Raw genomic sequence first — 461373 nt, 5'->3', positions numbered from 1 at the left:
AAACCGGAATATGCAAAATGTGTTGACATTTCCACAAAAGCAGCCTTACGAGAAATGATGTTGCCGGGAATTTTAACAATTGGTTTTCCAATTGCGATTGTTCTTTTGGGTAAATTGGTTTACGGAGAAAACAATCAATTAATAGCCGAAATGTTAGGTGGATATATGGCAGGTGTTACTGTTTCGGGAGTGCTTTGGGCGGTGTTTCAAAACAATGCGGGAGGAGCTTGGGATAATGCCAAAAAATCATTTGAAGCAGGTGTAATGATCAACGGCGAAATGACTTATAAAGGATCAGATGCGCATAAGGCTGCCGTAACAGGAGATACTGTTGGTGATCCATTCAAGGATACTTCGGGGCCGTCGATGAATATTTTGATTAAACTGACCTGTTTGATTGGATTGGTTATGGCACCTATCTTAGGAAACGGAAGCCATACTATTTCTGATAAAGCTTCTTGTTGCGTTTCTTCAGGGACATGTCATTCGATGTCTAAAGAAGAATGTATAGCTAATGGATGTAACAGTAAATCGTGCAAATATATGAATTCAGGTAATATGATGACTGAGACTGTTTCTAAAGAAGTTTCTATCGAAAAAATAAATACTGATGGAAAGGTGAAGGCGACAGTCAAAACAACTACCAATGGAAAATCTGAGGTTCAAGTTTTTGAAGGAACGGAAGCTGAGGTTCGGGCCAAAATTGATGGCTTGAAGAATTGATTTAACTTGATTGTAAAGAAAATGCCTCACTTTCGTGGGGCATTTTTATTTTTTAAAGAGTTTTTGCTTCTTTTTTAGGAATGGATATAAGGATTAAAATAATCCGTTTATCTCTGCGTCTATTCTGCTGATGATGTTTCCTAAGTCTTCGGGTTTATCAACAAAATTGATGTTGTCTACATCAATAATAAGCAATTTTCCTCTGTCGTAAGTATGGATCCATGCTTCGTAGCGCTCATTTAAACGGCTTAGATAATCAATGGAAATAGTAGATTCGTATTCTCGACCACGCTTGTGAATTTGTCCCACAAGATTTGGGATAGAGCTTCTTAAATAGATTAACAAATCGGGCGCTTTAACCGTAGATTCCATCAATTCAAAAAGAGAAGAATAATTCTGGAAATCCCGATTGGTCATCAGTCCCATCGAATAAAGATTGGGCGCAAAAATATGAGCATCTTCATAAATCGTTCTGTCCTGAATGATTTTTTTACCGCTTTCGCGAATTTGCATCACTTGGCGAAAGCGACTGTTCAAGAAGTAGATTTGTAAATTAAAAGACCAACGCTCCATTTGGTGATAGAAATCATCCAAATAAGGATTGTCTACCACGTCTTCAAAATGAGGCTCCCATTTGAAATGTTTTGCTAATAAACGCGTTAAAGTTGTTTTACCTGAACCTATATTCCCTGCTACTGCTATGTGCATTACGCTGTTATGATTTTATAATTTGTAATTTCTTCAATTGTAAAAATAGATAAAATTTAGGCTTTGTAGTGGAATTTTTTAAAATTAACATTTCAATTATTAGGTGTTGAATATGAACTTCAAAAACCAAAATAGAATCTATAATGATGCTGTTTTTTGTGCTGACAATGAAAAAAGTTCTTTGGAATCAGAGAACTTTACTTTTTATTGTGCTTTCAGTTTTTTATTCGGACTAATACATCGATTAGGAACTGGTCTATTTTTTTAGTTTTACCTTCTCTTTTCCCGCTCATATTGCGATAACTAAGTAGAATGGAATAGTTGTTGGATTCTATTTTTTGTATGATTTTTTCACTTGAATGGTTTTTTTCAAAAGCGGGATTGTTATTAACAAAATCTACAATTCTAAACGGAATAGTGTCTTGGTTGATTTGTAAATCCAGTCCGTATTCTCTCTTGGTAGATTGTATTGTGTAAGTTGTTTGGTCAATTTTTATACAATCAAAACATTCTAAATTTGAATTATCAGAAATGGAGAATGAAAAATCATAGCCATGAATGTTTTTTATAGTGAAGTCATTATCGTTATAAAAGGTGTAATAAAAAGCAGTTTTATTGTCGGACTGATTTTCATATTTAGAACGGTATTCTAAGCCTAATGCTTTCATAATCTGTGTAGAATTAGGTGATTTGTCTTTTTTAAGCAAGGCGCTTAATTTGTCTTTTGTATAAGGAATCAATATTTCTGTTGAATAATTATCTTCTAAAAAATCGACGATACTGCTTAAATCTTGCTCTTCTTTATAAGTAAGTTTTTGCTTTTCGGTCTTTTGCATGTAGGACTCAAACCTCGAGAGTTGGCTGTTTTTCGAAATCGTGTCGGCGCTTTGCGGGCCTATTATCGAGAATAATGCCGCTAAGCACATACTAATAGGAATGAATTTTATTTTAGGTTGGTTTTGAATTATAAAATAACCCACAACTACGGTCAGCCAGATGGATAGTAGCAATACATAATAACGTTCATGGGTAAATCCATAGAGGTGTATGCGGTACAATATTGCCCAGAAAAGGAGCCCTAATAATGGAACCAGCAGATAATAAAACCATCTGTTGAAGTTTCGTATCCAAAGATTTTCGGTGTTTTTTGCAATAGGAAGAACTAATAGAAAAGAGAGAATGCCAAAGATGGCAAAAACTAACACTAAGTTAGAGACCCAGCCTATAGGCAAGGAAAAGGTGATTAATATTTTGGCTTCGTAAGAAATTAAAATGACTAAATAGATGCTTATTAGTGGCAGTAAAACATATTGGGTGAAGTTCTTAAGGCCTTTTGGATAATTAAGAACTAGTGGTGTTTTTTCATTGTTAGTGTCAGGAACTCCAGACAAAAAGAAGATTGTATTAAAAGTACCGCCAATGATAAAAAACAAATGGATGTAGATGTTATTGTAAAAATTAACATTAAAAAGATTGGCAACAGCCAAGATGGCTAGCGCTAAGCCGCCAAAAAGTACAGCGCTATATAAGCCAGAGGTCAAAATGCGTAAAAAAAGCTGTTTGTTGAATTCCCAAAATGCGTCTTGATTGTAAGCTCTTGGAAGAAAACCGGAAAAGGAAACCAGTAAATGGATTGCGATATTGAGAACAAAATAGTTCAAAAACTCAATTGTTGTTATTTTCTCAGAAAAGCTAAAGATAAAAACACTGACTAAGCCAGCAAGGATCAAACTGATCAAGAATCGCATCCAGATTTCTATTTTTCTTGCTGAAGAATACAAACTAACCGAGAGGAAAAGTACTAGACCTAAAGTGCAACACATGATTGCTTTTACATAGAAATTTTCTTGGATGTCGTTTTTCTCTTCTGAGAGTAAAATGGCAAAAACGGTTCCAAAAATCGCTGTTAATGATTCTAAAGGAAATCGAGAGAGTGTTTCTTTTGCTTTATTTAAAATACTTCGCAATGTTGGAAATTCAGCCATAATTTTAAGTAGGTTAATTTGTACTAAGTAAGTGATATTATAGCATATTACCAAACAAAAACCCCGAAGTCTGTAATTGCAGACTTCGGGGTTTAAAATTTGAAATTGAAAAGCTAAGATTATAAATTACAATCCAAAAGCGGTTTTAACTTGGTCAACAAAATCTAATTTTTCCCAAGTGAATAACTCAACATCAACTGTTTTTGTTAATCCTCCGGGAGCAGAGAATGTTTTTGTAACGGTTTCTGGCGTGCGTCCCATGTGTCCGTAAGCAGCCGTTTCGCTGTAAATAGGGTTTCTTAATTTCAAACGTTGCTCGATAAAGTAAGGGCGCATATCGAAGATAGCTTCTACTTTTTTGGCAATTTCACCATTGGTTAAGTTTACTTTTGATGTTCCGTAAGTATCAATGAAGATTCCCATTGGTTTTGCAACACCAATAGCATAAGAAACCTGAACCAAAATTTCATCAGCAATTCCAGCAGCGACTAAGTTTTTAGCGATATGACGTGTAGCATAAGCTGCGCTTCTGTCCACTTTAGATGGGTCTTTTCCAGAGAAAGCACCACCGCCGTGAGCGCCTTTTCCACCGTAAGTATCCACAATGATTTTTCTTCCTGTTAATCCCGTATCTCCGTGAGGACCTCCAATTACAAATTTCCCCGTTGGGTTGATGTGGTATTGGATTTTATCATTAAATAAGTGGGCTTGTTTAGGATTTTTTGCAATGATTCTTGGAATCAATATTTCGATGATGTCTTTTTTGATTTTTGCAAGCATAGTAGCTTCTTCGTCAAAATCATCGTGTTGTGTCGAAATTACAATCGCGTCAATACGAGTTGGTTTATTATCGTCACTGTATTCTAAAGTTACCTGAGATTTAGCGTCTGGACGTAAATAAGTAATCTCCTTATTCTCACGTCTTAAAATGGCTAATTCCTGTAATAATTTATGAGATAAATCAAGTGCCAAGGGCATATAACTATCCGTTTCGTTTGTTGCATAGCCAAACATCATTCCTTGGTCACCAGCTCCTTGTTCTTCAGGATTAGGTCTGTCAACTCCTTGGTTTATGTCAGCAGATTGCTCGTGAATTGCAGAAAGAATTCCACAAGAATTAGCTTCAAACATATATTCACTTTTTGTATAACCAATTTTTTTGATTACTTCACGAGCGATTTGTTGTACGTCTAGGTAAGTATTTGATTTTACTTCTCCGGCCAAAATTACCTGTCCAGTTGTAACCAGAGTCTCACAAGCCACTTTTGATTCCGGGTCAAATGCTAAAAAGTTATCAATTAATGCGTCCGAAATTTGATCTGCAATTTTGTCTGGATGTCCTTCGCTTACAGATTCTGACGTAAATAAATAGGCCATAATAATTATAGTTTAAAATTAAGCGAGGAAAAAAAGTTGCTAAAAAATGCTAAAGAAGAGTTTCTGCTTTAGCATTTTTTCTACTGAAAAATGTTCAGTATTCATAACGAATTTGTTTCATTATGAAGAGGTTGCAATCAGTTCAAATTTTTCCTCTTGTATTCGGGTGCAAATGTATGAAACCATTTTGAATTGCAAATTAAACTTCACTATTTTTTAAATTAAAATATTCAGATTGTAAATTCAATCGGTGTAAAGTTAAAAACAACAAATAAGTTAAAAAATGTTAATTGGCCTATAATTGTTTGTTTATTTAAAATTTAGTTTGCAATTTTGGATTTCAAATATAAAAGATGAAGTTTACAAAGTGCATGATGGTCAATATGTTTCAGGAAAATTCCTGCGGGTACCCTATTGCTTAAACTAAAATAATTAAGATTCAGCAAAGCCTCCCGATTTATTGGGAGGTTTTTTTTTAGTCCAAATTCAAAATTCACATTTTACAGAATGAACTATTAACTAAATAACACTATAAAACAATGAGCACACAAAATTTTGCAACCAAAGCTTTACATGCAGGGCATGATGTTACACAACACGCAGGAACTAGGGCAGTACCTATATATCAGACATCTTCTTATGTATTTAATAATTCAGAGCACGCAGCTAATTTATTTGGCCTAGCTGAGGCAGGTTATATTTATACCAGATTAAATAATCCAACCAATGATATTCTGGAGCAGCGACTGGCAGCTTTAGAAGGAGGAATTGGAGCCGTGGTTACTGCATCAGGAACAGCGGCTATCACAACGGCTTTGCTTGTTTTGCTTAAGACGGGAGACCATATTGTAGCCTCTAATAGCTTGTATGGTGGAACGTACAATTTGCTAAGCGTTACTTTACCTCGACTTGGGATCACAACCACTTTTGTAGATCCTTCAGACCCTGCAAATTTTACTAAGGCAGCCCAAGAAAACACAAAGGTGTTTTTTGCGGAATCTTTAGGAAATCCTAAGTTAGATGTTTTGGATTTGAAAGCGATTTCTAAAGAGGCGAAAGCATCGAAAGTACCTTTTATTGTAGATAACACTGTTGCATCGCCTTATTTATTAAATCCGATTGAACATGGTGCTAATATTGTGATTCACTCTTTGACAAAATATATCGCCGGAAACGGAACTTCATTAGGAGGAGCTATTATAGATGCAGGAACTTTTGATTGGAGCAGTGGTCGTTTTCCTGAATTTACCGAGCCTAATGCGGGTTATCATGGTTTGGTTTATCATGAAGCTTTAGGAGCTGCAGCCTTTATCGCCAGAGTGAGAATCGAAGGTTTACGCGATTATGGAGCGGCTTTGAGTCCTTTTAATGCATTTCAAATTATCCAAGGTTTAGAGACTTTGCCGCTTCGTGTTCATAAACACAGCGAAAACGGCTTGGCTTTGGCACAATGGTTAGAAAATCAAGAAGCGGTGGCTTGGGTAAATTATCCGGGATTAAAGTCAAGTAAATATCATGATTTGGCAAAAGCGTATTTACCAAAAGGACAAAATGGCTTATTAACATTTGGTTTAAAAGGCGGTTTTGAAGCTGCTAAGAAAGTGGCCGATGAAACCAAGTTGTTTTCTCTGTTAGCTAATATTGGAGATACAAAGTCTTTAATCATCCACCCTGCCAGTACAACCCACCAACAATTATCAGCAGAGCAGCAAGTTGCTTCTGGCGTTAGTCATGATTTGATTCGCCTTTCAGTAGGTTTGGAAGATATCGAGGATTTAAAAGCAGATTTGAAAGCTGTTTTTGAGAGTTTGTAGTAAAAGCCGAATCGATTCTGTATAATTGAAGAAAGGATCTATTTCTTGAGAAATAAGACTTGAAGTTAAACGGTCAATTTGGTATTTATTGGTCTAGATGTTAAGCATTTGTTATGGGTCTGTTAATTAGATGAGTAAAAAGTATTTTTTCTAATAAAAGAACGTTAAAATGCCTTAAATCATTTGGAAAATAAAGAAAAAATAACCATATTTGTTACATCAAGAAAAACAAAAAATGAATTTTAAGATTTGCAAAAAGGTTAAAAATATTTCGGAGGAATCTGCCGGGTTGTAACTACATTTAATTTACACACCATATAGCAAAAGCCTCCCAATAGTAAATAAATTGGGAGGCTTTTTAATTTGAATAAATTTTGATAAAATACAAGATGAATAATTACGTCATTAAAAATAGTAAATCGCTGTCTGCAAAGTTTTTTGCAAAAGGATGCTGATTTCCAAAAGTTAGGAGTAGATATTACTTTAACCCTTTTGGTATTTTGTCCAAAAGGGTTTTTTTATAATCGTTAACTAGTCATCAGGAATAAAGAAAAACAACAAACACTAAAATAAAATAAGAATCTAAAATAACAAACAAAATGAGCACAACAAACACATTTAGAAAAAGATTTAATTTCTTCAGGAATTTATGGCCAAATAGAAATAAAATTAATTTATCAAATAACGACTTAGTTAATTCAAGAGTTGGAATGGACCCAACGGATGAAAATGGCTTTAAAAAACAGTCTAATTTATTACAAGTCTTAATGTATTCAAAAGAGAATGATACCCTTTTCATATAACGGGCTTTCCCTTTTTTTGATAGGAACTTAACCGCAAGTAATTTCTGGATAGCAATGTTCAGTATTGTCTTGCGTTTTTGTGTTTGTACTATTTTAAGAATAAAATCTAAAGCATTAATGTTTGCATATTAACAAAAAATGTAGTTAATTTGCGCCAATAAGTTCACAAACGTACTGAAATGTTATAAAGAAAGGCAGAGGGATTAGACCCAATGAAGCCTTAGCAACCCTTCGAGAAATCGAAGAAGGTGCTGCATTCTACCACACTCAAGTGGAAAGATAACAACAAGAATTCTTCTAGTTTATTTCTAGCTTTTTCTTTCTAATATTTCCAGACAAATCAAAATTTTAAAAGATTTGAAATTGGAAAATAAACTCAATCCTGTTACCATAAAAAATTTCACCACCGAAAGTGGCGTTCTTTATCCTGCCATAAACTTAACTTTTGAGGTTTTTGGACCAACGTTAAATACTGCCCCAATCGTTTTGGTCAACCACGCCTTAACCGGAAATTCCAGCGTTGTAGGAATAGATGGCTGGTGGAATGATTTAATTGGGGACAATAAAACCATAGACACCAATAAATACACCATAATTGCTTTTAACATACCGGGCAATGGTTATGATGAAACTATTATAGATAATTATTTGGATTTTAAGGCCAGAGACATCGCTAGATTGTTTATTCAAGGGCTTCAGTTTTTAAAAATTGATCAATTGTATGCTTTAATTGGCGGTTCAGTTGGTGGCGGAATTGCTTGGGAAATGGTCGCTTTGGAACCAAAAATCACCAAGCATTTGATTCCTATTGCGACCGATTGGAAATCGACTGACTGGTTGATTGCCAATTGTTTTTTACAAGAACAAATATTAAATAATTCCAGTAAACCTATCGAGGACGCCAGAACACACGCCATGTTGTGTTACCGCACGCCTGAATCTTTCAAAGAAAAATTTCAAAGAACCAAAAACGAAGAATTAGCCATTTTTAATGTCGAAAGCTGGCTGCTTCATCATGGAGAAAAACTACAAAAAAGATTTCAGCTGTCATCTTATAAAATGATGAACCAATTGCTTAAAACAATTGATGTTAGCAGAGGAACAGCTTCATTTGAGATTTTGGCTTCCAGAATCGAAGCTTCCGTTCACATTATAGGGATTGATTCAGATTTGTTTTTTACAGCAAAAGAAAATAAAGAAACCTATCAGCAATTAAAGAAACTTAATCTAGAAGTTTCTTATCAGGAAATTAAATCAGTACACGGGCACGACGCCTTTTTGATTGAATACGAACAATTAAATAATTTACTTGCCGATATTTTTTAATGGCAATAATAAAATAGAATAAAATGAAAATATTAAAATTTGGAGGAAAATCACTATCGAACGGTGAAGGAATAAGTAAAGTTGTTTCAATTATTGTTGACAAAGTAAATCAAGGAGAACAAATTGCTGTGGTTGTATCAGCTCGCGGAAATGCAACTGACGAATTAGAAGAGATTCTAAAATTGGCTTCTAAAAATGGAGATTATAAAGCATTATTTGAAGATTTTAAAAAATACCAAAACGGAGATTATCCAGAAGTTGATTTGTCAGAAGAATTTCAAGTATTGGAAAAACTTTTTGAGGGAATTAGCCTGATTGGAGATTATAGCACTAAAATAAAAGATCAGGTTCTTTCTAAGGGCGAATTGATTTCGGCAAAATTATTGACCGCAATCTTAGTTTCACAGGGTGTAAAGGCTCATTTTACAGATTCTAGAGTTTTACTGAAAACAGATTCTAAATTTGGTGATGCGCAACCTTTAGAACAACTTTCGAAGAAAAATGTGATCCAACACTTTAAGGAAAACAATGGGACAACAGTAAATATTGTTACCGGTTTTATTGGTTCAAATAACAACAATGATACGACGACTTTAGGGAGAAATGGCAGTAATTACACCGCTTCGTTGCTGGCTAATTATTTGGATGCCGAAGAACTTCAGAATTATACCCATGTGGATGGAATTTACACTGCTAATCCGGATTTGGTTTTGGATGCCAAGAAAATTGATCATCTGACTTTTAACGAAGCCAATGAGTTGGCTAATTTTGGTGCGACAATATTACATGCCAAAACGATTATTCCTTTATTGGAAAAGAACATTCCACTTCGTATTTTGAACACTTTCAATCACGAAAATAAAGGAACGCTAATCACCTCTAATTCTAATAAAGAAGGAATCAAAACACTTTCGGTACTAGAGAATGTGGCTTTGGTAAATCTAGAAGGACGCGGATTGTTAGGGAAAACAGGAGTCGATGCCCGAATTTTCAGAGTCATGGGAGATAATGATATTAGCGTAAGTATCATATCACAAGGATCATCTGAAAGAGGAATTGGGTTAGTGGTTGCCGCTGATAAAGCAACAAAGGCGATGATTGAGCTCGAAAAAGAATTTGAAAATGATTTTTATTCGAAGGATGTCAATAAAATTACGGTAACTGATAATGTTTCGGTAATTTCAATTATTGGACAAGATTTGAGTACGTTTCACAAGCCTTACACCGCCTTGATAAAAAATAAAATTGTTCCAATACTTTTCAATAATACGGTAACGGGCAAGAATGTGAGTTTGGTGGTTTACAAACACCAATTGAACAAAGCGTTGAACGTTATTCACGGGGAAATTTTTGGGGTTTCAAAGAAAATCAATATTGCTGTTTTTGGTCATGGTTTAGTGGGAGGAACCCTAATTAATCAAATATTAGAGTCTGCCGAAACGATTGAGAAAAGAAAAGGAATTAAATTGAATGTTTTTGCAATTGCCAATTCTAAGAATATCCTTTTGAATAAAAATGGAGTGTCTCCAAATTGGAAAAATGAAATACAAACTAACGGCTTTTCGTATTCAATTGATGATGTGATCGCTTATGCAAATGAGCACCATTTAGAGAATTTAATTGCAATAGATAATACGGCCAGTGCCGCATTTGTCGAAAATTATATTCCATTGGTAGAAAGTAGTTTTGACTTGATTTCTTCGAATAAAGTGGCCAATACCTTGAGTTACGGTTTTTATAAAGAACTAAGAAAAGCCTTGGCTGACAATCAGAAAAATTATTTGTATGAAACCAATGTGGGCGCCGGATTACCATTAATTGATACGATAAAATTATTGCATCTTTCGGGCGAAAACATCACTAAAATCAAAGGCGTGTTTTCAGGAACTTTGAGTTATTTATTCAATAATTTTTCTGCCAAGGATGTTCCATTCAGCGAAATATTGAAAGAGGCAATTGATAACGGATACACCGAACCAGATCCAAGAGAAGATTTATGTGGGAATGATGTGGGTAGAAAATTATTGATTTTGGCAAGAGAATTGGATTTGCAAAATGAATTTGAAGAAATTGAAATTCAGAATTTGATTCCAGAACATTTACGCGAAGGAAATGTTTCTGATTTTTTAAATAAATTGAAAGAATTTGATCCTATTTATGATAAAATAAAGAGCGAGCAAGAACCCAACCATGTTTTGAGATACATTGGCGAGTTGTCAGGAGATTTACAACATGATAAGGGAATACTCGAAGTAAAATTAGTTTCCGTACCTTCGGATACCGCTTTGGGAGGATTGAAAGGATCGGATTCTTTCTTCGAAATTTATACGGAATCATACGGTGATCGACCAATTGTGATTCAAGGTGCCGGAGCCGGATCAGCAGTAACGGCCAGAGGAGTTTTTGGAGATATTTTGAGATTGTCAGATAAGGGATAAATCCCCCTTGCCCCCGAAGGGGGAATAATATAGGACTTTTATTAAAATTAATTAAAAAAGGGACTTACCTCCAGTCTTGGCTCCCTTCCCTTCGGGGAGGGGGGGGGAGGGGATAAATATGAAAATAACATTAAACAGAGTAAATGACAACTTCCATTTCGAATTAAAAAACGAACGTGGACATTTAGTAAATGTTGATAGCCGACCGGAATTTGGAGGCAATGATCAAGGACCAAGCCCAATGGAATTGGTATTGATGGGAGTTGCGGGATGCAGCGCGATTGATATGATTTCGATTCTAAAAAAACAACGTCAGGAAATTACTTCTTTTAAAGCTGAGGTCGAAGGCGAAAGAGTGCAAGTAGGAGAGGCTAAGCCATTCAAAGATATTAACGTGGTTTTCTTCTTAGAAGGTGAAATTAATCCTGAAAAAGCGGCGCGCGCGGCCCAACTTTCTTTTGAGAAATACTGTTCCGTTTCTAAAACATTAGAACCAACAGCCACAATACATTATAAAGTAGTTTTGAATAATATAGCACTTGGTTAATAGCCATCTGTAAAAGAAAAGAAAAAATGAACGAACAAGAATTTGGGTTTGAAACCCACGCTATACGCAGCCAATTAGAAAGAACCCAATATTTAGAGCATTCCGTGCCTTTGTTTTTGTCTTCAAGCTTTGTGTTTGAAGATGCCGAAGACATGCGTGCCTCTTTTGCGGAAGAGAAAGATAGAAATATTTATAGCCGATACAGCAATCCAAATAACAACGAATTTGTAGATAAAGTTTGTAAAATGGAAGGTGCTGAGGCTGGTTTTGCATTTGCATCTGGAATGGCAGCGGTGTATTCTACTTTTGCTGCCTTGCTGAAATCTGGTGATCATATTGTTTCTGCCAGTAGTGTTTTTGGAGCAACTCATTCCTTGTTTGTAAACTATTTTCCGAAGTGGAATATCGAAACATCGTATTTTGATCTTACTAAACCAGAAACCATCGAGAGTTTTATCAAGCCAAATACGAAGATTCTTTTTGCCGAATCGCCTACGAACCCAGCGGTTGATATTATAGATTTAGAACTGTTAGGAGCTATTGCGAAAAAGCATAATTTGATTTTGATTATCGACAATTGTTTTGCAACACCATATATTCAACAGCCGATAAAATGGGGAGCGCATTTGGTGGTACATTCCGCGACTAAATTAATGGATGGGCAAGGAAGAGTTTTAGGAGGGGTAACTGTTGGAAAAGCGGATTTGATAAAAGATATTTATCTTTTTTCTCGACTTACAGGTCCTTCTTTGTCGCCTTTTAATGCTTGGGTATTGTCTAAAAGTTTAGAGACTTTAGCTATTCGAGTAGACAGACATTGTGAAAATGCGATGAAAGTAGCTGAATTTTTGGAAAGTCATCCTAATGTAAATACCGTTAAGTATCCTTTCTTGAAATCACATCCCCAATATGAAATTGCAAAAAAGCAAATGAAATTGGGTGGTAACATCGTTGCATTTGAAATCAAAGGAGGAATTGAAGCAGGGAGAGCCTTTCTGGATAAAATAAAATTATGTTCATTGTCACCAAATTTAGGAGATACCCGTACAATAGTTACACATCCGGCATCAACAACACACAGTAAATTATCTGTCGAAGAGCGTTTGGCGGTAAGTATCACCGATGGTTTGGTACGAGTTTCTGTAGGTTTGGAAACGGTAAAAGATGTAATTGCCGATTTAGAGCAGGCATTAAGATCGTAGATTTGTGATTAACGATTTTAGATTGTAGATTTGGTGTTGGTACTAAAATTTATGAAATTTAAAAATAAACTAATGATTTTTTAAAGATCTAAAATGTTAATACTCATTCAACAATCAAAAATCTCCATAAATGCTTTCTAAAAAAACGAAATACGGAATAAAAGCTTTGACTTTTTTGGCACGCCAGAAAGATCAAACGCCAGTTCAAATTGCTGAAATTGCAAAAAGTGAAAACATTTCGATTAAATTTTTAGAAAGCATTTTGTTGTTATTGCGCCATTCGGGTTTTTTGGGTGCCAAAAAAGGAAAGGGGGGCGGTTATTACCTGATCAAAGAACCCAAAGACATTAATATGGCTCATGTCTACCGAATTCTGGAAGGCCCTATAGCGCTATTGCCTTGTGCTAGTCATAATTTTTACGAAAAATGTGAAGATTGTACCGATGAAGCTACTTGTGCTGTTAGAAGGCTAATGACCGAAGTAAGAGACAATACCCTGATGATATTAGAAAATAATACCCTGGCTGATATCGCTTTTTAATCCATAATTTTTTTTAAAAAAAAGTTTGTAATTTAATAAAAAACAGTACTTTTGCTTTTTAATCTACAAACCCGATAGGGTAATAGATTTTATTTAAAAAATACTTTAGGATGAATTCAGAATTAAATGGAGATAGTATAACGGTAAAACAAGAAGTTACTTTCGCGCAGCGTTTGTGGGTTATAATTCCAATTGTTTTGTTGGTTGGATTATTTTCGACATTAGTATACAACCATTATGCTGAGTTTTCTTGGGATGGTTTTGTAGGAGGTTTTAATCAGGAGTTTTTAATATTTTTCTGTATAGGAGTTTTTGCTCAACTAGTTGATGGGACTTTAGGAATGGGTTACGGCGCTACTTCTACCTCTTTTTTATTGGCTTATGGAGTCCCTCCGGTTGTTAGTAGCACCGGAGTACACGTCGCAGAAATGTTTACTACAGGGGTGTCTGCTATTTCACATCATAAATTTGGAAACATCAATAAAAAATTAGTTAGACACTTGCTTATACCGGGTGTTTTAGGGTCAATAACAGGAGCTTATTTGTTATCTAATGTGATTGATGGCGAGGTTGTTAAGCCGTTTATTGCAGTATATATGATTGCGTTAGCTTGTATTATCATTAGAAAAGCCATGAAGAAGAACATCATCAAAAAGAAAACCAAGAAATTAGGTGTTTTGGCTTCTTTTGGTGGTTTTATGGATTCGGTTGGCGGTGGCGGCTGGGGTCCAATTGTAACTTCTACTCTTCTAGGGCGTGGCAGAAATCCGAGGTATACAATCGGTTCTGTCAATGCTGCGGAGTTTGCAGTTTCTTTTGCCAGCGGAATCACTTTCATGCTTTTTGGAGGAATCCAAGGTTGGCAGGTAATTATCGGATTGATTTTGGGTGGCGTGATTGCCGCTCCAATTGCCGCTATATTAGTGAATAAAATCAAAAGACAGCCGATGATGATTTTGGTGGGCGTTTTAATTATTATTTTGAGTTTAAAAACATTGTCTAAATTATTATAATGAGTACAGCAATAACAAATACCTTATTAAAGAAAACAAAAGGATTTTCGATCGAGGAAACTTTAGAATTTTTAGCTAATGAGTACAAGGATAAAGTGGTTTTTTCAACTTCTTTCGGGCAAGAAGACCAAGTGATTACGGCGCTTATCGCGAAAAATGAGTTGCCAATCACCATTTTTACTTTAGATACGGGACGAATGTTTCAAGAGACTTATGATGTTTTTCATAAGACATTGAAAAAGTATAAAATAGATATTAAAACCTATTTTCCGGAAGCTACAGCGGTCGAAGAATTGCTAAACAAGAAAGGACCAAACAGTTTTTACGAATCGGTGGAGAATAGAAAAGAATGTTGTTTTATCAGGAAAGTGGCGCCATTGACCAAAGCCTTAAAAGGAAATTCGATTTGGATTACAGGTTTAAGAGCCGAACAATCGGAAAACAGAAACAATTTGGATTTGTTTGAATATGATGTTCACTTTGATATCATAAAATTCAACCCCTTGTTGAAATGGACATTAGAAGAAGTTCAAAAATATATTGATGATAACAATGTGCCTCAAAATGCATTGCACAAACAAGGATTTGTGAGTATAGGATGTGCACCTTGTACCAGAGTAATTGCTCCGGGAGAAGATATCAGAGCGGGAAGATGGTCATGGGAGTCGAGTCATAAAGAGTGCGGTTTGCACCAAAAATAAAAAGTTTAATCGTTTATCTGTTTGGTCGTTTAACCGAATAGACAAATAAACAAATTACCAAATAATAATGAGTACGATATTAAAAACAAATGCTTTAGAAAGCGAAGCGATATACATATTTAGAGAAGTGATTTCTCAGTTTGACAAGCCGGTTTTGCTTTTCTCGGGAGGAAAAGATTCTATCACATTGGTTCGATTAGCACAAAAAGCTTTTTTTCCTGCCAAGATTCCTTTCCCGCTTTTGCATGTTGACACTGGGCATAACTTTCCTGAAACAATAGAATTTAGAGATAAATTGGTAGCCGAATTAGGATTGGAATTAATCGTTCGTAATGTGCAAGATGCTATTGATGAAGGTAAGGTAGTAGAAGAATCAGGGAAATATTCGAGCAGAAACAGCTTGCAAACAACGACACTTTTGGATGCAATCGAAGAATTCAAATTTGATGCTTGTATTGGTGGAGCGCGTCGTGACGAAGAAAAAGCAAGAGCCAAAGAACGTATTTTTTCGGTACGTGATGATTTTGGTCAATGGGACGAGAAAAACCAACGTCCGGAATTGTTTGATTTATTAAACGGAAAAATTGAAAATGGTCAAAATGTTCGTGTTTTCCCGATTTCGAACTGGACCGAATTGGATGTTTGGAGTTATATCGAACAAGAGCAAATCGAGATTCCATCTATTTATTTTTCACACAAACGCAAAGTTTTTTTGAGAGACGGTTTGATCTGGTCACACTCTCCTTATGTGTACCAAGAAGAAGACGAACAAATCGAAGAACGAATTGTTCGCTTCAGAACCGTCGGGGATATGAGTTGTACTGCAGCAGTAGAGTCGTATGCGGCAACTATTCAGGAAGTAGTTGGCGAAATCAGATCGTCTACCATTTCCGAAAGAGGAGCCAGAATTGATGACAAACGTTCGGAAGCCGCGATGGAGAAAAGAAAGCAACAAGGGTACTTTTAAAATTATTTTAAATGTTGAATTTTAAATGTTGAATGAAACACCAATAATTTAAAATTCAAATAACGATTACCATTTAAAATTCAAAATTTATAATTTAAAATAATAGAAACTGATGGAAGTTTTAAAAATAGCAACAGCAGGAAGCGTAGATGACGGAAAAAGTACTTTAATCGGGAGATTATTGTACGATACAAAATCATTGACAACAGATAAAATAGAAGCGATAGAAAAAAGCAGCAAACAAAAAGGATATGATTATCTAGATTTTTCATTAGCAACGGATGGTTTGGTTGCAGAAAGAGAACAAGGAATTACGATTGATGTGGCGCATATTTATTTTTCGACAGCCAAGAAAAGTTACATTATTGCCGATACGCCGGGTCATGTAGAATATACCAGAAACATGGTTACGGGAGCTTCAACTTCACAGGTTTCAATTATTTTGATCGATGCTCGAAAAGGAGTGATTGAGCAAACCTATCGTCACTTTTTTATCAATAATTTATTGCGCGTAAAAGAAGTGATTGTAGCTATCAATAAAATGGATTTGGTTGATTATTCGGAAGAAGTATTCAATAAAATCAAAGCCGATTTCCAAGAATTAAACAGTAAAAGTGCATTCAAAGAACAAACGGTAAGTTACATTCCTTTAAGCGCCATTAATGGAGGAAATGTAGCTGACAGGTCAGAAAATATGCCTTGGTACACAGGGCAAACGGTTTTGGAGCATTTAGAAGCTTTAGAGCCAGAAGATGTTTTTGAAACAGGAAAAGCACGTTTCCCGGTTCAAACGGTTATCAGACCAAAAACCGAGGAATACCACGATTTTAGAGGATATGCCGGAAAATTATACGGAAACAATATTAAAGTTGGAGATGCAGTAACGGTTCTTCCATCTTTGACGGAATCAAAAGTTAGCAACATTCATTTTTTTGATGGACAATTTGACGAAGCTGCTGCCGGTTCTTCAATCACGATCGAATTAGAGAATGACATCAATGTGACTCGTGGGGATATGATTGTAAAATCGGATGAACTTCCAAGAATCGAAAAAGACATCACGACAACGATTTGTTGGATGGACAGCAAAAAATTGGTTCCGGGAACAAAATATTTGATCCAGCACAACACCAACAGAGTTTTGGCCAAAATTGACAGTGTGAAAAACGTAATCGCAACCGATTATTCCGGTTCAACGCCAGCCACTCAATTAGCTATTAACGAAATTGGAGAAGTAAGTATTAAATTAAGCAAGCCATTATATTTTGATGCCTACAATGACAACAAATCTAACGGAGTTTTCATTTTGATCGATGCCGCAACCAATACAACCGCAGGAGTTGGTTTTATAAAATAAAACTAATTTTTGCCAAAAACCTAACTACAGATGCAAAGTTTTAGAACCGAAATAGAAAATCCGATTGTCGAAAAAGACATCATCGATTTAGAGAAAAAAATTCGTTTATTCAAAGAAGGAAAAATCGATGACGAACGTTTTCGTAGCCTTCGTTTAGCAAGAGGAGTGTACGGTCAACGTCAAGAAGGCGTGCAAATGATACGTATCAAATTGCCTTTCGGGAAAGTGACCAGCGAGCAATTAAATCGTATCACTAAAGTTTCGGATGAATATTCTACAGGGCGTTTGCACATTACCACGCGTCAGGATATCCAGATTCACTATGTAAGTTTGGACAGAACTCCGGAATTATGGGCTAATTTAGAGAAAGACGATGTTACCTTGAGAGAAGCTTGCGGTAACACCGTACGAAATATTACAGCAAGTGAAACGGCGGGAATTGATGTTGATGAACCTTTTGATGTTTCGCCTTATGCCCATGCCATGTTCCAGTTTTTCTTGAGAAACCCGGTTTGTCAGGAAATGGGAAGAAAATTCAAAATCTCATTTTCTTCTTCGGATAAAGATACGGCACTGAGTTATTTACACGATTTAGGTTTTATTCCAAAAATTGTTGATGGTCAAAGAGGGTTTAAAGTGATGTTAGGTGGAGGATTAGGTTCGCAGCCGAGTCATGCCGAATTGTTGTCGGAATTTATTCCTGTAAATCAAATTATCCCGACAGCCGAAGGAGTTTTAAGAATATTTGATCGTTTTGGAGAAAGAGCCAAAAGATTGAAAGCGCGTATGAAATTCTTGATTAAAGATATTGGTCGTGACGAATTTTTAAAATTGGTCGAAGAAGAAAAATTAGCCTTGTCACATCAAGTGGTTGAAATCGATACGACTGCTTTTGAAGTGGCGATTCCAGAACCTTTATTGACGGCGCCAAAAGTTACAATCGAAGATACAGTAGCTTTCGAAGCTTGGAAAAAATCAAATGTAATTCCACAGAAGCAAGTGGGTTATGTAGCGATTGGAATCAAAGTTTTATTGGGTGATTTTTATACTGATAAAGCCAGAGCATTGGCTGATTTGATAAAAAATTATGCGGCGAATGAATTGCGTTTTACGCTAAGACAAGATATTTTAATACGAAATGTAAAAGAGGAAAATCTGGAGTTTTTCTATCAAGAATTGGCCAAATTGGATTTTGTAGCTTTAGGATACAACAGCACAGCAGATATCACGGCTTGTCCGGGAACCGATACCTGTAATCTTGGTATTGCAAGCAGCACCGGAATTGCTGAGGAATTGGAAAGAGTATTACAAACGGAATATCCGCAATACAGCAATAATAAAGAAATTACGATTAAAATTAGTGGTTGTATGAATGCTTGTGGGCAGCACAATATGGCCGAAATTGGTTTTCAGGGAATGTCTATCAATGCCGGAAAATTGGTTGCGCCGGCACTTCAGGTGTTATTGGGCGGAGGAAATTTAGGAAACGGAGTAGGGAGATTTTCCGATAAAGTGATCAAAATCCCAAGCCGTAGAGGGCCAGATGCTTTGCGTTTTATCTTAAATGATTTTGAAGAAAATGGAAACGGACAATCCTTTTTGGATTATTACGATGCCAAAGGAGAGAAATATTTCTATGAATTTTTGAAACCTTTAGCCGATGTAACCAACCTTACCGAAGCTGATTTTGTAGATTGGGGAAATGCCGATAATTACGTAAAAGCGGTTGGAGTGGGAGAATGTGCCGGTGTTGTAATTGATTTGGTGGCTACTTTATTGTTAGAAGCCAAAGATAAATTGACTTTTGCACAGGAAGCTTTCGAAGACAAAAAATGGTCAGATGCAATTTATCATGCTTATGCAGGTTTTGTAAACGGCGCGAAAGCTTTATTGCTTTCGGAAAACCAAAAAACAAACCATCAAGCAGGAATAATAAGTTTGTTTGATACTGTTTTTGTAGAAACCAATAAAATTCCATTGCAATCCACCTTAAAAGATTTAGTGTTTCAAATTAATCAGAATGAACCATCTGAGGAATTCGCCAAAAAGTATATTCAAGAAGCAATCACTTTTTTTGATACGATAGAAGCATTCAGAGCCAAAGACCTAAAAGATGAAAAATAAAATAGAACCTCAAGTTACTTTAGTAGGTGCCGGTCCGGGAGATTCGGATTTGCTTACCATCAAAGGAGCAAAAGCATTGGCGGAAGCCAAGGTGGTTTTGTATGATGCTTTGGCAAATGACGAACTATTGTCTTATGCTCCTAAAAAAGCATTGAAAATATTTGTCGGAAAAAGAAAAGGCTGTCATGCTTATACCCAAGACGAAATCAACCAATTGATTGTAGATAATGCGCTTACTTACGGTCATGTAGTTCGCTTGAAAGGTGGAGATCCTTTCATTTTTGGAAGAGGAAGTGAAGAAATAGAATTCGTAGAAAGTTTTGGAATCCCTACATTTGTAGTGCCGGGAATTTCATCATCGATTGCGGTTCCGGCTTCTCAGGGAATTTCGTTGACCAAAAGAGGAATTTCGGAGAGTTTTTGGGTAATCACGGGAACAACTTCTGCCAGAAAATTGTCAACAGATGTAGCTTTAGCGGCTCAATCTACCGCAACAGTGGTGATTTTGATGGGGATGAGTAAACTAGCGGAAATTGTCGCTTTATTCCAAAAAGAATCGAAAGGAGAAATTCCTGTTGCGATTATTCAAAACGGAACCACTCCGGAGGAAAAAGTCGGAATTGGAACTATAAATACGATCCAAAGAGTGGTGGCAGAGAACAATTTAAGTTCTCCGGCAATTATCGTAATTGGGGAAGTAGTTGGAGATAATAAGAAAAGAGTAGGTTTTTATAAGGAATTAAAATCGAATCATAAGGTGTTGGCATATGGAAAGGAATGAATTGTATCCAATATTTTTAAAACTACACAACCTTAATGTACTGATTGTAGGCGGAGGAAATGTAGGATTGGAAAAATTATCTTTCCTGCTAAAATCCAGCCCGAATGCCAATGTTGAGGTGGTCGCACCAAAGTTTTTACCGGAATTAGAAGAATTGGTGGCAAAACATCCTTCGGTGATATTGACTGAGGCGAAGTTCAAGAAAAAAATGTTGAAAAAACGGCATCTGGTAATTGCCTGTACCGACGATTTAAAAGTGAATAAAAGGATTTATGATTTGTCCCGAAAAAGACATTTGATTTGCAATATTGCCGACACGCCTGATTTATGCGATTATTATTTGGGTGGAATTGTAACCAAAGGGAATGTGAAAATTGCCATTTCGACCAACGGAAAATCACCTACAACAGCCAAAAGATTACGAGAGTTTTTTGAAGAAATAATACCGGAAGATATCAATCAAATGGTATTGAATCTGAACGAATACCGCAAAACATTGAAAGGGAATTTTGAAGATAAAGTCAATAAAATGAATGAGATTACTCAATCATTAAAAAATAAAGAATAATACAGCCAAAACTAACGAATGATAATTGTCATTTTATGAAGTAAAAATCAGTCGTTAATTTGTAATCAGATAATTTAGAATAATTACATAAAGAATAAAAAAATGATTAAAACAGATATCCTTATAATAGGAGCCGGTCCAACTGGTTTATTTGCCGTTTTTGAAGCAGGATTATTAAAATTAAAATGCCATATATTAGACGCCTTACCACAAGCAGGCGGACAACTTTCGGAATTATATCCAAAGAAACCTATCTACGATATCCCTGGTTTTCCAGAAGTATTGGCGGGAGATTTAGTCGATAATTTAATGGAACAAATTAAGCAGTTCGAACCAGGATTTACGCTTGGAGAACGTGCTGAAACTATAGAGAAGCAAGAAGACGGAAGTTTTATTGTGACTTCAAATAAAGGTAAAAGATTTCACGCTCCGGTTATTGCCATTGCCGGAGGTTTGGGAAGTTTCGAGCCAAGAAAGCCACTTATTGAAGACATTGAGTTTTATGAGGATAAAGGGATAAAATACTTTATCAAAAACCCGGAAAAATTCAGAGACAAGAGAGTAGTAATCGCCGGTGGTGGAGATTCTGCGCTGGATTGGAGTATTTTCTTGTCGAATGTGGCATCCGAGGTGACTTTAATCCACCGCAGAAATGAATTCCGCGGCGCCTTGGATTCAGTCGAAAAAGTGCAGGAGCTAAAAAATTCAGGTAAAATAAAAATGATTACTCCAGGGGAAGTGGTTGGCTTAAATGGTGATGAGCATTTGGAATCTGTAGTTGTCGAAGAAAACGGAGCCCAAAGAACTATCGCTACGGATTATTTCATTCCTCTTTTTGGATTAACACCAAAGTTAGGCCCTATTGGAGACTGGGGATTGGAAATCGAGAAAAATGCGATTAAAGTAAATAATGCTTTGGATTACCAAACTAATATTCCCGGAATTTTTGCCATTGGTGACGTAAATACCTATCCGGGAAAACTAAAATTGATTCTTTGTGGTTTTCATGAAGCTACGTTAATGTGTCAGGCGGCCTATCAAATCATCAATCCGGGCAAAAAATATGTATTGAAATATACCACCGTAAGTGGTATTGATGGATTTGACGGAACTCGTAAAGAAGCTCCAAAAGCAGTCGTTAAAGCCATAGTTTAACAACTTAGGACAAACTAGTTAAAAAATATAGCGTTATTACTTGCAAGTAGTAACGCTATTTCTTAGTTTTGCACCGTTCCTATATTTATTGATCGTTATCACGAAAGGCGGAGGGAAAGACCCAATGAAACCTTAGCAACCCTTTATCTTTAAAGAAGGTGCTACATTCTACTTTATTCTGATTTTATTTCAGAACTATAAGATAGATAACATAAGAATACTTTCACAGTATTTCTCAAAAACTTTTCTTGACAACTTTATCGATATACCAGCTTACTGATTTTTTTCAGTAATTAGAGCAATTGTTTGGCCTTTTTTCGGCCGGCATCCTTCCTGCTGTGCGCTATATCTTTTATTCTGAATACCAGAATAAAAGGGAATTGTGAAAACAATTCGAGCATCAGGGCTAAAGATTGGGTATAGTGAGCATTTAAATTTATAAAAAATAAATAAATGGCATCAATTCAAGAAGCAATTAAAAAAAACATACTCGTGCTCGACGGAGCTATGGGAACCATGTTGCAACGATATAATTTTTCCGAAGAAGATTTTCGTGGAGAACGTTTCAAAGATTTTCCTCATTCTCTAAAAGGGAACAATGATTTGTTGTCACTTACCCAACCGCAAGCTATCAAAGCGGTTCATGCCGCCTATTTTGAAGCAGGAGCAGATATTGTAGAAACCAATACGTTTTCTGGAACCACTATCGGTATGGCCGATTATCATCTGGAAGATTTCGTTTACGAACTCAACTTCGAATCGGCAAAAATTGCTCGTGAAGTAGCAGACGAATTTACAGCCAAAAATCCTGATAAACCTCGTTTTGTGGCTGGTTCAGTAGGGCCAACGAACAGAACTGCAAGCATGTCGCCCGATGTAAATGATCCGGGATACAGAGCAGTAACCTTTGATGATTTACGAATTGCTTACAAACAACAGGTCGAAGCTTTAATGGACGGCGGTTGCGATTTGTTATTAGTAGAAACTATTTTCGATACCTTGAATGCCAAAGCGGCACTTTTTGCCATCGAGGAAGTCAAAGACGAGCGCAATATTGATATTCCAATCATGGTTTCAGGAACCATTACGGATGCTTCGGGAAGAACACTATCAGGACAAACAGTAGAGGCTTTCCTGATTTCAGTTTCGCATATCCCTTTGTTGAGCGTGGGATTTAATTGTGCCCTAGGTGCCGATTTATTGAAACCCTATCTGCAAACCCTATCACAAAACACCTCTTTTAATGTGTCAGCGCATCCTAATGCAGGATTGCCAAACGCCTTTGGTGAATATGATGAAACCCCGGAGCAAATGCAGGCTTTTATCAAAGAATATTTAGACGATAATTTAGTGAATATCATAGGCGGTTGTTGCGGAACAACCCCGGAACACATAAAGTTGATTGCAGAAATCGCAAAAGATTATAAGCCGCGTGTGTCAACAGCGACAATGTAAAATTTTGATATTAGTTAGATGATAGAAGAAAGTAAGCCGGAAAAAAGCAAAACTAATCCTTGGGCTATTATTATATTTTGTGCAGCGGTACTTTTTTTATTACTTCTTAGATATTGGGACGATCATAAATACGATGATTATAGAAAAACATTTAAAGGAGAAACGATTGGTTTTGCAACAAGGTATAAGCATATTTCTAAGTCTACTTATATAAAATATTATTTTTATAAGGATGGAAAAATTTTATCATCTATGAAAGTAACGGGGAACAATAATTTAATTCTAAAAAAATATTACAAAGTTAAATATGATTTAAAGAACCCAAGAGCCAACTATATTATTTTAAATGAAGAATTAAAACCAGATTCAATTACTCTTGTTAAAGCCGGTTTTACTAAAACTAAATATTATATATATGATAGTGGCGTGTCAAACAAGTATTTTGAAAAGTCAAAATGGAAGTAATCTTCTTCCGCTAGCGCAAGCGTCTCGCTTGTGCCGACAATGAGAAAAAGCTTTTTAAAAAAAGGAAACGGAAATTCATTAGCAAAAAGTTGCAATAAAAATAAAGATTAAACCTATGTCGTTTTGAAAACGATTTAGGATTAAAAGTAAATAAAATGGCAGAAAAAGAAACTAGAAGAAACTTAGTTTTATCAGGATTAGAACCTTTAATCATTGCACCTGAAAGTGTATTTGTGAACGTTGGAGAGCGAACCAATGTAACTGGTTCTAGAAAATTCCTTCGATTAATTAAGGAGGAAAAATACGAAGAAGCATTAAGTATTGCGAAAGAGCAAGTAGAAGGTGGCGCGCAAATCATCGATATTAATATGGATGAAGGAATGCTTGATGGCGAATATGCTATGACAAAATTCCTGAATTTAATAGCTGCCGAACCGGATATTTCTCGTGTGCCCATTATGATTGACAGCTCTAAATGGCATATCATCGAAGCGGGTTTAAAAGTTGTGCAAGGGAAATGCGTCGTAAATTCGATTTCTTTGAAAGAAGGCGAAGAGCAATTTATTCACCACGCTAAACTTATCAAACGCTACGGAGCCGCTGCCATTATCATGGCTTTTGATGAGGTAGGTCAGGCCGATAATTATGAACGCCGAGTGGAAATTTGCCAGCGTTCTTATGATATTTTGGTCAATAAGGTTGGTTTTCCACCACAAGACATCATCTTTGATTTGAATATATTTCCGGTAGCAACAGGAATGGAAGAACACCGCCTGAACGCCTTGGATTTCTTTAGAGGGACAAAATGGGTTCGAGAAAATCTACCGCATGCACACATTAGCGGTGGAGTAAGTAATGTTTCCTTTTCTTTTAGAGGGAATGATGTGGTGAGGGAAGCGATGCATTCGGTGTTCTTGTATCATGCTATTCAAAATGGTATGACGATGGGAATCGTGAATCCGGAAATGCTTACTATTTACGATGAAATTCCAAAAGATTTATTGGAACATGTAGAAGATGTAATTCTGAACCGACGTGATGATGCGACCGAAAGATTGTTGGATTTTGCCGAAAATGTAAAAGGAGATAGCAAAAACAATGAAAAAGCAATCCAAGAATGGCGTTCAGGAACAGTCCAAGAACGTATTACCCATTCCTTGGTCAAAGGAATTGATGCGTTTATAGAAATTGATGTCGAAGAAGCCCGATTGGCGGCAACAAAACCAATTGAAGTTATCGAGATCAACTTGATGGCCGGAATGAATGTCGTGGGAGATCTGTTCGGAAGCGGAAAAATGTTTTTGCCTCAAGTGGTAAAATCGGCTCGTGTGATGAAAAAAGCAGTGGCTTATTTATTACCGTTTATAGAAGCAAGCAAGCAAGCGGGAGACAAACAAGGGAATGGAAAAATCTTGATGGCAACGGTAAAAGGCGATGTACATGATATTGGAAAAAACATTGTATCTGTCGTTTTGGCTTGTAATAATTATGAAATTGTAGATTTGGGTGTCATGGTTGCTCCCGAGAAAATTATTGCGGCTGCCATAGAACACAATGTAGATATTATCGGATTAAGTGGATTGATTACTCCTTCGCTTGATGAAATGGTTTATTTAGCCAAAGAGTTGGATAAACGAAATATTAAAATTCCAGTGATGATTGGTGGTGCCACCACTTCGCGCGCGCATACTGCCGTGAAAATTGCTCCACAATACAGAGAAACAGTAATTCACGTAAATGATGCTTCTAGAGCCGTAACGGTCGCCGGAAGTTTATTAAACAGCGATAAAAAAATATATGCAGCATCGATTCGTGAAGAATATGATGCTTTTAGAGAGACGTTTTTGAATCGTTCGCGCGACAAAAATTTCTTAACGATTGAGCAGGCTCGAAAAAACAAATTACTGTTAGACTGGGAAAATTACACTCCAATGAAACCTAATTTTATTGGAGCAAAAACAATCGAAGTCGATTTGGATGTTTTGGTTCCTTATATTGACTGGACGCCATTTTTCAGGACTTGGGAATTGTTCGGGAAATATCCGGCTATTCTTACCGATGAAGTGGTAGGAGAACAAGCAACTTCTGTTTTTGCAGATGCACAGGAAATGTTGCAAGTGATTTTGAAAGAAAAGAAATTGACAGCCAAAGGGATTTATGGAATTTTTCCGGCGAATCAAGTCAACGATGATGATATTGAATTGACAGATGAAAACGGAAAAGTTTTGGAGAAATTTTTGACCTTACGCCAGCAATCTCAAAAAACAAAAGGAGCGCCAAACATTGCCTTATCAGATTTTATTGCTCCAAAAGATTCCGGTAAAACCGATTATATGGGTGCATTTTGTGTAACGACCGGTTTTGGCGTTGACGAATGGGCAGCTGAATTCGAAAAGGATTTAGATGATTATAATTCAATCATGGTGAAAGCAATGGCCGATCGTTTTGCGGAAGCTTTTGCTGAATACTTGCACGAAAGAGTAAGAAAAGAAATTTGGGGCTATTCTCCGGATGAAGCTTTAAGTACCGAGGATATGATTGCGGAAACCTATAAAGGAATTCGTCCGGCACCGGGTTATCCTGCTTGTCCTGACCATTTAGAGAAGCCAACAATTTGGAAACTGTTAAATGTGGAAGAAGAAATTGGAGTAACATTGACCGAAAGTATGGCGATGTGGCCCGCTTCTTCGGTTTCTGGATATTATTTTGGGAATTCAGAAAGTAAGTATTTCGGACTTGGAAAAATAAAAGAAGATCAAGTGATTGATTACGCAAAACGTAGAAGTATTTCAACTGATTTAGCTATGAAATGGTTGAACCCGAATATTGCAGATTAAAAAAATGTTTAAAGTTGTTCGAAAGAAACCTTAAACTTTAAACTTTAAACAAAAAAAAGAATGAAAGTAACACAACATATAGAAGCAGCAAAAGGGGAAACATTATTCTCTTTCGAAATTATTCCGCCTCAAAAAGGAAAGAATATTCAGGAATTATACGATAATATTGATCCGTTGATGGAGTTCAAACCGCCATTTATTGATGTTACGACTTCGCGTGAGGAGTATATTTATGTTGATAAAGGCAATGGATTATTAGATAAAAAATTAACCAGAATGCGTCCTGGAACTTTGGGTATTTGTGCTTCAATCAAGCATAAATACAATGTTGATACAGTTCCTCATGTACTTTGCGGTGGTTTTACCAAGGAAGAAACCGAATATTTATTAGTAGATTGTCATTATTTAGGCATTAATAATGTGATGGCATTGCGTGGTGATGCTATGAAAGAAGAGCAATCTTTTGTCCCAAAAGCTGGTGGGAATAACTTCGCGGTCGATTTGGTGCAACAGATTAACCAATTGAATGAAGGGAAATATTTGCACGATGTGATGCATATTGATAACAAGGCCGATTTTTGTATTGGTGTGGCTGGTTATCCGGAGAAACACTTGGAATCGCCATCATTGCTTTCAGACTTAAAACGCCTGAAAGAAAAAGTAGATGCGGGCGCTGATTATGTGGTTACCCAAATGTTTTTTGACAATGCCAAATACTTTGAGTTTGTTGCCAAAGCCAGAGAAATGGGAATCACAGTGCCTATTATACCGGGAATCAAACCTCTTGCGGTACAAAAGCATTTACAAATATTGCCTCAAATTTTCAGGATTGACTTACCCGAAGATTTGATTCATGCTGTAGATCAGTGTAAAAACAACGCAGAGATTAGACAGGTTGGAGTAGAATGGGCTATTCAGCAATCATTAGAGCTCAAGGCAGCCGGTGTTCCTGTACTGCATTATTATTCTATGGGAAAATCAGAGAATATTCGTCAAATTGCCTCTCGGGTTTTTTAGGAAGTTGATTTTGTGAAATTTAATTTTGGAAGGACATTTATAAAGACTTATATTTGATTCAAATAAAAAATAAATAATCGGTTATGAGATCTAAATTTTACTTCATTTTTGCTTCTTTTATTGCATTGACTTCTTGTAAAGAGGAAAGCAAAAAAGAGGTCAATAATAGTTCAACTAATGTGGTGCCTTTTTATCAAAATGTTACACCGGTAGACAATCAGGTTGCAACAACACCGGCTAATCAGCAAGGTGTAAATACTACGACTGCAACAGCTCCAGTTTCTGTTGCTAAAGGAATGAATCCTGCACATGGACAGCCTGGACATCGCTGTGATATTCCGGTTGGAGCCCCTTTGAATTCAAAAGCTGCAGCACCAACGACTTCAAATACTGCCGCAACAACAACTGGTCAGGTTTCGCAACAAATAAATGTGCAACAGCCCGTTCCTGCTTTATTGTCGACAAGCACAGCCGATGCCGAAACTCCAGAGGGAATGAATCCTCCACATGGAAAAGATGGGCATAGATGTGATATTGCAGTAGGAGCTCCTTTGCCAAAAAGCTAATAAGATATTAAACTAAAATTTAAAAAGCTCGTTTACTCCAATTGTTTGGGATGTAAACGAGCTTTCTTTTAATATGAAATTTCCTTTCTGGGAACTATTTTTTGGTAATTTCCCTAAAAACGGCTTCCAGATTTTTATTTTTTTGGTTGAGTTGCAAGGTTTTTAAACCATTGGCAGTGGCAAAATCAAATACTACAGGGCGCATATCCTTGTCAGCCAGGAAAGTTAATTCCCAAATCATGTCGTGGGTATTTTTATAGGAAGTAAGATTTTCTATTTTGGCAATGGCCTGTTCTTCGATTTTATAATCAAATTCTACTTCAATTACTTGTTCTTTGTCGGCAGAGATTAATTTGTCCAGTTTTTTGTCAGCGACTATTAGGCCGTTATTGATGATGATTACGCGGTCGCAAATGGCTTCAACTTCTTGCATAATGTGTGTAGAAAGAAAAACAGTTTTGTCTTTGCCCACATTTTTTATGACATTTCGTATTTCAATCAATTGATTTGGGTCTAAACCGGTTGTTGGTTCATCCAAGATCAAAACATCGGGATTGTGCAACAAAGCGTTAGCAAGTCCTACACGTTGGCGATATCCTTTGGATAGCTGTCCTATTTTTTTATGGCTTTCGGCAGTTAAACCGGTAAGTTGAATTACTTCCTCGATTCTGGATTTGGCCACTTTATAAACATCGGCATTAAAAGCCAGATATTCCCTGACATATAAATCCAAATACAACGGATTGTGTTCGGGCAAATAGCCAATGGAAAGTTGAACCGCTTTTTGGTTTGAGTTTACATCATGTCCATTAACGATGGCAGTGCCTTCATCGGCATGGAGATAGGTTGTCAATATTTTCATCAAAGTAGATTTTCCGGCTCCATTTGGACCCAAGAAACCAACAATTTCTCCTTTTTTGACAGAAAATGTAATGTTATCAAGCGCTTTTTGGGCACCATAACTTTTTGAAATGTTATTTACTTCTATTGACATTGGCGAATTATTTGTTGCAAAAGTAAACAGAAAAAGGATTGATTTGTTGTTTCTTTGTTTGCCAATTAAGGAATTTTAAAAATAAATAGTCAAAATAGAAAGTAATTATGAATGATTGCTTTGATTTATATGTTTTGAAACTTAAAACCAATAAACTAAACCATATATATTATGAAAAACAAAAGCATCTTATTGTTTCTTTTTCTTGGGCTTTTTGTTCAGGCTCAGGAGAAATTAGTAATTGATAAAGAGGAAGTTGTGAGAATTGAAACAGAACTCGCTTCGGATGAAATGGAAGGAAGAGCTATTTTTTCGCCCGGAATTGATTTGGCTTCCGCTTTTATCGAGGGCGAATTCAAGAAAATTGAGCTTTCTTATTTTAAAGATTTAAAAAACTATCGTCAGGAATTTGATGTAAAAGGAAAAGCGGCAAACAATGTGATTGGGATATTGCCCGGAAAATCAAAACCGGATGAATATGTTATTTTTTCGGCACATTACGATCATTTGGAAATGGCAAAAGAAGGAATTGATAAAATTTATAATGGAGCTAATGATGACGCTTCGGGCACAACGGCAGTAATTGCATTGGCAAAATATTTCAAGGAATTGGGACAAAATGAAAGAACCATTATTTTCGTGGCCTTTACCGGAGAAGAAGTAGGCGGTTTTGGAGCTAAGTTTTTCTCCGAAAAAATGGATCCAAGCAAGGTTGTAGCCATGTTCAATATCGAAATGATTGGAACCGAAAGCAAATGGGGCAAAAATTCGGCCTATATAACCGGTTTCGAGAAAACGGATTTTGGAACTATTTTGCAGAAAAATTTAAAAGGCACAAATTTCAATTTCTATCAAGATCCGTATCCAAAAGAGCAACTTTTTTATCGATCCGATAATGCGAGATTGGCAGCTCAAGGAGTTCCTGCACATACTATTTCAACTTCCAAAATGGATGTAGAGGCTAATTATCATAAATTGAGCGATGAGGTATCGACTCTGGATTTAGATAATATGACCGAAATTATAAAGGCAATTGCCATTAGTTCGCAAACTATCATTAGCGGTGAAGATACGCCTTCAAGAGTAAAAAAATAGAAAAAAATGTCGTTGTAAAAGAAGAAGAATTATTTTTTAGTTCTGAAAGTCCTTATTAAGCCCCTGATTATATGATATTTTATCAGTAAATTTTTAATGATTGTATAATTTAAAACTAGTTTTATCGAGAATTCTTTTTTTGTTTCACAAAATGCAATTTTTTTTTTGGTGAGCTGGAAATAATTTATACATTCGCATAGAATTTAATGCAAAAAACACAAAACAAAATGTTAGATAACCGATTTTATTTTAGCAATTCTTATTATTTCTTCTGGGAACAGGGTAGGGATTGTCGTATGGTTATTTAATTCAAAAATTAAATTGATAATTATAAATATACAATCCCGATGCAAATCGGGATTTTTTTTTGCCTAATTTTTTACAAAATGAATAATAAAGTTGCAATACAAGGAATAAAAGGATCTTTTCATCATCAGGTGGCACAAGAATATTACGAGCAAAATGTAATAGTTGACGAATGTTTGTCTTTTGAGGAGTTGGTAGATAGCTTACTTTCAGGCAAATCAGATCAGGCGGTTATGGCGATAGAAAATTCTATTGCGGGACCAATTATTCCAAATTATGCTTTGATTGACAAAAATAATTTGCACATAATAGGAGAACATTATTTGAGAATTCACCAAAATTTGATGGCATTAAAAGGTCAGAAAATGGAAGATATTCAGGAAGTACATTCGCATCCTATGGCTATTTTGCAATGTATGGATTTCTTGAAACAGTATCCAAATATAAAATTAGTTGAAGATAAAGATACAGCTGAAACGGCTCGAAGAATTCAGGAAAAACAACTAAAAGGAATTGCTGCAATTGCCAGCAAAACGGCTGCTGAAATGTATGATTTAGAGATTTTGGCTCCGGAAATCCAAACCATTAAAAATAACATGACGCGTTTTGTTATTATAAAAAAGGAAAATTCGTTTGTGCCGGAAAATGAAATTAGAAGAGCTTCTATCAAATTTGAATTGGATCACAAACGTGGAAGTTTAGCGGCTGTTTTGAATGTAATGAGTGATTGTAAAATGAATTTGACTAAAATACAATCGCTTCCCAAAATTGAAACCCCTTGGAAATATTCCTTTTTTGTGGATGTGACTTTCGAAAAATACGAAGATTATGCCAAGGCAAAATCCTTATTGCAAATCATGGCCGAGTATTTCAAAGTGTTGGGAGAATATAAAAACACAAAGCCCTAATTAGACATAAAGTTGAAAGCCCAGAGCTGATAAATATAAAATAGAATAATGATCACAACAGCGAAACGTTTAGATATAATTGAAGAATATTATTTTTCATCGAAGTTAAGAGAAGTAAGGCAATTGGCTGCAGAGGGAAAGCCAATCATCAATATGGGAATTGGTAGCCCAGATTTACAGCCTTCGAAAGCGGTTATTGACGCTGTGGTTTTGGCAATGCAAGATGCGAATGCGCACCAATACCAGAGTTATCAAGGCTTGCCGGAGTTGCGTCAGGGGATGGTTGATTTTTATAAGAATAATTTCAACGTGGAATTGAATTCCAATACAGAGATTTTGCCATTGATGGGTTCCAAAGAAGGAATTATGCATATTTCGCTGGCTTTTTTGAATGAAGGTGACCATGTTTTGATTCCAAATCCTGGATATCCGACTTATACTTCGGTGACGAATTTGGTGGGAGCGGTTCCAGTTTATTATGATTTAAAGGAAAATAATAACTGGGAACCAGATTTTGAAGCTTTGGAAAAACTGGATTTATCGAAAGTGAAAATCATGTGGATTGGTTATCCGCACATGCCAACAGGAGCGAGAGGAAGTTTGGAATTGTTCGCAAAGTTGGTGGCTTTCGCCAAAAAACATCAGATACTATTGGTCAATGACAATCCGTACAGTTTTGTTTTGAACGACAAACCAATGAGTTTGTTGCAGGTGGAAGGAGCAAAAGAAGTGGCTTTGGAATTGAATTCGTTGAGTAAAACTTTCAACATGGCGGGTTGGAGAGTTGGAATGGTTTTGGGGAATGCCGCTTGTATTGATGCTGTTTTGAAAGTAAAAAGTAATATGGACAGCGGAATGTTTTTTGGAATCCAAAAAGGGGCAATCGAAGCTTTGAAAAGCGACGCTTCTTGGTTTGATGAAATGAATGCCATTTACAGTAAACGCAGAATTCTTACGGAACAATTAGCCGAAAAATTGGGTTGTAAAGTGTATAAAGAAGGCGTTGGATTATTTGTTTGGGCAAAATTGCCGGACGGAATCACATCGGCAGAAAAGTTCATTGACCAGATTTTATACGAGAAATCTATTTTTATTACGCCGGGAACAATTTTCGGCAGCAATGGAGAAGGTTATATTCGATTTGCGTTGTGTGTAAAAGAGGAGAAAATACAGGAAGCAATTGATAGATTTTAATTAAAATGAAAATTTACGTAATAGGAATAGGATTGATAGGTGGTTCGATGGCTTTGGACATTAAATCGTTAAACCCAGATGCAACGATTTTTGGGATTGACAATAACGAAAATCATTTGCAGGAAGCCATTACTTTAGGAGTGGTTGATGTTGCCGGAAATATGGAGGATTTAGTTTCGGCTGATTTTGTGATTGTATCGGTTCCGGTAGATGTTGCGATGGAGGTTTTACCGACTGTATTAGATGCAATTGGCGATAATACAATTGTTTTTGAAGTAGGTTCCACCAAAATGCCAATTTGCGAAGCGGTTGCGAATCATCCGAAAAGAAGAAATTTTATTGCCACACATCCCATTGCGGGAACGGAGTTTTCTGGACCTTCGGCGGCAATACGAGGATTGTTTCAAGGAAAGACGAATATTATTTGCGAGGTCGAGAAAACCGCTTTCAAATTGCAGGAGAAAGCCTTGCAATTGTTTGCAGCTATGGGGATGAGAATCCGTTACATGGATCCCAAATCGCACGACAAGCATATTGCTTATGTGTCGCATTTGTCTCACATTTCTTCTTTCATGCTTGGGAAAACGGTGATCGACAAAGAAAAACACGAACAGGATATTTTTGATATGGCAGGTTCAGGTTTTGAAAGCACGGTTCGTCTGGCCAAAAGTTCTCCGGCGATGTGGACGCCAATTTTTAAACAAAACAGGAAGCAGGTGATGAAAACATTGGAGGAGTACATTTCGAATTTGTCTAAGTTCAAAGAACTTTTAGAAAAGGAAGATTACGATGCAATTTACAACGAAATGCAGAGCGTGAATAAAATAAAAGAGATATTAAACGGAATGAACGTTAAGAAATAGTCAATCCGTTGTTCAACAATAAAACTAAAAACTAAATAAGCTAAAAATTAAAAAAAGATGGAAAACAAGAAAGAAATGAGAAATTGGTTGAATGAATTCAATTTATCTCATCCATTAGTGATAGCAGGACCTTGTAGTGCTGAAACAGAAGAACAAGTGTTGAAAATTGCGCATGAATTGAAAGATTCGGATGTAAGTATCTTTAGAGCTGGAATCTGGAAACCAAGAACGCGTCCAGGAGGATTTGAAGGTGTAGGGGAAATTGGTTTGAAATGGTTGAAAAAAGCCAAAGAAGAAACAGGATTGCTAATGGGAACCGAAGTGGCTACCGCTGCACATTGTAAATTGGCTTTGGAATATGATATTGATGTTTTATGGGTTGGTGCTCGTACAACTGCAAATCCGTTTGCTGTTCAAGAAATTGCAGATACATTGGCAGGAACCGATAAAATTGTTTTGATTAAAAATCCGGTAAACCCAGATATGGCCTTATGGTTGGGTGGTGTTGAACGTTTGCATGCTGCCGGAATTGAAAAATTAGGAGTAATTCACAGAGGGTTTTCTACTTATGAAAAAACAAAGTACAGAAACATTCCAGAGTGGCAAATTGCTATCGATTTGCAAAATAAATTCCCTGATTTACCATTAATCATTGATCCATCTCACATTACAGGGAACAGAGACATGATTCTTGAAGTGACACAGGAAGCCTTGAATTTAAATTATGACGGTATGATTATCGAAACGCATACTGATCCAGATAATGCGTGGAGTGATGCCGCACAACAAGTGACTCCAGATGCCTTGAAACAAATTTTCAAAGACTTGAGAGTAAGAAAACAAGACGATGTATCGGATGAGTACACTCAAAAAATGAAAAAATTGAGAGCGAATATCGATGTTTTGGATACGAATTTATTAGACTTATTAGGAAAGCGTATGAAAGTAGCGGACGAAATTGGTCAAGTGAAAAAAGACGCTAACGTTGCCGTTCTACAAAACACACGTTGGAATGAAATTTTAGGAAAAATGATTCTTGAAGGAGAAAAAAGAGGTTTGACCGAAGAATTTGTTCTTAGAATGTTCAAAGCAATCCACCAAGAAAGTATTGGACACCAAGAAAAAATAGTAAACGCTTAATTCGCTTGTTTTAAATAGATAGATCCCCACTTTTTTAAATTGTGGGGATTTTTTATTTATGGTTAGGGATGGGTTTTTGTCATGCTGTTGGATTGATAAAGAGAATAGTAGTTGTATTTTTCTTGTTATAAAAAATAATTTTTTTATAAGTTTTTTCGTAATATTGTTTTCTCTTAAAATATGATATAAAATTTAAAAAAAATTAAAAGATGAAGAAAATTATTTTATTAGTAACACTTGCTTTTGGTTTTGCTACCGCAAATGCGCAAGTCGATGTAATTACAAAACACAATGGTGAAACCGTAAAAGGTAAAGTTGTAAAATTAGAAGAGTACACTATCGTTTATAAGTACGATGGTGAGGATGCTGAAAACACAATGAGCAAATATGCAATTGAAAAAATTGTTTATGGCAAAAGTGGAAGAGTCGAGGAAGTTACCGAGAAAGTAACCGTTAATAATGAAGATGATTGGGAGAAAGTTGTAGTCCTTGAGGATAAGGCTTACATATCAGGCCTTAAAAAAGGTGACGAGGTTAGAGGAAAAACAGGACTTATAAATTTTCAAACAGGAAATACTGGTGACAAGAAAGCGGATAAAAAATTGAAAATGGCTGCAGCTGCCCTTGGTTGTCCTTTTATATTGTTGACTTCTGATAAAACTACTGTTGGAGCAAATTCAAATCAACTAGGGGGGGCACAAGCAATAAAAAAAGGGATTACTTATAAATACTAAACCGTTTTTTATTTAAAACAATTTTAAGACTGCTTATCAATTTAGGCAGTCTTTTTTTTGTTATGCAAAAATTAAAAAGCTAAAATCAAAAATCGTAAATTTGCCGAATGACAGGACTCGTATACAAATCTACAGGAAGTTGGTACACCGTAAAATCAGAACAAGGTGATTTTATTGAATGCCGTATGAAGGGGAAATTTAGAATAAAGGGAATCAAAAGTACCAATCCTATTGCCGTGGGCGATATTGTGGACTATGAACTTGAAGAATCTTCTGATACAGTAACGGGAACTATCAATAATATTCACGACAGGAAGAATTATATCGTTCGAAAATCAGTGAATTTATCCCATCAAATGCATATTATCGCTTCGAATATTGATCGGGTTTTTTTGCTTGTAACGATAAACAATCCGCCTACGACATTCAATTTTATAGACCGTTTTTTGGTAACTGCCGAAGCCTATGGGATTGAAACGGTTTTGGTTTTCAATAAAATAGACACTTTTGACGAAGCTACGCTTGACGAACAGCTGTATATGCAGCATGTCTATCAGGAAATAGGTTATAAATGTTTGCGTGTTTCTTCAACAGAAATGAAAGGAATTGAGGCGTTGAAAGAAATGATGATAGGTAAAGTGAGCATGTTTTCGGGACATTCTGGTGTAGGAAAATCGACTTTGGTGAATGCGATGGAACCTTCTTTACATCTTAAAACAAAAACCATTTCTGAAGCCAGCAAGCAAGGACAACACACGACGACTTTTGCCGAAATGTATGATTTGTCTTTTGATGCTAAAATTATCGATACTCCCGGAATAAAAGGTTTTGGAATTGTAGATATGGAAAAAGAGGAAATAAGTGGTTATTTTCCCGAATTTTTCAAGTTGAAAGACCAGTGTAAATTCAATAATTGCCTGCATAAAGATGAACCGCATTGCGCAGTCAAAAAAGCTTTAGAGAAAGACGAGATCGCTTGGTCGCGATACAATAGCTATCTTAAGATATTGGAAGGAGATGATGAGAATTATCGTACTGATGTATATGATGATGATCGAAAAGAGAGTGATAAAACGAGAGGGCTATGAGAGTAGTTCTCCAAAGGGTTTCTCAAGCTTCGGTAACCATTGATTCTAAAATCGTTGCCGATATCCAAAAAGGATTGTTGGTTTTGGTTGGTGTTGAAGATGCCGATACTCAAGAAGACATTAATTGGCTCGTTGGTAAAATTGTGAATCTTCGCATATTTGATGACGAAAACCACGTCATGAATCTCTCCGTTAAAGATATTGATAGTGAAATAATTGTCGTGAGTCAATTTACGCTTCATGCCAGTACTAAGAAAGGAAATCGTCCGTCGTATATAAAGGCTGCAAAGCCGGATGTTGCGATTCCATTGTATGAAAATTTTGTAAAATCACTTGAAAAGGAATTCGGAAAAAAAGTGCAAACCGGAGTTTTTGGCGCCGACATGAAAGTACTTTTGTTGAACGACGGTCCGGTAACGATTCTAATTGATAGTAAAAACAGGGAGTAAGTAGTCTATTTTAATACGACTATTCTTATTGTATTTTTTTATTTAAAAAGATTCTCGATTTAGCTTTTACTCAGCTTCTTAAATTGTGTTTTATTATTTACTTTTGAGGTCAGATTCCCAAATCTATTAACTTAATAACCTCGAATTTTGGCAAAAATCAAACACACTAGTGCTTATGATGTAATTGATCATGTGGCTACAACTGCAAAAAAAAAGAATGTAATGCATCTTTCTTCTCAGGAAGAAGAATTTAATGGAGAGTTTTTAAAAATAAATAATGAAGAGTTAATCAATTTTGGTACTTGTGGTTATTTAGGATTAGAAAAGCATCCGCATGTTTTAGAGAAAAGTCGTAATTTGTTAGATCGATATGGCTCTCATTTCTCCATTTCAAGAACCTATGTTAAGGCATCATATCAAGATGAATTAGAAAATTTAATTAGTAAAATTTTTGACAATCATCCTGTTATAACATTTACTTCGACCTCGGTTGCCCATCAATCGGTAATAGGAACTATTATACAGCCTAGTGATTTAATTATTCTGGATCAACAAGTACATTATAGTGTGCAATATCCTTGTCAATTCGCAAAATTACAGGGTACCATGGTAAAAATGATTCGTCATAACAACATGGAAATGCTGGAAGAATTTATCAAAAGAGGCTACAACCAATACGATAAGATTTGGTATATGGCCGATGGCGTTTATTCTATGTATGGTGATTTGCCTCATAAAACAGAACTCCTTTATTTGCTGGAAAAATATCCAAAACTTCATTTGTATTTTGATGATGCCCACGGTGTGGGATGGACTGGCGTAAATGGATGCGGAAGTGTCTTTGAGCACTTCAAGCATAGTGAAAGAGTTATTTTAATGAGTACTTTGGCCAAAGGTTTTGGATGTATCGGAGGAATAGCTGTTTTTAATGATGCTGAAATGCATAGAAAAGTTAATATTTATGGTGGGATTCTTGCCTATACACACCCTTTGTCTCCATCTAATGTTGGCGCAGCAATTGGATCGGCAGAACTATTACTTTCAGATCAAATTCATATCTTTCAAAAAGAGTTAAAGGATTCGATGGAGTATTTGAATGTGAAATTAGAAGAACTTAATTTGACCAACACCTCTTCAAGCGAAACACCAATTTATTTTATAGGTACGGGTTCTGTGAAGGTCGCTCAAAATCTGGTTCAGCGTGTTTTGGCTGACGGATTGTATGTTAATACGGCGACGTTCCCAGTGGTGCCAAACGATAAAACAGGATTGCGATTTACGCTCACAAGACACAATACAAAAGAGCATATTGACCAATTAGTGAGTTCAATAGGCAGGAACTTTCATATCGCAGTTGATGAAGAAAATGAAGATTTAGAAAAAATATATAAGACATTTAATGTCCCTTTTAAAGGGAGAAACACTGTAAAAACAGTTGGGTCAGAGAAAATTTTTATAGAAGTCTATAATACTATTAATGAAATAGACGTTACAACATGGGATAATCTGTTTAAGGATAATGGGAGTTATTCACATAACGGCTTGCAATGCATTGAAGAGATTTTTTCGAATAATGAAAAAGTAGAAGAAAATTGGGGATTTCATTATATCATCATAAAAGATGAAAAGAATGAAATACTATTGGCGACATTTTTTACAAGTGCGCTTTATAAAGACGATATGTTGTCTTTAGAAAATATTTCGAAGCAAATTGAAAAACAAAGAGAGCAGGATCCTTATTATTTATGTTCAAAAACATTAGCTATGGGTTCGCTGTTTACCGAAGGGAATCATTTGTTTGTCAATGAAAAACATCCTTTGCTGAAGGAAGCTTTGAGCGGATTTTTCATTGAAGTCGAAAAACTAAAAAAAGCTACTGATTCAACAGTTGTTCTTTTAAGAGATTTTCAGTCCGATTTTAAATATATGGAATGTTTTGAAAACGAAGGCTTTGTTAAAATAAATATGCCAAATGTTAATGTGATTCCAATTCAAAGCTGGAAAACAAACGAAGAGTTCCTCAGTCAGATTCCGTCAAAAAATAATAAAAGAAATGTTGAAAGATATGTTTTTAAATTTGAAGATCAATTTGATATTACGTTTAAAAACACAATAACTAGTCAAGAAGCGGAACATTATTACAATTTATTTCAAAATGTTAAAAAAGACAATCATGCCGTTAATTATTTTAAATATCCGGCCAAGATAACCCAAATACTGTCTAAATATGAAGATTGGGAGTTTATGGACATTAAGTTAAAAGGTGGTGACGAGACAATCTGCTGCGTTTGGTCATTCAGGGGAGACAAGCATTATTCTCCATTAATTATGGGATTAAATTATGAATATGTTGAGTCAATGAATCTGTATAAACAAGCCATTTTTCAATTGGTAAAAAGAGCCAATTATTTAGGTAAAGAAAAAGTATTTTTAGGATATTCTGCTGATTATGAAAAACAAAAATATGGCGCAAATACCATTTCTTTATATGCCTTTATTAAATTAGATGATACTTTTAATATGGAATTAATAGAGTCAATGTCAAATATAAAAAAAGGATAATAGATGACAGAATTAGAGAATGAATTTATCCGTTTTTGGATTGACGATGGGATTTTGTATAGTAAATTCAAATGTGAAGTGAATTTTGATTTGGATAAAATAAAACAATTGATAGAAACGCGACATGCTATTTCGAATAATGTCAATCAGTATTGGTGTTATGATGTTAAAGAAGGAATTGGTTTTTCAAAAGAATGTAGAGATTATGCGGATGTTTATGGTCAAGATTTCTTATTTGCATGTGCATTAGTTATCAATTCACATATTCAAAAATTTTTATTTAATACATTTTTAAAATTAAAAAAATCGAAAATTCCGTTTCAGACATTCACAAACAAAGAAAAAGCAACGGAATGGCTCATGGAAATAAAAGCAAAGAATGAAATTAATGGTATTAAATAATGACAATAATTGAAAATCAGGATTATAAACTTTGGATTGATAACGGACTACTATTTAGTGTTTTTAAAAATCCTACTGATATGACCTTAGAGATTGCCAAAAGTGCAATAGAATTAAGGCACAATATCTCAAATAATCAACATCAATATTGGTGCATGGATCTCAGAAATCTAAAAAACACATCTGATGAAGCCAAGAAGTACATCGATGAATATGGAGAGGAATTTTTGTATGCTTGCGCGATGATTGTTAATTCCCATTTAATGAAATTTATGGTTAACGTTTTCAATCGAATGAAAAAACGAAAAATTCCTGTTAAAGTATTTTCCTCAGAAACCGATGCTGTAAAATGGCTCAATGAGATGAAAAAACGGAAAGACTAAGATTATAAAATCAGTATAAGATGTCTAAATTAGAAGAAATATTAGCTTTGGTTCGTTCCATCAATGAAGATGAGTTTCAAGAGCAACTAACCTATGGAGACAGTTTAGATGATGTGCATAAAGAATTGCTTTTTTTGGCAGAAAAAATAAAGTCCAAAAAGAATAGAACCAATGCTATTATTGAACATATTTCCGATTGTTATTCAGGAGATTTTTTTAATTATTTGCCCATCTCAGATTCACAGGATGAATTAGATGTTTTCTGTATGGGATTTAATACCTATATCGAAGAATTAAAAGCCGTTATGGTTTCCAAAAAATCATTGGAAACGATTAATAAAAAATTAGTTGAAGAAAAGGAACGTTCTGAGCGATTAGCAACGGCAAAAGATGAATTTTTGTCAAGCATGAGTCATGAAATTCGCACGCCTCTTAACGGTATTTTGGGATTTACGGATTTATTGTTGAAAAACCCTGCTTTGAATCCTGAAAGCAAAAAACAGTTAGATTACATCAAGATGTCCGGCGATATTCTTCTGGTGATTATCAACGATATTTTGGATTTAGCAAAAATTGAATCGGGGCAAATTACACTTTATGAAAAACCTTTCAATTTATCAAAACTTACTCAGCTGATTCACGATACTTTTTCTAGTAAGATAGAAGGAAAAGAAATTGATTTTAAAATTTCAATCGATAAAAAAGTTCCGGCAATACTTAATGGCGATTCCATTCGAATCTCTCAAATATTATTTAATTTAATTAGTAATGCCGTTAAATTTACTCATGTAAAAGGTAAAATTAGATTGAAAATTAAGTTTAATGGAGAAGAGACAGGCTTCCATCACATAAAAGTGATAGTGAAAGATTCTGGAATAGGAATTCCTTCAGATAAGATTAAAACTATTTTTGAACCATTTATTCAAGTCAGTAATGATGCGACTAGGAAGTATGATGGAACAGGATTAGGACTGACTATCATTAAGAAAATTATCAGTATCATGGATGGTGATATTCAGGTGAAAAGTAAGCTAAACGTAGGAACTAAATTTATAGTAAACTTGCCTTTTGTTAAAGAAATTCCTAATGGAGTTCTTCTAAAGACATTTGAAAATAACAGTAAGTCAGTTCTTCCTAGAGATACTGGCGAAAGAATCAAAGTTCTTTTAGCCGAGGATAATCGTATTAATCAAATTTTGGCAGAAAAAGTGCTTTCAAAATTTAATTTTGAATGTGTCACTGTAGGCAATGGGAGCCTAGCTGTAGAGGCAGTTATTAATGGTGATTTTGATGTTATTTTGATGGATATTATGATGCCAATAATGAATGGCTATGAAGCGACTTCGATTATTCGTAATTTGGAAGATCAGACTAAAAAAAACATTCCTATTATTGCATTAAGCGCAGTAGTGACTGGCTCAGTTGTAGAAACTTGTTCTTCTACAGGAATAGATAGGTATTTATCCAAACCTTTCGAATCAGAAGAATTGTATAATCTCATAATTGAACTGGTTTATAAAGGAGATAAGATTTGAAAGCTTTATTTTCAATGTGTTAAAATTAATTTTGGTGTTATTTCAAAGATTGTATTGATTTGGAAATGACCATTTACAGCTAGAATAATTGCCCAAATGTAGAAGTTGAATTTTTGAAAAGATTTAAAAGGAATCTTTCTGCTACCTTTGCAATTCTTCCTAAAATAACAAATAAAAGTATGAACTTAAAAAATTCCCAACTAGAAGTTGATAACTGGATAAAAGAACATGGTGTTCGTTATTTCAACGAATTGACCAATATGGCTCAATTGACTGAAGAAGTTGGCGAAGTTGCCCGTATCATTGCGCGCCGTTATGGAGAACAATCCGAGAAAGAAAGCGATAAAAACAAAGATCTTGGCGAGGAATTAGCCGATGTGGTTTTTGTGGTATTGTGCTTGGCCAATCAAACCGGAATCGATTTGCAAGCCGCTTTCGATAAAAAGATGGATTTAAAATCAGTTAGAGATAAAGATCGTCACAAAAACAACGATAAACTGAAATAATTTGTGGATTTTAAATTATGAATTATAAAGGAGGAGTGGTAAATTGCGGGCTTGAATTATGCGGATCATAATTCATAATTCATAACTCATAACTACAACATGAATTTACTGTTACAAACCACCCATTCTGATTTAAAAACCCAGATTGCCGTTACCGGCTCAAAAAGCGAAACCAACCGATTATTATTGTTACAGGCTCTATTTCCTAACGTTAGCCTAGCTAATACTTCCAATTCTGATGATAGTGAGGTAATGCAAAAAGCATTAAAAGGGAAAGAGGAAATAATAGATATTCATCATGCAGGAACTGCAATGCGTTTTCTTACCGCTTATTTTGCGGTGCAAGAAGGACGTGAAGTAGTGTTGACCGGTTCCGCCAGAATGCACGAACGCCCTATCAAAATTTTGGTGGAAGCTTTAGAGCAGTTGGGAGCGAAGATCTCCTATGAAAAAGAAGTGGGCTATCCGCCAATTCGAATTAAAGGACAAGAAATCAGGGCTTCCAAAGTTACCATGGCGGCTAATGTGAGCAGTCAGTATATTTCGGCGCTTTTATTAATCGCTCCGAAATTAAAAAACGGATTAGAACTCACCTTAGAAGGCGAAATTACTTCTGTTCCTTATATCAAAATGACATTAGGTTTATTGAATGATTTAGACATCCAAACCAGTTTTGAAGGAAATGTAATCAAAGTGTTTCCAAAACAAGAAGTGCAAACGAAAGAAATGGTTGTAGAATCCGATTGGAGTTCGGCCTCTTATTTTTTCAGTTTAGCCGCTTTGGCAGATGAAGCTACTATTTCATTGACAAGCTACAAAGAAAACAGCCTGCAAGGCGATTCAGAATTGGTTTCTATTTATAAAAAAATGGGAGTAGAGACGCAATTCGAAGGGAATAAAATAACTTTGACCAAACAAAAGGATTTTAAATTCGAAGACGTAAATTTCGAACTTAATAACACTCCTGATATTGCCCAAACCATTGTTGTGACTTGCCTTGGACTTGGAATTGGTTGTCATTTGACGGGTTTACATACTTTAAAAATCAAAGAAACAGATCGTTTAGAAGCCTTGCGTGTCGAATTGACAAAATTGGGAGCCAATATTTCGGTAACCAATGATAGCTTGACACTAGTAGGATCAAATAATATCAATCACAACGTGAAAATTGTCACCTATAATGACCATCGAATGGCAATGGCATTTGCACCTTTGGCTTTAAAAGTGCCTATAATAATCGAAGATGCCGAAGTAGTTTCGAAATCTTACCCTGATTTTTGGGAAGATATGAAGAAATTAGGATTTATAATTTCAGAAACAGAGCTATAAATCTTAATGTTTATGGGGCTAAATTGCTGAAAACATGTCGCTTTTTGTTTTGAGGGTTAAATTAAACATCAAAACACTTGACAACGCCTATCTCACAGTCGTATATTTGCACCAGCTTAGTTATTTGATTTTCAATTAACTTTTGTCGGCCTATGTATAGTCGAAGGCTTAACTTTTAATAAAAAATAAATAAATGAAATTATCACATTTTCAATTTGATTTACCTAAAGAACTTTTAGCAGAATTTCCTGCTGAGAATAGAGATGAAGCTCGTCTGATGGTTATTGATCGTAAAAAACAAACTATCGAACATAAAATGTTCAAAGATGTTATTGATTATTTTGATGATGGTGATGTTTTAATTTTAAATAACACCAAAGTTTTTCCTGCACGTTTGTACGGAAATAAAGAAAAAACGGGAGCCAGAATTGAAGTTTTCTTACTTAGAGAATTAAATGCAGAACAGCGTCTTTGGGACGTTTTGGTTGATCCGGCTCGTAAAATTAGAATCGGTAATAAATTGTATTTCGGTGACGATGATTCATTAGTAGCTGAGGTTATTGATAACACCACTTCTCGTGGAAGAACATTGCGTTTCCTTTATGATGGTTCTTATGAAGAATTCAGAAATAAATTAACAGAACTTGGAGAAACTCCAATCCCAAAATACATAAGCAGAGACGTAACTCCAGAAGACGCGGAACGTTACCAAACTATTTATGCTAAAGAAGAAGGAGCTGTTGCAGCACCAACTGCTGGTTTGCACTTTTCTAAGCATTTGATGAAAAAACTGGAAATTAAAGGAGTTAAGTTTGCTGAGGTGACGCTTCACGTAGGTTTAGGAACTTTTAACCCAGTTGAGGTTGAGGATTTGTCTAAACACAAAATGGATTCTGAGGAATTAAAAATCACTCAAGAAGCCTGTGATATTGTCAATGAAGCTAAAGCCAAAAAGAAACGTATTTGTACCGTAGGAACTACATCAATGCGTGCCGTTGAAAGTTCTGTTTCTTCACAAAACACTTTAAATCCTTTTGATGGTTGGACAAATAAATTCGTTTTTCCTCCTCATGATTTTACAATACCAACTTGTATGATTACTAATTTTCATACTCCAAAATCTACTTTATTAATGATGGTTTCTGCATTTTGTGGTCACGATTTAATGAAGAAAGCATATGAGGAAGCAATCAAAGAAAAATACAAATTCTACTCTTACGGTGACGCGATGTTAATCATCTAATGCACTTATAAAGGTTAATTCATAAATCTCGTCAGCAATGGCGAGATTTTTTTATGTCTTGATAGTTGCAATATTCTATATTTCTAAGTTTTTTAGTCTAATATTTCCACAGATTTCGCTGTTAGATATTTTAAATCAAAAATTGCAATCAGTCTACTTGGTAAACTAATTTTACTGTAATGGTAGCCGTTTTGTTTTTGGAACTGGTATTGAATGAACCGCCATAAGAATAATCTTCGGAAGAGTTTTGTCCTATAATTTGAAAAACCCCCATATCTGATTTCTTTAAATTCCCTAAATCAGCATTGGCATTTTCGGCAATACTTTGCGCTCTTGTACTGGCGTCTTTTGTGGCTTCGGCAATCATTTTTATTTTTAATTCGGCAAGCTTGGTATAATAATACTCAGGCGCATTCGAATAAAACTCGACTCCAGCATTGATTAGTTCACTGGATTGTCTGGATATATCTTCAATTTTATTTACTTCTTTGGACTGAATGCTTACGTTTTGAGTTAGCGTAAATCCGGTAAATAAATTTTGTCTGATGCTTCCGTTTTCATTATAAGTGGTCTCATAATCTTTGTTGAAATTAATGGCCGAAAATATGATATCAGCAGACGGGATTCCTTTGTTTAGTAAGTAAGTTTTAATTTTTTCGCGGTCAGCATCCAATGAGGTATAGGCTTCTTTCAAGGTACTGCTTTTTTTAGAGAAAGAACCTTTCCAAACAATTAAATCAGATATGAAATCTGTTTTTCCCAGGCCGGTAACGCTAATGGTATCATTGCTTCTATTCCTGTTCTGGAAAGCATTGGCAAACAAGAAAGCTGATATTACGACAGCTATCGATAGGATAATTGCGTTTAGATTATTTTTAAGCATAAAAACAGGAGTTAAGTTACAATCAAATATAGTTAAAATTCAGAGTCAAATAACTTGTGTTTTTAGGAAATTCTTAATTTTCACAATAGTACATTGTTGAAGTTACAAAATAAAGTGGTTACGCTTTGTGTCAAAATAAATATTGGTTATTTTTACAAAACAAAAAAAGAATGATGATTTTCGAAAATACCAAAGAATTTGCACAAGGACTTGATTTGCAAGATAAATTAAGTAAATATAGAGATGAATTTATTTTTCCAAAAGTGAATGGAGAAAAGGTGATTTATTTCACAGGAAATTCATTGGGTTTGCAACCCAAACGCACCAAAGCCTATATTGATGAAGTCATGAATGACTGGGCTGAGCTCGCAGTAGAAGGGCATTTTTATGCCGATAAACCTTGGTGGGATTATCAAGAACGTTTTGCTGAACCATTGAGTAAGATAGTGGGCGCATTGCCATCTGAGGTAACGGTGATGAATACTTTGACGGTAAATCTTCACTTGTTGATGGTTTCTTTTTATAGACCAACAAAATCAAGATACAAGATTATTTGCGAAGAAAAAGCTTTTCCTTCAGATCAATATATGTTTCAAAGCCAAGTTCATTTTCATGGTTTTAAACCTGAGGAGGCGATTGTTGAAATTAAACGTCGAGATGGGGAACACAACATCCGCTTGGAAGATATTTTGGTTAAAATTGAAGAAGTGGGAGAGGAGTTGGCTTTAATTTTAATAGGCGGAGTTAATTATTATACAGGTCAGGTTTTTGATATGAAAACGATAACTGCTGCCGGACATCAGGTTGGAGCAAAAGTGGGATGGGATTTGGCACACGCAGCGGGAAATATAAAACTAGAACTTCATGATTGGAATGTAGATTTTGCGGCTTGGTGCAGTTATAAGTATATGAATTCAGGACCTGGAAATGCTTCGGGTTGCTTTGTACATGAGAGACATCATAACGATTCTGAATTGCCAAGATTTGCCGGTTGGTGGGGACATAACAAGGAACGTCGTTTTAAGATGGAACCGGTTTTTGACCCTGTTCATGGTGCTGACGGTTGGCAAATCAGTAATTTGCCGGTACTTTCGTTAGCTCCTTATTTAGCCTCTGTAGAAATGTTTGATGAGATAGGAATGGACGCTTTAATCGAAAAAAGAGATAAAATCACGTCTTATCTGGAGTTTATTCTTCACGAAATTGATAAGGAAGTCGATAGCAGTTTTGAAATTATTACACCAACAAATCAATCTGAAAGAGGATGCCAATTATCGGTTTTACTTCATGGGGAAGGACGCAGTTTGTTTGATTATTTAATGAAAAGTGGCGTAATTACAGATTGGAGAGAACCAAACGTTATCCGTTTAGCGCCTGTTCCTTTGTATTGTTCTTTTGAGGATATGTACAATTTTGGGCAGATTTTGAAAAAAGGAATACTGAAATAGTCTAAGATTTTAGTAATTATATAAGTTTTGCGTATAATTATATAACTTAAAATAGTATGCTATGAGTTTACTTTGTAAAATAAAATATAAAAAACTATGAAAGCATTATACTTGTTGTTATTAGCTGTTGTTGTAATTTCTTGTAAAGATCAAAGGAAAATGGATAGTCAAGCCGTAAAGGAAAAAACTATTGATTCTATGAAAGTAGAAATTGAAAAACAAAAAGTCATTGATTCAATGCAAGTTGAAATGGCAAAAGTTGAATCTCAAAAAGAGGTTGTTATTGTTCAGCAACCTTCGACTTCAGCTCCTGCCGCCACTGCAAAGAAGAAAGCTTGGAGTAATACTGCAAAAGGAGCTGTAATTGGAGCAGGAGTAGGAGCTGCAACTGGTGCTATTATTAGCAAGAAAAAAGGGCAGGGTGCTATAATTGGAGGTTTAGCTGGTGCTGGTGTAGGTGCAGGGACTGGAGCAATTATTGACGGAAGTAAGAAATAATATAATTTTACATCAAAAAAAGGGCTTTTGAATCATGTGTTCAAAAGGCCTTTTTTTGATGGGTTATTTTCCTGATTTTAGTCTATTTTAAGAATGATTTTGTTGGGGTATCTTTTCTTGCATACTGAAAGCGATCAATTAATTTGGGTAAGCAGTATCCGTCTAGCCCATTTAGAGCAACTACATTTCCTTTATCAATTTGCAACCATCCATCATCATGTCTTAAGTTTTCTTCAAAAAAAATATTTTCTATGGAGGCGATAACATGGATAGTATCATTTTCTGCAATATAGTATTCGTTTACATATTTGCAATAGAGTTGTATTGGACTTCCTTTTGCAAAAGGAATGTTTATGTGTTCTTTATATTCTTCTTCTAAATTCGTTTTTTCAAATTCAGAAATGCCAGGTGCGTAGTTTGCTGAAGTATGATGCGCATCAGCAATCATCGATTCTGTTACATGATTGACAGTGAAATATCCCGTTTCTTTGATGTTCTTATAGGTGTCTCTTGGCACTGTTGTTGGTCGGACGATGAATCCAATTAAAGCGGGATCACTTCCTAGGTGAGTTACACTGCTAAAAATTGCAATATTGGATTTGCCATCGATTGATTGAGTTGCGATTAAATTTGCCGATTTATATCCAGTACAAGAGTTAATTAAATTCAATCTTTCTATTCTTTCCATCTTGGAAAAATCTTCTGTTGATAGTTGTTTCATTTTTTTGTTTATTCTTTTTGGCTATAGATTAAACAAAGGTACTGATTTTTTATATTGTGGTTTTGAGCTGATGAAATTTAATTTCGTTCAGTTTAATTTTTAAAACCTTTATATTTGTGAATGAAATTTCTTCGAATATGAAAAAAATTAAAAAAGTAGTTGTTGTTGTTTTATCGATTTTAGGTATAGTTGCTATTGCTTTGGTAATTTATGGTTTTTATCTAAAACCCAAATATGAAGGTAAAGTAGAGTTGAAAAATATTCAGAAAGAAACCACGGTTTATTTTGATGATTTTGGAGTTCCTCATATATATGCTAATAATGCTAAAGATGCTATGACTGCCTTGGGTTATGTTCATGCTCAAGATCGTTTGTGGCAAATGGAGTTAATGCGACGCATCGCTCCGGGACGTTTGTCCGAAATTTTTGGGAAAGTGACTTTAAAGAACGATCAATTTTTTGCTGGACTCGGTATCGAAGAAGCTTCGGAAAAAGCCATTGCGGCTTTGGATAAAAATAGTCCAAGCTATCAATTAGCAATGGCTTATTTGGACGGAATTAATCAATATATGGATGAGGGAGTTGGTCCGATAGAATTTCAGTTGGTTGGGGTAAAAAAAGAGAAATTCACGATCAAAGATGTTTATAATATTTTTGGATACATGTCCTTCAGTTTTGCTATGGCACAAAAAACAGATCCGTTATTGACAGATATTCGCAATAAATATGGAATGGATTATCTCAAAGATTTTGGACTAGATGGATCGTTGGATAAAACAATTATAAAAACGGCAAAAGAAAAGCCACAGGAATTTGCCGCTATTTCAAAATCGATTGCAGCCTTGTTAGAAAAAGCTCCAATTCCGCCTTTTATAGGAAGTAATAGTTGGGTAATTGGGCCAAAGAAAACCAAAAACGGGAAAGTGATTTTTGCCAATGATCCACATATTGGTTTTTCTCAACCGGGAACTTGGTATGAAGCGCATTTGGTCACACCGGAATTTGAATTGTATGGTTGTTATCTGGCGGGAACTCCTTATCCTTTGCTGGGACATAACAGAGATTATGCTTATGGTTTGACGATGTTCGAGAACGATGATATCGATTTGTATCAGGAAGAAAATGATCCTAAGGATGCGAATAAATACAAAACAGCAAATGGGGTCAGCGATTATGAGCTGAAAAAAAAAGTAATAAAAGTAAAAGACAGTTCCGATGTTTTATTGAATGTAAAAATCAGCCGTCACGGACCTATTATGAATGATATGATTGAAGGTTTGGATAAAAATAAACCAGTTGCCTTGTCGTGGATTTATACTCAGCAGCCGATTCAGATTTTAGAAGCAGTTTACATACTTTCCCATTCAAAGAGTAAAGCTGATTTTCAAAAAGGGGTTGGTCTTATTGCTGCGCCAGGTCTGAATGTAATGTATGGTGATGCCAAAGGAAATGTGGGCTGGTGGGCAACGGGAAAATTATACAAGCACAATAAAGACGTTGACACTCATTTTATTTTGGATGGCGCTTCCGGCAAAGATGATATAGTTGAGTATTTGGATTTCTCCAAAAATCCTTCGGCTGTAAATCCGGATTGGAACTATGTTTATTCAGCTAATAACCAACCCGAAGCCATTGATGGGTTTTTATATCCAGGGTATTATTTGCCTGAGGACAGAGCAAAAAGAATTACCCAATTATTGGATCCAAAATCAAATTGGGATAAGGAGGCGGTGAGTAGAATGATTACTGATGATGTTTCATCTGTAGCTCCAGACATAGTTAAGAATTTAATTTCGGCTCTAAATGGAAATACGCTTTCGAGAAATGAAAAAGAAGCAATTACTGTTTTGAAATCTTGGAAAGGAGGAAATCAGAAAGAAGAAGTTGCACCTACGATTTACAATAAATGGATTTATTTGTATCTAAAGAATACTTTTGAAGACGAACTTGGAAAGCAAAGTTTCAAACAGTTTTTGGGGACACATATAATGAAGCAAATAATTGCAGAACAAGTGGCTAATGATAATTCGCTTTGGTGGGATAATATTACAACTAAAAACAGAAAAGAAAGCAGAAAAGATATTCTTTCCCAATCATTTAAAGAAGCGATTCTTGCTTTGGAGAAACAGTTGGGGAACTCAGTTTCAGCATGGACTTGGAATAAAGTACATGTGGTAGAATACCAGCATCCACTGGGGAAAGTGGCTGCTTTAAGGAGGATATTTAACGTAGGTCCGTTTGAAGTTTCGGGCTCTAATGAAGTGATTAATAATCAAATGTTTGATTTTACCGATGAAGCAAAGTATACAGTGACCGGAGGACCTTCAACAAGACGAATCGTTGATTTTTCGGATGTAGAGAACAGCTGGAGTATTTTACCAACGGGACAATCTGGAAATCCTTTGAGTGCTCATTATCGTGATCAAGCCGAAATGTATAATGCTGGGAAATTCAGGAAAATGAAAATGAATAAGGAGGAGATTGTTAAAACTTCCACAAAATTAGTTTTTATTCCAGCTGAAAACTAGGGTTTTTAGACTCCTTGAAATAATAAATCAGTAATTTTGCTTAACTTTTATAGAAAATAATGCAAACTCAAAAAAGAATAGCTGTCGTAGGTTCCGGTTTAGTCGGTTCGCTATTGGCTATTTACCTACGCAAAGCGGGACATATCGTTCATATATACGACAGAAGCCCGGATATTAGACAGATTCAATTTTCGGGGCGCTCCATAAATTTAGCGATGTCAAATAGAGGCTGGAAAGCTTTAGACAACGTAAATGTAGGTGATGCGGTAAGAGAAATAGCAATTCCGATGGATAAGCGCGCTATTCACTTAGTAGATAGGCTTAATTTTCAGAATTACGGACAGGAAGGAGAATGTATTTATTCAATTTCTAGAGGAAGTTTAAATAGAAAAATGATCGATTTGGCCGAAGCTGCCGGTGCTGAATTTTTCTTTGAACAAAAAATTTGGGATGTGACTTTGAATGAAGCCACTTTACATATTGGAGAAACGGAAAGAGGAGAATGGGAAGAAAAAAAATACGATATGGTATTTGGTGCTGATGGTGCTTTTTCTAGAATTCGTCATCGTATGCAACGCCAAAGTATGTTTAACTATTCGCAGGAGTTTTTAAATATTGGATATAAAGAGTTAAATATTCCTTCAAATCCAGATGGCTCCCATAAACTGGATAAAAATTCATTTCATATATGGCCTAGAGGAGAGTATATGTTAATTGCTTTGCCTAACTTAGAAGGTAGTTTTACTTGTACTTTATTTATGCCTTTTGAGGGAAAAAATTCTTTTGAATCACTCAAAGACAGAAAAGATGTTGAAGCTTTTTTTGAAAAAAACTTCCCTGATTCAATTGACGTTATTCCTAAACTAGCCGAAGATTTCTTTAAAAATCCTACCAGTACATTGGTTACGATGAAATGTTTTCCTTGGACTTATAAAGATAAAATTGCTTTAATAGGTGATGCTTGTCATGCAATTGTTCCTTTTTACGGTCAAGGAATGAATGCCGGTTTTGAAGACATATCAGTTCTCTATGAAATGATCGAGAAATTTGGTGATGATTGGGAAACTATTTTTGCTGAATATCAAAAATCGCGTAAACCAAATGCCGATGCTATTGCGGAACTTTCGTATCGCAATTTTTTGGAAATGAGTTCAAAAACGGCTGATGATAAATTTCTTTTGCAAAAGAAAATAGAGAAATGGTTCTCAGATAAACATCCGGAAAAATGGATTCCTTTATATAGTAGGGTGACTTTTAGTGATCGGCCTTATGCAGAGGCTTTGGCTATTGGAGATTATCAAAATGCCATTATGGAGGAGGTTTTAAAGATGGAGAATGTAGAAGCAATTTGGGATAGTGAAGAGGTGGAATCTAAAATCTTAGATTTGCTAAATAAAGAAGCAACAATCCAGAATTAAGTTTTTAATTCCGGACTGTTGCTCGTGGGGATTTTAAAATATTATTTTTTCAACATTTTTGTTAATATTCCAAATGCTCCTCTGATAAAAGTAGCGCTTGTCAATACTTTTAAAACTGATTTTCCAACTGCCTCAGTTGTACTAGATCCTTGGGTTGAGCTTCTTTTTGCTGCTTTTTGTTCTTCTATTTCTTGTTCTTTTTGGGCGGTTTCTTCATCAATTACAGCAATTTTTTTATTGAGCATTTCATAAGCACTTTCGCGATCAATAAGTTCACTGTACTTTTTTACTAATTTCGATTTATTGTTGATTTCCTGAATTTCACTTTCGGTTAAAACATCCATTCTGCTCATTGGGGCACGCATCATTGTGGCGACAAGCGGGGTAGGAATTCCTTTTTCGTTTAGAGCTGTAACGAGAGCTTCACCAATTCCGAGACTAGTCAATACTTCATCGGTTTTGTAATAAATAGAAGTAGGGTAATTGTCAGCTGTTTGTTTTATAGCTTGACGGTCTTTGGCGGTAAACGCTCTTAAAGCATGTTGGATTTTCAAACCTAATTGAGCCAATATGCCACTGGGAACGTCCATTGGATTTTGTGTAATAAAGTAAATCCCTATTCCTTTTGAGCGTATTAGTTTTACAATTGTTTCTATTTGATCTAATAAAGCCTTGCTGGCCTCTTTAAAAATCAAATGCGCCTCATCAATGAAAACAACGAGTTCAGGTTGGTCTGAATCTCCTTTTTCGGGCATCTGCTGATAAATTTCGGCAAGTAAACTTAGCATGAAGGTGGAGAATAATTTTGGTTTATCCTGAATGTCGGTCAATCGGATAATGTTGATGTATCCTTGTCCGTTTTCGTCAATTCGCATTAAATCGTCTACGTCAAAGGACATTTCTCCAAAAAACAAATCAGCTCCTTGTTGCTCAAGTTCGATAATTTTTCTCAGAATGATACCCGTTGTCGAAGTCGAAATTTTACCGTAGCTCGCAGTGATTTCATCTTTTCCTTCTTCGGTAATATAGTTGATGATTTTTTTAATGTCTTTTAAATCTAATAGAGGCATTTTGTTGTCATCACAATATTTAAATATTATTGACATGACGCCAGCTTGAGTGTCATTCAGGTCTAATATTCTTGAAAATAGAATAGGTCCAAATTCAGAAATGGTTGCCCGAAGACGTACTCCGCTTTGTTCGGATAAGCTTAATAACTCGACAGGGAATTTAGCTGTTTTATAAGGAATGTTTATTTTTGCGTGGCGCTCAGTTATAAACGGTTTTTCCTCGCCTTCTTTGGCAATACCGCTAAAATCACCTTTGATGTCCATCATTAAAACAGGGATTCCAACTGCGGATAATTGCTCAGATAAGACTTGAATGGTTTTAGTTTTTCCGGTTCCGGTTGCACCGGCAATTAAACCATGTCTATTTAGGGTTTTTAGAGGGATTTTAACATAAACATCAGCTAAAGCTTCTTCATCAAGGATGGCTCCGCCTAAAAGTATACTTTCTCCTTTTGAACTATATCCTTCAATAATTTTTTCTACGAAATCGTTTTTTCTGATCATAATGTTTTAATTGAACTAGAACTTTGCGGGATTTAACCTTTTAAAAGTAAGTAATTTTAGTATTTAGTGCAATTTTATTCCAATTTTGTTGTTAATAGTTAAAAAAAATATTTTTAACACTCGGCTTAGTTGTAATGCTTATTTGTGATGATTAATCATAAAACGATTATATATTTTTTTAAAAACAATTAATTTTATTGTGAATGCTGATGATTATTCAAATTGATTAAAAATCACTAAGCTCAAATAGTTTAAATTTAATATGAATAAAATTAAAAAAAGTTTTTTTATTTGAACTAAACATATAAATTTGCTCCTAACAAGTTTATTATAACATAAAAATAAATTATTTAAAACTATTAAAATTTAAAAAAAAATGGCAAACGTTAAAAAAGAAAACACTTCAAATGGTGGAGGAATGGTTTCAGGTATGATTATTTTAGCATGTATTGGTGTTGGTCTGTTAATTTGGAAATTTATCATGGGTAACCCTGCGAATTTTGAAGGTGGGAATGCAGAAACTGGACATCCATTGAATACTTTAGGCCAAGTTTATCATGGAGGTATTGTTGTACCAGTATTATTAGGGATGTTATTAATGGTTCTTGTGTTTTCTATCGAAAGATATTTTGTTATCTCTAAAGCAGCTGGTAAAACGAAACTAGATACTTTTATGACAAAGATACAAACAAGTATCAAAGCAGGAGAAATTGATGAAGCTATCGTTTCTTGCGATAAACAACAAGGATCTGTTGCAAATGCAATTAAATCAGCCTTAGTGAAATACCAAGCAGTTAAAAAAGAAGGATTTAATAGTGAAGAAGCTTCTGAGACTATTCACAAAGAAATAGAAGAGGCAACTTCTCTTGAAATGCCAATGTTACAAAAAAACATGACAATTATTTCATCTTTAGTTTCATTAGGAACTCTTATTGGATTGTTAGGAACAGTTTCTGGTATGATTAAAGCGTTTGGTGCACTTGCTGCTGCCGGAACTCCTGATCAAGCAGCTCTTGCAGCCGGTATTTCTGAAGCACTTATTAATACTGCTACAGGTATTGGAACTTCTGCTGTTGCAATTATCTCTTACAACTTCTTTACTTCTAAAATTGATGATTTGACTTACTCTATTGATGAGGCAGCGGTATCAATTGTAAATACTTACAGAAGATTCAGAGGAAGTTTGAAGCAATAATTAGGTTGATATTTATATCAAATAAAAAACAAAAAGAATGGCTAAAATAAATATAAAAAAGAATGCGGGGTCTACTGATATGACCGCAATGTGTGATGTCGCATTTCTATTGCTTACCTTCTTTGTAATGACTTCGACAGCTAAGATTCCGGAAGCATTGCCTGTAGATACGCCTACTTCAACAGTTCAGACAAAATTACCTGAGACTGATTTGGCTACTTTAACTGTAGGAAAAGGAAAAGTTTTTTTTGATTTGAAAGGAAAAGAAGTTCGAATCAGAACCTTAGAGTTGATGGGCGAAAAATATGGTGTGGCTTTTTCTGAGGAAGATAAAAACACATTCTCAAGGATGGATGATTTTGGTGTGCCACTTCTCAATCTTAAACAAATCATTGACATGAAAGCGGCTGATAGAAGTAAAGCAGGGCAACCTGGTATTCCAGCAGACTCGCTTGATAATCAGTTGAAAGACTGGATCTATAATGCACGTATTGCAAATATAGAGGTGAATGATAAAGAATTGCAAGTCGCTATTAAAGGTGATGCAAAAGAAGAATATCCAGCCATTAGAAAAGTGATGGATATGTTGCAAGATCAAAAAATCAATAGCTTTAGTTTAGTTACTGGTTTAAGAGGAAAAGATTTTTAATAAAAAAAATACACTAAAATGGCTGAATTAAATACCGACGACGGTGGAGGCAAAAAAGGTGGTAAAGTAAGAGCTAAAAAAGCAAACGCAAAGGTAGATTTAACTGCTATGGTGGATTTAGCTTTCTTATTAATCACATTCTTTATGCTTACTACGACGTTGTCTAAACCTCAATCGATGAACTTGGGGTTGCCAGATAAAGATCCGAGCAAAGATAACGTAGATATGAAGGTTGACGAAAATCGTACTATGACAATTATGTTGGGTGCTGACAATAAGTTAGTTTACTACGTTGGTTTGTTGGCTACTCCTATTGCAGGTCCAAAGGAATTGCCATATGGTAAAGACGGTATACGTAAGGAGATTTTAACTAGAAAGAAGTCAGTATTAGAGTATACTGGAAACAAGGATAAAGGTATGATTGTAATTATCAAGCCTAGTAAGAAAGCAAATTATAGAAATGTAATTGATATACTAGATGAAATGGCAATTTCTGATGTTCCGACCTATACTATTGTTAATGATTTTTCTCCTGAAGAACAAAAATTGTTAGAAGGAAAATAAGAGCAATCTTGTTTTCTTAATAACCTAATAATTAAGAAAAATGAAATTAGACATATTAAAAAATCAATGGCTTGAGATCGTATTCGAAGGACGTAATAAAGTTTACGGAGCTTATGAGTTAAGAAGAACCAATAGAAAAACTACTATTAAAGCGCTTATTATTGGGGCTATATTTTTTAGTATTGCTGTTGCTGCTCCTCTAATCATGGACTTAATTCCTAAAGGAGAAGACCAGGATATTGACAGAGATATTAAAATCACTGCAGTAAAACTACCTCCAAAGAAGAAAGAAGAGCCTAAATTAAATGTTCCACCACCACCACCACCACCACCAAAAGTGGATCAGGTTAAGTTTGTGAAGCCAGTAGTGGCTAAGGCAGAAGAAGTGACTGAAGAGCCACCGAAAATTGTTGAGATCAAAGAAAAAAAGATAGGTGCTGAAACAATTAAGGGAGATCCAGATGCAGTATTAACTGTAGCACCAGTAGGTACAGGGCCAAGTAAGGTTGTGGAAGAAGATAATCAAATTTACAACACGGCTGGTATCGAGGTGAAACCTGAATTTCCTGGTGGAATTGAGAAATTTTACTCTTTTGTAGCGAAAAATTACCGAGCACCTGAAGAAGAAGGTCTTAAAGGAAAAGTATATGTGACTTTTGTTGTAGAAAAAGATGGTTCGTTAACTGATATTAAAGTATTAAGAGATATCGGTTACGGTACTGGAAAAGAAGCTATGAGAGTGTTACAAAAATGTCCAAAATGGAATCCTGGGGTGCAAAATGGAAAACCGGTAAGGGTGCTTTATTCTCTTCCGATAACTATTCAAACTGCAGAGTAATGTTGGATAAAATTAGTAGAAATATTCAGAAGAAATCGCTTAAAGAGCGATTTCTTCTCGTTATAGGAATTTTGTTTTTTCTGACCTACCTTGTTTTAGGTTTATTTATTATCTTTATGAAGAATTTTCCCTTAGATATGAGTGCGGGTTACAGACTTGTTTTTGGGGTTCTTTTGGTAGGATATGCCGCTATCAGGTTTGTCCGTATTATTAACGATAATAAAGATTAGATTATGAAAAATTTTGTAAAACTTCAGTATGTGTCAATTCTTTTTATAACTGTATTGTTCATTGGCTGTAAGCAGTCAGATGGCACTACAAAAGAAAAAGAAACGATTTTAAAAGGTTCTGCTACAATTCTGGTAGATGAAAGTATAAAGCCCTTAATCGAGGAGCAAATTGCTGTTTTTCAAAGTGATTATAAAGCTAAAATTAGTTTAGATGCCAAGTCTGAAAAAGAAGTGTTAAGATCTTTCCTTAATGATACTTCGCAAATCGCGATATTGCCTAGAACTTTAAATGCAGAAGAATTAAAGCATTTTGAAATACTTAAGATTAAACCAAAAACAACAAAGATTGCTACTGATGCCATTGCATTTATTTCTAATAAAAAATCGAACGATACTTTAATAGCCTTGGAAGATGTGATTCATTTTATGCAAGGAAAGGATCAAAAAGCAATTAAAGGGTTGGTTTTTGATAATTTAAATTCGAGTAGTGTTCGTTATATGACTGAATTATCGGGGATTAAAGAACTTCCTAAAAAAGGAATTTATTCTTTTAAAGTGAATGAGGATGTCGTTAAGTTTGTTTCGGAAAATGATGGAATGATAGGTGTTGTAGGTTTAAATTGGCTTTATCAACCATCTGCGGAAATTAAGAATTTAATAAAGGACGTACATGTGCTGAATGTGAAAGCGGTAGGTAAGAATGGTTTTTTTGCTCCAACACAAAATAACTTGGCAGAAGGTTCTTATCCTTTGGCACGTGATTTGTTTATAATAAATTGTCAGGGTTATAATGGGTTAGGGATGGGCTTTGCTTCATTCGTTGCTGGAGAGGTTGGTCAACGTATCGTTTTGAAATCAGGATTATTGCCAGTAAGAGTACCTGGAAGAAAAGTTATTTTTAAGACCAATCAAACCGAAAAAATTAAATAAGAATAAATCAAATAAAGTTAAAATGAACAAATTTAAAATTTTAAGTGTTGCCTTTTTGGCTTCCGTATCCGTTACACAAGCTCAGGATATAAATCAAGCTAAGAAAGCTATTGACGCCGAACAATTTGAAAATGCTAAATCGACTTTAAAATCGATAATTAAAACTAATCCAGCCGAAGGGACAGCGTTCTTTCTTTTAGGAAACGTTTATCTTATTCAAAATGTCGCTGATTCTGCTAAAATGTCTTATCAAAATGGTTTGACCGCTAAGGATCATGCGCATTTAAATCAAATAGGTCTAGGGCAAATCGATTTGGACAATGGCGATGTTATGGCTGCAAAGGCTAAATTCGAATTGGCTAAAAAAGAAATGAGAAAAAAGGATTTTGAAGAGTATGTGTATATAGCTCGTGCTTATATGAATGCTTCTAAGCCTGATTATAAAGCGGCTATTGAAACTTTGAATCTTGCTAAAGAGCGCAGTGGACAAGAAGCACAAGTACAATTGGCTTTAGGTGATGCTTTTTATGGTGAGAAGAATCAAAATGAAGCTTATGCTGCTTATAGAAATGCTTTTCAAGCAGATAATTCAATGATAAGAGCTAAAATGCAATTGGGAGTTTTGCTAAAAGGAGCAAAAGCATATACTGAAGCAGTAACGGCCTATAATGATGTAATCGCTATTAGTCCTAATTATGGGCCAGTTTATAGAGAATTAGCGGAGACTTATTACTATTGGGCTGCTAATGTACCAGGTAGATACGATCAATATATCAAAGAAGCTTTGTCTTATTATGAGAAATATATGACTCTTACTGATTATTCTTTGGCTTCTCGTATGCGTCATGCCGATTTCCTTATCTTGGCAAAAGATTATAAAGCTTTAGAAATTGAAGCTAATAAAATGAAAGAAATTGATGCTGTAAATCCAAGAATTTACCGTTATTTAGGGTATTCAGCTTATGAAAATGGTAATGTTGATTTAGCTATCAAATCATTGAATGATTTTATTGGAAACCCATCTAATAAAGTAATTGCTCAAGATTATTTATATTTAGGTTTAGCAAAAATTAAAAAAGGGACAAGTGCAGATGGAGCGTCTATCGATCCGGCTCTTTTTAACGAAGGTGTATCTTTTATTAAGAAAGCGGTAGAGATGGAAGAGTATATTGCTAACGATCTGAACGAAGTGGCTACAAAATTATACGGACAAAAAATGTATAAAGAAGCAGCTGCACTTTTAGAAATTGCAGTAACAAATGTGGAGTCTAAGAATTATCTAATTGATAATTTCTACTTAGGAACATCAATTTATTTTGCTAACGCAAATGTTACTGCGGATCAAAAACCGGACTTTGTTGCTTTGCAAAAAGCGGATACTGCTCTAGGGAACTTAATTACCGGTTCACCTACTACCCAAGATGCTTACATCTACAGAGCAAGAGTTAATGGTTTAGCTGAAAAGCCAGCGATGATGATTCAGTATTATGAAGAATTTATCAAAGTTGTAACGGCAAATGGAGCTGAAGAACTGGCTAAGTCTTCAACTAAGGCAAAACTTATTGAGGCTTATAACACTATCGCTGCTAATTCTAGTGATACAGTGAAAGCTAAAGAGTATTTTTCTAAAACACTTGCAATTGATCCAGCGAATAAATTTGCAACAGAATCTTTGAAAGGACTAAAATAGTATTTCATTCGATTTTACATAAAAAAACCGATAGTTTAAGGACTATCGGTTTTTTTATACAGCTATTTTACCAAGATTATTGATGAATATTAAAACTCATCTTTAATGATTTTAATATTATTAAATTGACTCCTTTTCAAATTAACTATCTTTGCACTTTAAATTACAATAATGTTATCAAAAGAAATACAATTAGAAGTTAATAAAGGGGCTATGCTTCCGTTGATGGAAGAGTTTTACACCATTCAAGGTGAAGGTTTTCATACAGGAACGGCTGCTTACTTTATTAGAATTGGTGGGTGTGATGTAGGTTGTCATTGGTGTGACGTTAAGGAAAGTTGGAATTCAGAATTGCATCCTCCTACTGCTGTTGGCAGAATTGTCGAAAATGCAAGTAAATATTCTGAAACGGTAGTGGTAACTGGAGGAGAACCTTTAATGTGGGATATGAATCTTTTGACTCAAAAACTAAAAGAGAATAATCGAAAAGTACATATAGAGACTTCTGGGGCATATCCTTTATCTGGAACTTGGGATTGGATTTGTCTTTCTCCAAAGAAAAATAAATTGCCTACTCAAACAGTTTATGATAGTGCTCAGGAATTGAAAGTGATTATTCATAATAAACATGATTTTATTTTTGCAGAAGAACAGGCAGATTTAGTCAATGATAATGCTATTTTGTTTCTTCAACCAGAATGGAGTAAGAAAGAGGAGATGACTCCGCTGATAGTGGATTATGTAATGAACAATCCAAAATGGAGAGTTTCATTACAAACACATAAATATTTGAATATTCCTTAAATTATAAAGAGGATGAAAAAAGCCAAACAATATTTTGTTTGGCTTTTTTTGTTTAATGTTGAAGATTGTCTAGATGGAAAGCTTGGCTAAATAGTCATAATGCTCACCTTCAAGAATTAATTCGCAATTTAATCCATTGTCAATTGCTGCATTTTGTAAAGTGTTATAGTCAAGGTAGAGCCAAGGGAATGATTCTTCCTTTTCATTTTTATAAGTAAGGGAGAATTCTAATTCGCCGTAATAATTATTGCTAGGTATCCATTTACCTCCGTCTTCATCTTCGTCAAACATGTAAATGATATCAGATGAATCGATCAGTATTTGACCGTTTGTATTTAAAAGGGTTTTTAATTTTTGAAGATACTTGGGAAGATTGTTTACTTTTCCAAATATTCCGGTACCATTCATTAGCAATAAAATGGTATCGAATTTTTCTTTTGAATCTAAATCCAGCATGTCTATCGTTTGGGCATTCGAAACACCTCTTAATTTGCAGGCTTGAATAGCATTTTTAGAAATATCAATGGCGGTAACAGCTAAGTTTAGTTCGTTTTGCAGGTATAAACTGTGGCTTCCTGCTCCGCATCCTATGTCAAGAATTTTTCCTTTGGCTATTTGTAGCGCTTTTTGCTCTAGCGGAGGCATATCAACATATGATCGAAATAAATAGGCAACGCTCATTTCGTCAGCTTCAGATATGGTGGTTTCGGTAATTAAATCCTCTGGGGAATTGTTAGTTTGATAGTCTAGTATGGCTTGGCCAAAAAGGTCTTTCATCTTTTTTGTTTAAAGTTTCAGGTTTCAGCTTTCAAGTTTGTTACTTTTGTGGATCCAACTTTAAATTGTAAACTTGAAACAAATTTTGAATAATCTTCCTAAAGATGCCAAAGATAAGCATATTGAAAATAAAAAGTATTTCGATAAGCTGAAAAAGAAAACGCCTAAAAATTTAGATTATGTAATGCAAGATTTACATGATGCTGAATTCAAAAAAATAGATTGTTTAAAATGTGCCAATTGTTGTAAGACAACGGGACCATTATTTACTTTAGCAGATATTGAGCGTGTTTCAAAATATTTAAGACAAAAACCACAGCAGTTTATTGAGCAGTATTTGCAGATTGATGAAGATAAAGATTATGTTTTGCAAAGTGTGCCTTGCACCTTTCTTGATAATGAAAATGCTTGTATGATTTATGATGTGCGTCCAAAAGCGTGTAGAGAGTTTCCTCATACGGATAGAAAGAAGTTTCAGCAAATTTCTGATCTTACTTTAAAAAATGTTGCCATTTGTCCTGCTGCTTATAATATCGTAGAGGAAATGAAAAAGAAATTGCCTCTTTAAATAATTTGAAAACATAATGGCTTTTATTGCAGAGCGTTCATGCAATTCAACGCTGGAAACTTTAATGTATATTTGCATTTAAACTAATACTTAGATCTTGAATTTAGAATACTTTATCGCTAAAAGACTTATAACTGCTAAGGATTATAAAAGTAGTATATCGGCACCAATTATTAAAATTGCCATATCGGCAATCGCTATAGGTATGGTTATGATGATAGTTTCAGTAGCAACTGGAATTGGTCTGCAACAAAAAATACGAGAAAAAATTTCTGCTTTTAATGGCCATATCATTATATCAAATTTTGATAGTAATCAGTCAGAAACAACCTTGGCGCCAATTTCTAAAAATCAAGATTTTTATCCGAAGTTTAACTCGGTTAATGGAGTAGATCATATTCAGGCAATTGCTAGTAAGGCAGGGATTATAAGGACAGAAACGGCTTTTGAAGGGATAATTTTTAAAGGAGTTGGTTCAGATTACAAATGGGATAATATAAAGGAATATCTTGTTGCGGGGAAATTGCCTGATTATTCTAATAAAGTGAATCAAGAGGTTTTGTTGTCTCAGTTTTTGGCTAATAGATTAAATTTAAAAGTTGGAGACGTTTTTAATACTTTCTTTATGAAGGAAGGGCAAAACAAGTTACCCAATATTCGTAGGTTTAAAATCACAGGTGTTTTTAATTCCGGATTTCAAGAATTTGATGCTTCTTATGTATTAGGCGATATTCGGCACATACAACGAATTAATAAATGGAAGCCGGATCAAGTAGGAGCTTTTGAGGTTTTTGTTTCAGATTTTGATAATATTAAAACGGTAGGAGATCAGGTTTATGAGTACACAGGGTCTACACTTGATACAAAAACTATAATAGAAAAATACAGTTATATATTCGAGTGGTTGCAATTATTCGATTTCAATATTATTGTTATTTTAATTGTAATGATTGTTGTTGCTACCATAAATATGGTTGTGGCGCTTTTGGTGCTTATTTTGGAGCGTACTCAAATGATAGGGATTTTAAAGGCGTTGGGAGCTAGTAATTGGAGTATTAGAAAAATATTTTTATACAATGCATCTTACCTTATCCTTCGTGGATTGTTCTGGGGGAATTTAATAGGGATTACTATTTTGATGATTCAGCAGTATTTTGGGTTAATAAAGCTTAATCCTGAGAATTATTATGTAGATCAGGCTCCTGTTTACCTGAACTTTGGGTATATAGCATTGCTAAATCTACTTACAATTAGTGTTTGTTTCTTGGTTTTATTGATTCCTTCCTATATAATAACAAAAATTTCTCCAGTCAAAGCCATTCGTTTTGATTAAATAGATAATATAATCAAATTAATTAGGAGCATCTACCTGTTGTTCACTACAATCTTCGCGGTCCGCAAGCCGGACTGGAAGGATTTCCGCTTCTATCAGGGCTAGGTTAGGGGTTTGATATCTATTTTTAGAGGCATAAAGAAGAATTTTGATTGTTTTTTATGGTCAAAGTGCTTCTTTTCTATAAAAAGAGTTTTAAAGTTTAAGATGCTACAATTTCAAGACACACGTTTTCAGATGGTTAAAAACAAAGTTTTAAAAAGGGTAAAAATACTTGTTCAAAAGTATTGTTTAAGCGAATAAAGGTGGTACTTTTGCACCCGCAACAGCGACAAAGTTCATTAAGATATTGCCAGTTATTATTTGATTTAGGGATTAAGGTTTCTAAAATAAAAATCAAAAAAAACTTGTGAGATTTGAATTGGCTTATTACATTTGCACCCCGCAAAATATGCAAAGTTCCTTGAGAGATTGGTAAGAAAGATTAAAGAAAAGAGGTTTAAAACTTCGAAAAAAAACTTTAAATTTTTCTTGCGAGATTAAAAAGAAGTTATACTTTTGCACCCGCTTCGAGAAACACACTAAGTGAGTTATACGAGACGAAAAAAAAGATAAGACACGTTCCTAGACATATTGAATTGACAGCCGTTTTAAGAGAGATCTTAAAACAAAAGAATAAGAGTAATAGAATCGATAGATTATAATAAAACCACTAGATCTTCAGTCAAACATAAATAGAATCAAAGCAATTTGATTCGCATAATATACGATGAAGAGTTTGATCCTGGCTCAGGATGAACGCTAGCGGCAGGCTTAACACATGCAAGTCGAGGGGTATTGGTTTTCGAACCAAGAGACCGGCGCACGGGTGCGTAACGCGTATGCAATCTACCTTTCACAGAGGGATAGCCCAGAGAAATTTGGATTAATACCTCATAGTATACTGAGTTGGCATCAACTTAGTATTAAAGTCACAACGGTGAAAGATGAGCATGCGTCCCATTAGCTAGTTGGTAAGGTAATGGCTTACCAAGGCTACGATGGGTAGGGGTCCTGAGAGGGAGATCCCCCACACTGGTACTGAGACACGGACCAGACTCCTACGGGAGGCAGCAGTGAGGAATATTGGACAATGGGCGCAAGCCTGATCCAGCCATGCCGCGTGCAGGATGACGGTCCTATGGATTGTAAACTGCTTTTATACGAGAAGAAACACTGGTTCGTGAACCAGCTTGACGGTATCGTAAGAATAAGGATCGGCTAACTCCGTGCCAGCAGCCGCGGTAATACGGAGGATCCAAGCGTTATCCGGAATCATTGGGTTTAAAGGGTCCGTAGGCGGTTTAGTAAGTCAGTGGTGAAAGCCCATCGCTCAACGGTGGAACGGCCATTGATACTGCTAAACTTGAATTATTAGGAAGTAACTAGAATATGTAGTGTAGCGGTGAAATGCTTAGAGATTACATGGAATACCAATTGCGAAGGCAGGTTACTACTAATTGATTGACGCTGATGGACGAAAGCGTGGGTAGCGAACAGGATTAGATACCCTGGTAGTCCACGCCGTAAACGATGGATACTAGCTGTTGGGGGCAACTTCAGTGGCTAAGCGAAAGTGATAAGTATCCCACCTGGGGAGTACGTTCGCAAGAATGAAACTCAAAGGAATTGACGGGGGCCCGCACAAGCGGTGGAGCATGTGGTTTAATTCGATGATACGCGAGGAACCTTACCAAGGCTTAAATGTAGATTGACCGGTTTGGAAACAGACTTTTCGCAAGACAATTTACAAGGTGCTGCATGGTTGTCGTCAGCTCGTGCCGTGAGGTGTCAGGTTAAGTCCTATAACGAGCGCAACCCCTGTTGTTAGTTGCCAGCGAGTCATGTCGGGAACTCTAACAAGACTGCCAGTGTAAACTGTGAGGAAGGTGGGGATGACGTCAAATCATCACGGCCCTTACGCCTTGGGCTACACACGTGCTACAATGGCCGGTACAGAGAGCAGCCACTGGGCGACCAGGAGCGAATCTATAAAACCGGTCACAGTTCGGATCGGAGTCTGCAACTCGACTCCGTGAAGCTGGAATCGCTAGTAATCGGATATCAGCCATGATCCGGTGAATACGTTCCCGGGCCTTGTACACACCGCCCGTCAAGCCATGGAAGCTGGGGGTGCCTGAAGTCGGTGACCGCAAGGAGCTGCCTAGGGTAAAACTGGTAACTAGGGCTAAGTCGTAACAAGGTAGCCGTACCGGAAGGTGCGGCTGGAACACCTCCTTTCTAGAGCCTTATTGTTAGTTGATTTATCAACACGTTAAGGAAAGAGACGAAAAGAGAATTTGGAAAATATTTAAAGAATTTATTGCTCTTGCTGTTAATTTAAAAAATAATGAAAATTAAGTAAAAACAGAGTCTCGTAGCTCAGCTGGTTAGAGTACTACACTGATAATGTAGGGGTCGGCAGTTCGAGTCTGCCCGGGACTACTTTTTAAGTTGTTAATTATGAATTGTAAATTATAAAAAACAAAATAAAAAACTGAAAAGCTTAGTAAAAAAGGAAATTTTAGAGGTTGAGTAACCGTTTTAAGTGCTGTTAACTGAAAACTGTTAACTGACAACTAAAAAATGGGGGATTAGCTCAGCTGGCTAGAGCGCCTGCCTTGCACGCAGGAGGTCAACGGTTCGACTCCGTTATTCTCCACAAAAGAAGTGGTCAGAAAAAAAGTGATCAGTGTTCGGGTAAAACTGAATACTAAAAACTGTAGACTGAACACTGAATCAAAGTTCATTGACATATTGAGATAAGAAAAATATTAAAAGTAGAAAGCGTTTTTTACTATTAGTAGTAAAAGACAAACAAAAACGGTCTTAATTAATTTTAAGATTGGTACAATAAGCAAAATAAGGGCGTATGGGGGATGCCTTGGCTCTCAGAGGCGATGAAAGGCGTGATAAGCTGCGAAAAGCTACGGGGATGGGCACACACCAATTGATCCGTAGATACCTGAATGGGGCAACCCACTATGTTGAAGACATAGTACACCGATAGGTGGGCAAACCCGCTGAACTGAAACATCTAAGTAGGCGGAGGAGAAGAAAACAAAAGTGATTCCGTAAGTAGTGGCGAGCGAACGCGGATTAGCCCAAACCAATGTTGTTACGGCAATGTTGGGGTTGTAGGACCACGACATTTCTTGCACGAGGAACTAGAATCTACTGGAAAGTAGAACCATAGAGGGTGATAGTCCTGTATAGGTAACAAGTGTAAAGGATAGTGGTATCCTGAGTAGGGCGGGGCACGTGAAACCCTGTCTGAATTTGGCGGGACCATCCGCTAAGGCTAAATACTCCTGAGAGACCGATAGTGAACCAGTACCGTGAGGGAAAGGTGAAAAGAACCGTGAATAACGGAGTGAAATAGATCCTGAAACCATACGCTTACAAGCGGTCGGAGCCCTTTCGTGGGGTGACGGCGTGCCTTTTGCATAATGAGCCTACGAGTTAACGTTGCTGGCAAGGATAAGTGGTTAAGCCACGGATCCGTAGCGAAAGCGAGTCTGAATAGGGCGCTTTAGTCAGTAGTGTTAGACGCGAAACCGTGTGATCTACCCATGGACAGGTTGAAGCTGTGGTAACACACAGTGGAGGACCGAACCCGTTGACGTTGAAAAGTCTTGGGATGATCTGTGGGTAGGGGTGAAAGGCCAATCAAACTCGGAAATAGCTCGTACTCCCCGAAATGCATTTAGGTGCAGCGTTAGTTATAAAGTTATATAGAGGTAGAGCTACTGATTGGATGCGGGGGCTTCACCGCCTACCAATTCCTGACAAACTCCGAATGCTATATAATGTTCACTAACAGTGAGGGCTTGGGTGCTAAGGTCCAAGTCCGAGAGGGAAAGAACCCAGACCATCAGCTAAGGTCCCCAAATATATACTAAGTTGAAAGAACGCGGTTTGTCTGCATAGACAGCTAGGATGTTGGCTTGGAAGCAGCCATTCATTTAAAGAGTGCGTAACAGCTCACTAGTCGAGCGGACGAGCATGGATAATAATCGGGCATAAGTATATTACCGAAGCTATGGATTTACAATTTATTGTAAGTGGTAGGGGAGCATTCTAACAGGGTAGAAGGTGTGTTGTAAAGCATGCTGGACTGGTTAGAAAAGAAAATGTAGGCATAAGTAACGATAATGCGGGCGAGAAACCCGCACACCGAAAGACTAAGGTTTCCACAGCTATGCTAATCAGCTGTGGGTTAGTCGGGACCTAAGGCGAACCCGAAAGGGACAGTCGATGGCCAACGGGTTAATATTCCCGTACTACTGTTAACTGTGATGGGGTGACGGAGTGATGAAAGTGCCGCGAACTGACGGAATAGTTCGTTGAAGTACCTACCTATAAGACCCGCAGGCAAATCCACGGGTTTTGGGGAAATACGATAGTACTCGGCGTCTTCGGACAAAGAGATAGTGCACCTAAGGGCTTCCAAGAAAAACCTCTAAACTTCAGGTTAATAGTACCCGTACCGCAAACCGACACAGGTAGTCGAGATGAGAATTCTAAGGTGCTCGAGAGATTCATGGCTAAGGAATTAGGCAAAATAGACCCGTAACTTCGGGAGAAGGGTCGCCAGCAGCAATGCTGGCCGCAGTGAAGAGGTCCAGGCGACTGTTTATCAAAAACACAGGGCTCTGCAAAATCGTAAGATGAAGTATAGGGCCTGACACCTGCCCGGTGCTGGAAGGTTAAGAGGAGATGTTATCTTCGGAGAAGCATTGAATTGAAGCCCCAGTAAACGGCGGCCGTAACTATAACGGTCCTAAGGTAGCGAAATTCCTTGTCGGGTAAGTTCCGACCTGCACGAATGGTGTAACGATCTGGACACTGTCTCAGCCATGAGCTCGGTGAAATTGTAGTAACGGTGAAGATGCCGTTTACCCGCAGTGGGACGAAAAGACCCTGTGCACCTTTACTATAGCTTAGTATTGACCTTGGATAAATGATGTGTAGGATAGGTTGGAGACTGTGAAGTGGCGTCGCTAGGCGTTGTGGAGTCATTGTTGAAATACAACCCTTTGTTTATCTGAGGCCTAACCCCGCGATTGCGGGGGACATTGCTTGGTGGGTAGTTTGACTGGGGTGGTCGCCTCCAAAAGAGTAACGGAGGCTTCTAAAGGTTCCCTCAGTACGCTTGGTAACCGTGCGTAGAGTGCAATGGCATAAGGGAGCTTGACTGAGAGACATACAGGTCGATCAGGTACGAAAGTAGAGCATAGTGATCCGGTGGTTCCGCATGGAAGGGCCATCGCTCAAAGGATAAAAGGTACGCCGGGGATAACAGGCTGATCTCCCCCAAGAGCTCATATCGACGGGGGGGTTTGGCACCTCGATGTCGGCTCGTCACATCCTGGGGCTGGAGAAGGTCCCAAGGGTTGGGCTGTTCGCCCATTAAAGTGGCACGCGAGCTGGGTTCAGAACGTCGTGAGACAGTTCGGTCTCTATCTACTGTGGGCGCAAGAAATTTGAGTGGATCTGATTCTAGTACGAGAGGACCGAATTGGACAAACCTCTAGTGTATCTGTTGTCACGCCAGTGGCACTGCAGAGTAGCTACGTTTGGAAGGGATAAGCGCTGAAAGCATATAAGCGCGAAACCCACCACAAGATGAGATTTCTTTTAAGGATCGTGGGAGATGACCACGTTGATAGGCTATAGATGTAAAGGCAGTAATGTCATAGTCGAGTAGTACTAATAATCCGTAAGCTTATGTACACCCTTTTCCTCCCGAGCAATCGGGAGGGAGAAACTTTCTAAAAATAAATTTACTTTTCTTTATCTCAGTATGTTAAGATATTGCAGCAAAGCTGCGTTTAAAGTTTGAAGTTTAATGTTACAAGTTGTTAACTTGAAACTATAAAAACTTGAAACTCCTTAAACAATAATCTTAAGGTGGTTATTGCGGCGGGGCTCACCTCTTCCCATCCCGAACAGAGTAGTTAAGCCCGCCAGCGCAGATGGTACTGCAATTATGTGGGAGAGTATGTCGTCGCCTTTCTTTATCCTGAAATTGTTTCAGGATCTATGGAGCCCCAACCTGAAAAGGTTGGGGTTCTTTTTTTTACAACTACCCTCTCTCGCCTAACAGCTCGGTTTGGGGTCAATTGCAAAAGTTGGGGATTAGGCAAAAAGATTAGATAATCTGAACAAGAAGAAATCTATTTTCCTTACTCCTCTAAACTGACTTCTAAAGGCTTTTATTTTTGCATTGAAAGATTCAGCAGAAGCATTGGTACTTCTATTATCAAAGTAGTTTAAGATTGACCGGTAATTGAAAGTTATAGTATTGAGTAGAATATTGAAGTTTTTAAAACCAGATTCCTCTACATTCCTATACCAATGTGCTAGTTTAGTCATCGCAATGTGCTTGTCATTGTTGCTATTGTAGATACCTCGAAGTTGTTGGCTTAGATAATAGGCTGTTTTTATATCTGGATATAGTCCAAATAATAATTGAGCTCTTTCATTTTGATTCTCAGTCCATTTTTCGCGAGATTTATAAAGTGCATATCGACTCCTGGCTAATAGCTGTTTTACAGAGTCACCGTTAGCTAAGAGCTCCGGAATATAGGTTTGATTCTCTCTTTTGGCTTGCAATATCAATTGATTCTCAAAATCCATAGCCTCCCATCGATGTTTAATCCTAATCTCTTGTAAGGCTTCCAGTGCCAGTTTTTGGACATGAAATCTATCTGTTACCTGTGTGGCTTTAGGGAAACATCTTTTAGAGATCAATTTCATAGAATTAGCCATGTCAAGTGTTATTTCTTTGACACAGCTTCTCTTCTTGTAATCAATCTTTCTGATATGTTCTATGACTTTATCTGCCTTTGTTCCAGCAACAATGGCAACTAAGGAACCTTTTTTACCTTTGAACTTCTTGTTGGTTACAATAGTGTAAAGTTCACCCTGAGACAAAGCTACTTCGTCAATTGATAAATGGGTGCCCATATTTTCAGGGTAAACAATCCATTGATGTGCATGTTCTCGTGGAGCCCAAGCATTAAAGGAACTCAGGTGTTTTTTATATTGTCGTTGGAGTTTCTTTCCGTTGACTCCGAAGAAACCACCAATGGTGTGACAATCAGTAGCACTCTTATCTATTAATTTCTTTTAAAAAAGCCGCAAACTCTTGAGTCATGCGGGTTCCTTTAGCAACTAAATTCCAATCTCTTTTAAGAATTTCGCCTGTTGTCTTATTTGTCCAGCGACGTCTTTTTATATGTAGATATACATATTTACCTCTGAGAGGGAAATCCTGAATGGTTATCTCATCCTGAAAGCCCTTTGATACTAGTTCCAGTGTATCAAATTCTTTTGGAGGCTTGGCATTCTCTTCAAAATATAGGTGTACTATTTCTTCTGTGTTAGTAGAAGAAACCACTTCAAAGTGATCTACTAAAAAGTCAGGTAACATGAATTTTAAAAGGTCTATTGGGGGCATCTCTCATTCTTAAGATTGCAAATCTCTCAATTTATTTTGACATTTCCCCCCAGGTTTTGGGATTGATCCGAAATCTATTTTCCTTACTCCTCCACTGAAGACACAACACATAAAAAGAAAACACAAAGCTATTCGTACACCGAAATTATATTGATTCAATTGAGCGTTTTTTCTACTTTCTAATTTCATAACAGATACATTAACATTTAGTACCATAATGCTAGTTTTTTGAGCAGCGAAAACAGCTTACAGTTTGATTCACTTAAATAAAAATCATCATTTTAAATAATCGACAATTTTTAAGGTTTCATATTCTCTAATTTGTATTTCTCTTCTTTGGTAATTGTTTTCCAATCATCTGTTCTAAAAGGAATTGCCGGAAGTCCAGCCGAATTAAATAAATTATTATCTGATGCATCACCAACCCAACCAAAACGGACTGCCACAGGATTGGACACCTTTTCAGTACTAAGCACGACAGTATTGTTATCGATATACGCTTTTGCATTATAAAAAACACCATCAATAGCAGCTATTTCAAATCCTTTAACATCACCATCATTTGTTGCAATCAATCCATCAGCAATATCATTAAAAGAAACTACTACTTTGTCCTCTTTTATCTCAATTGTTTTATAACTTGGACTATTACAAACATTTTTTTTACCGTACAAATTATTCAAAGCTAATCCCGATAATCTATAACCTACATCTTGTTTATTCCTTGGATGTATATCATTAGGATTTCCAATATCTGTAGTAACCACCATAGCGGTATTTCTTAACTTCAAGGTGTTAAACTGCGCCTCCCTAAGCTCAGCCCATGGGCATCCTTCGTTACTATTACCCATTGTACCAAAAGTAGCTAATTGTACATAATAAAACGGAAAATCTCCTTGATTCCATTTAGATCTCCAATCATTTATCAATAAAGGGAATGCCTCATTATATTGAAATGCCCGACTCTCATTAGACTCTCCTTGATACCATAAAACTCCTTTTACAGCATAAGGGATTAATGGATTAATCATTGCATTAAAAGTTAAAGAAGGAAAATCATTTTCATTAACCCTAGCTTTAACCGATTCTATTTGATACTTCCAATTGCCATCTAAAGGAAAAGCAACATTTCCTAAAACCAGTTTTAAATCTTTAGAATCACCATAAATTCCACCATTAGATCCATTATCAACAACTCTAACGGCAATACTATTTTCTCCTTCTTTTAAAATTCCTTTGGGTATTTTATAATTTCGCACAACATCCCAACCTTCAGAATTCCCTATTTGAATCCCATTTACAAAGGCTATATCCTCATCATCGATTTTAGACAGATGCAAACTCGCATTTTCATGCAAATTATCTGCTGTTAAAAATACTTTTTTTCGCAACCAAACTACCCCATCGAAGCCTGGTAAGGTTTTACTTTCCCATGGTTCTGGTTGATAAAGCTCTGACCAAGAAGCATCGTTAAAAGCAGCATTCTTATACACATTCGCATCTAAATTCTCATCAAAGGCAAAACCCTGTAATTTTTCAATCTTCTCATATTCTTTTCTTATCTTCAATTTCAAAAGCGAATCCAAAGCTATTTTTGGCATTAAAGAAATCATTTCCTTAAACTCTTTGCTCCCTTCAAAACCATCTCTACCTATCCATGTTTCAATGTTTGTTCCTCCCCAAGAAGCATTAATCAGCCCTATTGGAACTTTTAATTCTTGATACATTTTTTTAGCAAAAAAATAACCAACTCCAGTAAAATCACCTACTGTAGTGGAATCACATATTTGCCAACCACTTGTTTTTAAATTACTTTGAGGAATAGCCTGAATTTCCTTATCAATTTTCATATGTCTAATAAAAAAATTATCTGCTGCTTCCATTACCTCCTTTGCCCCATCCGACTGCCTTACTGTCCATTCCATATTCGATTGACCCGAACAAATCCAAACCTCACCAACCATAACATTCTTAATACGAACCGTTTTTTTGGCCTTTACTGATAACGAATAAGGACCTCCAGCTTTTTCGGGTTCCAAATACAGAGTCCATTTTCCAGTTTTATCTGCTTTTACTTTTTTCTTTTGGTTATGAAAATGTACTTCAATATTATCATAAGGTCCAGCATTTCCCCATATAGGAATAGAAATGTCCCGTTGTAAAACCATGTTATCGGCAAAGAAATTTGGCATTGAAATCTGCGATCTAATGGGATAAAACACCAATAACATCACTACCAAAGACCAACTATTGACTTTATTTTTTAGCATTTTTTATTTTTTTTCAAAATTAATACACTAAAGTTTGGATTGCATGAGGCAAAATCGAAACTTCGGTTGCTTTTGTCCCAATACATAAATTATACTTCAAACTCTTATCTGTTTTATTCATAACAACGGTCACTACTTTACCATTTTCATTTAAAAAAGAAGTTGTTAATAAAAAACTTTGACTAGACACACTACTGATTCTTTTTGCGTTTTTCCCAATAAACTTAGAAAAATGTCCAATGAAATAATAGGAAGGCGTATAGATTAGCTCACCCGTTTTTGTGTTTCCATGTATTGGAGCGAAACAAAAATTCCCCACATGATTTGGACCTCCATTTTCATCCAACAGGACATTCCAGTCTGTCCAAGCTACAGTACCGTTATTAAAATCATGGATCATGGATTCTCCGTAACGCTCCCCATTTGCCCAAAGTTGCAGTTTTTTATCATCAAATTTCTCTACACAACCTTCGGTAAAAATGAGATTCTTATCCGGATACATTTCATGTACTTTTCCAACATTATCAAACATTGAATCTCCACCACTCCAGCTTTCATACCAGTGAAAGCCAATTCCCCAAACATACTTACTAGCTTCAGGATCATCCAAAATCACATTTGCTCTTTGAGCTATTAGGTCTCTATTATGGTCCCAAACCGTAATTTTTTTATCTCCAAATCCAGCTTTCTTTAGTGTTGGTCCAAGATGATTTTTTAGAAAATCACGTTCTTCTTCTGCTGTATAAATACATGACTCCCAAGTTTGCTTAGCCATTGGCTCATTTTGAATTGTTAACCCCCAAACCGGAATGCCTTCTTTCTGATAGCTGTCAATAAATTTCACATAATAATTTGCCCAAGATTGATAAAATTCCGGCAATAATCTTCCTCCTCTGAGCATATTTTTAGTGTCTTTCATAAAAGCTGGTGGACTCCATGGACTTACATAAAATATAGCTTTACCGCCAGCAGTTGCCATTGCTTTTTTTATCAATGGAATTCTAAATTCTCTATCATGATCGATATTGAACGTTTTTAATGCCGCATCACCTTCATCTATATAAGTATAACTTCCTGAACTAAAATCACAACTATGAATGTTAGTCCTGATCACAGAATACCCAATTCCTTTTTCTTTATCATAATAAGCATTCAAAAATTCTTGTTGACTTTCTTTAGATAATTTTGCAAATACCTCAGCACTTGCATCAGTGATAGCACCACCGATCCCTAGGAATGTTTGAAACATCTTCTTCGGATTTACAAACACACACAATTGGGTTTCTAACGGTTGATTTAAATCTGTAAATTGTAAATTATCTGTTTCTGATAATCTTAAACTGCTATTGTCTGCAGAGGTAAAAACGGTAACTTTTCTATCCTTTGTAGAAAAAGATGCCGATTTTGTTTTATTTTTTTGTTGAGCTAAGGCTAAAAAAGACACCGCCAAAAGTGCTGTTGTGATTATTTTTTTCATGATTGTATTTTATCTTTTTACCAAACGTATGTTGCTACCGATCCTCCATCTAATGAAGTAGTAATCCATTTTCCATTGTATTTAATATTAAACAACTCTGTTCTATCTCTATCGTTTTCCACAACTAACACTTTTTTACCATCAGGAGTTTTAAAAGCCACATTATATAAATTACTATTTAGATTAGTTGCTATTCTAACAGAGCCTGCTGGCACAAACTTAGAAACATGCGCAATGATATAATAGGCTACATTTCGAGTGAAACTGTTGCTCCCATTTATCGTTAAAGCTCCTTTACACGTCGTACATCCACCGGGAGTATTCGGACCAAAGGAAACATCACTAGCTAAATTCCATTCTAATGCTGTTTTACTCCAATTGCGCATGGAACCAATAATTACATTTTTTAAATGCCACTTTAAATCGCCATTGAAAGTTCCGGTTGAAGCGGTATATTGCTCAGTGAAATAGACATTTTTATCTGGAAAAGCATTATGAACTGTAGATAGTGCACTAATGTCGCCTTCGTACAAATGAAAAGCAGAGCCATCAACAAAAGAGCGGGCAGCGGGATCCTTCAAGATAGCAATAGGGTATTCGGGTTTGTTGCAATTATGGTCATAAATTACAATTTTAGTTTTCAGATTTGCTGTTTGAAAAGCAGGGCCTAAGTGATTTTTTATAAACTCAGCCTGTTGTAACGCTTCCATCAACAAACTAGGATTATTTCCGGGATGCAAAGGTTCGTTTTGTGGTGTAATGGCATCTATAGTGATTCCTTCTGCTTTCATTTCTTGGATGTATTTCACAAAGTACTGAGCATAAACGCGATAATACTTTGACAATAAACTCCCACCTATAAAACTATTGTTATCCTTCATCCAAACAGGCGGAGACCAAGGAACCGCCATGATTTTTATATCAGGATTGATTTTCAATATTTCTTTTAACATGGGTATAACATCATCCCTATTTGGAGCTAAACTAAAACTTTCCAGATTAACGTCTGTTTGTCCATTTGGCAAATCATTATAGGTAAAAGGAATCGCATCCAAATCAGAGGCCCCGATACTAATCCTCAAATAACTAACAGAGATTGAGCTATCATTTTTACCAAACAACTCCTGCAGTAATTCGGTTCTCTTTTGGGAATTCAATTGGTTTATAACCTGGGCACTTCCTCCGGTTAAAGTATAACCAAAACCATCGATAGTCTGAAAAGTTTTGGATTCATCAACTTCAATGTTGGGATATGTATTAGACCTTGTACCAAATGCCAAAGCTGTCGATTGTTTTTGCAGAGTTACACTCTGATCCCCTTTAGTCAACCAAAAGTCTACCTGATTTGCAATTGTAGGTAAATCCGGTGTGGAACGAGCAATCTCATTTGATGAAGAACAATTCAAAAACAAGAAGGGCAGAGTTAATAAATAGAGAAATTTCATAGTGTGTTTTTTATATTATTGCTGTTTTTATTTAAAGTCTATTTCCATATCAACAGGCAAATGATCCGAAGGCATCTCAAATCTTTTGAGTTGCTCAAGATGGTTTGTTTTTTTACTTTTAAAATGATTTTTTATTCCTTCGCCTTTTTTAGAAAAAAAAACAACTGTGCATCAGTATAAAATTTAATGTGATTTAAAAATAAAAACATCTATTTAAAATCCTAACCTAATTTCACACATAAACACAAACGAAAAATAAGGTACAAAATCAATGCATTAAGTGTAAAAAAACAAAAGCCTGTAAAACAAAAACAGGCTTTTAAAAACATTAATATCCCGGATTTTGCGTTAACAATGCATTCGCATCTAATTTATCTTGAGGAATAGGCCATAAAAGTCTATTTTGATTAATATTTGTTGCAGTAGGTAATATATTTCCATTACCATCTTTTTGTTTCGATAATACTTCAACTGCTTTACCCATTCGCTTAAGATCAAACCAACGATCGCCTTCAAACGCTAGTTCCATTAATCTTTCTTCAAGAATAACATCAATAGCCTCAGATTGGCTTGAAGCATCAACTGTAGCAATTCCCGCTCTGGATCTCACTTGATTTACCAAAGCGATGGCCTGACTAATATTTCCTAAACTAGCCTGAGCTTCAGCTTTTAGCAATAAAACATCTGCTAATCGGGCAAGATAGAAATTTTGATTCCCATTAGTTTCCCTCATCTTATAAGCAAAAGGATAGTCTACTGATGGCCAATAGCTGTCAGACCAACCTACATTTGCTCTTGTAATAGTTGAAGCTAATCTTTGAGCGTCTCCATTATTTGCAAAAGCCTCTACTAAAGTATGTGATGGAGCATTAAATTTTTTCCAGTCTGTTCCTAAAAACATGAAAGTATTCCAAGCTCCAATTGGACTACTCCATCCGTTTCCATTAACTTCCCAAATTGATTCAGCATTCCCTTCATGAGCACTATCAAAGAGATGATCAAAAGTTGGTAAAAGTGTATATCCTCCACCAATAACCACATCAGAATATTGAATCACTTTTGCCCAATCAGGATTTGGCATCGTAGCATATACCTTTGCAAGGAGCGCATTGGCGGCCATTTTGTTGGCTTTAAATTTATTAGAAGCATCCGGTGCTTTTTCAATAGCGACTTGACAATCGGCAATGATTTGTGCATATACTTCGGAAACCGGTTTTCTTGTTGGAAATAGCGCATTAAATGCGGCGTCAAAATTAGCACTGGAAATTGAGAAAATTGCTTCTTTGGCAATAGGGCAATCCCCCCATAATTGAACAGCTTGAAAATGATTCAGGGCTCTAATCAATGAAGCTTCACCAATCATTTCGTTTTTACGGGTTGCACTTAAATCTGATGCTTGGTCAACAAAATTAATTACTATGTTACAAGTATTAATACTGTTATAAATATCATTCCAATCGCCTTTCATTTGAGAATTGGTAGATAGCATCTGGTACGCTTCATATTGAAAAACAGCCGGATTATCAGCTCCAATATAAGCATTATCAGATTGCCCGTCCCCAATCAAGAAATAATCTAATTGCCAATAACCCGATCCAAAAGTTCCATATACTGCATTCATCCTAGATTCAGCATTTGCTGCATCTTTTATTACAATACCACTATTTAAAGAAGTTGCTTCTTCTGTTATTGGTTCTGTATCTAAGTAATTTGAACAGGATGTCAAAAACAACATCATCACTGCCGCGAATATTTTTAAATAATTTTCAAATAATTTCATAACTATATCGTATTTATATTTTAGAATTAAAAATTGGCTTTTAGTCCAATAATAAAAGTTTTAACTTGAGGATATGTTCCTAAATCAATCCCTTGACCAATTCCTGTAGCATTATTAAATGCTCCTACTTCTGGGTCAAAACCTTTATAGTTAGTTATTGTATATAGATTTTGCCCAGTTAGATATAATTTTATTGAATTTAATTTCCAATTTTCCAATTTAAATTGATATCCAAGCGTAACGGCTTTCAATCGGATGTATGAACCATCTTCCACAAATCGGTCAGAAACGTGCAAAGCACTTGCATCGTTGGCTTTTGGAACATCCGTAATTTGACCCGAAGCAGTCCATCTATTCAAAACTTCGGTTGATTGATTGTTATAATTACTCATCAACGTCAAATCCATTCTTGAGGCATTAAAGACATCTCCGCCTTGTGAACCTGTGATTAAAGCGTCTAAGCTGAATCCTTTATAACTAAAATTATTACTCAAACCAAAGGTGAAATCCGGATTAGGATTCCCTATATTAGTTCTGTCATCTGGTGTTATACTTCCGTCCCCATTCATATCCTTGTATAATAATTCCCCTGTCGCAGGACTTACTTTGTCTACTTTGTAGCCGTAAAAACTTCCTAAAGAACTTCCTTCAGTTAATAGAATTACACTTTCTCCAACAGAAGTTAAATTTTGAAATGGCATTTTTTTAAGTAAGCCTAATTTAACCACTTTATTATCGTTGAAAGAAATATTAAAATTAGAATTCCATTTAAAATCGCCTGTGAAGTTTACCGTATTTAAACCTAATTCTAATCCTTTGTTTTCAATTTCACCGGCATTGTAATAATATGGTTTTGAAAAACCTGGAAAATAGATAATTTGGAGCAAATCTTTTGTGTTCTTTTTGTACACATCTGCCGTAAATTTGATTCTATTATTGAATAACCCCAGATCCAATCCCAGGTTAATATCAGTAGCTGTTTCCCATTTCAAATCAGGGTTACCTATTTGATCTAATGTTGTAGCATTGGTCGAAGGATTTGTATAATTCAGATCAAAGCTTGAATAAGCTGGTAATCCGGATAAATTACCCGTTTTTCCCCAACCACCTCTAAGCTTTAATTCACTAATCGTACTTGCGTCTTTCAAGAAATCTTCATTGGAAACAATCCAAGCGGCAGAAACTGCTGGAAAAAAACCCCATTTATTATCTTTTGCTAATTGAGAAGCACCACTTTGTCTGAATACTCCATTCAGAATGTATTTATTTTTAATGTTATAAGTAGCTCTTCCAAAATAAGAAAGACTTCTTACCTCGTTTTCCCTATTTTCAAAAAATTGATTTTTAGCAGCATCAAAATCATAGCTAGTTTGATCAATAGAAAACCCAGTTCCAGAATTTGCAGCTTTCGTATAGCTATTTTTCTGCATTGACATCCCCGCTAATAAGTTTAGTTCAGAATCATCAAATTTCAATATATAGCTTAAAGTGTTTTCAAAATTCAGATTATTATTGTTCACTATCGTATTACTACCTCTTCCCTTATCAGAATTAGGGTTATTGTCTCCATTTCTTCCCCACACATTACTATATGGATCAACAAACTGAACATTATAAGATCTAGTATAATCTAACGACAGCATTGGCTTCCAAAGCAAATTGTGTAAAATATTAACATCAAAACTAATACTGCTTAAATATCTATTGACAGCTGTAGTGTTTTGTCTTGACAATAATGAAACTGGATTTTCCCAGCCTGATTGATACGGATTTTCGGCATACTGACCATCTTTATAACCATCTTTATAAGATCCGTCAGTATTTGTTTCTCTAACTTTCAATTGAGAGCCAAAAATAGGTAAAAATGAAGGCGTAACTAAAGCACTCATCACAGCACCACCTTGTCCTACACTATTATTATCACTAATATATGAGCCATCCGATTGAATAACATTCATGCTAACATCGGTTTTCAACCAAGAATAAAGATTGGCATTCACATTTATTTTTCCTGAAAATCTGTTATATTTTGATGGATTTATTATCCCTTCTATCATCTGATATCCTAAAGCCCCATAGAATTTTATTTTATCAGTACCTCCAGCATAAGAAAAATTATAATTCTGATCAATTCCGGTTCTCAAAATTTCGTCTTGCCAATTGGTATTTATACCTACGTATCTTGCATCATTTGCAGTTGTTAAGTAACTTGGATTAATTTCATTTAGCAATGTTTTATAATCTGTCAAATTTAAAACATCTACATTGCTAACTGCTTTTGACAAACCCAAATAAGAACTAAACTGAAAATCATTCTTATTTGATTTTCCTCTTTTAGTTGTAATAATCACAACACCAGCTGAACCATTAACCCCGTAAATGGCGGTTGCGGTGGCATCCTTTAAAATGGATAAATCCACAATATCTTCTGTGTTTAAACCAGAAATATCTTTTGTCTGAATTCCATCTACAACATATAAAGGTGAGTTTTCAGAATTGATCGAGCTCAGTCCTCTAATCCTTACATCAAAACTTGCTCCTGGTTTTCCTGAAGTTTGAATAACATTTACCCCTGCTGCATTACCTTGCATTGCTTGAGCAACAGATGAAATAGGGCGATCTTCAAATGCATCTGACTTAACCGTAGAAACTGCATTTGTCGAATTCTTCTTCTTCTGAGTTCCATAACCTACATTGATCACAACCTCTTGTAAGGATTGTGACTCGGCTTGAAGCCTTGCATTGATGACAGTTCTCCCGTTAATGCTTTCCATAATGGAAGTATACCCCATGTAACTAAATACCAAAGAACTGCCAGAAGCAGCCTTTATTTTATAATTCCCTTCTCTATCCGAAGTTGTTCCCTTAGAGCTTCCTTTGATTAGAATGACTACTCCTTCAATGGGTAATCCGCTCTCGTCATATACTTTTCCGCTTACAGTGAGCTCTTGTGCTTGTGAGTAAACTGAAAATAGAATAGATAAAAGACAAAAAATAAATGATTTTGTAAATTTCATATTTCTAAGAATTTTGGTTAATTAATTAGTAATTCAAAGCAATATTATTACATTTATTTTTAATTCCATTTTTTATTTTTATTACAAAAACACATCAAAACAAATTTCAACACTAAACAAAAACACATCAATTAAAAATTAAATAACTATAAATCAATTATTTACAAATTAAAAAAACATGTTATTAAAATGTTAATAAAAAAACAAACACTACATTTATAAAAAAAACATACTTTAGTGTTAATTCCCAGACACTTTAAAAAAATAAAGCCATCATTAAACGATAAAAACTAATTTAAGTACTAATCCGTATCTCATTTTTCAATTCAGCTATGACATTAAAAAAACTTATTCTTTATTTTTCTTTTCTTTTAATTCCGTTGCCAACATTGGTCTGCCAAGTAAAAAATATTGGCTTACCTGAAGTAAGAAATTATAAAAGAACTGATTATAAAGGCGAGCCACAAAATTGGAATATTGACCAAGACAAAAATGGCAACTTGTATTTTGCCAATGGAAAAGGCTTACTACAATTTGACGGTTCTACATGGCGCAAATACACATTACCAAATTCAGGTTTGATAAGAAGTTTTAAAATTGATAAAACCGGTAAAATTTTCGTTGGAAGTTACAGTGAATTTGGGTATTTCAAACCCGACTCAAAGGGAAAGCTAAACTATTATTCTTTGTCCAAATTAATAAAAAAGACCCCTACTAAAATAATAGATATCATCTGGAAAATACACATCCATAAGGAATCCGTGATTTTCCAGTCCTTTGCCAGAGCCTATATCCTCAGGAATAACAAACTAGAGATACTAGATGCCCCTAACCGATTCCAATTTTCATTTCATGTAGACGACAGAATCTATTTTCAAGATATTGAAAAAGGCATTCTTGAATATAAAAATGGAAATCTCTATCCATTACCGGGAACAACTCTTCTAAATAATAGTGAAATTTGGGGAATCCTTCCTCTTCCAGACAACAAACTATTAATTACAACACTAGAGAAAGGCCTCTTCCTGTATGACTTCAAAAAAATTATTCCATGGAATACTGATGCCAACACTTTTATTAAAAAAAACAGCTCTTTAGGAGGCACTGTGATCAAAGACAAATTCATTGTTCTCAATTCTGTCCTAAATGGAGTCATCATCTGTGATACTAAAGGTAAAATAGTACAACATATCAATCATAAAAAAGGACTTCAAAACAATACTGTGCTCTCTTCTTTTGTAGACAGCAAAAACAATTTATGGTTAGGTCTTGATAACGGCATAGCGTTTTTAAATGAGAATTCTCCTTTTACCTATTTCGGATTCAGCTACGACATCAGTACCGTTTACGCATCAGTGATACACAAGGGCAATCTTTATGTTGCCACTAACAGAGGTCTTTTTTATCATTCTTGGCATACTCCGTTCATGGAAAAAAATTTCGAGCTTGTAGAAGGCACAATAGGACAAACATGGGGTATACGAGTTATTGACAATGAATTATTATGCGCCAATAATAGAGGAGCATTAGTCATTGAAGGGGGAAAAGCAGTTAAAACACTAGACAACAAAGGATATTTGGATTTCAAAAAAATCCCGAATCTCTCTAATTATATGATTGCCTCAAATTATAATGGCTATGCCGTATTTAAAAAAACATCAAACGGCTGGCAATATCAAAACCAAATAAAAGGGTTTGATAAATCATCTAACAATTTTGAACTAGACAGCTCCACTTTATGGTTCAAAAAAGATGAATTAGTTTATCAAATGATCTTATCATCAGATTTAAAAAAATTTGAATCTATCAAAACCCATCAAAACATATCAAATGACGTCAAAGGCATTGGAAGTATTCAACGTATAAAAAATACTGTCTATTTTCAAACTGACAATCATTTTTACAAATATTCAAAAGAACAAGAGTCATTTTTTTTAGACAAAAAAATGTCATTACTTTTCAAAAATATTCCTCGAATCAATTCCTTAACTGAAGACACTTATGGCAACTACTGGTATATCTTTAATGAATCTCTGGGGGCATTAATGAAGCATGAAAATGGAAGTTACAGAAACGTTGTTGCACCATTTTTTAATCTTACCGGAAACTTGGTCCACAACTATACTTCGATCAACGCCATAGATCCCAAAAACATTTTTATAGGTTTAACAGACGGTCTAGCACATTATGACTCTACACTGCCAAATAATTTTGTTACTAAGCCTAACGCTTTTATAAGAAGTTTTCACTTCACAGGCGAGGAACTAATTTTAGAAAATGGACAAAGTAAAATTGAAAAATATAAAATTCCGTACGCTTCTAATCATGTAAAATTTACTTTTTCATCACCTACTTATGAAAATCTTGAAAATGTGGAATTCTCGTATAAACTAGAAGGATTCGATGAGGCGTGGAGCAATTGGTCTACCGTTTCGATGAAAGAATACACTTATCTAAAAGAAGGAGACTACAAAATGAAAGTAAAAGTCAGAAATAGCTACGGGATTCAATCTGAAGAAACCACGGTCGCATTTACCATTTCGCCACCATGGTACAGGCATTTCTTAGCTTATATTCTATACTTCTTCATTGTTGTAGCAAGCATCTATTTTATACGTGAAAGAATTAAAATTAAAATTCGAAAAAACAAATACTACGAAACCCTCGAACAACGAAGATTGTATTTAGAAAAAGAATCAAAAATCAGACAGGAACAATATGACTTAGAAAAAGAAATTGAAAAATTGAAGAATGACAAACTTCAAATTAAAATCCTGGCAAAAGACAAAGAATTAGTGAGCAGCTCTTTGCAAGTAGCTAAAAAGAATAAAATTTTCAATGGTATCATCAATAACCTGAAAGAAATTAATACTGACTCTTTTGATGAAAACACAAAATTTAAGTTCACTAAATTAAATAAAAGCATTGTCAAAGAAGTAAATACGGATAAAAGCTGGAAAGATTTAGAAAAACACATCAAAAATGTACATTTTGACTTTCTCAAAAGATTAAAAGAAAAATATCCTACAATATCTCCACGAGAAATGGATCTGTCGACCTATTTATTAATGAACATGTCTACAAAGGAGATTGCTGAGATTATGAATATTTCAAGCGGAGGTGTAGAACTAGCCCGATACAGATTGAGAAAAAAACTAGAACTTAATAAAAAAGAGAATCTCGTGGGCTTTTTGATGAGTATTTAAAAAAACAAAAAAGCCATCAAGCTAATGCATGATGGCTTTATATATATTATCTATCCTAGAAAATCTAGCGTTCGTTCCAAAGCCATTCCTCTCGAACCTTTTATTAAAATAGTACTTTCTTTATATTTTGTCTTAGCTAAATCAGCAGAAAAATCTTCAAATGTATTATAAAATTTAAAGTTGAGTTTTTCAATTTTACTTGCATAAAATTCAGAACCTATAAAACAACACTCTGCTTTTTCTTCATCTAAAAGCATTTGAACTATAGCTCGATGTTCCTGTTGACTTTCTTTTCCTAACTCAAACATATCTCCTAAAATCATAACTTTATTTGGATTCTTGAGTTGCAGAAAATTTACAATTGCCACTTCCATACTGCTGGGATTTGCATTGTAAGCATCTAAGATTATTTCATTTGAACCCTTAGTCAACAGTTGAGACCTATTATTTTCTGGTATATAATTTTCCAAAGCCTCCTTAATAGACAAATCCTCTACCCCAAAGTATTTCCCTATAGCAAGTGCCGCATTCAGATTATTAGCATTATAAAGCCCAATTAAATGCGAAGAAATAACAGTCTCATTATAACAAACTTCTACAAAAGGATCTGCCTTTATTGAACCTATACTTACAGCCACGTTATCCCTTTTTACACCAAAAGAATAAGTCCTCAATTTTATTGATCTCTCAACTTGAATAGGATCTTCCATATTAATGAAAGCTAATTTATCATTCTTGGAAAGATAGTCATACATCTCACTTTTGCCCTCAATAACTCCCTGCACACCACCAAATCCTTCTAAATGTGCCTTACCAAAATTAGTAATATAACCATAATCTGGCTGGGCTAGTTCGCACAAAAATTGAATTTCTTTTTTATGATTAGCTCCCATTTCTACAATCCCAATTTCAGTATTTGAATTAAAAGACAGTAAAGTCAAAGGAACACCAATATGATTGTTAAGGTTTCCAACAGTAGCTTTGGTCTTATACTTTTTAGAAAGTACAACTTGAATTAATTCCTTTGTAGTTGTTTTACCATTACTCCCTGTAAGTGCAATAATAGGCAGTTTAAGATATTGTCTATGAAACTTAGCCAATTCCTGAAGAGTAATTAAGCTATCTTCAACTAAAATAGTTCTCTGATCAATATAGTAATCTTTATTATCAATTATGACAAATGACGCTCCCTTATCTAAAGCTTCTTTTGCAAAAGTGTTAGCATCAAAACGTTCGCCTTTTATAGCAACGAATAATGAATTCACTTCAATTTTACGCGTATCGATTGAGACCGACTGGCATTTTAAAAATAAACTATGAATGTAACTGATATCCATTTCAAAACGATTCAAAAAAATAAAAGCCCTAATCAAAGGGCTTTATTTTATAATTTAATTAATTTCTAGGTGATTTTCTTTTTTCAGCTTTTGGACCTACTCTTGACATTGCACATCTAAATCCGATATAATCTGTAGCCATATCTTGAGGGAAATACCTTCTTTGAGCTGGATCCAACCAATAAGCTCTGTCTCTCCAAGATCCCCCTTTATAAACTCTTACCTTATCATTTATTAAAGTAGTTCTCTTACTTGACTTATCATATTTTCTAACCATTAACCCTAAACTGTCAGTTGTAACATTATGTTTAGGCGAGTTATACATATTTTTATCAGTCGTTGCTTTGTCATTTTCAGACTCAGAAGATCCGAAATTATAAAACTTAGACGATTGTTTGTCACCGTCTCTGTAACCAATATTATCACTCTTATCAAAATTCTGTCTCAAATAAGTTTCTTGCTCATCAACTGGAACTTGTGCAATTTGACCAGGAAAGTTTCTCGCAATTATTTTTCCATTACTTAATGTGTCATACTTGATATTATCTTTGGTAACAATCTCTACTTTACCGTCTTTTCCTATTTTATTTTTGGTATAAAGATTCCCTCTAAAGTAATTGAAATCATTTGCTTCATTATCGATTACAGGTCTGTATACATCGGCAACCCATTCTGCAACATTTCCTGCCATATCATACAAACCAAAATCATTAGCAGGGTATTTTTTAACCGCATTAGTTATATCAGCTCCATCATCAGACCAACCTGCTATACCTCCGTAATCACCATTTCCTTGCTTAAAGTTAGCCAATTGATCTCCCTTATTCTGTCTTTTTCCAGAACGAGTGTAACCACCAGACCAAGGGTATTTCTTTTGCCCTTTATAAATATTGTATTCTCTTTGCCCTACATCTGCTGCAGCTGCATATTCCCACTCAGCTTCTGTTGGAAGTCTATATTCAGGTAAAATAATTCCTGAAGAACGTTGCGCATATACATTTTTTTGTTCAATTACAGCACCATCTTTTCCTGTTTTAGGTTTCTTTCCAACTCCTTTTTTCAGAACAACTTCTTCATTCCCTCCGTAAGTCATCGTTGGGGCATTCAAATAAGTTTCTGTACTAAAAGAACTTTCAGCAGAAACATCATTTGTTTTTGCATTCTTTTTAAGATAACCGTTCTTTTCTAATATCGCCTCGTTAACACGATCTGTTCTCCATTTACTGAATTCAACTGCTTGAAGCCAATTAACACCTACAACAGGATAATCAGCATAAGAAGGATGTCTTAAATAATTATTAGTCATCGTCTCATTATATCCCAATCTATCTCTCCAAACAAGTGTATCTGGAGATGCGCCTTCATAAATATGCTTATAGTTATCTTCGGTTGGAGGGAAAACATTTTTCAACCAGTCCAAATATTCCAAATACATAAAATTAGTCACTTCAGTCTCATCCATATAAAAGGACTGGACATGCTGCTGTGTTGCAGTATTGTTCCAATCATGCATTACATCATCCTCTACTTTACCCATAGTAAAAGTTCCGCCTTCGACGAAAACTAAACCTGGACCCGCAACTTGTTTTTTATTAGCTGAAGCTTTTTTACTGTCAACATTCCAACCAGTAGCCCTAGAAGCACTTTTTGAGCTGGATTTCTTACTACAACTGGCTAAACCAACCATCAGTAACATTGATAACATCAATCGTAAAGCCATAATTTTGTTTACTTTCATACTCTTTTGGGGTGATATTTTAAGTGGCGCAATATAATAATTAACCATTAATTTGCAACACCATTCTAGATTATTTTAATCTGATAACTTGTATACTCTACAGCATACAAAACAAACGCAAATTTATACTTTTTATTATTTATTTACATATCAAATGGTAATTTTTTACATATTATCAAATTTCTTTTAACAAGTAAGCTTCAGAAAATTTCTTCAATTAAATCAAACCTCTACTTCTTGATATTTTAAAACCAAATAGAAAAACAAAACAACTATTGGATATCAGCTTAATTAAACAAAAATACACCTCTCGAATAACAATATTAATCCAAAAAAGAAGTTATCAATTGATATCCTTTAAATGTATTTAACCATACTAAAAAAAGCTATTATTTCATTTTATTTCCTTTAAAACAACAAAACCTAAGAACTATATAACAGTTAAATAACTATATTTGTTCAATGAACACCTAATCATAATGAGAAAACTAATACTCTATACAATTTGTTTGTTTTCATTTTCTTTTATCAAAGGACAAGAAAGAACAATCAATCCCGCAGTACCTTTCTTAATGGTAGCTGCCGATGCCAGAGCCGCGGGTATGGCCGATATTGGCGTTGCAACTTCTGCAGATGCTTTTTCTCAGCAATGGAATCCAGCAAAATATGCGTTTTCGACTGAAAAACAAGGCCTTTCCATAAGCTACACTCCCTATCTTACAGATTTAGCAAACGACATCTCTCTAGGGCAATTAACCTATTACAATAAAATTAGTGAACGAAGCGCCTTTGCAGGAAGTCTACGTTTTTTTGGCTTTGGCGACATTGAGCTAAGGGAAAACGCATTTGACGACCCCAGAACCGTTTCTCCAAATGAATTTGCCTTAGACGGATCTTATTCCTTAAAATTAAGCGAAAAATTCTCCATGGCCGTTGCGGGTAGATACATTCGTTCCAACCTAAAAGTGATATCAAATGATGGTGACGCATCAGCTGCAAATTCATTTGCAATAGATGTAGCCGGTTTTTACCAATCAGAAGAAATCGTTTATAACAGTTTCAATGGAAGATGGAGAGCCGGATTTAACATCCAAAATCTTGGTCCAAAAATTAGCTATGACAATGACGAAATAAGTTCTAATTTCTTACCAGCTAATTTAAAGATTGGAACCGGATTTGATTTCATACTAGATGACGCAAATAAAATTGCCTTGAATCTTGAATTTAACAAACTACTCGTCCCAACCCCCCAGAATTCAGACATAAATGGAGACGGAACAATTAGCGGACCCGATGAACTTGCCTTACTAAACAAAAACAAGGCCGATTACAAAAAAATAGGATGGGCTTCCGGAATCTTTAAATCATTCGGAGACGCACCAGACGGATTCAAAGAAGAATTACAAGAAATTACATACGCCGCAGGAGCCGAATATCTTTACCAAGATTCATTTGCCATTCGCGCAGGCTATTTTCATGAAAACCCCTCAAAAGGAGCGCGAAAATATTTTTCACTTGGCGCTGGATTTAAATACACTACAATTAAGGTAGACGTTTCTTATTTATTCTCGGCATCCAAAATCCCAAATCCATTAGAAAATACTTTGCGTTTCTCTCTTACTTTTAACTTTGGAGACAAATACGATCAATATTAACACCTTACAAAACAACATTAAAAATCCAAATTTCAACATTATGAAATTTGGATTTTTTTACTAAAAAAAGCACCTTTAAATGAAAGAAATATCCATTGTTAGCAAATTCTCAGTTTATGAGTCAACATCAGAATTACCAAATGACATCCAAAACCTCATGGAAAAAGCAGTCAGCATTAGAAAAAAAGCATACGCTCCTTATTCAAAATTTAGAGTAGGAGCTGCCCTTCTTTTAGACAATGGAGAAATTGTTTTAGGTTCAAACCAAGAAAACGCAGCCTATCCTTCGGGACTTTGCGCAGAACGTGTGGCTATATTTCAAGCGGGCGCAATTTTTCCTGAGGCAAAAATCATAAAAATGGCTATAACAGCAGCCTCCGACACCAACAAAACAATTGCTCCTATCCCTCCTTGTGGAGCCTGTAGACAATCTGTCGCCGAATACGAAACTAGGCAAGAATCTCCAATTGAAATTTATTTTATGGGGGAATCAGGCGAAATACATAAATCAGCATCGTTAAAAAACTTACTTCCACTTATGTTTGACAAAAAGTTCTTGTAAAAAGTCCAAAAATTAGCTTTTAAATTTTAGTTCTAAGTTGGAATGTCTTATTTTTGCGGTTCGCAAATTTGTGGGAGGAAACTATTTTGCGTCATAGGTACTAGTTGATAACACAATAAAACTTTAGCAAAAGAACAATTGAGATGAAAGAAGTTACAAAAGAGGTTTATTTAAAGTGGTATGAAGATATGCTACTTTGGAGAAAGTTTGAAGACAAACTTGCTGCACTATACATACAACAAAAAGTTAGAGGTTTTCTACACTTATACAACGGTCAAGAGGCTGTACTTGCAGGTGCGCTACATGCCATGGACTTGACAAAAGACAAAATGATTACTGCTTATAGAAATCACGTTCAACCAATAGGAATGGGTGTAGACCCAAGACGTGTGATGGCTGAACTTTTAGGAAAAGTTACCGGTACATCTAAAGGTATGGGTGGATCTATGCATATCTTCTCTAAAGAGCACCGTTTTTACGGAGGTCATGGAATCGTAGGAGGTCAAATCCCTGTAGGAGCTGGATTAGCTTTTGCAGATAAATATTTCGAAACTGGCGGAGTAACAATGACCTATTTTGGTGATGGAGCTGCACGTCAAGGTTCGTTACACGAAGCTTTCAACATGGCTATGCTATGGAAACTTCCTGTTGTTTTTATTGTTGAAAACAATGGTTATGCAATGGGAACTTCTGTAGAAAGAACTGCCAATCATACTGATATTTGGAAACTTGGATTGGGCTATGAAATGCCTTGCGGTCCAGTTGACGGAATGAACCCTGTGAAAGTAGCTGAAGCAATGACTGAAGCTATCGACAGAGCACGTCGTGGTGACGGACCTACTTTCCTTGAAATGAAAACATATCGCTACAGAGGACACTCTATGTCTGATGCTCAATTATACCGAACAAAAGAGGAGGTTGAAGAATACAAAAAAATCGACCCTATCACTCAAGTGTTGGATGTAATCAAAGATCAAAAATACGCTACTGAAGAAGAAATTGAAGCGATTGACCAAAGAGTAAAAGACTTAGTCGAAGAATGTGCAACTTTTGCAGAAGAATCTGATTACCCACCAATTCAACAACTTTACGACGTAGTATACGAACAAGAAAACTATCCTTTTATACCTCATAAACTATAATCAATATGGCAATTAAAATAACAATGCCTCGTTTGAGCGATACTATGACGGAAGGAACAGTAGCAACTTGGCTAAAAAAAGTGGGAGATAAAGTTTCAGAAGGAGATATCCTAGCTGAAATTGAAACTGACAAAGCAACAATGGAATTTGAATCCTTCAACGAAGGGACCTTATTACATATAGGTATTCCAGAAGGAGAAACTGCTCCAGTAGACTCTTTGCTGGCAATCATAGGAAAAGAAGGAGAGGACATCTCTTCTTTAATAAGTGGAGATTCGGCTGCTGCTCCTGTTACAACTGAAGTAAAAAAAGAAGAAGTTGCAGTAACTGCAGCTCCTACAAGCACAACACTTCCTAAAGGAGTCGTAGTAGTAACTATGCCTCGTTTAAGCGACACAATGACCGAAGGGACTGTAGCCACTTGGTTGAAAAAAGTAGGGGATAAAGTTTCAGAAGGAGATATTTTAGCTGAAATTGAAACCGACAAAGCAACAATGGAATTCGAATCCTTCAATGAAGGAACATTATTATACGTAGGAATCGAAGAAGGAAATACAGCTCCAGTTGATAGTCTTTTAGCTATCATTGGACCTGCAGGAACAGATGTAAGCGGAATCGCTAGCAATTATTTAGCTGGAGGAACTCCTCAAGCCGCTCCAGTTGCCGAAGAAGCTAAAGCTGCTCCAGCTACAACTTCGGCTCCAGTGACTCAAGAAGCTCCTGCAGACGGAGGAAGAATCTTAGCTTCTCCATTAGCAAAGAAAATTGCTTCTGACAAAGGAATCCAATTAACTCAAGTTAAAGGTTCTGGAGAAAACGGACGTATCGTAAAAAGCGATATCGAAAACTTCTCTCCCGCCGCCGCTCCACAAGCTGTTGCTGCTGCTGCCAAAACTGAAACTGTTGTTGCAGCTGCACCACAAGTTTTTGTTCCAGCAGGAGAAGTTTATACTGAAGAAATCAAAAATTCACAAATGCGTAAAATCATTGCGAAACGTTTGGCAGAATCTTTATTCACTGCACCACATTACAACTTAGTTATAGAAGTAACTATGGATGAAGCAATGAAATCTAGAACAACTATCAATAGCGTTCCAGATACCAAAGTATCTTTCAACGATATGGTAATCAAAGCTTGTGCTTTAGCATTGAAAAAACACCCAAAAATCAACTCGCAATGGAAAGAAGATGCTATCATCATCAATCACCATGTAAACATTGGAGTTGCCGTAGCTGTTGAAGACGGATTAGTTGTTCCTGTATTGAAATTCACTGACGCTATGAGTTTATCTCAAATTGGCGCTAGTGTAAGAGATCTTGCCGGAAGAGCTAAAAACAAAAAACTAGGACCACAGGAAATGGAAGGAAGTACTTTCACTGTTTCTAACCTAGGAATGTTTGGAATCACTGAATTCAACTCTATCATTAACCAACCTAACTCTGCTATCCTTTCAGTAGGAGCTATCGTAGAGAAACCAGTGGTTAAAAACGGACAAATTGTTGTAGGAAACACAATGATGTTATCTCTTGCTTGTGACCACCGTACTATCGATGGAGCAACTGGAGCACAGTTCTTGCAAACATTAAAACAATACATTGAAAACCCAGTGACTATGCTTGCATAAGTACTGATTCAATATAAATCTAAAACCCGTCTCGTATAAAACTTGACGGGTTTTTTGTTAATTTTTATTCTTCTCCTCAATCCACTTTGACATGTATTTAGTACTTCTTAAAGTATGATGTTGCAGCAATTCACCCATAAAATTATTTAGGCGATGCTGCTTTATATTCGAAACTAAAAACTCCATTTGCTTAGCAAAATCATCTTCAAACAATGTTCTCAAATAACGTTGCTTAATTATTATTGAACCATTTTTTTGAGCTTGAAGCCAAATCTCTTTATCATGATACAATCCTACAGCTTTGTTAGCAAAAACTTCCGGCATATCTTCCACAAAACCATTCCAAGGTAAATTGGCCTGCATCGATTCGGCTCCAATAGAAGTCGTGACAGATGGCGTTCCACACTGCATTGCTTCTAATAATTTTCCTTTAATTCCGGCGCCAAAACGCAAAGGCGCTAAAACAACTCGGGATTTTGAGACCACGGTATTGGCATCATCAGCGCGACCTTGAATCAAAAAACCTTCTTTAACATTATTTAATTGCAATACTTTTTGAGATGGATAAGCACCATAAATATTTAAAACTGCTTCTGGCAATTGTTTTATAATTAAAGGCCAAATGGCTTCTTTTAAATATTGAACCGCATTCCAATTGGGTTCGTGATAAAAATTACCAATAAAAACAAAATCCTTTCGTTCTTCAAATGAGGCTAATTCACTCAAATTTGGCATTTCATAAGAATTTAACAAAAGAGGCAAATAATACAACAGACTATTATCTATTTTAAAAACAGTCGCCAACAACTCCATTTCATATTCCGAAATTATCAAAGATAAATCGCAACGTAAAATACTAGCGATTTCTCTTTTGGCAACTTCTTCAACTAACAAATCTTGAGTTTGAAAACTTCTCTTTTCTTTAAAAGTTTTTTGTCTTGCTAATCGCAAACAATGCAAATCTTCGGTATCTAAAATTCGCAACGCATCGGGACAATTTTCCGCAACCCGCCATCCAAATTGTTCTTCCATCATAAATCGATCAAATAGTACAACGGAAGGATTTAATTTTTTTATAAAGTCGTCAAAACTGGAATTATTTAAAGCTATAGCAACTTTTTCAATTCCAAAATTATTGAAATCAATCATATACTCGCTGTCCTGAGCCGGGCTAGTAAAAGTGACTTTATAACCTTGTTCTTGAAACAAAGAAATCAACTGCATCATCCTGCTACCTGCCGCCGAAGAATTGGGCTCAGGCCAAACAAAACCAATTATTAAAAGCGATCGCATCTGATATATACCATTAAAAAGTTATTCCTGCAAAATAATGGTATTTCAACGGCAATTCCTTCATTTATAATAAAAATCAACAAGAAAACACTAATTTTGCTGCAATTAAATTTAAGGATTATGTTAGGATTAAAATTAGCAACAGACCCAAGATGGGTGAATATAGTAGAATCGAATATCGAGGAAATTTTGACCGATCACGCTTGGTGCGAACAAAAAGCCGCTTCTAATGCAATTAGTCTTATTACGCAAAATTCTGAAAAAGAAGAATTAGTTACTGAGCTAATGATTATTGCTCAGGAAGAAATAGATCATTTCAAAATGGTTCATGATCTTATCAAAGAAAGAGGACTTATTTTTGGACGAGAACGTAAAGACAGTTATGTAAACGAACTTTTTAAATTCATGAAAAAAGACGGAAGTCGCAACGATGCTTTATGCGAACGTTTACTATTCTCGGCTATGATTGAAGCCAGAAGTTGCGAGCGTTTTAAAGTCCTGTCAGAAAACATCAATGATCCTGAATTAGCTAAATTTTACCGCGATTTAATGATTAGTGAGGCGGGACATTACACGACCTTCTTAGGGTTTGCTAAAAAATACGCTGATAATGTTGACGTTGACAAACGTTGGAAAGAATGGATTGACTATGAAACTTCCATCATTGTAAATTACGGTAAAAACGAAACCGTTCACGGTTAAATTCTTTTTTATCAAAACCCATTTTATATATCTTCTAAACAACAACAGCCTTTATGTCATCGAAAAAAAATATTTTCTTTAAAACCCTGAAATACATAGGTTTCTTTCTTGCAGCAATACTGGTTTTAATGATTGCAACTCCATATCTTTTTTCGGATAAAATTAATACGGAAATCAAAAAAATTGCCAATGAAAAACTAAACGCAAAACTAGATTATTCCACTTCTAATGTGTCTTTTTTTCATCATTTTCCATCATTAACAGTAACATTAAATGACTTTAATCTTAACGGTTCAGCGCCCTACGAGAATGAAAAATTAATTACTGCAAAAGAAGTCTCATTTGGGATAAATATTTCAAGTCTTATATTTAGCAAAACCGTAAAGATTGATGAAATTTTCTTGTCCAAATCTTTTATTAATGTAAAAGTAAACAAAGATGGATTTGCTAATTACAACGTTTATAAAGCGGAAACAAAAACAACAGAAAAAAAACAAGAAGACAGCGCTTTAAAATTAGAAAAAATTGTAATCGAAAACAGCCAAATCGTTTATGATGATTTATCAACTAAGCTGCATTTAGACATTTTTGGATTTAATTACTTAGGAAAAGGAGATTTGAGTAAAGCGGTTTTTGATTTATACTCCAAAGCAAAAATTGACAAACTGAATCTTCTGTACGAAAATGAACCTTATTTGATGAACAAAAAGGTAAATGCTGATTTAATTACTAAAATAAATACTAACTCACTTTCGTTACTTTTTGAGCAAAACGATTTAAAAATAAATGATCTTCTGGTAGATTTCAAAGGTAAATTTGATTTCCTCAAAGAGGGTTACAACATGGATTTTATTCTGAAAGCGGTCAACAGCAATCTGAATGATCTTTTCACCGCCTTTCCACCAAAGTACATCACCTGGCTTAACAAAACGGACTTAAGAGGAAAGACTGACTTTCTTTTAACGTTAAAAGGAAATTACATTGCTTCAGCACAAATTGCTCCTGAACTTAATCTCGATTTAAAAATAAAAGAAGGTTTTGTAAACTACAATAAGAGCACAACACCGGTAACGAATCTAAATTTAGATTTTTCGACCAAATTACCTTCTCTAAATCCAGAACTTCTGATTGTGGATCTGAAGAATCTATCCTTGAATATTGACAAAGACTATTTAAAAACTAAAATCTTTAGCAAAGGAACCAGCGTTCCTGAAATCGATGCTATTCTAGATACTAAGATCGATTTAGAAAAACTAAACAAGGCAATTGGAATTCCTGATTTAGAACTAAAAGGAATGCTAATTGCCAATGTAAAAGCCAAAGGAAAATTCGATCAAAAAAACGGCCTTTTTCCTGTAACAGATTTTGAACTTAACTTAAAAAACGGATATCTAAAAACAAAATACTATCCAAACCCAATTACAAATATTGAAGTTGTTTCAACTATTTCCAACCCAAAAGGAACCTTTGATGATTTAAAAGTAACTACAAAACCGGCACAATTCACTTTTGAAGGTAATCCCGTTTTTGTAGAGGCTGATTTAAGTAACTTCAACGATCTCAAATACGATATTGCAGCCAAAGGAACCTTAGATATTGGTAAAATCTACCAAGTTTTTTCTCAAAAAGGTCTCGATGTTAAGGGTTTTATTAAAGCCGACTTAACTTTGAAAGGAAAACAAAGTGATGCCAAAAAAGGGAATTATTCAAAACTTAAAAATAGTGGAACGTTAGAAATACGCAACATAGAATTAGCTTCTGAATATTTGCCAAAAACATTTCTTATCAAGGAAGGAATTTTTAAATTCAATAATGACAAGATGCGTTTCAATACTTTCTTAGCTTCTTATGGTCAATCTGATTTTAAAATGAATGGCTATTTACAAAATGTATTCAATTTTATTGCTTCAAAAAACGGCGTTTTAAAAGGTTTTTTTACCCTGAATTCTAAATACATTAATGCCGATGAATTCATGTCGAGCACTGTAACAAATACAACCGAAGTCAACCAAACAACCGCAGAAAAAGGTGTTATCGTAATCCCTACTAATCTTGATTTACAATTTCAAGCCAATGCGCAAAAAATAGCCTTTAACGAACTTAAGATCAAAGACGCTAAAGGAACATTGAAAATGAAAAACGGCTCACTAAGTATGCAAAATACCGGCTTTAACTTGATAGGTTGCAATGTTGCTATGGATGCCAATTATAAAAGTAACACTACTAAAAAAGCGGAATTTGATTACCATATTAAGGCAACTGATTTTGATATCAAAAGAGCCTATAACGAAGTAAAACTTTTTAGAGAAATGGCAAGTGCCGCTGAAAAAGCGCAAGGAATTGTATCTTTAGACTATAATCTAAAAGGCAGACTGGATGCAAATATGGAACCGATACTTCCCTCTTTGGCTGGAAGCGGAGTGATTTCTGTAAAAAACATCAAACTATATGGGATGAAAATGTTTAGTACCGTGGCTAAAAAAACAGAAGTTGACGAAATAAAAAATCCAGAAATAAACAAAGTTGACATCAAGAGCTCCATCAAAAATAATATAATAACATTAGAAAGATTCAAGTTTAAGTTTGCCGGATTTAGGCCAAGAATAGAAGGAACAACCAGCTTAGACGGAAAACTAAACTTAAAAATGAGATTGGGACTACCTCCTTTAGGAATCATTGGCGTACCATTGCTTATCACCGGAAACAAAGACAATCCCAAAGTAAAAATAGGTCGGAAATCAGAGGATTTGGAAGAAACAGAAGATAGCTCAGATTAATTTTTACTCTAAATCAGGAATATAAACAATCCCTTTTACTGTTGTAAAATAGAAATTAATACACTTATAAAAAATGGATGCTTTTTGAGCATCCATTTTTTTATATTAAATAACCGTTACAGACTTTTAATCACAAACTCACTGCGTCTATTAAGCTCGTGTTGTTCCTCTGTACAAGATTCGCTTGGTTCACATTTTATAATCTGAACGCTTTCTCCATATCCTTTTGCAAAAATTCTCGATTTAGGAATTCCTTGGCTTATGAAATATTCTCTTGTTGATTGTGCTCTATTGGAAGAAAGATTCATATTATACTTCGAATTTCCTCTATTATCCGTATGTGAACCTATTTCGACAACCATTTCGGGATATTTCTTCATCAGCTCAATAACACGATTTAAAATTGGTTTTGACTCTTTTCTAATGTACCATAAATCATAATCAAAATAGATTGGGTCAGTTTTGATAACGAGGCGATCTTTGACTTTTACTACGTCTTTTTCGGCAGCAACTATTTGCTCAACTTTTTCTTTTTTCTTTATTTCCGTTACCTCAATTTCTTTCTTTGCGGCAATTTCTTTTTCTTTTTTAGCTTTTAGAGCCAAGGCTAATGCTTCTTTTTTCTTTTGTTCGGCTTCCGTCAATTCCTCATTTTTCTTTTTCTCTTGCGCTAGTTGTTCTTCCTTTTTTATAGCCGTCATCGATCGTAAAGCTAGTGCAACTACATTACTTTTATTTCTTTCTTTAGCAATTCTAACCGTTTTAGAATCTTTTGTATAATTTTCTTTGGATGCAAAAACAGAATAAGCAGTTTCACAATCAGCATTGAAACTAAATTTCCCGTCATTTGAAGTTAAAACTCTCTGAATTTCGACTTTATCCGAATTTTGCAAAACTACCAAGGCATTAACCAAAGGAAGCTTTGTATCCACGTCTGTGACAACTCCTGCAATAAATTGCTTGCAATCTTCAATAAGCAATGGTTTGGTTTCTTTGAGTTCATAAATATCATCATTCCCTTTTCCTCCTAGTCTATTAGAAGCAAAGAATCCCAGTTTAGAATCAGAATCAATATTAAAAGAAAAATCATCATAACCGGAATTTATCGGAAGTCCAATGTTTAACGGGGCCGAAAAGGAATTATCCTGTATTTCCGAAACAAAAACATCCAATGATCCATATCCTGAATGACCGTCAGATGAAAAATATAATTTATTGTCTTTTGAGACAAAAGGAAACTGTTCTCTTCTATTGGTATTTATTTTACCTCCTAAATTTATTGGATCTCTATAGGACGATCCTACTATTTTAACGCTAAAAATATCAAATGAGCCTAAGGTTCCAGGCATGTCTGAAGAGAAATACAATGTTTTTTCATCGCTGCTCAACGCAGGATGCTCAACAGAATAATCGTCACTGTTAAAAGGAAGCGACACAATATTAGTCCATTTTCCATCTACAAATTCGGCCTTAAAAATACCTAAGTTAGAAATCTTGTCTCCATTCTTAGCTCTTTTTCCGCTTTTATAATTATTTCTGGTAAAGTAGATTGTTTTACCATCTTTAGTAAAAACGGAATTCGCCTCATGCATTGAAGTATTTAATTCATCCGATAAATAATTCACAATAGAATCTCCTGATTTTACATTTTCAAATGGAATTACAAGTAAATCCAGATAAGGTTCGTTATTCCATTTATACATTTTATCAAATAAACCAACCTTCTTTTTTACTCCTGAAAAAACCAAGTTCTGATCCACTCTCACTACCCCAAACTCAGAATTTTCGGTATTTAACGCAAGATTCTTTATTTCGAATCGGTTTCCTATTGCTGATATATTTTCAAGTACTTTAATTTCTTTTTCAAAAACGGCTAGGGCTTGTTGATTATTTGATTTTAGCAATAAATCGCGGCTAACTTTATTTGCTTCTTCATAATTTCCTGTTGCTTTCAAAGTATTTGAATACCTAAAGTAATATTCCTCTCCCAAATCATTACTAAACCTCGAAATTAGTCGACTGTAGAATCTTTGTGCATTTACATAATCATTGGTGAAATAATAGCAATCTGCCAGATTTTTCAATGCTTCAAAAGAACTATTTCTCTGAATATATTTTTCATATAAGGGAATGGCCTCACTATAATAAGTTTTGTCAAAAAAGCGTTTGGCCCTTTGCAGATCTTGTCCTTGGGCTGATATAAGTTGTATCGAAAATACGACGATGAGGAGAAATATTCTTTTCATATTTACTTTTTTAGAAAAACCTCGGTGATTTATCATACCCTTTACCTAATAAATCTAAATTAAATAGCACAAAAATTTCGTGTGTCCCCGAATTAAATTGGCCCAGATTAGAAATAGTATAATCATAAGCGTAACCCACTCTGACACCTGGAGTAACTTTTATGTTCATCAAAGCACTTACGGCATCGTCAAATCTATAAGATGCGCCAAATTCAAATTTTTCATTATACAAAACATTGGCAGAAAGATCTAAAGTTACCGGAGCTCCTTTGACAAACTTCGACATAAAAGCAGGTTTTAACTTGAATGAATCCGACAAGGTAAATACATAACCTCCGGTAAAAAAAGCATGTATGTTTTCTGAACCATAATCACTAATGCCTGAACGCTTTTCGATGTGTTTTGAATTAAGTAAATTGGGAGCAGATAGTCCAACATAATAGTCGTCTGTAAAATAATAAGCCCCAACACCAATATTAGGTTTTAAGAAATCAATATCCTCAAATGCAAAATCAGGTGATGTACTCTCAAACTTAAAACCGTTAAAATTAGTTTGCATGGAAGTAAGCCCTGCTTTTAGTCCTAAAGAAAGTCTGTGATTGTTATTAAATTGAAGTACGTATGCAAAATCTGCTGAAAAATTATTCTCTTTTTTGGCTCCATCTCCAATATCATCAGAAATCAATGAAAACCCTAATTCAACTTTATTATTTACTGGCATGTGTCCAAAAAGAGTCATCTTTTTTGGGGCTCCAACTGCTCCAACCCATTGCGTTCTATATAAAATACCTACATCTAACATAGACTGTGCTCCGGTGGCATAAGCCGGATTTACTACACTCATGTTGTACATGTATTGTGTATATTGTGGATCCTGTTGGGCGGAAGCGTTTATCATAAAAAATAAAAAACTTACAAACAGTATTTTTTCTCTCATTTGAAGATTATTTTAAAGTAATAAAATCGATTATCGACTTAAATAAAGCTTACCTTGTTTAGGAGCTTTATTCCCTTTGTTATAATTGATAATATAAAAATAGACTCCATTTGGAGCAAATCCATCGATCCCAATTTTATAATCAGAATTTTTTCCATCCCATTCTGGCTTATTTTTATTGCCTTTGAACATTAAATTTCCATATCTGTTATAAATTTCCAATGCATAATTTGGATATATAAACTCAATTCCAGTAATTTTAAAAGTATCATTTATCGCATCACCATTTGGAGAAAAACCATCAGGAATAAAAAAATCAGGGGTTTCGTCACAGTTTGAAAGAGATACGGTTACAATCAAAGCATCCGAATAACAACTTGTATCATTTGAATAATCGAATCCATAATACGTAAAACCATCTATAAGTAGTTCTGTTGATGCTATCAAATTACCATTTTCAGCTGCATCATACCAAGTCAAATTACCATTTGTAGCAGTCTTATCTGTCAAATTTTGAATAGTCGGATTATCTAATCCACAGAAACTTTCTCCACCTTGGTTTAACACTGGTGCTTGCGTTTCATTAATTTCAACAATCGCAGCAGCTCTTGATGATTCGCATCCCGTGGACAAATTTACCCCCTTAACATAATAGGTTCTAGACACTAGAAGAGTCCCAGCATTTAAAACCGTCGTACTTGATACTGAATCGAACCATTGGTATTGAGTACCATTTGGGACCAAATCAGCAATTGTTTTTTTGTCGTTTTTACAAAATTCAAAATTATTCGTAATTGGAAGACTCGGAAGAATATTAATTGCAAAACTCTTGTTTCCATTAGCAACTGAGGTTCCACAGCCGTTAGTATTATCTATTAAATAGGTTATTTCAAGACTTGTTACTCCTATATTGAGGGAAGTTGAAGGAATTGTAAAACTGGCTTTACCTGAAGTAACAGCTAATGGCATTATCTGATTAAGCACTGTGTTACTCTCACTTAAAGTGTAATTGATAGTAACATCAGTCAAATTACCTAAGCCTGAAAGTGACACCAAAATAGGCTCACCTTGACAAACATCTTTGATCTCAAAAGTAAGATTTGCAACATTAGGTAACGCTTTAACAATAAAAGTTTTAACCAAATTAGATGTGTTAGTACAACCCGTATTTATATTCCTGATTTTCAAAATCGAGATTGTTGTGTTACCAATAGCTGGAATTAAAGCGGATGGAATACTAAAACTTCCCATTCCATTTGTGACATTAAAAGTTAGTTGCTGTAAAGTTGCTGAATTGCTACCCGATAAATTATAATCAATAGAATAATTCCCATCAGTTAAATTAGTATTTCCGGAAATTTCGACTGCAGCATCTGAACCCTTACAAACATCTACAATGTTAAGTGTTGCTCCATTAATTTTGGGCAACGGGTTTACATTCAAAATATCCGAAAGATCATCTATAATATTAGTACAAGCCCCCAGACTTGTAACACTAGTAATCTCCTTTATACTTACAGTGTAAGCACCCACTTCCGGAAAAAAAACTCGATTAACATTTGTTGGATCTTTGAAATCAAATACTAAAAGCCCGTTATTAAAATCAGCTACTACTGAATTAGTAAAAATCAATCCCATTCCAGCAATTTCATACTTCACCAAATAGCTTCCATTTGGAATATTCTGGCTTAGCTGATTCACTTGTGTTATTACAGCGTTATACTTTGCCGTGGAAATTTCATTTTCACATATGTCTGAATTCACTACAAGTGTTGCTCCGGTAAAATCAAGCTGTTCTTCAATAATAATACTTACATTAGATTTCTTTTCGTTACAAATTGGATTTGTTGGCAAAACAGTATAAGTAAAACTATATACTCCTGCTCCCAGAGTATTGTATATGTTCTTAATATCAACTGATGAATCACTAGGATCTGATAATTCATTACTATTTATTTCTGTCCAAATACCATTTGCATCTTCACCACTCAATAAATCATTCAAATCATAATTTGTGTCAAATGTAGCCTTGTCAGAACTACATAATAAAAGTGTTGAGGGTATACCAGGCTCAGGGACTCTAAAAACTGTTACATTAACAGTAGAAGATTGTGCAGGACAAGTTCCTATTGCCGGAACTGTATAAGTAAAAGAATGCGTGCCTAAACCCGCTTTCTTAGCATCAAGCAAATTATTATTAAGTGCTCCAGTCCCATCATTATCTGTCCACACTCCATTAGATTGTGGGCTCAAAAAATTCCCATTAAACCCTTGAAAAAGATTAAAACTAAGATCATCACTGCAAGCTGAAACGTTAGGGCTGGATATACCGGAGTAAGCTCCAATTGTGACTGTTATAACTGAAGAGTCTTTACATCCTAAACCATTGTCAACAGTATAAGTATAAGTATAAACGCCACTTTTTTTGACTTTTTGAGCATCTAATATTCCTGTACTAACATTTAATCCACCAGAAAACAAATTATCTTTCCAGATTCCTCCAGACTCATAAACACCTAAAAGAATATTAAGATCAATATTTTTATTAGCAGGATCCGGTATATTACATACTATTAAAGTATTATCATTACCAGCGCATTGTGCATTTAAAACCCTTGAAGAAAGAAATAATATAATAAAAATAACATATGAATAACGAACCTTTAATCTGAAAAGTATTTTTAGATCCATAGACTTATCTTTAGTTTAGTTCAAAAATAAACTAAAAAAAACAGATTAAATCCTTTATTTTCACAAAAAAACAGAAAATATCATAAAAATACAACCTCATTAATCTTAATACAAATATTAATACGGAAGAATACTTACATAAATTCGGGATCAAGTGTAAAAGTTGGGGAGGAAATAAATAATTCTGAGCTTTGTAAAAAAAAAAACACTCTTCGGAAAATTACATAGAACTCTTAAAACTTATACTTCCTGAATTAATTCTAGAACACTTTGATTTAGTAAACACCAAAATAGAACAAGAGAAAATGCATTTGTTTTTTGAAGAAAAAAATACACCTCTAAAAGAGCATAATAACCAGCAACTTATATCTAAAGGATTCTTAAATGAAGTTACTATCCAAGATTTTCCTCTCAGAGATAAATTCATTTATCTTCACATAAAAAGAAGACGTTGGACTGACAAACAATCTCAAGAAATCATTCAGCGCAATTGGAACATCGTAGCACAAGGAACCCGCATGACTCAAGAGTTTGCGGCTTTTTTAAAGGAAATTAATAGATACTAAGGCAAACGATTGTCGTACTATTAGCTTTTTCTTTGGTGTCATTGAAAAAAAACTACAACGACAATATAAAAGACATCTCAGTAATTTTTCTACCTAGGGACAGCGTGAACACGCCGAAGATTGGTTACTGTTTCCTTAAAACATGGGACATCATTTGTTTATAGACGAAGTGAACTTATCGATGGATGAACTCTATACGATAGTTACCAACAAAGCAGCTAAAGGCAAGAAAGGATCTATTCTCGCTATTATTGCAGGCACTAAATCAGAAATTGTCATTAAGCATTTGCAAAAAATAGATCTAAAAAAACACAATCAAGTTACTGAAATCACCCTTGATATGGCTAATAGCATGAAATTGATAGCTAAAAAATCCTTTCTAAAGGCAATACAACTAATAGATCGTTTCCATGTTCAAAAACTGGCATTAGAAGCCATACAAGAAGTTCGAATTAGACTAAAATTGGAGGCTCTGGATCAAGAAAATACAGCCATAGTAGAGGCTAAATCAAATAAAACGCCATTTTTTTTCAAAAGAATTTTCTAATGGTAATACGGTCAAGCAATTACTCACTAGAAGCCGGTTTCTGCTATACAAAAGTCCAAATAAATGGAGTGAGAGTCAAAAAGAAAGAGCGGCAATAGTATTTGCTGAATATCCAGAAATTAAAATAGTTTATTCCTTAAGCCAAAAATTACGTAAGATATACAATAGTAGTATAGATAAAGCAGTTGCTATCAAAAAATTAGCACACTGGTATAATGATATGCAGAACTTAGGAATTAGAAGCTTCAATACCATTATGAACACTATAAAATCAATTACAAGGGATCAATCCCAAAACCTGGGGGGAAATGTCAAAATAAATTGAGAGATTTGCAATCTTAAGAATGAGAGATGCCCCCAATAGACCTTTTAAAATTCATGTTACCTGACTTTTTAGTAGATCACTTTGAAGTGGTTTCTTCTACTAACACAGAAGAAATAGTACACCTATATTTTGAAGAGAATGCCAAGCCTCCAAAAGAATTTGATACACTGGAACTAGTATCAAAGGGCTTTCAGGATGAGATAACCATTCAGGATTTCCCTCTCAGAGGTAAATATGTATATCTACATATAAAAAGACGTCGCTGGACAAATAAGACAACAGGCGAAATTCTTAAAAGAGATTGGAATTTAGTTGCTAAAGGAACCCGCATGACTCAAGAGTTTGCGGCTTTTTTAAAAGAAATTAATAGATAAGAGTGCTACTGATTGTCACACCATTGGTGGTTTCTTCGGAGTCAACGGAAAGAAACTCCAACGACAATATAAAAAACACCTGAGTTCCTTTAATGCTTGGGCTCCACGAGAACATGCACATCAATGGATTGTTTACCCTGAAAATATGGGCACCCATTTATCAATTGACGAAGTAGCTTTGTCTCAGGGTGAACTTTACACTATTGTAACCAACAAGAAGTTCAAAGGTAAAAAAGGTTCCTTAGTTGCCATTGTTGCTGGAACAAAGGCAGATAAAGTCATAGAACATATCAGAAAGATTGATTACAAGAAGAGAAGCTGTGTCAAAGAAATAACACTTGACATGGCTAATTCTATGAAATTGATCTCTAAAAGATGTTTCCCTAAAGCCACACAGGTAACAGATAGATTTCATGTCCAAAAACTGGCACTGGAAGCCTTACAAGAGATTAGGATTAAACATCGATGGGAGGCTATGGATTTTGAGAATCAATTGATATTGCAAACCAAAAGAGAGAATCAAACCTATATTCCGGAGCTCTTAGCTAACGGTGACTCTGTAAAACAGCTATTAGCCAGGAGTCGATATGCACTTTATAAATCTCGCGAAAAATGGACTGAGAATCAAAATGAAAGAGCTCAATTATTATTTGGACTATATCCAGATATAAAAACAGCCTATTATCTAAGCCAACAACTTCGAGGTATCTACAATAGCAACAATGACAAGCACATTGCGATGACTAAACTAGCACATTGGTATAGGAATGTAGAGGAATCTGGTTTTAAAAACTTCAATATTCTACTCAATACTATAACTTTCAATTACCGGTCAATCTTAAACTACTTTGATAATAGAAGTACCAATGCTTCTGCTGAATCTTTCAATGCAAAAATAAAAGCCTTTAGAAGTCAGTTTAGAGGAGTAAGGAAAATAGATTTCTTCTTGTTCAGATTATCTAATCTTTTTGCCTAATCCCCAACTTTTGCGCATGATCCCCAACAACTTCGAGGTATCTACAATAGCAACAATGACAAGCACATTGCGATGACTAAACTAGCACATTGGTATAGGAATGTAGAGGAATCTGGTTTTAAAAACTTCAATATTCTACTCAATACTATAACTTTCAATTACCGGTCAATCTTAAACTACTTTGATAATAGAAGGACCAATGCTTCTGCTGAATCTTTCAATGCAAAAATAAAAGCCTTTAGAAGTCAGTTTAGAGGAGTAAGGAAAATAGATTTCTTCTTGTTCAGATTATCTAATCTTTTTGCCTAATCCCCCAACTTTTGCGCATGATCCATTACAAGTCCATTTTGAACTATTTTGAAAGAAGAAGCGCAAACGCAGCTTCAGAATCTTTTAATGGAAAAATAAAAGCATTTAGAAATCAATTTAGAGGCGTGAAGAATATTGAATTTTTCCTTTTTAGGCTAACTAATATTTTTGCTGCTCCACAGGTTTTTGTATTGATTCTAGAAAACGGATAAAAGTATAATCCTGAAACAAAAAAAAAACTCCTTAATTTCTTAAGGAGTTTTTTGTGGGCGATGAGGGGTTCGAACCCCCGACCCCCTCGGTGTAAACGAGGTGCTCTGAACCAGCTGAGCTAATCGCCCTAAAGCAATTTAGTAACTTTCGTTGCCGTTATTGCGTGTGCAAATATACGCTAGTTTTTCGCTTTTGCAAAACATTTTTGAAATATTTGATTGTTTTTTTTAATCAAATTTATATCTCGTTGAATTTTAGTTTATTGTGATTAGGGGAGTGTCTAAAAAATAAATGACTTCATTGTTTTTTGGGTACACTTTTCTTTATTTAACGACTTCTTTTGATAATGTAGGTTCGTTATAATAGATGTAATCCCCATGAATCCCTGTAAAAGCCATGTTCATTTGAGTCATAAATGCTTTTCGGTCTTTTTCTTTTGGCCAGGCGGTATTTATTAATTCAGTGTGTTTATCATTTGATTTTTCTAAGTCAGCAAGTGAATCATAAAAAGAGGCTTCCATGAAATCCCTGCTATCTGAGTCCCATAAGTGACGATGCGGATAATAGGCTTTTATATACGGGTTTTACTTCTTCTTGGGCTCTCATTTCAGTACCCAATAGGAAAGTTGCAATTAACATTCCTAATACTAAAAATTTGTTCTTTTTCATGATAAATCTTGTATTTAATGATTAATTAATTAAAATCAGTATTAACTTTAAAATGCTGACAATTAATTGTAATAAATAAAAGTTTTTTTATTAGGAAAAAGACAAGGATAAGTTAGATGCCTTTGTTTATAGGTAATTCAGCGACTACAAAGGTACTTCCGCCAATATAGATAAAATCACTTTCTGTGGCAGTATTCTTAGCGTGGTTGTAAGCTTCAGTGACTGAAGAATAGCAGCTGCCATTAAGTCCGTGTTTTTTTGCTTTCTCTGATAAAATGGAAGTATCTAATCCTCTAGGGATGTTGGGTTTGCAAAAATAATAAATTGCTTTCTTTGGAAATAAAGGTAGGATTTCGTCCAAGTCTTTGTCATTAACGACGCCTAAAACGATATGTAAAGTGTCAAAAATTTCGTTTTGTACTTGATTCAATACTATTTCTAGGCCGTCTTTGTTGTGGGCGGTGTCGCAAATGATTTTTGGTGAGTTACCTAATTGTTGCCATCTTCCTTGGAGTCCGGTGTTTTTTACGACTTGCAAGAGTCCGGATGTGATGTTTTTGTGAGCTATTTTAAACTCTTTTTGATTGTTTAAAACAGCAATAGTTTGAAGTACCGTTTTTTTATTGTGTACTTGATAATCACCAACTAAATCAGAAGGGTATATTTCGTTAATCAAGTCTGAAGCAAAATAGATTTCCGAATTTGTTTCTTTGGCTTTCGCCAAAAAAACGGCTTTAGTTTCGGGTGTATATTGGCCTATAACGACAGGAATAGCTGGCTTTATAATTCCCGCTTTTTCGAAAGCCACCGCTTCTAGTGTGTTTCCTAAAAATTGGGTATGGTCTAATCCGATGTTAGTGATAACCGAAACTAAGGGTGTGATTATATTTGTGGCATCGAGTCTTCCGCCCATTCCGACTTCGATAATAGCGATATCGACTTTCTCTTTTGCAAAATAGGCAAATGCTAATCCAACGCTCATTTCGAAGAAACTAATGTCATTGGATTCGAAAAAAACTTTGTTTTGATTAATAAAATCACAAACAAAATCTTCTGAAATTTCTATTCCATTTATTTTGATACGTTCTCTAAAATCTTTTAAATGAGGGGAAGTGTATAAACCCACTTTGTATCCTGCTTCTTGAAGTATAGAGGCTAGCATGTGAGAGGTAGATCCTTTGCCGTTTGTGCCGGCTACATGAATGCATTTTAGGTCTTTCTGTGGGTTACCAAGATGATTGATCAGTAAATGAGTGTTTGTTAAGTCTTTTTTATAAGCAGATGCGCCCTGAAGTTGGTACATAGGGAGTTGCTTAAACATCCATGCTGTTGTTTCTTGGTAATTCATGATGTGTGTTGAAATTTTGAAAATGGATAAGAATTTTCAAATGTATGCTATTCTCCTAATTTAAAATTAACTGTTATAAAACCAATTTGGGTCTCGGGAGCTTTAGGATCCGGTTGCCATTTGTATTTTCGGGCTGTTGCCAATGCGGGTTCAATCAAACAAGGGTTAGTGTTTGTTGTTCCTTTGGTGTATTTGGCGGCGATGACATTGCCATTTCTATTTACGGTAATTTGTACGACAACAGTTCCAAATTCATTGCATTTTTGTACTTCTTTCCCTCGACTGCTTATTTGTCTTCCGTTTAATCCCCAGCCGCTTCCGTTCCCGCTTCCGCCTCCTGAGCCGTAATAGCTGTTAGCATAAGGGTTACCGTTTAAGCTCCCTTTGTCGCCAGCCACATTATCATTGCCTTCACCGCCTTGAGCTTTTCCGTCAGATTTTGGGCCGTTTATTAAGCTCGATAAAGCGTCAGATGTGCTTTTGGAGGGTTTTGGGTTTTCTTTTGGCTTGGGTTTGATTTCCTCTTTTGTGGTTTCTTTTTTGGGCTGCGTTTTTTCTGTTTTTTTCATCACCACAGCCTCTTCAATATCTTGGGAGAGTACGTTGTCGTCTGCAGCTGTAGCCTGTTTCGCAGCAGCAGCTTTAGGGGCTGATTGAATGGCTTCTGTAGGTTGAATGTTTCCTGATCCTTGCTCAGTGGTTCCGAAGTTAATGGCAATACCATTTTCAGGTGGTGGATCTAAAGAAGTTAATCCTAAATAAAAGAACAAAACCAATAGAATCACAAAAATAATTGATGTGATTGCAAACGATTTTTTTTCTTCTTCTGTTTCTAAATATTTCATGTAGAATAAATCTTTTAAGGGAGTTGCAATTATTTAGGTCTTACTGCTAAAACAACCTTGATTTGATTTCTGTTTGCAATGTCTAAAACATTTACCGCTTTTTCGATTGGCACTCCTTCTTCGGCTCTTAAAATGATAGCTTTGGTTTTGTCAGCTGAGAATAAGGACAATAATTTAGATTCCAATTCAGTTTCTGAAACGGGTTCTTTGTCAATGAAAAACTCCAGTTTTTTATTGATGCTAACGGCTATGTTTTTATTGCTGTCTGTTTTTCCTTTGGCTTTTGGTAAGACTAAATCTAAGGCATTTGTTGTTACCATTGTTGATGTTAGCATAAAGAATATCAGTAATAGAAATACGATATCTGTCATGGATGACATGTTGAATTCGGGGCTAACTTTATTTCTTCCTCTTAAATTCATAATTAGGCTGGGTCATTTAATAAATCTAAAAAGTCAACTGCATTGGCTTCCATTTGGTGCACAATCTTATCCGTTTTTACAACTAAATGGTTGTAGCCTACATAAGCAATAATTCCTACAACAAGACCAACTACTGTTGTAGTCATGGCGGTATAAATTCCTTCGGAAAGTGCTCCCACTTCTATTTGTCCACCAGAGCTGGCCATTTTATGGAAAGCCTGAATCATTCCAACTACTGTTCCAAGGAAGCCTGTCATGGGTCCGGCTCCAGAAATGGTAGCGAGCATGCTTACGTTTTTCTCCAGTTTGTAAATCTCTAGTTTTCCTGCATTCTCTATCGCAGTATTGATATCATCTAGGGGTTTACCAATTCTTGAAATTCCTTTCTCAATCAAGCGGGCAACAGGTGAATTAGAATGGGCGCAGGCAATTTTAGCGTTGTCAATGCGTCCGTTTCGAATATTTTCTCTGATTTGTCCCATGAAATTCACATCAATTTTTGAAGCCGAATTAATAGCCATAAGTCTTTCGAAATAAAGGTATAATGCAACAAATAACATCAGGGCTAAGGAAATCATGATCAGCTGACCGGCTAATCCTCCGCTAGTTAATAATTCAATAATGGATAAAGTTTTTTCAACTGGGACAGCATCAACTAAACTTTCTTGTGCAACAGCTAGGCTGTCTGCCTGTAACAATAGACTCATAGAAATTTTCTTTATTATGGAAACGCTAATATATTATAAAAATTGCTATTTCTCTAAGATTAATATAGTCAAGAAAAACTAATAATTTTTGAGGTTGATTGTAGCTATAAAAAAAAGTCAGTTTGATGCCTTCGTTACAAAACGACTGCGTCAAACTGACTCCTAATTAATGAAACTATAAACGAAATGAATGTTTATAATTAAGGATTGATTATACTAGCTGTTTCAAAGCAATTTCAAAAGCAGTAGCGCTAATGTTTGTTTTTGAGCTGTTCAAATCGTGAGCTTTTTGAATGGCGTTTTTAATGATTTCCGAGGTGTCTTGGAAGATAGCCTCATCGGTCATTTGTACTTTCTTTTCCATAAAATAAGCAAAAACTCTAGCCATTCCGCAATTAGAAATGAAATCCGGAATCAAACTTACTTTGCTGTCTACATTTTCCATAATCGGGCCAAAGAAGATTTCTTTGTCGGCAAAAGGAACATTGGCACCACAGGAAATTACTTCCAGCCCATTTGCGATTAGGCTGTCAATTTGAGACTGGGTCACTAATCGTGAAGCGGCGCAAGGGGTGAATATTTCGGCACCTATTGTCCAGATTTTTTCATTGATTTCTTCAAAAGGAATCATGTTTTCGGCAACAAGTTTGTTTCCGTCTTTGGCTAGGAAAAGGGCTTTTATTTCTTCAAAAGTATAGCCGTTTTCGTTTATTAATCCTCCGTCGCGGTCGATAATACCGATTACTTTTGCTCCCATTTCGGCAAGATAGAAAGCGGCAGCTGAACCTACATTACCAAAACCTTGAACGATTGCTTTTTTACCTTTTACATCACCTCCATAAATGTTGTAGAAATTACGCACTGCTTCAGCTACACCAAAACCCGTGATCATGTCAGCAACAGTATATTTGCGATATACATCAGGAGAATATTTTGGGTTTTCAATTACCTTAACCACACCTTGACGTAATTGACCAATTCTATTGATTTTATCAGCTTCGGTAGGCTTAAAGTGTCCGTTGAATACCCCTTCCTGCGGATGCCAAACCCCACATTCTTCCGTCATCGGAATCACTTCGTGGATTTCATCTACATTCAAATCGCCACCTGTACCGTAATAACTTTTCAATAATGGAGAAACAGCTTTATACCAACGTTGCAATACGCCTTTTTTTCTAGGATCGTTTGGGTCGAAATTAATACCAGATTTAGCACCGCCAATTGCTGGTCCAGAAACGGTGAATTTTACTTCCATCGTTTTTGCCAAAGATAAAACTTCATTCATATCTAATCCTTTTCTCATTCTTGTTCCGCCACCGGCAGCACCACCACGAAGCGAGTTGATGACAGTCCATCCTTCGGCTTCTGTTTCGGCATCTTTCCAGTTAAAAATGATTTCAGGTTCTTTATTTTCGAATTTCTTTAATAAATCTTTCATTTTTTGCGATATGTTTAATTTTGACAAATATAAAAAATAGTATAATGCGAAATGTGTATTTAAGATGTTATTTCACTTGACAGGGTTTTCGGGCTTTGATTACTCGATTTAGCAGCTTCAATGGCAGCAGAAATTCAACTAGAAAATTTACTTTTTTTGAACAGACAGATTAATAAATACCTAATAAATTATTTTTGAGGGTTTCATCTACTGGCTTGTCTGAAAGCCAAATGCCAAATAAGGCTTTTTTGAAATCAATTCCGGGAATTTTCCCTTTAAGCACGTCATTTTTATATACCCAAACCGAGGTGTCTATAGGGTTGTAAAAAAGATTAAAAACATCATTTTTCACTATTTCATCACTAAGCATATTCTTGAAAGCTTCGATTTTAGGTCTTAAAGAGTTCAGATTAGGGCCTGTAGATTTTTCAAATCCTGCATTGAAATTTCTTGTCAGTTTCCCTGATGAAACTAATGACGAGGTAACGTGTATTCTTATAGACATTTCGGTGTCGCTTTCAATTATATAATTGGCATCTTGCGAAAGTTTTGATAAGTAGAGGGCTTGTACATAAACTTCGACCCACATTTTAGATCTGCCTCCAACTCCGTTTAGTGTCAGGTTTTTATTTTGTATTGTAAGTGTTCGAGGAACAATGACTCCGTCAATTTCTACTTGAGTTTGTGCAAATGCAGAATAAAATGGGACAAATAAAAGTAAAGTAAGCAGTAATAAAATTTTCTTCATGATATTTTGTATTGAATTATTTTGGGTAAAATTAGCTTTAATTACTATATTTCATAGTCAAAGAAGATTAGTTTTCATGTTAAATACTGTTAACAGCGAGTTTTTTATATAGGAACTGTTTTTATTTGAAAAAATAGTTTACTTGTGAAATTACTTTATAAGGTGCTTGTTATATTTCAAAATAGAATTTTTAGGATTAGATTGTGGGATGAAACTATAATAAATTTATTTTTTTAATGGGCTTAAAAACATGTAGGTATAGTTTTACTTTCTGTAATTAGATCTTTTTGTTTTAACTGGTCAAAAGGCTGTTGGATTAATGAGATTAAGCGAAGATCCTTACATGTTAACGATAACGATATAGTATAATGATTTTGTTGTATTAAATTCATAAACTGAAATTGGTAATATCATAAAAAAAAAGTATTTTTGGAGACATTTTTTGAATAAAAACAGAGTTAACTTGAGTATTGCAAGACAATATTTAATTTTAAAGTAAAAACTAAGCTAGTAATTTGAGCTCCCATGCCATGGGTTTAACCAATTGTTTTTGATGAATTTTGTTTTTGTTTGAAGAGTTGTAGTTTTAATAGTATAAAATATAGATACAAATATGGATTTTAATCTAACTGAGGAGCAGTTGATGATACAACAGGCTGCTAGAGATTTTGCTCAAAATGAATTGTTGCCGGGAGTGATAGAAAGGGATGAGCATTCTAAATTTCCAACGGAGCAAATAAAAAAAATGGCTGAACTTGGATTTTTAGGAATGATGGTTGATCCTAAATATGGCGGTTCAGGATTGGACAGCGTTTCTTATGTTTTGGCGATGACCGAAATTGCTAAAATAGATGCTTCGGCTGCCGTGGTAATGTCGGTAAACAATTCATTAGTTTGTGCCGGTCTGGAAAAATATTGTAATGAAGAGCAAAAAATGAAGTATTTAGTTCCTTTAGCTCAAGGAGATGTTATTGGTGCTTTTTGTTTGTCAGAGCCGGAAGCCGGTTCTGATGCCACTTCTCAAAAAACGACTGCAATTGACAAAGGAGATCATTATTTATTGAATGGTACCAAAAACTGGATTACAAACGGAGCTAGTGCATCTACTTATATTGTTATTGCACAAACGGATATCGAGAAAGGGCATAAGGGAATTAATGCGTTTATCGTTGAAAAAGGATGGGCAGGTTTTGATATTGGTCCAAAAGAAAAGAAAATGGGAATTCGCGGATCAGATACGCATTCTCTAATGTTTACTGATGTAAAAGTGCCAAAAGAAAATAGAATCGGAGCCGATGGTTTCGGATTTAATTTTGCAATGGCAGTGCTAAACGGCGGAAGAATCGGAATTGCTTCTCAAGCTCTAGGGATTGCTACTGGTGCTTATGAGTTGGCTTTGAAATATTCCCAAGAGCGAAAAGCTTTTGGAAAGGAAATTTTCAAACATCAGGCAATTGCTTTCAAACTGGCTGATATGGCAACTCAAATTACAGCTGCCAAAATGTTGTGTTTTAAAGCGGCTTTTGAAAAAGATGCCGGAATGGATATCTCTCAATCTGGAGCAATGGCAAAATTGTTTGCCTCGCAAACAGCTATGGATACGACGATTGAAGCGGTGCAAATTCACGGAGGTAACGGCTATGTAGCCGAATATCATGTAGAGCGTATGATGCGTGATGCGAAAATTACCCAGATTTATGAAGGAACATCCGAAATACAGCGTATCGTAATTTCAAGAACGTTGATCTCATAACGGATATAAAATATAGTTTTACCGAAAGTCCAATCTCAAAATTTGAGTTTGGGCTTTTTTTTGCGATGGATTGCCGATTTGTTTTTCAAATGAAAACAATCCTTGAGTTTTGATTGTAGTTTTTTAAGGCTTTTGTTTATTTTTGCTTTATGAAAAATATCATTGTAACAGGAACGAGTAGAGGAATTGGTTTTGAATTGGCATTGCAATTTGCAAACGCAGGACATCAGGTTTTGGCAATTTCAAGAAAAACGCCTCAAGCCTTAATAGATCATGAGAATATCAGCTGTTTGTCAGTAGATTTATCTGACGAATCGGATTTGGAAAAAGTTCAAAACTTCCTTTCCACTTCATGGAAGAGCGTCGATGCGATTGTGCATAATGCAGGGAGTTTAATTTGCCAACCCTTTGAAACCTTGACCCAAACTGATTTTGAAAATGTTTACAAAGTGAATGTTTTTGGAGTGGCTAATTTGACCCGTCTTTGTATTCCTTATTTGCAAAAAGGAAGTCATGTGGTGACAATCAGTTCGATGGGAGGAATTCAAGGAAGCCTTAAATTTGCAGGATTGGCGGCCTATAGTTCCAGTAAAGGAGCTGTGATTACACTTTCGGAATTATTGGCAGAAGAATACAAAGTACGCGGCATTGCTTTCAATGTTTTGGCTTTGGGAGCGGTTCAAACAGAAATGCTTCAAGAAGCTTTCCCGGGCTATCAAGCGTCAATTTCGGCCGAAGGTATGGCGAATTATATTTTTGATTTTACACTGAATGGGAATAAATATTTCAACGGAAAAGTATTGCAGGTTTCAACTACGAATCCATAAATAATTATGACTGAAAGTATCTTCAAATAGGAAACTCATTACTCATTACTCATAATTTACAACTCTTGAGCGAAACCTTAGCTAAATATATTCCGGATCATGCAGTCAAGCCCGCCTTTGAGCTGATTGTCACTCATAGGGTGCATTTAAAAATAGTTAACGAACGCGCTACTCGTCATGGTGATTATCGAAAAGCCATGAACGGAAAACATGAAATTACCGTAAACGGGAGTTTGAATAAGTACCGCTTCTTGATTACGCTCATTCATGAAATAGCCCATTTAGTAGCTTTCGAAAAGTTTGGACGAAACATCAAACCGCATGGTAACGAATGGAAATATACCTTTCAGCAATTGATGGTTCCTTATATTCGTCCGGAGATTTTCCCCGGTCATTTATTGCCTTTACTGGCAAGACATTTCAGGAATCCTAGTGCTAGCAGTGATACCGATACTACTTTGTCTTTAGCTTTGAAGCAATTTGATGCCCAAAATGACAAAAACTACATCTTTGAGATTCCTTATGATAGCGTTTTTAGAATACAAAACGGTAAAATTTTCAAAAAAGGAGCTCTTCGAATAAAAAGATACGAATGTGTCGAAATCAATTCGGGACGCATGTATCTTTTTAATCCCAATGCTGAGGTGGAGTTGTTGCCAAGCTAATTTTTTTAAAAGCTAGGAAAATTTATTACTCCTTTAAATAAGCTTCTCTTACTTTTTTGAACAAATTAGAAGAATAAACAAAGTCAACAACGGCTTCGTTATCCGTTCTGAAAATTTCTTCTTTGGTTCCTTCCCAAGCTTTTAGACCGTTTTTTAGAAATAAAATCTTATCTCCAATTTCCATAACCGAGTTCATGTCGTGAGTGTTTATCACGGTGGTGATATTGTACTCTTCGGTGATTTCTTTGATCAAATTATCGATCAATATGGCCGTATTAGGGTCTAATCCGGAATTAGGTTCGTCACAAAATAAATATTTCGGATTGTTTACAATGGCGCGGGCAATCGCCACACGTTTTTGCATTCCTCCAGAAATCTCCGAAGGTAATTTTTTATGCGCGTCGATAAGATTCACTCTTTTGAGCACAAAATCTACTCGATCTTGAACCTTGGCTTTGTCGTCATTGGTAAACATTTTCAACGGGAAAGCTACATTTTCGGCCACCGTCATAGAGTCGAATAGGGCACTTCCTTGAAAAACCATTCCTATTTCGGTTCGGAGTTCTCTCTTTTCGTCAGGATCTAATTCAGAATAGATTCTGCCGTCAAAAGAGATGGTACCGGATTCTGGCGTATGAATGCCTAAGAGACTTTTGAGCATCACTGTTTTACCCGAACCACTTTGTCCAATAATTAAATTGGTTTTCCCAGTTTCAAAAATGGTCGAAACACCTTTAAGGATTTTGCTGTCTCCAAATGATTTTTCTACGTTTTTTACTTCTATCATGATCCTAGTAACAACTGAGTTAATATATAATTGAAAAGAATGATGGAAACCGATGTCCAAACAAAGGAAACGGTACTGGCTTTACCTACTTCGAGTGCGCCGCCTTTCATGTAATAGCCATGAAAAGAAGGAATTGTCGCCAAAAGCATGGCAAATATTAAAGTTTTGATAAAGGCATAAACAATATGAAACGGAATAAATTCCATTTGGGCACCATTGATAAATTCGGCACTGGAAGTAAATCCGCCATATACGCCAGCCATCCAACCTCCTAAAACACCTAGAAACATACTTATTCCTATGACAAAAGGATAAAGCAATAAGGCGATAATTTTAGGGAATACTAGATAATTCAATGAGTTAACTCCCATAACTTCTAAGGCATCAATTTGCTCTGTAACACGCATGGTTCCTATACTTGATGTGATGAAGGAGCCCATTTTTCCAGCCATAATTACTGAAATAAATGTTGGGGCAAATTCTAATATTACTGATTGACGTGTAGCAAAACCAATAAGGTATTTTGGAATCAAAGGATTAGTGAGATTTAATGCTGTTTGAATGGCAACAACTCCTCCAACAAAGAAGGAAATGAAACAAACAATACCAAGAGAATCAATAATTAAATCATCGATTTCCTTGAAGATAAGTTTTTTCATCACCGACCATTTGGTCTGTTTGTTGAAAATTTCTTTGAGCATCAGGAAATATCTTCCTATCTGCGTTATATATCGAATGAGCATCATAGTTTTGCGAATATGGGCTAAATTACAAAAATAGTTATCAGTTATGAATTATGAGTTGTGAGTTTTCCTTAGAAAAGCTTCTCTTTCATTTTTTTTAGACGGTAGTTTCGGATAAATTTAGCTTGGTCTTTGGTCACTAAAAGAGGTGTTTTAGCTGATTTGGCTTTCCAGAATCCTTTTATGTAATCAAAAAAAAGCAGCGGTTTCTTTTTCATCATTGCCAGTTTTGCCGAGGCGATTGCAGTGATTAAAAATCCGTAACCCAAGGTGTAAAAAGCCTCGCCTTGTTTATAGCGTGCCGTTTTGTTGTAATTGGCTCCGGTAGGTTTTAAATGTTTTACTTTTAAAGAAGCATCGGTAACTACTTTCCAATTGTAGAATTTACAAAGCAATTCGTCAACCGTGTCCCAACCCATTTGAGGTTTTAAACCTCCAATTTGTTTGAAAGTTTCTTTTCGGTAGGCTTTCAAAGCTCCGCGAATATGATCTTTATCGGTTAGATTTTCTAAAATCCATTCGCCGTTTTTCTCGATATAACAAAATCCGCCAACCATACCAATTGAATCGTCTGACTTAAAGTGCTTGATAATGGTTTCAAAATAATTATTCGGAAAAATCAAGTCGGCATCAATTTTTACAATTAGGTCATAATTGTCATCCAAGGTTTCAAAACCTTTTTGGAAAGCTTGAATCACTTTGCTTCCTGGTAAATGGATCGCTTCAGAAGTTTTATTCACTAAGGTAATAAACGGATTCTCTTTGGCGAAAGCCTGAACAATTTCGGCAGTTTTGTCGGTGGAATTATCATTAACAACCACAACTTTACTTGGTAAAACAGTTTGTTCTATCAGCGATTGTAAAGTGAGCGAAATGAGCTTTTCTTCGTTGTGAGAAGGAATAACGATATAATAATTCATTATTTTATTTTTTCGGCATAAACAATGTAATACCTATTGGTGAAATAACGCAATAAAGGGCGAAAACCGATTTTCTTGACTGGGTGAGTAAATTTTTCTTTGGCGACAATTTTCCATCCTGTTTTTTCGAGCAGCCAGTCCAGTTGCCAGTCTTCAAATTCATGGTAGTGTCTGTCCCACATATCCGTTTTGCTTCTATAGGCAGAGGAAAACCACAATCGCAACGGAATGGAAATAAAAAGTTTGTCCGATTTTATTTCGTTCAAAATAGTGTACGGATTCAGTAAATGTTCGAAGATTTCAAAAGCGGTAACAACATCTGACTTTTCGGTTGAAAATACAGATTGGTCAATGTCTAAATCTTCTCCGCTGGTATTTTTAACAGAGAAACCTTCGGCTTTCATGATTTTAGAAAAAGGGTTTTCTACGCCTAAGTCTAAAATAGTATTCTCTGTTGAAATGTGTTTGTTTAAAAATTCTAAAGTGTGTTTGAATCTTTTATTGGGAAACGTTTTTTCGTACATTTTTTTACTGATATAATAAGGATGCAAAGGTACAAAGATATATTTCTTCTTTTGCAGTTTTTTATTGTAGATAGAAATGAAAAGTCCACAGTAAAAAAATAATTTTGACTGTGGACTTTTTGACTGTGAATTTTCAGAATTATGTTTGAATTAATATCTGTAAATAAAGGCATTAATGTTCATTCCTGCGCCAACAGAAGCAAATAACAGAATGTCTCCTTTATTGATTTTTTGATCTTTTATTTCGCCTCTAACTAATAAATCAAATAGGGTAGGTACCGTAGCCACACTGCTGTTTCCTAGCTCGTGAATACACATGGGCATAATATCTTGCGGAACCGGTTTGTCGTGCAATTTGTAAAAGCGTTGAATGATTGCTTCATCCATTTTTTCATTGGCTTGGTGAATCAGAATTTTTTTAACATCATCAATGGCAATGCCGCTTTTCTCCAGACAACTTTTCATTGCCGTAGGAACGTTACTTAAAGCAAATTCATAAATTTTTCGACCATGCATTTTTATATAACGTGTATCTGGGTCTAAGTCCGTATTGTATGATTTTCCAAAAAATAAATAATTCGCTTCGTCCATGGCATAAGTTGCACTTTCATAGGAAAGTAAACCAGCTTCATCATCCGATGCTTCTACAATGGCAGCACCAGCACCATCAGAATAAATCATGGAATCTCTATCATGATCGTCAACGACTCTGGATAAGGTTTCGGAGCCAATAACCAAACAACGCTTGGCCATTCCGGATTTGATAAAAGCATTTGCTTGTAAAACGCCTTCAATCCAGCCGGGACATCCAAAAAGGATATCGTAGGCAACGCATTTTGGGTTTTTTATCTGTAATTTATTTTTTACACGTGTCGCTAAACTTGGTAGCATGTCAGATTGGGTTGTTCCGCATTTGACATCACCAAAATTGTGTGCAAAAATAATATAGTCTATAGTTTCAGGGTCAATAGCCGCATTTTCTATTGCTTTTTTTGACGCCAAATAGGCCAGGTCAGAGGAGTTTAAGTCGTCTTCGGCATAACGTCTGCGTTCAATTCCGGTTATACTTTTAAATTTTTTGATGACCACTTCATTCGGATAGCCAAAAGGAGTGCCATCTTCATTCAAAAAAACGTGATCTCCAAAATCTGTATTGCTTACTTTTTTCTCAGGAATATAACTTCCTATTCCAGTTATTTTTATTTTCATCGGTTTGTTTTCCAAAAAATTTAGGCTAATGTAAAGATAAAAAAATAATTACAGCCATCTTATTTACTATGCATGCATATAATTATGAGATAGTGCATTTTTAGCTAAATTACTGATAATTTTTTAATGGATTAGCCCGATCTGTTTAATTTATTTTCAACATCATTCGAATTGTCAATGAGGACAATTTAGATAAAAAATGTAGTGTAGCTAGGGCTAGGATTAATTTTTTAGAAACAAGTAGAGGTGATTCAGTATATAGATAATAGAAAAAGCCTCGTCATTATACAACGACGAGGCTTTTCTGTATTTATTTGAAAAGATTTAACTTTCCATGTAAGCTTCAATTGGAGCGCAAGAGCAGATAAGATTTCTGTCTCCGTAAGCATCGTCTACACGACGTACAGATGGCCAGAATTTATTGTCTGAGATATAGTCCAATGGGAAAGCTGCAGTTTCTCTAGAGTAAGGGAAGTTCCAAACATCAGCAGTAAGCATCGCTTGTGTGTGAGGAGCATTTTTCAATGGGTTGTTTTTGTCGTCTGCACTAGCTGTCTCAATTTCTTTTCTGATAGAGATCATAGCATCACAGAAACGGTCTAATTCAGCTAAATCTTCAGATTCAGTTGGCTCAACCATCAAAGTTCCGGCAACCGGGAACGATACTGTTGGAGCGTGGAAACCGTAATCCATCAAACGCTTAGCGATATCACCAACTTCAATTCCGTTTTCTTTGAATGAGCGACAATCCAAGATCATTTCGTGAGCAGCTCTTCCGCACTCTCCAGAATACAATACCGGATAGTGTTTTTCTAAACGTGCTTTCATGTAGTTTGCATTCAAGATCGCATGTTCAGTAGCTGATTTTAATCCTTCGGCACCCAACATAGTGATGTAGCCGTAAGAAATCAAACATACCAAAGCAGATCCGTAAGGAGCAGAAGAAATAGCAGTGATTGCATGTTCTCCACCTACATTCAATACAGGATTAGTTGGCAAGAAAGGAGCTAATTTTTCGTTCACACAGATTGGTCCAACACCAGGTCCACCACCACCGTGCGGGATAGCGAAAGTTTTGTGAAGGTTCAAGTGGCAAACGTCAGCACCAATAGTTGCCGGGTTAGTCAAACCTACCTGAGCATTCATGTTGGCTCCGTCCATGTAAACTAATCCTCCGTTATCGTGGATCAACTGCGTGATTTCGATGATAGAAGACTCGTAAACTCCGTGAGTAGAAGGGTAAGTTACCATCAAACAAGACAAATCGTCTTTGTGCTCGATCGCTCTGGCTCTTAAATCCTCAACGTCAATGTTTCCTTCAGGAGTTGTTTTTGTAACAACGATTTTCATTCCCGCCATAGCAGCAGAAGCAGGGTTTGTTCCGTGTGCCGATGAAGGAATTAAACATACGTTTCTGTGGTTGTCACCGCGAGATAAGTGGTAAGCACGGATAGCCATCAAACCAGCATATTCACCTTGAGCACCAGAGTTTGGTTGCAATGTAGTTGCTGCAAAACCAGTAACAACGTTTAATTGTTGCTCTAATTTTTTAAGCATCGTGATGTAACCTTCAGCCTGTTCAATTGGAGCAAACGGGTGAATGCTGTTCCAGTTTGGCATAGACAAAGGTAACATTTCAGAAGCTGCGTTCAGTTTCATTGTACAAGAACCCAATGAAATCATAGAGTGGTTCAATGATAAATCTTTACGCTCTAATTTTTTGATATAACGCATCAATTGGCTTTCAGAACGGTGAGTGTTGAAAACGTCGTAAGTCAAGAAAGAAGATTTTCTTTCTAATGATGCAGGGATATTTGTAGTTGAAGTCAGTTCAGAAACTGTGAAAGCTTCTTTAGCTGTAGCTTCAGCGAAAATTGCGATGATTTGGTTGATGTCAGAAACAGAAGTAGTTTCGTTTAACGAAATTGAAATTGTATCCGCATCAACATAGAAGAAGTTTACTTCATTTCTCTCAGCGATAGCTTTTACTTTAGCAGCATCAGCTTTTACACAGATAGTATCGAAGAAAGCAGTGTTAGTTTGGAAAACTCCCAATTTGTTCAAAGCCTCGGCAGTAGTTACTGCACTTGCGTGAACTTTATTTGCTATGTATTTCAAACCGTCCGGTCCGTGGTAAACTGCGTACATACCGGCCATAACTGCCAATAAAACTTGAGCAGTACAGATGTTTGAAGTCGCTTTTTCACGTTTGATGTGTTGCTCACGAGTTCCCAAAGCCATACGTAAGGCGCGGTTACCGTTAACATCGATAGATACCCCGATAATTCTTCCCGGCATAGAACGTTTGTATTCTTCTTTAGTAGCAAAGAAAGCAGCGTGAGGACCACCGTAACCCATTGGTACACCAAAACGTTGAGTTGTTCCTACTACTACAGCAGCACCCATTTCTCCCGGAGAAGTCAAAGTAGCCAAAGATAAAATGTCGGCAGCAACAGCCACTTTAATTTCGTTTTCTTTTGCTTTAGCGATAAAACCAGCGTAGTCGTTTACCTGACCGTATTTCCCTGGATACTGAAGAATTGCTCCAAAGAATTCAGTAGAAAAATCAAAAGTTTCGTGATTTCCAACAACCAATTCAATTCCTACCGGAGTAGAACGAGTTTGTAATACCGATAAAGTTTGAGGTAAAATTTCTTCAGAAACGAAGAATTTGTTGATGTTGTTTTTCTTTTGGTCACGAGTACGAACGTCAAACAATAAAGCCATCGCTTCGGCAGCTGCAGTTCCTTCGTCAAGAAGAGACGCATTAGCAATTTCCATTCCTGTCAGTTCAATAACAGTAGTTTGAAAATTCAATATCGCTTCCAGACGCCCTTGAGCAATCTCCGCCTGATAAGGTGTGTAAGCCGTGTACCATCCCGGATTTTCAAAAACATTTCTTTGAATTACTGCAGGAACAATCGTTGGGTGATACCCTAAACCGATATATGATTTGAAAACTTTATTTTTTTTACCCAATTCCTGAATATGATTCGCATATTCATATTCCGTCATTGCTGGATCTAAATTCAGAGGTGCTTTTAATCGAATGTCATCTGGAAGTGTTTCGTAGATGAGCTGTTCAATTGATTCAACTCCAATAGTTTGTAACATATTTTGAAGGTCGTTCTCTCTTGGACCAATATGTCTTAAAGCAAAAGCATCTGTTTTCATGTAAGTATAGTAAAGTTGTGTTTTTTTAGTGGTGCAAAATTAAGTATTATTAATAATTTAAACGGTTTTTTGACCCTGATTTTTCATCAATTTTCAAACTAAATGATGAGTTTGTCCACAATTGATTAATTTTGTTTAATGATTCGTTTTAAGCAAGTGTTTGATTTTTATATCAGGAGCAGCATTCATGTGGCTTTGTCAGTTTATGCCTTAGTACGAATGACTCATTTTATGTTTCGTCTTCCTGCCGACGAACCCATGGCTAACTTTGCTTTTCTAGGAACAATTGTCGGTTATAATTTTGTAAAGTATGATGCTTTGGTTAGGGTCAAAAAAAAGCAAATGAGGAATGAACTTAAATTAATTGCATTGTTGAGCTTCTTTTCATTGGTAGGAGTAAGTTATTATTTTTTTCAATTGCAATTTGTAACCCAAATGGTTTCTGTTGCTTTTTTAGTCTTAACCTTGTTGTATACCTTGCCTTTTTTCCCCAATAGAAAGAATGCCAGAAATTGGGCCGGCGTAAAAATCTATATCGTGTCTTTATGCTGGGTTGGAGTTACGCTGGCGTTGCCTTTGGTTAATGCACATGCTGATCTTGGGGCTGATTTTTATCTCAAGTGCATTCAACGTTTTATATTGATTTTTGTTTTGATCCTCATTTTTGAAATTCTAGATTTGGCCAATGATGATCCGCATTTGAAAACCGTTCCTCAACAAATTGGAGCAAAGCGAACTAAAGCTTTAGGTTTGTTATTGTTGCTTCCTTTTTATTTTTTAGAGTTTTTAAAAACTAATTTTATCGAAAAGCAGCTAATCGTGAACTTGGTTCTTGTGGTTGCCATTTCTTCTTTTTTGCTTTTTGCCAATGAAAAAAGATCCAAATATTATACTTCTTTTTGGGTAGAAAGTATTCCCATTTTTTGGTGGCTGATGGTGGTTTTCTTTTGATAAAAAAAAAACCGAAGCATTGCTACCTCGGTTTCTAAATGTCTAACATTCTATGAATTCTAAAGATCTTAAACCAATCCTGCTCTTTTTAATAAAGCATCTGGACTTGGTTCATGACCTCTGAATCGTTTGTAGAGTACCATCGGATGTTCCGTTCCTCCTTTAGAAAGGATGTTGTCTTTGAATTTATCGGCAACTTCTCTGTCAAAAATTCCTTTTTCTTTAAAAAATTCAAAGGCATCAGCATCGAGGACTTCGGCCCATTTGTAGCTGTAATAACCGGAGGAATAACCACCTTGAAAAATGTGTGAAAAGCTAGTGCTCATAGCATTTTCTGCCACCTCAGGATACAATTGCGTTTGGGCGAATTGTTCCGTTTCAAAAGATTTAATGTCTTTTATGTTTGAAGGATCTTGTGCGTGCCATCCCATGTCCAGTAATCCAAAACTCAACTGGCGCATCGTTGCCATTCCTTCCTGAAAATTAGCACTTTCCTTGATTTTTTGTACCAGTTCAATCGGAATCATTTCGTCAGTTTGGTAATGGTAAGCGAATAAAGCCAAAGCTTCCGGCTCGTAACACCAGTTTTCCATAATTTGGCTTGGCAATTCGACAAAATCCCAATAAACCGAAGTTCCGGATAAACTTGGGTAAGTGGTATTGGCCAACATGCCATGTAAAGCGTGGCCAAATTCATGAAACAAAGTAGTCACTTCATTAAATGTCAAAAGCGATGGTTTGGTTTCGGTAGGTTTTGTGAAATTACACACGATAGAAATATGTGGTCTTTCGTTAATTCCGCCTTTTACAAATTGCGATTTGTACGAAGTCATCCAAGCACCATTTCGTTTTCCTTTTCTTGGAAAAAAATCGGCATAAAAAACAGCAACCAGATTATTATCAATGTCTTTTACTTCATAAGTGGTAACTTCTTCGTGGTATTTGTCAATTTCAAAACTTTCTTCAAAACTGAGTCCGTATAATTTTTGAGCGGTGGTAAAAGCGCCATCCAAAACTTTTTCGAGTTGGAAATATGGTTTTAGTTTTTCATCGTCCAAATTGAATAATTCCTGTTTCAATTTCTCCGAATAATAAGCGCCGTCCCATTTTTCTAATTGGTCTATTCCATCTAGTTTTTTGGCGAAAGCCGTCAACTCGGCAAATTCTTTAAGAGCTGCCGGTTTTGCTTTGGCTAATAAATCATTTTCGAAAGTCAGTACTTTTTCAGGATTTTCGGCCATGCGTTCTTCGAGAACAAAATCAGCGTGGGTTTTATAACCCAAAAGTTGGGCGCGGTCAAAACGAAGTTGGGCAATTTTGAGCACGTTTTCCTGGTTGTCGAATTCGTTATTTTGAAAACCTTTGGCGCCAAAAGCAATAGCCATTTTTTTGCGCAACTCGCGATTATCCGCATAAGTGACAAAGGGAACGTAGCTAGGGTAATCCAGAGTGAAAATCCAACCGTTTTTTTCTTGGCTTTTAGCCAAAGAACGAGCCGCCTCTATGGTTCCTTCCGGCAAACCTGATAAGTCTTTTTCATCCGTAAGATGCAATTGAAAAGCTTGGGTTTCGGCCAATACATTTTCGCCAAACTTCAAACTTGTTTTGGATAATTCTTTGTCTATTTCGCGAAGTTTTGCCTTTTTGTCTTCGGCTAAGTTGGCACCGTTTCGGGAAAAACTTTTGTATTTTTCCTCTAATAAGGTAGTTTGTTCCGGGTTGAGGTTTAAAGTTGCTTTTTGCTCGTAAACGGCTTTCACTTTTGCAAACAATTCAGCGTTAAGTCGCACATCATTGCCAAATTCAGACAACAAAGGTGAAACTTCCTGTGCTATTTTCTGAATTTCGTCATTGGTTTCTGCCGAATTCAGATTAAAAAAAATACTTGAAATTCGATCCAAGGTATAACCGCTGAAATCCAAAGCTTCAATGGTGTTTTCGAATGTAGGTGCTTCCGGATTGTTTGCAATGGCATCAATTTCGGCTTTAGCCAATGCGATTGCTTCTATAAATGCAGGAAGGTAATCTTCGTTTTTTATTTTCGAAAAAGGAGCCGTATTGTATTTTGTAACGAATGCTGTTGTTAAGATATTCATTGTCTGATGTGATTTTAAATCATTAAGGAGTTTAGAGAATTAAGTGATGCTAATTTTCTAAACTCCTTAATGGGTTTTAATTTCTAAATGTTTAATACTTTATTTTTTAAGCAAACTTTCAGAAGCAATTATTACTGCGTCTTTGAGTCCTAATTTATATTGTATCATTTTGTCTAAAATAACCTTGTCGTGACTTCCAATGATTTGGGCAGCTAAGATTCCGGCATTTTTGGCTCCGTTTAACGCAACTGTTGCAACGGGAACGCCACCGGGCATTTGTAAAATTGACAAGACACTGTCCCAGCCATCGATGGAATTACTTGATTTTACCGGTACTCCAATTACAGGAAGTGGCGACATGGAGGCGACCATTCCCGGTAAATGTGCTGCTCCGCCGGCTCCGGCAATAATTACCGAAATACCGCGAGTGTGGGCGTTTTGACTGAAATCGAACAATTTTTCGGGCGTTCTGTGTGCCGATACAATGTCGACTTCGGTTTCTATATCAAATCCTTTTAGGATGTCTATGGCTTCTTGCATTACGGGCATATCAGATATGCTTCCCATGATTACGGCTACTTTCATTTTGTTTAAAGTTTAAGTTTAAGGTTTAAAAGTTTAAAGTTATCCAATGACAACTGAAAACTGCAACTGACCACTGCTTACTGACCACTGATTACTCTTATCGTGTTTTTTACGTCTTCTGCAATTCGTCTTGCTTCTGCAATATCAGAATTTACGATGGTTACATGTCCCATTTTTCTGAAAGGGCGCGTTTGCTTTTTGCCATAAATATGTGGCGTAACACCATTCCAACCTAATATTTTTTCGATATTTTCATAAACTACGTCGCCGGAAAAACCTTCTTCACCGACTAAATTTACCATAATTCCGGCCACCTTACTTTCAGTATTTCCTAAAGGTAAATCAAGGATGGCGCGCAAATGATTTTCGAATTGGGAAGTGTAACTGGCTTCAATGGAATAATGTCCGGAATTGTGCGGACGCGGTGCAACTTCGTTGATCAGGATTTCGTCGCCTTCTGTTTGGAACATTTCAACAGCAAGAAGTCCAACATGATTGAATTTTTCGGAAACTTTTAAGGCGATGGCTCTTGCTTTTTCGGCTACGTGATCATCAATACGAGCAGGACAAATCACATATTCGACTTGGTTTGCTTCGGGATGAAACTCCATTTCTACAACTGGGTAGGTTTTCATATCGCCAGAAGGATTGCGGCAAACGATAACTGCCAATTCATTTTTGAACGGAACCATTTCTTCGGCAATGCATTCTACATTGGCTAAATTGTCTAAATCAGAGACCTGTCTGATGACTTTTACGCCATTTCCATCGTACCCAAATTCGGTGCATTTCCATACAAAAGGCAATTCGATCTTAGATTCAAGAATGGCCAAGACTAAGCTTTTGATGTCTTTGAATCGTTTGTAGTTTGCTGTTGGAATAGCGTGTTCTGTATAAAAATCCTTTTGGGTGCCTTTATTTTGAATTAATTTCAACGTTTTAGGCGAAGGATAGACCTTCAAACCTTCGTTTTCTAATTTTTCTAAGGCTTCAAGATTCACCAGTTCAATTTCGAAAGTCAAAACGTCGACCAGTTTTCCAAAATTGTAAACGGTTTCAAAGTCCATCAAATCTCCTTTGAAGAATTGATTGCAGGCAATTTTGCAAGGCGCTTCATCGCTCGGGTCCAAAACATAGGTTTGTATGTCAAATTTTCTGGTGTCAAACAAAAGCATTTTACCCAATTGTCCACCGCCTAGAATTCCTAATTTAAAATCAGAAGAAAAATAATTCATGTGTTGAAAGTTTATGAAAAGCAAAGATACTTTATAATGCTTTAATAGGGAAATGCTATTTTATTTTCTTTAAAATTTCCCGCGTAACCGCCTTGTAAGCTGCCGAATATTTGGTGTAATCATCTTCTACTATTCTCTTTAATTCGGGGTAAATCCAGTCTTGGTTCTTGCCTAATTCAAATAAGGTACGAATGGAATATGCTTTTGTAGCCACTTTTACATTTTCTAGGATTAGCCAGTCCAAACAAGATTCGGTGATTTTATTCTCTTGGTTTGGAGACAAAGAAATGCTTTTGGTTAGAAAAAGACAGATTTTTGAAAGAGATCTAAGAGCTCCAAGATTAGTTATCGCAGGAAGGTTGTCGCAGAAAATGCTTAGAAATGGGACTAATAAGTGAGGTTTTTTTTCTAAGACCAATTCAAGAATCCAACAGGCTTTATAGTGATCTTTTTTCTTTGAATTTAAAGCATAGTAAACTAGTTCTGGAAATAATTGAGGATTGTCAAATATGTATTGTGAATTCTCTTCTCTACTTTTCCTATAAGCACTGCTGTTCGCTATTTTTTGATCTAGGTTTTGAGCCATTCCTTTTGTCATTACGATTTAAAAATACAAATTAATGACTAATTGACAATTGTAAAAAGTGAATTCTGTATCTTTGGCAATTATTTTAAAATAAGAAAATAATGATTCAACTTCACGATAAACAATTTGTTCCGTTTATCTCTGCCAAAGAGATAGAGTTTGCTATAACAAAAATGGTAAAGCAGGTCGAAGATGATTTTGCCGATGAGGTGCCAGTATTTGTGGGAGTTTTAAATGGCTCTTTTATGGTGGTTTCTGATTTTTTGAAGAACTATAAAAAGCCTTGCGAAGTAAGTTTTATAAAAATGACTTCTTACCAGGGTACGTCTTCAACAAATGAAGTGAAACAATTGATTGGTTTAAATCAGGATTTAACTGGTAGATCTGTAATTGTCATTGAGGATATTGTGGATACAGGAAATACTTTGGTAGAACTAAAAGAGTTGTTTAAAAAACAAAATGTAAAACATTTTAAAATAGCTACACTGTTTTTTAAACCGGAAGCTTATAAAAAAGATATAAAAATAGATTATATCGGAATCAGGATTCCGAATAAATTTATTGTAGGTTTTGGACTGGACTATGATGGTTTGGGCAGAAATTTACCAGAAGTATATAAACTAAAAGAATAACTAGGCAACACAGATTATGATTAACATTGTTTTATTTGGAAAACCAGGAGCAGGAAAAGGAACTCAAGCAGAGTTTTTAAAAGAAAAATATAAATTAACACACCTTTCAACAGGGGATATTTTTAGATTCAATATCAAAAATGAAACTGAATTGGGCAAACTAGCACAGACTTTTATTGATAAAGGGGATCTGGTTCCGGATGAAGTAACCATTAAAATGTTGCAAAGCGAGGTTGATAAAAACCCTGATTCAGCAGGTTTTTTATTTGATGGATTTCCTAGAACAATTGCACAGGCGCAAGCTTTAGACGCTTTTTTAGCAACAAAAAAGGAAGTGATTACGGCAACGATTGCCTTAGAGGCTGATGATGAGATTCTTGTGGCGAGACTGCTGGAAAGAGGAAAAACTTCTGGTAGAGCTGATGATCAGGACGAAGATAAAATTCGCAACAGATACCAAGAATACAACGAGAAAACCGCTCCATTAATGGGCTATTATAAAGAGCAAGGGAAGTTTTATGCTGTCAATGGTATAGGGTCTATTCAAGAAATTACTGAGCGATTGAGTTCAGTTATTGATAATTTATAAGTTAAAAAAAATTGTTTGATGTTTAAAGTTTAGAGCTGCCTTCGGTAGCATTAAGCTTTAAACTTTAGACCTTAAACAAGAAAATGGAAATACTAATAATACTTTTTCTAATTCTATTGAATGGGGTTTTCTCCATGTCAGAAATCGCTTTGATTTCGGCAAGAAAAAACCGATTAGAAAATGCTGCCAAAAAAGGGAATAAGAACGCTGAAATAGCTTTGGATTTAGCGAATTCTCCTAATAAGTTTTTATCCACAGTTCAAATTGGAATAACTTTAATTGGGATTCTGACAGGGATTTACAGTGGCGATAAAATAACCACCAATGTAGAGACATTTATAGCGACATTTGGAATTTTAAAACCTTTTGCTAATACTATTGCTGTAGGAATAGTTGTGGTTGTATTGACATTTTTTTCATTGGTTTTAGGAGAATTGTTACCCAAGAGAATTGGTCTAAATTATCCTGAAGCTATTGCTAAAGCAGTCGCCATGCCAATGAAAATAGTTTCGATTGTAACCGCTCCTTTTATATGGATGCTAACACATTCTACGGAGTTCTTGTTGAATATCATGCAAATCAAGCCTACTGCTGATGGAAAGGTAACCGAAGAGGAAATAAAAGCCATAATCAGAGAAGGTACCGAAGTAGGAGAAGTTCAGGAAATTGAGCAAGATATTGTAGAACGCGTTTTTCATATTGGCGACAGGAAAATAAATTCATTGATGACTCATAGAAAATCAGTGGTTTTTTTACCTTTGCATTCTGGTAAAGAAGAGGTTAGGGATACGATGCTTAAAGAATTGCATTCAATTTATCCAGTGTACAGGGATAATTTTGATGACATCGTTGGGGTGGTCAATCTGAAGCATATTTTTGCCAATTTTGAAAATAAGGAATTTAATTTGGCCGATATGATGACCGAAGCTCCTTTTATGATGGAATATACTACCGCATATAAGGCTTTGGAAAGATTTAAAGAAACAGGGATTCATTATGCTTTTGTATCGGATGAATACGGGGTTTTCCAGGGGGTAATTACTTTGAATGATATCCTTGAAGCCTTAGTCGGTAATGCATCTGATTTTTACAAGGAAGATTTTAAGTTGGTCGAAAGAGAAGATGGTACCTGGCTGGTTGACGGGCATTATTCTCTACACGATTTCTTGACTTATTTTGAATTGGACGAATTAATAAATGATTACGAAGTCACTACAGTTAGTGGTTTGATAATGACAGAGCTATCTCATATTCCAAAACAAGGAGAAAAATTGATTTGGCATAAATTTGAGTTAGAAGTCATTGATATGGATGGCGTGAAGATTGATAAAGTAATGGTAAAATCATTGCGAAAATAGAATTTGGTTTATGATTTAAAGTTTAAAGCTGGTTTTGCCAAAGCTTTAAATTAGTAAATTTTTAAGCTTTTAAACAAAAGAAAATGACTGAAGGGAATTTTGTAGATTATGTAAAAATATTTGTTTCATCTGGAAAAGGTGGAAAAGGATCTACGCATTTGCATAGAGAAAAATTTATTGAAAAAGGGGGGCCTGATGGTGGAGATGGTGGACGTGGAGGACATGTGTACCTTGTAGGGAACAAAGGACTTTGGACATTATTTCATCTTAAATTCGCGCGACATATCAAAGCTGGTCACGGTGGTGACGGTGGTGGTGACAGAAGTACAGGAGCTGATGGTGAAGATAAATACATCGAAGTGCCGCTAGGTACTGTTGTAAAAGATAAGGAAACGGGAGAAATCTTGTTTGAAATTACGGAACATGGCGAAAAAAGAATCCTTTCTAAAGGAGGAAAAGGAGGCTTAGGAAACTGGCATTTTAGAAGTTCAACCAATCAAACGCCACGTTATTCCCAGCCAGGATTGCCAGGAACGGAGATGGATGTGATTTTAGAATTGAAAGTACTTGCCGACGTAGGTTTGGTCGGTTTTCCAAATGCGGGTAAATCAACACTTCTATCTGTGTTGACCTCTGCCAAACCAAAGATTGCCGATTATCCGTTTACGACTTTAAAACCAAATCTTGGTATTGTAGCTTATAGAGATTTTCAATCTTTTGTAATTGCTGATATTCCCGGAATTATTGAAGGAGCCGCTGAAGGAAAAGGTTTAGGACATTATTTCTTGCGCCACATTGAACGCAACTCGACTTTGTTATTTTTGGTTCCTGTTGATACACCAGATATAAAAGCAGAGTACGATATTTTGGTAAACGAACTGACCAAATACAATCCGGAAATGCTGGACAAAGAACGTTTGTTGGTAATATCAAAATGCGATATGCTGGATGATGAACTAAAAGCGGAATTAAAAGCAGAGCTAGATGTTGCTTTCAAAGATGTTCCTTATATGTTTATTTCATCTGTCTCTCAACAAGGTTTGACAGAATTGAAAGATAAATTATGGAAAATGTTGAATGATTAGAAAATAAAATTTTTCACACAAAAGGTGTTCTAGAGATAGAGCACCTTTTTTTTAGGGTTGAATTTGTTAAATCCCTAAAATTAAGTTAAAAACGACAAGTTTGCTGGTGCTTTTTAAAGAGAATAGATTATAAAATTGAGAAAATGATTTATATTCGCACCACAAAAAAAATATTTGAATTATGAAAAAAATAATTTTATTCTTAACAATGTGCTTGATGACTTTCCCTGTGAAAGCAGACGAGGGGATGTGGTTTTTGATGTTTATCGAAAGATTAAACCATAGAGATATGGAAAAAATGGGCTTGCAACTGACAGCCGAAGAAATTTACAGTATCAATAACCATAGTTTGAAAGACGCCGTGGTTCAATTCAACGGTGGTTGTACAGCCGAAATTGTTTCCAAAGAAGGATTAGTCTTAACGAACCATCACTGTGGTTACGACGCGATAGCTGAGCTTTCGTCTGAGGAACAAAATTATTTAAAAAATGGTTTTTGGGCTAAAGATAAAAGTGCCGAAATGAAACCTAAATCTCTATTTGTTCGTTTTTTCGTTCGCATGGACGATGTTTCCAAAAGAATTTTATCTAAAGTAAATGATAAAATGACGGAGGCAGAAAGAAACAAAGCGATTCAACAAGAAATGGCTTTGATTGAAAAAGAGAATAGTGAAGGTGGAAAATATACGGTTTCTGTTCGTCCTTTCTTTCAAGGAAATGAATATTACTATTTTGTTTACCAAGATTACAAAGACGTTCGTTTAGTAGGGACTCCTCCGGAAAGTCTAGGGAAATTTGGTGGAGATACGGATAACTGGGAATGGCCACGTCATACAGCCGATTTCTCCATGTTCAGAGTTTATGCTGATGCCAATGGAAATCCGGCCGAATACTCTAAAGACAATGTGCCTTTGCAACCAAAGCATTATTTGCCTGTAAGTTTAAAAGGAGTTGAGGAAAATGATTTTGCAATGATTTTGGGTTATCCAGGGCGTACAAACCGTTGGATGCCAGCAGGCGGAATAGAACAAAACGTAAAATTTGCTTATCCTGCCTGGGTTGAAGGGGCAAAAACAGGAATGGACAGAATGAAAGCATACATGGATAAAGACGAAACCGTTAATCTGGAATATGCTTCTAAATATGCTTCAACGGCTAATTATTGGAAAAACCGTCAAGGAATGATTGATGCTTTGACCAAAGCCGGAACAGCAAAAACCAAAGCAAAACAAGAAGCTAAATTCAATACTTGGGCTAATAAAAAAGCCAACAAAGAGAAATTTGGGAATGTTATTGCAACAATAAATAATTATTATGCGGCAACGAATTTAAAATCGAGCCATGACAGCTATTTAACTCAATTAATGAGAACGGCAACTTATGGTGCTACTCCTGCTAATTTAGGGAATGCAATGTTAGCATATTTTAAAGAAAATGAAGCCAAAAGAACAGAAATGTTACCTAGATTGAATCAATTTATTGATGCGGCCTATGGGAAATTCTATGCTCCTCTAGAGAAAGATGTTTTTACGGCTCAATTAAATTTATATGCTTCAAAAGCGGCAGCTTACGGACTACCTGAAAGTGTTGCGAAATTAAAAGAAGCGAATAATGGTGATTTTACGGCTTTTGTAAATGAGGCTGTTGCCAAAAGTATTTTTGCTACAAAAGAAAGCGTTTTAGCTTTCATGAAAAATCCAAAACCAGAAAACATTGCAAATGATCCTTTGTATGTGGTTTCGAATGATTTGAGTGTAAAAATGAGAGCTAAATCTGCAGAACAACTGAAATCAGATGATGATTTTGCCAAAGCATTCCGTAATTTAGTAGAAGGTTTACGTGAATCTAAAATGAATTTGATAAAGTATCCAGACGCTAACTCAACTTTGAGATTGACTTACGGAAAAGTACGTGCTTTGCCTGCAGACAAACGCAATGATGCTGAGGTAAATAATTATACAACAATGACCGGATTGGTTAAAAAGTATAAAGCAGGAGACCAAGAATTTGATTTACCGGCTCGATTGTTAGAATTGAACAAAGCCAAAGATTTTGGACAATATGCGGATAAAGATGGTTATATGCCGGTAAATTTCTTGACTGACAATGATATCACGGGTGGAAATTCAGGTTCACCGGTATTGAATGGAAAAGGAGAATTAATCGGTATTGCATTTGACGGAAACATCGAAGCAATGGCTGGTGATGTTATTTTTGACGCAAAATTGCAAAGAACAATTAGTGTGGATATTCGTTATGTACTTTGGATTATTGATAAATATGCTGGTGCTAAACACATCATTGATGAAATGACCATTGTGAAATAAGCGATTGGTTTAAACTTTAAAAGCCTCTTATCTTGTGTGAAAACAAGTTAAGAGGCTTTTTTATTGTTAAACCTTTTGGAACGAAAGTGGATTACAATTATAAATTTCCTTATTTTTGAACCATGAAGCATTTTGTATATTTAATGGTATTTCTTCCAATAATCGCCTGGTCTCAATCTAATTTTGATAAAGGGCTAAAGCTTTTTAAAGAAGAAAAATGGGCTCAGGCAGAAGCTGTTTTTGAGCTTTTTTTAAATGAAAATCCAAATCATTTAAAAACGATGGAATATTTGGGAGATATTGCCGGAAAAAACAAATCTTGGGACAAGGCAATTGGGTATTATAAAAGACTCAAACAATTGAAAACCAAAGAGGCTGATTATTATTACAAATATGGAGGCGCCTTAGGAATGAAAGCCAAAGAATCGAATAAGTTTAAGGCTCTTGGTATGGTTGGAGAGGTTAAAGATTCTTTTGAAAAAGCCATTAGTCTCGATCCAAAACATATTGAATCGCGCTGGGCTTTGATAGAACTTTATATTCAGTTGCCTGGAATTGTAGGGGGTAGCGAAGCCAAAGCCATACAATATTCTAACGAATTATTGCGATTGTCTCCCGTTGATGGTTATTTGTCAAGGGGACATATCGAGGAATATTTTAAAAGATATACTCTAGCTGAGCAGCAATACAATAAAGCAATAATTGAAGGAGGTTCGAAGAAAAGTTATCAAAAACTAGTTAATTTGTATAAAAACAAAATGAAAGAGCCTGAAAAAGCCAATAAAGTATTAGAGTCTTATAATAATAAATTCAAGATAGAGTAGTAATCTTGAATGCAACAACCATAAACCAATAAATTAGAATGCGTACACATTTTATCGCTATCGGAGGAAGCGCCATGCACAATCTAGCGCTAGCATTACACAATAAAGGATATCAGGTCACGGGAAGTGACGACGCTATTTTTGAGCCGTCTAAATCAAGATTGGACAAAAAAGGAATTCTTCCTGTGGAATTAGGCTGGTTTCCTGAAAAAATAAACTCAGATATTGAAGCAGTAATCTTAGGAATGCATGCCAAAGCCGATAATCCGGAATTATTGAAAGCTCAGGAATTAGGGTTGAAAATATATTCTTATCCAGAATTTCTATACGAACAATCCAAAAATAAAACCAGAGTAGTCATTGGCGGTTCCCACGGGAAAACAACCATTACTTCGATGATTCTTCATGTGATGCATTATCACGATATTGCTGTAGATTATATGGTTGGAGCGCAATTAGAAGGTTTTGATACCATGGTTCATCTTACCGAAGAAAATGATTTTATCGTTTTGGAAGGAGATGAATATTTGTCTTCACCAATAGATAGAAGACCAAAATTCCATTTATATCAGCCCAATATTGCTTTAATTTCGGGCATTGCTTGGGATCATATCAATGTTTTTCCCACCTATGATAACTATGTAGAACAGTTTGAGATTTTTATTGGTAAGATTACTAATGGCGGAATTTTAGTCTATAATGAAGAAGATTCGGAGGTGAAACGAGTTGCTGAAGCAGCCGTAAACCCGATTCGTAAATTAGGATATAAAACACCAAATTATAAAGTAGAAGACGGGACAACCTTATTAGAAACTCCGGAAGGGGACATGCCTATCGAAGTTTTTGGGGCGCATAATCTTAATAATTTGGCTGGAGCCAAATGGATTTGCCAAAACATGGGAGTTGATGAGGCCGATTTTTATGAGGCAATTGCCAGTTTTAAAGGAGCTTCTAAACGTTTGGAGAAAATTGCCGAAAGCAAAACAAAAGTTGCTTATAAAGATTTTGCACATTCACCATCTAAAGTTTCCGCTACGACCAAAGCCGTAAAAGAACAATATCCAAATAGAACTTTGGTGGCTTGTTTAGAATTACATACGTATAGCAGTCTAAATGCGGAGTTTTTAAAAGAATATGAAGGAGCTTTGGAATACGCTGATAAAGCGGTTGTTTTTTATTCGCCTGACGCAGTAAAAATAAAACAATTGGAAGAAGTGAGTTATGAACAAATTGCTACTGCTTTCAATAGAAAAGATTTGATTATTTATACTAACCCAAAAGAATTCAAGGATTATTTATTTAATCAAAATCTAGAAAATTCAGCTTTATTACTGATGAGTTCTGGGAATTATGGCGGCTTGGATTTTGATGAGGTGAAAGGATTGATTTCGAATTAAATGAGCTGAGATGAACTAATCTAAAATTTATTGTTATGGCTGAAAATTCCTTTTTTTCAATCGCGAATTGGTCCGAAGACGATAAGCCACGAGAAAAACTAATGCTGAAAGGCAAAAGTGCTTTGAGTGATGCTGAATTAATCGCAATTTTGATTGGTTCAGGAAGTCGTAACGAATCGGCAGTTGATTTAAGCAAAAGGATTTTGGCCAGCGTTGATAATAATTTGAATAGTTTAGGGAAATTATCAGTTTCTCAGCTGATGCATTTCAAAGGAATAGGCGAGGCAAAAGCCATTTCGATTATAGCTGCTTTAGAATTAGGAAGGAGAAGAAGGGCTGAAGAAGCTGTTAAATTGATTAAGATTACTTCAAGCAAGATGATTTTCGAGATTATGCAACCGCTGATTGGGGAATTGCCACATGAAGAATTTTGGATTGTATATTTGAATAATTCGAATAAAATACTTTCAAAATCACAACTAAGTAAAGGCGGAATAACCGGAACTTTGGTTGATGTAAGGCTCGTATTTAAAACTGCTCTTGAAATGGGAGCTACCGCTTTGATTTTGTGTCATAATCATCCTTCCGGGACTTTGGTTCCTAGTGATGCCGACAAGCAAATTACTAAAAAGTTAAAATCAGCCGGGGATAGTTTAGAGATAAAAGTATTGGACCATTTGATTGTTACTGAAAATAATTACTTTAGCTTTGTTGATGAAGGAATATTCTAAAAAAATAAAATGAAAATTGGTAATATAAAAGATGTGTTCTTTGATTTAGATCATACACTTTGGGATTTTGATAAAAATTCCGAATTAACATTTGAGAAAATATTCAGACAGAAGCATCCTGAAATTGAAATTGATGAATTTATTGAAAAATATGTACCCATCAATCAGGCCTGTTGGGCATTGTATCAATACGATAAAATTACCCATCAGGAGTTGCGTTACAAGCGGTTGAAAGAATCCTTTGATGCCTTAAATTATGATATTTCTGATGAGGAAATTGAAGCGATTTCTAAGGAATATATTGAGTTGTTACCAGATAATAATCATCTTTTTGATGGTGCTTTTGAGATTTTGGACTATCTCAATGGGAAGTATAAACTTCATATTATTACTAATGGTTTTGCGGACGTTCAATTTAGAAAAATGAAAAATTCTAGGTTGGAGATTTATTTTGATTCGGTAACTAATTCTGAGATGGCGGGAGTAAAAAAGCCAAATCCTATTATTTTTGAACATGCATTAAACATTGCCAATGCTAAAAAAGAGCATAGTATTATGATAGGTGATTCATTTGATGCAGATGTTCAAGGAGCCCTTGACGCGGGTTTAGACGCCATTTTTTTTAACGAAAGTAATGTTCAAGTTGAACAAAATATTAAACAAGTCAATCATTTATTAGAACTAAAAAAATATTTATAATTATGAAGCTAAGATTTTTATTTGTGTTATTGTTTGTTGGTAGTTTCGGTTTTGCACAATCGGTTAATGACTACAAGGCCGTTGTTTTGCCATTGAAGTTTGATTTTATGAAAACGGATAATCAATATCGCCTCGCGACTTTATCTAAATTTAATTTAGACAAAGCAGGTTTTAAAGCTTTTTATGCTAATGAGTCCATTTCAAGTGAATATAATGATAGATGTGGCTTGCTTTATTATGATGTAGTAAAAGATAATGGGTTTTTAGTCACTAAACTTTTCATTACTCTTAAAGATTGTTACGGAAAAATAGTTTTTCAATCAGAAATTGGAAAAAGTAAGGAGAAAGATTATCAATTGTCCTATACAGAGGCTTTGAATGAAGCTTTTAAATCAGTTTATGCTTTGCAATATAAATACAGTGGTCAAGCGATAAATAAGGTTAGTCAAGAAATGATTGCGGTTTCAACACCTGTCTCTCCATCAAATGTAATGATTCAGTCCCAAAGTACGGCTGCTGTAAATTTGCTTTATGCTCAGCCTATGAACAATGGTTTTCAACTGGTCGACAGTACACCTAAAGTGGTTATGAAAGTTTATAAGACTTCTAATCCAAGTTTTTTTATTGCAGTGAAAGGATCGATTCATGGCGTTTTAATAGGGAAAGAAAATCACTGGTCTTTTGAATATTACGAAAACGACAAATTAATCTCCGAAAAAGTGGATGTTAAATTCTAATGTTCAGATTTCAGATTAAGGATGTTAAATATCTAATCTGAAATCTGTTTTTTTTTGTTATTTATCACTTGTTATCTGCTAACTTTGACTGAACACTAATATCCATATTTGTCTTTCCATCTGTTTTTAAGGAATTCACGAGTTGTGTTTTCGCGAGAATTATTTCCGGGAACATAGATGGCTTTGTTACTTAATTCATTTGGTAAGAATTCTTGTTCGGCAAAATTATTGGCGAAATCATGGGAGTATTTGTATTCTTCGCCATAACCCAATTCTTTCATTAATTTAGTGGGAGCATTTCGCAAATGAATGGGCACAGACAAATCGCCAGTTTGTTTTACTAATTGCTGAGCAGTACCAATTGCCAAATAAGAAGCATTGCTTTTTGGAGAGGTCGCTAGGTAAATAGCGCATTGACTCAGTATAATTCGGCTTTCCGGATAACCAATGGTGGAAACCGCCTGAAAAGTATTGTTGGCCATAATGAAAGCCGTAGGATTGGCGTTACCAATATCTTCGCTGGAAAGAATCAACATTCTACGGGCAATAAACTTTACATCTTCGCCTCCTTCAATCATTCTTGCCAACCAATATACCGCTCCGTTTGGATCGCTTCCTCGGATCGATTTTATAAAAGCCGATACTATATCATAATGTTGTTCACCACTTTTGTCATACAAAACGGTGTTTTGTTGTACTAATTCAAAAACACGGTCGTTAGTGATGATAATTTCGTTTTCAGCGGAAGCGTTTACGACAAGTTCAAAAATATTTAATAGTTTGCGCCCATCGCCACCCGAAAGTCGCAATAGCGCCTCTGATTCTCTTAATTCAATATTTTTAGTTGCTAAAATCACATCCGTTTTCATTGCGCGCTGCAATAAAGATCCTAAATCTTCTTTCGTGAACGCATTTAGAATATAGACTTGACAACGAGATAAAAGAGCGGGTATTACCTCAAAACTTGGGTTTTCTGTTGTGGCGCCTATCAAGGTAATCCATCCTTTCTCTACAGCCGCCAAAAGTGAATCTTGTTGTGATTTACTAAAACGGTGAATCTCATCTATAAAAAGAATAGGGTTTTTGGATGTAAATAATCCGCCACTTTGCTTTGCTTTTTCAATAACATCACGAATGTCTTTTACACCTGAATTTATGGCGCTCAAAATATAAAAAGGACGTTTGGATTCCTGGGCAATAATTTGTGCCAAGGTTGTTTTTCCAGTTCCAGGAGGTCCCCATAAAATCAAGGAAGGAATGATTCCTTTTGCAATTTGTTGGGTTAAAGAACCGCTTGGTCCTACCAAATGGGATTGACTGATGTAATCTTGTAGTTTTTGTGGTCGTATGCGTTCTGCTAAGGGTGCTTCCATTTTTTTAATCGCAAATTTGATTATTCGGGAATTCGAAAAATTTCCGATTACAAATTTAGTCATAATCTAGCGGTCGAACTGACAAATCAACAAATTATCTTGTATGACAAAGTAGCACTAAATTATTTTTGGTTGAATTTTTGACTTAAATTAGTAATAGTAAATAAAAAGCTAAAGATGAGCAATAAACATTTTAAATTCACGACGGCAGTTGTGGGAATGCCACTTTTTTTTGTGCTGTTCTTATGGTTTGTCTATTGGCTCGAAATTCGATTTGATTACGATTTTGTTGAAAACGGTATTTTTCCAAGAACAGTATCGGGTTTACAAGGAATTGTTTTTGCTCCATTTATTCATTCAGATTTGAAACATCTTTATAGTAATTCATTGCCTTTATTAGTGTTGTTAGCTGCTTTACAGTTTTTTTATCGAAAACAGTCTTTGAGGGTAATTGGATATGGAATTTTATTTACGGGTATCTTTACTTGGGTAATTGGTCGGTCCAGTTATCACATCGGGGCGAGCGGTTTGGTTTATGTTCTGGTCAGTTTTATTTTTTTTAAAGGAATTTTGACCAAATATTATCGATTAATCGCTTTGTCTTTGATGATAATTGTAGTGTATGGAGGGATGGTTTGGTTTGCGTTCCCTAAAGTAGATGAAACTATTTCTTGGGAAGGACATTTAGCTGGTTTAATTACAGGCTTTGTTCTGTCTGTTTTATATCAAACACCGGAGTTTAAAAAAGCTCCAAAATACGATTGGGAAAAACCGGATTATAACCCTTTAGAAGATAAATTCATGCAACGTTTCGATGAAAATGGGAATTTTGTGAATCTCCCAAAAATAGAAGAAGTAGCGGAATTAGGTGGTTTCCAGAGTTACTATATTTCCAGTCAAGAAGTGAAATACGTGATTATCTCAGAACAAAAAAACGAACCAGAACAAGAGCTCTAATTCGTTTTATTATGTATGATTTTTGAAATCTAGAATCAAAAATTCTTAACTTCTTTGTCTTACTGCTTCGTATAAAAAAGCGCCACAAGCAACCGAAACATTCAAAGATCCAATAGTTCCGAACATGGGTAGTTTTGCTTTTTCATCAATAATTTTTAATACAGAAGGATTTACTCCTCTGTCTTCCGATCCCATAATTATTGCCACAGGTTCATTTAATGAAATATCATATATGTTTTGATCTGTTTTTTCAGTTGCGGCCACTGTTTTTATTCCGCTGGCCTGCAAAAGAAAAATAGCATCTTTGATGTGTTCTACTTTACAAATAGGAATATTAAATACGGCTCCAGCCGATGTTTTCACGGTATCACCGTTTACCGGTGCCGATCCTGCTTTTTGAACAATGATTCCGTTCACTCCAGTACACTCCGCAGTTCGGATGATAGCGCCAAAATTACGCGCATCAGAAATTTGATCCAATATTAAAAACAAAGGTTTTTTCCCATTTTCGACTACAGTATTTATTAAAGTTTCTAAGTCGAAAAATGAAATAGGAGAGATAGTCGCCACAGCACCTTGATGGTTATTGGGAGTCAATCGGTTCAGTTTTTCAACAGGAACATAGGAGAAGTTGATATTACCGCGCTTCATCACTTTCATTAAGTCCTTCATCAGTTCGCTGCTCGCTTCCTTTTGAATATAAACTTTGTCTACTGTTGCACCTGCTTGTATCGCTTCGATAATTGCTCTAATCCCAAATATTTGATGTTCTTTTTCCATGGTGCAAATATATAAAAAAACCACCACTTTTTAGGGTGGTGGTTTTTTTGATTTTTTGTTAAACCGAATCAGATGTGTAATCAAAATAAAATTAAAGCTTATAAAACAAAAAAAAACAGTAGTAAACCTGAACTTACTACTGTCTAAAATTGTACTTTTATTTTTGATTAATCCTGTATTACTTTTTCAGGACTAGACAATGAGTAATAATTTATTTTTTTAAAATAGATTTTAGTCTTGAATTTTTCTTAATACCGGACAATTTTCCAGAGGCTAACTGTGCTCCATTGTAATCTGAAACAGTAAATTTACCGTTAGAAATAGCTACTTTAGCAATAAAACCATTATGGAACTCACCTGTATTTGCATTATTATCATCTACAGTCCCATTTGTAGTATTCGCATTTACTGATTGCGAAGGGTCTTGCGTAACTACAGTTGAAAAAGAGCCTGCTCTAACAAAAGTTGCAACTATAGGAACAGTAACGTTTGCTGCAGCTCCATATCCATAAAAACCATTTTGATACAAATCGTGAAATAAAATATACTCACCATCTGGCCAATCTGCTAAATTCATTGATAATACCTCTGGATGGTCTCCTGTTGCTGCATAATCGGTATCATTATATGTAGCCCAAGGATCATTATTGTCATAACCTGCTGCATCTGCAACAAATATATCAAAATCAATATTTGATCCAGTATCGTAACCATCAATGTCTTTATTCCATGCAAATGAAATATCTAATGTGTTACTAACATAATTATTAATGGTAATGTTATAGGATGGTAAAACCGTTGTTGGGTTTAAAAAATACCTATTTGCCAAAGAAGGCGTTGTAATTTGTATTTGCAGCGTTTTAGCTACTTCCGGGATTATGTCTCCATAAAATTTTACTAATAATTTAGCTTCCTTTGAATAGGGAGCTATTGTTGCTTCTACAATATCATAATCTTCATGTAATACAGCTGTACCACCCGTTTGTTCAGCAGAAAAGGTAATCCCTCTGGTTAACATTTTATCTGTAGTAATTGTTACAGTGACTAAACCATCTTTTTCGTTAACGGTAGTGTTGCTTACTGAGAAAGTAGCTGTTGGATAATCTTCCGTACTAATAATAGGTTCAGGATCGTTTTTATCATCACACGATACAGCAATTAAAGCTAAAAAAGCTAGTGAAATAAATAATTTAAATTTTATATATTTTTTCATTTTTTTTGAATTATAAGTTAATTAGCTGGAGTATAGGTTACCCAATATTCTCTCAAATTACCTCCTGTAACGGTATATTGCATAGTAATAACCCCTGTTTCAGGATCTACAGAACTTGTTCCTGAAACTCCTTCAACTAAATTAGAGTATGTGTCTACTAAGTTTTGTTGTGGAATTGTTATTACATTACAAACGTCTAAAAAGGTAAATCCTGGTGTGCCACCTAAGTCTGCTGCTGCCCAATGACCAATCAAACCTGTTCTGTATTCGCCGCTTCCGGTTTCTGTAATTACATCGGTATAATTTAGAATTTCATCAATACCAGAAGCTGCTCGTACATAATGTACATTTACATTGTAAGTCCCAGCTAAATTTGAGAAACAAAGATAATTTAATGTAATTTTCAATAATTTACCATTATTGACTACATTATTGTTGCCACTTGCTTCAGAAACTCTCAATATTAATACAGGAGCAACATCTAAAGGTGCCACAATGCCATCTGTTAACATGGTGATTGGCAATAGTCCTAAATAATTATTGCTAGCGGAAAGGGTTATTTTTTTTGAAGTAAATTTAAAATGTGTGCCTTCAATTGCCGTTGATGCTGGATCTACTGCAATAGTAACTTCAATATCAGAAGTCATTTCCTTATAAGTAGGCCCTTTAACTTCCATTTTTAAATTAAAGTCATAGGCTTGACCATCGGCTACACTTCCTAAATTCAAACTGGAATCATTAAATCCGGCTAAATTAGGCCCTTCTCCATTTGCTGCTGATGGTTCTGTGTCCTCTACTATACAAGATGTAAAAGAAGCAAAACAGAACACAAAAATTAATATATATTTAATTGTTTTCATAAATTCTATTTTTTTAATTAATTAGCCCAGAATATTTTAGCTGTAAATGCATTTGGCTGTGCTGGAAGATTTAAACCATTTGAAGTAACCTCACTTGCTGGATATGCCAATCTAACAGGTCTGTTAGCTGATGTCGCCAGAGCAGAAATTGGTAGATTTGCAGGATAACCGGTTCTATTATAATCAAACCAAGATTGAATAGCATCTATACCGTTAACTGCAATCCATTTTTGAGTAATGATAGCTTGGAGTTTATTGGTTGAAGTGTTCCAATTTACCAAATTTTTAGCTTGTGAGAAATATGTTGTTGCATTTCCAGCTCCTAAATAGGTAAATGAGGCTTGGATTCCTGATTCATATAATGTTTTGGCATTTGCTCCTCCATTAAATTTTAAATCAATTTCAGCTTGGTTAAAATAAGACTCTGCAGCTGTGTATAAAACAGCTCCTTGTGAGGCTGATTTTAAAATTCCAGGGCCTATATTAGAGACAAATTCAGGTGTTAATCCATCGACACCATTTACGGTTTCATCATAATTTTGTAAACCCTGCATTACACCTAAATGACCTGTGGCGGGTTTTTCATAAATATAATCAATTCTTGGATCATTGGTGTTTGTTAGATAATCCAAAATATAGTCAGTAGCGCAAGTAGCATTATTGTTATTTGTGATTGTTCCAGAAACATCATAGCCAAATGCATCCCATTTAGGATTTTGTTGATTTGTAGATGCTTTATATCCAATGTTTACTTCAACGTCATTTGTTATGTATCCTGATCCTTCGGTTGTTATAGCAGCAAGTTGAGTTTGAATATAAGCTGCGCGTCCTGTCATACTTGATTGGCGAACCAACATTCTTAATTTTATGGAATTAGCGAATTTTTTCCACATCAACATATCTCCTCCGAAAATACCGTCATCTGCACCTGGAATTAATGCTTTGATATTAGTATTTGACTCTGTTGCGTCAATTAAGGCAATTGCAGCAGATAATTGAACAACCAAATCATCGTAAATTGTTTGTGCATTGTCGTAAGCAGGAGTAGGGTCACCACCTCTGGCTAAGGCTTCAGAGTATGGGATATCGCCATAAGTATCAACTAAAATATTGAAGTGATAAGCTTTCATAATATTGCCGATTGCCTTATAATAACCATTTTCATCACCTTGAAGCGTGCTTAAAGAGTTATACTGTTTTAAAACATTAGTATACACATAGTCAAAGTTCTGTTGGTAAAATGAAGAAGTAACAAGATATAAAAATTCATCAGTATACCAAGAAAAACCGTCACTTTGACTCCAGTTATACATCATCATATTTCCCAAAGTATTGTTACCTCGGTTGCGTTCTTGAGCAAACGCTGAGTAGTTTTGTGCAACTGGTAAAAGTAAATTGGGACTAACTTTCGATGGATTATTTGGGTCGGTATTAATGTCCCCAAAATTATCGCTACACGATGTCAGTACTAAAACTACTGCCATCATTTTGATTGATGTTAAAATATTTTTCATAATTAGATTATTTTTTAAAATTCTGCATTAATACTGACACCGAATGATCTTGTAGGTGGTGACTGAAAATATCCTCCAACACCAATAGCATTAGAATTAGTGTTGTTAAACTCAGGATCCGAGAAACGATTTTCTTTTGGTAACAGCGTTAATATGTTTCTGCCAACAAAACCAATTCTTAAAGATTTAAGAGCTGTTTTGGCTAAATAGTTTTTTGGTAAATCATAATTTAAAGCCACCTCTCTGATTTTAAATGCAGTTGCATCTTTTACGTAGTTTTCTTTAATCTCATTATAGGTATTTGTCCAAAAATCTTGACGACCATCAGTGACAGGAATATTAGTGTTTGGTACAAATACTCCAGGACTGGTTTCTATTACAGAATTAGGGAATACAAAATCTTGTCTATTTGATGAAACAGATTCAATGGATCTACCTGTAAACTCCATTACATCTGAACCTTGTTCGTAGTAAACATGGCCAGTTCTATAGTCCATAGTAGTTGATAAATTCCAATTTTTATAATTGATAGAAGAAGTTAAGCCAACAATATAATCTGGGGTAGTTTTCCCCAAGTTTTTTAAACTTCCAACTAAAGGATTTCCACTTGCAGCATCAATTACCACGTTACCTTGTGGATCTCTGACATAAGAACTCGCTTTAATTTGCGGGAATGCTTCCCCAACAACAGCAAAAACTCCATATGTTCCATTACTAGTGACTGTAATTTCATCTACGCCTTCTGTAATTGATTTTACAACGGCTTCATTTTTTGAATAATTCACATTTAAATCCCAGCTAAAATCATTAGATTTTAAAACAGTTCCTCCTATAGTCAATTCAATACCTTTACCTTCAATTTCTCCAATATTGGTTAAGTAATTGGTAGCGCCTGAAGATACAGATGGTGTGGTAAATGTAATTAAATTGGTAGATTTAGTTATAAAGTAAGAGGCATCAATTCTTAATCTGTTTTTGAAGAAGGCTAGATTTGCCCCAATTTCTGAGGTGTTAATTTTTTCTTTAGAAATATTGGAATCTACAGCTGTTCCACTTTGTGAAAATCCATTCAAACTTCCAAAAGGAAAGCCATTTGATTGTGAGAAAGTTTCGTTTATTTGATAAGCTCCTAAGTCATTATAAACTGTAGAGTTGCTGAATGTCAATTTACCAAAAGATAAGCTGCTGTCTTTCAATGAAGGAAAAGCTTCAGTTATAACAAATGATAAACCTGCCGCTGGGTAAAAATAACTATTGTCTGCTTCGGGTAATGTAGATGTATAGTCATAGCGGCCTTGAAGATTTAAATAGATAAACTTTTTAAATCCAAACGTTAAATCAGCAAAATAACCAAAAGTCTTTTTGTTTGATTCAGCAACATTAATTTCTGGTTGTCCAGTTCCGTTAGAAACATCATAAAAATCAGGAATACTTAAATTATTTGCTCTAATAAAACTATCTCTATTGCTAATACTAGAAGTCGAAGCCCCTAGAAGTCCAATGAAATCTATGTCACTTGTAATATCCAATTTGGCGCTTAACAGCGCATCTGTTGTATATGATAATGATTGAAACTCCCTGTCTTCAACAAAAGAAGAGATGTCATTAGCTGCCGGTTGTAGCGTTTTGTCATAAACTTGTCTTGATCTCCAATTTTTTCCGATTCCAGATGTTGTATTGACACCAGCTCTAGCGGTGAAATTTAACCATTTATTAAAATCATATGCTGCGGAGATGTTTGCTGTTAACCTAGATGTTTGGTTATCATTTCTGTTATTGTCAATTGCCCACCAAGGATTTTCGTAATAACCATTAAAATAGCCGTCAGGTGAAGAATATAAATCATTTCTCCAATCTTTATATGACGCTAAAGGTATATTGGAAGCTGTATTAAGTATAAACCAGTACAAGGGTCTGTCTTGGTTACCTATGGTATTCCCAACTACGCTTGTTTTATCTTTTAAAAAGTTAGAAGTTAATCCTAATTTTAAATTACCTATTTTTTTTGTGGCATTCACACGGAAAGTATTTCTTTTGTATTCATCCCTATGCACAATACCCTTGGTTCTTTGGTCTCCAATAGACATAAAGAAGGTACTTGATTCATCACCACCACTAAAAGATATTGTGTTTTGGACAGTAGTTCCAGTTTGAAAAAAATCTTTCAAGTTGTTTTTTACTGGAGCATAAGGCACCGCTTGAAAAGTGCCATCAGCAAATATAGGTCCAATTTGGCGAACTTGTCCGTCAAAACGTGGTCCCCAGTTTGTGTTTTCAATATTGTCATAAGCGCCTTGCCAACCAGTTCCATATTCACTTTGGAATTCAGGCATATAGGCAACATTTTCAATTGTAGTGGTTGAGTTTAATCCAACTGTGAAGGATTCTCCTATTTTTCCTTTTTTGGTTTCCACAATAATGGCACCATTACCTGCTAACGAGCCATAAAGCGCAGCTGCAGTAGCACCCTTTAAAACGTTTAAACTTTCTATGTCTCGAGGGTTTAAATCATCAAAAGCCCCTTGTGTAGAAATAGAACCATCAATTACTATTAAGGCGGAGTTGCTTTGGCTGATAGACCTTAGGCCTCTTAAAATAATTTGCGAAGAAGGGTCAACGCCGTTATCCTGAACGTTAATTTGCAAACCTGCAACTTTACCGGCCAATGCACTAGCCGATCTTGTTGGGTCGGCTTTAAGCAATTCCTTTGACTCAATTTTTTCTGCCTGATAGGTAAGTGTTTTCTTTTGTCTTTGAACTCCTAGAGCTGTTACTACAACTTCTTCAAGAACTTGTGAGTCATCTTTTAGTTTTATGTTAAGGCTTGTTGAAGCTGCTGCTACTTCTTGGGTTTTCATTCCAATGTAGCTAAAAATTAATACTTGACTCGGTGACGCCTTGATGGTGTACTTTCCGTCAAAATCAGTTTGCGTTCCCGTTTTTGTTCCTTTAACGAGTACGCTAACGCCAGGTAATGGCATTCCTGCATTGTCGGAAACAACACCTGTCACGGTTCTCTCTTGCGCAAAGGTTAGTTGCGCTATTAGTACTAAAAGCAGTACTAAGATTCCATTGAACTTTAGTTTCATTTTTAATTATTTTGAATTAGTTTAACAAACTTCTTAATAATTTGTTAATATTCCTAATGTTTGGAATGTTTTTTATGTGTGCATTTAAAATTTAACATTATAACAATAGTAATGACTAATGTTGTAATTTAATGTTATTTCTTGTTTAAGTGTTTTTTTTATGTTAAAATAGTATGCTTTTACTGGTGTTGTTTTTTTTTAGATTTTTGTTTCGTGTGTTTTGTTTTGATTTTTTTATTAACTTTTTTTTAACCTTTTAATTAGTTGTTGGTTTTGTTTTTAATTTTTGAATGAACTACTGTTGTTTGGTATGTTTAATTTTAGGCAATTGGTTTTTGGAATTGTTGTTTAGGTTGTGTTGTTGTGGGGGTTAAAAATGAAAAAATAAACAACCTTGTTGAAAATTAATAGATTAACGTTTGTGGGGTAAAAAATAATTTATACATTTGCAACCCCGTAAAAAGCGGGAATTAAATATACATAATAAATTTTTAGTATTAATTATGCCAACAATTCAACAATTAGTAAGAACAGGAAGAACTCAGATGACTAAGAAGAGTAAATCGGTTGCTTTAGATTCTTGTCCTCAAAGAAGAGGGGTTTGTACGCGTGTTTACACTACAACACCAAAAAAACCAAACTCTGCAATGCGTAAAGTAGCGCGTGTACGTTTGACAAATGGTAATGAAGTGAATGCTTACATCCCTGGAGAAGGACACAATTTACAAGAGCACTCGATAGTATTAGTTAGGGGTGGAAGGGTAAAAGATTTACCAGGAGTTAGGTATCACATCGTTCGTGGTGCGCTTGATACGTCAGGAGTAGCAGGAAGAACGCAAAGGAGATCTAAGTATGGTGCTAAGCGCCCAAAAGAAGCAAAAAAGTAATTTAAAAATGTTAACAGTTAGAGGTTAGGAGTTAGTAGTTGGATTCGAAAGTTGAAAACGTATAACATTTAACGGATGACCTGTAACTTTTTATTAAAAAAAAGACATGAGAAAAAGAGCGGCAAAGAAAAGACCACTTTTACCAGATCCAAGGTTTAATGACCAGTTGGTAACGCGTTTTGTGAATAACTTAATGTGGGACGGTAAGAAATCAACAGCTTTTAAAGTTTTTTATGATGCAATTGACATTATAGAGGCTAAAAAGCAAGATGCAGAAAAACCATCATTAGAAATATGGAAAGATGCTTTAACTAATGTTATGCCTCACGTAGAAGTACGTAGTCGTAGAGTAGGTGGAGCTACATTTCAAATTCCGATGCAAATTAGACCAGACCGTAAGATTTCTATGGCAATGAAGTGGTTGATACTTTATTCTAGAAGAAGAAATGAAAAATCTATGGCTCAAAGGTTGGCTTCAGAGTGTTTAGCTGCGGCTAAAGAAGAAGGAGCGGCTGTTAAGAAAAGAATGGATACTCACAAAATGGCAGAGGCTAATAAAGCGTTCTCTCACTTTAGATTTTAATTCATAAAGAAATGGCTAGAGATTTAAAATATACAAGAAATATAGGAATTGCTGCTCATATTGATGCTGGTAAAACAACAACAACAGAGCGTATTCTTTTTTATACTGGTAAGACACATAAGCTTGGGGAAGTACATAATGGTGCTTCTACAATGGACTGGATGGAACAAGAAGCGGAAAGAGGTATTACTATTACATCTGCTGCTACTACTTGTGAGTGGAATTTTCCAACTGAGCAAGGTAAAGTGTTGCCGGAATCAAAACCGTACCACTTTAATATTATTGATACCCCAGGTCACGTTGATTTTACTGTAGAGGTAAATCGTTCATTACGTGTACTTGATGGGTTGGTTTTCTTGTTTAGTGCTGTTGATGGTGTTGAGCCTCAATCTGAAACTAACTGGAGACTTGCAGATCAGTATAGAGTGCCTCGTATGGGGTTTGTGAATAAAATGGACCGTCAAGGTTCTAACTTTTTGAATGTATGTCAACAAGTTAGAGATATGTTGAAGTCTAATGCTGTTGCGATCACTTTGCCGATTGGTGAGGAGAATGATTTCAAAGGTGTGGTTGATTTGGTAAAAAATCAGGCTATTATTTGGCATGATGAAACTCAAGGAGCTACTTTTGATATTGTGCCTATCCCTGAGGATATGCTTGCTGATGTAAAAGAGTATCGTTCAACGCTTATTGAGGCGGTTGCTGATTACGATGAGAATCTTTTAGATAAGTACATGGAGGATGAAAGCTCTATTACTGAAGAGGAGATTAATAAAGCGTTGAGAGCGGCTACTATTGATATGGCTATTATTCCTATGCTTTGTGGTTCTTCTTTTAAAAATAAAGGAGTTCAATTCATGTTAGATGCAGTATGTAAGTACTTGCCGTCTCCAATGGATAAAGAAGGTATTGAAGGGATTCACCCTGATGATGCTGAGTTATTAGAGGAAGATCAAAGAAAGATTTTGCGTAAGCCAGATGTTAAGGAGCCGTTTGCTGCTTTGGCATTTAAGATTGCTACTGATCCATTTGTTGGTCGTTTAGCTTTCTTCCGTGCTTATTCAGGTCGTTTAGATGCGGGTTCTTATATATTGAATACGCGTTCAGGTAATAAAGAAAGAATTTCTCGTATTTATCAGATGCACGCTAACAAGCAAAATCCAATCGAATATATCGAGGCTGGAGATATTGCTGCGGCAGTAGGATTTAAGGATATCAAGACTGGGGATACTATGTGTGATGAAAAACACCCAATTATCTTAGAAAGTATGAAATTCCCTGCGCCAGTAATTGGTATTGCGATTGAGCCTAAAACTAAAGCTGACGTAGATAAAATGGGTATGGCTTTGGCTAAATTAGCTGAAGAAGATCCTACATTTACTGTTAGAACAGATGAGGCTTCGGGTCAAACGATTATCTCAGGTATGGGTGAGCTTCACTTAGATATATTAGTTGACCGTATGAAACGTGAATTTAGAGTGGAAGTAAACCAAGGTGAGCCTCAAGTTGAATACAAAGAAGCTTTTACAAGATCTGCTACGCATAGAGAAACATACAAAAAACAATCAGGAGGTCGTGGTAAATTCGGTGATATCGTATTTACACTTGAGCCAGCTGACGAGGTTGATGGTAAAGTTCCTGTAGGATTGCAGTTTGTTAATGCTGTTAAAGGTGGTAACGTTCCTAAGGAATATATTCCATCTGTAGAAAAAGGTTTCCGTGAAGCTATGAAAACGGGTCCTTTGGCAGGATACCAAGTGGATAGTTTGAAAGTAACTTTGACTGACGGATCTTTCCACCCTGTGGATTCTGATGCTCTTTCTTTTGAATTAGCAGCAAGAATGGGGTATAGAGAAGTCGCTAAAGCTGCAGGAGCTGTTATCCTTGAGCCAATCATGAAAATGGAAGTTATTACACCAGAAGAAAACATGGGAGATATCGTAGGTGATATTAACCGTCGTAGAGGTCAGGTGAATGATATGGGTGATAGAAATGGTGCGAAAACTATTAAAGCAGATGTGCCTTTATCGGAAATGTTTGGTTATGTTACCACATTAAGAACACTTTCGTCTGGTAGAGCAACTTCTACAATGGAATTTTCACACTATGCGGAAACTCCTTCTAATATTTCAGAAGCAGTAATCAAAAAAGCAAAAGGAAACGCTTAATCTTTAAGAAAATGAGTCAAAAAATCAGAATAAAATTAAAATCTTACGATCACATGTTGGTAGATAAGTCTGCTGAAAAGATCGTGAAAACAGTAAAAACTACTGGTGCGGTTGTAACAGGTCCAATTCCATTACCAACTCACAAAAAACTTTTTACAGTACTACGTTCTCCTCACGTTAACAAAAAAGCGAGAGAGCAATTTGAAGTAATGTCATACAAGAGATTGATTGATATTTATTCATCTTCATCTAAAACTATTGATGCTTTAATGAAATTAGAATTGCCTAGTGGAGTTGAAGTAGAGATCAAAGTTTAAGGATTTACTTAAGAGTAAAAAGGGCACTTTGTTTAAGTGGAAACTTTTTTTGGATTGTGTGTAAATAAGTTATACTTTTGCACCACTTTAAAAATGGGGTTCACTTAAATGATGTGTTCTATTTTTATATTTAATAATTAATAATTAATATTTATGTCTGGGTTAATTGGTAGAAAAATCGGCATGACTAGTATTTTCGACGAGAACGGGAAGAATATTCCTTGTACAGTAATCGAAGCTGGACCATGCGTTGTTACCCAAGTCAGAACCAAAGGTGTTGACGGGTATGAAGCGTTGCAACTTGGTTTCGATGACAAAAACGAGAAACATTCCACAAAAGCGGCTTTAGGTCACTTTGAAAAAGCGGGAACTGTTGCTAAGAAAAAAGTCGTTGAATTCCAAGATTTTGCAACTGAACAAAAATTAGGAGATCTTATTGATGTTTCTATTTTTGCTGAAGGAGAATTTGTAGATGTACAAGGTGTATCTAAAGGTAAAGGTTTTCAAGGGGTTGTTAAACGTCACGGTTTTGGTGGTGTTGGACAAGCAACTCATGGTCAGCACAACCGTTTGAGAGCGCCGGGTTCTGTAGGAGCTTCTTCTTATCCATCTAGAGTATTCAAAGGAATGCGTATGGCTGGACGTATGGGAGGAGATAATGTAAAAGTTCAAAACCTTAGAGTTTTAAAAGTAGTTGCTGAAAAGAATCTACTTGTTATAAAAGGATGTGTTCCTGGTCATAACAACTCTTATGTAATCATTCAGAAGTAATGGAAGTAAAAGTATTAGATTTCAACGGAAAAGATACTGGAAGAAAAGTACAACTTTCTGATTCAGTATTCGCAATTGAACCAAACAATCACGCTGTATATCTTGATGTTAAGCAATATCTTGCTAATCAAAGACAAGGAACGCACAAGGCTAAAGAAAGAGCTGAAGTAGCGGGAAGTACACGTAAGATTAAAAAACAAAAAGGAACAGGTACTGCTCGTGCGGGGTCTGCAAAAAACCCTTTGTTTAAAGGTGGTGGAACAGTTTTTGGACCAAGACCAAGAAGTTATTCATTTAAATTGAATAAAAACTTGAAACGTTTGGCTAGAAAATCTGCTTTCTCTATAAAAGCAAAAGAATCAAACATTATCGTTCTTGAAGACTTTAATTTTGAAACTCCAAACACTAAAAATTTCATTAACGTTTTGAAAGCTTTAGAGTTAGAAAATAAAAAATCACTATTTGTGTTGGGCGATGTTAATAAAAATGTATATTTGTCGTCACGCAATTTAAAGGCATCTAATGTTGTAAGTAGCTTAGAATTAAGCACTTATGCTATATTAAATGCTAATAATTTAGTGCTTTTGGAGAGTTCTTTGGAAGTAATTGAAGAAAATTTAAGTAAATAATAGGATATGAGCATCATAATTAAACCTATAGTAACGGAAAAAGTAACCAAAGAAAGTGAAGTTTTAAACCGCTTCGGATTCGTAGTTAACAAAAAAGCAAATAAAGTTGAGATTAAGAAAGCTGTTGAAGCTGCTTATGGAGTAACTATTTTGAGTGTTAACACGATGAACGTAAGACCGGATAGAACTACAAAATACACTAAAAGTGGTTTGATCAGTGGAAAGACGAATGCAATCAAAAAAGCAATTGTTCAAGTACAAGAAGGAGAAACAATTGATTTTTACAACAAAATCTAAGATAGAAAGATGTCAGTAAGAAAATTAAAACCTATTACCCCAGGTCAGCGATTTAGAGTTGTGAATGGTTATGACGCCATTACAACTGATAAGCCGGAACGCTCTTTGATAGCGCCGATAAAAAACTCTGGAGGTAGAAATAGTCAAGGAAAGATGACCATGCGTTATACGGGTGGTGGTCACAAGCAGAGATATCGTATTATTGATTTCAAACGTACAAAGGATGGAATTCCTGCTACTGTGAAATCTATTGAATACGATCCAAATCGTACTGCGTTTATCGCTCTATTGGCTTATGCTGATGGTGAGAAAACTTATATTATTGCTCAAAACGGATTGAAAGTTGGTCAGAAATTAGTTTCTGGTCCAGAATCTCAACCTGAAATTGGTAATACATTGCCTTTAAGCAGAATTCCTTTGGGAACTGTTATTTCTTGTATTGAGTTGCGTCCAGGTCAAGGTGCGGTAATCGCTCGTTCTGCTGGAACATTTGCTCAATTAATGGCAAGAGATGGAAAATATGCTACAATTAAAATGCCTTCTGGTGAAACAAGATTGATCTTGTTAACTTGTTCTGCTACTATTGGAGCTGTATCTAATTCTGACCACCAATTAGTTGTATCTGGAAAAGCAGGTAGAACAAGATGGTTAGGTAGAAGACCTAGAACAAGACCTGTTGCAATGAACCCTGTCGATCATCCAATGGGTGGTGGTGAAGGACGTTCTTCTGGTGGACATCCACGTTCAAGAAATGGAATACCAGCTAAAGGTTATAGAACTCGTTCTAAGAAAAACCCGAGTAATAAGTATATCGTAGAACGTAGAAAGAAATAATAAGATATGGCACGTTCATTAAAAAAAGGACCTTTCGTTCATTATAAGTTAGAAAAGAAAGTTGAAGAAAACATCGCAGGTGGAAATAAAGGAGTGGTTAAGACTTGGTCTAGAGCTTCTATGATTACTCCAGACTTTGTTGGACAAACTATCGCAGTTCATAACGGTCGTCAATTTGTACCAGTTTACGTAACAGAAAACATGGTGGGTCACAAATTAGGAGAATTTTCACCAACTAGATCTTTTAGAGGTCATGCTGGAGCAAAAAATAAAGGTAAAAAATAAGAAGCAATGGGAGTTCGTAAAAGAGAAACAGCAGATGCGAGAAAAGAGGCTAATAAGTCTATTGCTTTCGCAAAATTGAATAACTGCCCTACTTCACCTAGAAAAATGCGCTTAGTAGCGGACTTGGTAAGAGGTCAGAAGGTAGAAAGAGCACTTAACATCTTGAGATTTAGTTCTAAAGAAGCTTCAAGAAAATTAGAAAAACTATTATTATCTGCAATCAACAACTGGGAGCAAAAAAATAGTGAAGCTAGTTTAGAAGAAGCTGGTTTATTTGTTAAGGAGATCAGAGTAGATGGTGGAATGATGTTGAAAAGACTTCGTCCAGCTCCACAAGGTCGTGCACACAGAATTAGAAAACGTTCTAATCACGTAACAATCGTGTTGGGATCTATTAATAACACACAAGCAATTTAATACAAGATGGGACAAAAGACAAATCCAATTGGAAATAGACTTGGTATCATCAGAGGATGGGACTCAAACTGGTATGGTGGAAATGATTATGGTGATAAACTTGCCGAAGATCACAAAATCAGAAAGTATATCCATGCTCGTTTATCAAAAGCTAGTGTATCTAAAGTAATCATCGAGAGAACTTTGAAACTTGTAACCGTTACTATCACTACTGCTAGACCTGGTATCATTATCGGAAAAGGTGGACAAGAGGTAGACAAGTTAAAAGAAGAACTTAAGAAAATTACTGACAAAGAGGTTCAAATCAACATCTTTGAAATCAAAAGACCTGAACTTGATGCTTATTTAGTTGCAACAAGTATCTGTCGTCAAATTGAAAGCAGAATTTCTTACAGACGTGCAATTAAAATGGCTATTGCTGCTTCTATGCGTATGAACGCTGAAGGTATCAAAGTTTTAATTTCTGGTCGTTTGAATGGAGCTGAGATGGCACGTTCAGAAGGTTTCAAAGAAGGAAGGATTCCTCTATCAACTTTCAGAGCCGATATTGATTATGCATTAGCTGAGGCGCATACTACTTATGGTAGAATGGGTATCAAAGTGTGGATCATGAAAGGTGAAGTTTACGGAAAGAGAGATCTTTCTCCGCTTGCTGGAATGGATAAGAAACAATCTGGCGGAAAAGGTGGAGATGCTCCTCGTGGCAAATCTAACTTTAATAAAGGTGGAAAACCAGACGCTCGTAAAAGAAAGTAATTTTTAAATTAAAGAAAAATGTTACAGCCTAAAAGAACAAAATACCGTAAGGTACAAAAAGGTAAAATGAAAGGGAACTCTAATAGAGGGCATGAACTTTCTAATGGAATGTTTGGTATTAAATCTGTACATGAAGATGGAATGTTTTTAACTTCTCGTCAAATAGAGGCAGCGCGTATCGCTGCAACTCGTTTCATGAAAAGAGAGGGACAATTATGGATCAAAATATTTCCAGACAAACCAATTACTAAGAAACCTCTTGAGGTACGTATGGGTAAAGGTAAAGGAGCAGTTGAGTATTGGGCTGCCGTTGTTAAACCCGGAAGAATTATGTTTGAAGTTGGAGGAGTTCCTTTGTCAGTTGCTAAAGAGGCGTTACGTCTTGCAGCTCAAAAGCTTCCAGTAAAAACTAAATTCGTTGTTGCTAGAGATTTCGAAGCATAATCTATATTATATTATGAAACAATCAGAAATAAAAGATCTTTCTGCAGCGGAGTTGCAAGAAAAGCTTAGCCAGACTAAGAAAACATATGCTGACCTAAAAATGGCTCATGCAATATCTCCAATTGAGAATCCACTTCAAATTAGAAGTGTAAGAAGAACAGTTGCAAGATTGGCTACAGAGCTAACTAAAAGAGAATTGCAATAATTGTAATCTGCTGAAAGATGGAAGAAAAAAGAAATTTAAGAAAAGAGAGAATTGGTGTTGTAACGTCAAACAAAATGGATAAGTCCATTGTTGTTGCACAAGTTACTAAAGTAAAACACCCATTATACGGTAAGTTCGTGTTGAAAACAAAGAAATTTGTTGCACATGACGAAACAAACGACTGTAACATTGGAGATACTGTAAGAATTAGCGAAACGCGTCCTTTAAGTAAATCAAAATGTTGGAGATTAGTTGAAATCCTAGAAAGAGCTAAATAATTATGGTACAACAAGAATCAAGACTAAAAGTAGCAGATAACACAGGAGCTAAAGAAGTTTTAACTATCCGTGTTTTAGGAGGTACCAAAAGAAGGTATGCCTCTGTTGGTGACAAGATTGTAGTATCTATAAAAGATACAACTCCTAACGGAAGCGTTAAAAAAGGAGCTGTTTCAACTGCAGTTGTTGTGCGTACCAAAAAAGAAGTGAGAAGAGCTGATGGTTCTTATATCCGTTTCGATGATAATGCATGTGTTCTTTTGAATGCTGCAGGAGAAATGAGAGGAACTCGTGTTTTTGGTCCGGTAGCAAGAGAACTTCGTGAAAAACAATTCATGAAAATTGTATCATTAGCACCAGAAGTGCTTTAATTCGTTATAAGATGATAAAGCTAAAAATAAAAACAGGAGATATCGTAAGAGTTATTGCAGGAGACCATAAAGGTGCCGAAGGTAAAGTTTTACGTGTTGACCGTGAGAAAAACAAAGCGATTGTTGAAGGTGTAAACATGGTTTCTAAACATACGAAACCTAGTGCGAAAAGCCCTCAAGGTGGTATCGTAAAAAAAGAAGCTTCTATACAAATTTCTAACATATCTTTAATTGATCCTAAAACTAAGGAAGCAACTAGAGTTGGAATTAGAGTTGAAGGAGATAAGAAAGTAAGATTTTCAAAAAAATCTAATCAAGTACTATAGTAATGGCGTATATACCTAGACTAAAAGAGGAATATAAGAGTAGAGTTATCTCTGCTCTTAAAGAGGAGTACGGATACATAAACGTAATGGAAGTTCCAAAATTGGAAAAAATCGTTTTGAGCCGTGGAGTTGGAGCAGCAGTTTCTGATAAAAAATTGATTGACTATGCAGTTGATGAATTGACAAAAATTACTGGTCAAAAAGCAGTTTCTACAATCTCTAAGAAAGACGTTGCGTCTTTCAAATTGAGAAAAGGAATGCCTATTGGAGCAAAAGTTACTTTGCGTGGAGAAAGAATGTATGAGTTTTTAGATAGGCTTATCACTTCTGCTTTACCACGCGTAAGAGATTTCAGCGGAATCAAAGCTACTGGTTTTGATGGAAGAGGAAACTATAACCTTGGTGTTTTGGAGCAAATCATTTTCCCAGAAATTGATATTGATAAAGTAAACAAAATATCAGGTATGGATATAACTTTTGTTACTACTGCTAAGACAGATAAAGAAGCAAAATCACTATTGGCTGAATTAGGTTTACCTTTTAAAAAGAATTAAGATATGGCTAAAGAATCAATGAAAGCCCGTGAGGTTAAGAGAGAAAAAACGGTAGCTAAGTATGCTGAGAAAAGAAAAGCTTTGTTAGAAGCTGGAGATTTCGTAGGTTTGCAAAAATTACCGAAAAACGCTTCTCCTGTTCGTTTGCACAATCGTTGTAAATTGACGGGTAGACCTAGAGGTTATATGCGTCAATTTGGTATTTCACGTGTAACATTTCGTGAAATGGCAAATAACGGATTAATCCCAGGTGTTAAAAAAGCATCTTGGTAGACAGTAACTTAGTTACGTCAATACAAACACATTTATAAATTGGTTAAAGGTTCATAGGATGAGTATCCTATGAAAACCATAACCGCAAATTAATACATATGTATACAGATCCTATTGCAGATTATTTAACAAGAGTTAGAAACGCTGTGGCAGCAAACCACAAAGTTGTCGAAATTCCTGCATCTAATCTAAAAAAAGAAATAACTAAGATCTTATTTGATCAAGGTTATATCTTAAGTTACAAATTTGAAGACAACGCTGTTCAGGGTTCAATCAAAATTGCTTTGAAGTATGATAAAGATACTAAAGAGTCAGTAATTAAAGATATCCAAAGAATTAGTAAACCAGGTTTGCGTAAATATTCAAGTTCTGCTTCTATTCCAAGAATCCTTAACGGATTAGGAATTGCTATTGTTTCTACATCAAAAGGTTTGATGACTGGAAAGAAAGCCAAACAACTTAACGTTGGTGGAGAAGTAATTTGTTACGTATACTAATAAAAAGACTATAAGATGTCAAGAATAGGTAAAAATCCAATTGTAATCCCTGCTGGTGTAACTGTAGAAGTTAAAGACGGTATTATTACAGTAAAAGGAAAAAATGGTCAACTTACACAGGAGTTTTCGGACGTTACTGTAACAGTTGAAGACGGTCAGGTTCAAGTAGACAGATCGTCTGATCACAAAGACCAAAGAGCAAAACACGGTTTGTACAGATCTTTAATCAATAATATGATTGTTGGTGTAACTGATGGCTTTACAAAATCTTTAGAATTGGTAGGAGTAGGTTATAGAGCTTCTAATCAAGGACAAAAATTAGATTTAGCGCTTGGATTTTCTCATAATATTGTTTTAGAAATTGCTCCAGAAGTAACTTTAGAAACGATATCTGAAAAAGGTAAAAACCCAATTGTTAAGTTAACATCGTTTGATAAACAACTTTTAGGTCAGGTTGCGGCAAAAATTAGAGGTTTCCGTAAGCCAGAACCTTACAAAGGAAAAGGTGTTAAATTTGTAGGTGAAGTATTAAGAAGAAAAGCAGGTAAATCAGCTTAAAAAATAAGATTATGTCATTAACAAAACCTGAAAGAAGACAGAGAATTAGATTCAGAATCAGAAAAACAATTAGCGGTACTGCTGCTAATCCAAGACTGTCTGTATTTAGAAGTAACAAAGAAATTTACGCTCAACTTATTGATGATGTAAATGGAGTTACTATATTAGCTGCTTCTTCAAGAGAAAAAGAGATAGGTAAAGGTACGAACGTGGAAATCGCTGCAGCTGTTGGAAAACTTGTTGCAGAGAAAGCGTTAAAAGCTGGGATAGATGTGGTAACTTTCGATAGAGGAGGTTATTTGTATCACGGTCGTATTAAATCATTAGCGGAAGGCGCAAGAGCGGCTGGACTTAAATTCTAATATATTATGTCTAATAAATACAAGAATGTAGAGTTAGTAAAACCAAGTGGTCTTGAATTAAAAGATCGTTTGGTGAGTGTGAATCGTGTTACTAAAGTTACAAAAGGGGGTAGAGCTTTCGGTTTTTCTGCTATTGTAGTTGTAGGTGATGAAAATGGTGTTGTTGGTCATGGATTAGGAAAATCTAAAGACGTTTCTGAAGCAATTGCGAAAGCAGTAGAAGATGCAAAGAAAAATTTAGTAAAAATTCCTTTGAACGGACAATCAGTTCCTCACGAACAAAAAGGAAAATTTGGTGGTGCACGTGTGTTTTTAATTCCTGCGTCTCATGGTACAGGAGTTATTGCTGGTGGAGCTGTTCGTTCAGTTCTTGAGTCAGTAGGTATTCACGATGTATTATCTAAATCTCAAGGATCATCAAATCCTCACAACGTAGTGAAAGCAACTTTTGATGCTTTATTACAAATGAGAAGTGCTCACACTGTTGCAAAACAAAGAGGAGTATCTTTAGAGAAAGTTTTTAAAGGTTAATTCAAGGAAATTATGGCTAAATTATTAGTAAAACAAGTTAGAAGTAAAATCAACTGTCCACTTGATCAAAAAAGAGGATTAGAGGCTTTAGGTCTACGTAAAATGGGTCAGGTTGTAGAGCATGACTCAAACCCTGCAATCCTTGGGATGATAAACAAAGTTAAACACTTAGTTTCTGTTGAAGAAGCTAAATAACACATACTGTTATGAATTTAAGTAACTTACAACCAGCTGAAGGGTCAACGCACAATCAAAATAAAAGATTAGGTAGAGGAGAAGGTTCTGGAAAAGGTGGTACCGCTGCACGTGGACACAAAGGAGCAAAATCTCGTTCTGGTTATTCTAAAAAGATTGGTTTTGAAGGTGGACAAATGCCACTTCAAAGACGTGTACCTAAGTTTGGTTTTACAAACATCAATCGTAAAGAATACGAAGGTGTTAATCTTGATACACTTCAATTATTAGTGGATAATGGTCAGATTACAGATACTGTTGATATGACAGTTTTTGTTGCTAACCGTTTGGCTACTAAAAATGAAATCGTTAAGATTTTAGGAAGAGGAGAATTGACTGCGAAATTAAAAGTAACTGCTCACAAATTTACTGCTACTGCAAAAGCTGCTATTGAAGCTGCTGGTGGAGAGGCTGTAACAATATAATTTTTCAATTTATGAAGAAATTTATTGAATCAATAAGTAATGTTTGGAAAATCGAGGAACTAAAAAACAGAATCCTAATCACATTAGGTCTGCTTTTAGTTTATCGATTTGGAGCACATGTTACGCTTCCGGGTATCGATGCAACACAATTAGCTAATCTAGCTGGCCAAACCCAAAGTGGTATCGGATCCATCTTAGATATGTTTACTGGTGGAGCATTTTCTCAAGCGTCAGTTTTTGCCTTAGGAATTATGCCTTACATTTCGGCATCTATTGTGGTTCAGCTTATGGGAATTGCTATTCCTTATTTGCAAAAACTTCAAAATGATGGAGAAAGCGGTAGAAAAAAGATTAATCAGATTACACGTTGGTTAACTATTGTAATTACTTTAGTTCAAGGTCCAACTTATATCTATAATCTATATAGAACTTTACCTGGTAGTGCATTTTTATTAGGGTTTAATTCTTTTGAATTCTTATTTTCTTCAGTAATTATCTTAGTTACAGGTACTATTTTTGCCATGTGGTTGGGAGAAAAGATAACTGATAAAGGAATTGGAAATGGTATATCGCTTTTGATTATGGTAGGTATACTTGCAAGATTTCCTCAAGCATTTATACAAGAATTTACAACAAGAGTTACAAATAACAACGGTGGACCAATGTTATTGGTTATCGAGATTATTATATGGCTTTTGGTTATTATTGCCTGTGTTTTATTGACTATGGCAATACGAAAAATACCAGTTCAGTACGCTCGTCGTACAACATCAGGTGATTTTGAACAAGATATGATGGGGGGGAATAGACAATGGATTCCGTTGAAGCTTAATGCTTCTGGTGTTATGCCTATTATTTTTGCTCAGGCAATTATGTTTATTCCTGCTGCATTAGCTGGTTTATCAAAGTCAGATGCTTCACAATCTATTGTTGGTGCTTTTAGTAATATGTTCGGGTTTTGGTATAATCTTGTTTTTGCAACTTTAATAGTTGTATTTACTTACTTTTATACTGCGATTACCGTTCCTACTAATAAGATGTCTGATGATTTGAAAAGAAGCGGAGGATTTATTCCAGGTGTTAGACCAGGAGTAGAAACTTCTGATTTTCTTGATAAAGTGATGTCTTTGATTACTTTCCCAGGATCTTTATTTCTAGCTTTAATAGCTGTGTTCCCAGCGATTATTGTAAGTCTTATGGATGTTCAACAATCTTGGGCAATGTTTTTTGGAGGTACCTCATTAATAATTATGGTTGGTGTCGCTATAGATACAATTCAGCAAATTAATTCATATTTGTTAAACAAACATTATGATGGTTTAATGAAAAGTGGTAAAAATAGAAAAGCAGTAGCTTAATTTTATGGCAAAACAATCAGCAATAGAACAAGACGGATCCATAATTGAAGCATTATCAAATGCTATGTTCCGTGTGGAGTTAGAAAACGGACATATTGTAATTGCTCATATTTCTGGTAAAATGCGTATGCATTACATCAAATTATTACCTGGTGATAAAGTGAAACTAGAGATGAGTCCTTATGATTTGTCAAAAGCAAGAATTACTTATAGATATTAAAGGATATTCACAATGAAAGTTAGAGCATCAGTAAAAAAGAGAAGTCCCGAGTGCATTATTGTGCGTAGAAAAGGGAGATTGTACGTTATAAACAAAAAGAATCCTAGATTTAAACAAAGACAAGGATAATTATGGCAAGAATAGCAGGGGTTGATATCCCGAAAAATAAGAGAGGTGTTATAGCACTTACCTATATCTTTGGATTAGGAAAAAGTAGAGCTATTGAGATTTTAGATAAAGCTCAAGTTAGCCAAGACAAAAAAGTTCAAGACTGGAATGATGACGAGATCGGAGCAATTCGTGAAGCTGTTGGAGTTTTTAAAATTGAAGGAGAATTGCGTTCTGAAGTTTCTTTAAACATCAAACGTTTAATGGATATTGGATGTTACAGAGGTATTCGTCATAGAACTGGTCTTCCTTTAAGAGGACAAAGAACTAAGAATAACTCTAGAACTAGAAAAGGTAAAAGAAAAACTGTTGCTAACAAGAAAAAAGCAACTAAATAATAAGTAATATGGCTAAAGCAACTGCAAAAAAACGTAAAGTTATCGTTGAATCAACGGGAGAAGCTCATATTTCTGCTACCTTCAATAACATCATCATTTCTTTGACAAACAAAAAAGGTGAAGTTATTTCTTGGTCTTCAGCTGGTAAGATGGGTTTTAGAGGTTCTAAAAAGAATACTCCATACGCAGCTCAAATGGCAGCAGAAGATTGTAGTAAAGTAGCTCTTGAAGCTGGATTGAAAAAAGTTAAGGTTTATGTAAAAGGACCAGGAAACGGACGTGAGTCTGCGATTCGTTCTTTGCATAATGGTGGAATTGAAGTGACTGAAATTATCGACGTTACTCCAATGCCTCACAACGGATGTCGTCCTCCAAAAAGACGTAGAGTTTAATAATTTAATTTAAGTATAACTAGGTAGAATAACGATTATCGAAGGATTTGACCTGAATTCATAATCTCTACCTTAATTAATTCATAGAAATGGCAAGATATACTGGTCCAAAAACTAGAATTGCTCGTAAATTTGGCGAGGCAATTTTCGGAGATGACAAAGCTTTCGAAAAAAGAAATTATCCACCTGGACAACACGGGATGGCTAAAAAAAGAGGTAAAAAATCTGAATATGCAATCCAGTTAATGGAAAAGCAAAAAGCTAAATATTCTTATGGAATTTTAGAAAAACAATTCAGAGGTTTATTTAAAAAAGCATCAGCTACTAAAGGTGTTACTGGTGAGGTTCTTTTACAATTATGTGAAGCAAGATTAGATAACGTTGTTTTTAGAATGGGTATTGCTCCTTCTAGAAGAGGTGCTAGACAGCTTGTTTCTCACAGACATATTACCGTAAATGGCGATGTTGTAAATATTGCTTCTTACCACCTTAAACCTGGTGATAAAGTTGCAGTTCGTGAAAAATCTAAGTCATTAGAAGCTATCGAACGTTCTTTATCTAATTCAAGTCATGTTTATGAATGGATTACTTGGAATAATGACGTTAAAGAGGGTACTTTTGTTACTGTACCAGCTAGACTTCAAATTCCAGAAAACATTAAAGAACAATTAATCGTAGAGTTGTACAACAAATAATAATTGACTTAGTCGAAATTTATGGCAATATTTAATTTTCAGAAGCCCGATAAAGTTATCATGATCGATTCAACCGATTTTGAAGGTAAATTTGAATTTAGACCTTTAGAACCGGGTTATGGATTGACTGTTGGTAATGCACTTAGAAGAGTTTTGCTTTCAGCATTAGAAGGTTATGCAATTACATCTGTTCGCATAGAAGGTGTAGATCATGAGTTTTCTACTATTTCAGGAGTTGTTGAAGATGTTACCGAAATCATTCTTAATCTTAAACAAGTACGTTTCAAACGTCAAATTGAAGATATAGATAGCGAAGCAGTTACTGTTTCTATTTCTGGAAAAGATCAATTAACAGCTGGTGATTTTCAAAAATTCCTTTCAGGTTTCCAAGTTTTGAATCCAGAACTTGTGATCTGTAATTTAGACAGTAAAATCAAACTGAATATCGATTTAACAATCGAAAAAGGTAGAGGATATGTTCCTGCTGAGGAGAACAAAAAACAAAATGCTGCAATTGGAACTATTTTTACGGATTCTATTTTTACTCCGGTAAAGAACGTAAAATACGCCATTGAAAACTTCCGTGTAGAGCAAAAAACAGATTATGAAAAATTAGTTTTTGAAATAAAAACTGATGGATCCATCAATCCTAAAGACGCTCTTACTGAAGCTGCTAAAGTTTTAATTCACCATTTCATGTTATTCTCTGACGAAAGGATTACACTCGAGGCTGATGAAATCGCACAAACAGAATCGTATGATGAGGAATCATTACACATGAGACAATTGCTTAAAACTAAGCTTGTTGATATGGATTTGTCTGTAAGAGCATTAAATTGTTTGAAAGCGGCTGAAGTTGATACACTTGGTGATTTAGTATCGTTCAATAAAAATGACCTAATGAAATTCCGTAATTTCGGTAAAAAATCTTTAACTGAGCTAGATGAACTTGTAGCTATTAAAAATTTGAACTTCGGTATGGATTTAGCAAAATACAAACTAGATAAAGAATAAATTACTTCATATTTTGATCTCCAAAATGGATAGTATCAAGATGAAAGTATAAAAAAACACGTCATGAGACACGGAAAAAAATTCAATCACTTAAGCAGACAGACTGCACATAGAAAATCTATGTTGGCTAATATGGCTTGTTCTCTTATCGAGCACAAACGTATTAACACTACTGTTGCTAAAGCAAAAGCACTTAAACAATTTGTTGAGCCGCTTATAACAAAATCTAAAAATGATACGACTCACAATCGTCGTATCGTTTTTGCTTACTTACGTAGTAAATATGCTGTAACTGACTTGTTCAGAGATGTAGCTGCTAAAGTAGGAGATCGTCCAGGTGGATACACTCGTATTATTAAAGTTGGAAATCGTTTAGGAGATAATGCTGATATGGCAATGATCGAATTGGTAGATTTCAATGAACTTTACAATGGCGGTAAAAAAGAAGTTAAAAAAGCAAAAAGCCGTCGTGGTGGAAAAGCTAAGAAAGCTGATGAAGCTACTGAGGCTCCAGTTGCTGAAACTGAAACTACTACAGACGCTGCTGAATAGTTATGAGAATAATCATTCAATAAGAATTAAGGATAAACTATTAATAGTTTATCCTTTTTTTTTGATTTTTTTGGAGCAAAATATCAAAAAGGAATGGTATGTAGCTCCTGCTGATTAATACTTTTATTTATAATAAAAATTAAAAGTTTGCATCCATTATATTAATGAATTAAATTTGCACAATATTTAACTATACATGAAATATACAACACGACAAAGTGCCATACTTTTACTAAGTGATGGAACAATTTTTCACGGAAAATCGATAGGAATCAGCGGAACTACTTTTGGTGAAGTTTGTTTCAATACCGGTATGACGGGATATCAGGAGATTTTTACCGATCCTTCTTATTTTGGTCAAATTATGGTGGCAACAAATACGCACATTGGTAATTATGGAGTAAATGAAAAGGAAGTAGAATCTGATGGGATTAAAATCTCAGGCTTGGTTTGTAAAAACTTCAGTTTCAATTATTCAAGAGAAGATGCTTCTGGAAGTTTAGAGGATTATTTTATAAAGCATAATCTGATTTGCATATCCGATGTTGATACTAGAGCATTAGTGAGTTATATTCGCGATAACGGAGCTATGAATGCGGTTATTTGTACCGATGGAACATCAGTAGAAGATTTAAAAGCGGCATTAGCAAATGTTCCGGATATGAAAGGATTGGAACTAGCTTCAAAAGTTTCAACTAAAGAACCTTACTTCTTCGGGAATGAGGATGCAACATATAAAATATCAGCTTTAGATTTAGGTATTAAAACTAATATACTTCGTAATCTAGCCAAAAGAGATTGTTATATTAAAGTTTTTCCTTTTGATGCCACTTATCAAGAAATGGACTCTTTTAATCCGGATGGTTTTTTCTTGTCTAATGGACCTGGAGATCCAGAACCGCTTTCAAGCGCAATTGAAGTGGCAAAAGAAATCTTAGCAAACAATAAACCCTTATTTGGTATCTGTTTAGGGCATCAAGTAATTGGTTTGGCAAATGGAGTATCTACTTATAAAATGTTCAACGGGCATAGAGGGATTAACCATCCGGTGAAAAATATAATTTCTGGAAAAGGGGAAATCACATCGCAGAATCATGGTTTTGCAGTAAATAAAGAAGAACTAGACAATCATCCTGATTTAGAGATCACACATCTTCATCTTAATGACGGTACTGTTGCGGGTATGAGAATGAAAAACAAAAATTGTTTCTCTGTTCAATACCATCCGGAAGCAAGTCCTGGACCACATGACTCCTCTTACTTATTTGATCAATTTATTGAGAATATAAAAGGGTAATAGTTATTTAGGTAATGATCCTAAACATAACTGGAAAGTTTATGATATTTAGGGATTGACTTTGTAAAAGTCAATCCTTTTTTTATTGATAAATATTAATTTACATTCCAAAAGGGTAGGTTTCTGGAATTTGATTTCCTTGGGGTTGGATGTGTATTGGGTGTAATGCATTGGTCGTATCAAGAAAAATAAAAGCATCGTATCTTTTGGGTATAATTGTGGGTACATAATTACCGAATCTTTCGTGTTCCGGATTGTAAACTACACCTATTGCACGATGCCCTATGCTCGATGAAAGACTTTTTTCTTCTCTAAGCTTGTTCATTAATAATAATTTATTCGAACCTTTACTTGCAATATGGAAAAGCTGCTCCCAACTTCCTTGTTCAGCTTCCGGAACCTTTATTTTTCGGATAGAATCTCTCCATTCACGGCCGGCAATCACGCTTCCTTTATACGAACCAAATCCTACGGCAATTACGCCTTCGCTAGAATACTGTTCTCTCAGTAATTGTCCTACATTTACCATTCCTTCAGCAGCCATGTCGGTTGCACGCGCATCGCCAATATGGGTATTATGCTCCCAAATGATTGTTTTTGCTTCTTTTCCATGAAATTTCATCAACCGCTCGGTTGTGGAAACCATATGCTCGTCCCGAATATTCCAGGAGGCAGCACCTCTTTTTATCATGGCACGGTAATATTTTTCGGCATTTCTTGCAACGAATGCATTTTGTTTCGTGCTCATTGCGTTTTCAGCATCCGAATTGTAATTTGGTATATTTTTTATTATTTCCATAAGTAGATTCAAAATCTCCTTTTCGCATAATTCAGGTACAAGAGCAGAAGCTCTTGCGTAGGATTGTCCTTCGTCTTCACCGTAAGGTTCAAAGCATTTTATTGCTTTTAGAGCTGTTTTTAGGGTTTTTGGGTCGTTTTTTTCTAAGTATTGAATTATAGAATTCATTGAATCTCTAAAACTATATACATCTAAGCCGTAAAATCCAATTTTTTTCTCTACTTGAAGATTTTCGTTATGGTTTTTTAGCCAATCAATGAAGGCGGCGGTTTCCCAATTGGCCCACATCCATGTTGGCCATCGTTTAAATTCGTCCATAACGCTAAAGATGTCTTTACCAGAATCTAAATATCCTTTTGCGTAGCGATTTAATCGATAACAATCCGGCCAATCTCCTTCGACTGCAACAAACGAAAACCCTTTTTCTTTAATGAGGCGTTGCGTTATTTTAGCTCTCCATGTATAATATTCATGGGTTCCGTGAGAGGCTTCGCCAAGCAATACATATTTGGCATCGCCTATGTAATCCATTAAAGGATCTAGGTCGTTTGGGTTTTCTAATGAGAAAGATGTTTTGCTTAATAATGCTATAATTTCATCAAAATCAATAGGATTGTTTGAGTTGTCAATTGTTCTCATGTTATTTTGTTTTTTAAAATTCTAAAAAAAACCTTTCTGAAAATAGTGTAAGCTTGTTTTGGCGTTTGGCAATAGTAAATTTACGTTAAATAGCTTAAAATGAGTGGTTAATAATAAAAATGAATAAGTAAAAAATAATTAGGTAGTCCGCATTCTATTTTCTGAATAACGGCTATAAAAGCGAATTTTTTTTAATTGACTGTGGGATCTAAATAGTAAGATTTGGAGAATGTTTAAGTAAAATAGTGCTAATCAAATATTTTATAAATAATTATATCGTTTTCGTTAATAACATTCATTATTTTCATAATATCATTTCAAAAGATAGAATATATTTGTATTTTAAAATTTAAAATCAAGTAGTATGAGTATTATTATCAAAATTCACGCAAGACAAATTTTCGATTCAAGAGGAAATCCTACAATAGAAGTAGATGTAGTTACGGATAACGGTGTTTTAGGAAGAGCGGCAGTTCCTTCTGGAGCCTCAACAGGAGAACATGAAGCGGTTGAATTACGTGACGGAGGAAAAGCCTTTTTAGGAAAAGGAGTTTTGAATGCAGTGAATAATGTTAATACCATTATTGCCGAAGAACTTTTGGGTACATCTGTTTTCGAACAAAATTTAATTGATCAAATGATGATCGATTTAGATGGTACTCCAAACAAATCTAAATTAGGTGCAAATGCTATACTTGGAGTTTCGCTTGCTGTTGCCAAAGCGGCTGCAAATGAATTAGGATTGCCATTATACAGATACATTGGAGGAGTTTCGGCAAATACTTTGCCTGTTCCTATGATGAATATCATCAACGGAGGTTCACATTCTGATGCGCCTATCGCTTTCCAGGAATTCATGATTTTCCCTGTAAAAGCAACTTCTTTTTCTCATTCTATGCAAATGGGAACGGAAATTTTCCATAGTCTTAAAAAAGTATTACACGATAGAGGACTTTCGACAGCTGTTGGTGACGAAGGAGGTTTTGCTCCAAACTTAGCCGGAGGAACTGAAGATGCCTTAGATACAATCAAAAAAGCAGTTGAAAATGCCGGATATACATTTGGTGATGAGATTATGATTGCTTTAGACTGTGCTGCTGCTGAGTTTTATGTAAACGGAAAATACGATTACACTAAATTTGAAGGTGAAACAGGAAAAGTAAGATCTTCTGCTGAGCAAGTGGAGTATTTAGCGGAATTAGTGGCTAAATATCCAATCATTTCTATCGAAGACGGTATGGATGAAAATGACTGGGATGGATGGAAATTGCTTACAGAGAAAATCGGTGATAAAGTGCAATTAGTTGGTGATGATTTATTTGTGACTAATGTAGAGCGTTTATCTACAGGTATTGATAAAGGAATCGCTAATTCAATTCTTATCAAAGTAAACCAAATTGGTACTTTGACCGAAACGATTGCTGCGGTAAATATGGCTAAAAATGCAGGATATACTTCAGTAATGTCACACCGTTCAGGTGAAACAGAAGATAATACAATTGCTGATTTAGCAGTTGCTTTGAACTGTGGACAAATAAAAACAGGTTCGGCTTCTCGTTCAGATCGTATGGCAAAATACAATCAGTTGTTAAGAATTGAAGAAGAATTAGGAAATACAGCTTATTTTCCTGGAAAAAATGCTTTCAAAATAAAATAATTTTTTATATCATTTTTTATGAAAAGCCATTCGTTTTAAGCGAATGGCTTTTTTTGTTAAATTTAACAGTATCGATGAAGTTTTCTCTTTTTAATTAATGTATTAATCCTTAGATTTGGTAAATTATTAAAAATGAAGATTTACTAAAAATATTATGTCAAAAACAGCTATATTAGAAATTGATGGTAAGAAATATGAGTTTCCAGTAATCAAAGGAAGCGAAAATGAAGAAGCTATCGATATAAACAAATTAAGAGATCTAACAGGAGTAATCACGCTTGATCCAGGTTATAAAAATTCAGGTTCTTGTACTAGCGAAATAACTTTCTTAGATGGAGAACTTGGTATTTTGCGCTACAGAGGCTATGCAATTGAGGATTTGGCTGAGAAAGCGGACTTTTTAGAAGTTTCTTATCTTTTGATTTTTGGAGAATTGCCAAATGCAGCTCAATTAGAGCAATTTGAAACGGATATCAGAAAGTATACCTTGGTTAACGAGGAAATGAAAAACATCATTGATGGTTTTCCAAGAACGGCACACCCAATGGGAGTGTTGGCAGCTTTGACTAGTGCTCTGACAGCATTTAATCCTAAGTCGGTAAATGTTGAAAACGAAAAGGAAATGTATGAGGCTGTTTGTAAAACTATGGGTAAATTCCTGGTTATTGCAACTTGGACTTATAGAAAGAGCATGGGTTATCCTTTAAATTATTATGATAATACAAAAGGTTACGTAGAAAACTTCATGAATTTAATGTTTGCATTACCAACGGAGCCTTATAAAGCCAATCCGATAGTAATTGATGCATTGGATAAATTGTTTATTCTTCACGGTGATCATGAGCAAAACTGTTCGACATCAACTGTAAGAATGGTTGGTTCTTCTCATGCTGGATTATTCGCTTCTATTTCTGCCGGGGTTTCTGCACTTTGGGGGCCATTGCACGGAGGAGCAAATCAAGCTGTTCTTGAAATGTTAGAAGAGATCCATAAGAACGGTGGAGATACCGAGAAATACATGGCTAAAGCCAAAGATAAAAATGATCCTTTCCGATTAATGGGATTTGGTCATAGAGTATATAAGAATTTCGATCCTCGTGCCAAAATCATCAAGAAGGCGGCAAATGAAGTTTTGGAAACTTTAGGGGTGAACGATCCAATTCTTGCAATTGCAAAAAAATTAGAAGCAGCCGCTTTAGAAGATGAGTATTTCAAATCTAGAAATTTATATCCAAATGTAGATTTCTATTCTGGAATTATTTATAGAGCTTTAGGTATTCCTACTGATATGTTTACCGTTATGTTTGCAATAGGACGATTACCGGGCTGGATTGCACAATGGAAAGAAATGCGTGAAAATAAAGAACCTATTGGTAGACCAAGGCAAGTATATACAGGTGCTCCTTTAAGGGACTTTACACCAAAAGAGAAAAGATAATCTATTTGAAAAAGCTTCACTTCTAGTGAGGCTTTTTTTATCTTTGTCTCATTCTGAATTAATCGAGTCTTGGAGTTGTTAATCAGATTCTAAAAAGATAGTATTAACCATAAATAAATTTTCCTTTGAAGGATTGTAAATTATGAAACAAACAACAAATTCCATATTGATGATTCGCCCGACGGCGTTTCGAATGAATGAGCAAACTGCTGTAAATAATTATTACCAAAAAGCAGTAGAAGGACTTTTGCCAGCAACTGTGAATGCTAAAGCGCAGCAGGAATTTGATGCTCTTGTCGAAAAATTGAAAGCTGTAGGTATAGATGTGACTGTTGTTGATGATGTCTTAGGTTCAGATAGTCCGGATAGTATTTTTCCAAATAATTGGGTTTCATTTCACGAAAATGGTGACGTGGCTTTGTATCCTATGTTTGCCGAAAATCGTCGTGAAGAACGTCGCGAAGAAATTTTTGACCTTCTTGAAGATAAAGGATTTCAAATAGATAATATTATAGATTATACTTCTGCCGAAGAGGATGGCTTTTATTTAGAAGGAACAGGAAGCTTGCTTTTAGATAGAGCCAATGAAAAGGCTTATTGTGCCTTATCACCCAGAGCCGATGAGGAGTTGTTCATCGAGTTTTGTGAAGATTTTGATTATGCGCCAGTAATTTTTGAGGCTTTTCAAACTATAGATGGAGAGCGAAAATTAATTTATCATACTAATGTGATGATGTGTTTAGGAGAAACTTTTGCTGTTATTTGTGCTGATTGTATCGACGATAAAAAAGAGCGCAAGATGGTTTTGGATAATCTTAAAAAAGACGATAAAGAAGTTATTTTAATTACCGAAGATCAAGTCAACAGTTTTGCAGGAAACATGCTCGAAGTTCGTGGGGGTGATGATAAAAGATATTTAGTAATGAGTACCGCTGCACATCAGAGTTTGACACCGAAGCAAATAGAACAACTAGAAAAACATGCTGCCATTCTCAGCTCCAGTTTAGATACTATTGAAGCCTGTGGTGGTGGAAGTGCCAGATGTATGATGGCAGAGATTTTCTTGCCAAGAGAATAAAAAAAGACTTTCAGGAATGAGAGGCACTGAAAAAGTCCCTTCAAGACAAAAAATGGAAAAAACCAAAAAAGAGCATAAACACTACCGTTTATGCTTTTTTTTTTCTTGTTCTAAAGCCTTGTGCTATCAGAAAATAAAATTTGAGTAAAAAATAGAGATTAAATTAAATCAAACCCTTATTTGATCGATTTTTTAATGACTTTTTAAAAAGAGAGACTTTTTCAATGCTCTCAGGAATGAAGGTCTTTTTGTTTATTGTTAAGTCAAATTGCTCTTGACTATTGTGATTATTGAGCTAATAATATACTGTACTCCAATTGCAATTACGATGAATCCTACGATTCTTGATATGGCTACAATTCCGGAGGCTCCAAGAATTTTGGCTAAATAATGAGCGCTTCTTAAAGTAACGAAAATAGAAGCAGCTACCGCTAAAATGGCTAGAACAGAAATGATGATTTCAGGTGTATTTTGGTGTTCATGGTAAAAAGCTATTAATAAAGAAATCGATCCCGGTCCGGCAAGCATAGGAATTGCTAATGGGGTAAGCGCAATGTCGTTTCTGGTTTGTGCGTCATTTTCTACTTTTTTGTTCACTCCCCTTTTTTTATTGAATTTGCCTGTAAGTAGTGAGAATCCAGATGTGGCAATAACAATTCCTCCGGCAATACGCAAGGCTTCAATGCTAATTCCAAAAAAGGACAGCACATATTCACCTAGAAAAAAGGAAACCACTAAGATGATAAAGACATTAATGGCAGTCCATAAGGAAATTCGGGAGCGTTCTTTTGCGCTGTCATGTTGGGTAAGTCCCACAAAAATTGGGATTGTTCCAATTGGGTTTAAAACTGAAAAAAGGGCAGCAAATAAATAAATAAAAAGATCCATTTTTTTTCGCGAAATTAGTTGGTTTTACGGAAGAATAAAGTATTTCTATAATTAAGAAAAAGTTACAATAAGATGAATTTAACTTCAGATTAGAAGTAATACAAAAATCGAAAGATATTAATTTTAATTGAAAACGGACTATAGTATTTTAGTACTTTTACAAAAAAAATAACAATTCAATGAAAAGTAAAAAAACTTTAGTTCTTGGAGCCTCTGCAAAACCGGACAGATATGCCTATAAAGCCATTAAAATGCTTGTCGAAAAAGGGCATCCCGTGCTTGCGATAGGTCAAAATGCAGGTGAAGTTGAGGGAATTAAAATCCAAACAAAAGCCATTCCGTTAAAAAACGTAGATACAATTACTTTATATTTAAACCCAGCTCGTCAACGTGATTATTACAATTATATCGTGGAAGCTAAACCCAAACGTGTGGTTTTTAATCCAGGAACTGAAAATCCGGAGCTGTATCAGCTTTTAGAACTAAATGATATCAAGGTTGAAGTGGCTTGTACACTGGTTTTATTGACTATAAATCGATATTAGAAATTAAATCGGGGAGTAGGACTCTTTAATTATTTATTCTTCATGGAATTTTCTTCAAAATTAATAGAAAAAGCGGTAAATGAGATTGCACAGTTGCCAGGAATTGGTAAACGAACTGCTTTGCGATTAGTCTTGCATTTGTTGAAACAACCCAAAGAGCAGACCGGTTTTTTAGCACAGGCATTAACAAGTATGCGGGAGGATATTAAGTATTGCGAAAATTGTCATAATATTTCGGATAGCGACATCTGTGAAATTTGTTCTAATGCGAACAGAAATCATCAAATAGTGTGTGTGGTTGAAGACATTCGGGATGTAATGGCTATAGAAAATACCGGTCAGTTTAGAGGTGTTTATCATGTTTTGGGTGGTAAGATTTCGCCTATAGACGGTGTTGGTCCAAGTCAGCTCAAAATAGCTACACTTGTGGAAAAAGTAAAAGAGGGCAAAATCAGCGAAGTTATTTTTGCGCTAAGCTCAACAATGGAGGGCGATACCACTAATTTTTATATTTATAAGCAAATTGCAGCTTCGGCAATTATTATTTCTACAATTGCCAGAGGAATAGCTGTGGGTGATGAGTTAGAATATGCCGATGAAGTTACCTTAGGAAGAAGTATATTGCAACGAGTGCCATTTGAGAAGTCCTTCAAAAACAATTAAGTGGCTTAAAAAGAAAGGAGAAGCTTTTAATATAGTAAAGGAAAAGCTATATTTGTTATCTAAACTGTAAAGATGAACAAACCGATATTCTATTTGTTTTTAAGTATTAGTGTGTTGTTTACGTCCTGTATCCCAACTCAGGATTTGATTTATTTACAAAAAAAGAATAGTGTTCAAACAGAAACTGCAATCTCAGCAGTAGTTACTAAACCATACCGATTGCAAACTAATGATGTGTTGAGTATCAACATAAAGGCAATTGACCCTAAGTTAGTTGCCATTTTCAGTACAACAAACCAAGCAGAATTAGGAAGTAAATCAGAATCAGGATTGTATTTTGACGGTTTCACCGTGGATGATCATGGTAATATCAGAATGCCAATTTTGGGAGAGATTAATGTCATGGGTTTTACTTTGGATGAAGTAAGGACTAGAATTGAAAAACAATTACTTGCAGAATATTTTAATAAAGAAGCCAATATTTTTGTGACGGTTAAATTAGCCGGATTCAGATATACCATTAATGGTGAAGTGGGGAGTACAGGAACCAAAACTTTATTTCAAGAGCATGTAACTATTTTAGAAGCTATAGCCAATGCGGGAGATATTACTCTAACAGGAAATAGAAAAGCAGTAACAATTATTCGACAAACCCCTACCGGGAGTCAGATGCATGAGCTTGATCTTACAGACATCAATGTAATGCAATCACCTTATTTTTATTTACAACCCAATGATTATATATATGTAAAACCCCTTAGGCAGAAAACTTGGGGAACAGGAAAAACAGGAATTGAATCTTTAGGAACCATTATAACGTTGTTATCACTGGCTACCACTACTTTTTTACTATTAAAAAATTAAAAATACATTTTAAAAAATGTTAGATATAAAAGATTTTTCAATTTTTGAGAACCAAGTCAGTTTTGACTTCAAAGGGTTTTTAATTAAAATAGGAAGCTATTGGCGGTGGTTCTTACTAAGTCTTTTGATCACCTTTACAATTGCTTACCAGGTAAATGTCAGGATTGAAAAGATTTATGGCATGGAAACGCTGATTTCTGTAAAAGAAGAAAGCAATCCTCTTTTTACTTCTAATACCAGTCTGGTGTTCAACTGGGGAGGGACTTCTGATCAGGTCCAGACTATTTCTACGACTTTGCAGTCCAGATCCCATAACGAACTGGTCGTTGATAAATTACAATATTATATTGATTATTTGGTTCAAGGAAAATACAATCTTGTAGATGCTTATGGGGCTGTACCTTTTTATGTTGCTATTGATAAATCAAAGGGGCAGCTTGCCGGGAGTCTCATAGGAATTAAGTTCTTGAACGAAAATGAATATGAAATCCGAATTCCATTTGAAAATAATACAGTTTCATTAATTAGTTATACCACTAATTCTAGGGATAATACTGCTGTTGTGCCAGGTGATTTTGTAAAAAAATACAGGGTGGGAGAGCAAGTTTTATTGCCTTTTTTGAACTGGAAATTGCTCCTAAAAGACAATCCTGGATTTTACAAAGGCAATGAGTATTTCGTTCGATTTAATGATTTTGATGCTACAGTATCCCGTTATAAAGGTATCAATGTGCGATCGGATGATAAAGGAGGTTCTATCATTACACTTGCAATGCAGGGAAATAATAAAGCCAGAATGGTCGAATATTTGAATTCGACCGTAAAGATGCTCATGAAAAGGCAATTGGACAGTAAGAACCAATTTGCCACCAATACCATCAGTTTTATTGATAGTACCCTTGTAGCGATGGAGTCTCAGCTGAAAGAAACCGGAGAAGAGTTGAAATCATTCCGAAAAGGAAAAAACATATATGATATAGAAGAAGGCGGCGGTAAATTCTCGAATCAGGTTTTAGAATATGATGTTAAGAAAGATGAAGTGAGCCGTAAACTGGCCTATTACAATTCCTTGAAGGCGTATTTAAAAAGCAGTGTCGATTACTCGAAGCTTCCTGCGCCATCAGTGGCTGGTATCGAAGATCCAAATATAGTGGTCAATATTTCTAAGTTGATTGCACTTTCCACTCAAAGATCTGAAATGGCTTATGCGGTAAAAAGCGATAAGATTTTTAAGGATTTTGATAGCCAAATGGAAGCGGTGAAAAAAGTATTATTAGAGAATATCGCTTCTGCAAAATCCTCTTTGCAATTTGATTTGGCTACGATAAACGCAAAAATTAATCAAACAGAAAGCTCCATAAAGAGGCTTCCGGATGATCAGCAAGAACTGATCAAAATTAAACGGAAATATGATCTAAGCAATAATATTTACAGTACTTTTTTGCAAAAAAGAAGTGAAGCCGACATCGTTAAAGCCGCTAATTTATCCGATATTCGTTTTATAGATCCGGCCAAAGATGTAGGCGGAGGTTTGATTGGTCCAAGGACGTCGGTTAATTATGTATTGGCCTTATTTTTAGGGATACTTTTTCCGCTAGTTCTTGTTTTTATTATCTTTTTTATTAACGACTCCATTCAGAATACGGAAGATATTAGTAAGCTAACACAGATCCCTTTGATAGGTGTCGTGGGGCTCAATAAGGAGATTACTAATTTGGCTGTTTTTGATAGGCCAAAATCGTCTTTGTCGGAATCTTTCCGAGCGATTCGATCCTCTCTTCAGTTTTTGTATAAAAGTCAACATGTAGATGGAGCCAAAACGCTGATGATTACTTCTTCTGTTAGTGGGGAAGGGAAGACCTTTTGTTCCATTAACATTGCGACCGTATTTGCTTTAAGCGAAAAAAAGACGGTTATTGTTGGTTTGGATTTAAGAAAACCCAGATTATTTGATGAATTTAATTTAACGAATAAGGTGGGTATCGTAAATTATTTGATCAAGCAAAAAAGTATTGATGAAATCATTAATCCCACGCAGATTCCTTTCCTTGATGTGATTGTTTCGGGGCCTATTCCTCCTAATCCGGCTGAGATGATTCTAAGTGAGGGTATGGGGGAGCTAATTTCAGAATTAAAGAAAAGGTATGATTATATTATTTTGGACACCCCTCCGGTTGGTTTAGTGTCGGATTCCTTGGAGTTGGCACAATATTGTGATGTTACCTTATATATTGTAAGGCAGAATTTTTCTAAAAAAGAAATGATTACCTTATTGAATAATAGGGTTAAGCGTGGCGAGCTGAAAAATGCCAGTATTGTTTTGAACGGCTTTGAAAATAAAGCAAAGTATGGGGCAACCTATGGTTATAGCTATGGTACTTATTCAAATGGTTATTATGAAGAGGATAAACCGAAGTCCATTTTTAGCAGAATAGTTGAAAAATTTAAGAAAGTATAAATTAGAGCATTGAATACTAAAAAGATGAAGGAAGAAACAAAAAGTACGATATTGATTACCGGTGGAGCTGGGTTTATTGGTTCTAATCTGTGTGCGTATTTTTTAGAAAAGGGACATAAGGTGGTTTGTTTGGATAATTTTGCCACAGGACACCGACACAATTTGAAGGATTTTATAAACAATCCCAATTTTAAGTTGATAGAAGGGGATATACGTAAGGCAACTGATTGTTTTAATGCGGTTAAAGGAGTGGATTATGTTTTGCATCAGGCGGCATTGGGTTCGGTTCCTCGTTCCATCAATGATCCCGTTACCACCAATGATGTTAATGTTTCCGGTTTTTTGAATGTATTGGTGGCTAGCCGTGATGCCAAGGTAAAACGCTTTGTCTATGCGGCAAGTTCTTCTACTTATGGAGATTCGGAGGGATTGCCAAAAGTAGAGGATGTTATAGGGAAACCTTTGTCACCTTATGCGATAACGAAGTACGTGAACGAGTTGTACGCGGAGATTTTCAGCAGAACTTATGGTATTGAAACCATAGGCTTGCGTTATTTTAATGTTTTTGGAAGAAAGCAGGATCCCAATGGGGCTTATGCGGCGGTAATTCCTAAATTTGTCACGCAATTGATGCAGTTGGAAAGTCCGAAGATTAATGGTGACGGAAATTATTCTCGTGATTTCACTTATATCGATAATGTGATTCAGATGAATGAGTTGGCTATGACCACAACCAATCCAGAGGCGGTAAATACGGTTTACAATACGGCTTATGGCGATCGGAATACGTTGAATGATTTGGTGGGCTACTTGAAAAAATATTTGGCGGAGTACGATCCTAGGATTGCCGATGTTGTAATTGAGCACGGTCCGAACAGGATGGGGGATATTCCGCACTCTTTGGCGAGTATTGATAAGGCGAAGCGATTGTTGGGTTATGATCCGAAATATTCTTTGCAAGAAGGGTTGAAAGAAGCAGTGGATTGGTATTGGGGGAATTTGAGGTAGAGAGTTGTGGGTTGTCAGTTGTCGGTTGTCAGTTGTCGGTTGTCAGTTGTCGGTTGTGGGTTGTCGGTTGTGGGTTGTCGGTTGTGGGTTGTCTGTTGTCAGTTATCGGTTGTGGGTTGTGGGTTGTGGGTTGTCAGTCCCGATAGCTATCGGGATCGGTTGTGGGTTGTCTGTTGTGAGTTGAAAAAGCGAGTAGGATCATTTAAATCAAAAGCAAATGAAGAGCTATAAAGATTTGGATATTTATACAATCGGATTGGAATTGTTTTATAAAACACATGCTTTATCACTGCAATTGCCGAAATATGAGCTATATGAATTAGGGAGTCAGATTAGAAGATCTTCCGATTCTGTTGTAACAAATATTGTAGAAGGCTACGGACGCAAAAGATATAAAAATGATTTTATTAAGTTTTTAGTTTATTCGCATGCGAGTAATTTAGAAACGCTTAATCATATTGAAAAAATAGTCAATTTGTATCCTAATTTGGCTGACGACATGAGAATACTCCATGAAAAGTATGATGCTTTGGGAGCTAAAATTTTTTCCTTTATAAAATATGTAGAGGAACATTGGAAAGTTTGAGAAAGTTGTGGGTTGTGGGTTGTCGGTTGTGAGTTGTGAGTTGTCGGTTATCAGTCCCGATAGCTATCGGGATCAGTTATCGGTTGTGGGTTGTCAGTTATCGGTTGTGAGTTATCGGTTGTCTGTTATCGGTTGTGGGTTGTGAGTTGTGAGTTGTGAGTTGTGGGTTGTCAGTTTTTTAGAAAACAGATAACCGACTTCTCGATACCATTTTATAAAAAGGCTATCGCTATTTTATAAAATCACTCGAAGTGACGGAATCAACCGAAAACCGACTTCTCGATACCATTTTATAAAAAGGCTATCGCTATTTTATAAAATCACTCGAAGTGACGGAATCAACCGAGAACCGATCCCGATAGCTATCGGGACTGATAACCGAAAAACTGAATAAAGTATATTAAGAAATTGAAAATTAGATAAATGAAGATTAGAAAGATTTGTTGTATTGGGGCTGGATATGTTGGAGGGCCTACTATGGCAATTATTGCACAGAAATGCCCGCAGATTGAAGTGACTGTGGTGGATTTGAATGCCGAACGAATTGCGGCCTGGAATGATGCGGATGTAGCCAATATTCCTATTTATGAACCAGGGTTATCTGCTATTGTTGCAGAAGCGAGAGGGAGAAATCTGTTTTTTTCTACCGATGTAGAAAAAGCAATTGATGAGGCGCAGATTATTTTTATATCGGTTAATACGCCTACCAAAACCTATGGTAAAGGAAAAGGTATGGCTGCCGATTTGAAATTTATCGAATTGTGTGCCCGACAAATTGCTAAGGTGGCTAAGGATAATAAGATCGTAGTGGAAAAATCGACTTTGCCGGTACGAACGGCGGAGGCTATTAAGAGTATTTTGGATAATACCGGAAACGGAGTGCAGTTTCAAATTCTTTCCAATCCGGAGTTTTTGGCAGAGGGAACGGCTGTTCAGGATTTATTGCATCCGGATCGAATCCTGATAGGAGGGGATGCTTCTGCTGAAGGGCAGCAAGCGATACAGGCTCTAGTAGGGGTGTATTCGAATTGGGTGGCTGCCGATAAAATTTTAACGACTAATGTGTGGTCGTCTGAATTGTCAAAGTTGACGGCCAATGCTTTTTTGGCACAAAGAATTTCGTCAATCAATGCGATGTCGGAACTTTGTGAAAAGACCGGTGCCGATGTCAACGAGGTGGCTAAAGCTATTGGGATGGACAGCCGCATTGGCCCCAAATTCCTGAAAGCCTCTGTTGGTTTTGGTGGCAGCTGTTTTCAAAAGGATATTTTGAATTTGGTTTACATCGCTAAATCCTACGGTTTGCATGAGGTGGCTGATTATTGGGAGCAGGTCATTATCATGAACGACCATCAAAAAAGACGTTTTTCTAATACGATCGTTCGAACGCTTTACAATACGGTGGCCGATAAGAAAATTACTTTTCTGGGTTGGGCTTTCAAGAAAGATACTAATGATACGCGAGAATCGGCGGCTATTTATGTGGCTGATGACTTGATTCATGAGCAGGCTCAAATTGCCGTTTATGATCCTAAGGTGTCGCGAAAGAAAGTTTTGGCGGATTTGGATTATCTGGAGAGCCGAACTGCTGCAGCTAATGCCGAGAGTATTGTGTCTTTTGAGAATCCCTATGAGGCCTGTGAGAAGGCGCATGCTATTGCTGTGCTTACGGAGTGGGATGAGTTTATAACTTATGACTGGCAACGCATATACGATTCGATGCAAAAGCCTGCTTTTGTTTTTGATGGTAGGAATATACTAGATCGTGCTGAAATGGAAGCGATTGGTTTTGTGTATCAGGGGATAGGGTCGTAGTTGTGGGTTGTCTGTTGTCGGTTGTCTGTTGTGAGTTGTCTGTTGTGAGTTGTCTGTTGTCTGTTGTGGGTTGTGAGTTGTCGGTTGTCTGTTGTGGTGGACATGCTAACTTGGCCTACACAGAAAGTTAAGAAATAATCTATCGGGATCAGTTGTCTGTTGTCTGTTGTGGGTTGTGTCCTTCGGCAAGCTCAGGATGACGGTGAGTTGTGGGTTGTGAGTTGTGTCCTTCGACTTCGCTCAGGATGACAGTGAGTCGTGAGTTGTCGGTTGTCTGTTGTGGGTTGTGTCCTTCGGCAAGCTCAGGATGACGGTGGGTTGTGAGTTGTGAGAAGTGAGTTGTGTCCTTCGACTTCGCTCAGGATGACTGTGAGTTGTGGGTTGTGGGTTTTGTTTTTTGGAAGTGGCAGATTGAACATTGTAAGTGCGACTTGTTAACACATAAGATTATTATTATTATTTAGTAAAGAAACTATTTTTTACATCAATATAAAAGTAGGGTATGAATTGGTATGTAATCTATACAAAACCGAAGTGGGAGAAAAAAGTGGCGGAGCAATTGGCGGAAGTCGGGATAGAATCTTATTGTCCGTTGATTACACAGGTTCGTCAATGGTCTGATCGAAAAAAAAAGGTGGAGGTTCCGCTTTTTAATTCCTATGTTTTTGTTCGGCTGGAGGAGGCTGACAGGAATCAGGTTTTTCAATCCCCGGGTGCTGTGCGCTATTTGTTTTGGTTGGGGAAGCCGGCTATTGTTAGGGATGAGGAGATTGCCATTATCAAAAAGGGGCTTGATGGCTCGGGTAGTTGTGATGTTTCTTTGCATCCCTTTCAGGTGGGTGATACTATAGCGTTGCAGTCGGGACCATTTTCGAATCAGGCGGCAATCGTGCAGGAGGTGAATAAGACACATTATGTTGTTGTTTTGGAGTCGATGGGTTGTGTGTTGAAGATGAGGAAGTGAGTTGTGGGTTGTCTGTTGTGGGTTGTGAGTTGTGGGTTGTGTCCTTCGACTTCGCTCAGGATGACAGTGAGTTGTCGGTTTTGGGTTGTGTCCTTCGGCAAGCTCAGGATGACAGTGGGTTGTGAGTTGTGGGTTGTGTCCTTCGGCAAGCTCAGGATGACAGTGGGTTGTGAGTTGTGGGTTGTGTCCTTCGACTTCGCTCAGGATGACGGTGAGTTGTCGGTTTTGGGTTGTGTCCTTCGACCCTTCGACAAAAGCTCAGGACAGGCTCTGCTCAGGATGACAGTGGGTTTTGGGTTGTGAGTTGTCTGTTGTTTACTTACTGATGATAACTGAATACTGTTGTCGGTTTTGGGTTGAGGTAGGGGATGGATGAATTAAATTGCTATTTCTTTTTAAAATGAATTGTTTTTTTATACATAGATTTGCATAAGAAGAAGAAGAATGAATACTATGGAAAATATAAAATCGATTACGCATGTCATCCTTACTGGAGGCGTGGGGAGTCGTTTGTGGCCTTTGTCACGTAAGAGTCGGCCGAAACAGTATTTGGATCTGTTTGACGGCAAATCCTTGTTTGAAATGACCTTTGATCGCAACCGCAATATTGCCGATAGGGTGATGGTCGTTGGGAATATTGATAATTGCCATCTGAGTCGAGCGGTATTGGAGAAAACGAATACTGCTTATATCGATATTATCGAGACGACTCCAAGAAATACGGCTGCGGCGATTGCTTTTGCTGCCTTTGCCAGCAAGTCGGATGACATCCTTATAGTGACGCCTTCGGATCATATTATTGATGGGATGGAGCAGTATGAGGCTGCTATGCAGGAAGCGATCGAGAAGGCTTCTAAAGGTTTTATTGTTACTTTTGGGATTGTTCCGACCAAACCGGAAACGGGTTATGGCTATATTGAGCGCAAAGGCGATGATGTAGTTTCCTTTCGGGAAAAGCCCAATCAGGTTTCGGCACGGGATTTTATAGCCAAAGGGAATTTCCTTTGGAACAGCGGCATGTTTTGTTTTAAAGCTGGGGTATTGCTGGAAGAGTTGAAAGCCTTTCAGCCCGAAGTTTATGAGAAATCGAAAATTGCTTGGGAAAATAGCAGTAAAGGAAACCTGGATCTGGATTTGTCTCTTGCTATTCCTTCGATCAGCATCGATTATGCGGTGATGGAACGTTCTAAAAAGATTAAGGTGGTTTCTTCTCAATTCACTTGGTCTGATTTGGGTTCTTTTGAGTCGGTATACGATTATTTAATTTCGATTGGTCATCCTGTGGATGAAAACGGAAATATGGTCATTGGTACCTCTAATTATACTGCTTTTATAGGGATGAAGGATACTATTTTTGTTTGTACGGATACGGCTAATCTAATTCTGAAAAAGGAATTTTCGCAGGATGTTAAGAGTTTGTTTAGTGAGTTGGAGCGGGAGAATTCGAGTTTATTGGATTGAGGTTTTCGGTTGTCTGTTGTCGGTTGTCTGTTGTCGGTTGTCGGTTATCGGTTGTGGGTTGTGAGTTGTGAGTTGTGAGTTGACAGTTCTCGGTTATCAGTTGTGTCCTTCGGCAAGCTCAGGATGACAGTGGGTTGTCGGTTGTCTGTTGTCGGTTGTCGGTTGTCAGTTGTCGGTTGTCTGTTGTCGGTTGTGGGTTTTCTGTTGTCGGTTGTCTGTTGTCGGTTGTCTGTTGTCGGTTTTCTGTCGACTGCCGACTCGTGCTGTATTGTGCTCTGTGAGCGCTGCGCTCTTCCTAAATCGTATCACTAAATTTGGTGATTTTTTTTAAATTAAACAAAATCAGATTACTTTGTTAGTAGTGCTGTCTAGTAGTTAGTTAGACTGCTTTTTTTTGTTTTTTTTAGATGCTGTTCTAGCTGTAAATTGTGTTCTAACTTCCTAAGCCCATATTTTAAAACTATATTTGCGCTCAAAATAAGGCATTTTTCAACTATCAGAAAGGGAGTTGGAAGGGCGAAGCCGTAGGTTATAGTGAATCAATTACAGAAGAAATGAAAATAGTAATAACGGGAGGAGCAGGGTTTATAGGGTCTAATCTGTGTGAATATTTTTTATCAAAAAATTATCAGGTCAGCTGTTTAGATAATTTTGCAACAGGACATCGTCATAATCTTAGAGCATTTGAGGGTCATAAAAATTTCTCTTTAATTGAAGGCGATATTCGGAATTTGGAAGATTGTCATAAAGCAGTTGAAGGGGCCGATTATGTTTTGCATCAAGCTGCTTTAGGTTCAGTGCCTCGTTCATTGGTTGATCCCATCACTACAAATGAGGTGAATGTTTCTGGTTTTTTGAACATGTTGGTTGCTGCTCGCGATGCTAAAATAAAACGATTTGTATACGCTGCCAGTTCTTCTACCTATGGGGACTCAGTGGGATTGCCAAAGGTAGAAGAAGTCATTGGAAAGCCGCTTTCGCCTTATGCTATTACTAAATATGTAAATGAATTGTATGCGGAGATTTTTAGCAGAACTTACGGATTAGAAACTATTGGCTTGCGTTATTTTAATGTCTTTGGGCGTAAACAGGATCCTAATGGTGCTTATGCAGCTGTAATTCCTAAGTTTGTTATGCAACTTATGAAACATGAAAGTCCTGTTATTAACGGGGATGGTCATTATTCTAGGGATTTTACCTATATAGACAATGTGATTCAAATGAATGAATTGGCTATGACGACCCAGAATCCCGAGGCTATAAATACGGTTTATAATACGGCTTATGGGGATCGTACTACGCTGAATGACCTAATGGTTTCCTTAAAAAAATATCTGTCTAATTTTGATCCTGCAATTGCCGATGTGCAAACAATCTACGGCGCCAATCGGGCCGGAGATATCCCTCATTCTTTGGCCAGTATTGATAAGGCTCAAAGACTACTTGGGTATCAGCCTGCATTTTCTATGCAAGAAGGCTTAGAACAGGCTGTTGCATGGTATTGGGAAAATTTAAAATAAAATGACTTTAATGCTGATTTATATTGGATTGGCATCTTGAAAATAGTACAAATAAAATAGGAATAATTATGAGTATAAAAATTGCGGTTATTGGTTTAGGGTATGTTGGTCTTCCTTTGGCACGATTGTTCGCCACGAAATACCCGGTTGTCGGCTTTGATATTAATCAAAGTCGGATTGAAGGCCTGCGTTCGGGAACTGACAGTACGCTGGAGGTTTCGGATGCGGTTTTGCAAAAGGTGTTGGTGGATGATTTTAGTGGGAATACTAACGGTTTGTTGTGTTCTTCGACTCTGAGCGATATTGCTGATTGTACTTATTATATTGTTACTGTTCCTACACCAGTAGATAAAAACAACCGTCCTGATTTGACTCCGCTTTATAAGTCGAGTGAGACTGTTGGTCAGGTGTTGAAGAAAGGGGATATCGTCATTTACGAATCGACCGTATATCCAGGAGTCACCGAAGAGGAATGTGTACCGGTTTTAGAACGGGTTTCAGGATTACAATTTAACGTTGATTTCTTTGCCGGTTATTCGCCTGAGCGTATTAATCCCGGAGATAAGGAGCATACGGTAGAAAAGATATTGAAGGTAACGGCGGGTTCCACGCCTGAAATAGGGCAAAAAGTAAACGATTTATATAAAAGTGTGATTGTTGCCGGAACGCATTTGGCACCCACCATCAAAGTAGCTGAAGCGGCTAAGGTGATTGAGAACAGCCAAAGGGATATTAATATTGCTTTTGTCAACGAATTGGCTAAGATATTTAATTTGATGGCTATTGATACCCATGCCGTATTGGAAGCGGCGGGAACCAAATGGAATTTTTTACCATTCAAGCCCGGATTGGTTGGCGGGCATTGCATCGGGGTAGATCCTTATTATTTGGCGCAAAGAGCGCAGGAATTTGGCTATCATCCCGAAATTATTTTGGCCGGACGCCGATTGAATGACAGCATGGGGGAGTATGTGGCGTCTCAGGTGGTGAAGTTGATGATTAAGAAAGGAATCAGCATTAATGGGGCTTCGTTATTGATGCTGGGGATCACTTTTAAGGAAAATTGCCCTGATGTACGCAATACCAAGATTGTGGATGTGGTCGCCGCTTTGGCCGATTATGGAATTAAGGTGAATATTTATGATCCTTGGGCTAATCCCGCAGAAGTAATGCACGAGTATGGTTTGGCTTGTCATCCTGAGCTTGTCGAAGGACAACAATTTGATGCGGTAGTTTTAGGGGTGGCGCATAAAGAATTTTTGGATTTGGATTTGGCTTCTTTGCAAAACACTACTAGTGTGCTGTATGATGTGAAGGGGATATTGGAAGTTTGTGATTCGAGATTATAAATAAGTAAATGATAAATCTACTATTTAATATTCGAAGGGGGAGGAATTTTATTAAGTCCATAATATACAATGTTTTGTTTTTCAAGGGAAAAGCGAAAATGTTGTATTGCGGAAGAAATGTTTCTTTTAGAGGTAAAAATATAACTCTTGGTAAAAATATACGAATTTATGATAACTCAAAAATTTTTGGAAATATTAAGATTGGAGATAATACTTCATTAAGTGAAAATGTTGAAGTTAGAACAAATTTTTCAAAAATCGTAATTGGTAGTAACTGTACAATAAATAGAAATTCCCTAGTAATTGGAAAAGTAACTATAGGGGATTTTGTATTAATTGCACCGAATTCTGTGATTGTTGGTTCAAATCATAATTTTCAGAAATTAGATTTACCAATAAAAAAACAGGGGGTATCTAGTAAAGGAATTATTATTGAAGATGATGTTTGGATAGGAGCTAATGTAACAATATTAGATGGTGTAATAATAGGGAAAGGATCTATTGTTGCAGCGGGATCTGTCGTGACAAAAGATATTGGACCTTATTCAATTGTTGGAGGCATACCTGCAAAAGTGATAAAAAAAAGGAATAATGAGTCAGAATGATATTGGGAAATTAACATTAATTGGGGTTGGCTGGAGTTTTGTAGAAAAGTTTATCGGTTACTTCATACAATTTTTGTTTACAATACTTCTTGCTCGACTGCTAGTTCCTGAAGATTTTGGATTAGTAGGATTGTTAGTTGTTTTTACTGCTGTTTCTCAAGTTTTTATTGATAGTGGATTTACACAAACTTTGATTCAAAACAAAAGTTTAGATAATAAAGATTATAGTTCAGTATTTTATTTTAATGTTGTAATAGCTGTTTTTATTTATTTGGTTCTTTTTTTTTTAGCTCCATATATAGCAGATTATTATAAAGATGAAAGACTGATAGATATAGCAAGAGTATCTTTTATAACGTTAATTGTAAATTCATTTTCAATTGTTCCTAATGCAATAATACAAAAGGAAATGGATTTTAAAATATTAGCTAAAAGGACACTTATAGCTAATATTTTAGCTGGGATTGTTGCCGTATTTTTTGCTTTTTATGGAGCCGGAGTTTGGTCTTTAGCATTACAAATTTTATTATCAAGTATTTTTAAAACGCTATTATTGTGGTTTAGTATTAAATGGAGACCTTTGAGGTACTTTAGCTTGGAGCCTATTAAAATTCTGTATAAGTTTAGTTTAAACATAATGTTTTCGTCGCTTTTAGATACCTTAGTTTCTAATGCTCCTGTTTTAATAATTGGAAAGTATTATAATAAAACAACATTAGGGTATTTTAGTCAATCTTATAATTTACAAAGTATACCATCTAATGCTTTGGTCGCCGTAATTAGGAATGTTACTTTTTCCGCAATGTCGAAGATACAAGATGACGATAATAGACTAAATGGATATTTTTTAGAAACACAAAATATTGCTTTTTATATAATTTTTAACTCATTTGTTTTTTTGTCAATTTCATCAAATGAATTCGTTAGGTTGTTGTTAGGGAGTAATTGGATACAAACAATTGAATATTTTAAATATTTATGTTTTGTGGGAGCTTTTCTACCAGTTTATAATCTAGGAATGAACATACTTTTGGTAAAGAAAAAAGGAAGAGATTATCTTGTAACAAATATCTATAAAAGAATTGTTACAATAGTTTTAGTCTTAAGTACAATCACATTTAGTATTAGAATTTTAATTTTTGGGCAAATAGCCGCTGTTATAATAAATTCATTTATAACAATGTATATGACACAGAAAACGATTAGTTTATCTATGTTAAATCAATTAAAAGGATTGTATAAATCTTTTTTAATAGGTGTTCTAATTTATATGTTTTTCTTTTTTATTGAAAAATATATAAGTTTTGGGTTAATAGTTAACTTAATTTTAAAAGTTTTTTTATTTCTGATTTTATTTTTACTATTATCTCATTTAACTAAGCATACAGTATTTACAACGTTTTTAAAAAAAGTAAAAAGATGAAAGTGATTATTAGGAAAGCGAATAGTTTGATAAAAACATTTTTACTGTATAAAATTTTTAGGTATTGGGTAATACTGAATTTTATTTCTCCCAAACTTAGAAGTGTAATTTTAAGATTTTGTGGAGCAAAAGTAGGTAAAGGAGTTTATTTTTCTAATGGTATTTATATCGATAATAATGCAGAGCATTTAGAAGTTGGGAATGACGTATTGTTTTCACCAAATATAACGATACTTTTTCACAAAAGAAATATGAAAGAATATGAAAAAGGAAAATTAATAAAAACGGTTTCTCATCAGAAAAGTAAAGTAATAATAGGAGATGGTGCCTCAATTGGTACTAATGTTTTAATATTGCCAGGAGTAAAAATTGGAGAAGGAGCTGTTATTGGTGCAGGTACAGTTGTGAGCAAAGATGTGCCGGCCTGGCATTTAGCAGTAGGCAATCCAATGAAAGTTATCAAAGAGTATTAAATATCATTAAAATGAGTGTTAAAAAGAAATTGGCATCAATAGTAGGGGCAACATTTATACCCGAGATGATAAACAAAATGTACAAAGGGACTAAGATTGTTTTTTATCACGGGGTTATAGACAAGCCTATAAAAAACACTATTATTCAAGCTAACCAAATGTCTTTTACAGATTTTAAAAAGCAGATTGAATATCTTGATAAGAATTTTGAGATTATTAGTATTGATGAATTTAAATATAGATTTGAAAATAGAGTTTTAAAAGGGAGAGAGGTAGTAATTACGTTTGATGATGGATATAAAAACAACTTAACAGTTGTAGCTCCTTATTTAAACAAAAAGAACATACCCTATACTATTTATATTTGTCCTTTGTTGACGGAACGTAATTTAAGGGTGCCAACTTATTATGCAAGATCGTCTATTTATTCAGGTAGATTGAAGGAAATTAATATACCTATATTAAGGAAAGTTTATAATGTTGAGACAGAAGAATCAAAAAACATTGCTAATAAAGAATTGATTGATATTATAAAAACTTCTAGAAGAGAATTGGTTAATGAAATAATAGAAGATATAAAATCAAATTTTAGTTATGAGGGATTGATTGAAATGAATAATGATTTTGAATCAGAGGAAATGTTAACAGTCGATGAAATTAAGCAATTAGCTGCTTTTCCAAATTGTACTATCGCTTCCCATTGTGATGATCATTCAATATTGCATCAACAACAATCAGAAGAAACAATAAAAAATCAACTTATTGCCAGTAGAGATAAAATTATAAACTGGGTTGGGAAATGTGATTATTTTGCTTTTCCAAATGGTAATAAAGATTCGGTATGTGATTATTCTATAGAACAAGTAGCTAAGGTATATAAAATGGGATTTGCTGTAAATGGTAAAAATGTCAGCTATAATGACAATTTTGGGTATATATCAAGATTTAGTTTAGCCCCTAATTTTTATGCTTTTAAAGTTCAAGTTTTAATTCTTAGTAATTTATAGAATGGGGAATAATTTTTATATATTTAAAAAGGATGTCTACAAATACAGTGTTTTTTCTGTAATTGTTCTTTTTGTTTTAGCTTTTGTTTTTAATAAAGGTTTTGAAGATTTTTCATTTTCTTTTTTTTTACCAATATTTTTTATTGGATTTGCATTATCATTTTATCAAAGTCAATCTAAACTAGGGGAGAAAACTTATATTTTTAAATTAATAATTGTAACTTTTTGTATAAAATTAGTTGCCATTGTAGTTTTTACAGAAATATTAAAATTTTATAACAGCATTCCTTTTTTATCTTATAAAGACGATTATAATTATTATCATAGTGCAGTAAGTATAGCTCGTGTCTGGGAAACGAAAGGTATATCGATTGTAGAAGATATTCAATTTTCGACAGGTTTCTACTCCGGTTATCCTAATATTTGTGCTTTGGGGATTTATTATTTTGGTGAAAGTGAACATGTGCTTAGAATAATGAATGCGGTAGCATCAAGTTTTATTGTATATTATGCGTATAAAACAATGCGTTTGCTTTTTAACGAGAAATCCAGTAAAATAACAATTTCTATAATTGCTTTTTCGCCTTTAATAATTTATTTTTCAAGTTTTATATTAAAGGATATTCTATTATTATTATTTACAATTGTAACAATATATGGGTTTATTAAAATATTAAAAGGTACGGTTACTGTTTGGACAATCTCTTTAATATTAGTTAATTTGACTGCTATGATATTCTTTCGGGCAGCTACTATTATTCCTCTATTCCTAGCGTTTATAGTAACATATTTGGTTTCATTCTTTAAAGGGAAAAAGAATTTTTCCTATTTATCTATTGTAATAATTGGATTCTTAGCTTTTGCTTTTTTTAAAATTTGGGATTATATTTCTGGCCTTAATATTATAAACGATTCTGCTTTTTACTATGAAACCAGATTTAATGGTTTAATGAATAAAGATGTAACTTCTTCAGGGTCAAATCTCGGTAAGTTGAGCTTTTTAGCGGTAGTAGGACTTCCTTTTTTTTTAATTGCGAGTGTGTTTTTACCAACTTTCATGTTTCTAAATTTAGGAGATGCAGAAACAATTAATTATTCGGCTTCTGCCTTGCTATATCATTTAGCTGTTTTACCTTTTATAATACTAGCTTTTTTTTATTGTCTTAAAAATATAAAGAAAATTGAACCAGGATTATTGTTAATCATCTTGATTTTAGTTTTTTTTAAAATTGGTTTGGCTACTTCTATAAACAGTCTTTTTAGTGCAAGACAATCTTTAGGAGCAACTTATGTCATGTATTTAATTTTACCTATATGTTTTCAATATGAAATAAGATTAAAAAAGAGTCTGCGATACTTTGTAATAGCATTTGTTGTAATGTTATTGTTTAATTTGTTAAGATTAATAATTAGATTATGAGATCAATACTTATTCATGCCTGGACAGTAAATAAATCAGGAAATAATTACTACCTACCTTATACCCATTGGGTTTACTTGAATGAGATTGTTAAATATTATGATGAGGTTTGTTTGTTATCTCCAGTTTTGATTAATCAAGCAGCTAAAGAAAAGGGTTTAGTTTCAATAAGTTGTTTTGAGAATGTTTCAGTGATTGAGTTGCCCAATGCAAGTTCTTATGTTCATACGATACCTCATTTTTTTAAGTACATAAAAGCATATAAAAATATTGCCAAGTATGATGTAGCTTATGCAAGATATCCTGTGCCATTTGGATGGTTGCAAAAAGTGTTCATGAAGGGAAGTAAAAGAACAATACATTTTGTGGGGGATCCGATTGATACCATCAGATCAAATCCCAATATTAATAAGTTAAAGAAATTTTTGTTAATTACTTTTTTTATGCCTGAACACTTGATGTACATGTGGGCGTGTCGAGGAGCCAGTGTTTACACTAATGGTTTTCATATCGCGAAGAGATTGCACAAATATAGCATTGATTGTAAAGCCATGATTTCGTCTACTTTGAATGAAATGGATTTTTATTTTGATGAAAATAAAACCCGAATTGGAGACGCGCCAAAAGTACTTAGTGTTGGATATCTGAGAAAAGCTAAGGGGGTTGAAACAATTATCAACGGGTTTGCAATTTTTCAGGAGTTGTATCCTAAAGCCTGTTTGACAATTGTTGGTTCTGGTGAGTCGGAGACCGAGTTAAAACAATTGGTTTTTGATTTAAATGTAGTTAATGTTGTATTTGCTGGACATGTAGATGACAGAAATCAATTGAACAGCTTATTTAGGTCACACGATATCTTTGCATTTGGCAGCTTATCTGAAGGTTCTCCGCGCGTTATTTTAGAAGCCATGGCAAATGGTCTAAATGTGGTTAGTACCCCTGTGGGGTCGTTACCTTATACATTTGAAAATAGTAAAGATGTATTGTTTGCGGATTTTAACAACGCTGCGGATTTTAGTGAGAAAATGAATTATTGTGTTAGTGAGGATTCGCAAGTTTATACTATTCGAAAAAATGCCTTTGACAAAGTCACTGATTATACAATACAAAAATTTTTAAAAACAATTTTTTATGATAAGTAAATTACTTTTAATCTATTCCTGGTTCGTTAGAGCATTATTGTATTTCTTGCCCGATGTCCCTTTATGTATGAGATTTAGAGGTTTTCTGTATTCTTTCGGTATGCTTAAATGTGGTAAAGATTTCCAGGTTACCCATAATGCAATAATTAAGGATTTGCAAAACATAAGTGTTGGATGTAATGTTTTTGTGGGAAATTCGTCTGTGATTATGGGGAGTGGGGATTTAAGTATTGAAAATGAAGTGCTTATTGGTCCGCATGTTGTAATTATTAGTGGCAATCACACTAAATATAGAAACTCATATAGATATGGTCAAGCTAAAGTGGGTGATATTTTTATAGGAAGAGGATCTTGGATAACTTCAAACTGTACAATTGGAATGAATAGTTCTTTGCCAGAAGGTAGCGTTTTATCAGCCAACAGTTTTTTGAATAAAAAATTTGAAACCCCTAATGCAATATATGGGGGAGTACCAGCTAATTTTATAAAGAATGATTAGAATCGTAGGGGATGTTAATTTTACAGACGGTTTTTTTGATACTGGTTTTGGTATTGGAAGCGAAATTGAAAAAGGTCAAGATCCATTTAAACATATAGATAGGCGTGCTGAAGATGTGTGGTTTGGTAATTTCGAATGTGTAATTTCTCGTGTTTCCAATAAGGATGGTATATATAATAAGCAATTTATACTTTCACCAGATAAGATGTCGCACATAAAACATCTAGATTATTATAATGTTGCAAATAATCATGTCATGCAACATGGTAAAGAAGCATTTGAAAAGACTTTGCAGTATATCGAATCAACCAATAGTGAATACGTTGGTTCTAAAGATTCGAAATCTATTGTTTTTACCCATCAGAGAAAAAAAGTAGGAATAGTTTCGTTTTCTCAACGTGAAGAAAAGTACACTACAGATCCTATGTATTGGTATGATCCGGAATATTCTGATATTAAATCGGAATATAATAGAATTTCTTCATCAGATTTTAAAATTGTATATATCCATTGGGGAATTGAATATATAAATAGACCATATGTTGACCAGAAGAAATTTGCACATTGGTTAATTGATTTAGGTTTTGACTTAATTGTTGGATTGCATCCACATGTTTTACAGGGATATGAAGTTTACAAAGGCAAGTATATTTTCTATTCGATGGGGAATTTTGTATTTAATATGCCTTTAGAGTCTACAAGATATTCGATTGTGCTAAATCTAAATCTTGATTCTGAAGTTGCTGAAATTACTTATGATTATGTAAATATTGGAAAAGACAACTTTCCGCAAATTGTAGATGCATCCATTGTTCCTGATAAATTTAAATTTGAATATTTAAATACTAGGTTAAATTTGGAGCAAGAAAACGAATTATATTTTAAAGAAGTATTTAACCATATTAAAAAGAACAGAAAAGCGAATCATCTAACTTTGCTTAAATCTTTGCATAAATTTAAGATGGGTGATGTTATGTCAGTTTTTTTTGATTTTATTAAAAGAAGGCTATGATTTTTGTGCATAAATTATTGTATAAATTAGGAGTTAAATTACGAAATCCATCATTGAATGAGCAGTTAAGTTATTTAAAAGAAACAGATAAGTTATCCCTTAAAGATTTAGAACTAATTCAATTAGAAAAATGTAAAGCATTAATATTGTTTGCCTATAACAACACTAGTTATTATAAAGTATTATTTGATGAAGCCAACTATAATCCTGAGAATTTCAAAAATCTAGAGGACTTATATAAAATACCTGTTACTTCGAAGAAGACTTTAATTAAAGAAAATAAGAATATCATTCCGGATTATAAATTTAGATCCGTTAAAGTTGTAGAAACATCTGGAACTACTGGAGAGTCTCTCAAATATACTAAAGATGAGAGGTGGGATTCTGGAAATAGAGCTGCATTATTCAGGTATTATGACTGGTATAATGTTAAACCTTGGGACAGGAACGGGTATTTTTGGGGATATAACATCCATCCTTCTAAAATATTAAAAACCAAACTACAAGATTTTTTACAGAATAGGTTTAGATTGTTTTCATATAAAGATGAAAATATTGCAAAATTTAACAAAAAACTTGTTCACGCAAAATACTTACATGGCTATTCGTCAATGATATATGAAGTTGCTAAAACCGTCAATCAGTTAAATTTCAAAAGAAAATATAATTTAAAATTGGTTAAAGGTACTTCGGAAAAAATTTATGAAAAATATCAAGAAGAAGTAAAAAAAGCATTTGGTTCTAAAATAGTTAGTGAATATGGGGCCGGGGAATCAGGCTTAATTGCATTCGAATGTCCAGAATATGGAAAAATGCATGTTAATATGCAGAATGTGATTCTGGAAGAAATTGAAGGTCAAGCTGTTGTTACCAATTTACTTTCTTTTTCATTTCCTATTATAAGATATAATTTAGGAGATTATATTACACTGGCTTCAAAGGAATTTAAATGTCAGTGCGGTAGAAATCATATTGTTCTTGATGATGTTTTAGGTAGAGTTGGAAAACTTATTCATGGTGTAGCTAATAAATATCCGAGCTTAACATTATATTATGTTTTTAAAAACCTATACTTTCAGGAGAAAATATTGTTGAATTATCAGGCCATTCAAAACGAAGCGGGTATGTTATTGTTGAAAATTGAGCAAGATGATATTAAATATCTAAAACAAATAAAAATAGAATTAAAAAAATATTTTAAGAATGATTTGGAGGTAGAAATTTTGTTCAATCAGAAGTTACATACTATGGAAGGTAAGTTAAGAGACTTTATTTCAAGTTTAGACGATTAATATGAATCTAAGCCGTCCCGTCCAAATATTTCACATTCCTTACAACTACGGTGTTCTGCATTGGTCTTCTAGACTAAAGGATTTATCAAGACATATATTGATTAGTAAAAACCTTGGATACTTTGTTCTAATTTAGGGTATAGGAGGTTCCGTTTTACCAGAAGAATCTATTTTAGCAGCTGGTGCAGTATTGTCTAGGGAATATACAGAAGAGAAAGTTGTTTATGGAGGTATTCCGGCAGCTTTTATCAAAAAAATTAATTAAATTTTAGATTTTGAGTATACAAGTATCCATAATTTGTCCAACATATAATGAGGAAAAATACATTGCAAAATGTATTGAGTCAATTATAGCACAAGACTTTCCAATAATGCAATTAGAAGTGTTATTTGTGGATGGTAGAAGTACAGATGCCACAAGATCCATTATCGCGAATTATCAGCAGCAACACAGTTGCATCAAGTTATTGGATAATCCAGAGAAAATAGTTCCTTTTGCGATGAACAAAGGTATAGCGAATGCTCAAGGGGAGATTATTATTAGAATTGATGCCCATTCTTTTTATCCTACCAATTATGTCAGTGTTTTGGTTTCTCAACTTGTCTCATTAGAGGTTGACAATGTTGGAGTGGTTTGTAAAACCGATGTTTTAAACAAGAATAAAAAAACTTTGGCAATTCGCGAAGTGTTGAGTAACCCTTTTGGCGTTGGTAATTCTTTATTTAGGACCGGTGTTGATGAAATCACTGAAGTGGATACGGTTCCTTTTGGTTGTTATAGAAAAGATGTTTTTCAGAAACACGGACTTTATGATACCAGATTAATAAGAAATCAAGATATTGAGTTAAATAAAAGAATTAAAAGGGGTGGAGGGAGAATTTTCCTTATTCCGGAAACATTTTGCACTTATTATGCTCGTGAGACATTTAGGGGTATTATGAAGAATAACTTTCAAAACGGGAAGTGGAATATTCTAACCGTCTATCATACAAAAATGTTTGATTCTTTATCTCTAAGGCATTTCATCCCAATGTTTTTTGTTTTGTCTCTATTTTTTCCTTTGGGAGCTTCATTGTTTTATTTTCCTTTTATCCTATTAGGTGCTTTTTCTTTTAGTATGTATGTAATGTTGGTTGGTATATTAAGTTTGAAGCTGTCATTGTCTAAAGAAATCAATTTCTTTTATCTTTTTTCGAGTTTTATTTCATTACATGTTTCTTATGGTATAGGGTCTTTGGCAGGAATTTTCAATGTGTTGTTTAAAAAATAAGATATGATATTTAAAATTGTTTTTGATAAGATTGCTGCTTTTTTTGGATTAATCGTTTTGTTACCATTTATTTTATTTGTATCAATGCTAATTAAAATAAAAATGCCTGAAGGCCCCGTTTTTTTCATCCAAAGACGTGTTGGGCAAAAAGGAGAGTTATTCAATATGTATAAGTTTCGTTCAATGTCCATTTCTCATGGTGGTTCTTCAATTTCAGTAAAAGGGGAAAGTAGAATAACTCCATTGGGTGCTGTTCTAAGAAAATACAAAATAGATGAATTGCCTGAGCTTCTGAATGTTTTAATTGGAAATATGAGTTTAGTAGGCCCCAGACCGGATGTGCCAGGATATGCAGATAAATTAGTAGGGGAAGATCGAAAAGTTTTGTTACTAAAACCCGGAATTACTGGGCCTGCAAGTTTGAAATATGCCAATGAAGAAGAGTTATTAGCATTGCAAGATAATCCAGAGAAATACAATGATGAAGTTATTTTTCCGGATAAGGTGAGGATGAATTTGGAGTATTATTACAACAGGAGTTTTTGGGGTGATTTGGAGATCATTTGGAAAACAGTTTTGCGTTGAAAAATCAAATAGATGCTTCTTGCTAATTTTTGTAGTTTTGAGGCATCTGAAATTCAATTATCAAATAATCGGAGCTATTCGAGGAATAGTTAAATCATATATAAATGTAAAGTTATGGAAGAACCGGATATTAGATGGGAGCAACGACTGGATAATTTTAACAAGGCGCTATCAAAACTCAATCAAATTGTGTTGTCCATAAAAAAGCGGGATGCTGAAGGTGAAATCTCGGACGATAGTTTGTTGTTTGGTTTTGAAATTGTCAAGGAAGGGTTGATACAGCGATTTGAATATACCCATGAGCTGGCTTGGAAGGTGATGAAAGATTATGCTTTTTTTCAGGGAAATCCGGATATTGGAGGTTCGCGCGATGCTGTGCGAGAGGCTTTACAACTTCATATTATAGAAAACGGCAAGATATGGATGGAAATGATTGCCAGTCGGAACAAAACTTCACACACCTATAATGAGGATACAGCAGATGAGATTTTCAGAAAAATTATTGGCGAATACCATCCTGCATTTATGGAATTTCAGAAAAAAATGGAGTCGAAAAGAAATAATCAGCAAGATAAAGACTAATGAAGTACGGACTTTTGAATGAAGATATTGCAAAAATAAAGGAAGTGTTTGAAAACTTTCCGGAAATAAAAAGTGCAATATTGTATGGTTCCCGAGCTAAAGGGAATTATCGTTCGGATTCGGATATTGACTTAACTTTGGAGGGAAGCGGTCTTTCGCTTTCCAAAATTTTTGAGATAGAAATGAGCCTTGATGATTTGCTCTTGCCTTACAAAATAGATCTTTCTGTTAAGAGTAAAATTGAAAATCAGTCGCTACTGAATCATATCGATAGGGTAGGGGTTGTTTTTTGGGAAAGAACAGTATAGGGAATATCGCTGTTTTTAAAATCACTCGAACTGACGGTTCTAGGGACGATCAAAAAATAGCTCGCGCTAGCGGCCGATCAAACAATTCTGGAAATAGATTTGAGTTGCTGTTGTCTGTTGGCACGAGCTAAAAGCTTGCGCTAGCGGGGGTTCTCGATACAAATTTTCTGAAAAAGCTATCCGCATTTTCTGAAAATTCACTCGAACTGACGGGTTCTCGATACAAATTTTCTGAAAAAGCTATCCGCATTTTCTGAAAATTCACTCGAACTGACGGGTTCTCGATACGATTTTTAAAATAGCTGACGCTGTTTTTAAAATCACTCGAACTGACGGGTTTTTGATGCGATTTAAAAATAGCTCGCGCTAGCGGGGGTTATTGGGAGTGTTTTTGAAGGTTTTGCTGGAAATAGATTTGAATTGCTGTTGTTTGTGAGCACGAGCTAGAAGCTCGCGCTAGCGGAGATTCAATTTCATTCAGGGTGAAAAAACTTTGTTTTTAATTTCTTAAGGGTTTGAAAACTAAATTTTTTTTTGTCTGCCTAGCGGACTGTTATATATAAATTAGAAATAGCCTAAGGCTTAAAGCATAAATAGAAATGAACAATTCAAAAATATGGCTTTCTTCGCCGCATATGGGAGGAAGTGAACAATGATTTATTAAAGGAGTTTTTGCTGGCAATTGGGTTGTGCCATGTTGTTAAGTTAAGAAAAAGACTGATTTTACTAGGGTTGTCGCGTTAGTTGCGTAGATCTTTGCTTCGTCGAGATAACAAGCTTAGGTGATATTGCGTTTCTGGACCATACTGTTTCGTCATTGTTTCGTGTGTTCGAGGCGATAGTGACTTCGCTAGCGCTAGCGGGTATTTTACTTTTTTTCTTGATAAAAAAAGTAACAAAAAAATCAAGCCTGATCCCGATAGCCATCGGGATTGAAAACTTAAAAAGGATTATAGTTTTTACCTGACTGCCACTGGCAGTCCTCCTTTTAATTTCAAATATCGTTGTTTTTTGACGTTTTTAATTTAAGGGCGGGGGAGAAGTGGTTGCGATAGCGATCAGATAATTCTGGAAATAGATTTGAATTGCTGTTGTTTGTGAGCACGAGCTAATAGCTTGCGCTAGCGGAGATTCAATTTCATTCAGGGTGAAAAAACTTTGTTTTTAATTTCTTAAGGGTTTGAAAACTAAATTTTTTTTGTCTGCCTAGCGGACTGTTATATATAAATTAGAAATAGCCTAAGGCTTAAAGCATAAATAGAAATGAATAACACAAAAATATGGTTGTCGTCTCCGCATATGGGAGGAAGTGAACAAGGATTTATTAAAGGAGTTTTTGCTGGCAATTGGGTTGTGCCATGTTGTTAAGTTAAGAAAAAGACTGATTTTACTAGGGTTGTCGCGTTAGTTGCGTAGATCTTTGCTTCGTCGAGATAACAAGCTTAGGTGATATTGCGTTTCTGGACCATACTGTTTCGTCATTGTTTCGTGTGTTCGAGGCGATAGTGACTTCGCTAGCGCTAGCGGGTATTTTACTTTTTTTCTTGATAAAAAAAGTAACAAAAAAATCAAGCCTGATCCCGATAGCTATCGGGATTGAAAACTTAAAAAGGATTATAGTTTTTACCTGACTGCCACTGGCAGTCCTCCTTTTAATTTCAAATATCGTTGTTTTTTGACGTTTTTAATTTAAGGGCGGGGGAGAAGTGGTTGCGATAGCGATCAGATAATTCTGGAAATAGATTTGAATTGCTATTGTTTGTGGGCACGAGCTAATAGCTTGCGCTAGCGGGGGAGTTGTGAGTTGTGAGTGGTGTCCTTCGACAGGCTCAGGATGACGGTGAGTGGTGAATAGGTTTTGCCACGAATTCACGAATTAAAAGATGGTGTCGATTGTCATTGCTATGCCTGTTCGAATAAAGCTCTCGAGTTCGATAAAAGAGGAAACAGATTTTGTGTTTTGTTTTGGTGATTAATTTAGAGGTGTTAGTTGAATTTTTCCCTTTTTAGCTCACTTCCCTTTTATTATGAGGGTAAAACATTAAGGGATTCAATTTCATTGAGGGTGAAAAACTAAATTTTCTTAATTTCTGAATGGTTTGACATTAAAATATTTTTTGGTCTGCCTAGCGGACTGTTATATATAAATTAGAAATAGCCTAAGGCTTAAAGCATAAATAGAAATGAACAATTCAAAAATATGGCTTTCTTCGCCGCATATGGGAGGAAGTGAACAACAGTTTGTACAGGAGGCTTTTGATAGCAACTGGGTAGCGCCATTGGGGCCTAATGTGAATGGTTTGGAACAAGACTTAGAAGAGTATTTGGGAAGTGAAGTCCATGTTGGGGCTTTGAGTTCGGGTACGGCTGCTATTCATTTGGGACTCATTTTATTGGGGGTTCAGGCTGGTGATACCGTGCTTTGTCAGAGTATGACTTTTTCGGCTTCGGCTAACCCGATCCTTTATTTGGGTGCTACTCCTGTTTTTATTGACAGTGAAGAAGAAACCTGGAATATTTGTCCGACTGCTTTAGAAGCAGCGATCGTGGATTGTATTGCCAAAGGACGCAAACCTAAGGCGATTATAGCGGTGCATTTGTATGGGGTTCCTTATCAAATTGATGAAGTTAGAACTATAGCAGATAAATATGGGATTCCAATTCTAGAAGACAGTGCGGAGGCTTTAGGAAGTTCCTATAAAGGACAACAATGCGGCACTTTTGGTGACATTGGTGTTTTATCCTTTAATGGAAACAAAATCATTACCACTTCGGGAGGAGGAGCCATTGTTACGAAATCAAAAGAGCTAAAAGACCGAGCGGTGTTTTTTGCGACCCAATCCAGAGATGCTGCTCCGCATTATCAGCACAGTGAAATAGGGTATAATTATAGAATGAGTAATATCTGTGCCGGAATCGGTCGCGGACAGATGCAGGTTCTTGATGCCCATGTGGCTTTGCGTCGAAAAATGCACGATTTTTATGTGGATTTGTTCCAAGATATTGATGCGGTCAAAGTTTTTAGCACTCCCAATGATGATTATTATGCTAACTATTGGTTGAGTGCGATCTTGGTTACTCCTAATTCAGAAAAAGGAATTGATCGTGAGGCTTTGCGACTGGCTTTTGAAGCGGCGAATATTGAATCGCGTCCTTTGTGGAAACCGATGCATCTGCAGCCTGTTTTTGAAAACTACCCATATTATGGGGCGAATGTAGCTGAAAGGCTGTTTGAGAACGGTTTGTGTTTGCCTTCGGGATCTAATTTGACTGATGAAGAGAGAGTGCGAATTGCTGAGGTGGTGAGAGGTTTCTTTTGTGAGAAGTGAGTTGTGAGTTGTGAGTTGTGAGTTGTCGGTTGTCGGTTGTCGGTTGTGGGTTGTCGGTTATCGGTTGTCGGTTGACGGTTATCGGTTATCGGTTGTCGGTTATCGGTTATCGGTTGTGTCCTTCGACCCTTCGACCCTTCGACCCTTCGACCCTTCGACCCTTCGACAAAAGCTCAGGGCAGGCTCAGCTCAGGGCAGGCTCAGCTCAGGACAGGCTCTGCTCAGGATGACAGTGAGTTGTCGGTTGTCGGTTGTGGGTTATCGGTTGTGGGTTATCGGTTGTGGGTTATCGGTTGTCGGTTATCGGTTGTGTCCTTCGACCCTTCGACCCTTCGACAAAAGCTCAGGGCAGGCTCAGCTCAGGGCAGGCTCAGCTCAGGGCAGGCTCTGCTCAGGATGACAGGGAGTTGTGGGTTGTCGGTTGACGGTTGTCGGTTATCGGTTGTCGGTTGTGTCCTTCGACCCTTCGACCCTTCGACCCTTCGACAAAAGCTCAGGGCAGGCTCAGCTCAGGGCAGGCTCAGCTCAGGACAGGCTCTGCTCAGGATGACAGTGAATCGTGAGTCGTGAATCGTGAGAAGTGAATGTCTAAGCAGGGTTCTCGATACATTTTTGGTTTCAACTTGATTGCCCTTTAATTCCTGATTTTCAAAACCAAAAACACTCGAACTGACGACTGTAAAAATCGAAATAACTTCCGTCGCTTCGAGACATAATTTTTTACCAAAAAAAGCAATATGATATTATATCCACAGTGTCACCTCGAGCGGAGTCGAGAGGCTGTAATGTAAAAAACGTCAATGGTAGTGATTTTATAAAGTTGGTTGTCGGTTATCGGTTATCGGTTATCGGTTATCGGTTGTGTCCTTCGACTTCCCTCAGGATGACAGTGAGTCGTGAGTTATTGGTTATCGGTTGTGATTTTACGAGAGAATTCAGAATATAGAGAATATGTAGTGGGTCAAAGGGGATTTTTTCTTCTTTGACCTTTTTTTTTTGGTGAGAAGTGAGTTGCAAGACTGGAAAAACCGGTCAAATTGACCACCACTTTCCAGTGTAAATTGACCACCAGTTCCGGAGCAAACTGACCACCACTTTCCAGTTCAAATTGACCACCTAATTTTGGGGTAAATTGATTATTAAAAACTACTGACTTTTTCATGTTGTTAGCACCATACATTCGTTAAAAAAATACGGATTATGGCAAACAAAATAACAGACATGAGTAAAATTAGAAAAGTAATTAAATTCTATTGTGAAGGAAAGAGTAAGTTGTTTATAAGTAGCTACTTATCCCTTTCCAGGAATACGGTAAAGAAGTATATTTCTTTATTTGAAGTTCTCGGATTAAACTTTGAATTAATTGATAGAAAAACAGATGCAGAACTAGAACTTTTGTTTTCACAGACTACTGTGGAATCCATTAGTCCCAAATTGCAGATCCTATACGATTTTTTCCCTAAAATGGAACGTGAACTAAAAAAAGTTGGCGTTACCGTACAACATATGTGGGAGCAATATATTGCCGTAAACCCCGATGGTTACAGGAGTTCGCAATTTGCTCATCATTACAAAGTATGGGGTAAACGAGTCAATCCTGTAATGCATATGAATCACAAAACCGGTGATAAAATGTATGTGGATTATGCCGGAAAAACACTCTCCATCATTGATAAAGATACCGGAGAAATCAAAGAAGTACAGTTTTTTGTAGCCATATTGGGAGCCAGCCAATATACCTATGCAGAAGCTTCCATGAGCCAACAAAAGGAAGATTTTGTTACTTCGGTAGAAAATGCCATGCGTTTTTTTGAAGGTACTCCTGCGGCAATTGTTCCCGATAATTTAAAATCTGCAGTGATAAAAAGCAGTCGTTTTGAGCCAACAATCAATGAAACCCTGGCTGATTTAGCGGAATATTATCAAACCACAATCTTACCTGCCAGGGCTTATAAACCAAGGGATAAATCATTGGTTGAAGGTGCGGTAAAGATATTGTACAGAAGGATTTACGTAACTCTAAAAGAAACCAAATTCTTTTCTCTAGAAGAATTAAACCAGCAGATATGGGATTTATTAGATGCTCATAATAGTCGAAAACTCACAGGACGTCCTTACTCCCGTAAAGAATTGTTTTTAGAAGATGAGAAACAAAAACTACGCCCACTACCACAAGAACGCTTTGAAATCAAATACCAATCCTTTGCAACGGTGATGCAAAACGGACATGTCCAATTAAGTGTATCCTTCCCACCAATGCCATATTTGATACCTAAACCCGCTAATTTAAATTTGCTGATTCAATATTATGGGATATGAATCAACAAGAACAGATGTATTTTTTGGTTGAAGAATGGAAACAATCCGACTTAACCAAAGCAGAATTTTCAGCTTTAAAATCGCTGAGTTATCATCAATTCAATTATTGGCTAAAAAAGTACAATAAGGAGATGGATTTCGGACAGTCCAAACCGGAAGTTTCCTTTTTCTCGGTTTCGGATAGCCCGAGAAAAGATAAAAAACAGTCAGCCTCAAAAGAGATAGATCAGAAAACCATGCGAATCGATCTTCCTGGAGGAATCACCATTACGATTTACTGATGCTGGGCTTGAGTGCAGGTGTTCGCTATCACATGTGCTGTACTTTGGTGGATATGCGAAAGGGTTTTGACGGACTTTCGGGCTTGGTTCGGAATTATCTGAACCAAAACCCTCAAACGGGCGATGTTTTTGTTTTTTTGAACAAATCCAAAACCCATATCAAACTGCTGTATTGGGACGGCGACGGATTTGCGATTTTCTACAAACGACTAGAACAAGGAAGGTTTGATTTTTTGACAAGCGATTCGGTTTCAAGGGAATTAAAAAGAGAGGAATTGCTACTGGTTTTGGGTGGTCTTAAATTGAGAGATTTCAAGCAAAAAAAGAGATACAAAACAGCCGAAAAATAATCGTAAATACCTTTGAAATTTTGCATTTTTACTGTTGTTTTCTTATTTTTGAAGCATGGAAAACGCACCAGATTTGTTTGATAATTACTCTAAAGACGAACTTTTGAAATTACTCAAAAGTCAAATAAAAGCGAATTCCAAATTAGAATCCAAATCTAATAAATTAGAATCCAAAACCGAAAAATTAGAGATTGTAGCCACGAAACTTGAACAAGAGGTTAGTTATCTAAAATTCCAGATTGAACAGTTCAAAAGAGCAATGTACGGTTCTAAGAAAGAACGTTTCATCGCCAGTGAAAATCCGGAGCAATTAGCCATTCCTTTTGAAATCGATGAGCAAGAAGTAGCACAAGCCGTTGAATCGGTAAAAGAGCAAATCACTTACGAACGCGAAAAAGCAAGCAAAAAGCATCAAGGCCGTATGGCTTTACCATCGCACCTTGCGGTAAACGAAATCATTTTGGAACCGACTGAAAATGTAGAAGGATTGAAATGCATTGGTCAGGAAATTACTGATGAATTGGAATATACTCCCGCAAAATTGTTCATCAACCGTTACATCCGAAATAAATATGTTGCCCCGGTGGATGAAAAAGGAAACCAGCAAGTCAAAATTGCCTCTCTCGATTTTCGTCCGATTCCAAAATGTATTGCTGGAACCCATCTTTTGACTCAAATCATCACCGATAAGTTTGTGGATCACCTTCCGCTTTACCGACAGATACAGCGATTTTCAAGAGAAGGAGTCGATATACCTTCTTCTACGGTCGATTCATGGGTAAGATTAGTATCCCAATTACTTCGACCCTTGTACGAATGTCACCGACAGCATACGCTGAAAAACGGTTATCTTCAGGCGGATGAATCCCCAATAAAAGTACAGGACACAGATAAAAAAGGCGCAACACATACTGGATTTATGTGGGTGTATCACGCGCCTATACCCAAAAGTGTGTATTTTGATTATCGAAAAGGACGCGGCAGCGAAGGCCCTTTGGAAATGTTAAACGATTTTGTAGGTTATCTTCAAACCGATGGTTATGGAGTATATCCGCAATTTGCACTCAAAGAAAACGTCACACAGATAGCTTGTTGGGCACATGCGCGCCGTTATTTTGAAAAAGCATTGGATTATAACAAAGCAAATGCTTCGCACGTGATGTTGCTTATCCAAAAGCTATATGAAATTGAACGAAAAGCCACTTCTGAAAACTTTTCAATCCAGGAAAAATATGCTTTAAGATTAAAAGAATCACATCCCTTACTTAACGAAATAGGGAACTACATTGCAGTGCAGTCAAAATTAGAATTACCCAAAAGTCCGCTGGGCAAGGCCTACAATTATTGCTTGAAACGTTGGGACAGTTTGATGGCTTATCTAAAAGACGGAAATCTGCATATTGACAACAATCAGGTTGAAAATACCATTCGACCCTTGGCCTTGGGAAGAAAAAATTATCTTTTTGCAGGTTCACACCAAGCTGCAAAGGATATTGCCATGTATTATTCGTTTTTTGCCAGCTGCAAGAAAAATAATATCAATCCATCCAAATGGCTACATCATGTCCTTGAAAATATCAACGACACCAAATCTTCAGAACTTCACAATCTTCTTCCTCAATACTTCAATCAGAATTTATTGGATTGATGTAGTTGCTGGGGTGGATACAATTAAGTCAAGACAAAAATTACTATAGTGTTCCGTATCAATATGTAAAGAAAAAAGCGAAACTCTTGTATACCAAATCAACGGTAGAGATCTATTACAAATACAATCGAATAGCCATTCATCCGAGGAATTACAAACCTTATGTCTATACCACAACCCCAGAACATTTAGCCAGTACCCACCAATTTGTAGCCCAATGGAGCGCTGCCCGCTTCATTGATTGGGCCAGTAGTATTGATGAATCCGTAGGAGAATATATTTTGCAAATAATCGAAAGCAGAAACCACCCCGAACAAGCCTATAAAAGTTGTCTGGGAATACTAAACTTCGAGAAAAAGGTAGGCAAGCGGCGATTAATAAATGCCTGTAAACGGGCACTTGATTTTAAAATTTACAATTTTAAGACCATACAAAATATTTTAGAAAACAACCTAGACCACATTGATTTTGAACAAGAACCCGAGCAGGAACTCCCTGTTCACGGCAACATCAGAGGAAAACAGTATTATAATTAAATTAAAACCCAATAATCATGAATGAATCTACAGTAACAAAAATGAAACAAATGAAGCTTTATGGTATGCATAATGCTTTTAAAACCGCCATTGAAAGCGGGAAAACTGACCATTACACACTTGATCAGTTTGTATCGATGCTTATTGATGCCGAATGGGATGAAAGGCATAATCGTCGCATTGAACGCAGTATCAAAAATGCCCGATTCCATTACAAATCAAATATTGAAAGTATCAATTTTGACCAAACCCGTAATCTGGATCGAAACATGGTGCTACGTCTGGCAGAATGCGAATTTGTAGAGAAAAACGAAAACATTTTAATCACAGGAAGTACTGGTGTAGGTAAGAGTTATTTAGGTACAGCATTAGGTTATCAAGCCTGTATACAGGGTTTTAAGGTAAGTTATTTTAATACTTCAAAGTTGTTTGCTAAATTAAAAATGGCCAAAGCAGATGGTTCTTATCTTCGAGAACTGGCAAGAATAGAACGGCAAGATGTTATTATACTGGACGATTTTGGACTCCAAGCACTAGACAGTCATAACCGAATTACCCTTTTAGAGATCATTGAAGACAGACATAATAATGGTTCTATAATTGTAACATCACAAATCCCAGTGCAAGGCTGGTATGACATCATTGGAGAAAAAACAATAGCTGATGCAATTTTGGATAGGCTGATACATCAATCTCACCGAATCGAATTGCACGGAGAATCTATGAGAAAAAAAAGGGGCATAAACAAAAGCTAATATTTAAGTATATTTGAATACTAATTAACAGATGAAAAAAAGTTGTTTTTAATGAAAAATGGAGGTGGTCATTTTGCTCCGGAATTAGGTGGTCATTTTGAATTGGAATCAGGTGCTCACTTTAAATTGGAATTGGGTGGTCAATATCACTGGAATTTGCATTACACTGAACAAAACAGAGTTAATCAAGCGAATTTAACAAAAGGTTTAAGTTATTTAAAATATGCTTTGAGTAATAACATACCTGTTATCGTTGGAGTTGATGACAATCCTGGACACCCTGGTAATCCTGATAATTCAACGGATCATTTTATAGTAATAGTAGGAATGGGTAGTAATAGCAATGGTAATTACTTTCAGTTTTATGATAACGCTTCAGGTAATACAAGTCAAGGAACTAGTCCCTTGAATCTATTATATTACAATTCGTCAACGGGTAAAATTAGTGGTAAATCGCAATGCAGTGGCTACTTTAATTCTGTAGCTCACGATTATATAATAACACAAATTAGGAAAAGTAAAACTAAATTATAATGAAAAAAATATCTTTAATTTTAATGATGCTACTCTTTAATCATTGTTCTTCTCAAAGTAAAAAAATAATGGAGAGAAGAATAATTGAGGTTGTCTTAAACAGTGTGGGAAAAACAAATGTAGACAAAAAATTAACTGCGAACTTGACAGGAATTAATGAAAGTAATTTAACAACTAGTTTATATTACTATGAAAATTCTAAAAAAATTATTGGATTGCCAATAAATGATGAAACTTTCAATTATGAGTATTTTAACTCAAAAATTTATAATAATCTAGAAAACAAAAGAGTTAAACTTTTTTTAGATGTTTATAAAAATAAATCAAAAGAAATTTTGATTGTCAATAAAATCGAATGATATTGTAAAAAAGCAAATAGGTTCTTCAGTCAACCTATTTGCTTTCAACACTTCACCATTGCCTTCAAAGATAAAAGCATTGAATCTATTGTTAATATATTTTCATAAACCTGTAGATTGTGGAAATAAGACAACCAAATTTGTTAAACAAAATTGCAATTAAATAGAAATATCAGTACCAAAAAAGTAAAGGCTTCCTGTAACCGCCGTTTGGCTATATGGCGGGATTAGGCTTAGTTTAAAGATGATTTTGTACTGGGAAAATCAGTGTTTAACCGAAAGTTTAGGATTCTTTAATCCGCCACATCGCCAAGCGGCCAAACGTGTGTGACTTGAACAATCAGCCTTGTCTGATTGGTGCTTTAAGACAGATGAGAGTAGGTCTCTCAGTGACGATTTTCAGGAATAGTTACTAAACCACCTTATGCTGCGAGTATTGGAAACATGCTGGTGGTGAGCGATAAGGAAAAACGGAAGCTATGACTTCTGTAGGTACGAATACATTGAGCTGAACGCAAGTGAACCAATGACGAAGCCTCGTAAGCGCAACAGATGATGTCAAAAATAGGTAGTTACGTTTGTACCTATGATAAAAGTGTATCGGAAACCTGACTACTGGGTACACGGCATCCGGGGTTAAGTTGGCAGGACAGGTATTCAGGCTGTTTTAAGGAACAAGTGAACTCTACATCGTTCTGTAAAATCATTTAGAGGAAGCAGACAAGAGAGGATGTGCTTGAGATGTAGGGGGCAGACTTAGTCGTAGTAGTGCAGAAGTTTTTGTAATGAAAATGGAGCGAAGGGCTAAGCATGTTAAGTTTCAAAACAATTTACAACCGTAAAAGGAATGATTGATTACTATGAGACAAAATCACAGCCAATAACCAAAGTAATGGTTTGGCAGGCATACAAGGAGGTAAAATCCAATGCTGGAAGTGGTGGAATAGACAAAATGAGTTGGGAATATTTGCAACAAAATGCAAGTACCGAACTCTATTTACTATGGAATCGCTTAAGTTCTGGGAGTTACTTTCCAAAACCCGTCAAGCAAGTTGCAATACCTAAGAAAGGAGGTAGAGAGCGCCTACTTGGCATTCCTACAATTCTAGACCGTATTGCTCAACAAGTAGCAAGAAGACATTTAGAACGAATTTTAGAACCTAAATTCCATCCGAGTTCGTTCGGGTATCGCCCAAAGCGCAATTGTCATCAGGCAGTAGAACAAGCTCTTGCCCATTCGTACAACCACGATTTTGCTGTAGATTTGGACATCAAAGGATTCTTTGACAACATCGACCACGATCTTATGCTTAAAGCATTGGGTCATTATTGTTCGGATAAGTGGATTTTGATGTATGCAGAAAGATGGCTCAAGGCTGGCATTGTACAGCAAGACGGAAACTTTAGTCCGTCGCTCTCAGGCACACCGCAGGGCGGAGTAATTAGTCCACTTTTAGCCAATTTATTTCTACATGTAGTATTTGATAAATGGATGGACAAAGTTCACCCTCAAAAGCCCTTTGAGCGGTATGCAGATGACATTGTTGTGCATTGCAAAACCGAAAAGCAAGCGAAATTTATGTTGCGACAAATACAAGAGCGCATGAAATCGTGTAAACTTCAGTTGCATGAGCAGAAAAGTAAAATCGTAAATTTGCGGGGATTCTCATTGGAGAAGTATCCAAAAGGATTTGACTTTTTAGGCTTCACAATCAAATCACGACCTTATAAAGTCAAAGGAACAGGAGTTATAAAATCCATCCCTTGTATTTGTGTTAGTCAAAAGTCCAAGTCCAGTATTATGGAGAAATTCAGGGAAATGAATCTTCACAAACGCAGAAAACCTTTGGAGCAAATTGCCAACGAAATCAATCCAGTACTGCGTGGTATCATTAATTACTACCACCATTTTTGGAAAGATGATATGCGTATGGTGTGGTTTCAGCTCAATGCACGGTTGCTGAAATGGGTAAAATGGGAAAAGGATTTGTATAAAAAGGCTTCAGTTCGATACTTAAAAACAAGGTATGATGAAAAACCTTGGTTATTTGCACATTGGTTGTTGGTATATCCATAAATTGAATTTAGTGTGATTTATTAACATGAAGAGCCGTATGAAGGGAGACTTTCACGTACGGTTCCGTGAGAACGTAGGGGTGAAATTCCCTTGCGTGACTCGATTAGCGATAACCATACCTCAGAACAAAAAAAATAATAATAAACAAAATTATGTCCACAAAGAAAATTATACAAATAATTGCAGTTACATTTTTAATCATTGCAGTAATACTTTTAGTACCAAACACAAACTGGCAAAAAAGCTCGTCTGTTTTAGGATTTATCAGTTTAGTATGTGGAACTTTAGGCTCTATTATATCAATTTTCGTTCCAACAACTTATACTTATAATTTTAAAGAAGATAATTGGGCAAATGATTCTAATGGATTCACTTTGTATATCAAAGCAAAAAAACACGGACTTGGTAATTCCCCTCAAGTTCAAACTTTTTTAAAAGATGGATTGATGTATCAAGAAGTTGGAGTATCATCAAATCACGATGAAAAAGGTAACGTAACTATTGGAGCGAATAGTTTATTTAGCGGTAAAGTAGTAATATCATAATTATAGATTTGAACATCGTGAACTTAAATAAAAGTTACAAACTAAAAATGGCAACCGCTAACAGATAAGGCTTCGTTGGGCTTGAAAAGCCAAGAATGATACTCCTGTTGAACGGAACCGGAATATAACTATATAGAAAAAGAGACTGGGTGTTTTTTTTTGTTTTATAGCGGTCTTGTATCTGAAGAAAGCTTTCTAATTCTAGTCAAATATCACCAAAAGGGGGTATTGTAGCAATAGTTAAAAAAGACTTTATTTACGAGCTAGGATATATTACTTAATTTATTGTAAAACTTTAAAAAAGCGTTACTTGTTGATGTTATATACAAGTTAGCACACATTTTAAGAAATGACATTAGTAATCGGAAAAATAGTTCAAGGTTCATTAAGAATTGACAGTGATTCAAAAATCACTGACCCAAATATAGCCTCTAATCGGAATAGTATTTTTTCCGGTTTACTAAAAACAATCATTTTAAATCCAAGGCTTTGCTTTTCTTATGCTGGCGGAATCGATAATGCTCAAGAAGCAATTGAAGAAGTTTATAAACTAAATGAACTAACAATAGACAAAGTTAAAAAGTTGCTTCTCGAAATAAATAAAACTTCAAATTATAACACTGACTTTTTAATTGGCGCATTAGAAAATCAACCTTTGCTTTATAAAATCTCAAATGGTGAAATAGTACCCTCAAATCAGAATCATTGGATTGGCGATATTTCTGGATTAAATTTATTTCAACGAAACTTCTTGTCAAATTTAAAGAGTACCGATATGAAACATATTATTGGCGTACATTCTAAAGCATTTGAAGAAGTTATTTCAAGCGGAAGCATAGAAAGTATTGGAGGATTTCATATAACTGTGCATACAACTCAAAGAGGATTGGAATATTTAATGAAAATGTCCATTTCGATGGGACAACCAACTTCAATGACAATTTATGGCAACCAATCAATTCCAATACCGTTTGGTGATGCTAAAACTGGGGCTTATTCATATAGCTATTTAATATCCAATAACCCTTATCAGCCAGCAATTGGAATACATTTTCCGATGGGTAATTTTGGAACATTATATTATCCTCGTTTAACAAGACAAATTTTAATATTAAAAGATGTTAATCCATTTCAATTTGCAAAGAAAGTTAAAGAAGATTTTAAAATAGACTTGACTGGAATGGTTAAAAATGGAGACAAGATGACAATGATTTAGAAAAAAAACGTGTGGTAACAGTTAAGTTTTCGTTGCGTGCGCAGGACGAACACCCGAGCGACAGCGAACGGACGAAGTAATGAAACTCCGGTTGAACGGAACCGGTCACTGGCAGGTACTATGGAGTTATCGTAAAGTTTTGAGAGAGAATGTCAAGAGGATTTAGTGTCCTCTTTTTTTATGGCCTTACAATAAGGTATTGCAAGTGGTGAAACTACTGAAATATGCACTCGCGTTAGTACGAAAAGCCTGCGGCAAATAAAAAGTGCTTTTGATTATTTGTAAGAAAAATTGAATATATTTGATTTTGAATAAAAAATGATAGCTGTTAGGTCTGTATATAAGTTGGCAGTAATTGTTAGGTCGAATCAAGAATCTAACTAAAGTGAAGAATTATAATACTTTAAGAAAGTTAATTTTTGTTGTATATTTCTCTATCTATTGTATATTTGATCAATTAACGTACTTTTGCAAAAAAAATCATGGCAACTATTCAAAAAATATTAGCACCTGTAAATTGGGAATTTACTTCTCCAAGTGAACGCTTATATACATCAGACCATGTTATTGATGCTTATCTTACAGGTAAAAATGAAGCATTAGAACAAACAGAAAAATTGATTGTTGATAAACTAAAAACCAATATCAATAATTCAGGTTCTTATACAAATGAAATATTAAAATACCTGAAAAAACAAAAATTTAATCCAATAGGTGCTTATTTAAAAATAAACTCATGGGATGATTTTTCTATTTTATTAATATTGCCAGAAAATGAATTTTTAAGTGATAAAATTTATTCAGTTTATGATTATCTGACTAATTTAGAAGACAACGTTGGCTCTGAATTTTATAAACTCAATGTTAGTATCTATGATACTGATGGAGAAATTGACGATAGTTGTATTAAGGCCGATGGATTTAACCTAAAACATAAGTCTTCAAAATAATAAAATGAGTAAAGATCATGCAAAGCATAATGAGGGTGTATGTGACTTTCTCATAGCAGATGGCAAATTTACTGATTGGATTGTAACAACTTCTTTTTATTCAGCATTGCACTATGTTCAACATGAAATATTCCCTCTAACAGAGAATGGCACAACATATCCTCATTTTAATACTTATTATAATTTAGTATTAAAAAGTAGAAGGATTTCCAAACACGAGGGTACAAAACAACTTGTTAGAATACATATTCCCAGCTGTTTTTCTCATTATAGATGGCTTTTGGATGCTTGTATGAATGCCAGATATTCAAATTATAGAGTGTCTACTGCAAAAGCAAATCTTGCAAAAACTAATTTAGATGAAATCAAAAAACATCTAATCAAATAAGCCAAACCATTTTTATCTACAATTATAACTACTGCCAATAAGTAAGATTTCATACGGTCTGCAAGGCCCAGCAAGAAGTCGCTGTTGAACGGGACTAGAAGTTGTTTATGGGTGAGAAGTGAAAGTTTACTTAGTTTTTTGGGTTGAAATTTAAGATTCTTTAATGTTAAATTGGAATTGGGTGCTCAATATAGCTGGAATTTGTAGTCTTAGAGCCAGACTGTATAGCGTCTTTATGCCTTTTGTGCTAGCATGCTATTTTTTTTTGATTCATAATCCTTATCATACACTGTTTTGTTTTTATAAATTACATATATCAGTTCCAATAATTTTCTCTGTACAGACACGCATGCTTTCATTTTAATTCCGTGTTTCGCTACTATTCTTGCATATTGATCTCGAAAATTATCATTCCATTTTATCGTGCTAAGTGCCGGCAAATGTAAAGCACTTCTCAAATATCGATTTCCTTTCTTCGCTATTTTCGGTTTACCTTTTACGCACGTCCCTGACTGTTTTTCAACCACATCCAATCCTGCGTAGCTGGTGAGTTGTCGGTTGTCAGTTATCGGTTATCGGTTGTCAGTTGTCAGTTGTCGGTTATCTGTTATCTGTTGTCGGTTAGCTGTTGTCGGTTGTCAGTTATCGGTTGTCAGTTATCGGTTGTCAGTTATCGGTTGTCTGTTGTCGGTTGTCGGTTGTCAGTTATCGGTTATCTGTTGTCGGTTATCGGTTGTCAGTTATCGGTTGTCAGTTATCGGTTGTCTGTTGTCGGTTGTCTGTTGTCTGTTGTCAGTTATCGGTTATCGGTTATCGGTTGTCAGTTATTTTAGCCATTACAGCGGCGGGTTAAGAAAGAATCTTAATTGTAGTTGACGAAACGAGTGCTTAAAATTTACGATAAAGCTTTTAAAGAGAAAGTAGCCCAATGGAGCTGTGAAAGAACAAACATATTAGAACTGTCATGAAAGTTAGGAGTTTCATAAAAGTTCACTATACAGATTTTTTTACTAAAGAGATGATTAGGTTTCGATAAAAGTACCGTTAAAAGAATTATTTTGATTTTCTTTGTGGGTAAATTAGAGCGCTAGTGTTTGAGTTTTTTAGAGTATTCTGGATTTCAGGTTTTAGGTTGGCTGATTGTTGACGATTCTGTTAGAACATTTAATTTAGAGTCGGATTTTGTTCTTTAGAAAAAAAATAAAAATATAAAATGCGGATTGAGAAAACATTTATAAAAGATTTGGTTGTTATAGAGCCCATTGTTTTTGGAGATGAAAGAGGTTATTTTTTTGAAGCCTATAGTAAGACTAAGTTTGAAGATTTGGGGATTGCTATTGATTTTGTGCAGGACAATCAATCTTTTTCTAAGAAAGGGACTTTGCGAGGCTTGCATTATCAAAACCCTCCTTATGCTCAGACGAAGTTGGTTCGTGTACTAGAGGGGGAGATTATTGATGTTGCAGTTGATTTAAGAACGGATTCGGCTACTTATGGGAAGGCATTTAGTGTTTTGTTATCTGCTGAGAATAAGAAGCAATTGTTGGTTCCTCAGGGTTTTGCCCATGGTTTTTCGGTTATCAGCGAAACGGCTGTGGTGCTGTATAAGTGTGATCAGTTTTATAACAAAGAAAGTGAGGGCGGGATTCGTTTTGACGATCCATCGCTAAATATTGATTGGGGAATTGATTTAGCGGATGCGATTGTATCGGAGAAGGATTTGGTTTTGCCGCATTTTGAGGATTGTAATAGAGGGTTTTGAGTTGTGAGCCCCGATAGTTATCGGGATGAGTTCTCTGTTGTGGGGTGTCTGTTGTGGGTTGTGGGTTCGTGAAGTGGTTTTTAACCGCAAAGAGGCTTCGCTTTTTACTTGATAAGTGTCCGCTTAGCGGACTAGTAATTCAATGTTGGGACACAGATGAAACGGATTAGGCGGATTTTCGCTGATTTTTTATATAGAAATCCGTTTTTATCAGTTTAAATCCGTGTCATCCGTGTTCCGTTATCAATATTGGCAGCAGTAAGGGAGTATTAGGATAGTGAGATGTGAGCCCCGATAGTTATCGGGATGGGTTGTGTGTTATGGGTTCTCTGTTGTGGGGTGTCTGTTGTGGGTTGTGGGTTCGTGAAGTGGTTTTTAACCGCAAAGAGGCTTGGATTTTTCCTCGATTAGTGTCCGCTTAGCGGACTAGTAATTCAATGTTGGGACACAGATGAAACGGATTAGGCGGATTTTCGCTGATTTTTTATATAGAATCCGTTTTTATCAGTTTAAATCCGTGTCATCCGTGTTCCGTTATCAATATTGGCAGCAGTAAGGGAGTATTAGGATAGTGAGATGTGAGCCCCGATAGTTATCGGGATGGGTTGTGTGTTATGGGTTCTCTGTTGTGGGTTGTGGGTTGTGGGTTCGTGAAGTGGTTTTTAACCGCAAAGAGGCTTGGATTTTTCCTCGATTAGTGTCCGCTTAGCGGACTAGTAATTCAATGTTGGGACACAGATGAAACGGATTAGGCGGATTTTCGCTGATTTTTTATATAGAAATCCGTGTCATCCGTGTTCCGTTATCAATATTGGCAGCAGTAAGGGAGTATTAGGATAGTGAGATGTGAGAAGTGAGTTGTGAGAAGTGAGTTGTGAGTCCCGATAGCGATCGGGATGAATGGAAAGTAGTTATTATCTTTGTAAAACTTTAAAATTTCGGTTATGACACAACGCCAAGCCTTACAATTATTTGAAAATACGAAAGTGCGAGCTCTTTGGGATACAGATAAAGAGCAATGGTATTTCTCTATTGTTGATACTATAGAGGTTTTGACGGGGAGTACTATTCCTAAAAGATATTGGTCGGATCTTAAAAAGAAATTGGCTAAAGAAGGAAGTCAGTTGTACGAGAATATCGTACAACTGAAAATGCAGTCCAGTGATGGGAAATATTATAAAACTGATGTTGCCGATACTGAGCAACTTTTTAGGCTGATACAATCTATTCCATCACCAAAAGCAGAACCTTTTAAGCTATGGTTGGCCCAAATAGCTTCAGAACGCTTGGATGAAATGCAGGATCCGGAATTAACAATTGACCGAGCATTGGAGCAATATTTGCAATTGGGTTATTCTGAAAGCTGGATTAATCAACGCTTAAAAAGTATTGAGGTCAGAAAAGAATTAACTGACGAATGGAAAAGAAAAGGATTAAAAGAGGGTATGCAATTTGCAACACTGACTGATATTATCTCTAAAGCCTGGTCGGATAAAACTACTAAAGAGTATAAAGTGTTGAAAGGGCTGAAGAAAGAAAATCTTCGCGATAATATGACGAACACGGAGCTTATTTTGAACATGCTTGCCGAAGCTTCTACGAAAGACATCTCTCAAGCCGTAAATCCCGAAAGTTTTGAAGAAAGTAAGAAAGTTGCACAGCAAGGAGGTAATGTAGCTAAAGTAGCTTTACAAGAATTGGAAGCGAGAACGGGTAAAAAAGTGGTAACAGGATTGAATGCAAAACAGCTTCTGGATGCTAAGAATAATGAACAAGAGGAGTAGTTTATCGGTTATCGGTTGTCGGTTATCGGTTATCGGTTGTGAGTTATGGTTGTGGAGTGGTGAGTGTCCTTCGACTTCGCTCAGGATGATGGTGAGAGTTGAATAGTGAGAAGTGAGAAGTGAGTCGGGTCGTTTTACTTTGTCATCTTGACGAAGGAAAGATCACACAAGTAGCGGCAGATAATTTGGTAAGTTGGAATTGTTTTTATTTAAGGTGATTTGATTTTCATGAAGGGATTTTTTCTTTTTTATCTCACTTAACTTTTATTTTAAGCGGTGTTCTCTGACCCGAGCCTGCAAGGCGAACGGATGAAATAATCTTCGATTTGTCTTGATCAACCCTTCGTCTCCGCTCAGGGTGACGGTAACAAAAGATTAAGCCTGATCCTGATCGCTATCGGGACTATCGGGATGAGTTGTACAAGCTTAAAGAAAGTTTATAATTTGGATTAATTCGTTTTAATTCGTGAAATTCGTTAGATAAGAAAATAAATGAAAAAAATAGTAGTTACAGGTGCCAAAGGGCAGTTGGGATCAGAGTTGCAAGTTTTGGCAGTGGATTATCCGCAATTTAAATGGGTTTTTACTGATCAGGAGGAACTGGATTTATGTGATTTGGTTGGATTAGAAGCACAATTGGATGCTATTCATCCTCAAATAATTATTAATTGTGCGGCGCATACTGCGGTTGATAGAGCAGAAACAGAGATAGAATTGTCAGATGTGTTGAATCATCAGGCGGTTGCGGTTTTGGCTAAATGGAGCCAAGCTCATGGTTGTCAATTGATCCATGTTTCGACCGATTATGTTTTTGACGGGAATTCGGCTGTGGCTTTGACAGAAACGGCTGAAACCAATCCGATTAATGTGTATGGGGTCACTAAGGTGGCCGGTGAAAAGGCCTGTCTAAAGTACAACCCGGATTCAATTATTATCCGAACCTCCTGGGTGTATTCTAGTTTTGGGAACAATTTTGTAAAAACCATGTCGCGATTGATGCAGGAAAGAGACTCTTTGAGTGTGGTGAACGACCAGATCGGGAGTCCGACGTATGCGGCGGATTTGGCGCAGGCGATTCTAACGATTATCCATCATCCAAACTGGCAGGCGGGAATTTATCATTTTTCTAATGAAGGCGAAATCAGCTGGTATGAATTTGCTTTGGTGATTCAGGAAATTGGCGGTTTTGATTGTGAGATTAGTGGGATTCCAAGCTCAGCTTATCCTACGCCAGCGCGACGTCCGGCTTATTCTTTGTTGGATAAATGTAAAATAAAAGCTAGTTTTGGAGTTGAAGTTCCAGAGTATAGGGAGAGTTTGAGGAGGTGCATGGGGTTGTTACGAATTAAAACGAATTGAAGCGAATTGAAGCGAATTAAAACGAATTTTAAGACGAATTTAAACGAATTTTAAGGCGAATTATGCGAATGGATGTTACCGATAAAATACTTTACAAAGAAGAAAGCTTTAAAATTATTGGGGCATGTATGAAAGTACATCGTTCATTAGGAGCTGGATTTCTGGAAGCGGTTTATGAGGAAGCGTTGGAGAAAGAATTTCAAGTTCAAGAAATCCCTTTTAAAAAGCAAGTGAAGTTGGAATTATATTATGATAATCAGAAATTAAATAAACACTATAGAGCCGACTTTATTTGTTATGATGCTATTGTTTTGGAGATAAAAGCGGTATCTCATATTCCAGATGTGTTTTATGCGCAGTTGAAAAATTATTTAAAGTGTACAAAAATGGAGTTAGGCATGTTGGTTAATTTTGGTACGACTTCATTAATTTATAAAAGAATAATTAATTCGCGTTAATTCGTGTCAATTCGGAAAAATAGAAATAAATGAAAAAAATATTAATTACCGGTGGGGCCGGTTTTATTGGGTCGCATGTGGTGCGGCTTTTTGTGAAAAAATATCCGCAGTATCAGATTTTTAATTTGGATGCGCTGACTTATGCTGGGAATCTGGAGAATATTGCCGATATTGAGAAGGAGTCCAATTATACTTTTATCAAAGGGGATATTGTGGATGCTCCGTTTATTGATGCTTTGTTTGCCGAACATCAGTTTGATGGGGTGTTGCATTTGGCTGCCGAGTCGCATGTGGATCGTTCCATTACTGATCCTTTGTCTTTTGTGAAGACCAATGTGATTGGGACCATGAATTTGTTGAATGCAGCTAAGGCGATTTGGGAAGACAATTATGAGGGCAAACGTTTTTACCATATCAGTACTGATGAGGTGTATGGCAGTCTGGGTGCCGAAGGCTTATTTACCGAGACGACGCCTTATGATCCTAATTCGCCTTATTCGGCTTCCAAAGCCAGTTCGGATCATTTTGTGCGTGCTTATGGCGAAACCTACGGCCTGCCTTATGTGTTGACGAATTGTTCGAATAATTACGGGCCTTTTCATTTTCCTGAAAAATTGATTCCGCTATTCATTCATAATATTATTCAAAATAAGCCTCTGCCGGTTTATGGCGATGGGAAATATACGCGCGATTGGCTTTTTGTGGAAGATCATGCGGTGGCGATTGATTTGGTTTTTCACAAAGGGAAGAATCATGATACTTATAATATTGGTGGTTTTAACGAATGGCAGAATATCGATTTGGTGCAATTGCTTTGCAAAATCATGGATGAGAAATTAGGTCGTCCAGCCGGCACATCGGAGCAGTTGATTGCCTATGTCAAAGACCGTCCGGGGCATGATTTGCGTTATGCGATTGATGCGACTAAGATTAATAAGGAGTTGGGATGGAAGCCTTCGGTTACTTTTGAGCAAGGATTGGAAAGAACGGTGAATTGGTATTTGGAGAATCAAGCTTGGTTGGATAATGTGACTTCGGGGGAATATGCGAGTTATTACGAGAAACAGTACTCGAATTGAAAACGAATTTAAAGCGAATTTTTAAGCAAATTGAGACGAATGGATGCTGTCAATGACGTTTTGTTGTGAAAGTAAAAAATTAAGGATTACTAATTTTCTTTTAGTTCACTGGGTTATTATTTTTTAGCGGTGTTCACTGAATCTTCGATTTGCCTTGATCAACCCTTCGACTTCGCTCAGGGTGACGGAAACAAAAAAATATTCATGCTTTATTATTGTTTTTTGGTATTCATGGCCCGAGCCTGAAAGGCGAACGGATGAAATAATCTTCGATTTCTAGTCTGCGCTCCCTCGTCGGTCAAATTTAGCTTTGCTCGGTTCGACCTTCGGTCTCGGGTTGTTTTCGAAGTAGCTTCGCTCTGTTCGCCTGCGGCTCGGGTCTAAAACAAAAAAACTATTCATGCGTTTATATTTTTATGGAATTCATGAATCTTCGATTTCGCTTCGCTCAAACAGTTTTTGTTTTGCTTCGCCAGTTCGTCCCGATAACAATCGGGACTCGGGTTACGACTTCTTCAAACATTTGACGCTCGACTGCGGAAGCGAAGGACGGGAGAGGAGTGGTGAGTTGTCAGTTTTCGGTTTTTGTCACTTCGAGTGATTTTATAAAATAGCGAGAGCGTTTTTATAAAATTGTATCGAGAAGTCTGGGGTAAAGGGATTCATTTAAAAAAAGCACTTAATTTAAGCATAAAAAGTTGTTTTATATGCAGTTGAGCAATTATTTAAGATGTACAAAAATGGAGTTAGGTATGCTGATTAATTTCGGCAGGCCTTCATTAACTTATAAAAGAATGATTAATTTGACAAATTCGAATTAATTCGAATAATTCGTGAAAACTATGAAAGGAATTATACTCGCCGGAGGATCCGGTACCCGATTGCATCCGTTGACCCTGGCGATGAGCAAGCAGATGATGCCGGTTTATGACAAGCCGATGATTTATTATCCGTTATCGACTTTGATGATGGCGGGGATTCATGAGATATTGATTATTTCGACTCCGCATGATTTGCCGAATTTCAAGAAATTATTGGGTGATGGCTCGGCTATCGGTTGTCAGTTCAGCTATGCCGAGCAGGCGGTTCCTAACGGACTGGCGCAGGCTTTTGTTATTGGAGAGGAATTCATCGGAGATGATAGTGTCGCTCTGGTTTTGGGGGATAATATTTTCTTTGGTTCGAATATGGATGAGTTGCTGCAATCCAATAGCCAACCGGAAGGTGGAGTGGTGTTTGCTTATCATGTGGCAGATCCCGAACGCTATGGTGTAGTGGAATTTGATCAAAACCATAAAGCGCTTTCGATTGAAGAAAAGCCCTTGGCGCCCAAATCGAATTATGCCGTACCGGGTTTGTATTTTTATGACAATTCGGTTGTAGAAATCGCCAAAAATATCCAGCCCAGTGCCCGAGGGGAATATGAAATCACCGATGTCAATAAGGTCTATCTTGAAAAAGGCCAGTTGAAGGTTGGTATTTTGAGCCGAGGTACCGCCTGGCTGGACACCGGAACTTTTAACAGCCTGATGCAGGCGGGGCAATTTGTTCAGGTACTTGAGGAGCGTCAGGGACTGAAAGTGGGCTGTATTGAGGAGATTGCCTGGAGACAGGGTTTTATTACAGATGCGCAATTAAGAGAATTAGCAGAGCCTTTGAAGAAATCCGGATATGGGGAGTATCTTTTGGGGTTGTTGAAGATGAAGATGTGAATCGTGAGTCGTGAGTCGTGAGATGTGAGTTGTGAGTTGTGGGTTGTGGGTTGTGAGCCCCGATAGTTATCGGGAGGGTTGTGGGTTGTGGGTTGTGCGTTGTTTTTAGCAGAGTATAGCCTATCGTCTATGTCATTGACTGTTTGCTTTTTTTAAATTTAATTGACGCAATTGTATTTTTTTTTAAATTTTTAAGATTATTTTTGGGAGACTAAAAACTAATCCGTTTTAACCTATATAAAGATATTTTGAGTAGTAATAAGCACTTTGGTTCCGAAAGGGAGAATTCCTCTTTTTTTTCGAGGGAAAACTTACGTTTTAACATTCATAATTTAAGTTATCTGCCCCGGTGGATTATTGTTTTGATTGATGTTAGTATTTTATTGGTTTCTTTTTTATTTACAAAACTGATTATTAATGGCTTAGGGATGCTTTATGTGATAGGTTTCGATAAAGTGAGCTATGTCCTTTTTCTTTTAGGTGTTAATGTGTTTTTCTTTTGGTTGTTTCGGACTTATGCCGGTATCATTCGGCATTCTTCCTATATTGATGCGGTTAAGCTTTTGCTGTCACAGTTGGCGGTATTGGTTTTTTTCTTGGTCTATAATTTGGTTTTCGAGTTTTTTAATGGCGATAAGGCTTTTTTGAACACGGCACTTTTTATTAATATTGTATTGTCTTTTTGTGGTTTGTTTCTGTATCGGGTTATTGTAAAACAAACCTTTGAACATTATGTTGCTGAGAAAAACGATGTTAAGTTGGTTCGCACTCTAATTTATGGGACGGATGCCAATGCCATTTCGGTAGCTAATGCCTTAAAATTAGAAAGACCAAGTCGTTTTAAGATTGTTGGATTTGTGGATAAGAAAAATCAAAATTCGACCAAGAGAATGTTGGATTTGCCGATTCTGGTGCAGAAGAGGAAGTTGCCGACGCTGATGCGTTCTGTTGGAGCCCAAGGGATTATTATAGCCGATAAGGGGTTGAGTAAGGAAGAGCAGTTGGTTATTGTGGATCAGTGCTTGGAGTTTAACTACAAGGTGTATATCGTTCCTGGGATTAGGGATTGGGAAAATCAGAAGGAAATTTCCAAAAAAGTAAAGAATTTACAAATTGAAGATTTGTTAGAAAGGAAGGCGATTGTACTAGACAGTAAATCGATTTCTAAGCAGTTGAAAGATAAAACTATCTTAATTACCGGAGGTGCGGGCTCTATAGGAAGTGAAATTGTAAGGCAGGTATTGGGTTTTAATCCCAGAAAAATTATTATCCTTGATCAGGCTGAGACTCCTTTGCATCATCTTTCTTTAGAAATTGAAGGGATTCGTTCTGATTCAGCCATACACAGTGTCGTTGCCGATGTTAGAAATAAAGTGGCCTTGCGTCATGTTTTTGAGGCCTATCTACCGCAGGTTGTTTTTCATGCTGCGGCCTATAAGCATGTGCCTTTGATGGAGGAGAATCCCTCGCAGGCGATTTTGACCAATATTGAAGGGACAAAAAACCTGGCTGATTTGTCCTGTGAGTACGGAGTTAAAAAGTTTGTTATGGTTTCTACTGATAAGGCGGTGAATCCGAGTAACGTCATGGGAGCCAGTAAGCGGATTGCGGAGAAATACGTTCAAAGCCTGCAACAGAAAAGCAGGGAAGAACAATGTGTCAAAGCAACAAAGTTTATCACGACCCGTTTTGGGAACGTGCTAGGTTCTAATGGATCAGTGGTGCCCTTGTTTAGCAAGCAAATTGCTGAGGGCGGTCCGATTACGATTACACATCCCGATATCATCCGTTATTTTATGACTATTCCTGAGGCTTGCCAATTGGTATTGGAAGCGGGGGCCATGGGTAAGGGAGGTGAAATCTATATTTTTGATATGGGGAAGCCGGTTAAGATTATTGATTTGGCCAGAAAGATGATCAAGCTGGCTGGATTTGTTCCTGATAAAGACATAAAGATTGCGATTGTAGGTTTGCGTCCGGGAGAGAAATTGTATGAGGAATTGCTCAATGATACTTCAAAGACATTGGCTACCCATCATGAGAAAATTATGATTGCTGAGGATGTTCAGGATGAATTTGACATGCTGCATAGTGATATTGAGGAATTGATTGCAATTGCCAATTTTTTTGACAGTGAGGGTATTGTTTCTAAGATGAAGAAGATTGTTCCGGAGTTTAAGAGTATGAATTCGGCTTATGAGGTGCTGGATAAGTAGTGAATAGTGAATTGTGAGTTGTGAGTTGTGAGTTGTGTCCTTCGACAAGCTCAGGATGACAGTGAATCGTGAGTCGTGAATCGTGAGTCGTGAGTTGTGTCCTTCGACAAGCTCAGGATGACAGTGAATCGTGAATTGTGAGTTGTGTCCTTCGACAAGCTCAGGATGACAGTGGGTTGTGAGTCCCGATAGCTCGGGAGGGTTTTGGGTTTTAGCAGATCGCTTATTTTATTCGTGCTGTATTTTGTTATTATGCAATTTTGGCAGACAGAAGCCTGATGTTTATTGGGGGTCGTATATAAAACGGGATTTATCTTATAGAAATTATTATTTTTTTGATTACTTTCGCAGTCCTTTAAATCTACATTTCAATGAACTTTATTTTTTCCATAAAAAAAGCGATTCCTTTCATTTTGGTATTTTTATGTTTTTCCTGTGCTAACAGGAAAGAAATTGTCTACTATCAGAATATTGACAATTTACAGCCTAAAGCGGCTTCTTCGAGCTATGAGATTAAAATTCAACCCGATGATTTGTTGAGTATTATTGTTTCGGCTGAGGATGCTGAAATAGCGGCTCCCTTTAATTTAAAATCGGTTGCAGTTCAGAGTCCGAATAGGCTTGATGCTGTAACGAGTCAGCAGACCATGCAGTTGTATCTGGTGGATGCCAATGGTTTTATCGAGTTTCCCATACTGGGACGGTTAAAAGTAAGTGGTTTATCCCGTACGGAAGTATTGCAGATGCTTCAAGATAAGATTGCGGTTTATATTAAAAAGCCGATAGTGAACATGCGCATCGTGAATTTTAAGGTTTCGGTTCAGGGAGAAGTTTTGGCTCCCGGTACTTTTGCGGTGGATTCTGAACGCATTACTTTGATTGAAGCTTTGAGTAAGGCAAAGGATCTTACTATTTACGGTAAGCGCGACAATATCTTAATCATTAGAGAAATAAACGGGGTCGCGTCCTATAACAGGGTGGATTTGACCAAGGCTGATTTTATCCATTCGCCTTTTTATTATTTGGCCCAGAATGATGTGGTTTATGTGGAACCCAATAAAACTAAAATTAACGGCGCTAAGGTGGGGCCTAATACGGGGGTTCTTATTTCGATTACCTCTATCTTGATTACCTTGATTACCTTAATTATTTCGACCAGCAAATAAATTTTTCATGCAAAATAACATTTTAAACGAAGATACAGAAGATAATTTTCAATTAAGAGCCATCCTAGATCAATATATTTTCCATTGGAAATGGTTTGTTTTAGGTGTGTTTTTATGTCTAGGCATCGCCTTTGGCTATTTGCGTTATGTCATTCCGCAGTATAAGGCCAGCACTACTATTTTGGTCAAAGACGAAAAAAAGGGAGGAGGTCTTTCTGAACTTTCTGCTTTTGCGGATATGGGTTTAGGAGGAGCACTAAAGAACAATGTTGATAATGAGATTGAGATTCTGAAGTCCAGAACCCTGGTTGAAAGTACGGTTAGGGAGTTGCATTTGAATGTCAACTTGGTTGTTGAGGGTAATGTTATTGATGCCACTCTTTATGATAACAGCCCGATTAGTGTTCGTTTTATCCGTCCTACAGCCGCTCTTTACAGCAGTAGCAGTACTTTGAAGTTTAGCAGTACAGGAGGGGGGCGTTTTAGACTTGAAGAAGAGCTAAACGATTTGTCATTGCCGATTCTTTTTGATTCCAAAAAGGAGTATGCTTATGGGGAGATCATCAAAACAAGAGGTGGTGATTTGAGGATTCTGCAGTCGACTATTGAAGGAGTCAGTAGTAGTAAGTTTATCCAAATTGTTATCAGGCCTCTAGAAGAAGTCGTAGAAAATTACCGAAGCCGCCTTGTCATCAGTCCTTTGAGTAAGACGAGTAGTGTGGTTGAGTTGTCTTTGACGGATGCCGTCATTCATAGGGCTGAAGATTTTTTGGATGCTTTGGTTCGAATTTATAATGAAGCTGCTGTAAATGATAAAAATGCTATCTCTGAAAATACTTCTCAATTTATCGCTGGTCGGTTGGCGTTAATTACAGAGGAATTGGATGGGGTAGAACAGAGTGTGGAGCGTTTTAAGAAGTCGAATCGACTTACCGATATTGAATCGGAGGCCAAACTTTTTATAGAAGGATCGAGTGAGTATGATAAGAAGGGGGTTGAGGCCGCTATACAATTGAATATGGTACAGTCGATGCTTGATTTTATTAAGAAGAGCAGTAATTCCGATTTGTTGCCTACCAATGTTATCGGTGGAGATGCAGACGCTTCTAGTTTGATTAATACCTACAATCAGTTGATTTTGGATCGCAATCGCTTATTAAAGTCGGCCACGAGTCTGAACCCCTCTGTTGTTAAGATGGATCAGCAAATTGCTTCTTTGAGGTCTAATGTGGTATCGAGCTTGGGCAGGCTGCAATCGAATTTAAGGATTCAGAAGTCTGATTTGAAAAGTGAAGAGGGTGTTTTGAACCGTAAGGTAGAAAAAATACCATCGCAGGAGCGTCAGTTCAGGGTTATTGCCCGCCAACAAAAAGTTAAGGAAGAGCTTTATTTGTATTTGTTGCAAAAAAGAGAAGAAACTGCTATTTCCTTGTCGGCAACAGAACCTAATGCCCGAGTAATTGATGCGGCCAAGGCCTCAAAGATTCCTGTTTCGCCTAAGAAGAGTATTATTTATCTAGCTGCATTATTGTTGGGTATTTTGATTCCTTTTGGAGTAATTTATCTGATTGACTTGCTTGATACCAAGATAAAAAGCCGTTTGGATTTGGAGGGAAAAACTTCGGTTCCGTTTATTGGGGATGTTCCTTCTTCTGAGGATCCTTCACAAATTATGCAGCCGGATAGCAGAAGTAGTTCGGCGGAAGCTTTACGAATCATTCGAACCAACCTTGAATTTATGGTTGGTAAGGTTGCTGAAGGTAAGGCCAAAACGATCTTTTTGACTTCTACTTTTCCTAAGGAGGGGAAAACTTTTGTTTCGGTCAATTTAGCGGCTACTTTTGCCTTGTCGGGTAAAAGAGTGTTGCTGATTGGGGCTGATATCCGAAATCCCAGATTAGATGATTATTTGACTTTACCGGATCGCGGATTGACTAATTATTTGTCCAGTAACAATTTAGACTTAAAGGATTTGATTGTGAAGTATGAGGGTTATGAGGATTTTCATGTTTTACCAGCGGGGGTTATACCACCGAATCCAGCCGAGTTGTTGATGAGTAAAAAAATTGCCGGTATTTTTGAAAGTCTAAAAGCCGAGTATGATTATATTATTGTGGATACGGCTCCAGTAAGTCTGGTGACGGATACCTTATTGATTGCTCAATATGCAGACTGTTTTGTATATGTTGCCCGTGCTAATTTCTTAGAAAAACGTATGCTGGCCATCCCGAATAGTTTGTACAAGGAAAACAAGTTGCCTAATATGTGTATGCTTTTGAATGATACAGACTCTAGCAAAGGCTACGGCTATGGTTATGGTTATGGGGTAAATGTGGAAAAAGAGCCGTGGTATAAGCGTATTTGGAATAAGTAGTTTGTATTGGTTTACTATAAAAAAGTTTACAAGGGGTGTTTTCTCTTTGTAAACTTTTTTTTTGGAGTTGTGAGTTGTGCCCTTCGACCCTTCGACAAAAGCTCAGGGCGGGCTCAGCTACCATTGACGTTTTTATTAAAAGAGAAATATTAAGGTTGCTAATTTTCTTTTTTGCTTGATCAAAAAAGAAACAAAAAAATCAAGTCTGCGCTCCCTCGTCGGTCAAATTAGTTTTCGAAGTCTAAAACAAAAAAACTCGTCCCGAAAGATTCTGTGTTGATTTACAATTAAAATATTAATTTTTATTTTTTTCAAAAAAGGACTTCGGGTAATCCTTGAGATTATTATTTTATTGTTTCATTTATTCTGATACCCCAATGTCTTTTATTTTGGGTTGATTAGTTTTAATCACATTTCTTTTCTTAATTTTGCTTTTCTAAGGCGGTCATTGAGCCAGCCTGTATAGCGTGTTTATGCCGTTTGTGCATGCACGCTATTTTTTTGTCCCATCCTCTTGGTTTCATATTCTTTGTCATAAGAACACTTATTCTTGAATATAGTATAAACCATTTCCAAAAGCTTTCTTTGAACTGCTATCAAAGCCTTCATTTTGACTCCATGTTTGGAGACTATCCTTGCATATAAATCTCTAAAATTATCATCCCACCTTACAACAGTTAACGCTGGTAAATGCATCGCTTTCCGCAGGTGTCTATTTCCGCTTTTTGATATTCTAGGCTTTCCTTTTACTGATGTTCCAGATTGTTTTTCTTTAACATCAAGTCCTGCATAACTTGTCAATTGTCTCTTGCTTCGTATTAGTTCAAAACCATTAGTCTCCGCCAAAATAATCACAGCAGTCAACTCTCCAATTCCAGGTATTGTGCAAATATTCTCAATTTCATTTTTTAAGACAGCGTCCTTATTTACCCAATTTTCAATCTCTTTTTTTATCTCTTTCTCCTGTCCACTCAAAAACTTAATTCGGGTACTAATCCGCAATATACTACTCTCATTAGGCTCAGCTTCTGATTGTTCTGCATGAAGATGGTTTTTTACCATTGCTCTCTCAAACACTATCTGATCGCGTTCACGAGTAAGCTGTTGCATATTCCTATAAATACTCTTTGGACGATGCCATAAATCTAATTTTCTTTCTAACCCAAATTGTGCAATGGCTTCAGAGCAGGTTTTGTCTGTAACGGTTTTATTCTCTAAAGTCCGCATATAGTTGCTGATTTTATTGGGTAAAACAACGCAAACTTCACACTCTTTTTCATCTAAAAAATAAGCGAATTTTTGATGGTAAACACCTGTGGCTTCCATGACAAATCGAACCTTTATTTTGTCATTTGTTAACTTTTTTACCCATTCTAAAAGTCCTAAAAAGCCTTTCTCATTATTTCTAAAAACTTTAAAGGCATACAATTCAATTGATAAATCTTCGACCATTCTACCTAGAGTAACTACCAATTCTTTCTGAGCTACATCAATTCCCAATACTTGTTTTAATACTTTCATTCTTAAACTTTAAGGTTGTTTATAAAGTAAAGAATCTCCCTTCGTCTTTTCTCCTGGTTGGATATTCTGGATATTAAGTCTTGCTTAATTCCTTACATTCTGTTCAGACTCTAAAAGATAAAAAAGAATGAGGTGATTTCTTTCGAACAATATACTTCTTGAGTTATTTAGCCTTCGGTGTACTCTCATTCTTCTTACTTTATGCTTTCAAATTTAAAGCTTTCTTTTTGGGAAATTTATAACTTTGCAAACATAGGAGCTTTCGGGACTCAAACAGTTTTTGTTTTGCTTCGCCAGTTCGTCCCGATAATTATCGGGACTCGGGTTACGACTTCTTCAAACATTTGACGCTCGACTGCGGAAGCTAAGGACAATTGAATCCCGGAAATGACAGTAATTTGAAGCATAATTGAATGCAAATATCATATGTCATTTTATATTGCTTTTTTTAGAATAAAAATTATACCTCAGGGTGACAGTAAGTTGTGGGTTGTGGGTTGTCAGTTATCGGTTGTTTAGAGGTAAGGGGTTTATTTTGAATTTTGAATGGAGAGTTAGGAATGAAGCGGCAAGAAGGCCGGGTTTATGAGTTCAGATCGTGAAGAGTGTTTAGTGTTCAGTTTGAAGTTGTCGTTCCGATAGTTAGCAGGAGGAATTCGTATAGCTGTTGTTTTAGATTTAGTCAAATTTGAAAAATTGATTGTTGGCTATGGCTTCTTTTAGGGGTGTTGGGTCTTTAAGTTTTATTTTTTGGTGGAAGGCGGCTAGATGTTTATCATTATGCACATCAGTACCGACAAAATCATACATTCCTTTTTGTAATAATTGTTCGGCTATCTTAGTGATATTGGCTCCATAATAACCTACTATGGCTAGCAAATTCAATTGAAAGAGGCAGCCTGCTTTTTTTAGTTTGTGGTATTCATTAAAATTATTATGATAGAACAGATAGCGTTCCGGATGGGCTAAAACCGGAATATAGCCTGCTATGCGTAAATCGAACAAAATGGAGTACAATTGTATTGGTGGGTTGATGTAGGACATCTCAACCAAGACGTAGTTGTCCTTTAATGTTAGTAATTCGCCTGATTTGAAAAGGCGGACAAACTGATCGTCCATCATGTACTCGGCTGCTGCTTTAAAAGGAGCGCTGATATTGTTTTTTTGAAGTTTCCTAAGGGTTGTTTCTTTATTGGATAAAATTTGTTCATGGGTGTTTTCCCATAGCTGTTGGATGATGTGGGGAGTCGTTATGAATTGTGAAATGCCAAAGCTTTGCAGTGTCTTAGTCAGTTGTAGGCTGTCTTCAAAGGTTTTGGCTCCGTCATCTATACCGGGCAGTAGATGGGAGTGGATGTCAATGTGATTGTCAGGAATTAGATCCTTAAGTGCGTGTTTGGATTTGAAAAGTGTAAACATGGTGCAAAGATAGGGAAAGTGTTGTGAATAGTGAGTTGTGGGTTATCAGTTTTCGGTTGAACATACATACTTCGCCTTTAGCGAAAGTCAAGAATTGGATCTTAATTTTAAAGTTTGCCAATTGGGAGAGTGTTACGGTTCTTATTGGTCTGTGTCTCATTATTTTTTTTGTACAAAACTTAAAGAAAACATAAAATCGATTAAGAGAGGAGTAGGCTATTTTCTAATTTTTATCTTTGAGAATGGATAAGAAAAATTATATTCCTTTAAAATTTCTGGTTGGATACTTGCTATTAATTGCGCTTTTTGTAAGCGTGAGTTGGTTTTTATATTCGGAGAATAAAAGCTTTGTCAGTACCCAAAAAGAAAATGCATTAGAAAGCGGTACGATTCTAAAAGTCAGTAATTTACTAACTGAAATTCACAAAACCGAAAATTTAGCCCGATTGGCTATACAATCCAATAAAAGTAGTGATTTTAAAAACTATTTGCACAAAAGTAATAGTTTGAACGGCACTATTGCGTCGTTAAAAGCGCATTTATCTACCAATTATCAGATTGCTTTACTTGATAGTGTTGGTGTTCTATTGACCAAAAAAGTAAAGAACATTGAGCAATTAAAGATCATTAAGGGCAAAACCGAAGACGAAGTTGCTGTAAAAAATGCGATTGTTGATTTGACTAAGATGGAGGCTTCATTGCGCAAGTTAGAATTGGAGGATTTTGTGAAATATCCAGCTGAGATGGGGTCTTATCAGCGAAATGTCCTTAAAAAATACATTGTGTATTTGAATCAAAACATTCCCGATGACAGTTCTAATACTTTGAGTCGAAAAGCGTCAGATTCTATTTTGATGGCTTCCAGAAAGTTACTTAATACCGTAAAAATAAAGACAGCCCAAAAAAAGCAATTGATCAGTGATGAGGAGAGTAAACTCATTAAAAATGAACTTTCAATATCTGAGCAATTGCAGAAAGTTTTGGCAGTGATCGAAAGTGAGATTATAAAAAAGTCAACCCAAAGCTATCTTGACCGAGAAAAATCTCTTGGAAAAACGAATCAAATTGTCACTCAGGCGGCAATCATCGGTCTCTTACTAGCATTGTTATTTTTGATTATTATTTTGAATGATTTTTCTAAAAGTCAGTCGTACAAAAGACAATTGGAAGCGGCTCATGTTACTACCAAAAAAATACTCAATAGTCGCGAGCAGCTCATTTCGACCGTTAGTCACGATTTGAAAACGCCATTGAGTACCATCATTGGTTATACCGAGTTGTTGGGCAACAGCGCTTTGAGTAGCAAGCAACAGCAGTTTGTAGAGAATGTAAAAAGTTCGTCTAATTATATTTCGCAATTGGTACAGGATTTATTGGATTTTACTCAAATTGAAGCCGGTAAAATTAGTGTTGAAAGCGTTTCCTTTTCATTGGCCAAAATCATTACAGAGGTGGCCGAAAGCCTTTCGTCTGTTTATCAAAACAAGGCTGTTGGGCTTGTTTTAAATATTGCCCCTGAATTTCAGCAGCATATTGTTGGCGATCCTTTTCGACTTCGACAGCTATTGAGCAATATTATTGGCAATGCTTTTAAATTTACCGAAAAAGGATTTGTAAAGATTGAAGCTAGGATCGATCAGCATTCAAATACAATCTTAATTATTGTTGCGGATTCCGGGATTGGCATTGCGGTTGAAAACCAAGAGTTAATTTTTGAAGCGTTTACCCAAGCTAGCCAACAGATTGAAAAGCGGTATGGAGGAACGGGACTAGGATTGACTATTTCGAGAAAAATAGCCCGTATTTTGGGAGGAGATTTAAGTTTGAGCAGCAGCTTAGCAAAGGGGAGTATTTTTACCATTAGCCTTCCGCTCGTTTTTGACGATGTGGTTCAAGGGGAATCGGATTTGTTATTAGCGTCTCCATCTCAATATACGATTGTGGTGATTGATGACGATGAAAATCTATTAAAATTGACCTCTGAAGTTCTGCGACAAAATCACTTTGTGGCGGTCGCTTTCTGTCTTGCCAGTGAGGCCTTAGAGTGGATGAAAGAAAACCCTTTTGATTGTGTTGTCAGCGATATTCAAATGCCGGTTATGGATGGTTTTGCTTTTATCGAAAAGTTGCAAAACCAAGAGGGGAGCAATTATAAAAACCAAGCTGTAATTGCCATGACGGGCAGAAGCGAAGTGGATTTAGCCACTTACAAGAAGATGGGATTTACAGCAGTTATTCGCAAACCCTTTGCGCCCAGCAGGCTGATTCAGACTTTAAAAAACAGTATTGATCAAGAAGGGGAGGTTCCTGTTATCGCTGCTATTGCACCGAAATCAATTCATGAAAGTTATAGTTTGGCTAACGTCAAGGCTTTTTTGCATGACGAAAAAGAATCGCTGCAAGAAATCATTAGCTCCTTTATGCATAGCACTAAGGCTAGTTTAATTCTTTTGGAAGAAGCCATTTTGGTTAAGGACATGGAGCAAATTAAAAATATAGCGCATAAAATAAATCCCATGTTTAAGCAGCTTCAGGCAGATGAGATCAGTAGTATTTTGGATGAATTGGAATTAAGAGACCACAACCAAAATGAAATTTTGGTTCTATTTGAAGAAGTGAAATGCAAGATCAAGGCTCTTTTTGTATTGCTGCAAAAAGAAATTGACTAATCGATACCGTAGCGTTTTATTTTGTTGTACAGGGTTTTACGAGTGATTTTGAGAAGTTTAGCCGCTTCAGATTTATTGCTTCCTGTTTGTTCTAGGGCGTCTAGAATTGTATCTTTTTCATTTTTGGATAAAGACAAATCAGGAGTTTCGGTATGTTGTTCTAAAAAAAACTCAAGGGGTAAACTCGTTTTTTCGATGCAATTCCCTTTGGTCAAAAGAGTTGCTCGCTTGATGCAGTTTTTCAATTCCCTCAGGTTTCCTGGCCAGCTGTATTTTTGAAAAATAGTGTTTACTTCAGGAGAAAATCCAATCACTGCTTTATTGAGTTCTTCATTGGCTTTTTCGAGAAAAAAGTCGGCAAACACCATCAAATCGATGTCTCTTTCTACCAAGGAAGGCGAATGAATCGAAAATTCATTAATGCGATGGTACAAATCTTCTCTAAAGTCTCCTTTTTTTACTGCTTCACGTAAGTCCTCGTTGGTTGCTGCAATAATTCGAATATCGACTGCAATTTCCTTATTGGAGCCTACGGGTTTTATTTTTCTTTCTTGTAAGGCGCGTAACAATTGAATTTGGTTTTCATAGGATAGGTTTCCAATTTCGTCTAAAAAAAGGGTGCCTTTATTTGCGGCTTCAAAAAAACCAATTTTGTCATTGATGGCTCCTGTAAAGGATCCTTTTAGGTGACCGAAAAATTCACTTGCAGCCAGCTCTTTTGGGATTGCTCCACAATCAACGGCGATAAAAGGGTCATTTTTTCGGGAGCTTGCCTGATGAATATTTTTGGCAATTACCTCTTTTCCTGTACCGCTTTCCCCAATAATCAAAACCGACATATTGGTTGGGCCAACTAATTCGATGTATTCGGCTAGTTTTAATGAGGCTTTGGAAATGCCTTTAATCAATTCTTTTGAGTTTTGAGTATGGGTTGGTTTTTGGGGCTTTGAGGTTGTTTGTGAGATGATTTCTTCTTTGGATTCCTGCAAGGCGTTGGCAATTACCAGCAGTACTTCTTCGGGGTTAAAAGGTTTTGAAATGTAATCTGTAGCTCCTTTTTTGATGGCCTTTACGGCAGTGCTTACATCAGAATATCCGGTCATTAAAATCACAGGAGTATCAGGGAAAACTGTTTTTATTTCTGCCATTAGCGCGATGCCATCGGTGTCAGGCAGTCTTAAATCGGTAAGAACAAGATCGTATCGAATTGAATTTATTTTGCTTCTCGCTTCATTGGCTGAAAAAGCAGTTGTTATTTCGTAGCCTTTTTTTAGCAGAAATTTTTCCAATAATTTGCAAAAAGAAACATCATCCTCAATTAGTAAAATCTTTTTCATGTATTTCAAACTTTAGCGCTAAAATAAAGGTATTAAAATTGGATTTTCACAAAATTATGCAAAAAAAGAGCGATTGTAAAAAACAACCGCTCTTTGATTTAAAAAAAGAAACTTTATTTGGTAATCCAGTTCCCATCGGCATCCGCATAGACAGTAGCGCTCTGGTCTTTGACTGTGATCTCTAATTTATATTGATTTTCCTTATTGATGTAGGCTTTTGTAATCCTTGCTCCAGGATGTGTTTTTTCAGTTGCTTTGAGTACTGCTTCTGGTAATTTATCGGTTCCAATTTCAGTAAACTCCTCTTGAGTTAGGGTATATTGGTTTGATGCGATTTGAACAGGAGTTGTTGCAAATGCGGTTAAACTTCCTAGAACGATTGCTGCTGCTACGATTGTCTTTTTCATGTTTTTTAATTTTTGGGGTTGTTTTTTATTTGTTATTGGATCCACTTTCCGTTTTCATCGATAAAAAGATTGCCTTTTTTATCTTCAAGAGTGATTTCCAATTTGTATTTTTTGCTTGCATTTACATAGGCTTTGTCTAGGATTGCTTTTGGATAAGCTGCTTTTAGTGCATCTTTAATTGCGGCCGGTAACTCTTCTAGTTTTACTTCGGTGTATTCTTCTTGTAGGATACGGTTGGTTGTTACTTCATGATTTGGCTGGATTGGAGTTGCAAATGTGGATAGACTCCCTAATAGAATGGCGAATGATAAAACTGCTTTTTTCATAATAATTTAATTTTATATTTATAATTACTTGTTCGTTAGTAAGGATAATGAAATAATTATGCCGTTTCGTTCTCATGGGAGACCGGGTGCCTAAGTAGCCTATTTACAAGGCTTTGTTTTGTTTGACTGTTTTTTCTGAGATGTGAACGCTGTGTAATTTTAGAATTATGCTGAGTAAAATTTACCCAAAAAAATGACTCTTTTCATTTTTTCTGATCCAATGGTTCTTTGGGGTTGTGAGTACTGAATAGAGAATATAGGAGCTGGGCCAAAGGAGAATTTTTCTTTTTGGCTCCCTTTTTTTTAGGGAAGCTGAGTTGTGGGTTGTGAGTTATCGGTTAGGGGTTGTGGGTTGTGAGAAGTGTTCTTCGACCCTTCGGCTCTTCGACAAAAGCTCAGCTCAGGATGACCATGAGAAGTGAGTTGTCGGTTATGAACTGTCGTCTAGAAGGAATAAAAAAGCCAATTTATCGTAAGAATTATGGTTAAAATATTATTTTAGCCATATATATTAAAAAAATGAAACAATTACTTCAGTGGACCATCATCATTCCAGTACTGTCCTGGATTCTATTTTTTAGCGGACTTGTGGACAACAGCAGCATCTTTCAAATTATTGCAAGCCTATTGCTTATCCTTAGTGTTATGTCGGCTGTGCATCATTCGGAAATCATAGCAGAGAGAGTTGGAGAACCCTATGGAACCATTATTTTAGCCATATCAATAACAGTCATTGAAGTTTCAATTATTATATCGCTCATGATGTCTGAGGGCTCAGCAGCAGCTTCGCTGGCCAGGGATACGGTCTATGCTGCCACAATGCTTATTCTTAACGGTATTATTGGATTCTGCCTTCTGATAGGGGGTTTGAAACATTATGAGCAAAATTTTTCGGCCTCTTCAGTCACCATTGGATTGGTTTCACTGGTTTCGATTATCGTATTTACATTGGTGTTTCCTACCTTCACAGAAAGTGTTAAGGGATCTTATTATTCGGTACCCCAACTGGTTTTTGCTTCCGGCGCCTGTCTTGTTATTTATAGCTCTTTTCTGTTTGCGCAAACCAGAAGATACAGGCAATATTTCCTCACTATTGGAGCTGATGAAGATGAGGAAGTGGCTGAGCCTATACTAATCAATAACAAGGTCTTCTTTACGAGTTTGATTTTTCTTGTTGTAAGCTTGGGTGTTGTAGTGTTGTTGGCAAAAACGCTTTCTCCTACAATTGAAAGTATTATTGTTAGTTATAGTTTGCCAAAAACTTTGGTGGGGGTTGTGATTGCGGCTATTATTTTATTGCCTGAAGCTATTGCGGCTATTATAGCCGCTAGAAAAAACAGATTGCAAACCAGTATTAATTTGGCCTTGGGGTCGGCTTTGGCAAGTATTGGATTGACGATTCCGAGTGTGGCAGCAGTTTGTATCATGATGGACATGCCGATTATTCTGGGACTTGATATTAAGTCGATTGTTCTGTTAGCCTTGTCCGTCTTTACTGTGATGTTGTCGTTAAGTAAAGGCAAGTCTAATATTGTTTATGGGGTAGTGCTTCTGGTCAATTTATTTGCTTTCATATTCCTTATGATCTACCCCTAATCAAAAAAAACAGCCACTTGAAAGTTTGAAAAGTCCTTTTTTTGGGCGAGTAAGTGGTTGTTAAAGTAAAATGTTTTTTAGGCCAGCTGGTTATACAGACCGTCAAATTAACAGCAGTAATTTTTTTACTAGATTAGCAATGACTAAATAGATAGAAAATGGCACACAATCAGGATGAACGTATTGCAAAAATGACGTTCGCATCAGTATACCCACATTATCTTGCCAAGGTAGAAAAGAAAGGGAGAACAGCAGAAGAGCTCTATCAGGTCATTGAATGGTTGACCACTTATGATAAAAAAAGGGTGGCACAGCTCATTGAAGAAAAAGTTACCTTTGAAGTGTTTTTTCAGCAGGCTACACTACATCCTAATGCGGATCTGATTAAAGGAGTGATCTGTGGCTATCGCGTAGAAGAAATAACAAACCCATTAACACAGCAGGTCCGATATTTGGACCGACTGGTAGATGAGTTGGCGAAAGGGCGCAAGATGGATGCCATTTTGCGCGTTAAATAAGAAGTACTGATTGCATTTGAATCAGATTATTTATCTGATTTATGCGTAAATTAGCAAGAGTTATTATTAGAATGATTAACTAAATCTATTTTATTATGAAAAATCTAAGTCTTTTTTGTTTGTTGTTGGTTTGTATTGGATTCCAAAGCTGTAAAAAAAATGAAAACCCTAAAGTTGTTGCAGTCGAAAAACCGATAAAGGTACAGTGTTATAGAGCGCTGTATGAAAAAGATACAATTGATTTTAAAATGAATACTTTGAAAGACGGTACCATAACAGGGGATATGGTTATGAAAGTTTTTGATATGCCTAAAAAGGTTGGGGAAATTGCCGGAGAATTTCGTGGTGACACTTTGTTTGCCAGCTATACCTTTATCGAGGGAGCAAATAAGAAAGTAACATTCAAAAATCCGATGGCTTTTTTGAAGCGAGGCAATGAACTTATATTAGGAAATGGGCAAATTGAAACTTCTATGGGGGCTTCTTATTTTGTTAAAGGCGTGCCTATCGATTTTGAACGTGTGAAGTATAAATTTAATACTATTACTTGTTTGGGAGAATAGAGGTTGCATTATAAGCGAGCGTTGTGAAAAGCGATGAGTTGTGTAGGCTTTTAAAGTCTTGCCATGACGTCATAAATTATTAGTTGTTTTTAACCGCAAAGAGCGCAAAAGCTGCTTCGCTTGTTTTTTACCGCAAAGCTTGCGAAGTGTTGGGATCTGCCAGGACTTCATGAATTATAGTTGTTTTTACCGCAAAGAGCGCAAAGGATTTTACTATGGACACGGCCATTATTCTTTCGGGAGTTGTGGCTTCAACTTTGACTCCGGCTTTTCCAATAGAACAAAAAGTCTTGGCGGTTAGTATTTAGGCCGAGTAAAAATAATTTGGCTTGCATTGCGATGAACAGGAATGGATAGCCTTAGCATCTAAGATGACAAAAGAGACGCTATTATTTCTTAAATTTGCAGCCAAGAATTTTTAATTGCCACAATGAATATATTTGATCTAATTATCAACGACAAGGAGGTGGTTTCTCTCGATACTGTTTTTCTTAATGAACTGAATCAGCAAAAGATACTACAGCTGGTAAAAGAGCATAAGTATGTAGATGAACTCGCTAAATACGGATTGACAACTAACAATAAAATAATGTTGTACGGGAGTTCTGGTTGCGGAAAAACAACTACGGCCAAAGCGCTTGCAAACACACTGAAGAAACCTATCTTGATTCTTAATTTGAGTAATGTAGTTTGTGCCCGAATTGGTGAAACAGCTCAAAATATAAAGCAGGTTTTTGACAAGGCGGCCAGAGAAAATGCGGTTCTTTTTCTCGATGAATTTGATCAGATTGCTAAAGAGCGCGTGGGTGATGATAAGGATGTAGGAGAAATGAGAAGGTTGGTTAATACGATTATCCAACTCATTGATTATTATCCTAAAAATGCTTTGTTGCTCTGTGCGACGAATCATCCTGAAATTATTGACAGCGCACTTTTGAGACGTTTTCAGCTGCAGATTCATTTTGAAATGCCGACTTCGGATATTTTGGATGTTTATTATGATACATTATTGCGTTCCTTTCCTGAAAATCTTCAAAATATCGAGCGAAAATATGCTATTTCTTTTGCCGAAGCCAAAGACTATGCTTTCACCATGGTCAAATCGGCCTTGATTGAGGTGCTGGAAAAGCAAGAAAAAACGAATGAAGAAAGAATTGGCAGTCTGGCCTAAATCAGCAAAGCAATTCTTTGTGAATTAGTACGCTTTAGATAGAGGCAAGAGGGTATAAAACATACTATTCGCTAGCGAGGAAGCCCCGTTCTTAGTAGAGGAAGAGAGTTAAAAGCGGATGAGTATTAAACTATAAAGTCGTTTCTGAAAAATATTTTTAAGCTTGATAGCTTTTGAATACTTTTCAGAAACGGCTTTTTAATTTAGTGCATTAGGGGGTTTGTGCTGGGTGGATTGTCGGTCGGTTAATCCGCTTTTTTTAGCACAAGCTTTCAAATTAGAAACTATAGGTCATTGCCATTAAAAGATAAGCATTGGATTTGGATGGATTTGTATCAGTATTCAAAAAAACGGCTTCTGATGAAAGATCGATTCTGATTTCGGGAATAATAGTCAAATTCCCTGTTTTGTAATTTAGTGACAGCGTATTGCCTACAAGCTTAGATTCCCCTAAGACAGGAAGTGTTATAGCCGCTTTTTTGGCGTCAAAATATTCCAATCTATAGGCCAAGCTAATGTGATTTTTGACGGCATAAGTGGCATATCCAACCAAGGCAAACCAATTTTCATCATGGCTGGTGGTGTCTTCTTTTATTAACGAATAGGTTCCGTTGAATCCGAGACACATTTTTTCATTGATGTTTTTAGAGGCAACAATATCAAATTGTGTTTTATTTACGCTGCTGGCCGGATTGGCGCTTCCTGTAGTTAGATTAAAATACAGGCTTTCGGAGTTTGTGGTATAAGCCAATTGTCCGATAACTGTTTTTTGGTTTGAGCCTGCTTCCAGGGCAGTTTTAAAGTCGGTAGGATTAGTCAGGCCTGCCATAAGGCTCCATTTCCCTAAGGTATATTGAACTTTTAGACCCGTATTAAAAAAAGGGCCGTTTGTGAAAGCATAGGACATGCTGTAATTTTTGTTATCGACCGCATCCAATAGTTCATATCCGATATGGGTGGTAAAGCTACCGGCAACGAGCTTAAAACGCTCTGAGAGTTGGTAGGTTAAATAGAGTTGCTTGATCATGAAAGAACTGTTGTTGTCGTTGTAAGTGAATTCTTTGTCCCTGTTTCCGAATCCCAAATCTACAAAAACGGCGCCCTTGGCTCTAGTATGAGATGCCTCAATAGATGCCATTCCTAGTTCGAAAGAATTGTGAGCATAGGTGAAGCTGGTTTTTCCATTGGGAGACAGACTTGAAAAATCATACTTGTAGTAGAGGTCAGCCGATCCGCCGAAAGTGGTTGATGATTGTGAAGCCTCTTGTGCGAATGTCATCGTGCTTGTAAATAGGAGTCCTAAAACGCTTGCTGTTTTTTTCATGTTATTTTGGTTTGTTGGTTAATTTTGGCGTTGGTTGTTGTGGTTTTTATAGTTATTTTTTTACTGAAATCGGACTTGTTTTTCTTGTGAGTAAAGGGGGTAATTTTTTAGTTTTCAGCCATTTATTTTACATTTATTTGAAGCTAAATTATCAACTTTGAGTTCTCTTTCCTTCTTTTTTTTAAAATTTGGAGCAGAATTATCGATATCAAAAAATCTATAAAAAAGTAATGCTTATTTGTTATTTTAAGTGTTGTTTTTTGATTTTAATATAATGGTTATTTTTGTTAAGGGGCTGTTTTTTTATGGGGTATGTTCGTTTTATAGTTGTTTAAAATGATTTTTTTTTAACTTTATTAATGGTATTAAGGTAAATGAGTATTATTTTTATAGGGGTATGACTGTTTTTATTAAAAAAAATTTTTTTTTTAAGGAAGGGAAGCTGTTAATAGGAAGTACTCTATTAGGAGCTGTTAAAACCAAGTGAAAAGAGATATAGGTGTAGAGATTGTGTCCTTGGGGTTAATTCAGGATTGCTAAAATACAGGAAGGGATTTTGTAAACGCTAGAAGAGGGATGCCATAATTAAAGAATGCAGATGAAAGGCTAATTCTTGAAGTGGGGGCAACAACGAAGTTGATAAAAAAAGCCCTCTGAAAATTCAGAAGGCTTATTTTTGAAAAATAAATTATTTTTTTGATTCCTCTACAGAAACTTTTCTAAACTCTTTTAAAAGTTTTTCCAGGTCCAAAGTCGATTTACGTGCTCTTGTTCCCGCCGCTTTGTTTCCTTTTTCGATGTGCAGTTCAGCCTCTGTTTTGAAGTTTTCAAATTCGGCATTGATTTTTTCGAATAAATCTTTCATGGTGATACTATATTAAATTAGGGCGCAAAAATAAAAGTTTACTTATTAGATAGCACTAATTTGGTGTTAAAATTATTGTTATTTAATCGAGAAAAAGAAGGAGGTGAAAGGGATGCGGATGCTTGCTTGCCGTGATTTTCAAAGTTTTCGAAATGGTACAGATCCAATTTAATGTATATAGTTTTGATTAGGAGTTGTTTATATCTAAACGAAAAATCTTATATTTGTTAGGCGATGATTCAGATTGTATCAAAAAGGGCTTTATAATAGGTTTGGTTTTTATCCTGATAGACTATGAATGCTACCAATAACAGTGATTCGGACTGGTTGTTTGAGATAACACCCAAGAACAAATTCTTCTCGTTGAACTTCAAAGAAGTTTGGCACTATCGCGACTTGTTGTTGCTTTTTGTAAAAAGGGATGTGGTCACGGTATACAAACAAACTATTTTAGGGCCGCTTTGGTATTTGATACAGCCGCTTTTTACCTCGATTACTTTTACTATTATTTTCAACAATGTGGCCGGGATTAGCACCGGAGTTGTGCCTTCTTTTCTGTTTAATTTGGCCGGTATCACGGTTTGGAATTATTTCACGGCTTGCCTTAATGATACTTCGGATACCTTTAAGCGCAATGCTTCTATTTTTGGCAAAGTCTATTTTCCGAGAATCATCATGCCGCTTTCGGTAGTGGTTTCTAATTTGTTGAAATTCGGAATTCAGTTTCTGATTTTTGTAATTTTTTATTTGTATTTTTATTACCAAGGGGCTGCTATCAGTCTTAATTTCAGCCTATTGTTTTTCCCGCTCTTAGTGGTTTTGATGGGGGTTTTAGGATTGGGATTGGGGATGATTATTTCCTCTTTGGTCACTAAATACAGGGATTTGAGTTATTTGATTGGTTTTGGGGTGCAATTGCTGATGTACCTCTCGGCAGTGATGTATCCCATGGCGCTGATCAAGGAGAAAATCCCCAATTATGCTTGGTTGGTAAACTATAATCCGCTGGCTTATATTATTGAAAGCAGTCGGTATATGTTGCTGAATGTGGGACAGCTTTCTGTTTCGGGACTTATTTATACGTTTGCTGTTACGATTCTTATTTTTTTTATGGGTTTGCTTATTTTTAACAAAACGGAGAAAAGTTTTATTGATACGGTCTGAATAGTGAGTGGTGAATAGTGAATCGTGAGTAGTAAGTGATGTCATTTTTCTACTCACAACTGACGACTCACTAAAAAGAGAAGATATGGATCATAAAGAGTTGGATGTTTGGAAGAAGAGTATGGATTTGGTTGTTACAGTATATCAAATTACGCAGCTATTTCCGGATTCAGAAAAATTTGGTTTGACTAGTCAAATGAGAAGAGCAGCTGTTTCAATTCCATCTAATATTGCTGAAGGAGCCGCAAGAAAAGGAGATAGAGAATTGATTCATTTTCTTCATGTTGCTTTGGGGTCACTTTCAGAACTAGAAACACAATATTTAATAGCAATACGATTGGAATTTATTAAGAACGAGCAAGTTTTTGAACTACAAATGATTGATGTTAAAAAACTTTTGATAGGATTTAGAAATTATTTAAATAAGTGACTTAGTGAGTAGTGAATAGTGAGTAGTAAGTGAGTCATTTTTCTACTCACGACTCACGACTCACGATTCACGACTCACGATTCACTAAAATGAAAGACATCATCTTAAAAGCCGAAAACATCTCCAAGCAATACCGTCTGGGACAGGTAGGTACGGGGACGCTGAGTCATGACCTGAACCGTTGGTGGTGCCAATTAAGAGGGAAAGAGGATCCTTATTTGAAAATAGGAGAGACTAATGATCGCAGTACCAAAGGAGAAAGCGATTATGTGTGGGCTTTGCAGGATATTAATTTTGAGGTAGCGCGCGGCGAAGTTTTGGGAATTATAGGGAAAAACGGAGCGGGGAAATCGACCCTGTTAAAGATATTATCTAAGGTGACTGCACCTACAACGGGCAGCATAAAATCCCGGGGGCGTATTGCTTCCTTGCTTGAAGTGGGGACCGGTTTTAATGGGGAGATGACCGGCAGGGAAAACATTTTCCTCAATGGAGCCATTTTAGGAATGACTAAAAAAGAGATTGCTTCCAAACTCGATGAAATTATTGCTTTCTCAGGTTGCGAACGGTATATAGACACTCCTGTAAAACGCTACAGCAGCGGAATGACGGTACGATTGGCCTTTGCTGTGGCTGCATTCCTTGAACCCGAAATCTTGGTGATCGATGAGGTGCTGGCTGTGGGTGACGCCGAGTTTCAGAAAAAAGCCATCGGCAAGATGCAGGATATTTCCAGGGGTGAAGGACGGACGGTTTTGTTTGTAAGCCATAATATGGCGGCGGTTCAAGCTTTGTGTACGAGAGGGATTGTGATGAAGAATGGTTCAATTGATTTTGTTGGAGGGATTGAGGATTGTACACAGCATTATTTGAATGATAGTTCACTGAATTATGAATTTGAAGATTTTCAAGACAGAGTTGGTAGCGGTTTAGTTAAAATAAAAGCGGTAAAGACTTATGGAGTGGATGAGGATGTAATACCACAAACAGGAAAACCTTTTACTATGGAATTCATTTTAGATAATCCGAAAAATATTGACCTGACAAAAATTTTATTTGATTTAAGAATAGATGATAATATGGGGCAAAGAATAGTTTGGATGAGTACCTCATTATTGGAAACATCGGATCATTTTTTTGGAGACAAATTAGTTTTCAAAATAAAGAAGCTAAATTTAAATGAAGGAACTTATTATGTTACTACTCATATTATGATAGATAATGTAGTGACAGATTGGATACAAAATGCCTTTTCTTTCAAAATAGACAAAGGGGATTATTATGGTTCAGGCAGAAATATTCCGACTAAACAAAGCAAATTTTTAATTGATTTTAAAGTAGAATATGATAATTAATAAAATTAAAAATAAAGTAAAGTGGTTTGAGCATTTGCTTCTTAAAAAATATAAATTAGAGCAAGATACTATAGCATTGGCTCAATTGCTTAAACTTTTCGATAATAAAGTGTTTTTGCCGTTGACAGCTTGGGCCATTAGTCCTAAGCAAGTATTGCATATTTGTAATGATATTGTAATAAATGAAAGGAAGAATATAATTGAGTTTGGTTCAGGGTTTTCAACTATTTGTATAGCACAACTGTTGAAGATAAATAAAATTGAGGCCTCGTTTATGTCTATTGAAAATGATGAACAATGGTATGAAAATTTGAAAGGAATTCTTTTAAAACTAGAATTGTCTGAATATGTTAATGTTATTTATGCTCCAATTATTAAAGTTTCTAAAACAATTGCTAAAGAGGGACAGGAAAAATGGTACGATACTTTAATTATCAGTGAAGAAATTAGCAGGCATCAATCATTTGACTTATTAATTGTCGATGGTCCTTTTGGTAAAACAACTCCATTTGCAAGATATTCAGCAGTGCCATTTTTAAAAGATCGAATCTCTGAGAATTTCGCCATTTTTTTAGATGATACAGACAGGGTTGAAGAAAAGGAAATAGCTCAATTATGGCATCAGATTTTGAAGTGTTTCAAGATAAATAAAGATAGATATACCTATTTCTCTAATAAAAACGATTTTGACATTACACCTTATGGATTATAATCAGTTGATATGAATTCTTTAGTTTCGATAATCATTCCAACCTACAATCGGGCACACCTGATTGGTGAAACGCTCGATAGTGTTTTAGCGCAAAGTTATCAAAATTGGGAATGTATTATTGTAGATGATGGTTCAACTGATAATACATCAGAAATAGTGGGTAATTATGTAGTAGAAGATTCCAGATTTCAATACCATTTCAGACCTAGAGAAATACCCAAAGGCTCGAATGCCTGTAGGAATTATGGTTTTGAATTGAGTCAAGGACAGTATGTTAATTGGTTTGATGATGATGATGTGATGTTAGAGGGTTTTATTTTTTCAAAAGTTAATCTATTTAAAAATGAACAATTAAAAATGGTTATATGTTCAGGGTTTTATGTCGATGAAAATTTAGTCGAAATGGAAAAAATAAATTTAAAAATTGAAACATTTCTGTTTAAGGATTATGTAAGATGGGAATTAAGAATTATGACGCCATCTATTCTTTTTAGAAGAAGTTTTCTTGAAAGCAGAAATCTTTTTGATTTAAATATTCATCGAGGGCAAGAAACGGAACTGTTTTCTAGACTCTTTTTTAATTTGCCTTTAGATTCATTTAAAATTGTTAATGTCCCTTTATTTTTATATCGACAGCATATAAATACAAAAACGAGGAGAAGTAGGTCGTATGAAAAAAGATTTAAAGTTTCAGAATGTTATATTGCTTTGGAAAATTTAAAAAGAAGTATTGAGTTAAATGACTTAGAGTTAATGAATTATAATTATAAAATTTTGATAGATGGTTTTTTTAGAGGAATAGAAAAAAATCATAGAAATCTCTCTAAAGATATTTTAAAAAGATTATCTCCTATATTGAATGTTAAAAACGGAAATCTCAGTTTGAGTTTATTATTGTTTGGTAATTTGTTACTACTATTAAATAGATCAAGTTATCGTATTGAAAAATTTTTAAGAAATCATAAAGTAGTTTAGATTTGGTAGTTTTTTTCACGCAAATTATTTAAATTAGTATAAATGGCTTTTTCAATATCCGTAATAATCCCTGCATATAACGTAGAACGTTTTATCGAAACAGCAATTCAATCGGCTGTACGACAGTTAGAAGTTGGAGAAGTTGTAGTGATTGATGATGGAAGTACTGATACGACGTGGGCAATAATTCAATCATTACAAATAGTATATGATAAATTAAAAGTCTATCAGCATGAGAGAAAAGTTAATAGAGGTCGTTCTGCGACCAGAAATTTGGGAATAAAAATGGCTACTAAGGATTATATTGCATTTTTGGATGCTGATGATTTTTATTTAGAAAATAGATTTAAAAATGATTTAAAAATACTGGAGGCTAATAAGAATATTGATGGGGTATATAATGCGGTTGGTTTTCATTTTTATCGTAAGGCAAGGGATAATGAAAAAGAAAAACTTAAAATGTCTACGGTGTCCAAAAAGATACCACCAGAAGAACTTTTTAATTCAATTGTTTCAAGTAAATATGGATATCTACATTTGAATGGATTAACGATAAAGAAATCTGTATTTGATAAAGTTGGTTTTTTTAATGAATTGTTGGTTGTTGCAGAAGATTCAGATATCCTATTCAAAATGGCCTTAAAATGTCAATTGGAATCAGGGATAATAGACCGTCCTGTAGCGATAAGAGGTGTTCATGAGGCCAATATTTTCACTAGAGAAGATTTATTCAGAATTTTTAATATAAAACTATATGAGTCAACTCTTAGATGGAGTTGCAAAAATGATATTCCAATAAAAAATTTAGATACCCTATTAAAATGGTTGTGGTTTTTTAAATATAGGGATAAGAGTACTATGAGGAAGTATATTTTTTATTGGGGATTTTTATTTAGTAGTAATCCCAGGATTTTGTTCTCGGTGTTAAGTGTTAAATATTTTCCGCCAATTAGGCTTAGAAAAAAAATGTTTCCTTATTTATTCCAAAGCGATTAAAATAGAGTTGCTAAATATAATACTAGTATTTATTTGTTTTAATATATAAATATAATGATGTCTAATTCTAATGTTACTGTGGTAATTCCCTGTTATAATGACGGGAGATATATTATGGAAGCTTTAGAGTCTATATTGAATCAAACAGTCAAAGCAGATGAGATCATAATTGTGGATGACGGATCTGGGGAAGAAACTATAAAAATTTTAAAAACTATAAGTTCTCCTAATGTGCAAATTATTTATCAGGAGAATAAAGGTGTCAGCAGTGCTAGAAATAGGGCAATTTCTTTGGCTAAAACGGATTATATTTTGAATCTCGATGCCGATGATTCTTTTGAGCCCACTTTTATTGAAAAAGCAGTTCAAGTTTTAAATGAAAATGAAAATATAGGAGTTGTAGGTTGTTGGTATAAAGTCTTTGGAAATAAAGAAAGGAATAATAATATAATTAAACCATTAGGAGGGAATGTTAGAAATTTTTTAGTCAAGAACAATGCCTTAGGAACCTCAATGTTTAGAAGGAAATGTTGGGAAGTAATATCAGGATTTGATGAGAATATGCTTTATGGATATGAAGATTGGGATTTTTGGATTTCGATTTTAAAAGATAACTGGGAAATGTATATAATTAATGAGGTTCTCTTTAATTATAGAATAAAAAATACATCTCGCGATCAAACTGCTGAGAAAATACATGACTATGAGATAAAAAAATATATCTTTCTAAAGCACAAAGAATTGTATTTTAATTCTTTCGAAGGATATGCTTTGCAATTATTAGAAAACAACTCAGCTTTAAATCAAAAAAATAAGCAATTGAAAAAATCATTCACCTATAAAATAGGAACTTTAATGATGAATCCCCTAAGGATATTTAATGTAATAATAAACAGGTTCATAAGATGAATATTCCAATTGTTTCTATAATTGTTCCTTGTTATAAACAAGCCCATTTTCTTGATGAGGCTTTACTCTCGGTTTTAGAACAAAGTTATCCCTATTGGGAATGTATTATTGTTAATGATGGAAGTCCTGATAATACTGCTGAGGTAGCTCAACTATGGTGTGAAAAAGACAATCGATTTAGTTATTTATATAAAGAAAATGGAGGATTGTCAAGTGCCAGAAATGCAGGAATTAAAATAAGCAAAGGAGAATATATTTTGCCTTTAGATTCAGATGATATGCTACATAAGGATTATTTAACGAAGCTAGTGCCTGAATTGCATACTGATGACTCCTTAGCAATAGTTTCTTGCTTTACCCAGTTTTTTAGCAAAAATATAACGAATGTAGTTCATAAATTACGACCTTATGGGAGTACTTACCTTAATTTTATGTTTGAAAATAATCTAGTTGCAACCTCCCTTTTTAGGAAAAAATGCTGGCAGCAGGTGGGAGGCTATGATGAGTCTATGAAAAGAGGCTTTGAGGATTGGGAGTTTTGGATTGCTATTACTAAGAATGGTCAAAAATATAAGATTGTAGAGGATTTTTTATTTTATTATCGGAAATCAAGGAATTCAATGTTGATGGATACGCTAAAAAATCATCGTGAAATTAATATGGAGTATGTATTTAAAAAACATAAGAAGATCTATATTGAAAATTACGATAATATGATTTCTCATTTTTTTTATTTGCTACGGAGACAGAAAGAAACTGAATTGAAAATTAAAAGTTCTATAGAGTATAAAATTGGCAAGGTAATTACAAAGCCTTTTAAAGTGATTTCAAAACTGTTTTTAATTCAAAAGTAAAGCATGATTTCAGTTGTTATCAGAAATAAAAATCAATCTGACGCTCTCTCTTTTTTGTTGAAAAATTTGACAGAAAGATACCGTAATGATATCAACGAAATTATTGTCATTGATAATTTATCAACGGATAATAGTAAAGAAATCACAGGTAAATTTGGTGCAAGATTCGTTACTCTTGAAGAGTTTAGTTATGGAAGGAGTGCTAATATAGCAGCCAGTGAATGTTTAGCACCTATCATTGTTATTTTTAGCGCCCACTCTTATCCCGTAAGTCATGATTTTTTTAAACTGATAAAACAAAAATTCGAGGCGAATCCAAATTTAGCAGGGTTAAGATGTTTACACAATTCGAGTGATTATAAAAATTTTATCAATAAAATCGATGCAAAGAAAGATCCTAATAAATCAGGATTGATTTTTTCTGGATCCGCTTTTAGTAGGGAAGTTTGGAAAAAACATTCCTTTCGAGAAGATGTAGCTACTTTTGAAGATAAGGAGTGGACAGTAAGAGTTCTGGGAGAAGGCTATGAGATTGATTTCGTCCCCGCTATATTTCATTATGAAATCAAAAGAACAAAGGACCAAATTTTTTTTAGGTTCAAGAATGATGTTGTTGGTAATTATCAACTTTGGCATCACGATATCGCGTTACAAAGTATTTTTAATGGTTTTGTAATTTCAGTATTTAAAATCTCAAAATATGCTATAATCGATTTATATTACCTATTAAAAAGGTCATTTTTTTTAATTCGATTCATTTTTAATAAGCCGGAAAAATTTTAATAAATTAGTAAATCGAAATAATTTATTTATTAATAATTGTTTATGTTAGTGAATAAGTGTCTAAAGGTCGCGTGACAACAATTTAGTTTTTTTTAATCTATCTGTTTTTTGAGAAGAATTATTTTTAATTAAAAAGTTTATTACTATGTTTTTAAATAAAACCAGTGTCGTTAAAATTGCTAGAGAGAAAACGCCTAATGTCGAACTTGAGATAATGGATAATATGCTCAGGCATGATGTTGTTAATGAGTTAGTTGGTGTTGATAACATTGGTATTGAATTGGGTATTGCGACTGGTGTTTATTCTAAACGAATGATTAATAGTGGTAAGTTTAAGCTTTTTTGGGGCGTTGACCAGTATGGGGACATGCATAACACTACAGAGTATAAGAGAGCCTTAAGATATATAGGACTTGATGTAGTTAACTATCGGCTTTTAAGGATGACATTCGAGGAAGCTTATGACTTATACGACGATAATTATTTTGATTTTATATATATTGATGGGTATGCTCATACTGGCGAGGAAGGAGGTAAAACAATTATTGAATGGTACAAAAAGTTAAAAGTGGGAGGTATTTTAGCAGGAGATGATTATCATGATGATTGGCCATTGGTTAAGTGGGCTGTTAATGATTTTACATCAAAGCTCGGAGCTAAACTCTCAGTGACTGGAGGGCAAGAAGATGTACAATACTGTTGGTATCCGACTTGGTATTTAAGAAAAGAAAAAGATGTTTTAATTGAGCCAAATTTAGAACTTATTAATATTGCAATTAAAGAAAAAAAGCGAATCGGCAATAAGCGTATTGTACCCCGTTCTTATTTCAATTGTCGGAAATTTATGGGTGAAATATTAGATAAATTTGGATTAAAGAGGTTAATATTGAATTTTGTGAAACGGAATCTTTAATAATCTCTAGGTGCAGAATAATATTACTTAAAAAGATAAAACTATTCTCGAAAACGAATCACATGTCCTAATTGTAGTCAAAAAGAGAATAAATTATTGAAAGATGAACCAAAGCCATTTGATTGTTAAAGAAAAAATTCTAGCATTAGAATCAAGTTTTGAGGTTGATCAATGGATTGTAAACGGGATTCATATTTGGCCTTATGTTCGAATAAAATTATACTTTTTATTACTTAGAAATTCTAATTTAGAGCCAAATACTGACAATAGTGCTAATGATAATCGTAAAAATAAAATAGATAAAAAATGGATTGATAACCTGAAGTTAGCGTTAAACTTAGTCACAGGTCTTTTTAGAGTTGAATCTTTTTTTCTTTCTTTAAAGAAAAAGAAAATTGTTTTTTTTGGAGCTCATTTTCATCGGGTTAAACACGGGCAAGAGTATTTTAATAGATTCTTTGATGCTATGGTTTCTCATCATCAACTAGAAAAGGAAGTCTATATGATTGAATATCAAAAAGTATATCAATATAATTATAATCAAAAAGCGATTATACCTTTGGAAAGGTTACTTGAGGATTTTAAATTAGTTATGAAATTAAAGGCTCAATTCCAGTCCCAAAGAAATAATTATTCGTTAAATGATTATCAAGATTTTCTAAGCGTTGTTGAGGATGAGATAGAAAATACAAAAATGTTAAAGATCACGATAAAAGATCTACTAAAATGGTCTACTAAAATACAAAATTTGGCTATTTTTTATAAAAGATTTTATTTAAAAGTAAAACCTGATAAGATTATTTTTTCGGGATATTTTGGCTGGGATGACTTATATGCAGCCGTTTTGACAGCCAACAACTTAAATATTAAAACAATCGATTTTCAACATGGCACACAATCAAATGTACATATGGTCTTTTCATCATGGACAAAAATGCCTTTGGAGGGTTTCAATATTATGCCCAAACAATATTGGAGTTGGGATGAAAAATCTAAGGTATGCATAGATTATTGGGCCAAAAATACATCGAATATTATTACAAAAGTTGTAGGACAACCTTATTTGCAGTATTGGAAACAAAAAAACAGTAATTTAAAGCCTGAAAATAAGGTAATCTTATATACTTTGAATCTGATGCCCTTGTCGGAAATGTTTAATAAAAAGCTAGGAGAATCTATAAATGATTCCGAGTGTTCGTGGGCAATTAGACTTCATCCTAGAAATGAGTTTAGTATAGATGACATTAAATTTTATTTGGATAGTTTAGGAGTTGACAAAAGAAATTATGACATTCATGATGCAAAGGAAGTTCCTTTACCAGAAATTATGAGTAAAGCAGTTATTCATATTACTGCTTTCTCCGGAAGTGTAATTGAAGCGAAAATGATGGGAGTTCCTTCTGTAATTATAAATTCAATAGGGAAGGAAATATATAAGGATTATATTGATAGTGAGTTTATCTATTTCATTAATCAAACTAGTACAAGTTTTAAGACGGATTTTTTAAGACTCTTCCATCAAATAAAAGAAAATAAATATATATTCGAGAAACAAAATATTGTAAATCCACTTTTAACATAAATGATAGCTATTCTAATCACGATTCCTAATTCATTAAATTAACATGAAAATTCTTATGATAGCCATACCGAATCATCATTTTTTTCAATGGGTAAACCAGCTGAAAGGTTTAGAATATGAGGTGTATTGGTTTAACAGCACCGATGGTGGCAGCAAGGTTGATAGAATAGATTGGGTACATCAAATTAAAGGATGGAAATTAAAATATGATTACCCTTTTAGGTATTTTATTAAAAATAAGTTCCCTCTAATTTATCAAAACATTCAATTTTACAACGAAAGGAAAATAACTACTGTTTTTGAGAAAGTGGTCAATGATATTCAGCCCGATATTATACATTGTTTTGAAATGCAATTAGCAGGCTTACCTGTATTAGAAGTAATAGAGCAAAGAGTAAATTTAAAATTTATCTATTCTTCATGGGGTAATGATGTTTATTTTTATAAAGAGTTAGGGGTTCCAGAAGAACAATTTAAAAAGTTTTTAAAAAGAGTTGATTATTTAATTACCGATTGTAAAAGGGATTATGAAATTATAAATCAAAATGATTTTAGGGGGAAGTTTTTAGGAGTTTATCCTGGTAATGGTGGAATAAATATTGAAGAAAAGTATATTCAAGCTATAAAGGAAAGAAATGTTTTAATAATAAAAGGTTACGAAGATAGACTAGGTAAAGCTTTAAAGGTGATTGAAGCGATAGAATTAGTACCTTTTGAATTATTGAAAAATCTTCAAATTATTATTTATAGTGCCGATATTTCGGTAAAAGAGCGAGTTGAAAAATCAGATTTTTTCAAGTCCTTAAAAGTTGAAATATATGAAAGAGAGGTCTTTATAGCTAATGCCGATTTATTACAATTGATGGGAAGAAGTATTTTACATATTGCCAACAATATTTCTGATGGTATGCCAAATGTTTTATTGGAAGCTATGGGTATGGGAGCTTTTCCCATACAATCTAATCCAGGAAAAGCGACGGAAGAAGTTATAGCGCATGGAGTTAATGGTTTGTTAATTGAAAATCCGTTTGATTCATTAGAAATAGCCAAAAATATAGAATGGGCTATTTTAAATCCAGCAGTAAGAGCTCAAGCGCAAAAGCATAATGTAGATTTTGTTGCTAAGAATTATAATAGAGAATATTTAAAAGCAGGAATTGTACAATTATATAAAGACATTATATCATAAATATTTAGAATGGAAGTATCGATACTAATTGTAACAAAGAACAGACCGGATGAACTGGAAATCACCTTAAACAAATTATCTGTATTATTAGATTTATCTATTCAAGAAGTCTTAGTTTTTGTTGACGGTTGCAAAAAAACGGAAGTTTTAATTGAAAAATATCCATGGGTAAAATGGGAAATTTCTGAAATAAGTATCAGTGCTTCTCCTGCAAGAAATGAGTTGTATAAAAAGGCAAAAGGTGTTTTTTTTATAGGTTTAGATGATGATTCACATCCTTTGAATGAAGATTTTATTACTAAAATCAAATCTATTTTTTTATCAGACACAAGAATTGGTATTATTGCTTTTCAAGAAATTAGAGGTGTTTTCGTATCGGATAAAGAATCCTTAGAAAAGGCGGAAGCCGAAATTGAAAATTACAAAACAAATGATTTTGTGGGATGTGGCTTCGCTATTCGAAAAGAAATTTATGAGAAAACCAATGGTTTCCCTGTTTGGATAGATATTTATGGTGAAGAATCTTGTTTGTCTATTGAAGTGTTAGATTTAGGTTATGAAATTTACTATGATAATACAATAATAGTGAATCATAGAGTGAACAAAAAAAAACGTTTAACACAGGGCAGAAATTATTTTCGATTTGAAAAGCAACTAAAAAATACTATCTTTTATTATGTGGTTTATTTTCCAAATCCAATACTGAAAATTATAAGATTGCTATTTCATAATTTCAAAAAATATGCTCTACATGATTTTAAGTATTTTCAGTTGTTTTGGAAATCAATTTTTAATACTTGCAAAGAAATATTTCATGTCCTAAAATATAGGAAACCAGTTCAAAAAAGCACTTTGCGAAAATTAAAAACTATAAAAGGAATAAAATATTAGTTTGTAGCTAATACTTTTTCAACCATTAAAATTATTTTTTAAACAAAAGCGAAAAAATATAATATGAAAAAAACAGCAATCATTCCCCTTCGCAAAGATTCAAAAGGAATTCCCGGAAAGAACAAAAAGAAAATGCTGGGACGTCCCTTATTTTCATGGGTTCTTACAGAAGCTATTTTCTCTAATTTGGATGAGGTAGTTGTATTTACCAATGATACGGAAATTGTAGCCTATGTGGAGCGGGAATACCATTGGACCCCCAAGGTAAAAGCCATGCTTCGTAGCGAAGACAATGCCAATGATACAGCTTCTACCGAGAGTACGATGCTGGAGTTTTCAGAAAAAATAAATAATGACTATGCCATTTTGTGTTTGCTTCAGGCTACTTCGCCTTTAACCTTAGCTACTGATATTAATGCTGCATTGGATAAAATTTCCATCGAGCAGTATGATGCCGCTTTGACCGTAGTCAAAACGCATCGTTTCACTTGGAATGCAGATGGGACAGCACAAAATTACAATGTGTTCAACAGGCCCAGAAGACAGGATTTTGAAGGTTTATTGATAGAAAATGGAGCGGTTTACTGTACAACGAAAGAAGGCTTTTTGAAATCCAAAAATCGGGTAAGCGGAACAATTGGGCTGGTAGAAATGCCTGAAGAAGCCTTAATGGAAATCGACAGTCTGTCTGATTGGACGATCATAGAAAATCTTTTGATAGAACGACAAAAAAAGAGTAAAAGTAATCAACGAATTCAATATTTGGTGTTGGATGTAGACGGCGTTTTTACTGATGGAGGCATTTATTATAATGAAGGAGGGGAGTTTGCCAAAAAGTTTGACATGCGTGATGGCATGGGGCTGGAAATTTTACGTCAGCATAATGTGGAAGTGGTGGCACTAACTTCTGAGAATTCCAAATTGGTGGAACAGCGAATGAAAAAGCTTCAAATAGCGAATGCTTTTTTTGGGGTTAAGGATAAATATTCTTTTTTGAAGCATTTTTTAGCCGATAAAAACACTGGATTTGAAGCGGTGGCTTATGTGGGAGACGATGTCAATGATTTGGCTAATATGTGTAGTTCCGGCTGGTCTTTTGCTCCTGCTAATGCCACCGACAGCGTTAAAGTTCATGCTGATATCTTACTAAACCATAATTCGGCCGATGGTGCGATAAGAGAGGTTTGTGAGTGGATTTTAAAGTATAATAGGAGATTTTGAGTTTTGCCGCTGTTCAGTTCAGTTTTGCCGTGTTGAGCCATTGACTTCGACAAGCTCAGTCTGACAGCGAAGATTTTATAAAAGTGGAATAAACAGCGGTCAAGCTCAGTCTGACATTTGTGTAGACAATTAATTTAGAGATTAAGGATTTGATAGTATTAACTTTATTTATCTTTTTAATATGTTAAAAAAGAATGAGTACAAAGCCCCATATATCATTGCCGAGATTGGTTGCAACCACAAAGGTGATATGGAAATTGCCAAAGAGTTGATTAAAATCGCCAAGATTTTTTGTCATGTGGATGCCGTCAAATTTCAAAAAAGAAACAATAAGGAATTATTAACCGAAGCGCAATACAATGCGCCACATCCTAATGAGTCGAATGCTTATGGCAGTACTTATGGGGCGCATCGGGAGTTCTTGGAATTTAATGTAAACCAACATGCAGAACTAAAAAAATACTGTGAGGAAGTGGGCGTGGCGTATTCAACCTCCGTCTGGGATGCTACTTCAGCCAGAGAGATAGTCTCCCTAAATCCTGAATTTATAAAAATCCCTTCGGCCTGCAATAATAATTATGAGATGTTAGGATGGTTGTGTGATCATTATCAAGGTGAAATACACATTTCGACCGGAATGACGACCAAAGCGGAAATAGCCGATTTATTTCAATTTTTTGTCCAAAAAAATCGAAATAAAGACTTGGTATTATATAATTGCACTTCGGGTTATCCGGTGCCTTTTGAAGACGTCTGTTTGTTGGATATTCATTTCTTGCAACAACAGTATGGAGCGCAAGTAAAACACATCGGTTTTTCAGGTCATCATCTGGGAATAGCGGTAGATGTTGCGGCCTATGCTTTGGGAGCAAATATTATCGAGCGGCATTATACATTGGATAGAACATGGAAAGGGACAGATCATGCTGCTTCCTTGGAACCTATGGGATTGCGAAAATTATGTCGTGATTTGAAAGCGGTACATGCTGCTTTGGATTATAAACAAACCGATATTTTGCCTATTGAGCAAGTGCAAAGAGATAAATTAAAAAATAAAAAAATATAATATGTTTATGACATACTAGAGGAATTATTTGAAAGATTGCCCTGTTTGCCCAAAGAATCAGTGCTTGAGCATCTTCGGGATGGATTGATGAAAGTATGTCCGTTTTGAAAAGCATAAAAACACGATAAACGATAGGGTTCAATAGTTGGTTATTGTTTTTGTCATTCCGACGAAGGAGGAATCACAGCAAAGGAGTCAAGAGAATGATGATTTGTTTAGAATTTGGAAAAATAATTAATTAAAAAAGCAATAATAATGTATGAATTCAACGAAGGTTATTATTCGTATTATGTTTATATTGTTACCAATAAGTATTAGGTCGACATTGTATATTGGTATGACAAATAATCTAAAAGTAAGATTAGAGCAGCATCATCAAAATATAATTCGTGGGAATAAAACATTTGCTTCTAAGTATAATATTGAGTTTTTAGTTTATTATGAAAAATTTACATGGTTACAATTGGCAATTGTAAGAGAAAAGAAATTAAATTTAATACGTTCATTTAATGCAAATTTTGAATTTTTGAATGGACGTTTTGCTGGCCCAGATGTGATTCCTCCTGCGTCGGAATGACATAGTTGGTTTTTTTTGGATGTGATTCTTTTTGGGACGGAATGACACAGATACTTTTCATTAATGAGCGGAAGGAAACAAGTAATAATTAATTCATAAAAGGAGTTTGATACATTGAATTATGAAAAAAAAAGTTTTTGTTTTTTTGCCAGACGGTGTTGGCTTGCGCAATTTTGCTTTTAGCGAGTTTAGGGATATTGGAGTCCAAAAAGGATACGAAATCGTTTATTGGAACAATACCGTTTTTTCTTTGCAAGAAGAACTAAGCTATCAAGAAGTAAAAATTGAGAATAATAAACTTCATCCGCTTACATCAGTATTTACAAGAGCCAGAAAAAGAATTGAACTGAATCTTTTTGACAGAAAATATAAGGAAACGGTTTATAATACGTACAATTTTCCGCAATCTTATCAAGGCTTTAATTCTGTTTTCAAAAGTATTTTTGTCGATTTATTAGTATTTTTCGGTTCTAATGAAAGAGGATTGCAATGGGTAAGAGACCAAATTAAAAAATTCGAAAGAAAAAATTCCAAATATGAGTATTGCAAATTACAATTGGAACAATATCAACCTGATTTTGTTTTTTGTACAAACCAGCGTTCCTCTCAAGGGATAGCTCCTCTGCTGGCTGCCCAAGATTTGGGAATTCCAACGGCCACTTTTATTTTTTCATGGGATAATTTGCCCAAGGCAACCACCTTAGTGGAAACCGATTATTATTTTGTTTGGAGTGCGCACATGAAAAACGAAATCCTTCAATATTGTCCTTATGCGAAAACACAAAATATTTTTGTCACGGGAACTCCGCAATTTGAAAGTCATTTTGACAAAAGCCTTATAAAAACGAGAAGGCTGTTTTTTGAAGAAAATAATTTGGATGCTAATAAAAAATACATCTGTTATTCGGGTGATGATAGTGTAACTTCTCCTTTGGACCAGTATTATTTGGAAGATTTGGCTCAATCCGTTATCGAATTGAATCAACAGGGGTATAATTTAGGGATATTGTATCGAAAATGCCCTGTTGATTTTACAAGTCGCTATGATGCTGTTTTAGAGAAATATAAGGATGTAATTGCTGTGGTTAATCCTATTTGGAGGCCCATAGGGAGCAATTGGAATGAAATTATGCCTACTAAAGAAGATTTTGCTATGCAAGCTAATGTATGTGAACATAGCGAATTTGTAGTCAATATTGCCTCTTCTATGGTGTTTGATTTTGTGGCCCATGATAAATCCTGTCTGTTTTTTGATTATGAACAACCCCAACTTCAGAAGGGAATCCGCGATATTGGACAAAATTATAAGTACATTCATTTTAGATCCATGCCTTCAAAAGAGGCTGCTTTGTGGTGTACTGACAAGAGGGAGCTGACTACAATCCTAAAAAACATTTTGGAGGCTAAACTTTCCAGTGCGTCAGAAGGAAAAAAATGGTTTGAGACTATTCTTGGAAAAGCACCCACCCAAGCTTCAGCTAATATTTGGCAAGAAATAAATCAAATTATAAAATAATCGATGTTTTTTAACTCCCTATCTTTCGCTATATTCCTGCCAATAGTATTTGTGCTCTACTGGTTTGTTTTTAATAAAACCAAAAGCAGTCAGAACCTTTTGTTAATCGTAGCCAGTTATTATTTTTATTCCTGTTGGGATTGGCGGTTCCTGTTTTTATTGATTTTCTCCACTTTTTTGGATTATTATACCGGAATCCGAATCGAAAAAAGCGAGACAGAAAAAGGACGGAAATTTTGGTTTTGGCTGAGTATCATTGTCAATCTGGGTTTTCTGGGTATTTTTAAATACTATAATTTTTTTGCAGCCTCGTTTTCGGAATTATTGAATGGTTTTGGTCTAAAAACCAGTCCTTTATTGCTGAATGTTATCCTTCCCGTTGGGATTTCTTTTTATACTTTTCACGGCTTATCCTATGTGATTGATATTTATTACAAACGAATCAAGGCGGAATATAATTTTGTTGATTATTCGCTTTTTGTGAGTTATTTTCCATTATTAGTGGCGGGACCTATAGAGCGGGCAACACATTTATTGCCGGAAGTAAAGGTCAAAAGAACTTTCAATTTCAATCAAGCCAAAGAGGGAGTTTATCAAATTATCTGGGGATTGGTCAAGAAAGTGGTTATCGCAGATAGTTGTGCTACCTATGCCAATGCCATTTTTGACAATTATGAATCGATGAATTCGTTGTCATTAGTATTGGGAGCCTTTTATTTTGCTTTCCAGATTTATGGGGATTTTTCGGGTTATTCGGATATGGCTTTGGGAATGTCTAAATTGTTTGGACTGGAATTGTTACGCAATTTCAATTTCCCATATTTCTCCAGAGACATTGCCGAGTTTTGGCGTCGTTGGCATATTTCCTTGTCATCCTGGTTTCGCGATTATGTCTATATTCCGTTAGGAGGCAGTAAAGGCAGCAAGTTGAAACAGCTACGCAATGTATTTGTCATTTTCCTATTGAGTGGTTTTTGGCATGGAGCCAATTGGACTTTTATAGCCTGGGGTTTTATCAATGCATTGTACTTTTTGCCGTTGTTGCTACTCAATAAGAACAGATCCAATATAGAAACGGTTAGTTTGAATTGGAATTTGGATTCGTTAAAAGTGATATTCAGTATGCTCAGTACCTTTGCTTTAACTTGCTTGGCTTGGGTGTTTTTCAGGGCCGAATCGATCAATGTTGCTTTCGATTATATAGGAAGGGTTTTTAGCAATCGAAGCTTTGTGTCACAATATTTGAAAAATGAGCGATACAGTTATGAAATCATAATTTTGATAATAGCTTTTATTTGGGTCGAATGGAATAGCCGAACAAAGCTCGAACCCATTTCGGGAAGATTCAGTGGGCTTAAAGTTGCCCTGTGTATTATGGCTATTGTCGCTTTGGGAACCTATTCGGATTATAAAGAATTCATCTATTTTCAGTTTTGATGAAATACCTTTGTCAAATCGAGGAATCATTTTTATTCTAAAAAAAGCAATATATAAAGACATTCATTGTGTCAGGCTGAGCGCAGTCGAAGCCTTATTGAACTGAAAATGGCAATGCTAGGCTAGTCGAGAGCAACAGAGTTGTCAAATCGAGTGCTTTGGCTTTGCTCAGTATAAACGGATAAAGCTGACAATGGTTTAATTATCATAACATTAGTTGTCAGCTCGAGGCATATTTTTTTTTAAAGCAAATAAATGGATATTCATGCTGTCATGCTGAGGTTTAATTTTTTACAAAAAAAGCAATATATAAAGACATTCATTATGTCAGGCTGAGCGCAGTCGAAGCCTTATTGAACTAAAAATGGCAATACTAGGCTAGTCGAGATTCATTCAATCTTAAAAAATGTAATATGAAATTCTATTATGTATATATTCTTCTGTGCAATGATAATTCTTTGTATGTTGGAATAACTTCAGATGTAGAAAGAAGAGTGATGGAACACAATGCTGGTAAATACCCGGAAGCCTATACACATAGTAGAAGGCCGGTAAGTTTAGTTTTTTATCAGGATTTTACAGATGCCAATCAGGCAATTGAGTTTGAGAAGAAATTAAAAAAATGGAGTAGAATAAAAAAACAGGCGTTGATAGATGGGGATTTCGATAGATTGCAAAATTTATCAGAATGTAGAAATGCAACGCATCATAAATATAATCCAGATAATGAAAAAAATTAGAATAAATGTGCTTAGGGTCTCGACTGCGCTCGACCTGACAAAGAGCAACAGAGTTGTCAAATCGAGTGCTTTGGCTTCGCTCAGTATAAACGGATCAAGCTGACAATGGTTTAATTATCATAACATTAGTTGTCAGCTCGAGGCATATTTTTTTTAAAGCAAATAAATGGATATTCATGCTGTCATACTGAGGTTTAATTTTTTACAAAAAAAGCAATATATAAAGACATTCATTGTGTCAGGCTGAGCGCAGTCGAAGCCTTATTGAACTAAAAATGGCAATACTAGGCTAGTCGAGAGCAACAGAGTTGTCAAATCGAATACTTCGGCTTTGCTAAGTATAAACGGATCAAGCTGACAATGGTTTAATTATCATAACATTAGTTGTCAGCTCGAGGCATATTTTTTTTAAAGCAAATAAATGGATATTCATGCTGTCATACTGAGGTTTAATTTTTTACCAAAAAAGCAATATATAAAGACATTCATTATGTCAGTCTGAACGCAGTCGAAGCCTTATTTAACTAAAAATGGCAATGCTAGGCGAGTCGAGATTTGTTCAAGCTTAAAAAATGCAACGCATCATAAATATCATCCAGATAATGGAGGTGTAGATCAATAAATGTGTCTCGACTGCGCTCAAACTGACAAAGATACCGTAGGCTTCGAGCCAACAACTAAAGTAGCGATTACAAAAAGATAAAAAAATAATAGAATTTGCAGATGAAAAAGTTTTTAATATTTATTGCTAAAATGATGTTGCTATTGCTATTGATTGTCGTTGTTTTAGATTTTTGCTATACAGGAGCGTATTTGAAGTCGGATCATCGAGGAAAAATAGATTATATTTACAATTCAAAGGCCAAGGACTATGATGTAGCTATTTTAGGTTCATCCAGAGCCAACAATCATTTTGTTGCCCAAATGTTTGAGGACAAAGGCTTGAAAACATTTAATTTCGGGATGAGCGGTTCGCATTTATTTGAAGCCTCATTGATGCTGAAACTGATGGTAGAAAGAGAATATAAAATTAAGAATCTAATTATTGAGACCGATTTGAATCTCTCCAACGAGCATCGGGCTGATGGAATTGCAGCACGATTTTTACCCTATATCCATGATTCTAAAACAATAAAAGAACATTTTGCAAGAGAAAAAGATTTTTATGAATTGTATTATATCCCCTTTTATCGTTATGTGGCATTTGACTCTAAAATAGGGTTCAGGGAAATGTTTTTTAATACAATACAAAAGAAAACATCCCATTTAGAAAATAAAGGCTATTATGCTTTAGGGAATAAGAAAGGAAACATGGAGAATGATCTTAGAGCGTTGAAGCCCATGCATAACAAGTATTATGAAGAAATTAAGCAAATTTGTGCAGCCAATAAGATTCACTTGATTGCCTTAATGACTCCCATGTGCTCTAATGTAAAAGGGATGGACTATTTTGAAAAAGTCAATGAAGTGTATCCCGAGATTCACAATTACGAAAACGCGGTACAGGGAGACCACTATTTTTCATCCTGTGGACACATGAATGATACCGGAGCCAGAATGTTTACCGCTCGGATTTTAAAAGATTTTTTTAATAAATAATTTTTATGAAAATAGCTTTTCTAACCCCTGAATATCCGCATGCTAAAGTAAGGAATGCTGCTGGTTTAGGAACCAGTATCGAACATCTTGTTTCGGCTTTAGTAAGCAAAGGTGTTGCGGTAACGGTATTTGTTTATGCTCAGGAAAAATCCGAAATTTTTATCGAAAAAGGGATTGCTTTTCATCTGATTGAAGACAAAAAATACCCTTTTGCCAAATGGTTTTTCTATAGAAAGTATATTCAAAAGTATTGTAACAGGATTATAAAGAAAGAAAAAATCGAGCTATTGGAAGCGCCCGACTGGACTGGGATTACGGCTTTTATGAATTTCAATGTTCCTCTGGTGATTCGTTTTCATGGCAGTGATACTTATTTTTGTCATTTGGAAAAAAGAAAACAAAAACTAAAAAATTATTGGTTTGAAAAATGGGCTGTTCATAAAGCGACCGCTTATATCGCGCCCACTCGTTTTGCCGGAGCGCTCTCGGCAAAATTATTTGGAATTAAAAACAAAACGATACAAACAATTCATTATGGATTAGGACTCGAAAACTTTGAAAATTCAAATCCGGAAAGCTATGAAAAAGGGCTGATTCTATATGTGGGTACTCTTATCAGGAAGAAAGGAGTTCTGGAACTTCCCGGAATTTTTAATCTGGTGCGGCAGCAGTATCCCGAAGCCAAATTAATCCTTATTGGAGGAGATGCCAGGGATATTGAAACCCAATCCAATTCCACTTGGGAGCTGTTGAAGAAAAAATTCGATGCGGAAGATCTTAAAAAAGTGAGTTATTTGGGAGCAATAGCCTACCAAGAAGTGCAGCATCATATCAAAAAAGCACAGCTTTGCGTGTTTCCTACCTTTGCAGAAACTTTAGGGATGGTTACCATTGAATCGATGGCCTTGCAGAAACCAGTGGTGAACAGCAATATGGGATGGTCAAAAGAATTGATTGTAGATGGTGAAAGTGGATTTCTGGTGAATCCTAAAGATGCTGTTTTATTTGCCGAAAAAATACTAGCTTTGATAAAGGATCCGGTTTTGAGCCAATCCATTGGTAAAGAAGCAAGGATAAGGGTGGAAAAGCTTTTTGATATAGAGCAAGTCGTCCAAGAGAATATAGCATTTTATCAATCCTTAATTAACTAAATTTTGATTATAGTTTGCCATTTAAGAGATAAAATCACCTCGGTGGTCAGCCGGGATAATCAACGAATCCATTTTGATTATCAGGGAACCATCGCTAAGGGTTTGCTTCTTTTGGCAGAACGGTTCCCCAATGAGAAAATTGTTTGGTGTCATGCAGACTGGGTTCAGAATTTAGATTTAGATGCGATACAAAGTAGCTTTCACCATAATAAAATGATGTTCTCTTACAGTGGAATTTCCAGTAATTATTTCCAAAGTACAATAGGTTATATAGAAGAATCCCCTTTTATAAAAATAAATAAAAAAGTATCTTATCCTAGTTGGCAGATGACCAGCTTGGTGGGTGTTTTACATGCTTCTTTGTTATTGTCGGTTAAAGACAAGATAAAAGCGGATTCCAATTTTGATTATTATCTGAACTCGCTGGCCAAGCTGTGTATGCCTTTGGGTTTGTTTTGTTATTCAGAGCCGAAACTTTTACAGGGATTAGAAAAAGTTTCAATTCCACAAGCATCTATGTATACCCTTTTTAGGTTTGTACGGCAGCATTATAAAAAAAGATGGACACTCCTTTTGGTATTGAATCTTATCATTTATGAGCGACGTTTTCCTTTTGGAGCCTTTCTCTACGCTGGATTTTTTAAGAACAGAAATAAAAACGGGATAAATCTGGATGGCATTGCGGTTCATTCTTCGTTACAAGTGGTTGAGCGGGCCACAATAGACGTGATTATTCCCACCATAGGGAGAAAAATGTATTTGTATGATGTTCTCTGTGATTTAAGAAAGCAACGCCATCTGCCCAAAAATGTCATTATAGTAGAACAGAATCCGTTGGCTGACAGTGTTTCTGAACTGGATTATTTGCAGACTGAAGATTGGCCTTTTGTAATTAAGCATAGTTTTACCCATCAGCCAGGAGCTTGTAATGCGAGGAATATTGCTTTGAAACAGGTAGACAGTGAATGGGTTTTTTTGGCGGATGATGATATTCGATTTGGAGATGATTTATTAGAAAAAGTGCTAATAAATATTTTCAAGTATGGGGTTTGGGTTTTAACAACTTCTTGTTTGCAATTAAAGGAAAAACAAGAGTATAAGATAATTAGTCAGTCGACTATATTTGGTTCTGGAAATAGTTTTTTAAAGACAGATATTCTCAAAAAAGTTGCTTTTAATGAGAATTTTGAATTTGGATATGGAGAAGACACTGATTTTGGATTGCAATTGCGTAACAGTGGAACCGACATAATTTATTTCCCGGAAATACGGATTCTGCACCTAAAAGCATCTGTAGGAGGTTTTAGAGTAAAGCCTGTGTTGCAATGGCAAAACGAGGTTATTCAGCCCAAGCCATCACCAACGTTGATGCTATATCAAATTATGCACAATACAGAAGAACAAATTTTGGGCTATAAATTAGTGTTGTTTATAAAGTTGTTTAAAAATTCGGGTTGGAAAAATCCAATACAATTTTTGTACTTATATCAAAAACGATGGAAAGTCAGTTTGTATTGGGCAAAACAATTAAGCAAATAAAAAAATGGATATTAAGAAAATTTACAAGAAAATTTACAAGAAAATTTATTTAATTAATAGAGATTTTAAAAATCATCCATTGACCAAAAACGAAAGAGGGACTACCTTGTTTAGATACATGTCATTTAATCTTGTTCAAAACTTATTTCCTAAAATGAGAGTTTATAAATGGATAGGTAGTTTAAGATTTTACGCGCAAAAAGGAGATGTTAGGAATAGTGGTGAATATTTATTTTAGACTTTTTGATTATGAAGATTCGATGTTTTTATTGCACCATCTAAAAAAGAATCATCTATTTATAGATATTGGCGCAAATGTTGGGCATTATTCATTGTTGGCAGCAGGTATTTGCGAATCGAGGGTTATAGCATTTGAGCCTATTCCTTCAGCTTTTTCTAAATTGAAAAAGAATATTGATTTGAATAATTTGAATGGAAAAGTTAAAATATTTAATCTAGGTATTGGAGATGAAAATACTTTTTTGAATTTTACAACGAATAGAGATGCCATGAATAGCGTTGCTCAAGAATATGATTCCGAAATTATAAGAGTTGGAGTTAAAACATTAGATGCTATTTTGGAAGGCGAAAAACCAACTTTTTTAAAAATAGATGTCGAAGGTTATGAGTATTTTGTGTTGAAAGGAGCGAAAAGGGTGCTTGCTAATGAAAGTCTCAAATACATTATTATTGAATTGAATTTTTTGTCGGCTAAATTTGGACATACAAATCAAGAGATATTTGAATTATTGACGGCTAATGATTTTGTTCCCATAAAGTATGATGCTAAAAAGAAAAATAATTAACATTGAGAAAAGTTACAATACGGATAAATTCAACACAATCTTTGTAAGACAAAATTTAGTTTAAACGATGATTAAAATTTATACGGCAACTGAATTTATAACAGAAGGAAATCGGAGAATTATTTTTCCGTTATTATTTGATTTGTGTTATATACTCAATCCAAATCTTTCAAAGATATATGAATTGACAACACACTTAGAATCATCAGATGTCGTGATTGTACCTGTTGATATTGCGTATTTTTTTAAGAATAATAAGCAAAACTGGTTATTTGAATTTATTGATAATGCTAATGAACAGAAAAAGAAAGTATGGGTGTATAGTGCTGGTGATTTTGGAATTACTTTAAAGAAAAATATTTATACATTTAGGCTAGGAGGGTTTGCAAGTAAAATAAATGAACAAACTTTTATAATGCCTGCTTATGCATTGGATCCTTATACTCTTTTGTCCAATGAGTTTAAACCATTAGCCAAACCTAAATTGCCCAAAATAGGTTTTGTAGGACATGCGACACATTCCTTTATGGGCTTGCTAAAAGAATATCTTATTTATTTGAATTTAAATTGCAAACGTATTTTTAAACTGGACTATTTTGATCTTCAATGTTTTTATCCTATTGGATATAAACGGTATCAATTTTTAAAACAGTTGCAAGAAAACAAGCTGATTGAATGTGATTTTATTTTTCGAAAGAAACACCGAGCAGGAGCTAAAACAGCTCAGAGACTTAAAGAAACGACGCTTGAGTTTTTTACTAATATGTATCATTGTCCCTATACTTTTTGTTTGAGAGGAGCCGGTAACTTTTCGGTGCGTTTCTACGAAACATTAGCTATGGGAAGGATTCCATTAGTAATCAATACTGATATACAATTGCCTTTGGAAGATTTTATCTCTTGGGATAAGCATTGTGTACTCGCAAACGAAGATAATTTTATGGAAGTATTAATTAATTTTCATCAAAATATAAGTAATGAGGATTTTGAACGGATACAATTAAATAATCGAAATTTATGGGAAGCTACCTTACATAGGGAAGCCTATTTTAAGAGCATTCATGCGATTTTTAAAAATTAATAGAATCATGCAATTTACTTTAATCATCTGTACTTATATGCGACCGAAACCCTTGCTTCAATTGCTGCAATCGGTTCAGCAGCAATCATGGTATCCAAATGAGATCCTAGTAATTGATGGATCAACAAATTCAGCTACAGCCTTGGTTTTGGAAGAGCAGGCATTCGAAAATTTGACTTATTTCCGGGTTCCAAAAGAGCATCGCGGCTTAACCAGGCAAAGAAATTACGGGATTGAAAGACTAGGCGAAAATATTGAGGTTGTTTGTTTTCTGGATGACGACACCGAATTGTTGCCTAATTATTTTGAAGAATTGATTAAAACATTCAAACAAAATGATTTAGTGTCAGGAGTAGGTGGGGTTGCGATTAATGAAAATAGATGGAAGCCAATTGAAGCACATAGAAAGTACAATAAACACAAGTATTTTCAATTTGAAGGATTTGCGTATAAGGAAGGACAGCGAAATGTGCTTCGTAATTATTTGGGTTTGCAGTCTAATGTTCTGCCAGGTAAGATGCCTGATTATTCTCATGGGAGAAGCTGTGGTTTTCCTTTAACTGCTAAAATCTATGAAGTAGATTTGTTGGTAGGGATGTCATTTGCATTTCGAAAAAAAGTTTTCGATTCTATTCGGTTTTCCGCTTATTTTGAAGGATATGGGCTGTATGAAGATGCTGATTTTAGTGTCAGAGCTTTAGAGTTTGGGATAAATGTAATTAATACTAAAGTACAGTTAAATCATTTTCATGATGAATCGGGAAGACCTGATCCATACCGATACGGAAAAATGGTGGTTCGCAATGGTTGGTACGTTTGGCGGGTCAAGAACCCCAATCCCAAGTGGAAAGACCAATTCAAATGGCATGCTATCACGATACTTTTGATACTGGTACGATTTAGTAATATAGTAAGTACGGATAAGAAAAAAGAGGCTTGGAGCGAAGCTTTAGGACGAACAGTAGGATGGTGGAGTTTGTTTATTAATAAACCACAACATACTAATTAAAGAGCATATAGCTAAGTCAAAAACAAAACCCCGCTTTTTCAGCGGGGTAGCTTAATCCTTTGCAGCCAGTCTTCCATCCAAAATCAGCTGCTGAGCTGGCAGTAAACGGATAACAGCCAAACGGAAACCAATAACATTTAAACCACCTCCACTATGTTTAAGGCATTAAAGGCACCGTCTTTTAGCGGATACTGCACGCCATTGACTTCCTGATAAAACTCAATAGACAACAGATGCAATTGGCTGCCTATTCCCGCCGGAATTCCTGCTGGAACCAAATTCAATGAGCTCTCAGTAAGGTTAATGGGCAAATTACTGACAGGGCTATAGCTAGTCTCGAAAAGACCGGTCTCAAAATCCAGATTCACAAATGCCGAACGAAAACTCACATGGCTGGCACTTTCGGGAGTTGACAATTGCTCGCCTGCAACAAAGTCCGGAATGGCTATCGTTCCCGTGGCTGTATCCACCGAATAAGGAGCATGAAGCACTGTCTGTAATCGGGCTCTTGCATTAAAGTCAAATCCTCTTAAAAGCAGCATGCCGTCGATGGTGGCAATTCCCTTGTGAACTGCCCGCTGGCCGCGTATCGAACTGCTGTCATAATTCTTGATGTCGCTCATGAGCTTGAACATCCTGCTCGATAGCTTCGAATCCTTGGCCCTGTTTAGCAAGGGTCCAATCGAATTGCGCAATTGCTTGCCCGCTTGCACATTCATTCTAAACTCATTAATGTTCTCTCGCGTTCTGGCAAAAGCAGGATCATTCATGATTCTGCTTTTGCTCACTCCGCCTTTGGTTCGCACCATGTAACCATCGGGACTCTTGTAAAAAGTCAAACCGTCAAACGTTCCTTCTAACTTGATAATGCCTTTTAGTTTTCCCATTTTTTTTGTTTTTATGGATTTATATTGAACCAAAACTAGACTGCTTTTTTCGGACATACAAAGACTGGGTACCGTTGGGAGCGCTTCGGAAACATTTAACGGTATTGGATTGTAAGTGCTTTGTTTTTATGGTTTTTACTGTTAAAACGGAGTAGGGTTGTTTTTACCGTTTGGATCACTTTTGACCCATTACTAACTCCTGTTTGCGAATCACTTTTTTTATTTTGGAAGACGCCCCATCTGACACACCCCTAGATACCCGCAACCATCCCGCAAGATACTTGCAACAAACCGCTATAAAAACCACACACATTTAGGAAGTTGCCAAAACAAAAAAACGGTATAAATATATTTGATCCCTGAGCGATGGATACAAGGGATACCATTTTAGCTTTAGACTTACTGTGATCGGTCACCGATGATTATCCCCTTTTTATCGAAGGCTCTAATAACTTATCAACAATTGGAATAATTTGCCTTTGTATCATTTTGTATCATTTCTTGTTTAGTGGTGATCGTGCTAAAATTTAAAATGATGCCATTTGTGTTTGTTTTGCATTGTTTGTGAAAGGAGGGGGAAATTGTACGCTAAAGCATCGTTAATAAGTAAAATTTGTTTATACTCGAAGCTTCTCTAATTTTATATTCGATGTAAAATAAAAGGCTGTGTAAGCTGTTTAAAATGAAAAGAATAGTAATTTACCCAAACGATATCAGGATGCTCACCGATAAAAGTGAAAGCTATGCCCGTAAGGAAATTCAAAACTTGAAAAGAGTCCTCAACAAAGAACCGCATCAGAAAGTGACTATAAAGGAATATTGTCATTATTATGGTTTAAATCTGGAGGAAGTATTGGGAGTCTTGTCTAAATTCGACATGCAAAAAGCATCTTAATAACTGTAACAAGCCATAGCATTGTGGGTAAAAAGTAATGAAATGCGATAATGGGTGGTTCTTCCAATAAATCGATCAAGCCATAAAATGTGGTACAGATATTCGCCAAAATCGGTTCAATCTCTGTCCAATCTCGAAGTACTGCATCAGATCAATCAGTTTTAGAATGAATTGTGGTCTTGATAATCAGTATATTTAGTAATATATTTACCAATAGAAATACGAATTCCCAACCCAATATCAGCCAATGATTTTTGCCATCATCACTCATGTGCCCTATCTGTTGCAAAAAAAACAATATTTTGCCTATGCACCCTATGTGAGGGAAATGAACAGTTGGATCAGGAATGCGGATGAGGTGATTCTGGTGGCGTCAATAGCGAAGTCTGCCAAAGCCCCCATTGATGCCAGTTATAAGCACGAAAACATTGAATTGATGCCTATTGCAGGCTTTGATGTTTTAAGCCTAAAAACGATTTTGCTTTCGATTTATAAAATACCCAAAATAAGCTGGCAGATTTATAAAGCGATGCAAAAAGCCGATCACATTCATTTGCGTTGTCCTGGGAATATTGGTTTGATAGGTTGCGTTGTTCAAATACTGTTTCCTAAAAAAATAAAAACGGCCAAATATGCGGGAAATTGGGATCCCAAATCAAAGCAACCTTGGAGTTATCGTTTGCAAAAGTGGTTGCTAAGCAATACTTTTTTGACCAGAAACATGCAAGTTTTAGTCTATGGAGCGTGGGGGGACAGCTCCCCGAATGTGAAACCCTTTTTTACAGCCACTTATAAAGAAGAAGAAAAGCGACCCATAAAATCTAAAAGATTAGAGGGTACAATTAAATTTGTCTTTGCAGGAACGCTATCAAGGAGCAAAAATCCATTATATGCTATACAATTAATAGCCGTTTTGGCTAAAAGAGGATACCAAGTACATTTGGATTTGTATGGGGAAGGGATGGAACGCGAGCTTTTAGAAAAGTATATTAGGGAGCATCAATTAATGGATGCTGTCATTTTAAAAGGGAATCAGTCACAGCTTGTGCTTACAAAAGCCTATCAAGATAGTCATTTTGTGATTTTGCCTTCCGCTAGTGAGGGTTGGCCAAAAGCCGTGGCCGAAGGCATGTTCTGGGGTTGTGTACCGCTGGCGACTGCTGTTTCTTGTGTTCCTTATATGTTGGATCATGGCCGCAGAGGGGTTTTGCTTGAGATGGATTTAGAGAAAGATCAGGCACAAATGGCACTTCTTTTGGAGAATCAGGGAGATTATGAGGAGAAACAAAAAAAAGCGGTTGACTGGTCCAGAGCCTATACCCTGGATGTTTTTGAGAAAGAGATCGGAGATTTGTTGCAGTCAAACTAATTGCATTTATCTGATTTTTATAGTTTTATGCAAGGATTGAATGCGGATTATTTGATAAATTTTGTTTACTTTGATTTCGCCAAATATAGAAAAACAAGCTTTAGATGCGTATCGTACAAATTATAGATTCTCTTGAGGCGGGTGGTGCCGAGCGCATGGCAGTTAACTATGCGAATGCTCTTGTGGGCGAAATTGATTTTTCGGGATTGGTAGCCACAAGAAAAGAAGGGCTATTGCGGAATCAAGTACAAGAAGGCGTCTCTTATTTGTTTTTGAATAAAAAAAACAGCTTGGACTTAGCGGCTCTTTTTAGATTGAGGGCTTATGTTAAAAAAAATAAAATAAGGATTGTCCATGCGCATAGCAGTTCCTTTTTTATTGCGGCTTTGTTGAAATTGGTTTGCCCTTCCGTTCAGTTAATTTGGCACGATCATTATGGTAACAACGAATTTTTATTAGAGCGAACTTCTTTTGTGTTAAAAAGAACCCTACCTTTTTTTGATGGGATAATTGCAGTAAACCAAAAGTTAAGAAGTTGGTCAGAAGAATATTTGAATTTTAAAAATGCAATTTGTTTGGATAATTTCCCTTCAGATTGGAATGCGGTTTCTGAACGAACTTCTTTGAAAGGTATCGAAGGTAAGAGGATTGTTTGTCTGGCCAATTTACGAATGCAGAAAGATCATTTTTTATTGTTGAGAGTTGCCAAAAGAATGAAGGAATCGCATCCCGATTGGAGCTTTCATTTGATAGGAAAGGATTTTGGGGATGCCTATTCGGAAGAAATTAAAAGACTGCTTGTTGAATATGATTTAGAGGATTCCGTTTTCTTATACGGTTCAAGGGAAGATGTCAGTCCTATTCTTAGACAATCGACTATTGGTGTATTGACTTCAAAATCAGAAGGTTTTCCTTTGGCATTGTTGGAATATGGAAGGTGTAAAATACCTGTAGTTGTGACTCAAGTGGGCGAAATCCCCTCTCTGGTTCAGAATAATAAAAACGGTTTTATAGTTGTTGCGCAAGACGAGGAATTATTTTTTGGAGCATTGGTTCAATTAATTGAAAATGAGAAACTAAGAATTGATTTCGGAAATGCATTTTATAGGACTGTGATGGATAAATATTCAACTAAGGTTGTCATTCGACACTATTTAAATTGGTTGCAAAAGATCGCTAAATGAAAAGAGAAGAACTATACTATTTCTATTTGATATTGTTCCATATTGGGATTGGTTTTGTAATTTTTTTATTTCCCATTTTGGCAAAAGTTTATGGGTTTTCGATTCTTTTTTTAGGGAGCTATTTTATTATAAAAAAGCAAAACAAAAACCAAGAAGTGCTTTTGGTAGCAGCTTATCTGGTTGGGAGTGAGGTTTTTTTAAGGATGACTGGCGGAACCATTTCCTATGAGTTTTCTAAGTATGGAGTGATGATTTTTTTAGTTATGGGGATGTACTACAGCGGTTTTTCTAAAACAGCCGTTCCGTATTGGATTTTTTTACTGTTATTGATTCCTGGTGTCATCCTTTCGACTTTTGTATTGAATTTTGATACTAACATCCGGACCACAATTGCTTTTAATATCTCGGGACCGGTCTGTCTTGGAGTTGCTTCTATTTATACTTATAGACGGAAAATAGCATTGGAACGGATGTATGATATTCTGCTTTGTATGGGCTTGCCCATTATCAGCTGTATGGTTTATCTGGCTTTTTATACGCCTAACATTCGGGATGTATTGACCAGTACCCAGTCTAATTTTGAAACTTCGGGAGGTTATGGACCTAATCAGGTGGCTACTTTCTTAGGCTTAGGGATGTTTATCTTTTTTTCCAGAATTATATTGAATTCTAGAACGAAATTCATGGTTGTCATCAATTTAATCTTAGCAGTCAATATAAGCTATAGAGGAATGGTTACTTTTTCCCGCGGAGGGATGATCACAGGTTTATTAATGATAATGTTGTTACTGCTTTTTCTGTATTTTAAATCCAATTTAAGAGGTAAGTTGAAGTTGAATTATATCATTTCGTTGATTGCTTTGGCTCTTGTCGTAAGTTGGAGTTACACCTCGTTTCAGACCGGGGGCTTGATCAATAAGCGGTATGCGAATCAAGATGCCAAGGGAAGGGTAAAGCAAACCCAACTTTCAGGTAGAGGGGAAGTGGCAATGAATGAGATTGATCTGTTTTTAAAAAACCCTGTTTTTGGTGTAGGAGTTGCTAAGGGAGTTGAGGTTCGAAGGGCAGAAACAGGAAACGGTACTTTGTCTCATGATGAAATCACCCGGATGATGGCTGAACATGGTTCTTTGGGTATATTGGCTTTATTGATTTTGTTTTTCACGCCTTTTATTTTGTATCTCGAAAATAGTTTTAACCTGTTTTTATTGTGCTTTGTAGCCTTTTGGTTTTTAACCATTAATCATGCCGCCATGCGAACTGCTGTTCCGGCATTTGTATATTCTCTTTCATTACTTAATGTTCAATTGAGTAAATCTAAAAGGCAGAATGAAGTATCGTGATTTATTTATCATTATGCCATTTTTGTTGTTTTTTGTGTTTTGTTTTTGATATTGTTTTGGGTTAATAGTTGTCATTTAACAGAATATTCTGTTTTTGATGGATTATATTTTATTTGGCCGATGGATTGTTTTAACTTAACCTAGGCTAGAATTTAGATAGAGTCAAAATTCCCAAACTAATGGATACCAATGCCAAAATAATATCGAATAGCAAAATGTATTTTGAAATTGCTGAGCGAAGAATCCTTCTTCGTCTTTTTGATGTTATTTTTGTTTTTCTAAGTTTATATTTTGTTCAAAGTCAGTTTGAAATCAGTTATTTAGAGTTCTCTGTCAGTAATTTTTACTGGACAGTGGTTTTGGGAGTATATCTTCTTTTCTTTGGTTCGATTTTCGAAATGTATAATCTTCAGGTCGCCAGTAATGAATTTCAAGTTTTGAAAAGTACCGTGCTTACTGTTTCTACGACCGTTTTAGTATACCTGCTGACGCCTATTTTTTCTCCCACCTTGCCTACAAACAGAATTCAAATCCTTCTATTTTATGGAATTGTTTTAATCAGTCTTGTTTTATGGAGGCTGTTTTATGTTCGGTTTTTAGCTAGCAATCGATTTGTTCAGAATGTGGTTTTGATTTGTGAAAAGGAACAACTGCGAGAGTTGATTTTGGGTTTGGAGAATATTGACCCTCATTATAAAATAATTGCCTATGTGAGCGTAGATCCTATTGAGGATTTTGTGAATCTCGATTATGTACAACAGATAGAGAAAAACAACTTAGCTTCTTTTGTTGAGAAATATAGCGTTTCAGAAGTGGTAGTTGCTTCTCAAAAAACAGAGGGTATTACTTCTGAATTATATCAACAATTGCTACAACTATTAGAATCAGGCAGAAGCATTCGGGAGTATACCCAAGTGTATGAAAGTAAAACCCATCGTATTCCGATGCAGTATATGGCAAGAGATTTTTATCGTTATTTTCCTTTCAGTAGAAGTAATAGCAATAAATTGTATTTGTCTATAGTGCGTTTTTTTGAGGTACTTTTGTCTATAATTGGGATTCTTCTGGGATTCGTATTATTACCTCTGGTTCTTTTAGGGAATTGTATCGGAAACAGAGGCACTTTGATGTATAAACAGGAGCGTGTTGGTAAAGATGGAACCGTTTTTAATATCTATAAACTGCGTACTATGATTCAGGATGCGGAGTCTAATGGCGCTGTTTTTACTGTAGCTAATGATGTTCGGGTTACTCGATTTGGGAGCTTTTTAAGAAAGACCAGGATTGATGAGTTTCCTCAATTTTACAATATACTGAAAGGAGATATGGCTATCATAGGCCCTAGGCCAGAGCGCCCTTACTTTGTCAATGAAATTGCAGAATTGATGCCTTTTTATGAAACCAGACATGTGATTAAACCGGGTCTTAGCGGTTGGGCACAAGTCAACTATTCGTATGGGGAAAGCATTCAAGACAGCTTGATAAAGTTGCAATATGATCTCTATTATATCAAGCACAGAAGCGTATATTTAGACCTGAATATTAGCCTTAGAACTATAACTACAGTATTGTTTTATAGAGGACAATAAGCTTTTAAGAATTTCTAAAAAGAAACAGCTTATCAGCTGTTTAAATAATTATCGGAATCTTTTTTTTGTTTTTTAAGGCTAGCTTGATTAAGAGTATGGCACTTGTAACAATCAACGGAAGTACAATTAATAAATGAGCCTTGTTGATTAGTACAATCAAATAAACTAATAAAGCAAGCAAGTTAAAAACAGACAGTTTATAAATCCATTTCTTGTTTTCCATTTGGTAAAAATAAAGAAGAATAAGTAGAACAGGATTAAATAATAAGATGTTATAATTGTAAGCTAGTTCCTGATGACTTGAATAGAAGCCCACAAATAAAAAGAATAATCCCAATAATCCCATTGCTAAAAAGAACAATTGATTTCCGATTTTTTTATTTGCCAGGAGTAGTAATCCCAGAAAAAGGATGTAAGTGTAGTAGTTATTCCACCAGGAAGTTGGTGGTGTTTTATTGAATTCTAAAATGGTTTTATTTTCTTTAACCAGCGGAATTTGATTGAACTGGATTGTCTTTAAACTTTTATGCAATTCTAAGGGTAGAAAAATTTGAGTGCCTAATTCATCCACTTTTTTTCCAAAAATGATACTCGTTCCTAATTTCTCATAAAAATGATGGTCAAAATAAGGATATAATATGGTTCTATAGGTAAGGTCAGTATCAGTGTTTTTTACGATAGCAACCGTGTCTAATGTTTTGTTGATGATGTCCACGACCATCGAGGTACAGTTTTTATCAATAAACTTGTAAGTATAATGGCTGTCGCCCGAGGTCAAAGAGGCGTGTAGATTATCAAATAGCTTTTGTTTTAGCTTTTCGGGAATGTTTAACACCTGCTCATAAACTGATCTTTTTTCATAGGTATATTCCTTGATAAAGTCAGTATAGGAATGGGCTACCGCAAAATATTGTAAGTCTCCTTTTGTAAATTTCATTACAAAATTAGGAGTGTTAAAATCGAAAGCACCGTAGTTGTACACCACATCTATAAACTGCTCCGGGTCGCTAATGCGAATGGCTGTATGGCCAAACATGGAATAGGATTCATTACCAGTTCCACAGGTCAAAACACTCACAAGGGCACTTTTTGACAATAGAGGAGTTTGTCCGTAACTATTATTTGTAATTATTGTTAGTAAAACAATTAGGAATGAAATTTTTTTTAAAAGCGATAAATTCATTGTCATCATAATTTAATTGCTAAAAGAGAGAAGATTTATTTTGAACACATCAAATGCAAAATGGTGTTTTTGCGGTTAAAAATGATTCAAGTGAAAGACATCTTTTTATAAATCCCTTCGGCTGTTTACATTTAGTCTTTGCTGGAATCTCCTTGTAATTTTTATCAAAAATATAATTTTTTAATGAGCTTGGGCTCTGCTTTGGTTAAATAAATAGAAATGAGTAAAAGACTGTTAACAATCTCTATCAAAAAACCAGCATCACAACCACTTATTGTATTAAATTTGTCAGCTTAGACGATAAATCAATTTACTATGAACATAAAGAAACACATCCCCAATACCATCACATTATTAAATCTTTTTTGTGGCTGTATAGCGGCCGTTTTTGTGGCTCAGCTTAATTTTGAATTGGCTTTCTATTTTGTTTGTTTGGGAATTTTTCTTGATTTTTTTGACGGTTTTTTTGCGCGTCTCTTCAAGGTTTCCAGTCCATTAGGCTTACAGTTGGATTCGTTGGCTGATATGGTTACCAGCGGATTGGTTCCGGGTTATGTGATGTTTTCGATGATGGAATCGGCTTCTAATTCAAATCCCTATTTCTCGTTTTTAGGATTCATCATAACCATGGGGTCTTGTTATCGTTTGGCTAATTTTAATATCGATACCCGCCAGACGGATTCTTTTATAGGCTTGCCTACACCCGCTAACGCCTTGTTTATTTTGAGTTTGCCATTGGTTTTAAAATATTCAGATTCCTTATTGATGCTGGAAATATTGACTAATAATTGGATTCTTTTAGGAATTAGTTTGTTTAGCGCTTATATTCTAAATGCCGAGATTCCATTGTTTTCTTTGAAAATTAAAAAATTCAGCATTAAGGAAAATACACTTCAAATTGGTTTCTTGTTGTTGTCGTTTCTACTGCTTTTATTCTTACAGTATTTAGCCATTCCATTGATTATTATCGTTTATGTATTGCTGTCTGTATTGAATAATACATTCTCTAAAAAGTAGTTTTTGCTAGATGAGAAAAAAAATAGTAAGGAGAAAAACGGCTGTAGCTCGTAAACCGAGAAAGAAAAACAGTGGTTTCTCAAAAAAGCTAGTCAATTTCTCTTTAATTTCCCTTGTATTCTTGCTCTTTTTTGGCTTGGTTTATCACTATCGTGATGGTTTGGCTTATTATTTTAGCTTCAAATCCGATAAGGTTTTATCTGATTCAGCCGAAGAGAAACGTATTTCGGATGTTCGGAATTTTCAGGTATTGGAAAAAAAAGGAACTAAGGCTGTTGGTTTAGATGTTTCGGAATATCAGGGAGAAGTTAACTGGTCAGCGGTTGATTCTTTAGAAAATAAATATCCGATAGACTTTGTATTTGTACGTGCCACAGTAGGAAATGACCGATTGGACAGGAAGTTTAAGGAAAATTGGCTTGGAGCCAAAAAGCAACAACTCATCAGGGGAGCGTATCATTACTACCGTCCCAATGAAAATTCCCTAGAACAGGCAGAACTTTTTATTAAAACCGTTTCTTTGCAAAAAGGGGATTTACCGCCGGTTTTGGATATTGAAAAATTGCCTGAGAATCAATCTATAGAACGATTAAAGCTAGGCTTGAGGCGCTGGCTTCAAGCTGTAGAAGCTCATTATAAGGTAAAGCCTATTATTTATACGGGAGAAAGTTATTATGATGATTTTTTGAAAGATGAGTTTAGCGATTATCTTTTTTGGATAGCTAATTATAATTTTTACCGAGAGAAAATGGACGAAGATTGGCTCTTTTGGCAATTTACTGAAAAAGCTTCTGTATCAGGAATTAAAGGAAATGTAGATGTCAATATTTATAATGGAGATTTGCAGCAATTGCAGTTCATTACATTGGAATAGTTTTTAGAAGACCGAAATAGCTAGCAAAAAAAACAGATTTCAGATTAGATGTTAATACACTTTATCTGAAATCTGCTTTAATTTATTTATTTTCTGCGACCTGAATTCTGCTTTTGAAATATAAATTAAAACTCCAGTTTCTTTTTCCTCAATTCAAAATTTTGTCCTAGATAAACGCGGCGTACCATTTCGTCTTCTACTAATTCCTCAGGAATTCCAGCTTTCAGGATTCCTCCTTCAAACATCAGGTAGGTTTTATCGGTGATGGCTAAAGTTTCCTGAACATTGTGATCTGTAATCAGGATCCCGATGTTTTTGTTCTTTAATTGAGCCACAATTCTTTGAATATCTTCAACGGCTACGGGGTCAACTCCGGCAAAAGGTTCATCAAGCAAGATAAATTTTGGGTCGGTAGCTAAACAGCGTGCAATTTCGGTACGGCGGCGTTCTCCACCTGATAGTAAATCCCCGCGATTGGTACGAATGTGTTCCAAGCTGAATTCGGCAATGAGGTTTTCCATTTTAGCTACTTGTTCTTCTTTTGAAAGCTTAGTCAGCTGTAATACGCTTAATATATTGTCTTCGATGCTTAGTTTTCTAAAAACAGAAGCTTCTTGTGCCAGATAACCAATGCCTTGTTGCGCTCTTTTGTACATTGGGTAATCGGTAATATTCAAGTCATCAAGATAGATGTTTCCTGAATTGGGTTTTACCAAGCCTACAATCATATAAAAGGAAGTCGTTTTTCCTGCACCATTAGGACCAAGAAGACCTACGATCTCACCTTGGTTTACTTCGACTGAAATCCCTTTTACTACGCTGCGCCCTTTGTATGTCTTTATTAAATTTTCGGCTCTTAATATCATATGATTGGGTTTAACCGTTTTATTCGTTTAACGGTGTATTTGTTTATTTGTTAAGCGATTAATCGGGTCAAATAAACGAATAAACAATTAAACGATCTTGTTTCTTAACAATTATTTGGTATCACTTTCTTCGAGTGCTTCCCAGAATTCGTAAGCTCTTCTTAAATGGGGAACTACAATAGTTCCTCCTACTAGGGTGGCGATTCCCATGGCTTCCATCATTTCCTCTTTAGTAACGCCTTCTTTGTGACTGGTTTCTAAATGGTATTTTACACAGTCGTCACAACGTAAAACAGCTGAAGCGACTAGTCCTAATAGCTCTTTTGTTTTAACATCAAGGGCGCCGGCCGCATAGGCATTGGTGTCCAGATTAAAAATTCGCTTTACAATTTTATTGTTATCAGCCAGTAATTTTTCGTTCATTCGAGAACGATATTCATTGAATTCTTCGATTATTGTAGCCATTTAATTTTTCTGATTTTTAGCGACAAATACCGAAATAAAGATACTTGCCTCATAGATTAATAACATTGGGATTGCAACTATAGTCTGGCTCACAACGTCTGGTGGAGTGACTATGGCTGCTATGATTAGTACCAATACAATTGCATATTTTCTGTATTTTCTTAAAAATTCGGGAGTAACCAGTCCTAGTTTGGTCAAGAAATAGATGATGATGGGTAATTCAAAAAATAAACCGCTAGCCAGTACGGATGTTTTTACCATACCAATATAGGATTCTAAGGTAAATTGATTTTTTACAATATCACTAACTGTAAAGGTTGCTACGAAATTTACTGACATTGGGATAACTACAAAATAGCCAAATAGTACACCTAAGAAGAAAAGTAAAGAAGAGAAAAAGATAAAAACTTTAGCATTTTTTTTCTCTTGTGTGTAAAGTGCGGGACTAATGAATTTCCAAATTTCCCATAGAATATAAGGGAAACTCAAAATAAAACCAGCGAGTATACAAATCCAAATAAAGACATTAACCTGTCCTTCCATCAGGGTGTTTTGAATGATAAATGGCATTTCGGTTATACAAATGCTTTCTGCAAAACCAAGAGAATGGGATAGTTCACAAAAAAAGACGTAGGTAAAAAAGGTGGGTCTAGTAGGTCCAAAAATGATGGTGTCAAATAAGTAATCACTGATGAAATAAGTGACTACAGCCATTATTATTATTGCAATTGTGCTTCGAACCAGCAACCATCTTAAATCTTCAAGATGATCCAGAAACGACATTTCGTTTAGGTTTTTCTTTGCCATTATACTATTCCTTCTTTTAAAATGTCATGTAAGTGTAAAACGCCTTTGTATTCGCCATTGTCTACGACAATTAATTGGGTGATAGAGAAATCTTCTAAAATATTTAATGCATCCACTACCATTGCTGTGGATTGAATTAGTTTTGGATTTTTGGTCATGATGTCTTTTGCAGTCAAATCGGCAAAAGAATCTCTTTCGTTTAGCATTCTTCTAATGTCACCGTCGGTGATGATTCCGACTACTTTTTCCTGATTTACTACTGCTGTTACGCCGAGTCTTTTTTCTGAAATTTCAAAAATCACTTTTTTTATAGCGCTATCAGGAGAAACCATCGGTTTCAAAGTGTGTTCTAGCATGTCTTTTACCTTAAGTAAAAGTTTCTTACCGAGAGCACCTCCGGGATGGTATATGGCAAAATCTTCTGCTTTGAAATCACGCATTTCCATCAGGCAAACTGCAAGAGCGTCTCCCATAACTAATTGGGCTGTGGTACTGTTTGTAGGAGCTAAATTATTAGGACAAGCTTCTGTTTCTACGGTGGTGTTCAGAACAAAGTCAGAACCCTTGGCAAGAAAAGAAGTCATGTTTCCAGTGATGGCAATTAAAGTGTTACCAAAACGTTTTAAAAGCGGTACTAGAACTTTTATTTCCGGGCTGTTTCCGCTTTTTGAGATGCATATAATAATATCGTCAGCCTGAACCATTCCTAAGTCTCCGTGAATTGCTTCGGAAGCATGAAGGAACATAGAGGGAGTGCCTGTTGAGTTGAATGTGGCAACCATTTTTTGGGCTATGATAGCGCTTTTTCCAATGCCAGTTACAATTAATCGTCCCTTAGAATTGTAGATTGCCTGTGTTGCATCTGAAAAATTTTCATCCAACAGATTCTGGAGGTTTGTAATCGATTCACTTTCAGATAAAATGGTTTTTTTGGCAATCGCCAATATATTTTCTTTTGAAATCAAAACAGAAATATTTTAAATTTGTATGTGTAAAAGAATTTTGTATCTTTATATGATGCAAATTTATACAAAATACCACATAATCAAGAATGAATTCAAACGAAATTGATATCCACAAAGAATTAAAAAAATATTTTGGCTTTAGCCAATTTAAGGGGTTGCAAGAACAGGTTATTAAAAGTATTCTTAACAAACAAAATACATTTGTTATTATGCCAACAGGTGGCGGAAAGTCACTTTGTTACCAATTGCCCGCTTTAATTCAGGAAGGGACTGCTATCGTAGTTTCGCCTTTAATCGCTTTAATGAAAAACCAGGTGGATGCCATAAGAAGTTTGTCTTCGGAAAATGGAATTGCACATGTTTTAAATTCTTCCCTTACAAAAACAGAAATTGCACAGGTCAAAAAGGATATTAGTTCCGGTTTGACTAAATTGTTATATGTTGCTCCAGAGTCTTTGATTAAAGAAGAGAATGTTCTTTTTTTGAAAAGTGTAACAGTTTCGTTTGTGGCTATAGATGAGGCACATTGCATCTCAGAGTGGGGACATGATTTTAGGCCTGAGTATAGAAACTTGAAGCATATTATAAAGCAGTTAGGTGATGATGTGCCTATTATAGGTCTTACTGCAACGGCTACCCCAAAAGTTCAAGAGGATATTTTAAAGAATCTGGACATGTCTGATGCCACTACTTTTAAAGCATCATTTAATAGACCTAATCTGTATTACGAAGTACGTACAAAAACCAAAAATATAGAAGCGGATATCATTCGTTTTATAAGACAACACAAAGGGAAGTCCGGAATTATTTACTGTTTGAGCCGTAAAAAAGTGGAGGCTATTGCCGAGGTCTTGCAGGTAAATGGAATAAGTGCCGTGCCTTATCATGCCGGATTAGATGCTAAAACCAGAGCCAAGCATCAGGATATGTTTTTGATGGAAGATGTGGATGTAGTTGTGGCAACCATTGCTTTTGGGATGGGAATAGACAAGCCGGATGTGCGTTTTGTGATTCACCATGATATTCCTAAATCATTAGAAAGTTATTATCAGGAAACAGGTCGTGCCGGTCGTGATGGTGGTGAAGGACATTGTTTAGCCTATTATTCGTATAAAGATGTAGAGAAACTGGAGAAATTCATGTCCGGTAAACCAGTTGCTGAACAAGAGATAGGTTTTGCTTTATTGCAGGAAGTAGTAGCTTATGCTGAGACCTCCATGTCTCGAAGAAAATTTCTACTGCATTATTTCGGAGAAGAATTTGACAGCGAAACAGGCGAAGGAGCAGATATGGATGACAATGTCAGAAATCCGAAGACAAAAATTGAAGCCAAGGATCAAGTCCTTAAATTGTTAGAAGTAGTAAGAGATACCAAGCATTTATACAAATCCAAAGAGATCGTTTTCACTTTAACAGGACGTGTTAATGCAGTTATAAAAGCACATAGAACGGACTCTCAATCTTTTTTTGGGTCTGGTGCTAATCATGATGAGAAATACTGGATGGCATTGCTTAGACAAGTACTTGTGGCGGGTTATTTATCTAAGGATATAGAAACTTATGGGATTGTAAAGATTACTAAAGCTGGTTTGGATTTTATAAAAAAACCGGTCTCTTTTATGATGTCAGAAGATCATGAATACAATGAAAGCGAAGATGAAGCTATTGTAACTGCAGCCAAATCAACGGGAACTGCTGATGAAGTATTGATGGGCATGTTGCGAGATTTGCGTAAAAAAGTAGCTAAGAAATTAGGAGTTCCGCCTTTTGTGGTTTTTCAAGATCCGTCTCTGGAAGATATGGCACTTAAATATCCAATTTCATTGGAAGAGCTAATCAATATTCATGGAGTAGGTGAAGGAAAGGCAAAAAAATACGGTAGAGATTTTATAGATTTAATTAGTCATTATGTAGCTGATAATGATATTATCCGTCCGGATGATTTGGTCGTAAAATCCACCGGAGTCAACTCAGTAAATAAACTCTATATTATTCAAAATATTGACAGAAAACTGTCTTTGGACGATATCGCTAAAGCAAAAGGCTTGACCATGGATAGTTTAATCAAAGAAATGGAACAAATTGTTTATGCAGGAACAAAGTTGAACATAAAATATTGGATTGACGATATGCTTGACGAAGATCAGCAAGAAGAAATTCATGACTATTTTATGGAGTCCACAACCGATAAAATCGAGGAAGCTTTAAAGGAATTTGAAGGCGATTATGATATTGATGAATTGCGCCTGATGCGAATTAAATTTATCAGTGAAGTAGCGAATTAGTATACGATTTACAGATTTTAGAAAGCAGAATTCAGATTGAGGTGTTAAAGACTTAATCTGAATTCTTTTTTTTGCTATCTGTAATCTGCTTTGTGTTTTCTGAAAATTAGGAACTGAAAACTATTCAAATAAGACGCCGCGATGGGGTTTTAAAGCATCACGAACTTGAAGCATGTTTTCGTCGTTTACTACCATATAGGCAATAGCATGCATTTCGCTATAGATTTCAAAACCAGTAATATTCAAAAGTAATTTTTCGGCTGTAATGTATTCTTTTAAGTGAATCTCATGATGCTCGGCTGTTTTTGCTGAAGTTGGGCCACGAAAATCCCAAATTAATTTTATTTGTCTGGACATTTTATCAGAGTTAATTGTTTTTAACAGCCTAACTATTTAGTCGTTAAATCGGTTGTTTTGTTTTCAGTTTGTAAATGTACAAATAGTTTGTAATTCTTTTGAATGCTTATCTTAAGTAAAGTTCACTTCAAAATACTATTTTTGCACGATGATTTTGTTTTTCGAATTATTGACTAGCAAAATCAACAAATAAACAATATCTAATGCCTCAAGAACTCCTCTTACAAGTATCTCCGGAAATAGCTGCAAACGAATTGTTGCTGAAAGATTATATTGGTAAACAAATTAAGGTTTCCCCAAAAGAAATTCAGCATGTTTCCATATTAAAGCGCTCGATTGATGCCCGCCAAAAAGCAATAAAAATCAATCTGAAAGTGTCGGTTTATTTCAATAATGAACCATTTCAGGAAACAAAATTGCAACTTCCTGAATATAAAAATGTAGCAACTGCCCAAGAGGTTATTGTGGTTGGCGCTGGTCCTGCTGGGCTTTTTGCCGCTTTGCAATTAATTGAATTGGGTTTAAAGCCTATCTTGATAGAAAGAGGGAAAGATGTTCGCGGTCGTCGTCGGGATCTAAAAGCCATCAATGTAGATCATGTGGTTAATGAGGATTCTAATTATTGTTTTGGAGAAGGCGGAGCCGGAACCTATTCAGATGGGAAATTATACACTCGTTCTAAAAAAAGAGGAGATGTAACCCGAATTTTAGAATTGTTTGTTGCTTATGGTGCTACTCCAGATATTTTAGTGGATGCTCATCCGCACATTGGAACTAATAAGTTGCCTCAAATTATTCAAGATATACGAGAAAAAATCATCGAATGCGGAGGGCAGGTATTGTTTGAAACCCGTGTCACTGATATTTTGGTAAAAAATAATGAAGTTCAAGGTGTGGTAACTCAAAAAGGAGAATCTATTTTGGCTAACAAAATGATTTTGGCTACAGGGCATTCTGCCCGTGATATTTTTGAGTTATTGGATAGAAAGAAAATATTTATTGAGGCAAAATCTTTTGCTTTAGGAGTAAGAGCAGAGCATCCGCAATCTTTAATAGACAGTATTCAGTATAGCAGTGATTATCGTGGTGAATTCTTGCCGCCCGCTCCTTATAGTATTGTAAAGCAAGTGGGGGGTAGAGGAATGTATTCTTTCTGTATGTGTCCGGGAGGTGTGATTGCACCCTGCGCAACGAGTCCCGGCGAAGTGGTAACTAACGGTTGGTCACCTTCAAAAAGGGATCAGGCCACGGCTAATTCTGGGATTGTCATCGAATTAAAGTTAGAAGATTTTAAGCCTTTTGCAAAATTTGGCGCCTTGGCAGGAATGGAATTCCAAAAAAGTATCGAACAAAAGGCATGGAATTTGGCAGGACAAACTCAAAAAGTCCCAGCCCAACGCATGATTGATTTTACAAAAAATAAAGTTTCTTCCGAAATCCCAAAGACCTCTTATGTTCCTGGAACTGCTTCGGTCGAGATGGGACAGGTTTTTCCGGGCTTTTTGACCCAAATATTGCGAGAAGGCTTTTCTGAGTTTGGGAAATCGATGAAAGGGTATTTGACGAATGAGGCCATACTTCATGCACCTGAATCCAGAACTTCCTCACCGGTGCGTATTCCGAGAGATCCATTTACATACGAACATTTGCAAATAAAAGGTTTGTATCCTTGTGGTGAAGGCGCGGGTTATGCCGGTGGAATTATTTCGGCAGCGATTGATGGGGAGAAATGTGCCTTAAAAATTGGCGAGAGTTTGAATAAAAAAACCTCGAATAATAGTTAGTCGAGGTTTTAAAATCATTTTTTGTTTTTCAATCGGTCTTTGAACAGTTTTTCAAATTTCTCTATTTTGGGTTGAATGACCATCCTGCAATAGGGCTGATTTTTATTGTTTTCATAATAGTTTTGATGATAATCTTCGGCTTTATAAAAGTTTTTGAATGGTTCCAATGCTGTCACTATAGGATCTTGGTATATTTTTGCTTTGTTCAAAGCGTTTATAATATTTTGCGCCGCTAGTTTTTGTTCTTCGTTTTTGTAGAAAATAACAGAGCGGTATTGGGTGCCCACATCCGCGCCTTGTCGGTTGAGTGTCGTAGGATCGTGAACGGTAAAGAAAACTTTGAATATTTCATCTAAGTTAGTGATCGTTTTGTCATAGGTTATTTGAACCACTTCTGCATATCCCGTTTTGCCCGAAGAAACCTCTTGGTAGCTTGGATTGGCATTTTTTCCTCCTGAAAAACCAGATATTACTGATTTAACTCCGTTTAAGTTTTCATAAACAGCTTCAACGCACCAGTAACATCCGCCGCCTAGGGTGATTGTTTCCAAATTGGATTTTTTTGCAGTTTTGTTATTTTGTCCAATTAGACTAGCAGTTAGAAACAGGCTTAATAAAATTAATTTTTTCATAGTTATTTAGTATCAGGTATAAAATCAAGAGCGATGGAATTCATGCAGTATCTTTTTCCGGTAGGAGTAGGACCATCGTCAAAAAGGTGTCCAAGATGTCCTCCACATCTGCCGCAAAGTGCTTCGATTCGTTCCATTCCTAGTGAATTATCATTTTTATAGACTACGCTATTTTTATTGTCCTGTTCAAAAAAGCTAGGCCAACCGCAATTGCTGGCAAATTTAGCTCCGGATCGAAATAATTTATTACCACAAGCAGTACAGTAATAAGTTCCTTTTTCATCGGTATTCCAGTATTTCCCTGTAAAAGGTCTTTCGGTGTCGGCATGGCGCATTACTTCATAGACATCTTCGGTTAATACTTTTTTCCATTCGGCATCGGTCAAATTCAGTTTTGTAGTATCTGTGTTTGAATAATAGGGGTTTTCCGGTTTGCTGATTTTATTTTCCATGATAGTATGTTTTTGAGATTGGTAGTGTTTGTTTGCTGTTTGTCCACAAGCAGTAAATGTCAATAAGGGAAGCAAAAACAGAAGGTTTAAAAATGAAGTTGTTTTCATAGGGTAAAGATCTTTGGTGATTGTATATTACAAAGTTAAGTTGCTAAATTGTTATTCAATGTTGTTTATTTTACAATTTAACAGCTCTTTGTGCAAGTTTTAACTATTGTTAATTACGATAAAAAACGATTTTTGGTTTTTAAGTTCTGGCGTTTATAGTAATAGTAATAAAACGATAAAGCAGTGATGGTGTTTTTTCTTACGAATATTGGTTTAAACTAAACAAATAGAAAGAGAATGTTAAAGCCCCTGTCAATGATTATCTTTTTTGTATTTTTGTGTTGCTAAAAAATGATATGATAGAAGAAAACGTAATATTAGTCAACCAAGCCGATGAGCAAATTGGTTTGATGCCTAAATTAGAGGCGCACGAAAAGGCAGTTTTACACCGTGCTTTTTCGGTTTTTGTTTTGAATAATAAAAATGAAATCATGTTGCAGCAGCGTGCTCATCACAAATACCATTCTCCATTATTATGGACCAATACATGTTGCAGCCATCAAAGAGAAGGAGAGACGAATATTCAAGCAGGAAATCGTCGACTATTTGAAGAAATGGGTTTCAATACAGAACTTAAGGAATTGTTTCATTTTATATACAAAGCACCCTTTGATAATGGTTTGACAGAACATGAGCTTGATCACGTAATGATCGGGTATTATAATGAAAATCCGATAATAAATAAGGATGAAGTCGAAAGTTGGAAATGGATGGCTATTGACGAGGTTAAAAAAGATATGGAAGTACATCCAGAAATTTATACGGTATGGTTTAAAATAATTTTCGACGAATTTTATCATTTTTTGGAAGACCATAAAATTTAGGACATACAATCCTAGATATAGAATCTTAAACCCTAAATTTCAACATGAAAGTAACCATAAGTAGAAAGGCACATTTTAATGCGGCTCACCGATTGTATCGCAAGGATTGGACTTTTGAGCAAAATGATGCTGTTTTTGGCAAATGCAACAATCCTAATTTTCATGGACACAATTATGAGTTGATTGTGAGTGTTACGGGTCAAGTGAATCAGGAAACTGGATTTGTTATAGATGTCAAGATTTTATCCGATATTATAAAGGAAGAAGTTGAGAGTCAATTTGACCATAAAAACCTGAATTTGGATGTTCCTGAATTTGAAAATCTAAATCCAACAGCAGAAAATATTGTAGTGGTGATTTGGAATAAAATCCGAAAAAGAATTAAGTCAGAGTTTGATTTAGAAGTAGTTCTCTATGAAACGCCTCGTAATTTTGTAACCTATAAAGGAGAATAATGGCATTAAAGGTAGGTGATAGAGTCCCTGATTTTTTGGCTAAAGATGCTAAAGGGGATGATTTTGACAGTAGAGAGCTAATAGGAAAAAAACCTTTGGTTATTTATTTTTATCCAAAAGACAATACACCAGGTTGTACTGCTGAGGCTTGTGGTTTTCGCGATCAATATGAGGATTTCAAAGATTTAGGTGCCGAAGTTATCGGTATTAGCAGCGATAGTGTCGATTCTCATCAAAATTTTGCTAAACAGTATAAGTTGCCTTTTATATTATTGTCTGATAATGATAAAAACATCAGAAAGCTTTTTGGAGTACCGTCAAATATATTTGGACTACTTCCTGGACGAGTTACTTATGTCATAGATAGAGGTGGGGTTGTGAAAATGATCTTTGATAGTATGATGGCTGCAAAGCACATATCAAAGGCTTTAGAAATGATTAGAGAAATTAGTGAAGGTCGTGCGAAATAATTTGAATTGGTTTTAACGGAACGTTTTTTTTGGTTCGAAAAACGTCATTATTAGAAAATTAGATTTAATAGTCGTTAATAGAAAGATTATGTGTACTTTTGCAGACGCAAATTAAAATTAAAGAAAAATGGCAAACGTTAAGAATTTAAAAAAAGACATCAACTACGTTTTAGGAGATATTATTGAAGCAGTTTATTTGTTTGAAATTTCTACAACTGGGAAACCTACAACAGAAACTAATGATTTAATAGATGAAGCTATTGCTGCTTTTGATGTTTTGATCGCAAAAGTGAACGCTAAAAACGTTGAAAACAAAAAAGCGCACTTCAAACAAATTAATGCTGAATTGGAACAAACTGCTAATCAATTGATTGCTAAAATCAACGAATTGTAGTCTTAAAAAAGGATAAAAAAGGGCGAATTTATTTTGGATAATTAAAAAACCGCTGTATATTTGCACCCGAAATGAGACGCCAGCGTAGCTCAGTTGGCTAGAGCAGCTGATTTGTAATCAGCAGGTCGTGGGTTCGAGTCCCTCCGCCGGCTCATCGTAAAACCATCTAACTTTTGTTAGGTGGTTTTTTTATTATATGCTAGTTTGATGATTTTTGGGAATCCAAAGCTCAAAAGTTAAAGTCGTAGCATTTCACGATTGTGTGATACCTTATGTATATTTAGTTTTGAAAAAGTTAAAGTCGTAGCATGTACTTGCTATTCGCTAGAATCTTCGTGTCCGCAAGCGGGACTGGAAGGATTTCGGCTTCTATCAGGGCTAGGTTAGGTGTTTGATATCTATTTTTAGAGGCATAAAGAAGAATTTTGGTTATTTTTTATGGTCAAAGTGCCTCTTTTTCATAAAAAGAGTTTTAAAGTTTAAGATGCTACAATTTCAAGACACACGTTTTCAGTTGGTTAAAAAAAAGTTTTAAAAAGGGTAAAAAATACTTGTTCAAAAGTATTGTTTAAGCGAATAAAGGTGGTACTTTTGCACCCGCAACAGCGACAAAGTTCATTAAGATATTGCTAGTTATTATTTGATTTAGGGATTAAGGTTTCTAAAATAAAAATCAAAAAAAACTTGTGAGATTTGAATTGGCTTGTTACATTTGCACCCCGCAAAATATGCAAAGTTCCTTGAGAGATTGGTAAGAAAGATTAAAGAAAAGAGGTTTGAAACTTCGAAAAAAAACTTTAAATTTTTCTTGCGAGATTAAAAAGAAGTTGTACTTTTGCACCCGCTTCGAGAAACACACTTAGTGAGTTATACGAGACGAAAAAAAAGATAAGACACGTTCCTAGACATATTGAATTGACAGCCGTTTTAAGAGAGATCTTAAAACAAAAGAATAAGAGTAATAGAATCGATAGATTATAATAAAACCACTAGATCTTCAGTCAAACATAAATAGAATCAAAGTAATTTGATTCGCATAATATACGATGAAGAGTTTGATCCTGGCTCAGGATGAACGCTAGCGGCAGGCTTAACACATGCAAGTCGAGGGGTATTGGTTTTCGAACCAAGAGACCGGCGCACGGGTGCGTAACGCGTATGCAATCTACCTTTCACAGAGGGATAGCCCAGAGAAATTTGGATTAATACCTCATAGTATACTGAGTTGGCATCAACTTAGTATTAAAGTCACAACGGTGAAAGATGAGCATGCGTCCCATTAGCTAGTTGGTAAGGTAACGGCTTACCAAGGCTACGATGGGTAGGGGTCCTGAGAGGGAGATCCCCCACACTGGTACTGAGACACGGACCAGACTCCTACGGGAGGCAGCAGTGAGGAATATTGGACAATGGGCGCAAGCCTGATCCAGCCATGCCGCGTGCAGGATGACGGTCCTATGGATTGTAAACTGCTTTTATACGAGAAGAAACACTGGTTCGTGAACCAGCTTGACGGTATCGTAAGAATAAGGATCGGCTAACTCCGTGCCAGCAGCCGCGGTAATACGGAGGATCCAAGCGTTATCCGGAATCATTGGGTTTAAAGGGTCCGTAGGCGGTTTAGTAAGTCAGTGGTGAAAGCCCATCGCTCAACGGTGGAACGGCCATTGATACTGCTAAACTTGAATTATTAGGAAGTAACTAGAATATGTAGTGTAGCGGTGAAATGCTTAGAGATTACATGGAATACCAATTGCGAAGGCAGGTTACTACTAATTGATTGACGCTGATGGACGAAAGCGTGGGTAGCGAACAGGATTAGATACCCTGGTAGTCCACGCCGTAAACGATGGATACTAGCTGTTGGGGGCAACTTCAGTGGCTAAGCGAAAGTGATAAGTATCCCACCTGGGGAGTACGTTCGCAAGAATGAAACTCAAAGGAATTGACGGGGGCCCGCACAAGCGGTGGAGCATGTGGTTTAATTCGATGATACGCGAGGAACCTTACCAAGGCTTAAATGTAGATTGACCGGTTTGGAAACAGACTTTTCGCAAGACAATTTACAAGGTGCTGCATGGTTGTCGTCAGCTCGTGCCGTGAGGTGTCAGGTTAAGTCCTATAACGAGCGCAACCCCTGTTGTTAGTTGCCAGCGAGTCATGTCGGGAACTCTAACAAGACTGCCAGTGTAAACTGTGAGGAAGGTGGGGATGACGTCAAATCATCACGGCCCTTACGCCTTGGGCTACACACGTGCTACAATGGCCGGTACAGAGAGCAGCCACTGGGCGACCAGGAGCGAATCTATAAAACCGGTCACAGTTCGGATCGGAGTCTGCAACTCGACTCCGTGAAGCTGGAATCGCTAGTAATCGGATATCAGCCATGATCCGGTGAATACGTTCCCGGGCCTTGTACACACCGCCCGTCAAGCCATGGAAGCTGGGGGTGCCTGAAGTCGGTGACCGCAAGGAGCTGCCTAGGGTAAAACTGGTAACTAGGGCTAAGTCGTAACAAGGTAGCCGTACCGGAAGGTGCGGCTGGAACACCTCCTTTCTAGAGCCTTATTGTTAGTTGATTTATCAACACGTTAAGGAAAGAGACGAAAAGAGAATTTGGAAAATATTTAAAGAATTTATTGCTCTTGCTGTTAATTTAAAAAATAATGAAAATTAAGTAAAAACAGAGTCTCGTAGCTCAGCTGGTTAGAGTACTACACTGATAATGTAGGGGTCGGCAGTTCGAGTCTGCCCGGGACTACTTTTTAAGTTGTTAATTATGAATTGTAAATTATAAAAAACAAAATAAAAAACTGAAAAGCTTAGTAAAAAAGGAAATTTTAGAGGTTGAGTAACCGTTTTAAGTGCTGTTAACTGAAAACTGTTAACTGACAACTAAAAAATGGGGGATTAGCTCAGCTGGCTAGAGCGCCTGCCTTGCACGCAGGAGGTCAACGGTTCGACTCCGTTATTCTCCACAAAAGAAGTGGTCAGAAAAAAAGTGATCAGTGTTCGGGTAAAACTGAATACTAAAAACTGTAGACTGAACACTGAATCAAAGTTCATTGACATATTGAGATAAGAAAAATATTAAAAGTAGAAAGCGTTTTTTACTATTAGTAGTAAAAGACAAACAAAAACGGTCTTAATTAATTTTAAGATTGGTACAATAAGCAAAATAAGGGCGTATGGGGGATGCCTTGGCTCTCAGAGGCGATGAAAGGCGTGATAAGCTGCGAAAAGCTACGGGGATGGGCACACACCAATTGATCCGTAGATACCTGAATGGGGCAACCCACTATGTTGAAGACATAGTACACCGATAGGTGGGCAAACCCGCTGAACTGAAACATCTAAGTAGGCGGAGGAGAAGAAAACAAAAGTGATTCCGTAAGTAGTGGCGAGCGAACGCGGATTAGCCCAAACCAATGTTGTTACGGCAATGTTGGGGTTGTAGGACCACGACATTTCTTGCACGAGGAACTAGAATCTACTGGAAAGTAGAACCATAGAGGGTGATAGTCCTGTATAGGTAACAAGTGTAAAGGATAGTGGTATCCTGAGTAGGGCGGGGCACGTGAAACCCTGTCTGAATTTGGCGGGACCATCCGCTAAGGCTAAATACTCCTGAGAGACCGATAGTGAACCAGTACCGTGAGGGAAAGGTGAAAAGAACCGTGAATAACGGAGTGAAATAGATCCTGAAACCATACGCTTACAAGCGGTCGGAGCCCTTTCGTGGGGTGACGGCGTGCCTTTTGCATAATGAGCCTACGAGTTAACGTTGCTGGCAAGGATAAGTGGTTAAGCCACGGATCCGTAGCGAAAGCGAGTCTGAATAGGGCGCTTTAGTCAGTAGTGTTAGACGCGAAACCGTGTGATCTACCCATGGACAGGTTGAAGCTGTGGTAACACACAGTGGAGGACCGAACCCGTTGACGTTGAAAAGTCTTGGGATGATCTGTGGGTAGGGGTGAAAGGCCAATCAAACTCGGAAATAGCTCGTACTCCCCGAAATGCATTTAGGTGCAGCGTTAGTTATAAAGTTATATAGAGGTAGAGCTACTGATTGGATGCGGGGGCTTCACCGCCTACCAATTCCTGACAAACTCCGAATGCTATATAATGTTCACTAACAGTGAGGGCTTGGGTGCTAAGGTCCAAGTCCGAGAGGGAAAGAACCCAGACCATCAGCTAAGGTCCCCAAATATATACTAAGTTGAAAGAACGCGGTTTGTCTGCATAGACAGCTAGGATGTTGGCTTGGAAGCAGCCATTCATTTAAAGAGTGCGTAACAGCTCACTAGTCGAGCGGACGAGCATGGATAATAATCGGGCATAAGTATATTACCGAAGCTATGGATTTACAATTTATTGTAAGTGGTAGGGGAGCATTCTAACAGGGTAGAAGGTGTGTTGTAAAGCATGCTGGACTGGTTAGAAAAGAAAATGTAGGCATAAGTAACGATAATGCGGGCGAGAAACCCGCACACCGAAAGACTAAGGTTTCCACAGCTATGCTAATCAGCTGTGGGTTAGTCGGGACCTAAGGCGAACCCGAAAGGGACAGTCGATGGCCAACGGGTTAATATTCCCGTACTACTGTTAACTGTGATGGGGTGACGGAGTGATGAAAGTGCCGCGAACTGACGGAATAGTTCGTTGAAGTACCTACCTATAAGACCCGCAGGCAAATCCACGGGTTTTGGGGAAATACGATAGTACTCGGCGTCTTCGGACAAAGAGATAGTGCACCTAAGGGCTTCCAAGAAAAACCTCTAAACTTCAGGTTAATAGTACCCGTACCGCAAACCGACACAGGTAGTCGAGATGAGAATTCTAAGGTGCTCGAGAGATTCATGGCTAAGGAATTAGGCAAAATAGACCCGTAACTTCGGGAGAAGGGTCGCCAGCAGCAATGCTGGCCGCAGTGAAGAGGTCCAGGCGACTGTTTATCAAAAACACAGGGCTCTGCAAAATCGTAAGATGAAGTATAGGGCCTGACACCTGCCCGGTGCTGGAAGGTTAAGAGGAGATGTTATCTTCGGAGAAGCATTGAATTGAAGCCCCAGTAAACGGCGGCCGTAACTATAACGGTCCTAAGGTAGCGAAATTCCTTGTCGGGTAAGTTCCGACCTGCACGAATGGTGTAACGATCTGGACACTGTCTCAGCCATGAGCTCGGTGAAATTGTAGTAACGGTGAAGATGCCGTTTACCCGCAGTGGGACGAAAAGACCCTGTGCACCTTTACTATAGCTTAGTATTGACCTTGGATAAATGATGTGTAGGATAGGTTGGAGACTGTGAAGTGGCGTCGCTAGGCGTTGTGGAGTCATTGTTGAAATACAACCCTTTGTTTATCTGAGGCCTAACCCCGCGATTGCGGGGGACATTGCTTGGTGGGTAGTTTGACTGGGGTGGTCGCCTCCAAAAGAGTAACGGAGGCTTCTAAAGGTTCCCTCAGTACGCTTGGTAACCGTGCGTAGAGTGCAATGGCATAAGGGAGCTTGACTGAGAGACATACAGGTCGATCAGGTACGAAAGTAGAGCATAGTGATCCGGTGGTTCCGCATGGAAGGGCCATCGCTCAAAGGATAAAAGGTACGCCGGGGATAACAGGCTGATCTCCCCCAAGAGCTCATATCGACGGGGGGGTTTGGCACCTCGATGTCGGCTCGTCACATCCTGGGGCTGGAGAAGGTCCCAAGGGTTGGGCTGTTCGCCCATTAAAGTGGCACGCGAGCTGGGTTCAGAACGTCGTGAGACAGTTCGGTCTCTATCTACTGTGGGCGCAAGAAATTTGAGTGGATCTGATTCTAGTACGAGAGGACCGAATTGGACAAACCTCTAGTGTATCTGTTGTCACGCCAGTGGCACTGCAGAGTAGCTACGTTTGGAAGGGATAAGCGCTGAAAGCATATAAGCGCGAAACCCACCACAAGATGAGATTTCTTTTAAGGATCGTGGGAGATGACCACGTTGATAGGCTATAGATGTAAAGGCAGTAATGTCATAGTCGAGTAGTACTAATAATCCGTAAGCTTATGTACACCCTTTTCCTCCCGAGCAATCGGGAGGGAGAAACTTTCTAAAAATAAATTTACTTTTCTTTATCTCAGTATGTTAAGATATTGCAGCAAAGCTGCGTTTAAAGTTTGAAGTTTAATGTTACAAGTTGTTAACTTGAAACTATAAAAACTTGAAACTCCTTAAACAATAATCTTAAGGTGGTTATTGCGGCGGGGCTCACCTCTTCCCATCCCGAACAGAGTAGTTAAGCCCGCCAGCGCAGATGGTACTGCAATTATGTGGGAGAGTATGTCGTCGCCTTTCTTTATCCTGAAATTGTTTCAGGATCTATGGAGCCCCAACCTGAAAAGGTTGGGGTTCTTTTTTTTACAACTACCCTCTCTCGCCTAACAGCTCGGTTTGGGGTCAATTGCAAAAGTTGGGGATTAGGCAAAAAGATTAGATAATCTGAACAAGAAGAAATCTATTTTCCTTACTCCTCTAAACTGACTTCTAAAGGCTTTTATTTTTGCATTGAAAGATTCAGCAGAAGCATTGGTACTTCTATTATCAAAGTAGTTTAAGATTGACCGGTAATTGAAAGTTATAGTATTGAGTAGAATATTGAAGTTTTTAAAACCAGATTCCTCTACATTCCTATACCAATGTGCTAGTTTAGTCATCGCAATGTGCTTGTCATTGTTGCTATTGTAGATACCTCGAAGTTGTTGGCTTAGATGTATCCTTCCCACCAATGCCATATTTGATACCTAAACCCGCTAATTTAAATTTGCTGATTCAATATTATGGGATATGAATCAACAAGAACAGATGTATTTTTTGGTTGAAGAATGGAAACAATCCGACTTAACCAAAGCAGAATTTTCAGCTTTAAAATCGCTGAGTTATCATCAATTCAATTATTGGCTAAAAAAGTACAATAAGGAGATGGATTTCGGACAGTCCAAACCGGAAGTTTCCTTTTTCTCGGTTTCGGATAGCCCGAGAAAAGATAAAAAACAGTCAGCCTCAAAAGAGATAGATCAGAAAACCATGCGAATCGATCTTCCTGGAGGAATCACCATTACGATTTACTGATGCTGGGCTTGAGTGCAGGTGTTCGCTATCACATGTGCTGTACTTTGGTGGATATGCGAAAGGGTTTTGACGGACTTTCGGGCTTGGTTCGGAATTATCTGAACCAAAACCCTCAAACGGGCGATGTTTTTGTTTTTTTGAACAAATCCAAAACCCATATCAAACTGCTGTATTGGGACGGCGACGGATTTGCGATTTTCTACAAACGACTAGAACAAGGAAGGTTTGATTTTTTGACAAGCGATTCGGTTTCAAGGGAATTAAAAAGAGAGGAATTGCTACTGGTTTTGGGTGGTCTTAAATTGAGAGATTTCAAGCAAAAAAAGAGATACAAAACAGCCGAAAAATAATCGTAAATACCTTTGAAATTTTGCATTTTTACTGTTGTTTTCTTATTTTTGAAGCATGGAAAACGCACCAGATTTGTTTGATAATTACTCTAAAGACGAACTTTTGAAATTACTCAAAAGTCAAATAAAAGCGAATTCCAAATTAGAATCCAAATCTAATAAATTAGAATCCAAAACCGAAAAATTAGAGATTGTAGCCACGAAACTTGAACAAGAGGTTAGTTATCTAAAATTCCAGATTGAACAGTTCAAAAGAGCAATGTACGGTTCTAAGAAAGAACGTTTCATCGCCAGTGAAAATCCGGAGCAATTAGCCATTCCTTTTGAAATCGATGAGCAAGAAGTAGCACAAGCCGTTGAATCGGTAAAAGAGCAAATCACTTACGAACGCGAAAAAGCAAGCAAAAAGCATCAAGGCCGTATGGCTTTACCATCGCACCTTGCGGTAAACGAAATCATTTTGGAACCGACTGAAAATGTAGAAGGATTGAAATGCATTGGTCAGGAAATTACTGATGAATTGGAATATACTCCCGCAAAATTGTTCATCAACCGTTACATCCGAAATAAATATGTTGCCCCGGTGGATGAAAAAGGAAACCAGCAAGTCAAAATTGCCTCTCTCGATTTTCGTCCGATTCCAAAATGTATTGCTGGAACCCATCTTTTGACTCAAATCATCACCGATAAGTTTGTGGATCACCTTCCGCTTTACCGACAGATACAGCGATTTTCAAGAGAAGGAGTCGATATACCTTCTTCTACGGTCGATTCATGGGTAAGATTAGTATCCCAATTACTTCGACCCTTGTACGAATGTCACCGACAGCATACGCTGAAAAACGGTTATCTTCAGGCGGATGAATCCCCAATAAAAGTACAGGACACAGATAAAAAAGGCGCAACACATACTGGATTTATGTGGGTGTATCACGCGCCTATACCCAAAAGTGTGTATTTTGATTATCGAAAAGGACGCGGCAGCGAAGGCCCTTTGGAAATGTTAAACGATTTTGTAGGTTATCTTCAAACCGATGGTTATGGAGTATATCCGCAATTTGCACTCAAAGAAAACGTCACACAGATAGCTTGTTGGGCACATGCGCGCCGTTATTTTGAAAAAGCATTGGATTATAACAAAGCAAATGCTTCGCACGTGATGTTGCTTATCCAAAAGCTATATGAAATTGAACGAAAAGCCACTTCTGAAAACTTTTCAATCCAGGAAAAATATGCTTTAAGATTAAAAGAATCACATCCCTTACTTAACGAAATAGGGAACTACATTGCAGTGCAGTCAAAATTAGAATTACCCAAAAGTCCGCTGGGCAAGGCCTACAATTATTGCTTGAAACGTTGGGACAGTTTGATGGCTTATCTAAAAGACGGAAATCTGCATATTGACAACAATCAGGTTGAAAATACCATTCGACCCTTGGCCTTGGGAAGAAAAAATTATCTTTTTGCAGGTTCACACCAAGCTGCAAAGGATATTGCCATGTATTATTCGTTTTTTGCCAGCTGCAAGAAAAATAATATCAATCCATCCAAATGGCTACATCATGTCCTTGAAAATATCAACGACACCAAATCTTCAGAACTTCACAATCTTCTTCCTCAATACTTCAATCAGAATTTATTGGATTGATGTAGTTGCTGGGGTGGATACGCTTAGATAATAGGCTGTTTTTATATCTGGATATAGTCCAAATAATAATTGAGCTCTTTCATTTTGATTCTCAGTCCATTTTTCGCGAGATTTATAAAGTGCATATCGACTCCTGGCTAATAGCTGTTTTACAGAGTCACCGTTAGCTAAGAGCTCCGGAATATAGGTTTGATTCTCTCTTTTGGCTTTCAATATCAATTGATTCTCAAAATCCATAGCCTCCCATCGATGTTTAATCCTAATCTCTTGTAAGGCTTCCAGTGCCAGTTTTTGGACATGAAATCTATCTGTTACCTGTGTGGCTTTAGGGAAACATCTTTTAGAGATCAATTTCATAGAATTAGCCATGTCAAGTGTTATTTCTTTGACACAGCTTCTCTTCTTGTAATCAATCTTTCTGATATGTTCTATGACTTTATCTGCCTTTGTTCCAGCAACAATGGCAACTAAGGAACCTTTTTTACCTTTGAACTTCTTGTTGGTTACAATAGTGTAAAGTTCACCCTGAGACAAAGCTACTTCGTCAATTGATAAATGGGTGCCCATATTTTCAGGGTAAACAATCCATTGATGTGCATGTTCTCGTGGAGCCCAAGCATTAAAGGAACTCAGGTGTTTTTTATATTGTCGTTGGAGTTTCTTTCCGTTGACTCCGAAGAAACCACCAATGGTGTGACAATCAGTAGCACTCTTATCTATTAATTTCTTTTAAAAAAGCCGCAAACTCTTGAGTCATGCGGGTTCCTTTAGCAACTAAATTCCAATCTCTTTTAAGAATTTCGCCTGTTGTCTTATTTGTCCAGCGACGTCTTTTTATATGTAGATATACATATTTACCTCTGAGAGGGAAATCCTGAATGGTTATCTCATCCTGAAAGCCCTTTGATACTAGTTCCAGTGTATCAAATTCTTTTGGAGGCTTGGCATTCTCTTCAAAATATAGGTGTACTATTTCTTCTGTGTTAGTAGAAGAAACCACTTCAAAGTGATCTACTAAAAAGTCAGGTAACATGAATTTTAAAAGGTCTATTGGGGGCATCTCTCATTCTTAAGATTGCAAATCTCTCAATTTATTTTGACATTTCCCCCCAGGTTTTGGGATTGATCCCTTGTAATTGATTTTATAGTGTTCATAATGGTATTGAAGCTTCTAATTCCTAAGTTCTGCATATCATTATACCAGTGTGCTAATTTTTTGATAGCAACTGCTTTATCTATACTACTATTGTATATCTTACGTAATTTTTGGCTTAAGGAATAAACTATTTTAATTTCTGGATATTCAGCAAATACTATTGCCGCTCTTTCTTTTTGACTCTCACTCCATTTATTTGGACTTTTGTATAGCAGAAACCGGCTTCTAGTGAGTAATTGCTTGACCGTATTACCATTAGAAAATTCTTTTGAAAAAAAATGGCGTTTTATTTGATTTAGCCTCTACTATGGCTGTATTTTCTTGATCCAGAGCCTCCAATTTTAGTCTAATTCGAACTTCTTGTATGGCTTCTAATGCCAGTTTTTGAACATGGAAACGATCTATTAGTTGTATTGCCTTTAGAAAGGATTTTTTAGCTATCAATTTCATGCTATTAGCCATATCAAGGGTGATTTCAGTAACTTGATTGTGTTTTTTTAGATCTATTTTTTGCAAATGCTTAATGACAATTTCTGATTTAGTGCCTGCAATAATAGCGAGAATAGATCCTTTCTTGCCTTTAGCTGCTTTGTTGGTAACTATCGTATAGAGTTCATCTATTGATAAGTTAACTTCGTCTATAGACAAGTGATGTCCCATGTTTTCAGGAAATAGTAACCAATCTTCAGCTTGTTCATGCTGTTCCCAGGTAGAAAAATTGCTGAGATGTCTTTTATATTGTCGTTGTAGTTTTTTTTTTTTTTTTCATTGACACCAAAGAAAAAGCTAATAGTACGACAATCGTTTGCCTTAGTATCGATTGATTTCTTTTAAAAAAGTCGCAAACTCCTGAGTCATGCGGGTTCCTTGTGCTACGATGTTCCAATTGTGCTGAATGATTTCTTGAGATTGTTTGTCAGTCCAACGTCTTCTTTTTATGTGAAGATAAATAAATTTGCCTCTGAGAGGAAAATCTTGGATAGTAACTTCATTTAGAAAGCCTTTGGATACAAGTTGTTTGTTATTGTGCTCTTTTGGAGGTATATTTTTTTCTTCAAAAAACAAATGCGTTTTCTCTTGTTCGATTTTGGTGTTTATTAAATCAAAGTATTCTACAATTAATTCAGGAAGTATAAGTTTTTAAGAGTTCTATGTAATTTTCCAAAGAGTGTTTTTTTTTTTTTTTACAAAGCTCAGAATTATTTATTTCCTCCCCAACTTTTGCACTTGATCCACTTAAAGTCGTAGCGTTTCACGATTGTGTGATACCTTATGTATATTTAGTTCTGAAAAAGTTAAAGTCGTAGCATTTACCTGTTATTCGCTAGAATCTTCCTGTTCGCAAGCCGGACTGGAAGGATTTCGGCTTCTATCAGGGCTAGGGTATGGGCTTGAGATCTATTTTTAGAAACATAAAGAAGAATTTCGATTGTTTTTTATGGTCAAAGTGCTTCTTTTCCATAAAAAGAGTTTTAAAGTTTAAGATGCTACAATTTCAAGACACACGTTTTCAGATGGTTAAAAATAAAGTTTTAAAAAGGGTAAAAATACTTGTTCAAAAGTATTGTTTAAGCGAATAAAGGTGGTACTTTTGCACCCGCAACAGCGACAAAGTTCATTAAGATATTGCCAGTTATTATTTGATTTAGGGATTAAGGTTTCTAAAATAAAAATCAAAAAAAACTTGTGAGATTTGAATTGGCTTATTACATTTGCACCCCGCAAAATATGCAAAGTTCCTTGAGAGATTGGTAAGAAAGATTAAAGAAAAAGAGGTTTAAAACTTCGAAAAAAAACTTTAAATTTTTCTTGCGAGATTAAAAAGAAGTTGTACTTTTGCACCCGCTTCGAGAAACACACTAAGTGAGTTATACGAGACGAAAAAAAAGATAAGACACGTTCCTAGACATATTGAATTGACAGCCGTTTTAAGAGAGATCTTAAAACAAAAGAATAAGAGTAATAGAATCGATAGATTATAATAAAACCACTAGATCTTCAGTCGAACATAAATAGAATCAAAGCAATTTGATTCGCATAATATACGATGAAGAGTTTGATCCTGGCTCAGGATGAACGCTAGCGGCAGGCTTAACACATGCAAGTCGAGGGGTATTGGTTTTCGAACCAAGAGACCGGCGCACGGGTGCGTAACGCGTATGCAATCTACCTTTCACAGAGGGATAGCCCAGAGAAATTTGGATTAATACCTCATAGTATACTGAGTTGGCATCAACTTAGTATTAAAGTCACAACGGTGAAAGATGAGCATGCGTCCCATTAGCTAGTTGGTAAGGTAACGGCTTACCAAGGCTACGATGGGTAGGGGTCCTGAGAGGGAGATCCCCCACACTGGTACTGAGACACGGACCAGACTCCTACGGGAGGCAGCAGTGAGGAATATTGGACAATGGGCGCAAGCCTGATCCAGCCATGCCGCGTGCAGGATGACGGTCCTATGGATTGTAAACTGCTTTTATACGAGAAGAAACACTGGTTCGTGAACCAGCTTGACGGTATCGTAAGAATAAGGATCGGCTAACTCCGTGCCAGCAGCCGCGGTAATACGGAGGATCCAAGCGTTATCCGGAATCATTGGGTTTAAAGGGTCCGTAGGCGGTTTAGTAAGTCAGTGGTGAAAGCCCATCGCTCAACGGTGGAACGGCCATTGATACTGCTAAACTTGAATTATTAGGAAGTAACTAGAATATGTAGTGTAGCGGTGAAATGCTTAGAGATTACATGGAATACCAATTGCGAAGGCAGGTTACTACTAATTGATTGACGCTGATGGACGAAAGCGTGGGTAGCGAACAGGATTAGATACCCTGGTAGTCCACGCCGTAAACGATGGATACTAGCTGTTGGGGGCAACTTCAGTGGCTAAGCGAAAGTGATAAGTATCCCACCTGGGGAGTACGTTCGCAAGAATGAAACTCAAAGGAATTGACGGGGGCCCGCACAAGCGGTGGAGCATGTGGTTTAATTCGATGATACGCGAGGAACCTTACCAAGGCTTAAATGTAGATTGACCGGTTTGGAAACAGACTTTTCGCAAGACAATTTACAAGGTGCTGCATGGTTGTCGTCAGCTCGTGCCGTGAGGTGTCAGGTTAAGTCCTATAACGAGCGCAACCCCTGTTGTTAGTTGCCAGCGAGTCATGTCGGGAACTCTAACAAGACTGCCAGTGTAAACTGTGAGGAAGGTGGGGATGACGTCAAATCATCACGGCCCTTACGCCTTGGGCTACACACGTGCTACAATGGCCGGTACAGAGAGCAGCCACTGGGCGACCAGGAGCGAATCTATAAAACCGGTCACAGTTCGGATCGGAGTCTGCAACTCGACTCCGTGAAGCTGGAATCGCTAGTAATCGGATATCAGCCATGATCCGGTGAATACGTTCCCGGGCCTTGTACACACCGCCCGTCAAGCCATGGAAGCTGGGGGTGCCTGAAGTCGGTGACCGCAAGGAGCTGCCTAGGGTAAAACTGGTAACTAGGGCTAAGTCGTAACAAGGTAGCCGTACCGGAAGGTGCGGCTGGAACACCTCCTTTCTAGAGCCTTATTGTTAGTTGATTTATCAACACGTTAAGGAAAGAGACGAAAAGAGAATTTGGAAAATATTTAAAGAATTTATTGCTCTTGCTGTTAATTTAAAAAATAATGAAAATTAAGTAAAAACAGAGTCTCGTAGCTCAGCTGGTTAGAGTACTACACTGATAATGTAGGGGTCGGCAGTTCGAGTCTGCCCGGGACTACTTTTTAAGTTGTTAATTATGAATTGTAAATTATAAAAAACAAAATAAAAAACTGAAAAGCTTAGTAAAAAAGGAAATTTTAGAGGTTGAGTAACCGTTTTAAGTGCTGTTAACTGAAAACTGTTAACTGACAACTAAAAAATGGGGGATTAGCTCAGCTGGCTAGAGCGCCTGCCTTGCACGCAGGAGGTCAACGGTTCGACTCCGTTATTCTCCACAAAAGAAGTGGTCAGAAAAAAAGTGATCAGTGTTCGGGTAAAACTGAATACTAAAAACTGTAGACTGAACACTGAATCAAAGTTCATTGACATATTGAGATAAGAAAAATATTAAAAGTAGAAAGCGTTTTTTACTATTAGTAGTAAAAGACAAACAAAAACGGTCTTAATTAATTTTAAGATTGGTACAATAAGCAAAATAAGGGCGTATGGGGGATGCCTTGGCTCTCAGAGGCGATGAAAGGCGTGATAAGCTGCGAAAAGCTACGGGGATGGGCACACACCAATTGATCCGTAGATACCTGAATGGGGCAACCCACTATGTTGAAGACATAGTACACCGATAGGTGGGCAAACCCGCTGAACTGAAACATCTAAGTAGGCGGAGGAGAAGAAAACAAAAGTGATTCCGTAAGTAGTGGCGAGCGAACGCGGATTAGCCCAAACCAATGTTGTTACGGCAATGTTGGGGTTGTAGGACCACGACATTTCTTGCACGAGGAACTAGAATCTACTGGAAAGTAGAACCATAGAGGGTGATAGTCCTGTATAGGTAACAAGTGTAAAGGATAGTGGTATCCTGAGTAGGGCGGGGCACGTGAAACCCTGTCTGAATTTGGCGGGACCATCCGCTAAGGCTAAATACTCCTGAGAGACCGATAGTGAACCAGTACCGTGAGGGAAAGGTGAAAAGAACCGTGAATAACGGAGTGAAATAGATCCTGAAACCATACGCTTACAAGCGGTCGGAGCCCTTTCGTGGGGTGACGGCGTGCCTTTTGCATAATGAGCCTACGAGTTAACGTTGCTGGCAAGGATAAGTGGTTAAGCCACGGATCCGTAGCGAAAGCGAGTCTGAATAGGGCGCTTTAGTCAGTAGTGTTAGACGCGAAACCGTGTGATCTACCCATGGACAGGTTGAAGCTGTGGTAACACACAGTGGAGGACCGAACCCGTTGACGTTGAAAAGTCTTGGGATGATCTGTGGGTAGGGGTGAAAGGCCAATCAAACTCGGAAATAGCTCGTACTCCCCGAAATGCATTTAGGTGCAGCGTTAGTTATAAAGTTATATAGAGGTAGAGCTACTGATTGGATGCGGGGGCTTCACCGCCTACCAATTCCTGACAAACTCCGAATGCTATATAATGTTCACTAACAGTGAGGGCTTGGGTGCTAAGGTCCAAGTCCGAGAGGGAAAGAACCCAGACCATCAGCTAAGGTCCCCAAATATATACTAAGTTGAAAGAACGCGGTTTGTCTGCATAGACAGCTAGGATGTTGGCTTGGAAGCAGCCATTCATTTAAAGAGTGCGTAACAGCTCACTAGTCGAGCGGACGAGCATGGATAATAATCGGGCATAAGTATATTACCGAAGCTATGGATTTACAATTTATTGTAAGTGGTAGGGGAGCATTCTAACAGGGTAGAAGGTGTGTTGTAAAGCATGCTGGACTGGTTAGAAAAGAAAATGTAGGCATAAGTAACGATAATGCGGGCGAGAAACCCGCACACCGAAAGACTAAGGTTTCCACAGCTATGCTAATCAGCTGTGGGTTAGTCGGGACCTAAGGCGAACCCGAAAGGGACAGTCGATGGCCAACGGGTTAATATTCCCGTACTACTGTTAACTGTGATGGGGTGACGGAGTGATGAAAGTGCCGCGAACTGACGGAATAGTTCGTTGAAGTACCTACCTATAAGACCCGCAGGCAAATCCACGGGTTTTGGGGAAATACGATAGTACTCGGCGTCTTCGGACAAAGAGATAGTGCACCTAAGGGCTTCCAAGAAAAACCTCTAAACTTCAGGTTAATAGTACCCGTACCGCAAACCGACACAGGTAGTCGAGATGAGAATTCTAAGGTGCTCGAGAGATTCATGGCTAAGGAATTAGGCAAAATAGACCCGTAACTTCGGGAGAAGGGTCGCCAGCAGCAATGCTGGCCGCAGTGAAGAGGTCCAGGCGACTGTTTATCAAAAACACAGGGCTCTGCAAAATCGTAAGATGAAGTATAGGGCCTGACACCTGCCCGGTGCTGGAAGGTTAAGAGGAGATGTTATCTTCGGAGAAGCATTGAATTGAAGCCCCAGTAAACGGCGGCCGTAACTATAACGGTCCTAAGGTAGCGAAATTCCTTGTCGGGTAAGTTCCGACCTGCACGAATGGTGTAACGATCTGGACACTGTCTCAGCCATGAGCTCGGTGAAATTGTAGTAACGGTGAAGATGCCGTTTACCCGCAGTGGGACGAAAAGACCCTGTGCACCTTTACTATAGCTTAGTATTGACCTTGGATAAATGATGTGTAGGATAGGTTGGAGACTGTGAAGTGGCGTCGCTAGGCGTTGTGGAGTCATTGTTGAAATACAACCCTTTGTTTATCTGAGGCCTAACCCCGCGATTGCGGGGGACATTGCTTGGTGGGTAGTTTGACTGGGGTGGTCGCCTCCAAAAGAGTAACGGAGGCTTCTAAAGGTTCCCTCAGTACGCTTGGTAACCGTGCGTAGAGTGCAATGGCATAAGGGAGCTTGACTGAGAGACATACAGGTCGATCAGGTACGAAAGTAGAGCATAGTGATCCGGTGGTTCCGCATGGAAGGGCCATCGCTCAAAGGATAAAAGGTACGCCGGGGATAACAGGCTGATCTCCCCCAAGAGCTCATATCGACGGGGGGGTTTGGCACCTCGATGTCGGCTCGTCACATCCTGGGGCTGGAGAAGGTCCCAAGGGTTGGGCTGTTCGCCCATTAAAGTGGCACGCGAGCTGGGTTCAGAACGTCGTGAGACAGTTCGGTCTCTATCTACTGTGGGCGCAAGAAATTTGAGTGGATCTGATTCTAGTACGAGAGGACCGAATTGGACAAACCTCTAGTGTATCTGTTGTCACGCCAGTGGCACTGCAGAGTAGCTACGTTTGGAAGGGATAAGCGCTGAAAGCATATAAGCGCGAAACCCACCACAAGATGAGATTTCTTTTAAGGATCGTGGGAGATGACCACGTTGATAGGCTATAGATGTAAAGGCAGTAATGTCATAGTCGAGTAGTACTAATAATCCGTAAGCTTATGTACACCCTTTTCCTCCCGAGCAATCGGGAGGGAGAAACTTTCTTTTATCCTGAACTTGTTTCAGGAACTAAAACTTTTTATTTTCTTTATCTCAGTATGTTAAGATATTGCAGCAAAGCTGCGTTTAAAGTTTGAAGTTTAATGTTACAAGTTGTTAACTTGAAACTATAAAAACTTGAAACTCCTTAAACAATAATCTTAAGGTGGTTATTGCGGCGGGGCTCACCTCTTCCCATCCCGAACAGAGTAGTTAAGCCCGCCAGCGCAGATGGTACTGCAATTATGTGGGAGAGTATGTCGTCGCCTTTCTTTATCCTGAAATTGTTTCAGGATCTATGGAGCCCCAACCTGAAAAGGTTGGGGTTCTTTTTTTTACAACTACCCTCTCTCGCCTAACAGCTCGGTTTGGGGTCAATTGCAAAAGTTGGGGATTAGGCAAAAAGATTAGATAATCTGAACAAGAAGAAATCTATTTTCCTTACTCCTCTAAACTGACTTCTAAAGGCTTTTATTTTTGCATTGAAAGATTCAGCAGAAGCATTGGTACTTCTATTATCAAAGTAGTTTAAGATTGACCGGTAATTGAAAGTTATAGTATTGAGTAGAATATTGAAGTTTTTAAAACCAGATTCCTCTACATTCCTATACCAATGTGCTAGTTTAGTCATCGCAATGTGCTTGTCATTGTTGCTATTGTAGATACCTCGAAGTTGTTGGCTTAGATAATAGGCTGTTTTTATATCTGGATATAGTCCAAATAATAATTGAGCTCTTTCATTTTGATTCTCAGTCCATTTTTCGCGAGATTTATAAAGTGCATATCGACTCCTGGCTAATAGCTGTTTTACAGAGTCACCGTTAGCTAAGAGCTCCGGAATATAGGTTTGATTCTCTCTTTTGGCTTGCAATATCAATTGATTCTCAAAATCCATAGCCTCCCATCGATGTTTAATCCTAATCTCTTGTAAGGCTTCCAGTGCCAGTTTTTGGACATGAAATCTATCTGTTACCTGTGTGGCTTTAGGGAAACATCTTTTAGAGATCAATTTCATAGAATTAGCCATGTCAAGTGTTATTTCTTTGACACAGCTTCTCTTCTTGTAATCAATCTTTCTGATATGTTCTATGACTTTATCTGCCTTTGTTCCAGCAACAATGGCAACTAAGGAACCTTTTTTACCTTTGAACTTCTTGTTGGTTACAATAGTATAAAGTTCACCCTGAGACAAAGCTACTTCGTCAATTGATAAATGGGTGCCCATATTTTCAGGGTAAACAATCCATTGATGTGCATGTTCTCGTGGAGCCCAAGCATTAAAGGAACTCAGGTGTTTTTTATATTGTCGTTGGAGTTTCTTTCCGTTGACTCCGAAGAAACCACCAATGGTGTGACAATCAGTAGCACTCTTATCTATTAATTTCTTTTAAAAAAGCCGCAAACTCTTGAGTCATGCGGGTTCCTTTAGCAACTAAATTCCAATCTCTTTTAAGAATTTCGCCTGTTGTCTTATTTGTCCAGCGACGTCTTTTTATATGTAGATATACATATTTACCTCTGAGAGGGAAATCCTGAATGGTTATCTCATCCTGAAAGCCCTTTGATACTAGTTCCAGTGTATCAAATTCTTTTGGAGGCTTGGCATTCTCTTCAAAATATAGGTGTACTATTTCTTCTGTGTTAGTAGAAGAAACCACTTCAAAGTGATCTACTAAAAAGTCAGGTAACATGAATTTTAAAAGGTCTATTGGGGGCATCTCTCATTCTTAAGATTGCAAATCTCTCAATTTATTTTGACATTTCCCCCCAGGTTTTGGGATTGATCCTCGGTTTGTCGCATTTGTTTGAAAACCCTGTTTCTAATAAGAGCTATTGTTTTGCATGTGAATTCATTATGTTAAATGATAAACATCATATGGTAATTCTTAGGTTTCTAATAGACTAGTTTTAGAGTTTAATTTGTATTTTTACGAGCTATATAAAGTATATTATGAGAAAATTGATTTTATTTTTTGCATTTATAGGGATTGTAAATGCTTATGCCCAACAACGTCCCAAATTAGTGATTGGGATTGTTGTGGATCAAATGAAGACTGAGTATTTGTATCGTTTTTCAGATGATTTTTCTGCGAATGGTTTTAAAAGGTTAATGAATAATGGTTATACTTTTCAAAACATGCATTATAATTATATGCCTACCTATACTGCTCCTGGACATGCTTCTATCTATACTGGAGCAACGCCATCCGTGCATGGTATTGTTGGGAACGAATGGTTCAGTAGAACTTTGGGTAAAGAGATGTATTGTACAGATGATGCTTCTGTGAGTACCATTGGGAATGGAACTAAAGAGGAAGGTGAGATGTCACCTAAAAATTTGCAAAGTACTACAATTACGGATGAATTGCGTATGGCGACCAATTTTAAAGGTAAGGTCATAGGATTGAGTATTAAAGATCGTGGAGCGATATTGCCGGCAGGCCATTTTGCAAATTGGGCCTTTTGGTATAGTAAAACTGGTGCTTTTGTTTCGAGTACTTTCTACGGTGAAAAATTACCGGAATGGGTAACCAAATTCAATGATGAAAAGAGATATATGGCCTATATTAATAAAGGCTGGGATTTGTATAGACCTAAGAGTACATACAATGAGAGTTTAGTAGATGATAATCCGTATGAAGGTTTATTGTATAACAGTTCAGCTCCGGTTTTTCCATATAACTTGAAAGCGATGTATGAGAAAAATGATGCAGGAGTATTAAGGTCAACGCCTTTTGGTAATGATCTTGTGGCTGAATTTGCTATGAGAACAATCGAAATGGAAGAATTAGGTAAAGATGATGTTACTGATTTTTTAGCGGTTAGTTTTTCTTCTACTGATTATGTAGGGCATTTGTTAGGGCCTCGTTCTATGGAATTACAGGATACTTATTTAAGATTGGATCAAACTATAGCTGATTTTTTAGTGTATCTGGATAAGAAAGTAGGTAAGGATAATTATTTGCTTTTCTTGACTGCAGATCACGCAGGTGCTGAGAATGTTAATTTTTTAAAAGAAAACAAGTATAACGTAAGAAGTGTGAGTCCAAAAGATATTAGAGCAAATCTTAAAGATTTCTCTATGAAAACTTTTGGAGCTGATCTAATTTTGAATTATTCTAGTTTCAATTTGTTTTTTAATAAAGAGACGATTAAGAATAAGAATCTAGATTTGAATGTGGTTAAAGCTTCTTTTAAAACCTACTTAATGTCTCAGGATTATGTCAAAAGAGTGTATACTGAAGAAGAAATTTTGGATGCTTCAGGAAATGATTATTTTTTAAATTTTATTGTTAAAGGATATGATGTTACTCAGAATGGAGACCTTGTCATTTTAGATAAGCCGGGTTATATTGAGTATCAAGGAAAAGGAACTTCTCATGGAACTCCGTACAGCTATGATACACATGTACCAGCTATTTTTTATGGTTGGAATGTTAAAAAAGGGGAATCATATGATAAAAAAAATATCACAGAAATTGCACCAACACTAGCTCAAAAATTAAAAATTCCATTCCCTAATGGAACAGAGGCTAATGTTTTAGAAGAAGTTTTGAAGAATTAACTTGTAATTAAAAAAGGCTGTATTTTTATTAATACAGCCTTTTTTACTACTACTAGGTTTGTTACTGGTTTTATGAAGTAATTAAGTTTGAAATGATGACTTCTGTTCCTTCGGTATAATTGCTATTGAAATGAACTCTAACATCGTTTCTTTCGGCTAGTTTTTTGACCAAATTCAAACCGATACCAGTACCAGAATCTCCTCGGGATGATTTGCCAAGAGTGTAAAACATATCAAAAACCTTTTCATGTTGATTTTCGGGTATTCCTGGTCCATTATCAATAATGGATATTTTTTTATCAATTTCGGAGTAAATGATGTTTATTTCAGTAACCTCTTTGTCGTTATATTTGATAGCGTTTGATAATAAATTTTGAATGATTTGTTTAAATGCTACGGGCTGGAATAAAACAGTATGATTTAAATTCTCTTTATTGATTTTAATACTATTATCGGTATCAATAAGTTTGATTATTCCGTTAATTTCTGTTAAAATATGAATACTCTCTTTGCCCTCATTGTTTTCTACATTCTTAGAATAATGTAATAAATCATCAATCAATTTAGACATATCCATTGCAGAGCTTTTTACCATTTCAAACAGTCCGGTAGCTTCTTCTTTTAGGTCTAGTACATGTTCTTCTTCTATAAAATCAATTAGAGACTTTATATTGTTTAAAGGGGTTTTCAAATCATGCGCGATGATATTTGCAAATTGTTCTAACTCGCTGTTTTTTACCAGAAGCTTCTCATTCAATGCTTTTAATTGTTGATCATAATCCCATATTTTTAAAAAAGAGTCCACTTTTTTCCTAGTAACTTCTGTAATTAGAGGTTTAAAAAGAAAATCGATGGCCCCTAGATCATAAGCCTTGTTAATATATTTAGGTTCATCGCTTATGGCTGTGACAAAAATAGTAGGTATGTTGGCCGTATCTGGATGTTGTTTTATTATTTCAACAAACTCATAACCATCCATTTCGGGCATTTGAACATCTACTAAAATGAGTGAAATTTTTTCTTTTAGCAGTATTTGTAATCCTTCATTGGCAGATTGACAGCACATAATTTCTCTAGTGGGATGCTCAAGCATGCTTTTTAAAGCAATTAAATTAGCAGGTTTGTCATCAATCAATAACAGGGTATGCGTTTTAGCAGTATTCATTATTCAATTTGTTTATGATATTTTTGGTATTTAATTCTTGATGGTATTTGTATATTAGTTTTGCGGCTTTGGGCATGTTATCGAATTCTGCTTCTTGGCAGTCTTGAATAATAGTCGTCCCATTATTTTCTGCGATTAGTTTTAAACCTTCTGCTCCATCGTTATTAGCACCCGATAGCAATATTCCGCAGCATTTTTCTTTTAATATGGCAGAAGCAGATTCAAAAGTTACATCTATTGAGGGTCTGCTATAATTGACCAGATCTGAAACGTCTAATGAAAATGTATAGTTTTCTTCTAATAAGAGATGATAATTTGATGGAGCGGTATATAGTATGCCTTTTTTTATAATTTCTTTATCTTCTACTTCTTTTACAATATAATGGGTATTGTTTCTTAAAATATCTTCAAATGAAGATTCGCAGTTTTTTAATCTATGTAAAACAATTACAATTGGTACAGAAACACTTTTGTCCAGACCGTTTAATATAGATAGTATTGTATTAAACGAACCCGCTGATCCACCAATGATTATCATATCCATATTATTTTATTTTTTGATATATTTTTTCATTTCGATCAATTTCCTTAAAATTTTCATAGACACTACTAAATCGTAAAGATTCTTTTTTTCCCAAAGCTAAGAATCCATGAATAGGCAAACTGTCATAAAATAATTTTAGAACCTTATTTTGCAATTCATCATTAAAATAAATGAGAACGTTTCTGCAAAGAATCAATTGGCATTCTTTAAAAACTCCGTCTGTAACCAAATTATGATTTGAAAACAAGATGTTTTTTTTGAAATCAGAATTGATTATTGAGTTTTTTTCGTCCGAAATAAAATAATTATTTAAGGAAGCTTGTCCGCCACATTCAAAATAATTTTTAGTGTAATCTTTAAAATTGATATTGGAATAAATCCCTTTTTTTGATTTTTCTATCGCATTGGAACTGATGTCTGTCGCATATAATCTTGTTTTCTCATACATTTCCATTTCTTTTAACAATATGGCTAAAGAATAGGTTTCTTCTCCAAATGAACATCCAGCGCTCCAAATGTTTATTCTTGGATAACTGTCGAGATAGGGGAAAATATTTTTTATTAGCGACTGATAAAAACTGGGATCTCTAAAAAACTCACTGACATTGACTACAATTTCATTTATAAATTCCTTAAAAATTTCCGGGTTATTGATGAGTTCAAATTGTAAATCGACCGCTGTTTTCATAGAATTGATCTCCATAAAACGGTTAATTCTCCGAAGCATCGAGGCTTTAGAATACTCAGAAAAATCGTAATCGAATTGTTTTTGTATCGTAAAAAGCAATTCATCTAGGTCATTAAAATCTATCATTTGTATATCCAGATGCTAATTAATGAAATAAGCTTTTGTATGTCTATTGGTTTAGATTGATAATCAGAAGCTCCCGCTTTTATGATTTCGTCTCGATCCCCTTTCATCGCTTTAGCCGTTAGGGCAATGATAGGTAAATCTTTCCATTTGATGTTTTCTCTAATTTTTCTGGTAGCTTCAAATCCATCCATTTCTGGCATCATAATGTCCATCAGTACAATATCAATATTAGAATTACTATCTAAGGCTTTTAAAGCTTCAACTCCATTAAAAGCGGTTGATATTACAGCTCCTTTACTCGTCAATGCAGCCGATAAAGCATAGATGTTTCTAATGTCATCATCTACAATTAAGATGTTTTTGTTTTTTAGAATTTCGCCACCGGATAAATTAGGTGCGTTTTTATATTTTAAGTCTTCTGTAGATTCAATTTTATTGATAAAAAGTAAAAGTTCGTCTTTTAATCGCTCAGTAACATCATTTGTTTTGATGACAATACTGTCTGCATTTTTTTCAAGTTCAAGTTGGTCTTCATCAGAAAGGTTTTTTCCGGTATTGACAATTATTTTGATGTTTGGATTTTTAGATATTTTTTTTAGTTCGGAAATGGATTTGATATTATTAGAATCAGGTAAGCTCAAATCAATTATAGCGCAGTCTACCTCGTCATTTTTTAGAATGTTTTCGGCTTCTAAACGCGAATGGGCTTGTATACAAATTACGTTTTTATCACTAGAATGTACTAACTCTTTTATGGAATAATTGAGTTTTACGTCATCCTCTACAATAAGTACTTTTTTGTATATCTTATTGATTTGATTGTCTATCGATTGAAAGGCATTCTTTAATTTTTGTGGGGTAATTGGTTTTACTAAGAAGTCAAAGGCACCCATTTCTTTTGCTAGTTTTTCTCTTTTCATTCCTGACATGACATGCACAGGAATGTGTTGTAATTCAGGATCTTCTTTTAACCATTTTAATACCGTCCAGCCATCTATTCCAGGTAATTTCATATCGAGAATTATAGCTTTAGGACTGTACTTTTTGGCATATTGAAATCCAGTTTCCCCTTGATGTGCTATAATTGCTTTAAATCCGTTATCATGGGCAACTTGGAGCAAAACTTCGGCAAAAGAAGCATCATCTTCTATGATCAGAATGGTTTTATCATCAATGTCAGCTTTGTTTCTGTCATCTTTAATATTTGCGGCCAAATCAACAAATTCTTTGTCTGGATTTGGATATTCGGTTTCTATCGTTACTTCTTCTTGAACGCTATTTTCTTTCGCTTCAACCGGGATTGAAGTGGTATTTTTATAGGTGATTGGTACAAAGATACTAAAGGTGCTGCCGTTGTTTATCGCACTTGTAAAGGAAACTTCTCCTCCTAGTAGGATAGCCAATTCTTTGGATATAAATAAACCTAAACCTGTCCCGCCATATTTTCGGCTGGTTGAACTGTCGGCTTGCTGAAAGGTTTGGAACAGTTTTTTCTTGTTTTCCTCTGAAATTCCAATTCCGTTATCTTTAATATGAATGGACAGGATTTCATTTGCAGGCAATAATGCTAATGATGGTGTCAGGTATTCCTGTTTCTCTGTTCCGGAATCAAAGGTTAGGATTACTTCTCCTTTATTTGGTGTGAATTTGAGCGCGTTAGATAAGAAGTTTTTGAGAATTTGTTCAATCTTTCCAACATCGGTGTTAATTTTTCTTGGGCAATTGTCAGTGATGACCGTTTTAAAATCGATCTCCTTTTTTTCCATCTGGACTCTAAATAAACTGTCCATATCAGAGAAGATTCGTTCAATAACGGTTTCTTCTGGATATACTTCTACCTTGCCGGATTCTATCTTAGAAATGTCTAAGATATCAGTAATCAAATTCAATAAATCTTTCCCTGAGGAATTAATCACAGATAAATTGTCGATTTGAGCATTGGATAGATTTCCGTTTACATTTTCTTTCAAGAGATCAGAAAGGATAAGAATACTGTTCAAAGGAGTTCTCAATTCATGGGACATATTGGCCAGGAATTCAGATTTGTATTTGCTTGCTTGTGCAATTTCTTCTGATTTGATATTGAGTTCCTCTTGAGCAACAATCAAGTCGCTGTTTTTAATTTCTATTTCGTAATTTTTATTCTCAAGTTCTCTTCCTTTTTCTTCTAAATAAGCATTGGTTTGCTCTAATTCGGCGGCTTGATTTTTTAATTCTTCTTCTGATTGTTGAAGTAGTAAAGTATGTTTATTGAGTTCTTCATTGTTTTGTCTAAGTTCTTCTTCCTGAACTTGTAGAATATTATTTTTTCGGTTGATTTCAGCAACCGAAAGTCTTAATTCTTCATTACGGATGAATACTTCTATGGCACTTCCTACGGAATCGACTAAGATATTTAATAATTTTTTATCGGTATCAGTAAAATTTTCAAATGATCCAATTTCGATTACGCCAATTACGGCGTTTTTAAACGAAACGGGCGTTATTAATACATTGTATAAAGCTGTCTTTCCAAGTGAGGATGCAACATAGGAATAGCCGTTTTGTAAATTATTCAAACATTTTTGTTGGTTGCTTTTGAAAACCTCGCCTACTAAACCTTCTCCAATTTGTATTGTTTTTGGCGTATCTTCATTCTCTGCAAAGCTTCCTATTTTGATTAAATCTTCTTTGTGATCAATATAGTTTGTTATATAAAAAGTCGCTTGACAGCTATTCGTTTGATTAATCAGGATGCTGCATAAATTAGTTCCAAATTCATTCAAATCCTTAGAATCAATGATTGTCTTGTTGACCTGAATGATATTTTTCTCTAATAAACTATTTTCATTAGATTTATCATTGAATTTTTTCAGCTCTAAAGACATGTTGTTCAAAGAGTCGTTTAGCGTGTCCGATGCACTTCTTAGTTCGATGGTGTCGCCATAATTTCCCGAACTGATTTTGGCTGATAAATAGATTTGCTCTTTTATAGCTTTAATCAAATCTTTTAAAGAATTATTGATGGAATAGAATTCAGTATTGCCGGAAAGGTTTTCTTTAAAGTCAATTTTACCCAATGCAATTCTCCTTATCGCGCTAGAAACGTTTTTAAGGTTACTCGAAGTATTGTTTATTAGTTTGAAAAATAAAAGAAAATTAGTTAGTAATAATACAATCAATAATGTGATTGTTAAAGCGACAGAAGTGAAAGCTTCTCGCTTTTTTTGTTCTCCATAATTGAGTATGTAATCTAGATTATCTTTCTCTAATTTGCTGATTTTAGAAACTATAAGAGCGGATGTGTTCCACCATTTTTCGGTAGTTATATTATTGGGTTTATTATTGATGATTGATTCTGAATTGGCCAAAAAAGATTTAAATTCATCTGATTTTTTATATTCAATGATTCCATTGTTTATCCCATTTGTTTCGAAATTGGTCAATCTAAAGTGGATACTATTATTAATTATCTTTGCTTCTTGATAGAAAGCTTCTAATGTAGCACTGGTAGTTTTATTAGTTACTTTATTAAGTATAATCCCTCTGATTAGTGTTGTTGCATTTTCTAAGTCGTTATAACAATTGAAATTGTTGGCCAGTTTTGTAAATTCTGGAATCTGGCAATCTATGATTTGGCTTTCAATTATGTTATTGAAAAAGAAATTTATAGAGACGTATTGATTGAATATTTTTTCAGGAGAAATTTGATTCTTTTCAGCATCAGATCGTACCGTTTTTAAAAGAGCTTTGGCAATAGTTAGGTTTTTTATTATTGTCGAATCGGATGTCTTAAAATTCAAAAACCATTCGCTTGTTTCCTTAACTTTATTTTGATATTCTGCTTTTCTACTTGAATCAAATGTAGAAATCAGGTAGAGACCTCTTTCATCATTTATTAAATTAATTACTTTTGAGAAATTAGCAATGTTGTTTATATTTTGTAAACTATGATTAATTTTAGTGTATTTGTTGTAGGAATTCTGACTGCTTGTAAAAGTTAAATACACTAATCCCGAAACGGGGATCAAAAGAATTAAAATTAACTGTGTTTTAATAGATAGGTTTTTCCACATAGGTTTTGGGGGCTTTGGAGGGTAAAAATAGCAAAATAATTTCAAATAAATTGGAGTGTTTTTAGTATGCCTTTTTGAGGTCTGGGATTATGACTGTTGTGTTTTAAATGCTATTGCTTTTATTCAAAAAAGCCATCCTATTGATCAAACAGGATGGCTTTTAATTTTTAAAGAAAATCGGACTCTACTTTTGAGCTTTGATTGATTTTATGTATTCCGTTAATTTTTTTCCGTAGAGAGACTCTGCTACTTTTGGAGTCATTGATTTATGAATAGTATCTAAATATTTGATGTTAATATCGTAAATTTCTGATAAAGCAATATAAGGCGCCACTTCATAGTCTTTATTATTGATTGCAAAGTTAGTTGCAAATAAATACTTTCGTTTTAGATTCGATTCTTGTTTTGCGGTCAAACTATCTACTGCCTTAGTATTATTGCTTTTTATTGCTTTAAATTTTGCTTCGATCAAATTTAGGCTCTCGTCTTGAAAACGGGAGTTTGTTTTTCGGTATTCTTCAAATAATTCTTGATTTTTTGAACCGGATATTTTAGCTCCAGCAATGTAAGAATCCAGATTGGTTTCTATGTTTATTTTTCCCGGTTCAGCAAAAAAGGAGATATTATTGTCTAATGAATTAGTCATACCTCTGTCTAGAAATAAGTATAACATTTCAGGAGATTCTAATGCAATGTTTCTTTCAAAGGCAGAATTCCCGTCGATTGTAATCGAATCAATAGGAACAAGAGTAGTGTCTAGGACTCTTTGGATGTATAAAGTTCCTTTTTTTAATCCTTTGATATTTCCGGTAAGATGTAAATTGTTTTTTGGTTCACTTTTGTTACAGGATGATACTAAAATCAGTGTAACTAATGCAAGAATTGATTTTTTCATTGGTGTTTATATTTTGGCGCAAAATAAAGAAAATTGTTGGAATGATTTGAGTGCGGATTAAAAATTCATAAAAAAATCCCAATCTATTTCTAAATTGGAATTTTTTTAGCTTTTTTTAAATTTAGGATTTTAGCCAAGCTTCTTTTAGTTGCTTTTTAGAGCTGTCAGTCGCTTTAAAACTTGCTTTTTCTTCATAAGGAAGTTTTATTTTTCCTTTGATAAGCTGCTCCTTACCCTCGCGTTTTATTTTTATGCTGATAGTGTCATTTTCTTTCCAGTTTTGGCTAGCCGAAATCATATCATAAATATTGTCAAGTGAATAGGCCTTTTCATTTATAGATACTAAAATGTCATTTCCTTTAAGTCCTAAACTGGTATAAAAATCATTTAGTTCGATTTCAGGAATAACAAGGATTTCTTTGGTTTGCGGATTTACTGTTATGTATGGAGACTGACCTTTTAAGAAAACATTAGTAGCTACTTTTTCGGTTGCCTTAGTTAATCCCACTTTGGCTAAATAAGTAGCATAAGGAATGGGAGTTGTACCAGCCACATGGGTTTCTAAAAACGCACCTACTTCAGGATAGGTTAATGAAGTGATTTTTGCAAAAAGTTCTGCATCATCAAAAGGTTTTGAAACGCCGTATTCAGCGGATAATTTTTGCATCAAGTCGAGGATTCCTCTCTCTCCGTTACTTTTTTCTCTAATGATGATGTCTATGCACATTCCGATAAGTGCTCCTTTTTCATAGACATTTAGGTATTGGTCTTTGTAAGGTTGTTTCAATACATTGGCGCTCATGGTTGTGAAAGACATGGTGTCGTTCATAGCAGCAGCATGAGTTATTTTATCAGCGAGACGATTAATGAAGTCGTCTTCGGTAATTAAGCCTTGGTTTATTTGAAAAAGATTGGCAAAGTATTCCGTTACACCTTCATACATCCATAAATGCTCTGACATTTTTGGCGCATTGTAATCAAAATTTTGAATCTCTTTAGAGTGAATTGTTAAAGGGGTTAAGATGTGAAAAAATTCATGAGAAACTACATCCATCATCGATTTTACCAATTCTTCTTTTGGCATCAATTCGGGCATAACTACTGTAGTTGCAGTAGGATGTTCTAAGGCGCCAAAACCTTTGGCATCATTCTCTTGTAAGGTGGACAGATATAGTAAAACGGTATACTTTTTAGTGGCGTCTATTTTGCCTAAAAAAGTCTTTTGAGCCGTCATCATTGTTTTCATTTCAGGAGTGATACTTTCGGCAGTGTATTTACCAGTTGGGGAATAAACGGCAATTTGTATTTCCATTCCATCAACTGTAAAAGTGGTGTAATCCGGTTTAGAATACATAATCGGGTTTTCGACCAATTCAGCATAACGAGTTGTTAGAAAGCGATCACTGGTGTCGCTTGAATCCAAATCCGTCATCGAAGTAGCGCCCCAAAGTGTTGCCGGATGCGACACAGTGACTTGATAAGGTGTCGCCATTTGATTTGTAAAATAACCTACAAAACAGTGGGTGTTTAACATAATATTCTTGCCGGCGTCAATATTAGAACCTGCAGGTGAAAAGATTTCATCACCACCAAATTTTTTTCCGGTTTCGGTATCAAAAGAATCATTGACTAAGTAAGTGATTTTGTCCAAAGATTTGGCATTAGCAATCGACCAGGAATTTGTGTCTGTTTTTTTTACATTGAGTAGATTTCCCTTTTTGTCGTAGGCTTTTAAATCATCAATATATCTCCCGTAATTGTCCTCAGAATAGGTTCCGGGAACCGTTTTAGGGATGTGATAGGTGATTTCCTCAGCCAAAATAGATGGAGGATTTACCGTAACCATTACTCGGTCTTCGATTATTTCATTCAGATTAATGTTGACCTGAACCAGTTCTTCTTTTTTTGTAAGGGCTGATGTTGAAGCCGTTTTACAACTCCAGAGAACAGTTGTAAAAGCAAAAGCAAAAAGTATTTTTTTCATTGTTTTTTTATTTGAGCTATAAGTCTTTTAAATTTTTAAATGTTACAACTTATAATGATTTAATAAAAAGATTGATTGTGGTTACTAGTTTATCTGTTAGCCTTAAATTTGGATCAGTGTATGATTTCATGTTTTCGCTATCATCGCCTTTGATTTCTTTAAAAATATGATTCATGTCTTCTATAATGGCAAGTTTTGCTTCGGGTTTTGCTTTTTTTAATAATTCAGCTTCGGAAACGGTTACTTGTAAGTCCTTAGTTCCGTTAAGGATGAGCACAGGGATTTGTAGTTTCTTTATTTCGTTTTGTGGGTCGTATTTTATCCAAGAGATCATATAAGGTTGAACGCTTTCTCTGAAAAGTGAAGCTAACATTTGATTTTTTAATTCGAATGTTTTTCCGCTTTTCAGCGATTCAAGATTTTTTTGAACTTCTTCTTTTAGAAAAGGAGCCTTTTTTTCTATTTGTTCCAGTATAACAGCATCGATTGTTCGGCCGGCTCCAGCCAATGAAATATAGGCATCAGCATTCCCGTTTGCGGCAATCATTCCTATTAATGCCCCTTCACTATGACCGGCAATTATAATTTTGTTGTACTTCTTTTGGTTTTTAAAGAAGGTCAAAATGTCTTTAGAATCTTTTATAAAATCATCAAAAAGAAGCGTTTTTTCATCCATGATTCCAGCAGCCATTTGAGCAATAATTCTTTTGTCATAACTGAAAACGGCAATATCGTTTTTAGCCAAATCTTCTGCTAAATATTTCAAAGAATTGTTAGTCATTCCTTTTTGATTCCCATCTCTGTCCGTGGGGCCTGAACCCGCAATTAGAATGACAAGATTTGTTTTTTTATTTTCCTTTAAAGGGGAGTACAAAGCTCCTTTTATTAACGGATTGATCGTTATTTCCTTTTTGTTGAAAGAAATAAGTTCTTTGTTTTCCTGTGAAAAACAAAGTGTTGAAAGTAAAACTAACAGTAATAATAGTGGTTTTTTCATTATTTGGTTTTTAGTTATATGTTCTTCTAAGGATGAAAACGTTACAGTTTTTGCATAAAAAAACTCCCTTAAACGGGAGTTTTATTTTAGTCTAATTTGTTTTTTATGTAATATTTTCCATCCAAATCTTCGTCAAAATCATCTATCTTAACTGGTTTTGGTTTCGGTTTATTTGCTGCCGCTTTCTTTTTCCACATTTCAAATTTTTCTGCGGGCATCTTCTTTTTCATAATCTCAAGAACCTCTTTCTCGGCCAAGCCAAATTCCTTTTTAATGATTTCAAAAGGATTTTTTTCCTCTAAGGCCAATGTAACAAGTTTTTCTGTTTGTTCCCAGTTTAATTCTTTGCGGTTACTCTTTTTCATCACGTGAAAATTAATTCTAATAGTTTTAAATGATTAATATAATTGATTCTAAATTAGATACCAATATTAATAAAAAAAATAATTAGTTCTGATCAAAAAGGTGTTTTTTTTTAGACTTTAATTCTTTTTTAATAATCGTTGCTTTTGAAACGGTATTTTTAATAAATTTTTTAATTGGTTGTGCTCTTCCATCTTCATGTGAGTGTCTACTCCATAAACGATTTTTTCTTTTGGCTGCGCCATAAAAGTTCCAAAAAGACGGTCCCAAATAGAGAAAATATTTCCGTAATTACTGTCGGTATAAGGAAGTTGGTAATGATGGTGTACTTTATGCATATTTGGGGAAACGATAAAGTAACTCAATATTCTGTCCCATTTTTCAGGTATAGCAATATTGGCATGATTGAACTGGCTTGCAATGACCGAAAGGGTTTGGTAGACGAAAACCATCCACATGGGACTGCCTACCATGAGAACACCTAAGGTTGTAAATGCAAACCGGATGACACTTTCTCCGGGATGATGCCTGTTAGCCGTAGTGGTGTCAATCCAGGTATCAGTGTGGTGAATCAAATGAAAACGCCATAACATTTTTGTTTTATGTTCGATAAGATGAACGAGGTAGGCGCCAATCAAGTCCAGCAGAAGTAAACCAACTAAGGTATAAAGCCATAAAGACATGGGCGGAAGCCATTGTAGAATGCCAAATTGGTTAGTAATAGTCCAATTGGCCGATTGCAATAAAATAAAAGCCAAAAGAAAATTAATTACGATAGTTGTCAAGGTGAGAAAAATATTGATTCCTGCATGATGCCATTTTTTATAATTGAAGTTAAAAAGAGGGAAGGCATTTTCTATCAGCCAAAAAAGAGCAATCCCACCAACTAAAATCAGACTTCGGTGCGATGAAGGGATGCTTGAAAAATAGGAGATAATTTCAGTCATATGGCAAGTGGATATTTTAAATGTAATGATTTTTCAGATGCGAAATTATTTGATAAACCGGAAAGTCAAATTTATTCTGGGGCCAATGGGTTTTGCAGTTTTTGGAATTTGATGTTTCCAGAAATGTTGCGTACTGCCTTTCATTAATAATAAACTGCCATGCTCCAGAATAATACTTTTCCTGAGTTCTTTATTAGAATTGTGTTTGAGTTGAAAATTTCGTTCAGCTCCAAAACTCAAAGAAGCAATTACCGGATTTATTCCTAATTCTTTTTCATTGTCAGCATGCCAGCCGTTGCTATCTTTTCCATCACGGTAGTGATTGAGCAAGACTGTCGTAAATGTGGTACCGGTTGTGCTTTCAATTTTTAGTTTTATTTTTTGCAAAAGCAAATTCCAAGGATGTGGTTCCATTTTTATATTAGAATAGGAATAGGACTTTCCCTCATTTCCATACAAAGCAGTCAGTCTGGGTTGTAAATGATTTTTGCCGTAAATGGTGATCTCATCCTGTTGCCAAGGAATGCTATTCATTAATTCCTCATAAATTTCATCGGCTTCTTTCTTGTCAAAAAAAGCGGGATAATACATGATTTCTGCATCAGGCAGATGGAGCGGAATAGGATCTAATTGAAAAAGTGATTTCATAGTACAAAAATAAAGAGAAAAACGAAAGGGCTAAATTTCGTTTTTCTCTTTAATAATAATTTAAGCTTCAGAATGGTCTTGCAGTAGATTTTTATAAATTAAACCGGCAGCTATAGCTCCTAAAATAGGGGCGAGCCAAAACAACCATACTTGTGATAAAGGTTCGCCTCCTACAAATAATGCCTGAGATAAAGACCTTGCAGGATTTACAGAAGTATTGGTAATGGGGATACTAATTAAATGAATCAATGTAAGGGCTAAACCTATGGCAATCCCTGCAAATTTTCCGTTGGCAAATTTATCGGTTGCGCCAAGGATTACTAATAGAAAAAATAAAGTCAGTACAAACTCGGCGGTGAAAGCAGCCTGCATCGAATAGCCATCTGGAGAAAAGGCACCGAAACCATTTGAGGCAAAAGCGCCTGCTTTAGTATTGTCAATTATAAAACCGACCTTTCCTGAAGCAACCAGATACAAAGTTCCCGCTGCGGCAATCGCGCCTATGCATTGCGAAATAATATAAGGGATTAAATCTTTGGATGAAAATCTTCCTCCGGCCCATAATCCAAACGAAACAGCTGGGTTAAAATGTCCGCCAGAAATATGTCCCACCGCATAAGCCATAGTCAAAACGGTTAAACCAAAAGCGAGAGCGACCCCAGCAAATCCAATTCCTAAATCAGGAATCCCTGCCGCAAAAAGAGCGCTACCACAACCACCAAAGACTAACCAATAGGTTCCGAAAAATTCTGCCAATAGTTTTTTCATAATAGAGTAATTAAAAGGTTTAGAGTTAATTATTGAAAAAAAGTATATTGAAAAGCCCAGTAAATCAAGCCTAGTTGTAAAGGCATACGTAAAAATAAAACCCATTTAGCTAGTCCCATTCTTGCTTTTTCATTATTGTACATATAAACATGGGTTGGAAAAACAGCAATCAATAAGGCTATTATTCCCCAGGCAGCATATTTTGAAAAATTAGGAATGCATAGCAATATTGCCAAAACAATTTCGGCAATACCAATTATCACATTCAATAATTTGGGGTTAGGGAAATAAGGCGGAATAATTTTTAAATAAAGTCGGGGAGATCTGAAATGGTTTATTCCTGCGAGCAAGTACACAAAAGCCATTATATAAAGATGCCAAGGTAAATTCATAATAAAAAATTATTCATTACGAATTTAATAAAAAATTAACGATAAAATACGTATTGCTATTAATTAAGTTGTTTTTTGAAATTGATATTCATAATTATAATTGCCAGAATAATTAAAAGAATTCCAAACCATTGGGTTAGATTTACGGTTTCACCTAGAAGAGTATAAGCCATCATAACCGAAACAGGAAGTTCCAATGCTGAGACAATACTCCCTAATCCGATTCCTGTAAGAGGGAATCCGGCATTCAAGAGCATCGGTGGAATTATGGTTCCAAAAAGGGCTAAAATAATACCCCATTTGAGAAAAATAGCAAAGTTAAATGCGGTGGTTTGTGTGGCTAAGGCAAATGAAAACACAATCACCGCACCTCCAAAGAGCATATATAAACTGCGTTGAGCAGAAGAAATCCCAACTGCAACACGATTAGCGGTAAACATTGTTGTGGTGAAAGAGGCTGCTGCCAAAAATCCCCATACGATGCCGCGCCAGTCTAGTTTTATTTCATTATTGATTAAATTAGTAGCCAAGACGGTTCCTACTAGAACAATCACCACCGAAATGATTTTTTGGGTCGAAGGGATTTTTTTCTCTAAAATCATTTCAAGTAAAACACCCATCCAAACCGTTTGCATTAATAACACAATTCCAATAGAAACCGGAATGTATTTTACGGCTAAGTAGTAGAAAAGACTCGTCATTCCTAAGGAAGTTCCAGCCAGCATGAGATGGAAGATGTTTTTTTTTGAAGCTTTTGTAGCTGTATTTTTGTTTTTTGCCTTTTGAAATAAGTTGATAAGCAGTAAGCCTAAAATTCCATATATGAATTGTGAGCTGGTGACTTCGGCAGTTGTGTAGCCTTCATCATAAGCCATTTTTACAAAAGTGGCTAACATTCCATAACTGGTGGCTCCAAATCCAACTAAAAAAACTCCCTTTAGAACACTATTTTTAATCATTTTTTTTATTTAAAAAGTCCGGCAAAGATAGCGCTTTAAGTTTTGAATTGGCCGTTTTGCTTTTTTATATAATCCTGTAAAACGAGATTACTACTCCTATGTATTCAATAAAAAAAATCGGGAAATAAGGACTTAGAGGTCTTGGGTATCAGAATGAAATTATTCTTGGTTTTTTGTGAACGGAATCAATAAAAGTGCATTTCGAGGATGTTGTGCTATAGATTTACACCAAATAAATAACCAACTAAAGCAGTTAGTCCCATTGCGATGGTTCCCCAAAAAGTAATTCGAAGGATTGCTTTGGTCATGCTTGAACCTCCGGTTTTGGCCGCAAATGATCCCAAAATAATCAGAAAGAAAAGGGCAAATCCATAAAGAGAATATTCCATTTTTTTTAATGGCAGAAAGAGAGCGACTAAAAGCGGAAGCATTCCGCCTAAGGTAAAAGCGGCGCCCGAGGCAAATGCGGCTTGAATGGGTTTGGCCTGACTGATTTCATTAAGACCTAATTCATCTCTGATGTGCGCGCCTAACGCATCGTGCTGTGTCAATTCAGTTGCAACGGTTAGTGCGGTTTCTTTTTTCAAACCTCTTTTCTCATATATTTCTGCTAATCGCTGTAATTCTAGTTCAGGGGTTTCTATTAGCTCCTGCTTTTCCCTTTCAATATCTGCTTTTTCAATATCTGTTTGAGAACTTACCGAAACGTATTCACCTGCGGCCATTGATAAGGCACCGGCAACTAAGCCTGCCAAAGTTGTAAAAACAATTAATTCTCTGTTGTCACTCGCCGCTGCAACTCCTATTGCTAAACTGGCTGTAGAAAGGATTCCATCATTGGCTCCAAGAACGGCTGCTCTAAGCCAGTTACTTCTATGGATATAGTGATTGTCTAAATAATTATCTGCTTGATTTTTCATTTTTGTTTTGGTGTAAATGTTTTGAATTCAGGACAGTATTTTGTAATTGATATCAAAAGTTTGTTCTCTTTAGCTGCTTTTATGTTGCTAAAGCAGTTTTATCTATTAATCGAAAATACGAATTAAAAGGATAATTATGTTGATTTTTGCTACAAAATATTATGTAATAAACACTCTTAGAACAAATTAAAATCTTTTAGTAATGGATACTCAACCACGTTGACTTTGATTATGTTGAGAAATATTAGGAAGAGCGGGTATGAATTATTTGTTTACGACTTCGATTTCTTCTTCCGATATTGTATGTATCGTTGTATAAAAATTGTTGTTAATAATATGATTCCAACGATGCATTCAATGATTAAAACAAAGACCCAAGCCAATCCGTTTTTATGAGTGGCATGTCTTAATGATTCACTCATTAGATAAAGGTTCAAAATTGCAAAAAATACATGTCCAAGTAGACTTATTGAACTTACTTGCCAAAAACTTAAAGAAATTGAGCACTTAATCGCTTTGATTCCAAAGAATAACTGGAATAGCAATGGCGAAAGTAAAAGAAGAAATAAAGAGGTTAAATGTATCATATAGTTACTATTTTTTAAAATTAGTTATCTATTACGTTAATTTGCGTCAATTTCTGATTTCACTACACTAGACTTCCCATAGTACAAAGTCAGCAACGTTTGCAAAGCTGCTACACTTTGCGGAGCGGGGTTTTTTATATCCGCATGATTGTCATTGCGAGGAACGAAGCAATCACATTCAGTAATTCGACAAATTAGCGCATTGTTTTGACCATGGTTTTAAATTTAAAATAGCTATTATTCAGTCATTATATCTCTAATTTCGTCAAATAAATCTTTCCATGTTGGATTGATAGATTGAATCAATTTGTTTTTGGCAGTCCTTAAACCCGCTTTTATTTGTTTTTCACGGGCTATAGCATCTCCAATCCATTGAAATTGCTCATAGTAAACTAATATGTTTACATCGTATCTGGCTGAAAATGATTTTGGATATTTCTTATTTTTATGTTCTATAATTCTTTGCGGAAGATTTGATTTGACACCAACATACACTACTGTTTGATATTTATTAGTAATGATATAGACAAATCCTGGGTTCATCTTTTTTAGTTTTATGGAGGGCTAGCAATGTAATAGCATTTTATACACTAGATTTACTCCTTTTAGTGTGATTGCTTCGCTACCGCTCGCAATGACTTAAGCCACCAAGTTTGTCATTGCGAGGAACGAAGCAATCTCATTCAGTAACTCTACAAAGTTGCTTTTTTTGTGGACATGGATTGCAAATTCGCACTATTGGATGGTGTTTATTCTATTTTTAAGTTTGGATACTTTGTTTTTAATCTTGGAATATCTCTATCTTTTTTATCAACTAGGATTATCTTGTTTTTGTTATAATCAACATAAACTTCACCAATATATAGCACCTTGTTTTTTTCAATTTTGAAAGGAATATTAATTGGAACAGAACCATGCTTTTGAATATATCCACCATTCATGAATGTGGAGAAAGAAGAAAAACTATATTGACCTTCTTTTTCTGTAATAGAAAAATAATATACAGCTTTTTCGTTATCAAAAAAATCTGGTTTAAATTTCATTTTAACCATTTGTTCAGGAGTTATGTAAATTCTATTTTTGATTTTCAAGTCAGTAATGTTTTCTCCAGTATAAAATAAAGAGTATCCGTTAAATATAGGTTTTTCGTTTTTAAATGATAATGCACCAATTATCATTCCTTCGTCATTTGAAGGAGTGAAATTTTGATTGATGTTGTTTGATGGCAAATTTGCACAGGAAATAAATAGTAGCAATGTAGAAATTCCACTTATCTTGAATAAAAGTTTTTTCATGTTTTTGGTGTTTATGATTATTAGTTTGTTTAAAAAGAATGTTTTGTTCAATTCAGATTATCTATAAAACAATGTTTTAAAGTAGTTTTACTCGTATAGCTTGTCATTAGTTATTTATTGTCAAATATATTAAAATATTCCTACAAAATGTATTTCGAAAGGAAACGAAATTATTAGCCCCGATAGCAGTGGAAATCCTTTTACTTTTTCTTTAAAAGTAAAAGATTGCAACGAATAGCGGGAGGGAAGTTGTTGTGAAAATCAATCGATTTGCTCCAAAAAAAAAGACCCACAAGTTTTCACTAGCAGGTCTTTTTTTTAAACGGTTAAACGAATAATCAAATAACCGAATATACTATTTAATCATTTCAAAACTACGTTTTACAAAGGCAGTCAAAGCTTCTCCTTTTAATAGGTTTTGAGACAGTTTAGCCAGGTCTAAAGCTTGTTTTACCAAGTGCTCTTGATCAGTCTTGTCGGCTGTGTTTAGAATGGTGGTTGCTAATGGAGAATTAGTATTTACCACTAAATTGTACATTTCTGGCATGTTGCCCATCCCGAACATTCCGCCACCACCTGATTGACTCATTTCTTTCATTCTACGCATGAATTCCGGTTGGGTTATAATAAATGGAGCCGCTTGACTGTCCATAGCTTCCATTTGTACACTATAAGTTTGTTTTGGAACGATGGTTTCTAAAACAGTTTTTAGGCTTTCTTTTTCTTCATCAGACAATTTTGAAATAACGGCATCGTCTTTCTTGATTAAATTATCGATATGATCAGAATCGACACGAACGAAAACCAAATCCTTATTGTCCGACTCCAGTTTTTGTATTAAATGCGAGATAATCGGAGAATCAAGAAGCAATACTTCGTATCCTTTTTCCTGTGCAATTTCGATATAAGAATGCTGTGTTTCTTTGTTTCCGGCATATAAAACAACCAGTTTTCCGTCTTTGTCGGTTTGTTTTTCCTTCAGGTTTTCTTTTAATTCCTCCAGGGTATAATATTTGTTTTCTACCGTTGGGTATAAAACGAAAGCGCCTGCTTTTTCATAGAATTTGTCTTCGGATAGCATTCCGTACTCTAAAACAATTTTGATATCGTTCCATTTTTTCTCGAAATCTTCACGGTTTTCGTTGAAAAGAGATTTCAATTTATCAGCCACTTTGCGGGTAATGTAGTTCGAAATTTTCTTCACCGCAGCATCGGCTTGCAAGCCAGAACGAGAAACATTCAAAGGAATGTCCGGTGAATCAATTACTCCTTTTAGCATCGTTAAGAATTCGGGAACAATTCCTTCTACATTATCGGTTACATATACCTGATTTTGGTACAATTGGATTTTGTCTTTTTGGATTTGCAAGTCAGCACCCAGTTTTGGGAAATATAAAATTCCGGTAAGGTTGAACGGATAATCTACATTTAAATGAATATGGAATAAAGGTTCTTCAAATTGCATTGGATACAATTCGTGGTAGAAAGTTTTATAATCCTCATCTGACAATTCTGTTGGTTGTTTAGTCCAAGCCGGATTTGGGTTGTTGATAATGTTGTCTAATTCAACCGTTTCATTCACGTAATCTTCGGGAGCGTCTTCTGGTTTGGGAAGTGTTTCTGTTTTTGTTCCAAATTTAATTGGAATAGGCATGAATTTATTGTATTTATTCAATAAACCGCTGATTTTAGAATCTTCTAAGAATTCTAAAGAATCTTCGGCAATGTGCAAAATAATTTCAGTTCCACGAGAGGTTTTATCAGCTGGCTCTAAAGTGAATTCTGGGCTTCCATCACAGGTCCAGTGGGCAGCAGGTTCGTCTTTGTAGGATTTGGTGATGATTTCCACTTTGGAAGCCACCATAAAAGCAGAGTAGAAACCAAGACCAAAATGTCCTATGATTCCGGAATCTTTAGCCGTGTCTTTGTATTTTTCCAAAAATTCTTCGGCACCAGAAAAAGCCAATTGGTTGATGTATTTTTCTACTTCATCAGCTGTCATACCGATTCCCTGATCGATAATGTGTAGTTTTTTACCTTCTTTATCAATTTTTACTTCAAGAATTGGGTTGCCATATTCTACTTTGGCTTCGCCAATATTCGTAAGATGTTTTAGTTTTAATGTTGCATCAGTCCCATTCGAAATTAATTCACGTAAAAAAATCTCGTGATCACTGTATAGGAACTTTTTGATTAATGGGAAGATGTTTTCTACCGAAACATTAATTTTTCCAGTTGTCATATTTAAATTTTTTATAGGGTTTTACAATCTCTTCGAATACTTTCAAATAGAATACCAATTAACGGGCAAGTGACAAATTGTCGTAACTGCTAATTTTGAAATAAAAAAATTAAATTTTAAAACAATTTCAGTTTGTAGGATTGTATCTTTGTACTAGTTTAATTATAAAACTATATGACAATGAAAAAAATAATTTTTTTAGCGGCAATAACTTTAATGTTATTTTCGTGCAAAACGTCTTCAATTACTGAGAAGAAATTAGACAGAAATTCACAAGTTGCTTTAAAAGGGAACTGGGTAATTAGCGCAGTGACTTATCCTGGGTCAGAGTACATAAAAGTAAATAGCTTTCAATTGGCTGATTCCAAATGTTTCGAAGGAAGCACGTGGAAATTTGTTTCTAACAATAACAAAGGAAATATGGCCTTGACAAAATATGATTGTCCAGCGTTTAGCTCACCAATAACATGGTTTATCAATGCTAATGGAGAATTTATTTTGAAGATTTTGGATGCTGGTGAAAAAGCCAGAAAAGTAAGAGACGGTTATGTGTTGCACATCGCTAATCAAACCGAAAGTTCGTTTCAGTTGATTGATAAAATCAATGTGGGCGGAAAAGCAACCGATGTAGTATACCAGTTTCAAAGAGCAAATTAATTAAGATAAAAAGATAGAGATATGAAAAAGATTTCAGTAGTTGCAATAGCATTAGTAATGGTTATTGGATCAATGTTTACCAGTTGTGAAGCGTTGAAAAACACCAATAATACACAAAGAGGAGCCGGAATAGGTGCTGCCAGTGGTGCGGTAATAGGCGCTATTCTAGGGAATAATCTTGGGAAAGGCGGAAAAGGAGCCATGGGTGCTGTTCTAGGAGGCGTTGTTGGAGGTGTTGCCGGTGGCGTTATTGGTAACAAAATGGACAAACAAGCCAGACAAATTGATGAAGCGCTTCCGGGGGCTGAGGTAAAACGTGTAGGTGAGGGAATTCAATTGGTTTTAAATGAGAATGCAGTACGTTTTGATACTAACAAATCTACTTTGACTGCTGCTGCAAAAGCTAATTTGAATAAGTTAGTTCCTGTTTTTCAAGAATATGCTGATACTGATATTACGATATTTGGTTACACAGATAGTACAGGACCTGCTGATTATAATTTGAAACTTTCAGGTGAAAGAGCCGCTTCAGTAAGAAGTTATTTAGTAAGCAAAGGGATTTCTGCCGCTAGATTTCACGTAACTGGAATGGGAATTGCCGATCCAATTGCATCAAATGAAACCGTTGAAGGTAGAAGTCAAAATCGTCGTGTTGAGTTTGCTATTACTGCAAATGACAAAATGCGTCAGGACGCTGAAAAAGAAGCAGGAAAATAAAACAAGCTTTTTTAGATACAGGAAATCGCGTCGTTTTAGAACGGCGCGATTTTTTTTTATCATAAAATCAGATTTCGTCAATTCATCTTTGTCAAAGAAATCTATCTTTGCAGACTCAAAATTTCATTAGTACAACATGCTTCAAGTTCAAAATATTTCTTTTGGTTATACCAATAAAAAAGTAGTTCATAATATTAATTTCACCGTAGAAAAAGGGCAGAATATAGCTGTAATTGGCGAAAGCGGATGCGGAAAAAGTACACTTTTGAAGCTGATTTATGGCTTGTATGATCTGGATGAAGGACAAATTTTTTGGAACGAAACCGAAATTTTGGGACCAAAATTTAATTTGGTTCCCGGAATGCCGTTTATCAAATACTTATCTCAGGATTTTGATTTGATGCCTTATATTACAGTGGCGGAGAATGTAGGTAAATATCTTTCGAATGCGTTTCCGGAACAGAAAAATGATCGAATTGAGGAATTGCTTGAGATTGTTGAAATGACTGAATTTGCAAATGTAAAAGCAAAATATTTAAGCGGTGGTCAGCAGCAAAGAGTGGCTTTGGCAAGAGTTTTAGCCTTAGAACCTGAAGTATTATTGCTGGATGAGCCTTTTAGTCATATTGATAATTTTAGGAAAAATGCGCTAAGGAGAAACTTGTTTGCCTATTTGAAATCCAGAGGAATTAGCTGTATAGTTGCTACGCATGACAGTACAGATGCACTTTCTTTTGCCGATGAAACCATTGTGTTGCAAAACGGAATTATTGTTGATAAAGCCGATTCTCATAGTTTGTACAATAATCCCATAAATAAATATGTGGCTTCCCTTTTTGGTGAAGTCAATGAGTTGAAACTATCACAGTTGGTTCCCGTTGATGGAGAGGACGAAATGGTTTTGCTCTATCCGCATCAGCTTAAGGTGGTAAACAATGGCTTAATGAAAGCAGTTGCAAAACAATCTTATTTTAAAGGAAGTCATTATTTGATTAAAGCGGTTTTTGATCGAAAGGTAATTTTCTTTGAGCACGACAAACCTTTGGAACTAAACCAAGAAATCACCTTGATGATATCCTAAAAACAAAACCCGAAATGGAATCCATTTCGGGTTTTGTTTTATTTAGAATGAAGCACTTAATTTTTTAAGTATTTTTCTAAGAATTGATCTTGCTCCCAAAGTAGGTGTAAGATGTTTTCTTTTGCCACATATCCGTGTGATTCTTTAGGTAAGATTACCATTCTGGCTGGCGCTCCAAGTCCTTTTAATGCTTGGAAATAACGCTCTGTTTGAAGGGTAAAAGTCCCAGGATTATTGTCGGCTTCACCATGAACTAACAATAAAGGAGTCTTCATTTTATCTGCATTCATAAATGGAGACATGGTGTTGTACACTTGCGGTACTTCCCAGTAATTGCGTTGCTCTGATTGGAATCCAAAAGGAGTAAGCGTTCTATTGTAAGCTCCACTACGGGCAATTCCACAAGCAAAAAGATTCGAATGGGTCAATAAATTAGCGGTCATAAAAGCACCATATGAATGTCCTCCAATGGCTACTTTTTTCTTGTTGATATAACCCAAAGCGTCAACTGCATTAATAGCCGCCTCAGCATTGTCTACCAGTTGAGAGATGAAATTATCATTTGGTTCCGTAGTTCCTTCACCAATAATTGGGAAGGCAGCATCGTCTAAAACAACATATCCTTTGGTCACCCAATACACAAATGAGCCATAATAAGGAAAGGTGAATTCATTTGGGTTTTGGCTGCTTTGTCCTGCTGAATTTTTGTCTTTGTATTCGGCTGGATAAGCCCAAATCAATAAAGGTAATTTTTCTTTTTTCACTTTGTCATAACCTGCAGGCAAATACAAGGTTCCGGATAATTCTACTCCGTCTTTTCTTTTGTATTTAATCACTTCTTTACTCACATTTTTGATGCTTTCAAACGGATTTTGGAAATTGGTGATTGGTGTTAGTTTATTGTTTTGTTTGATATTTCTGAAATAATAATTCGGATAATCATTTTTAGACTGTATTTGAACTAATACAGTTCCTTTTTTGAAATCTTCGATAGACAATAAATCCTCCTTCTTGTCTTTGTAAGTTGAGGTATAAAGTCTTTTGGTTTTTAATGTTTTTAAATTGAATTCATCGATGAATGGAAATTGACCATTTTTAGTAAAACCAGCACCTATTAAAAATAAATTATTGTTTTCAATGGCTAATACGCGTTTTCCGTATTGGTTTTTAATCGTTTCAAAATTTCCAGGATCAGAATAAATGTCTTGCGAATTTCGGTCCGAAATCACTTTTGGCGCTTGGTTAGCATCCGATGGGTTGATTAAATAAGTTTTGGTATTTCGGGTATCATACCATTGGTCAACAACAATAGCAGTAGTTTCATTTCCCCAAATAATTCCGCCATAACGTTGTTTTGTTTTCATCATTGAAGTAGGGGTAGCATCAAAAGGAGCATTCCATAAAGATATTTCGTCTCTAAAATCTACTTTGTTAGCAGGGTCTCCCTGGTCTAATGCTTCTACAAAAGACAAAGTTGCAGGCTTGTCACTTCTCCAGTTCATACTTCTTTTACCTGTTCTGGTCGCCATAAAACCTTTTGGCATAATTTCGAATAATGGAACTTCATTCACTGTTTTTACCATTTTACCCTCTTTGTCATAAACTACTGTTTTTGATGGAAAACGGTTTAAAGGAACAATGTACGAAAACGGTTTTTCAATGGTGGTTACCATTAGGTAGTTTCCGTCAGGGGAGAAATCTTCTCCGGCATACATATCAGCGCTTTTGAATAAGGTGGTTGCCCCGTTGATGTTTACTTTGTACAATTCAGAAGTGATAATGTTTTCAAAATTAGCTTCGTCATTTTTGTTTTTCAAAAGATCCTGATAAGTTCTGTTTTGCGATTTTGAACCGTCGGCATTGGAAATAATTGGTCCCAAAGGCAAATCTTTTTTAGCATCCAATAAGGCAGCTCTGTTTTTAGGTAACATTTTTACTAAAATACTTTCGTTGTCCTTGAACCAGCTGAATGGATTTCCAAGATTCGCATTTACATTTGCAGCCGTCAATTTTGTAGCTTTGGCGGTAGCCACATCAATAACCCATAATTCTACTCCTGTAGCTGTGGTGTGCGAAAAAGCAATTTTTGTTTCATTAGGTGACCAAGATAAATTGCTGATGCGAGGGTTTTCAGGTAAGCCGGAAACTTGAGTTTCGTTTTTGGCGTTTATTTTTCTGATTTTTAAATTATTGATATAAGTAACCGTACTAGAAATATTGGTAACTGGATTAATTCTTAAACCTCCTAAACGCATTTCCTCTTGATTTAGATCGTCTAAAGTTTTATAAGTGTTTCTGTAGGTAAGAAGCATGTATTCTTTTTTGGTATCCATTGATACAGAAGGTGCTCTTTCGAAATCGGCCAAATCTAAGATGGATTTGGATGGTTTTTGGTATGTTAGGTTTTCTTGCGCAAAGGCAGATAAACCGAGACATAGAAATAAGATAAAGCTAGCTTTTAATTTCATAGTTAGTTTTTTTTGATTGTATGCGTGTAAATTTAGGTATTTGTCTATAGAAGTCCAAGTTTGTTACAGCCAAGCGATGAGGTTTGTTTTGCCTCTTGTGCTAAACACTGATGAGAGCCCATTTTTTTATTGGAAAAAGAAAATCCAGAGCACCTAATTTATTCAAGAAATGAATATAAAACCGAAGTTTATTAAAAAAACTGTAATTTGTGAGCTGAAATTTTAAAGGATAATTAAATTTGTAATCTTATTTTAATTAAATAATAACAATATGTACCATTCTAAAATAACAGGATTGGGATATTATGTTCCTGATAACATAGTAACCAATGACGATTTGTCGAAAATTATAGACACTAATGATGAGTGGATTCAGGAAAGAACCGGAATTCAAGAAAGAAGGCACATTATAAGAGGAGAAGACACGACGACTTCGATGGGTGTTAAGGCTGCTAAAATTGCAATTGAGCGTTCGGGTGTGGCTAAAGAGGATATTGACTTTGTGGTTTTTGCAACCTTAAGTCCAGATTATTATTTCCCTGGACCGGGAGTTTTGGTGCAAAGAGATTTAGGATTGAGAACCGTAGGTGCATTGGATGTTAGAAATCAATGTTCCGGTTTTGTTTATGCTTTGTCTGTTGCAGATCAATACATCAAGACAGGAATGTACAAAAACATTTTAGTTATTGGATCTGAAGTGCAGTCAACAGGTTTGGATATGACTACGCGCGGAAGAGGGGTTTCAGTAATTTTTGGCGACGGGGCAGGAGCGGCAGTTTTGAGCAGAGAAGAAGATTTGTCCAAAGGTATTCTTTCGACTCATTTGCATTCAGAAGGGCAGCATGCCGAAGAATTAGTGGTAAAAGCTCCGGGAATGGGTGGAAGATGGGTTACTGATATTCTTGCCGATACGGATGCAGAGGATGAAAGTTATTTTCCATATATGAACGGGCAATTTGTGTTCAAGAATGCTGTAGTTCGTTTCAGCGAAGTAATAAATGAAGGTTTGCAGGCTAATAATTTGCAAGTTTCGGATATTGATATGTTGATACCGCATCAGGCTAATTTGAGAATTTCTCAATTTATTCAAAATAAATTCAAATTGACAGACGATCAGGTCTTCAATAATATTCAAAAATACGGAAATACTACAGCGGCTTCTATTCCTATTGCATTGACCGAAGCTTGGGAACAAGGAAAAATAAAAACTGGTGATACGGTAGTTTTGGCTGCTTTTGGGAGTGGTTTTACTTGGGGAAGTGCTATAATTAAATGGTAGTTTTTCGCGTTTAATCTTCGAGGTTGAGCATAAAAATAAAAAGCTATTCGTTTCAAAACGAATAGCTTTTTATGTAAAAAAAAAGCCCGAAGTGGCATGCTTCGAGCTTCTTTACAACATAAAATAATTAAAACTAATTTTTATAAAAGTCCACCGCTTCCTTGGGTTTCGTTTTGATCTCTTTGTTTTCTTTGGATTGCTTTGTTTTTACCGCTTCCAAAACGATAATTGAATCCTACATATACAGATTGGCTTTCCCAATTGAATTGACCATTTGACTTGTAAGGACGGTCTCCATTAAAGGCAAAGTGCATCGAATTGAATATGTCACTGAAACGCGCGCTGATGGTTCCTTTTCCTTTTAGGATGTTATAACTGCTTCCTAAATCCATTTTCCACATTGGTTCTCTTAAGAATTGCAAGCTTAAATCTTCTCCTCTGTACATGGCAAACAATTGAAAACGCAAATCTTTTGTAGCCTTAAAAGTATTGTTTATTCTGGCGTTGAATGTAGTGGCATTGACTTCCACAAATTCAAAATTACCAGGTGTATTCTCAATAGTTCCTTTTACTTTTTTCTTGTAAGCGTCTAAACTGATATTGGCACTCCACCATTTTTTGAAATCTAAATTGCTGGATACCTCAATTCCATAGGCATTGTTGTTGTTGAAATTATCGTAGGACAACACCTGTTTGTTTGGGTTTTCAGGATTTGTAAAAATGACTCTTGTAATTTCGTCTTCAATTCTTCTGTAGAAAACACCTGAGGTGATAGAACCTATTTTTGTTTTTCGGGTGTAATTCAACTCATACGAATTTGTGAATTGAGGAACAAGATCTGGATTTCCTTTAGAGTCAATTGTGGGTGTGCTCCATTCCCTGATTGGGTTTACTTGCCCAATACTTGGTCTGTCTACTCTTCTTGAAAAACTTAAATTAAAGGAATTCTTATCACTTGGATTATAGCTTAAAAAGGAAGAAGGATAAAGGCTTAGGATTTTATCCTCAAATGGTCCGTCAGGTTTAGAAACTTCTTTAAATAAAGCTTCTACATTGTACTGTTCTAAACGGGCGCCAGCCTGAAAACTCCATTTTTTCCATTGTTTTCCCAAAGTAGCATAGGCCGAATATATTTTACGGTCATAGCTAAAATCAGAATTGTAGCTGTTGTTTCTAAATAAATTGTTGTTGGTTGTTTCCAGTCTATTTTCCAATCCCAATTCTAGTTTTGTGGTTTCTGAAAGTGGGTTCACATAATCAAGATTGATGATGGTGTTTTTTCCAATTGTTTCAACATCATTAGTAAATGAACTTATTAAAGAAAGGTCATTTCTGTTCAAGTCAGCATAATAAGCATCTTCGGGCTCATTGTTTTTGTTGTAATTTACTTCTAATTCCAGATTATGGCCTTCTTTTTTAAACTTCAATTTATAGTCAAAATTATAAGTTTGAGAATTGCTTTTATTTTTATTATTAAAAAGTTGCAGTAAATCAGTATTAGTGGTGTTGTTCACATAATCTACATCGGTGCTTCCAAAACCATTCCCCGAAAAGAAACTTTGGTTTGTGTAAAATGATAAAGTATTGTTGTCATTCAGGTAGAAATCCAATCCTACTTTTGCCAGATGCGAAGTATTTTTGTTGTTGAATTCAAATTTTTGTAAATTTTCTTTGTTCGTTTCTTCGCTTCTTATAAAACCGTGGTTGGTATTTTTTCCATGATTAAAACCATAATTTCCATAGAAATTAAATTTCCCGCTTCTGTAATTGAGGTCTAAAGACGAATTTACTTTTGGCGTTTTTCCAAAGGTTACCCCATTGTTAATGCTTCCGTTGAATCCTATTTTACTGTTTTTGTTCAAAACGATATTGATGATTCCGCTCATTCCTTCGGGATTGTATTTTGCCGATGGATTGGTGATCAACTCAATTTGTTTGATCGAAGCCGATGGAATTTGTTGCAATAACTGTGAAGGATCAATATTGGATGGTTTTCCGTCTACTAAAACACGTACGTTAGAATTTCCTCTCAAACTGATCGCATTTGTTTGCGGATCTACGCTAACCGAAGGAATATTATTCATGATTTCACCAGCTGTAGCTCCGGCAGAAATCAAATCCTTTCCTACATTGATTATTTTTCGGTCAATTTTTTGTTCAATAGTCGATTTCTCGCTGACAATATCAACGCCCTTTAGTTCAATTGCGTCTTCCTCCAGAGCGACACTACCTATGTCAACGCTTTTGTCGTCATTGGTTAAAGAAGCTTTTCTTGAAATGGTTTTGTATCCCATAAACTGTATTTCAACAGTGTAATTTTTTAATTCCAGATTTTTGATGACAAAAATTCCTTTGTCAGAAGTGATGCCGCCAGTAATAAATTGGTTTGATTCTTTAATAATGACATTGACATAAGGCAAAGGCTGGTTGCTTTTCTTGTCTACCACTTTTCCGCTAATACTTCCTGGGCTTGCTATTAAAGTTGGTTTTGCTGAGGTTTGTGCCTGCATCGAAAGCAAGGTTCCGAAAAAGCAGATTAAGATTGATTTAAGTTTCATGATTTTTGATTTAAAAGATGATTGATGATGCAAAGTTAGGATATTAAATTTAATATTATGTAATACACAGTACTTTTTTTTACATATTACCGTTTTGATAGTTGTAATTCCTAAAGTTGTTATAGTAGACTTCTAAACGAAAAAAATGTTACACAATTTTTATAAAAAGTGAAGAAATCTAATTGTATCTTCGTTAAAGTGCTTATTATGAGTAGGAAATTATCTTGTTTTCTAATTTTCAATTTGCTGCATTATGCCTATCTTTGCCGTCTTAAAAAAATACATAAAATGACATTATCAGAAATTCTTACGCCCTCTATTGAAAAAGCAGTCCAAGCTTTATTTGACATTGCAATTGACAAAGTTGAATTTCAGGCGACACGGAAAGAATTTGAAGGTGATATCACGATGGTTATTTTTCCCTTATTAAAATTGGTCAAAAGCAATCCGGTAGAATTAGGAAATAAAATTGGGAATTATTTAGTAGAAAATCTTGCTGAAGTAAGTCGTTTTAATGTGGTTTCCGGTTTCTTGAATATTGTTATTTCGGATGAATATTATTTGAATTTCTTTAATGAAATTAAAGATGAGGCTAAATTTGGCTTTGTAACACCAAATCCTGACGACAAGGCGGTAATGGTAGAATATTCTTCGCCAAATACTAATAAACCGCTTCATTTAGGTCACGTTCGTAATAATCTTTTGGGTTATTCAGTTGCCGAAATCATTAAGGCTTCGGGCAAAAAAGTATACAAAACCCAAATCATTAATGACAGGGGAATTCATATTTGCAAATCGATGTTGGCTTGGCAGAAATTCGGTAACGGAGAAACTCCAGAATCGACTGGTCAAAAAGGCGATAAGTTAGTTGGGAATTATTATGTGGCTTTTGATAAAGCCTATAAAGAAGAAATTAACCAATTAATGAGCGAAGGAAAAACCGAAGAAGAAGCCAAAAAACAAGCGCCAATTATATTAGAAGCACAAGAAATGCTTTTGAAATGGGAGGCTGGCGATGAAAAGGTAAAGGCACTTTGGAAAATGATGAACCAATGGGTTTACGATGGTTTTGCTATTACTTATAAAAACTTGGGAGTTGACTTTGACTGCTATTATTATGAAAGTAATACCTATTTATTAGGGAAAGATGTAGTTCAAATTGGTCTGGAAAAAGGAGTTTTTGAAAAAGATCCTGACGGTTCGGTTTGGATTGATCTAACTGATGAAGGTTTAGATCGTAAGATTGTGCTTCGTTCAGATGGAACAGCGGTTTATATGACGCAGGATATTGGAACCGCAATTCAGCGAGTAAAAGATATTCCAGATGTAGGCGGGATGGTTTATACAGTGGGTAACGAACAGGATTATCATTTTAAAGTTTTGTTCCTAATCTTGAAAAAATTAGGTTTTGAATGGTCTGAAAACCTATTCCATTTATCCTACGGCATGGTTGATTTGCCTTCCGGAAAAATGAAAAGCCGTGAAGGAACGGTTGTTGATGCCGATGATTTGATGAAAGAAATGGCCGATACAGCTCAAAATATTGCCGAAGATTTAGGAAAACTGGAAAGTTATTCTGTTGAAGAAAAAGCAAAATTGTACAATACAATTGGTCTTGGCGCCTTGAAATATTATATTTTGAAGGTAGATCCTAAAAAACGCATCTTGTTTAATCCGGAAGAATCTGTTGATTTTGCTGGAAATACAGGGCCGTTTATTCAATATACTTATGCTAGAATCCAATCGATTATTCGTAAGGCTAATTTTGATTTTTCGGTAAAGTCTGAAATAGTGACACTTCACGAAAAAGAGAAAGAATTGGTAAAACAACTGGAGTTGTTTCCTGAGGTGATTCAAAATGCGGCACAACATCATAGCCCGGCTTTGCTGGCAAATTTTACCTATGATTTGGTTCGTGAGTACAATTCGTTCTATCAGGCTGTTCCTATTCTTGGGGAAGATGATTTAAATAAAAAAATATTCAGAGTCCAACTTTCTAAAAAAGTGGCTGATACAATTGCGGCTTCTTTTAGTTTGTTAGGTATTAATGTTCCTGAGCGAATGTAAACTGATCTAATTTTAACAAAAAAACGACTTCATACTGAGGTCGTTTTTTTGTTAAAATAAACTTCTGTTTGAGTTGTCAATTATCTAATTATCTAATTGCCTAATTATCTAATTAGTTTATCTTTGCATTTCAATAAAAAAATAAACCATGTTCGATAATTTAAGCGATAAACTAGATAAAGCCTTCCATATATTAAAAGGTCACGGAAAAATCACCGAAGTAAACGTAGCAGATACTCTAAAAGAGGTTCGAAGAGCTTTACTTGATGCCGATGTGAATTTTAAAATTGCCAAAGATTTTACCACAAGAGTGAAAGAAAAAGCAATTGGACAAGACGTATTAACTACACTTCAGCCGGGACAGTTATTGGTAAAGTTAGTTAAAGACGAACTTACGGAATTGATGGGTGGGGATGTGGCAGGAATTAACCTTTCTGGCGCACCAACCGTTATCTTGATGTCAGGTTTGCAAGGTTCCGGGAAAACAACTTTCTCGGGAAAACTAGCGAATTATCTTTTGACAAAAAAGAACAAAAAACCACTTTTGGTTGCTTGTGATATCTATCGTCCGGCGGCAATCCAGCAATTGTATGTTGTGGGAGATTCTATTGGTGTTGAGGTTTACTCAGAACCAGAGAATAAAAATCCTGTTGAAATTGCTCAAAATGCAATTAAGCACGCTAAAGCAAATGGTTTTAATGTGGTTATTGTCGATACTGCGGGTCGTTTGGCTGTGGATCAGGAAATGATGGATGAGATTTCTCGCGTTCACAAAGCAATTCAACCACAAGAGACTTTATTTGTTGTGGATGCCATGACAGGTCAAGATGCTGTAAATACGGCAAAAGCATTCAACGATATTTTGAATTTTGACGGTGTAATCCTGACTAAATTAGATGGTGATACTCGTGGAGGAGCTGCACTTTCGATAAAATCAGTAGTTAACAAACCGATTAAATTTGTTGGAACAGGAGAAAAAATGGAGGCTATTGATGTGTTCTATCCGGTTCGTATGGCAGAGCGTATCCTTGGAATGGGTGACGTGGTGTCTTTGGTAGAAAGAGCGCAAGAGCAGTTTGATGAAGATGAAGCCAGAAAAATTCAAAAGAAAATTGCCAAAAATGAATTTGGTTTTGACGATTTCCTTTCCCAAATTCAGCAAGTGAAGAAAATGGGTAACATGAAGGATTTGGTTGGAATGATACCGGGTGCTTCAAAAGCAATGAAGAATGTAGAGATAGAAGATGATGCTTTCAAACACATTGAGGCTATCATTCACTCTATGACTCCTATTGAAAGATCAAAACCAGCCCTTATAGACGTTAAAAGAAAAGCGAGAATAGCCAAAGGCTCCGGGACAAAAATTGAACAAGTCAATCAATTGATGAAACAGTTTGAGCAAATGAGTAAGATGATGAAAATGATGCAAGGACCAGGAGGGAAAAACCTCATGAAGATGATGGGCGGAATGAAAGGAATGCCAGGCGGAATGCACTAAGAATATGTATAAGATTTAAAGACCATTTTTCGGGTTTTTAAATCTTATTCTTTTATATATAACTACAATACGACCTAAAACTTTAGGTCTCAGAATTCTAAAACTTGAAACTAAATATAAAATGCAACTACTAGACGGAAAAAAAACAGCGGAGGACATTAAAAGGGAAATCGCAGCCGAAGTACAAAAGATGAAAGACAATGGGGAAAAGGTACCTCATTTAGCAGCAATAATTGTGGGTAATGATGGTGCTAGTTTAACTTATGTAGGAAGTAAGGTGAAAGCATGCGAAAGAGTAGGTTTTGAATCTACTTTGGTGAAAATGCCAAGCACCACGTCTGAAACAGAATTGTTGAAAAAGATAAAAGAGTTGAATGAAGATGCAAACATTGATGGATTCATCGTTCAATTGCCGCTTCCAGAGCAAATTGATGAGCAAAAAGTATTGATGGCTGTTGATCCTAGCAAAGATGTTGACGGATTTCATCCGGAGAACTTTGGGAAAATGGCTTTGGACATGAGTACTTTTATTCCTGCTACTCCTTTTGGAATTCTGGAATTGTTAGAAAGATATAATGTAGAGACAAAAGGGAAGCATACTGTTGTTATTGGTCGTAGTCACATTGTGGGAAGACCAATGAGTATTTTGATGGGAAGAAAAGGTTTTCCAGGGAATTCTACCGTTACATTAACGCACAGTTATACTAAAAACATTGCTCAAATAACAACTCAGGCCGATATTATTATCACAGCGCTTGGCGTTCCTAACTATTTGAAAGCTGAAATGGTTAAGGATGGCGTTGTTGTAATTGACGTAGGGATTACCAGAGTTGCCGATGAATCTAACGAAAAAGGGTATGTGATTACCGGAGATGTAGATTTTGACAATGTGAGTAAGAAAGCAAGTTTTATTACACCAGTTCCTGGAGGAGTAGGACCTATGACTATTGCAATGTTGATGAAAAACACACTTTTGGCAAGAGAAATGAAAATTTTGAAATTAGAAGAATAATAAAATCACCAAGCCTATTCAACTGAATAGGCTTTTTTTTATTTATGGAAAATCCACAAGGAATACAATTTAAAACTTTAGAAGAGTTTCTGGGTTATTTGCCAGAAGACGAACTGGAAATAGTGCTCCATCTGCGTAAAATTATTCTGGAATGCATGATGGATTGCAAAGAGAAATTAGCTTACAATGTTCCTTTTTATTACCGTCATTCGCGGATTTGTTATATCTGGCCTGCTTCTGTCCCTTGGGCGAAAGTTGGAAAGAGTGTGGCAATAGGTTTTTGTAAAGGAGCTTCTTTTTTAGATGAAACTTTTGAAACAGCCCAATTTAGTTCTAAACAAATATTCACTTCAATAAAAGAGATTGATATTTCATTTTTGAAGCAAAAAATTCATGAGGCTATTTTAATTGACGAACAAATCGTTAAAACCAGACGAAGAAGGATACAATAAGCTTGTTGGTTTGTGTTCAAATAAAAATAGTTTTTCGATGATTTCAGATTTAAAATTCCTTAAAAATTTTCCAAATAGGTATAGAATAAGAAATAAAGAATACTTTTGCAGCACTAAAAAAAAGAGAATCTTAAAATGGACGATTATTATTCGGAAATGTTGAACTTGTTATAGCAATCGGAGTAATTTCAGAATGCTATACCTAAAACCTATGGAATTTTTGAAATGAAAGCTTTTTACAAAAACAATAACGGATTAATTGCAGTGCAAGAATGGTTTCCTAATTGCTGGATAAATATAGAATGTCCAACAGAAGCCGAAAAAAAATATTTACTCGAAGAGCTTCAAATTCCCGAAGCATTTTATAACGACATTGAAGATATTGATGAAAGACCCCGTATTGAGATAGAAAACGGCTGGTGCTTAATCATTATGCGTATTCCTGTGAAAAGTAACGATGTAAAACTTCCTTTTCATACGATTCCCGTTGGGATTGTTTTCAAAGGCGAAGTTTGTGTTAGCCTGAGTTTTCATAAAACAGAAATGTTGACAGACTTTGTGACTTACACTCAGAAAAAAGGAATCGATATCAAGGATAATTTTGATTTGGTGCTCAGGCTGCTGTTGTCTTCCAGCGTTTGGTATTTGAAATACTTAAAACAAGTCAATCAAAAAATTAAACTGGCCGAAGATAATTTGGAGAAATCTATCAAAAATGAAGAGCTACAGGCTTTGCTTCAAATAGAGAAATGTTTGGTGTTCTTTATGACTTCCTTGAAAGGAAATGATATTCTTTTGCACCGAATTAAGAATATTAAGTCGCAAAGAGTCAATTTCGACTTTGATTTGTTGGAAGATGTAGAGATTGAATTGCGTCAAGCCCAAGAAACGACTAATATTTACAGTGATATCTTGACTGGAACAATGGATGCTTATGCGTCGGTTATTTCGAATAATATGAATAATATTATGAAGCAAATGACTTCTATCTCGATCATTTTGATGATTCCTACCGTAATTGCCAGTTTCTACGGAATGAACGTCCCGAATACTTTGCAGACTAATCCATTTGGCTTATGGATCGTGCTGTTCTTCTCTGTTGTTCTGTCCGCCTTGGGCGTGTTTTTATTCAAAAGAAAAAGATGGTTTTAAAGTAAAAAAAGCGTTTCAAGTTTTTGAAACGCTTTTTTTGTGTTTAATAATCTCCTCTTTTCTTAAATTTAGGATCATCTCTTTTGATGAATTCCGTTCTTTTTTTCGAGGCTTCCGGTTTGGGTAAACTCGCTTCTTCGGTTTTGCTCGAAGGTTCAATTAGTTCGTTTAGTTCTTTGATTTCGGCATCGGTCAAATCTCGGTAGCGTCCTACGGGAATATCGAGTGAAATGTTGATAATTCGAATGCGTTTTAAGGCTGTTACCTCATAACCTAAATATTCGGTCATTCTACGAATCTGACGATTTAGTCCTTGCGTCAATATGATTTTGAAAATGTATTTGCTGATTTGTTCTACTTTACATTTTTTAGTCACCGTGTCCAGAATAGGAACTCCATTCCCCATTCGTTCAATAAAACGATCTGTAATGGGTCTGTTTACTGTAACAGTGTATTCCTTTTCGTGATTGTTTCTGGCTCGCAATATTTTGTTGACAATATCGCCGTCATTAGTCATGAAAATCAATCCTTCACTGGCTTTGTCTAAACGACCAATAGGAAAAATACGTTTGGGATAATTGATGTAATCTACAATATTGTTGCGAACTTCAAGATTGGTGGTGCATTCAATTCCTACAGGTTTGTTGAAAGCAAGATAAACCGGTTTTTCTGTCTTTTCTCGAATCAATTTACCGTCAATACGCACTTCATCATCAGGGCTTACTTTGGTCCCCATTTCCGGAACAATTCCGTTAATGGTTACGCGTCCTTCTTCGATTAGTTTATCGGCTTCACGACGGGAACAATAGCCCGTTTCTCCTATGAATTTATTGAGACGTTTTAGATTTTCTTCCATACTGCAAAAGTAAGCAATTTGAGAATTAGAAAATGAGATAATTGGAAAATAAGATAATTGGAAAACGGGATAATTAGATAAATGTTTGCACAGAGGTCTGAAGCCTTTTTTTAAAGTCAATCTTGCGGTTTCAAGATTTGAATTCGATGAAATTACTCAAACAAAAATTCGGAAACTCTTTTGTATAATTCGTCATCATGCATGCTGTGTCCCAAGCCTTTGGTTTCTATGAAAATTGCGCCTTCCCAAGTGCAGGCTATTTTTTTTCCTTCCTCAAATAATACAACCTCGTCATCCATATCGTGGGCAATAAATCCTTTGATTTTTATTTTGGAGGCAAATAGTTGTCCGGAGAAATAGTCCAGTTGAAGTCGGAAATGTTCTAAATAATGTCTTTCCAAGCCTTTGGATATTTTAGTGTTCAGGCTCAATAAGGAGATGTAATTGTTGAGTATGATTTTGAAATCGCTTGGGGATCCTAAAACGACCATTTTTTCTAGACTGTTGTTTTGATAAACGGATTGGTAGTACAAGCAAGTTTTTCCTCCCAGAGAATGCCCAATGAGGGATTGTGGTTTGAACTTTTGCACTACAATATCTATGAATTCTGCATACTGCGGAATATTGAATTCAGTACCGCTTGAGAGGCCGTGAGCTGGGCCGTCTATGGCAATAATGGTGCTGCCGGATTTTTGAAGATAAGGCAGGATATTTTCCCAACGAGAGGCATTGCTCTCCCAGCCATGAACTAATAAAATGGTTTTTTCATTTCCTTTCCAAGTGTAGGTCTGAAAAGAATGCTCCTTGTGTCGGAAGGTTTCTTTTTCGGCTTCCTCTAATACTTTTGGCAGATTGATTTTGGATAGTTTTCCTTTTCTAGGATTGCTAAAAAGGGAATAGGCAAGTTGGGTTGCCTTGGCTGGAGATACAAAACTCAGGAGGTTAATGTAAAGTCCGACGGACTTGGTGAAAACGAAATAGATTGATTTTTTCATAAAAAAAAGTCCCGATGTGAATCGGGACTTAAATATAATTAAAATTTAGAAAATAAATTTTCCATTTTTTCTCTTTCTTCATCGGCAAGTACGCTGTCAACTAATATCCTTCCTGAATGCTCGTCAATAATGATTTTCTTTCTAGAAGCAATTTCTACTTGTGTTTGAGGTGGAATCGTGAAGAATGACCCTGCAGAAGCACCTCTTTCAATAGATACAACAGCTAAACCATTACGAACACTTGAACGAATTCTGGTGTAAGCAGCTAATAATCTTTCTTCAATCTGTGCTTGAAATTCAGCAGATTTTTCTGTTAAGAATTCTTCTTCTTTGGCAGTTTCAGACATGATAGCGTCTAATTCTAGCTTTTTATGTTTTAAGTGATTAGATTTAATTTCTAATCTTTCTTTTGATTGAGCGATAATCTCTTTCTTGTGTTCAATAGAAGCTTTCATTTCTTTCATTTGCTTTTCAGCTAATTGAATTTCAAGCTCTTGAAACTCAACTTCTTTAGTCAAAGAGTTGAATTCTCTATTGTTACGAACCGTTTCCTGTTGTTTTGTGTATTTTTTGATAGCCTCTTTGTGCTCATCAATTGCATTCTTTTTTGCTTTGATAAGATCCTCGATTACTTCAAGTTCACTTTTCAATTTTTCAGAACGGGTGCTTAGACCAGCAACTTCATCTTCAAGATCTTCCACTTCAAGAGGAAGTTCACCTCTTACATTTCTAATTTCGTCAATTCTAGAGTCAATCAATTGTAAATCGTAAATTGCTCTTAACTTGTCCTCAACACTTAATTCTTTCGTATTCGCCATATTCTATAAGTACTTAACTGGATTTGTATTTTCTTCAGATAAAATGATTGCAAAATTAAGGATTTTTTTCCGAAGATAATCAACAATATAATTTTTTGTATAGCGTTCGCTTTCAAAATGTCCAATATCGGCTAAAAGTAACTGGTTTTCGGCTTCATAAAACTGATGGTACTTTAAATCAGCGGTCAAAAAAGCATCGGCTCCAGCCCTAATCGCATTTTTTATGGCATAACTTCCCGATCCGCCAAGAACAGCCACTTTTTTTATGGGTTTCCCTATAAAAGCGGAATGGCGAATCCCGTCGGCCTGCATTTTGTTTTTAACGAGTGCCAGAAAATCTGTTTCATTCAAGGGAGTTTCAAATTCGCCAATCATCCCCAAACCTATATTTTGATGTTGGTTTTGCAAATCATAAATTTCATAAGCTACTTCTTCATAAGCATGATGGCTGAAAAGCGCTTTGAGGATTTTAGTTTCCAGATGTTTTTCGAAAGTGACTTCGATTTTTATTTCTTCAGTTTCTACAAATTCAAAGCGTTCCCCTAATTGAGGATTGCTGTGTTGATTGCCCATGTAGGTTCCTATGCCTTTAGAATTGAAACTGCAGTCTTCATAATTGCCTATATTTCCCGCTCCGGCATCAAACAATGCATTTCGCACTTTTTCGGCATTTTCGGAAATTGTATAAGTAATGAGTTTTCGTATAAAATTTTGTTTTGGGATTAGGATTTTGGTATTGGTCAATCCCAACGCATCACAAAATATTTTATTGACTCCGTCCTGATGATTGTCTAAGGCGGTATGTACGGCGTAAATGGCGATATCGTTCTTGATGGCTTTTATTATGGCGCGCTCCACGTAATTTTTCCCTGTAATTTTCTTTAAACCTGAAAATAAAATAGGGTGGAAACAAACAACCAAATTGCATTTTTTAGCCACAGCTTCGTCAATTACGTTTTCAATAGCATCATGACAAACTAAAACGCCAGTTGCTTCAGCGTTTTGGTCTCCTACCAATAAACCTACATTGTCAAAATCTTCGGCATAGGCGAGTGGCGCCATTTCTTCTAATACAGAAAGAATTTCTTTTATTTTCATTTTCTTTAGTTTAAGGTTTTCTTAGTTCAAAGTTTAAGGTTTGTCGTGAAGAACTTTAAACTTTAAACATCAAACAAAAGAGATAAAATTTATTTTCAAAGATAATTTATTCTACTTTCGTATAATGAATTTACTTAGAAAAATACTCTTCCCTTTTGCTGTTTTATATGGTTTGATAACGAGTATTCGTAATTTTCTTTTTGATAAGGGAATTTTAAAATCATATGCTTTTGATTTGCCTGTAATTGCGGTGGGGAATCTAAGTGTTGGCGGCACCGGAAAAACACCTCAAATAGAATATTTGATCCGATTGCTTTCAGATAAATACAAAACAGCAACTTTAAGTCGTGGCTATAAAAGACAATCCGAAGGATTTGTTTTGGCTGATGCCAGCTCGAATGCACAAATTTTGGGAGACGAGCCTTTTCAATATTTTCAAAAGTTTCCCAATATAAAAGTAGCGGTTGATGCCAACAGAAAAAACGGAATAGAGCAATTATTGGCACAAACCGATAAGCCGGAAGTGATTTTACTCGACGATGCTTTTCAACATCGAAAAGTCAAGGCGGGATTTTATATTTTGCTTACTTCTTATGGTGATTTGTTTTGTGATGATTTGATGTTGCCAACAGGAAATCTTCGCGAGAGCAGAAGCGGAGCCCAGCGGGCCAATATAATTATTGTTACGAAATGTCCTTTTAATCTTTCGCAAGAAAAACAGAATGACATTAAAAACAAATTAAAACTTGCTGCAAGCCAAGAATTGTACTTTACTTTTATAGCCTATGATAATTTTATCTATGGGGAAAGCGGAAAGATGAATGTTAATGAAATTCAATCGGCGTCTAAATTACTTGTGGCGGGAATTGCAAAACCGGAGCCGTTTTTTGCCTATTTACAAGATACAAATGATGCGTGTTTGTCATTTCCGGATCATCATAATTTTACCGATAAAGATATTTTAGAAATTAAAAATTCAGCTCAAAACAATATTATTATTACTACTGAGAAAGATTATGTTCGGTTAAAAGGGCGATTGCCAAGCGAGCAACTTTTTTATTTACCAATACAAAGTGCTTTCCTCTCTGGAAGTGAAAATTTTGACAAAACCATTTTGAATTATGTGGGAACAAGTACAAGAAACCGTTAGTTATATTCAAGCCAGAAATAATTTCACTCCTGAATATGGAATTATTTTGGGTTCAGGATTGGGTAGTTTTACAGATGATATTCAAATAGCATTTACTTTGCCTTATGATGAAATCCCAAATTTTCCAGTTTCAACCGTTCAGGGACACAAAGGAGCTTTGGTTTTTGGGACAATTGGAAACAAGAAAGTGGTTGCCATGCAAGGACGTTTTCATTATTATGAAGGCTATTCTATGAAGGAGGTTACTTTTCCGGTTCGTGTATTGAAATATTTGGGTGTCGAAAAATTAATTGTTTCTAATGCTTCCGGTGGTGTGAACCCCGATTATAAGTTGGGCGAAATAGTAATTATCAAAGACCATATCAATTTTTCGCCTGAACATCCTTTACGCGGAAAAAATGACGAGCGATTTGGTCCTCGTTTTGTCAATATGAGTGAACCTTATTCAAGAAAAATGATTGCTAAGGCTAAAGAACTGGCCAAAAGTTTGAATATTGAGGTCAAGGACGGAATTTATTTTGGTTTGCAAGGCCCTAGTTTTGAAACTTTGGCCGAATATAGAATGGTTCGAATATTGGGAGCCGATTGTGTTGGGATGTCAACTGTGGCCGAAGTTATTGTAGCGCGACACATGAATTTGGAAACCTTTGGTATTTCAGTAATCACAGATATTGGTGATGAAGATAATATAGACTCCATTTCGCATGATGAGGTTTTGGAGGCAGCCCAAAATGCAGAGCCTAGGGTGAGGCAGTTAATTAAAGAATTAATTTTGAGTTATTAGTCGAGATTTTGAGCAATCGTGTCATAGAAATCTGCGGGAGCAAATGGTTTTGTAATGACATCATTCATCCCGAATGACAAAAGCATTTCTCTGTTTTCATTCAATGAAATAGCGGTAATCGCTATAATTGGTGTGGTGGTATCAAATTCCCTGATTTTTTTTGTGGCTACGGTTCCGTTTATTCCAGGCAAATGGACATCCATCAAAATCAAATCGAATTTTTCGTTTCTGGCAATTTCAATAGCCTCCTCTCCGCTTCCAATGATCTCACAAAGCATTCCTTTGTTTTCGACCATTTTTTTAGTAATCATTTGGTTTATTTTATTGTCTTCGACGGCTAATATTTTTTTGTTTTTAAAAATAGACTCGTCATAAGTTTTAGTCTTTTTTTCTGTGAGCAATTGAATTTCGTTTATTTTGAAGTCTAGGTCGAATGAAAAACAAGCGCCTTTTCCTTCAATACTTTTCAGTTTTATTTGCCCGCCAAGGAGATTGATTAATTTGTTTACGATGGTTAATCCTAGCCCGGTTCCACCATATTTTCGATTGATTTCAATGGAGCCTTGAGAGAAGCTTTCGAAAACGCTTTCTAATTTATCTTGAGGAATTCCTATACCGGTATCGATTATTTGAAAGCCTATAGAGGCTGTGTTATTCTGGGCAGAAAGAAGTGTAGCCATGATGGTTACTTTTCCGTTTTGGGTAAATTTTAGGGCATTGTTAATCAGGTTCATGACAATTTGCGACAACTTTGTGGGGTCTCCAATCAGAATATCGGGTATGGTTTCGTCTATGATTAAATGAAATTGATTTTCATTTTTTAAGGCAACTTCTTTCAAAGACTTTTTGATGTCTTTTAGCAGTTTTTTAAGATTGAAATTGATGTTTTCAATTTCGGCTTTGTCAGATTCAATCTTATTGATTTCAAGAATGTCATTGATGAAAGTAGTCAGGTAATTTCCTGAAAATTGCAAGGAAGATAAATAATGCAATTGTGATTTTTTTGGTTTTTCTTCCAATAAGAGGTGGGTAATTCCGTTTATGGCATTTAGAGGTGTTCTAAGTTCATGACTAACGGTGGAAAGAAACTCAGATCTGGCTTGTGATGCTTTTTCTGCTTTTTCTTTTGCTACAATTAACTCATTATTTTTTTCAGTTAATAATAGGTTTGATTTGTTTCTAATAATGTTGTTTTTGTAAAGTGATAAGCTTAATAAAGACAAGATTGAAATTAAAGCTATAGACAGAATGTTGATCAGCTTGGCGAATTTATTTTCTTTTTCTTTCTCCTTTTTCTGTTTCTTTATTTGTTCTATTTTTTTGGCTTGCTGTGATTCTTTAAACTTTTCATAATCGTCTATTCCAAGTTTTTCGTTATTTGCTATCGAAATGTTTTCTTTCAAATTTAAGTGTAATTTCAAATAGGAGTAAGCATTACTTCTGTCTAATAATCTTTCATGAATGTCGCTTAGTGCAAGCAGGATATTTGATTTTTGCTCTAAATTTTTAGTTTTAGCATTTAATTCGTAAGCTTTTTTGAGATAATTTAAAGCCAGATTATTTCGGTTTTTTGTTTTTTCAATAAGTCCAATTTGATACAAAGCTTCTGCTTTTAAATCCAATTGGGATGCAATTTCTTGATTCGAAATGATGGTGCTGAATATTCTAGATGCGAGATCGTATTTTCCATCCGATTTATAAATTATTCCTTTTTGAAGTTTAATAGATTCGTTAAAGTCACTAATATTCAATTCTTTGAAAATAGATTGTGCTTTGTTTAAGCAAATTCCCGCCGAAGTATAATTCTCTTTTTTGATATGGCAAACGCCTAGGAAGTAATAAGTTTGAGCGTATCTGGATGATGGTGCTTGGGTTTCAAATAAGGTGATGCTTTCTGAAAAACTCTCAATGGCATCATTGTATTTTGCTAAATCATAATAAATTTTACCCAAGTTAAATGTTTGATTGGCTTGGTCTTCGGTTTTATGATTAGCTTCGCAGTAATTAATCGCTTTTTGTATAAAAAAAAGAGCGTCCTTGTATTTATTTGTTTTAATATTGTAATTGGACAGGTTGTCATAATAGCTGATGCTATCTGTTTTCTCTATTTTTTGAGAATGCAGTAACGAAGTGAAGAATATAAAAATGAAAAGATATTTCATTTTAAGATTGAGGTTGGTTCGTTTTGTTTGTTAGTAATATCAAGTCGATTATTCTGGAAGAGTATCCTATTTCGTTATCATACCAGCCAACTACCTTTACCATTCTGTCAATAACCGAAGTCAATTGAGCGTCAAAAACACAGGAGTTTCTATTGCCTATTATATCTACTGAAACAATAGGATCCTCTGTGTAATCTAGAATCCCTTTAAGATTAGTTTGAGCAGCCAGTTTGAAAGCTTCATTTATTTCCTCAATGGTTACATCTCGCTTTACATTGAAGGTAATGTCAGTCAATGAACCATTGGGTACAGGAACTCGAATCCCACAACCGCCTATTTTTCCATCTAATTCAGGGAAAATTTTAGTCAATGCCTTGGCTGCACCAGTTGTGGTGGGAACGATAGATTGACTGGCTCCGCGGGCTCTGCGTAAATCTTTATGTGGCTGATCGTGTAAACTCTGATCGGTGGTGAACGAGTGTATGGTTGTTATGTAGGCTTGTTGAATGCCACAAAGTTCGTTTATAATTTTCATCATAGGCGCAGCATTGTTTGTTGTGCAACTGGCGTTTGACAGAATGGTTTCGGTTCCGTCAAGAATGTGTTCATTGACTCCTAAAACGACTGTTTTGATGGTGTCTACTTCTGAAGGAGCGGAAAGGATTACTTTTTTGGCACCCGAAAGAATATGAGCATTCAACTCTTCAAAAGTTTTGTGTTTGCCTGTAGATTCAATTACATAATCAATGTTTAGGCTTTTCCAATCCAAGTTTGAAATATTCTTTTCATGGAAAAAAAGATGTTGTTTACCATCGACAAGGATTCCTTTCTCATCAGCACTTATGGTGTAGGGTAAAACTCCGTGAATGCTGTCGTATTTCAATAGATGAGCCATTGTCTTTTTATCGGCAATGTCATTTATGGCTATGACTTCAATAGAGGGGTGGTTTAGGAGTAGTCGGAATAGATTTCGACCAATTCTTCCAAAACCATTTATGGCAATTCTTGTTTTCAATAGATTTTGTTTAAAGTTTAAAGTTTCAGGTTTAAAGATACTCAACTTGAAACTTTAAACTTGAAACGTTTTTTTAAAGAATATGCTTCTGTGCTTTGTATGAAGAACGCACTAATGGGCCACTTTCTACATGACGGAATCCTAATTCCAACCCATATTTTTCATATCGGGCAAATTGTTCAGGAGTTATGAATTCCTTAACGGGTAAATGCTTTTTACTAGGCTGTAAATATTGACCTATCGTAACCACATCTACATTAGCATAGCGTAAATCTCTCATGGTTTGGAATACTTCTTCCTCTTCTTCACCAAGACCCAACATGATTCCTGACTTGGTTCTATTGATTCCTTTTTCTTTAAGATAACGTAAGACTTCTAAGCTTCGGTCATATTTTGCCTGAATACGCACTTCACGGGTCAATCTGCGTACGGTTTCCATATTATGCGAAACCACTTCTGGATTTGCCTCTACAATGCGGTCAATATTTCTTTCGATTCCTTGAAAATCAGGAATCAAAGTTTCTAAGGTCGTATTGGGATTCATTCGTCGAATGGCTTTTACGGTTTCTATCCAAATAATAGAACCACCATCTTTTAAATCATCTCTATCTACACTTGTAATTACAGCATGTTTGATATTCATGATTTTAATAGAACGTGCCACTTTCTCCGGTTCGTCCCAGTCTACCGTTTCGGGTCTGCCGGTTTTTACCCCGCAAAAACCGCAAGAACGCGTACAGGTATTTCCTAAAATCATAAAAGTAGCCGTTCCCTCGCCCCAGCATTCTCCCATATTAGGACAGCTTCCTGAGGTACAAATGGTGTTCAGGCTATATTTATCTACTAAACCGCGTAGTTCAGTGTATTTTTGCCCTATCGGGAGTTTTACTTTTAACCATTTTGGTTTAACTACGTTCGATTCGGCTTTGCTTCGGGTTCCGGCAGCTAAAATATTTTCTGTAACAGTTTCCATAAATCAATTTTCAGACCGCAAAGATAAGAAATGTTGATTTAAAATTAGCTGTTTAGCTACCGAAGGTTCAGTAGAGAATTGTTTTAAAAAAAAGCAGTATTATGAGTACTGCTTTTTAAAAATGTGTCTTTCTAGGATTAATTCATTTGAACCGTAATAGGAAGGCTGTAGGCTGTTCGTACCGGTTTTGAATCGATTATTCCCGGAGTCCATTTGGTTTTTAAGGATTTTAAAACGCGAATAGCTTCTTTTTCCAGTCCATAACCAGGATTGTTTTTTACTTGAATGTCACTCATGCTGCCGTCTTTCTCTACAACAAAATAGACAAAGATGCGAATGTTTTTAGCTTCTTCTATTTCGGGACTTTCAAATTTTCGACTGATGTAAGCATAGAATTTGCTGATGCCGCCCGGGAATTCCGGTTGTTTGTCTAGAGTGTTGCTGGTTACAACATCATTGCCAGAATCCATGCCTTTTGAAGTTTCTGCTCCTGATCCTTGCGAATTTGTTGAGTTCACTCCTATGGTTGTAATACCGTCATTGTTTGCTACAGCATTATTTTCAATATTTTTTGCGATATCGGGTGTTGCTAAATCTGCTTTAACGATTGTAGGGTTTGTTAGTTGTTTTTTGTCGATGAGGGCTATTGCTTTTTGTTGAGAAGCTTTTGGTGGAATCGGGTTTTGCTTTTTTTTAATTATGTTAGGTGCAATATTGGTGATGTGGATGATTTGGTCTAATTCCGGAATTGTGACCGAATTGTCTTTCTCTACATTAAAATAGCTCAGAATCCTTGGAACACTCATTAATGAGGCACATAATAGTATGCCTATAAAAAGTGCAAACACAGACGTTCTGGTGCTTTCCTTGCGCAATTGATACGCCCCATATTCTTTGTTTTTGTTTTCGAAAACTAGATCAATCCAGTTGGTTTCGTAAAGATTTGGTTTTGACATGATATATGGATTTAATGGTTAGGTAAAGATTAAATCATAAGCAAGAATATTTTTATTTTGGAATATTAAAAATGCGAATTTTAGTATATAAATTTAGTATTTATTTTTAATATAATTTGTTTTATGTTTACTTATTTAACTTTTATTTGTTTAAATATTTTTATTTTATCATAAAATTTAAATTAATTTATAAATAAAAGCGCATTCAAGTTAATGAATGCGCTTTATTCTTTTGTTCAATTGAATTATTTAAAAGGCGTATTTGAATCCAATTTGTATTTGAAATGGGTTTCCAGAAAGAGTAGGAAGACCAGCATTGTTAACTCTGTAATTGTATTGTTGCTTGGTGCTGTCAAAGCCAGGAATTGCAGCTGTAGTTCCTGATGCCGGCGTGCCTAAAGCATATATGGATCTGTTTCCTAAAGATTTATTGACACCCCATTCTTTATTTAATAAATTGGCAAAATTGAATATATCTGCTGTAAACTCTAAATATTGTTTTTTGTATAAATTTACTTTTTTGCTAATTCTTACATCGACAAGTCCGTAGAATTCGTTTATCCCTCCATTTCTTTCGGCTAATTTACCAGAATATTTGTTGATGTAATTTTTTAAACTTTGGCTTGCTTGTGGATTGTCAAGTATTGTCTGGATTCCTGTTTTTATGTTTTGAGGAACATCTGGACTATTGATGTCAAAAATATAGGCTAAATCATTTGAAGAAGAAACAAAGTCTCCGTTTGTATTTCCGCCTGATAATAAACTGTAACGAGTACCTCCAATTCCAGAGTAACGAATTCCTACGCTAAACCCATAAAAAGTAGGCAATGTTCCGTATAGTACGACTTTATGGCGGAAATGATTGTCAGAGTAACTCATTTTGCTTAAGTCTCTTGGGTCATCTTTAACTGGTAATACTAATGTGGCTGTATTTGCTACATTTCCGTTATATGAGGTATTATCTTTGGTCTCATTCAAAGTATAACTCGCCGAAATTTCACCGTCTTTAAAGTAACGATACGAAGCATCAGCAACTAATGCAAATTGATTGACTTTGGCCTCACTGTTTAATTCTAAAACGCGTCCTAGTTTATCGCTGATGCGCCCTTGCATCCAGTCTCCAGCTCCATTTGCAGGGATGGAACTTGCAGGAACATATACTCCTCGATTTCCTTCATTGGCTAAGGTAAAGAACGGATTTTCGACCATATTTCGATCTACATACGTATAGTTGTTGCGTGCTAAAGTCGCATAAGCCGCAATTCCAGCTTTTAATTTGCCTGTAAAGAAGTGGGAATAAGATAAATTGGCTTTGTATACTACCGGTACTTTAGCGTCAGTACCTGTGAAATTAATTGTAGGCAATTGGAAAGCGTCTAAAGTTGGGATACTGGAGTAATTAGTACGATAGTCATTAAAATTAGGCATTGGTATATTTGGAGATCTTACATCTACTGTAGCTGTATGATTTCCGTCAAAATATAAATTGTTGATAACGGCATAATTATTCATGTCTGAAGCAAAAACACCTGCGCCAAAACGAATATAATCAGTACGGTTTTCATTTACATCCCAAGAGAATTGCATTCTTGGTTGAAAAATTGCCGACTTTAGTTTGTTGTCAGTACGTATTCCTAGTTCATCAAAAGCTAATTGATTGAATGTTGCTGTAGGGTATTTTGCATAATCAAATCGCAAACCTAAAGTTAGGTCTAGTCCTAAGGCTATTTTAGTTTGCAGCTGCCCATAAAGACCTGCATTGAATATGTTTGAAATGACTGTAGGGTCATCCACTAGAGGAACTTCTCTGTAATAACGATAGGGCGTTTGATTGTCAAAATTAGTTATACCGTTAAAATGAAAACGACCGTTTACTTCGCTACCGTATAAAGATTTTGAATTGGTATGCATTAAATCAAAACCAAAAGTATATTTTACTTTATCGGTATTATAATAAAGGTTGTTTACAATTTGGAAAACATTATTGGTGAATTTTTCTTGGGCAAATCGGTGGCCTCCAATTTGGATATTAGTAGTTTTTGTTGAGCCATTAATGTTTGAAGCAACATTTTCTACAATTGCTCTTGGGATATTGTATGAAGGCAATTGGTCTCCTGGATTACTGTCTTGGAAGGTATATAGATGTTGTACTTTTAGCTCATTAGTCACTCTTGAGTTTACTTTGGTTCGCAAAGAGGCTAAAATACTATTGTCAACATTCAAATCGTCTCCATAAGATTCGTATAAGTTGATCGAAGTATTATCTTGTAGTCCTAATTTATTATTGTCATAAGTAAAGTTGTTGCGTAAGGTCAGTAAATTATTGTCGTTAATTTGCCAGTCGATACGGGCAAAAGCGGCATCTGAATTGCGTTTTTTTCCAAAAGAACCATATTGACGGTCGTTGGAAACACCATATTTGTTTCGTGCAATGTTGACAAAATTGTCTAATGTTGTTTTTGTAATGTTGAAACGCTGTTCGTCTTCTGCAGATTGTACGTCGGCAATGATTAAGGGACGAGAATCTTGCTGATGATCCCAAGCGACAAAGAAATGTAATTTATCTTTAATGATTGGTCCACCAAGGGTAAAGCCATATTGGGTGGTTGTAAAGTCATCGGTGCGTTTATTTCCTCTAATGTCATAGGAACTAGATAGCCAGTCCGCTCTGTTATAGGCAAACATACTTCCACTTAGCTCATTTGTACCTGATTTAGTTACAGCGCTTACCGTTCCTCCTCCACTTCGACCATAAGAAACATCATATTGGTTCGTAACTACATTGAACTCTCTTACTGCTTCTATTGATATTGAGTAAGGTGCTCCGCTTCGGCTGGATGTGGCTCCGGCCGAGGTAGGGTTTTTGGCGTTCATTCCGTCAAGAGTGTAATTAGTAGAAGAAGCTAATTGGCCGGAGATATTTCCCCCTCGACTCAAAGGAGATAAATCTGTTAAACTGCTAAAATTTCTTCCATTTACAGGTAGAGCGTTGATTAGTTTAGAAGTAACGGCAGTTGCAGCTCCTAGATTTCCGGTTTTGTTTTTTAAACCTCGACCCACCACTTCAACTACTTCTAAGTTTTGAATGTCATCTTGCATCAAAATTTCGATATTTATTAAATCACCTTGATTTAAAGTATAGCCAGAGCGAAGCTGTTCTCCATAACCTAAGGCTTTAACACTTATCGTATAAGGTCCTCCTAAGGGTAGCTCTTTGAATGTAAAAACTCCTTTAAAGTTAGACAAGGAATTAGTTTTAAATCCTGTTGATTCATTCCGTACTTGAATCATTGCTTCTTTAACAGGTTCTAAATTATTGCCTAAAACGACACCCGAAATGGATGCTTCGGTAGTTTGGGCAAAATTTTTATTGCTGACAAATGCCGTCAGCGCAATCATAAATAAAAATAGCTTAAGGTGTTTCATGGATATTTTTTTTGTTTTTTTGTGCCGACAAAGGAATTGACTAATCCAGAAAAGACGGTTATTTTAATAATAACACTAGGATACTTTTGTGTTAAAGAAAAACTAAAAAAGCGACTCGGATGAGGCGTTTTCTTAAGGGATTGTTAACTAAAATACCGCTAAGAGTATCTGATTTATTTAGATAAAATAGTCTAAATTTAATCCTCTCTTAATCTTGAAATCTACTGGATGCGCTATTTTTACAGTGAAAATTTAAAATTATATTTATGAAAATCATTAAACCAGTATTGGCTTTATCCTTGGCCTTATTTTTTTCAAATTGTTCGTCAAATAAATTAGTGGTTTGTGGTCACAGAGGAGCTATGGGACATGCCACCGAAAATACATTGGCATCAATAGAAAAAGCAATCGAGTTGAAAGCAGATATGTTAGAAATTGATGTTTTTAAAATTAAAACCGGCGAAATGGTTGTTTTTCACGATGATGCTTTGGATAGAATTACAAATGCCAAAGGAAAAATAGAAGAGTATAGTTTTGAAGAATTGAGAAAAGTTTTGGTTGCAGGTCAACATCAAATTCCAACTTTGCAAGAAGTGATTGAAACTATAAACAGAAAAGTGGTGCTTAATATTGAGTTGAAAGGTGCTAATACTGCTACAGATACTTATAAAATAATAGAAGAATATAAGAGGAAAGGTTGGAAAAATAAAGATTTCTTTATTTCTAGTTTTCGAATAAGCGAATTGCAAAAAATGAGATCTTTAAGCAATGAAATCGCTATAGGATTGCTTACTTATAAAGATCCTATTGAGGACGTTATCAAAACAGGAAAAGAGCTTAAGGCACAGGCGATAAATCCTTATCATAAAACTTTGACTGCCGCAAATGTAGCTATAATGAAGGCGAATAATTTCAAAATTTATCCTTGGACAGCTAATGAACCAGCAGATATTAAAAATTTGAAGGAACTTAAAGTAAGTGGAATCATTACGGATTATCCAGAAAGAATTGTGAAATAATTTTCAGGTTTCAATTATAAAAAAAATGGTCTAATATTGATTTAGACCATTTTTTTATAAAGAATGTTATCGTCTATTGTGTATAATTTCTGCCAGCAGTTTTTTGGCACGAAGCAATTTGATTTTTACATTACTCAAGGGTTCGTCAATTTTGTTGGCGATTTCCTGATAGCTCATTTCCTGAAAATACCGCAATTGAATCACTTCCTGATAGTGCGGTTTTAATTCTTTAATATACTGCAATAATTGCGAAAGGTTTTGCTCTGTAATCAACTCGTCTTCTGCAGACGGAGTGGTATCAGCAATGTTATATGCTTTTTGATCTTCCTTGTCTGTAATTTCTACAAAAAGGCTTGACTTCTTTTTTCGTAATAAATCAATATGGACATTTTTGGCAATGCTGATTAGCCAAGTGTTGAATTGAAATTCAGGATTGTAAGTGCTGATTTTATCAAAGGCTTTTGAGAATGTTTCAATAGTGATATCCTCGGCAATAGTTTCGTTTTCAGTGCGTTTAAGCATGAAGCCATAAACTTCATTCCAATATAAATTTAATAGAAATGTAAAGGCGGTTTGATCACCTTCTTTTGCTTTTTCTATTTGAGTGTTTATTTCCAATTGACCGGTTTTGAGAATATATTTTTTATAAAGATATTGATTTGAATCAATATAAGCAGTAATTCTACTACAGGAAACCAATATTTTAAATCATTTTCTTTAAGTTTTCCGGCAGAAAATCCTATAACAATCCAAGCAAATAGATAACGGGTAGCAATTAAACTTAGTACTAATATCCATTGAAATTGAAAAGACAATAATAGAATGGGAAGTAATAGGAATAAGAATTGAGAGCAATAAAAAGTACCCAATTGGAATTGGTCAAACTTTTTATAGTGACTAGCCGTTGCTATATGTCTTCTTTTTTGCGTAAGCCAATCCTTGTATGTGGTTTTAGGTTTAGAATAGGTAAAACTTTCAGGAGTAAATGAAATAGTGGTGTTTTTTCCTCTGGCGGCCTCATTGATGAATAAATCATCATCTCCGGAACGCACCTGTATGTGATTTATAAAACCATTTACCTTGAAAAACTCTTCCTTTTTGTAAGCCATGTTTCTCCCTACTCCCATATACGGATGTCCTATTTTAGCCCAAGAAAAATATTGGATTGCGGTAAGTACTGTTTCAAAACGAATGAGTTTGTTTAGAAAAGAATTGGCAATTTTTTCATAGCCACCATAGCCTAGAACAATCGTTTTTTGCATCGTAAACTGGGAACTCATTGCTGTAATCCATTCTTTAGAAGTAGGGTAGCAATCGGCATCAGTAAATAGTAGGTACTCTTTTTTGGCCGCTTTTATACCCAGAGTTAACGCATATTTCTTGTTCCCCCAAAAAGCTTCGTTATTTTGAACTTTAACCAAGCGAATGTTGGAATATTGTTTTTCAAAAGCTTCAAAAATTTCCAAGGTATTATCACTCGAAGCATCGTCAATCAAAACTATTTCAAAATCAGGATAGTCTTGTTCAGCAAGTAACGGGATGAATTTTGCTACGTTTTCTTCTTCATTTTTGGCGCAGACAATAACAGAAATCGGAATTCTTTTGGGCGTTATTTTTTGTGCTTTCGCAAAAGCAAACTTCCCGAAAACACCTAAATAATAAGCGAGTTGAATGGCAACGATAGCAATAAAAAAGTAAAGAATCAGTATAAGCATTTGAGTTTTATGAGTTATTAAATCGGGTGCAAAGGTATGAATTGAATTATGTAATTATAAATTATAAATAGCGAATTTTAAAAGAATTTATCGGGGACATTTTTTCATCTCATTTGCAACGGCAATGGACTGATTTTTCTGGGTTTTTTCTAATTCTGAAATAATGTTTTGGTAGTTTTTACTGTCACGGTTTTGGGACATTTTTTTGGTGGCTTGAATGGCTGTTATTTCAATTTCAAAGGCGACTATTCCACAAGCTTGCTTCATGGTTTCTTCCGATAGATCTTCTATTCTAACTGGCTTTTCAGAATTTTGTTCGTACTTGTTTACCAGTTTTTTTAAAGATTCTATTACCGCTTTGCCTTCAATTATTTTGATTTTTCCATAAACATGTACGGCAATGTAATTCCAGGTGGGAACATTCTCGTGATCGTACCAAGAGGATGAAATATAGCTATGTGGCCCTGAAAAAACAGCCAAAACTTCGTCATTATCTGCAAAACCTTTCCATTGCGGATTTTCCTTTGAAATGTGGCCTTGCAAAACCGTCTTTCCTTCGGTATTAGTATCTAATTCTAAAGGGATATGGGTGGCCCATAATTTGCCTTCCGTCTGGTTGATAAGGATTCCAAAGCTGTTTTCTTTTAAAAAAACATTTATCTCTTCTTGATTTTCGTTTTTGTAAATATCAGGAGTGTACATGGAATTTTAGATTTAGGATTAACGATTTTAGAATTTAAATTTCTGGTGTCGAACTTTTAACTTTTGATTTCTCAACTTAAATGATATTCACTTCTGCCTCGATATGGATTCCAAAAGTGTCGAAAACAGTTTTTTGGATATCCTTTGAAACGTTCAGGATTTCTTGTCCTGTAGCCTGCCCATAATTCACCAGAACCAAGGCTTGGTTTTTATGAATTCCGGCGTCTCCAAAACGTTTTCCCTTAAATCCAGCCTGTTCAATCAGCCATCCCGCAGGAACTTTTACCTCGGTTTCAGAAACTTCATAATATTTCATTTCAGGAAATTGCTGATGAATTTTTTCGAAATCCGTTTTCAGTAGAATTGGATTTTTAAAGAAACTACCGCTGTTTCCAAGTTCTTTGGGATCGGGTAATTTACTTTGTCGAATAGCAATTACGGCATTGCTGACGTCTTTTAAGCTAGGTTCAGAAATTTTATTTTTTTCTAATTCGGCCAATATATCCCCATAAGAGGTATTGATTTGATGGTTGCGTTTTGTTAATTTAAAAACGACCGATGTGATAACGTATTGGTCTTTCGCTTCATTTTTAAAAATACTTTCTCGGTATCCAAAACGACAATCTTCTTTTGTGAATTTTGTAGATGCTAAATTTTCAATTGCAATGGCATTGCAGGAGTCAAAAGTATCTTTGATTTCAGTGCCATAAGCGCCAATGTTTTGTACGGGCGTTGTGCCTACGTTGCCGGGAATAAGCGACATGTTTTCCAGTCCGCCAAAATTTTGATCAATAGTCCAGAGTACAAATTCATGCCAATTTTCGCCTGCTTGACTTTCAACCCATACATGATCATCATTTTCGGAGATGATTTTTTTTCCTTTCAAATCAATATGAATTACCAGAGCGTCAACGTCTTTGGTTAAAAGCATGTTGCTTCCGCCGCCAAGGATAAATTTTTTGTCGGTTTTGTTTTGTTCTAAAACAGCGGTCAATTGAGCGATGGTATGGACGGCAATAAAACGTTTTGCTTTGGCTTCGATGCCAAAAGTATTGTAGTTTTTTAAAGAAAAATCATTTTGTATTTCCATAAAAGAAAGTGCTTTTTTTAAATTGAATTTGCGATTCAAAAGTAAGGATTAAAATTTACTCAGAATCATTTTTCAATTAGATAAACTTTATAAAACAGTAATAGTTTAGTGAAGTTTGTTGCTTTTTTATTTAGGTAAAGCGCAATTAATTTTGAGCTGCCTCAATTAATTCGTGATATTTGTCAGAAATGATTTTCATATTGGTTTTGTAATCAGCATTTTCTTCGATAAATTTCCGATTGTCTGAAACAGCTTTGTTTCGGTGTGTACCATTTTCAAAAGCCCAAATGAGTTCTTTTGCGAGCATTTCGACGTCGTCAACAGGGATTAAGAGACCGTTTTCTCGATGGTTGATCCAGCTTTGGTTTCCGGGAATATCAGTTGTTATGGGATAGCAACCGCAAGCCATCGCTTCAAATAAGGAGGCCGAAACGCCCTCGGTTATGGGCATGCTGATGTAAATATTTGATTGTTGTAATAATTTTGGAAGTTCAGTATTCGGGATTTTTCCTGTGAAAATTACTTTTTTTTTAATTTGTAACTCTTTGGTTAGATCTTTTAAGAATTGCAATCGTGTTCCGTCGCCGACAATCGTTAACGAAAAATCGATTCCTCTTTGGTGCAAAAGTGCAAATGCGTGCAGAATGATGTCATGACGGTATTCTGGCAATAAAGAACGGCTCACAATGGCACAAATTTTTTCGGGATTTGCCTTGTTTTTGTTTTCGAATTTTTTCAAGTCAATTCCCTTTGGTAAAACCAAAACCTTATTCATATCCACGCCGGCTTTAACCATGGAAATTGTCATTACGGGTCCCCAAGCATGAATTAGAGTTGCTTTTTTAAAGGCGTAATTTTGGATGATTTTTTTTAAAGGCAGCAGCATTGAATTCTCGGGCCATAAGTCGGTTCGTCCCTGTTGGGCTATAGCGATTGGTTTTATACCGGATATTACGGCAAGGAAGCCGTAGCTTGTGGTTCTCTCGGCAATTACCATGTCAGGCTGTTGCTGACGGATTAGTTTTTTGATTTTAAAATACGCTAATTTGAATTCTAAAACTCGAATAATCCGATTGTAAACGCTGTTATTGGGCGTTTTTAGTTCCCAACTGATAATCTCAAAATGACCAAATTCCTTTAGGCCATTCATCCAATTGATGGCGTCAGCTCTGTAGGACTCTCCAAGAAAAAGTATTTTCCTTTTGGTCATTGAAGTAGATTTAAAGTTTGTCAGCAGTTAAGGCTCTGTTGATGAAGTCGTTTAACGGTTTCAAGAGAATCAGTTTTTTACTCATTTTAGAAACAAAATCTTTTTGACTCACTTCAGAAATGTCAAATTTTTGTATGGTTTCAAAACTTTTAAGTTTTAATAGTTCAATAGCAGGATGCTCTTTTTCGTAACCTCTCGGCGGGTTTTTAAGTACGCTTTTTTCATTTCTGCTAAAATCGCCAAACTCTCTTTTAAAATTCGGGTCGTTTAAAATAGCTTCTAAATCGTCGTGAAAAAAAGCAATTTCTTTGCGCACTTTTTTTAAATCCTCTGCTTCTGGTGCATAAAATCCTCCGGCAATGAAACTGGCTCCTTTTTCGATATGAACATAATAACCGGAGCGATTTTTTCCTTTTGCTCCCGAAGATAGCCAGACACCTAAATGGGCTTTGTATGGTGACTTGTCTTTAGAAAACCGAATGTCCCGATTGATTCTGAAGACGCAGTTTTTTACTTCGAGCATTTCTAATGAAGGGTCCAAAGGTTTCATGACGTCAAGAAAATCAGCCACCATTTGGTGATAATCTTTCTTGAAAGTTTCGTATCTTTTTTTATTTTCTAAAAACCAATCCCGGTTATTGTTGGCTTTTAAATCTTCGAGAAATTGTAGACTGTTTTTTGATAGCATTGCAGGACTATTACAATTGTTTTTTTAAGTCTTCTTCATTGATAAAACCGGAGTGTTTCCATTTCAGTTCTTTATTTTCGTATAATAATAAAGTAGGGAGTTGGTCAATTTTCATTTCGGTCATCAAAGTTTTGTTCTTATCGGCATCCAAGCGGATAATGGTTACTTTGTCACTCAATTCCGTCTGCATTTTGGTAAGGTAAGGTGTCATCTTTTTACAAGGAGCGCACCATTCAGCATAAAAACTAATCAATACTTTTTTATCGGTATTTAATAATGCTTTGTATTCTTGGCTTGACATTCCAATGACTTTATCGGTAGGTTTGCTTAGTCCTGCAGAGTCCCATTTTAAGAAGCCTCCGTTAAGTTCATAGATGTTCTTGAAGCCTAATTCTTGTAGTTTTTCGGCTGCTTTTTTACTTCGACCGCCACTTTTACAATAGACAAAAACGGGTTTTGTTTTGTCAAATTTTGCTGCATCAACAACAAAGCTATCGCCCAGCCAGTCTACATTTGTTGCGTTGTCGATATGTCCAGAGGTGAATTCTTCTGGAGTACGAACGTCTAGGATTTGTGGTGCTTTTGTTGTGTTTATTTTGTCGGCAAAATCTTTGGCTTCTATAGTTTTTATGTTAGTTGATGTTTGTCCATTGCAGGATACAATCACAAATGACAGTAATAAGAAAAAAATGGAATTGAATTTCATTGAAAATAGATTTGAAATGTGGAAAGGCTAAATTAATTAAATTATCATTATTTGAGGTTTTTAAACCGTTAAATTACAAATTGAAAATTTTGTAAGATTGGAGCGTAGATTTAACAATTGATTCCGTACGTTCCGGATGCGTATCAGAGATAAAAAGCTGGCCAAAAGTATCGCTGTTTACCATTTCGATTATTTTTGCTACGCGATGCTCGTCGAGTTTATCAAAGATGTCATCAAATAAAAGAAGAGGTTTTACACCGCTTTGTTTTTTTAGGAATTCAAACTGCGCTAGTTTTAAGGCAATCAAAAATGATTTTTGCTGACCTTGAGAACCAAATTTCTTGATAGGGTGTCCGTCAATTTCAAAAGACAAATCATCTTTGTGTGTGCCAACACTGGTGTAGTGCAAAGCTCGGTCCTTGTTGATGTTTTCCTGTAATAAAAGCAATAGGTCGTTTTCGAACAAATGACTTTCATAGACGAGTTGAACCGTTTCTTGCGAATCTGTTATGGCATGATGATGGTGGTTGAAAATTGGAATAAATGCTTCGATGAATTCTTTTCTTTTTTCGAAAATATATTTTCCAAAACCATCCAGCTGCTCGTTGTAAATAGAAAGGGTGTCATTGTCAAAAACATGGTTCAATGCAAAATATTTCAATAAGGCATTGCGCTGGCTCATTACTTTTTGGTACTGAATAAGCTGTTGCAGGTAATGGGAATCCAATTGTGAAATGACACTGTCCATAAATTTCCGGCGGGTCTCACTGCCTTCAACGATTAAATCTCTGTCGGCAGGCGAAATAATCACCAGGGGAATAAAGCCAATGTGGTCCGAGAATTTATCGTAGTTCTTGCCGTTTCTTTTTAATACTTTTTTTTGTCCTTTTTTTAGGCTGCAAACAATTTGTTCGGTTCTTTCGTTTTTTATAAATTCAGCATCAATAACAAAAAAATCTTCGCCATGCTTGATGTTTTGAGCTGCTATTGGGTTAAAATAACTTTTGCCGTATGATAAATGGTATATGGCGTCCAGTACATTGGTTTTGCCAATGCCGTTTTTGCCCACGAAGCAAACTATCTTGTTGTCGAACTCGAAACTTGCTTCCGAAAAATTCTTATAATTGAATAAAGTAATCTTTTTTAAATACATCTGTAAGTCTTACTGGTACTGAGAAGTTTGCTGTTTTTTGAACCGTTTTTTAAGAGGGTGCAAATTATTGAAAAATATCGATATATAAGGCTTTTAGCGTTTTTCTTTAGGTGTTAATTTGACTAAGTGAGAAAGTACTTTCGTTAAAATACATTAAAAGTAAATTTATAGTCGTTTTTTTTGTGTGAGTTTGAATAAAAATTTTATTTTTGCGACTCACTAAATTAAAATTAAATGGCTACTTACAATAAAAGAGGGTATAAAGCACCGAAAGAGAAGGAAGTTAAAGATACAGTTGAAGAAATAATAGTTGATGAAAAAGACAGTACAACTGCTGGAGTTTTTTCAGCATTGGATCAAACTGCATCAAAAACCGAAGACTGGGTTGCTAAAAACCAGAAAATTATTTTTGGAGTAGTAGGTGCGGTTGCATTGTTTACGGTAGGCTATTTGGTTTACCAAAAATTTATCGCTGAGCCAAAACAAATGGAAGCGGCTAATGAAATGTTTGTAGCGCAACAAAATTTTCAACAAGCTACTGAAGGTATAGCCAGTGATTCATTGTATAAATTGTCATTGAACGGATCTGAAGGTAAGTTTGGATTTATTAAAATTGCAGATGAATATTCAGGAACTGACGCAGGAAATTTAGCGAACTATTATGCAGGTTTAGCTTACCTAAATACAGGTAAATATGCTGAAGCAATCGATTATTTAGGGAAATTTAAATCAGATGATATTGTTTTGGGAGCTTTGGCTAAAGGAGCAATTGGAGATGCTTATTCTCAAAAAAATCAACAAAAAGAAGCTTTAGAGTATTATATCAAAGCGGCAGAGGTGAATAAAAATGATTTTACAACACCACGTTTCTTGTTGAAAGCTGGAAAAACGGCTTTAGCATTAGGAAATAAAGAAGAGGCTTTGAAATTTTTCACAGATATCAAAGACAATTACGATACTACTCCTGAAGCTGCTTCAGTTGATGTCTTGATCGGATTGGCACAATAGAAAAAAATGATTTGAGATTACTGATTTAAGATTCAGGATTTTTGGTTTCAAAAATCTATCTTTAACATCTGAAATCATAAAGTGTAAAATCAAAAATCAACAATCAAATGGCTACTGAAAATAAAAACTTATCCGAATACGATAAAAACTCAATCCCAAATGCGAAAGATTTTCGCTTTGGGATTGTTGTTTCTGAATGGAATGAATCCATAACCGAAGGACTTTACAATGGTGCTTTTGAAGCGTTATTAGAGAATCAGGTTCCGCCACAGCAGATCATTCGCTGGAATGTTCCTGGAAGTTTTGAGCTTATTTATGGCGCCAAGAAAATGTTGCAAACTCAAAAGGTAGATGCTGTGATTGTCATTGGATGTGTTATTCAAGGACAAACCAAGCATTTTGATTTTGTATGTGAAGGCGTTACCCAAGGAATTAAAGATTTGAATGTTCAAACCGATATTCCTGTGATTTTTTGTGTATTGACCGATAATAACATGCAGCAGTCTATTGATAGAAGTGGAGGAATTCACGGAAATAAAGGGACTGAAGCCGCTATTGCTGCTATAAAAATGGCTTATATTCGTCAACAGGCATCAATGAGTCATCATATCGATAATCAACACTTATTGTCAAGTGGTGCTTTGCAAATTGAAGAAGGTTCGCCTTTAGAACTTAAGGAATAAAAAGAGTACATCATAAATTATGAAGCCTATGCTATTCTTTAAATAGTGTAGGTTTTTTTGTTTTATTTATGATTCGCTAAACGGTAAAACCCAATAGAAAATCATTAAATTTGTACACCGTTGGTTTTTTAAATTAAACTTAAACCTTTAAATAAAATATATTTTTAATGTCGAGTATCATTCAATTACTTCCTGATCATGTCGCCAATCAAATTGCTGCTGGAGAAGTCGTACAAAGACCTGCTTCCGTTGTCAAAGAATTACTTGAAAATGCGGTTGATGCTAAGGCAACGGATATTAAATTGATTATAAAAGATGCCGGAAAGGCATTGGTACAGGTTATTGATAATGGTTTAGGGATGAGTGTTACTGATGCTCGTTTGTGTTTTGAGCGCCATGCCACTTCTAAAATTAGACTTGCTGAGGATTTATTTTCTTTGGATACTAAAGGTTTTCGTGGAGAAGCATTGGCTTCAATCGCCGCGATTGCACATGTGGAAATGAAAACCAAACAGGATCAGGAAGAGTTTGGTACACAAATTATCATCGAAGGAAGCAAGTTTGTTTCTCAGGAAGTAGCCGTTTTGCCCAAAGGGACTTCATTTGCGGTCAAAAATCTATTTTTTAACATTCCGGCAAGACGCAATTTTTTGAAGTCGGATGCGGTGGAATACCGTCATATTATTGATGAGTTTCAACGTGTGGCTTTGGCACATGCCAATATTCATTTTACTTTTTATCATAACGGAAGCGAAATGTATAATTTGCCCGCTTCTAGTTTGAGACAGCGAATAGTCAATATTTTTTCGGGTAAAATGAACGAAAAGCTGGTTCCTGTTCAAGAAGAAACGGATATTATTACGATTCAGGGTTTTGTAAGTAAAGCCGAATTTGCCAAAAAAAGTCGCGGAGAGCAGTTTTTCTTTGTCAATGATCGATTTATCAAAAGTGGTTATTTGCATCATGCCGTTATGGCTGCTTATGACGGAATTTTGAAAGATGGTGCGCAACCAAGTTATTTTTTATATTTGACCGTGCCGCCAAACACGATTGATATCAACATACATCCTACGAAAACAGAGATAAAGTTTGATGATGAACATGCTTTATATGCTATTTTAAGAGCTTCTATCAAGCATAGTTTGGGTCAGTTTAATGTGGCTCCGGTTTTAGACTTTGATAGGGATTCAAATTTAGATACGCCTTATCATTATAAAGATTTAGAGGGAGAAACGCCTACAATTCAGGTTGATCGCAGTTTTAATCCTTTTTCGGACGACAAAGTAAATAAGCATTATGCATCAGGATCAGGTTATAAAAAACCGGAACCTACGGCCAACTGGGAAAGTTTGTATGTGGGACTGAAACAGGAGCCTGAATTTACAACGACTAATCCTGATTTTTCGTTTGAAAGCGAAGAGGTGACAGGTTCTTTATTTAACGAAGAAGAAGTGGAGCAGACCGTTAATAGCGCTTATCAAATCCATAAAAAATACATCGTTTCCCCTATAAAATCTGGAATGGTTATCGTGGATCAGCAACGCGCCCATCAGCGGGTTTTGTACGAGCAATTTTTGACTAACATGACGGTTCATCAAGCCTCGAGCCAGCAATTATTGTTTCCTTTGGATTTGTTTTTTTCGTCAATCGAAATGGAATTGATTGAAGAATTAAAGCTTTCGCTAATTAATACCGGTTTTGTTTTTGAAGAAACAGATTCGGATCATGTTGTTATTTCGGGAATTCCTGTAAATGTTACGGAAAGCGAAGTTTCGATGGTTTTAGAACAGTTATTGAGCGATTTGCAGGACGGAATTCCGGATAGCAGTTTTAGTCAAAATGATACTATTGCTAAATCGATGGCCAAAAGTTTAGCTGTAAAAACAGGAACCTCTTTGACAGTAAAAGAACAAGAAAACTTAGTGAATGGGCTTTTTGCTTGTAAAGATCCTAATGTTTCCCCTTTTCAGAAACCAACTTTCATCACCATGCGTGTGGAAGATATAGATAAAAAATTTGCACTATGAGAAATGTAACCGAAACGGTAAAACAATTAATTATTATTAATATTCTTTTTTTTGTAGGAACTTTAATGGTAGGTGATCCAGCCTATAAAATCTTAGCGATGTTTTTCCCCGAAAACAGAGATTTCCAGTTCTGGCAGCCCATAACTCATATGTTTATGCATGGCGGTTTTATGCATATTTTTTTTAATATGTTTGCCTTATATTCTTTTGGCTCAGCTTTAGAGCATTTTTGGGGAAGCAAGAAATTCTTGTTTTTTTATATTTCTTGTGGTTTAGGGGCTGCTTTACTGCATACGGGGATTAATTATTATTATTTTAATGATGCTGTAAATACGCTTGTTGCCCATGGGTTTTCGAAGACCGAGATTTTGCAAATTTTGAATGAAGGGAAAATAAACACCCAATGGCAAGAGTTGTTGACTGTTTCTGAATTTCAAAATTTCACTAGCGCTTTTATGGGAACCATGGTAGGGGCTTCTGGAGCTATTTATGGAATTATTGTGGCCTTTGCTTTTATGTTTCCTAATGCCGAATTGGCTTTGATGTTTATTCCTGTGCCAATTAAAGCCAAGTATTTTGTACCTGGTTTGGTTTTAGTAGATTTGTATTTGGGAGTTTCGGGGCAATCTATTTTTGGAAGTGGAACCGGAATTGCTCATTTTGCCCATGTGGGTGGTGCTTTGTTTGGCTTTCTTATGATGTGGTATTGGAAGAAAACACAGTTTAATAATAACAGATGGAATTAAAATAGGTCGCATAGTGAATTAATTAGATGATAAACCAATTTAGAAAATGAATATAGTAGACGACTTAAAATTGCAATACAAGCTGGGAGGCATAGCGCATAAGCTTATCTATTGGAATGTGGCCTTTTTTTTGATTTCGTTGGTTTTTTTCTATCAATTTAAAAATGGTGCGTTTAATTTTCCCAGTTGGATTGCGCTGTCATCTGAACCTTCTGGTTTTGTCTTAAATCCTTGGACTTTTCTTAGCTATGCTTTTTTTCATAGCGGTTTTATGCATCTGTTGTTTAATATGATTATTTTGAACTTCGCCAGTTCGTTTTTTTTAACCTTTTTTACTCAAAAGCAATTTCTTGGATTGTATGTTTTAAGTGCCATATTTGCAGGGATTTGTTTTGTGGCGGGTTATTATATTTTGAATTTAAGTGCTTCTATTGTGGGAGCTTCGGCAGCAATTATGGGGATTTTAGTGGCAGTTACCACGTATCAGCCTTTAATGAACGTGCGGTTGTTGCTGATAGGAAATGTCAAGTTGTGGCATATTACGGCAGTAATTCTTATTCTGGACTTAATGCAGTTTAGATTGGATAATACCGGCGGTCATATCTCTCATTTGGCAGGTGCTTTTTTTGGTTTTTTATACATTAAATTACTGCAAAATGGGACCGATATGAGCAAAGTGGTAACGGCGGTTATTGATTTTTTTACTAATTTATTTAAGAAGTCTGCTAAGACGCCTTTTAAGAAAGTACATAAAAATTATACTGGCAGACCCATAGAAAAACCGGTTTCTAAAATCATCACCAAAGATAAGCAGCAACAACAGATTGATGAAATTTTAGACAAAATCAGTCAATCCGGTTATGATAGTTTGACAAAAGAAGAAAAAGAGTTTTTATTCAAAGTTGGAAAGTAAGCTTTTTAAGATTGTTGACTGAAATAATAAAGAAAGACAACCGTTATAATTGAATAAACAAATAAGCATAATATGAAAAACCTTTCATGGTTCAATAGAATAATGTTTGTTTTAAACATTGTTCTGACAATAGTGACTTTTATTGCTTATGTTTTGCCCTTTTTGGCGCCCAAAATATTTCCCATATTATCAGTGTTGACACTTTTTATGCCAGCATTTTTTATACTCAATGGCTTGTTTTTTGTGTATTGGGCTATACAGTTTAAAAAACGAATGATTCTTTCGGGTTTGGTTCTTTTGATGGGAATTACATTTATCAATAAATTCTACAAATTTTCAGCGCAAGAATATCCACAAGACGAGAAAGATTTTATCGTAATGAGTTATAATGTGCGTTTGTTTAATTTGTTTAAATGGCAAGACAAGCATTATGTTCCTGAGGAGATTTTAGCTTTTATAAACGATAAAAACCCCGATATTTTGTGTATACAGGAATATTCATCATCGGCTAATATTGATCTGAAAGTCTATCGCCATAAATATATTTTTATGGAAGGCAATAAAATTAAGACAGGTCAGGCTATTTTCTCTAAATTTCCTATTATCGATCAAGGAAATATTGTTTTTCCTAATTCTAATAACAATGTTGTTTATGCTGATATTAAGAAAGGAAAGGATATTATCAGGGTTTACAATATGCATTTGCAGTCAATAAAAATCTCTCCGGATGTAAATGAAATTTCTGATAATATTGACGTTATCAATAAAGACAAATCGCAATTATTGCTTATTAGAATCAGTAAAGCTTTCAAGCAACAACAACAGCAAGCCGAAATTTTTAAAGAGCATAAAAGAAAATGCGCCTATCCTATAATCATTTGTGGTGATATGAATAACAGTGCTTTTTCCTATGTTTATAGAAGTATAAAAGGTTCTTTAAAAGACAGTTTTGAAGAAGCGGGAGTTGGTTTTGGACAAACCTATAAGTTTAGGTATTATCCAGCTCGAATTGATTATATTTTTGCGGATGAGAAAATGAAAGTCAAAAAATTTGAAACCTTTCCAGAATTTGATAATTCAGATCATTATCCTATCATGGCAAAGTTGGCTTTGTAATAATGCGAAAAATTATTTCAGAAACAACTTTTGGTTTCTCAAATAATCGACTGTGAATTTACCTTCATTAAAAAGTAAATCAAGGACACTCAAATTATTGATGAAGCCGTGTTTGTCATCAAAAACCTGTGGATAAGCTTCGAATACGGAACTGTCTTTTTTTCCGTTGGTCAAAAACCTAAAATCCAGAAATTCGTTAGGATCTGTTTCTTGAAAAAATTCTGTAGTAGTTTCAAAGTTAAATTTCATTCTAAGACATTTAGAGATCACTTCTAAAGTTTTGAAGTTCAAGTCTAACAGAAAGTCATGTTTTTTTTCAAAAATAGGGCGAATATCATCTTCGAAATACTCAAAAAAAGGAGAGCTTCTGTAAGCTGATTCTAAGGATTTGAAATGCTGTTTTTGCCAATCAAAATCATTTTCGATACGGATTTCCTTTGTTTTTTGACGGTTCAATTTTGAATGTTTGATGGGAATATTCAAAAGCTGTATCCCATTAGGACTATAGATATACGTACGATTGCGATTAGTCTGTTTTTGGAAATTATCTTCTATTTCAAATATCAGCTTTTCAGCTTGAACTAAAGCTGTAAAATGGCTTATAGAGGGGAAATAAGTAGGGTGGAGTAAGGTGTGCATATTTATCTAAAGTTATAAAGTCTAAAGTCTAAAGTCATAAAGTAGTTCTTAAAAGAGTACTTTATGACTTTCGACTTTGAAACTTTTGACTAATTTTTATTCTCTTTTCTTTTTTTCCAAAAATATTCACCCACAAAGAATGCAGCCAAAATAATAAGGAAGTATTTGAAATAAGATTGCGGCTGTCCTTCACCGTTTACGGTTGTAAATACACGATCCCAACGTACTTTGTTTAATCCTTTTCCGTTAGTATCCCAGCTCATCCAAATGAAAACAGGCTTTCCTACAATATGATTTTCGGGAACGTAACCCCAGTAACGACTGTCTTCTGAGTTGTGACGGTTGTCTCCCATCATCCAGTAATAATTTTGTTTGAAGGTATAATCAGTTACGATTTTGCCATTCAATCTGATTTCGTTTCCAGTAACTTTTAAATCATTCTTTTCGCCATTGTCATTCATTTCGTAATCAGTAATGATTCTTTTGTAGAAAGGCAAGGTTTGGGTTGTTAAAGCCACTTTTTTTCCTTTTTGAGGAATATAAATGGGGCCCATATTGTCTTGGTTCCAATCATTGATATGAGGGAAAATGCCATCTTCGGTACCTTTCGCAATGATTCTTGTTACGGCCGTTATTCCAGGAACATTTTTTAATCTTTCTGCTCCGGCTGCAGTTAACGCACGGAATATCAAAGTGTCTTTTGATTCGTTTTTGTAACCAACATCATCAGTGATATCCATATCTTTTAGCAGGTATTCAAAATCAATAGGGGTTTTTCCATCTAAAGCGACAGCATAAGAAAATTGAGGTTTAGCTCTTTCCGGAAGTTCTAAGATTTTACCGTCAATATATACGATTCCGTCTTTGATGGATAGGCTGTCACCGGGAATACCAACGCATCTTTTTACATAATTTGATTTCTTATCAATAGGTTTTATTACGCCCGGTCTTCCTTTAGGCTCAAAGAAATAGTGAACAGTATCTACAGGCCAATTAAAAACCACAATATCGGTACGTTTTATGTCTTCAATTCCCGGTAATCTTAAATAAGGCAGTTCTGGCCAGTTTAGATAGGATTTCTTTTTGGTAAGAGGAATAGAATCATGAACCATAGGTAAAGCAACTGTGGTCATAGGAACTCTGGCGCCATAATTGACCTTACTTACAAATAAAAAATCGCCAATTAAAAGTGATTTTTCCAATGAAGAAGTCGGAATAGTATAAGGTTGTATGAAATAAGTGTGAACGAATGTAGCTACAATAACGGCAAAAAGTAAGGAGCTGATTGTATCAGCAGTTTTGTTTTCAGCATGTAGGCTTCTGTCCGCTATGTAATCTAGTTTTTGAGTATAATTGATGTAATAAATATATAAACCACAAGTGATTATGCCAAGAAAAGTATCCAAGCTCGATTTTTTGCCAAAGCTTCTTAATGTTTCGGTCCAAATAACGGGAAACATAATCAAGTTGATTATTGGAATGAAAAGCAATAATGTCCACCATGTAGGGCGTCCAATTATTTTCATTAAAATAATTGAATTGTATACAGGAATTGCTGCTTCCCAACGTTTTCTTCCTGCAGCTTCATATAATTTCCAGGTTCCTAAAAAGTGAACAATTTGGATGAATAAGAAAAACACAAACCATTGATATAGTGTCATAATAAGTTTATTTGGTTAATCGTTTATTTGATGATTCAAAATCACAAGGTTTTATGATTTCTAAAAATCTAATTATCTAAAAATCTATTTATCTAGTTCTAATACATCTTTCATTGAGAAAACTCCTTGTTTTCCTATAATCCATTCAGCAGCAATTACGGCACCTAAGGCAAATCCTTCGCGGTTGTGAGCTGTATGTTTAATTTCGATAGAATCAACAGCAGAATTATAAGTCACGGTATGTGTTCCAGGAACGGCTCCTATTCTCTTGGCGTCTATATGAATTTGGTTTTCTGTAGGATTTTCTAATGTCCAGTCTGTGTAAGCGCTGTTCTCTATAACTCCTTTTGCCAATGAAATAGCAGTTCCACTTGGAGCATCTAATTTTTGAGTGTGGTGAATTTCTTCCATTTCAACACGGTAGCTGTCCAGTTTAGACATCATTTTGGCTAAATATTCATTCAATTCAAAGAAAATATTCACTCCTAAGCTAAAATTTGAACTAGATATAAAGGCTCCGTTTTTTTCGTTGCAAAGAGCAATCATTTCGTCATAATGCTCCAACCATCCCGTTGTTCCAGAGATTACAGGTACATTGTTGTGAAAACAATTTGAAATATTGCTTACTGCAGCTGTAGGAACACTAAAATCGATGGCTACATCAGCATTCGAAAGGCCTTCGTAAGTGTTATGCTCGTCTTTTCTTAAAACGATTTCATGACCTCTTTCCAATGCAATTCGTTCGATTACCTGTCCCATTTTTCCGTATCCTAAAAGAGCAATTTTCATTTTGTGTGTTTTTTTTTTTGAATTAAGTGAGCGAATGTTTCTTTGAAGAACTAGAAGCTGTAATTAAGAGTTAGTCCAACATTAGTTTTAAATGTTACATCATTGGGATAAATAACCGGTTTTACCGATAGGTTTTCATCTACGTTGAATTGAATTAAGGCTGCGTCAACATTGGCATCAATGATGTTTAGTACGTAAAAACCTAAAGTTACTAGCGCAGATAAATCTCGGTTGCGCTGATAGAATTTTTGACCCGCAATCAATCTATTGTTATCCAAATAAGTAAAATTGTCATCATTATATCCCTCAAGTCTGCGCTTATAGGCATCTCTATACTGATGGTATTTTTTGTTATTGTCCAGATAAAAATAGAGACTGGTTCCCATGGCTCCATAGACAAGCGGAATTTTCCAGTATTTTTTATTATAGGCCTGACCTAATCCGGGTAGTATGGCCGAATAAAAAGCTGCTTTAGCCGGAGTCAAGGGATCTATGTCGTTTGATTTTAGACTGTCTTTAGCAGCAGGAAAAGCGGGAGTTTCTACTTGTGCAAAAACTCCCGCGTTGCCTAGAATAAAAAGAAATATTCCTATCGAAATAATTTTTTTCACTATCCTTTTATTAGTTCTATTATTCTGTTGAAATCTTCTTCAGAGTGGAATGGGATTGTGATTTTTCCTTTCCCATTGCCGGCTACTTTTACTTCGACTTTGTTGCCAAAATAATTAGTAAAAACCTTTTTTCGGTCCTCGTCAATTTCAAAAGAAGACGATTTTGCTTTGGTTGCTGGTTTTGGTTTTAAACTTTCTTGGTAGTTTTTTACTAAGGTCTCTGTGTCACGAACAGAAAGATTTTGGCTAACAATTTTTTGATAGATATTAGCTTGTGCGTCTAAATCTTCAATATTAATGATAGCTCGTCCGTGTCCCATACTGATAAAACCGTCACGAATTCCTGTTTGAATAATTGGATCCAGTTTTAAAAGGCGTAAATAATTGGCAATTGTAGAACGTTTTTTTCCTACTCTGTCGCTCATTTGTTCTTGAGTTAGCTGAATTTCATCCATCAATCTTTGGTACGAAAGCGCAATCTCAATAGGATCTAAGTCATGACGTTGAATGTTTTCAACCAAAGCCATAACCAAGGATTCATTGTCATTTGCAATACGTATGTAAGCTGGTACGGTAGTCAGTCCCACTAAAGTAGAAGCGCGAAGACGACGTTCACCCGAAATCAATTGGTATTTGTTGAAGTCTAATTTTCGTACTGTAATCGGTTGGATAACTCCTAACTCTTTGATGGAAATAGCCAGTTCTTTTAATGATTCTTCATTAAAATTACTTCTGGGTTGAAACGGATTGATTTCTATAGAATCAATTTCCAGTTCTATTATGTTTCCAACAACTTTATCAGCATTTTTATCAGTCGCTGATTTTATATCATTTTCAGGATCTTTTAATAATGCAGATAATCCTCTTCCCAGAGCTTGTTTTTTTATTGCTTTTGCCATAAAATTATTTGCTGTTTTTCTTTATAATTTCCTGAGCTAAATGTAAATAGTTTGTAGCTCCTTTGCTGGTTGCATCATAGTTGATGATGCTTTCTCCAAAACTAGGCGCTTCACTCAATTTTACATTTCTTTGGATAATAGTATCAAAAACCATGTCGTTGAAATGTTTTTGAACCTCTTCTACCACTTGGTTGGAAAGACGCAATCTTGAGTCATACATCGTTAGTAATAATCCTTCAATATCCAATTCGGGATTGTGTATTTTTTGGATGCTTTTTATGGTGTTCAATAATTTTCCTAAACCTTCAAGAGCAAAATACTCACATTGAATAGGAATAATTACGGAATCAGAAGCGGTCAATGCATTCAGGGTAAGTAAGCCCAAAGAAGGAGCACAGTCAATAAGTATATAATCGTATTGATCCTTTACACTTTCTAAGGCTTTTTTTAGCATATATTCCCTGTTTTCCTTGTCAACCAATTCAATTTCGATGGCAACAAGGTCAATATGAGCTGGAATTAAGTCTACGTTTGGAGCAGAACATTTAATAACAGCTTCCATAGGAGTGTGGCTGTGCTCTAAAATTTGGTATGTTCCAATTTCTACACTCTCTACGTCTATTCCTAATCCTGAACTGGCATTTGCCTGAGGGTCAGCGTCAATAAGTAATACTTTTTTTTCTAAAACTCCAAGTGAAGCGGCAAGATTTACAGATGTTGTAGTCTTTCCAACTCCTCCTTTTTGATTAGCAATCGCAATGATTTTGCCCATTTGTTTTCTAAATTTTGAACCGTAAAAATACAATTAAATATGGTTTCTGAAAATCTATTTTGTTAACATTTGTTAATGGCTGATTTGTTGCTGATTGGCTCTTTTTTTCTTTTTGTAATTTGTGTTTTTTTATAAAATTCAACTATTGATTAGATTCAAGTGGTTGAATTTCAATTCTTTTTCGTTAGGGTTAAGATTTTTTTTAGGAAAGAGGAATTTTTAGGTATTGAGTATAGCATTGCGCTACATAAGTTTTTAAACGAAATGAGATGGTTTTGTTTTGTGAAGTGCTAGATGAAATAAAAAAAGCCGAACAAATGTTCGGCTTTTGTCGGGGTGGCAGGATTCGAACCTGCGGCCTCCTGCTCCCAAAGCAGGCGCGATAACCGAGCTACGCTACACCCCGTAACGCTGGTGCAAAGATAGAAATATTTTTTATTCAAACAAGACAAAAATAAAAATAGGGGAATATTATTTCGGAATAGTCAAAATTGATATTTTTTTGATGGTAGTTTTTATTAAAAAACTACATTTGTATCTTTGAAAATAAAAATAAACACACTATGTCAGATACAATCGAAAAAATTAAATGCCTTATCATAGGTTCTGGTCCTGCAGGCTATACTGCAGCTATTTACGCTGCCAGAGCAAATATGAATCCCGTTTTATACCAAGGAATGCAACCAGGTGGACAGTTAACTACAACTAACGAAGTGGAGAATTTCCCGGGTTATGTTGATGGTGTTACTGGACCTGAGATGATGGTTCAATTGCAAGCACAAGCACAACGTTTTGGTGCAGATATTCGCGATGGTTGGGCTACAGAAGTTTATTTTTCGGGGGATGTGCATAAAGTTTGGATTAATGGCAGTAAAGAATTGCATTGCGAGACAGTGATTATATCTACTGGAGCTTCGGCTAAATATTTAGGTTTGGCATCAGAGCAACATTATTTAAAAATGGGTGGAGGTGTTTCTGCCTGTGCTGTTTGCGATGGGTTTTTCTATAGAAATCAAGAAGTAGTTATTGTAGGGGCCGGAGATTCGGCTTGTGAGGAAGCACATTATTTATCTAAACTTTGTAAAAAAGTAACCATGCTGGTTAGAAGCGAGAAGTTTAGAGCTTCTAAAATCATGGAAGAGCGCGTTAGAAAAACGGAGAACATCACTATTTTGATGAATCATGATACTATCGAAGTTTTAGGAGACGAACAAGTAGTAACCGGTGTTAAAGTGTTGAACAAGAGTACAGGTGATACGTTTGAAATTGAGGCTACTGGATTTTTTGTTGCTATTGGACACAAACCGAATACAGATATTTTTAAGGATTATATTACTCTGGATGAAACGGGCTATATTGTAAATACTCCGGGAACTTCAAAAACTAACGTACCAGGAGTTTTTGTTGCAGGAGATGCTGCCGATCATGTGTATCGTCAGGCAATCACTGCTGCAGGAACAGGCTGTATGGCTGCACTTGATGCCGAAAGATATTTGGCTTCTAAAGAATAATTAGATTCGAAAATAGTAATAAAAATGCCCCGTTCATCTTAGAATGGGGCTTTTTATTTGGAAACTTTGTTATTTTATTTTCTTGAATAATTTTGCTTCTTCGCTAAACTTGGTTATCTCAATTTTAGGATTTCCATAAAGCTGAATTGACGACTTGTCTCCTGCATTTATAATAATGGATGTTAGGGTATTAATGCTACAGCTGGAACTGCTTTCGGCGCTTAGATCTACATTTTTAATACTGAGCTTTTTGCCGTTAAAATTAGAGTTGTTTTCCATTCGGATAATGGCATTTGTGGCATCGCCTTCTATGTTTGCTTCCGATTTTTGATATAGGTCAAAACCTAAATCTACAGTGGTAATTAATGCTTTTAGGTTGGCATTTTTGCTTAATTCAATTTTTGCTTTTTCGGATTTTAGATTAATTTCCATTTTTGTATCATCATCTGCTTGTAGCAGAAAATTTGTTGAATTTACATTCAAAAATAATCGGGAATTGTCAAAAGCTTTTATCGTGATGTCCTCCAGATTAATTTCTTGAATGGCGTTTATTTGTGATTTTTTATTGGCGATTACCAAATTTAAATCAGCGGTATAACTCAGTTTCACAATTAGTTTTTTGTATTGAGTCGCTTCTTTTGAAGTGTAAAGATGCAGCACATTATCTCTTAATTCAATTTTGATAATATCATGGAGATTGTCATCGGCCTCAATTTTTAAGGCAGTTTCTTCCGATTTTTCCAAATAAACTTCTAAGTTGTCTTCTACTTCAAGGGTGTCGAAATTTCCAATTTTCCTTTGCTCAGTAGTGACGGTTTTTGACCCTTTTATTTTTTCTTTTTTTTGTGCCAAAGCCAAAGTAGTCGACAAAATAAACAGGAGTAGGAAAGTGTATTTCTTCATCTTTAATAGGTGTTTCTACAAATATAATTAAAACATTTTCTATTGCGGAGTGTTTTGTATGCTAATTTGATACGTGAAGGTTGGGACTTTTTATTCGTTTTTAGTTTAAGGATGATGATAAAAAAGAATCCTTACTTCTTTGAAAGGAGTAAGGATTTTTTTGGCCGGTTTTAAAGTTTTCGATGATTGTTTTTATTGGTAAAATTCTATCTGCTTAATTGTGTGAGATACTTCCTCCTGAACTCGATCTTTTTTCGATTGATTTAGGAATTGTGTTATAGGAAATACTACTTCCGCTAGAGGCTCTGGCGTTTAAACTGACAATAGGATGCAATCGAATGGAAGCACCACTGGATGATTTTGCTTCTACATCATTTACTAATAAGTCTGCTGCGTTGATTTCACTTCCGCTAGAAGCGATGGCTTTAAGATTCAGTGCCAAACCAGAAATGCTAATCGTGCTTCCGCTGCTTGATTTTGTGCTAATGTAGTCTGCTTTTATGCTTAGATTCATACTAGAGGCACTTGATGTTCTAAGGTTGATGTTTTCTCCTTTTAGTGTATTGATGCTGCTTACAGAGGAAGCGCTTGAAGCACTCAATTCTTCAATAACAGGCATCCTCACGATCACTTTTTTGGATTCAATATTGACAAATGAATTGTAATCACATCCGATAATGAGTACACCATTTTCCACTTTTGTAGTAATGCTTTGTTGTAAATTATCATCAGCCTCCACAATAACTTCCTTTTTGTCTGATTGTTCAATAACAAGGTCAATAGCGTTGCTTACTTCGACACTTTTAAATTCGCCATGTACGGCTCTTTTTTCGGTAGTTACAGTTCCGCTTCCTTTTATCGATTTAAAGTTTACAGAATGGTTACAGGATGCAAATAGTAAGGCTGTTAAGGCAACCAGAATAAATTTTGTGATGATTGAGATGATTTTTAACATGACTATTTCGTTTTAATGATTATACCGTCTTTGTTTATTTTTAGCTCTTGGATGTCTTTTTTTGAATGAATAGTGCTGTCATTTTTTATCGAAATACCGTCCTTATTGATGGTAACATTGGTTCCTTCGTTATCATTGTATTCATAATCGTTCGCCATTTCTTGATCTTCTTCGATTGCGCAATTCAGACATTCTATTTTAGTGTTGTTCACTATGTAAACGGCATCAGTAAAATCAGGATTCCATGTAAAATAATCACCATCAGTAAATTCATAATTTTTAGTGCTGGAATCTAATTTAAACAAAGTTCCTTCAGGCAAATATAAAGTAATTTCTATTTCCTGATCGCGGAATTTGTTTTTGAAATCAGTCAACAAATAATTGTCTAAAATCAATTTATTTCCTTCAATTTTATATTTGTATTTTATTTGTTCTGCTCTTTGTCTTGCTTCTGCTAAGGATTTTCCTTTGGCTTGCTTCTCAATTTGAATATAGGGTAATTTTTCATCTGTTTTTTCTATTCTCAATCTAACGTCATTGGAATAGATTATGTCTGTATTTGCAGAATCTTGGGTCACCATGAAATCTCTTCGGTCATCTACATTTTTTGCAAAATAATCATTGTGTTTGAATTTAATGAAAAGGGTATCATTGGTTTTCAAGACAATGTTTTCTTTTGTACTTACTCTTCCATCAGCTGCATAAGCAGAAGCTTGTTTTATTCCAATTGAAATCGCCAATGAAACGGCAATCAACCAAAGTGCTAATAAGGTATATTTGGCAATGCTTCCTATGGATTTCATGTTTGGAGCCAATAACTTAAAACCTAATAATACTAGGAAAAAGAACGGAATTCCTACAGCAAAGAACATGAGCAAGCCGAAAGACCAAATAGGATAATCAGTAAAATTGCCCGCTTCAATAAAACCTTGCCAAGGCAAGTCGATCACATTAGATCCTAATGTAAAAACACCAATTAATAATCCGATAAGTACTGATAAACCAGTCATAATTAAAATTACTCCTAAAAATTTAGCAAAAATCTTAAAAACCGTCATAATGAAATCACCAAATGAGTTTCCTATTTTGTTAGCACCTGATTTTATTTGGTTGCCATATTTGTCGTAATCAGCATTCTTAATTTTGTCAGAAACATTTTCAAATTCTTCTCTAACTTTTTTTTCGATATTCGAAATATTAACCGGTTCTCCAGTCATTTCCAGTTTTTCGGATGTTGTTACTGCTTCAGGTGTTACTATCCAAAGGATGATGTAAGCAAGAATTCCTGTACCAAATCCAGCAAAAACCAGAAGTATTAAGACAATTCTAATCCATACGGCATCAATTCCAAAATAATGACCCAATCCGGCTGCCACACCGCCAATCATTCCTTTTTCTTTGTCTCTGTAGAGTTTTTTTGATCTTCGGTTTAAATTTCCGCTAAAAGCTTGATTGGTCTGCTTATCTTCTTCAATGATATAATCTTCCGGCTGTCCCATCACAGCAATAACCTCATCTACATCTTTTAAGCCCACTACATGTTTTTCGCTTTTTTGCTTCTCGTTCAATAATTCTGATACGCGCATTTCGATATCTTTTATGATTTCTTCCTGTCCGGATGAATTGGATAAAGAGCGTTTTATAGCGTCAAAATAACGGGTTAATTTTTGGTATGCATCTTCATCTATATGAAAGAACATTCCTCCTAAGTTTATATTTACAGTCTTGTTCATGGCTATTGTTTTTGGTTTGTTATTAGGTTTACAGCATCTGACAATTCAGTCCAAGTGCCATTGAGTTCATTTAAAAAGGTTTGTCCTATTTCGGTTAGGCCATAGTATTTTCTTGGCGGTCCTGAGGTTGATTCTTCCCAACGGTAGTTTAGTAAACCATCATTTTTAAGTCTGGTCAATAGTGGATAAATAGTGCCTTCCACGACTAATAATTTTGCGTTTTTTAAAGTGTCTAATATCTCCGAGGTGTATGCATCTTTTTCTTTCAATACAGATAAGATGCAAAATTCGAGAACACCTTTACGCATCTGGGCTTTTGTGTTTTCAATGTTCATAATTCGTCTTTTTGATTTTGTTGTTGATTAAACTATTCATTTTTTGATTGATGATTTTTTTGGAGCTAATCCTGCTTTCCATTTAAATCAGGGCTAGATTGCATTGTTGCCTTTCCGCTTCAGTTTTATTTTAGGAACGGTATGGTGATTGGGTATTTGTATTTTTCTCCATTAGATGTTTTTATGGAGGCATAAATGATTAAGAAAAATTCGGCTACTTTTAATGCGAAAAAAATAAGAACGGCTATTATACCAACGGTGATTAACCCGATGCTATTTTCGAAATCGAAATTGTTAATTATAACATCATTGTCATTTATAATGGCGCTGAATGGTATATTTTTTAATAGTGTGATAAGGAAAATAGGAACTGCGATGATGATAAGAATCAAAGAGTAAAGCAACAAACTCAGTTGAAAATTAAGAACCTGTTTTCCGTTATGATCCACAAATTCTGATTTGTCTTTTTTTGAAGACCAAATTAGTATTGGGAATATATAGTTTCCAAAAGGAATAAAATATTGGGTTAATGCACTCAGATGAGTAAATGTTGCGATGTTTTTTTCAGTTGTTGTTTCCATTTTTAGTTGATTTTTTTTGATGATGATTAGATCTTAAGGAATGTCCTATTCGAGTACCTAGTAATTTCTTATACAAATATATGGTGAAAAGACAGTATCTTGTATCGCATAGTAGTAAATATTAACAAAATATTAACAAAATAGTTTTATATGTACGCATAGCATTATTTTGTATATTAGCCAAAAAACCAGTGATAATGAAACTTACAGCTTCCAGACTGAATAAATTTTTGTTGTTCAAATTACCCTCTGCATTTATATGTGGGGTAAGAGTGAAACAAATTGATGAAACCCAATGTGTAGTTTCGGTAAAACACCGCTGGATCAACCAAAATCCTTTCAATTCGATGTATTTTGCCGTACAAGCCATGGCTGCCGAATTGACAACGGGAGCTTTAGTAATGTACCAAATTCAGAAGAGCGGAAAAAAAATATCAATGTTGGTTGCCAATAATAAAGGGAATTTTACCAAAAAAGCTACAGGAAGAATTTCTTTTGTTTGTAATGATGGGCACTTAATTGAACAAGCCATACAGCAAACCATCACTACAGGGGAAGGACAAACCTTTTGGATGAAATCTATTGGGACAGATGAAAAAGGAGTCCAAGTATCTGAAATGGATTTTGAATGGAGCGTTAGGGTAAAATAAGAAACTGCACTCTTGTTCTAAAAACTAATTTTCCAATTTTAGATGATTAGCTTTCCAAGATTTGGAATAAAAGCCATAAAAAAACGCCTCATTTTGGAGGCGTTTTTTATGAGTAAAGTAAATTATGCTTTTTTAGAACAACACGCTTTGCTTTTTTTGTCTTTCATGGCAACGTCACATTTTTTTTCATCGCCTTTACATTTCGCTTTTTCCTCTGCTGTCATTTTTTTAGCACAACAACTTTCTTTTTTTGCCACTTCTTTTTTTGTAGCCTTTGTTTCTTGTGCACTTGCATTAATTGTAAAAAGCGCAATTGCTAAAAGGGTAACTATTTTTTTCATTATCATGGTTTTAGATGTTAATAAGCTCAAATATAAGAATAATAAACTTTTTTAATTAAAAAGGTTTGGTTAATATTTTCTTAAGAATTTCGCTTTGTTTTTTTAGTGTTTATTTTGGTTTAACTGTTTGAAATTCATTTGTTTTATTTTGACTATGATATTATTCAATATTGATTTTTTTACTGAATTCTCCTTTATCAGTTATGATTTTTATGATATAAATGGCCTTGTTGATGTTTTTAATTGGAATTTGTATGTTGTTTTGCTTCTGATCTTTGATTGCCCAATTTCCTAAATTTTGACCTAATATATTGAAAACATAAACTTTGGTTACTTTAGTATCAATCAGGTTATTTATAATATTCAACATTTTGCTATTATTGGAATAAAATACGGTGAATTCTTCATTGCTGTTGAGTTCGTCTGAAATAAGGGTTTTATTCTCAAATTGTAACGAGAAACGCTTGTTGTATTCCCCTATAGGCAAAGAAATACTAAAATCTTTATTACGGATATCGTGATATATTTGAGTTAGCTTATCGTACAGATATATTTCAAGAGTAGTGGGGATGTTTTCTAAGTCATCAATTTTGATTGTTGTACTACCTTCGGCAGCTACTGTAATACCTAGTGGTATTGTTTGTTGTTTATTAATTTCAGGAATTGCCTGAATTGCAAATGGTCGATCATTCATTTCCCAATACATATCATTTTTGGTCATGTCAATCATTGGAGCATCATAACCAATATCAAATTGGTTCGTAGTATTAGCATCTGCTGTAAGTAAAATTTGTCGGTGTGAACCAGTAGCAGAAATGAATCCTAATCTGATTTTTAGTCTTTTATCTTCAATTGAATTTTGCTCTTTTGAATTTTTAGTTGCAACGGTTTTCATAAATATAGAACTTCCTGAAGTTTCTCTTATAAATGCTCGTTGGCTATTTTTAAAATAGATATATCCTGGAGTAGTTGCTGACGAAATGGATCCCTGAATAGAAGGATCAGGAGTGGCATCTACAAAGAAAGCTTGCCCTACAGGAATATAACGGCCAGGTGTTCTTGAGCTGGGATTGCTCGTACCCGATGTTAATGAAGAGTCATCAACGGCTGGCAATCCTCCTGCCAAAGAATAAATAGCATAGCCACCCTCGTATTGCGCTAATAGATGGTTGTTTGATAATCCAAAATGATCCCAATAATAGAGAACGCCATTAAATGTGCTTGATGCCCCAGTACAACCCGAACAACCATTTAAGTTGTTTCGAATAAAGGCGTCAGCATCAAGCGCACTAGGATAGGGGTTTCCTATCAAATAGGTTTGGTCCGTAGTTAAAAAAGAAGTTGTGATATCCCCAGAATTTGGTTTTCCTACAAAAACATAATTTTGAGTAGCATTAATTGCCGCTGTTCCGCCAGTTCCTTTCATGCTGAATCCATCACCTACTTTAATTAGACCAGCACTACCAACAAGTTTCCACTGATAAAAATTGTCCCATTCAGAATTAGAATCTGGGGTGGTAGCATTATAGGTTAATATCCATCGGTTGCTTATTTTTATAGGAGAAGAAAGAGTTCCGTCAGCAAAGTAGGCTCCATCTCCAAAAGTGATGATTTTTGGATTTGCAGGATCAGTTCCATCTCTTAAAACTCCAGCAACATTATAGGTACTGTTATTGGTACTTACTGGAGAGGACCAATAATTATAATTGAAACTATTTCTTTGGCCTTGTTGGTCTCTTAATAACATTCCTGAACCGCTAGTTGGATTTATCGCCGTTCCTTCCTGAACTAATTGAGCTTCTCCTGTCAAGCGGATATCACCACTTAATAGAGATACAAAGTTTGAAACGGTTAATTCAAAAGTATCCACTACACTTATTCCTTTGGCTCCTCCTGTAGTATTAGTCGTTAAATTATAAAATTTTTCATTGGTTTTTATTCCGAGATTTATATTTTGAATTTGATTGGCTGTTCCTCCATTAAAAGTCACGGTACCGGTTCCAGCAATGAATGTTCCGCTATTTTTCCAGTCACGGCTGATCTGTAATTCAGAATTATTAGTGTTGACCATAGTGACTGAAGCTCCATTTGCGATAATGATGTCTCTGGCACTTGCTATAAAACTATAGAGAGAAGCATAAGGAGAGGTTCTATCAATTATAGGCATTCTTAGACCTCCCGATGGATTAGCAGGGATTTGCGCATCAATTGTATAGGATGGAAGACCTTGTTCCCAGTTTTTGCAGTCAAACCAATCGGTACTTGCTAAACCAGTCCAAACACCCGGAGTTCCAGTCAGTACATCTACAAATGCAGAACCTGTAAGGCCTTGGGGTAGTGCTACTGTACAATTGGCATCACTCAAGTTGGTCACAGTATAGGTTTGATCTGCTGTTACGTTAGGGACACTAAATACATATGGATTAGTACTTGTGGTTACCGTTGTGGAAGCGGTTCCATTAGAATAGGTTACAATCCAAGGAGCTTTTCCAGTTAGAGTAATATTGAAAGTTGCAGTTCCTCCATAGCAAATTGTTTGATTTGGACCTATGTTAGCCGTAGGTCTTTTATTTACAGTAACAGTAATATAGGTCGTGCCTTCAGGGCCGTAGCTAGTACATCCGTTAAGGTAGGAGGTTACAGCATAAGTAGTTGTTTCGGTTGGGCTTACCGTTACATTTGTCGAATTGCTTACACTAATTATCGCACCTGTTCCAAGATTTTGCCATTGTGATGTTAAGTCAGGAACTGGTGCTTGAGGAATCTTAACATTGTCTATAGCCCATGAACTGCCTCCAAACGCGTTAACACTATCTACCGTTCCGTGGAAATTAAATTTGATTCTCAAATTAGAATAGCCTAAATAAGCATCTAAAGGAATGCTCATGGCTGTATTGAATTTATTATAAGGGCCTTTATTTCCGGTATAAGTAATTAAGGTTACTGGATAGGTTGCTCCTCCATCAAAAGAGAGTTCTACTTTTCCCCATGCACCTGAATTTAATTGATAAGCGTAATCAAATGTTAAACTTGCAGACGTTAGACCCACTAAATCAAATATTGGAGTTTCTAATCGTGAATCAATAGCACCTCTGACAATTGCAAACTTGTCGTTAGAAGCAGTGTCGTATTCAGTTCCAGAATTTCCATTGGTTTCTAACCAAGTATGGTCTTTTCCGTTATCGCCAGAGGCATTAAAATTTCCTCCATCCACATACCATCCAGGAGGTTGGGCAGTATTAAAAAGACCACCATCTTGTAAGTTTTGACTAGAAGAGTAAGTAGCGCTAGAAGTTAATGTTGTTGATTCCCCTTCGCAAATAGTAGCAGGTGTTGCGCTAATAGGTGAAGGTTTTATGTTTGGAATGATGAATAATATGGCTATGTCAGATTTAACTACTGTACAAGATCCATTTTGTAGGCTAGCTCTAAAAATAGTGTTCGTGATTATATTGGAATAGTTAAATGTTGTATTGCCACCATTAGCTCTATTAGTCCAAGTATTTCCGGCATCGGTTGAGGTTTCCCAATATAAAATGGTACCAGTATATCCACTTAAAGTAACTTGCCCAGAAGCAGAGTGACAGTCAGTGCGGGTTTTAGTGCCGTCAGAATAGGTAATTGTTCCTCCCACTGAAGAGGGCTCAACGGTTATGGTGAATGTTTTTGGGGTTCCAGTACATCCATTAACGGTGGAATTAACGGTTATGGTTGCATTGATAGGATTGGTTCCCGAATTTGTTGCGGTGAAGGTGCCAATATTGCCAGTTCCTGAAGCAGCTAATCCGATACTTGGATTGCTATTCGTCCAAGTAAACGTGCCACCAACAGGAGTCGATGTGAAAGTAGTGGCAGGAATAACTGCTTGATTACACACTGTTATGTTTGAAGGCACTGATACTGTTGGGTTAGGATTAACTGTTATGGTAAATGTTTTTGCCGAGCCAATACAATTTACGCTTCCATTATTAAAAGAAGGAGTAACGGTAACTGTAGCTACAATAGGAGTTGTACCGGAATTGGTAGCGGTAAAAGATGGAATAGCTCCGTTTCCAGATGTTATCCCTATAGATGGAGTATTATTTGTCCAAGAATAGGTTGTTATTCCTCCAGTATTAACAGTTCCAAAAGTGATAATAGGGGTAGAATTGCTATTACAAACTACCAGATTTGTTGGTTGGTTTACCTGAGCCGCAGGGTTAACAGTTATAATAAAAGTTTCAACTTGACCATTGCATTTAATTCCTCCGTTATCATATGTTGGAGTTACATTAATTGTTGCTGTAATTGGCAGGCTTCCTGAATTTGTAGCAGTGAATGAAGGAATATTGCCATTTCCAGAAGCTCCCAAGCCAATTAATGTGTTGTTATTTGTCCAAGAATAGGTTTTAGTTCCTCCTGAATTTGAAGATCCAAAAATGATCGGAGCAACTGTATTTCCATTGCAGATATCAATATTAGTTGGTTTGGTTACATTCGCTTTAGGATTAACGGTAATGGTGAAATTTTTTGTTGAACCAATACAGCTTATTCCGTCATTAGTGTATGTTGGAGTAACTGTTATTGTGGCTATTAAGGGAGAATTTCCATTATTAATCGCTGAAAAAGAGGTAATAGAGCCACTTCCAGATGCGGCTAGACCTATTGAAGGGGTGTCGTTGATCCAATTATAAGTTGTAATTCCTGCTGAGTTTGTAGTTCCAAAGTTCACTGCGGTGACAAAACTATCATTGCAAACTACTTGATCTAGAGGCTGATTTACCTGAGCAGATGGATTAACGACTACAGTAGCGGTTATAGGTATTCCGTTACAATTGGATGTTGACGGGCTAATTGTAAAAGTTACAGTAATAGGAGAATTGGTAGTATTGATTAAATTCCCACTAATGTTCCCATTGCCACTAGAAGCTATGCCAGTAACGGTTCCTGTATTGTCTCTTGCCCATGCAAAATTAGTAGAAGGGACATTTCCTGAAATACTTATTGGTAAAATCAGATCAGCTGAGCAAATGGTTTGTGTCTTGTTAGTAGCTATTGCATCAGGCGTGGAATTTACTGTTACCGTTGAAGTTGTTTCGCAGCCGTTAGAATTGGTATAAGTTATAATTGCTGTACCAGCTAAAATACCACTTACTAATCCTGTATTACTAACTGTTGCGACTGATGTATTAGAAGATACCCATGGATTGATTACTGCTGCTGTACCCGATCCTGTTAATAACGTAGATGTTCCCTCGCAGATTATAAGAGTACCGTTTATTGTAGGCAAAGGATTGACTGTTAAAGTTGCTATTGCAGATTGTACAGAAGAACAAGTGTAACCTGTAGGTCCAGAAATTAAAACGTCATAGTTTCCGGAATCTGTTGTTGTAATGTTATTTAGTGTTATTGAAGAGGATGTCAATGTAGAAACGGAGCCGCCAATATTTGTGCCGTTTTTTCTCCATTGGAAAGTCAAAGGATCTCCATTTGCATTGGCAACTACAGAAAAGGTTACATTAGACCCTTTGCATAATGTTTGCGAGATGGGTTGCGAGTCGACAATAATGGCTTGATCAACATTCAATGTTCTTTGGGCGGACGTCACAGCAGAGCAAGCAGAAGCCCCACTTACAATTACATAATAAAGACCATCATCTGATAAATTGGCTTGGTTAAAATGAAGATTTGATGTTTGAGCACCGGAGATATTTCCTGAATTAGCTACCGGTGTACCGCTTGGGGCAGAGCCTTTATACCATTGATAGGTTAAATCATCACCAATAGCTACAATATTCAAATCAGCGGGAAAGCTAGCGCAAATACTAGTATTGGAAGGTTGAGTTGTAATTACGACAGCTTTTTTTATGGTCAAGGTTTTTGTAGCACTTGCTATTGAACAAGAAGTCGCTGAATTTGTAGTTAATGTTAAAATTACATTTCCACTAAAATTTGAGGCTGGTGTGTAAGTTACAGTTTCTGGGGATGCCGTTTGAGCAGTACTACTTAAGGTTCCTCCTCCAGAAGTAATCGACCAGGCTCCCGTAGTTGCTCCACCGCCAATTGAAGCTCCTGTTAAAGTGATAGCTGAAGGTAATGCTGACTGACAAATAGTTTGATTAGAACCTGCATTTACAGTCGATGCTGCATTCACAGTGATTGTTCTTGTAGCACTTACGGCTGAACAGCTATTTAAAGCATTTGAAGTTAAGGTTAAAATAACATTCCCACTATAATTTGCTGCTGGAGTATAAGTAATTGTAGCAGGTGATGCAGTTTGTGCAGTACTGCTTAATGTTCCTCCTCCAGAAGTAATTGTCCAGGCAGCTGTTGTTGCCCCTCCGCCAATGGAAGCTCCGCTTAAGATAATTGCCGATGGTGATGAAGATTGGCATACAGTATTAGTCCCACCTGCATTTACCGTAGAATTGGCGTTTACTGTAATTGTTCGAGTTGCACTAGTCGCAACACATGAACTTAATGAATTTGTTGTTAATGTTAATATGACATTTCCACTAAAGTTTGCCGCAGGGGTATAAGTGACAAGTTCTGGCGATGCTGTTTGTGCCGTGCTGCTTAATGTTCCTCCACCAGAAGTTATGGACCAGGCTGCTGCTGTTGCTCCTCCGCCAAATGAAGCTCCACTCAAAGGTATGGCTGAAGGGGATGCTGATTGACAAATGGTTTGATTCAAACCAGGATTCACCGTTGAAGCAACATTAATAGTTATTGTTCTAGTTGCAGTTATCGGAGTACATGAAGTTGCAGAATTTGTGGTTAATGTTAAAATGACATTTCCACTATAATTTACCGCTGGAGTATAAGTTATTGTTGCAGGTGATGCCGTTTGTGACGTACTACTTAATGATCCTCCTCCTGAAGTGATGGACCAAGCTCCAGTTGTAGCTCCACCACCTATTGAAGCTCCAGTTAAAGTAATTGCTGAGGGCGATGAAGATTGACAAATGGTTTGATCCAATCCTGCATTTACAGTCGATGCTGCATTCACAGTGATTGTTCTTGTAGCACTTACGGCTGAACAGCTATTTAAAGCATTTGTAGTTAAAGTCAAAATGGCCACTCCGCTATAATTTGCCGCTGGAGTATAAGTTACGGTATCTGGCGATGCCGTTTGTGCAGTATTGCTTAAAATTCCTCCTCCAGAAGTAATAGACCAAGCAGCAGTAGTTGCTCCTCCACCAACTGACGAACCTGATAAAGTTATGGCTGATGGAGTTGAAGATTGGCAAATAGTTTGATTAGATCCTGCATTTACAGTAGATGCAGGATTGATGGTAATAGTTCTTGTGGTACTTATTGGTGAACAAGAACTTGGAGCATTTGTGGTTAAAGTCAAAACAACTGCTCCGTTATAATTTGGAGCAGGAGTATAAGTCACTGTTGCTGGCGAAGCCGTTTGTAGAGTATTGCTTAAGGTGCCTCCGCCTGAAGTAACTGACCAGCCAGCGGTAGTTGCGCCACCTCCAATAGTCGCCCCTGATAAGGTTATGGCAGACGGTGACGCAGATTGGCAAACAACATCTGCTCCTCCGGCATTTACAGTAGGAGCTGCATTAACTACAATCGTTCTTGTTGCACTAGTTGGAGAACAGGCTGTTGGTGCATTTGTAGTTAATGTCAAAATTACATTTCCGCTATAATTTGCTACTGGGGTATAAGTCACAGATGCTGGCGTAGATGTTTGTGCTGTTGAGGATAATGATCCTCCTCCTGAAGTGATAGACCAAGCTGCTGTTGTTGCTCCACCGGAAACTGTTGCTCCAGATAAAGTAATGGCAGATGGCGAGCTAGATTGACAAACAGTATCAGGGCCTCCTGGATTTACAATAGGGATGGGGTTTACGGTTACAATTGCGCTTCCGGAAATAGTTCGATTACATGATTTTCCAGTTGAATAATCTATACTTGTTAAAGTATAAGTTGTGCTAGATGATAAGGCGGGAGTTGTCAATACGGCTGTTCCACTTGCGCCAATATTTATTGTTGAGCTTCCAGCAACTCCAGACACAGTGTAGCTCACAGTAGTATTTGGAGTCCCATTGAATGTGATGTTGGTAGTTGAGCCAGAGCAAATAGTGGTTGTCCCAGCGATGGTTGCTGTAACTGGAGGTAAAACGGTAATGGTCATTTGGTCGGTTGAAACCGGGCAACTACCTTCAGCTCTTACAGTGGCAGTAAGTGTTACGAATCCACCATTGGTTGCAATTGAATTATCGATGGTATATGTAGCATTGGCTTTACTATTGTTCGAAAAACTTCCAGAAGGCGCTGACCATGTTAAATCATTATTTATATTAGTCGCACCACCACCTGTAGCAGACAATGTAACCGAAGTTGTTGCTGCACAAAGTATTAAATCAATGCCAGCATCGACGTATCCAAAAGTTCCTACAGTTGCAATATAATTAGGGCTTGTACTTGATCCGCAAGCATTTGTAGCAGTAACAGAAATGTTTTTGCTTCCAGTTGATTGTACGCCAGCATCAACAACTATGGCTGTTGTTCCTTGTCCTGAGGTAATGGTCCATCCAGAGGGTACATTCCAAGTGTAGTTGGTCGCATTTACAACTGCTGGAATAGAATACATTAAGCCATAAGCTATAGGGCATAGAGAACTAGACTGACCGGCTGGAGCAATTGGTATTCCTGGAGTAGTTGGAATGCCTGAAAATACGGTTATCGGGCGTGATGCGGTTACGGTACCGCCACAACCACCAGTTATGGTATATATAATATCGCAGCTGCCAGCACCTGTAGTGGTAACAAGTCCTGAAGCATTGACGGTTGCAACTGCGTTATTGCTACTGCTCCAAGTTCCACTACCACCTCCTAAGATTGCTGAATTGGTAGTAAAGGTTGTTGAGGTTGAAATACAGAGATTACTAATCCCAGTAACGGAAGCAATACTCGCATTTGGATTTATAGTTATCGATTGTTGAGCAGTTTTAGTTCCTGAACAACCTCCTGTAATGGTGTAAATTATGTTTGAAGTTCCCGCTGAAATTCCAGTTACAACTCCTGTTGATGAATTTACTGTTGCAACCGCAGTATTGCTACTGCTCCAAGTACCGGTTCCACCACCCAAAACAACAGAATTAGCTAAAAAAGTTGTTGATCCAGAAATACATATAGGACTTGATCCAGTAACCGAAGCAATACTTGCATTAGGAGTTATAGTAATCGATTGTTGCGCAGTTTTTGTACCCGAACAACCTCCTGTAATGGTGTAAATTATGTTTGAAGTTCCCGCTGCAATTCCAGTTACAACTCCTGTTGATGAATTTACTGTTGCTACTGAAGTGTTACTGCTGCTCCAAGTTCCAATTCCTCCCCCCAGTACAACAGAATTTGCCGTATAAGTTGTCGTTCCAGAAATACATATTGGACTTATCCCTATAACGGAGCCAATACTTGCATTAGGAGTTATAGTTATTGATTGTTGAGCAGTTTTAGTTCCTGAACAGCCTCCTGTTATCGTATAAATTATATTTGAAGTTCCCGCTGCTATTCCTGTTACGATACCTGTTACGGAATCTACTGTTGCTACTGAAGTGTTACTACTGCTCCAAGAACCAGTTCCACCCCCCAGTACAACAGAATTGGCTGTGTAGGTTGTCGTTCCGGAAATACATATTGAACTTACTCCAGTTACCGAAGCAATACTGGTATTAGGAGTTACAGTTATTGATTGTTGGGCACTTTTAGCTCCAGTGCAACCCCCAGTTATAGTATAAATGATATCACAATTCCCAGCTCCAATTCCAGTTACTTGACCTGACGAATTAACCGTAGCCACAGCTGTATTACTACTGCTCCAAGTTCCAATTCCTCCTCCAAGTACAACCGAATTTTCCGTGTAAGTTGTTGTTTCAGAAACACATATTGGACTTGTTCCAGTTACCGATGTAATACTTGCATTTGGATTTATAGTAATTGCTTGTTGGGCAGTTTTAGTACCTGAACAGCCTCCAGTTATGGTATAAACTATGTTTGAAGTTCCCGCAGCAATTCCAGTTACTATACCTGTTGCTGCATCTACTGTTGCTACACTAGTGTTGGTACTACTCCAAGAACCGGTTCCGCCACCTAAAACAACGGAGTTTACTGTATATGTTGTCGTTGCTGAAATACATATTGTATTTGTTCCAGTTACCGATGAAATACTGGCATTAGAAATTATAGTTACAGCCAAAGTACTTACAGAACTTGTTCCACAGCTGTTGCCAGCGGTAACGCTTATATTTCCATTTTGACCGCTAGTACCAGTTGTAACGTTAATAGAAGTAGTTCCTTGTCCTCCAGTTATTATCCATCCTGAAGGGACAGTCCAATTATAAGCCGTCGCATTGGCTACAGCCGCAATCGTATAGGTTTGATTGTTTAATGTTGGACATTGCGTGGCTAGTCCTGATATAGACAAAGGGGCGGCAGGTATGGCGGGATTTACAGAAATTGGAATACTGTTACTTGTTGTCTTAGCGGGAGAAACACAAATTGCATTTGATGTGAGTTCTACGGAGACGATATCACCATCAGCTAATGTAGAAGTAGAAAAATTAGGGCTATTTGTGCCAGAGTTATTGTTATTTATCTTCCATTGATAAAAGGGCGTATTTCCTCCATTTATTGGTACTGCCGAAAAAGTAATATTTTCTCCAGGACAAATGGTTGTTGTCGATGCAGTAATGCTTACAGAAGGGATTACGCTGTCATTGACGGTCATCGTTATTTGATTGCTGTTTGCGTTTATGGGAGAAGCACAAGTTGCATTAGAGGTCAAAACAACAGTTACTTTGTCTGTATTTGTAAGAGATGATGAGGTGAATATAGCGCTGTCAGTTCCAGCGTTCACACCATTTACTTTCCATTGGTACGAAGGCGAACTACCACCATTAGTAGGAGTTGCAGTAAAAGTTACAGAGGTTCCAGCACAAATAGTATTGCCAGGGTTGACTCCAATTAGTACGGATGGTATCGGAATTGGATTAACATTTACTATTATAGAAGTACAAGCAGTAGTATTACAAGTTCCATTATAGCGTACATAATAAGTTGTATTGCTAGTTGGAGATACACTAATGCTATTTCCAATTCCAACGGGTGTTCCGCCACAAGAACCCGAAAACCATTCAGCAACGGCTCCTGTCCCTAAGGTTCCTCCGCTTACTGTTAGCGTTGTGGATTGCCCATTGCAAATTGTAGTTGTTCCAGAAATGGTTGTTGGAGCAACTGAAAGAGTATTGACGGTGACGGTAGAAACATCAGTGTATGTTATATTACAAATAGTGGCGGTATTAGAACTTGCAAAAACAGAATAAACAGTTGTTGTTGAGGGTGAAACTGAAAAGGATAAGTCAGAACCGGTTCCAATTATTGGACTGCCTATATCAATGGCTCCAATTCGTAATTGATAGTTCATAGTTGTTTCGCTATTGGACAAAATAATTGTAGCATTTTGACCAATACATATAGTGTCATCAGAGAGGTTTCGTTCTAAACAATCCTGCCCGAAACTATAAAGAGAACTTAATAACAATAAAATTATGAAAAAGTATTTTTCTTTCATGATAGCCTACATTTTAGAATCAAACAGTTATTTGTTATAAAAAGAGAACATATAAGAATCTTTGTAACAATTCTTGAATTACAAAATGGTTGTTATGACAGGTGTTATTTTCAATAAAAATCTTCCGTTTATCCTTATTATTCCAAATTGTATTTGGGAATAATAAGGATAAATGTTTATAGAGCTTAGGTAGTCAGTTTTTTAGTGACTTATTTGATGTTATGTGTCTTAAAATTAGTTAATTATGTTGGGTTGAGGTCCGTCAGAGTCTTTTTTTCGATAAAGAGATTTTATACACCGACAAATGACATAGTTTGACTAATTTAAAAGCGTTATTTTTTTGAGTTTGCTTATTTTAAAGAAAAACTGCTTTAGTAACTTCGGTTGTTTTTTATTTTTAGCTAAGATGGACGAGACAAAAAAATAACTCACAACTCACAAATTAATTTAAAATTAAAACTGATAATTAATATTCGTTCCTATCAACTTCTTCAAATCATCTATAAAATGGTTCGAAAATTTTCCCGATAAGGCTGCAGAAACAAACCCTTAAACATCAATTGTTTAATGGTTTTTTATTGGGATTCTATTTTGAAAAAGCAGACTTCAGATCGGATAAATGCAAAGACATGTGGAGCCAGAACAATTAGGCATAACTATTAGTTAGTCTAAGAAGAAAAAATTCAACATTCCTCCTTCTTCTGAATTATGATTAAAAAGCTTCTGTTTTTCTAATTATTCCTATCAGTCTAAAGTGTTTTTTTTGCAGGAATTCGATAGGTGTTTTTTTAGTGCTTAGGTTGGCTCTTCTTTAGTGTTTTATTGCTGGTTGCTAGCTTTGATGGTTCAGTCATACACTATTTGTTCTATATCAGTACTATATCTATGCTATATCAGTACTATATCTATGCTTTGAAAAGTTGGACATGCTAACTTAGCCTACACAGAAAGTTAAGAAATAATCTTAATTTTAACTTATGAAAAAAGTCCGTAAAATTTATGATGCCAGTTTTAAAGAACAGGCAGTTCAACTGAGCTATGACAGAACCAATGTTTCAGAGCATGCAAGAGAATTAGGTATAACAGCCCCACAATTATATAAATGGCGCAAAGAATTTGAGACCTTTGGAGAAGGAAGTTTCCATGGAAAAGGAAATTTAAAACAAACTCCAGAGCAAGCAAAAATTCACGAATTAGAAAAAAAGCTCAAAGACGCAGTGAGGAGCTGGAGGAAGAATTGACTAGACAAATGGCTGAGCAAAAGGAATTAAATATAAAAAATAAGCTTGACCTCGCTTTAAAGGCGCTGACTCACTTATCAATACTATACAAAAACGGAGATATTGAAACTAAACGTTCCGTAATAAGTTCAATATATCCCGAAAAACTGGAATTCGACGGAAGTACATATCGAACCCAAAGAACTAATGTGATTTAGAGTGTTATCTTTTTGATAAACAATGACTTACATAATAAAAAAAACCAAACAAATGAGTTGTTTTCTCATCTGTCCGGTTTTGTAGCGAAGACGGGAGTTGAACCCGTGACCTCAGGGTTATGAAAATTGAAATTGGATAATTTTTATTTTGTAAACACTTTGATTATTAGGTGTTTGTCTTTTTAATAAAAATAGGTTTTTATTGTTTTTTATACTTTTCCTCACTTGTTTTCCTCACTCCTTAGTTCCAAAATGGTTTTTTAAATTAATTTATTAACCATAAGATCAATATCCTGCTTTATCTAGTATATTAGAAATATGTCTAATAATGATTCGAAAAAACAACCGTTTGTGGGAAGCCGTAAAGTAATGTTAACCTAATTGTTTATATTTGTATAATTATATAATTTTTAACATGAAATTTACATAAGTTATTGGTGATTAGACCAAACAAAGTGCTTATACAATTTATACATTAAAAGCCCTTATTTCTACTTATAATTGATTCTTAATTATGAAAAAAACTTTACTTCTACTCCTATTGGTTTCACCTTTTATTTGGGCACAGCAACGCAATCCGCGTCAAGACATGATGAACTTCGTTCCTGGAAAGATCATAGTAAAATTAAAAGACAATGTGAACGCCAAGGTTTCCTATACCAGCAAAGGTATTGGTTCTACAAGTGAAAACATAGGTAAACTTTTGGGTATAGAAGGTAAAGTTTCGAGTTCAACAGTAATGTTTACGCAGCAATCTGTTGAGAAAAGTACGATGCGAAAACAAACTGATTTCAAAGACAGTCGATTGAAGGAAGTTCACTCTTTAAAAAATACCTTCGTATTGGACTTAAAAGACAAACAAGAAAATGTTTTGACACTTGCTGAAAATCTTAAAAAAAATCCAAGTGTAGAGTACGCCGAACCGGATTATTCCTTTAGTGTAAATGACTTTACGGTAGATTCTAAAATCTATACTGAATACGAAATAAAAAAACTAAAAAACAACACTGCTGCCCTTGTCGCTCCAAATGACCCTTTATACAGCCAACAATCGAACATTTCAGCTACACACATTAATGAAGTTTGGGATACTTATGGAACGGGTAATGGTTCGCAAACAATAGCTATTTTAGATACAGGAGTAGACTACAATCATCCTGATTTGAAAGACAATATTTGGATAAATAAGGAAGAACTAAATGGTATTGAAGGATATGATGATGATGGTAATGGCTTTATTGATGATATTAGAGGTTGGGATTTTATCAATAATGATAATGCACCACTAGATGATAACATGCATGGAACCCACGTGGCAGGTATTGCTGGTGCGGCTGGCGGAAACAATCTTGGTATTGCCGGTGCGGTATGGAATGTAAAACTGATGGCTTTGAAAGTATTTCAAAGCAATGGTGAGGGTAACGCCAGCACTATCGCATTGGCGATACAATATGCCAGTAATAATGGCGCAAAAATAATAAACATGAGTTTTGGTTCTTTTGTGGAATCCATAACGATGCGTAATGCATTGGAAAATGCCTATGCGACCAGCGTATTGGTAGCGGCGGCTGGGAATAATGGACTGTGCATAGGTCCTGGTAGATGTGATGACGGACTACCGGGTATGCCTTTTTACCCAGGGGCGTATTCTTTCGTTTTAGGAGTGCAAGACCTTGCTAAATACTCTAACTATGATCAGGATGGATCGATATTTTCAGGATATCCTAATTTGTTAAATTACGAATTAAAAGCCCCCGGTTCAGGAATTATGAGTACGGTACCAGATGGAGGCTATCGTTCTTTGACGGGTACTTCTATGGCAGCTCCTTTAGTTTCCGGAGGTATTGCATTATATTTACAACAAAAACCAAATGACAGTAAAGAACTCTTGTTTGGTAATTTGATAAACACTTCAGCATCCTTTGTAAACTTCAAAGCGGCGATTGAAGTTACGCCTACTCCAGAATTAAAAATACTTTCTGCTATTAACAAAGACAATAGTGACGGTCAAAATGGGAATGGCTTTCTGGAACCCAATGAAATAATCGACATTTTGCCTTTAGTAAAAAATTACTGGGGACCCACAAATGATGTGAGAGTAGGTATAGAATTTGCCGAATTTGAAGACCAAACCAAAGCGACCATTATGGAAAGTGAGATTACCATTGGTTCCATAACAGCCTATGCAAGCCTCCAAGATTTAACAAAATCACTGAAAATAAAAATTGCCCCAAATGTAGCCAATAATGTCAACATCAAGTTTAATTTGAAAGTTTGGTCAGGTCCAAATAAAGATTATTTGACTTCTACGGAATATGTGATTAATGTAAAGAATTCAATCCTTTTATTTGGAGTTATAAATCAGAATATGATCCTAACCCCAGATAAAGAATATCTTGTGTCGGATAATGTGATTTTTTCCGAGAATGCAACAATTACAATTCTTCCTGGGACTGTCCTGAAAATTGCAGATGGCAAGAAAATAAGTGTTTTTGATAATGCACGAGTAGTAGCTATGGGTACAAAAGATGCCTTCATTGTTTTTAAAAATGAAAATAATGGTTGGGAAGGCTTCCTTTTTAATAGTGGGAATGTCAATAAATCAATTCTTGAATTTGTGAGGATTGAAGGGATACATCGAACTCCATATTATACCTACGATAATTTATTCTCAAATTACAGTGGATCAGTTAGAAATCTTATAGGTACAAATCTATTAATAAATGATTGCTCTGCGAGTAGTATTTTTTCAAGTTCTGGTGAATCATTTATAAGTAAATCTAATATATACTACAATAGATTTTATACATTTTTAAATCAAAGAGACTCTTTCAAAAACATGAATATCATCAATAATGATCAACTTGGTGGTTCAGATTGGGCGGGGTTAACATTAAGCGGGGATTCAAATAGTCTAAATAATGAAGATATTAATATTTTCCATAACCCAGTGTCTTTTTCTGTTCTAAATCCTGGAACATCATATCCAATTTTTGCATATTTAGGAACAAGTGATATATCTAAATATAGAAGAGAAGTCCAGGATGCATTAAATAATTCTAAATTTTCGGGATTAATGAACATGAATAATATTTCCAAGATACCTTATGAAGAAAACCACGGCATCGTATGGAAAGTACTCGTGAATGATAAAGACTCCCAAGATGAGTATGAGCAAATGGATCCAGTTGGAATAGGAAATCATGAATTCAAAGTTTATTTCAATAGAGCAATGGACACCAATTATTCACCCCAGATAAGTTACGGAGTCCGTGAACCTTACACGCAAAAAATCATTTCAGAAAAAGGTGCCTGGTCGCCAGATGGTAAAATTTATAGCGTAACCCACGAGGTGAAAATAGGTGTTGCCGATGGTATCAACAGAATACGAGTACAGGGAGCCAGAGACTTGGATTATTTTGACATCCCTGTTGAGGATTACAGGTTTAATATGCTGGTTCAAAGTGCGGGCTCTGCCTCAGTAGGTTTTGGGGCCACTCCCGGACTGGGCAAGATTGCATTGGATTGGGACGCACCATCCGGTACTGTTCTTGAAGATGTTTTGGGTTACAATATGTATCGTTACAAAGCAAATACAAACGGAACATTTACAGAACCTGTAAAGATTAACCAAACACTTATTGATGCACCAACTTATACTGACTTTGATGTCCTAGAAGGAAAAACGTACTACTACAAATACAAAATCCTTAGAACCAGTTTTGAGGAAACCGATTATTCGATGACTGTGGCTTCGAGTCCCCTAACTTCTAAACTTGGAGACGGAAATGGTGATTTAAGCGTGAACGTGATGGATTTGGTTCAGTCCGTAGATTATATTTTGGGTAACAACCCAACCCCATTTATTTTCAAAGCGGCGGATGTTAATGCAGACCAATCTATCAATGTATTGGATATCGTGGGCACCGTTGATATTATTTTAAATCCAAAGGCAGGAAGAATTGCATCTACCAAAAACAAAATTGCATATTACTCCAAAGAGGCAGTTGGTGATGCCGTGTTGTATTGGGAAGGGAATGATTTGTTTGTAGAATCAAAACACGCAATTGGCGGACTACAATTAGCTTTTAATACGGATTTTGTATATTCAAAATCAGATGCTATTACTAGTTTTGAATCGATTTCATACCAACAAGATAACCAAAAAGTAATTATGATTTATAGCTTTAATGGTTTGGCTATCCCAGCTGGAAAGACAAAATTATTGACGAAAAATGCTGGTATTGTGGGGCTTCTTGATATTAATAAGGCAGTAGTCGGAATGCCAAATGGCAACAAACTAAACGCATTATACAATAAAAATGCGATTCCTGATATTATAGCTCCTTTGCAAACTAATTTTTCTGTAATTACCAGTTTGTCTCCTAATCCAACAAGCGGAACCGTAAATATAGAATATTACCTGCCCGAAAAAATGGATAATGTTACATTCAGTGTTTTTGACTTATTAGGACAAAGAGTATGGAATCAAAATCATTTTAAAAACACCTCGGGATACAGCACTGCAAACCTGGAATTAAATAGCCTTAGTAATAACATATACATCTTAGTCATGGATGTGGAAAGAAATGGAGAGCTGAAAGACCGTATTGTTAAAAAAATAATTGTTAAAAAATAACAATGAAATTAAAAATATATTTACTCCTTGCTTTTTTTACGGTCGCTCCTCTAAAATTCTATGCGCAAAACACGCTTTCCGTTCAAGCTGTTGAAGTAGGAACCAACACGGATTTTGATTTAAATGTTTCATTGCAAAATCAGGATAATATTGCCGCTTTGCAATTTGACATCAATTATAACGCAACTGCTTTTGCATTGCTCAGCGGACATGAATTAACCAGTGCAGCTCCCAATCATTCCCTTTCGGTAAGCACCCCTTCGCCGGGGGTAGTTCGGGTTATCATTTTCTCTACATCCAATGCAGTTCTAAATCCGGGCTCTGGTTTACTGCTGCGACTTAAAATGAAGTCTAAAACGCTGCCTGGTACTTTTAATTGTGGTTTTAATAATGTTGTGGGTTCTTCTGCCACTAGTACAGCGATACTTATCTCGGGCATCAATCAAAATGTTATGGTAAAAGGGTCAATACTTAGCCTTTTGACCACTAGTTTGAATTTTGGTAGAGTTCCAATCGGAAGTACCCCAACACAACAAATTTCAATTCAAAACACCGGTAACCTCCCATTAGTTCTTAACGGAAATACTACGATTGCGCCCTTTACTATTGTTGATTCGTATCCGATTACCATTAGTCCAAACGAAACTAAAAATATAACGGTTGGGTTAAACACTACTGCCAAAATAAATACTACGTTAAATCTAGGATTTCAAAATAATGATCCGGATCCCATCAGAAACATTCGAACTGTTGATTTAAGTGCAACGGTGTATGCTGTAAATGAAATCCATATCGGGAACGGGAGTGGTGTCATTAATACAGAAATTGAAATCCCTGTTTATGTCAATAATATGGAGCTCTTTAATGGGTTTCAATTTGATGTTTTGCTCCCTGCCGATATCTCGTATGTGAATAATTCTATCATACCATCACAACGGTCTAACGCACACACCATTAGTGCCTCTATTATAAATGGAAACACATTGCGGTTTATTGCCTATTCAAGTTCAAACAAAGATTTTAATGGAAAAGATGGAGAGTTGTTCCGATTCAAATTAAAACCAGCAGTAGCATCAGGGACTTATAATTTGAACATTTCAAATCCAATTCTTTCAAACGCTACTTTGGGTAATATTGAATCCGATTCTTTCAACGGTTTTGTTCAAATTAACTCACCGAATCTTACCATAGACAATGCCACTCTGTCTTACGGAAACGTCCCTATTACTGAATCAAGAACAAGTGACCTAACATTATACAATACAGGCTCTTCATTGCTAATAATAGATTCAATTGTTAAATCTTCGGGTCAGATTGAGATAGAGGCGTCTTTACCCATTGAAATTTTGCCTGGAGCAAGTAAAATGGTAGCACTTAGTTTTAAGCCAACTAATACAGGCTCTTTTTCGGAAACGGTTTCTTTTAGATACAACGGCCCTGATTTGCAAAAAATACTAAACGTTCAGTCCACTATTTTTTCTCCCAATTATTTGATGGTTAAAAATCAGGTGGGTATTAAAAATCAATTAAATAATTTTTCGATTCTACTAATGAATACTGATGCGGTAAGGGCTATTCAGTTTGATGTCGAGTTGCCTTTGGGGTTTGACTTACAGTCCTCTAATCTCACAACTACGTCTAGGTCCGGAGGTTTTAATGTGTCAGCTTCTCTATTAAGTGCAAATAAATATAGGATATTGTTATATAGCTTCTCTAACTCATCCCTAAGTGCAGGAACCGAATCCATTATAAATTTCCCAGTATCTTTGACTTCCAATCTTGTTTCCGGAAATTATTCTTTTATTTATTCCAATGTGATTTTAAGTAACACCACAAATCAAAACATCAGTAGTTTAGCTTTGGAAGACGGAAAAATAACACTCAATGATGCGCCAATAGCTGTTGCAGAACAAATTACGGTCGTGCAAGGTGGCACCGCTACTACTCTTGCTGGCGGTTCAACCAATGTGCTGATAAACGATACCGATGCGGAAAATAACATCCTTACAGCAATTCTGGTTTCAGGGGTTAGCAATGGGACATTGATATTGAACGGTAATGGAACATTCAGTTATGTTCACAATGGTTCTAAAACTACTTCTGATAGCTTTAGCTATAAGGCAAATGATGGTAATTCAGATAGTAATATCGTAACAGTAATGATAACCGTTAGTCCAGTGAATGTTACGCCAATAGCTGTTGCAGACCAAATTACGGTCGCCGAAGGAGAAACTATTGTAACTCTTGTTGGTGGAGCAAGCAGTGTGTTGACAAACGATGCCGATGCGGAGAATAATGCACTAACGGCAATATTGGTTTCTGATGTAAGCAATGGAGCTTTGATATTGAATAGCAACGGAACTTTTTCTTACACTCACGATGGTTCTGAAACTATTTCGGATAGTTTTAGCTATAAAGCAAATGATGGGAATTCAGATAGTAATATCGTTACGGTAACAATAATTGTTAGTCCGGTGAATGATGCGCCAATAGCTGTTGCAGACCAAATTACTGTTGTACAAGGTGGCACTGCTACTACTCTTGCTGGCGGTTCAACCAATGTGCTGATAAACGATACTGATGCGGAAAATAACATCCTTACAGCAATTCTGGTTTCAGGGGTGAGCAATGGAACTTTGATATTGAATGACAACGGAACATTCAGTTATGTTCACAATGGTTCTGAAACTATTTCTGATAGCTTTAGCTATAAGGCAAATGATGGTAATTCAGATAGTAATATCGTAACAGTAATGATAACCGTTAGTCCAATGAAAGACTTTACTTTGCCTTCAAATAATTTTAACATTGAGATAAAAGGCGAAACTTGTACAAATAAAAACAATGGGGAACTAATTATAAATGCTGCTGAAACACATGACTATGTAGCCACTATAAATGGGACAAGTTATAATTTTACTAATAACAACTTATCTGTTTCAAATTTAGCCCCAGGTATTTATAATGTTTGTATTACGGTTATAGGGAAAAAATTTGAGCAATGTTATAGTATTGTTATTACAAAGGGCACAACTGTGACAGGAAAATTAAGTATGTCCTCAAACAAAGTTTCAGTTGAAATAGTTGAGGGGACAGCCCCTTACCAAATTTTTGTAAATAGGGTAGCGCAGTTTGAAACCCAATCCCCAACTTTTTCGATTGATGTAAAACAAGGCGATTTGTTAGAAGTAAAAACAGCTAAACCCTGTGAAGGAATTTATTCAAAGGGAATGGATGATTTATTAGGTTCCATTTCATCATTCCCAAATCCAACAACCGGAATATTTGAAATTGCATTGCCTATCTCCAGAAACAAAGTTGTTATAGATTTGTACACCATAACTTCTCAATTAATTTTTAAAAAAAGCTATCCTATAGTAAGCCAAAAAGTACAGCTAAACCTTGAAAATGAATCGGCTGGGATTTATATTATAAAAATATATTTGGACACACCTATATTTCTAAAAATCATAAAAAAATGAAAAAGGAATCCCATAATTCAAAAAACACAAACAATTATGAAGAATGGCGATACCATGTTACATTAAAGAATAAATATTATTTATACATGAAAAAGTATCTATATATATCTTTTATTGGTTTTATGTTAATTTCTTGTGGCGGTGGCGGAGATGATCCGGTTCTGGTGCCTAAAAATACGGCACCAACAACACCAATATTAGTCGCTCCAACAAATAATAAATTATGTATTGATAGTTCGGTTAATTTTCAGTGGGATGTGTCTACGGACTCTAATAAAGATCCCATAACCTATCAAATACAAGTGGCAAAGGACAATCAATTTTCGCAAATTGTAAAGACATTAGAAAGTCCTGTAAATTATCAAACTATTTTATTAGAAAAAGGAATCGCATATTATTGGAGAGTAAAAGCAACGGATAGCAAAAGTTTATCCAGTAGTTATTCCTCAACATATAATTTTTATACGGAAGTCGTGGCAATCGTAAATCATTTGCCTTTTTCACCAGATCTTGTACAACCAAGTTTAAATTCCGAATTAAGTACAACAAAAGCAACATTGAAATGGAGTGCAAGCGATGTTGATACAAGCGACATACTTACTTATGATGTGTTTTTTGGAACGGACAATCCACCTATATCAAAAGTAAATGGAAACTTAGCAACCAATACTTTAGATGTTGATGTACTTCCTTCAAAAGAATATTATTGGAAAGTCGTAGTTAAAGATAATAAGGGTGGGGAAACGATAGGTCAAACATGGAAGTTTAAAACGCATTGAGAATCGGGATTCACTAAAAAAAGTGAGTCAAATTACATAACATTGTTTATATATGTTCAAATTCCAGTGATATTGACCACCCAATTCCAATTTAAAGTAACCAAAGATGTAAAAGTGTAGTGTACTTTAAAAACGTAGTACTTTTTTCTTTAAACAAGATAAAAACATCAAACAGCTATGTGTTACTTTTTTACTTTGTATAGCTATGTATTCACAGTGAAGATTAAAATATTTGATTAATTTTTAAAAGGTATAAATGAAAAACTATATTTCATTTACACCTTTTTGCTTAATGGTTGGTGATATTTGAATCCCTATTTATACAATTCCTCACTTGAGAGATCTGAAGTCTGGATTTTCAAAATAGAATCCCAATAAAAAACCCTTAAACAGTTGATGTTTAAGGGTTTGTTTTTGTAGCGAAGACGGGAGTTGAACCCGTGACCTCAGGGTTATGAATCCTGCGCTCTAACCAACTGAGCTACCTCGCCAAATGCTTTCAAATATTACTGCCTTGAATGCGGGTGCAAATATATAAATTATATTAAAGCGCGCAAGCATATTTTGAAGAAAAAAAAATATTTTTGAAAACATTTTTTTTTCGGGCTTATTATCTATATATTCGAAAAAAATAAATGTAGCACATGGATCAAAAAGTACGTTACGAAATCGAATTTCCTATAAATTCTTCTCCACAATTGTTATATCAATATATATCAACTCCTTCTGGTTTGTCAGAATGGTTTGCTGATAATGTAAATTCGCGAGGGGAGTTTTATACTTTTATATGGAACGATTCTGAGGAGAAAGCTAGGCTTGCTTCTAAAAAATCAGGAGAGAAAGTGAAATTTAAATGGGTCGACGGAAACGGAAAAGATACTGAATATTTTTTTGAGTTGCATATTTTAGTGGATGAGTTGACAAAAGATGTTTCTTTGATGGTTGTCGATTTTGCCGATAAGGATGAAGTTGATGAGGCATCATTATTATGGGAAAATCAAATTTCAGACCTTAAACATCTTATTGGATCTGTATAGTAAAATTGTATTTTATGACTTACATTTGCCCTAAATCAAATTTAGGGCTTTTTTATGATTAATTTTAATGGGGCTATTGTAGCTGAGGATGCTAATATATTGACAGGTAATCGTGCTTTTTTATATGCTGATGCTGTTTTTGAGACGGTAAAGATCGTCGATTCTAAAATTCTTTTTTTAGAAGATCATTATTTCAGGCTTATGGCGTCGATGCGTGTTGTTAGAATGGAAATTCCTATGAATTTTACAATGGAGTATCTAGAAGAACAAATCCTTTCTTTGGTAGCTAAAATTGGGGTATCCGGTTCAGCTCGTGCCAGAATTACTGTTTTTAGAAATGATGGAGGTTATTATTTGCCTAAAACCCAAACGGTTTCTTTTTTGGTTCACGCTATAGCTCTTGAAAACACTTTGTATTCATTTGACCAAAAGAAATATGAAGTAGATTTGTATAAAGACTTTTATGTCACAAAGCAGTTGCTGTCTTCTATAAAAACCACTAATAGAATTCTAAATATTACTGCAAGTATTTTTGCAGATGAGAATGGATTAGATAATTGTTTGTTGTTGAATGATACTAAGAATGTAGTTGAGGCGATTCAGGGAAATATTTTCATGTTAATGGGTAATAAGCTGATTACTCCTCCAGTTTCAGAAGGTTGTTTGAATGGTGTGATGAGAAAGCAAATTTTAGAATTGGCTAGGAAAATAGAAGGTATTGAGGTTGTTGAAGATGTAATTTCTCCGTTTGATCTTCAAAAAGCAGATGAGTTGTTTGTTACAAATGTTATAAAAGGGATACAGCCTATCACAAAGTATCGAAAAAAGGAATTCGTTGTTGCTTTAGCAGCAGAATTATTACAGAAATTAAATAACGATATCGCTTAGAAATTAGTTTAGATAAGGATTTTCGGGTGCGTTAGACCAAATGAGATAATCACCGCCTAATTCCATGATTTGCTCTTTCCAGAAATGAGTAGCTGATTTGCCTATGATTTTATTTTCGTAATTATTGGCAGCATTAATCCATGAATTTTCATGCATTTCTGTTTCTAGTTGGTTTTCATCCCAGCCTGTATATCCTAAGAAAAAGCGAATGTTGTCTTTCTTAATTTCGCCGCTATTGATAAGTATCTTGGCAGACTCGAAATCACCGCCCCAATAGATTCCATTAGATATTTCAATGCTATTTGGAATTAAATCTGGGATGTTGTGAATAAAGTATAAGTTGTCTTGTTCTACAGGCCCTCCGTTGTAAACTTTGAATTTAGCGTTAATTTCAGGAATGATGTCGTTTATCGTATATTTTAGTGGTTTATTTATGATAAACCCTACGGAACCTTGCTTGTCATGATCGGCTAATAAAATCACAGATCTATTAAATGATAAGTCTCCAATTATAGAAGGCTCTGCTATAAGTAGTTGTCCTTTTTTTAATTTTTCTGAAATCATGGCGCTGTAATTTTTTAAAATAAATATATAATAAATTTAAGAAAAACTATGAAAATAATCCAAATATAATCGTTTAAGTGTATAAAAAAACCCTCCATCAGGAAGGTTTTAATTATATTAGGTTTTTGAAACTTTTTATTAGTTTACTGTTCCTTCTAATTCAGCACCAGCTTTGAATTTTACAACATTTTTCGCAGCGATTTGAATCGTTTTTCCTGTTTGAGGATTTCTACCGTCTCTGGCAGCTCTAGGAGAAACTGACCATGATCCGAAACCTACTAGAGATACTCTTCCGCCTTTTTTCAAAGTACCACCTACGTTTCCTAAAAATGACTCTAAAGCTAATTTTGCAGCAGCCTTTGTGATTCCTGCATCAGCAGCAATAGCATCGATTAATTCTGATTTGTTCATAATAAATAGTTGTTAAATGTTGGTTAAAAAAATTGTCAATACACAAATTTAGCAGGAAATACCTACCTCGCAAGCGTTTTCTTTTATTTTAGCCTGTTTTGTTAATAACTTGCTTTTTTTGTTCATAAAACAATGCGTATTTCTTGTTATTTATAGCTATATCCTGTTTTTAGTGGCTTTAAAAGGCTTTTGCAGCCTCCGAAAAAGAGATTCCGTTTAACAGTTCCGATGCTGTCATTCTCTTTTTTCCGGGAAATTGTAAGCTCGAAATTTGGATAAATCCATTTTTAACCGCAATTTTTATTTCTTTTTTGGAACAAATAATACTGCCAACTTCATGAGCATGATTTTCAATAATTATCTTTGACTCATATATTTTTACGTTCCATTCTTCATTTTTATCAGAAAACATGGACCAAGCCGCCGGATAGGGACTTAACCCTCTTATCAGATTATTGATCTCTAAAGCTGATTTTGTCCAATCTATTTTGCAGTTTTCTTTATTGAGTTTGTAAGCCGTTTTGATGTCTGCATCTTCTTTTTGAATAATGGTATTTATATTGCCTTTTTCTATCATTGCTAAAGTCTTCACCACAGTTGTGCTTCCTAAATTCATTAATCTGTCGTGCAATTGTCCTGCATTCTCGTTTGGGTCAATATCCGTTTCTGAACTCAAAATCATCGCTCCTGTGTCAATTTTGTCGTCAATAAAGAAAGTGGTGACGCCGGTTTTTGTTTCGCCATTTATGATAGCCCAGTTAATAGGTGCGGCACCGCGATAATTAGGCAGGAGTGAAGCATGAAGGTTGAAGGTTCCTAACTTTGGCATCTCCCAAACTACTTTTGGCAACATTCTGAAGGCAACAACAATTTGCAAATTGGCATTCAAGGATTTTAATTCTTCCAGAAACGATTCGTCTTTTAGATTTGTAGGTTGCAATAATCTTAAGTTGTTTTCTAAAGCGTATTCTTTTACGGCCGAGTATTTTAGTTTTTGTCCACGTCCAGCCGGTTTGTCTGCAGCTGTGATTACGCCTACAACTTCGTAGTTGTTTTTGATTATGGTGTCTAGGATTCCAACCGCAAATTCGGGCGTTCCCATAAATACAATTCGTAATTTTTCCATTATGGTTTTAAGGTATATTTATTGTTCGATTTTACTGTGATACTTTCTCTTTCTAATAATTGCTGAATGACAAAGATAACATCCTCCGACTGATTATTGATTTTGTCTTGAATCTCTCTGGAATTTAAATCTTCTGTTTGTAATAAACAAATGATTTCTTTCGAAAGGAGATTATGGTTTGTCTTTTTCCCTTTTTTAGTGATACAATAGGAGCAAATGCCGCAATCTTCTGTTGTTTTTTCTCCAAAATAACTCAAAATTAGTTTGCTCTTGCAACTTTCTTTTTCGTTGATGTAATTCAATACGGATTGAAGATGTTGCTTTTTTAATGCATTTTGATTTTCTAAATATTTTGAAACTCTGCTAATTGTTCTCTCATCTTCTCGTACTTCGTTAAAAGTTAATTTAGAATCATTGTTTTTCGAATGGTATTCAATGATGTCTTTTTCTTTTAATTTCTCTAAAACGGCATGTACTTGAGTTTCCGTATGATTTGATTTTCTTGCAATTAATTCTAGATTAAAAGGAATTGGCATTTCATGGATTCCGGGGTAGGTACGCAAAATGGTCAAAATAATTTCTTCATCCTTCGGATTTAAACTCATGTAACGCAGTGTTTCTTTTGAAGGAATAAGAAATTGTAAGGTGATCTTTTCGGAGAACTCCTGAGACAAAGTAATGATTCCTTGTCTGTCCAAAAACTGCATTGCATTGTACGTTTTTAAAACAGGAAAATTATATTTTAAACAGAATTGATTTAAATTAAAAGAAAACTGTTCGTTTATTCCTTCTCCGTAAGCAATCTGAAAGAAGTTGGATAATTTTAGATAAACTTGATTAAGAAATTTTTTGTCGGGTAGAACATGAATGAACTGATTTTCGGCCTGAATAATATCCGAAGGGCTGGTCAATAATACGGCAAAGGCTTTTTCGTTATTTCTTCCAGCTCGACCTGCTTCCTGATAGTAATTTTCTAAGTTTTCGGGAAGTTGAATATGAATAACTGTTTTCACATCGGCTTTGTCAATTCCCATTCCAAACGCATTTGTGGCAACAATTACTTGTGCTTGATTTTGCATCCAAAGTTGCATGTTTTTATCTTTTTCTTTTGGCGTTAATCCACCATGATAATAGGTAGATTTAAATCCTAAGGACTGCAGTTGGGACGAAATATCTAAGCATGATTTTCTGTTTCGTACGTATATGATTGAAGATTGAGGATTCTTTTTCAGTATTTGTTCTATTCTGAAAAGTTTGTCCTCGACTTCAAAAACCATATAGGCGATGTTCTTGCGAGCAAAAGATTTTTGGAACAATTGCGGTTTTTGCAATCCCAATTCATTGATGATGTCTTCTTTAACTTTTGGAGTCGCAGTGGCTGTTAAGGCTAAAAAAGGTGTTTTTGGAAAATGCGTTTTTAAGTTGGAAATCTTTAAATAGGCCGGACGGAAATCATGCCCCCATTGCGAAACGCAATGCGCCTCATCAATTGTTATTAGATTTATAGGGAGGTTTTTTATTCGGTCCAGAATCCAGTCAGATTGCAATCGTTCTGGGGATAGATAGAGAAATTTGTAATTTCCGAACTGACAATTGTCTAAAAGATCAATCATTTCGTCCGATTTTATTCCGCCCGTCAATGCAATTGCCTTGATGTTTCGCTGTTGTAAATTGGCAACCTGATCTTTCATCAAAGCGACCAAAGGCGAAATAACCAAGCAAATTCCTATGTTCATCATGGCCGGAATTTGAAAACAAATCGATTTTCCTCCGCCGGTTGGCATTAGCGCAAAAGTGTCCTGACCGCTTAAAACGGAATCAATAATTTCGTTTTGCAGCGATCTAAAAGTATCGTGTTTCCAGTATTTTTGGAGAATTTGTAATGCTTCAGACATCAATTTTTGATTTTGAATTACAAATTTTGAATTATAAATATAATTCAGAATCCAATAGTTCTAAATTACTTAGAAATTTTGTCTAATATAAAAAGAATTCTATTATCAACGGTATCTTTTGGGACTTCAATAAGATTGTATCCGTAGCCTTGATAAGTTTCTATAAGGTGACTTTGGATTAATTTGGCTTGTTCGTAATTTTCATAACGGGCTTCATCACTCACATAAATTTCTTCCCAAGGTGGTAAAATGAAAATTTTAGAATAGGTGTGTTCTCTGCAAATAGCATCAAATGAAGGAGGGTAACTGTCTCCAATATAGTGCATGTATGCTAAAACATCAGGAATTCCCCGGTCAATAAAAACAACATCATGAGGCTCGTTTAATGCCTGTGCGAATTGCTTTTTTCTTCCTTCCAGAAGCAGTTCGCTGAACAATAAAGGCTTTTCAAGAAATAGTTGTTCGATTCCTTGTTTTTTAGCCTCCAAAGTTACTTCTCTAGAGATTTCAGGATAACAACAAAAGCCTTTTGCCGTTAATCCGTCTATGATTGTGGATTTTCCAGTTCCCGGTCCACCTATAATTACTATAATTTCTTTCTGCACTTTTTTGGAAAATAAGGCGCAAACTTACTCAAACTAATTGGAATTAGAAAAAATGATTGTCATTAAAACTATTGTTTTTGAAAAAAATTAATAATCCATAATTCGTAAATTACAATTGAAACAGTATCTTTGCTATAATTTTTAAATAAAAATGGATAAGAATACTCAAGAATTTTATGATAGATTAAAAGCAGAGCTGGATTCGAGTACTACTTGGCCGGCAGAATATCTATTTAAATTTATTGTACCTACGGAGAAGGATAATGTAGAACGAGTGGAGTTGGCTTTTGATTGTATGGGTGCGGTAATTAAAACAACAAAGTCAAGAACGGGTAAATTTACCAGTATATCTGTTGATGTTCAGATGAAAGATTCTCAAGAAGTAATTGCTAAGTACCAGGAAGTCTCCGTTATTGAAGGTATTATTTCACTATAATCAGTTTGTACTTTTTTATTGCCCACACACGTTTGTAAAAACGATAGTCTTCAGCTTTGGCAACGACTCAGAATCAAAATAAAATTCACCTATGAATTCGAAATACAAGAAAGAAATTGCGAACGATGTTGTTCATCATCTGGAATACAATGCTGAAAGACCGCATTTAATTATTCCTGAATATGGGCGTCATTTGCAAAAATTGATCGATCAGGCGACAGCAATTGAGAATGCCGAAGAGCGAAATAAAATGGCAAAGTACATCATTCAAGTTATGGGGAGTTTGAATCCTCATTTGCGAGATGTGCTTGATTTTCAGCATAAATTGTGGGATCAGCTTTTTATTATGTCTGATTTTAAATTAGATGTTGAATCACCATATCCAATACCATCGCGCGAAGTATTGCAATTGAAACCGGATGCGTTAAAATACCCTCAAAATTTTCCCAAATACAGATATTATGGCAATAATATTAAATACATGATTGATGTTGCCAATAAATGGGAGGAAGGCGAAATGAAAAGTGCTTTGGTGAAAGTGATCGCCAATCACATGAAGAAATCCTATCTGAGTTGGAATAAAGACACGGTGAAAGATGATGTTATTTTTGAGCATTTGTATGAATTGTCTGGTGGTAAATTAGATTTACGTCAAAGTACAGAAGAGCTTATAAACACGACAGATTTATTGCGCACAAATAAACGAATATCCAATAAAATTGCGCCAGCAGGACCACCAAAAATCCAGAGCAATAAAAACCTGAAAACGGCCAAACAAAAACCTTTTTCAAAAAAACAAAATAATCAGTAATTGAGGAGTGAAATTGTCGAATAATATAAGGTGATTTCCTATATTAATTTCGAAAACGGACTGCCTAAATACCTTATAATCTTAATAAAATAATATGGGAATTTTTAAAATAGAAGGCGGCATTCGCCTAAAGGGAGAGATTACTCCGCAAGGAGCAAAAAATGAAGCATTACAAATTTTGTGTGCGGTTCTTTTAACTCCCGAAAAAGTAACAATCAACAACATTCCTGATATTATTGATATCAATAAATTGATTACCCTTTTGGGGAATTTAGGTGTAAAAATTCAAAAAATAGGTTCCGGTTCTTATACTTTTCAGGCTGATGAAGTTAATGTTGGCTATCTAGAAACCGAAGCATTTAAGAAAGAGGGTGGAGCTTTGAGAGGTTCTATTATGATTGTTGGTCCGCTTTTGGCTCGTTTTGGAAAAGGATATATCCCAAAACCGGGTGGAGATAAGATTGGAAGAAGAAGATTGGATACGCATTTTGAAGGCTTTATTAATTTAGGCGCAAAATTCCGTTACAATAGAGAAGATCATTTTTATGGAGTTGAGGCTACAGAAGGTTTGACAGGTGCTCATATGTTACTTGATGAAGCGTCTGTAACAGGAACGGCTAATATTGTTATGGCTGCTGTTTTGGCCAAAGGAATTACAACGGTTTATAATGCTGCTTGCGAACCTTATTTGCAACAATTATGCAAGATGTTGAATTCTATGGGCGCCAAAATTACTGGCGTAGGATCAAATTTATTGACTATCGAAGGAGTAGAATATCTTGGCGGTTGTGAGCACAGAATTCTTCCAGACATGATTGAAATTGGTTCTTGGATTGGTCTTGCGGCTATGACCAGAAGTGAAATTACCATTAAAAATGTAAGTTGGGACAACTTAGGTGTGATTCCTAGTACTTTTAGAAAAATAGGAATTACATTAGAGCGCAGAGGAGATGATATTTATATTCCTTCTCATGAAGATGGATATGAAATTAAAACGGATATTGATGGTTCTATTCTTACCGTTGCCGATGCGCCATGGCCAGGGTTTACACCTGATTTATTGAGTATCGTTTTGGTTGTGGCAACACAAGCAAAAGGGGATGTGTTGATTCATCAAAAAATGTTTGAAAGCCGTTTGTTCTTCGTAGACAAATTAATCGATATGGGAGCCAAAATTATGTTGTGCGACCCACATAGAGCAGTAGTTATGGGACATGATTTTCAGTCGCAATTAAAAGCGACAACGATGTCATCGCCAGATATTCGTGCTGGTATTTCCTTGTTGATTGCTGCGCTTTCGGCAAAAGGAACAAGCACCATTCAAAATATAGAACAAATTGATCGCGGTTACGAAAGAATTGACGAACGATTGAGAGCTATTGGAGCCAACATTGTTCGCGTTGAATAAACAACAACACCAATAATGAACAATGAACAAACAGCCGTAAAGGCAACTTATTTTAGTATCATAGGAAATACCTGCTTAGCAATTATTAAAGGCTTAGCAGGTTTTTTTGGCAATTCGTATGCCTTAATTGCCGATGCAATAGAGTCTACAACAGATATTTTTGCCTCGCTTTTAGTACTCTTTGGAATCAAATATTCGAATAAACCAGCCGACAGCAATCATCCCTATGGTCACGGTCGCGCCGAACCATTGATAACATTTTTGGTAGTGGGTTTTTTGATTACCTCGGCAACAATCATTGCCTATGAAAGTATCGCCAATATTAGCATTCCGCATGAATTGCCCAAGCCCTGGACGCTTATTGTGTTAGGATCAATAATTATCTGGAAAGAATTCTCTTTTCGCCTGGTTATGAAAAGAAGTGTCGAAACCAATAGTTCTTCGCTAAAAGCAGATGCTTGGCACCACAGAAGCGATGCAATCACTTCGGTTGCCGCATTCATAGGAATTTCTATTGCTTTGATTTTGGGTAAAGGCTACGAGGAAGCCGACGATTGGGCAGCTCTTTTTGCTTCTGGATTTATTCTTTATAACAGTTATTTGATTTTCAGACCGGCACTCGGAGAGATTATGGACGAACATTTGTACGATGATTTGATAGAGCATATCCGGAAAGTGTCTTTTCAGGTAGAAGGCATTATAGATACCGAAAAATGTTTTATTCGAAAATCAGGAATGAAATACCATGTTGATCTTCATGCGATTGTCAATGCTGATATTTCGGTAAAAGAAGGACACGACTTAGCCCATAAGTTAAAAGATACTTTAAGAAAAGAAATTCCTGAATTGGGACATGTTTTGATACATGTGGAGCCTGATAAATACCATTGATTATTTCTTTTGAAAGAATTAAAAAAACGAGTCCGATTAAAAAAAGGACTCGTTTTTTTTTTTGTTACAAACAGAATATTATTCCAGTATGTCCAAAAATTTCAAGCCAAAAATGATTCCATCTCCTTGGTATCCGTTTTGGTAAGAACGAACATAATCAACTCTGAACATCTTAAATTTACCAAAACCAAGATTATCAAGACCAATAGTAAATTCCGAATAAGGTTTTGAATTAGGAATGGCAAGGCTATGAGCTCCTAAAACGAGAGTCGATTTTAATTTATTCAGCAACGGAATTTTGTTCATAATGTAACCTTGGTCGTTGTGTTCCATATGTGCTTCAAAATAGCTGTCGTTTGTGCTATTCGAATAATAAGGCAATAAATTAAAAACATTCAAGTACCGATTAGATTGACCAATGTGTGTTTGGTTTCCGTTAAAATGTTTATAATCCATAAAAGCAATATTTTTAGCATTAAAAAACTTTCCTGCTTTTAAATTCAAGGCAAAATTCCCCTTGTTTGCTATTGTTGCTTCGTAAGTAAGTCGGGAACTGACATGGTCAAACTCATATTTTTTCTCGCTTGCGGCAAATGCTTTTTCATAAGCCACAAATAGCGTTGGATATTTTCTATTTCGTATATTGAACTTACCGTCAGGTCGGGTGGAGTATTTGTTACCAAAATTAATTTTTGCATTCAAACTTGCCTTCATTAAATGATGTTCTTCAAAACCTGGACTTACAAAGTCGTTTGGAGCTAACGGATTATTCGAAGTGTATAAATCCTCTTTGTTAAAATAAGAAAAATCGGTAGTATTGAACAAAGGTTTTCGTTGTTGGAATTCTATTTTCCCGTTTAAATTTATTCCATTAGCTATATCTTGACCATAATTTAGCTGGGCAAACTCCAGATTATACAATTTCATGTAATTGTCCTTAAAAAATAAGGAACTGATGGTGTTTATAGTCTTACTGATAGGCTGGTTTTCATTGAATTGTTTTACTGTGCTTCCTCCTGATGCGGTTAAAGTTGCATAATTTTGGTTGTTGAATCGATGTGTAAATTGACCTGTGACACGCAATCGGTCTTCCGAAAAACCATAATTAAATTTTGTTTTTACCGAGGTGTATTTTCCTTTTTTCTCCGTATTCCAGTCTGTGAATGAAAAACCGGAATCTAAATTATAACCCTGAACCGTATTGAAACTTAACGAACCGAGATTTAGCAAGCCATCATAGCTGAAAGACTGTTTTTTCGAGCTGTTTCGGTAGGTATAACCGTTGATGATTTTAAGTATTTTAAACTTATTCCCTTTTTTGTCAATGGAATCTAAATATTTTTCGGAGTTACGTACCTTGTAAATACTGTCTTTTCGGGTATAATCGTCTTTTTCTTCCAATGTCAAAGGAATTGGTCTGTTAGCATTCCAAAAAAGAGTGTCTTTTTTATTTGAATCGATTTCGATGGCTGTAATTTCGTTTGTGAACGTTTTTTTAGAAAAAGAATTGACGAACTCATAATCGCTGTACACATAGGTGTATTTTCCAAAGAATTTTATGCCAAAAGCTCCGGCAGTAATATCAAGACTTTGGGTGTTTTTTGCCCACAATCGGTTGGTTTTACTGTAACTGAAATTTTGTTTTAGTGTCATAACATCTACAAACTCTTCTTTCATTCGATAACCTTTTATGTCTAGATCTACCGCGTAAATTGCCCACGAATCTTCAACGATATAGATGTAACCTTCAAAAACAGGTTCTTTATCGCGTTTTGCAATAACTTTGATTTTATTGATCATTTGGTTATTTTCGTCATTGAATGTGCCTTCTAAATTGAATTTATAATAATTGAAAGCATTGTCAGCAAGAGGCGAAATCATGTTAATGCCAAAATTGACAGTATTATCATAAAAGTCATAAAATGATGATCTGGCGGTATTGTAGCTGTAGCCATTATTATTTCCGCTGACTTTTGAAGCAGTCACGATTTCTTTCAAATTATTTGGTTTCTCAAAAATAATTTTGGAAAAGGTTTCTGATAATGAAATAATTCCAGTGCCGGTGGAATCTAAAGAACCATTCATGTCGCCAATTTTTTGTCCAAATATCTTTTTGGGTGCATTTTTGAGCTTAAAAATACCTCTGGAATAGAAGTCGGCTTTAAAACGAGCCGTTTTTTCGGTATTTTCTTTTTTGCTGGCAATAGCCTTTTTTATAATGGCAATGGCGGGATTGATTTTGGTGTTAATCACTACTTCATTCAATGAAAAGCTTTCTTCAACCATTTTTACATCCAAAGAATAAGGTTGCTTTTTTGGTTGAACGGATACTTTTTGAGTTTTAAAACCAAGGTATTGGAACACTACGGCACTCTTGCCATCCGTTTTTAAATTCAATTCATATTTTCCCTGCTCGTTTGAAGTAGTTCCGTTGTAAGTGTCATCTTCGAATATTGTTACAAAAGGCAAAGGGCTTCCCTTTTCATCCGTTACCGTTCCTTTGATTTGAGCAAAGCCTGCAGTGGTTGCTAAGGAGATTAAAATATAAAAATATGTTTTCATGAAAGTTTTTTCTTTCACAAAAATATAAGAACTTAATAATTAGTCTATTAATAATATGTTAAAGCTTTAAGGGTTTCTTTTTAATGGTTTTAGGATTGTCATAAAAAAGACTGGATAGCCAAGTCATAACTTCGTAATCCGAAACCTAAAATAACTCCTTTGGCATTACCAGAAATGTAGGATTGGTGTCTGAAGCTTTCACGAGAAAAAGTATTCGAAATATGGACTTCTACAACTGGAGTACTTATTGCTTTTATGGCGTCGCCAATACCAATTGAGGTGTGGGTATAAGCGCCAGCATTAAGAATAATTCCATCATATGAAAAACCAAATTCCTGAATTTTATCAATCAATTCGCCTTCTATATTACTTTGAAAATAGCTGAATTCTATTGTGGGATGTTTTATTTGAAGGCCAGTAAAATACTCCTCAAAAGTTTGGCTACCGTATACTTCTGGTTCTCTTTTTCCTAAAAGATTAAGATTTGGGCCGTTGATGATGCTGATTTTCATATATAGATAATATTAAATTTTGGAAATATGTTATACGCCATGATGAATTATCTTTATTAGTAATTGCAATTAGTTAATCATGGCTATTTCATAGTTTTTAGTTTTTGTAAAAATAAAAAAACCGTTCCAATTAAAGAACGGTTTTGAAGGAATTAGTTTTGTGATTTTTAGAAAAGGATTCCTGCCGAAACCTGAACTACAGAGTTCTTAGTTTGAGCATTTTTAGAAAAATCGGTTAATCCTAAGCCATATCTAGCTTGAAGAAATAGGTTTTTTGTTACTTTTAATCCTAATCCGCCAACAGCCGCTGCATCAAAAGTACTTTGGTCTTGGAATTTAACATCGTCTTTGCCGCTCAATAAAAATGAGGCTTGTGGTCCTAACTCCAAGCTGAAGCTATCGCTTAGGTAAATTTTTACCAAAAGCGGTATAGAAACATAGCCTAAGTCATTTTTAAATTCGTCAATTGCGTTTTTGTAAGTGGCTCCTTGTGTAGAATACATCAACTCGGGTTGGATAGCTAACTTATTCAAAAGTTTGATTTCGGCAACAAAACCGGCGTGATAGCTTGTGATGGCTTCTGTCTTGTAATTGATACTGTTTATGGTAATATCAGTACCTGTTTGATTGGCATAATTTAGTCCGGCTTTGATTCCGAATTTAACAGATTGGGCATGGATGCTTGCCGACATACCAAGAAAAATTGTGGCAATTAAAAATGCTTTTTTCATAAAGTAGGTTTTTTATTTATGTCTAATTTGAGTTCGCAATTTAAAACAGTTTAATTAGATAATTATTGTGTTTTTTCTCTTTTTTTTGAAAGAATCAGTTTCTTTTTTTGTTTTAATTTCTCTACCGAAGCTATTTTTTTTATGAAAAAAAGGCATTTTTTTGCCTTTTTGTTTTTTAAGAATCCTTCTAAAAAAGTAATCTTAAACTTTCAGATTGTTTTTTCAACGCAGCTTTAGTCGTAATATATTGTTAGTCAACGGTTTTTTGTTTTTAGATGGGTGCTTTTTAATGCTGTTAAGTAACTTTGGGGATACTAATTTCTAAAACAAACATCATGAAAAAAATTACTTTAACGGCAGTAGCATTATTCATTTTTGGTTTAGTAACTGCCCAGGACAAAAAAATGCATAATAACGGAGGTCAAACTTCAGAAGGGAAATGGCTGATAGAGGCTAATACTGGCTTTGGTGGAGGAACAGCGGCTCATTCGGCCAATACTGGTTTTGGTTTTACTACAACAGATGGGAATACGGAATGGTCTATTGGGGCTGAAGCAGGTTATTTTGTAATAAATGATTTGGCTATTAAGGCGGGACTTGGATATTCTAGTGTTCTTGATGGAGATGTTACTTCGTTTACTTATAAAGTAGGGGCTAAGTATTATATTAGCAGTATGATTCCGGTGCAAGTGGATTTGACGGGAGCTTCTTGGAAAGACGCTGGAGAGAATCCTCTTTGGCTCGGAATTCAGGGTGGTTATGCCATTTTTTTGGGAGATAATGTTTCTATTGAGCCTGGTTTGCGTTACAACGTAAGTTTAAATGAAGATTTTTATGATAAAGGAATCTTTGAGGTAAGAGTTGGATTCGCATTGCATTTCTAATATAATAAAATTTAAAAATTTAAAGCCTCCATGTTTGGAGGTTTTTTTATTGCGTTTTGCAAAAAAAAAAGGTCTTTTTTTACATCAATAATAGTCTTTAGAGGATAAAAGAAAGTTAAAACTTGTTAAAATATAAGTTTTTTGTTTTTTATATAAAAATCACTAAATATGGTGATGATTTGTTTTTTAATCATTTGAAATTCAATGATTTGTTCTTGTATTTAAGTTTTTGTTTTACATTGTTTTCTATGTTTAATTTTTTTATGAAAAAGATTTTTAATTGTATTTAACAAGATAATTATTAGATTCGCTCTGAAATTTTAATAAAAATAAAAATGAAAAAAATTATTTTGACAGCAGTGGCTGTATTTGCATTTGGATTTGCTAATGCTCAAGAAGCTAAATTTGGAGTAAAAGGGGGATTGAATTTTGCTAATTTTTCGGGTGATATACAAGATAATACCACATTAGTTGGTTTTAATGTTGGTGGTTTTGCTGAAATTAATGTTTCGGATAAATTTGCTATACAACCTGAGTTATTATATTCTACACAAGGAGCTGATGGTGATGGAGGGAATTTTAAAACGGCTTATGTTAATATTCCTGTTATGGTTAAGTATTTAGCCGCTCCAAAATTTAATTTAGAAGTTGGTCCTCAAGTCGGTTTTTTGACGTCTGCAAAAGTGAAAGAGGATGGAGGGCTATCAGGTGACGTAAAAAAATTATTTAAATCAACAGATTTTGGATTGAACTTTGGTGCCGGATATGATTTTACAGAAAAAATTTCTGTGGGGGTTCGTTACAATTTAGGTTTGTCTAATCTTTTTACTGAAGAATTTGATGCTCTTTTGGGTGAAAAGACTAAAGTTTATAACTCTGTTTTATCATTGTCATTGGCTTGTAAATTTTAATGTTTTTAAAAAATAATTAGTTTTAGAATTTCTCTATTTCGGGAGGTTTTTTTTATTACTTTTTTTTAAAATCATGTCCATTTTTGATCAAAAATTGGCCTTGATTGTAATAAGAAACAAGTTAAAACTTGTTAAAATTTAAATTTTTTTATCTCCAATGTAAATATCACTAAATATGGTGAGTAGCTTTTTGTAATTAAAAGTATAAGAATGGATTATATATCTGTTGAGTTTGTTTCAGTTGCTTTTTTTAATAGGTTTTACTCCTTTCAGAATAGGAAATGTATTGCTTTTAATAAGATATTTGTTATATTTATCCTGAATTTTTAATAAAAAATAAAAAAAAATGAAAAAAAATATTTTAACTGCTGCGGCTGTATTTGTATTTGGCTTTGTAAATGCCCAAGAAGCTAAATTTGGTGTAAAAGCGGGTGCCGATTTCGCGTCAATGCATGGTAAATTTGCTGGCAATTCTTATAGTGAATCTGAAACTGGTTTTTACGTTGGTGGTTTTGTAGATGTTGCAGTTTCAGATAAATTCCATGTTCAACCTGAATTGTTGTATGTTTCAGTTAAAGATTTAGATCAAATTCAAATTCCAGTTCTTGCCAAATTTGGTGTAGCGGAAAAATTTAATGTATTAGCTGGACCAAATTTTGGATTTATTTTAGACGCAGGTGAAGGAGCTAAATCTTTTAATTTAGGTTTAGATTTAGGGGCGTCTTATGATTTAACTGGAAATTTATCTTTGGATGCAAAATATAATTATGGTTTGACTAACTTAATTGATGGAGGTAACAGTAATTTTAGTACAAAACTTAGTGGACTTTTTGTAGGTTTAGGATATAAATTCTAATAGTGTTTTAGATTTTAATATTCAAGAAACTCCCGACACAACGGGAGTTTTTTTTATGACTGTAAAAATCGTTTCTTTGTATTCATGAGTTGGGATTCGTACATCAAAAGTTATCAGTCTTATTTGAAGATAGAGCGTGGTTTGTCAAAGAACACCATCGCCAATTATACTTTTGATATTGAGCGTTTGTGTCTTTTTCTTTCCGAGAATAATATTGTTGTTTCTCCGCTTAAAATTAGCGAGGAAAGTGTTCAACAATTTGTATATACTATTTCAAGTCAAGTTAATGCCCGTTCACAAGCCAGAATAATCTCCGGTCTTAAAAGTTTTTTTGGTTATCTGATATTTGAGGATTACCGTGTAGACAATCCGTTGGAACTTATTGAGGCACCCAGAACAGGAAGGAAGTTACCGGATACTTTAAGTGTGGATGAAATTGATGTTCTTATTCAGGCAATCGATTTAAGTTCAAACGAAGGCGAAAGGAACCGTGCCATGTTGGAGACACTTTATGGATGCGGGTTACGGGTTTCTGAATTGGTATCTTTAAAAATATCCGATTTGTTTTTTGATGAAGGTTTTATTAAAATCACAGGAAAAGGAAATAAGCAGCGGTTTGTGCCTGTGGGTAAATTGGCTCAAAAGTATATTCAGCTTTATAAAGATACAATGCGAAATCAGGTGAAAGTTAAGAAAGAATTTGGCGATACCTTGTTCTTGAATAGAAGAGGAGGTCAGCTAACAAGGGCTATGATTTTTACTATTATAAAAGATCTTGCGGTTAAAATAGATTTAAATAAAAAGATTAGTCCGCATACTTTTCGTCATTCTTTTGCTACGCATCTTCTTGAAAATGGTGCCGATTTGCGATCCATTCAGTTAATGTTGGGACACGAATCCATAACTACAACTGAAATTTACTTGCATTTGGACAGGAAGTTTTTGAAGGAGGTTGTTAATAATTTTCATCCAAGAAAAAGTGTTAAATAAAAAAAGCATTTCAAGAAACTGAAATGCTTTTTTTATGATTTGAACAAAGTTGTTTATTTAGCGATGTTCACCGCTCTAGTTTCTCTAATTACTGTTACTTTAACTTGTCCTGGGTAAGTCATCTCTGTTTGGATTTTTTGAGATATTTCAAATGATAAAGAGGCGGCATTATCATCAGAAACTTTTTCGCTTTCTACAATAACACGAAGTTCTCTACCGGCTTGAATGGCATAAGCATTTTTTACACCTGTAAATCCATAAGCTACTTCTTCCAAGTCTTTCAAACGTTGGATGTAAGAATCTAATACTTGTCTTCTGGCTCCTGGTCTAGCTCCTGAAATTGCATCACAAACTTGGATAATTGGAGATAATAAGGATTTCATTTCTATCTCGTCGTGATGCGCGCCAATGGCGTTGCAAACTTCTTCTTTTTCACCGTATTTCTCAGCCCATTGCATTCCTAAAAGTGCATGCGGTAAATCACTTTCGGTATCTGGAACTTTACCAATATCGTGTAATAAACCGGCTCTTTTAGCAAGTTTAACGTTTAAGCCTAATTCAGCGGCCATAATACCACAAAGTTTAGAAACTTCACGGGAGTGTTGCAATAAGTTTTGTCCGTAAGAAGAACGGTATTTCATACGTCCTACTACTTTGATTAATTCAGGGTGTAAACCGTGAATTCCTAAATCGATAACGGTGCGTTTTCCAACTTCGATTATCTCGTCATCAATTTGTTTGGCTGTTTTGGCAACAACTTCTTCAATACGTGCCGGGTGAATACGACCATCAGTTACCAATTTATGGAGTGCTAAGCGGGCAATTTCTCTACGAACAGGATCAAAACAAGAAAGGATAATTGCTTCCGGAGTGTCATCTACAATGATTTCAACACCTGTTGCGGCCTCTAATGCACGAATATTTCTACCTTCACGGCCAATGATTCTTCCTTTTACGTCATCTGATTCGATGTTGAATACAGATACGCAATTTTCTACTGCTTCTTCTGTTCCTACTCTCTGTATCGTGTTGATGATGATTTTCTTAGCTTCTTGTTGTGCGGTCAATTTAGCCTCTTCAATGGTATCTTGAATATGAGACATTGCCTTCGTTTTAGCTTCGGCTTTTAGCCCTTCAACTAATTGATTTTTAGCTTCTTCGGCAGATAATCCTGAGATTACTTCAAGTTGTTGTAATTGACTTTTGTGTAATTTATCAACTTCAAGTTGTTTCTTGTCTAAAATTTCGATTTTAGCGTTGTATTCGGCTGTTTTTGTTTCAAAATCATCGTTTACTTTCTTGGCTTTAGAAAGTTCATTAGAGACTTGGGATTCTTTATCTCTGATTCTTTTTTCTACTTCAGCCACTTTTTTGTCTCTGGCTAGAATTACTTGTTCGTGTTCGGATTTCAATTCGATAAATTTCTCTTTTGCTTGAAGAATTTTATCTTTTTTAATGTTTTCAGCTTCAAGGTTGGCATCTTTTAAAATAGAGACGGCTTCTTTTTTAGCGTTTTTGATTAAATTGGAAATATTGCTTTTTTCTATGATTTTGGCTATCCCAAAACCTGCTGCAATACCTATAATACCTGAAATGACGATCGTTAATATGTCCATGTTTGTTAAAATTTATATATAAAAAAAGCCTACATTAGGAGTATTGAATAAACTCGGAATGACAAGTTTTGAGCTAACTCACTGTTCAAGTTTCCTCGCCTAGGCGTGGCATGCTTTAGTAGTGATGATTTGCTCATTCTAATTTGTTAGTGTTGAGTTTACCAAATGTGAACTAATGTAGGCAGTATCTTAGTTTTTGTAAAGAACGTTTAATTGTCGAGATATTGATCTAAAAGCGCATTGATTTTTTTAATTCTATCAATGGTCTCTTCACCATTAATAGTATTGTCAATTTGTTTTTGTTCTACTTGAGAGGCAAATTGTAAGGCACACATTGCCAAAACATCTTGCTTATCACGAACAGCATAATTTTCTTCAAATTGCTTTATCATCACGTCAATTTTTTTAGAAGCACTTCTAAGTCCTTCCTCTTGAGAGAGTTCTACCGTTAGCGGGTAGACTCTGTCTGCAATTGATATTTTAATTTTAAGCTTTTCGTCCATCTTTTTTACTAATCTGATAGCTGGGCTATACAGTAATCAATTTCCCGAATTAATGAATTTATTTTAAGCTTTGTATCTCTCTTATTATCGTCACTGCCTAGTAATGAATTGGCAATTTTAAGTGTTTCATATTGCAGCTTTAATGCTTCAAAATCATTTGATTGCGTTGCTATGATGTGTGCAGATTTTGTTAATTCGATTTTTAATTCTTGATTGTTTTTCTCTAAATTTTGTATTTTTAGAATGAGTTTTTCAACCTTATTTTCAAGAGTATCAATTATTTCTGCAATTACACTCATTATATATCCTATTCATTACTTAATATTACAAATTTAGTATTAGTTTTTATTATTACAATATTTTATTTGTTTTTTTATTTAAAAAAAGTCAAATAATTGCAATGTAATTGGTTACAAATTGTGTTTTTTTAGTACGCTTTATGGATAACTTTTTTATCTTAGCAAAAATGTATATAATGAAATTTACCCTTATTTTTCTATTGTTTTGCGGTCTTAGCTTTGGACAAACAGAATACCCAAAAGACTATTTTAGATCGCCACTTGATATACCGATGCAGTTGTCAGGGAATTTTGGAGAGTTGAGACCCAATCATTTTCATGCCGGTTTGGATTTTAAGACCTTGCAAAAAGAAGGGCTTTCGGTTCATGCTGTCGCTGATGGCTATGTATCCAGAATAAAGGTTTCTACTTTTGGAAACGGAAAGGCTATTTATATCACACATCCAAACGGATACACCACCGTTTATTGTCATTTACAGCGAACCACCGATGCAATTGAGGATTATATCAAGAAAGCGCATTATAAAGAAAAATCATTCGAAATGGAGCTGTTCTTAAAACCGAATGAGTTGGTCGTGAAAAAGGGTCAAATTATTGCTCTCTCTGGGAATACCGGTTCATCCGAAGGGCCGCATTTGCATTTTGAATTTCGAGACAGCAAAACCGAAAAAATCATCAACCCGATGCTATTTGGGTTTGATAAGTTGATTACGGATACTAAAAAACCGGTTGTTTCGGCAGTTTATGTTTATCCTTTGGATGCAAAAACATCGGTTAATCAATCTAAGCGTCCTTTATTGCTCAATGTTTCTTTGCAAAAAGACGGAACTTATCTGGCGAATAAAGTGGTTGCCAATGGAAAAATAGGCTTTGGTATCACAGCAGTCGATTATGATAATGTTTCTTTTAATAAAAACGGTGCTTATAAAGTACAGAGTTATTGGAATGGCAAAGCTAATTTTGGATACCAATTTGACACCTATGCTTTTGATGAAATGCGCTATATAAACGCTTTGGTAGATTATTCAAAGTATAAGAAAACCTCTCAACGAGTTCAGAAATTATTCATGGTCAATCCGTTTAAATTAAGTATCATAAAAACCGATGAGACAAATGGAGTTTTAACAATACTTCCTAATTTGACTTCGGTCTATCGTATTGAAGTTTCTGATTTTTATGGCAATACAACTTCTGTTTCAATTCCGATTAGTTATGATTTGTCTACTCCCGTTGTTGAGAAGGAAGCGACAGTGTCAAATTATTTTGTAAAAGTCAACAAAGACAATAGTTTTGCCAAGAACAACATGTCAGTATTTTTCCCCGCGGGTACTTTTTATGAGGATTTTGATATGAATTTTGATGTAAGAAACGATACCTTGTTTCTTCATGATGATACCGTTCCGGCACATTCTAATTTTACAATTTCTATCGAAAGTAATAAGTATACTGACGCGCAAAAAGAAAAGGTTTTTATAGCTGATATTGATAAAAACGGAAAAATGGGCTACAATTCAACTTATAGAAAAGACAATGTGTTCTCGACCAAAGTGAGAACATTGGGCAAATATACTTTGGCCATAGATACTATCGCACCAGTTATTTCTATTGCAAAATCGATTGAAGGAAAATGGTTGAGCACAGAGAAGAAGCTTCAATTATCCATTAGTGACAGCAGATCTGGTATAAAAACATACAATGGTTATTTGAATGGGAATTGGATTTTATTTGAATACGATAACAAAACCAGAAAAATAACACATAATTTTAGTGACGGAATTGTGACTGAAGGCGCTAATCAATTAAAAGTGGTAGTGACCGATAATGTAGGAAATTCAGCTGTATTTGAGACAGCTTTCTTTAGAAGTCAAAAATAATAATACATATACAAACTTGGGCATCAATAAGATAATCTTTGTTTTCGTTGCATTATGGCTGGGATTTTCTTCTTTTGCTCAATCAGCGCGAGTAAAAGGGATTATTTTAGATAAAAATAACCAACCCATAGCTAATGTAAATGTGTCTTGTTCCGGTATTGGAACAAGATCTGATGCAAATGGTTTTTATCAGATAAAAATTTCTGCGAATCAAAAGACGACTATTTTATTTACCCATATTGCTTTAAAAAAAGCAACTATTTCGCTCACTTTAAAAGCAAATGAAGTCTATGAATTCAATTTGGTTATGAATGACCAACAGGAACAAATAGGTGAAATTATAGTTACTGCCGCTAATAGAAAAGAAATTCATGGAGTTACTGTTTTTGATCCTGAGCTTTTTCGTAAAATACCCGGTGCTAATGCCGGAATCGAAAGTATCCTGAAAACTTTGCCGGGCGTAAACTCGAATAATGAACTAAGTACCCAATATGCGGTGCGAGGAGGGAATTATGACGAGAACTTAGTTTACGTGAATGAAATAGAAGTATATCGCCCTTTTTTGATTCGTTCCGGTCAGCAGGAAGGATTGAGTTTTACCAATACTGATTTGGTTCAAAATGTTGATTTTTCTGCTGGTGGTTTTCAGGCTAAATATGGAGATAAACTTTCGTCAGTTTTGGATATAACTTATCGAAAACCAACAAATTCTGGCGCAAGCTTTGAGGCGAGTTTACTTGGAGCAAGCTTGAGCGTAGATGCCGTTTCCAGAGACAAAAAATGGAACGCTATTACCGGGATTCGTTATAGAAACAATAGTCTTTTAGTGAAAAGTCAGGACACCCAGACTAATTTTAAACCAAGCTTTGTAGATGTTCAAACTAATGTAAACTATCAAGCTTCGGCAAAATGGCAATGGAGTTTTTTAGGGAATATTTCTCAAAATAAGTACCAATATGAACCTTTGACCCGCCAGACTAAATTTGGTACTATCGATAAGCCGATGGCCCTTTCTGTTTATTATGAAGGGCAGGAAAAAGATCAATACGATACTTATTTTGGAGCCATAAAAACCATTTTTAAGGTTTCGGATAATTTTACATTGAAATTTATAGGTTCAGCATTTCATACTTTAGAACAAGAATATTTCGATATTTTGGCCCAATACCGTTTGGGAGAAGTAGATTCAAATATTGGTTCTGAGAGCTATGGTGACGTTTCTTTTACCAGAGGGATTGGTTCGCAGCTCAATCATGCCCGGAACGATTTGGACGCTTTTATAATCAATGCCGAAATAAAAGGGTTTCACGATTGGAAAAAAAACCAATTGGAATGGGGAATTAAATATACCCGTGAATCCATTCGAGATCGTGTAATAGAATGGGAGGTGATTGATTCGGCAGGTTTTTCGATAAATCCACCTATTATTGATTTGCCAAAAAAGGACGAGCCTTATTATTCTTATACGGGCCCATTGGTTCCTTATCAAAATGTGCGCACCACTAATTATAATACCATCAATAGATTTTCGGCTTATGGTCAATGGAGCCGCAAAGGAGAAATTGGCAATAGCGAAGTTTGGTACAATGTCGGCGTACGTGTTCACAGCTGGGAAGTTTTAGGTGCGCTAGAGCAAGCTAAATCTCAGTTTACTTTTAGTCCCAGGGCGCAGTTGGCGTTAAAGCCAAATTGGGAGAAAGAAATGGTTTTTAGGATTTCGGGAGGATGGTATCATCAGCTGCCTTTTTACAGGGAACTTAGAGCCGCCGATGGAATGGTGCGACCCAATGTCAAAGCACAACAATCCGTTCATTTTGTCGCAAGTAATGATTATAGTTTTGAGATGTGGAGTCGCCCTTTTAAGCTTATTTCAGAACTGTATTATAAATCACTAACAGATGTAAATACCTATACGATTGACAATGTCCGGATACGTTATGAGGCTTCTAATACTGCCAAAGCTTATGCGCAAGGATTGGATTTTCGTTTGAATGGAGAATTTGTCCCGGGAACTGAATCTTGGTTTAGCTTTGGTTATCTCAAAACAGAGGAAAATAGCGAAGGTAAAGGATACATCGCCAGACCAACAGATCAGCGTTTGAAATTCGGAATTTTGTTTCAAGATTACATGCCTACTATTCCAAGTATGAAATTGTATTTGAATTTGGTTTATAACACCGGATTGCCTGGTGGTTCGCCATCGTATTCTGATCCTTATTTGTATCAAAACAGATTGAATGATTATCGCAGGGTTGATATTGGGTTTTCCAAAGTTTTAGTCGATAATGCGATAGGAAAGTCAAAAACAAATTGGTTAGGGAGTTTCAAAGAACTTTCCGTGGGATTGGAAATTTTTAATCTGTTTAATAATCAAAATGCAATTACAAATACTTGGGTTCGCGATGTGTATTCAAAAAGCGAATATGCGATTCCAAATTATATGACCACCAGAGTGTTTAATGTGAAGTTAAGTGCCAAGCTGTAGCAAAATAAGGCTAAGCAGATAAATTTCTGGATTGAATTTTAGTACATAAAAAGCTTTTAAATATCAGAACCGTTTTTAAAATTGATTACATTTGAATTTATTTTTTAATATTACATCATTATGAAAAAAATACATATAGCACTTTTGGGTTTTTCGGTTTTACTTTTGGTGAGCTGTAAGGAAGAAGTAGAGAAGCCTAAAGTAATTTATGATGCCACTAATAAAGAAAAGGGAGTTGTTAAAATAGATTCAACCCAAATTTCCATTTCTGATTTGCCAATCCAGATGGAAGGAACGGATTATTTAATTCATCCAGTAGGGGATTTAAGGGTTTATGAAAGAGGAACCAAAGCCAGATACGGATCTTCGAGTGTGATTGATTTGAGTTTTACGATTTCCAATTATGGAGAAAATGAAATTACAGGTTATTTGCAAAATCTCAAATTTCAAAAAACAGATTCTGATTCGATAAAAGCTTTAACCGATAAACCAGCTTTGATTCAAACAGCGACTTATTTAAGATCGGTAGCTGAACGTGCTAAAAAACAAATTATGGTATACACTATGTTTGATATGGATAGTAATAGAGACGGGAAATTAGATGCAAGTGATATCAAAGCGCTTTATTTGAGTGATGTAAGCGGAGAACGTTTTACTAAAATCTCCAAAAACTTCCATGAATTAATAGATTGGAGTTTAATTGAATCTAAAAACCGTTTGTATTTCAGAACTGTTGAGGATACTAATAAAAATGGGCAATTTGATAAAAATGATGTGGTGCATTACAATTATGTCAATCTATCAAATGGCGAATGGAAAGTGAGCAGTTATGAACCAATATAAAACGAACATGTCTTTAAATCAGGATGTCGCTTTCTAAATCTGACTTTTCAATGATAAAATCAAAGTCAAGTTTTTTTACCAGCTCGATCACCAAGTTTTTGTACCAATTTTCGGATTTGGGGTGAATGTAGATTTTTTCAATTAATTGACAAATATCTACACTAATCTTTAAACCATCATTCAAGGATATTTTTTTATCGGCCACATTAGTAATGACGCGAACTTCACGCTCGTATTGAAAACTTTTGCGTTTAAATAAAAACGGGAAAAACATATCGTCAAAAGGGATGTATTCTTTTTTGTAATCGATGTAATTTACTTCTCCTATGTATTGCTTATAGCAATTTTCAGGAATTAATGCGTTTTGCAATCTTCCGATAGTGGATTGAATGGCCAGGCCTTCGCTGTTTTGGGTGAAAATTTGCCACATAGCAAAGGACTCATATTCGTTGATGTGCCAACTACTTATGGCTACTTTTTCCCGGTGGGTTTTATAATAGTTCAAAAAATCAGGATTGTCTATAGACAGTTTTCTGATTTCCTCATAAGTAGGTTCGCTAAAAGTACCTTCGTATTGATCCTCAAATTTATCGGATCGGGACATGAATAGTTTTTTGGACATCAATAAATCCAGAAACTTAGATAAATCCAGGTATTTCCAAACAATGGTATCTGGGTTCTCAGGTAGTTTTATGTTCGGATTATTGAGGTACATTTTTTCAGATTAAGAGATTACAGAGATATTTTAATTTTCATTCGTTTTGAAATCGGCAATCTAAAATCGGCAAGCTATGATTCGAATGATTGCATCGTCACTAATTTATTATAGGTTCCGTTCAACGTAATTAATTCTTCGTGCGTTCCTTGTTCTACAATTCTTCCTTTTTGCATAACAACGATAGTGTCTGCTTTTTGAATGGTCGAAAGACGGTGCGCAATGACAATTGATGTTCTGTTTTGCATCATGTTTTCTAAGGCCACTTGTACGAATTTCTCGCTTTCAGTGTCTAATGCTGAAGTCGCTTCGTCCAAAATCATAATTGGAGGATTTTTCAAGACCGCGCGGGCAATACTCAAGCGTTGTTTTTGACCACCGGAAAGTTTGTTTCCGCTGTCGCCAATGTTAGTATGAATTCCTTTTGGCAAGTCCTTTACAAACTCATAAGCATTGGCAATTTTTAAGGCTTCGATAATTTCATCATCGCTTGCATCCAAATTACCCAATCGAATATTGTCTTTGATTGTTCCGTTGAACATGATGCTGTCCTGAGTAACTAAACCGGTCAAATCACGCAAAGATTCCATCGTGATGTCTTTTATATTGTGATTGTCTATCGAAATTTCTCCAATGGTTACATCATAAAAACGAGTCAGTAAATTGGCAATGGTGCTTTTTCCACTTCCAGATTGTCCAACCAAGGCTACTGTTTTTCCTTTAGGAATAGTTAATGAAAAGTCTCTCAATACTGGCTCTTCTTCATAAGAAAAAGTAATGTTTTTTAGGTGAATTTCATTTTTAAAATCCTTCAGCTCGACAGCATCTTCTTTATCTTTGATTGTGTTTTCTACTTCCAAAACTTCAAAAACCCTTTCGGCTGCGGCTAGACCATTTTTTACTTGATAAGAAGCTTTTGCAATCCCTTTGGCAGGTGTCAAGATGTTGTAAGCCAGTCCAATATAAGCGATGAATAATGAGCCGTCCAGAGATTTGTCGACTAATACTAAATTACCACCGTAAAAAAGAAGAATGGAAATAACAACAATACCCAGAAACTCTGACATTGGAGAAGCTAAATTGTTTTTCTTTCCAATGCTATTTGAGAGTACGTACAATTGATTGATTGAGTCGTTAAAGGTTTTGGAGAAAAAGTTTTCGGCATTATATCCTTTGATTACTTTTAAACCACTTAATGTCTCTTCTACAATAGAAATCAGATGTCCGTTTTCTTGTTGTGCTCTTATCGATTTTCCTTTTAAAGATTTTCCTATTTTTGAAATTATAAATCCAGAAATGGGAATAAAAACGAACACGAATAGAGTCAGTTTCCAGCTAATATTAATCATTGCAATCAAAGAGAAAATAATAGTCAATGGCTCTTTAATTATAAGTTCTAAAATCATGAAAAAAGAGTTCTGAACTTCGTTAACATCACCAAGCATACGCGCCATTACATCGCCTTTTCGTTTCTCAGAATAATAGGGAATAGGAAGTTCGATGATTTTTTTGAACATTTTTTGACGTAAATCTCGAAGAACTCCTGTTTTAATTTTGGTTAAATGTTGCAATCCCAAGTAACCAAATAAATTTTTGAATAAAAAAGTAATTACAACTAACGAAACCGTTAATAATAAGGCGTAATTGGCTCCGCGTGATTCGGAGAAATGATTCACATAATAAAAAAGAGTATCATTTAAATAGCTGTCTATACTAGAAATCCCTTGGTATTCAGGTAACTTTGTCACCTTTTTTTCATTGCCAAAAAGAACTTTTAATACGGGAAAAATCATTACCATTCCTATTGTGCCAAAAAGAGCATATAATACGTTGTGAATGATATTCCATATCACATGAATTTTATACTTTTTTGCAAAAGGGATAATTTTTTTTATATTTTCATCCATTATTTTATTCCTAAATCTGAGATTATGTTTTTTATTTTTTCGTTCAGAATGCTATCTGCTTCTTCAAAATCAGCTACATCATAGAGTTCAGCATTTACGCTGATGTAGAATTTTATTTTTGGCTCAGTTCCGCTAGGTCTGGCGCAAATTTTAGAACCATCTTCGGTATAGTAAATCAATACATTTGATTTCGGGATGGCCATGGTCTCTTCTTCTCCGCTCAATAGGTTTTTTGCTACAGAAGATTGATAGTCCTCCATCATGATGACTCTTTGGCCGTTGATTTCTTTCAATGGATTTTCACGTAAATCAATCATCATTTGATTGATTTCTTGTAATCCTTCGATTCCTTTTTTGGTTATAGCAACGAGATGTTCTTTGTAAAATCCGTGGTCTACATATAATTGTAATAATTCTTTGTAAACAGAGCTTCCTTGAGCTTTGGCTTGTGCCGCAACTTCGCAGATTAATAAGGTTGCTGCAACAGCATCCTTATCGCGTACAGCGTCTCCTACCATAAATCCGAAACTTTCTTCGCCACCACCAATGAATTCCAATTCCGGAAAATCTTTGATCATTTTGGCAATCCATTTGAAGCCTGTTAGGCCTATTTTGCATTCCACGCCATAATCAGTAGCTAATTCCATCATCATAGGAGTGGAGACGATGGTAGAACCCACGAATTGTTTTCCGTTAATTTTTCCTGCTTTTTTCCATTGTTCCAATAAAAAAGCAGTCATTAGAATCATCGATTGATTTCCGTTTAACAAAGTCATTTTTCCTTCGTTGTTTCGAACAGCAATCCCTAGACGATCACAATCCGGATCAGTACCAATAACGATATCGGCATCTGTTTTGTCTGCCAAAGCTAATGCCATGGTCAAGGCTTCTGGTTCTTCCGGATTTGGAGATTTTACCGTTGGAAAATCGCCATTAGGAGCGGCTTGCTCTTCTACGATATGTACATTGGTATATCCTGCTTGGGATAAGGTTTCGGGAACTGATGTAATTGAAGTTCCGTGCAATGAAGTGAAAACAACCTTTAGATTTTCTTTTGCTTCAGCAGGCGTATTGAAACTTGCGTTTTCAATGGATGATTTTATAAAAGCTTGGTCAACTTCGGTGTCAATATAATGTATCAAATCTTCATTGGCATCAAACTTAATTTGGTCGTAGTTTAAGTTTTCGATGCTATTTATAATTGCTTTATCTTCCGGTGGTACAATTTGTCCACCGTCTTGCCAGTATACCTTGTATCCGTTGTATTCCGGTGGGTTGTGGGAGGCGGTAAGTACAATTCCGCATTGACAGCCTAAGTGTTTAACGGCAAATGATAATTCAGGCGTAGGTCTTAGTTCTGAAAACAAATAAACCTCAATTCCATTGGCAGAGAAAACATCGGCAACCGTTTTTGCTAGAGTGTCGCTGTTGTGACGGCAATCATAGGCAATGGCCGCTTTTATGGTTTGGTTTGGGAATACGCTGTGCAAGTAATCCGAAAGACCTTGTGTGCTTTTTCCCAGAGTGTATTTATTGATGCGATTGTCTCCTACGCCCATTATACCGCGCATACCACCAGTTCCAAATTCAAGATTTTTGTAAAAACTTTCCTCTAGTTCTTTAGGTGAAGAAGCGATCATAGCTTTGATTTCTTCTTGTGTTTTAGTGTCGAATGTTGGTGTAAGCCAATCGTTTGCTGCGTCTAAAATGTTTTGTGCGATATTCATTTTATATTTTTATTTAAAAATAGGCGTATTTTAAGAAAGCTTCTTTGTTCTAAATTATTATTAGGGTTGTTTTAGTTTTCCTATTTGTAATACGGGTTAAGAAAAATTAGCTGTTCAGCTTGTTATGGTTTTTGTTATAAATTAATTTCTCTCGAAATCTTATAACGTTCTTCATTGTTTTTTGTACGTAAGATAATTTCTCCAAGAAATCCAGCCAAAAACAATTGAGTTCCTAATATCATAGTGGTCAGAGCAATGAAAAACCAAGGATTGTCAGTTACCAAGTTATAGCGCATGTTGTTGTACATGTGGTATAGTTTTGAAACGCCGATGTATCCCGCTAACAAAAAACCAATGATAAACATCAGCGATCCTATGGCACCAAATAAGTGCATTGGTCTTTTTCCAAATCGGGAAAGAAACCAGATGGTAATCAAATCAAGGAAACCATTGATAAAGCGTTCCATTCCAAATTTAGTTTCTCCGTATTTTCTGGCTTGATGTTGTACTACTTTTTCTCCAATTTTTCCAAATCCTGCATTTTTGGCCAAAACCGGGATGTAACGGTGCATTTCGCCCGAAACTTCAATGTTTTTCACCACTACGTTTTTGTAGGCTTTTAAGCCACAATTGAAATCATTCAATTCTACTCCCGATGTTTTTCGGGCTGCCCAATTGAACAACTTCGAAGGTAGGTTTTTAGCTACCACAGAGTCATAGCGTTTCTTTTTCCAACCGGAAACCAAATCGAATTTTTGTGTAGTAATCATGTCGTACAAGCCTGGGATTTCCTCCGGGCTGTCTTGCAAATCAGCATCCATGGTGATAATGACATCACCTTGAGCTTTGGCAAATCCGGCATGTAAAGCTTGGGATTTACCAAAGTTTTTCATGAAACGAATTCCCTTTACATTAGGGTTTTCGGAAGCGAAATCCTCGATTATCGACCAGGAATTATCCGTACTTCCATCATCTAAAAAGATAATTTCATAAGAGTAATTATTGGATTGCATCACTTTAATAATCCAAGTGTACAATTCTTTTAGTGATTCTTCCTCGTTGAGAAGTGGGATGAGTATGGATAAATTCATTTATTATTTATTCTTGTGAAGGTTTGCTTTTAAAGAAAGCGGCTAAAATTAATCCGAAAATAGAACTGAAAACAATACTAAAAATAGATCCTTTTAATAGTTCAAATGTTGAGTAAGGGTTGTTTTCTTTTAATTTTGCGATAGCTTCATTAATTGCTGATGCCGGTGTGCCAAATTTTTGCAGCATTTCAACATTAAACTTAATCATTAATTCGTTTAAAGTGTCCTTTGCTGATGGATCGATAAAGTTGAATAAAAGAATATTAAAAAAAGTAGCGATTAATATACCAATTACTGCAGCAATAAAATAGGTTGTAAAAGCATCTTTGAAAGAAAAAAAAGTTTTTATTTCTTTTTTAGTTTTCGAAAGTAAAACAATTCCTAATATAAGATAGGTTAAAATGCTTAAGGACCCAATCCACCAAGAAGTGAATAAATTTAAGTCAATAGCATATATTGTTGAAGTAATTAAGGCGGAAATTATTCCAATTGTCACACCAAAGGTTATTCCGTTCTTTTTAATAATTTCGTTTATCATTATAGTTGGTTTATAATTAATCCACAAATATAGCAATTCCCGATATATTCAAGAATAAAAAACGTATTTTACAATTATAAAAAAAAATGGATCAAAGGTTTGTTTATTGAAAAATAATTGTAAATTTGCAGACTCAAAATAATAGTGTAAGAACAAAAAGTTATAATAAGTTTACACCTTTTCTGTTGCAAGAAAAGCTTCAAAATGAGTTGTAACCAAACAAATAAAAAAAAGATGAAAAAAGGTACGCACCCAGAAAATTACAGATTAGTTGCATTTAAAGACATGTCAAATGAAGATGTTTTTATCACTAAATCTACTGCAGATACTAAAGAAACAATTATTCACGAAGGTGTTGAATACCCAGTTGTGAAAATGGAGATTTCTAGAACTTCTCATCCTTTTTACACAGGTAAATCTAAACTTATTGATACTGCAGGACGTATCGATAAATTTAAAACTAAATACGCTAAACACGTTAAATAATTTTAACTTGTTTTTAAATACATTAAAACCTTCCTTTTGGGAGGTTTTTTTAGTTTAAAAAACTAATTGTTGAAGTCTAAAGCGGTTCGAAAACTAATAAAAACTTTGTAACTTTGGTGTTAATATTATTAAAACGATAATTTGATTGAATTAATTTGTGAATTAATAAATAATCAAATCAATAAATAAACAATTTTTATGAATTATATACTTTTTGACGGTCCTGCTCGAAATGCTTTGCTTCCTTTTACATTTACCCGTCCAGTTGCTGATATTCTTATTGGGATAATGACTATTCGTCAAAAATGGGAAATGTATTTGGGGTCTACAACTACTACATTGACCGAGGAATATTTATCCGATAAGTTTCCTATGGTGGAGCTGGAAGAGAATGTGATGATTAATGCTTCTTTTTTGCCTAATGCTGTTTTGGTAGAAATGCTTTCTAATTTACAATCGAATCAGGCTATTTTTAAAGGTGATGAAGTGATTGCTTTTTATACTAACGTTGAGCAGGAAGAAGTGAATTTTGAAACTTATGAGATAATTGAATATAAAGGCGATTGTTTGACAGTTGAAAATACTTGGGATATATTTTCTAAGAATGCGGCGGCTATCAGAGAAGATTTTGCTTTTTTGACCGAGGACAGAAAATCACAAGCAATTCCTAAAAGTGTCAATGCAATTGCGCTGGAGAATATTTTTATAGAAGAAGGTGCTAAACTGGAATTTGTTACACTGAATGCTTCGGCAGGTCCTATATATATTGGTAAGAATGCTGAGATCATGGAAGGTTCAGTTATTAGAGGGCCTTTCGCTTTATGTGAAGAAGCTCAGGTAAAAATGGCTGCCAAAGTGTATGGAGCAACAACTGTAGGTCCTTATTCTAGAATTGGAGGGGAAGTGAAGAATTCAGTTCTTTTTGCGCATTCCAACAAAGGTCATGACGGATTTTTAGGAGATTCTGTTCTGGGAGAATGGTGTAATATTGGGGCTGACAGTAATAATTCGAATTTAAAAAATAACTACGAAGAGGTGCGATTGTGGAGTTATGAAACCGAAGGTTTTGCTAAAACCGGACTTCAGTTTTGCGGATTGATGATGGGTGATCATAGTAAATGTGGAATTAATACCATGTTTAATACCGGAACGGTAATAGGAGTCAGTGCCAATATATTTGGAACAGGATTCCCTCGTAATTTTGTTCCTAGTTTTTCGTGGGGCGGGGCTGCCGGTTTTACCACTTACATGACCAAAAAAGCTTTTGAAACTGCAAGAATAGTGATGGGGCGTAGAGGTATTGAATTTGATGAGAAGGAAGCGGCTATATTAGAACATGTTTTTGAAGAGACTAAAAAATGGAGAAAAGAGTAGTTATATTCTAATTTTAAAAACACAAAAAAACTGCCTCATTTGTTCTAATGAGGCAGTTTTTTTGTGTTTAATATTTACTGTAAAATTTAATGATGTTGGTTTGAAGTGTTAATAGTGTGATTTTATCGTAAAAAAAGACGGCTTTGTTAAAGGTTGGTTTTTAGTGTATTAATTTTTTTTTGTTTTTTATATCGACGTTTTTTAGTTTTTTTTGTCAGTATGTTTTAGTTTTATCAAATATTATTAATAAAAATGTGTTTTTGTTAGTTTTATGATAATTATAAATAAAGGAAATATATGGAAGAAATAGTTGGCATGATAAACAACATTGTTTGGAGTAATGCTTTGATCGTTTTGTGTTTGGGAACTGGGCTTTATTTTTCTTTGAGAACGCGTTTTTTACAACTGCGTCATATCAAAGAAATGTTTCGGTTGTTATTTGACGGTGAAAGTTCAGAATCTGGAGTTTCCTCCTTTCAGGCTTTGTCGATGTCTTTGGCAGGTAGGGTAGGAACAGGAAATATAGCAGGAGTTGCTACTGCGATAGCTTTTGGAGGTCCGGGAGCGATGTTTTGGATGTGGTTAGTAGCTTTTTTAGGAGCGAGTACTGCATTTGTTGAAGCTACTTTGGCTCAAATTTATAAAGAAAAGCATTTAGGACAGTTTCGTGGAGGACCTGCATTTTATATAGAACGCGGATTGGGGATGAAGTGGTTTGGTGTTTTGTTTGCAATAGTTTCGGTTATTTCGGCGGGATTACTATTGCCAGGAGTCCAAGCAAATTCTGTTGCCGAAGGGATTAAGAACGCTTTTAATCTCGATACTTGGATTACGGGAGCGGGTGTTGTTTTAATTTTTGCAGCTATTGTTTTTGGAGGTGTTAAAAGGATAGCTAAATTCACGGAATACATAGTTCCTTTTATGGCAATTGGTTATATTTTTATTGCGTTGATAATTATTGCAGTGGATATTGATAAGCTACCGGGAGTTATTTCTCTGATCTTTAAAAGTGCTTTTAATATGGAAGCTGGTTTTGGAGCTGTTTTTGGTTTAGCTGTTCAATGGGGAGTGAAAAGAGGGATTTATTCTAACGAAGCAGGTCAAGGTACAGCTCCGCATATCGCGGCGGCGGCAAATGCTTCGCATCCTGTAAAACAAGGATTAGTGCAGTCTTTTTCTGTTTATATTGATACTTTATTAGTGTGTTCGGCAACAGGATTTATGCTATTGATAACGGGAATGTATAATGTGCATAATCCAGGTTTCGGGTCTGGCGCGGCTACTGAATTTTTGTACAATGGTGTGCAAAATGTCTCAGCTGGTCCGGGCTATACTCAAAGTGCTATGGATAGCGTTTTTCCTGGATTTGGTTCTTATTTTGTAGCTGTAGCCTTGTTTTTCTTTGCATTTACTACAATATTAGCTTATTACTATATTGCTGAAACAAATATTTCATATTTGACCCGTAAATTTGAATCTCCTGTTTTTAATTATATACTAAAAGTAATTATGATGTTGGTAATTATGTATGGTTCTATCAATCAGGCCAAATTAGCTTGGGATATTGGTGATATTGGAGTGGGATTGATGGCGTGGTTTAATATTGTGGCTATTATTCTCTTGCAAAGACCGGCATTAGCAGCATTGAAAGATTATGAGAAACAAAGAAAAGAAGGAAAAGACCCTATGTTTGATCCAGAAAACATTGGAGTTACAAATGCACATATTTGGAAAACCATAAACAAAAACAAAGAGGTTTAGGGTGTGGTAGTTTATTTTGAAAGCTTCTGGAAATATGAATTTTATTCAGTTTCCAGAAGCTTTTATTTTATAATAAACCAATTAGTTATTTAATCTATCTTTGCACTTTTAAAAAAAAACAGAAGTTGAGACAATACATAACTTCTAACGCATAACTTTTAACTTCTTATAATGATTACAGTTAACGATATTTCAGTACACTTTGGAGGCACTACGCTTTTTAGTGATGTTTCTTTTGCAATAAATGAAAATGATAAAATTGCCCTTATGGGAAAAAATGGAGCGGGAAAATCTACGCTTCTTAAAATAATTGCAGGCCAAAGCAAGCCTTCGACCGGAAATATTTCTGCTCCAAAAGACGCTGTTGTGGCTTATTTGCCGCAACATTTATTGACCACGGATGGGGCTACGGTGATGGAGGAAACTTCGAAAGCTTTTGGTGAAATTTTTAGTATGAAAGCTGAAATCGACGAAATCAACGAACAATTGACTATTCGTACCGATTATGAGAGTGATGCGTATATGAAGTTAATTGAAAGGGTTTCTGACTTGAGTGAGAAATTTTATGCTATTGAAGAGGTTAACTATGAAGCTGAAGTGGAGAAAATCTTAGTTGGATTAGGATTTGTTCGGGAAGATTTTACAAGACAAACTTCAGAGTTTTCAGGAGGATGGAGAATGCGAATTGAACTGGCTAAAATTCTTTTGCAAAAGCCCGACTTAATTCTATTAGATGAGCCTACCAATCATATGGATATAGAAAGTATTCAGTGGCTGGAAGATTTTTTGATTAATCAAGCCAAAGCCGTAGTGGTGATTTCTCACGATAGAGCGTTCGTTGATAATATTACAAATCGTACCATTGAAGTTACCATGGGACGTATTTATGATTATAAAGCCAAGTATTCTCATTATTTAGAGCTTAGAAAAGACCGACGCATGCATCAGCAAAAAGCATACGATGAGCAACAACGTATGATTGCAGATAACAGGACTTTTATTGACCGTTTTAAAGGGACTTTTTCTAAAACGGATGCCGTACAATCACGAGTTAAGATGTTAGAAAAACTGGTTATAGTGCAAGTTGACGAGGTTGATACATCGGCATTGAAATTAAAATTCCCACCTGCTGCGCGATCAGGGCAATATCCTGTAATTGTAAAAGATTTGTCAAAAGCTTATGGTGAGCATGTTGTTTTTAAAGAGGCTAATATTGTTATCGAAAGAGGCCAAAAAGTAGCCTTTGTAGGTAAAAATGGGGAAGGAAAGTCGACTATGATTAAAGCGATCATGAAGCAATTGGAAATTGATGGCGGGAGTGTTGAAATAGGTCATAATGCACAAATTGGTTATTTTGCCCAAAATCAAGCGGCTTTGTTAGATGAAAACGCCACTATTTTTGAAACAATTGACGATATAGCGGTAGGCGATGTAAGGACTAAGATCAAAGATATTTTAGGAGCTTTCATGTTTCACGGTGATGATGTAACCAAAAAAGTAAAAGTGCTTTCGGGTGGTGAAAAAACACGTTTGGCAATGATTAAATTACTCTTGGAGCCAGTGAATTTGTTGATTCTGGATGAGCCTTCAAATCACTTAGACATGAAAACGAAAGATATTATCAAAGATGCGCTTCGTGATTTTGACGGAACCTTAATTTTAGTTTCGCACGACCGTGATTTCTTGGATGGTTTGGCGACAAAGGTTTTTGAATTTGGAAACAAGCGAGTGGTAGAACATTTTGAAGATATTAGTGGTTTCTTAGCGCATAAGAAAATGGAGAGCATGAGGGAAATAGAAAAGTAGAAATAATTTTAGAATCTATATTTTAAAGCAAAAAAGGTGTGATTTAATCATGCCTTTTTGCTTTTTTTAGAATGTTGAACCCAGGTGGTTTTAAATTAAAAGTAAAGTTAAATATCTATTAGTCAATATATTATTTTTTTATTTTTTGTAACTTGTATGAGGTTTTTGTATGAGTAATTAAAATTTGAAATCATGAAAAAGTTGATTTTGACCCTTGTGGTGTTAATGGCTGGCGGGCTGGTTTTTCCTTTATTTTCTCAAACAGAAACGCAGCCAGTTGCTTTAGGTTTTCCTGGGGATAATTTTAATCTTTATGCTGTTTTGGATGTTTTTCAGAAATCAGAAACACTGGAGGGATTTGAAAGAGCAATAAATAATAGAGAAAACAATATCAATAATCTAGACCTTAATAATGATAATTTCATTGATTATATAGGGGTTGTTAGTCATCAGGAAGGAAATACGACTTTAATAGTGCTTCGTGATTTGGTAAATGATAGAGGTTTTCAAGATATCGCGGTAATTGAAGTTACTAAAACAAATAGGGGGACTGTTTTTATTCAGATTATTGGGGATGTTGATTTGTATGGTGAAGATTATATAATTGAACCTTCTGGACCAATTTATACCAGAAGAACGCCAAATCCGGGTTATATTTATCCCGATAGGAACTCTTTTGGCTCCGTGAGTGGAAATATTGGTTTTTATATTAACGACTGGCCTATTGTTGTTAATTTATTTTCTCCTTCGTTTAGAGTTTATGTGTCTCCTTGGTATTGGGGATATTATCCGGTCTATTGGAATCCTTGGCGTCCAATTTATTATTATAATTATTGGAATTATCATCGCAGTTATTATCAGAATAATTTTTATCGTAGAACTGTATCTGTAAGATATCCCGTTTATTATCGTAATTATGCGAAAATAAGAAATGTTTCACCGTTAGTAAGGGATTATAGAAGGAGTGGAGTGTATGATCGTACTTATGAAGGGCGTAATTTTAATCGTCCGGAGGTTTTAACAAGACCTAATACAAGACCATCTGTAAGGACAGAAAAAAGATCGACAGAAAAACGTCAATTGCCACCTACAACTAGGTCTGAAAGCAGACCCGCAGAAAAACGTCAATCGGTACCTATAACTAGGCCGGAAAGTAGACCTGCAGAGCGACGTCAATCGCCACCTACGACAAGACCTCAAAATAAACCGGAGACTAAACGTCAAGCTCCCCCGGCAACAAGGCAGTCAAACGGTGAGATAAGAAAAATAGAACGACAATCGAAAACCGAGACTAAGAAATCGAGACCTCCTGGAATGTGAAAATAAAATGGGTTTGCTTTTTCTATTGCTGTTTAAGCCGAACTTTAAAGCTCTTAATCAGGTATTGATTCAGTCTTTTTTTATAGGCGGATTCCTGGTGGTAATAGCTCTTTATATTCTGGATTTTTCTTGAAAAAAGTGACAATTTTAGGAAGTATTGGAACTACTTTTAGCTTCTTTTCGATGGCAATAGCCATGATTTCTGCGAGTAATCGAGCTATGAATTCTTCATTGTCAAAATGATCTGGGGTGTTGATTTTGGTTAAAAATATTTTCCTTTCCTGAAAGGAATATTCAACTGAAACTAATCCTTCTTCAGCTGTTGTTTCGAATTGTCTTGCAAAAGTATTGTCTTTTATTTCCATCTCGATAGACTGCTTCATTATAGTTTATTTATAAAAGTTAAGATTGGGATAATTATTGCCCAAGGATATAATTGTTTTAAGGGTGTGCAGCTGGTTTTGAATAACTTGAAAATGGCTGCTATGACAGTTTGTTTCTTGTTTTTTTGTGTCAATGAATAAAAGCTTTTTTTAGGTTTGATTCTGAAAAACAATTCATTTTGTTTTTCAACTTTCATAGGTCGAAAAAGCATTTTCGTCATTTTTGTATTGCTGAAAATATTTTGCACAAAGGTATTGAATTGATTTTCAATATCAAACGTTTTTATGGTTTGCTGTTGTTTTTGCAAGGAGTTGTCATAAAGCTGTTTGTTTAAAGCGGCTGTTGTTTTATGATTTTTCTGTTTTTGGGTAGTTTTAATGGTGTTTGATGAAGTTGTCTTAGGGTATTTTTGGTTGTGAAATTAGCTGGTGCAAATTTAACGCCAATATAATGGTGGAATCGAAGTAAATTTCAATAAAAAAAATTAATTTTATAATCAATTAATGCTGTTTGATCAGAAAAACGTTGATAAAAGTTAAAAGGAATATGAGTAAAATCCCCGTTTATTTTATGCCAGGATTGGCAGCAAGTGCTTTGATATTTGAACGAATTAAGCTTCCTGAAGACGTTTTTGATATTCAGTTATTGGAGTGGGAAATCCCCCTGAATAAAGAGTCTTTGGATGAATATGCTAAAAGAATGTCCGGAAAAATTAAACATGAAAATCCCGTTTTGATTGGGGTGTCGTTTGGTGGGATTTTAGTGCAGGAAATGGCAAGACATATCGCTACAAGAAAAGTGATTATCGTTTCAAGTGTGAAAAGCAATTTAGAATTTCCGCGAAGAATGAAAGTAGCCAAAGCGACCAAGGCTTATAAATTGATTCCGATGAATTTGATTTTGAATTTAGAGAATTTGGCTAAATTTTCTTTTGGCGAAAAAATAAATTATAGAATTAAATTGTATGAAAAATTTCTGTCAGTTCGTGATATTGGTTATCTGGAATGGGCGGTAGAAAAAGTGATCATGTGGGATAGGACAGTGGTTGATCCAGATGTAATTCATATTCACGGCAATCTGGACGATGTTTTTCCAATAAAATACATCAAGGATTGTATCGTGGTCGAAGGGGGAACCCATGTGATGATTCTCAATAAATACAGGTGGTTTAATGCTCATTTGCCAAGTATTATTTTAGGGAAAGAGGCTCAAGTGGACAAATAGTTTTATTATTTGGTTTTTAAAAAAAAACATCCGCAATTGCGGATGTTTTTTTGTCTAATTATATTTTTTTCATTTGATCTTTCATCATCGTGATTTGTTCTTTCAGCATGCCTTGTTTGTCGAGTCTTTTGGCTTCGTTCAAAAGAGTGGTAGCTTCTAGTTTTCGTCTTCTTGACATGGCAACACCAGCAAGATTTAATTTGGCAACAGCTAAATCCATATCCATAGACAATCCTAATTCGATTGCTTTTTTGAAATATTTTTCTGCTTGGTTGATATTAGTTTGCGATAGCATGATTCCATGAAGGTAATTAAAATATCCCTGTTGTTTTTTTACTAAGGCAGATTCTGGTTTTTTGATAAAGGCAAGCCATTTTTTAGCTCCTTCAAAATCCTGTTTTCTTAATTTTAAGAAGGCAAGTAAGATAAATTCGTTTTTAAAGTATAGAAAAATAGGGATTGCAGTCAATAATATAAGGAAGATTCCATTACCAATATTGTTTTCCGTAAATTGCCAAATACTTGTAATTACGATCAGTCCAGCGATAATAAGTTTGATATTCTTGTTTAACATGGTATGTGTATATTTTAAGATTGCAAAGATAGTAAAAGGAATTAAAAATATTTTTATAAAACTGCTTGCATGAAAAAAAAGTCTTTGTATATTTGCACTCGGTTTTGGGACAACGGTTGTTCTAAAATTAAGTAGACATATAAATAAGATTTTAAAGATACAAAGCAATGAGCAAAAGAACGTTTCAACCATCGAAAAGAAAAAGAAGAAATAAGCACGGATTTATGGACAGAATGGCTTCTGCAAATGGAAGAAAAGTTCTTGCGCGTAGAAGAGCTAAAGGAAGACATAAATTGACTGTTTCTTGTGAACCAAGACACAAAAAATAATGTTTCTATAAACATAATAAAGGCGTTACTTTTTTTAGTATCGCCTTTTTTTATACCTAATCGTTAAAATATAATTAAGATTAGGGACTAAAGGTCTAAAGCGGAGTAACTTTGGACTTAAAGCACCGATAAAAAAGCAACAACACATCACAATAATTACAATACAATGCCAAAAGACACATCCATAAAATCAGTTTTAATAATAGGTTCAGGTCCTATTGTTATTGGTCAAGCTTGCGAATTTGATTATGCAGGATCACAATCAGCACGTTCCATTCGTGAAGAAGGAATTGAAGTTATCTTGATAAATTCAAATCCGGCTACCATTATGACCGATCCATCTATGGCGGATCATGTTTATTTGAAGCCCTTAACAACCAAGTCGATCATTGAAATCCTAAAAGCGCATCCGCAAATTGATGCTGTTTTGCCTACCATGGGTGGACAAACCGCTTTAAACTTGTGTCTGGAAGCAGATGAAAAAGGAATTTGGCAGGATTTCGGTGTGAAATTGATTGGAGTCGATGTGAATGCCATCAATATTACGGAAGACAGAGAGCAGTTCAAACAACTTTTGGAAAAAATAGGCATTCCTGCAGCACCGGCCAAAACGGCTACTTCTTTCTTAGAAGGAAAAGAAATTGCACAGGAGTTTGGTTTTCCATTAGTAATCCGTCCTTCGTTTACTCTTGGAGGAACCGGAGCAGCTTTTGTTCATACCAAAGAAGAATTTGACGAAAAACTAACCTATGGTTTAGAAATGTCTCCGATTCACGAGGTTTTAATTGATAAAGCTTTATTGGGTTGGAAAGAATATGAATTGGAATTGTTGAGAGATAAAAACGACAATGTTGTCATTATCTGTTCCATTGAAAACATGGATCCAATGGGAATTCATACTGGAGATTCCATCACTGTTGCGCCAGCGATGACTTTGTCTGACACCACTTTTCAAAAAATGCGTGATATGGCAATCTTGATGATGCGCAGCATCGGAAATTTTGCAGGAGGTTGTAACGTGCAGTTTGCCGTTTCGCCTGATGACAAAGAAGACATTGTAGCGATTGAAATTAATCCACGTGTGTCTCGTTCCTCAGCTTTGGCATCAAAAGCAACGGGTTATCCTATTGCTAAGATCGCTTCAAAACTGGCTTTGGGGTACAATTTAGATGAATTGCAAAACCAAATCACCAAATCGACTTCGGCTTTATTTGAACCGACCTTGGATTATGTGATTGTAAAAATACCGCGTTGGAACTTTGATAAATTTGAAGGTGCTGACAGAACTTTAGGACTTCAGATGAAATCCGTTGGTGAAGTAATGGGTATTGGACGTTCGTTCCAAGAAGCTTTGCATAAAGCGACTCAATCATTGGAAATCAAAAGAAATGGTTTGGGTGCTGACGGAAAAGGATATACGAACTACGAACAAATTATCGAGAAACTGACTTTTGCAAGTTGGGATCGTGTTTTTGTGATTTATGATGCAATTCAAATGGGAATTCCATTGAGCCGTATTCATGAAATCACTAAAATCGATATGTGGTTCTTGAAACAATATGAAGAGCTTTATACTTTGGAAAAAGAGATTTCGAACTATAAAGTTTCGGATCTTCCAAAAGAATTGTTGCTTGAAGCGAAACAAAAAGGTTTTGCCGACAGACAAATCGCTCACATGATGAACTGTCTGGAAAGTGAAGTGCATGCTTTGCGTATGGATAAGAACATCAACCGTGTGTTTAAACTGGTTGATACTTGTGCTGCTGAGTTTAAAGCAAAAACGCCATATTACTACTCTACTTTTGAGGCCGAAATCGAGAAAGCAAACGGCGAGCGTTATGTAGATAACGAAAGTGTTGTAACTGATAAAAAGAAAATAATCGTTCTTGGATCAGGTCCAAACCGAATTGGACAAGGAATCGAATTTGATTATTCTTGCGTTCACGGAGTTTTGGCAGCGAAAGAATGCGGTTATGAAACGATCATGATCAACTGTAATCCTGAAACGGTTTCGACTGATTTTGATACAGCGGATAAATTGTATTTCGAGCCGGTATTCTGGGAGCATATTTACGATATTATCCAACACGAAAAACCAGAAGGAGTTATCGTACAGTTGGGTGGACAAACTGCCTTGAAATTGGCTGAAAAACTGTCTAAATACGGAGTAAAAATCATCGGAACTAGTTTTGATGCACTTGACTTAGCTGAAGACAGAGGACGCTTCTCTGAATTGCTGACAGAACTTAATATTCCTTTCCCAAGATTTGGAATTGCTGAAACAGCAGATGAAGCTTCTGCCTTAGCGGATACTTTAGATTTTCCTTTATTGATTCGTCCTTCTTATGTATTAGGAGGTCAGGGAATGAAAATCGTAATCAACAAAAAAGAATTAGAGGAGCATGTAATCAATTTATTGAAAACAATTCCGGGTAATAAATTGCTTTTAGACCATTATTTGGCTGGAGCGATTGAAGCGGAAGCCGATGCAATTTGTGATGCTGATGGAAATGTGTACATCATTGGAATTATGGAGCATATCGAACCTTGCGGAGTGCACTCTGGAGATAGTAATGCTACTTTGCCTCCTTTTAACTTAGGAGAATTTGTAATGCAACAAATAAAAGACCACACCGTAAAAATTGCTAAAGCTTTAAAAACGGTAGGTTTAATCAACATTCAGTTTGCTATAAAAGATGATACGGTTTACATTATCGAGGCCAATCCTAGAGCGTCTCGTACGGTGCCGTTTATTGCAAAAGCATACGGAGAGCCTTATGTGAATTATGCTACTAAAGTGATGTTAGGTCACAATAAAGTAACCGATTTTACTTTTAACCCACAGTTGAAAGGATATGCAATCAAGCAACCGGTTTTCTCTTTCAGTAAATTCCAAAATGTAAACAAAGCATTAGGACCTGAAATGAAATCAACCGGAGAAAGCATCTTGTTTATTGATGACTTGAAAGACGACCAATTCTACGAATTGTACTCTAGAAGAAAAATGTATTTGAGCAAATAAGTTCAAGTTATTATACTGAAAAAGCCCCGTTTGGGGCTTTTTTTATGGGACAGTGTTTTGATTTATAGAACTGGATGTTTTTTCAGTATTTTGTTTGATTTCGATAGTAAAAGTGTAAACATCAGATTAAGAATAATAATGGGAGTTTTAAAAATTTAGTTCTAAGATGGTTTTATGTTTTAGTGAAGTATCTTTTGTACCAGATAATGGCTAATTCAGCCACTTCTTGCAATTTTTCCGGTTCTTCAAAAAGATGGGTTGCGCCGGCAATTATTTTCATCTCTTTGACGGATTCTAATTCGTCAAACGCCATTTTATTCATAAGAATTATAGGTATATCCATGCCTCCAACAATCAATAATGTGGGAGCAGTAACCTGATGGATGGCGTTTATGGCCATATCTGGTCTGCCTCCGCGAGAGACTACTGCTTTTATTGGTTTGCCAAAATAGGCTGCCGCTCTCAATGCCGATGCCGCTCCTGTGCTTGCGCCAAAATAGCCGATAGGTAGATTTTTTGTGTCGTTTTGTTCCATAATCCATTCTGTGGTTTCAATCAGTCGACTGACTAATAAATCGATATTAAATCGGTTTTCATAAATTTGATTTTCTTCTTCTGTAAGTAAATCAAATAGTAAGGTGGCAATTTTTTGTTTTTGTAATAAGTCGGAAACCATTCGGTTTCTGAAGCTTAATCTGCTACTGCCGCTTCCGTGTGAAAAAATAACTATTCCTATTGCGTCTTCAGGAATTACCAAATCTCCCTTTAGTATTGCAGAAGTTAAAGGGATGTCTATTTCTAATTTCTTCATGTTATAAAAATTTAAAATGAATAATTAGTAGGTTGTGCTTTTTATTGATTTGGGTTCGTATTAAGCAGCAATTGGATTACTTCAGGGTCTTCTACAGGATTAAATTCTTCGTAAAAATGACCAACAGCTCTAAAGTTTTTTGAAGCTATTAGGTAAATTAATTCATCGGTATTTTCTTCGAATGTTTGTATGGCTTCATAGGGTAAAATGGGTACCGCGACTATGATTTTTGCTGGTTGCTTTTTTCGTAACATGGCAATACTTACCAAGAGTGTATTGCCAGTGGCTATTCCGTCGTCAACAATGATTATGTTTTTTCCTTTTATATCAATAGGTTTGCGTTGATGCATGTAAAGTTTGTATTTTTCTTGCAATAATTTTCGGAGTCTAATAATTTCTTCATCAATATATGCTGTTGGAATTTCAGAATATTTGTCAATAATCATTGCATCCATTGATACGGCACCAATGGCAAATTCTTTATTTTGGGGATGTCCTATTTTTTTAGATAAGACAATATCTAGTTGGAGTTGTAAGTTTTTAGCAATAATGGCTCCAATGGGAACTCCGCCCCGGGGAATGGCGAGTACAACTGAATTCGTGTTTCGGTACTTTTTTAATCTTTCTGAAAGTAATATACCTGCTTCAATTCTGTTTTTTAACATCTCATTATACATAGTTACTTATCATTATGTTAAAAACTTAAAATATTTAACATAAAGGTACTGATTTTCAGTTAGTTTGTGTTAAAATGAAACTTATTTTGTTGCTTTTTTTTAGATCCAATCCATTCTTAAAGAATAATATTACTTTGCTGTTTTTTATAAATTTATCGGGTTGTAACAATAAGTTTTTTTTTTTTAAAGCGAAGGGAAGGATTTTTTTTGGAGACTTGTATTTTGATCTGTTTTAAATTTTGCGATATATTTTAGATTTTTAACATAAAAAAACTATATTTGTTTATCAAATATTAGATAATGATAAACAATATCAAAAACGTTTTTAGTATAAAAGATCTCGAAAATCTTTCCGGTATTAAAGCCCATACGATTCGTATTTGGGAAAAAAGATATAATGTTTTGCAGCCTATGCGCACAGACACTAATATTCGTTTGTACGATTTGGCTAGTTTGCAAAAATTACTGAATATAACTTTATTACATGAGTATGGTTATAAAATTTCAAAAATTGCTACTTATTCAGATGATAGAATTCCTGCTTTGGTTAGGGAAATAATTTCTTCCAAAAATGCTAAAAATCATGCTATTAGTGATTTTAAATTGGCAATGATGAATTTTGATCAAGATTTGTTTTTTGCCACTTATAATTGGTTGGTTGCGCATAAATCTTTCAAAGAAGTTTTTTATGAGGTCTTTATTCCATTAATGCAAGAAATGGGATTGTTGTGGCAAACAGGAACTATAAGTCCTGCTCATGAGCATTTTATGAGTTATTTGATTAAACAAAAATTATTGGTCAACATCGAAAAACTACAAGTTTTAAAGCAGGTTAAAACCGATAAAGTTTTTGTTCTCTCATTACCACAAAATGAAATTCATGAATTGGGATTGATGTTTCTTCATTATGAAATTTTACTCAAAGGCTATAAGGGGGTATATCTTGGCGAAAGCATGCCTACAGAGAGTTTAAAAGAGCTTAAAGATTATTTTAGTCCAATAGTTTACATTAGCTATTGCACTGTTCAGCCAACTCGAGATACTATTGATGCTTATGTTACTGAAATGAAAGAGGCATTAATTGATGAAACTACCCAACTCTGGTATTTGGGGTATATGGCAGCTTCGATTGATGTGAGTTACCTTGCTCAAAATGTTAGGGTTTTTAATTCTATTTCAGAATTAGTAGAAAATATTTAGTTTTGTTTAAACATTTTGTATATTTGCTAAACAAATGAAGAAAAAAATTACAATAATAGGTTCTGGTTTTTCCGCCTTATCTGCAGCTTGCTATTTGGCAAAAAGCGGACATGAAGTCGCAGTTTTTGAAAAAAATGAAACCATTGGTGGGCGAGCAAGACAATTAAAAAAACAAGGGTTTACCTTTGATATGGGGCCAAGCTGGTATTGGATGCCCGATGTTTTTGATCGTTTTTTTGCCGACTTTGGAAAAAAAACAACTGACTTTTACGAACTCATAAAACTATCTCCAGCCTACAGGGTTTATTTTGGGATTAATGAGTTTATCGCTATTGCAGATAATCTGGCCGAAATTGAAGCTACTTTCGAAACGATTGAAAAGGGGAGTGGGCAAATTTTGCACGACTTTATGATGGAGGCACAAAGTAATTATAATATTGCCATCAAAGAGTTAGTCTATCGTCCGGGAGTTTCTCCATTAGAATTAGTTACAATGGAAACCGCCCAAAAAATAGGACAGTTTTTTAGCAACATAAGCCGCGATGTCCGTAAGAAGTTCAAGAATGAAAAACTAATTCAAATTTTAGAATTTCCCGTTTTATTTCTTGGTGCAAAACCATCAGATACGCCTTCTTTCTACAGCTTTATGAATTATGCCGACTTTGGTCTTGGGACTTGGCATCCTAAAACAGGGATGTTTGATGTCGTTAAGGCAATGGTTAGCCTAGCGGTTGAGCTGGGTGTTCATTTTCACACCAAAATGAATATCGAAAAGATTATTGTCGAAAATAAAACGGCCAAGGCAATTGTGGTTAATGGGCAACGAATTGATGCGGATTTAGTTTTAAGCGGAGCTGATTATCATCATACCGAAACCTTATTGGATAAAGAGCATAGAGTTTATTCTGAAAAATATTGGGAAAGTCGTGTTTTTGCACCCTCGTCCTTATTGTTCTATGTTGGTTTTGATAAAAAGATTCAAAATATTTCACATCATGCCTTGTTTTTTGATGTCGATTTTAATCAACATGCCGCCGATATTTATGATAAGCCACAATGGCCAAAGGAACCTTTGTTTTACGCTAATTTTCCTTCGCTGACAGATAAAACAGCTGCGCCAGAGGGAATGGAATCGGGGTTTTTCTTAATCCCGTTAGCGCCTGGAATTGAGGATTCACAGGAACTGAGAGAGGAATATTTTGATAAAATCATCGATCGTTTTGAGAGTTTAACACAACAAAGTATTAAAAATAACATTATTTTTAAAGAATCCTTTTGTAAAAATGATTTTGTTTCTCAATACAATTCGTATAAAGGAAACGCTTACGGAATGGCAAATACCTTGCTACAAACCGCTTTTTTAAGGCCAAAGTTGAAAAGTAAGAAAGTGAAAAATCTCTATTTTACAGGACAGTTAACTGTTCCCGGACCTGGAGTTCCACCAGCATTAATTTCTGGAAAATTAGTGTCAGAATTGATAGATAAAGCAATTTAAAGAACCATAATTATGAAACAATTATTTGATGATGTCTCTTTCAAATGCAGTAAGCTAGTTACAAAAAACTATAGTACTTCATTTTCATTGGCGGTATATATGCTGTCTCCTAGTATCAGAGATGCCATTTACAGCATTTATGGTTTTGTGCGTTTTGCTGATGAAATTGTAGATTCTTTTCATGGTTTTGATAAAGAAAATTTAATTAATGATTTCGAAAAGGAATATTATAAAGCCTATGAATTGGGAATCAGTTTAAATCCTATTTTGAACTCCTTTCAGCATACCGTCAAAGAATATAATATTACTGATGATTTGATTCAGGCTTTTTTGAAAAGCATGAAATTAGATTTAATTAAGTCAGATTATCAAACTCAAAGTGAATACGAAGACTATATTTACGGTTCTGCCGATGTAGTGGGTTTGATGTGTCTCAAAGTTTTTGTCAAAGGAAATACCAAGCGTTATGAACAGTTAAAAGCCGAAGCCATGCGATTGGGTTCTGCTTTTCAAAAAGTAAATTTCCTGCGAGATTTAAAAGATGATAATTTGGTTTTAAACCGTAATTATTTTCCTGGGGTAGATCTAAAATCTTTTGATGAAAAAGCCAAGACGGCTATTATCAAAGAAATTGATGAAGATTTTAAAGTGGCCTATCAAGGCATTGTAAAATTGCCAATTGAAGCTAAATTTGGAGTTTACACGGCCTTTGTATATTATAAAAAATTACTTAAAAAACTGGAAAACACACCCTATTACGAAATTGGTAATGCCAGAATCCGAGTATCTAATTATACTAAAGCCGGACTTTTAGCGCAATCATTTGTCACTTATAAATTAAAACTAGTTTAACAATTAGTACTTTTAAACAAAAAAAAATAATGATCTCTTTTTTAATTTTTATAAGCGTTTTTCTCTTCATGGAATGTGTCACTTGGCTCACTCATAAGTACATTATGCATGGCTTGATGTGGTATTTTCATGAAGACCATCACCAGCCAAAATACGCCCATCCTTTTGAACGCAATGATATTTTCTTTGTAATTTTTGCTATCCCAAGCATCGTGCTTTTTTATTACGGCGTCGAAGGCGGAATCAATTATTTGTTCTTCATCGGACTTGGGATCACCGCTTATGGTCTTTGCTATTTTATGATTCATGATGTTTTAATCCATCAACGTTTCAAGTGGTTTAAAAACACTAAGAATAAGTACCTCATTGGTTTGCGTAAAGCCCACAAAGTACACCATAAACACCTAGGAAAAGAGGACGGAGAATGCTTTGGAATGTTATTTGTCCCTTTCAAATATTATAAAATGTAATATTATTTGGGAGTGACCCTCAAAAAAGCGGGTCGGGTTTTACGGCTTTATCTCTTCGCTTCGCTGCGAGGATACCGCCTGCAATGCCTCACGCAATCCTATTTATACTTCAAGAATAGCATATAAAACACGACTGCCATGAAACTCTATAAAAAAGAATCCGTTCAATACGTCAATGCAAGCATAGAAGAATGTTGGGCTTTTTTTTCCAGTCCAAGAAACCTTCAAAAAATTACGCCCGAAACCATGGGTTTTCAGATCACTGATTTTGATGGCAAGAACATGTATGCCGGCCAAATCATTCAATACAAAGTTTCACCACTTTTAGGAATCAAATTGCCATGGGTTACCGAAATTACGAAGGTAAAAGACAAGAGCTATTTCATAGACGAACAACGTTTTGGCCCTTATGCATTTTGGCACCACAAGCATTTTTTTGAAGCTACAGCAAATGGGGTAAAAATGACTGATGTAGTGCATTATGGATTGCCATTAGGAATCTTAGGACGCATCATGAACACGCTTTTAGTGAAAGGAAAATTAACAGAGATTTTTGCCCATAGAGAAAAAATGGTGAACCAACTCTTTAATTCAAAATAATGGACAAGCAAGCGGTAGCTTTTTTTTGGTTTCGTCGGGATTTGCGTTTAGAAGATAATGTAGGTTTATTTCAGGCTTTACAATCTCCTTATCCTGTAATTCCATTGTTCATCTTTGATGATACCATTCTGGATAGTTTACCAAAAAATGATGCACGAGTTGGTTTTATTCACGAATCATTGTCAAAAATCAATAACCAGCTTAAAGAACTAGGAAGTTCACTTTTGATAAAAAAGGGAATAAAAGCCGCTGTTTGGCAATCATTGATTCAGGAATATAATATCAAAGAAGTTTTTTTCAATAAAGACTATGAGCCTTATGCCATAAAGCGAGATCTCGCAATTTGTGATTTATTGGAGGCAAATAACACGGTTACAAATTGCTATAAAGACCAAGTGATTTTTGAAGAAAAAGAAATCACCAAAACCGATGGTTTGCCATATACCGTCTATACGCCTTATAAAAATAAATGGTTAGAAAAATATAGGATCAACGCTCCAATAACGGAATTTGATTGTTCTGTTTACTTTTCTAATTTTTATAAAAGTAATTTTGATTTCCCTACTTTGGAACAAATAGGTTTTACAGCAAGTCCCATAAAAGTAAAACCTCACAATCTCACTCAAATAAGTAATTATCAGGAAACCCGTGATTTTCCGGCTTTGGATACGACTTCCTATTTATCTCCTCATTTGCGTTTTGGAACGGTCAGCATTCGTAAATTAGTGAATTGGGCAGCTCGAAAAAACGATGTTTTCTTGAGTGAACTCATTTGGCGAGAATTTTTTATGCAAATCCTTTATAGTTTTCCAAAAGTGATCGATCATAATTTCAAATCGGCTTATGATGGAATTCAATGGCGCAATAATGAAGCTGATTTTAAGCGCTGGTGTACCGGAACAACAGGTTATCCTATGGTTGATGCTGGTATGCGTCAACTCAATGAAACGGGTTATATGCACAACCGTGTGCGTATGGTCGTAGCGAGTTTTTTGTGTAAGCATTTATTGATTCAATGGCAGTGGGGCGAAGCCTATTTTGCCGAAAAATTATTGGATTATGATTTGTCTGCCAATGTAGGAAACTGGCAATGGGCTGCAGGAACGGGTTGTGATGCTGCACCTTATTTCCGGGTTTTCAATCCCGAAATTCAATTGAAAAAATTTGATGAAAAGGGGATTTACATCCGCAAATGGATTCCTGAATTCGATTTAGGTTATGGACAGCCTATGGTCGATCATGCGATGGCGAGGGATAGGGCAATTGCAACCTATAAGGCTGGAATTTTAAAATAAAACTAGGATAGACTTATTTTATCAATTTATTCAGCATGCCATTAAATATAAATCCATGAAAGGGCAGAACGGAATACCAGTATAGTTTTCCCCAAATACCTCGAGGTCTAAACGTAGCTGATTGATAGAGGGTGTTTCCAATAATTTTAAACTCTAACCAAGCTTCTCCTGGCAGTTTCATTTCGGCAAAGAGAATCAATTTTCCTTCTTCTTTATTGGCATACAAAACCCTCCAAAAATCGAGTGCATCACCCGCATGAATATCGTGTTTGTTGGTACGTCCTCTTCTGGAGCCCACACCACCATACAATTTGTCAATAAAACCACGCAAGCTCCACAACCAATCTCCGTAATACCAGCCAGTTTCCCCACCAATGGACCAGATTTGGTGAATGGTATATTCTCGGTTTATGATTTCCATTTTGCGTCGGTCAATGAAGCAGCCTTTTTTTGGGACCTGTAAATATTCGGAGATATTACTTTTAAAACGACCACTGATCAGGGAATCTTTCCAACTCGAAGCTACTTTGTCTTCATCTACTTTTATTAGTGCTTTCGAAATTGCCTGTTCATAAGACATGGGGTGTAGCTCTAATAGTTCATTGATTTTAGTATCCCTACACACCACTTCAACCTTCATGCTGCTCACTAAGGCAGTGGCTAACTTATAAGATGTTGAGGTGACAAAATAAAGCCAATAGGAGGAGAGTTTAGGTGTCATCACGGGAACGGTAAAAATCCAACGGCGTAGTTTTTTTGCTTTGGCGAAAGCCAATAACATTTCTTTGTAAGTCAAAATATCCGGGCCGCCAATATCAAAACTCTGATTGTAGGTGATAGGATTTAAAAGTGATTTAGATAAAAAATCGAGTACGTCATTGATGGCAATAGGTTGGCATTTAGTGTTGAGCCATTTTGGGGTGATCATTATAGGAAGTTTGTTGACTAAATCCCGAATAATTTCAAAAGAGGCACTACCAGAACCCACGATAATTCCCGCTCGTAAAGTGGTTAGCGCAAAAGTTCTCGAGTTGAGAATGTTTTCTACATTTTTTCGGGAGGATAGGTGTTTTGAAAGTGATTTGTCATTCACAATTCCGCTCAAGTAAATCACGTGTTGAGCTGTGGTAGTATTAACTTTTGAAACAAAATTCTCTGCTGAAATTTGTTCCAATTCATCAAAATTATCAGAGGAACTCGACATCGAATGAATGAGGTAATAGGCTGCGTCAATATCCTCTGGGATAGCTTGAAGTGTTTCTTTTTTTAGAAAATCAACCTCAATAACTTCGATTTTCTCTTTGAATTCAACCGGAATATAAAACCTGTTTTTATCTCTTACGCAACAAACTATATCGTGACCCTGATGGACCAAAATGGGTAAAAGTCGCTTCCCGATATAACCTGTTGCGCCTGTTAAGAGAATTTTCATGGTTTTTTATTTAAATTTAGCTTAATTTATTCGAAATCAGACTAATAAATTCTTTTCGGGTTTTGTTTTTTTCAAAAGCGCCCGTAAAAGAGGAAGTAGTGGTAAACGAATTTTGTTTTTGAATCCCACGCATTTGCATGCACATATGTTGGGCCTCTATAACCACGGCAACGCCTAGCGGTTCTAATGCTTCTTGGATACAATTTTTAATTTGGTCCGTCAATCGTTCTTGAACCTGCATTCTTCGGGCGTATGCATCTACGATTCTTGGAATTTTACTCAATCCAACAATTTTTCCGTTAGGAATGTAAGCTACGTGTGCTTTGCCAAAAAAAGGCAACATATGATGTTCGCACATCGAGTAAACTTCAATGTCTTTTACTACAATCATTTGGCTGTGGTTTTCGGTAAACAAGGCCGATTTCAAAATCTCTAAAGGATCTAAATCATAGCCATGAGTTA

The 461373-nt window shown here is 35.6% G+C and carries 403 protein-coding genes, 10 tRNA genes, 9 rRNA genes, 2 pseudogenes and 2 riboswitches (2 of these 426 running past the window's edge); of the genes and pseudogenes, 278 read left to right on the top strand and 146 right to left on the bottom strand.

From position 1 onward, the window contains the following. Window positions 1-723 carry the 3' end of a sodium-translocating pyrophosphatase gene (locus LNP19_RS02585; protein WP_230063240.1) on the top strand. It extends 1743 nt beyond the left edge of the window, so 723 of the gene's 2466 nt are visible here — the last part of the coding sequence; its start codon lies off the left edge, out of view; its stop codon occupies window positions 721-723. Between the two features lie 93 nt (window positions 724-816). Here the strand turns inward: LNP19_RS02585 and LNP19_RS02580 are convergent, their stop codons facing one another. From LNP19_RS02580 to metK, 3 genes are all read right to left on the bottom strand, one after another. Continuing rightward, window positions 817-1431, bottom strand: a complete 615-nt coding sequence (locus tag LNP19_RS02580) for a deoxynucleoside kinase (RefSeq protein ID WP_230063239.1) — start codon at window positions 1429-1431, stop codon at window positions 817-819. Between the two features lie 215 nt (window positions 1432-1646). Further along, a complete protein-coding gene (locus LNP19_RS02575; RefSeq protein ID WP_230063238.1) occupies window positions 1647-3416 on the bottom strand; it encodes a DUF4153 domain-containing protein in 1770 nt (589 codons plus the stop codon). Between the two features lie 126 nt (window positions 3417-3542). Continuing rightward, the gene (gene metK, locus LNP19_RS02570) at window positions 3543-4793 is read right to left on the bottom strand and encodes a methionine adenosyltransferase (RefSeq protein ID WP_230063237.1); all 1251 of its coding nucleotides are present in this window, start codon (window positions 4791-4793) and stop codon (window positions 3543-3545) included. Window positions 4794-5332: 539 nt separating this feature from the next. On the opposite strand from metK, the gene LNP19_RS02565 reads away from it, so the two are divergent. The 20 genes from LNP19_RS02565 (at window position 5333) to LNP19_RS02470 (ending at window position 28470) form a co-directional block, all read left to right on the top strand. Then, window positions 5333-6607 carry an O-acetylhomoserine aminocarboxypropyltransferase/cysteine synthase family protein gene (locus tag LNP19_RS02565; protein WP_230063236.1) on the top strand — a complete coding sequence of 425 codons (1275 nt, stop codon included), beginning with the start codon at window positions 5333-5335 and terminating at the stop codon, window positions 6605-6607. Window positions 6608-7206: 599 nt separating this feature from the next. After that, the gene (locus LNP19_RS02560; protein ID WP_230063235.1) at window positions 7207-7410 is read left to right on the top strand and encodes a hypothetical protein; all 204 of its coding nucleotides are present in this window, start codon (window positions 7207-7209) and stop codon (window positions 7408-7410) included. Window positions 7411-7589: 179 nt separating this feature from the next. Beyond that, a riboswitch (SAM riboswitch) is annotated at window positions 7590-7696 on the top strand. 77 nt (window positions 7697-7773) lie between these two features. Beyond that, window positions 7774-8736, top strand: a complete 963-nt coding sequence (locus tag LNP19_RS02555) for an alpha/beta fold hydrolase (RefSeq protein WP_230063234.1) — start codon at window positions 7774-7776, stop codon at window positions 8734-8736. Window positions 8737-8759: 23 nt separating this feature from the next. Further along, window positions 8760-11174: a bifunctional aspartate kinase/homoserine dehydrogenase I gene (gene thrA / locus LNP19_RS02550; RefSeq protein ID WP_230063233.1), complete on the top strand. Its 2415-nt coding sequence runs from the start codon at window positions 8760-8762 to the stop codon at window positions 11172-11174. Window positions 11175-11292: 118 nt separating this feature from the next. Further along, window positions 11293-11721 carry an OsmC family protein gene (locus tag LNP19_RS02545; protein WP_230063232.1) on the top strand — a complete coding sequence of 143 codons (429 nt, stop codon included), beginning with the start codon at window positions 11293-11295 and terminating at the stop codon, window positions 11719-11721. Window positions 11722-11747: 26 nt separating this feature from the next. Further along, window positions 11748-12923 (top strand): trans-sulfuration enzyme family protein, encoded by a 1176-nt coding sequence (locus LNP19_RS02540; protein WP_230063231.1) that lies wholly within the window; start codon window positions 11748-11750, stop codon window positions 12921-12923. A gap of 130 nt (window positions 12924-13053) precedes the next feature. Next, window positions 13054-13464 (top strand): RrF2 family transcriptional regulator, encoded by a 411-nt coding sequence (locus LNP19_RS02535; RefSeq protein ID WP_230063230.1) that lies wholly within the window; start codon window positions 13054-13056, stop codon window positions 13462-13464. A gap of 110 nt (window positions 13465-13574) precedes the next feature. Then, on the top strand, window positions 13575-14477 hold the full coding sequence (locus tag LNP19_RS02530) for a sulfite exporter TauE/SafE family protein (RefSeq protein WP_230063229.1): 903 nt from the start codon (window positions 13575-13577) through the stop codon (window positions 14475-14477). Next, window positions 14477-15178 (top strand): phosphoadenylyl-sulfate reductase, encoded by a 702-nt coding sequence (locus LNP19_RS02525; protein ID WP_230063228.1) that lies wholly within the window; start codon window positions 14477-14479, stop codon window positions 15176-15178. The genes LNP19_RS02530 and LNP19_RS02525 overlap by 1 nt, the downstream gene beginning before the upstream one ends. Window positions 15179-15245: 67 nt before the next feature. Continuing rightward, on the top strand, window positions 15246-16145 hold the full coding sequence (gene cysD / locus LNP19_RS02520) for a sulfate adenylyltransferase subunit CysD (RefSeq protein ID WP_230063227.1): 900 nt from the start codon (window positions 15246-15248) through the stop codon (window positions 16143-16145). 112 nt (window positions 16146-16257) lie between these two features. Continuing rightward, entirely contained in the window at window positions 16258-17502 is a 1245-nt protein-coding gene (locus tag LNP19_RS02515) for a sulfate adenylyltransferase subunit 1 (protein WP_230063226.1), read from the top strand. Between the two features lie 30 nt (window positions 17503-17532). Continuing rightward, a complete protein-coding gene (locus LNP19_RS02510) occupies window positions 17533-19626 on the top strand; it encodes a HEPN domain-containing protein (RefSeq protein ID WP_230063225.1) in 2094 nt (697 codons plus the stop codon). Then, on the top strand, window positions 19616-20407 hold the full coding sequence (gene cobA / locus LNP19_RS02505; RefSeq protein ID WP_230063218.1) for a uroporphyrinogen-III C-methyltransferase: 792 nt from the start codon (window positions 19616-19618) through the stop codon (window positions 20405-20407). Before LNP19_RS02510 ends, cobA begins: the two co-directional genes overlap by 11 nt. Next, entirely contained in the window at window positions 20394-20975 is a 582-nt protein-coding gene (locus LNP19_RS02500) for a precorrin-2 dehydrogenase/sirohydrochlorin ferrochelatase family protein (RefSeq protein ID WP_230063216.1), read from the top strand. The genes cobA and LNP19_RS02500 overlap by 14 nt, the downstream gene beginning before the upstream one ends. Window positions 20976-21077: 102 nt before the next feature. Further along, on the top strand, window positions 21078-22130 hold the full coding sequence (locus LNP19_RS02495) for an NAD(P)/FAD-dependent oxidoreductase (protein ID WP_230063214.1): 1053 nt from the start codon (window positions 21078-21080) through the stop codon (window positions 22128-22130). A 92-nt stretch (window positions 22131-22222) separates the two neighbouring features. Then, window positions 22223-22337, top strand: a riboswitch (SAM riboswitch). 246 nt (window positions 22338-22583) lie between these two features. Continuing rightward, window positions 22584-23585, top strand: a complete 1002-nt coding sequence (locus tag LNP19_RS02490; protein WP_230063212.1) for a homocysteine S-methyltransferase family protein — start codon at window positions 22584-22586, stop codon at window positions 23583-23585. A gap of 18 nt (window positions 23586-23603) precedes the next feature. Next, on the top strand, window positions 23604-24050 hold the full coding sequence (locus LNP19_RS02485) for a hypothetical protein (protein ID WP_230063208.1): 447 nt from the start codon (window positions 23604-23606) through the stop codon (window positions 24048-24050). A 155-nt stretch (window positions 24051-24205) separates the two neighbouring features. Continuing rightward, window positions 24206-26887, top strand: coding sequence for a methionine synthase (gene metH, locus LNP19_RS02480; RefSeq protein WP_230063206.1), 2682 nt, complete (start codon window positions 24206-24208; stop codon window positions 26885-26887). Window positions 26888-26947: 60 nt separating this feature from the next. Continuing rightward, a complete protein-coding gene (gene metF / locus LNP19_RS02475; protein ID WP_230063204.1) occupies window positions 26948-27904 on the top strand; it encodes a methylenetetrahydrofolate reductase [NAD(P)H] in 957 nt (318 codons plus the stop codon). 83 nt (window positions 27905-27987) lie between these two features. Beyond that, window positions 27988-28470: a hypothetical protein gene (locus tag LNP19_RS02470; protein ID WP_230063203.1), complete on the top strand. Its 483-nt coding sequence runs from the start codon at window positions 27988-27990 to the stop codon at window positions 28468-28470. A 94-nt stretch (window positions 28471-28564) separates the two neighbouring features. Here the strand turns inward: LNP19_RS02470 and gldA are convergent, their stop codons facing one another. Further along, window positions 28565-29464 (bottom strand): gliding motility-associated ABC transporter ATP-binding subunit GldA, encoded by a 900-nt coding sequence (gene gldA, locus LNP19_RS02465; protein ID WP_230063201.1) that lies wholly within the window; start codon window positions 29462-29464, stop codon window positions 28565-28567. Between the two features lie 171 nt (window positions 29465-29635). Here gldA and LNP19_RS02460 point away from each other — a divergent pair, with 171 nt between their 5' ends. From LNP19_RS02460 to queA, 15 genes are all read left to right on the top strand, one after another. Continuing rightward, the gene (locus tag LNP19_RS02460; protein WP_230063200.1) at window positions 29636-30559 is read left to right on the top strand and encodes a M28 family metallopeptidase; all 924 of its coding nucleotides are present in this window, start codon (window positions 29636-29638) and stop codon (window positions 30557-30559) included. Between the two features lie 386 nt (window positions 30560-30945). Further along, window positions 30946-31773 (top strand): prephenate dehydratase, encoded by an 828-nt coding sequence (locus LNP19_RS02455; protein ID WP_230063199.1) that lies wholly within the window; start codon window positions 30946-30948, stop codon window positions 31771-31773. A gap of 48 nt (window positions 31774-31821) precedes the next feature. Then, window positions 31822-32967 carry an aminotransferase class I/II-fold pyridoxal phosphate-dependent enzyme gene (locus LNP19_RS02450; protein ID WP_230063198.1) on the top strand — a complete coding sequence of 382 codons (1146 nt, stop codon included), beginning with the start codon at window positions 31822-31824 and terminating at the stop codon, window positions 32965-32967. A gap of 5 nt (window positions 32968-32972) precedes the next feature. After that, on the top strand, window positions 32973-33830 hold the full coding sequence (locus LNP19_RS02445) for a prephenate dehydrogenase (RefSeq protein WP_230063197.1): 858 nt from the start codon (window positions 32973-32975) through the stop codon (window positions 33828-33830). A 57-nt stretch (window positions 33831-33887) separates the two neighbouring features. Next, the gene (locus LNP19_RS02440; RefSeq protein ID WP_230063196.1) at window positions 33888-34970 is read left to right on the top strand and encodes a bifunctional 3-deoxy-7-phosphoheptulonate synthase/chorismate mutase type II; all 1083 of its coding nucleotides are present in this window, start codon (window positions 33888-33890) and stop codon (window positions 34968-34970) included. 209 nt (window positions 34971-35179) lie between these two features. After that, complete coding sequence (locus LNP19_RS02435; protein WP_230063195.1) at window positions 35180-35704, top strand: hypothetical protein; 525 nt, start codon at window positions 35180-35182, stop codon at window positions 35702-35704. A 107-nt stretch (window positions 35705-35811) separates the two neighbouring features. Then, entirely contained in the window at window positions 35812-36792 is a 981-nt protein-coding gene (gene rsgA, locus LNP19_RS02430) for a ribosome small subunit-dependent GTPase A (protein ID WP_230063194.1), read from the top strand. After that, window positions 36789-37241 (top strand): D-aminoacyl-tRNA deacylase, encoded by a 453-nt coding sequence (gene dtd, locus LNP19_RS02425; protein WP_230063183.1) that lies wholly within the window; start codon window positions 36789-36791, stop codon window positions 37239-37241. Before rsgA ends, dtd begins: the two co-directional genes overlap by 4 nt. Window positions 37242-37388: 147 nt before the next feature. Next, the gene (locus LNP19_RS02420; protein ID WP_230063181.1) at window positions 37389-39803 is read left to right on the top strand and encodes an aminotransferase class I/II-fold pyridoxal phosphate-dependent enzyme; all 2415 of its coding nucleotides are present in this window, start codon (window positions 37389-37391) and stop codon (window positions 39801-39803) included. A gap of 3 nt (window positions 39804-39806) precedes the next feature. After that, window positions 39807-40205 carry a DUF7793 family protein gene (locus tag LNP19_RS02415; RefSeq protein ID WP_230063176.1) on the top strand — a complete coding sequence of 133 codons (399 nt, stop codon included), beginning with the start codon at window positions 39807-39809 and terminating at the stop codon, window positions 40203-40205. Then, entirely contained in the window at window positions 40205-40588 is a 384-nt protein-coding gene (locus LNP19_RS02410) for a DUF7793 family protein (RefSeq protein ID WP_230063174.1), read from the top strand. Before LNP19_RS02415 ends, LNP19_RS02410 begins: the two co-directional genes overlap by 1 nt. A gap of 20 nt (window positions 40589-40608) precedes the next feature. After that, window positions 40609-42123: an ATP-binding protein gene (locus LNP19_RS02405; protein ID WP_230063173.1), complete on the top strand. Its 1515-nt coding sequence runs from the start codon at window positions 40609-40611 to the stop codon at window positions 42121-42123. A gap of 179 nt (window positions 42124-42302) precedes the next feature. Then, entirely contained in the window at window positions 42303-42629 is a 327-nt protein-coding gene (locus LNP19_RS02400; protein WP_072943771.1) for a nucleotide pyrophosphohydrolase, read from the top strand. 99 nt (window positions 42630-42728) lie between these two features. Next, window positions 42729-43958 (top strand): 3-phosphoshikimate 1-carboxyvinyltransferase, encoded by a 1230-nt coding sequence (gene aroA / locus LNP19_RS02395; RefSeq protein WP_230063171.1) that lies wholly within the window; start codon window positions 42729-42731, stop codon window positions 43956-43958. Window positions 43959-44151: 193 nt separating this feature from the next. Continuing rightward, window positions 44152-45201: a tRNA preQ1(34) S-adenosylmethionine ribosyltransferase-isomerase QueA gene (queA, locus tag LNP19_RS02390; protein WP_072943776.1), complete on the top strand. Its 1050-nt coding sequence runs from the start codon at window positions 44152-44154 to the stop codon at window positions 45199-45201. 148 nt (window positions 45202-45349) lie between these two features. Here the strand turns inward: queA and LNP19_RS02385 are convergent, their stop codons facing one another. After that, window positions 45350-46084, bottom strand: a complete 735-nt coding sequence (locus LNP19_RS02385) for an SIMPL domain-containing protein (RefSeq protein WP_072943778.1) — start codon at window positions 46082-46084, stop codon at window positions 45350-45352. 173 nt (window positions 46085-46257) lie between these two features. On the opposite strand from LNP19_RS02385, the gene kynU reads away from it, so the two are divergent. Beyond that, window positions 46258-47532: a kynureninase gene (gene kynU / locus LNP19_RS02380; RefSeq protein WP_230064203.1), complete on the top strand. Its 1275-nt coding sequence runs from the start codon at window positions 46258-46260 to the stop codon at window positions 47530-47532. Between the two features lie 96 nt (window positions 47533-47628). After that, window positions 47629-48030 (top strand): YMGG-like glycine zipper-containing protein, encoded by a 402-nt coding sequence (locus LNP19_RS02375; RefSeq protein ID WP_230063170.1) that lies wholly within the window; start codon window positions 47629-47631, stop codon window positions 48028-48030. 82 nt (window positions 48031-48112) lie between these two features. On the opposite strand, the gene LNP19_RS02370 is transcribed toward LNP19_RS02375, so the two are convergent. Further along, window positions 48113-48751, bottom strand: coding sequence for a flavin reductase family protein (locus LNP19_RS02370; RefSeq protein WP_230063169.1), 639 nt, complete (start codon window positions 48749-48751; stop codon window positions 48113-48115). A gap of 137 nt (window positions 48752-48888) precedes the next feature. Between LNP19_RS02370 and LNP19_RS02365 the strand changes: the two genes are divergently transcribed. Beyond that, the gene (locus tag LNP19_RS02365; RefSeq protein ID WP_230063168.1) at window positions 48889-51279 is read left to right on the top strand and encodes a penicillin acylase family protein; all 2391 of its coding nucleotides are present in this window, start codon (window positions 48889-48891) and stop codon (window positions 51277-51279) included. A gap of 59 nt (window positions 51280-51338) precedes the next feature. Further along, entirely contained in the window at window positions 51339-52697 is a 1359-nt protein-coding gene (locus LNP19_RS02360) for an FAD-dependent oxidoreductase (RefSeq protein ID WP_230063167.1), read from the top strand. Window positions 52698-52738: 41 nt separating this feature from the next. Here LNP19_RS02360 and LNP19_RS02355 read toward each other — a convergent pair whose 3' ends face one another. Then, window positions 52739-54271, bottom strand: a complete 1533-nt coding sequence (locus LNP19_RS02355; protein ID WP_230063166.1) for a helicase HerA-like domain-containing protein — start codon at window positions 54269-54271, stop codon at window positions 52739-52741. A gap of 376 nt (window positions 54272-54647) precedes the next feature. On the opposite strand from LNP19_RS02355, the gene LNP19_RS02350 reads away from it, so the two are divergent. The 8 genes from LNP19_RS02350 to LNP19_RS02315 all read left to right on the top strand — a co-directional run bounded on the left by LNP19_RS02350 (window position 54648) and on the right by LNP19_RS02315 (window position 61171). Continuing rightward, entirely contained in the window at window positions 54648-55466 is an 819-nt protein-coding gene (locus LNP19_RS02350; protein WP_072943794.1) for a MotA/TolQ/ExbB proton channel family protein, read from the top strand. 37 nt (window positions 55467-55503) lie between these two features. Then, window positions 55504-56115, top strand: coding sequence for an ExbD/TolR family protein (locus LNP19_RS02345; RefSeq protein ID WP_072943796.1), 612 nt, complete (start codon window positions 55504-55506; stop codon window positions 56113-56115). Window positions 56116-56133: 18 nt separating this feature from the next. After that, complete coding sequence (locus LNP19_RS02340) at window positions 56134-56679, top strand: ExbD/TolR family protein (protein WP_072943798.1); 546 nt, start codon at window positions 56134-56136, stop codon at window positions 56677-56679. Window positions 56680-56719: 40 nt separating this feature from the next. Next, complete coding sequence (locus LNP19_RS02335) at window positions 56720-57517, top strand: energy transducer TonB (RefSeq protein WP_072943800.1); 798 nt, start codon at window positions 56720-56722, stop codon at window positions 57515-57517. Beyond that, the gene (locus LNP19_RS02330) at window positions 57517-57747 is read left to right on the top strand and encodes a hypothetical protein (protein WP_230063165.1); all 231 of its coding nucleotides are present in this window, start codon (window positions 57517-57519) and stop codon (window positions 57745-57747) included. The genes LNP19_RS02335 and LNP19_RS02330 overlap by 1 nt, the downstream gene beginning before the upstream one ends. Before the next feature lie 3 nt (window positions 57748-57750). After that, a complete protein-coding gene (locus tag LNP19_RS02325; RefSeq protein ID WP_230063164.1) occupies window positions 57751-58677 on the top strand; it encodes a PstS family phosphate ABC transporter substrate-binding protein in 927 nt (308 codons plus the stop codon). Between the two features lie 22 nt (window positions 58678-58699). Then, on the top strand, window positions 58700-60367 hold the full coding sequence (locus LNP19_RS02320) for a tetratricopeptide repeat protein (protein ID WP_230063163.1): 1668 nt from the start codon (window positions 58700-58702) through the stop codon (window positions 60365-60367). Window positions 60368-60538: 171 nt separating this feature from the next. Next, complete coding sequence (locus LNP19_RS02315) at window positions 60539-61171, top strand: 7-carboxy-7-deazaguanine synthase QueE (protein ID WP_230063162.1); 633 nt, start codon at window positions 60539-60541, stop codon at window positions 61169-61171. Window positions 61172-61240: 69 nt separating this feature from the next. On the opposite strand, the gene LNP19_RS02310 is transcribed toward LNP19_RS02315, so the two are convergent. Further along, window positions 61241-61948: an SAM-dependent methyltransferase gene (locus tag LNP19_RS02310; protein ID WP_230063161.1), complete on the bottom strand. Its 708-nt coding sequence runs from the start codon at window positions 61946-61948 to the stop codon at window positions 61241-61243. A gap of 73 nt (window positions 61949-62021) precedes the next feature. Here LNP19_RS02310 and LNP19_RS02305 point away from each other — a divergent pair, with 73 nt between their 5' ends. From LNP19_RS02305 to rrf (LNP19_RS02275), 7 genes are all read left to right on the top strand, one after another. After that, window positions 62022-62516: a YkgJ family cysteine cluster protein gene (locus LNP19_RS02305; protein WP_230063160.1), complete on the top strand. Its 495-nt coding sequence runs from the start codon at window positions 62022-62024 to the stop codon at window positions 62514-62516. Between the two features lie 97 nt (window positions 62517-62613). Then, a complete protein-coding gene (locus LNP19_RS02300; RefSeq protein WP_230063159.1) occupies window positions 62614-63849 on the top strand; it encodes an ABC transporter permease in 1236 nt (411 codons plus the stop codon). Window positions 63850-64615: 766 nt separating this feature from the next. After that, window positions 64616-66129, top strand: a 16S ribosomal RNA gene (locus LNP19_RS02295). Between the two features lie 130 nt (window positions 66130-66259). Further along, window positions 66260-66333 (top strand) — tRNA-Ile (locus tag LNP19_RS02290). A gap of 143 nt (window positions 66334-66476) precedes the next feature. Further along, window positions 66477-66550: transfer RNA gene (locus tag LNP19_RS02285), tRNA-Ala, on the top strand. Between the two features lie 189 nt (window positions 66551-66739). Then, window positions 66740-69624: ribosomal RNA gene (locus LNP19_RS02280) — 23S ribosomal RNA — on the top strand. Between the two features lie 173 nt (window positions 69625-69797). Next, window positions 69798-69907 (top strand): 5S ribosomal RNA (gene rrf / locus LNP19_RS02275). Together the 16S, 23S and 5S rRNA genes with 2 tRNA genes alongside form the textbook arrangement of a ribosomal RNA operon. A 122-nt stretch (window positions 69908-70029) precedes the next feature. Here the strand turns inward: rrf (LNP19_RS02275) and LNP19_RS02270 are convergent. The 7 genes from LNP19_RS02270 to LNP19_RS02240 form a co-directional block, all read right to left on the bottom strand. After that, window positions 70030-70983, bottom strand: coding sequence for an ISAon1 family transposase (locus LNP19_RS02270; RefSeq protein WP_428979040.1), 954 nt, complete (start codon window positions 70981-70983; stop codon window positions 70030-70032). Between the two features lie 22 nt (window positions 70984-71005). Beyond that, a complete protein-coding gene (locus LNP19_RS02265) occupies window positions 71006-71326 on the bottom strand; it encodes an ISAon1 family transposase N-terminal region protein (protein ID WP_230061469.1) in 321 nt (106 codons plus the stop codon). A gap of 326 nt (window positions 71327-71652) precedes the next feature. Then, window positions 71653-73623 carry a sialate O-acetylesterase gene (locus LNP19_RS02260; RefSeq protein ID WP_230063158.1) on the bottom strand — a complete coding sequence of 657 codons (1971 nt, stop codon included), beginning with the start codon at window positions 73621-73623 and terminating at the stop codon, window positions 71653-71655. 19 nt (window positions 73624-73642) lie between these two features. Continuing rightward, window positions 73643-75100 carry a glycoside hydrolase family 30 protein gene (locus LNP19_RS02255; RefSeq protein ID WP_230063157.1) on the bottom strand — a complete coding sequence of 486 codons (1458 nt, stop codon included), beginning with the start codon at window positions 75098-75100 and terminating at the stop codon, window positions 73643-73645. 17 nt (window positions 75101-75117) lie between these two features. Next, window positions 75118-76545 carry a glycoside hydrolase family 30 protein gene (locus LNP19_RS02250; RefSeq protein ID WP_230063156.1) on the bottom strand — a complete coding sequence of 476 codons (1428 nt, stop codon included), beginning with the start codon at window positions 76543-76545 and terminating at the stop codon, window positions 75118-75120. Between the two features lie 328 nt (window positions 76546-76873). Further along, a complete protein-coding gene (locus tag LNP19_RS02245; protein WP_230063155.1) occupies window positions 76874-78325 on the bottom strand; it encodes a RagB/SusD family nutrient uptake outer membrane protein in 1452 nt (483 codons plus the stop codon). Between the two features lie 26 nt (window positions 78326-78351). Then, the gene (locus LNP19_RS02240) at window positions 78352-81342 is read right to left on the bottom strand and encodes a SusC/RagA family TonB-linked outer membrane protein (RefSeq protein WP_230063154.1); all 2991 of its coding nucleotides are present in this window, start codon (window positions 81340-81342) and stop codon (window positions 78352-78354) included. Window positions 81343-81674: 332 nt separating this feature from the next. Here LNP19_RS02240 and LNP19_RS02235 point away from each other — a divergent pair, with 332 nt between their 5' ends. Then, window positions 81675-84548, top strand: coding sequence for a triple tyrosine motif-containing protein (locus LNP19_RS02235; RefSeq protein WP_230063153.1), 2874 nt, complete (start codon window positions 81675-81677; stop codon window positions 84546-84548). A gap of 50 nt (window positions 84549-84598) precedes the next feature. Here the strand turns inward: LNP19_RS02235 and LNP19_RS02230 are convergent, their stop codons facing one another. Together LNP19_RS02230 and gldJ are read right to left on the bottom strand one after the other, a co-directional pair. Next, complete coding sequence (locus LNP19_RS02230) at window positions 84599-85885, bottom strand: UDP-N-acetylmuramoyl-tripeptide--D-alanyl-D-alanine ligase (RefSeq protein WP_230063152.1); 1287 nt, start codon at window positions 85883-85885, stop codon at window positions 84599-84601. A gap of 58 nt (window positions 85886-85943) precedes the next feature. Beyond that, the gene (gene gldJ, locus LNP19_RS02225; protein WP_230063151.1) at window positions 85944-87623 is read right to left on the bottom strand and encodes a gliding motility lipoprotein GldJ; all 1680 of its coding nucleotides are present in this window, start codon (window positions 87621-87623) and stop codon (window positions 85944-85946) included. A gap of 479 nt (window positions 87624-88102) precedes the next feature. Here gldJ and porV point away from each other — a divergent pair, with 479 nt between their 5' ends. The 4 genes from porV to LNP19_RS02205 all read left to right on the top strand — a co-directional run bounded on the left by porV (window position 88103) and on the right by LNP19_RS02205 (window position 92607). Further along, the gene (gene porV, locus LNP19_RS02220; protein ID WP_230063150.1) at window positions 88103-89278 is read left to right on the top strand and encodes a type IX secretion system outer membrane channel protein PorV; all 1176 of its coding nucleotides are present in this window, start codon (window positions 88103-88105) and stop codon (window positions 89276-89278) included. A gap of 79 nt (window positions 89279-89357) precedes the next feature. Beyond that, window positions 89358-89840 (top strand): cytidine deaminase, encoded by a 483-nt coding sequence (gene cdd, locus LNP19_RS02215; protein WP_230063149.1) that lies wholly within the window; start codon window positions 89358-89360, stop codon window positions 89838-89840. Between the two features lie 143 nt (window positions 89841-89983). Further along, complete coding sequence (gene pdhA / locus LNP19_RS02210; RefSeq protein WP_230063148.1) at window positions 89984-90982, top strand: pyruvate dehydrogenase (acetyl-transferring) E1 component subunit alpha; 999 nt, start codon at window positions 89984-89986, stop codon at window positions 90980-90982. Between the two features lie 5 nt (window positions 90983-90987). Further along, window positions 90988-92607 carry a dihydrolipoamide acetyltransferase family protein gene (locus LNP19_RS02205; protein WP_230063147.1) on the top strand — a complete coding sequence of 540 codons (1620 nt, stop codon included), beginning with the start codon at window positions 90988-90990 and terminating at the stop codon, window positions 92605-92607. Window positions 92608-92664: 57 nt separating this feature from the next. Here LNP19_RS02205 and LNP19_RS02200 read toward each other — a convergent pair whose 3' ends face one another. Beyond that, a complete protein-coding gene (locus tag LNP19_RS02200) occupies window positions 92665-93900 on the bottom strand; it encodes a glycosyltransferase (protein ID WP_428979035.1) in 1236 nt (411 codons plus the stop codon). 120 nt (window positions 93901-94020) lie between these two features. On the opposite strand from LNP19_RS02200, the gene LNP19_RS02195 reads away from it, so the two are divergent. Both LNP19_RS02195 and LNP19_RS02190 read left to right on the top strand, forming a co-directional pair. Further along, a complete protein-coding gene (locus LNP19_RS02195; protein ID WP_230063146.1) occupies window positions 94021-94602 on the top strand; it encodes a MiaE family protein in 582 nt (193 codons plus the stop codon). A 53-nt stretch (window positions 94603-94655) separates the two neighbouring features. Beyond that, window positions 94656-97379, top strand: coding sequence for an AsmA-like C-terminal region-containing protein (locus LNP19_RS02190; RefSeq protein WP_230063145.1), 2724 nt, complete (start codon window positions 94656-94658; stop codon window positions 97377-97379). Between the two features lie 116 nt (window positions 97380-97495). Here the strand turns inward: LNP19_RS02190 and LNP19_RS02185 are convergent, their stop codons facing one another. Genes LNP19_RS02185 through LNP19_RS02175 form a run of 3 tightly spaced genes read right to left on the bottom strand, consistent with a single transcriptional unit; the run spans window position 97496 to window position 103253 of the window. Continuing rightward, window positions 97496-99625 carry an OmpA family protein gene (locus LNP19_RS02185; protein WP_230063144.1) on the bottom strand — a complete coding sequence of 710 codons (2130 nt, stop codon included), beginning with the start codon at window positions 99623-99625 and terminating at the stop codon, window positions 97496-97498. A 10-nt stretch (window positions 99626-99635) separates the two neighbouring features. Continuing rightward, on the bottom strand, window positions 99636-100562 hold the full coding sequence (locus LNP19_RS02180) for a PorP/SprF family type IX secretion system membrane protein (protein ID WP_230063143.1): 927 nt from the start codon (window positions 100560-100562) through the stop codon (window positions 99636-99638). Between the two features lie 30 nt (window positions 100563-100592). Then, window positions 100593-103253 (bottom strand): T9SS type B sorting domain-containing protein, encoded by a 2661-nt coding sequence (locus LNP19_RS02175; protein ID WP_230063142.1) that lies wholly within the window; start codon window positions 103251-103253, stop codon window positions 100593-100595. Window positions 103254-103477: 224 nt separating this feature from the next. Here LNP19_RS02175 and LNP19_RS02170 point away from each other — a divergent pair, with 224 nt between their 5' ends. The 7 genes from LNP19_RS02170 to LNP19_RS02145 all read left to right on the top strand — a co-directional run bounded on the left by LNP19_RS02170 (window position 103478) and on the right by LNP19_RS02145 (window position 106562). Continuing rightward, on the top strand, window positions 103478-103819 hold the full coding sequence (locus LNP19_RS02170; protein WP_230064201.1) for an ISAon1 family transposase N-terminal region protein: 342 nt from the start codon (window positions 103478-103480) through the stop codon (window positions 103817-103819). 142 nt (window positions 103820-103961) lie between these two features. After that, the gene (locus tag LNP19_RS02165; protein ID WP_230063141.1) at window positions 103962-104366 is read left to right on the top strand and encodes a transposase; all 405 of its coding nucleotides are present in this window, start codon (window positions 103962-103964) and stop codon (window positions 104364-104366) included. Next, window positions 104332-104691: a transposase gene (locus LNP19_RS15475; protein WP_428979046.1), complete on the top strand. Its 360-nt coding sequence runs from the start codon at window positions 104332-104334 to the stop codon at window positions 104689-104691. The genes LNP19_RS02165 and LNP19_RS15475 overlap by 35 nt, the downstream gene beginning before the upstream one ends. 53 nt (window positions 104692-104744) lie before the next feature. Next, a complete protein-coding gene (locus LNP19_RS02160; RefSeq protein WP_230061469.1) occupies window positions 104745-105065 on the top strand; it encodes an ISAon1 family transposase N-terminal region protein in 321 nt (106 codons plus the stop codon). Beyond that, the gene (locus LNP19_RS02155; RefSeq protein WP_428979045.1) at window positions 105058-106041 is read left to right on the top strand and encodes an ISAon1 family transposase; all 984 of its coding nucleotides are present in this window, start codon (window positions 105058-105060) and stop codon (window positions 106039-106041) included. Before LNP19_RS02160 ends, LNP19_RS02155 begins: the two co-directional genes overlap by 8 nt. A 72-nt stretch (window positions 106042-106113) precedes the next feature. Then, a complete protein-coding gene (locus LNP19_RS02150) occupies window positions 106114-106350 on the top strand; it encodes a transposase (protein WP_230063139.1) in 237 nt (78 codons plus the stop codon). Between the two features lie 17 nt (window positions 106351-106367). Then, the gene (locus tag LNP19_RS02145) at window positions 106368-106562 is read left to right on the top strand and encodes a transposase (protein ID WP_230063138.1); all 195 of its coding nucleotides are present in this window, start codon (window positions 106368-106370) and stop codon (window positions 106560-106562) included. Between the two features lie 54 nt (window positions 106563-106616). Here the strand turns inward: LNP19_RS02145 and LNP19_RS02140 are convergent. The 8 genes from LNP19_RS02140 to LNP19_RS02105 form a co-directional block, all read right to left on the bottom strand. Then, window positions 106617-106691 (bottom strand) — tRNA-Val (locus tag LNP19_RS02140). Window positions 106692-106886: 195 nt separating this feature from the next. Then, complete coding sequence (locus tag LNP19_RS02135) at window positions 106887-107084, bottom strand: hypothetical protein (RefSeq protein ID WP_230063137.1); 198 nt, start codon at window positions 107082-107084, stop codon at window positions 106887-106889. A gap of 260 nt (window positions 107085-107344) precedes the next feature. Further along, window positions 107345-108580, bottom strand: a complete 1236-nt coding sequence (locus LNP19_RS02130; protein ID WP_230063136.1) for a bifunctional folylpolyglutamate synthase/dihydrofolate synthase — start codon at window positions 108578-108580, stop codon at window positions 107345-107347. 47 nt (window positions 108581-108627) lie between these two features. Beyond that, window positions 108628-109425, bottom strand: a complete 798-nt coding sequence (locus tag LNP19_RS02125; RefSeq protein WP_230063135.1) for an energy transducer TonB family protein — start codon at window positions 109423-109425, stop codon at window positions 108628-108630. A 29-nt stretch (window positions 109426-109454) separates the two neighbouring features. After that, window positions 109455-109847, bottom strand: coding sequence for an ExbD/TolR family protein (locus LNP19_RS02120; RefSeq protein WP_230063134.1), 393 nt, complete (start codon window positions 109845-109847; stop codon window positions 109455-109457). A gap of 2 nt (window positions 109848-109849) precedes the next feature. Beyond that, window positions 109850-110554 (bottom strand): MotA/TolQ/ExbB proton channel family protein, encoded by a 705-nt coding sequence (locus tag LNP19_RS02115; protein ID WP_230063133.1) that lies wholly within the window; start codon window positions 110552-110554, stop codon window positions 109850-109852. A gap of 211 nt (window positions 110555-110765) precedes the next feature. Then, the gene (locus LNP19_RS02110; protein WP_230063132.1) at window positions 110766-111992 is read right to left on the bottom strand and encodes a Glu/Leu/Phe/Val dehydrogenase dimerization domain-containing protein; all 1227 of its coding nucleotides are present in this window, start codon (window positions 111990-111992) and stop codon (window positions 110766-110768) included. A gap of 169 nt (window positions 111993-112161) precedes the next feature. Next, complete coding sequence (locus LNP19_RS02105) at window positions 112162-112740, bottom strand: chalcone isomerase family protein (RefSeq protein WP_230063131.1); 579 nt, start codon at window positions 112738-112740, stop codon at window positions 112162-112164. A 613-nt stretch (window positions 112741-113353) separates the two neighbouring features. On the opposite strand from LNP19_RS02105, the gene LNP19_RS02100 reads away from it, so the two are divergent. The 3 genes from LNP19_RS02100 (at window position 113354) to LNP19_RS02090 (ending at window position 115985) form a co-directional block, all read left to right on the top strand. Further along, entirely contained in the window at window positions 113354-114493 is a 1140-nt protein-coding gene (locus LNP19_RS02100; protein ID WP_230063130.1) for an acyl-CoA dehydrogenase family protein, read from the top strand. Between the two features lie 149 nt (window positions 114494-114642). Beyond that, entirely contained in the window at window positions 114643-115320 is a 678-nt protein-coding gene (locus tag LNP19_RS02095; RefSeq protein ID WP_230063129.1) for an SDR family NAD(P)-dependent oxidoreductase, read from the top strand. Between the two features lie 65 nt (window positions 115321-115385). Further along, window positions 115386-115985 (top strand): SprT-like domain-containing protein, encoded by a 600-nt coding sequence (locus tag LNP19_RS02090; RefSeq protein ID WP_230063128.1) that lies wholly within the window; start codon window positions 115386-115388, stop codon window positions 115983-115985. Window positions 115986-116010: 25 nt separating this feature from the next. Here the strand turns inward: LNP19_RS02090 and LNP19_RS02085 are convergent, their stop codons facing one another. From LNP19_RS02085 to gcvP, 6 genes are all read right to left on the bottom strand, one after another. Further along, window positions 116011-116772: an ABC transporter ATP-binding protein gene (locus LNP19_RS02085; protein ID WP_230063127.1), complete on the bottom strand. Its 762-nt coding sequence runs from the start codon at window positions 116770-116772 to the stop codon at window positions 116011-116013. After that, a complete protein-coding gene (locus LNP19_RS02080; RefSeq protein ID WP_230063126.1) occupies window positions 116769-117518 on the bottom strand; it encodes an MlaE family ABC transporter permease in 750 nt (249 codons plus the stop codon). The genes LNP19_RS02085 and LNP19_RS02080 overlap by 4 nt, the downstream gene beginning before the upstream one ends. 68 nt (window positions 117519-117586) lie before the next feature. Further along, window positions 117587-118435: a glycosyltransferase family 2 protein gene (locus tag LNP19_RS02075; RefSeq protein WP_230063125.1), complete on the bottom strand. Its 849-nt coding sequence runs from the start codon at window positions 118433-118435 to the stop codon at window positions 117587-117589. Next, window positions 118435-118959 (bottom strand): class I SAM-dependent methyltransferase, encoded by a 525-nt coding sequence (locus LNP19_RS02070; RefSeq protein ID WP_230063124.1) that lies wholly within the window; start codon window positions 118957-118959, stop codon window positions 118435-118437. The genes LNP19_RS02075 and LNP19_RS02070 overlap by 1 nt, the downstream gene beginning before the upstream one ends. 150 nt (window positions 118960-119109) lie before the next feature. After that, on the bottom strand, window positions 119110-120168 hold the full coding sequence (locus LNP19_RS02065; RefSeq protein WP_230063123.1) for a 3-oxoacyl-ACP synthase III family protein: 1059 nt from the start codon (window positions 120166-120168) through the stop codon (window positions 119110-119112). Window positions 120169-120492: 324 nt separating this feature from the next. Next, entirely contained in the window at window positions 120493-123342 is a 2850-nt protein-coding gene (gene gcvP, locus LNP19_RS02060; RefSeq protein ID WP_230063122.1) for an aminomethyl-transferring glycine dehydrogenase, read from the bottom strand. Between the two features lie 138 nt (window positions 123343-123480). Between gcvP and LNP19_RS02055 the strand changes: the two genes are divergently transcribed. Continuing rightward, window positions 123481-124293, top strand: a complete 813-nt coding sequence (locus LNP19_RS02055; RefSeq protein WP_230063121.1) for a UbiA prenyltransferase family protein — start codon at window positions 123481-123483, stop codon at window positions 124291-124293. A gap of 68 nt (window positions 124294-124361) precedes the next feature. Here LNP19_RS02055 and LNP19_RS02050 read toward each other — a convergent pair whose 3' ends face one another. From LNP19_RS02050 to LNP19_RS02035, 4 genes are all read right to left on the bottom strand, one after another. Continuing rightward, window positions 124362-126389, bottom strand: coding sequence for a M3 family metallopeptidase (locus LNP19_RS02050; RefSeq protein WP_230063120.1), 2028 nt, complete (start codon window positions 126387-126389; stop codon window positions 124362-124364). Between the two features lie 99 nt (window positions 126390-126488). Next, window positions 126489-126974 carry a 5-(carboxyamino)imidazole ribonucleotide mutase gene (gene purE, locus LNP19_RS02045; RefSeq protein WP_230063119.1) on the bottom strand — a complete coding sequence of 162 codons (486 nt, stop codon included), beginning with the start codon at window positions 126972-126974 and terminating at the stop codon, window positions 126489-126491. A gap of 77 nt (window positions 126975-127051) precedes the next feature. Beyond that, window positions 127052-128209 carry a 5-(carboxyamino)imidazole ribonucleotide synthase gene (locus LNP19_RS02040; protein ID WP_230063118.1) on the bottom strand — a complete coding sequence of 386 codons (1158 nt, stop codon included), beginning with the start codon at window positions 128207-128209 and terminating at the stop codon, window positions 127052-127054. Between the two features lie 55 nt (window positions 128210-128264). Next, a complete protein-coding gene (locus LNP19_RS02035; protein WP_230063117.1) occupies window positions 128265-128807 on the bottom strand; it encodes a hypothetical protein in 543 nt (180 codons plus the stop codon). An 89-nt stretch (window positions 128808-128896) separates the two neighbouring features. Between LNP19_RS02035 and hpt the strand changes: the two genes are divergently transcribed. The 10 genes from hpt to LNP19_RS01985 all read left to right on the top strand — a co-directional run bounded on the left by hpt (window position 128897) and on the right by LNP19_RS01985 (window position 139173). Beyond that, a complete protein-coding gene (gene hpt, locus LNP19_RS02030) occupies window positions 128897-129427 on the top strand; it encodes a hypoxanthine phosphoribosyltransferase (protein ID WP_230063116.1) in 531 nt (176 codons plus the stop codon). A 16-nt stretch (window positions 129428-129443) separates the two neighbouring features. Beyond that, the gene (locus tag LNP19_RS02025) at window positions 129444-130016 is read left to right on the top strand and encodes an adenylate kinase (RefSeq protein WP_230063115.1); all 573 of its coding nucleotides are present in this window, start codon (window positions 129444-129446) and stop codon (window positions 130014-130016) included. Between the two features lie 134 nt (window positions 130017-130150). Then, entirely contained in the window at window positions 130151-131374 is a 1224-nt protein-coding gene (locus tag LNP19_RS02020; protein ID WP_230064200.1) for a hemolysin family protein, read from the top strand. An 83-nt stretch (window positions 131375-131457) separates the two neighbouring features. Continuing rightward, window positions 131458-132459, top strand: coding sequence for a GTPase ObgE (gene obgE, locus LNP19_RS02015; protein WP_230063114.1), 1002 nt, complete (start codon window positions 131458-131460; stop codon window positions 132457-132459). 181 nt (window positions 132460-132640) lie between these two features. Further along, window positions 132641-134785, top strand: a complete 2145-nt coding sequence (locus LNP19_RS02010) for a S46 family peptidase (protein ID WP_230063113.1) — start codon at window positions 132641-132643, stop codon at window positions 134783-134785. Window positions 134786-134907: 122 nt separating this feature from the next. Continuing rightward, window positions 134908-135609, top strand: coding sequence for a tetratricopeptide repeat protein (locus tag LNP19_RS02005; RefSeq protein ID WP_230063112.1), 702 nt, complete (start codon window positions 134908-134910; stop codon window positions 135607-135609). Window positions 135610-135647: 38 nt separating this feature from the next. Further along, the gene (locus LNP19_RS02000; RefSeq protein WP_230063111.1) at window positions 135648-137006 is read left to right on the top strand and encodes a UDP-N-acetylmuramate--L-alanine ligase; all 1359 of its coding nucleotides are present in this window, start codon (window positions 135648-135650) and stop codon (window positions 137004-137006) included. A 35-nt stretch (window positions 137007-137041) separates the two neighbouring features. After that, the gene (radC, locus tag LNP19_RS01995; RefSeq protein ID WP_230063110.1) at window positions 137042-137737 is read left to right on the top strand and encodes a RadC family protein; all 696 of its coding nucleotides are present in this window, start codon (window positions 137042-137044) and stop codon (window positions 137735-137737) included. Window positions 137738-137746: 9 nt separating this feature from the next. Further along, window positions 137747-138436, top strand: a complete 690-nt coding sequence (locus LNP19_RS01990) for a YjjG family noncanonical pyrimidine nucleotidase (RefSeq protein WP_230063109.1) — start codon at window positions 137747-137749, stop codon at window positions 138434-138436. A gap of 2 nt (window positions 138437-138438) precedes the next feature. After that, window positions 138439-139173 carry a hypothetical protein gene (locus LNP19_RS01985; RefSeq protein ID WP_230063108.1) on the top strand — a complete coding sequence of 245 codons (735 nt, stop codon included), beginning with the start codon at window positions 138439-138441 and terminating at the stop codon, window positions 139171-139173. Between the two features lie 95 nt (window positions 139174-139268). Here LNP19_RS01985 and LNP19_RS01980 read toward each other — a convergent pair whose 3' ends face one another. Next, window positions 139269-140546, bottom strand: coding sequence for a replication-associated recombination protein A (locus LNP19_RS01980; RefSeq protein ID WP_230063107.1), 1278 nt, complete (start codon window positions 140544-140546; stop codon window positions 139269-139271). A gap of 177 nt (window positions 140547-140723) precedes the next feature. Here LNP19_RS01980 and LNP19_RS01975 point away from each other — a divergent pair, with 177 nt between their 5' ends. Next, window positions 140724-141503, top strand: coding sequence for a rhomboid family intramembrane serine protease (locus LNP19_RS01975; protein ID WP_230063106.1), 780 nt, complete (start codon window positions 140724-140726; stop codon window positions 141501-141503). Between the two features lie 45 nt (window positions 141504-141548). On the opposite strand, the gene rlmB is transcribed toward LNP19_RS01975, so the two are convergent. From rlmB to LNP19_RS01950, 5 genes are all read right to left on the bottom strand, one after another. Then, window positions 141549-142283: a 23S rRNA (guanosine(2251)-2'-O)-methyltransferase RlmB gene (gene rlmB / locus LNP19_RS01970; protein ID WP_230063105.1), complete on the bottom strand. Its 735-nt coding sequence runs from the start codon at window positions 142281-142283 to the stop codon at window positions 141549-141551. Between the two features lie 211 nt (window positions 142284-142494). Further along, window positions 142495-143496, bottom strand: coding sequence for a hypothetical protein (locus LNP19_RS01965; RefSeq protein ID WP_230063104.1), 1002 nt, complete (start codon window positions 143494-143496; stop codon window positions 142495-142497). A 17-nt stretch (window positions 143497-143513) separates the two neighbouring features. Next, a complete protein-coding gene (locus LNP19_RS01960) occupies window positions 143514-144356 on the bottom strand; it encodes a hypothetical protein (protein WP_230063103.1) in 843 nt (280 codons plus the stop codon). 17 nt (window positions 144357-144373) lie between these two features. Beyond that, window positions 144374-145843, bottom strand: a complete 1470-nt coding sequence (locus LNP19_RS01955; RefSeq protein ID WP_230063102.1) for a SusD/RagB family nutrient-binding outer membrane lipoprotein — start codon at window positions 145841-145843, stop codon at window positions 144374-144376. A gap of 41 nt (window positions 145844-145884) precedes the next feature. Next, entirely contained in the window at window positions 145885-148959 is a 3075-nt protein-coding gene (locus LNP19_RS01950; protein WP_230063101.1) for a SusC/RagA family TonB-linked outer membrane protein, read from the bottom strand. A 503-nt stretch (window positions 148960-149462) separates the two neighbouring features. On the opposite strand from LNP19_RS01950, the gene rpsL reads away from it, so the two are divergent. The 33 genes from rpsL to carA all read left to right on the top strand — a co-directional run bounded on the left by rpsL (window position 149463) and on the right by carA (window position 167995). After that, window positions 149463-149846, top strand: a complete 384-nt coding sequence (gene rpsL / locus LNP19_RS01945) for a 30S ribosomal protein S12 (protein ID WP_022828353.1) — start codon at window positions 149463-149465, stop codon at window positions 149844-149846. A 106-nt stretch (window positions 149847-149952) separates the two neighbouring features. After that, window positions 149953-150429, top strand: coding sequence for a 30S ribosomal protein S7 (rpsG, locus tag LNP19_RS01940; RefSeq protein WP_026707019.1), 477 nt, complete (start codon window positions 149953-149955; stop codon window positions 150427-150429). Window positions 150430-150440: 11 nt separating this feature from the next. Further along, the gene (gene fusA / locus LNP19_RS01935; protein ID WP_230063100.1) at window positions 150441-152597 is read left to right on the top strand and encodes an elongation factor G; all 2157 of its coding nucleotides are present in this window, start codon (window positions 150441-150443) and stop codon (window positions 152595-152597) included. 11 nt (window positions 152598-152608) lie between these two features. Continuing rightward, a complete protein-coding gene (gene rpsJ / locus LNP19_RS01930; protein WP_007803605.1) occupies window positions 152609-152914 on the top strand; it encodes a 30S ribosomal protein S10 in 306 nt (101 codons plus the stop codon). A gap of 153 nt (window positions 152915-153067) precedes the next feature. After that, window positions 153068-153685, top strand: coding sequence for a 50S ribosomal protein L3 (rplC, locus tag LNP19_RS01925; RefSeq protein ID WP_230063099.1), 618 nt, complete (start codon window positions 153068-153070; stop codon window positions 153683-153685). Then, window positions 153685-154314, top strand: coding sequence for a 50S ribosomal protein L4 (gene rplD, locus LNP19_RS01920; RefSeq protein WP_230063098.1), 630 nt, complete (start codon window positions 153685-153687; stop codon window positions 154312-154314). The genes rplC and rplD overlap by 1 nt, the downstream gene beginning before the upstream one ends. A 6-nt stretch (window positions 154315-154320) precedes the next feature. Beyond that, the gene (gene rplW, locus LNP19_RS01915) at window positions 154321-154611 is read left to right on the top strand and encodes a 50S ribosomal protein L23 (RefSeq protein ID WP_230063097.1); all 291 of its coding nucleotides are present in this window, start codon (window positions 154321-154323) and stop codon (window positions 154609-154611) included. Window positions 154612-154620: 9 nt separating this feature from the next. Further along, window positions 154621-155445 (top strand): 50S ribosomal protein L2, encoded by an 825-nt coding sequence (gene rplB, locus LNP19_RS01910; RefSeq protein ID WP_173967238.1) that lies wholly within the window; start codon window positions 154621-154623, stop codon window positions 155443-155445. Window positions 155446-155451: 6 nt separating this feature from the next. Continuing rightward, the gene (rpsS, locus tag LNP19_RS01905) at window positions 155452-155730 is read left to right on the top strand and encodes a 30S ribosomal protein S19 (RefSeq protein WP_024981511.1); all 279 of its coding nucleotides are present in this window, start codon (window positions 155452-155454) and stop codon (window positions 155728-155730) included. A gap of 6 nt (window positions 155731-155736) precedes the next feature. Further along, window positions 155737-156147 carry a 50S ribosomal protein L22 gene (rplV, locus tag LNP19_RS01900; RefSeq protein ID WP_072945399.1) on the top strand — a complete coding sequence of 137 codons (411 nt, stop codon included), beginning with the start codon at window positions 155737-155739 and terminating at the stop codon, window positions 156145-156147. A gap of 6 nt (window positions 156148-156153) precedes the next feature. After that, the gene (gene rpsC, locus LNP19_RS01895) at window positions 156154-156903 is read left to right on the top strand and encodes a 30S ribosomal protein S3 (protein ID WP_230063096.1); all 750 of its coding nucleotides are present in this window, start codon (window positions 156154-156156) and stop codon (window positions 156901-156903) included. Between the two features lie 18 nt (window positions 156904-156921). Next, window positions 156922-157347, top strand: a complete 426-nt coding sequence (rplP, locus tag LNP19_RS01890) for a 50S ribosomal protein L16 (protein ID WP_066313233.1) — start codon at window positions 156922-156924, stop codon at window positions 157345-157347. A gap of 13 nt (window positions 157348-157360) precedes the next feature. After that, window positions 157361-157552, top strand: a complete 192-nt coding sequence (gene rpmC, locus LNP19_RS01885) for a 50S ribosomal protein L29 (protein ID WP_047774317.1) — start codon at window positions 157361-157363, stop codon at window positions 157550-157552. Window positions 157553-157569: 17 nt separating this feature from the next. Then, the gene (rpsQ, locus tag LNP19_RS01880) at window positions 157570-157830 is read left to right on the top strand and encodes a 30S ribosomal protein S17 (RefSeq protein WP_026706247.1); all 261 of its coding nucleotides are present in this window, start codon (window positions 157570-157572) and stop codon (window positions 157828-157830) included. A gap of 2 nt (window positions 157831-157832) precedes the next feature. Then, window positions 157833-158201, top strand: a complete 369-nt coding sequence (gene rplN / locus LNP19_RS01875; RefSeq protein ID WP_072945394.1) for a 50S ribosomal protein L14 — start codon at window positions 157833-157835, stop codon at window positions 158199-158201. 11 nt (window positions 158202-158212) lie between these two features. Beyond that, a complete protein-coding gene (gene rplX / locus LNP19_RS01870) occupies window positions 158213-158527 on the top strand; it encodes a 50S ribosomal protein L24 (protein WP_072945392.1) in 315 nt (104 codons plus the stop codon). Window positions 158528-158529: 2 nt separating this feature from the next. After that, complete coding sequence (gene rplE / locus LNP19_RS01865) at window positions 158530-159081, top strand: 50S ribosomal protein L5 (RefSeq protein ID WP_230063095.1); 552 nt, start codon at window positions 158530-158532, stop codon at window positions 159079-159081. Window positions 159082-159084: 3 nt separating this feature from the next. After that, window positions 159085-159354 (top strand): 30S ribosomal protein S14, encoded by a 270-nt coding sequence (gene rpsN, locus LNP19_RS01860; protein WP_026707007.1) that lies wholly within the window; start codon window positions 159085-159087, stop codon window positions 159352-159354. Between the two features lie 98 nt (window positions 159355-159452). Next, window positions 159453-159851: a 30S ribosomal protein S8 gene (rpsH, locus tag LNP19_RS01855; protein WP_072945389.1), complete on the top strand. Its 399-nt coding sequence runs from the start codon at window positions 159453-159455 to the stop codon at window positions 159849-159851. 15 nt (window positions 159852-159866) lie between these two features. After that, the gene (gene rplF, locus LNP19_RS01850) at window positions 159867-160409 is read left to right on the top strand and encodes a 50S ribosomal protein L6 (protein ID WP_072945387.1); all 543 of its coding nucleotides are present in this window, start codon (window positions 159867-159869) and stop codon (window positions 160407-160409) included. Between the two features lie 11 nt (window positions 160410-160420). Further along, complete coding sequence (rplR, locus tag LNP19_RS01845; RefSeq protein ID WP_230063094.1) at window positions 160421-160771, top strand: 50S ribosomal protein L18; 351 nt, start codon at window positions 160421-160423, stop codon at window positions 160769-160771. A 6-nt stretch (window positions 160772-160777) separates the two neighbouring features. After that, window positions 160778-161302: a 30S ribosomal protein S5 gene (gene rpsE, locus LNP19_RS01840; RefSeq protein ID WP_072945384.1), complete on the top strand. Its 525-nt coding sequence runs from the start codon at window positions 160778-160780 to the stop codon at window positions 161300-161302. Between the two features lie 12 nt (window positions 161303-161314). After that, entirely contained in the window at window positions 161315-161497 is a 183-nt protein-coding gene (rpmD, locus tag LNP19_RS01835; RefSeq protein WP_026707002.1) for a 50S ribosomal protein L30, read from the top strand. 11 nt (window positions 161498-161508) lie between these two features. Beyond that, on the top strand, window positions 161509-161961 hold the full coding sequence (rplO, locus tag LNP19_RS01830; RefSeq protein WP_230063093.1) for a 50S ribosomal protein L15: 453 nt from the start codon (window positions 161509-161511) through the stop codon (window positions 161959-161961). Between the two features lie 11 nt (window positions 161962-161972). Next, window positions 161973-163319: a preprotein translocase subunit SecY gene (gene secY / locus LNP19_RS01825; protein ID WP_230063092.1), complete on the top strand. Its 1347-nt coding sequence runs from the start codon at window positions 161973-161975 to the stop codon at window positions 163317-163319. A gap of 4 nt (window positions 163320-163323) precedes the next feature. Next, window positions 163324-163539 (top strand): translation initiation factor IF-1, encoded by a 216-nt coding sequence (gene infA / locus LNP19_RS01820; RefSeq protein WP_007136545.1) that lies wholly within the window; start codon window positions 163324-163326, stop codon window positions 163537-163539. Window positions 163540-163551: 12 nt separating this feature from the next. After that, window positions 163552-163668 carry a type B 50S ribosomal protein L36 gene (ykgO, locus tag LNP19_RS01815; RefSeq protein ID WP_072945378.1) on the top strand — a complete coding sequence of 39 codons (117 nt, stop codon included), beginning with the start codon at window positions 163552-163554 and terminating at the stop codon, window positions 163666-163668. Window positions 163669-163670: 2 nt separating this feature from the next. Next, entirely contained in the window at window positions 163671-164045 is a 375-nt protein-coding gene (gene rpsM / locus LNP19_RS01810) for a 30S ribosomal protein S13 (RefSeq protein ID WP_230063091.1), read from the top strand. An 8-nt stretch (window positions 164046-164053) separates the two neighbouring features. Next, window positions 164054-164437, top strand: a complete 384-nt coding sequence (rpsK, locus tag LNP19_RS01805; protein ID WP_024981527.1) for a 30S ribosomal protein S11 — start codon at window positions 164054-164056, stop codon at window positions 164435-164437. An 89-nt stretch (window positions 164438-164526) separates the two neighbouring features. Continuing rightward, window positions 164527-165132: a 30S ribosomal protein S4 gene (gene rpsD / locus LNP19_RS01800; protein ID WP_072945374.1), complete on the top strand. Its 606-nt coding sequence runs from the start codon at window positions 164527-164529 to the stop codon at window positions 165130-165132. 21 nt (window positions 165133-165153) lie between these two features. Further along, window positions 165154-166146 carry a DNA-directed RNA polymerase subunit alpha gene (locus LNP19_RS01795; protein WP_230063090.1) on the top strand — a complete coding sequence of 331 codons (993 nt, stop codon included), beginning with the start codon at window positions 165154-165156 and terminating at the stop codon, window positions 166144-166146. A 63-nt stretch (window positions 166147-166209) separates the two neighbouring features. Then, window positions 166210-166698, top strand: coding sequence for a 50S ribosomal protein L17 (rplQ, locus tag LNP19_RS01790; RefSeq protein ID WP_072945370.1), 489 nt, complete (start codon window positions 166210-166212; stop codon window positions 166696-166698). Window positions 166699-166894: 196 nt separating this feature from the next. Further along, entirely contained in the window at window positions 166895-167995 is a 1101-nt protein-coding gene (gene carA, locus LNP19_RS01785) for a glutamine-hydrolyzing carbamoyl-phosphate synthase small subunit (RefSeq protein ID WP_230063089.1), read from the top strand. Between the two features lie 100 nt (window positions 167996-168095). Here carA and LNP19_RS01780 read toward each other — a convergent pair whose 3' ends face one another. Further along, on the bottom strand, window positions 168096-169433 hold the full coding sequence (locus LNP19_RS01780) for an erythromycin esterase family protein (RefSeq protein WP_230063088.1): 1338 nt from the start codon (window positions 169431-169433) through the stop codon (window positions 168096-168098). Between the two features lie 364 nt (window positions 169434-169797). Here LNP19_RS01780 and eno point away from each other — a divergent pair, with 364 nt between their 5' ends. From eno to ctlX, 3 genes are all read left to right on the top strand, one after another. Beyond that, window positions 169798-171090 (top strand): phosphopyruvate hydratase, encoded by a 1293-nt coding sequence (gene eno / locus LNP19_RS01775; RefSeq protein WP_230063087.1) that lies wholly within the window; start codon window positions 169798-169800, stop codon window positions 171088-171090. A gap of 154 nt (window positions 171091-171244) precedes the next feature. Next, complete coding sequence (locus LNP19_RS01770; protein WP_230063086.1) at window positions 171245-172528, top strand: citrate synthase; 1284 nt, start codon at window positions 171245-171247, stop codon at window positions 172526-172528. Between the two features lie 142 nt (window positions 172529-172670). Further along, window positions 172671-173606, top strand: a complete 936-nt coding sequence (gene ctlX / locus LNP19_RS01765; protein WP_230063085.1) for a citrulline utilization hydrolase CtlX — start codon at window positions 172671-172673, stop codon at window positions 173604-173606. 258 nt (window positions 173607-173864) lie between these two features. Here the strand turns inward: ctlX and LNP19_RS01760 are convergent, their stop codons facing one another. After that, window positions 173865-174494: a MarC family NAAT transporter gene (locus LNP19_RS01760; protein ID WP_230063084.1), complete on the bottom strand. Its 630-nt coding sequence runs from the start codon at window positions 174492-174494 to the stop codon at window positions 173865-173867. Between the two features lie 179 nt (window positions 174495-174673). On the opposite strand from LNP19_RS01760, the gene LNP19_RS01755 reads away from it, so the two are divergent. From LNP19_RS01755 to LNP19_RS01635, 26 genes and pseudogenes are all read left to right on the top strand, one after another. Further along, the gene (locus LNP19_RS01755; RefSeq protein ID WP_230063083.1) at window positions 174674-175039 is read left to right on the top strand and encodes a CoA-binding protein; all 366 of its coding nucleotides are present in this window, start codon (window positions 174674-174676) and stop codon (window positions 175037-175039) included. Between the two features lie 42 nt (window positions 175040-175081). Then, window positions 175082-175702 carry a recombination mediator RecR gene (recR, locus tag LNP19_RS01750; protein WP_230063082.1) on the top strand — a complete coding sequence of 207 codons (621 nt, stop codon included), beginning with the start codon at window positions 175082-175084 and terminating at the stop codon, window positions 175700-175702. Between the two features lie 72 nt (window positions 175703-175774). Then, the gene (locus LNP19_RS01745; protein ID WP_230063081.1) at window positions 175775-176566 is read left to right on the top strand and encodes a polysaccharide biosynthesis/export family protein; all 792 of its coding nucleotides are present in this window, start codon (window positions 175775-175777) and stop codon (window positions 176564-176566) included. 16 nt (window positions 176567-176582) lie between these two features. Further along, entirely contained in the window at window positions 176583-179024 is a 2442-nt protein-coding gene (locus LNP19_RS01740; protein ID WP_230063080.1) for a GumC family protein, read from the top strand. Between the two features lie 24 nt (window positions 179025-179048). Beyond that, on the top strand, window positions 179049-180032 hold the full coding sequence (locus LNP19_RS01735) for an SDR family oxidoreductase (protein ID WP_230063079.1): 984 nt from the start codon (window positions 179049-179051) through the stop codon (window positions 180030-180032). A 217-nt stretch (window positions 180033-180249) separates the two neighbouring features. After that, the gene (locus LNP19_RS01730; protein ID WP_230063078.1) at window positions 180250-180618 is read left to right on the top strand and encodes a four helix bundle protein; all 369 of its coding nucleotides are present in this window, start codon (window positions 180250-180252) and stop codon (window positions 180616-180618) included. 423 nt (window positions 180619-181041) lie between these two features. Then, entirely contained in the window at window positions 181042-182433 is a 1392-nt protein-coding gene (locus LNP19_RS01725; RefSeq protein WP_230063077.1) for a nucleotide sugar dehydrogenase, read from the top strand. 502 nt (window positions 182434-182935) lie between these two features. Next, window positions 182936-183397, top strand: coding sequence for a UpxY family transcription antiterminator (locus LNP19_RS01720; protein ID WP_230063076.1), 462 nt, complete (start codon window positions 182936-182938; stop codon window positions 183395-183397). A gap of 453 nt (window positions 183398-183850) precedes the next feature. Continuing rightward, window positions 183851-184858 (top strand): mannose-1-phosphate guanylyltransferase, encoded by a 1008-nt coding sequence (locus LNP19_RS01715; protein ID WP_230064199.1) that lies wholly within the window; start codon window positions 183851-183853, stop codon window positions 184856-184858. Window positions 184859-185412: 554 nt separating this feature from the next. Next, window positions 185413-186378 (top strand): SDR family oxidoreductase, encoded by a 966-nt coding sequence (locus LNP19_RS01710; RefSeq protein WP_230063075.1) that lies wholly within the window; start codon window positions 185413-185415, stop codon window positions 186376-186378. A 68-nt stretch (window positions 186379-186446) separates the two neighbouring features. Continuing rightward, complete coding sequence (locus LNP19_RS01705) at window positions 186447-187727, top strand: nucleotide sugar dehydrogenase (protein WP_230063074.1); 1281 nt, start codon at window positions 186447-186449, stop codon at window positions 187725-187727. Between the two features lie 8 nt (window positions 187728-187735). Continuing rightward, a pseudogene (locus LNP19_RS15470) lies at window positions 187736-188038 on the top strand (hypothetical protein); the annotation flags it as partial. Window positions 188039-188146: 108 nt separating this feature from the next. Next, window positions 188147-188314: pseudogene (locus LNP19_RS15465) on the top strand (DapH/DapD/GlmU-related protein); the annotation flags it as partial. A gap of 4 nt (window positions 188315-188318) precedes the next feature. After that, window positions 188319-189755, top strand: a complete 1437-nt coding sequence (locus tag LNP19_RS01695) for a lipopolysaccharide biosynthesis protein (protein ID WP_230063072.1) — start codon at window positions 188319-188321, stop codon at window positions 189753-189755. Further along, entirely contained in the window at window positions 189752-190228 is a 477-nt protein-coding gene (locus LNP19_RS01690; RefSeq protein ID WP_230063071.1) for an acyltransferase, read from the top strand. Before LNP19_RS01695 ends, LNP19_RS01690 begins: the two co-directional genes overlap by 4 nt. Before the next feature lie 11 nt (window positions 190229-190239). After that, a complete protein-coding gene (locus LNP19_RS01685; RefSeq protein WP_230063070.1) occupies window positions 190240-191235 on the top strand; it encodes a polysaccharide deacetylase family protein in 996 nt (331 codons plus the stop codon). A gap of 1 nt (window position 191236) precedes the next feature. Beyond that, window positions 191237-192655: a glycosyltransferase family 39 protein gene (locus tag LNP19_RS01680; RefSeq protein ID WP_230063069.1), complete on the top strand. Its 1419-nt coding sequence runs from the start codon at window positions 191237-191239 to the stop codon at window positions 192653-192655. Then, complete coding sequence (locus LNP19_RS01675) at window positions 192652-193797, top strand: glycosyltransferase (protein WP_230063068.1); 1146 nt, start codon at window positions 192652-192654, stop codon at window positions 193795-193797. The genes LNP19_RS01680 and LNP19_RS01675 overlap by 4 nt, the downstream gene beginning before the upstream one ends. Then, window positions 193787-194296: an acyltransferase gene (locus LNP19_RS01670; RefSeq protein ID WP_230063067.1), complete on the top strand. Its 510-nt coding sequence runs from the start codon at window positions 193787-193789 to the stop codon at window positions 194294-194296. Before LNP19_RS01675 ends, LNP19_RS01670 begins: the two co-directional genes overlap by 11 nt. Beyond that, window positions 194289-195308, top strand: a complete 1020-nt coding sequence (locus tag LNP19_RS01665; protein WP_230063066.1) for a CapA family protein — start codon at window positions 194289-194291, stop codon at window positions 195306-195308. Before LNP19_RS01670 ends, LNP19_RS01665 begins: the two co-directional genes overlap by 8 nt. Continuing rightward, window positions 195305-196600, top strand: a complete 1296-nt coding sequence (locus tag LNP19_RS01660) for a phenylacetate--CoA ligase family protein (RefSeq protein WP_230063065.1) — start codon at window positions 195305-195307, stop codon at window positions 196598-196600. The genes LNP19_RS01665 and LNP19_RS01660 overlap by 4 nt, the downstream gene beginning before the upstream one ends. 275 nt (window positions 196601-196875) lie before the next feature. Beyond that, on the top strand, window positions 196876-197871 hold the full coding sequence (locus tag LNP19_RS01655) for a glycosyltransferase family 2 protein (RefSeq protein ID WP_230063064.1): 996 nt from the start codon (window positions 196876-196878) through the stop codon (window positions 197869-197871). Window positions 197872-197874: 3 nt separating this feature from the next. Continuing rightward, the gene (locus LNP19_RS01650) at window positions 197875-198456 is read left to right on the top strand and encodes a sugar transferase (RefSeq protein ID WP_230063063.1); all 582 of its coding nucleotides are present in this window, start codon (window positions 197875-197877) and stop codon (window positions 198454-198456) included. 114 nt (window positions 198457-198570) lie between these two features. Then, complete coding sequence (locus tag LNP19_RS01645; protein WP_230063062.1) at window positions 198571-199038, top strand: nucleotidyltransferase substrate binding protein; 468 nt, start codon at window positions 198571-198573, stop codon at window positions 199036-199038. Beyond that, window positions 199038-199346 carry a nucleotidyltransferase domain-containing protein gene (locus LNP19_RS01640; RefSeq protein ID WP_230063061.1) on the top strand — a complete coding sequence of 103 codons (309 nt, stop codon included), beginning with the start codon at window positions 199038-199040 and terminating at the stop codon, window positions 199344-199346. Before LNP19_RS01645 ends, LNP19_RS01640 begins: the two co-directional genes overlap by 1 nt. A 2183-nt stretch (window positions 199347-201529) precedes the next feature. After that, the gene (locus LNP19_RS01635) at window positions 201530-202675 is read left to right on the top strand and encodes a DegT/DnrJ/EryC1/StrS family aminotransferase (RefSeq protein WP_230063060.1); all 1146 of its coding nucleotides are present in this window, start codon (window positions 201530-201532) and stop codon (window positions 202673-202675) included. A 961-nt stretch (window positions 202676-203636) separates the two neighbouring features. Here the strand turns inward: LNP19_RS01635 and LNP19_RS01630 are convergent. Continuing rightward, window positions 203637-203837: a hypothetical protein gene (locus tag LNP19_RS01630; RefSeq protein ID WP_230063059.1), complete on the bottom strand. Its 201-nt coding sequence runs from the start codon at window positions 203835-203837 to the stop codon at window positions 203637-203639. A 38-nt stretch (window positions 203838-203875) separates the two neighbouring features. Between LNP19_RS01630 and istA the strand changes: the two genes are divergently transcribed. The 13 genes from istA to LNP19_RS01565 all read left to right on the top strand — a co-directional run bounded on the left by istA (window position 203876) and on the right by LNP19_RS01565 (window position 214633). Beyond that, entirely contained in the window at window positions 203876-204994 is a 1119-nt protein-coding gene (istA, locus tag LNP19_RS01625; RefSeq protein WP_230063058.1) for an IS21 family transposase, read from the top strand. Beyond that, the gene (gene tnpA / locus LNP19_RS01620; protein ID WP_230061925.1) at window positions 204991-205275 is read left to right on the top strand and encodes an IS66 family insertion sequence element accessory protein TnpA; all 285 of its coding nucleotides are present in this window, start codon (window positions 204991-204993) and stop codon (window positions 205273-205275) included. The genes istA and tnpA (LNP19_RS01620) overlap by 4 nt, the downstream gene beginning before the upstream one ends. Next, window positions 205275-205625: an IS66 family insertion sequence element accessory protein TnpB gene (gene tnpB, locus LNP19_RS01615; RefSeq protein WP_230061926.1), complete on the top strand. Its 351-nt coding sequence runs from the start codon at window positions 205275-205277 to the stop codon at window positions 205623-205625. The genes tnpA (LNP19_RS01620) and tnpB (LNP19_RS01615) overlap by 1 nt, the downstream gene beginning before the upstream one ends. A 55-nt stretch (window positions 205626-205680) precedes the next feature. Next, window positions 205681-207273 (top strand): IS66 family transposase, encoded by a 1593-nt coding sequence (gene tnpC, locus LNP19_RS01610; protein ID WP_230061927.1) that lies wholly within the window; start codon window positions 205681-205683, stop codon window positions 207271-207273. Window positions 207274-207278: 5 nt separating this feature from the next. Continuing rightward, window positions 207279-207809: a Mu transposase domain-containing protein gene (locus LNP19_RS01605; protein ID WP_230063057.1), complete on the top strand. Its 531-nt coding sequence runs from the start codon at window positions 207279-207281 to the stop codon at window positions 207807-207809. Window positions 207810-207826: 17 nt separating this feature from the next. Then, the gene (gene istB, locus LNP19_RS01600; RefSeq protein WP_131910895.1) at window positions 207827-208564 is read left to right on the top strand and encodes an IS21-like element helper ATPase IstB; all 738 of its coding nucleotides are present in this window, start codon (window positions 207827-207829) and stop codon (window positions 208562-208564) included. A gap of 51 nt (window positions 208565-208615) precedes the next feature. Beyond that, on the top strand, window positions 208616-209098 hold the full coding sequence (locus LNP19_RS01595; protein WP_230063056.1) for a C1 family peptidase: 483 nt from the start codon (window positions 208616-208618) through the stop codon (window positions 209096-209098). Then, window positions 209098-209457 carry a hypothetical protein gene (locus tag LNP19_RS01590; protein ID WP_230063055.1) on the top strand — a complete coding sequence of 120 codons (360 nt, stop codon included), beginning with the start codon at window positions 209098-209100 and terminating at the stop codon, window positions 209455-209457. The genes LNP19_RS01595 and LNP19_RS01590 overlap by 1 nt, the downstream gene beginning before the upstream one ends. 847 nt (window positions 209458-210304) lie before the next feature. Further along, window positions 210305-211534 carry a group II intron reverse transcriptase/maturase gene (ltrA, locus tag LNP19_RS01585; RefSeq protein ID WP_230063054.1) on the top strand — a complete coding sequence of 410 codons (1230 nt, stop codon included), beginning with the start codon at window positions 210305-210307 and terminating at the stop codon, window positions 211532-211534. 152 nt (window positions 211535-211686) lie between these two features. Next, complete coding sequence (locus LNP19_RS01580; RefSeq protein ID WP_230063053.1) at window positions 211687-212079, top strand: hypothetical protein; 393 nt, start codon at window positions 211687-211689, stop codon at window positions 212077-212079. A gap of 349 nt (window positions 212080-212428) precedes the next feature. Beyond that, window positions 212429-213295: a hypothetical protein gene (locus LNP19_RS01575; RefSeq protein ID WP_230063052.1), complete on the top strand. Its 867-nt coding sequence runs from the start codon at window positions 212429-212431 to the stop codon at window positions 213293-213295. Between the two features lie 482 nt (window positions 213296-213777). Next, on the top strand, window positions 213778-214245 hold the full coding sequence (locus LNP19_RS01570; RefSeq protein ID WP_230063051.1) for a hypothetical protein: 468 nt from the start codon (window positions 213778-213780) through the stop codon (window positions 214243-214245). Between the two features lie 4 nt (window positions 214246-214249). Then, a complete protein-coding gene (locus LNP19_RS01565; RefSeq protein ID WP_230063050.1) occupies window positions 214250-214633 on the top strand; it encodes a hypothetical protein in 384 nt (127 codons plus the stop codon). A 233-nt stretch (window positions 214634-214866) separates the two neighbouring features. Here LNP19_RS01565 and LNP19_RS01560 read toward each other — a convergent pair whose 3' ends face one another. Beyond that, window positions 214867-215160 (bottom strand): IS110 family transposase, encoded by a 294-nt coding sequence (locus tag LNP19_RS01560; protein ID WP_230064198.1) that lies wholly within the window; start codon window positions 215158-215160, stop codon window positions 214867-214869. Window positions 215161-215846: 686 nt separating this feature from the next. On the opposite strand from LNP19_RS01560, the gene rfbC reads away from it, so the two are divergent. From rfbC to LNP19_RS01515, 10 genes are all read left to right on the top strand, one after another. Next, entirely contained in the window at window positions 215847-216395 is a 549-nt protein-coding gene (gene rfbC / locus LNP19_RS01555; protein WP_230063049.1) for a dTDP-4-dehydrorhamnose 3,5-epimerase, read from the top strand. A gap of 944 nt (window positions 216396-217339) precedes the next feature. Further along, window positions 217340-218179 carry a BRO-N domain-containing protein gene (locus LNP19_RS01550; protein WP_230063048.1) on the top strand — a complete coding sequence of 280 codons (840 nt, stop codon included), beginning with the start codon at window positions 217340-217342 and terminating at the stop codon, window positions 218177-218179. A gap of 492 nt (window positions 218180-218671) precedes the next feature. Beyond that, entirely contained in the window at window positions 218672-219538 is an 867-nt protein-coding gene (gene rfbD / locus LNP19_RS01545; RefSeq protein ID WP_230063047.1) for a dTDP-4-dehydrorhamnose reductase, read from the top strand. A gap of 68 nt (window positions 219539-219606) precedes the next feature. Next, window positions 219607-219996, top strand: a complete 390-nt coding sequence (locus tag LNP19_RS01540; protein ID WP_230063046.1) for a GxxExxY protein — start codon at window positions 219607-219609, stop codon at window positions 219994-219996. A gap of 29 nt (window positions 219997-220025) precedes the next feature. Continuing rightward, entirely contained in the window at window positions 220026-221075 is a 1050-nt protein-coding gene (gene rfbB / locus LNP19_RS01535) for a dTDP-glucose 4,6-dehydratase (RefSeq protein WP_230063045.1), read from the top strand. Between the two features lie 707 nt (window positions 221076-221782). Further along, the gene (locus tag LNP19_RS15460; protein WP_428979034.1) at window positions 221783-221896 is read left to right on the top strand and encodes a GxxExxY protein; all 114 of its coding nucleotides are present in this window, start codon (window positions 221783-221785) and stop codon (window positions 221894-221896) included. A 21-nt stretch (window positions 221897-221917) separates the two neighbouring features. After that, on the top strand, window positions 221918-222787 hold the full coding sequence (gene rfbA, locus LNP19_RS01530) for a glucose-1-phosphate thymidylyltransferase RfbA (RefSeq protein WP_230063044.1): 870 nt from the start codon (window positions 221918-221920) through the stop codon (window positions 222785-222787). Between the two features lie 323 nt (window positions 222788-223110). Then, window positions 223111-225003 (top strand): polysaccharide biosynthesis protein, encoded by a 1893-nt coding sequence (locus LNP19_RS01525; RefSeq protein ID WP_428979044.1) that lies wholly within the window; start codon window positions 223111-223113, stop codon window positions 225001-225003. A 371-nt stretch (window positions 225004-225374) separates the two neighbouring features. Next, window positions 225375-226169 carry a polysaccharide biosynthesis/export family protein gene (locus LNP19_RS01520; protein WP_230063042.1) on the top strand — a complete coding sequence of 265 codons (795 nt, stop codon included), beginning with the start codon at window positions 225375-225377 and terminating at the stop codon, window positions 226167-226169. A gap of 7 nt (window positions 226170-226176) precedes the next feature. Next, complete coding sequence (locus LNP19_RS01515) at window positions 226177-228543, top strand: GumC family protein (RefSeq protein WP_230063041.1); 2367 nt, start codon at window positions 226177-226179, stop codon at window positions 228541-228543. Between the two features lie 471 nt (window positions 228544-229014). Here LNP19_RS01515 and LNP19_RS01510 read toward each other — a convergent pair whose 3' ends face one another. After that, window positions 229015-230064, bottom strand: a complete 1050-nt coding sequence (locus tag LNP19_RS01510) for an IS110 family RNA-guided transposase (RefSeq protein WP_230063040.1) — start codon at window positions 230062-230064, stop codon at window positions 229015-229017. Between the two features lie 678 nt (window positions 230065-230742). Then, complete coding sequence (locus LNP19_RS01505) at window positions 230743-231483, bottom strand: tyrosine-protein phosphatase (RefSeq protein ID WP_230063039.1); 741 nt, start codon at window positions 231481-231483, stop codon at window positions 230743-230745. A gap of 242 nt (window positions 231484-231725) precedes the next feature. On the opposite strand from LNP19_RS01505, the gene LNP19_RS01500 reads away from it, so the two are divergent. After that, the gene (locus LNP19_RS01500; RefSeq protein WP_230063038.1) at window positions 231726-234152 is read left to right on the top strand and encodes a hybrid sensor histidine kinase/response regulator; all 2427 of its coding nucleotides are present in this window, start codon (window positions 231726-231728) and stop codon (window positions 234150-234152) included. Here LNP19_RS01500 and LNP19_RS01495 read toward each other — a convergent pair. The 3 genes from LNP19_RS01495 to LNP19_RS01485 all read right to left on the bottom strand — a co-directional run bounded on the left by LNP19_RS01495 (window position 234149) and on the right by LNP19_RS01485 (window position 236222). Continuing rightward, a complete protein-coding gene (locus LNP19_RS01495) occupies window positions 234149-235489 on the bottom strand; it encodes a sigma-54-dependent transcriptional regulator (RefSeq protein WP_230063037.1) in 1341 nt (446 codons plus the stop codon). The two genes, LNP19_RS01500 and LNP19_RS01495, sit on opposite strands and share 4 nt — an antisense overlap. A gap of 113 nt (window positions 235490-235602) precedes the next feature. Next, the gene (locus LNP19_RS01490) at window positions 235603-235896 is read right to left on the bottom strand and encodes a hypothetical protein (RefSeq protein WP_230063036.1); all 294 of its coding nucleotides are present in this window, start codon (window positions 235894-235896) and stop codon (window positions 235603-235605) included. A 32-nt stretch (window positions 235897-235928) separates the two neighbouring features. Next, window positions 235929-236222, bottom strand: a complete 294-nt coding sequence (locus tag LNP19_RS01485; RefSeq protein ID WP_230063035.1) for a hypothetical protein — start codon at window positions 236220-236222, stop codon at window positions 235929-235931. A gap of 645 nt (window positions 236223-236867) precedes the next feature. Here LNP19_RS01485 and LNP19_RS01480 point away from each other — a divergent pair. The 4 genes from LNP19_RS01480 to LNP19_RS01465 all read left to right on the top strand — a co-directional run bounded on the left by LNP19_RS01480 (window position 236868) and on the right by LNP19_RS01465 (window position 240070). Continuing rightward, complete coding sequence (locus tag LNP19_RS01480; RefSeq protein WP_346432219.1) at window positions 236868-237818, top strand: calcium:cation antiporter; 951 nt, start codon at window positions 236868-236870, stop codon at window positions 237816-237818. A 158-nt stretch (window positions 237819-237976) separates the two neighbouring features. Next, entirely contained in the window at window positions 237977-238336 is a 360-nt protein-coding gene (locus LNP19_RS01475) for a DUF2200 domain-containing protein (RefSeq protein ID WP_230063033.1), read from the top strand. Between the two features lie 95 nt (window positions 238337-238431). After that, window positions 238432-238899: a hypothetical protein gene (locus LNP19_RS01470; RefSeq protein WP_230063032.1), complete on the top strand. Its 468-nt coding sequence runs from the start codon at window positions 238432-238434 to the stop codon at window positions 238897-238899. Window positions 238900-239329: 430 nt separating this feature from the next. Beyond that, window positions 239330-240070, top strand: a complete 741-nt coding sequence (locus tag LNP19_RS01465; protein WP_230063031.1) for an AAA family ATPase — start codon at window positions 239330-239332, stop codon at window positions 240068-240070. A 277-nt stretch (window positions 240071-240347) separates the two neighbouring features. On the opposite strand, the gene LNP19_RS01460 is transcribed toward LNP19_RS01465, so the two are convergent. Both LNP19_RS01460 and LNP19_RS01455 read right to left on the bottom strand, forming a co-directional pair. Further along, window positions 240348-241394 (bottom strand): outer membrane beta-barrel protein, encoded by a 1047-nt coding sequence (locus LNP19_RS01460; protein WP_230063030.1) that lies wholly within the window; start codon window positions 241392-241394, stop codon window positions 240348-240350. A gap of 688 nt (window positions 241395-242082) precedes the next feature. Continuing rightward, on the bottom strand, window positions 242083-242259 hold the full coding sequence (locus LNP19_RS01455; RefSeq protein ID WP_072944296.1) for a histone H1: 177 nt from the start codon (window positions 242257-242259) through the stop codon (window positions 242083-242085). A gap of 294 nt (window positions 242260-242553) precedes the next feature. Here LNP19_RS01455 and LNP19_RS01450 point away from each other — a divergent pair, with 294 nt between their 5' ends. From LNP19_RS01450 to LNP19_RS01330, 25 genes are all read left to right on the top strand, one after another. Beyond that, entirely contained in the window at window positions 242554-243423 is an 870-nt protein-coding gene (locus LNP19_RS01450) for an ABC transporter permease (RefSeq protein ID WP_230063029.1), read from the top strand. 85 nt (window positions 243424-243508) lie between these two features. Beyond that, the gene (locus tag LNP19_RS01445) at window positions 243509-243853 is read left to right on the top strand and encodes a four helix bundle protein (RefSeq protein WP_230063028.1); all 345 of its coding nucleotides are present in this window, start codon (window positions 243509-243511) and stop codon (window positions 243851-243853) included. A gap of 89 nt (window positions 243854-243942) precedes the next feature. Beyond that, window positions 243943-245208: an ABC transporter ATP-binding protein gene (locus tag LNP19_RS01440; RefSeq protein WP_230063027.1), complete on the top strand. Its 1266-nt coding sequence runs from the start codon at window positions 243943-243945 to the stop codon at window positions 245206-245208. Next, a complete protein-coding gene (locus LNP19_RS01435) occupies window positions 245198-245920 on the top strand; it encodes a class I SAM-dependent methyltransferase (RefSeq protein WP_230063026.1) in 723 nt (240 codons plus the stop codon). Before LNP19_RS01440 ends, LNP19_RS01435 begins: the two co-directional genes overlap by 11 nt. Before the next feature lie 9 nt (window positions 245921-245929). Continuing rightward, a complete protein-coding gene (locus LNP19_RS01430) occupies window positions 245930-246895 on the top strand; it encodes a glycosyltransferase family 2 protein (RefSeq protein WP_230063025.1) in 966 nt (321 codons plus the stop codon). A 42-nt stretch (window positions 246896-246937) separates the two neighbouring features. After that, window positions 246938-247891: a glycosyltransferase family 2 protein gene (locus LNP19_RS01425; protein WP_230063024.1), complete on the top strand. Its 954-nt coding sequence runs from the start codon at window positions 246938-246940 to the stop codon at window positions 247889-247891. Window positions 247892-248005: 114 nt separating this feature from the next. Next, complete coding sequence (locus LNP19_RS01420; RefSeq protein WP_230063023.1) at window positions 248006-248800, top strand: glycosyltransferase family 2 protein; 795 nt, start codon at window positions 248006-248008, stop codon at window positions 248798-248800. Continuing rightward, on the top strand, window positions 248797-249654 hold the full coding sequence (locus LNP19_RS01415) for a glycosyltransferase family 2 protein (protein WP_230063022.1): 858 nt from the start codon (window positions 248797-248799) through the stop codon (window positions 249652-249654). Before LNP19_RS01420 ends, LNP19_RS01415 begins: the two co-directional genes overlap by 4 nt. Before the next feature lie 3 nt (window positions 249655-249657). Continuing rightward, entirely contained in the window at window positions 249658-250437 is a 780-nt protein-coding gene (locus LNP19_RS01410; RefSeq protein WP_230063021.1) for a glycosyltransferase family 2 protein, read from the top strand. 145 nt (window positions 250438-250582) lie between these two features. Next, window positions 250583-251350, top strand: a complete 768-nt coding sequence (locus LNP19_RS01405) for a class I SAM-dependent methyltransferase (protein ID WP_230063020.1) — start codon at window positions 250583-250585, stop codon at window positions 251348-251350. Between the two features lie 103 nt (window positions 251351-251453). After that, entirely contained in the window at window positions 251454-252932 is a 1479-nt protein-coding gene (locus LNP19_RS01400; RefSeq protein ID WP_230063019.1) for a hypothetical protein, read from the top strand. A 43-nt stretch (window positions 252933-252975) separates the two neighbouring features. Then, window positions 252976-254121, top strand: a complete 1146-nt coding sequence (locus LNP19_RS01395) for a glycosyltransferase family 4 protein (protein ID WP_230063018.1) — start codon at window positions 252976-252978, stop codon at window positions 254119-254121. A gap of 9 nt (window positions 254122-254130) precedes the next feature. Continuing rightward, a complete protein-coding gene (locus tag LNP19_RS01390) occupies window positions 254131-255012 on the top strand; it encodes a glycosyltransferase family 2 protein (RefSeq protein ID WP_230063017.1) in 882 nt (293 codons plus the stop codon). 63 nt (window positions 255013-255075) lie between these two features. Then, on the top strand, window positions 255076-256233 hold the full coding sequence (locus LNP19_RS01385; protein WP_230063016.1) for an acylneuraminate cytidylyltransferase: 1158 nt from the start codon (window positions 255076-255078) through the stop codon (window positions 256231-256233). Between the two features lie 181 nt (window positions 256234-256414). After that, complete coding sequence (locus LNP19_RS01380) at window positions 256415-257299, top strand: N-acetylneuraminate synthase family protein (protein WP_230063015.1); 885 nt, start codon at window positions 256415-256417, stop codon at window positions 257297-257299. Window positions 257300-257636: 337 nt separating this feature from the next. Beyond that, window positions 257637-257876: a GIY-YIG nuclease family protein gene (locus tag LNP19_RS01375; RefSeq protein ID WP_346432218.1), complete on the top strand. Its 240-nt coding sequence runs from the start codon at window positions 257637-257639 to the stop codon at window positions 257874-257876. 121 nt (window positions 257877-257997) lie between these two features. After that, window positions 257998-259392 (top strand): glycosyltransferase family protein, encoded by a 1395-nt coding sequence (locus tag LNP19_RS01370; RefSeq protein WP_230063014.1) that lies wholly within the window; start codon window positions 257998-258000, stop codon window positions 259390-259392. Window positions 259393-259395: 3 nt separating this feature from the next. Beyond that, entirely contained in the window at window positions 259396-260829 is a 1434-nt protein-coding gene (locus tag LNP19_RS01365; RefSeq protein ID WP_230063013.1) for an MBOAT family O-acyltransferase, read from the top strand. A 413-nt stretch (window positions 260830-261242) separates the two neighbouring features. Beyond that, the gene (locus tag LNP19_RS01360) at window positions 261243-261569 is read left to right on the top strand and encodes a GIY-YIG nuclease family protein (RefSeq protein ID WP_230063012.1); all 327 of its coding nucleotides are present in this window, start codon (window positions 261243-261245) and stop codon (window positions 261567-261569) included. 723 nt (window positions 261570-262292) lie between these two features. After that, the gene (locus LNP19_RS01355) at window positions 262293-263168 is read left to right on the top strand and encodes a hypothetical protein (RefSeq protein ID WP_230063011.1); all 876 of its coding nucleotides are present in this window, start codon (window positions 262293-262295) and stop codon (window positions 263166-263168) included. 5 nt (window positions 263169-263173) lie between these two features. Then, entirely contained in the window at window positions 263174-264319 is a 1146-nt protein-coding gene (locus LNP19_RS01350) for a glycosyltransferase family 4 protein (RefSeq protein ID WP_230063010.1), read from the top strand. Between the two features lie 3 nt (window positions 264320-264322). Continuing rightward, a complete protein-coding gene (locus LNP19_RS01345; protein ID WP_230063009.1) occupies window positions 264323-265858 on the top strand; it encodes a glycosyltransferase family 2 protein in 1536 nt (511 codons plus the stop codon). Window positions 265859-266064: 206 nt separating this feature from the next. Next, complete coding sequence (locus LNP19_RS01340; RefSeq protein ID WP_230063008.1) at window positions 266065-266664, top strand: FkbM family methyltransferase; 600 nt, start codon at window positions 266065-266067, stop codon at window positions 266662-266664. A gap of 67 nt (window positions 266665-266731) precedes the next feature. After that, window positions 266732-267745 (top strand): hypothetical protein, encoded by a 1014-nt coding sequence (locus LNP19_RS01335; protein WP_230063007.1) that lies wholly within the window; start codon window positions 266732-266734, stop codon window positions 267743-267745. A gap of 7 nt (window positions 267746-267752) precedes the next feature. Beyond that, entirely contained in the window at window positions 267753-268754 is a 1002-nt protein-coding gene (locus LNP19_RS01330) for a glycosyltransferase family 2 protein (RefSeq protein WP_230063006.1), read from the top strand. A gap of 137 nt (window positions 268755-268891) precedes the next feature. Here the strand turns inward: LNP19_RS01330 and LNP19_RS01325 are convergent, their stop codons facing one another. Next, complete coding sequence (locus tag LNP19_RS01325; RefSeq protein ID WP_230063005.1) at window positions 268892-269641, bottom strand: hypothetical protein; 750 nt, start codon at window positions 269639-269641, stop codon at window positions 268892-268894. Between the two features lie 682 nt (window positions 269642-270323). Here LNP19_RS01325 and LNP19_RS01320 point away from each other — a divergent pair. The 5 genes from LNP19_RS01320 to LNP19_RS01300 all read left to right on the top strand — a co-directional run bounded on the left by LNP19_RS01320 (window position 270324) and on the right by LNP19_RS01300 (window position 276021). Beyond that, the gene (locus tag LNP19_RS01320; RefSeq protein ID WP_072944341.1) at window positions 270324-270536 is read left to right on the top strand and encodes a hypothetical protein; all 213 of its coding nucleotides are present in this window, start codon (window positions 270324-270326) and stop codon (window positions 270534-270536) included. Between the two features lie 247 nt (window positions 270537-270783). Then, window positions 270784-271905, top strand: coding sequence for a glycosyltransferase family 4 protein (locus LNP19_RS01315; RefSeq protein ID WP_230063004.1), 1122 nt, complete (start codon window positions 270784-270786; stop codon window positions 271903-271905). A gap of 104 nt (window positions 271906-272009) precedes the next feature. Beyond that, on the top strand, window positions 272010-273089 hold the full coding sequence (locus LNP19_RS01310; protein ID WP_230063003.1) for a glycosyltransferase: 1080 nt from the start codon (window positions 272010-272012) through the stop codon (window positions 273087-273089). Further along, on the top strand, window positions 273086-274432 hold the full coding sequence (locus LNP19_RS01305) for an O-antigen ligase family protein (protein ID WP_230063002.1): 1347 nt from the start codon (window positions 273086-273088) through the stop codon (window positions 274430-274432). Before LNP19_RS01310 ends, LNP19_RS01305 begins: the two co-directional genes overlap by 4 nt. Window positions 274433-274629: 197 nt before the next feature. Beyond that, the gene (locus LNP19_RS01300; RefSeq protein WP_230064197.1) at window positions 274630-276021 is read left to right on the top strand and encodes an exopolysaccharide biosynthesis polyprenyl glycosylphosphotransferase; all 1392 of its coding nucleotides are present in this window, start codon (window positions 274630-274632) and stop codon (window positions 276019-276021) included. A 40-nt stretch (window positions 276022-276061) separates the two neighbouring features. Here LNP19_RS01300 and LNP19_RS01295 read toward each other — a convergent pair whose 3' ends face one another. Next, on the bottom strand, window positions 276062-277204 hold the full coding sequence (locus LNP19_RS01295; RefSeq protein ID WP_230063001.1) for a lipoprotein N-acyltransferase Lnb domain-containing protein: 1143 nt from the start codon (window positions 277202-277204) through the stop codon (window positions 276062-276064). A gap of 315 nt (window positions 277205-277519) precedes the next feature. Between LNP19_RS01295 and LNP19_RS01290 the strand changes: the two genes are divergently transcribed. Both LNP19_RS01290 and LNP19_RS01285 read left to right on the top strand, forming a co-directional pair. Then, window positions 277520-278221 (top strand): CDP-alcohol phosphatidyltransferase family protein, encoded by a 702-nt coding sequence (locus tag LNP19_RS01290; RefSeq protein ID WP_230063000.1) that lies wholly within the window; start codon window positions 277520-277522, stop codon window positions 278219-278221. 10 nt (window positions 278222-278231) lie between these two features. Further along, entirely contained in the window at window positions 278232-279095 is an 864-nt protein-coding gene (locus tag LNP19_RS01285) for a glycoside hydrolase family 25 protein (RefSeq protein WP_230062999.1), read from the top strand. 125 nt (window positions 279096-279220) lie between these two features. Here the strand turns inward: LNP19_RS01285 and lptB are convergent, their stop codons facing one another. The 4 genes from lptB to LNP19_RS01265 form a co-directional block, all read right to left on the bottom strand. Continuing rightward, window positions 279221-279961, bottom strand: a complete 741-nt coding sequence (gene lptB, locus LNP19_RS01280) for an LPS export ABC transporter ATP-binding protein (RefSeq protein ID WP_230062998.1) — start codon at window positions 279959-279961, stop codon at window positions 279221-279223. Window positions 279962-280072: 111 nt separating this feature from the next. Continuing rightward, on the bottom strand, window positions 280073-280426 hold the full coding sequence (locus tag LNP19_RS01275) for a carboxymuconolactone decarboxylase family protein (protein WP_230062997.1): 354 nt from the start codon (window positions 280424-280426) through the stop codon (window positions 280073-280075). Next, window positions 280427-281233 carry a twin-arginine translocase subunit TatC gene (tatC, locus tag LNP19_RS01270; RefSeq protein ID WP_230062996.1) on the bottom strand — a complete coding sequence of 269 codons (807 nt, stop codon included), beginning with the start codon at window positions 281231-281233 and terminating at the stop codon, window positions 280427-280429. Next, window positions 281233-282198 carry a KpsF/GutQ family sugar-phosphate isomerase gene (locus LNP19_RS01265; protein WP_230062995.1) on the bottom strand — a complete coding sequence of 322 codons (966 nt, stop codon included), beginning with the start codon at window positions 282196-282198 and terminating at the stop codon, window positions 281233-281235. The genes tatC and LNP19_RS01265 overlap by 1 nt, the downstream gene beginning before the upstream one ends. 86 nt (window positions 282199-282284) lie before the next feature. Between LNP19_RS01265 and LNP19_RS01260 the strand changes: the two genes are divergently transcribed. Beyond that, window positions 282285-284483: an ATP-dependent DNA helicase RecQ gene (locus LNP19_RS01260; RefSeq protein ID WP_230062994.1), complete on the top strand. Its 2199-nt coding sequence runs from the start codon at window positions 282285-282287 to the stop codon at window positions 284481-284483. Window positions 284484-284603: 120 nt separating this feature from the next. Here LNP19_RS01260 and LNP19_RS01255 read toward each other — a convergent pair whose 3' ends face one another. Continuing rightward, window positions 284604-284840 (bottom strand): hypothetical protein, encoded by a 237-nt coding sequence (locus tag LNP19_RS01255; RefSeq protein WP_230062993.1) that lies wholly within the window; start codon window positions 284838-284840, stop codon window positions 284604-284606. A gap of 203 nt (window positions 284841-285043) precedes the next feature. Between LNP19_RS01255 and LNP19_RS01250 the strand changes: the two genes are divergently transcribed. Next, entirely contained in the window at window positions 285044-286624 is a 1581-nt protein-coding gene (locus LNP19_RS01250) for an NAD(P)/FAD-dependent oxidoreductase (RefSeq protein ID WP_230062992.1), read from the top strand. Window positions 286625-286638: 14 nt separating this feature from the next. Here the strand turns inward: LNP19_RS01250 and msrA are convergent, their stop codons facing one another. Both msrA and msrB read right to left on the bottom strand, forming a co-directional pair. Next, window positions 286639-287256, bottom strand: a complete 618-nt coding sequence (gene msrA, locus LNP19_RS01245; RefSeq protein ID WP_230062991.1) for a peptide-methionine (S)-S-oxide reductase MsrA — start codon at window positions 287254-287256, stop codon at window positions 286639-286641. A 2-nt stretch (window positions 287257-287258) separates the two neighbouring features. Beyond that, window positions 287259-287816: a peptide-methionine (R)-S-oxide reductase MsrB gene (gene msrB / locus LNP19_RS01240; RefSeq protein WP_230062990.1), complete on the bottom strand. Its 558-nt coding sequence runs from the start codon at window positions 287814-287816 to the stop codon at window positions 287259-287261. Window positions 287817-288112: 296 nt separating this feature from the next. Between msrB and idi the strand changes: the two genes are divergently transcribed. The 10 genes from idi to rrf (LNP19_RS01190) all read left to right on the top strand — a co-directional run bounded on the left by idi (window position 288113) and on the right by rrf (LNP19_RS01190) (window position 296294). After that, window positions 288113-288640: an isopentenyl-diphosphate Delta-isomerase gene (gene idi / locus LNP19_RS01235; RefSeq protein ID WP_230062989.1), complete on the top strand. Its 528-nt coding sequence runs from the start codon at window positions 288113-288115 to the stop codon at window positions 288638-288640. 44 nt (window positions 288641-288684) lie between these two features. After that, window positions 288685-289095: a 6-pyruvoyl trahydropterin synthase family protein gene (locus LNP19_RS01230; RefSeq protein WP_230062988.1), complete on the top strand. Its 411-nt coding sequence runs from the start codon at window positions 288685-288687 to the stop codon at window positions 289093-289095. Then, the gene (locus tag LNP19_RS01225; protein WP_230062987.1) at window positions 289095-289565 is read left to right on the top strand and encodes a peroxiredoxin; all 471 of its coding nucleotides are present in this window, start codon (window positions 289095-289097) and stop codon (window positions 289563-289565) included. The genes LNP19_RS01230 and LNP19_RS01225 overlap by 1 nt, the downstream gene beginning before the upstream one ends. A 127-nt stretch (window positions 289566-289692) precedes the next feature. Continuing rightward, a complete protein-coding gene (locus tag LNP19_RS01220; RefSeq protein WP_230062986.1) occupies window positions 289693-289959 on the top strand; it encodes a hypothetical protein in 267 nt (88 codons plus the stop codon). A 78-nt stretch (window positions 289960-290037) separates the two neighbouring features. Beyond that, window positions 290038-290111, top strand: a tRNA-Thr gene (locus LNP19_RS01215). Window positions 290112-291002: 891 nt separating this feature from the next. Then, window positions 291003-292516 (top strand): 16S ribosomal RNA (locus LNP19_RS01210). A 130-nt stretch (window positions 292517-292646) separates the two neighbouring features. Then, window positions 292647-292720 (top strand) — tRNA-Ile (locus LNP19_RS01205). A 143-nt stretch (window positions 292721-292863) separates the two neighbouring features. After that, window positions 292864-292937, top strand: a tRNA-Ala gene (locus tag LNP19_RS01200). 189 nt (window positions 292938-293126) lie between these two features. After that, window positions 293127-296011 (top strand): 23S ribosomal RNA (locus LNP19_RS01195). Window positions 296012-296184: 173 nt separating this feature from the next. After that, window positions 296185-296294 (top strand): 5S ribosomal RNA (gene rrf / locus LNP19_RS01190). A gap of 122 nt (window positions 296295-296416) precedes the next feature. Here rrf (LNP19_RS01190) and LNP19_RS01185 read toward each other — a convergent pair. After that, the gene (locus LNP19_RS01185; RefSeq protein ID WP_230062985.1) at window positions 296417-296731 is read right to left on the bottom strand and encodes a transposase; all 315 of its coding nucleotides are present in this window, start codon (window positions 296729-296731) and stop codon (window positions 296417-296419) included. A 52-nt stretch (window positions 296732-296783) separates the two neighbouring features. Here LNP19_RS01185 and tnpA (LNP19_RS01180) point away from each other — a divergent pair, with 52 nt between their 5' ends. Genes tnpA (LNP19_RS01180) through tnpC (LNP19_RS01170) form a run of 3 tightly spaced genes read left to right on the top strand, consistent with a single transcriptional unit; the run spans window position 296784 to window position 299066 of the window. Further along, the gene (tnpA, locus tag LNP19_RS01180) at window positions 296784-297068 is read left to right on the top strand and encodes an IS66 family insertion sequence element accessory protein TnpA (protein WP_230061925.1); all 285 of its coding nucleotides are present in this window, start codon (window positions 296784-296786) and stop codon (window positions 297066-297068) included. Further along, the gene (gene tnpB, locus LNP19_RS01175; protein WP_230061926.1) at window positions 297068-297418 is read left to right on the top strand and encodes an IS66 family insertion sequence element accessory protein TnpB; all 351 of its coding nucleotides are present in this window, start codon (window positions 297068-297070) and stop codon (window positions 297416-297418) included. Before tnpA (LNP19_RS01180) ends, tnpB (LNP19_RS01175) begins: the two co-directional genes overlap by 1 nt. Before the next feature lie 55 nt (window positions 297419-297473). Then, a complete protein-coding gene (gene tnpC, locus LNP19_RS01170; RefSeq protein WP_230061927.1) occupies window positions 297474-299066 on the top strand; it encodes an IS66 family transposase in 1593 nt (530 codons plus the stop codon). Here the strand turns inward: tnpC (LNP19_RS01170) and LNP19_RS01165 are convergent. From LNP19_RS01165 to LNP19_RS01150, 5 genes are all read right to left on the bottom strand, one after another. Continuing rightward, the gene (locus LNP19_RS01165) at window positions 299055-299756 is read right to left on the bottom strand and encodes an ISAon1 family transposase (protein ID WP_428979043.1); all 702 of its coding nucleotides are present in this window, start codon (window positions 299754-299756) and stop codon (window positions 299055-299057) included. The genes tnpC (LNP19_RS01170) and LNP19_RS01165 overlap by 12 nt on opposite strands. Before the next feature lie 22 nt (window positions 299757-299778). Next, on the bottom strand, window positions 299779-300099 hold the full coding sequence (locus LNP19_RS01160) for an ISAon1 family transposase N-terminal region protein (RefSeq protein ID WP_230061469.1): 321 nt from the start codon (window positions 300097-300099) through the stop codon (window positions 299779-299781). 53 nt (window positions 300100-300152) lie between these two features. Continuing rightward, window positions 300153-300437, bottom strand: coding sequence for a transposase (locus tag LNP19_RS15455; RefSeq protein WP_428979042.1), 285 nt, complete (start codon window positions 300435-300437; stop codon window positions 300153-300155). 40 nt (window positions 300438-300477) lie between these two features. After that, a complete protein-coding gene (locus tag LNP19_RS15390; RefSeq protein ID WP_230064187.1) occupies window positions 300478-300882 on the bottom strand; it encodes a transposase in 405 nt (134 codons plus the stop codon). 150 nt (window positions 300883-301032) lie between these two features. Then, entirely contained in the window at window positions 301033-301308 is a 276-nt protein-coding gene (locus tag LNP19_RS01150; protein ID WP_428979041.1) for an ISAon1 family transposase N-terminal region protein, read from the bottom strand. Window positions 301309-302266: 958 nt separating this feature from the next. On the opposite strand from LNP19_RS01150, the gene LNP19_RS01145 reads away from it, so the two are divergent. The 5 genes from LNP19_RS01145 (at window position 302267) to rrf (LNP19_RS01125) (ending at window position 307581) form a co-directional block, all read left to right on the top strand. Then, window positions 302267-303780 (top strand): 16S ribosomal RNA (locus LNP19_RS01145). A gap of 130 nt (window positions 303781-303910) precedes the next feature. Beyond that, window positions 303911-303984, top strand: a tRNA-Ile gene (locus tag LNP19_RS01140). A 143-nt stretch (window positions 303985-304127) separates the two neighbouring features. After that, window positions 304128-304201: transfer RNA gene (locus LNP19_RS01135), tRNA-Ala, on the top strand. 189 nt (window positions 304202-304390) lie between these two features. Then, window positions 304391-307275: ribosomal RNA gene (locus tag LNP19_RS01130) — 23S ribosomal RNA — on the top strand. A 196-nt stretch (window positions 307276-307471) separates the two neighbouring features. After that, a 5S ribosomal RNA gene (gene rrf / locus LNP19_RS01125) occupies window positions 307472-307581 on the top strand. Between the two features lie 122 nt (window positions 307582-307703). Here the strand turns inward: rrf (LNP19_RS01125) and LNP19_RS01120 are convergent. Beyond that, window positions 307704-308657 (bottom strand): ISAon1 family transposase, encoded by a 954-nt coding sequence (locus tag LNP19_RS01120; protein ID WP_428979040.1) that lies wholly within the window; start codon window positions 308655-308657, stop codon window positions 307704-307706. Window positions 308658-308679: 22 nt separating this feature from the next. Beyond that, the gene (locus LNP19_RS01115) at window positions 308680-309000 is read right to left on the bottom strand and encodes an ISAon1 family transposase N-terminal region protein (protein WP_230061469.1); all 321 of its coding nucleotides are present in this window, start codon (window positions 308998-309000) and stop codon (window positions 308680-308682) included. A 260-nt stretch (window positions 309001-309260) separates the two neighbouring features. Between LNP19_RS01115 and pafA the strand changes: the two genes are divergently transcribed. Beyond that, on the top strand, window positions 309261-310874 hold the full coding sequence (gene pafA / locus LNP19_RS01110; protein ID WP_230062982.1) for an alkaline phosphatase PafA: 1614 nt from the start codon (window positions 309261-309263) through the stop codon (window positions 310872-310874). Window positions 310875-310944: 70 nt separating this feature from the next. On the opposite strand, the gene LNP19_RS01105 is transcribed toward pafA, so the two are convergent. The 17 genes from LNP19_RS01105 to htpG all read right to left on the bottom strand — a co-directional run bounded on the left by LNP19_RS01105 (window position 310945) and on the right by htpG (window position 330449). Continuing rightward, a complete protein-coding gene (locus LNP19_RS01105) occupies window positions 310945-312039 on the bottom strand; it encodes a hybrid sensor histidine kinase/response regulator (protein WP_230062981.1) in 1095 nt (364 codons plus the stop codon). Then, the gene (locus LNP19_RS01100) at window positions 312026-312583 is read right to left on the bottom strand and encodes a chemotaxis protein CheB (RefSeq protein WP_230062980.1); all 558 of its coding nucleotides are present in this window, start codon (window positions 312581-312583) and stop codon (window positions 312026-312028) included. Before LNP19_RS01100 ends, LNP19_RS01105 begins: the two co-directional genes overlap by 14 nt. Window position 312584: 1 nt before the next feature. Next, window positions 312585-313397: a CheR family methyltransferase gene (locus tag LNP19_RS01095; RefSeq protein ID WP_230062979.1), complete on the bottom strand. Its 813-nt coding sequence runs from the start codon at window positions 313395-313397 to the stop codon at window positions 312585-312587. Then, entirely contained in the window at window positions 313394-317452 is a 4059-nt protein-coding gene (locus LNP19_RS01090) for a response regulator (RefSeq protein WP_230062978.1), read from the bottom strand. Before LNP19_RS01090 ends, LNP19_RS01095 begins: the two co-directional genes overlap by 4 nt. 184 nt (window positions 317453-317636) lie before the next feature. Then, entirely contained in the window at window positions 317637-318347 is a 711-nt protein-coding gene (locus tag LNP19_RS01085; protein WP_230062977.1) for a DUF4369 domain-containing protein, read from the bottom strand. Window positions 318348-318468: 121 nt separating this feature from the next. Continuing rightward, window positions 318469-320331: a M61 family metallopeptidase gene (locus tag LNP19_RS01080; protein WP_230062976.1), complete on the bottom strand. Its 1863-nt coding sequence runs from the start codon at window positions 320329-320331 to the stop codon at window positions 318469-318471. Between the two features lie 49 nt (window positions 320332-320380). Beyond that, window positions 320381-321328, bottom strand: coding sequence for an alpha/beta hydrolase (locus LNP19_RS01075; protein WP_230062975.1), 948 nt, complete (start codon window positions 321326-321328; stop codon window positions 320381-320383). An 86-nt stretch (window positions 321329-321414) separates the two neighbouring features. Further along, the gene (locus LNP19_RS01070; RefSeq protein WP_230062974.1) at window positions 321415-321693 is read right to left on the bottom strand and encodes a DUF2805 domain-containing protein; all 279 of its coding nucleotides are present in this window, start codon (window positions 321691-321693) and stop codon (window positions 321415-321417) included. A 117-nt stretch (window positions 321694-321810) separates the two neighbouring features. After that, window positions 321811-322638, bottom strand: coding sequence for a sterol desaturase family protein (locus LNP19_RS01065; protein ID WP_230062973.1), 828 nt, complete (start codon window positions 322636-322638; stop codon window positions 321811-321813). Between the two features lie 45 nt (window positions 322639-322683). Beyond that, on the bottom strand, window positions 322684-323286 hold the full coding sequence (locus LNP19_RS01060; RefSeq protein WP_230062972.1) for an alpha-ketoglutarate-dependent dioxygenase AlkB family protein: 603 nt from the start codon (window positions 323284-323286) through the stop codon (window positions 322684-322686). Between the two features lie 60 nt (window positions 323287-323346). Continuing rightward, window positions 323347-324054: an aquaporin Z gene (gene aqpZ, locus LNP19_RS01055; protein ID WP_230062971.1), complete on the bottom strand. Its 708-nt coding sequence runs from the start codon at window positions 324052-324054 to the stop codon at window positions 323347-323349. Between the two features lie 29 nt (window positions 324055-324083). After that, window positions 324084-324446 carry a DoxX family protein gene (locus LNP19_RS01050; RefSeq protein ID WP_230062970.1) on the bottom strand — a complete coding sequence of 121 codons (363 nt, stop codon included), beginning with the start codon at window positions 324444-324446 and terminating at the stop codon, window positions 324084-324086. 59 nt (window positions 324447-324505) lie between these two features. Beyond that, the gene (locus LNP19_RS01045) at window positions 324506-325405 is read right to left on the bottom strand and encodes an EamA family transporter (protein WP_230062969.1); all 900 of its coding nucleotides are present in this window, start codon (window positions 325403-325405) and stop codon (window positions 324506-324508) included. A gap of 215 nt (window positions 325406-325620) precedes the next feature. Next, window positions 325621-326325, bottom strand: a complete 705-nt coding sequence (locus LNP19_RS01040) for a VIT1/CCC1 transporter family protein (protein WP_230062968.1) — start codon at window positions 326323-326325, stop codon at window positions 325621-325623. An 824-nt stretch (window positions 326326-327149) separates the two neighbouring features. Continuing rightward, complete coding sequence (locus LNP19_RS01035; RefSeq protein WP_230062967.1) at window positions 327150-327455, bottom strand: GIY-YIG nuclease family protein; 306 nt, start codon at window positions 327453-327455, stop codon at window positions 327150-327152. A 206-nt stretch (window positions 327456-327661) separates the two neighbouring features. After that, window positions 327662-328207 carry a hypothetical protein gene (locus tag LNP19_RS01030; protein ID WP_230062966.1) on the bottom strand — a complete coding sequence of 182 codons (546 nt, stop codon included), beginning with the start codon at window positions 328205-328207 and terminating at the stop codon, window positions 327662-327664. A gap of 355 nt (window positions 328208-328562) precedes the next feature. Then, entirely contained in the window at window positions 328563-330449 is a 1887-nt protein-coding gene (gene htpG, locus LNP19_RS01025; RefSeq protein WP_230062965.1) for a molecular chaperone HtpG, read from the bottom strand. A gap of 180 nt (window positions 330450-330629) precedes the next feature. On the opposite strand from htpG, the gene LNP19_RS01020 reads away from it, so the two are divergent. The 3 genes from LNP19_RS01020 to LNP19_RS01010 all read left to right on the top strand — a co-directional run bounded on the left by LNP19_RS01020 (window position 330630) and on the right by LNP19_RS01010 (window position 332904). Continuing rightward, the gene (locus LNP19_RS01020; protein WP_230062964.1) at window positions 330630-331106 is read left to right on the top strand and encodes a lipocalin family protein; all 477 of its coding nucleotides are present in this window, start codon (window positions 330630-330632) and stop codon (window positions 331104-331106) included. A 21-nt stretch (window positions 331107-331127) separates the two neighbouring features. After that, window positions 331128-331823: a YiaD family glycine zipper/OmpA-like lipoprotein gene (locus tag LNP19_RS01015; RefSeq protein WP_230062963.1), complete on the top strand. Its 696-nt coding sequence runs from the start codon at window positions 331128-331130 to the stop codon at window positions 331821-331823. A gap of 136 nt (window positions 331824-331959) precedes the next feature. Next, the gene (locus LNP19_RS01010) at window positions 331960-332904 is read left to right on the top strand and encodes an ABC transporter ATP-binding protein (protein WP_230062962.1); all 945 of its coding nucleotides are present in this window, start codon (window positions 331960-331962) and stop codon (window positions 332902-332904) included. Between the two features lie 56 nt (window positions 332905-332960). Here LNP19_RS01010 and LNP19_RS01005 read toward each other — a convergent pair whose 3' ends face one another. Then, the gene (locus LNP19_RS01005; protein ID WP_230062961.1) at window positions 332961-335372 is read right to left on the bottom strand and encodes a S9 family peptidase; all 2412 of its coding nucleotides are present in this window, start codon (window positions 335370-335372) and stop codon (window positions 332961-332963) included. Window positions 335373-335643: 271 nt separating this feature from the next. Here LNP19_RS01005 and LNP19_RS01000 point away from each other — a divergent pair, with 271 nt between their 5' ends. Continuing rightward, window positions 335644-336651, top strand: a complete 1008-nt coding sequence (locus LNP19_RS01000; RefSeq protein ID WP_230062960.1) for a 3-oxoacyl-ACP synthase III family protein — start codon at window positions 335644-335646, stop codon at window positions 336649-336651. A gap of 140 nt (window positions 336652-336791) precedes the next feature. Here LNP19_RS01000 and LNP19_RS00995 read toward each other — a convergent pair whose 3' ends face one another. Next, a complete protein-coding gene (locus tag LNP19_RS00995; protein WP_230062959.1) occupies window positions 336792-339209 on the bottom strand; it encodes a TonB-dependent receptor in 2418 nt (805 codons plus the stop codon). A gap of 288 nt (window positions 339210-339497) precedes the next feature. On the opposite strand from LNP19_RS00995, the gene argS reads away from it, so the two are divergent. The 5 genes from argS (at window position 339498) to LNP19_RS00970 (ending at window position 345390) form a co-directional block, all read left to right on the top strand. Beyond that, a complete protein-coding gene (argS, locus tag LNP19_RS00990) occupies window positions 339498-341276 on the top strand; it encodes an arginine--tRNA ligase (protein ID WP_230062958.1) in 1779 nt (592 codons plus the stop codon). A 148-nt stretch (window positions 341277-341424) separates the two neighbouring features. Continuing rightward, window positions 341425-342774: a signal recognition particle protein gene (gene ffh / locus LNP19_RS00985; protein WP_230062957.1), complete on the top strand. Its 1350-nt coding sequence runs from the start codon at window positions 341425-341427 to the stop codon at window positions 342772-342774. A gap of 121 nt (window positions 342775-342895) precedes the next feature. Next, the gene (locus LNP19_RS00980; protein ID WP_230062956.1) at window positions 342896-343786 is read left to right on the top strand and encodes a bifunctional 5,10-methylenetetrahydrofolate dehydrogenase/5,10-methenyltetrahydrofolate cyclohydrolase; all 891 of its coding nucleotides are present in this window, start codon (window positions 342896-342898) and stop codon (window positions 343784-343786) included. A gap of 44 nt (window positions 343787-343830) precedes the next feature. Next, window positions 343831-344238 carry a DUF1801 domain-containing protein gene (locus LNP19_RS00975; protein WP_230062955.1) on the top strand — a complete coding sequence of 136 codons (408 nt, stop codon included), beginning with the start codon at window positions 343831-343833 and terminating at the stop codon, window positions 344236-344238. 225 nt (window positions 344239-344463) lie between these two features. Further along, entirely contained in the window at window positions 344464-345390 is a 927-nt protein-coding gene (locus tag LNP19_RS00970) for a magnesium transporter CorA family protein (protein WP_230062954.1), read from the top strand. A 43-nt stretch (window positions 345391-345433) separates the two neighbouring features. On the opposite strand, the gene rluF is transcribed toward LNP19_RS00970, so the two are convergent. The 4 genes from rluF to LNP19_RS00950 all read right to left on the bottom strand — a co-directional run bounded on the left by rluF (window position 345434) and on the right by LNP19_RS00950 (window position 349157). Next, complete coding sequence (gene rluF / locus LNP19_RS00965; protein WP_230062953.1) at window positions 345434-346246, bottom strand: 23S rRNA pseudouridine(2604) synthase RluF; 813 nt, start codon at window positions 346244-346246, stop codon at window positions 345434-345436. Between the two features lie 152 nt (window positions 346247-346398). Next, window positions 346399-347241, bottom strand: a complete 843-nt coding sequence (locus LNP19_RS00960) for an alpha/beta fold hydrolase (protein ID WP_230062952.1) — start codon at window positions 347239-347241, stop codon at window positions 346399-346401. Between the two features lie 38 nt (window positions 347242-347279). Further along, window positions 347280-348059 carry a zinc ribbon domain-containing protein gene (locus LNP19_RS00955; RefSeq protein WP_230062951.1) on the bottom strand — a complete coding sequence of 260 codons (780 nt, stop codon included), beginning with the start codon at window positions 348057-348059 and terminating at the stop codon, window positions 347280-347282. 3 nt (window positions 348060-348062) lie between these two features. Beyond that, window positions 348063-349157, bottom strand: coding sequence for a Nif3-like dinuclear metal center hexameric protein (locus tag LNP19_RS00950; protein WP_230062950.1), 1095 nt, complete (start codon window positions 349155-349157; stop codon window positions 348063-348065). A 124-nt stretch (window positions 349158-349281) separates the two neighbouring features. On the opposite strand from LNP19_RS00950, the gene lpxK reads away from it, so the two are divergent. Together lpxK and LNP19_RS00940 are read left to right on the top strand one after the other, a co-directional pair. Next, window positions 349282-350307 (top strand): tetraacyldisaccharide 4'-kinase, encoded by a 1026-nt coding sequence (gene lpxK, locus LNP19_RS00945; protein WP_230062949.1) that lies wholly within the window; start codon window positions 349282-349284, stop codon window positions 350305-350307. After that, window positions 350279-351091: a purine-nucleoside phosphorylase gene (locus LNP19_RS00940; protein WP_230062948.1), complete on the top strand. Its 813-nt coding sequence runs from the start codon at window positions 350279-350281 to the stop codon at window positions 351089-351091. The genes lpxK and LNP19_RS00940 overlap by 29 nt, the downstream gene beginning before the upstream one ends. Here LNP19_RS00940 and LNP19_RS00935 read toward each other — a convergent pair. From LNP19_RS00935 to LNP19_RS00915, 5 genes are all read right to left on the bottom strand, one after another. Then, on the bottom strand, window positions 351088-353253 hold the full coding sequence (locus tag LNP19_RS00935; RefSeq protein ID WP_230062947.1) for a tetratricopeptide repeat-containing hybrid sensor histidine kinase/response regulator: 2166 nt from the start codon (window positions 353251-353253) through the stop codon (window positions 351088-351090). The two genes, LNP19_RS00940 and LNP19_RS00935, sit on opposite strands and share 4 nt — an antisense overlap. 1 nt (window position 353254) lies before the next feature. Next, the gene (gap, locus tag LNP19_RS00930) at window positions 353255-354268 is read right to left on the bottom strand and encodes a type I glyceraldehyde-3-phosphate dehydrogenase (RefSeq protein ID WP_230062946.1); all 1014 of its coding nucleotides are present in this window, start codon (window positions 354266-354268) and stop codon (window positions 353255-353257) included. Window positions 354269-354341: 73 nt separating this feature from the next. Beyond that, window positions 354342-355241, bottom strand: coding sequence for a lipoyl synthase (gene lipA / locus LNP19_RS00925; RefSeq protein ID WP_230062945.1), 900 nt, complete (start codon window positions 355239-355241; stop codon window positions 354342-354344). A gap of 137 nt (window positions 355242-355378) precedes the next feature. Next, window positions 355379-356197: an energy transducer TonB gene (locus LNP19_RS00920; protein WP_230062944.1), complete on the bottom strand. Its 819-nt coding sequence runs from the start codon at window positions 356195-356197 to the stop codon at window positions 355379-355381. A 249-nt stretch (window positions 356198-356446) separates the two neighbouring features. Continuing rightward, a complete protein-coding gene (locus LNP19_RS00915) occupies window positions 356447-359623 on the bottom strand; it encodes a TonB-dependent receptor (protein WP_230062943.1) in 3177 nt (1058 codons plus the stop codon). A 266-nt stretch (window positions 359624-359889) separates the two neighbouring features. Here LNP19_RS00915 and LNP19_RS00910 point away from each other — a divergent pair, with 266 nt between their 5' ends. After that, complete coding sequence (locus tag LNP19_RS00910) at window positions 359890-360642, top strand: glycerophosphodiester phosphodiesterase (RefSeq protein WP_230062942.1); 753 nt, start codon at window positions 359890-359892, stop codon at window positions 360640-360642. 66 nt (window positions 360643-360708) lie between these two features. On the opposite strand, the gene LNP19_RS00905 is transcribed toward LNP19_RS00910, so the two are convergent. From LNP19_RS00905 to recF, 8 genes are all read right to left on the bottom strand, one after another. After that, window positions 360709-361260 carry an RNA polymerase sigma factor gene (locus tag LNP19_RS00905; protein ID WP_230062941.1) on the bottom strand — a complete coding sequence of 184 codons (552 nt, stop codon included), beginning with the start codon at window positions 361258-361260 and terminating at the stop codon, window positions 360709-360711. Then, complete coding sequence (locus LNP19_RS00900; RefSeq protein ID WP_230062940.1) at window positions 361251-362357, bottom strand: glycosyltransferase; 1107 nt, start codon at window positions 362355-362357, stop codon at window positions 361251-361253. The genes LNP19_RS00905 and LNP19_RS00900 overlap by 10 nt, the downstream gene beginning before the upstream one ends. A gap of 87 nt (window positions 362358-362444) precedes the next feature. Further along, complete coding sequence (locus tag LNP19_RS00895) at window positions 362445-363059, bottom strand: FMN-binding negative transcriptional regulator (RefSeq protein ID WP_230062939.1); 615 nt, start codon at window positions 363057-363059, stop codon at window positions 362445-362447. Window positions 363060-363135: 76 nt separating this feature from the next. Next, window positions 363136-364149, bottom strand: coding sequence for a UDP-N-acetylmuramate dehydrogenase (gene murB, locus LNP19_RS00890; protein WP_230062938.1), 1014 nt, complete (start codon window positions 364147-364149; stop codon window positions 363136-363138). A 145-nt stretch (window positions 364150-364294) separates the two neighbouring features. Further along, window positions 364295-365359: a glycosyltransferase gene (locus tag LNP19_RS00885; RefSeq protein WP_230062937.1), complete on the bottom strand. Its 1065-nt coding sequence runs from the start codon at window positions 365357-365359 to the stop codon at window positions 364295-364297. 10 nt (window positions 365360-365369) lie between these two features. Continuing rightward, window positions 365370-366047, bottom strand: a complete 678-nt coding sequence (locus LNP19_RS00880) for a DUF2461 domain-containing protein (protein WP_230062936.1) — start codon at window positions 366045-366047, stop codon at window positions 365370-365372. Window positions 366048-366057: 10 nt separating this feature from the next. Continuing rightward, the gene (locus tag LNP19_RS00875) at window positions 366058-366753 is read right to left on the bottom strand and encodes a thioredoxin domain-containing protein (protein ID WP_230062935.1); all 696 of its coding nucleotides are present in this window, start codon (window positions 366751-366753) and stop codon (window positions 366058-366060) included. Between the two features lie 73 nt (window positions 366754-366826). Then, window positions 366827-367906, bottom strand: coding sequence for a DNA replication/repair protein RecF (gene recF / locus LNP19_RS00870; RefSeq protein ID WP_230062934.1), 1080 nt, complete (start codon window positions 367904-367906; stop codon window positions 366827-366829). A 234-nt stretch (window positions 367907-368140) separates the two neighbouring features. Here recF and LNP19_RS00865 point away from each other — a divergent pair, with 234 nt between their 5' ends. From LNP19_RS00865 to LNP19_RS00840, 6 genes are all read left to right on the top strand, one after another. Then, complete coding sequence (locus LNP19_RS00865) at window positions 368141-368914, top strand: tetratricopeptide repeat protein (protein ID WP_230062933.1); 774 nt, start codon at window positions 368141-368143, stop codon at window positions 368912-368914. A 107-nt stretch (window positions 368915-369021) separates the two neighbouring features. Beyond that, a complete protein-coding gene (gene ribH / locus LNP19_RS00860) occupies window positions 369022-369597 on the top strand; it encodes a 6,7-dimethyl-8-ribityllumazine synthase (RefSeq protein WP_230062932.1) in 576 nt (191 codons plus the stop codon). Window positions 369598-369764: 167 nt separating this feature from the next. Next, window positions 369765-371624: a DNA mismatch repair endonuclease MutL gene (gene mutL / locus LNP19_RS00855; RefSeq protein WP_230062931.1), complete on the top strand. Its 1860-nt coding sequence runs from the start codon at window positions 369765-369767 to the stop codon at window positions 371622-371624. Continuing rightward, on the top strand, window positions 371621-372370 hold the full coding sequence (locus LNP19_RS00850; RefSeq protein WP_230062930.1) for a rhomboid family intramembrane serine protease: 750 nt from the start codon (window positions 371621-371623) through the stop codon (window positions 372368-372370). The genes mutL and LNP19_RS00850 overlap by 4 nt, the downstream gene beginning before the upstream one ends. Window positions 372371-372416: 46 nt before the next feature. Then, complete coding sequence (locus LNP19_RS00845; protein ID WP_230062929.1) at window positions 372417-373283, top strand: rhomboid family intramembrane serine protease; 867 nt, start codon at window positions 372417-372419, stop codon at window positions 373281-373283. Between the two features lie 72 nt (window positions 373284-373355). After that, window positions 373356-374399, top strand: coding sequence for an endonuclease/exonuclease/phosphatase family protein (locus tag LNP19_RS00840; protein ID WP_230062928.1), 1044 nt, complete (start codon window positions 373356-373358; stop codon window positions 374397-374399). A gap of 12 nt (window positions 374400-374411) precedes the next feature. Here the strand turns inward: LNP19_RS00840 and LNP19_RS00835 are convergent, their stop codons facing one another. From LNP19_RS00835 to LNP19_RS00805, 7 genes are all read right to left on the bottom strand, one after another. Continuing rightward, on the bottom strand, window positions 374412-375038 hold the full coding sequence (locus LNP19_RS00835) for a WbqC family protein (RefSeq protein WP_230062927.1): 627 nt from the start codon (window positions 375036-375038) through the stop codon (window positions 374412-374414). A gap of 89 nt (window positions 375039-375127) precedes the next feature. Next, entirely contained in the window at window positions 375128-376699 is a 1572-nt protein-coding gene (gene lepB / locus LNP19_RS00830; protein WP_230062926.1) for a signal peptidase I, read from the bottom strand. A gap of 84 nt (window positions 376700-376783) precedes the next feature. After that, window positions 376784-377488, bottom strand: a complete 705-nt coding sequence (dapB, locus tag LNP19_RS00825; protein WP_230062925.1) for a 4-hydroxy-tetrahydrodipicolinate reductase — start codon at window positions 377486-377488, stop codon at window positions 376784-376786. A gap of 50 nt (window positions 377489-377538) precedes the next feature. Next, window positions 377539-378099, bottom strand: coding sequence for a DUF5683 domain-containing protein (locus LNP19_RS00820; RefSeq protein ID WP_230062924.1), 561 nt, complete (start codon window positions 378097-378099; stop codon window positions 377539-377541). Next, on the bottom strand, window positions 378099-378998 hold the full coding sequence (locus LNP19_RS00815; RefSeq protein WP_230062923.1) for a ParB/RepB/Spo0J family partition protein: 900 nt from the start codon (window positions 378996-378998) through the stop codon (window positions 378099-378101). The genes LNP19_RS00820 and LNP19_RS00815 overlap by 1 nt, the downstream gene beginning before the upstream one ends. A 4-nt stretch (window positions 378999-379002) precedes the next feature. Beyond that, window positions 379003-379770, bottom strand: a complete 768-nt coding sequence (locus LNP19_RS00810) for a ParA family protein (RefSeq protein ID WP_230062922.1) — start codon at window positions 379768-379770, stop codon at window positions 379003-379005. Between the two features lie 331 nt (window positions 379771-380101). Next, window positions 380102-380176: transfer RNA gene (locus LNP19_RS00805), tRNA-Pro, on the bottom strand. 157 nt (window positions 380177-380333) lie between these two features. Between LNP19_RS00805 and trxB the strand changes: the two genes are divergently transcribed. Next, complete coding sequence (trxB, locus tag LNP19_RS00800; protein ID WP_230062921.1) at window positions 380334-381281, top strand: thioredoxin-disulfide reductase; 948 nt, start codon at window positions 380334-380336, stop codon at window positions 381279-381281. 69 nt (window positions 381282-381350) lie between these two features. Here the strand turns inward: trxB and LNP19_RS00795 are convergent, their stop codons facing one another. The 5 genes from LNP19_RS00795 to LNP19_RS00775 form a co-directional block, all read right to left on the bottom strand. Continuing rightward, a complete protein-coding gene (locus LNP19_RS00795) occupies window positions 381351-382184 on the bottom strand; it encodes a GIN domain-containing protein (protein WP_230062920.1) in 834 nt (277 codons plus the stop codon). A 214-nt stretch (window positions 382185-382398) separates the two neighbouring features. Further along, the gene (locus LNP19_RS00790) at window positions 382399-383139 is read right to left on the bottom strand and encodes a head GIN domain-containing protein (protein ID WP_230062919.1); all 741 of its coding nucleotides are present in this window, start codon (window positions 383137-383139) and stop codon (window positions 382399-382401) included. A 2-nt stretch (window positions 383140-383141) separates the two neighbouring features. Continuing rightward, window positions 383142-384872, bottom strand: coding sequence for a PspC domain-containing protein (locus tag LNP19_RS00785; protein WP_230062918.1), 1731 nt, complete (start codon window positions 384870-384872; stop codon window positions 383142-383144). A 2-nt stretch (window positions 384873-384874) separates the two neighbouring features. Beyond that, the gene (locus tag LNP19_RS00780) at window positions 384875-385207 is read right to left on the bottom strand and encodes a PadR family transcriptional regulator (RefSeq protein WP_091205948.1); all 333 of its coding nucleotides are present in this window, start codon (window positions 385205-385207) and stop codon (window positions 384875-384877) included. Window positions 385208-385332: 125 nt separating this feature from the next. After that, window positions 385333-385788, bottom strand: coding sequence for a DUF4870 domain-containing protein (locus tag LNP19_RS00775; protein WP_230062917.1), 456 nt, complete (start codon window positions 385786-385788; stop codon window positions 385333-385335). 197 nt (window positions 385789-385985) lie between these two features. Between LNP19_RS00775 and LNP19_RS00770 the strand changes: the two genes are divergently transcribed. After that, the gene (locus LNP19_RS00770) at window positions 385986-386438 is read left to right on the top strand and encodes a DUF4442 domain-containing protein (protein ID WP_230062916.1); all 453 of its coding nucleotides are present in this window, start codon (window positions 385986-385988) and stop codon (window positions 386436-386438) included. A 122-nt stretch (window positions 386439-386560) separates the two neighbouring features. Here LNP19_RS00770 and LNP19_RS00765 read toward each other — a convergent pair whose 3' ends face one another. Both LNP19_RS00765 and LNP19_RS00760 read right to left on the bottom strand, forming a co-directional pair. After that, window positions 386561-386779, bottom strand: coding sequence for a hypothetical protein (locus LNP19_RS00765; protein WP_230062915.1), 219 nt, complete (start codon window positions 386777-386779; stop codon window positions 386561-386563). Window positions 386780-386939: 160 nt separating this feature from the next. Continuing rightward, window positions 386940-398345 carry an Ig-like domain-containing protein gene (locus LNP19_RS00760; RefSeq protein WP_230062914.1) on the bottom strand — a complete coding sequence of 3802 codons (11406 nt, stop codon included), beginning with the start codon at window positions 398343-398345 and terminating at the stop codon, window positions 386940-386942. Between the two features lie 977 nt (window positions 398346-399322). Between LNP19_RS00760 and LNP19_RS00755 the strand changes: the two genes are divergently transcribed. From LNP19_RS00755 to LNP19_RS00740, 4 genes are all read left to right on the top strand, one after another. Then, window positions 399323-399586 (top strand): transposase, encoded by a 264-nt coding sequence (locus LNP19_RS00755; protein ID WP_230062913.1) that lies wholly within the window; start codon window positions 399323-399325, stop codon window positions 399584-399586. Window positions 399587-400297: 711 nt separating this feature from the next. Beyond that, a complete protein-coding gene (locus LNP19_RS00750) occupies window positions 400298-404422 on the top strand; it encodes a S8 family serine peptidase (RefSeq protein ID WP_230062912.1) in 4125 nt (1374 codons plus the stop codon). A gap of 2 nt (window positions 404423-404424) precedes the next feature. Further along, a complete protein-coding gene (locus LNP19_RS00745) occupies window positions 404425-407904 on the top strand; it encodes an Ig-like domain-containing protein (RefSeq protein ID WP_230062911.1) in 3480 nt (1159 codons plus the stop codon). Beyond that, a complete protein-coding gene (locus tag LNP19_RS00740; RefSeq protein WP_230062910.1) occupies window positions 407901-408683 on the top strand; it encodes a glycoside hydrolase family 78 protein in 783 nt (260 codons plus the stop codon). Before LNP19_RS00745 ends, LNP19_RS00740 begins: the two co-directional genes overlap by 4 nt. A gap of 417 nt (window positions 408684-409100) precedes the next feature. Here the strand turns inward: LNP19_RS00740 and LNP19_RS00735 are convergent. Then, window positions 409101-409174, bottom strand: a tRNA-Met gene (locus LNP19_RS00735). A gap of 153 nt (window positions 409175-409327) precedes the next feature. Between LNP19_RS00735 and LNP19_RS00730 the strand changes: the two genes are divergently transcribed. Both LNP19_RS00730 and LNP19_RS00725 read left to right on the top strand, forming a co-directional pair. Beyond that, window positions 409328-409720, top strand: a complete 393-nt coding sequence (locus LNP19_RS00730; RefSeq protein WP_230062909.1) for an START-like domain-containing protein — start codon at window positions 409328-409330, stop codon at window positions 409718-409720. A gap of 54 nt (window positions 409721-409774) precedes the next feature. Further along, a complete protein-coding gene (locus LNP19_RS00725; protein WP_230062908.1) occupies window positions 409775-410608 on the top strand; it encodes an aminotransferase class IV in 834 nt (277 codons plus the stop codon). Window positions 410609-410611: 3 nt separating this feature from the next. On the opposite strand, the gene LNP19_RS00720 is transcribed toward LNP19_RS00725, so the two are convergent. From LNP19_RS00720 to LNP19_RS00700, 5 genes are all read right to left on the bottom strand, one after another. Next, window positions 410612-411172 (bottom strand): YqgE/AlgH family protein, encoded by a 561-nt coding sequence (locus LNP19_RS00720; RefSeq protein WP_230062907.1) that lies wholly within the window; start codon window positions 411170-411172, stop codon window positions 410612-410614. A 138-nt stretch (window positions 411173-411310) separates the two neighbouring features. Then, window positions 411311-411583, bottom strand: a complete 273-nt coding sequence (locus tag LNP19_RS00715; protein ID WP_230062906.1) for an HU family DNA-binding protein — start codon at window positions 411581-411583, stop codon at window positions 411311-411313. Window positions 411584-411761: 178 nt separating this feature from the next. Further along, window positions 411762-412709 (bottom strand): methionyl-tRNA formyltransferase, encoded by a 948-nt coding sequence (gene fmt / locus LNP19_RS00710; protein WP_230062905.1) that lies wholly within the window; start codon window positions 412707-412709, stop codon window positions 411762-411764. Continuing rightward, window positions 412709-414604 carry a RecQ family ATP-dependent DNA helicase gene (locus LNP19_RS00705; RefSeq protein ID WP_230062904.1) on the bottom strand — a complete coding sequence of 632 codons (1896 nt, stop codon included), beginning with the start codon at window positions 414602-414604 and terminating at the stop codon, window positions 412709-412711. The genes fmt and LNP19_RS00705 overlap by 1 nt, the downstream gene beginning before the upstream one ends. 65 nt (window positions 414605-414669) lie before the next feature. Further along, a complete protein-coding gene (locus LNP19_RS00700; RefSeq protein WP_230062903.1) occupies window positions 414670-415209 on the bottom strand; it encodes an AAA family ATPase in 540 nt (179 codons plus the stop codon). A 151-nt stretch (window positions 415210-415360) separates the two neighbouring features. Here LNP19_RS00700 and LNP19_RS00695 point away from each other — a divergent pair, with 151 nt between their 5' ends. The 4 genes from LNP19_RS00695 to LNP19_RS00680 all read left to right on the top strand — a co-directional run bounded on the left by LNP19_RS00695 (window position 415361) and on the right by LNP19_RS00680 (window position 418755). Continuing rightward, window positions 415361-415645 carry a DUF493 family protein gene (locus tag LNP19_RS00695; protein ID WP_230062902.1) on the top strand — a complete coding sequence of 95 codons (285 nt, stop codon included), beginning with the start codon at window positions 415361-415363 and terminating at the stop codon, window positions 415643-415645. A gap of 91 nt (window positions 415646-415736) precedes the next feature. Further along, window positions 415737-416456, top strand: coding sequence for a DUF4290 domain-containing protein (locus LNP19_RS00690; protein ID WP_230062901.1), 720 nt, complete (start codon window positions 415737-415739; stop codon window positions 416454-416456). A 94-nt stretch (window positions 416457-416550) separates the two neighbouring features. After that, the gene (gene murA / locus LNP19_RS00685; RefSeq protein WP_230062900.1) at window positions 416551-417864 is read left to right on the top strand and encodes a UDP-N-acetylglucosamine 1-carboxyvinyltransferase; all 1314 of its coding nucleotides are present in this window, start codon (window positions 416551-416553) and stop codon (window positions 417862-417864) included. 15 nt (window positions 417865-417879) lie between these two features. Then, window positions 417880-418755 carry a cation diffusion facilitator family transporter gene (locus tag LNP19_RS00680; protein WP_230062899.1) on the top strand — a complete coding sequence of 292 codons (876 nt, stop codon included), beginning with the start codon at window positions 417880-417882 and terminating at the stop codon, window positions 418753-418755. A gap of 78 nt (window positions 418756-418833) precedes the next feature. On the opposite strand, the gene LNP19_RS00675 is transcribed toward LNP19_RS00680, so the two are convergent. From LNP19_RS00675 to LNP19_RS00665, 3 genes are all read right to left on the bottom strand, one after another. Then, a complete protein-coding gene (locus tag LNP19_RS00675; RefSeq protein ID WP_230062898.1) occupies window positions 418834-421317 on the bottom strand; it encodes a DUF5686 and carboxypeptidase regulatory-like domain-containing protein in 2484 nt (827 codons plus the stop codon). A 98-nt stretch (window positions 421318-421415) separates the two neighbouring features. Beyond that, window positions 421416-421829, bottom strand: a complete 414-nt coding sequence (gene aroQ, locus LNP19_RS00670) for a type II 3-dehydroquinate dehydratase (RefSeq protein ID WP_230062897.1) — start codon at window positions 421827-421829, stop codon at window positions 421416-421418. A 167-nt stretch (window positions 421830-421996) separates the two neighbouring features. Continuing rightward, window positions 421997-422560, bottom strand: coding sequence for a porin family protein (locus LNP19_RS00665; RefSeq protein WP_230062896.1), 564 nt, complete (start codon window positions 422558-422560; stop codon window positions 421997-421999). A gap of 335 nt (window positions 422561-422895) precedes the next feature. Between LNP19_RS00665 and LNP19_RS00660 the strand changes: the two genes are divergently transcribed. From LNP19_RS00660 to xerD, 4 genes are all read left to right on the top strand, one after another. Continuing rightward, the gene (locus tag LNP19_RS00660; RefSeq protein ID WP_230062895.1) at window positions 422896-423444 is read left to right on the top strand and encodes a hypothetical protein; all 549 of its coding nucleotides are present in this window, start codon (window positions 422896-422898) and stop codon (window positions 423442-423444) included. A gap of 335 nt (window positions 423445-423779) precedes the next feature. Further along, on the top strand, window positions 423780-424355 hold the full coding sequence (locus LNP19_RS00655) for a porin family protein (protein ID WP_230062894.1): 576 nt from the start codon (window positions 423780-423782) through the stop codon (window positions 424353-424355). A gap of 346 nt (window positions 424356-424701) precedes the next feature. Further along, window positions 424702-425211 carry an outer membrane beta-barrel protein gene (locus tag LNP19_RS00650; RefSeq protein WP_230062893.1) on the top strand — a complete coding sequence of 170 codons (510 nt, stop codon included), beginning with the start codon at window positions 424702-424704 and terminating at the stop codon, window positions 425209-425211. A gap of 84 nt (window positions 425212-425295) precedes the next feature. Then, window positions 425296-426201 carry a site-specific tyrosine recombinase XerD gene (gene xerD, locus LNP19_RS00645; RefSeq protein ID WP_230062892.1) on the top strand — a complete coding sequence of 302 codons (906 nt, stop codon included), beginning with the start codon at window positions 425296-425298 and terminating at the stop codon, window positions 426199-426201. A 53-nt stretch (window positions 426202-426254) separates the two neighbouring features. On the opposite strand, the gene rny is transcribed toward xerD, so the two are convergent. The 3 genes from rny to LNP19_RS00630 form a co-directional block, all read right to left on the bottom strand. Continuing rightward, complete coding sequence (gene rny, locus LNP19_RS00640; RefSeq protein WP_230062891.1) at window positions 426255-427817, bottom strand: ribonuclease Y; 1563 nt, start codon at window positions 427815-427817, stop codon at window positions 426255-426257. A gap of 209 nt (window positions 427818-428026) precedes the next feature. Next, the gene (locus LNP19_RS00635) at window positions 428027-428320 is read right to left on the bottom strand and encodes a cell division protein ZapA (protein WP_072939334.1); all 294 of its coding nucleotides are present in this window, start codon (window positions 428318-428320) and stop codon (window positions 428027-428029) included. A gap of 8 nt (window positions 428321-428328) precedes the next feature. Beyond that, entirely contained in the window at window positions 428329-428619 is a 291-nt protein-coding gene (locus tag LNP19_RS00630; RefSeq protein WP_230062890.1) for a hypothetical protein, read from the bottom strand. 176 nt (window positions 428620-428795) lie between these two features. On the opposite strand from LNP19_RS00630, the gene LNP19_RS00625 reads away from it, so the two are divergent. The 3 genes from LNP19_RS00625 (at window position 428796) to LNP19_RS00615 (ending at window position 433821) form a co-directional block, all read left to right on the top strand. Continuing rightward, window positions 428796-430493: a M23 family metallopeptidase gene (locus tag LNP19_RS00625; RefSeq protein ID WP_230062889.1), complete on the top strand. Its 1698-nt coding sequence runs from the start codon at window positions 428796-428798 to the stop codon at window positions 430491-430493. 16 nt (window positions 430494-430509) lie between these two features. After that, window positions 430510-432978 (top strand): TonB-dependent receptor, encoded by a 2469-nt coding sequence (locus LNP19_RS00620; protein ID WP_230062888.1) that lies wholly within the window; start codon window positions 430510-430512, stop codon window positions 432976-432978. Window positions 432979-433098: 120 nt separating this feature from the next. Next, window positions 433099-433821 (top strand): hypothetical protein, encoded by a 723-nt coding sequence (locus LNP19_RS00615; protein ID WP_230062887.1) that lies wholly within the window; start codon window positions 433099-433101, stop codon window positions 433819-433821. A gap of 13 nt (window positions 433822-433834) precedes the next feature. Here the strand turns inward: LNP19_RS00615 and LNP19_RS00610 are convergent, their stop codons facing one another. The 5 genes from LNP19_RS00610 to LNP19_RS00590 all read right to left on the bottom strand — a co-directional run bounded on the left by LNP19_RS00610 (window position 433835) and on the right by LNP19_RS00590 (window position 439799). Beyond that, complete coding sequence (locus LNP19_RS00610) at window positions 433835-434536, bottom strand: hypothetical protein (RefSeq protein WP_230062886.1); 702 nt, start codon at window positions 434534-434536, stop codon at window positions 433835-433837. Window positions 434537-434610: 74 nt separating this feature from the next. Continuing rightward, window positions 434611-436443, bottom strand: coding sequence for an ABC transporter ATP-binding protein (locus tag LNP19_RS00605; RefSeq protein ID WP_230062885.1), 1833 nt, complete (start codon window positions 436441-436443; stop codon window positions 434611-434613). Then, window positions 436443-438170 carry a phospho-sugar mutase gene (locus tag LNP19_RS00600; protein ID WP_230062884.1) on the bottom strand — a complete coding sequence of 576 codons (1728 nt, stop codon included), beginning with the start codon at window positions 438168-438170 and terminating at the stop codon, window positions 436443-436445. The genes LNP19_RS00605 and LNP19_RS00600 overlap by 1 nt, the downstream gene beginning before the upstream one ends. A gap of 134 nt (window positions 438171-438304) precedes the next feature. Beyond that, on the bottom strand, window positions 438305-439261 hold the full coding sequence (locus LNP19_RS00595) for a glycosyltransferase family 2 protein (protein ID WP_230062883.1): 957 nt from the start codon (window positions 439259-439261) through the stop codon (window positions 438305-438307). 7 nt (window positions 439262-439268) lie between these two features. Beyond that, window positions 439269-439799: a DUF4199 domain-containing protein gene (locus LNP19_RS00590; RefSeq protein WP_230062882.1), complete on the bottom strand. Its 531-nt coding sequence runs from the start codon at window positions 439797-439799 to the stop codon at window positions 439269-439271. A 234-nt stretch (window positions 439800-440033) separates the two neighbouring features. Between LNP19_RS00590 and LNP19_RS00585 the strand changes: the two genes are divergently transcribed. The 5 genes from LNP19_RS00585 (at window position 440034) to LNP19_RS00565 (ending at window position 446546) form a co-directional block, all read left to right on the top strand. Then, entirely contained in the window at window positions 440034-440285 is a 252-nt protein-coding gene (locus LNP19_RS00585; RefSeq protein ID WP_072939303.1) for a type B 50S ribosomal protein L31, read from the top strand. 198 nt (window positions 440286-440483) lie between these two features. Then, a complete protein-coding gene (locus LNP19_RS00580) occupies window positions 440484-441659 on the top strand; it encodes a GlmU family protein (protein WP_230062881.1) in 1176 nt (391 codons plus the stop codon). Window positions 441660-441956: 297 nt separating this feature from the next. Then, window positions 441957-443420 (top strand): alanine/glycine:cation symporter family protein, encoded by a 1464-nt coding sequence (locus LNP19_RS00575; protein ID WP_230062880.1) that lies wholly within the window; start codon window positions 441957-441959, stop codon window positions 443418-443420. A gap of 171 nt (window positions 443421-443591) precedes the next feature. Then, entirely contained in the window at window positions 443592-445226 is a 1635-nt protein-coding gene (locus tag LNP19_RS00570) for an ABC-F family ATP-binding cassette domain-containing protein (RefSeq protein ID WP_230062879.1), read from the top strand. Window positions 445227-445418: 192 nt separating this feature from the next. Further along, window positions 445419-446546: a hypothetical protein gene (locus tag LNP19_RS00565; protein WP_230062878.1), complete on the top strand. Its 1128-nt coding sequence runs from the start codon at window positions 445419-445421 to the stop codon at window positions 446544-446546. Window positions 446547-446626: 80 nt separating this feature from the next. Here the strand turns inward: LNP19_RS00565 and LNP19_RS00560 are convergent, their stop codons facing one another. After that, window positions 446627-446911 carry a GNAT family N-acetyltransferase gene (locus tag LNP19_RS00560; protein WP_230064195.1) on the bottom strand — a complete coding sequence of 95 codons (285 nt, stop codon included), beginning with the start codon at window positions 446909-446911 and terminating at the stop codon, window positions 446627-446629. Between the two features lie 565 nt (window positions 446912-447476). On the opposite strand from LNP19_RS00560, the gene LNP19_RS00555 reads away from it, so the two are divergent. After that, the gene (locus tag LNP19_RS00555; RefSeq protein ID WP_230062877.1) at window positions 447477-448154 is read left to right on the top strand and encodes an alpha/beta hydrolase; all 678 of its coding nucleotides are present in this window, start codon (window positions 447477-447479) and stop codon (window positions 448152-448154) included. A 58-nt stretch (window positions 448155-448212) separates the two neighbouring features. Here the strand turns inward: LNP19_RS00555 and LNP19_RS00550 are convergent, their stop codons facing one another. Continuing rightward, the gene (locus LNP19_RS00550; RefSeq protein WP_230062876.1) at window positions 448213-448728 is read right to left on the bottom strand and encodes a DUF2892 domain-containing protein; all 516 of its coding nucleotides are present in this window, start codon (window positions 448726-448728) and stop codon (window positions 448213-448215) included. Between the two features lie 167 nt (window positions 448729-448895). Here LNP19_RS00550 and rpmH point away from each other — a divergent pair, with 167 nt between their 5' ends. Then, the gene (gene rpmH, locus LNP19_RS00545) at window positions 448896-449057 is read left to right on the top strand and encodes a 50S ribosomal protein L34 (RefSeq protein WP_007136275.1); all 162 of its coding nucleotides are present in this window, start codon (window positions 448896-448898) and stop codon (window positions 449055-449057) included. A 166-nt stretch (window positions 449058-449223) separates the two neighbouring features. Next, complete coding sequence (gene carB / locus LNP19_RS00540; RefSeq protein ID WP_230062875.1) at window positions 449224-452079, top strand: carbamoyl-phosphate synthase large subunit; 2856 nt, start codon at window positions 449224-449226, stop codon at window positions 452077-452079. Between the two features lie 172 nt (window positions 452080-452251). On the opposite strand, the gene LNP19_RS00535 is transcribed toward carB, so the two are convergent. Both LNP19_RS00535 and LNP19_RS00530 read right to left on the bottom strand, forming a co-directional pair. Next, on the bottom strand, window positions 452252-452890 hold the full coding sequence (locus LNP19_RS00535) for a dienelactone hydrolase family protein (protein ID WP_230062874.1): 639 nt from the start codon (window positions 452888-452890) through the stop codon (window positions 452252-452254). A gap of 41 nt (window positions 452891-452931) precedes the next feature. After that, window positions 452932-453555: a phosphoribosyltransferase gene (locus LNP19_RS00530; RefSeq protein WP_230062873.1), complete on the bottom strand. Its 624-nt coding sequence runs from the start codon at window positions 453553-453555 to the stop codon at window positions 452932-452934. A gap of 312 nt (window positions 453556-453867) precedes the next feature. Between LNP19_RS00530 and LNP19_RS00525 the strand changes: the two genes are divergently transcribed. The 6 genes from LNP19_RS00525 (at window position 453868) to LNP19_RS00500 (ending at window position 459479) form a co-directional block, all read left to right on the top strand. Then, complete coding sequence (locus LNP19_RS00525) at window positions 453868-454767, top strand: MerR family transcriptional regulator (RefSeq protein ID WP_230062872.1); 900 nt, start codon at window positions 453868-453870, stop codon at window positions 454765-454767. Window positions 454768-454801: 34 nt separating this feature from the next. Next, window positions 454802-456262: a phytoene desaturase family protein gene (locus LNP19_RS00520; protein ID WP_230062871.1), complete on the top strand. Its 1461-nt coding sequence runs from the start codon at window positions 454802-454804 to the stop codon at window positions 456260-456262. A gap of 12 nt (window positions 456263-456274) precedes the next feature. Further along, entirely contained in the window at window positions 456275-457114 is an 840-nt protein-coding gene (locus tag LNP19_RS00515; protein WP_230062870.1) for a phytoene/squalene synthase family protein, read from the top strand. A 29-nt stretch (window positions 457115-457143) separates the two neighbouring features. After that, the gene (locus LNP19_RS00510; RefSeq protein ID WP_230062869.1) at window positions 457144-457584 is read left to right on the top strand and encodes a sterol desaturase family protein; all 441 of its coding nucleotides are present in this window, start codon (window positions 457144-457146) and stop codon (window positions 457582-457584) included. 138 nt (window positions 457585-457722) lie between these two features. Continuing rightward, on the top strand, window positions 457723-458184 hold the full coding sequence (locus LNP19_RS00505) for an SRPBCC family protein (protein WP_230062868.1): 462 nt from the start codon (window positions 457723-457725) through the stop codon (window positions 458182-458184). After that, a complete protein-coding gene (locus LNP19_RS00500) occupies window positions 458184-459479 on the top strand; it encodes a cryptochrome/photolyase family protein (protein ID WP_230062867.1) in 1296 nt (431 codons plus the stop codon). Before LNP19_RS00505 ends, LNP19_RS00500 begins: the two co-directional genes overlap by 1 nt. A gap of 13 nt (window positions 459480-459492) precedes the next feature. On the opposite strand, the gene LNP19_RS00495 is transcribed toward LNP19_RS00500, so the two are convergent. Further along, window positions 459493-460911, bottom strand: a complete 1419-nt coding sequence (locus LNP19_RS00495; RefSeq protein ID WP_230062866.1) for an SDR family oxidoreductase — start codon at window positions 460909-460911, stop codon at window positions 459493-459495. A gap of 16 nt (window positions 460912-460927) precedes the next feature. Continuing rightward, window positions 460928-461373: the 3' portion of a GTP cyclohydrolase I FolE gene (gene folE / locus LNP19_RS00490; RefSeq protein ID WP_230062865.1), read on the bottom strand. The gene runs 169 nt beyond the window's last position; the window shows 446 of its 615 coding nt (coding positions 170-615); the start codon falls outside the window, past its right edge; the stop codon is at window positions 460928-460930.

Source organism: Flavobacterium acetivorans, from assembly GCF_020911885.1.
In the GTDB taxonomy this organism is placed as follows: Bacteria; Bacteroidota; Bacteroidia; order Flavobacteriales; family Flavobacteriaceae; genus Flavobacterium; species Flavobacterium acetivorans.
The sequence above is the reverse complement of the archived record's forward strand: the minus strand, read 5'-3'. Positions and strand labels throughout refer to the sequence as shown.

Coding starts and splice junctions, on each gene's coding strand:
- LNP19_RS02100 (WP_230063130.1), top strand. CDS start 113,354: ATGGATTTTAATCTAACTGAGGAGCAGTTGATGATACAACAGGCTGCT.
- LNP19_RS01500 (WP_230063038.1), top strand. CDS start 231,726: ATGGATAAGAAAAATTATATTCCTTTAAAATTTCTGGTTGGATACTTG.
- LNP19_RS02265 (WP_230061469.1), bottom strand. CDS start 71,326: ATGTTACCTGACTTTTTAGTAGATCACTTTGAAGTGGTTTCTTCTACT.
- thrA (WP_230063233.1), top strand. CDS start 8,760: ATGAAAATATTAAAATTTGGAGGAAAATCACTATCGAACGGTGAAGGA.
- rplD (WP_230063098.1), top strand. CDS start 153,685: ATGGAAGTAAAAGTATTAGATTTCAACGGAAAAGATACTGGAAGAAAA.
- LNP19_RS01665 (WP_230063066.1), top strand. CDS start 194,289: ATGATTAGAATCGTAGGGGATGTTAATTTTACAGACGGTTTTTTTGAT.
- LNP19_RS01015 (WP_230062963.1), top strand. CDS start 331,128: ATGAAAAAGATTTCAGTAGTTGCAATAGCATTAGTAATGGTTATTGGA.
- metK (WP_230063237.1), bottom strand. CDS start 4,793: ATGGCCTATTTATTTACGTCAGAATCTGTAAGCGAAGGACATCCAGAC.
- LNP19_RS00915 (WP_230062943.1), bottom strand. CDS start 359,623: ATGAAACACCTTAAGCTATTTTTATTTATGATTGCGCTGACGGCATTT.
- pafA (WP_230062982.1), top strand. CDS start 309,261: ATGAGAAAATTGATTTTATTTTTTGCATTTATAGGGATTGTAAATGCT.
- LNP19_RS02435 (WP_230063195.1), top strand. CDS start 35,180: ATGAAGAAAATTATTTTATTAGTAACACTTGCTTTTGGTTTTGCTACC.
- LNP19_RS01385 (WP_230063016.1), top strand. CDS start 255,076: ATGAAAAAAACAGCAATCATTCCCCTTCGCAAAGATTCAAAAGGAATT.
- LNP19_RS01185 (WP_230062985.1), bottom strand. CDS start 296,731: ATGGCATTGGTGGGAAGGATACATCTAAGCCAACAACTTCGAGGTATC.
- LNP19_RS00615 (WP_230062887.1), top strand. CDS start 433,099: ATGAAAAAAATACATATAGCACTTTTGGGTTTTTCGGTTTTACTTTTG.
- LNP19_RS02560 (WP_230063235.1), top strand. CDS start 7,207: ATGAGCACAACAAACACATTTAGAAAAAGATTTAATTTCTTCAGGAAT.
- LNP19_RS01960 (WP_230063103.1), bottom strand. CDS start 144,356: ATGAAAACAATTAAATATATATTAATTTTTGTGTTCTGTTTTGCTTCT.
- LNP19_RS02255 (WP_230063157.1), bottom strand. CDS start 75,100: ATGAAAAAAATAATCACAACAGCACTTTTGGCGGTGTCTTTTTTAGCC.
- queA (WP_072943776.1), top strand. CDS start 44,152: ATGAAATTATCACATTTTCAATTTGATTTACCTAAAGAACTTTTAGCA.
- rpsH (WP_072945389.1), top strand. CDS start 159,453: ATGTATACAGATCCTATTGCAGATTATTTAACAAGAGTTAGAAACGCT.
- LNP19_RS02335 (WP_072943800.1), top strand. CDS start 56,720: ATGAAATTAGACATATTAAAAAATCAATGGCTTGAGATCGTATTCGAA.
- rpsM (WP_230063091.1), top strand. CDS start 163,671: ATGGCAAGAATAGCAGGGGTTGATATCCCGAAAAATAAGAGAGGTGTT.
- LNP19_RS01640 (WP_230063061.1), top strand. CDS start 199,038: ATGAAGTACGGACTTTTGAATGAAGATATTGCAAAAATAAAGGAAGTG.
- LNP19_RS00760 (WP_230062914.1), bottom strand. CDS start 398,345: ATGAAAGAAAAATACTTTTTCATAATTTTATTGTTATTAAGTTCTCTT.
- LNP19_RS15460 (WP_428979034.1), top strand. CDS start 221,783: ATGCAGTTGAGCAATTATTTAAGATGTACAAAAATGGAGTTAGGTATG.
- LNP19_RS00565 (WP_230062878.1), top strand. CDS start 445,419: ATGAAAAAGTTGATTTTGACCCTTGTGGTGTTAATGGCTGGCGGGCTG.
- xerD (WP_230062892.1), top strand. CDS start 425,296: ATGAGTTGGGATTCGTACATCAAAAGTTATCAGTCTTATTTGAAGATA.
- LNP19_RS00600 (WP_230062884.1), bottom strand. CDS start 438,170: ATGAATATCGCACAAAACATTTTAGACGCAGCAAACGATTGGCTTACA.
- LNP19_RS00665 (WP_230062896.1), bottom strand. CDS start 422,560: ATGAAAAAAGCATTTTTAATTGCCACAATTTTTCTTGGTATGTCGGCA.
- LNP19_RS02180 (WP_230063143.1), bottom strand. CDS start 100,562: ATGAGAGAAAAAATACTGTTTGTAAGTTTTTTATTTTTTATGATAAAC.
- LNP19_RS00935 (WP_230062947.1), bottom strand. CDS start 353,253: ATGAAATATCTTTTCATTTTTATATTCTTCACTTCGTTACTGCATTCT.
- murA (WP_230062900.1), top strand. CDS start 416,551: ATGGGAATTTTTAAAATAGAAGGCGGCATTCGCCTAAAGGGAGAGATT.
- LNP19_RS01335 (WP_230063007.1), top strand. CDS start 266,732: ATGATTAAAATTTATACGGCAACTGAATTTATAACAGAAGGAAATCGG.
- LNP19_RS01020 (WP_230062964.1), top strand. CDS start 330,630: ATGAAAAAAATAATTTTTTTAGCGGCAATAACTTTAATGTTATTTTCG.
- LNP19_RS02190 (WP_230063145.1), top strand. CDS start 94,656: ATGTCATCGAAAAAAAATATTTTCTTTAAAACCCTGAAATACATAGGT.
- LNP19_RS01565 (WP_230063050.1), top strand. CDS start 214,250: ATGAGTAAAGATCATGCAAAGCATAATGAGGGTGTATGTGACTTTCTC.
- LNP19_RS02565 (WP_230063236.1), top strand. CDS start 5,333: ATGAGCACACAAAATTTTGCAACCAAAGCTTTACATGCAGGGCATGAT.
- mutL (WP_230062931.1), top strand. CDS start 369,765: ATGTCGAGTATCATTCAATTACTTCCTGATCATGTCGCCAATCAAATT.
- LNP19_RS02135 (WP_230063137.1), bottom strand. CDS start 107,084: ATGGAAGCCTCTTTTTATGATTCACTTGCTGACTTAGAAAAATCAAAT.
- LNP19_RS02010 (WP_230063113.1), top strand. CDS start 132,641: ATGAAAAAAATAATTTTATTCTTAACAATGTGCTTGATGACTTTCCCT.
- rplB (WP_173967238.1), top strand. CDS start 154,621: ATGTCAGTAAGAAAATTAAAACCTATTACCCCAGGTCAGCGATTTAGA.
- LNP19_RS00560 (WP_230064195.1), bottom strand. CDS start 446,911: ATGGAAATAAAAGACAATACTTTTGCAAGACAATTCGAAACAACAGCT.
- rplO (WP_230063093.1), top strand. CDS start 161,509: ATGAATTTAAGTAACTTACAACCAGCTGAAGGGTCAACGCACAATCAA.
- LNP19_RS01755 (WP_230063083.1), top strand. CDS start 174,674: ATGAAAAGTAAAAAAACTTTAGTTCTTGGAGCCTCTGCAAAACCGGAC.
- LNP19_RS00575 (WP_230062880.1), top strand. CDS start 441,957: ATGGAAGAAATAGTTGGCATGATAAACAACATTGTTTGGAGTAATGCT.
- LNP19_RS00520 (WP_230062871.1), top strand. CDS start 454,802: ATGAAGAAAAAAATTACAATAATAGGTTCTGGTTTTTCCGCCTTATCT.
- LNP19_RS00875 (WP_230062935.1), bottom strand. CDS start 366,753: ATGAAATTCAATTCCATTTTTTTCTTATTACTGTCATTTGTGATTGTA.
- LNP19_RS01405 (WP_230063020.1), top strand. CDS start 250,583: ATGTTTTTAAATAAAACCAGTGTCGTTAAAATTGCTAGAGAGAAAACG.
- LNP19_RS00590 (WP_230062882.1), bottom strand. CDS start 439,799: ATGATAAACGAAATTATTAAAAAGAACGGAATAACCTTTGGTGTGACA.
- LNP19_RS00495 (WP_230062866.1), bottom strand. CDS start 460,911: ATGAAAATTCTCTTAACAGGCGCAACAGGTTATATCGGGAAGCGACTT.
- htpG (WP_230062965.1), bottom strand. CDS start 330,449: ATGACAACTGGAAAAATTAATGTTTCGGTAGAAAACATCTTCCCATTA.
- LNP19_RS02495 (WP_230063214.1), top strand. CDS start 21,078: ATGATTAAAACAGATATCCTTATAATAGGAGCCGGTCCAACTGGTTTA.
- LNP19_RS01250 (WP_230062992.1), top strand. CDS start 285,044: ATGCCTCAAGAACTCCTCTTACAAGTATCTCCGGAAATAGCTGCAAAC.
- cobA (WP_230063218.1), top strand. CDS start 19,616: ATGAAAAATAAAATAGAACCTCAAGTTACTTTAGTAGGTGCCGGTCCG.
- rfbA (WP_230063044.1), top strand. CDS start 221,918: ATGAAAGGAATTATACTCGCCGGAGGATCCGGTACCCGATTGCATCCG.
- rplF (WP_072945387.1), top strand. CDS start 159,867: ATGTCAAGAATAGGTAAAAATCCAATTGTAATCCCTGCTGGTGTAACT.
- rplP (WP_066313233.1), top strand. CDS start 156,922: ATGTTACAGCCTAAAAGAACAAAATACCGTAAGGTACAAAAAGGTAAA.
- tnpB (WP_230061926.1), top strand. CDS start 205,275: ATGCTGGGCTTGAGTGCAGGTGTTCGCTATCACATGTGCTGTACTTTG.
- LNP19_RS00755 (WP_230062913.1), top strand. CDS start 399,323: ATGAAAAAAGTCCGTAAAATTTATGATGCCAGTTTTAAAGAACAGGCA.
- LNP19_RS02525 (WP_230063228.1), top strand. CDS start 14,477: ATGAGTACAGCAATAACAAATACCTTATTAAAGAAAACAAAAGGATTT.
- cdd (WP_230063149.1), top strand. CDS start 89,358: ATGAAAGAAATATCCATTGTTAGCAAATTCTCAGTTTATGAGTCAACA.
- LNP19_RS01670 (WP_230063067.1), top strand. CDS start 193,787: ATGATAAGTAAATTACTTTTAATCTATTCCTGGTTCGTTAGAGCATTA.
- LNP19_RS01455 (WP_072944296.1), bottom strand. CDS start 242,259: ATGAAAGATTTATTCGAAAAAATCAATGCCGAATTTGAAAACTTCAAA.
- LNP19_RS00725 (WP_230062908.1), top strand. CDS start 409,775: ATGATTAATTTTAATGGGGCTATTGTAGCTGAGGATGCTAATATATTG.
- LNP19_RS00715 (WP_230062906.1), bottom strand. CDS start 411,583: ATGAACAAATCAGAATTAATCGATGCTATTGCTGCTGATGCAGGAATC.
- infA (WP_007136545.1), top strand. CDS start 163,324: ATGGCAAAACAATCAGCAATAGAACAAGACGGATCCATAATTGAAGCA.
- rpsJ (WP_007803605.1), top strand. CDS start 152,609: ATGAGTCAAAAAATCAGAATAAAATTAAAATCTTACGATCACATGTTG.
- LNP19_RS01480 (WP_346432219.1), top strand. CDS start 236,868: ATGTCGGCTGTGCATCATTCGGAAATCATAGCAGAGAGAGTTGGAGAA.
- LNP19_RS02540 (WP_230063231.1), top strand. CDS start 11,748: ATGAACGAACAAGAATTTGGGTTTGAAACCCACGCTATACGCAGCCAA.
- LNP19_RS00980 (WP_230062956.1), top strand. CDS start 342,896: ATGCAACTACTAGACGGAAAAAAAACAGCGGAGGACATTAAAAGGGAA.
- LNP19_RS02145 (WP_230063138.1), top strand. CDS start 106,368: ATGATCCATTACAAGTCCATTTTGAACTATTTTGAAAGAAGAAGCGCA.
- LNP19_RS00570 (WP_230062879.1), top strand. CDS start 443,592: ATGATTACAGTTAACGATATTTCAGTACACTTTGGAGGCACTACGCTT.
- eno (WP_230063087.1), top strand. CDS start 169,798: ATGAGTATTATTATCAAAATTCACGCAAGACAAATTTTCGATTCAAGA.
- LNP19_RS02405 (WP_230063173.1), top strand. CDS start 40,609: ATGTCTAAATTAGAAGAAATATTAGCTTTGGTTCGTTCCATCAATGAA.
- LNP19_RS01220 (WP_230062986.1), top strand. CDS start 289,693: ATGGCAAACGTTAAGAATTTAAAAAAAGACATCAACTACGTTTTAGGA.
- LNP19_RS02510 (WP_230063225.1), top strand. CDS start 17,533: ATGCAAAGTTTTAGAACCGAAATAGAAAATCCGATTGTCGAAAAAGAC.
- LNP19_RS01380 (WP_230063015.1), top strand. CDS start 256,415: ATGTTAAAAAAGAATGAGTACAAAGCCCCATATATCATTGCCGAGATT.
- LNP19_RS01725 (WP_230063077.1), top strand. CDS start 181,042: ATGAAGATTAGAAAGATTTGTTGTATTGGGGCTGGATATGTTGGAGGG.
- LNP19_RS02110 (WP_230063132.1), bottom strand. CDS start 111,992: ATGAAAGATTTATTAAAGAAATTCGAAAATAAAGAACCTGAAATCATT.
- LNP19_RS02085 (WP_230063127.1), bottom strand. CDS start 116,772: ATGATAGAAGTAAAAAACGTAGAAAAATCATTTGGAGACAGCAAAATC.
- LNP19_RS02340 (WP_072943798.1), top strand. CDS start 56,134: ATGGCTGAATTAAATACCGACGACGGTGGAGGCAAAAAAGGTGGTAAA.
- LNP19_RS00580 (WP_230062881.1), top strand. CDS start 440,484: ATGAATTATATACTTTTTGACGGTCCTGCTCGAAATGCTTTGCTTCCT.
- rplE (WP_230063095.1), top strand. CDS start 158,530: ATGGCGTATATACCTAGACTAAAAGAGGAATATAAGAGTAGAGTTATC.
- LNP19_RS01415 (WP_230063022.1), top strand. CDS start 248,797: ATGAATATTCCAATTGTTTCTATAATTGTTCCTTGTTATAAACAAGCC.
- metF (WP_230063204.1), top strand. CDS start 26,948: ATGAAAGTAACACAACATATAGAAGCAGCAAAAGGGGAAACATTATTC.
- LNP19_RS01075 (WP_230062975.1), bottom strand. CDS start 321,328: ATGAAAAAACCACTATTATTACTGTTAGTTTTACTTTCAACACTTTGT.
- LNP19_RS01255 (WP_230062993.1), bottom strand. CDS start 284,840: ATGTCCAGACAAATAAAATTAATTTGGGATTTTCGTGGCCCAACTTCA.
- tatC (WP_230062996.1), bottom strand. CDS start 281,233: ATGGCAAAGAAAAACCTAAACGAAATGTCGTTTCTGGATCATCTTGAA.
- LNP19_RS00975 (WP_230062955.1), top strand. CDS start 343,831: ATGGAAAATCCACAAGGAATACAATTTAAAACTTTAGAAGAGTTTCTG.
- LNP19_RS02025 (WP_230063115.1), top strand. CDS start 129,444: ATGATTAACATTGTTTTATTTGGAAAACCAGGAGCAGGAAAAGGAACT.
- lipA (WP_230062945.1), bottom strand. CDS start 355,241: ATGGAAACTGTTACAGAAAATATTTTAGCTGCCGGAACCCGAAGCAAA.
- LNP19_RS01340 (WP_230063008.1), top strand. CDS start 266,065: ATGTTAGGAATAGTGGTGAATATTTATTTTAGACTTTTTGATTATGAA.
- gldA (WP_230063201.1), bottom strand. CDS start 29,464: ATGTCAATAGAAGTAAATAACATTTCAAAAAGTTATGGTGCCCAAAAA.
- LNP19_RS02065 (WP_230063123.1), bottom strand. CDS start 120,168: ATGAAAATAAAAATAACTGGAATAGGAAGTTATATTCCTGAGAAAAAA.
- obgE (WP_230063114.1), top strand. CDS start 131,458: ATGACTGAAGGGAATTTTGTAGATTATGTAAAAATATTTGTTTCATCT.
- LNP19_RS00940 (WP_230062948.1), top strand. CDS start 350,279: ATGTGGGAACAAGTACAAGAAACCGTTAGTTATATTCAAGCCAGAAAT.
- secY (WP_230063092.1), top strand. CDS start 161,973: ATGAAGAAATTTATTGAATCAATAAGTAATGTTTGGAAAATCGAGGAA.
- porV (WP_230063150.1), top strand. CDS start 88,103: ATGAGAAAACTAATACTCTATACAATTTGTTTGTTTTCATTTTCTTTT.
- LNP19_RS00595 (WP_230062883.1), bottom strand. CDS start 439,261: ATGAATTTATCCATACTCATCCCACTTCTCAACGAGGAAGAATCACTA.
- LNP19_RS02315 (WP_230063162.1), top strand. CDS start 60,539: ATGTTATCAAAAGAAATACAATTAGAAGTTAATAAAGGGGCTATGCTT.
- LNP19_RS00690 (WP_230062901.1), top strand. CDS start 415,737: ATGAATTCGAAATACAAGAAAGAAATTGCGAACGATGTTGTTCATCAT.
- LNP19_RS02485 (WP_230063208.1), top strand. CDS start 23,604: ATGATAGAAGAAAGTAAGCCGGAAAAAAGCAAAACTAATCCTTGGGCT.
- LNP19_RS00650 (WP_230062893.1), top strand. CDS start 424,702: ATGAAAAAAAATATTTTAACTGCTGCGGCTGTATTTGTATTTGGCTTT.
- LNP19_RS01505 (WP_230063039.1), bottom strand. CDS start 231,483: ATGTTTACACTTTTCAAATCCAAACACGCACTTAAGGATCTAATTCCT.
- LNP19_RS15390 (WP_230064187.1), bottom strand. CDS start 300,882: ATGGGACATCACTTGTCTATAGACGAAGTTAACTTATCAATAGATGAA.
- LNP19_RS01965 (WP_230063104.1), bottom strand. CDS start 143,496: ATGAAAAAATATATAAAATTTAAATTATTTATTTCACTAGCTTTTTTA.
- LNP19_RS00815 (WP_230062923.1), bottom strand. CDS start 378,998: ATGGCAAAAGCAATAAAAAAACAAGCTCTGGGAAGAGGATTATCTGCA.
- LNP19_RS00660 (WP_230062895.1), top strand. CDS start 422,896: ATGAAAAAAATTACTTTAACGGCAGTAGCATTATTCATTTTTGGTTTA.
- pdhA (WP_230063148.1), top strand. CDS start 89,984: ATGAAAGAAGTTACAAAAGAGGTTTATTTAAAGTGGTATGAAGATATG.
- rpsD (WP_072945374.1), top strand. CDS start 164,527: ATGGCAAGATATACTGGTCCAAAAACTAGAATTGCTCGTAAATTTGGC.
- dapB (WP_230062925.1), bottom strand. CDS start 377,488: ATGAAAATTGCTCTTTTAGGATACGGAAAAATGGGACAGGTAATCGAA.
- LNP19_RS02250 (WP_230063156.1), bottom strand. CDS start 76,545: ATGAAATTTCTCTATTTATTAACTCTGCCCTTCTTGTTTTTGAATTGT.
- lepB (WP_230062926.1), bottom strand. CDS start 376,699: ATGACACTATATCAATGGTTTGTGTTTTTCTTATTCATCCAAATTGTT.
- LNP19_RS01490 (WP_230063036.1), bottom strand. CDS start 235,896: ATGAAAAAGACAATCGTAGCAGCAGCAATCGTTCTAGGAAGTTTAACC.
- LNP19_RS02230 (WP_230063152.1), bottom strand. CDS start 85,885: ATGGATATCAGTTACATTCATAGTTTATTTTTAAAATGCCAGTCGGTC.
- rsgA (WP_230063194.1), top strand. CDS start 35,812: ATGACAGGACTCGTATACAAATCTACAGGAAGTTGGTACACCGTAAAA.
- ribH (WP_230062932.1), top strand. CDS start 369,022: ATGGCTACTGAAAATAAAAACTTATCCGAATACGATAAAAACTCAATC.
- LNP19_RS02035 (WP_230063117.1), bottom strand. CDS start 128,807: ATGACAAAAGGAATGGCTCAAAACCTAGATCAAAAAATAGCGAACAGC.
- LNP19_RS01395 (WP_230063018.1), top strand. CDS start 252,976: ATGAAAATTCTTATGATAGCCATACCGAATCATCATTTTTTTCAATGG.
- LNP19_RS01325 (WP_230063005.1), bottom strand. CDS start 269,641: ATGGGAAAACTAAAAGGCATTATCAAGTTAGAAGGAACGTTTGACGGT.
- aroA (WP_230063171.1), top strand. CDS start 42,729: ATGAATTTACTGTTACAAACCACCCATTCTGATTTAAAAACCCAGATT.
- carB (WP_230062875.1), top strand. CDS start 449,224: ATGCCAAAAGACACATCCATAAAATCAGTTTTAATAATAGGTTCAGGT.
- recR (WP_230063082.1), top strand. CDS start 175,082: ATGGAATTTTCTTCAAAATTAATAGAAAAAGCGGTAAATGAGATTGCA.
- LNP19_RS01320 (WP_072944341.1), top strand. CDS start 270,324: ATGAAAAGAATAGTAATTTACCCAAACGATATCAGGATGCTCACCGAT.
- cysD (WP_230063227.1), top strand. CDS start 15,246: ATGAGTACGATATTAAAAACAAATGCTTTAGAAAGCGAAGCGATATAC.
- LNP19_RS00720 (WP_230062907.1), bottom strand. CDS start 411,172: ATGATTTCAGAAAAATTAAAAAAAGGACAACTACTTATAGCAGAGCCT.
- LNP19_RS02105 (WP_230063131.1), bottom strand. CDS start 112,740: ATGAAGAAAATTTTATTACTGCTTACTTTACTTTTATTTGTCCCATTT.
- LNP19_RS02545 (WP_230063232.1), top strand. CDS start 11,293: ATGAAAATAACATTAAACAGAGTAAATGACAACTTCCATTTCGAATTA.
- LNP19_RS01695 (WP_230063072.1), top strand. CDS start 188,319: ATGAGTCAGAATGATATTGGGAAATTAACATTAATTGGGGTTGGCTGG.
- hpt (WP_230063116.1), top strand. CDS start 128,897: ATGATTCAACTTCACGATAAACAATTTGTTCCGTTTATCTCTGCCAAA.
- rplW (WP_230063097.1), top strand. CDS start 154,321: ATGAGCATCATAATTAAACCTATAGTAACGGAAAAAGTAACCAAAGAA.
- LNP19_RS01290 (WP_230063000.1), top strand. CDS start 277,520: ATGAACATAAAGAAACACATCCCCAATACCATCACATTATTAAATCTT.
- LNP19_RS00555 (WP_230062877.1), top strand. CDS start 447,477: ATGAGTAAAATCCCCGTTTATTTTATGCCAGGATTGGCAGCAAGTGCT.
- gcvP (WP_230063122.1), bottom strand. CDS start 123,342: ATGAAAACAGATGCTTTTGCTTTAAGACATATTGGTCCAAGAGAGAAC.
- kynU (WP_230064203.1), top strand. CDS start 46,258: ATGATTTTCGAAAATACCAAAGAATTTGCACAAGGACTTGATTTGCAA.
- gldJ (WP_230063151.1), bottom strand. CDS start 87,623: ATGAAAGTAAACAAAATTATGGCTTTACGATTGATGTTATCAATGTTA.
- rplC (WP_230063099.1), top strand. CDS start 153,068: ATGTCTGGGTTAATTGGTAGAAAAATCGGCATGACTAGTATTTTCGAC.
- rpsG (WP_026707019.1), top strand. CDS start 149,953: ATGAGAAAAAGAGCGGCAAAGAAAAGACCACTTTTACCAGATCCAAGG.
- LNP19_RS01740 (WP_230063080.1), top strand. CDS start 176,583: ATGTTAGATATAAAAGATTTTTCAATTTTTGAGAACCAAGTCAGTTTT.
- LNP19_RS00880 (WP_230062936.1), bottom strand. CDS start 366,047: ATGCTATCAAAAAACAGTCTACAATTTCTCGAAGATTTAAAAGCCAAC.
- LNP19_RS02490 (WP_230063212.1), top strand. CDS start 22,584: ATGGCATCAATTCAAGAAGCAATTAAAAAAAACATACTCGTGCTCGAC.
- ltrA (WP_230063054.1), top strand. CDS start 210,305: ATGATTGATTACTATGAGACAAAATCACAGCCAATAACCAAAGTAATG.
- LNP19_RS01420 (WP_230063023.1), top strand. CDS start 248,006: ATGGAAGCTTTAGAGTCTATATTGAATCAAACAGTCAAAGCAGATGAG.
- LNP19_RS01550 (WP_230063048.1), top strand. CDS start 217,340: ATGACACAACGCCAAGCCTTACAATTATTTGAAAATACGAAAGTGCGA.
- LNP19_RS01735 (WP_230063079.1), top strand. CDS start 179,049: ATGAAGGAAGAAACAAAAAGTACGATATTGATTACCGGTGGAGCTGGG.
- LNP19_RS00515 (WP_230062870.1), top strand. CDS start 456,275: ATGAAACAATTATTTGATGATGTCTCTTTCAAATGCAGTAAGCTAGTT.
- rpsS (WP_024981511.1), top strand. CDS start 155,452: ATGGCACGTTCATTAAAAAAAGGACCTTTCGTTCATTATAAGTTAGAA.
- LNP19_RS00505 (WP_230062868.1), top strand. CDS start 457,723: ATGAAACTCTATAAAAAAGAATCCGTTCAATACGTCAATGCAAGCATA.
- rplR (WP_230063094.1), top strand. CDS start 160,421: ATGTCATTAACAAAACCTGAAAGAAGACAGAGAATTAGATTCAGAATC.
- tnpC (WP_230061927.1), top strand. CDS start 297,474: ATGGAAAACGCACCAGATTTGTTTGATAATTACTCTAAAGACGAACTT.
- LNP19_RS02355 (WP_230063166.1), bottom strand. CDS start 54,271: ATGATCAGAAAAAACGATTTCGTAGAAAAAATTATTGAAGGATATAGT.
- LNP19_RS00780 (WP_091205948.1), bottom strand. CDS start 385,207: ATGAACATTGAAAACACAAAAGCCCAGATGCGTAAAGGTGTTCTCGAA.
- LNP19_RS01715 (WP_230064199.1), top strand. CDS start 183,851: ATGGAAAATATAAAATCGATTACGCATGTCATCCTTACTGGAGGCGTG.
- LNP19_RS01630 (WP_230063059.1), bottom strand. CDS start 203,837: ATGAAAAAGTCAGTAGTTTTTAATAATCAATTTACCCCAAAATTAGGT.
- LNP19_RS00530 (WP_230062873.1), bottom strand. CDS start 453,555: ATGTTAAAAAACAGAATTGAAGCAGGTATATTACTTTCAGAAAGATTA.
- LNP19_RS01260 (WP_230062994.1), top strand. CDS start 282,285: ATGAATTCAAACGAAATTGATATCCACAAAGAATTAAAAAAATATTTT.
- rfbB (WP_230063045.1), top strand. CDS start 220,026: ATGAAAAAAATATTAATTACCGGTGGGGCCGGTTTTATTGGGTCGCAT.
- LNP19_RS01035 (WP_230062967.1), bottom strand. CDS start 327,455: ATGAACCCAGGATTTGTCTATATCATTACTAATAAATATCAAACAGTA.
- LNP19_RS00835 (WP_230062927.1), bottom strand. CDS start 375,038: ATGCACACCTTACTCCACCCTACTTATTTCCCCTCTATAAGCCATTTT.
- LNP19_RS02055 (WP_230063121.1), top strand. CDS start 123,481: ATGATTCGTTTTAAGCAAGTGTTTGATTTTTATATCAGGAGCAGCATT.
- rlmB (WP_230063105.1), bottom strand. CDS start 142,283: ATGGAAAAAGAACATCAAATATTTGGGATTAGAGCAATTATCGAAGCG.
- LNP19_RS01795 (WP_230063090.1), top strand. CDS start 165,154: ATGGCAATATTTAATTTTCAGAAGCCCGATAAAGTTATCATGATCGAT.
- fmt (WP_230062905.1), bottom strand. CDS start 412,709: ATGGAAAAATTACGAATTGTATTTATGGGAACGCCCGAATTTGCGGTT.
- LNP19_RS00775 (WP_230062917.1), bottom strand. CDS start 385,788: ATGGAAACAACAACTGAAAAAAACATCGCAACATTTACTCATCTGAGT.
- LNP19_RS02075 (WP_230063125.1), bottom strand. CDS start 118,435: ATGAATTATTATATCGTTATTCCTTCTCACAACGAAGAAAAGCTCATT.
- metH (WP_230063206.1), top strand. CDS start 24,206: ATGGCAGAAAAAGAAACTAGAAGAAACTTAGTTTTATCAGGATTAGAA.
- LNP19_RS02120 (WP_230063134.1), bottom strand. CDS start 109,847: ATGAATTTAAGAGGAAGAAATAAAGTTAGCCCCGAATTCAACATGTCA.
- rplQ (WP_072945370.1), top strand. CDS start 166,210: ATGAGACACGGAAAAAAATTCAATCACTTAAGCAGACAGACTGCACAT.
- rpsK (WP_024981527.1), top strand. CDS start 164,054: ATGGCTAAAGCAACTGCAAAAAAACGTAAAGTTATCGTTGAATCAACG.
- LNP19_RS02470 (WP_230063203.1), top strand. CDS start 27,988: ATGAGATCTAAATTTTACTTCATTTTTGCTTCTTTTATTGCATTGACT.
- LNP19_RS02070 (WP_230063124.1), bottom strand. CDS start 118,959: ATGTACGAAAAAACGTTTCCCAATAAAAGATTCAAACACACTTTAGAA.
- recF (WP_230062934.1), bottom strand. CDS start 367,906: ATGTATTTAAAAAAGATTACTTTATTCAATTATAAGAATTTTTCGGAA.
- LNP19_RS02050 (WP_230063120.1), bottom strand. CDS start 126,389: ATGAATATCTTAACAACAGCATTCGTTACAAAATACAATACGGCTCCT.
- LNP19_RS02515 (WP_230063226.1), top strand. CDS start 16,258: ATGGAAGTTTTAAAAATAGCAACAGCAGGAAGCGTAGATGACGGAAAA.
- LNP19_RS01510 (WP_230063040.1), bottom strand. CDS start 230,064: ATGAAAGTATTAAAACAAGTATTGGGAATTGATGTAGCTCAGAAAGAA.
- LNP19_RS01410 (WP_230063021.1), top strand. CDS start 249,658: ATGATTTCAGTTGTTATCAGAAATAAAAATCAATCTGACGCTCTCTCT.
- LNP19_RS00625 (WP_230062889.1), top strand. CDS start 428,796: ATGAAATTTACCCTTATTTTTCTATTGTTTTGCGGTCTTAGCTTTGGA.
- murB (WP_230062938.1), bottom strand. CDS start 364,149: ATGGAAATACAAAATGATTTTTCTTTAAAAAACTACAATACTTTTGGC.
- rplX (WP_072945392.1), top strand. CDS start 158,213: ATGATAAAGCTAAAAATAAAAACAGGAGATATCGTAAGAGTTATTGCA.
- LNP19_RS02165 (WP_230063141.1), top strand. CDS start 103,962: ATGGGACATCATTTGTTTATAGACGAAGTGAACTTATCGATGGATGAA.
- LNP19_RS02125 (WP_230063135.1), bottom strand. CDS start 109,425: ATGAAATATTTAGAAACAGAAGAAGAAAAAAAATCGTTTGCAATCACA.
- LNP19_RS01355 (WP_230063011.1), top strand. CDS start 262,293: ATGAAAAAGTTTTTAATATTTATTGCTAAAATGATGTTGCTATTGCTA.
- LNP19_RS02020 (WP_230064200.1), top strand. CDS start 130,151: ATGTCAGAAATCGCTTTGATTTCGGCAAGAAAAAACCGATTAGAAAAT.
- LNP19_RS01985 (WP_230063108.1), top strand. CDS start 138,439: ATGAAGCTAAGATTTTTATTTGTGTTATTGTTTGTTGGTAGTTTCGGT.
- carA (WP_230063089.1), top strand. CDS start 166,895: ATGAAATATACAACACGACAAAGTGCCATACTTTTACTAAGTGATGGA.
- rfbC (WP_230063049.1), top strand. CDS start 215,847: ATGCGGATTGAGAAAACATTTATAAAAGATTTGGTTGTTATAGAGCCC.
- LNP19_RS00920 (WP_230062944.1), bottom strand. CDS start 356,197: ATGTCAAAACCAAATCTTTACGAAACCAACTGGATTGATCTAGTTTTC.
- LNP19_RS02500 (WP_230063216.1), top strand. CDS start 20,394: ATGGAAAGGAATGAATTGTATCCAATATTTTTAAAACTACACAACCTT.
- LNP19_RS01445 (WP_230063028.1), top strand. CDS start 243,509: ATGGATCATAAAGAGTTGGATGTTTGGAAGAAGAGTATGGATTTGGTT.
- msrB (WP_230062990.1), bottom strand. CDS start 287,816: ATGAAAACAACTTCATTTTTAAACCTTCTGTTTTTGCTTCCCTTATTG.
- fusA (WP_230063100.1), top strand. CDS start 150,441: ATGGCTAGAGATTTAAAATATACAAGAAATATAGGAATTGCTGCTCAT.
- LNP19_RS01315 (WP_230063004.1), top strand. CDS start 270,784: ATGATTTTTGCCATCATCACTCATGTGCCCTATCTGTTGCAAAAAAAA.
- LNP19_RS01375 (WP_346432218.1), top strand. CDS start 257,637: ATGACAAATAATCTAAAAGTAAGATTAGAGCAGCATCATCAAAATATA.
- LNP19_RS01465 (WP_230063031.1), top strand. CDS start 239,330: ATGAATATATTTGATCTAATTATCAACGACAAGGAGGTGGTTTCTCTC.
- LNP19_RS01475 (WP_230063033.1), top strand. CDS start 237,977: ATGGCACACAATCAGGATGAACGTATTGCAAAAATGACGTTCGCATCA.
- tnpB (WP_230061926.1), top strand. CDS start 297,068: ATGCTGGGCTTGAGTGCAGGTGTTCGCTATCACATGTGCTGTACTTTG.
- dtd (WP_230063183.1), top strand. CDS start 36,789: ATGAGAGTAGTTCTCCAAAGGGTTTCTCAAGCTTCGGTAACCATTGAT.
- LNP19_RS00950 (WP_230062950.1), bottom strand. CDS start 349,157: ATGAAAATAAAAGAAATTCTTTCTGTATTAGAAGAAATGGCGCCACTC.
- LNP19_RS00970 (WP_230062954.1), top strand. CDS start 344,464: ATGAAAGCTTTTTACAAAAACAATAACGGATTAATTGCAGTGCAAGAA.
- aroQ (WP_230062897.1), bottom strand. CDS start 421,829: ATGAAAATCAGCATCATCAACGGCCCAAATCTTAATCTTTTAGGAAAA.
- LNP19_RS01010 (WP_230062962.1), top strand. CDS start 331,960: ATGCTTCAAGTTCAAAATATTTCTTTTGGTTATACCAATAAAAAAGTA.
- rfbD (WP_230063047.1), top strand. CDS start 218,672: ATGAAAAAAATAGTAGTTACAGGTGCCAAAGGGCAGTTGGGATCAGAG.
- LNP19_RS00885 (WP_230062937.1), bottom strand. CDS start 365,359: ATGACCAAAAGGAAAATACTTTTTCTTGGAGAGTCCTACAGAGCTGAC.
- LNP19_RS01955 (WP_230063102.1), bottom strand. CDS start 145,843: ATGATGGCAGTAGTTTTAGTACTGACATCGTGTAGCGATAATTTTGGG.
- LNP19_RS00745 (WP_230062911.1), top strand. CDS start 404,425: ATGAAATTAAAAATATATTTACTCCTTGCTTTTTTTACGGTCGCTCCT.
- LNP19_RS02235 (WP_230063153.1), top strand. CDS start 81,675: ATGACATTAAAAAAACTTATTCTTTATTTTTCTTTTCTTTTAATTCCG.
- LNP19_RS02375 (WP_230063170.1), top strand. CDS start 47,629: ATGAAAGCATTATACTTGTTGTTATTAGCTGTTGTTGTAATTTCTTGT.
- LNP19_RS01950 (WP_230063101.1), bottom strand. CDS start 148,959: ATGAAACTAAAGTTCAATGGAATCTTAGTACTGCTTTTAGTACTAATA.
- LNP19_RS02260 (WP_230063158.1), bottom strand. CDS start 73,623: ATGCTAAAAAATAAAGTCAATAGTTGGTCTTTGGTAGTGATGTTATTG.
- LNP19_RS00610 (WP_230062886.1), bottom strand. CDS start 434,536: ATGTACCTCAATAATCCGAACATAAAACTACCTGAGAACCCAGATACC.
- LNP19_RS02080 (WP_230063126.1), bottom strand. CDS start 117,518: ATGATGCTCATTCGATATATAACGCAGATAGGAAGATATTTCCTGATG.
- LNP19_RS01005 (WP_230062961.1), bottom strand. CDS start 335,372: ATGAAATTAAAAGCTAGCTTTATCTTATTTCTATGTCTCGGTTTATCT.
- LNP19_RS00535 (WP_230062874.1), bottom strand. CDS start 452,890: ATGAAGAAATTAGAAATAGACATCCCTTTAACTTCTGCAATACTAAAG.
- rny (WP_230062891.1), bottom strand. CDS start 427,817: ATGGACATATTAACGATCGTCATTTCAGGTATTATAGGTATTGCAGCA.
- LNP19_RS01470 (WP_230063032.1), top strand. CDS start 238,432: ATGAAAAATCTAAGTCTTTTTTGTTTGTTGTTGGTTTGTATTGGATTC.
- lptB (WP_230062998.1), bottom strand. CDS start 279,961: ATGATATTAAGAGCCGAAAATTTAATAAAGACATACAAAGGGCGCAGC.
- LNP19_RS01460 (WP_230063030.1), bottom strand. CDS start 241,394: ATGAAAAAAACAGCAAGCGTTTTAGGACTCCTATTTACAAGCACGATG.
- LNP19_RS01515 (WP_230063041.1), top strand. CDS start 226,177: ATGCAAAATAACATTTTAAACGAAGATACAGAAGATAATTTTCAATTA.
- LNP19_RS00850 (WP_230062930.1), top strand. CDS start 371,621: ATGAGAAATGTAACCGAAACGGTAAAACAATTAATTATTATTAATATT.
- LNP19_RS01685 (WP_230063070.1), top strand. CDS start 190,240: ATGAGTGTTAAAAAGAAATTGGCATCAATAGTAGGGGCAACATTTATA.
- LNP19_RS01520 (WP_230063042.1), top strand. CDS start 225,375: ATGAACTTTATTTTTTCCATAAAAAAAGCGATTCCTTTCATTTTGGTA.
- radC (WP_230063110.1), top strand. CDS start 137,042: ATGGCTGAAAATTCCTTTTTTTCAATCGCGAATTGGTCCGAAGACGAT.
- LNP19_RS01275 (WP_230062997.1), bottom strand. CDS start 280,426: ATGGCTACAATAATCGAAGAATTCAATGAATATCGTTCTCGAATGAAC.
- LNP19_RS01485 (WP_230063035.1), bottom strand. CDS start 236,222: ATGAAAAAAGCAGTTTTATCATTCGCCATTCTATTAGGGAGTCTATCC.
- LNP19_RS00655 (WP_230062894.1), top strand. CDS start 423,780: ATGAAAAAAATTATTTTGACAGCAGTGGCTGTATTTGCATTTGGATTT.
- LNP19_RS00585 (WP_072939303.1), top strand. CDS start 440,034: ATGAAAAAAGGTACGCACCCAGAAAATTACAGATTAGTTGCATTTAAA.
- tnpC (WP_230061927.1), top strand. CDS start 205,681: ATGGAAAACGCACCAGATTTGTTTGATAATTACTCTAAAGACGAACTT.
- LNP19_RS01720 (WP_230063076.1), top strand. CDS start 182,936: ATGAATTGGTATGTAATCTATACAAAACCGAAGTGGGAGAAAAAAGTG.
- LNP19_RS01330 (WP_230063006.1), top strand. CDS start 267,753: ATGCAATTTACTTTAATCATCTGTACTTATATGCGACCGAAACCCTTG.
- LNP19_RS01305 (WP_230063002.1), top strand. CDS start 273,086: ATGAAAAGAGAAGAACTATACTATTTCTATTTGATATTGTTCCATATT.
- LNP19_RS00790 (WP_230062919.1), bottom strand. CDS start 383,139: ATGTTAAAAATCATCTCAATCATCACAAAATTTATTCTGGTTGCCTTA.
- LNP19_RS01310 (WP_230063003.1), top strand. CDS start 272,010: ATGCGTATCGTACAAATTATAGATTCTCTTGAGGCGGGTGGTGCCGAG.
- idi (WP_230062989.1), top strand. CDS start 288,113: ATGATAGAAGAAAACGTAATATTAGTCAACCAAGCCGATGAGCAAATT.
- LNP19_RS01760 (WP_230063084.1), bottom strand. CDS start 174,494: ATGGATCTTTTTATTTATTTATTTGCTGCCCTTTTTTCAGTTTTAAAC.
- LNP19_RS00730 (WP_230062909.1), top strand. CDS start 409,328: ATGGATCAAAAAGTACGTTACGAAATCGAATTTCCTATAAATTCTTCT.
- LNP19_RS01065 (WP_230062973.1), bottom strand. CDS start 322,638: ATGACTGAAATTATCTCCTATTTTTCAAGCATCCCTTCATCGCACCGA.
- LNP19_RS01590 (WP_230063055.1), top strand. CDS start 209,098: ATGAAAAAAATATCTTTAATTTTAATGATGCTACTCTTTAATCATTGT.
- LNP19_RS00865 (WP_230062933.1), top strand. CDS start 368,141: ATGGCTACTTACAATAAAAGAGGGTATAAAGCACCGAAAGAGAAGGAA.
- LNP19_RS01705 (WP_230063074.1), top strand. CDS start 186,447: ATGAGTATAAAAATTGCGGTTATTGGTTTAGGGTATGTTGGTCTTCCT.
- LNP19_RS01730 (WP_230063078.1), top strand. CDS start 180,250: ATGAAGAGCTATAAAGATTTGGATATTTATACAATCGGATTGGAATTG.
- LNP19_RS01070 (WP_230062974.1), bottom strand. CDS start 321,693: ATGAAAAAGAGTAACCGCAAAGAATTAAACTGGGAACAAACAGAAAAA.
- ykgO (WP_072945378.1), top strand. CDS start 163,552: ATGAAAGTTAGAGCATCAGTAAAAAAGAGAAGTCCCGAGTGCATTATT.
- LNP19_RS02240 (WP_230063154.1), bottom strand. CDS start 81,342: ATGAAATTTACAAAATCATTTATTTTTTGTCTTTTATCTATTCTATTT.
- LNP19_RS01425 (WP_230063024.1), top strand. CDS start 246,938: ATGGCTTTTTCAATATCCGTAATAATCCCTGCATATAACGTAGAACGT.
- rpmD (WP_026707002.1), top strand. CDS start 161,315: ATGGCTAAATTATTAGTAAAACAAGTTAGAAGTAAAATCAACTGTCCA.
- LNP19_RS01635 (WP_230063060.1), top strand. CDS start 201,530: ATGAACAATTCAAAAATATGGCTTTCTTCGCCGCATATGGGAGGAAGT.
- LNP19_RS00995 (WP_230062959.1), bottom strand. CDS start 339,209: ATGAAACTTAAATCAATCTTAATCTGCTTTTTCGGAACCTTGCTTTCG.
- LNP19_RS01350 (WP_230063010.1), top strand. CDS start 263,174: ATGAAAATAGCTTTTCTAACCCCTGAATATCCGCATGCTAAAGTAAGG.
- LNP19_RS00695 (WP_230062902.1), top strand. CDS start 415,361: ATGGATAAGAATACTCAAGAATTTTATGATAGATTAAAAGCAGAGCTG.
- LNP19_RS01040 (WP_230062968.1), bottom strand. CDS start 326,325: ATGAAAAATCAAGCAGATAATTATTTAGACAATCACTATATCCATAGA.
- LNP19_RS02400 (WP_072943771.1), top strand. CDS start 42,303: ATGAACTTAAAAAATTCCCAACTAGAAGTTGATAACTGGATAAAAGAA.
- LNP19_RS00810 (WP_230062922.1), bottom strand. CDS start 379,770: ATGGGCAAAATCATTGCGATTGCTAATCAAAAAGGAGGAGTTGGAAAG.
- LNP19_RS00750 (WP_230062912.1), top strand. CDS start 400,298: ATGAAAAAAACTTTACTTCTACTCCTATTGGTTTCACCTTTTATTTGG.
- LNP19_RS01650 (WP_230063063.1), top strand. CDS start 197,875: ATGATATTTAAAATTGTTTTTGATAAGATTGCTGCTTTTTTTGGATTA.
- rpsQ (WP_026706247.1), top strand. CDS start 157,570: ATGGAAGAAAAAAGAAATTTAAGAAAAGAGAGAATTGGTGTTGTAACG.
- LNP19_RS02245 (WP_230063155.1), bottom strand. CDS start 78,325: ATGAAATTATTTGAAAATTATTTAAAAATATTCGCGGCAGTGATGATG.
- LNP19_RS02360 (WP_230063167.1), top strand. CDS start 51,339: ATGCAAACTCAAAAAAGAATAGCTGTCGTAGGTTCCGGTTTAGTCGGT.
- LNP19_RS00795 (WP_230062920.1), bottom strand. CDS start 382,184: ATGAAGAAATACACTTTCCTACTCCTGTTTATTTTGTCGACTACTTTG.
- aqpZ (WP_230062971.1), bottom strand. CDS start 324,054: ATGAAAAAACTATTGGCAGAATTTTTCGGAACCTATTGGTTAGTCTTT.
- LNP19_RS00605 (WP_230062885.1), bottom strand. CDS start 436,443: ATGGATGAAAATATAAAAAAAATTATCCCTTTTGCAAAAAAGTATAAA.
- LNP19_RS02580 (WP_230063239.1), bottom strand. CDS start 1,431: ATGCACATAGCAGTAGCAGGGAATATAGGTTCAGGTAAAACAACTTTA.
- LNP19_RS01450 (WP_230063029.1), top strand. CDS start 242,554: ATGAATGCTACCAATAACAGTGATTCGGACTGGTTGTTTGAGATAACA.
- LNP19_RS01160 (WP_230061469.1), bottom strand. CDS start 300,099: ATGTTACCTGACTTTTTAGTAGATCACTTTGAAGTGGTTTCTTCTACT.
- LNP19_RS01770 (WP_230063086.1), top strand. CDS start 171,245: ATGTCAAAAACAGCTATATTAGAAATTGATGGTAAGAAATATGAGTTT.
- LNP19_RS01390 (WP_230063017.1), top strand. CDS start 254,131: ATGGAAGTATCGATACTAATTGTAACAAAGAACAGACCGGATGAACTG.
- LNP19_RS02535 (WP_230063230.1), top strand. CDS start 13,054: ATGCTTTCTAAAAAAACGAAATACGGAATAAAAGCTTTGACTTTTTTG.
- LNP19_RS01675 (WP_230063068.1), top strand. CDS start 192,652: ATGAGATCAATACTTATTCATGCCTGGACAGTAAATAAATCAGGAAAT.
- rpsN (WP_026707007.1), top strand. CDS start 159,085: ATGGCTAAAGAATCAATGAAAGCCCGTGAGGTTAAGAGAGAAAAAACG.
- LNP19_RS01440 (WP_230063027.1), top strand. CDS start 243,943: ATGAAAGACATCATCTTAAAAGCCGAAAACATCTCCAAGCAATACCGT.
- LNP19_RS00635 (WP_072939334.1), bottom strand. CDS start 428,320: ATGGACGAAAAGCTTAAAATTAAAATATCAATTGCAGACAGAGTCTAC.
- LNP19_RS02325 (WP_230063164.1), top strand. CDS start 57,751: ATGAAAAATTTTGTAAAACTTCAGTATGTGTCAATTCTTTTTATAACT.
- LNP19_RS02345 (WP_072943796.1), top strand. CDS start 55,504: ATGGCTAAAATAAATATAAAAAAGAATGCGGGGTCTACTGATATGACC.
- LNP19_RS00705 (WP_230062904.1), bottom strand. CDS start 414,604: ATGTCTGAAGCATTACAAATTCTCCAAAAATACTGGAAACACGATACT.
- LNP19_RS02160 (WP_230061469.1), top strand. CDS start 104,745: ATGTTACCTGACTTTTTAGTAGATCACTTTGAAGTGGTTTCTTCTACT.
- LNP19_RS01400 (WP_230063019.1), top strand. CDS start 251,454: ATGAACCAAAGCCATTTGATTGTTAAAGAAAAAATTCTAGCATTAGAA.
- LNP19_RS00510 (WP_230062869.1), top strand. CDS start 457,144: ATGATCTCTTTTTTAATTTTTATAAGCGTTTTTCTCTTCATGGAATGT.
- LNP19_RS02365 (WP_230063168.1), top strand. CDS start 48,889: ATGAAAAAAATTAAAAAAGTAGTTGTTGTTGTTTTATCGATTTTAGGT.
- LNP19_RS01365 (WP_230063013.1), top strand. CDS start 259,396: ATGTTTTTTAACTCCCTATCTTTCGCTATATTCCTGCCAATAGTATTT.
- LNP19_RS01435 (WP_230063026.1), top strand. CDS start 245,198: ATGATAATTAATAAAATTAAAAATAAAGTAAAGTGGTTTGAGCATTTG.
- LNP19_RS01050 (WP_230062970.1), bottom strand. CDS start 324,446: ATGAATTTACCTTGGCATCTTTATATAATGGCTTTTGTGTACTTGCTC.
- LNP19_RS01095 (WP_230062979.1), bottom strand. CDS start 313,397: ATGATAGATTTTAATGACCTAGATGAATTGCTTTTTACGATACAAAAA.
- LNP19_RS01105 (WP_230062981.1), bottom strand. CDS start 312,039: ATGAATACTGCTAAAACGCATACCCTGTTATTGATTGATGACAAACCT.
- LNP19_RS01115 (WP_230061469.1), bottom strand. CDS start 309,000: ATGTTACCTGACTTTTTAGTAGATCACTTTGAAGTGGTTTCTTCTACT.
- LNP19_RS01090 (WP_230062978.1), bottom strand. CDS start 317,452: ATGTGGAAAAACCTATCTATTAAAACACAGTTAATTTTAATTCTTTTG.
- LNP19_RS01660 (WP_230063065.1), top strand. CDS start 195,305: ATGATTTTTGTGCATAAATTATTGTATAAATTAGGAGTTAAATTACGA.
- LNP19_RS01060 (WP_230062972.1), bottom strand. CDS start 323,286: ATGAAATCACTTTTTCAATTAGATCCTATTCCGCTCCATCTGCCTGAT.
- LNP19_RS02150 (WP_230063139.1), top strand. CDS start 106,114: ATGACTAAACTAGCACATTGGTATAGGAATGTAGAGGAATCTGGTTTT.
- LNP19_RS02205 (WP_230063147.1), top strand. CDS start 90,988: ATGGCAATTAAAATAACAATGCCTCGTTTGAGCGATACTATGACGGAA.
- LNP19_RS01430 (WP_230063025.1), top strand. CDS start 245,930: ATGAATTCTTTAGTTTCGATAATCATTCCAACCTACAATCGGGCACAC.
- LNP19_RS00845 (WP_230062929.1), top strand. CDS start 372,417: ATGAATATAGTAGACGACTTAAAATTGCAATACAAGCTGGGAGGCATA.
- LNP19_RS01540 (WP_230063046.1), top strand. CDS start 219,607: ATGGATGTTACCGATAAAATACTTTACAAAGAAGAAAGCTTTAAAATT.
- LNP19_RS01975 (WP_230063106.1), top strand. CDS start 140,724: ATGAGCAATAAACATTTTAAATTCACGACGGCAGTTGTGGGAATGCCA.
- LNP19_RS02175 (WP_230063142.1), bottom strand. CDS start 103,253: ATGGATCTAAAAATACTTTTCAGATTAAAGGTTCGTTATTCATATGTT.
- LNP19_RS02310 (WP_230063161.1), bottom strand. CDS start 61,948: ATGAAAGACCTTTTTGGCCAAGCCATACTAGACTATCAAACTAACAAT.
- LNP19_RS00960 (WP_230062952.1), bottom strand. CDS start 347,241: ATGAAAAAATCAATCTATTTCGTTTTCACCAAGTCCGTCGGACTTTAC.
- LNP19_RS00765 (WP_230062915.1), bottom strand. CDS start 386,779: ATGAAAAAAATAGTTACCCTTTTAGCAATTGCGCTTTTTACAATTAAT.
- LNP19_RS01690 (WP_230063071.1), top strand. CDS start 189,752: ATGAAAGTGATTATTAGGAAAGCGAATAGTTTGATAAAAACATTTTTA.
- LNP19_RS01230 (WP_230062988.1), top strand. CDS start 288,685: ATGAAAGTAACCATAAGTAGAAAGGCACATTTTAATGCGGCTCACCGA.
- LNP19_RS00740 (WP_230062910.1), top strand. CDS start 407,901: ATGAAAAAGGAATCCCATAATTCAAAAAACACAAACAATTATGAAGAA.
- trxB (WP_230062921.1), top strand. CDS start 380,334: ATGTCAGATACAATCGAAAAAATTAAATGCCTTATCATAGGTTCTGGT.
- LNP19_RS02530 (WP_230063229.1), top strand. CDS start 13,575: ATGAATTCAGAATTAAATGGAGATAGTATAACGGTAAAACAAGAAGTT.
- LNP19_RS02410 (WP_230063174.1), top strand. CDS start 40,205: ATGACAATAATTGAAAATCAGGATTATAAACTTTGGATTGATAACGGA.
- rluF (WP_230062953.1), bottom strand. CDS start 346,246: ATGGAAGAAAATCTAAAACGTCTCAATAAATTCATAGGAGAAACGGGC.
- istB (WP_131910895.1), top strand. CDS start 207,827: ATGAATGAATCTACAGTAACAAAAATGAAACAAATGAAGCTTTATGGT.
- LNP19_RS00840 (WP_230062928.1), top strand. CDS start 373,356: ATGAAAAACCTTTCATGGTTCAATAGAATAATGTTTGTTTTAAACATT.
- LNP19_RS01045 (WP_230062969.1), bottom strand. CDS start 325,405: ATGATTAAAAATAGTGTTCTAAAGGGAGTTTTTTTAGTTGGATTTGGA.
- LNP19_RS02350 (WP_072943794.1), top strand. CDS start 54,648: ATGGCAAACGTTAAAAAAGAAAACACTTCAAATGGTGGAGGAATGGTT.
- msrA (WP_230062991.1), bottom strand. CDS start 287,256: ATGAAAAAATTAATTTTATTAAGCCTGTTTCTAACTGCTAGTCTAATT.
- ffh (WP_230062957.1), top strand. CDS start 341,425: ATGTTCGATAATTTAAGCGATAAACTAGATAAAGCCTTCCATATATTA.
- LNP19_RS01710 (WP_230063075.1), top strand. CDS start 185,413: ATGAAAATAGTAATAACGGGAGGAGCAGGGTTTATAGGGTCTAATCTG.
- LNP19_RS02575 (WP_230063238.1), bottom strand. CDS start 3,416: ATGGCTGAATTTCCAACATTGCGAAGTATTTTAAATAAAGCAAAAGAA.
- LNP19_RS00550 (WP_230062876.1), bottom strand. CDS start 448,728: ATGTTAAACAAGAATATCAAACTTATTATCGCTGGACTGATCGTAATT.
- LNP19_RS01745 (WP_230063081.1), top strand. CDS start 175,775: ATGAACAAACCGATATTCTATTTGTTTTTAAGTATTAGTGTGTTGTTT.
- LNP19_RS02005 (WP_230063112.1), top strand. CDS start 134,908: ATGAAGCATTTTGTATATTTAATGGTATTTCTTCCAATAATCGCCTGG.
- LNP19_RS00955 (WP_230062951.1), bottom strand. CDS start 348,059: ATGGCGAATACGAAAGAATTAAGTGTTGAGGACAAGTTAAGAGCAATT.
- LNP19_RS00630 (WP_230062890.1), bottom strand. CDS start 428,619: ATGAGTGTAATTGCAGAAATAATTGATACTCTTGAAAATAAGGTTGAA.
- LNP19_RS01495 (WP_230063037.1), bottom strand. CDS start 235,489: ATGAAAAAGATTTTACTAATTGAGGATGATGTTTCTTTTTGCAAATTA.
- LNP19_RS01680 (WP_230063069.1), top strand. CDS start 191,237: ATGGGGAATAATTTTTATATATTTAAAAAGGATGTCTACAAATACAGT.
- LNP19_RS01030 (WP_230062966.1), bottom strand. CDS start 328,207: ATGAAAAAACTTTTATTCAAGATAAGTGGAATTTCTACATTGCTACTA.
- tnpA (WP_230061925.1), top strand. CDS start 204,991: ATGAATCAACAAGAACAGATGTATTTTTTGGTTGAAGAATGGAAACAA.
- LNP19_RS02450 (WP_230063198.1), top strand. CDS start 31,822: ATGATCACAACAGCGAAACGTTTAGATATAATTGAAGAATATTATTTT.
- LNP19_RS02040 (WP_230063118.1), bottom strand. CDS start 128,209: ATGAATTATTTTTCTTCTGATTTTAAATTAGGAATTCTAGGCGGTGGA.
- LNP19_RS01570 (WP_230063051.1), top strand. CDS start 213,778: ATGGCAACTATTCAAAAAATATTAGCACCTGTAAATTGGGAATTTACT.
- LNP19_RS01285 (WP_230062999.1), top strand. CDS start 278,232: ATGAGAAAAAAAATAGTAAGGAGAAAAACGGCTGTAGCTCGTAAACCG.
- LNP19_RS00900 (WP_230062940.1), bottom strand. CDS start 362,357: ATGCTTATACTGATTCTTTACTTTTTTATTGCTATCGTTGCCATTCAA.
- LNP19_RS02440 (WP_230063196.1), top strand. CDS start 33,888: ATGGAAAACAAGAAAGAAATGAGAAATTGGTTGAATGAATTCAATTTA.
- LNP19_RS02000 (WP_230063111.1), top strand. CDS start 135,648: ATGCGTACACATTTTATCGCTATCGGAGGAAGCGCCATGCACAATCTA.
- LNP19_RS01575 (WP_230063052.1), top strand. CDS start 212,429: ATGACATTAGTAATCGGAAAAATAGTTCAAGGTTCATTAAGAATTGAC.
- LNP19_RS02095 (WP_230063129.1), top strand. CDS start 114,643: ATGAAAAATATCATTGTAACAGGAACGAGTAGAGGAATTGGTTTTGAA.
- LNP19_RS01580 (WP_230063053.1), top strand. CDS start 211,687: ATGTCCACAAAGAAAATTATACAAATAATTGCAGTTACATTTTTAATC.
- rpmH (WP_007136275.1), top strand. CDS start 448,896: ATGAGCAAAAGAACGTTTCAACCATCGAAAAGAAAAAGAAGAAATAAG.
- rpsC (WP_230063096.1), top strand. CDS start 156,154: ATGGGACAAAAGACAAATCCAATTGGAAATAGACTTGGTATCATCAGA.
- LNP19_RS01780 (WP_230063088.1), bottom strand. CDS start 169,433: ATGAGAACAATTGACAACTCAAACAATCCTATTGATTTTGATGAAATT.
- ctlX (WP_230063085.1), top strand. CDS start 172,671: ATGAAACAAACAACAAATTCCATATTGATGATTCGCCCGACGGCGTTT.
- rplN (WP_072945394.1), top strand. CDS start 157,833: ATGGTACAACAAGAATCAAGACTAAAAGTAGCAGATAACACAGGAGCT.
- LNP19_RS01980 (WP_230063107.1), bottom strand. CDS start 140,546: ATGGAAGCACCCTTAGCAGAACGCATACGACCACAAAAACTACAAGAT.
- LNP19_RS01225 (WP_230062987.1), top strand. CDS start 289,095: ATGGCATTAAAGGTAGGTGATAGAGTCCCTGATTTTTTGGCTAAAGAT.
- LNP19_RS02385 (WP_072943778.1), bottom strand. CDS start 46,084: ATGCTTAAAAATAATCTAAACGCAATTATCCTATCGATAGCTGTCGTA.
- istA (WP_230063058.1), top strand. CDS start 203,876: ATGGCAAACAAAATAACAGACATGAGTAAAATTAGAAAAGTAATTAAA.
- LNP19_RS01100 (WP_230062980.1), bottom strand. CDS start 312,583: ATGGATATGATAATCATTGGTGGATCAGCGGGTTCGTTTAATACAATA.
- LNP19_RS00680 (WP_230062899.1), top strand. CDS start 417,880: ATGAACAATGAACAAACAGCCGTAAAGGCAACTTATTTTAGTATCATA.
- LNP19_RS02330 (WP_230063165.1), top strand. CDS start 57,517: ATGTTGGATAAAATTAGTAGAAATATTCAGAAGAAATCGCTTAAAGAG.
- LNP19_RS02445 (WP_230063197.1), top strand. CDS start 32,973: ATGAAAATTTACGTAATAGGAATAGGATTGATAGGTGGTTCGATGGCT.
- LNP19_RS01990 (WP_230063109.1), top strand. CDS start 137,747: ATGAAAATTGGTAATATAAAAGATGTGTTCTTTGATTTAGATCATACA.
- LNP19_RS01000 (WP_230062960.1), top strand. CDS start 335,644: ATGTACCATTCTAAAATAACAGGATTGGGATATTATGTTCCTGATAAC.
- LNP19_RS02200 (WP_428979035.1), bottom strand. CDS start 93,900: ATGCGATCGCTTTTAATAATTGGTTTTGTTTGGCCTGAGCCCAATTCT.
- LNP19_RS02415 (WP_230063176.1), top strand. CDS start 39,807: ATGACAGAATTAGAGAATGAATTTATCCGTTTTTGGATTGACGATGGG.
- LNP19_RS01085 (WP_230062977.1), bottom strand. CDS start 318,347: ATGAAAAAATCAATTCTTGCATTAGTTACACTGATTTTAGTATCATCC.
- rpmC (WP_047774317.1), top strand. CDS start 157,361: ATGAAACAATCAGAAATAAAAGATCTTTCTGCAGCGGAGTTGCAAGAA.
- LNP19_RS02115 (WP_230063133.1), bottom strand. CDS start 110,554: ATGAGTCTATTGTTACAGGCAGACAGCCTAGCTGTTGCACAAGAAAGT.
- purE (WP_230063119.1), bottom strand. CDS start 126,974: ATGAAAGTAGCCGTAATCATGGGAAGCATATCTGATATGCCCGTAATG.
- rpsE (WP_072945384.1), top strand. CDS start 160,778: ATGTCTAATAAATACAAGAATGTAGAGTTAGTAAAACCAAGTGGTCTT.
- rplV (WP_072945399.1), top strand. CDS start 155,737: ATGGGAGTTCGTAAAAGAGAAACAGCAGATGCGAGAAAAGAGGCTAAT.
- LNP19_RS00785 (WP_230062918.1), bottom strand. CDS start 384,872: ATGAACAAGACTGTAAATATAAACTTAGGAGGAATGTTCTTTCATATA.
- LNP19_RS02130 (WP_230063136.1), bottom strand. CDS start 108,580: ATGAATTACCAAGAAACAACAGCATGGATGTTTAAGCAACTCCCTATG.
- LNP19_RS00910 (WP_230062942.1), top strand. CDS start 359,890: ATGAAAATCATTAAACCAGTATTGGCTTTATCCTTGGCCTTATTTTTT.
- argS (WP_230062958.1), top strand. CDS start 339,498: ATGACATTATCAGAAATTCTTACGCCCTCTATTGAAAAAGCAGTCCAA.
- lpxK (WP_230062949.1), top strand. CDS start 349,282: ATGAATTTACTTAGAAAAATACTCTTCCCTTTTGCTGTTTTATATGGT.
- LNP19_RS00895 (WP_230062939.1), bottom strand. CDS start 363,059: ATGTACACTCCTGATATTTACAAAAACGAAAATCAAGAAGAGATAAAT.
- tnpA (WP_230061925.1), top strand. CDS start 296,784: ATGAATCAACAAGAACAGATGTATTTTTTGGTTGAAGAATGGAAACAA.
- LNP19_RS01360 (WP_230063012.1), top strand. CDS start 261,243: ATGAAATTCTATTATGTATATATTCTTCTGTGCAATGATAATTCTTTG.
- LNP19_RS01080 (WP_230062976.1), bottom strand. CDS start 320,331: ATGAAAAAAATACTTTTTGCTTTTGCTTTTACAACTGTTCTCTGGAGT.
- LNP19_RS00500 (WP_230062867.1), top strand. CDS start 458,184: ATGGACAAGCAAGCGGTAGCTTTTTTTTGGTTTCGTCGGGATTTGCGT.
- LNP19_RS01295 (WP_230063001.1), bottom strand. CDS start 277,204: ATGAATTTATCGCTTTTAAAAAAAATTTCATTCCTAATTGTTTTACTA.
- LNP19_RS02195 (WP_230063146.1), top strand. CDS start 94,021: ATGTTAGGATTAAAATTAGCAACAGACCCAAGATGGGTGAATATAGTA.
- LNP19_RS02370 (WP_230063169.1), bottom strand. CDS start 48,751: ATGAAACAACTATCAACAGAAGATTTTTCCAAGATGGAAAGAATAGAA.
- LNP19_RS02455 (WP_230063199.1), top strand. CDS start 30,946: ATGAATAATAAAGTTGCAATACAAGGAATAAAAGGATCTTTTCATCAT.
- LNP19_RS01645 (WP_230063062.1), top strand. CDS start 198,571: ATGGAAGAACCGGATATTAGATGGGAGCAACGACTGGATAATTTTAAC.
- LNP19_RS02185 (WP_230063144.1), bottom strand. CDS start 99,625: ATGAAAAGAATATTTCTCCTCATCGTCGTATTTTCGATACAACTTATA.
- LNP19_RS02460 (WP_230063200.1), top strand. CDS start 29,636: ATGAAAAACAAAAGCATCTTATTGTTTCTTTTTCTTGGGCTTTTTGTT.
- LNP19_RS00525 (WP_230062872.1), top strand. CDS start 453,868: ATGATAAACAATATCAAAAACGTTTTTAGTATAAAAGATCTCGAAAAT.
- LNP19_RS00770 (WP_230062916.1), top strand. CDS start 385,986: ATGAAACTTACAGCTTCCAGACTGAATAAATTTTTGTTGTTCAAATTA.
- LNP19_RS01595 (WP_230063056.1), top strand. CDS start 208,616: ATGAAAAATGGAGGTGGTCATTTTGCTCCGGAATTAGGTGGTCATTTT.
- LNP19_RS00675 (WP_230062898.1), bottom strand. CDS start 421,317: ATGAAAACATATTTTTATATTTTAATCTCCTTAGCAACCACTGCAGGC.
- LNP19_RS02320 (WP_230063163.1), top strand. CDS start 58,700: ATGAACAAATTTAAAATTTTAAGTGTTGCCTTTTTGGCTTCCGTATCC.
- rpsL (WP_022828353.1), top strand. CDS start 149,463: ATGCCAACAATTCAACAATTAGTAAGAACAGGAAGAACTCAGATGACT.
- LNP19_RS01370 (WP_230063014.1), top strand. CDS start 257,998: ATGAAAAAAAAAGTTTTTGTTTTTTTGCCAGACGGTGTTGGCTTGCGC.